At 62.6% G+C, this 454,644-nt stretch carries 423 protein-coding genes, 4 tRNA genes and 1 riboswitch (2 of these 428 running past the window's edge); of the genes, 199 read left to right on the forward strand and 228 right to left on the reverse strand.

The features are described 5' to 3' along the window. Window positions 1–557, forward strand: the 3' portion of a protein-coding gene (locus tag RAM60_RS05475) for a nucleotide exchange factor GrpE (protein ID WP_369026132.1). The gene continues 31 nt to the left of window position 1, outside the view; only the last 557 of its 588 coding nucleotides appear in the window; its start codon lies off the left edge, out of view; its stop codon occupies window positions 555–557. Between the two features lie 22 nt (window positions 558–579). Beyond that, entirely contained in the window at window positions 580–2,328 is a 1,749-nt protein-coding gene (locus tag RAM60_RS05480; RefSeq protein ID WP_369025248.1) for a DUF885 domain-containing protein, read from the forward strand. Here RAM60_RS05480 and RAM60_RS05485 read toward each other — a convergent pair. From RAM60_RS05485 to RAM60_RS05500, 4 genes are all read right to left on the reverse strand, one after another. After that, window positions 2,325–2,792 (reverse strand): hypothetical protein, encoded by a 468-nt coding sequence (locus RAM60_RS05485; protein WP_200983793.1) that lies wholly within the window; start codon window positions 2,790–2,792, stop codon window positions 2,325–2,327. The two genes, RAM60_RS05480 and RAM60_RS05485, sit on opposite strands and share 4 nt — an antisense overlap. A gap of 38 nt (window positions 2,793–2,830) precedes the next feature. Beyond that, the gene (locus tag RAM60_RS05490; RefSeq protein ID WP_369025247.1) at window positions 2,831–3,994 is read right to left on the reverse strand and encodes a PrnB family protein; all 1,164 of its coding nucleotides are present in this window, start codon (window positions 3,992–3,994) and stop codon (window positions 2,831–2,833) included. Between the two features lie 108 nt (window positions 3,995–4,102). Further along, window positions 4,103–4,558, reverse strand: coding sequence for a vgr related protein (locus RAM60_RS05495; RefSeq protein WP_510640313.1), 456 nt, complete (start codon window positions 4,556–4,558; stop codon window positions 4,103–4,105). A gap of 80 nt (window positions 4,559–4,638) precedes the next feature. Continuing rightward, window positions 4,639–5,121, reverse strand: a complete 483-nt coding sequence (locus RAM60_RS05500; protein ID WP_369025245.1) for a copper chaperone PCu(A)C — start codon at window positions 5,119–5,121, stop codon at window positions 4,639–4,641. Window positions 5,122–5,308: 187 nt separating this feature from the next. Here RAM60_RS05500 and dnaK point away from each other — a divergent pair, with 187 nt between their 5' ends. Together dnaK and dnaJ are read left to right on the forward strand one after the other, a co-directional pair. Further along, window positions 5,309–7,240, forward strand: a complete 1,932-nt coding sequence (gene dnaK / locus RAM60_RS05505) for a molecular chaperone DnaK (RefSeq protein WP_200983796.1) — start codon at window positions 5,309–5,311, stop codon at window positions 7,238–7,240. A 74-nt stretch (window positions 7,241–7,314) separates the two neighbouring features. Next, window positions 7,315–8,433, forward strand: coding sequence for a molecular chaperone DnaJ (dnaJ, locus tag RAM60_RS05510; protein ID WP_200983797.1), 1,119 nt, complete (start codon window positions 7,315–7,317; stop codon window positions 8,431–8,433). Here the strand turns inward: dnaJ and RAM60_RS05515 are convergent. Then, window positions 8,430–10,745 carry a patatin-like protein gene (locus RAM60_RS05515; RefSeq protein WP_369025244.1) on the reverse strand — a complete coding sequence of 772 codons (2,316 nt, stop codon included), beginning with the start codon at window positions 10,743–10,745 and terminating at the stop codon, window positions 8,430–8,432. The two genes, dnaJ and RAM60_RS05515, sit on opposite strands and share 4 nt — an antisense overlap. A gap of 72 nt (window positions 10,746–10,817) precedes the next feature. Between RAM60_RS05515 and radA the strand changes: the two genes are divergently transcribed. The 9 genes from radA to rnr all read left to right on the forward strand — a co-directional run bounded on the left by radA (window position 10,818) and on the right by rnr (window position 21,833). Further along, on the forward strand, window positions 10,818–12,182 hold the full coding sequence (radA, locus tag RAM60_RS05520; protein WP_369025243.1) for a DNA repair protein RadA: 1,365 nt from the start codon (window positions 10,818–10,820) through the stop codon (window positions 12,180–12,182). 17 nt (window positions 12,183–12,199) lie between these two features. Then, window positions 12,200–12,724: a CvpA family protein gene (locus RAM60_RS05525; protein WP_369025242.1), complete on the forward strand. Its 525-nt coding sequence runs from the start codon at window positions 12,200–12,202 to the stop codon at window positions 12,722–12,724. After that, entirely contained in the window at window positions 12,721–13,155 is a 435-nt protein-coding gene (locus RAM60_RS05530; protein ID WP_369025241.1) for an iron-sulfur cluster assembly scaffold protein, read from the forward strand. The genes RAM60_RS05525 and RAM60_RS05530 overlap by 4 nt, the downstream gene beginning before the upstream one ends. A 45-nt stretch (window positions 13,156–13,200) precedes the next feature. Beyond that, the gene (locus tag RAM60_RS05535; RefSeq protein ID WP_369025240.1) at window positions 13,201–14,847 is read left to right on the forward strand and encodes an MFS transporter; all 1,647 of its coding nucleotides are present in this window, start codon (window positions 13,201–13,203) and stop codon (window positions 14,845–14,847) included. 7 nt (window positions 14,848–14,854) lie between these two features. Continuing rightward, the gene (locus RAM60_RS05540; protein ID WP_369025239.1) at window positions 14,855–15,892 is read left to right on the forward strand and encodes an alanine racemase; all 1,038 of its coding nucleotides are present in this window, start codon (window positions 14,855–14,857) and stop codon (window positions 15,890–15,892) included. A gap of 73 nt (window positions 15,893–15,965) precedes the next feature. Continuing rightward, window positions 15,966–16,508 carry a polyhydroxyalkanoate synthesis repressor PhaR gene (gene phaR / locus RAM60_RS05545; RefSeq protein WP_200983804.1) on the forward strand — a complete coding sequence of 181 codons (543 nt, stop codon included), beginning with the start codon at window positions 15,966–15,968 and terminating at the stop codon, window positions 16,506–16,508. Window positions 16,509–16,558: 50 nt separating this feature from the next. After that, window positions 16,559–18,103 (forward strand): proline--tRNA ligase, encoded by a 1,545-nt coding sequence (gene proS, locus RAM60_RS05550; protein WP_369025238.1) that lies wholly within the window; start codon window positions 16,559–16,561, stop codon window positions 18,101–18,103. Window positions 18,104–18,140: 37 nt separating this feature from the next. Beyond that, window positions 18,141–19,502 (forward strand): M28 family peptidase, encoded by a 1,362-nt coding sequence (locus RAM60_RS05555; protein ID WP_369025237.1) that lies wholly within the window; start codon window positions 18,141–18,143, stop codon window positions 19,500–19,502. 69 nt (window positions 19,503–19,571) lie between these two features. Continuing rightward, window positions 19,572–21,833 carry a ribonuclease R gene (gene rnr / locus RAM60_RS05560; protein ID WP_369025236.1) on the forward strand — a complete coding sequence of 754 codons (2,262 nt, stop codon included), beginning with the start codon at window positions 19,572–19,574 and terminating at the stop codon, window positions 21,831–21,833. On the opposite strand, the gene RAM60_RS05565 is transcribed toward rnr, so the two are convergent. Further along, window positions 21,830–22,282 (reverse strand): universal stress protein, encoded by a 453-nt coding sequence (locus tag RAM60_RS05565; RefSeq protein ID WP_200983810.1) that lies wholly within the window; start codon window positions 22,280–22,282, stop codon window positions 21,830–21,832. The two genes, rnr and RAM60_RS05565, sit on opposite strands and share 4 nt — an antisense overlap. Before the next feature lie 130 nt (window positions 22,283–22,412). Here RAM60_RS05565 and RAM60_RS05570 point away from each other — a divergent pair, with 130 nt between their 5' ends. The 7 genes from RAM60_RS05570 to RAM60_RS05600 all read left to right on the forward strand — a co-directional run bounded on the left by RAM60_RS05570 (window position 22,413) and on the right by RAM60_RS05600 (window position 29,460). Then, window positions 22,413–23,693, forward strand: a complete 1,281-nt coding sequence (locus RAM60_RS05570) for a pyruvate dehydrogenase complex dihydrolipoamide acetyltransferase (RefSeq protein ID WP_369025235.1) — start codon at window positions 22,413–22,415, stop codon at window positions 23,691–23,693. A 4-nt stretch (window positions 23,694–23,697) separates the two neighbouring features. Continuing rightward, window positions 23,698–24,075, forward strand: coding sequence for an acyl-CoA thioesterase (locus RAM60_RS05575; protein WP_369025234.1), 378 nt, complete (start codon window positions 23,698–23,700; stop codon window positions 24,073–24,075). A gap of 166 nt (window positions 24,076–24,241) precedes the next feature. Continuing rightward, on the forward strand, window positions 24,242–25,654 hold the full coding sequence (gene lpdA / locus RAM60_RS05580; RefSeq protein ID WP_369025233.1) for a dihydrolipoyl dehydrogenase: 1,413 nt from the start codon (window positions 24,242–24,244) through the stop codon (window positions 25,652–25,654). A 28-nt stretch (window positions 25,655–25,682) separates the two neighbouring features. Continuing rightward, complete coding sequence (locus RAM60_RS05585) at window positions 25,683–27,542, forward strand: monovalent cation:proton antiporter-2 (CPA2) family protein (protein WP_369025232.1); 1,860 nt, start codon at window positions 25,683–25,685, stop codon at window positions 27,540–27,542. A 4-nt stretch (window positions 27,543–27,546) separates the two neighbouring features. Beyond that, entirely contained in the window at window positions 27,547–28,473 is a 927-nt protein-coding gene (locus tag RAM60_RS05590) for an aminotransferase class IV (protein WP_369025231.1), read from the forward strand. Continuing rightward, window positions 28,470–29,201, forward strand: coding sequence for a sulfotransferase-like domain-containing protein (locus tag RAM60_RS05595; RefSeq protein ID WP_369025230.1), 732 nt, complete (start codon window positions 28,470–28,472; stop codon window positions 29,199–29,201). The genes RAM60_RS05590 and RAM60_RS05595 overlap by 4 nt, the downstream gene beginning before the upstream one ends. A gap of 85 nt (window positions 29,202–29,286) precedes the next feature. Further along, window positions 29,287–29,460 (forward strand): hypothetical protein, encoded by a 174-nt coding sequence (locus RAM60_RS05600; RefSeq protein ID WP_369025229.1) that lies wholly within the window; start codon window positions 29,287–29,289, stop codon window positions 29,458–29,460. An 8-nt stretch (window positions 29,461–29,468) separates the two neighbouring features. Here RAM60_RS05600 and RAM60_RS05605 read toward each other — a convergent pair. Beyond that, window positions 29,469–29,558, reverse strand: a tRNA-Ser gene (locus RAM60_RS05605). A gap of 120 nt (window positions 29,559–29,678) precedes the next feature. Here RAM60_RS05605 and RAM60_RS05610 point away from each other — a divergent pair. From RAM60_RS05610 to mazG, 10 genes are all read left to right on the forward strand, one after another. Then, window positions 29,679–30,701, forward strand: coding sequence for a lytic murein transglycosylase (locus RAM60_RS05610; protein WP_369025228.1), 1,023 nt, complete (start codon window positions 29,679–29,681; stop codon window positions 30,699–30,701). Next, window positions 30,685–31,632 carry an SPOR domain-containing protein gene (locus tag RAM60_RS05615; RefSeq protein WP_369025227.1) on the forward strand — a complete coding sequence of 316 codons (948 nt, stop codon included), beginning with the start codon at window positions 30,685–30,687 and terminating at the stop codon, window positions 31,630–31,632. Before RAM60_RS05610 ends, RAM60_RS05615 begins: the two co-directional genes overlap by 17 nt. A 9-nt stretch (window positions 31,633–31,641) precedes the next feature. Next, window positions 31,642–32,826 carry a D-alanyl-D-alanine carboxypeptidase family protein gene (locus RAM60_RS05620; RefSeq protein WP_369025226.1) on the forward strand — a complete coding sequence of 395 codons (1,185 nt, stop codon included), beginning with the start codon at window positions 31,642–31,644 and terminating at the stop codon, window positions 32,824–32,826. Next, window positions 32,823–33,461: a dTMP kinase gene (gene tmk, locus RAM60_RS05625; protein WP_369025225.1), complete on the forward strand. Its 639-nt coding sequence runs from the start codon at window positions 32,823–32,825 to the stop codon at window positions 33,459–33,461. The genes RAM60_RS05620 and tmk overlap by 4 nt, the downstream gene beginning before the upstream one ends. Next, complete coding sequence (locus RAM60_RS05630) at window positions 33,458–34,408, forward strand: DNA polymerase III delta subunit-related protein (protein ID WP_369025224.1); 951 nt, start codon at window positions 33,458–33,460, stop codon at window positions 34,406–34,408. The genes tmk and RAM60_RS05630 overlap by 4 nt, the downstream gene beginning before the upstream one ends. Then, on the forward strand, window positions 34,401–35,969 hold the full coding sequence (gene metG / locus RAM60_RS05635) for a methionine--tRNA ligase (protein WP_369025223.1): 1,569 nt from the start codon (window positions 34,401–34,403) through the stop codon (window positions 35,967–35,969). The genes RAM60_RS05630 and metG overlap by 8 nt, the downstream gene beginning before the upstream one ends. Next, the gene (locus tag RAM60_RS05640; RefSeq protein ID WP_369025222.1) at window positions 35,969–36,745 is read left to right on the forward strand and encodes a TatD family hydrolase; all 777 of its coding nucleotides are present in this window, start codon (window positions 35,969–35,971) and stop codon (window positions 36,743–36,745) included. Before metG ends, RAM60_RS05640 begins: the two co-directional genes overlap by 1 nt. After that, window positions 36,742–37,509, forward strand: coding sequence for an MBL fold metallo-hydrolase (locus RAM60_RS05645; protein ID WP_369025221.1), 768 nt, complete (start codon window positions 36,742–36,744; stop codon window positions 37,507–37,509). Before RAM60_RS05640 ends, RAM60_RS05645 begins: the two co-directional genes overlap by 4 nt. Next, window positions 37,506–37,673, forward strand: a complete 168-nt coding sequence (locus RAM60_RS05650; RefSeq protein ID WP_369025220.1) for a hypothetical protein — start codon at window positions 37,506–37,508, stop codon at window positions 37,671–37,673. The genes RAM60_RS05645 and RAM60_RS05650 overlap by 4 nt, the downstream gene beginning before the upstream one ends. 136 nt (window positions 37,674–37,809) lie before the next feature. Next, window positions 37,810–38,562: a nucleoside triphosphate pyrophosphohydrolase gene (gene mazG / locus RAM60_RS05655; protein WP_369025219.1), complete on the forward strand. Its 753-nt coding sequence runs from the start codon at window positions 37,810–37,812 to the stop codon at window positions 38,560–38,562. Window positions 38,563–38,564: 2 nt separating this feature from the next. Here the strand turns inward: mazG and hflX are convergent, their stop codons facing one another. The 7 genes from hflX to dusB form a co-directional block, all read right to left on the reverse strand. Next, window positions 38,565–39,872 (reverse strand): GTPase HflX, encoded by a 1,308-nt coding sequence (gene hflX, locus RAM60_RS05660; RefSeq protein ID WP_369026131.1) that lies wholly within the window; start codon window positions 39,870–39,872, stop codon window positions 38,565–38,567. A gap of 17 nt (window positions 39,873–39,889) precedes the next feature. After that, complete coding sequence (gene hfq / locus RAM60_RS05665) at window positions 39,890–40,447, reverse strand: RNA chaperone Hfq (RefSeq protein WP_369025218.1); 558 nt, start codon at window positions 40,445–40,447, stop codon at window positions 39,890–39,892. 163 nt (window positions 40,448–40,610) lie between these two features. After that, window positions 40,611–41,996 (reverse strand): nitrogen assimilation response regulator NtrX, encoded by a 1,386-nt coding sequence (gene ntrX / locus RAM60_RS05670; protein ID WP_200983827.1) that lies wholly within the window; start codon window positions 41,994–41,996, stop codon window positions 40,611–40,613. A gap of 22 nt (window positions 41,997–42,018) precedes the next feature. Then, window positions 42,019–44,232 (reverse strand): sensor histidine kinase, encoded by a 2,214-nt coding sequence (locus RAM60_RS05675; RefSeq protein WP_200983828.1) that lies wholly within the window; start codon window positions 44,230–44,232, stop codon window positions 42,019–42,021. Window positions 44,233–44,293: 61 nt separating this feature from the next. Further along, complete coding sequence (gene ntrC, locus RAM60_RS05680) at window positions 44,294–45,706, reverse strand: nitrogen regulation protein NR(I) (protein WP_369025217.1); 1,413 nt, start codon at window positions 45,704–45,706, stop codon at window positions 44,294–44,296. A 9-nt stretch (window positions 45,707–45,715) separates the two neighbouring features. Then, a complete protein-coding gene (locus tag RAM60_RS05685) occupies window positions 45,716–46,774 on the reverse strand; it encodes a two-component system sensor histidine kinase NtrB (RefSeq protein ID WP_369025216.1) in 1,059 nt (352 codons plus the stop codon). After that, the gene (gene dusB / locus RAM60_RS05690; protein WP_369025215.1) at window positions 46,771–47,790 is read right to left on the reverse strand and encodes a tRNA dihydrouridine synthase DusB; all 1,020 of its coding nucleotides are present in this window, start codon (window positions 47,788–47,790) and stop codon (window positions 46,771–46,773) included. The genes RAM60_RS05685 and dusB overlap by 4 nt, the downstream gene beginning before the upstream one ends. Before the next feature lie 79 nt (window positions 47,791–47,869). On the opposite strand from dusB, the gene RAM60_RS05695 reads away from it, so the two are divergent. Both RAM60_RS05695 and RAM60_RS05700 read left to right on the forward strand, forming a co-directional pair. Then, a complete protein-coding gene (locus tag RAM60_RS05695) occupies window positions 47,870–49,018 on the forward strand; it encodes a bifunctional 2-C-methyl-D-erythritol 4-phosphate cytidylyltransferase/2-C-methyl-D-erythritol 2,4-cyclodiphosphate synthase (RefSeq protein WP_369025214.1) in 1,149 nt (382 codons plus the stop codon). A 4-nt stretch (window positions 49,019–49,022) separates the two neighbouring features. Then, the gene (locus RAM60_RS05700) at window positions 49,023–49,526 is read left to right on the forward strand and encodes a CinA family protein (protein WP_200983833.1); all 504 of its coding nucleotides are present in this window, start codon (window positions 49,023–49,025) and stop codon (window positions 49,524–49,526) included. On the opposite strand, the gene RAM60_RS05705 is transcribed toward RAM60_RS05700, so the two are convergent. Both RAM60_RS05705 and lipA read right to left on the reverse strand, forming a co-directional pair. Then, a complete protein-coding gene (locus RAM60_RS05705; protein WP_369025213.1) occupies window positions 49,487–49,945 on the reverse strand; it encodes a type II toxin-antitoxin system RatA family toxin in 459 nt (152 codons plus the stop codon). The genes RAM60_RS05700 and RAM60_RS05705 overlap by 40 nt on opposite strands. Then, the gene (gene lipA / locus RAM60_RS05710; protein WP_369025212.1) at window positions 49,945–50,886 is read right to left on the reverse strand and encodes a lipoyl synthase; all 942 of its coding nucleotides are present in this window, start codon (window positions 50,884–50,886) and stop codon (window positions 49,945–49,947) included. Before lipA ends, RAM60_RS05705 begins: the two co-directional genes overlap by 1 nt. A gap of 98 nt (window positions 50,887–50,984) precedes the next feature. Here lipA and RAM60_RS05715 point away from each other — a divergent pair, with 98 nt between their 5' ends. Further along, window positions 50,985–51,623 carry a carbonic anhydrase gene (locus tag RAM60_RS05715; protein ID WP_369025211.1) on the forward strand — a complete coding sequence of 213 codons (639 nt, stop codon included), beginning with the start codon at window positions 50,985–50,987 and terminating at the stop codon, window positions 51,621–51,623. A 39-nt stretch (window positions 51,624–51,662) separates the two neighbouring features. Then, the gene (locus tag RAM60_RS05720; RefSeq protein ID WP_369025210.1) at window positions 51,663–52,388 is read left to right on the forward strand and encodes an NYN domain-containing protein; all 726 of its coding nucleotides are present in this window, start codon (window positions 51,663–51,665) and stop codon (window positions 52,386–52,388) included. A gap of 81 nt (window positions 52,389–52,469) precedes the next feature. Here the strand turns inward: RAM60_RS05720 and RAM60_RS05725 are convergent, their stop codons facing one another. Then, window positions 52,470–53,762 carry a hypothetical protein gene (locus tag RAM60_RS05725; RefSeq protein WP_369025209.1) on the reverse strand — a complete coding sequence of 431 codons (1,293 nt, stop codon included), beginning with the start codon at window positions 53,760–53,762 and terminating at the stop codon, window positions 52,470–52,472. 298 nt (window positions 53,763–54,060) lie between these two features. Here RAM60_RS05725 and gyrA point away from each other — a divergent pair, with 298 nt between their 5' ends. After that, the gene (gene gyrA / locus RAM60_RS05730; protein WP_369025208.1) at window positions 54,061–56,892 is read left to right on the forward strand and encodes a DNA gyrase subunit A; all 2,832 of its coding nucleotides are present in this window, start codon (window positions 54,061–54,063) and stop codon (window positions 56,890–56,892) included. After that, window positions 56,889–57,731: a TauD/TfdA dioxygenase family protein gene (locus RAM60_RS05735; RefSeq protein ID WP_369025207.1), complete on the forward strand. Its 843-nt coding sequence runs from the start codon at window positions 56,889–56,891 to the stop codon at window positions 57,729–57,731. Before gyrA ends, RAM60_RS05735 begins: the two co-directional genes overlap by 4 nt. Here the strand turns inward: RAM60_RS05735 and RAM60_RS05740 are convergent. Next, window positions 57,728–58,393, reverse strand: a complete 666-nt coding sequence (locus RAM60_RS05740; protein ID WP_369025206.1) for a lysoplasmalogenase family protein — start codon at window positions 58,391–58,393, stop codon at window positions 57,728–57,730. The genes RAM60_RS05735 and RAM60_RS05740 overlap by 4 nt on opposite strands. A 66-nt stretch (window positions 58,394–58,459) precedes the next feature. Here RAM60_RS05740 and trmFO point away from each other — a divergent pair, with 66 nt between their 5' ends. Beyond that, a complete protein-coding gene (trmFO, locus tag RAM60_RS05745; protein WP_369025205.1) occupies window positions 58,460–59,827 on the forward strand; it encodes a methylenetetrahydrofolate--tRNA-(uracil(54)-C(5))-methyltransferase (FADH(2)-oxidizing) TrmFO in 1,368 nt (455 codons plus the stop codon). Here the strand turns inward: trmFO and RAM60_RS05750 are convergent, their stop codons facing one another. From RAM60_RS05750 to RAM60_RS05770, 5 genes are read right to left on the reverse strand one after another with little or no spacing between them, the layout of a single operon-like run. After that, entirely contained in the window at window positions 59,828–60,286 is a 459-nt protein-coding gene (locus tag RAM60_RS05750; RefSeq protein ID WP_200983843.1) for an EF-hand domain-containing protein, read from the reverse strand. Window positions 60,287–60,319: 33 nt separating this feature from the next. Next, the gene (locus RAM60_RS05755; RefSeq protein WP_369025204.1) at window positions 60,320–60,982 is read right to left on the reverse strand and encodes a hypothetical protein; all 663 of its coding nucleotides are present in this window, start codon (window positions 60,980–60,982) and stop codon (window positions 60,320–60,322) included. Between the two features lie 48 nt (window positions 60,983–61,030). Further along, window positions 61,031–61,435 (reverse strand): TadE/TadG family type IV pilus assembly protein, encoded by a 405-nt coding sequence (locus RAM60_RS05760; protein ID WP_369025203.1) that lies wholly within the window; start codon window positions 61,433–61,435, stop codon window positions 61,031–61,033. Next, a complete protein-coding gene (locus tag RAM60_RS05765) occupies window positions 61,432–61,893 on the reverse strand; it encodes a TadE/TadG family type IV pilus assembly protein (RefSeq protein ID WP_369025202.1) in 462 nt (153 codons plus the stop codon). Before RAM60_RS05765 ends, RAM60_RS05760 begins: the two co-directional genes overlap by 4 nt. Next, window positions 61,890–63,152, reverse strand: coding sequence for a pilus assembly protein TadG-related protein (locus tag RAM60_RS05770; protein WP_369025201.1), 1,263 nt, complete (start codon window positions 63,150–63,152; stop codon window positions 61,890–61,892). Before RAM60_RS05770 ends, RAM60_RS05765 begins: the two co-directional genes overlap by 4 nt. A 335-nt stretch (window positions 63,153–63,487) precedes the next feature. On the opposite strand from RAM60_RS05770, the gene RAM60_RS05775 reads away from it, so the two are divergent. The 3 genes from RAM60_RS05775 to RAM60_RS05785 are packed head-to-tail and all read left to right on the forward strand — an operon-like array spanning window position 63,488 to window position 65,957. Next, window positions 63,488–65,077: a Tad domain-containing protein gene (locus tag RAM60_RS05775; RefSeq protein WP_510640329.1), complete on the forward strand. Its 1,590-nt coding sequence runs from the start codon at window positions 63,488–63,490 to the stop codon at window positions 65,075–65,077. After that, entirely contained in the window at window positions 65,074–65,526 is a 453-nt protein-coding gene (locus RAM60_RS05780; RefSeq protein WP_369025199.1) for a TadE/TadG family type IV pilus assembly protein, read from the forward strand. Before RAM60_RS05775 ends, RAM60_RS05780 begins: the two co-directional genes overlap by 4 nt. Then, window positions 65,526–65,957, forward strand: a complete 432-nt coding sequence (locus RAM60_RS05785) for a TadE/TadG family type IV pilus assembly protein (RefSeq protein ID WP_369025198.1) — start codon at window positions 65,526–65,528, stop codon at window positions 65,955–65,957. Before RAM60_RS05780 ends, RAM60_RS05785 begins: the two co-directional genes overlap by 1 nt. Before the next feature lie 18 nt (window positions 65,958–65,975). Here RAM60_RS05785 and RAM60_RS05790 read toward each other — a convergent pair whose 3' ends face one another. The 5 genes from RAM60_RS05790 to RAM60_RS05810 form a co-directional block, all read right to left on the reverse strand. Continuing rightward, window positions 65,976–67,355 carry a pyruvate dehydrogenase complex E1 component subunit beta gene (locus RAM60_RS05790; RefSeq protein WP_369025197.1) on the reverse strand — a complete coding sequence of 460 codons (1,380 nt, stop codon included), beginning with the start codon at window positions 67,353–67,355 and terminating at the stop codon, window positions 65,976–65,978. Window positions 67,356–67,358: 3 nt separating this feature from the next. Next, complete coding sequence (gene pdhA, locus RAM60_RS05795) at window positions 67,359–68,447, reverse strand: pyruvate dehydrogenase (acetyl-transferring) E1 component subunit alpha (protein WP_369025196.1); 1,089 nt, start codon at window positions 68,445–68,447, stop codon at window positions 67,359–67,361. 128 nt (window positions 68,448–68,575) lie between these two features. Beyond that, a complete protein-coding gene (locus RAM60_RS05800; protein ID WP_246450018.1) occupies window positions 68,576–68,872 on the reverse strand; it encodes an FtsB family cell division protein in 297 nt (98 codons plus the stop codon). A gap of 96 nt (window positions 68,873–68,968) precedes the next feature. Next, window positions 68,969–69,604, reverse strand: a complete 636-nt coding sequence (locus tag RAM60_RS05805) for a carboxymuconolactone decarboxylase family protein (protein ID WP_369025195.1) — start codon at window positions 69,602–69,604, stop codon at window positions 68,969–68,971. After that, a complete protein-coding gene (locus RAM60_RS05810; protein WP_369025194.1) occupies window positions 69,604–70,125 on the reverse strand; it encodes a VOC family protein in 522 nt (173 codons plus the stop codon). The genes RAM60_RS05805 and RAM60_RS05810 overlap by 1 nt, the downstream gene beginning before the upstream one ends. 153 nt (window positions 70,126–70,278) lie before the next feature. On the opposite strand from RAM60_RS05810, the gene hppD reads away from it, so the two are divergent. From hppD to RAM60_RS05835, 5 genes are all read left to right on the forward strand, one after another. Then, complete coding sequence (gene hppD, locus RAM60_RS05815; RefSeq protein ID WP_369025193.1) at window positions 70,279–71,382, forward strand: 4-hydroxyphenylpyruvate dioxygenase; 1,104 nt, start codon at window positions 70,279–70,281, stop codon at window positions 71,380–71,382. Continuing rightward, window positions 71,379–71,936, forward strand: a complete 558-nt coding sequence (locus RAM60_RS05820; RefSeq protein ID WP_369025192.1) for a VOC family protein — start codon at window positions 71,379–71,381, stop codon at window positions 71,934–71,936. Before hppD ends, RAM60_RS05820 begins: the two co-directional genes overlap by 4 nt. Before the next feature lie 81 nt (window positions 71,937–72,017). After that, window positions 72,018–72,896: a mechanosensitive ion channel family protein gene (locus RAM60_RS05825; RefSeq protein WP_369025191.1), complete on the forward strand. Its 879-nt coding sequence runs from the start codon at window positions 72,018–72,020 to the stop codon at window positions 72,894–72,896. A 45-nt stretch (window positions 72,897–72,941) separates the two neighbouring features. After that, window positions 72,942–73,856 (forward strand): haloalkane dehalogenase, encoded by a 915-nt coding sequence (locus tag RAM60_RS05830; RefSeq protein ID WP_369025190.1) that lies wholly within the window; start codon window positions 72,942–72,944, stop codon window positions 73,854–73,856. Continuing rightward, a complete protein-coding gene (locus RAM60_RS05835; RefSeq protein WP_369025189.1) occupies window positions 73,853–75,031 on the forward strand; it encodes an MFS transporter in 1,179 nt (392 codons plus the stop codon). The genes RAM60_RS05830 and RAM60_RS05835 overlap by 4 nt, the downstream gene beginning before the upstream one ends. A gap of 10 nt (window positions 75,032–75,041) precedes the next feature. On the opposite strand, the gene RAM60_RS05840 is transcribed toward RAM60_RS05835, so the two are convergent. From RAM60_RS05840 to grxC, 4 genes are all read right to left on the reverse strand, one after another. Next, window positions 75,042–75,118 (reverse strand) — tRNA-Arg (locus tag RAM60_RS05840). 37 nt (window positions 75,119–75,155) lie between these two features. After that, entirely contained in the window at window positions 75,156–75,608 is a 453-nt protein-coding gene (locus RAM60_RS05845) for a DUF1178 family protein (RefSeq protein WP_369025188.1), read from the reverse strand. 8 nt (window positions 75,609–75,616) lie between these two features. Further along, window positions 75,617–76,435 carry a carbon-nitrogen hydrolase family protein gene (locus tag RAM60_RS05850; RefSeq protein WP_369025187.1) on the reverse strand — a complete coding sequence of 273 codons (819 nt, stop codon included), beginning with the start codon at window positions 76,433–76,435 and terminating at the stop codon, window positions 75,617–75,619. After that, the gene (grxC, locus tag RAM60_RS05855) at window positions 76,436–76,699 is read right to left on the reverse strand and encodes a glutaredoxin 3 (RefSeq protein WP_369025186.1); all 264 of its coding nucleotides are present in this window, start codon (window positions 76,697–76,699) and stop codon (window positions 76,436–76,438) included. A 160-nt stretch (window positions 76,700–76,859) separates the two neighbouring features. Here grxC and RAM60_RS05860 point away from each other — a divergent pair, with 160 nt between their 5' ends. Then, window positions 76,860–77,330 carry an Hsp20 family protein gene (locus tag RAM60_RS05860; protein ID WP_369025185.1) on the forward strand — a complete coding sequence of 157 codons (471 nt, stop codon included), beginning with the start codon at window positions 76,860–76,862 and terminating at the stop codon, window positions 77,328–77,330. 332 nt (window positions 77,331–77,662) lie between these two features. Here the strand turns inward: RAM60_RS05860 and pyrG are convergent, their stop codons facing one another. The 3 genes from pyrG to tpiA form a co-directional block, all read right to left on the reverse strand. Further along, window positions 77,663–79,297, reverse strand: a complete 1,635-nt coding sequence (gene pyrG, locus RAM60_RS05865) for a CTP synthase (RefSeq protein WP_369025184.1) — start codon at window positions 79,295–79,297, stop codon at window positions 77,663–77,665. Window positions 79,298–79,400: 103 nt separating this feature from the next. Further along, a complete protein-coding gene (gene secG, locus RAM60_RS05870; protein WP_200983865.1) occupies window positions 79,401–79,784 on the reverse strand; it encodes a preprotein translocase subunit SecG in 384 nt (127 codons plus the stop codon). A gap of 90 nt (window positions 79,785–79,874) precedes the next feature. Next, a complete protein-coding gene (gene tpiA / locus RAM60_RS05875) occupies window positions 79,875–80,636 on the reverse strand; it encodes a triose-phosphate isomerase (RefSeq protein ID WP_369025183.1) in 762 nt (253 codons plus the stop codon). Window positions 80,637–80,839: 203 nt separating this feature from the next. Here tpiA and RAM60_RS05880 point away from each other — a divergent pair, with 203 nt between their 5' ends. From RAM60_RS05880 to lexA, 8 genes are all read left to right on the forward strand, one after another. Next, window positions 80,840–82,777, forward strand: coding sequence for a peptidyl-prolyl cis-trans isomerase (locus RAM60_RS05880; RefSeq protein ID WP_369025182.1), 1,938 nt, complete (start codon window positions 80,840–80,842; stop codon window positions 82,775–82,777). Between the two features lie 7 nt (window positions 82,778–82,784). Then, window positions 82,785–84,284 (forward strand): anthranilate synthase component I, encoded by a 1,500-nt coding sequence (gene trpE, locus RAM60_RS05885; protein ID WP_369025181.1) that lies wholly within the window; start codon window positions 82,785–82,787, stop codon window positions 84,282–84,284. Then, the gene (locus tag RAM60_RS05890; protein ID WP_369025180.1) at window positions 84,281–85,111 is read left to right on the forward strand and encodes a phosphodiester glycosidase family protein; all 831 of its coding nucleotides are present in this window, start codon (window positions 84,281–84,283) and stop codon (window positions 85,109–85,111) included. The genes trpE and RAM60_RS05890 overlap by 4 nt, the downstream gene beginning before the upstream one ends. Further along, window positions 85,108–86,070, forward strand: a complete 963-nt coding sequence (gene pip / locus RAM60_RS05895) for a prolyl aminopeptidase (protein ID WP_369025179.1) — start codon at window positions 85,108–85,110, stop codon at window positions 86,068–86,070. Before RAM60_RS05890 ends, pip begins: the two co-directional genes overlap by 4 nt. A gap of 59 nt (window positions 86,071–86,129) precedes the next feature. Further along, on the forward strand, window positions 86,130–86,744 hold the full coding sequence (locus RAM60_RS05900) for an anthranilate synthase component II (RefSeq protein WP_369025178.1): 615 nt from the start codon (window positions 86,130–86,132) through the stop codon (window positions 86,742–86,744). Continuing rightward, the gene (gene trpD, locus RAM60_RS05905) at window positions 86,741–87,733 is read left to right on the forward strand and encodes an anthranilate phosphoribosyltransferase (RefSeq protein ID WP_369025177.1); all 993 of its coding nucleotides are present in this window, start codon (window positions 86,741–86,743) and stop codon (window positions 87,731–87,733) included. The genes RAM60_RS05900 and trpD overlap by 4 nt, the downstream gene beginning before the upstream one ends. Beyond that, entirely contained in the window at window positions 87,730–88,515 is a 786-nt protein-coding gene (gene trpC, locus RAM60_RS05910; protein WP_369025176.1) for an indole-3-glycerol phosphate synthase TrpC, read from the forward strand. Before trpD ends, trpC begins: the two co-directional genes overlap by 4 nt. Before the next feature lie 138 nt (window positions 88,516–88,653). Then, window positions 88,654–89,343, forward strand: a complete 690-nt coding sequence (gene lexA, locus RAM60_RS05915) for a transcriptional repressor LexA (protein WP_369025175.1) — start codon at window positions 88,654–88,656, stop codon at window positions 89,341–89,343. Between the two features lie 29 nt (window positions 89,344–89,372). On the opposite strand, the gene RAM60_RS05920 is transcribed toward lexA, so the two are convergent. Continuing rightward, window positions 89,373–91,541: a ComEC/Rec2 family competence protein gene (locus tag RAM60_RS05920; RefSeq protein ID WP_369025174.1), complete on the reverse strand. Its 2,169-nt coding sequence runs from the start codon at window positions 91,539–91,541 to the stop codon at window positions 89,373–89,375. Between the two features lie 121 nt (window positions 91,542–91,662). Here RAM60_RS05920 and gltX point away from each other — a divergent pair, with 121 nt between their 5' ends. Further along, window positions 91,663–93,123 (forward strand): glutamate--tRNA ligase, encoded by a 1,461-nt coding sequence (gene gltX, locus RAM60_RS05925; protein WP_369025173.1) that lies wholly within the window; start codon window positions 91,663–91,665, stop codon window positions 93,121–93,123. A 10-nt stretch (window positions 93,124–93,133) separates the two neighbouring features. Beyond that, on the forward strand, window positions 93,134–94,420 hold the full coding sequence (locus tag RAM60_RS05930) for a citrate synthase (protein ID WP_369025172.1): 1,287 nt from the start codon (window positions 93,134–93,136) through the stop codon (window positions 94,418–94,420). 51 nt (window positions 94,421–94,471) lie between these two features. On the opposite strand, the gene RAM60_RS05935 is transcribed toward RAM60_RS05930, so the two are convergent. The 4 genes from RAM60_RS05935 to RAM60_RS05950 all read right to left on the reverse strand — a co-directional run bounded on the left by RAM60_RS05935 (window position 94,472) and on the right by RAM60_RS05950 (window position 98,504). Further along, window positions 94,472–95,920, reverse strand: coding sequence for a sensor histidine kinase (locus RAM60_RS05935; protein WP_369025171.1), 1,449 nt, complete (start codon window positions 95,918–95,920; stop codon window positions 94,472–94,474). A 1-nt stretch (window position 95,921) separates the two neighbouring features. After that, window positions 95,922–96,887 (reverse strand): hypothetical protein, encoded by a 966-nt coding sequence (locus RAM60_RS05940; RefSeq protein ID WP_369025170.1) that lies wholly within the window; start codon window positions 96,885–96,887, stop codon window positions 95,922–95,924. Window positions 96,888–96,922: 35 nt separating this feature from the next. Continuing rightward, a complete protein-coding gene (locus RAM60_RS05945; protein WP_510640341.1) occupies window positions 96,923–98,125 on the reverse strand; it encodes a hypothetical protein in 1,203 nt (400 codons plus the stop codon). Window positions 98,126–98,198: 73 nt separating this feature from the next. Continuing rightward, window positions 98,199–98,504, reverse strand: a complete 306-nt coding sequence (locus tag RAM60_RS05950; protein ID WP_200983881.1) for an Hpt domain-containing protein — start codon at window positions 98,502–98,504, stop codon at window positions 98,199–98,201. 72 nt (window positions 98,505–98,576) lie between these two features. Between RAM60_RS05950 and RAM60_RS05955 the strand changes: the two genes are divergently transcribed. Next, window positions 98,577–101,195, forward strand: a complete 2,619-nt coding sequence (locus tag RAM60_RS05955; RefSeq protein ID WP_369025168.1) for a coiled-coil domain-containing protein — start codon at window positions 98,577–98,579, stop codon at window positions 101,193–101,195. Window positions 101,196–101,199: 4 nt separating this feature from the next. On the opposite strand, the gene RAM60_RS05960 is transcribed toward RAM60_RS05955, so the two are convergent. The 21 genes from RAM60_RS05960 to RAM60_RS06060 form a co-directional block, all read right to left on the reverse strand. Then, a complete protein-coding gene (locus tag RAM60_RS05960; protein ID WP_369025167.1) occupies window positions 101,200–101,472 on the reverse strand; it encodes a DUF1467 family protein in 273 nt (90 codons plus the stop codon). Window positions 101,473–101,479: 7 nt separating this feature from the next. After that, complete coding sequence (locus RAM60_RS05965) at window positions 101,480–103,129, reverse strand: ribonuclease J (RefSeq protein WP_369025166.1); 1,650 nt, start codon at window positions 103,127–103,129, stop codon at window positions 101,480–101,482. Further along, a complete protein-coding gene (locus RAM60_RS05970; RefSeq protein ID WP_200983885.1) occupies window positions 103,126–103,899 on the reverse strand; it encodes a type III pantothenate kinase in 774 nt (257 codons plus the stop codon). The genes RAM60_RS05965 and RAM60_RS05970 overlap by 4 nt, the downstream gene beginning before the upstream one ends. A 3-nt stretch (window positions 103,900–103,902) precedes the next feature. Beyond that, entirely contained in the window at window positions 103,903–104,625 is a 723-nt protein-coding gene (locus RAM60_RS05975) for a biotin--[acetyl-CoA-carboxylase] ligase (RefSeq protein WP_369025165.1), read from the reverse strand. After that, window positions 104,622–106,085 (reverse strand): NADH-quinone oxidoreductase subunit NuoN, encoded by a 1,464-nt coding sequence (nuoN, locus tag RAM60_RS05980; RefSeq protein ID WP_369025164.1) that lies wholly within the window; start codon window positions 106,083–106,085, stop codon window positions 104,622–104,624. The genes RAM60_RS05975 and nuoN overlap by 4 nt, the downstream gene beginning before the upstream one ends. Continuing rightward, a complete protein-coding gene (locus tag RAM60_RS05985; protein WP_369025163.1) occupies window positions 106,085–107,656 on the reverse strand; it encodes an NADH-quinone oxidoreductase subunit M in 1,572 nt (523 codons plus the stop codon). Before RAM60_RS05985 ends, nuoN begins: the two co-directional genes overlap by 1 nt. Continuing rightward, window positions 107,656–109,647 (reverse strand): NADH-quinone oxidoreductase subunit L, encoded by a 1,992-nt coding sequence (gene nuoL, locus RAM60_RS05990; protein WP_369025162.1) that lies wholly within the window; start codon window positions 109,645–109,647, stop codon window positions 107,656–107,658. The genes RAM60_RS05985 and nuoL overlap by 1 nt, the downstream gene beginning before the upstream one ends. A gap of 6 nt (window positions 109,648–109,653) precedes the next feature. After that, window positions 109,654–109,959: an NADH-quinone oxidoreductase subunit NuoK gene (gene nuoK / locus RAM60_RS05995; protein ID WP_200983890.1), complete on the reverse strand. Its 306-nt coding sequence runs from the start codon at window positions 109,957–109,959 to the stop codon at window positions 109,654–109,656. After that, the gene (locus RAM60_RS06000; protein WP_200983891.1) at window positions 109,956–110,579 is read right to left on the reverse strand and encodes an NADH-quinone oxidoreductase subunit J; all 624 of its coding nucleotides are present in this window, start codon (window positions 110,577–110,579) and stop codon (window positions 109,956–109,958) included. Before RAM60_RS06000 ends, nuoK begins: the two co-directional genes overlap by 4 nt. 12 nt (window positions 110,580–110,591) lie before the next feature. Then, window positions 110,592–111,080: an NADH-quinone oxidoreductase subunit NuoI gene (gene nuoI, locus RAM60_RS06005; RefSeq protein WP_369025161.1), complete on the reverse strand. Its 489-nt coding sequence runs from the start codon at window positions 111,078–111,080 to the stop codon at window positions 110,592–110,594. Further along, window positions 111,077–112,153 carry an NADH-quinone oxidoreductase subunit NuoH gene (nuoH, locus tag RAM60_RS06010; RefSeq protein WP_369025160.1) on the reverse strand — a complete coding sequence of 359 codons (1,077 nt, stop codon included), beginning with the start codon at window positions 112,151–112,153 and terminating at the stop codon, window positions 111,077–111,079. The genes nuoI and nuoH overlap by 4 nt, the downstream gene beginning before the upstream one ends. Further along, window positions 112,150–114,159 carry an NADH-quinone oxidoreductase subunit NuoG gene (nuoG, locus tag RAM60_RS06015; protein ID WP_369025159.1) on the reverse strand — a complete coding sequence of 670 codons (2,010 nt, stop codon included), beginning with the start codon at window positions 114,157–114,159 and terminating at the stop codon, window positions 112,150–112,152. The genes nuoH and nuoG overlap by 4 nt, the downstream gene beginning before the upstream one ends. Continuing rightward, window positions 114,159–115,451 carry an NADH-quinone oxidoreductase subunit NuoF gene (nuoF, locus tag RAM60_RS06020; RefSeq protein ID WP_369025158.1) on the reverse strand — a complete coding sequence of 431 codons (1,293 nt, stop codon included), beginning with the start codon at window positions 115,449–115,451 and terminating at the stop codon, window positions 114,159–114,161. Before nuoF ends, nuoG begins: the two co-directional genes overlap by 1 nt. Beyond that, window positions 115,451–115,591, reverse strand: coding sequence for a hypothetical protein (locus tag RAM60_RS06025; RefSeq protein ID WP_369025157.1), 141 nt, complete (start codon window positions 115,589–115,591; stop codon window positions 115,451–115,453). Before RAM60_RS06025 ends, nuoF begins: the two co-directional genes overlap by 1 nt. Next, on the reverse strand, window positions 115,591–116,259 hold the full coding sequence (locus RAM60_RS06030) for a complex I 24 kDa subunit family protein (protein WP_369025156.1): 669 nt from the start codon (window positions 116,257–116,259) through the stop codon (window positions 115,591–115,593). The genes RAM60_RS06025 and RAM60_RS06030 overlap by 1 nt, the downstream gene beginning before the upstream one ends. Next, on the reverse strand, window positions 116,259–117,476 hold the full coding sequence (locus tag RAM60_RS06035) for an NADH-quinone oxidoreductase subunit D (protein ID WP_200983898.1): 1,218 nt from the start codon (window positions 117,474–117,476) through the stop codon (window positions 116,259–116,261). Before RAM60_RS06035 ends, RAM60_RS06030 begins: the two co-directional genes overlap by 1 nt. After that, window positions 117,473–118,015, reverse strand: coding sequence for a hypothetical protein (locus tag RAM60_RS06040; protein WP_369025155.1), 543 nt, complete (start codon window positions 118,013–118,015; stop codon window positions 117,473–117,475). The genes RAM60_RS06035 and RAM60_RS06040 overlap by 4 nt, the downstream gene beginning before the upstream one ends. Continuing rightward, window positions 118,015–118,929 (reverse strand): NADH-quinone oxidoreductase subunit C, encoded by a 915-nt coding sequence (locus RAM60_RS06045; protein WP_369025154.1) that lies wholly within the window; start codon window positions 118,927–118,929, stop codon window positions 118,015–118,017. The genes RAM60_RS06040 and RAM60_RS06045 overlap by 1 nt, the downstream gene beginning before the upstream one ends. Window positions 118,930–118,936: 7 nt before the next feature. Further along, window positions 118,937–119,470: a NuoB/complex I 20 kDa subunit family protein gene (locus RAM60_RS06050; protein WP_510640401.1), complete on the reverse strand. Its 534-nt coding sequence runs from the start codon at window positions 119,468–119,470 to the stop codon at window positions 118,937–118,939. A 25-nt stretch (window positions 119,471–119,495) separates the two neighbouring features. Continuing rightward, the gene (gene ndhC, locus RAM60_RS06055; RefSeq protein WP_200983902.1) at window positions 119,496–119,870 is read right to left on the reverse strand and encodes an NADH-quinone oxidoreductase subunit A; all 375 of its coding nucleotides are present in this window, start codon (window positions 119,868–119,870) and stop codon (window positions 119,496–119,498) included. A 135-nt stretch (window positions 119,871–120,005) separates the two neighbouring features. After that, a complete protein-coding gene (locus RAM60_RS06060; RefSeq protein ID WP_369025152.1) occupies window positions 120,006–121,436 on the reverse strand; it encodes a coniferyl aldehyde dehydrogenase in 1,431 nt (476 codons plus the stop codon). 88 nt (window positions 121,437–121,524) lie between these two features. On the opposite strand from RAM60_RS06060, the gene RAM60_RS06065 reads away from it, so the two are divergent. The 4 genes from RAM60_RS06065 (at window position 121,525) to RAM60_RS06080 (ending at window position 124,368) form a co-directional block, all read left to right on the forward strand. Further along, window positions 121,525–122,721 carry a thiolase family protein gene (locus tag RAM60_RS06065; RefSeq protein WP_369025151.1) on the forward strand — a complete coding sequence of 399 codons (1,197 nt, stop codon included), beginning with the start codon at window positions 121,525–121,527 and terminating at the stop codon, window positions 122,719–122,721. Window positions 122,722–122,808: 87 nt separating this feature from the next. Next, window positions 122,809–123,222 (forward strand): hypothetical protein, encoded by a 414-nt coding sequence (locus RAM60_RS06070; RefSeq protein WP_369025150.1) that lies wholly within the window; start codon window positions 122,809–122,811, stop codon window positions 123,220–123,222. A 178-nt stretch (window positions 123,223–123,400) separates the two neighbouring features. Then, complete coding sequence (locus RAM60_RS06075; RefSeq protein ID WP_369025149.1) at window positions 123,401–123,817, forward strand: hypothetical protein; 417 nt, start codon at window positions 123,401–123,403, stop codon at window positions 123,815–123,817. A gap of 125 nt (window positions 123,818–123,942) precedes the next feature. Further along, window positions 123,943–124,368, forward strand: coding sequence for a hypothetical protein (locus RAM60_RS06080; RefSeq protein WP_200983907.1), 426 nt, complete (start codon window positions 123,943–123,945; stop codon window positions 124,366–124,368). A gap of 52 nt (window positions 124,369–124,420) precedes the next feature. Here the strand turns inward: RAM60_RS06080 and RAM60_RS06085 are convergent, their stop codons facing one another. Continuing rightward, window positions 124,421–124,888, reverse strand: a complete 468-nt coding sequence (locus RAM60_RS06085; RefSeq protein WP_369025148.1) for an SH3 domain-containing protein — start codon at window positions 124,886–124,888, stop codon at window positions 124,421–124,423. Between the two features lie 105 nt (window positions 124,889–124,993). Between RAM60_RS06085 and RAM60_RS06090 the strand changes: the two genes are divergently transcribed. Then, window positions 124,994–126,010 carry a 2-hydroxyacid dehydrogenase gene (locus tag RAM60_RS06090; protein WP_369025147.1) on the forward strand — a complete coding sequence of 339 codons (1,017 nt, stop codon included), beginning with the start codon at window positions 124,994–124,996 and terminating at the stop codon, window positions 126,008–126,010. 26 nt (window positions 126,011–126,036) lie between these two features. Here RAM60_RS06090 and RAM60_RS06095 read toward each other — a convergent pair whose 3' ends face one another. The 6 genes from RAM60_RS06095 to RAM60_RS06120 all read right to left on the reverse strand — a co-directional run bounded on the left by RAM60_RS06095 (window position 126,037) and on the right by RAM60_RS06120 (window position 133,321). Then, complete coding sequence (locus RAM60_RS06095; RefSeq protein WP_200983910.1) at window positions 126,037–126,507, reverse strand: GNAT family N-acetyltransferase; 471 nt, start codon at window positions 126,505–126,507, stop codon at window positions 126,037–126,039. A 27-nt stretch (window positions 126,508–126,534) separates the two neighbouring features. Continuing rightward, window positions 126,535–127,941 carry an NAD(P)H-dependent flavin oxidoreductase gene (locus RAM60_RS06100; RefSeq protein WP_200983911.1) on the reverse strand — a complete coding sequence of 469 codons (1,407 nt, stop codon included), beginning with the start codon at window positions 127,939–127,941 and terminating at the stop codon, window positions 126,535–126,537. Continuing rightward, window positions 127,941–128,642 carry a class I SAM-dependent methyltransferase gene (locus RAM60_RS06105; RefSeq protein ID WP_200984199.1) on the reverse strand — a complete coding sequence of 234 codons (702 nt, stop codon included), beginning with the start codon at window positions 128,640–128,642 and terminating at the stop codon, window positions 127,941–127,943. The genes RAM60_RS06100 and RAM60_RS06105 overlap by 1 nt, the downstream gene beginning before the upstream one ends. 53 nt (window positions 128,643–128,695) lie before the next feature. Further along, window positions 128,696–129,823 carry a peptide chain release factor 2 gene (gene prfB / locus RAM60_RS06110; protein WP_200983912.1) on the reverse strand — a complete coding sequence of 376 codons (1,128 nt, stop codon included), beginning with the start codon at window positions 129,821–129,823 and terminating at the stop codon, window positions 128,696–128,698. 75 nt (window positions 129,824–129,898) lie between these two features. Next, window positions 129,899–132,400, reverse strand: a complete 2,502-nt coding sequence (locus tag RAM60_RS06115; RefSeq protein WP_510640352.1) for a penicillin-binding protein 1A — start codon at window positions 132,398–132,400, stop codon at window positions 129,899–129,901. A 63-nt stretch (window positions 132,401–132,463) separates the two neighbouring features. Then, entirely contained in the window at window positions 132,464–133,321 is an 858-nt protein-coding gene (locus tag RAM60_RS06120; RefSeq protein WP_369025146.1) for an N-acetylmuramoyl-L-alanine amidase family protein, read from the reverse strand. A 397-nt stretch (window positions 133,322–133,718) separates the two neighbouring features. Between RAM60_RS06120 and RAM60_RS06125 the strand changes: the two genes are divergently transcribed. After that, complete coding sequence (locus tag RAM60_RS06125; protein ID WP_369025145.1) at window positions 133,719–136,379, forward strand: Rne/Rng family ribonuclease; 2,661 nt, start codon at window positions 133,719–133,721, stop codon at window positions 136,377–136,379. A 2-nt stretch (window positions 136,380–136,381) separates the two neighbouring features. Further along, window positions 136,382–137,362 (forward strand): MBL fold metallo-hydrolase, encoded by a 981-nt coding sequence (locus RAM60_RS06130; protein ID WP_369025144.1) that lies wholly within the window; start codon window positions 136,382–136,384, stop codon window positions 137,360–137,362. Between the two features lie 7 nt (window positions 137,363–137,369). On the opposite strand, the gene RAM60_RS06135 is transcribed toward RAM60_RS06130, so the two are convergent. From RAM60_RS06135 to RAM60_RS06145, 3 genes are all read right to left on the reverse strand, one after another. Beyond that, complete coding sequence (locus tag RAM60_RS06135) at window positions 137,370–138,005, reverse strand: class I SAM-dependent methyltransferase (protein ID WP_369025143.1); 636 nt, start codon at window positions 138,003–138,005, stop codon at window positions 137,370–137,372. A gap of 72 nt (window positions 138,006–138,077) precedes the next feature. Further along, a complete protein-coding gene (locus tag RAM60_RS06140; RefSeq protein ID WP_369025142.1) occupies window positions 138,078–138,830 on the reverse strand; it encodes a nucleotidyltransferase family protein in 753 nt (250 codons plus the stop codon). Further along, window positions 138,827–140,173 (reverse strand): lipopolysaccharide biosynthesis protein, encoded by a 1,347-nt coding sequence (locus RAM60_RS06145; protein WP_369025141.1) that lies wholly within the window; start codon window positions 140,171–140,173, stop codon window positions 138,827–138,829. The genes RAM60_RS06140 and RAM60_RS06145 overlap by 4 nt, the downstream gene beginning before the upstream one ends. A 128-nt stretch (window positions 140,174–140,301) precedes the next feature. On the opposite strand from RAM60_RS06145, the gene RAM60_RS06150 reads away from it, so the two are divergent. Both RAM60_RS06150 and RAM60_RS06155 read left to right on the forward strand, forming a co-directional pair. Beyond that, window positions 140,302–141,474 carry a CDP-glycerol glycerophosphotransferase family protein gene (locus tag RAM60_RS06150; RefSeq protein ID WP_369025140.1) on the forward strand — a complete coding sequence of 391 codons (1,173 nt, stop codon included), beginning with the start codon at window positions 140,302–140,304 and terminating at the stop codon, window positions 141,472–141,474. 3 nt (window positions 141,475–141,477) lie between these two features. After that, window positions 141,478–142,572: a glycosyltransferase gene (locus tag RAM60_RS06155; RefSeq protein WP_369025139.1), complete on the forward strand. Its 1,095-nt coding sequence runs from the start codon at window positions 141,478–141,480 to the stop codon at window positions 142,570–142,572. Here RAM60_RS06155 and RAM60_RS06160 read toward each other — a convergent pair. Beyond that, complete coding sequence (locus tag RAM60_RS06160) at window positions 142,559–143,206, reverse strand: HAD family hydrolase (protein ID WP_369025138.1); 648 nt, start codon at window positions 143,204–143,206, stop codon at window positions 142,559–142,561. The two genes, RAM60_RS06155 and RAM60_RS06160, sit on opposite strands and share 14 nt — an antisense overlap. Before the next feature lie 36 nt (window positions 143,207–143,242). After that, entirely contained in the window at window positions 143,243–143,971 is a 729-nt protein-coding gene (locus RAM60_RS06165; protein ID WP_369025137.1) for an SDR family NAD(P)-dependent oxidoreductase, read from the reverse strand. Between the two features lie 210 nt (window positions 143,972–144,181). Here RAM60_RS06165 and RAM60_RS06170 point away from each other — a divergent pair, with 210 nt between their 5' ends. From RAM60_RS06170 to zapE, 3 genes are read left to right on the forward strand one after another with little or no spacing between them, the layout of a single operon-like run. Next, complete coding sequence (locus tag RAM60_RS06170) at window positions 144,182–144,964, forward strand: succinate dehydrogenase iron-sulfur subunit (RefSeq protein WP_281388130.1); 783 nt, start codon at window positions 144,182–144,184, stop codon at window positions 144,962–144,964. Then, on the forward strand, window positions 144,964–145,434 hold the full coding sequence (locus RAM60_RS06175) for a PaaI family thioesterase (RefSeq protein ID WP_369025136.1): 471 nt from the start codon (window positions 144,964–144,966) through the stop codon (window positions 145,432–145,434). The genes RAM60_RS06170 and RAM60_RS06175 overlap by 1 nt, the downstream gene beginning before the upstream one ends. Further along, window positions 145,431–146,543 (forward strand): cell division protein ZapE, encoded by a 1,113-nt coding sequence (zapE, locus tag RAM60_RS06180; RefSeq protein WP_369025135.1) that lies wholly within the window; start codon window positions 145,431–145,433, stop codon window positions 146,541–146,543. The genes RAM60_RS06175 and zapE overlap by 4 nt, the downstream gene beginning before the upstream one ends. On the opposite strand, the gene RAM60_RS06185 is transcribed toward zapE, so the two are convergent. Next, window positions 146,540–147,016 carry a helix-turn-helix transcriptional regulator gene (locus RAM60_RS06185; RefSeq protein ID WP_369025134.1) on the reverse strand — a complete coding sequence of 159 codons (477 nt, stop codon included), beginning with the start codon at window positions 147,014–147,016 and terminating at the stop codon, window positions 146,540–146,542. The two genes, zapE and RAM60_RS06185, sit on opposite strands and share 4 nt — an antisense overlap. A gap of 120 nt (window positions 147,017–147,136) precedes the next feature. On the opposite strand from RAM60_RS06185, the gene RAM60_RS06190 reads away from it, so the two are divergent. Next, complete coding sequence (locus RAM60_RS06190) at window positions 147,137–147,946, forward strand: COG4705 family protein (RefSeq protein WP_369025133.1); 810 nt, start codon at window positions 147,137–147,139, stop codon at window positions 147,944–147,946. Window positions 147,947–148,010: 64 nt separating this feature from the next. Beyond that, window positions 148,011–148,709, forward strand: a complete 699-nt coding sequence (locus tag RAM60_RS06195; protein ID WP_369025132.1) for a pirin family protein — start codon at window positions 148,011–148,013, stop codon at window positions 148,707–148,709. Here the strand turns inward: RAM60_RS06195 and RAM60_RS06200 are convergent. The 12 genes from RAM60_RS06200 to RAM60_RS06255 form a co-directional block, all read right to left on the reverse strand. Then, the gene (locus tag RAM60_RS06200; protein ID WP_369025131.1) at window positions 148,706–150,604 is read right to left on the reverse strand and encodes an XrtA/PEP-CTERM system amidotransferase; all 1,899 of its coding nucleotides are present in this window, start codon (window positions 150,602–150,604) and stop codon (window positions 148,706–148,708) included. The genes RAM60_RS06195 and RAM60_RS06200 overlap by 4 nt on opposite strands. 11 nt (window positions 150,605–150,615) lie before the next feature. Further along, window positions 150,616–151,584, reverse strand: a complete 969-nt coding sequence (xrtA, locus tag RAM60_RS06205; RefSeq protein WP_369025130.1) for an exosortase A — start codon at window positions 151,582–151,584, stop codon at window positions 150,616–150,618. Further along, window positions 151,577–152,800 (reverse strand): TIGR03087 family PEP-CTERM/XrtA system glycosyltransferase, encoded by a 1,224-nt coding sequence (locus RAM60_RS06210; RefSeq protein ID WP_369025129.1) that lies wholly within the window; start codon window positions 152,798–152,800, stop codon window positions 151,577–151,579. Before RAM60_RS06210 ends, xrtA begins: the two co-directional genes overlap by 8 nt. Window positions 152,801–152,803: 3 nt before the next feature. Further along, entirely contained in the window at window positions 152,804–153,865 is a 1,062-nt protein-coding gene (locus tag RAM60_RS06215) for a FemAB family XrtA/PEP-CTERM system-associated protein (RefSeq protein WP_369025128.1), read from the reverse strand. Then, complete coding sequence (locus RAM60_RS06220) at window positions 153,862–154,734, reverse strand: XrtA system polysaccharide deacetylase (RefSeq protein WP_369025127.1); 873 nt, start codon at window positions 154,732–154,734, stop codon at window positions 153,862–153,864. The genes RAM60_RS06215 and RAM60_RS06220 overlap by 4 nt, the downstream gene beginning before the upstream one ends. A 16-nt stretch (window positions 154,735–154,750) precedes the next feature. Next, window positions 154,751–155,974: an XrtA/PEP-CTERM system-associated ATPase gene (locus RAM60_RS06225; protein ID WP_369025126.1), complete on the reverse strand. Its 1,224-nt coding sequence runs from the start codon at window positions 155,972–155,974 to the stop codon at window positions 154,751–154,753. Window positions 155,975–155,987: 13 nt separating this feature from the next. Next, window positions 155,988–157,649, reverse strand: a complete 1,662-nt coding sequence (locus RAM60_RS06230; RefSeq protein WP_369025125.1) for a preprotein translocase subunit YajC — start codon at window positions 157,647–157,649, stop codon at window positions 155,988–155,990. A gap of 4 nt (window positions 157,650–157,653) precedes the next feature. Continuing rightward, window positions 157,654–158,691, reverse strand: a complete 1,038-nt coding sequence (locus RAM60_RS06235) for a P-loop NTPase family protein (RefSeq protein ID WP_369025124.1) — start codon at window positions 158,689–158,691, stop codon at window positions 157,654–157,656. 15 nt (window positions 158,692–158,706) lie between these two features. Next, on the reverse strand, window positions 158,707–160,227 hold the full coding sequence (locus tag RAM60_RS06240; protein WP_369025123.1) for an XrtA system polysaccharide chain length determinant: 1,521 nt from the start codon (window positions 160,225–160,227) through the stop codon (window positions 158,707–158,709). 15 nt (window positions 160,228–160,242) lie between these two features. Then, a complete protein-coding gene (locus RAM60_RS06245; RefSeq protein WP_200983935.1) occupies window positions 160,243–160,884 on the reverse strand; it encodes an XrtA/PEP-CTERM system exopolysaccharide export protein in 642 nt (213 codons plus the stop codon). A 162-nt stretch (window positions 160,885–161,046) separates the two neighbouring features. Further along, window positions 161,047–162,273 (reverse strand): pyridoxal-dependent decarboxylase, exosortase A system-associated, encoded by a 1,227-nt coding sequence (locus tag RAM60_RS06250; RefSeq protein ID WP_369025122.1) that lies wholly within the window; start codon window positions 162,271–162,273, stop codon window positions 161,047–161,049. Then, window positions 162,270–163,784: an acyl-CoA ligase (AMP-forming), exosortase A system-associated gene (locus tag RAM60_RS06255; RefSeq protein WP_369025121.1), complete on the reverse strand. Its 1,515-nt coding sequence runs from the start codon at window positions 163,782–163,784 to the stop codon at window positions 162,270–162,272. The genes RAM60_RS06250 and RAM60_RS06255 overlap by 4 nt, the downstream gene beginning before the upstream one ends. Before the next feature lie 26 nt (window positions 163,785–163,810). On the opposite strand from RAM60_RS06255, the gene RAM60_RS06260 reads away from it, so the two are divergent. Genes RAM60_RS06260 through RAM60_RS06275 form a run of 4 tightly spaced genes read left to right on the forward strand, consistent with a single transcriptional unit; the run spans window position 163,811 to window position 166,581 of the window. Further along, window positions 163,811–164,800, forward strand: a complete 990-nt coding sequence (locus RAM60_RS06260; protein WP_369025120.1) for a GNAT family N-acetyltransferase — start codon at window positions 163,811–163,813, stop codon at window positions 164,798–164,800. 38 nt (window positions 164,801–164,838) lie between these two features. Further along, window positions 164,839–165,117, forward strand: coding sequence for an acyl carrier protein (locus RAM60_RS06265; RefSeq protein WP_369025119.1), 279 nt, complete (start codon window positions 164,839–164,841; stop codon window positions 165,115–165,117). Between the two features lie 58 nt (window positions 165,118–165,175). Continuing rightward, entirely contained in the window at window positions 165,176–165,805 is a 630-nt protein-coding gene (locus RAM60_RS06270) for an alpha/beta hydrolase family protein (protein WP_369025118.1), read from the forward strand. After that, entirely contained in the window at window positions 165,802–166,581 is a 780-nt protein-coding gene (locus RAM60_RS06275) for a hydrolase 1, exosortase A system-associated (protein WP_510640363.1), read from the forward strand. Before RAM60_RS06270 ends, RAM60_RS06275 begins: the two co-directional genes overlap by 4 nt. On the opposite strand, the gene RAM60_RS06280 is transcribed toward RAM60_RS06275, so the two are convergent. The 7 genes from RAM60_RS06280 to RAM60_RS06310 form a co-directional block, all read right to left on the reverse strand. After that, window positions 166,578–167,768 (reverse strand): class I SAM-dependent RNA methyltransferase, encoded by a 1,191-nt coding sequence (locus RAM60_RS06280; protein WP_369025116.1) that lies wholly within the window; start codon window positions 167,766–167,768, stop codon window positions 166,578–166,580. The two genes, RAM60_RS06275 and RAM60_RS06280, sit on opposite strands and share 4 nt — an antisense overlap. Beyond that, on the reverse strand, window positions 167,765–169,150 hold the full coding sequence (locus tag RAM60_RS06285; RefSeq protein ID WP_369025115.1) for an NAD(P)H-hydrate dehydratase: 1,386 nt from the start codon (window positions 169,148–169,150) through the stop codon (window positions 167,765–167,767). Before RAM60_RS06285 ends, RAM60_RS06280 begins: the two co-directional genes overlap by 4 nt. Further along, window positions 169,147–169,503, reverse strand: coding sequence for a hypothetical protein (locus RAM60_RS06290; RefSeq protein WP_369025114.1), 357 nt, complete (start codon window positions 169,501–169,503; stop codon window positions 169,147–169,149). Before RAM60_RS06290 ends, RAM60_RS06285 begins: the two co-directional genes overlap by 4 nt. Before the next feature lie 38 nt (window positions 169,504–169,541). Then, window positions 169,542–171,386 carry a dihydroxy-acid dehydratase gene (gene ilvD, locus RAM60_RS06295; protein WP_369025113.1) on the reverse strand — a complete coding sequence of 615 codons (1,845 nt, stop codon included), beginning with the start codon at window positions 171,384–171,386 and terminating at the stop codon, window positions 169,542–169,544. 90 nt (window positions 171,387–171,476) lie between these two features. Beyond that, entirely contained in the window at window positions 171,477–172,202 is a 726-nt protein-coding gene (locus RAM60_RS06300; RefSeq protein ID WP_369025112.1) for an N-formylglutamate amidohydrolase, read from the reverse strand. Beyond that, window positions 172,199–173,011: a 4-(cytidine 5'-diphospho)-2-C-methyl-D-erythritol kinase gene (locus RAM60_RS06305; RefSeq protein ID WP_369026129.1), complete on the reverse strand. Its 813-nt coding sequence runs from the start codon at window positions 173,009–173,011 to the stop codon at window positions 172,199–172,201. The genes RAM60_RS06300 and RAM60_RS06305 overlap by 4 nt, the downstream gene beginning before the upstream one ends. Window positions 173,012–173,019: 8 nt before the next feature. Then, window positions 173,020–174,669 (reverse strand): electron transfer flavoprotein-ubiquinone oxidoreductase, encoded by a 1,650-nt coding sequence (locus RAM60_RS06310; RefSeq protein ID WP_369025111.1) that lies wholly within the window; start codon window positions 174,667–174,669, stop codon window positions 173,020–173,022. Between the two features lie 79 nt (window positions 174,670–174,748). Between RAM60_RS06310 and RAM60_RS06315 the strand changes: the two genes are divergently transcribed. From RAM60_RS06315 to RAM60_RS06335, 5 genes are all read left to right on the forward strand, one after another. Continuing rightward, entirely contained in the window at window positions 174,749–175,534 is a 786-nt protein-coding gene (locus RAM60_RS06315; protein WP_369025110.1) for a uracil-DNA glycosylase family protein, read from the forward strand. Further along, a complete protein-coding gene (locus RAM60_RS06320) occupies window positions 175,531–177,255 on the forward strand; it encodes a lytic transglycosylase domain-containing protein (RefSeq protein WP_369025109.1) in 1,725 nt (574 codons plus the stop codon). The genes RAM60_RS06315 and RAM60_RS06320 overlap by 4 nt, the downstream gene beginning before the upstream one ends. A gap of 12 nt (window positions 177,256–177,267) precedes the next feature. Continuing rightward, entirely contained in the window at window positions 177,268–177,795 is a 528-nt protein-coding gene (gene moaB, locus RAM60_RS06325; protein ID WP_369025108.1) for a molybdenum cofactor biosynthesis protein B, read from the forward strand. Window positions 177,796–177,823: 28 nt separating this feature from the next. Then, a complete protein-coding gene (locus RAM60_RS06330; protein WP_369025107.1) occupies window positions 177,824–178,933 on the forward strand; it encodes a PA0069 family radical SAM protein in 1,110 nt (369 codons plus the stop codon). Window positions 178,934–178,998: 65 nt separating this feature from the next. Then, complete coding sequence (locus RAM60_RS06335) at window positions 178,999–180,510, forward strand: M20/M25/M40 family metallo-hydrolase (RefSeq protein WP_369025106.1); 1,512 nt, start codon at window positions 178,999–179,001, stop codon at window positions 180,508–180,510. 7 nt (window positions 180,511–180,517) lie between these two features. Here RAM60_RS06335 and RAM60_RS06340 read toward each other — a convergent pair whose 3' ends face one another. From RAM60_RS06340 to RAM60_RS06385, 10 genes are all read right to left on the reverse strand, one after another. Then, complete coding sequence (locus RAM60_RS06340) at window positions 180,518–180,949, reverse strand: DUF1330 domain-containing protein (RefSeq protein WP_369025105.1); 432 nt, start codon at window positions 180,947–180,949, stop codon at window positions 180,518–180,520. Further along, on the reverse strand, window positions 180,942–181,463 hold the full coding sequence (locus RAM60_RS06345) for a GNAT family N-acetyltransferase (RefSeq protein WP_369025104.1): 522 nt from the start codon (window positions 181,461–181,463) through the stop codon (window positions 180,942–180,944). Before RAM60_RS06345 ends, RAM60_RS06340 begins: the two co-directional genes overlap by 8 nt. Beyond that, window positions 181,456–183,054, reverse strand: coding sequence for a long-chain fatty acid--CoA ligase (locus tag RAM60_RS06350; RefSeq protein WP_369025103.1), 1,599 nt, complete (start codon window positions 183,052–183,054; stop codon window positions 181,456–181,458). Before RAM60_RS06350 ends, RAM60_RS06345 begins: the two co-directional genes overlap by 8 nt. A gap of 41 nt (window positions 183,055–183,095) precedes the next feature. Next, window positions 183,096–186,569, reverse strand: coding sequence for a DNA polymerase III subunit alpha (gene dnaE, locus RAM60_RS06355; RefSeq protein WP_369025102.1), 3,474 nt, complete (start codon window positions 186,567–186,569; stop codon window positions 183,096–183,098). Between the two features lie 73 nt (window positions 186,570–186,642). After that, window positions 186,643–187,899 (reverse strand): DUF418 domain-containing protein, encoded by a 1,257-nt coding sequence (locus tag RAM60_RS06360; RefSeq protein WP_369025101.1) that lies wholly within the window; start codon window positions 187,897–187,899, stop codon window positions 186,643–186,645. 88 nt (window positions 187,900–187,987) lie between these two features. Continuing rightward, on the reverse strand, window positions 187,988–188,311 hold the full coding sequence (locus tag RAM60_RS06365; protein WP_369025100.1) for a hypothetical protein: 324 nt from the start codon (window positions 188,309–188,311) through the stop codon (window positions 187,988–187,990). Between the two features lie 31 nt (window positions 188,312–188,342). After that, entirely contained in the window at window positions 188,343–188,822 is a 480-nt protein-coding gene (locus tag RAM60_RS06370; RefSeq protein WP_369025099.1) for a glutathione peroxidase, read from the reverse strand. Between the two features lie 91 nt (window positions 188,823–188,913). Beyond that, entirely contained in the window at window positions 188,914–189,192 is a 279-nt protein-coding gene (locus RAM60_RS06375) for a hypothetical protein (protein WP_200983959.1), read from the reverse strand. Window positions 189,193–189,237: 45 nt separating this feature from the next. Beyond that, window positions 189,238–189,924 (reverse strand): ABC transporter ATP-binding protein, encoded by a 687-nt coding sequence (locus RAM60_RS06380; RefSeq protein WP_369025098.1) that lies wholly within the window; start codon window positions 189,922–189,924, stop codon window positions 189,238–189,240. Beyond that, the gene (locus RAM60_RS06385) at window positions 189,917–191,158 is read right to left on the reverse strand and encodes a lipoprotein-releasing ABC transporter permease subunit (protein WP_200983961.1); all 1,242 of its coding nucleotides are present in this window, start codon (window positions 191,156–191,158) and stop codon (window positions 189,917–189,919) included. The genes RAM60_RS06380 and RAM60_RS06385 overlap by 8 nt, the downstream gene beginning before the upstream one ends. Window positions 191,159–191,328: 170 nt before the next feature. Between RAM60_RS06385 and purF the strand changes: the two genes are divergently transcribed. The 3 genes from purF to RAM60_RS06400 all read left to right on the forward strand — a co-directional run bounded on the left by purF (window position 191,329) and on the right by RAM60_RS06400 (window position 193,975). After that, window positions 191,329–192,801 carry an amidophosphoribosyltransferase gene (gene purF / locus RAM60_RS06390; RefSeq protein WP_200983962.1) on the forward strand — a complete coding sequence of 491 codons (1,473 nt, stop codon included), beginning with the start codon at window positions 191,329–191,331 and terminating at the stop codon, window positions 192,799–192,801. After that, entirely contained in the window at window positions 192,801–193,511 is a 711-nt protein-coding gene (locus RAM60_RS06395; protein WP_369025097.1) for an SDR family NAD(P)-dependent oxidoreductase, read from the forward strand. The genes purF and RAM60_RS06395 overlap by 1 nt, the downstream gene beginning before the upstream one ends. Before the next feature lie 116 nt (window positions 193,512–193,627). Beyond that, window positions 193,628–193,975, forward strand: coding sequence for a PilZ domain-containing protein (locus tag RAM60_RS06400; protein ID WP_200984207.1), 348 nt, complete (start codon window positions 193,628–193,630; stop codon window positions 193,973–193,975). Between the two features lie 134 nt (window positions 193,976–194,109). On the opposite strand, the gene RAM60_RS06405 is transcribed toward RAM60_RS06400, so the two are convergent. From RAM60_RS06405 to RAM60_RS06415, 3 genes are read right to left on the reverse strand one after another with little or no spacing between them, the layout of a single operon-like run. Beyond that, a complete protein-coding gene (locus RAM60_RS06405) occupies window positions 194,110–195,306 on the reverse strand; it encodes a serine hydrolase domain-containing protein (RefSeq protein WP_369025096.1) in 1,197 nt (398 codons plus the stop codon). Next, window positions 195,303–196,553 (reverse strand): class I SAM-dependent methyltransferase, encoded by a 1,251-nt coding sequence (locus RAM60_RS06410; RefSeq protein WP_369025095.1) that lies wholly within the window; start codon window positions 196,551–196,553, stop codon window positions 195,303–195,305. Before RAM60_RS06410 ends, RAM60_RS06405 begins: the two co-directional genes overlap by 4 nt. A 37-nt stretch (window positions 196,554–196,590) precedes the next feature. Then, window positions 196,591–197,985: a cryptochrome/photolyase family protein gene (locus RAM60_RS06415; RefSeq protein ID WP_369025094.1), complete on the reverse strand. Its 1,395-nt coding sequence runs from the start codon at window positions 197,983–197,985 to the stop codon at window positions 196,591–196,593. A 47-nt stretch (window positions 197,986–198,032) separates the two neighbouring features. Here RAM60_RS06415 and RAM60_RS06420 point away from each other — a divergent pair, with 47 nt between their 5' ends. Beyond that, window positions 198,033–198,797 (forward strand): phosphatase PAP2 family protein, encoded by a 765-nt coding sequence (locus RAM60_RS06420; RefSeq protein WP_510640373.1) that lies wholly within the window; start codon window positions 198,033–198,035, stop codon window positions 198,795–198,797. On the opposite strand, the gene RAM60_RS06425 is transcribed toward RAM60_RS06420, so the two are convergent. The 3 genes from RAM60_RS06425 to RAM60_RS06435 are packed head-to-tail and all read right to left on the reverse strand — an operon-like array spanning window position 198,794 to window position 202,739. Continuing rightward, a complete protein-coding gene (locus RAM60_RS06425) occupies window positions 198,794–199,744 on the reverse strand; it encodes a metal-dependent hydrolase (protein WP_369025092.1) in 951 nt (316 codons plus the stop codon). The genes RAM60_RS06420 and RAM60_RS06425 overlap by 4 nt on opposite strands. A gap of 20 nt (window positions 199,745–199,764) precedes the next feature. Next, a complete protein-coding gene (locus RAM60_RS06430) occupies window positions 199,765–200,799 on the reverse strand; it encodes a 2-oxoacid:ferredoxin oxidoreductase subunit beta (protein ID WP_369025091.1) in 1,035 nt (344 codons plus the stop codon). Next, entirely contained in the window at window positions 200,799–202,739 is a 1,941-nt protein-coding gene (locus RAM60_RS06435; RefSeq protein WP_369025090.1) for a 2-oxoacid:acceptor oxidoreductase subunit alpha, read from the reverse strand. The genes RAM60_RS06430 and RAM60_RS06435 overlap by 1 nt, the downstream gene beginning before the upstream one ends. Before the next feature lie 180 nt (window positions 202,740–202,919). Here RAM60_RS06435 and RAM60_RS06440 point away from each other — a divergent pair, with 180 nt between their 5' ends. After that, a complete protein-coding gene (locus tag RAM60_RS06440; RefSeq protein ID WP_369025089.1) occupies window positions 202,920–203,870 on the forward strand; it encodes an alpha/beta hydrolase in 951 nt (316 codons plus the stop codon). Next, complete coding sequence (locus RAM60_RS06445; protein ID WP_200983972.1) at window positions 203,867–204,343, forward strand: RNA pyrophosphohydrolase; 477 nt, start codon at window positions 203,867–203,869, stop codon at window positions 204,341–204,343. The genes RAM60_RS06440 and RAM60_RS06445 overlap by 4 nt, the downstream gene beginning before the upstream one ends. Window positions 204,344–204,347: 4 nt before the next feature. Here RAM60_RS06445 and RAM60_RS06450 read toward each other — a convergent pair whose 3' ends face one another. From RAM60_RS06450 to RAM60_RS06470, 5 genes are all read right to left on the reverse strand, one after another. After that, window positions 204,348–204,854 (reverse strand): tetratricopeptide repeat protein, encoded by a 507-nt coding sequence (locus tag RAM60_RS06450; RefSeq protein ID WP_369025088.1) that lies wholly within the window; start codon window positions 204,852–204,854, stop codon window positions 204,348–204,350. Window positions 204,855–204,916: 62 nt separating this feature from the next. Continuing rightward, window positions 204,917–206,095, reverse strand: a complete 1,179-nt coding sequence (locus tag RAM60_RS06455) for an RsmB/NOP family class I SAM-dependent RNA methyltransferase (protein WP_369025087.1) — start codon at window positions 206,093–206,095, stop codon at window positions 204,917–204,919. A 3-nt stretch (window positions 206,096–206,098) separates the two neighbouring features. Next, a complete protein-coding gene (guaB, locus tag RAM60_RS06460; protein ID WP_369025086.1) occupies window positions 206,099–207,598 on the reverse strand; it encodes an IMP dehydrogenase in 1,500 nt (499 codons plus the stop codon). 29 nt (window positions 207,599–207,627) lie between these two features. Continuing rightward, complete coding sequence (locus tag RAM60_RS06465) at window positions 207,628–208,053, reverse strand: hypothetical protein (RefSeq protein ID WP_369025085.1); 426 nt, start codon at window positions 208,051–208,053, stop codon at window positions 207,628–207,630. After that, window positions 208,050–208,805, reverse strand: a complete 756-nt coding sequence (locus tag RAM60_RS06470; RefSeq protein WP_369025084.1) for a 3-hydroxybutyrate dehydrogenase — start codon at window positions 208,803–208,805, stop codon at window positions 208,050–208,052. Before RAM60_RS06470 ends, RAM60_RS06465 begins: the two co-directional genes overlap by 4 nt. Before the next feature lie 78 nt (window positions 208,806–208,883). Between RAM60_RS06470 and ypfJ the strand changes: the two genes are divergently transcribed. Continuing rightward, the gene (ypfJ, locus tag RAM60_RS06475) at window positions 208,884–209,735 is read left to right on the forward strand and encodes a KPN_02809 family neutral zinc metallopeptidase (protein WP_369025083.1); all 852 of its coding nucleotides are present in this window, start codon (window positions 208,884–208,886) and stop codon (window positions 209,733–209,735) included. A gap of 75 nt (window positions 209,736–209,810) precedes the next feature. On the opposite strand, the gene RAM60_RS06480 is transcribed toward ypfJ, so the two are convergent. After that, a complete protein-coding gene (locus RAM60_RS06480) occupies window positions 209,811–211,505 on the reverse strand; it encodes a M56 family metallopeptidase (protein ID WP_369025082.1) in 1,695 nt (564 codons plus the stop codon). Continuing rightward, window positions 211,502–211,891, reverse strand: a complete 390-nt coding sequence (locus RAM60_RS06485) for a BlaI/MecI/CopY family transcriptional regulator (RefSeq protein ID WP_200983980.1) — start codon at window positions 211,889–211,891, stop codon at window positions 211,502–211,504. The genes RAM60_RS06480 and RAM60_RS06485 overlap by 4 nt, the downstream gene beginning before the upstream one ends. Before the next feature lie 132 nt (window positions 211,892–212,023). Here RAM60_RS06485 and RAM60_RS06490 point away from each other — a divergent pair, with 132 nt between their 5' ends. Next, window positions 212,024–212,656, forward strand: a complete 633-nt coding sequence (locus RAM60_RS06490; protein ID WP_369025081.1) for a peptidylprolyl isomerase — start codon at window positions 212,024–212,026, stop codon at window positions 212,654–212,656. On the opposite strand, the gene RAM60_RS06495 is transcribed toward RAM60_RS06490, so the two are convergent. After that, a complete protein-coding gene (locus tag RAM60_RS06495) occupies window positions 212,653–213,960 on the reverse strand; it encodes an amino acid permease (RefSeq protein ID WP_369025080.1) in 1,308 nt (435 codons plus the stop codon). The two genes, RAM60_RS06490 and RAM60_RS06495, sit on opposite strands and share 4 nt — an antisense overlap. A gap of 78 nt (window positions 213,961–214,038) precedes the next feature. After that, entirely contained in the window at window positions 214,039–214,905 is an 867-nt protein-coding gene (locus RAM60_RS06500) for a glycoside hydrolase (protein WP_369025079.1), read from the reverse strand. 92 nt (window positions 214,906–214,997) lie between these two features. On the opposite strand from RAM60_RS06500, the gene RAM60_RS06505 reads away from it, so the two are divergent. After that, complete coding sequence (locus tag RAM60_RS06505; RefSeq protein ID WP_369025078.1) at window positions 214,998–215,522, forward strand: hypothetical protein; 525 nt, start codon at window positions 214,998–215,000, stop codon at window positions 215,520–215,522. Here the strand turns inward: RAM60_RS06505 and RAM60_RS06510 are convergent. Genes RAM60_RS06510 through sdhC form a run of 5 tightly spaced genes read right to left on the reverse strand, consistent with a single transcriptional unit; the run spans window position 215,519 to window position 220,268 of the window. Next, complete coding sequence (locus RAM60_RS06510) at window positions 215,519–216,835, reverse strand: M20/M25/M40 family metallo-hydrolase (protein ID WP_369025077.1); 1,317 nt, start codon at window positions 216,833–216,835, stop codon at window positions 215,519–215,521. The two genes, RAM60_RS06505 and RAM60_RS06510, sit on opposite strands and share 4 nt — an antisense overlap. Before the next feature lie 48 nt (window positions 216,836–216,883). Continuing rightward, entirely contained in the window at window positions 216,884–217,654 is a 771-nt protein-coding gene (locus RAM60_RS06515; protein ID WP_369025076.1) for a hypothetical protein, read from the reverse strand. Then, on the reverse strand, window positions 217,651–219,492 hold the full coding sequence (sdhA, locus tag RAM60_RS06520; protein ID WP_369025075.1) for a succinate dehydrogenase flavoprotein subunit: 1,842 nt from the start codon (window positions 219,490–219,492) through the stop codon (window positions 217,651–217,653). The genes RAM60_RS06515 and sdhA overlap by 4 nt, the downstream gene beginning before the upstream one ends. Next, the gene (sdhD, locus tag RAM60_RS06525; protein WP_369025074.1) at window positions 219,492–219,878 is read right to left on the reverse strand and encodes a succinate dehydrogenase, hydrophobic membrane anchor protein; all 387 of its coding nucleotides are present in this window, start codon (window positions 219,876–219,878) and stop codon (window positions 219,492–219,494) included. The genes sdhA and sdhD overlap by 1 nt, the downstream gene beginning before the upstream one ends. Window positions 219,879–219,887: 9 nt before the next feature. Further along, complete coding sequence (gene sdhC / locus RAM60_RS06530; RefSeq protein WP_369025073.1) at window positions 219,888–220,268, reverse strand: succinate dehydrogenase, cytochrome b556 subunit; 381 nt, start codon at window positions 220,266–220,268, stop codon at window positions 219,888–219,890. A gap of 108 nt (window positions 220,269–220,376) precedes the next feature. On the opposite strand from sdhC, the gene RAM60_RS06535 reads away from it, so the two are divergent. The 4 genes from RAM60_RS06535 to RAM60_RS06550 are packed head-to-tail and all read left to right on the forward strand — an operon-like array spanning window position 220,377 to window position 223,620. Further along, window positions 220,377–221,087, forward strand: a complete 711-nt coding sequence (locus RAM60_RS06535) for an SDR family NAD(P)-dependent oxidoreductase (RefSeq protein WP_369025072.1) — start codon at window positions 220,377–220,379, stop codon at window positions 221,085–221,087. After that, window positions 221,077–222,054, forward strand: a complete 978-nt coding sequence (gene bla, locus RAM60_RS06540; protein ID WP_369025071.1) for a subclass B3 metallo-beta-lactamase — start codon at window positions 221,077–221,079, stop codon at window positions 222,052–222,054. Before RAM60_RS06535 ends, bla begins: the two co-directional genes overlap by 11 nt. Beyond that, entirely contained in the window at window positions 222,047–222,952 is a 906-nt protein-coding gene (locus RAM60_RS06545) for a 50S ribosomal protein L11 methyltransferase (RefSeq protein WP_369025070.1), read from the forward strand. Before bla ends, RAM60_RS06545 begins: the two co-directional genes overlap by 8 nt. Continuing rightward, on the forward strand, window positions 222,949–223,620 hold the full coding sequence (locus RAM60_RS06550; protein ID WP_510640381.1) for a TIGR02117 family protein: 672 nt from the start codon (window positions 222,949–222,951) through the stop codon (window positions 223,618–223,620). Before RAM60_RS06545 ends, RAM60_RS06550 begins: the two co-directional genes overlap by 4 nt. On the opposite strand, the gene RAM60_RS06555 is transcribed toward RAM60_RS06550, so the two are convergent. The 4 genes from RAM60_RS06555 to ligA form a co-directional block, all read right to left on the reverse strand. After that, window positions 223,617–225,083, reverse strand: a complete 1,467-nt coding sequence (locus RAM60_RS06555) for an FAD-binding protein (protein ID WP_369025068.1) — start codon at window positions 225,081–225,083, stop codon at window positions 223,617–223,619. The two genes, RAM60_RS06550 and RAM60_RS06555, sit on opposite strands and share 4 nt — an antisense overlap. Window positions 225,084–225,176: 93 nt before the next feature. After that, window positions 225,177–225,671 (reverse strand): CinA family protein, encoded by a 495-nt coding sequence (locus RAM60_RS06560; RefSeq protein WP_369025067.1) that lies wholly within the window; start codon window positions 225,669–225,671, stop codon window positions 225,177–225,179. After that, window positions 225,668–226,489: a c-type cytochrome gene (locus RAM60_RS06565; RefSeq protein ID WP_369025066.1), complete on the reverse strand. Its 822-nt coding sequence runs from the start codon at window positions 226,487–226,489 to the stop codon at window positions 225,668–225,670. The genes RAM60_RS06560 and RAM60_RS06565 overlap by 4 nt, the downstream gene beginning before the upstream one ends. Window positions 226,490–226,498: 9 nt before the next feature. After that, window positions 226,499–228,577: an NAD-dependent DNA ligase LigA gene (ligA, locus tag RAM60_RS06570; protein ID WP_369025065.1), complete on the reverse strand. Its 2,079-nt coding sequence runs from the start codon at window positions 228,575–228,577 to the stop codon at window positions 226,499–226,501. 77 nt (window positions 228,578–228,654) lie between these two features. On the opposite strand from ligA, the gene RAM60_RS06575 reads away from it, so the two are divergent. Beyond that, a complete protein-coding gene (locus RAM60_RS06575; RefSeq protein WP_369025064.1) occupies window positions 228,655–229,152 on the forward strand; it encodes a DUF2165 family protein in 498 nt (165 codons plus the stop codon). Between the two features lie 9 nt (window positions 229,153–229,161). Here the strand turns inward: RAM60_RS06575 and RAM60_RS06580 are convergent, their stop codons facing one another. Together RAM60_RS06580 and recN are read right to left on the reverse strand one after the other, a co-directional pair. Next, entirely contained in the window at window positions 229,162–229,716 is a 555-nt protein-coding gene (locus RAM60_RS06580; protein WP_369025063.1) for a hypothetical protein, read from the reverse strand. A 20-nt stretch (window positions 229,717–229,736) separates the two neighbouring features. Then, window positions 229,737–231,401 (reverse strand): DNA repair protein RecN, encoded by a 1,665-nt coding sequence (gene recN / locus RAM60_RS06585; RefSeq protein WP_369026127.1) that lies wholly within the window; start codon window positions 231,399–231,401, stop codon window positions 229,737–229,739. Between the two features lie 114 nt (window positions 231,402–231,515). Between recN and RAM60_RS06590 the strand changes: the two genes are divergently transcribed. Beyond that, window positions 231,516–232,685: a GGDEF domain-containing protein gene (locus RAM60_RS06590; protein ID WP_369025062.1), complete on the forward strand. Its 1,170-nt coding sequence runs from the start codon at window positions 231,516–231,518 to the stop codon at window positions 232,683–232,685. 12 nt (window positions 232,686–232,697) lie between these two features. Here the strand turns inward: RAM60_RS06590 and RAM60_RS06595 are convergent, their stop codons facing one another. Next, window positions 232,698–233,507 carry an outer membrane protein assembly factor BamD gene (locus RAM60_RS06595; protein ID WP_200983999.1) on the reverse strand — a complete coding sequence of 270 codons (810 nt, stop codon included), beginning with the start codon at window positions 233,505–233,507 and terminating at the stop codon, window positions 232,698–232,700. Between the two features lie 169 nt (window positions 233,508–233,676). Between RAM60_RS06595 and RAM60_RS06600 the strand changes: the two genes are divergently transcribed. Then, the gene (locus RAM60_RS06600) at window positions 233,677–233,856 is read left to right on the forward strand and encodes a Flp family type IVb pilin (RefSeq protein WP_200984000.1); all 180 of its coding nucleotides are present in this window, start codon (window positions 233,677–233,679) and stop codon (window positions 233,854–233,856) included. 15 nt (window positions 233,857–233,871) lie between these two features. On the opposite strand, the gene RAM60_RS06605 is transcribed toward RAM60_RS06600, so the two are convergent. Together RAM60_RS06605 and RAM60_RS06610 are read right to left on the reverse strand one after the other, a co-directional pair. After that, the gene (locus tag RAM60_RS06605; protein WP_369026126.1) at window positions 233,872–234,870 is read right to left on the reverse strand and encodes a TerC family protein; all 999 of its coding nucleotides are present in this window, start codon (window positions 234,868–234,870) and stop codon (window positions 233,872–233,874) included. A gap of 110 nt (window positions 234,871–234,980) precedes the next feature. After that, window positions 234,981–235,154 carry a DUF465 domain-containing protein gene (locus RAM60_RS06610; protein ID WP_200984001.1) on the reverse strand — a complete coding sequence of 58 codons (174 nt, stop codon included), beginning with the start codon at window positions 235,152–235,154 and terminating at the stop codon, window positions 234,981–234,983. A gap of 225 nt (window positions 235,155–235,379) precedes the next feature. Between RAM60_RS06610 and RAM60_RS06615 the strand changes: the two genes are divergently transcribed. The 3 genes from RAM60_RS06615 (at window position 235,380) to RAM60_RS06625 (ending at window position 238,094) form a co-directional block, all read left to right on the forward strand. Then, on the forward strand, window positions 235,380–236,225 hold the full coding sequence (locus tag RAM60_RS06615; protein WP_510640385.1) for a pyrroline-5-carboxylate reductase family protein: 846 nt from the start codon (window positions 235,380–235,382) through the stop codon (window positions 236,223–236,225). Window positions 236,226–236,229: 4 nt separating this feature from the next. Then, window positions 236,230–237,495 carry a glutamate-5-semialdehyde dehydrogenase gene (locus tag RAM60_RS06620; RefSeq protein ID WP_369025060.1) on the forward strand — a complete coding sequence of 422 codons (1,266 nt, stop codon included), beginning with the start codon at window positions 236,230–236,232 and terminating at the stop codon, window positions 237,493–237,495. A gap of 68 nt (window positions 237,496–237,563) precedes the next feature. After that, a complete protein-coding gene (locus tag RAM60_RS06625) occupies window positions 237,564–238,094 on the forward strand; it encodes an SRPBCC family protein (RefSeq protein ID WP_369025059.1) in 531 nt (176 codons plus the stop codon). A 31-nt stretch (window positions 238,095–238,125) separates the two neighbouring features. Here RAM60_RS06625 and RAM60_RS06630 read toward each other — a convergent pair whose 3' ends face one another. Beyond that, the gene (locus tag RAM60_RS06630) at window positions 238,126–240,027 is read right to left on the reverse strand and encodes a winged helix-turn-helix domain-containing protein (RefSeq protein ID WP_369025058.1); all 1,902 of its coding nucleotides are present in this window, start codon (window positions 240,025–240,027) and stop codon (window positions 238,126–238,128) included. 223 nt (window positions 240,028–240,250) lie between these two features. Between RAM60_RS06630 and RAM60_RS06635 the strand changes: the two genes are divergently transcribed. The 4 genes from RAM60_RS06635 to RAM60_RS06650 all read left to right on the forward strand — a co-directional run bounded on the left by RAM60_RS06635 (window position 240,251) and on the right by RAM60_RS06650 (window position 244,741). Continuing rightward, on the forward strand, window positions 240,251–240,769 hold the full coding sequence (locus tag RAM60_RS06635; protein ID WP_369025057.1) for a cupin domain-containing protein: 519 nt from the start codon (window positions 240,251–240,253) through the stop codon (window positions 240,767–240,769). An 89-nt stretch (window positions 240,770–240,858) separates the two neighbouring features. Beyond that, the gene (locus RAM60_RS06640; RefSeq protein ID WP_369025056.1) at window positions 240,859–241,707 is read left to right on the forward strand and encodes a hypothetical protein; all 849 of its coding nucleotides are present in this window, start codon (window positions 240,859–240,861) and stop codon (window positions 241,705–241,707) included. Between the two features lie 95 nt (window positions 241,708–241,802). Further along, window positions 241,803–242,654, forward strand: a complete 852-nt coding sequence (locus RAM60_RS06645) for a HamA C-terminal domain-containing protein (RefSeq protein ID WP_369025055.1) — start codon at window positions 241,803–241,805, stop codon at window positions 242,652–242,654. After that, the gene (locus tag RAM60_RS06650) at window positions 242,651–244,741 is read left to right on the forward strand and encodes a DEAD/DEAH box helicase (protein ID WP_369025054.1); all 2,091 of its coding nucleotides are present in this window, start codon (window positions 242,651–242,653) and stop codon (window positions 244,739–244,741) included. The genes RAM60_RS06645 and RAM60_RS06650 overlap by 4 nt, the downstream gene beginning before the upstream one ends. Here the strand turns inward: RAM60_RS06650 and lepA are convergent, their stop codons facing one another. From lepA to RAM60_RS06665, 3 genes are all read right to left on the reverse strand, one after another. Then, on the reverse strand, window positions 244,742–246,559 hold the full coding sequence (lepA, locus tag RAM60_RS06655; protein ID WP_369025053.1) for a translation elongation factor 4: 1,818 nt from the start codon (window positions 246,557–246,559) through the stop codon (window positions 244,742–244,744). A gap of 53 nt (window positions 246,560–246,612) precedes the next feature. Continuing rightward, entirely contained in the window at window positions 246,613–248,796 is a 2,184-nt protein-coding gene (locus RAM60_RS06660; protein WP_510640386.1) for a putative bifunctional diguanylate cyclase/phosphodiesterase, read from the reverse strand. A gap of 110 nt (window positions 248,797–248,906) precedes the next feature. Then, a complete protein-coding gene (locus RAM60_RS06665; protein ID WP_369025051.1) occupies window positions 248,907–251,111 on the reverse strand; it encodes a putative bifunctional diguanylate cyclase/phosphodiesterase in 2,205 nt (734 codons plus the stop codon). Window positions 251,112–251,300: 189 nt separating this feature from the next. On the opposite strand from RAM60_RS06665, the gene RAM60_RS06670 reads away from it, so the two are divergent. The 7 genes from RAM60_RS06670 to RAM60_RS06700 all read left to right on the forward strand — a co-directional run bounded on the left by RAM60_RS06670 (window position 251,301) and on the right by RAM60_RS06700 (window position 261,066). Further along, window positions 251,301–252,611 carry an FAD-dependent oxidoreductase gene (locus tag RAM60_RS06670; RefSeq protein ID WP_369025050.1) on the forward strand — a complete coding sequence of 437 codons (1,311 nt, stop codon included), beginning with the start codon at window positions 251,301–251,303 and terminating at the stop codon, window positions 252,609–252,611. Window positions 252,612–252,699: 88 nt separating this feature from the next. Further along, entirely contained in the window at window positions 252,700–254,388 is a 1,689-nt protein-coding gene (locus tag RAM60_RS06675) for a PHA/PHB synthase family protein (protein WP_369025049.1), read from the forward strand. A gap of 22 nt (window positions 254,389–254,410) precedes the next feature. Then, on the forward strand, window positions 254,411–255,277 hold the full coding sequence (locus RAM60_RS06680; RefSeq protein ID WP_510640387.1) for an alpha/beta fold hydrolase: 867 nt from the start codon (window positions 254,411–254,413) through the stop codon (window positions 255,275–255,277). A gap of 44 nt (window positions 255,278–255,321) precedes the next feature. Next, window positions 255,322–256,812 carry an MFS transporter gene (locus RAM60_RS06685; protein WP_369025048.1) on the forward strand — a complete coding sequence of 497 codons (1,491 nt, stop codon included), beginning with the start codon at window positions 255,322–255,324 and terminating at the stop codon, window positions 256,810–256,812. A gap of 55 nt (window positions 256,813–256,867) precedes the next feature. Continuing rightward, entirely contained in the window at window positions 256,868–258,619 is a 1,752-nt protein-coding gene (locus RAM60_RS06690; protein WP_369025047.1) for an N-acyl-D-amino-acid deacylase family protein, read from the forward strand. Then, complete coding sequence (locus RAM60_RS06695; protein WP_369025046.1) at window positions 258,616–259,626, forward strand: zinc-dependent alcohol dehydrogenase family protein; 1,011 nt, start codon at window positions 258,616–258,618, stop codon at window positions 259,624–259,626. Before RAM60_RS06690 ends, RAM60_RS06695 begins: the two co-directional genes overlap by 4 nt. 12 nt (window positions 259,627–259,638) lie before the next feature. After that, window positions 259,639–261,066, forward strand: coding sequence for an amidase (locus RAM60_RS06700; RefSeq protein ID WP_369025045.1), 1,428 nt, complete (start codon window positions 259,639–259,641; stop codon window positions 261,064–261,066). Here the strand turns inward: RAM60_RS06700 and RAM60_RS06705 are convergent. Beyond that, window positions 261,063–262,133 carry a DUF2855 family protein gene (locus RAM60_RS06705; protein ID WP_369025044.1) on the reverse strand — a complete coding sequence of 357 codons (1,071 nt, stop codon included), beginning with the start codon at window positions 262,131–262,133 and terminating at the stop codon, window positions 261,063–261,065. The two genes, RAM60_RS06700 and RAM60_RS06705, sit on opposite strands and share 4 nt — an antisense overlap. Window positions 262,134–262,230: 97 nt before the next feature. Here RAM60_RS06705 and RAM60_RS06710 point away from each other — a divergent pair, with 97 nt between their 5' ends. Then, window positions 262,231–263,211: an acyltransferase family protein gene (locus tag RAM60_RS06710; RefSeq protein WP_369025043.1), complete on the forward strand. Its 981-nt coding sequence runs from the start codon at window positions 262,231–262,233 to the stop codon at window positions 263,209–263,211. Here RAM60_RS06710 and dnaN read toward each other — a convergent pair. The 4 genes from dnaN to RAM60_RS06730 form a co-directional block, all read right to left on the reverse strand. Continuing rightward, window positions 263,192–264,316 carry a DNA polymerase III subunit beta gene (gene dnaN / locus RAM60_RS06715; RefSeq protein WP_369025042.1) on the reverse strand — a complete coding sequence of 375 codons (1,125 nt, stop codon included), beginning with the start codon at window positions 264,314–264,316 and terminating at the stop codon, window positions 263,192–263,194. The genes RAM60_RS06710 and dnaN overlap by 20 nt on opposite strands. Before the next feature lie 145 nt (window positions 264,317–264,461). Then, a complete protein-coding gene (gene fabG / locus RAM60_RS06720; protein ID WP_369025041.1) occupies window positions 264,462–265,214 on the reverse strand; it encodes a 3-oxoacyl-[acyl-carrier-protein] reductase in 753 nt (250 codons plus the stop codon). Then, window positions 265,214–266,152 (reverse strand): ACP S-malonyltransferase, encoded by a 939-nt coding sequence (gene fabD, locus RAM60_RS06725; protein ID WP_200984021.1) that lies wholly within the window; start codon window positions 266,150–266,152, stop codon window positions 265,214–265,216. The genes fabG and fabD overlap by 1 nt, the downstream gene beginning before the upstream one ends. A 26-nt stretch (window positions 266,153–266,178) precedes the next feature. After that, entirely contained in the window at window positions 266,179–267,030 is an 852-nt protein-coding gene (locus tag RAM60_RS06730; RefSeq protein WP_510640388.1) for an LD-carboxypeptidase, read from the reverse strand. 43 nt (window positions 267,031–267,073) lie between these two features. Between RAM60_RS06730 and RAM60_RS06735 the strand changes: the two genes are divergently transcribed. Next, window positions 267,074–268,513 (forward strand): glutamate ligase domain-containing protein, encoded by a 1,440-nt coding sequence (locus tag RAM60_RS06735; RefSeq protein WP_369025039.1) that lies wholly within the window; start codon window positions 267,074–267,076, stop codon window positions 268,511–268,513. Here RAM60_RS06735 and RAM60_RS06740 read toward each other — a convergent pair. Both RAM60_RS06740 and RAM60_RS06745 read right to left on the reverse strand, forming a co-directional pair. Then, window positions 268,510–269,148: a glutathione S-transferase family protein gene (locus RAM60_RS06740; protein ID WP_369025038.1), complete on the reverse strand. Its 639-nt coding sequence runs from the start codon at window positions 269,146–269,148 to the stop codon at window positions 268,510–268,512. The genes RAM60_RS06735 and RAM60_RS06740 overlap by 4 nt on opposite strands. After that, entirely contained in the window at window positions 269,141–270,088 is a 948-nt protein-coding gene (locus tag RAM60_RS06745) for a DUF808 domain-containing protein (protein WP_369025037.1), read from the reverse strand. The genes RAM60_RS06740 and RAM60_RS06745 overlap by 8 nt, the downstream gene beginning before the upstream one ends. Before the next feature lie 191 nt (window positions 270,089–270,279). Here RAM60_RS06745 and rpsF point away from each other — a divergent pair, with 191 nt between their 5' ends. The 8 genes from rpsF to RAM60_RS06785 all read left to right on the forward strand — a co-directional run bounded on the left by rpsF (window position 270,280) and on the right by RAM60_RS06785 (window position 275,199). Beyond that, complete coding sequence (gene rpsF / locus RAM60_RS06750; RefSeq protein WP_369025036.1) at window positions 270,280–270,645, forward strand: 30S ribosomal protein S6; 366 nt, start codon at window positions 270,280–270,282, stop codon at window positions 270,643–270,645. Further along, window positions 270,645–270,869 carry a 30S ribosomal protein S18 gene (gene rpsR / locus RAM60_RS06755; RefSeq protein ID WP_094062939.1) on the forward strand — a complete coding sequence of 75 codons (225 nt, stop codon included), beginning with the start codon at window positions 270,645–270,647 and terminating at the stop codon, window positions 270,867–270,869. Before rpsF ends, rpsR begins: the two co-directional genes overlap by 1 nt. A gap of 13 nt (window positions 270,870–270,882) precedes the next feature. Next, window positions 270,883–271,497 carry a 50S ribosomal protein L9 gene (gene rplI / locus RAM60_RS06760; protein ID WP_369025035.1) on the forward strand — a complete coding sequence of 205 codons (615 nt, stop codon included), beginning with the start codon at window positions 270,883–270,885 and terminating at the stop codon, window positions 271,495–271,497. A gap of 129 nt (window positions 271,498–271,626) precedes the next feature. Further along, a complete protein-coding gene (locus RAM60_RS06765; protein WP_369025034.1) occupies window positions 271,627–273,066 on the forward strand; it encodes an AMP nucleosidase in 1,440 nt (479 codons plus the stop codon). A 98-nt stretch (window positions 273,067–273,164) separates the two neighbouring features. Further along, window positions 273,165–273,623, forward strand: coding sequence for a hypothetical protein (locus tag RAM60_RS06770; protein ID WP_369025033.1), 459 nt, complete (start codon window positions 273,165–273,167; stop codon window positions 273,621–273,623). A gap of 23 nt (window positions 273,624–273,646) precedes the next feature. Next, complete coding sequence (locus tag RAM60_RS06775; protein WP_369025032.1) at window positions 273,647–274,018, forward strand: hypothetical protein; 372 nt, start codon at window positions 273,647–273,649, stop codon at window positions 274,016–274,018. A gap of 112 nt (window positions 274,019–274,130) precedes the next feature. Continuing rightward, window positions 274,131–274,373, forward strand: coding sequence for a hypothetical protein (locus RAM60_RS06780; protein WP_369025031.1), 243 nt, complete (start codon window positions 274,131–274,133; stop codon window positions 274,371–274,373). Window positions 274,374–274,425: 52 nt separating this feature from the next. Next, window positions 274,426–275,199, forward strand: coding sequence for an SDR family NAD(P)-dependent oxidoreductase (locus tag RAM60_RS06785; protein WP_369025030.1), 774 nt, complete (start codon window positions 274,426–274,428; stop codon window positions 275,197–275,199). Window position 275,200: 1 nt separating this feature from the next. Here the strand turns inward: RAM60_RS06785 and RAM60_RS06790 are convergent, their stop codons facing one another. From RAM60_RS06790 to RAM60_RS06830, 9 genes are all read right to left on the reverse strand, one after another. Next, window positions 275,201–276,067: an alpha/beta fold hydrolase gene (locus RAM60_RS06790; protein ID WP_369025029.1), complete on the reverse strand. Its 867-nt coding sequence runs from the start codon at window positions 276,065–276,067 to the stop codon at window positions 275,201–275,203. Beyond that, window positions 276,064–276,969 carry a 30S ribosomal protein S6--L-glutamate ligase gene (gene rimK, locus RAM60_RS06795; protein WP_200984029.1) on the reverse strand — a complete coding sequence of 302 codons (906 nt, stop codon included), beginning with the start codon at window positions 276,967–276,969 and terminating at the stop codon, window positions 276,064–276,066. The genes RAM60_RS06790 and rimK overlap by 4 nt, the downstream gene beginning before the upstream one ends. Next, a complete protein-coding gene (locus tag RAM60_RS06800; RefSeq protein ID WP_369025028.1) occupies window positions 276,966–277,427 on the reverse strand; it encodes an ATP-dependent zinc protease family protein in 462 nt (153 codons plus the stop codon). Before RAM60_RS06800 ends, rimK begins: the two co-directional genes overlap by 4 nt. Window positions 277,428–277,494: 67 nt before the next feature. Further along, window positions 277,495–279,360, reverse strand: a complete 1,866-nt coding sequence (locus tag RAM60_RS06805; protein ID WP_369025027.1) for a M2 family metallopeptidase — start codon at window positions 279,358–279,360, stop codon at window positions 277,495–277,497. Between the two features lie 71 nt (window positions 279,361–279,431). Then, on the reverse strand, window positions 279,432–279,950 hold the full coding sequence (locus RAM60_RS06810) for a hypothetical protein (protein ID WP_369025026.1): 519 nt from the start codon (window positions 279,948–279,950) through the stop codon (window positions 279,432–279,434). Beyond that, window positions 279,947–280,702, reverse strand: a complete 756-nt coding sequence (locus RAM60_RS06815; RefSeq protein WP_369025025.1) for an alpha/beta fold hydrolase — start codon at window positions 280,700–280,702, stop codon at window positions 279,947–279,949. Before RAM60_RS06815 ends, RAM60_RS06810 begins: the two co-directional genes overlap by 4 nt. Continuing rightward, window positions 280,699–281,148, reverse strand: coding sequence for a GFA family protein (locus RAM60_RS06820; protein WP_369025024.1), 450 nt, complete (start codon window positions 281,146–281,148; stop codon window positions 280,699–280,701). Before RAM60_RS06820 ends, RAM60_RS06815 begins: the two co-directional genes overlap by 4 nt. Further along, window positions 281,145–281,594 (reverse strand): GFA family protein, encoded by a 450-nt coding sequence (locus RAM60_RS06825; RefSeq protein WP_369025023.1) that lies wholly within the window; start codon window positions 281,592–281,594, stop codon window positions 281,145–281,147. Before RAM60_RS06825 ends, RAM60_RS06820 begins: the two co-directional genes overlap by 4 nt. Next, the gene (locus RAM60_RS06830; RefSeq protein WP_369025022.1) at window positions 281,591–282,238 is read right to left on the reverse strand and encodes a 2-hydroxychromene-2-carboxylate isomerase; all 648 of its coding nucleotides are present in this window, start codon (window positions 282,236–282,238) and stop codon (window positions 281,591–281,593) included. Before RAM60_RS06830 ends, RAM60_RS06825 begins: the two co-directional genes overlap by 4 nt. A gap of 78 nt (window positions 282,239–282,316) precedes the next feature. Between RAM60_RS06830 and RAM60_RS06835 the strand changes: the two genes are divergently transcribed. The 3 genes from RAM60_RS06835 to RAM60_RS06845 are packed head-to-tail and all read left to right on the forward strand — an operon-like array spanning window position 282,317 to window position 285,431. Next, complete coding sequence (locus tag RAM60_RS06835; RefSeq protein WP_200984037.1) at window positions 282,317–282,763, forward strand: MarR family winged helix-turn-helix transcriptional regulator; 447 nt, start codon at window positions 282,317–282,319, stop codon at window positions 282,761–282,763. Further along, window positions 282,756–283,838, forward strand: coding sequence for an HlyD family secretion protein (locus tag RAM60_RS06840; RefSeq protein ID WP_369025021.1), 1,083 nt, complete (start codon window positions 282,756–282,758; stop codon window positions 283,836–283,838). The genes RAM60_RS06835 and RAM60_RS06840 overlap by 8 nt, the downstream gene beginning before the upstream one ends. A 3-nt stretch (window positions 283,839–283,841) precedes the next feature. Next, on the forward strand, window positions 283,842–285,431 hold the full coding sequence (locus RAM60_RS06845) for a DHA2 family efflux MFS transporter permease subunit (protein ID WP_369025020.1): 1,590 nt from the start codon (window positions 283,842–283,844) through the stop codon (window positions 285,429–285,431). Here RAM60_RS06845 and RAM60_RS06850 read toward each other — a convergent pair whose 3' ends face one another. The 6 genes from RAM60_RS06850 to trmD all read right to left on the reverse strand — a co-directional run bounded on the left by RAM60_RS06850 (window position 285,432) and on the right by trmD (window position 291,585). After that, window positions 285,432–285,785, reverse strand: coding sequence for a hypothetical protein (locus tag RAM60_RS06850; protein WP_369025019.1), 354 nt, complete (start codon window positions 285,783–285,785; stop codon window positions 285,432–285,434). Between the two features lie 254 nt (window positions 285,786–286,039). Continuing rightward, a complete protein-coding gene (locus tag RAM60_RS06855) occupies window positions 286,040–286,771 on the reverse strand; it encodes an arginine deiminase family protein (protein WP_369025018.1) in 732 nt (243 codons plus the stop codon). 55 nt (window positions 286,772–286,826) lie between these two features. Beyond that, window positions 286,827–287,852 (reverse strand): aspartate-semialdehyde dehydrogenase, encoded by a 1,026-nt coding sequence (locus RAM60_RS06860; protein ID WP_369025017.1) that lies wholly within the window; start codon window positions 287,850–287,852, stop codon window positions 286,827–286,829. An 85-nt stretch (window positions 287,853–287,937) separates the two neighbouring features. Then, a complete protein-coding gene (locus RAM60_RS06865) occupies window positions 287,938–290,181 on the reverse strand; it encodes a S9 family peptidase (RefSeq protein WP_510640389.1) in 2,244 nt (747 codons plus the stop codon). 297 nt (window positions 290,182–290,478) lie between these two features. After that, window positions 290,479–290,847, reverse strand: a complete 369-nt coding sequence (rplS, locus tag RAM60_RS06870) for a 50S ribosomal protein L19 (protein ID WP_281388132.1) — start codon at window positions 290,845–290,847, stop codon at window positions 290,479–290,481. Window positions 290,848–290,859: 12 nt separating this feature from the next. Continuing rightward, a complete protein-coding gene (gene trmD, locus RAM60_RS06875) occupies window positions 290,860–291,585 on the reverse strand; it encodes a tRNA (guanosine(37)-N1)-methyltransferase TrmD (RefSeq protein ID WP_369025016.1) in 726 nt (241 codons plus the stop codon). A gap of 56 nt (window positions 291,586–291,641) precedes the next feature. Here trmD and RAM60_RS06880 point away from each other — a divergent pair, with 56 nt between their 5' ends. Then, window positions 291,642–292,562 (forward strand): NAD(P)/FAD-dependent oxidoreductase, encoded by a 921-nt coding sequence (locus RAM60_RS06880; RefSeq protein WP_369025015.1) that lies wholly within the window; start codon window positions 291,642–291,644, stop codon window positions 292,560–292,562. Here RAM60_RS06880 and RAM60_RS06885 read toward each other — a convergent pair. The 7 genes from RAM60_RS06885 to RAM60_RS06915 form a co-directional block, all read right to left on the reverse strand. Then, the gene (locus tag RAM60_RS06885) at window positions 292,559–293,398 is read right to left on the reverse strand and encodes a TIGR04222 domain-containing membrane protein (protein WP_369025014.1); all 840 of its coding nucleotides are present in this window, start codon (window positions 293,396–293,398) and stop codon (window positions 292,559–292,561) included. The genes RAM60_RS06880 and RAM60_RS06885 overlap by 4 nt on opposite strands. A gap of 2 nt (window positions 293,399–293,400) precedes the next feature. Further along, on the reverse strand, window positions 293,401–293,952 hold the full coding sequence (locus RAM60_RS06890; protein WP_369025013.1) for a glycine-rich domain-containing protein: 552 nt from the start codon (window positions 293,950–293,952) through the stop codon (window positions 293,401–293,403). Window positions 293,953–293,958: 6 nt separating this feature from the next. After that, window positions 293,959–294,459, reverse strand: coding sequence for a ribosome maturation factor RimM (gene rimM / locus RAM60_RS06895; RefSeq protein ID WP_369025012.1), 501 nt, complete (start codon window positions 294,457–294,459; stop codon window positions 293,959–293,961). Window positions 294,460–294,468: 9 nt separating this feature from the next. After that, the gene (gene rpsP / locus RAM60_RS06900) at window positions 294,469–295,020 is read right to left on the reverse strand and encodes a 30S ribosomal protein S16 (protein ID WP_369025011.1); all 552 of its coding nucleotides are present in this window, start codon (window positions 295,018–295,020) and stop codon (window positions 294,469–294,471) included. Window positions 295,021–295,054: 34 nt separating this feature from the next. After that, window positions 295,055–296,527: a signal recognition particle protein gene (ffh, locus tag RAM60_RS06905; protein ID WP_369025010.1), complete on the reverse strand. Its 1,473-nt coding sequence runs from the start codon at window positions 296,525–296,527 to the stop codon at window positions 295,055–295,057. Window positions 296,528–296,705: 178 nt separating this feature from the next. After that, window positions 296,706–296,781, reverse strand: a tRNA-Ala gene (locus RAM60_RS06910). Between the two features lie 90 nt (window positions 296,782–296,871). After that, window positions 296,872–297,210 (reverse strand): FYDLN acid domain-containing protein, encoded by a 339-nt coding sequence (locus RAM60_RS06915; protein WP_200984050.1) that lies wholly within the window; start codon window positions 297,208–297,210, stop codon window positions 296,872–296,874. 169 nt (window positions 297,211–297,379) lie between these two features. Here RAM60_RS06915 and aroA point away from each other — a divergent pair, with 169 nt between their 5' ends. From aroA to RAM60_RS06965, 10 genes are all read left to right on the forward strand, one after another. After that, window positions 297,380–298,693, forward strand: a complete 1,314-nt coding sequence (gene aroA / locus RAM60_RS06920) for a 3-phosphoshikimate 1-carboxyvinyltransferase (protein ID WP_369025009.1) — start codon at window positions 297,380–297,382, stop codon at window positions 298,691–298,693. 5 nt (window positions 298,694–298,698) lie between these two features. Next, a complete protein-coding gene (locus RAM60_RS06925) occupies window positions 298,699–298,947 on the forward strand; it encodes a CBU_0592 family membrane protein (RefSeq protein ID WP_369026124.1) in 249 nt (82 codons plus the stop codon). Next, window positions 298,944–299,564 carry a (d)CMP kinase gene (locus RAM60_RS06930; RefSeq protein ID WP_369025008.1) on the forward strand — a complete coding sequence of 207 codons (621 nt, stop codon included), beginning with the start codon at window positions 298,944–298,946 and terminating at the stop codon, window positions 299,562–299,564. Before RAM60_RS06925 ends, RAM60_RS06930 begins: the two co-directional genes overlap by 4 nt. 71 nt (window positions 299,565–299,635) lie before the next feature. After that, window positions 299,636–300,586, forward strand: coding sequence for a bifunctional helix-turn-helix transcriptional regulator/GNAT family N-acetyltransferase (locus RAM60_RS06935; RefSeq protein WP_369025007.1), 951 nt, complete (start codon window positions 299,636–299,638; stop codon window positions 300,584–300,586). 74 nt (window positions 300,587–300,660) lie between these two features. Further along, window positions 300,661–301,284, forward strand: a complete 624-nt coding sequence (locus tag RAM60_RS06940) for a DUF2238 domain-containing protein (RefSeq protein WP_369025006.1) — start codon at window positions 300,661–300,663, stop codon at window positions 301,282–301,284. 155 nt (window positions 301,285–301,439) lie between these two features. Beyond that, window positions 301,440–301,811, forward strand: a complete 372-nt coding sequence (locus tag RAM60_RS06945; RefSeq protein ID WP_369025005.1) for a hypothetical protein — start codon at window positions 301,440–301,442, stop codon at window positions 301,809–301,811. 273 nt (window positions 301,812–302,084) lie between these two features. Next, complete coding sequence (gene rpsA / locus RAM60_RS06950) at window positions 302,085–303,788, forward strand: 30S ribosomal protein S1 (protein ID WP_200984056.1); 1,704 nt, start codon at window positions 302,085–302,087, stop codon at window positions 303,786–303,788. 125 nt (window positions 303,789–303,913) lie between these two features. Continuing rightward, window positions 303,914–304,669, forward strand: a complete 756-nt coding sequence (gloB, locus tag RAM60_RS06955) for a hydroxyacylglutathione hydrolase (RefSeq protein WP_369025004.1) — start codon at window positions 303,914–303,916, stop codon at window positions 304,667–304,669. 2 nt (window positions 304,670–304,671) lie between these two features. Next, window positions 304,672–304,998 carry a DOPA 4,5-dioxygenase family protein gene (locus tag RAM60_RS06960; protein ID WP_369025003.1) on the forward strand — a complete coding sequence of 109 codons (327 nt, stop codon included), beginning with the start codon at window positions 304,672–304,674 and terminating at the stop codon, window positions 304,996–304,998. 1 nt (window position 304,999) lies between these two features. Continuing rightward, on the forward strand, window positions 305,000–305,974 hold the full coding sequence (locus RAM60_RS06965) for an NADPH:quinone oxidoreductase family protein (RefSeq protein ID WP_369025002.1): 975 nt from the start codon (window positions 305,000–305,002) through the stop codon (window positions 305,972–305,974). 57 nt (window positions 305,975–306,031) lie between these two features. Here the strand turns inward: RAM60_RS06965 and RAM60_RS06970 are convergent, their stop codons facing one another. The 8 genes from RAM60_RS06970 to RAM60_RS07005 form a co-directional block, all read right to left on the reverse strand. Next, on the reverse strand, window positions 306,032–306,610 hold the full coding sequence (locus RAM60_RS06970; protein WP_200984060.1) for a F0F1 ATP synthase subunit B family protein: 579 nt from the start codon (window positions 306,608–306,610) through the stop codon (window positions 306,032–306,034). Next, window positions 306,603–307,097, reverse strand: coding sequence for a F0F1 ATP synthase subunit B family protein (locus tag RAM60_RS06975; protein ID WP_369025001.1), 495 nt, complete (start codon window positions 307,095–307,097; stop codon window positions 306,603–306,605). Before RAM60_RS06975 ends, RAM60_RS06970 begins: the two co-directional genes overlap by 8 nt. A gap of 84 nt (window positions 307,098–307,181) precedes the next feature. Beyond that, window positions 307,182–307,409, reverse strand: a complete 228-nt coding sequence (locus tag RAM60_RS06980) for a F0F1 ATP synthase subunit C (RefSeq protein WP_040964046.1) — start codon at window positions 307,407–307,409, stop codon at window positions 307,182–307,184. 40 nt (window positions 307,410–307,449) lie between these two features. Beyond that, entirely contained in the window at window positions 307,450–308,235 is a 786-nt protein-coding gene (locus RAM60_RS06985; protein WP_200984062.1) for a F0F1 ATP synthase subunit A, read from the reverse strand. Between the two features lie 46 nt (window positions 308,236–308,281). Next, window positions 308,282–308,608: an AtpZ/AtpI family protein gene (locus tag RAM60_RS06990; RefSeq protein ID WP_200984063.1), complete on the reverse strand. Its 327-nt coding sequence runs from the start codon at window positions 308,606–308,608 to the stop codon at window positions 308,282–308,284. 189 nt (window positions 308,609–308,797) lie between these two features. Further along, a complete protein-coding gene (locus RAM60_RS06995; protein WP_369025000.1) occupies window positions 308,798–309,190 on the reverse strand; it encodes a YdbL family probable chaperone protein in 393 nt (130 codons plus the stop codon). Window positions 309,191–309,201: 11 nt separating this feature from the next. Next, window positions 309,202–309,387, reverse strand: a complete 186-nt coding sequence (locus tag RAM60_RS07000; protein ID WP_246450048.1) for a YnbE family lipoprotein — start codon at window positions 309,385–309,387, stop codon at window positions 309,202–309,204. A 74-nt stretch (window positions 309,388–309,461) separates the two neighbouring features. Next, window positions 309,462–312,629, reverse strand: a complete 3,168-nt coding sequence (locus tag RAM60_RS07005) for an intermembrane phospholipid transport protein YdbH family protein (RefSeq protein WP_369024999.1) — start codon at window positions 312,627–312,629, stop codon at window positions 309,462–309,464. Between the two features lie 140 nt (window positions 312,630–312,769). Here RAM60_RS07005 and radC point away from each other — a divergent pair, with 140 nt between their 5' ends. Next, on the forward strand, window positions 312,770–313,468 hold the full coding sequence (radC, locus tag RAM60_RS07010; protein WP_369024998.1) for a RadC family protein: 699 nt from the start codon (window positions 312,770–312,772) through the stop codon (window positions 313,466–313,468). Here the strand turns inward: radC and RAM60_RS07015 are convergent. Next, window positions 313,465–316,248, reverse strand: coding sequence for a DUF3857 domain-containing protein (locus tag RAM60_RS07015; protein ID WP_369024997.1), 2,784 nt, complete (start codon window positions 316,246–316,248; stop codon window positions 313,465–313,467). The two genes, radC and RAM60_RS07015, sit on opposite strands and share 4 nt — an antisense overlap. A gap of 201 nt (window positions 316,249–316,449) precedes the next feature. Here RAM60_RS07015 and purB point away from each other — a divergent pair, with 201 nt between their 5' ends. The 5 genes from purB to RAM60_RS07040 are packed head-to-tail and all read left to right on the forward strand — an operon-like array spanning window position 316,450 to window position 319,823. Then, a complete protein-coding gene (purB, locus tag RAM60_RS07020; RefSeq protein WP_369024996.1) occupies window positions 316,450–317,760 on the forward strand; it encodes an adenylosuccinate lyase in 1,311 nt (436 codons plus the stop codon). Between the two features lie 60 nt (window positions 317,761–317,820). Further along, window positions 317,821–318,150: a DUF1049 domain-containing protein gene (locus RAM60_RS07025; RefSeq protein WP_200984067.1), complete on the forward strand. Its 330-nt coding sequence runs from the start codon at window positions 317,821–317,823 to the stop codon at window positions 318,148–318,150. After that, complete coding sequence (pyrF, locus tag RAM60_RS07030) at window positions 318,147–318,821, forward strand: orotidine-5'-phosphate decarboxylase (RefSeq protein ID WP_200984068.1); 675 nt, start codon at window positions 318,147–318,149, stop codon at window positions 318,819–318,821. The genes RAM60_RS07025 and pyrF overlap by 4 nt, the downstream gene beginning before the upstream one ends. A 1-nt stretch (window position 318,822) precedes the next feature. Next, the gene (locus RAM60_RS07035) at window positions 318,823–319,185 is read left to right on the forward strand and encodes a bleomycin resistance protein (RefSeq protein WP_369024995.1); all 363 of its coding nucleotides are present in this window, start codon (window positions 318,823–318,825) and stop codon (window positions 319,183–319,185) included. Window positions 319,186–319,187: 2 nt separating this feature from the next. Continuing rightward, a complete protein-coding gene (locus tag RAM60_RS07040; protein ID WP_369024994.1) occupies window positions 319,188–319,823 on the forward strand; it encodes a phosphoribosylanthranilate isomerase in 636 nt (211 codons plus the stop codon). A 51-nt stretch (window positions 319,824–319,874) separates the two neighbouring features. Here the strand turns inward: RAM60_RS07040 and RAM60_RS07045 are convergent, their stop codons facing one another. Next, the gene (locus RAM60_RS07045; protein ID WP_369024993.1) at window positions 319,875–320,321 is read right to left on the reverse strand and encodes an outer membrane protein; all 447 of its coding nucleotides are present in this window, start codon (window positions 320,319–320,321) and stop codon (window positions 319,875–319,877) included. A gap of 265 nt (window positions 320,322–320,586) precedes the next feature. Between RAM60_RS07045 and trpB the strand changes: the two genes are divergently transcribed. Genes trpB through RAM60_RS07065 form a run of 4 tightly spaced genes read left to right on the forward strand, consistent with a single transcriptional unit; the run spans window position 320,587 to window position 324,739 of the window. Next, on the forward strand, window positions 320,587–321,801 hold the full coding sequence (gene trpB, locus RAM60_RS07050) for a tryptophan synthase subunit beta (RefSeq protein WP_369024992.1): 1,215 nt from the start codon (window positions 320,587–320,589) through the stop codon (window positions 321,799–321,801). Next, the gene (gene trpA, locus RAM60_RS07055) at window positions 321,798–322,583 is read left to right on the forward strand and encodes a tryptophan synthase subunit alpha (RefSeq protein WP_369024991.1); all 786 of its coding nucleotides are present in this window, start codon (window positions 321,798–321,800) and stop codon (window positions 322,581–322,583) included. Before trpB ends, trpA begins: the two co-directional genes overlap by 4 nt. Before the next feature lie 3 nt (window positions 322,584–322,586). Further along, window positions 322,587–323,435 carry an acetyl-CoA carboxylase, carboxyltransferase subunit beta gene (gene accD, locus RAM60_RS07060; protein WP_200984074.1) on the forward strand — a complete coding sequence of 283 codons (849 nt, stop codon included), beginning with the start codon at window positions 322,587–322,589 and terminating at the stop codon, window positions 323,433–323,435. An 8-nt stretch (window positions 323,436–323,443) separates the two neighbouring features. Further along, window positions 323,444–324,739 carry a bifunctional folylpolyglutamate synthase/dihydrofolate synthase gene (locus tag RAM60_RS07065; protein ID WP_369024990.1) on the forward strand — a complete coding sequence of 432 codons (1,296 nt, stop codon included), beginning with the start codon at window positions 323,444–323,446 and terminating at the stop codon, window positions 324,737–324,739. A 3-nt stretch (window positions 324,740–324,742) separates the two neighbouring features. Here the strand turns inward: RAM60_RS07065 and RAM60_RS07070 are convergent, their stop codons facing one another. Together RAM60_RS07070 and RAM60_RS07075 are read right to left on the reverse strand one after the other, a co-directional pair. After that, entirely contained in the window at window positions 324,743–325,078 is a 336-nt protein-coding gene (locus RAM60_RS07070) for a hypothetical protein (RefSeq protein ID WP_369024989.1), read from the reverse strand. 34 nt (window positions 325,079–325,112) lie between these two features. Continuing rightward, entirely contained in the window at window positions 325,113–326,840 is a 1,728-nt protein-coding gene (locus RAM60_RS07075) for an AmpG family muropeptide MFS transporter (protein ID WP_369024988.1), read from the reverse strand. Window positions 326,841–326,913: 73 nt separating this feature from the next. Here RAM60_RS07075 and RAM60_RS07080 point away from each other — a divergent pair, with 73 nt between their 5' ends. Genes RAM60_RS07080 through rsmD form a run of 3 tightly spaced genes read left to right on the forward strand, consistent with a single transcriptional unit; the run spans window position 326,914 to window position 329,405 of the window. Next, entirely contained in the window at window positions 326,914–328,077 is a 1,164-nt protein-coding gene (locus tag RAM60_RS07080; RefSeq protein WP_369024987.1) for an aromatic ring-hydroxylating oxygenase subunit alpha, read from the forward strand. Between the two features lie 18 nt (window positions 328,078–328,095). Beyond that, window positions 328,096–328,863 (forward strand): pseudouridine synthase, encoded by a 768-nt coding sequence (locus tag RAM60_RS07085; RefSeq protein ID WP_369024986.1) that lies wholly within the window; start codon window positions 328,096–328,098, stop codon window positions 328,861–328,863. Then, window positions 328,860–329,405, forward strand: a complete 546-nt coding sequence (gene rsmD / locus RAM60_RS07090; protein WP_369024985.1) for a 16S rRNA (guanine(966)-N(2))-methyltransferase RsmD — start codon at window positions 328,860–328,862, stop codon at window positions 329,403–329,405. The genes RAM60_RS07085 and rsmD overlap by 4 nt, the downstream gene beginning before the upstream one ends. 95 nt (window positions 329,406–329,500) lie before the next feature. Here the strand turns inward: rsmD and RAM60_RS07095 are convergent, their stop codons facing one another. After that, window positions 329,501–330,103: a hypothetical protein gene (locus RAM60_RS07095; protein WP_369024984.1), complete on the reverse strand. Its 603-nt coding sequence runs from the start codon at window positions 330,101–330,103 to the stop codon at window positions 329,501–329,503. 119 nt (window positions 330,104–330,222) lie between these two features. Here RAM60_RS07095 and RAM60_RS07100 point away from each other — a divergent pair, with 119 nt between their 5' ends. Then, the gene (locus RAM60_RS07100) at window positions 330,223–332,532 is read left to right on the forward strand and encodes an ATP-dependent helicase (RefSeq protein WP_369024983.1); all 2,310 of its coding nucleotides are present in this window, start codon (window positions 330,223–330,225) and stop codon (window positions 332,530–332,532) included. On the opposite strand, the gene RAM60_RS07105 is transcribed toward RAM60_RS07100, so the two are convergent. The 4 genes from RAM60_RS07105 to RAM60_RS07120 form a co-directional block, all read right to left on the reverse strand. Beyond that, window positions 332,516–333,187, reverse strand: coding sequence for an O-methyltransferase (locus RAM60_RS07105; protein ID WP_369024982.1), 672 nt, complete (start codon window positions 333,185–333,187; stop codon window positions 332,516–332,518). The two genes, RAM60_RS07100 and RAM60_RS07105, sit on opposite strands and share 17 nt — an antisense overlap. Window positions 333,188–333,224: 37 nt before the next feature. Beyond that, entirely contained in the window at window positions 333,225–334,046 is an 822-nt protein-coding gene (locus tag RAM60_RS07110) for a sterol desaturase family protein (RefSeq protein WP_369024981.1), read from the reverse strand. Between the two features lie 69 nt (window positions 334,047–334,115). Continuing rightward, complete coding sequence (locus RAM60_RS07115; RefSeq protein ID WP_369024980.1) at window positions 334,116–335,498, reverse strand: DEAD/DEAH box helicase; 1,383 nt, start codon at window positions 335,496–335,498, stop codon at window positions 334,116–334,118. 128 nt (window positions 335,499–335,626) lie between these two features. After that, window positions 335,627–336,202, reverse strand: coding sequence for a hypothetical protein (locus tag RAM60_RS07120; protein WP_510640390.1), 576 nt, complete (start codon window positions 336,200–336,202; stop codon window positions 335,627–335,629). Window positions 336,203–336,345: 143 nt separating this feature from the next. Here RAM60_RS07120 and RAM60_RS07125 point away from each other — a divergent pair, with 143 nt between their 5' ends. The 5 genes from RAM60_RS07125 (at window position 336,346) to RAM60_RS07145 (ending at window position 341,589) form a co-directional block, all read left to right on the forward strand. Then, window positions 336,346–337,794 carry an FAD-binding oxidoreductase gene (locus RAM60_RS07125; protein WP_369024978.1) on the forward strand — a complete coding sequence of 483 codons (1,449 nt, stop codon included), beginning with the start codon at window positions 336,346–336,348 and terminating at the stop codon, window positions 337,792–337,794. Window positions 337,795–337,860: 66 nt separating this feature from the next. Next, window positions 337,861–338,649: a SapC family protein gene (locus tag RAM60_RS07130; protein WP_200984087.1), complete on the forward strand. Its 789-nt coding sequence runs from the start codon at window positions 337,861–337,863 to the stop codon at window positions 338,647–338,649. Window positions 338,650–338,653: 4 nt separating this feature from the next. Continuing rightward, entirely contained in the window at window positions 338,654–339,664 is a 1,011-nt protein-coding gene (locus RAM60_RS07135; RefSeq protein WP_369024977.1) for a hypothetical protein, read from the forward strand. A gap of 90 nt (window positions 339,665–339,754) precedes the next feature. Then, a complete protein-coding gene (locus tag RAM60_RS07140) occupies window positions 339,755–340,792 on the forward strand; it encodes a mannose-1-phosphate guanylyltransferase (RefSeq protein ID WP_369024976.1) in 1,038 nt (345 codons plus the stop codon). Beyond that, the gene (locus RAM60_RS07145; RefSeq protein ID WP_369024975.1) at window positions 340,792–341,589 is read left to right on the forward strand and encodes a class I mannose-6-phosphate isomerase; all 798 of its coding nucleotides are present in this window, start codon (window positions 340,792–340,794) and stop codon (window positions 341,587–341,589) included. The genes RAM60_RS07140 and RAM60_RS07145 overlap by 1 nt, the downstream gene beginning before the upstream one ends. A gap of 201 nt (window positions 341,590–341,790) precedes the next feature. Here RAM60_RS07145 and RAM60_RS07150 read toward each other — a convergent pair whose 3' ends face one another. Both RAM60_RS07150 and RAM60_RS07155 read right to left on the reverse strand, forming a co-directional pair. After that, complete coding sequence (locus RAM60_RS07150) at window positions 341,791–342,732, reverse strand: N-formylglutamate amidohydrolase (RefSeq protein WP_369024974.1); 942 nt, start codon at window positions 342,730–342,732, stop codon at window positions 341,791–341,793. Window positions 342,733–342,763: 31 nt separating this feature from the next. Then, window positions 342,764–344,086: a lipopolysaccharide biosynthesis protein gene (locus RAM60_RS07155; protein WP_510640391.1), complete on the reverse strand. Its 1,323-nt coding sequence runs from the start codon at window positions 344,084–344,086 to the stop codon at window positions 342,764–342,766. 124 nt (window positions 344,087–344,210) lie between these two features. On the opposite strand from RAM60_RS07155, the gene cpdR reads away from it, so the two are divergent. The 7 genes from cpdR (at window position 344,211) to RAM60_RS07190 (ending at window position 350,182) form a co-directional block, all read left to right on the forward strand. Then, window positions 344,211–344,600: a cell cycle two-component system response regulator CpdR gene (gene cpdR / locus RAM60_RS07160; protein ID WP_200984093.1), complete on the forward strand. Its 390-nt coding sequence runs from the start codon at window positions 344,211–344,213 to the stop codon at window positions 344,598–344,600. 77 nt (window positions 344,601–344,677) lie between these two features. Further along, window positions 344,678–344,752: transfer RNA gene (locus RAM60_RS07165), tRNA-Val, on the forward strand. A gap of 266 nt (window positions 344,753–345,018) precedes the next feature. Further along, window positions 345,019–346,080, forward strand: coding sequence for a GDP-mannose 4,6-dehydratase (gene gmd / locus RAM60_RS07170; RefSeq protein ID WP_369024972.1), 1,062 nt, complete (start codon window positions 345,019–345,021; stop codon window positions 346,078–346,080). Further along, window positions 346,077–347,042 carry a GDP-L-fucose synthase gene (gene fcl, locus RAM60_RS07175; RefSeq protein ID WP_369024971.1) on the forward strand — a complete coding sequence of 322 codons (966 nt, stop codon included), beginning with the start codon at window positions 346,077–346,079 and terminating at the stop codon, window positions 347,040–347,042. Before gmd ends, fcl begins: the two co-directional genes overlap by 4 nt. A gap of 31 nt (window positions 347,043–347,073) precedes the next feature. Continuing rightward, complete coding sequence (locus RAM60_RS07180; RefSeq protein ID WP_369024970.1) at window positions 347,074–347,829, forward strand: WecB/TagA/CpsF family glycosyltransferase; 756 nt, start codon at window positions 347,074–347,076, stop codon at window positions 347,827–347,829. Next, window positions 347,826–349,049 (forward strand): glycosyltransferase family 4 protein, encoded by a 1,224-nt coding sequence (locus RAM60_RS07185; protein WP_369024969.1) that lies wholly within the window; start codon window positions 347,826–347,828, stop codon window positions 349,047–349,049. Before RAM60_RS07180 ends, RAM60_RS07185 begins: the two co-directional genes overlap by 4 nt. 143 nt (window positions 349,050–349,192) lie before the next feature. Next, window positions 349,193–350,182, forward strand: coding sequence for a glycosyltransferase family 4 protein (locus RAM60_RS07190; RefSeq protein ID WP_369024968.1), 990 nt, complete (start codon window positions 349,193–349,195; stop codon window positions 350,180–350,182). Window positions 350,183–350,193: 11 nt separating this feature from the next. Here the strand turns inward: RAM60_RS07190 and RAM60_RS07195 are convergent, their stop codons facing one another. The 12 genes from RAM60_RS07195 to RAM60_RS07250 all read right to left on the reverse strand — a co-directional run bounded on the left by RAM60_RS07195 (window position 350,194) and on the right by RAM60_RS07250 (window position 363,563). After that, on the reverse strand, window positions 350,194–351,171 hold the full coding sequence (locus RAM60_RS07195; RefSeq protein WP_510640392.1) for an SGNH/GDSL hydrolase family protein: 978 nt from the start codon (window positions 351,169–351,171) through the stop codon (window positions 350,194–350,196). A 219-nt stretch (window positions 351,172–351,390) separates the two neighbouring features. Then, window positions 351,391–352,584 (reverse strand): lipopolysaccharide biosynthesis protein, encoded by a 1,194-nt coding sequence (locus RAM60_RS07200; protein ID WP_369024966.1) that lies wholly within the window; start codon window positions 352,582–352,584, stop codon window positions 351,391–351,393. Between the two features lie 75 nt (window positions 352,585–352,659). Further along, window positions 352,660–353,349, reverse strand: a complete 690-nt coding sequence (locus RAM60_RS07205; protein WP_369024965.1) for an FkbM family methyltransferase — start codon at window positions 353,347–353,349, stop codon at window positions 352,660–352,662. A gap of 60 nt (window positions 353,350–353,409) precedes the next feature. Further along, window positions 353,410–354,741: an O-antigen ligase family protein gene (locus tag RAM60_RS07210; protein ID WP_369026122.1), complete on the reverse strand. Its 1,332-nt coding sequence runs from the start codon at window positions 354,739–354,741 to the stop codon at window positions 353,410–353,412. Further along, window positions 354,734–355,333: an acyltransferase gene (locus RAM60_RS07215; protein WP_369024964.1), complete on the reverse strand. Its 600-nt coding sequence runs from the start codon at window positions 355,331–355,333 to the stop codon at window positions 354,734–354,736. The genes RAM60_RS07210 and RAM60_RS07215 overlap by 8 nt, the downstream gene beginning before the upstream one ends. A 4-nt stretch (window positions 355,334–355,337) precedes the next feature. Further along, window positions 355,338–356,264, reverse strand: coding sequence for a glycosyltransferase family 2 protein (locus tag RAM60_RS07220; RefSeq protein WP_510640393.1), 927 nt, complete (start codon window positions 356,262–356,264; stop codon window positions 355,338–355,340). Continuing rightward, complete coding sequence (locus tag RAM60_RS07225; protein ID WP_369024962.1) at window positions 356,261–357,412, reverse strand: hypothetical protein; 1,152 nt, start codon at window positions 357,410–357,412, stop codon at window positions 356,261–356,263. Before RAM60_RS07225 ends, RAM60_RS07220 begins: the two co-directional genes overlap by 4 nt. Then, a complete protein-coding gene (locus RAM60_RS07230; RefSeq protein ID WP_510640394.1) occupies window positions 357,412–359,625 on the reverse strand; it encodes a GumC family protein in 2,214 nt (737 codons plus the stop codon). The genes RAM60_RS07225 and RAM60_RS07230 overlap by 1 nt, the downstream gene beginning before the upstream one ends. 20 nt (window positions 359,626–359,645) lie before the next feature. Next, the gene (locus RAM60_RS07235; protein WP_246449572.1) at window positions 359,646–360,335 is read right to left on the reverse strand and encodes a polysaccharide biosynthesis/export family protein; all 690 of its coding nucleotides are present in this window, start codon (window positions 360,333–360,335) and stop codon (window positions 359,646–359,648) included. Continuing rightward, entirely contained in the window at window positions 360,332–361,603 is a 1,272-nt protein-coding gene (locus RAM60_RS07240) for an O-antigen ligase family protein (protein WP_510640402.1), read from the reverse strand. Before RAM60_RS07240 ends, RAM60_RS07235 begins: the two co-directional genes overlap by 4 nt. Before the next feature lie 144 nt (window positions 361,604–361,747). Next, window positions 361,748–362,014, reverse strand: coding sequence for a hypothetical protein (locus tag RAM60_RS07245; RefSeq protein WP_246449575.1), 267 nt, complete (start codon window positions 362,012–362,014; stop codon window positions 361,748–361,750). A 181-nt stretch (window positions 362,015–362,195) separates the two neighbouring features. Next, on the reverse strand, window positions 362,196–363,563 hold the full coding sequence (locus tag RAM60_RS07250) for an exopolysaccharide biosynthesis polyprenyl glycosylphosphotransferase (protein ID WP_369024958.1): 1,368 nt from the start codon (window positions 363,561–363,563) through the stop codon (window positions 362,196–362,198). Between the two features lie 493 nt (window positions 363,564–364,056). On the opposite strand from RAM60_RS07250, the gene RAM60_RS07255 reads away from it, so the two are divergent. From RAM60_RS07255 to RAM60_RS07265, 3 genes are all read left to right on the forward strand, one after another. After that, window positions 364,057–365,289 (forward strand): WcaI family glycosyltransferase, encoded by a 1,233-nt coding sequence (locus tag RAM60_RS07255; protein WP_369024957.1) that lies wholly within the window; start codon window positions 364,057–364,059, stop codon window positions 365,287–365,289. 102 nt (window positions 365,290–365,391) lie between these two features. Continuing rightward, on the forward strand, window positions 365,392–366,615 hold the full coding sequence (locus RAM60_RS07260; protein ID WP_369024956.1) for an NADP-dependent isocitrate dehydrogenase: 1,224 nt from the start codon (window positions 365,392–365,394) through the stop codon (window positions 366,613–366,615). A gap of 104 nt (window positions 366,616–366,719) precedes the next feature. Beyond that, window positions 366,720–368,378 carry a bifunctional GNAT family N-acetyltransferase/carbon-nitrogen hydrolase family protein gene (locus RAM60_RS07265; RefSeq protein WP_200980736.1) on the forward strand — a complete coding sequence of 553 codons (1,659 nt, stop codon included), beginning with the start codon at window positions 366,720–366,722 and terminating at the stop codon, window positions 368,376–368,378. On the opposite strand, the gene RAM60_RS07270 is transcribed toward RAM60_RS07265, so the two are convergent. Genes RAM60_RS07270 through RAM60_RS07305 form a run of 8 tightly spaced genes read right to left on the reverse strand, consistent with a single transcriptional unit; the run spans window position 368,375 to window position 377,367 of the window. After that, window positions 368,375–369,547 carry a polysaccharide biosynthesis/export family protein gene (locus RAM60_RS07270; RefSeq protein WP_369024955.1) on the reverse strand — a complete coding sequence of 391 codons (1,173 nt, stop codon included), beginning with the start codon at window positions 369,545–369,547 and terminating at the stop codon, window positions 368,375–368,377. The two genes, RAM60_RS07265 and RAM60_RS07270, sit on opposite strands and share 4 nt — an antisense overlap. After that, the gene (locus RAM60_RS07275; RefSeq protein ID WP_369024954.1) at window positions 369,547–370,902 is read right to left on the reverse strand and encodes a glycosyltransferase family 4 protein; all 1,356 of its coding nucleotides are present in this window, start codon (window positions 370,900–370,902) and stop codon (window positions 369,547–369,549) included. The genes RAM60_RS07270 and RAM60_RS07275 overlap by 1 nt, the downstream gene beginning before the upstream one ends. A gap of 3 nt (window positions 370,903–370,905) precedes the next feature. Next, window positions 370,906–372,345, reverse strand: coding sequence for an ATP-binding cassette domain-containing protein (locus tag RAM60_RS07280; RefSeq protein ID WP_369024953.1), 1,440 nt, complete (start codon window positions 372,343–372,345; stop codon window positions 370,906–370,908). Continuing rightward, window positions 372,342–373,145 carry an ABC transporter permease gene (locus RAM60_RS07285; protein WP_200980740.1) on the reverse strand — a complete coding sequence of 268 codons (804 nt, stop codon included), beginning with the start codon at window positions 373,143–373,145 and terminating at the stop codon, window positions 372,342–372,344. The genes RAM60_RS07280 and RAM60_RS07285 overlap by 4 nt, the downstream gene beginning before the upstream one ends. Next, complete coding sequence (locus RAM60_RS07290) at window positions 373,145–374,239, reverse strand: KpsE/RkpR family capsule polysaccharide export protein (RefSeq protein WP_369024952.1); 1,095 nt, start codon at window positions 374,237–374,239, stop codon at window positions 373,145–373,147. Before RAM60_RS07290 ends, RAM60_RS07285 begins: the two co-directional genes overlap by 1 nt. Beyond that, window positions 374,233–375,471, reverse strand: coding sequence for a glycosyltransferase (locus RAM60_RS07295; RefSeq protein WP_369024951.1), 1,239 nt, complete (start codon window positions 375,469–375,471; stop codon window positions 374,233–374,235). Before RAM60_RS07295 ends, RAM60_RS07290 begins: the two co-directional genes overlap by 7 nt. After that, window positions 375,468–376,232 carry a phosphocholine cytidylyltransferase family protein gene (locus RAM60_RS07300; RefSeq protein WP_369024950.1) on the reverse strand — a complete coding sequence of 255 codons (765 nt, stop codon included), beginning with the start codon at window positions 376,230–376,232 and terminating at the stop codon, window positions 375,468–375,470. Before RAM60_RS07300 ends, RAM60_RS07295 begins: the two co-directional genes overlap by 4 nt. A 34-nt stretch (window positions 376,233–376,266) precedes the next feature. Beyond that, the gene (locus RAM60_RS07305; RefSeq protein ID WP_369024949.1) at window positions 376,267–377,367 is read right to left on the reverse strand and encodes an inositol-3-phosphate synthase; all 1,101 of its coding nucleotides are present in this window, start codon (window positions 377,365–377,367) and stop codon (window positions 376,267–376,269) included. Window positions 377,368–377,680: 313 nt separating this feature from the next. Between RAM60_RS07305 and RAM60_RS07310 the strand changes: the two genes are divergently transcribed. Then, window positions 377,681–378,805, forward strand: a complete 1,125-nt coding sequence (locus tag RAM60_RS07310; protein ID WP_369024948.1) for a glycosyltransferase family 4 protein — start codon at window positions 377,681–377,683, stop codon at window positions 378,803–378,805. On the opposite strand, the gene RAM60_RS07315 is transcribed toward RAM60_RS07310, so the two are convergent. Next, complete coding sequence (locus RAM60_RS07315; protein WP_369024947.1) at window positions 378,778–379,674, reverse strand: CDP-alcohol phosphatidyltransferase family protein; 897 nt, start codon at window positions 379,672–379,674, stop codon at window positions 378,778–378,780. The two genes, RAM60_RS07310 and RAM60_RS07315, sit on opposite strands and share 28 nt — an antisense overlap. Window positions 379,675–379,781: 107 nt before the next feature. Here RAM60_RS07315 and RAM60_RS07320 point away from each other — a divergent pair, with 107 nt between their 5' ends. The 4 genes from RAM60_RS07320 (at window position 379,782) to RAM60_RS07335 (ending at window position 388,558) form a co-directional block, all read left to right on the forward strand. After that, the gene (locus RAM60_RS07320) at window positions 379,782–380,813 is read left to right on the forward strand and encodes a CDP-alcohol phosphatidyltransferase family protein (RefSeq protein WP_369024946.1); all 1,032 of its coding nucleotides are present in this window, start codon (window positions 379,782–379,784) and stop codon (window positions 380,811–380,813) included. A gap of 289 nt (window positions 380,814–381,102) precedes the next feature. Further along, on the forward strand, window positions 381,103–383,820 hold the full coding sequence (locus RAM60_RS07325) for a M10 family metallopeptidase C-terminal domain-containing protein (protein WP_510639506.1): 2,718 nt from the start codon (window positions 381,103–381,105) through the stop codon (window positions 383,818–383,820). A gap of 242 nt (window positions 383,821–384,062) precedes the next feature. Further along, window positions 384,063–386,678 (forward strand): calcium-binding protein, encoded by a 2,616-nt coding sequence (locus RAM60_RS07330; RefSeq protein WP_369027315.1) that lies wholly within the window; start codon window positions 384,063–384,065, stop codon window positions 386,676–386,678. A 113-nt stretch (window positions 386,679–386,791) separates the two neighbouring features. Further along, on the forward strand, window positions 386,792–388,558 hold the full coding sequence (locus RAM60_RS07335) for a cation:proton antiporter domain-containing protein (RefSeq protein ID WP_369027314.1): 1,767 nt from the start codon (window positions 386,792–386,794) through the stop codon (window positions 388,556–388,558). On the opposite strand, the gene alaS is transcribed toward RAM60_RS07335, so the two are convergent. The 11 genes from alaS to smpB form a co-directional block, all read right to left on the reverse strand. Next, on the reverse strand, window positions 388,555–391,221 hold the full coding sequence (gene alaS, locus RAM60_RS07340) for an alanine--tRNA ligase (RefSeq protein ID WP_369027313.1): 2,667 nt from the start codon (window positions 391,219–391,221) through the stop codon (window positions 388,555–388,557). The two genes, RAM60_RS07335 and alaS, sit on opposite strands and share 4 nt — an antisense overlap. A 72-nt stretch (window positions 391,222–391,293) precedes the next feature. Next, window positions 391,294–392,121, reverse strand: coding sequence for a class I SAM-dependent methyltransferase (locus tag RAM60_RS07345; RefSeq protein WP_369027312.1), 828 nt, complete (start codon window positions 392,119–392,121; stop codon window positions 391,294–391,296). A 4-nt stretch (window positions 392,122–392,125) separates the two neighbouring features. Beyond that, complete coding sequence (locus tag RAM60_RS07350) at window positions 392,126–393,148, reverse strand: NAD-dependent epimerase/dehydratase family protein (RefSeq protein WP_369027311.1); 1,023 nt, start codon at window positions 393,146–393,148, stop codon at window positions 392,126–392,128. Next, window positions 393,148–394,314, reverse strand: coding sequence for a nucleotide sugar dehydrogenase (locus RAM60_RS07355; protein WP_369027310.1), 1,167 nt, complete (start codon window positions 394,312–394,314; stop codon window positions 393,148–393,150). Before RAM60_RS07355 ends, RAM60_RS07350 begins: the two co-directional genes overlap by 1 nt. 99 nt (window positions 394,315–394,413) lie before the next feature. Next, window positions 394,414–395,040 (reverse strand): glutathione S-transferase family protein, encoded by a 627-nt coding sequence (locus RAM60_RS07360; RefSeq protein ID WP_369027309.1) that lies wholly within the window; start codon window positions 395,038–395,040, stop codon window positions 394,414–394,416. 212 nt (window positions 395,041–395,252) lie between these two features. Further along, the gene (gene recA, locus RAM60_RS07365) at window positions 395,253–396,317 is read right to left on the reverse strand and encodes a recombinase RecA (protein ID WP_200980755.1); all 1,065 of its coding nucleotides are present in this window, start codon (window positions 396,315–396,317) and stop codon (window positions 395,253–395,255) included. 118 nt (window positions 396,318–396,435) lie between these two features. Further along, window positions 396,436–398,031 (reverse strand): DUF4139 domain-containing protein, encoded by a 1,596-nt coding sequence (locus RAM60_RS07370; protein WP_369027308.1) that lies wholly within the window; start codon window positions 398,029–398,031, stop codon window positions 396,436–396,438. Window positions 398,032–398,047: 16 nt separating this feature from the next. Beyond that, complete coding sequence (locus tag RAM60_RS07375; protein ID WP_369027307.1) at window positions 398,048–399,577, reverse strand: DUF4139 domain-containing protein; 1,530 nt, start codon at window positions 399,575–399,577, stop codon at window positions 398,048–398,050. 42 nt (window positions 399,578–399,619) lie between these two features. Next, a complete protein-coding gene (locus tag RAM60_RS07380) occupies window positions 399,620–402,094 on the reverse strand; it encodes a hybrid sensor histidine kinase/response regulator (RefSeq protein WP_369027306.1) in 2,475 nt (824 codons plus the stop codon). Then, a complete protein-coding gene (locus RAM60_RS07385) occupies window positions 402,091–402,696 on the reverse strand; it encodes a DUF2062 domain-containing protein (RefSeq protein WP_369027305.1) in 606 nt (201 codons plus the stop codon). The genes RAM60_RS07380 and RAM60_RS07385 overlap by 4 nt, the downstream gene beginning before the upstream one ends. 101 nt (window positions 402,697–402,797) lie before the next feature. Further along, complete coding sequence (gene smpB, locus RAM60_RS07390) at window positions 402,798–403,280, reverse strand: SsrA-binding protein SmpB (RefSeq protein ID WP_200980758.1); 483 nt, start codon at window positions 403,278–403,280, stop codon at window positions 402,798–402,800. A gap of 91 nt (window positions 403,281–403,371) precedes the next feature. Between smpB and RAM60_RS07395 the strand changes: the two genes are divergently transcribed. Next, window positions 403,372–405,108, forward strand: coding sequence for an amidohydrolase (locus RAM60_RS07395; protein ID WP_369027303.1), 1,737 nt, complete (start codon window positions 403,372–403,374; stop codon window positions 405,106–405,108). A 5-nt stretch (window positions 405,109–405,113) separates the two neighbouring features. On the opposite strand, the gene dapA is transcribed toward RAM60_RS07395, so the two are convergent. Further along, window positions 405,114–405,995, reverse strand: a complete 882-nt coding sequence (dapA, locus tag RAM60_RS07400; RefSeq protein ID WP_369027302.1) for a 4-hydroxy-tetrahydrodipicolinate synthase — start codon at window positions 405,993–405,995, stop codon at window positions 405,114–405,116. Between the two features lie 103 nt (window positions 405,996–406,098). On the opposite strand from dapA, the gene RAM60_RS07405 reads away from it, so the two are divergent. Genes RAM60_RS07405 through RAM60_RS07415 form a run of 3 tightly spaced genes read left to right on the forward strand, consistent with a single transcriptional unit; the run spans window position 406,099 to window position 409,026 of the window. Further along, window positions 406,099–408,048, forward strand: a complete 1,950-nt coding sequence (locus RAM60_RS07405; RefSeq protein WP_510639514.1) for a lytic transglycosylase domain-containing protein — start codon at window positions 406,099–406,101, stop codon at window positions 408,046–408,048. A 20-nt stretch (window positions 408,049–408,068) separates the two neighbouring features. Further along, the gene (greB, locus tag RAM60_RS07410; protein ID WP_369027300.1) at window positions 408,069–408,548 is read left to right on the forward strand and encodes a transcription elongation factor GreB; all 480 of its coding nucleotides are present in this window, start codon (window positions 408,069–408,071) and stop codon (window positions 408,546–408,548) included. Next, entirely contained in the window at window positions 408,541–409,026 is a 486-nt protein-coding gene (locus tag RAM60_RS07415) for a hypothetical protein (RefSeq protein ID WP_369027299.1), read from the forward strand. The genes greB and RAM60_RS07415 overlap by 8 nt, the downstream gene beginning before the upstream one ends. A gap of 53 nt (window positions 409,027–409,079) precedes the next feature. Here the strand turns inward: RAM60_RS07415 and RAM60_RS07420 are convergent, their stop codons facing one another. Next, entirely contained in the window at window positions 409,080–409,745 is a 666-nt protein-coding gene (locus tag RAM60_RS07420; protein WP_369027298.1) for an outer membrane protein, read from the reverse strand. Between the two features lie 297 nt (window positions 409,746–410,042). On the opposite strand from RAM60_RS07420, the gene rlmN reads away from it, so the two are divergent. The 7 genes from rlmN (at window position 410,043) to RAM60_RS07455 (ending at window position 415,490) form a co-directional block, all read left to right on the forward strand. Continuing rightward, window positions 410,043–411,281, forward strand: coding sequence for a dual-specificity RNA methyltransferase RlmN (rlmN, locus tag RAM60_RS07425; RefSeq protein ID WP_369027297.1), 1,239 nt, complete (start codon window positions 410,043–410,045; stop codon window positions 411,279–411,281). Continuing rightward, window positions 411,281–411,886, forward strand: a complete 606-nt coding sequence (locus RAM60_RS07430; RefSeq protein WP_369027296.1) for a class I SAM-dependent methyltransferase — start codon at window positions 411,281–411,283, stop codon at window positions 411,884–411,886. The genes rlmN and RAM60_RS07430 overlap by 1 nt, the downstream gene beginning before the upstream one ends. Window positions 411,887–412,056: 170 nt before the next feature. Beyond that, complete coding sequence (locus RAM60_RS07435; protein ID WP_369027295.1) at window positions 412,057–412,701, forward strand: MOSC domain-containing protein; 645 nt, start codon at window positions 412,057–412,059, stop codon at window positions 412,699–412,701. A gap of 133 nt (window positions 412,702–412,834) precedes the next feature. Continuing rightward, window positions 412,835–413,221 carry a glycine zipper 2TM domain-containing protein gene (locus RAM60_RS07440; RefSeq protein WP_369027294.1) on the forward strand — a complete coding sequence of 129 codons (387 nt, stop codon included), beginning with the start codon at window positions 412,835–412,837 and terminating at the stop codon, window positions 413,219–413,221. A gap of 100 nt (window positions 413,222–413,321) precedes the next feature. Beyond that, window positions 413,322–414,092 (forward strand): SDR family oxidoreductase, encoded by a 771-nt coding sequence (locus RAM60_RS07445; RefSeq protein WP_369027293.1) that lies wholly within the window; start codon window positions 413,322–413,324, stop codon window positions 414,090–414,092. Continuing rightward, on the forward strand, window positions 414,089–414,760 hold the full coding sequence (locus RAM60_RS07450; protein WP_369027292.1) for a cytochrome b/b6 domain-containing protein: 672 nt from the start codon (window positions 414,089–414,091) through the stop codon (window positions 414,758–414,760). Before RAM60_RS07445 ends, RAM60_RS07450 begins: the two co-directional genes overlap by 4 nt. Continuing rightward, on the forward strand, window positions 414,750–415,490 hold the full coding sequence (locus tag RAM60_RS07455; protein ID WP_369027291.1) for a molybdopterin-dependent oxidoreductase: 741 nt from the start codon (window positions 414,750–414,752) through the stop codon (window positions 415,488–415,490). Before RAM60_RS07450 ends, RAM60_RS07455 begins: the two co-directional genes overlap by 11 nt. Before the next feature lie 3 nt (window positions 415,491–415,493). Here RAM60_RS07455 and RAM60_RS07460 read toward each other — a convergent pair whose 3' ends face one another. Next, window positions 415,494–415,928, reverse strand: coding sequence for a DUF1801 domain-containing protein (locus RAM60_RS07460; protein WP_369027290.1), 435 nt, complete (start codon window positions 415,926–415,928; stop codon window positions 415,494–415,496). Between the two features lie 40 nt (window positions 415,929–415,968). Here RAM60_RS07460 and RAM60_RS07465 point away from each other — a divergent pair, with 40 nt between their 5' ends. Then, window positions 415,969–417,216 carry a class I SAM-dependent methyltransferase gene (locus RAM60_RS07465; RefSeq protein ID WP_369027289.1) on the forward strand — a complete coding sequence of 416 codons (1,248 nt, stop codon included), beginning with the start codon at window positions 415,969–415,971 and terminating at the stop codon, window positions 417,214–417,216. 71 nt (window positions 417,217–417,287) lie between these two features. Here the strand turns inward: RAM60_RS07465 and RAM60_RS07470 are convergent, their stop codons facing one another. Beyond that, on the reverse strand, window positions 417,288–417,650 hold the full coding sequence (locus RAM60_RS07470; RefSeq protein WP_369027288.1) for a DUF2147 domain-containing protein: 363 nt from the start codon (window positions 417,648–417,650) through the stop codon (window positions 417,288–417,290). 144 nt (window positions 417,651–417,794) lie between these two features. On the opposite strand from RAM60_RS07470, the gene RAM60_RS07475 reads away from it, so the two are divergent. The 3 genes from RAM60_RS07475 (at window position 417,795) to RAM60_RS07485 (ending at window position 420,807) form a co-directional block, all read left to right on the forward strand. Next, a complete protein-coding gene (locus tag RAM60_RS07475) occupies window positions 417,795–419,009 on the forward strand; it encodes an argininosuccinate synthase (RefSeq protein ID WP_369027287.1) in 1,215 nt (404 codons plus the stop codon). 956 nt (window positions 419,010–419,965) lie between these two features. After that, window positions 419,966–420,481, forward strand: coding sequence for a septal ring lytic transglycosylase RlpA family protein (locus tag RAM60_RS07480; RefSeq protein ID WP_369027286.1), 516 nt, complete (start codon window positions 419,966–419,968; stop codon window positions 420,479–420,481). Between the two features lie 59 nt (window positions 420,482–420,540). After that, the gene (locus tag RAM60_RS07485; RefSeq protein WP_369027285.1) at window positions 420,541–420,807 is read left to right on the forward strand and encodes a ribosomal protein L7/L12; all 267 of its coding nucleotides are present in this window, start codon (window positions 420,541–420,543) and stop codon (window positions 420,805–420,807) included. Here RAM60_RS07485 and RAM60_RS07490 read toward each other — a convergent pair. The 3 genes from RAM60_RS07490 to uvrA all read right to left on the reverse strand — a co-directional run bounded on the left by RAM60_RS07490 (window position 420,804) and on the right by uvrA (window position 426,666). Further along, complete coding sequence (locus tag RAM60_RS07490) at window positions 420,804–421,616, reverse strand: hypothetical protein (protein ID WP_369027284.1); 813 nt, start codon at window positions 421,614–421,616, stop codon at window positions 420,804–420,806. The two genes, RAM60_RS07485 and RAM60_RS07490, sit on opposite strands and share 4 nt — an antisense overlap. A 69-nt stretch (window positions 421,617–421,685) precedes the next feature. Beyond that, entirely contained in the window at window positions 421,686–423,674 is a 1,989-nt protein-coding gene (locus RAM60_RS07495) for an ATP-binding protein (protein ID WP_369027283.1), read from the reverse strand. 79 nt (window positions 423,675–423,753) lie between these two features. Next, the gene (gene uvrA / locus RAM60_RS07500) at window positions 423,754–426,666 is read right to left on the reverse strand and encodes an excinuclease ABC subunit UvrA (RefSeq protein WP_369027282.1); all 2,913 of its coding nucleotides are present in this window, start codon (window positions 426,664–426,666) and stop codon (window positions 423,754–423,756) included. A 284-nt stretch (window positions 426,667–426,950) separates the two neighbouring features. On the opposite strand from uvrA, the gene RAM60_RS07505 reads away from it, so the two are divergent. The 5 genes from RAM60_RS07505 to RAM60_RS07525 all read left to right on the forward strand — a co-directional run bounded on the left by RAM60_RS07505 (window position 426,951) and on the right by RAM60_RS07525 (window position 433,759). Next, window positions 426,951–429,026 (forward strand): M13 family metallopeptidase, encoded by a 2,076-nt coding sequence (locus RAM60_RS07505; RefSeq protein ID WP_369027281.1) that lies wholly within the window; start codon window positions 426,951–426,953, stop codon window positions 429,024–429,026. Between the two features lie 155 nt (window positions 429,027–429,181). Further along, entirely contained in the window at window positions 429,182–430,345 is a 1,164-nt protein-coding gene (locus tag RAM60_RS07510) for a GGDEF domain-containing protein (protein WP_369027280.1), read from the forward strand. A 164-nt stretch (window positions 430,346–430,509) separates the two neighbouring features. After that, window positions 430,510–430,827: a hypothetical protein gene (locus RAM60_RS07515; RefSeq protein WP_369027279.1), complete on the forward strand. Its 318-nt coding sequence runs from the start codon at window positions 430,510–430,512 to the stop codon at window positions 430,825–430,827. A gap of 45 nt (window positions 430,828–430,872) precedes the next feature. Then, the gene (gene thpR / locus RAM60_RS07520; protein ID WP_369027278.1) at window positions 430,873–431,409 is read left to right on the forward strand and encodes an RNA 2',3'-cyclic phosphodiesterase; all 537 of its coding nucleotides are present in this window, start codon (window positions 430,873–430,875) and stop codon (window positions 431,407–431,409) included. Window positions 431,410–431,581: 172 nt separating this feature from the next. After that, complete coding sequence (locus tag RAM60_RS07525) at window positions 431,582–433,759, forward strand: M3 family metallopeptidase (RefSeq protein ID WP_369027277.1); 2,178 nt, start codon at window positions 431,582–431,584, stop codon at window positions 433,757–433,759. Window positions 433,760–433,823: 64 nt separating this feature from the next. Here RAM60_RS07525 and RAM60_RS07530 read toward each other — a convergent pair whose 3' ends face one another. From RAM60_RS07530 to RAM60_RS07545, 4 genes are read right to left on the reverse strand one after another with little or no spacing between them, the layout of a single operon-like run. After that, on the reverse strand, window positions 433,824–434,552 hold the full coding sequence (locus RAM60_RS07530; protein ID WP_369027276.1) for an ABC transporter ATP-binding protein: 729 nt from the start codon (window positions 434,550–434,552) through the stop codon (window positions 433,824–433,826). Next, window positions 434,549–435,502 carry a FecCD family ABC transporter permease gene (locus tag RAM60_RS07535; protein ID WP_369027275.1) on the reverse strand — a complete coding sequence of 318 codons (954 nt, stop codon included), beginning with the start codon at window positions 435,500–435,502 and terminating at the stop codon, window positions 434,549–434,551. Before RAM60_RS07535 ends, RAM60_RS07530 begins: the two co-directional genes overlap by 4 nt. Continuing rightward, on the reverse strand, window positions 435,499–436,311 hold the full coding sequence (locus RAM60_RS07540; protein ID WP_369027274.1) for an ABC transporter substrate-binding protein: 813 nt from the start codon (window positions 436,309–436,311) through the stop codon (window positions 435,499–435,501). Before RAM60_RS07540 ends, RAM60_RS07535 begins: the two co-directional genes overlap by 4 nt. Then, window positions 436,308–438,170: a TonB-dependent receptor plug domain-containing protein gene (locus RAM60_RS07545; RefSeq protein WP_369027273.1), complete on the reverse strand. Its 1,863-nt coding sequence runs from the start codon at window positions 438,168–438,170 to the stop codon at window positions 436,308–436,310. The genes RAM60_RS07540 and RAM60_RS07545 overlap by 4 nt, the downstream gene beginning before the upstream one ends. Before the next feature lie 125 nt (window positions 438,171–438,295). Next, a riboswitch (cobalamin riboswitch) is annotated at window positions 438,296–438,459 on the reverse strand. Window positions 438,460–438,605: 146 nt separating this feature from the next. Between RAM60_RS07545 and RAM60_RS07550 the strand changes: the two genes are divergently transcribed. The 9 genes from RAM60_RS07550 to RAM60_RS07590 all read left to right on the forward strand — a co-directional run bounded on the left by RAM60_RS07550 (window position 438,606) and on the right by RAM60_RS07590 (window position 450,865). Continuing rightward, window positions 438,606–439,724: a cell wall hydrolase gene (locus RAM60_RS07550; RefSeq protein ID WP_510639527.1), complete on the forward strand. Its 1,119-nt coding sequence runs from the start codon at window positions 438,606–438,608 to the stop codon at window positions 439,722–439,724. 125 nt (window positions 439,725–439,849) lie between these two features. Next, window positions 439,850–440,191 carry a hypothetical protein gene (locus RAM60_RS07555; RefSeq protein ID WP_369027271.1) on the forward strand — a complete coding sequence of 114 codons (342 nt, stop codon included), beginning with the start codon at window positions 439,850–439,852 and terminating at the stop codon, window positions 440,189–440,191. 153 nt (window positions 440,192–440,344) lie between these two features. Then, window positions 440,345–442,252, forward strand: coding sequence for a putative bifunctional diguanylate cyclase/phosphodiesterase (locus tag RAM60_RS07560; RefSeq protein ID WP_369027270.1), 1,908 nt, complete (start codon window positions 440,345–440,347; stop codon window positions 442,250–442,252). A gap of 246 nt (window positions 442,253–442,498) precedes the next feature. Beyond that, complete coding sequence (gene mdh / locus RAM60_RS07565; protein WP_369027269.1) at window positions 442,499–443,461, forward strand: malate dehydrogenase; 963 nt, start codon at window positions 442,499–442,501, stop codon at window positions 443,459–443,461. A 35-nt stretch (window positions 443,462–443,496) separates the two neighbouring features. After that, window positions 443,497–444,387: a succinate--CoA ligase subunit alpha gene (gene sucD, locus RAM60_RS07570; protein WP_369027268.1), complete on the forward strand. Its 891-nt coding sequence runs from the start codon at window positions 443,497–443,499 to the stop codon at window positions 444,385–444,387. A gap of 103 nt (window positions 444,388–444,490) precedes the next feature. Next, window positions 444,491–447,328, forward strand: coding sequence for a 2-oxoglutarate dehydrogenase E1 component (locus RAM60_RS07575; RefSeq protein ID WP_369027362.1), 2,838 nt, complete (start codon window positions 444,491–444,493; stop codon window positions 447,326–447,328). 28 nt (window positions 447,329–447,356) lie between these two features. Beyond that, window positions 447,357–448,592: a 2-oxoglutarate dehydrogenase complex dihydrolipoyllysine-residue succinyltransferase gene (odhB, locus tag RAM60_RS07580; RefSeq protein ID WP_369027267.1), complete on the forward strand. Its 1,236-nt coding sequence runs from the start codon at window positions 447,357–447,359 to the stop codon at window positions 448,590–448,592. Between the two features lie 10 nt (window positions 448,593–448,602). Next, entirely contained in the window at window positions 448,603–450,012 is a 1,410-nt protein-coding gene (lpdA, locus tag RAM60_RS07585) for a dihydrolipoyl dehydrogenase (protein WP_369027265.1), read from the forward strand. A 34-nt stretch (window positions 450,013–450,046) separates the two neighbouring features. Continuing rightward, the gene (locus RAM60_RS07590; RefSeq protein ID WP_369027264.1) at window positions 450,047–450,865 is read left to right on the forward strand and encodes a hypothetical protein; all 819 of its coding nucleotides are present in this window, start codon (window positions 450,047–450,049) and stop codon (window positions 450,863–450,865) included. Here the strand turns inward: RAM60_RS07590 and RAM60_RS07595 are convergent. Continuing rightward, entirely contained in the window at window positions 450,847–452,523 is a 1,677-nt protein-coding gene (locus tag RAM60_RS07595; protein ID WP_369027263.1) for a DUF8614 domain-containing protein, read from the reverse strand. The genes RAM60_RS07590 and RAM60_RS07595 overlap by 19 nt on opposite strands. A gap of 124 nt (window positions 452,524–452,647) precedes the next feature. Here RAM60_RS07595 and RAM60_RS07600 point away from each other — a divergent pair, with 124 nt between their 5' ends. After that, window positions 452,648–453,982 carry an amidase family protein gene (locus RAM60_RS07600; protein WP_369027262.1) on the forward strand — a complete coding sequence of 445 codons (1,335 nt, stop codon included), beginning with the start codon at window positions 452,648–452,650 and terminating at the stop codon, window positions 453,980–453,982. 56 nt (window positions 453,983–454,038) lie between these two features. After that, window positions 454,039–454,644, forward strand: partial view of a PepSY domain-containing protein gene (locus RAM60_RS07605; RefSeq protein WP_369027261.1) — the 5' portion only. It continues 93 nt past the right edge of the window; the window shows 606 of its 699 coding nt (coding positions 1–606); it begins with the start codon at window positions 454,039–454,041; the stop codon falls past the right edge of the window.

Here is a 454,644-nt window from a genome sequence, read left to right on the forward strand (position 1 = left end):
AGGCGGTCGACGAGGAAGTGGCGCGCGAGATGGAAGGCGTGCCCGAGCATATGCGCGACAATGGCGAGAGCGAAGAGGGTTCTCTGGGCGAGGCGCTCGGCAAGCTCAAGGACGATCTCGAAGCCGCCATGCAGGACGTGCTCTATGCACGCGCGGAAACGCAGAACGTACGCCGCCGGCTCGAAAAGGAAATCCAGGACGCGCGCAACTATGCCGCGACTGGTTTTGCACGGGACATCCTGAGCGTTGCCGATAATCTTGCGCGCGCTCTCGACCACATCCCCGACGAATTGCGCGAGAGCGAGAAGTCGAAGGGCTTCATCGCCGGTATAGAGGCCACCCAACGCGAGCTGGAAAAAGTCTTCTCGCAGAACGGCATCACCCGCATCGCCTCGACAGGCATGCCGCTCGACCCGAACCAGCACCAGGCTATGCTCGAAATCCCGACGGCAGATGCAGAGCCCGGCACCATCGTTCAGGAAATGCAGGCCGGCTACATGATCAAGGATCGCCTGCTCCGTCCGGCAATGGTCGGCGTCGCAAAGAAGCCTGACTGATCCCCTACAGAAGGGAATTTCGATGAGGACTGCTTTCTATCCGGCGGCGGTCCTCGTCGCCATTTTGTCGGTTCCGGCCATGGCGCAAGAGAGTGCCGACGCGCAGGTATCCGCGCTGGCGGACCAGTGGTATTCGCAGCGAATGTCCGATTACGGGCAGATCGAAGAAGCCAACGGTAGCACGACCCCTGGCGGAAAGTTCTGGTCGGTAACCCCCGAGGCCAATCGCCAGCGCGCTCAGTTTGCCAAGACCATGCTGGCGAAGCTGGATAGCATCGACGGCGGGGCATTGACCGCCGAAGGCAAGATCGACGCTGCCGTATTTCGCCACCTTCTCCAGACCGAAGTCGGCGATGCGAAGTTCCGCGAATGGGAAATGCCATTCGATAGCGACAACAACTTCTGGAGCTACCTCGCTGCGCGTAATGGCTTCACCACGGTCGAAGAATACGATCGCTACATAAGCCGGATGCGCGACCTTCCCCGGTTCTTTGCCGAGAACAAGGCAAACGCGCGCGCAGGCCTGAAGCGCGGTTTCAGCGTACCTCGAGTTACCTTGGAGGGTCGCGATGCCTCGCTTGCAGCTTACGTGGTGGACGATCCCGAAAAGAGTCCGTTCTGGGGTGCGTTCAAGCAGATGCCCGAGCGCATTCCCGCTGCAGAGCGCGAGCGTTTGCTGGCCGAGGGCAGGGCAGCGATCTCCGAAGCGGTAACGCCGGCATATCGCGACTTCCTGGCATTTTTCCGCGACGAGTACCTGCCGAAGACGCGCACGACACTGGGAGCAAGCGAGTTCCCGGACGGCAAGGCCTACTACGAACAGCAGATCCGCGAATACACCACGCTCGACCTGACCGCTGAACAGATTCACCAGATCGGCCTTTCGGAAGTCGCCCGCATTACCGCCGAAATGGAGAGAGTTAAGGGAGAGGCCGAGTTCGAGGGCACTCTACAGGAGTTCGTCCACTTCCTGAGGACCGACGCACAGTTCGTCGCCAAAACGCCTGACGAGCTGATGGGGGTATCGGCCTATGTCGCGAAGCGTGTCGACGGAAAGATCGCAGACTATTTCGGCTTCCTGCCACGCCATCGCTTCACCATTCGCCCGGTCGATCCGGCGATTGCCCCCTTCTACACGGCGGGGCGGGGCGGACTCGATGCGTGCCAGATGAACACTTACGACCTGCCATCGCGTCCTCTGTACAACATTCCGGCCCTCACCATGCACGAGTGTATCCCGGGCCATAGCTTCCAGGCCGGCGTGGCACTGGAACAAGCCGAGGCACCGCGCTTCCGCCGCGAAACCTACTTCTCCGGTTTTGGCGAGGGTTGGGGTCTCTACACCGAGTATCTCGGTAACGAGATGGGCATTTATCGCACGCCCTACGAGCGTTTCGGCCAGCTCAGTTACGAGATGTGGCGCGCGGTTCGACTGGTGATCGATACCGGCATCCACCAGTACGGATGGAGTCGCGAAAAGGCGATGGATTACCTCGCTTCTCGCACGGCGCTATCGACGCACGAGGTCGGCACGGAGGTCGATCGGTACATCAGCTGGCCGGGGCAAGCCTTGGCTTACAAGCTGGGTGAAATGACCATTCGCCGGGTGAGAGCAAAGGCGGAAAAGGAGCTCGGCCCGGCATTCGACATCCGCAAGTTCCATGATGTGGTGCTGTCGCTGGGGTCGGTTCCGCTCCCGGTGCTTGAAGAGCGCATCGACGCCTTCATCGCCGATGGCGGCCAAGGTCTTCCCGGGGTGAAGTACGATTAGGAGGCGGTCGTTTTCGAAACAGCGGAGGCTGCGTGTGGCTTCTGTTCGAGCTTCGATATTTCACGCGCAATCCTACCAAGCGTGTTCGTGCAGCATCGTAACTCGTTGAGCGTTAACAACAGGCCGGTCCGACCAAGCTTCTGCTGATCTTGAACATTGGCGAAAAATGCATTGGCGACTTGATTGACTTGAAGAACCTGCATTCGAGAATGCACGATATCGCATCGAATGCCGTTCAATTCGACGAGCTCGTCGAGGAGTCCATCAACCCGAGCCTTTTCTGACTTCGAGTAGCTTGGTGCCGCCGGGGTCTTACGTAGAGCTTCGATATTCTGAGCAAGTAAAGTCTTTGAAGCGATCTTCAAGACGGCCAATCTTTCCCGAACCGACTGGTCGGCATGATTGTGGGCATCTATGAACTCACTCCGAGCGATAGAAAACTCGGCAGGGATATTGCTGCTCATTTGCTAATCGTAGCAAAAAATCCCTGCCGAATCCTAAACTAAACCAGTTGCGCGGCGTTCTCGTCGCGGTGCTTCTTGAGGTATTTCATGAACGGCGTGCCGCCGGTGCCGACATCGGGGTCGTTCCCCGCGATGCTGCCGGCCTGCTTGTTGATGTAGCTGGCGGCATATTCAAGGTGGCGGGTCCGGAAACGCGCCGACTGTTCGAGGCAGGCGTTGAAAGCCGCCTTCAGTTCCGCGTTGTCGGTCCCTGCGACGAAAGTGCGCAGAGTCGACCGTGCGGCAAGGTCCTCGATGAAGCGGCGGTGCTCCACGGGGCGGTACTGGTGGAGCTCGTCGAGGAACTGGCGCAGCGGATCGTCGCTGTGGCCGACCTGGAACAGGGCATCCATCGCCGGGACGATGCTCGACTGCGAGCCGGTCTGGCCACGGAAGGCCTGCGGCTTGCCCTCGTAACGCTCCATACCTTCGTAGACGAGGCCGCCGCCTGCCAGTGCCGGGTTGTTCGCCCAGCCATGGATGTAGGGACGCACGCGGTGGAAGTAGATGTAGGGATCGCACTGCTCCGGCATGCGGGCGAAGTGGCCGTAGATGCGCTCCCACGCCTCGTCCATTTCGCGCAGCAGGCGCGTTGCCTCTGCTTCATCGCCAGTCTTGGCAATGGTCACCAGCTTCGCCGCGTTGTCTAGCAAGACGCCGGCCTCGGCCTCGATCGCGACATGGACCAGGACGAACCAGTTCTCGTCCGCACCGCCGAGGAAGTTCTGGTACATGGCGATGTTGTCGAGCGTGACGGGACCGGTCTTGTCGAGCCGGTACCAGTTGTCGAGCACATAGCCGGAATAGGGAAGAAGTGGGGCCTGGCCGAGGCGATCGGCAATTGCGCACATCGGGCTGGCGAGATTGGCGGGCAGGTGCGCGGGCGGTGTGGGTTCGCCCCAGACGTAGCCCTGCACGATGAAGGAGTAGTGGACCATCGCGGTGCGCACTTGCTCTTCGGGCGCAGTCTTGGCCCATTCACCGATGTCGGGATCTGGCAGCGCATCGAGAAAGTGCCGCACACGGCCGCTGGTCAGCAGCGCCGAAAGATTGCCTGCTGCCTCCACGATGGGCGCGAATTGTGCGGGAAGGGTAATCTCGTCGATTTCGTAATGCGAAAGGTAGCCGCGCTCGCGGCTCATACCGTAGTCGGAAAGCTCCATGTGAGTGACTCATCGCCGGGCGCGGGTTGGGCCGCCCGGTCAACGCATGCATTCGTATCCAATGAAACCGGTTTACTCAAGTGACGCTACGGAATCATTGTGGAAGGATCAGAGCGTGGCGCCGGGAAAACGGACGAGGATATCGTAAGCAGTCTTGTCGCTAACCCCTGCAAGTTTGACACCCTTGCGCAGCAAAAATGCGTGGCGAACGATTTCGGCCTGCTGTTCGATACCGTATTTCTCAAGGCCCCAACCAGGCTTCAGACTGTAATCGTATCTGGCCCAAGGCATCCGGCGCGTCAGTAAGTACCAGTTACCCTTTGTCTGCACCTGCCAGACATGGGTTAGCTCATGGATGAAGTGTGCCTGGCGAAATATGTCGGCATGGGCGAAATCATCGCAGTAATTCTCGCCATGGGGGTGGAAATGCAGGTGACCGCGCGGAGCCATGGTGACCTTGCGAGGTTGAAAGGGGAAGAACTTACGCCGCCGAATGGTGACCCGGTCAAAGTCGATCGCAGAGCCGAAAATTGCCGTTCCCAAGGCAACTTCACCACCCGTCAAGCATCGCTCGCCACCGACGGGGCACGAAGGCAGGGCATCGGCTTGATGGGTTTCTACACCCAATGTGTCGGTCAGGTTGGTCAGCGCTCGTCCCCAGGACCCTTGATATCTGCTTCGGCAGTCACGCTCTTGCCACCAGCAATCGTCAGTGTCAGCTCAGTCTTGCCCCCGGCTACCAGCGAGGAGTCTAGATCGAAGGCCATGACATGCTTTCCGCCCGGCTCGAAGCTGACCTTATCGCCGGGCTGGAGCATGGGGGGACCCATTTCACCCATGACCATCTCGCCGTCCCACTCGGCCATTTCGTGCATCATTGCACTGCTTGCGCCTTTGACGCTGGCACTGCGGATGGCGACATTGCGGTCACCCTTGTTCTCGACATTGAAATAGACCGCGCCCGGATTTCCGGAAACGGCGGGGAGAACCAAGCGGGCATTGGTGATTTCCAGTCCCGTTTCGCTCTTGTCCGCAGACGTTTCGGATGGAGCATTGCCTCCTGTGCATCCTGCCAGAGGCAATGCAGCTGCGAGAAGGGCCAAGCCTGCGAAACGCGCGAAATTCATCGAATTGTCTCCCTGTTGTACGGGTCAAAAAACTAGCGGGGCACCTCTCTTGTGCCAAGTGAAACCGCACCTATATCCCATCAGTAACACACACCTAACACACCACTCTCAACGAGCCGCCGAGTGGTCTTGCCAATGACGGGAGACCGACAGGGCGGCGTCCAACGAACCAACTGATGGGGAAACCATGGCTAAAGTAATCGGTATCGACCTCGGCACCACCAACAGCTGCGTCGCCGTGATGGACGGCGGCAAGCCCAAGGTCATCGAGAATTCGGAAGGCGCGCGCACCACGCCCTCGATCGTTGCCTTCACCAAGGACAGCGAGCGCCTGATCGGCCAGCCTGCCAAGCGCCAGGCCGTTACCAACCCGGACAACACCCTTTTCGCGATCAAGCGCCTCATCGGCCGCCGCTTCGATGACCCCATGACCAAGAAGGACATGGAGCTGGTCCCCTACGACATCGTCAAGGGCAAGAACGGCGACGCATGGGTCGAAGCAGGTGGCGAGGAATACAGCCCCAGCCAGGTTTCCGCCTTCATCCTCCAGAAGATGAAGGAAACCGCCGAAAGCTATCTCGGCGAAACGGTGACCCAGGCGGTCATCACCGTTCCCGCATACTTCAACGACGCGCAGCGCCAGGCGACCAAGGACGCTGGCCAGATCGCGGGTCTCGAGGTCCTGCGCATCATCAACGAACCGACCGCAGCCGCTCTTGCCTATGGCATGGAGAAGGACGACGGAAAGACGATCGCAGTCTACGACCTTGGTGGCGGCACCTTCGACGTCTCGATCCTCGAGATCGGTGACGGCGTTTTCGAGGTGAAGTCGACCAACGGCGACACCTTCCTGGGCGGCGAAGACTTCGACAGCGCGATTGTCGAATACCTCGCGGACGAGTTCAAGAAGAAGGAGAACATGGATCTCCGCACCGACAAGCTCGCCCTTCAGCGCCTCAAGGAAGCAGCCGAAAAGGCCAAGATCGAACTGTCGAGCTCGGCCCAGACCGAAATCAACCTGCCCTTCATCACTGCCCGCATGGAAGGTGGCGCAACCACGCCGCTGCACCTGGTGGAAACGCTGACCCGTTCGAAGCTCGAGCAGCTCGTCGGCAACCTCATCCAGCGCACGCTGGAGCCCTGCAAGAAGGCCTTGGCCGATGCCGGTATCGACAAGGGCGGCGTTGACGAAGTGGTTCTGGTGGGCGGTATGACCCGCATGCCCAAGGTGCGCGAAGTGGTCGAAGAGTTCTTCGGCAAGAAGCCGCACACCGGTGTGAACCCGGACGAAGTCGTCGCCATGGGTGCTGCCATCCAGGCCGGCGTTCTGCAGGGTGACGTCAAGGACGTCCTTCTGCTCGACGTGACCCCACTTTCGCTGGGCATCGAAACGCTGGGCGGCGTGTTCACCCGCATGATCGATCGCAACACGACGATCCCGACCAAGAAGACGCAGACCTACTCGACGGCCGAGGACAACCAGCAGGCCGTTACGATCCGCGTGTTCCAGGGTGAGCGCGAGATGGCAGCGGACAACAAGCTGCTCGGCCAGTTCGACCTCGTCGGCCTGCCCCCGGCGCCTCGCGGCGTGCCACAGATCGAAGTCACCTTCGACATCGACGCGAACGGCATCGTCAACGTGTCGGCCAAGGACAAGGGTACCGGCAAGGAACAGCAGATCCGCATCCAGGCCTCGGGCGGCCTCAGCGACGCCGACATCGACCAGATGGTCAAGGATGCCGAAAAGTTCGCCGAGGAAGACAAGAAGCGGCGTGAGGGTGCGGAAGCGCGCAACCAGGCCGACAGCCTGGTCCACACGACCGAAAAGCAGCTCGCCGAACATGGCGACAAGATCGACGCTTCGCTGAAGTCGGACATCGAAACCAAGATTGCGGCCGTGAAGACCGCGCTCGAAGGCGACGATGCTGCCGCGATCAACAGCGCCTCGCAGGAGCTGACCGAAGTGGCGATGAAGATGGGTCAGACCATCTACGAAGCCGAGCAGGCTGCTGCAGCCTCACCGTCCCCTGAAGGTGATGCCGCCGGCGGCGATGCCGCTGCCGACGAGGAAGTGGTCGACGCGGAATTCTCCGAAGTCGACGAAGACGGCAAGAACTGATCGCCTGATGATAACCCAACCGCCACCGGTGCCAATTAGCGCCGGTGGCGGCTAGGTTTGGGGCGGATAGAACAATGTCAGCAACCGAAGTTGATTTTTACGAGGTCCTGGGCGTTTCGCGCGATGCGGACGGCGCGACCATCAAGAGCGCCTATCGCAAGCTTGCGATGCAGTATCATCCGGATCGCAATGCCGGGTGCAAGGAGAACGAGGACAAGTTCAAGGCGGTGAGCGCCGCCTATGAATGCCTCAAGGACCCGCAAAAGCGTGCGGCCTATGACCGCTACGGCCATGCAGCCTTCCAGAATGGTGGACCGGGTGCAGGCCATCCGGGCTCAGATTTCGGCGACATCGGCGATATCTTCGAAACCATCTTCGGCAGCGCCTTCGGCGGCGGTGGTCGTGCACAACCGCGTCGCGGAGCCGACCTGCGCTACGACATGCAGATCGATCTCGAGGATGCTTTTCATGGCAAGTCCGCCGAGATCGAGATCGAGGTCTCGCAGAACTGCGAGACCTGCCATGGCTCGGGTGCGACGCCCGGAACGCGTGCACGTACTTGCAACCTTTGTAGCGGGCGCGGACAGGTAAGGGCCAAGCAGGGCTTCTTCGTTGTCGAACGTCCCTGTCCGAACTGCCATGGCAGTGGCGAGGTAATCACCTCGCCGTGCCGCGATTGCGGCGGGGAAGGGCGGGTTGATCGCCCGCAAAAGCTCGAAGTCGAAATCCCGCCCGGTGTTGATACCGGTACGCGCATTCGGCTTTCCGGAAAGGGGGAGGCCGGACCGCGTGGAGCGCCCCCGGGCGATCTCTACATCTTCGTCCATGTGAAGCCGCATGCGATTTTCCAGCGCGAAGGCACCACGCTGGCTACGCGCGTGCCGATCAGCTTCACCAAGGCTGCCCTGGGCGGTTCGATCGATATTCCCAACCTTGATGGCGAGGAAGTCACGATCGAGATTCCGGCGGGCATCCAGTCGGGCAAGCAATTGCGCCAGCGTGGTGCCGGCATGCCTGTCCTTCAGGGACGAGGACGCGGCGATCTCGTTATCGAAATCGCCGTGGAAACTCCCACGAAGCTCAGCAAGCAGCAGCGAGCGCTACTCGAGCAGTTCCGTGAAACCGAAACTGGCGACGAATGCCCGGAAAGCCGGGGCTTTTTCGACAAGCTGAAAAGCACCTTCGGGGGTTAATGTAGCCTCTCGTTCACTTCACGCCTGATCTCGTCGATAAGCTTCAGCGAACAGCGCGCCGATACCTGCTCCTCGTCCAGGACGGCGTGAAATGCGTCGCGTTTGAAGTGCCGTATCGTGTCCTCCGGGAAGGGGTGCTGCATCGTTGAACAGACGAGGTCGATCATGCGTTCGGCCCCGTGCAGCCGCCCCCAGAGATAATCGTTCTCGCGATAGGCGCGACTGAAGAATGCTCCGAAATTGTAGAACTCGATCCCGCGCAAGGTAGCCTGCGTACCGCCTGCGCGAATGCTGCGGGCGTCGTCGGGACTGATCCGGTCGACTTTCACCGGATCGAATTCGGTCAGACCCTCGTTGCGAAGCAACGGAAGCGTGGCGACGTCGTAAAAGGGAAAGCCGAGGTAGGCGAATAGCATGCGACGACGCAGGTTCTTCGGCATCGCTTCAAGCGCATCGGCCAACATTTCTTCTGCCTGATCGTCCACCGATGGCAGGTTCCGGGCGATATCGATGAAATCCAGTACCGGTCCCGGCTCGGTCATGACACGCTGTGCCAATGGTTCGAATTTGGCACCCAGCGCGGCGACACCCTCCAACTCGAAAAACAAGGACATGATCTTGTAGACCGCATCGCGGCCTGCCTCGAGGGCGTCGTCGGGAATGTCCGGGTCCGCCTCCCAATCGCGTGAAAGCCTGCGGGCCAGAAGTCGCAGGCGGCGGATGCGAAAGCCTATGTCGTACCTGCGAAGGAAATCGATAGCCTCTGCAGATGCTCCGCCGCCAGGTGCAACGAGACTGGCGAGTCCGCGGCGTTCCAGTTCAGCACGCAAGACGGTCTCGATCGGGCCGGTATCTTCAAGCCCCAGCTTTGGCGCTGCCAACAACGAAAGGCGCGCCAGTCGGGTAACGATGCCGGCAAACTTGGCTTGGGCGTATGAATGAAACGCGTATCCTGCCGTTTCCGCCGCTGCTTGCTGGGCCTTCTTGCGCCAGGCTGCGAGACGGGGAGGAGTTGGGCGATCGAGAAACAGCGTCCTTCCGAACAGTTTCTCCACCGCCGCATCGACCTCTGGACGCAGAGCGGCAACGATGCGCGTCATCCGCGCGGCCTCGCGGCTTTGTTCCTCCAGTTGCTCGAGATTGTCCCTGATCGGTTGCTCGCGCGGGATCGTCGAGAGCGAGCCGAAAATTGCGGAAAAAAAACCGACGGGCTGGTCCAGGCCCTCACGCCGATGACTGAAACGGTCGGGGCGTGGATCAACGTAGACAAAGCGCCGGTCGACCTCACGCTGGGCCGGGCGGCCTTGCAATGCGGCGATTGCCCCGGCGAAGGGCTTGTTCACCAGCACCGACCCATCGATCAGCGACACATGGTGCATGGTGTCGCGTTCGGCATGGACCGGCATGATGCGTTCGAGAAAAGCCTCGCGCCCGCTCCAATGGCGACCCGATTGCTCGGCGAGCGCATCGATTTCCTCGATCCGAAGTGGGGGGAAAGCGCCGGGGAAGCTGGCCGTCGCGCGAGCGGCAAAAACGAGTTCCAGCGGATTTGCGAGACTTTCTCCTCCATGCAGCGGGCTGCGAGCACGAAAGGTGATAGGCATTCGATGCTCTGTGTCCTCGACCACCGGCGGACTGTTGAGCCGCAACAGTTCGAGGTAGCCGTGGTAATCGGTCGTTGTGACGTAAAGGTCCAGCGGATGACCCGGAGGAAGCAACGGCGCTTCCGATCGGGTTTCCGCCATCGCGCTGAATGCCTTTTCCAGCAGTTTGGAAAATCCGAGCCCGGAAAAGGGTGGTTCGAACCAGCGACCGCGGATCAGGTGCGAAACCTTGTGCTCGACTTCGGCGCGCGTTTCGGGCGCCACCGTGTTGGCGATGTCGCTACCAGGACGGCTAAGCATCCAGTTGGCGAATGGTTGAGCCCAGATCTTCGACAAGCGCCACGCGGGTTTGGCATCGGGGTCCACGAGCTGGTCCACGTCGGCAACCTCAAGCCACAGATTGGTCAGTGGTTCGAGGGACTGGCCGGAATGGATTGCCTGGGCGAGGAAGACGGCGTTTATCCCGCCCGCGCTGGCACCGCTCATGATGTCGGGCAGGATGCGGATGCGCAGGCCCTGGTCTTCTTCAATTCTTTCGAGGAGCCGGCGATATACCGCATCGACGCCACTGCGGGGCGCATCATGGGTATGAAAATCCCGGCTCGCCCGCGCCAGCTGCCATAACTCGCGTGTTACACCGTGCATGTAGACCGCCAGGCTCACCCCGCCGTAGCAGATCAGCGCAATTCGCAATTCTTTCTGACGCATCGAAGACTGTCATGCATGGATAGAACGCGCAAGGCAATTGCGTTCTTGAATTGTTCCGGTTAGCTAGACTGCATGGCCAAGCCAAAGAAACGCTATGTCTGCCAAGCCTGTGGCAGTGTCTCACACCGCTGGCAGGGGCAGTGCGCCGACTGTGCCGAGTGGAACACGTTGAGCGAAGAAGCGCCCGCAACGGTCTTCTCGCTCAAGCACGACCTATCGAGCGGGGGCAGGGGGATCGAGTTCGTCGATCTCGACAAGCCGGGCCTTCTTCCGACGCGTCAACCGACCGGACTTGCCGAATTCGACCGCGCGCTGGGAGGCGGGCTGGTGCCCGGATCCGCCATACTCATGGGCGGTGATCCGGGAATCGGGAAGTCGACCCTCCTGTTGCAGGCTGCGGCCCGGATTGCCCGTGAGGGACATGGGGTCGTCTATGTCAGCGGGGAAGAAGCGACGGGCCAGGTGCGCATGCGGGCCGCACGGCTCGGCCTGTCCGATGCGCCGGTCAAGCTCGCCTCTGCGACAGGTGTACGCGACATCCTGACGACGCTTGGCGGGATGGATGCACCGCGTTTCCTTGTGATCGATTCGATTCAGACAATGCATTCAGACACGATCGAGGGCGCTCCCGGCACGGTGAGCCAGGTGCGTGGATGCGCTTTCGAACTCATTCGTTACGCCAAGGAAAACAATGTCGCGCTGGTGCTGGTCGGCCATGTCACCAAGGACGGTAACATCGCCGGGCCACGCGTGCTGGAGCACATGGTCGATGTGGTGATGAGCTTCGAGGGAGAGCGCAGTCACCAGTATCGCATCCTGCGCGCGCTCAAGAACCGCTTCGGTGCTGTCGACGAGATCGGCGTCTTCGCCATGGCCGGCGAAGGACTGGAAGAGGTCGCCAACCCGTCCATGCTGTTCCTCTCCGGCCATGACCGGCCGATGGCGGGCAGCGCGGTCTTTCCCGCCATGGAAGGGACGCGACCCGTTCTTGTCGAGATACAGGCGCTCATCGTCCGGCTGCAGTCGGGTGCAACACCGCGCCGGGCCGTGGTTGGCTGGGATAGCGGGAGACTGGCCATGTTGCTCGCAGTCCTGGAGTCGCGATGTGGTCTCAATTTCAGTTCGGCAGAAGTCTATCTCAACGTCTCGGGTGGATATCGGCTGTCCGATCCTGCCGCAGACCTCGCAGTTGCCGCGGCGCTGGTGAGCGCACTTGCCGACAAACCATTACCCGAACGCAGTGTTTGGCTCGGCGAGGTGTCGCTTTCAGGCGAAGTCAGGCCTGTGGCCCACGCGGGGATGCGCCTGCGCGAAGCCGCCAAGCTCGGTTTCGCAAAAGGTTTCGGTCCGTCCGATGCCAAGGGCATCTCTTCGGAACTCGATTACTCAGGCTTGGGACAACTCGCGAACCTCGTTGACCGTATCGTCGGGACCTAATACCCGTCCAAAGGGTCATGACGGGTTTCGATCTCATAGTTCTGCTCATCGTGGGCATAGCCGCTGTCGGCGGCTTTATGCGTGGCTTCGTGCAGGAGGTACTTTCGCTGGGGGCCTGGGTTCTTGCGGCTTTTGCCATCCGCTACCTGCACACCCCGCTGACGCTGGCCATGCAGAATTACATCGGGGCCGACATCACGACCTCGCTGCTCGCGTTCACATTGCTGCTCCTCATTCCCTATGCCGCGATGAAGGTCATCGCCAACAACGTAGGGCAAGCTTCGAAGAATTCGATTCTCGGACCGATCGACCGCGTGCTGGGTTTCGGCTTCGGCGCGCTCAAAGGCATCTTGATCACGATCCTCGCCTTTTCTCTCCTCGTGCTCGGCTACGATACCGTGTGGAGCTACAAGGGGCGCCCAGCGTGGATCACAACCGCACGCAGCTATGAACTGGTCGACGCAAGCTCGCGCGCCTTGGTAGAAGTGTTGGCGGAACGCCGTGCGCGTCTCAACAAGCAGCAGGCTGCCGGGGAAGAATGACCGTCAGGCCAAGCGGGGTGCTGTATTCTCCGCAATTGCTGTCACTCGCCGTCGAACTTGCCGATTACCCGATCCGGACCTCAGCACCTGCCCTGGGCCATGCCCGATCGCGCACTTGTGGCAGCACGATCGCCCTCTCTTCAATGTCGACCGGGGTCGTCTCCGAACCTGGGTTGAAAGTGGCAGCCTGCGCTGTCGGGCAGGCCGCCGCCGCTATCTTCGCGCGCTCGGCAGAGGGCCTGACGGCTAGAGAATTGCAGGAGCACCTTGAAGAAATCGCGGTCTGGCTTTCTGGTGGGGAGGGGCTGCCACGCTGGCCGCGATTCACTGCGCTGATTCCGGCACGCGATTATCCCGGACGGCACGAGGCGATCCAGCTGCCGTGGAGAGCGGCGATCGATGCGCTTTGCAAGGGGGAGGGCGGCGGCTAGACCGCTTGCTCTAAATACAAAGGGACCGAGAGGGGAGCATTACGAATGGCTGCAGATGGCGCCACGCACAGGGAACCGACCGACAAGGAAATTCGCCTGGTCATCGCGGCAAGTTCGGCGGGGACGATCTTCGAGTGGTATGATTTCTTCATCTACGGCACGCTTGCCGCACTCATCGGCGCTGCTTTTTTCCCGAGCGACAACGAGACGCTGGAAATCCTGCTGGTCTGGGCGGGCTTTGCTGTCGGCTTCGGGTTTCGGCCTCTGGGTGCCATCCTCTTCGGCTTCCTCGGGGACAAGCTGGGTCGAAAATACACCTTTCTCGTGACGGTTACTCTCATGGGCATCGCCACGGCGGGCGTTGGCCTCATCCCCGGGGCCGCGAGCATTGGCCTTGCTGCGCCACTTATCGTGCTCGGCCTCCGCATCCTCCAGGGCCTGGCGCTCGGCGGTGAATATGGCGGCGCGGCTATCTATGTCGCCGAACACGCTCCGCCAGAGAAGCGCGGATACTACACCAGCTTCATCCAGGCGAGCGTGGTCGGCGGGTTCGTGCTTTCGATCGCCGTGGTGGCTGCATGCCGCGCATTGATCCCTGCCGACGACTTCGCAGCCTGGGGCTGGCGCGTGCCATTCCTGCTCTCGATAATCCTGCTGGCCATATCTCTCTGGATGCGACTGAAGCTTAACGAGAGCCCGGTGTTCCAGGCGATGAAGGCTGCCGGAGAGACAGCAGGCAACCCCTTCGTCGAGAGCTTCACCTACCCTGGCAACAAGAAGCGCATTTTCGTCGCTCTCTTCGGCGTTGCGGGTGTGCTGACGGTGATCTGGTACACCGCCTTCTTCTATGGCCTGTCGTTCCTCCGCGGCCCGATGCGGATGGAGGACAGCCTGACCGAGTGGGTCATGCTCATCTCGGGCCTGATCTCAATGTCGTTCTACATTTGGGTCGGACGCTGGTCCGACAAGGTGGGCCGCAAGAAACCGATCATCATCGGTGCGATCGCGACGCTGGTCTTCCTGTTCCCGATCTTCTGGGGGCTCGGTGCACTGAGTAATCCCGGTCTCGCCAGCAGCGCGCGCGAAGCTCCGGTCGTGGTTGCGGGAGAGAACTGCACCTACGATCCCTTCGCCAGCAAACAGGCCACCGAATGCGGCCGCCTCCTTGCAGACCTGACTTCTCTAGGCGTCTCTTACACTGTTGCCGATCCTTACGGCGAGGCTCGCGCGACGGTGGGTGGTGAGAATATCCCGATTGACATGGCCGACGACGCAGGCCGCAAGAATGCACTTCAGGTCGCACTCGAAGCCAAGGGTTACGATTTCGCCAAGCAGACGCCGCCACTTGGAAGCCTCATCGGGATCATCGCGCTGCTTTGCTCGCTGGGAATGCTGTCCGCGCTGACCTACGGCTCGGTTGCGGCGCTGCTTGCGGAGATGTTCCCGGCGCGTATCCGATATTCCTCAATGTCGATCCCGTATCACATGGGCGCGGGCTATCTCGGCGGATTCCTGCCACTCATCGCGGGGTATATTGTCGCCAGCACCGGGAACGCCTACGCGGGCCTCTGGTATTGCTGGGGAGTGATGGCCTTCGGCCTCGTCGTGGCATGGTGGGGTATCCCGAGCGGACCGCCGAGCGACTTCGAGGAAAGCGGAGAGGATCCGCCGGTCTCGCCCGTACTTCCATGAGGATTTGATGACCGAACTGCCGCCGCCGACTCTGCGGCTCGATATCGACACCGACGCGCTTGCCCACAACTGGCGCGCGCTTGACGCCATGTCCGGCGCGGCGAGGGCAGGGGCTGCGGTGAAGGCCGATTGCTATGGGCTCGGCGTCGACAATTGTGTGCCAGCCTTGCGCGATGCGGGATGTCGGGACTTCTTCGTGGCGCACTGGAGTGAGGTTCCGGCAGTCCTCGCGCATGTCCCGGCTACGCAGGTTGCCGTGCTCCACGGACCGCTCACGAGCGTGGAAGCCGACTACGCTCGCGCCACGGGGGTCTTGCCGATCATCGACAGTGTCCGGCAGGCGCACCTTTGGAACCAGTCGGGCGGGGGCCCATGCCACCTGATGATCGACACCGGGATCAACCGCCTCGGTCTGTCGATCGGAGAGATTGGCGATCCCGCGATCCAGGCGCTCGACGTGCAAATCCTGATGAGCCACCTCGCATCCTCCGACGAGGATAGCGAAATGAACAAGCGCCAGTTGGAGAGCTTCAAAACCGTCCTCCCGCAGGTTCGGCATCGGGAAGCCAGCCTCGCCAACAGCGCCGGAATCGGTCTTGGCGGCGACTACCACTTTGCGCTGACACGGCCCGGCCTTGCTCTGTACGGGGGCGTCCCGACAGCCGCATTCGATGGTGCAATCCGTCAGGTAGCCCGCCCGCGCGCAGCGATCATCCAGACCCGAACTCTCTCTGCCGGCGATACCGTCGGTTACAACGCCACGTTCACTGCGCCCACGGCCATGCGTGTCGGTGTCGTCTCGCTTGGATACGCTGACGGTATACTTCGCGCCTGGGGTGGCGGAAGCTTCAAGTACGGCGACATTTCGCTCCCGATCCTCGGGAAGGTCTCGATGGACATGATCGTGATCGACCTGACCCAGGCGCCCGGAATTGCCGAGGGTGACTGGGTCGAATTACCCTATCATCTGCCCGATGCTGCGCAGCAAACCACTCTTTCGCAATATGAATTGCTTACCGTTCTGGGACGTCGCTTCACTCGCTGACAGCTGCGTGTTGCGCTGCACATTGTGCGAGTGCTAAGGCCATCGCAACGCACAAACGGGGAGTTGCGAGCACATGGCCAAGCGTACAGCTGAAGGCGAGCCGATCATCATCAAGAAATACGCTAACCGGCGGCTCTACAACACCGATACCAGTAGTTATATTACGCTCGACGACCTCGCCGGCATGGTGCGCGAAAATGTCGACTTCCAGGTGCTCGACGCGAAAACAGGCGACGACATCACCCACACCATCCTGACGCAGATCATCGTCGAGGAAGAATCCAGCGGATCGCAGATGCTGCCGGTCAGCTTCCTGCGCGACCTTATCTCGATGTACGGCAATTCGATGCAGTCGATGATGCCGAGTTACCTCGAAGCGAGCATGGCCAATTTCCGCAAGAACCGCGAGCAACTGCATGACGCCTTCATGAAGGGCATTTCGTCGAACCCGCTTGCCAAGATGGCCGAAGTGAACCTGAAGATGATGCAGGGCGCGGCCGAAGCCTTCATCCCCGGAGCGCGCAAGGCAGCCAAGCCGGACCAGTCGGACGAGCTTGCCAAGATGCGCGAGCAAATGGCGGCGATGCAGAAGAAGCTGGACGAACTCAGCAAATAGCGGCATCGGCCCGTCGCCTTTTGAACTGCTAGATTACGGGAATTTGCGACGTGGCCCAGATCCGCCATGCCTTGAACACCAAGCGCGCCGACGATTTCGCCGCCTGGTACCAGGAAGTCATCTCCGCCGCCGAAATGGCCGAGGAATCGGGGGTGCGCGGCTGCATGGTCATCAAGCCATGGGGCTACGGCATCTGGGAGCGCATGCAGCGCCTGCTCGATGACCGGATCAAGGCGACTGGCCATGACAATTGCTATTTCCCGCTGTTCATCCCGCTCTCGAACTTCGCCCGGGAGGCAGAGCATGTCGACGGCTTCGCCAAGGAAATGGCCGTGGTCACGCATCACCGCCTTATCGCCGGTCCCGAGGGGGGGCTGATCCCCGATCCCGAGGCAAAGCTGGAAGAACCGCTGGTCGTCCGTCCCACCTCCGAGACCATCATCGGCGACGCGATGGCCCGCTGGGTCCAGTCGTGGCGCGACCTCCCGCTCAAGCTCAACCAGTGGGCCAACGTCGTCCGCTGGGAAATGCGCACCCGCATGTTCCTGCGCACCAGTGAATTCCTCTGGCAGGAAGGCCACACGGCACACGCCGACGAGGCCGAGGCGAAGGAACACACGCTTCGCATGCTCGAAGTCTATCGCGCCTTTGCGGACGAGGACTTGAGCCTCGCCGTGATCGCTGGCGAGAAGCCCGAGAACGAACGTTTCCCCGGTGCGGTCGAGACCTGGTCGATCGAGGCGATGATGCAGGACGGCAAGGCGCTGCAGGCCGGCACCAGCCACTATCTCGGCACCAATTTCGCGCAGGCCAGCGGCATCCAGTACCAGGACCGCGAAGGCTCGCAGACATATGCCCACACAACCAGCTGGGGTGTATCGACCCGCATGGTCGGCGGGGTCATCATGACGCATGGCGATGACGACGGCCTTCGCCTGCCTCCCAGGATCGCGCCGCAGCAGGTCATCATCCTGCCGATGCTGCGCGAAGATGACGGCGATGCGAAGCTTATCGAATATTGCGAGGGCCTGCGTGCGACGCTCGCCAGCCAGCATGTGCTGGGCGAACCGCTGCGCGTCCTGCTGGATACGCGCCCGGGCAAGGCCGCCCAGAAACGCTGGGACTGGGTGCGCAAAGGTGCCCCGGTCATCGTCGAAGTCGGTGGCCGCGACATGGAAAACGGCGTGGTCAGCATGCTGCGCCGCGACCGGTTGTGGGACGAAGCGACCGGAAAACCCGCCTTCCAGACCCCGACGCGCGAAGTGGCCGGTCAGACCATCCCCGATGTGCTCGCCGACATGCAGGCAGCGCTGCTTACACAGGCGACCGAACGCCGGGAAGCCAACATGACCCGCGGTGTAACCGAATTCGCGCAGGTTGAGGCGCATTTCAGTGGCGATGCCAAGTACCCTGGTTGGGTCGAAGTCCAGTGGTCGAAGCCCACCGGGGCCGCGCTCGACAAGATTGTCGAGCAGCTCAAGGCGCACAAGCTCACCATGCGCAACGTGCCGATCGGTTCGGCACCTGCCGACGGCGCTTGCATCTTTACTGGCGAGAAGGCGGTCGAGCGGGTGCTGCTGGCAAAGGCCTACTGACTTGATCTGACACGGGGATTGGCCGAGACGGGCTGGCATGAAAAAGCTCGCACTTCTCACCGTCCTCGTTTCGACATCGCTTTCGGCGCAAGGCACGCCTCCGCCCATACCCGATCCTGCCGCAGAGGTTTCGGAAGCTCGTCTGCGCGCGGATATCGACACGCTGGTTGCCTTCGGAACGCGGCACACGTTGTCCGAGCAGGATAATCCGAAGCGCGGGATCGGCGCGGCGGTCGACTGGGGCCTTGCCGAATTCGGACGAATTTCGACGCAGTGCGGAGGATGCCTCGAAGTCGTGGCCCCGGAACGCATGGTGCAAGGGGACCGCATCCCCAACCCGGTCCGCCTGCGCAACGCAGTGGCGATGCAGCGCGGTTATGAACGCCCGAACGAAGTGGTGATCGTTCAGGGGCACATCGACAGTCGCGTTTCAGATCCTCTAGACTGGCAGAAGGATGCGCCGGGCGCGAATGACGACGGTTCGGGAACGGTGTTGGTGCTCGAAGCGGCGCGCAACCTCTCCCAAAAGCGCTATCCGGTTACCATCGTCTATGCGCTGCTCTCGGGTGAGGAACAGGGCCTCTTCGGCGGCCGCCTGTTGGCTGACTATGCGGCGGAGCAGGGCTGGAACGTCAAGGCCGTGCTGAACAACGATATTGTTGGCGGGTCCTGCGGCAGCGACGGATATTGTGACGCGGCTCATGTCCGCGTTTTCTCGGAAGGCCCGCGTGCCGACCTGACCAACGAACTGCGCGCCATGCAGCGAAGGGAAGGCGGGGAGAACGACACTCCCGGCAGGAATCTCTCGCGGTATATCGACCGGCTCGCTGAGAACACGGACGGAAGCCTCGATGTCCGTCAGATCTGGCGTGCCGACCGCATGGGGCGCGGCGGGGACCAGATACCGTTCCTCGAGAAGGGGTATCCCGCGGTCCGGATTACGGTCGCGGTCGAGAACTACAACTGGCAGCACCAGGACCTGCGGACCGAGGACGGCATCGAATATGGCGATACGCCCGACAAGATGGACTTTCCCTACCTTGCCCGCGTCACGCAGTTGAACATTCGCGCACTTGACGCTCTTGCCCGCACTCCCAACCCGCCCAAGTCCATCGCGAAGGCGGCGGTCCAGACCTTCACCGATGTCAGCTGGGAGGAGGTGCCGGGTGCCATCGGTTACTCGGTCTGGCAGCGTCGTACCGACGAGCCTTACTGGCCCGAGGAGCCGGTGATCGCGAACGTCGTCGCGACCAATGCCCGCCTTGAAGGCGTACGCGGCGACGACTGGATCTTCGGGGTCAGCGCAATCGGCAATGACGGCACGAGCGGACCCGTTGCGAGCGCGGTCCCGGCCGGCCAATACGCGCCCGTCTCATCCAAGAAGGATGACAGCGAGTAAGCGCGTCCCCATATGGCGCGCATGACAAAACAGAACAAAAGCCGGCGCCCCGCGAAATTGCAGGCGGGGATGCCGAGCAAGGAACAGATACTCGAATTCCTCCAGAGCTCCGAAACCCCCGCAGGCAAGCGTGAAATCGCCAAGGCCTTCGGCCTCAAGGGGCAGGAGAAGATCGCGCTCAAGAAGCGACTCAAGGACATGGCCGAAGAAGGCCTGATCGACGGGAAGCGCACTGCCTATCACCGGATGGGCGGCGTCCCGAAGGTGACCGTACTGAAGGTGGTTGGCATCGAGGATGGTGAGCCGATCGCCGAGCCCGAAAACTGGGCACCTGATGCGCCCGGAAAACCGCCGCGGTTGATCGTCAAGGAAACGAAGAAGATGGCTGCGCTCAAGCGCGGCGATCGATTCCTGGCTCGCACTGAAGAGGTCGGTAGCGGCTGGATCGCTCACCCGATGAAAAAGCTGCCGGCGCGCACCGAGGGGATGATGGGCGTCGTCGAAATGGACGGTGCGGGCAATCCCTGGCTTGCGCCGGTCGACAAGCGCGTCCGCGATTCCGCGCCCATCGGCGAACTTGGCGAGGCCAAGGAGGGCGACCTCGTCCTCGCCGAGCGAATGGGCAAATCGGTCCGCTCGAAGGTCAAGGTGGTGGAGGTCATCGGTGATCCGCTGGCGCCCAAGGCCTTCAGCCTGATCGCCATCGCCAAGCACGGCATTCCGCACATTTTCGCTCAGGAAGCGCTCGACGAAGCACAGCGGGCGACCGAACTCGCGCTTTCGCACGATCACCGCGAAGACCTGCGTGCGGTTCCCATCGTGGCGATCGACCCTGCAGATGCCCGCGACCATGACGATGCCATCTGGGCCGAGCCGGACGGGAAGGGCGGCTTCAACGCCATCGTCGCAATTGCCGATGTGTCCTACTACGTCCGCCCCGGAGGCGCGCTTGATCGCGAGGCAAGGAAGCGCGGCAATTCGGTTTATTTCCCCGACCGCGTCGTGCCGATGCTCCCCGAGATTCTCAGCGCAGACGTCTGTTCGCTCAAGCAGGACGTCGATCGCGCTGCGATGGCCTGCCACATGCACATCGATACAGAGGGCAAGGTCGACAGCTGGCGCTTCACCCGCGCCATCGTCCGCCTTGCGGCCAACATCGCCTATGAGGACGCGCAGGCTGCCATCGACGGCGGCGAGGCGCCCGAATACCTCCAGAACCTGTGGGGGGCGTGGAAACTGCTGTTCAAGGCACGCGAGGCACGCGATCCGCTCGACCTCGAGCTGCCCGAGAGGCAGGTGAAGCTCAACGACGCGGGCAAGATTGAGGAGATCGCCATTCGCGAACGCCTCGATGCGCACCGCGTGGTCGAGGATTTCATGATCGCCGCCAACGTCGCCGCTGCCAAGGCCCTGGAGGCCAAGACCGCACCCGTGGTCTATCGCATCCACGAACAGCCGAGCCGCGAGAAACTGATTGCCCTGCGCGATTATCTCGCCACGCAAGGCCGCAAGCTGGCGATGGGCCAGGTCATCACTCCAGGCCTGTTCAACCGCATGCTCAAGGACATTGCCGATCCGTCCGAAAAGGCGCTGATCATGGAGGCGGTCCTGCGCAGCCAGACCCAGGCCTATTACGGCCCCGCGAACGCCGGCCACTTCGGCCTTGCGCTGGGCAGCTATGCCCACTTCACCTCGCCCATCCGCCGCTATTCCGACCTGCTGGTCCACCGGGCGCTGGTCGATGCCTACAAGCTCGAGCAGCCGAAGCCGAAACTCGACCTGCCCGAAACCACGGGCCTGTCGGATCGCGACAAGAGCGCGTTGCACCAGATCACCGACGCGATCAGTCAGACCGAGCGCCGGGCGATGGAGGCGGAACGCGACACCATCGACCGTTACGTCGCAGCCTGGCTCTCGGGCCGCGTCGGCGAGACCTTCGACACGCGCATAACCGGCGTGCAGGGTTTCGGCTTCTTCGCCACGATCGACAAGCTGGGCGGTGACGGGCTGGTCCCGGTTAGCACGCTGGGCCGCGAGTATTTCAGCTACGACGAGAAAGCGCAGAAGCTGATCGGCGAGCAAACCGGCACCGAATATGCCGTCGGTGACCGGCTCAAGCTGAAACTGGCCGAAGCCAATGCGTTGACCGGCGCGCTCAAGTTCGAAGTGCCCGATAGCGACGGTGCCGCGATCGAGAAGCGCGGCCACCGTCCGCCGCCGCGCAGCAAGCCACCGAAAAAGGGGAAAGGCGCTCCCCGGCAGAAGCACGAGCAGGGCCAGCGAGGAAGACCCAAGAACATCCGCCACCAGGGTCGCGGCAAGAAGCGCTAGGCTAGGCGGTCGAGGTCCTCGCGGCTCAATCCGCCGGGGATGAGATAGAGCGGGCAGCTCAGCCCGCCCGCATGGCCGGAGAAGTGGTTTACCAGCGGACCCGGCCCGCCATCGGCGCTGGCCCCCAGCACCAGCGCCGCAATCTCGCCGTGCTCTTCGATGTACTTGCGGATGACGTCTGCAGGGGCACCGGGACGCACGGCGATGACCGGCATCCGGCCGCTTTCGGCGAAAATGTTGCCGGCTGCGTTGTTGGCCATGACCTCGGCCCGTTCGCGCGCTTCCTGCTCGATGGTGGCCTGGACCGCGCCAAAGGCATTGAAGGTCTGCTGCGGCACCAGCGCGAGGATATGGACCGATCCGCCGGTCTTCTGCGCACGCAGCGAGGCGAAGCGAAGCGCCTGTTTCGCTTCGTCGGTCTCGTCCATCACGACTAGGTAGATACGCATATGTGCTCCCCGGCTCCCTTGGCGCGGGTTACTCGGTAATTCGTATTCTGCGCAAGCACCTTGCAGCAACGGTTCATTTTGGCCAGAGGTGCCAGCGAACTCTCTCCCCAGCGAGGACGTAACGTCAAACATGCCCACGCCGATCAAGATGCCCGCCCTTTCGCCCACCATGGAGGAGGGAACCCTCGCAAAATGGCTGGTTAAACCCGGCGATACCGTGAGCGCCGGCGACATCATGGCCGAGATCGAAACCGACAAGGCGACGATGGAATTCGAGGCGGTGGACGAAGGCGTGATCGCCTCCATCGCGGTCGAGGCCGGGACCGAAGGCGTGAAGGTCGGCACGGTCATCGCCATGCTTGCCGAAGAGGGCGAGGATGTCAGCGCGGCTGCGGCGGCCGCACCTGCTGCTGAGGAAGCCAAGCCCGCACCCAAGGCCGAGGCTGCACCGGCTCCGGCTCCCGCTCCCACTGTTACGCCCGCAGCTTCCGCGGCACCCAAGGCTTCTGGCGACCGCATTCTCGCCTCGCCGCTTGCCAAGCGGATTGCCGAGCAGAAGGGCGTGGACCTTGCAGGGGTCAAGGGCAGCGGCCCCAACGGCCGTATCGTCAAGGCCGATGTCGAGGGCGCCAGCCCCGGCGCAGCACCGGCGAAGGCGGAGACTGCCCCTCCTGCCGCACCGGCTCCGGCCAAGCCCGCAACGCTCGGTGGCGATCTCGATGCGCCATACGAGGCGCAGAAGCTCAACAATGTCCGCAAGGTTATCGCACGCCGCCTGACCGAAGCGAAGCAGACGATTCCGCACATCTACCTCACCGTGGACGTGCGCCTCGATGCGCTGCTCAAGCTGCGCGCCGAGCTCAACAAGTCGCTCGAAGCGGACGGGGTGAAGCTGTCGGTCAATGACCTGCTGATCAAGGCTCTTGCCCGCGCGCTCCAGCGCGTGCCCAAGTGCAACGTCAGCTTCCAGGGCGACGAGCTCTACCAGTATGCCCGCGAGGACATTTCGGTAGCGGTCGCCGCGCCTTCGGGTCTCATCACCCCGATCATCCGCGATGCGGGCCGCAAGGGCCTCGCGCAGATCAGCACCGAGATGAAGGAGCTGGCGGGCAAGGCCAAGGACGGCAAGCTGCAGCCGCATGAATTCCAGGGCGGCACCGCCTCGCTTTCCAACCTCGGCATGTTCGGCACCAAGCAGTTCGACGCGGTGATCAACCCGCCGCAGGCGATGATCCTCGCGGTCGGCGCGGGCGAGCAGCGCCCCTGGGTTATCGACGGCGCGCTCGGCGTCGCCACCGTGATGAGCGCCACGGGCAGCTTCGACCACCGCGCCATCGACGGCGCCGACGGCGCAGCGCTGATGCAGGCGTTCCAGCAGCTGGTCGAGAACCCTATGGGGCTGGTGGTCTAGGTCGATGTCGAAAGGTGAGCTCACGATCAGGGCCACCGCCATGCCGACCGACCTCAACCCTTATGGCGGGGTGTTCGGCGGGTGGCTGATGAGCCAGATGGCGCTCGGCGCAGGATCGCTTGCGAGCCGCGAGGGCAAGGGCAAGGCGGTGGTCGTCTCGGCAACCGATTTCGCCTTCCCCGGCGCGATGCAGGTGGGCGACGAGCTCTCGGTCTATTGCGCAGTCGCTGCGATCGGAAACACCTCGCTCACCATCACCGCCGAAGCCATAGCTCGCGAGCGCAATGGCGAGGCCGAGACAAAAGTCGCGCAAGGCACGTTCAAGTTCGTGTTGCTCGACGATAACGACCGGCCCCGGGCCGTCGCGGCGAACCGGGCGTGAGCAATGTCCTACATCCCCCTCTGTGGGTACCATCGGCGGCATGACCAGCCCCGCACACCGCCCGAATACCTATTCCGTTTTCCCCCGCGCGGAGCCGCTGCTTTTTAGCTGCAGTACCGTGTTCCATGTGTTCCATCCTGTCGGACAAACCGAAGGCTAATCCATCATGTCTGCTTCCTACGACGTCATCGTTCTCGGCTCCGGACCCGGCGGCTATGTCGCAGCGATCCGCTGCGCGCAGCTGGGCCTCAAGACCGCGATCGTCGAGCGCGAATTGCTCGGCGGCATCTGCCTCAACTGGGGGTGTATCCCGACCAAGGCGCTGCTGCGCTCGGCCGAGATCCTCCACTATGCCCAGCATGCGAGCGACTATGGCCTGAAGATCGCGGGCAAGATCGAGGCGGACCTCGAGGCGGTAGTGAAGCGCAGCCGCGGCGTTGCGAAGCAGCTCAACGCCGGCGTCACGCACCTGATGAAGAAGAACAAGATTACGGTGCACATGGGAACCGGTACGCTGACCGGCCCGACCAGTCTCACCGTGAAGGGCGAAAAGGGCGAGGAGAAGCTCACCGCCAAGCACATCATCGTGGCCACTGGCGCGCGAGCGCGCGACCTGCCGTTCGCCCCTGCCGATGGCAAGCGCGTGTGGACCTATCGCCACGCGATGACCCCGCCCGAAATGCCCAAGAAGCTGCTGGTGATTGGTTCGGGTGCCATCGGGATCGAGTTCGCCAGCTTCTATAACGACATGGACTGCGATGTGACCGTGGTCGAAATGCTCGACCGGATCGTTCCGGTCGAGGATGTCGACGTGTCGGAATTCCTCGAAGCCTCGCTGACCAAGCAGGGTATCGAGATCATGACTGGCGCCGGGGTCGAGGCGCTGGCCGTCTCCGGCAAGGGCGTGAAGGCCAAGATCAAGGACGGCAAGGGCACGGTTACCGAGACCGAGTTCAGCCACGTCATCGTCGCCATCGGGATCGTCCCGAACACGGAGAACGTGGGTCTCGAAAAGCTGGTTGAGATGGATCGCGGCTTCATCCAGATCGATCCCTACGGCCGCACGAAGTCGAAGGGCCTGTGGGCGATCGGCGACTGCACCCCCGGACCCTGGCTTGCGCACAAGGCGAGCCACGAAGGCGTCACCACCGCCGAGGCCATTGCCAAGGAACTCGGCAACAAGGACGTCCACCCGCACCCGCTCGACCGCGGCAACATCCCGGGTTGCACATACTGCCATCCGCAGATTGCCAGCGTCGGCCTGACCGAGGCGAAGGCCAAGGAAGCTGGCTACACGCTCAAGGTCGGCAAGTTCCCCTTCGTCGGCAACGGCAAGGCGATCGCGCTGGGTGAAGCTGCGGGCTTCGTGAAGACCGTGTTCGATGCAAAGACCGGCGAACTGCTCGGCGCGCACATGGTCGGCGCGGAAGTCACCGAGATGATCCAGGGCTTCGTCGTCGGCAAGACGCTGGAAACGACCGAGGCGGAGCTGATGAACACCGTCTTCCCGCATCCGACCATCAGCGAAAGCATGCACGAGAGCGTGCTTGCGGCCTACGGGCGGGCGCTGCATATCTGACCTGCGCCACAAGTAGGGGGAGAGCGAGTTGACCGGTTTCCTGATCCTCGCCTTCCTCATCCTCGTGGCGGGCCTGGTGGCTGTTCCGATCGCCTCGCGCCTCGGATTGGGGTCGGTGCTCGGCTACCTTCTTGCGGGAATGGCGATTGCCCCGCTGCTCGCCGCGCTCAGGGTCGACGTAGAGGCTCTTCAGGTCTTCGCCGAATTCGGCGTCGTGATGATGCTGTTCATCGTCGGACTGGAGCTTGAACCCAAGCAGCTTTGGGCGATGCGTGGCAAACTTATCGGCACGGGTGGAGGGCAGGTCGTTTTCACCACTCTCGCGCTCGCAGCCGTTGCGCTCGTCAGCGGCAACCAGTGGCAGACTGCGCTAGCCATCGGCATGATCCTCGCATTGTCGTCCACCGCGATCATCGTCCAGTCGCTCAACGAGAAAGGCTTGATGAAAAGCGAAGGCGGGGAAGCATCCTTCTCGGTCCTTCTCTTCCAGGACGTCGCGGTCATTCCCATTCTCGCAATACTGCCACTGCTCGCACTTCCCCAGTTCGGTGTAGTCGCCGCCGAGGGTGAAGCAGGAGCCCACGGCGGAGGCTTCGACCTTACGGCGGACATGTCTGCGTGGATGGCTGCGCTCGTTCGAGTGGGCGCAGTGGCTGCAGTCGCATTCACCGGGAATTACCTGACCCGGCCGATCTTCCGCTTCATTGCCAAGGCCAATCTACGCGAACTCTTCACTGCCGCCGGCCTCGTTTTCGTCATCGGTATAGCACTGCTCATGACGCTGGTCGGCCTCTCACCGGCCCTCGGCACATTCATCGCGGGCGTCGTGCTGGCCAACAGCGAATACCGGCACGAGCTCGAAAGCGACGTGGACCCGTTCAAGGGGCTGTTGCTCGGCCTGTTCTTCATCACCGTCGGGGCCGGTATCGACTTTGCTCTTGCCTTCGAACGGTTCGGGGAAGTCGCCTTCTGGGCGGCAGTCGTCATCCTGGTGAAGATTGCCGTGCTACTTTTCGTTGGCAGACTCTCCGGATTGCGGAGGGAATCGCTGTGGCTGTTCGCTCTGGCGCTGCCCCAAGCGGGCGAGTTCGCCTTTGTCCTGATTTCCTTCGCTGTCGCCAATGCGATCCTCCCACAGGACATGGCCGATCTGCTGTTGCTGATCGTGGCCCTGACCATGCTCGTTACGCCATTGCTGTTCATCCTTTTCGACAAGGTCATCGCGCACGCCTATTGCGGCGCGTCGGACGTACGGGATGCCGACACGATCGAGGTCGAAAACCCCATCATCATCGCCGGGCGCGGTCGTGTCGGTGGCATAGTCGACCGCATGCTCGATGCGGCAGGGCACCATGCGACCGTCATCGACTACAACAGCCAGCATCTCGAAAATCTGAAGAAGTTCGGCATCAAAACCTATTACGGCGATGCGACACGGCCCGACCTTCTTGCCAGCGCGGGGATCGACAGGGCCAGGATACTGGTCGTGGCGCTCGACGAGCGCGAGCAGATCGACAAGCTTGTCCGTTACGCATGCGACAACTTCCCGGACCTGCATGTGATCGCACGCGCCAAGGACCGGGACCACGTATACCATTTGTGGGCGATGGGTTGCCGAGACATCGTTCGCGAAACCTATGACAGCGCGTTGCGCATGGGCCGGTCGGTATACGAGGCGCTGGGTCACGACCGTCAGGCCGCGATCGCCATGGTCGATGCTTGGGAAGCGATGGACCGTACCTCGATGCGCGAGATTGCAGATGTCTATCGCCTCGATATTCCCGCGCACGAGAACGAGGCGCTCTTGGCAAAAATCAGGGAGCTAAAGGCCGAATGGGATCCCAAACTGCGCGACGCGATGGACGAAATTGCCAGCAGGGGACGCTGACGAGATGACGCAGGGCACTCACCTCTATGTTCCCGATGCGCGCAACGAGAATGTGCTTATCGATATCAACGGCCAGCATTTCCCCCGCCCCGAAGCAAAGATCAGCGTCTTCGACAGCGGCTTCATGCTGGGTGACGGGGTCTGGGAAGGTATCCGGCTGCACCATGGGCGGCTTGCTTTCCTCGACCGGCACCTCGATCGGCTATGGCGGGGTGCCAAGGCGATCCACATGGATATCGGCATCACGCGGGAGGAGTTGGAACGACGGCTTTACGCCGTGCTCGATGCGAACGGCATGTCGGAAGATGGCGTTCACATCCGGCTGATGGTCACGCGCGGCATTCGCTCCACGCCCTACCAGGACCCGCGTGTTGTGGTGACACCTGCCACCATCGTCATCATTCCCGAATGGAAGGAACCCGCGCCCGAGACGGCGACACGAATGCTCAGGCTGGCGACTGTCCATGTGCGCCGCGGATATCCCGACGTGCAGGATCCCATGCTCAATTCGCATTCCAAGCTGAACTGCATAACCGCCTGTATCCAGGCGGCGCAGGCAGGCGCCGACGAGGGCCTGATGCTCGATCCGCATGGCTTCGTGGCAACCTGCAATTCGACCCACTTCTTTATCGTGAAGGAGGGTGAAGTCTGGACTTCGAGTGGCGACTATTGCCTCGACGGGATAACCCGCGGAGTAGTTATCGAGATCGCGCGGGCAGCAGGCATCACGGTGCGTGAGCGCAACTTCTCGCTTACGCATGTCTATGGCGCAGACGAGGCCTTCAGCACAGGCACATTTGCCGGCGTTGCTCCTATCGGGGAAATAGACGGCCGCATCCTTGGTAAGGATCGCGGACCGATGGTTGAACGCCTCCAGCAACTGTATCTTGCCCGGCTCGCCGAAGATGTGAAGGGTAGGGCACGTCCGTGACCGTTCGCATCGCCATGTGGTCGGGACCGCGCAACCTTTCGACAGCGATGATGCGCAGCTTCTCGAGCAGGGCCGACACCTTTGTCAGCGACGAGCCATTCTACGGTGCATACCTCCGGGAAACCGGCGATCCGCAACCGATGGCCGAAGAGGTAATGGCCGACATGGATTGCGACTGGCACAGCGTCGCGGCGACCTTGCAGGGCCGTGCTCCGGACGGCAGCTCGGTCTGGTATCAGAAGCACATGTCGCACCACATGGAAGGTCCGATCTCGATCGAGGACTTCCCCGATCATAGGCATGCCTTCCTCATTCGCGATCCTCGTCGGGTTGCGGCGAGCTATGCGAACAAGAGAACCGCCATCCGTCCCGAACATCTGGGCACGGCGCGCCAACGAGAATATTTCGAACGGATATCCGATCGCCTCGGAGCGCCTCCGCCGGTTATCGACAGTGCGGATATTCTGTCCGATCCGGAAGCTGTTCTCGCCCGCTTGTGTGAAGCCTTGGGCATTGCCTGGGATCCCGGAATGCTGACTTGGATAAAGGGACCGCACCCGAACGATGGGGTCTGGCAAAGTCACTGGTATGACGCTGTAAACGCGTCGACTGGCTTCGGTCCGCCACCGGGTGACCTACCGGTGCTCAGCAAAGAATATGCTGCTGTCGCAAACAGCTGCATGAATGATTACGAAGCATTGGCCACGTTCCGGATCGTCGCCCGGTAGGCTCGTCGCAGGCTCGAAACCTCCCGTCTCCGAGCCGGCAACCAAATTCCCAGACTGCCGTTTCCCAGTGCGAGGAGAGTCGCACATGGAATATGAAATTCTCGATGAGCCGCAGGGCGATGAACGCGAGGACCTAGGGACTGCCGATGGCGGTCTGGTCGAAGATCATATCGCACTGCGCAATCAATCATCGGTCGAGCCCGAAGATTACCCTATTCGCGACCGCCGGAACTCGTCATTGGTCAGGTCGCCCGAATAGGGAAGGCGTGGCGGACAGGGTGGGATTCGAACCCACGGTGGGCTTGCACCCACGGCGGTTTTCAAGACCGCTGCATTCAACCACTCTGCCACCTGTCCGCAGCCCGAAGGCAGCTAGCGAGGCCCGATGAGTTTGTCACGCCCCGCTTCATCGTGAAAAATTTTCTCAAAGGCCCGTGACACTTGCCATTCATCTCGCGTCTGCGACAATCCGGAATCATGAGATTGAGCCGACTGACCGCCTTCATTGGAATTGCCACCCTTTCGCTATCGACAGGACCAGCAGTTGCACAAAGCGGTTTGTCTTTCGATGCGTACCTACAGCTCTTGATCGCAAGGGCGAGGGCCGAGGGCGTTTCCGAAGCAACGATCCAGCGAATGACTGCAGGGCTGGAACCAAACTATCGGGTAATCGAACTCGACCGATCGCAACCTGGAACTCCGACGCGCAGCGGATTTCCAGCGCTCGCTCCCTACATCGCGACGCATGTCGATGATGCGCGGATCACTGGAGGTCGACGGGCCTATGCCAGTTACCAAGGCAGAATCCGCGCGATCGAGCAGGCCTATGGCGTTCCGGGCGAGATAATCACCGCCATATGGGGTCATGAGACCGCCTATGGCGCGGTAAAGGGCGGGTTCGACCTGTCCCAGGCCCTCGCCACCCTCGCGTGGGAAGGGCGCCGCCGCGACCTCTTCGCGACCGAGTGGGTCGATCTGATGAAGGTCGCGGACAAGGGCTACTCTCGTAGCGACTTGAAGGGAAGTTGGGCTGGTGCGTTCGGCAATCCGCAGTTCTTGCCATCGGTCTATCTCCGCCTGGCCGCTGACGGCGACGGCGATGGCCGTGCAGATATCATGAACAACGGTTCCGATGCATTGGCTTCGATCGCAAACTACTTCCGCGATGCCGGCTGGCGGCGGGGTGAGCCGTGGGGAGTACGAGCCTATGTGCCATCAGGCTTCGATCCATCGGCTTATCGCACGAAAATCACCGCACCCGTGTGTGAGCGGGTTCACGAACGACATAGCGTATACAAGACCGTCGCAGAATGGCGTGCCCTGGGTGTGCAACCCCAACGGCCTCTTGGCGACAATGTTCAGGCTACGATCTTTCAGCCCGACGGAGCCGGCACTCCCGCATGGCTCTTAACCTCGAATTATCGGGTCATCCTCGAATATAACTGCTCGAACTATTATGCGATGAGCGTGGGGCTTCTTGCGGATGAGATTGCTCGATAGGATTGCAGCGGCAGCCACGGTCTTCGGCGTGGCCATGACCCTTGGAACATGCTCCACCCATGCTCGAGAGCGAGCCGGTGGGGATGCCGGGTCACCCGTGGTAAACGGGCCATCGGCAGACTATCCGATGATCATCGGAGAGCCATTCGAGATCGAGGGCGTAAAGTACGTCCCTGCCGACTTGATGAACTATGACCACGTCGGTTATGCTACGATTGACGCCGATAACACGATCGGTGTCACGGCGGCGGACCGGATTTTGCCTTTGCCGAGCTATGTGGAAGTCACCGCGCTCGACAGCGGGCGCACAATCCTTGTTCGGGTCGAGAGGCGGGGTCCGATGACCAACGAACGCTTGGTCGCACTGTCCCCGATGGCGATGGCACAACTGGGCATCGCTGATGGTGCCCCTGTTCGCATGCGACGGGTCAATCCGCCCGAAGACATGCGCGCCAAGCTAAGGGAAGGGCAGGAGGCCAGCCCGCGGATGGACACGCCAGAAGGCCTCCTCGTCGTCCTGCGCAAGAAATTGCCACAGGCGGGCTCGGTTTCACTCGCAGATTCGCGCCAGACGCAGGTGAGCGAGAGCGTACCTGCCGCTGATGCAATCCAGTCCATCGATCCGACACCGCCAGCAGGGGCTGCCTCTGTCGAAGTAGTGGCAGAGGTAGATGCGCAAGAAGCCGCATCGTCGCCCTCGGCCGACGAACTTGGAGGGGAGACGGGCAAGTTCACCGTCCAGCTAGGAGCTTTTTCCGTACGCAGTAATGCGGAACGATTAGCTCAGAAGGTTGATGGATTCCTTGTGGAAGCCGGACGACTGACGATAGTTAGAGCGGGCCATTACGCAACTCGTGGACAGGCCGCGGACGCGCTCGCCAAGCTGCGAGCACAAGGTTATAGCGACGCCGAGATCAGAACACTCGACTGACAAGCCGGCATGGCGACCGGCGCCGGAGCAGGTTTGCGTACTACATTATTTTCCATCGTCACATTGGCGGCACTATCCGTAGCATCTCCTCTTGGCGCTCGTTCTCCGCGTGAAGCTGCGATACCTTCTCCTGTCGACGCTCCCATCGCCTACCTCGTCGATGCACGCAGCGGGCAGGTTCTGTATGCTCGGGATGCCGACAGGCGCTTCATGCCTGCTTCCATAACCAAGGTAATGACCACTTTCCTGGCCTTCGAATGGATGGAGGAAGGCAGGCTCAATCCGCGCCAATCCTTCGTCATGCGGCCCGAAACGTTTCGCAAATGGCATCGCGTCGGATCGACGATGTTTCTCTCCGCGAATGTCCCTGTGTCCGTGGACGACCTCCTGCACGGGGTTACGACCGTGTCGGCCAACGACGGAGCGGTGGTACTGGCCGAAGGGGCGGCCGGAACGGTCGAGGACTGGGTCGCTGCAATGAACGCAAAGGCGCGCGAAATTGGGATGCACGACAGCCACTACGGCACTCCGAATGGCTGGATGGACGAAGGCAACACCTGGGTTACCGCGCAGGATCTTGCGACATTAGGCAAGGCAATGATTGCGCGCCATCCCTCGAAATACCGCCATTTCGTGGGCGCGACGGGGTTCAAGTACAACAACATCGAACAACGCAACCATGACCCGATTTCAGGTGTGGTCCCAGGTGCGGATGGCATCAAGACAGGGTTCACGAACCAGGCGGGGTACGGATTCCTCGGGTCGGCCGTGCGAAATGGCCAGCGGCTGATCATGGTCGTGGCAGGAAGTCCTACGGGGCGGGCGCGGAATAAGGCGTCGCGAGAATTCATCGAGTGGGGCTTTTCCGCCTTCGAACCTCGTCGCGTTTTTGCGCCCGGACAGATTATCGCCAGTGCCAAGGTTCAGGATGGTGGAGCGCCGCTGGTCAATCTGGTTACCGACGGGCCGTTTTATGTCGACGTTCTCAAGGGCACCAATCCGGCTATCTCCTACACCCTGCGCTATGAAGGGCCGTTACAGGCACCGATCGCCAAAGGTGAGGAGGTGGCGGAAATGGTAGTGACGATTGATGGCATGCCGCAATATCGCGTGCCGCTCAAAGCGCGGGAAGCAGTGGTCGAAGCCAATCTCCTGCAACGCGTGTTTAACGGAATGCGGAGCTGGATCACGTGACCCGCGGTCGCTTCATCGCCTTCGAGGGTGGCGAAGGGATGGGTAAGTCGACCCAGGCCCAACTGCTGGCGGAAGCACTGGCAGCAAGAGGCATCACCGTCGTCCTGACCCGCGAACCGGGCGGAACACCGGGAGCCGAAGCAATCCGGGAACTCCTGCTCCATCCCCCCGGCGATGGCTGGACGAGGGAGGCCGAAGCCTTGCTTTTTGCAGCGGCGCGCTCCGACCACGTCGCACGACGAATTCTCCCTGCCATCGATGCCGGCCAGTGGGTCGTGTGCGATCGTTTTCTCGATTCGAGCCGTGCCTATCAGGGAATTGCCGGCGCATTGGGCGATGATCGCGTACTCGCGCTACACGAGGTCGGCAGCCACGGCATCAAGCCAGATCTGACACTTGTTTTCGATGCTCCTGCGGCAAGCGTTTCGGCCCGTCTCTCTGCACGCGATGGCGACCAGACCGACGCTATCGGCGGACGCACCGCTGAATATCACGCGTCCGTCAACGCGGCTTTTCTCGACTTCGCCAGGCAAGAGCCCGAGCGATTTCGGGTGATCGACGGAACAGGATCGATCGAACAGGTCCACGAACGCGTCATGTCGGCAATCGACGGATATTTCGAGAGCGGGCAATGACCCTTCTCGGCCATCAGGATGCCTGGCACGAGTGGCGCGAGGCGATGGCCGGCTCGCGCATGCACCACGCGTGGCTCCTCGCGGGAAGGCGCGGTGTCGGCAAGGCAAGCTTCGCGCAGGCCGCTGCCCGCGAACTTGTCGGCGCGGATCCCAACATCGAACACCATCCCGACATCCATGTCCTGACCCAAGGGCCGAAGGATGAAAAGGAAGAGCGCAAGCGCGAGGAAGGCAAGCCCTTCGAACTCTCGCGCAGCATCCGCATAGCGCAGGTTCGCCAGATGCAGCAGCGGCTCACTACACGCCCCACGGCAGGAAGCAGACGCGCCATCATCATCGATCCGTCGGACGATCTCGAGCGCAATGCCGCGAACGCGCTCCTCAAGAGCCTGGAAGAGCCCCCACAAGGGACGTTCTTTCTGCTCGTGGCACATAGTCCTGCACGCCTTCTGCCCACTATCCGGTCGCGTTGTCGGGTACTCCGCTTCCCTACGGTGGCCGACGCGGAGATCGCATCCCTGCTTTCGCAGCTCGCGCCACATTCCGATCAGTCCACCGTACATGCAGCAATCGCCGCTGCAGCCGGATCCCCTGGTGCAGCGCTGGCGTTCGTCGAGATGGAGCTCGGCAAGGTTGCACATCTCATGCGCCGTATTTTGGAGCATGGAGATCCCGACTTCTCCCTTCGCGGAGGACTTGCCGCTGCTATCGGTGCTCGACCGGACCGCGAGAGGATCCAGGGCGTGCTGGATCTCGCACGTTCTACCCTTGCCGAAATGGTCGATGGGAGCGCCGCTGACCCGCGTTCCGTGATCGATGCCCATGCGGAACTGGTGCGGCTCGCAGGCGAACAGCCGACCTACAACTTCGATGCCGGATTGCTCGCGATGGAAATCGGCACCTTGCTCGCGAACGCCGCTAAGGCTAGCGAGCGGGCCGATGGCTGAACCTTTCTACATTACCACCGCGATCAATTACCCCAACGGACGGCCGCACATCGGTCATGCCTATGAAGGGATCGCAACCGACGTCGTGGCCCGGCACCAGCGCCAGCGTGGTCGGGACGTGCGCTTTGTCACCGGCACCGATGAGCATGGGCTCAAGATGGACCAGACGGCCCGCAACCAAGGCCGTGCCACGATCGATCTGGCCGACGAAATGTCAGGACATTTCCGTGACATGGCGAACAGGCTTAACCTGTCTTATGACGAATTCGTGCGTACCACGGAGGATCGCCACAAGGCGGCCAGCATCGAGCTGTGGAAGCGCATGGAAGCCAATGGCGACCTGTACCTCGACCGTTACGAAGGTTGGTATTCGGTCCGCGACGAGGCATTTTACGACGAGAGCGAACTTGTCGAAGGCGAGGGCGGGGCGAAACTCTCCCCGCAAGGTACTCCCGTCGAGTGGACGGCCGAAGAGACGTGGTTCTTCAGGCTTTCAGCCTATCAGGACAGACTCCTAGCGCTTTACCGCGACAATCCCGACTTCATCCGGCCGGAGAGTCGCCGGAACGAAGTGCTGCGCTTCGTCGAGGGCGGGCTGAAGGACCTCAGCGTCTCGCGCACGAGCTTCGATTGGGGCGTACCCGTTCCCGACAGCGATGGTCACGTGATGTATGTCTGGGTCGACGCGCTGACCACGTACATGACTGGCGTCGGTTTTCCGGACTCCGAAGGCGAGATGTTCCAGCGTTACTGGCCTGCCGACGTTCACATGATCGGCAAGGACATCACACGCTTCCATACTGTCTATTGGCCTGCCTTCCTGATGAGCGCCGGCCTCGCGTTACCGAAGCAGGTGTTCAGCCATGGCTTCCTACTCGCGCGCGGCGGGGAGAAGATGAGCAAGAGCGCGGGCAACGTCGTCGATCCGATGGAACTCGCCGAACGGTTCGGCGTGGACCAGCTGCGGTACTTCTTCATTCGCGAGATCGCATTCGGCCAGGACGGCAGTTACTCGGCCGAAGCCATTGTCCAGCGCGCGAACGGCGAATTGGGCAACGCCTTCGGCAACCTGGCGCAGCGCACACTCGGGTTCATCGCCAAGAACCTCGAAGGACATCTTCCCGCGATCCGTGGTCACGACCGTGCCGATGCGGAACTGTTCGATATCGTCGACAAGGCCGTCCGCACGGATATCCCTGCGGCATTCGATTCTCTTGCGCTCCATCAGGCGGTTGAGGCTTGGCTACAAGCCGTCTTTGCCTGCAACGCCTACATCGACGCACAAGCTCCATGGACCCTGCGCAAGTCAGACCCGGAGCGCATGGAGACGGTCCTGGCGACACTCTACATCTGCATTGCGCAGCTTGCCGTCGCGATCGCTCCTGTCATCCCGGCGAGCAGCGCCAAACTGCTCGACCTCATGGGCGTGGGCGATGAACTGCGCACCTACGAGGGAATAGGCAGCCACTGGTATTCGCCTCTGGCCGAGAGCGACTTCCAGATCGCGGCACCGACCCCGCTGTTCCCCAGGCTCGAACTGGCAGAGGACGAAACCGCCTGATGCTCGTCGATAGCCACTGCCATCTCGAATACGATGGCCTGATCGACGATCAGGCCGGTGTGCTCGATCGGGCGCGAGAAGCGGGGGTAGGGGCCTTCCTCAACATCTCCACCAAGCGTGCGGAGTGGTGCAGGGTGGTAGGGACCGCTCGTGCCACAAATGACGTCTACGCCAGTGTCGGCATCCATCCGCATCATGCCGACCAGCATCTCGATCTCGAGCGCGATGAACTGTTCGAGGCAACGTGCGATCCCAAGGTTATCGGCATCGGCGAAACCGGGCTCGACTACTATTACGAGCATTCCGACCGTGCTGCGCAACAACGCATGTTCCGCCTGCACATCGACGTCGCGCGCGAGACGCAGCTTCCGGTGATCATCCATACCCGCGATGCAGAAGACGACACGATCGCCATTCTGAGTGAAGAGATGGAGAAGGGCGCGTTCCCGGCTCTCATTCACTGCTTCACTGCGTCAGCCGAATTCGGCAAACGCGTTCTCGAGCTGGGGCTTTCCATATCGATTTCAGGCATTGTGACCTTCAAGAATGCCCGTGATCTCCAGGAAGTGGCAAAGACTATTCCGCGCGATCGCTTGCTTGTCGAAACGGACAGTCCTTTCCTTGCCCCGGTGCCGCACCGCGGCAAGAGCTGCGAGCCAGGCTACGTCCGGGACACTGCCGCCTTCATTGCAGATCTACGTGGTGAGAAACTCGACGAACTGGCCGGATACACGACACGCAATTTCTTCTCGCTATTCAGCAAGGCAGCAGCGTGAAACTGCTGATGCTCGGCTCCGGCACGTCGACCGGGGTGCCAAGGGTCGGCGACGACTGGGGTGAATGCGACCCGAAAGAACCTCGAAACCGGCGCACGCGTGTTTCGATCATCGTCGAGAACGATGCAGGCCAACGGATCCTCGTCGATACTTCGACCGACTTGCGCGCGCAGTTGCTCGCGAATTCTATCGATAAGGTTGATGCCGTCTTCTGGACCCATGATCATGCGGACCATTGCCACGGCATCGATGATCTCAGGGTCATGCGCTATGATCGCAGCAATCCAATTCCCGGATTTGCGAGCGAGGTTACCAGTGCGCGCTTGCGCCGCCGGTTCGACTACATATTCGAGGGGCAGTTCGGCTATCCCACGATAATAGACCTCAAGTTGCTCGGCCAAATGCGCATGGTTGCCGGATTTTCGTTCGACCATGTCGAAATGCCGCATGGTCCCGTGACCAACACGGGCTTTCGCTTCGAGGCCGACGGAAAATCAATCGTTTATGCGACAGATTTCAGCGCGATTACACCTCAAATGGTTCGTTGCTTCGAAGGAACGGATATTCTCGTGGTCGACTGCCTGCGGCGGAAGCCTCATCCGACGCATGCGCATCTCGACATGGCCATTGAACTCGGGCGCAAATGCAAGGCGCGGCGAACCGTCCTGACCCATATGGACAAGAGCATGGATTATCGCAGCCTGTGCGACGAAGTCCCCAAGGGCGTAATCGTCGGATACGATGGACTGGAGATCGTGGCTTGAGCGAACATCAGATCGTATCGCTTGTTTCTCTGGTAGGATTCCTGATCCTGGTTTCGTCCGGATTTCGGTCCCACAATGTGACCTGGCGTAAGGGCTTCTTCATGGCAGGAGCGTGGGCCGGCATATTCGCCGTGGTGATCCTTTTCATCGACCTCGTTCGATAGCCCCCCAAACTCGTGCCAATCTCGAGGTTAACATAATATATATTATCGTCGCAAACGATTAGGTTCGTGGAGGGCTGCCCCGGGCCCTCTTCCGGCGATCGACGGGACCAGCTACTTCAATGCTATGTCCGAAGAAATGAACCGACTGCTCGCAGTTATGGCCCGGTTGCGCGATCCAGTGCACGGTTGCGAATGGGACACAGCGCAGGATTTCTCCACCATTGCCCCATACACGATCGAGGAAGCTTACGAGGTTTCCGACGCAATCGACCGGAATGACATGGAGGATTTGCGCGGGGAACTCGGCGATCTTCTCTTCCAGGTCGTCTTTCACTCTCGAATGGCTGAGGAAGCCGGCCATTTCAGCTTTGCAGACGTAGCCCGCGACATCAGCGACAAGATGGAGGCGCGCCACCCGCATATCTTCGGTGACGAAGGCGGGATCATGGAAGACTCTCGCTGGGAAGATTTGAAAGCAGCAGAGCGCTCCGCGAATGGCGCAAATGGCGCTCTCGATGGAATCGCAGCGGCTCTGCCCGCGCTACTGCGCTCGGGGAAGTTACAGAAACGAGCGGCGCGCGTCGGCTTCGAGTGGCCGGATGTCGCAGGTCCGCTGGCAAAGCTGCAGGAAGAGCTCGATGAGCTGGAGACCGCAGAAACCGTCGAAGAGCGGCTCATGGAAGCTGGTGATGTCTTGTTCGTGGCCGTGAACATCGTTCGCCGCTACGGTGTGGAACCAGAGCAGGCACTTCGCGCATCGAATTCGAAATTCGAATATCGATTCAGGAAGATGGAAGAGCTTTCTCGACTGGACGGTAAGGACTTTGCCTCGCTGGACCTAGATGAGCAGGAAGCCTACTGGCAGCGCGCGAAGCACGATACCGCCTGAAATTACCAGTCGAGGGTTTCGAACTGCCCCAGCTCCTTGGGATTGAGCCGGACGCTGATCTTGCGCGTTGGCCCCTTCTCGGCCGCCTCGGCAGCAACATCGTCTACGACCTCGCCATGGGCATAGAGCCAGGCGATCTTGCGCCCGTCGCTGGCAGGGATTTCATAGGTCCGGTAAGCTGCCTTGCGGGTGAGCATGTCACCCAGCGTCGCCAACAGCTCTTCCACGCCGTCACCGGTTAGCGCTGAAAGTGGGACAACCGATTTATCCGCTGATGCGAGCGACGCCAGTTCCTCGGCATCGTCGGCGTCGAGCTGGTCCCACTTGTTCCATATCTCGATGATCGGAATGGCCGAAACCTCCCCTTCCCCTTCGATCACCCCGAGATCGCGTAGGACATCGAGCACCTGTGCCTTCTGCGCGGCAGATGATGGATTGGAGATGTCACGCACGTGGCAAATTATGTCCGCGGCGGTCACCTCCTCGAGGGTCGCACGGAATGCCGCTACCAGCTGGGTCGGCAAATCGGAGATGAAGCCAACGGTGTCGGAGAGGATGGCCTTCTCAACGCCAGGCAGAGTGATGGCCCGCATTGTCGGGTCCAGCGTGGCGAACAGCAGATCCTCCGCCATGACCCCGGCACCAGTGAGCCGATTGAAAAGGGTCGATTTTCCCGCGTTGGTGTATCCCACCAGGGCAATGACGGGCCAAGGGGCGCGTTCGCGTCGCTCGCGATGCAGACCGCGCGTCTTGCGAACCTGTTCCAGCTCCTTGCGCAGACGACCCATGCGCTGCCGGATCATTCGTCGGTCCGCCTCAATCTGCGTTTCACCCGGACCGCCAAGGAAACCGAAACCGCCGCGCTGGCGCTCGAGGTGGGTCCAGCTGCGGACGAGACGGCTCTGCTGGTAGTCGAGATGGGCCAGCTCGACCTGCAGGCGACCCTCGGCCGTTGCAGCGCGTTCACCGAAGATTTCGAGGATCAAGCCGGTTCGGTCGATGACCTTCCGCGCCAGTTTTTCCTCGAGATTGCGCTGTTGAATCGGGCTGAGGGCGCCATCAACGACAACCAGTTCGGCCTCATTTTGCTCGCATGCGATGCGGATGTTTTCGACCTGACCTGCCCCAAACAACAGGTTCGGCCGCACCTCGCGCACGGGCAGAATGAAGCTTTCGGCGACGACAATACCGATGGCGAGCGCAAGCCCTTCCGCCTCGGCGAGCCGCGAGGCCGCGTCGAGATCGTAGCGAATGCCCCGGATGTCCGGGCAAATGACGAGGGCTCGCGCGCCGCGCGAGACTTCGCCCATCAGGTTGTCGTCGAAACTCAGTTGTCGTCCTCTTCCCATTCCTCGGTCAGGTCGACCGGCGTGGTCGGCTGAATCGTGGAAACGGCATGCTTGTAAGCCAGCTGCACGTACCCGTCGCGCTCAAGCAGCATGCAAAACAGGTCGTAAGCGGCGATCTTGCCCTGCAGCATGACGCCGTTGACGAGGAACATGGTCACTTGCGCCTCTGCCTCGCGAACGCGGCTAAGGAATACGTCCTGCAACAAGCGCTGCCGTGCGTTCGAGTTCTGGCTGGCGAATTGCGAGGCATCGACGGGCTGGCCCGGCATGATCGTGCTGATGGCGTGCTTGTAGACCAACTGCGACTGACCGTCCCGCCGCAGCAGGATCGAGAAATTGTCGAACCAGGTCACGATGCCCTGCAGCTTCACGCCCTTGACCAGGAACATGGTCACCGGCGTCTTGTTGCGGCGCAAGAGGTTCAGGAAGGCATCTTGCAGGTTGCCTTGCTTCTGGCCCCCTGCCCCACCCCCTGCGGTCTTCTCGGCCGCCGGTTTTTCCGGACGCGGACGAGCAGTAAGGGTACGTTCGGACATAGCTGTCTCTCCGTTCTTGGCGGCCGCCTGAACGGACCGCAATCTGGGCGCCCACCGCACCCGATTTCGCGCACGTCATTGCGTGCACGCCTATTGTGGCGTTTCGACTCGAATTTCGCAATGATTGTATCGCTTTCCCGATTGGGAGCAGCGATTTATTCGTTCAGTTCTTGCGATCCCCCGGCTTCTTGTCGGCCATACCCAGGAGCTTCAATTTACGATGGAGGGCCGAACGCTCCATCCCGATGAAGCTCGCGGTCTTGGAAATATTCCCCGAGAAGCGGCGTATCTGGATGGTCAGGTACTCGCGCTCGAAGCTCTCGCGAGCTTCGCGCAAGGGGGCTCCCATTAGTGCGGCTACGCCGCCATTTCCGCCCACCTTGCCTCCGAGCACCTCTTCGGGGAGCATCTCCGTTTCGATGTGCTCGAGCTGTTCTCGTGGCGTCAGGATCACGGTGCGCTCCACCACGTTGCGCAACTGGCGCACGTTACCTGGCCAGTCGTAGGCTTGAAGCGCCGCCAATGCCTCTTCGCTGATCGTCGGGGGACGCAAGCCCTGCTCTGCAGCATAGTGCGCGAAGAATGTATTCGCGAGCGCGGGGATGTCGTCCCTACGCTCCGCCAGTGAGGGCACTTCAACCGGCACAACGTTGAGGCGATAGAAGAGGTCCTCGCGAAACCGCTTCTCCTCCATTTCCTTCTGAAGATCTCGAGCGGTCGAACTGACCACCCGGACGTCGACTCCGATCTGGCGTGAGCCTCCGACGCGCACGAAGCTCTGTTCCGTCAAAACGCGCAATATCCGCGCCTGAGTGGAGAGCGGCATGTCGGCCACCTCGTCGAGATACAGCGTTCCCCCATCCGCCATTTCGAGGAGTCCAGGCCTTACCAGCTTGCCATCCGCTTCCTCTCCGAACAGTTCCTCCTCGAACCGTTCCGGTGTGATCCGGGCCGAATTGACGATCACGAAGGCCTTCTCGGCCCGTGGACTCCAGCTGTGCAGCAGTCGCGCGGCCACTTCCTTACCCGTTCCGGCGGGACCACTGATGAGGACGCGGCTGCCAGTGTTCGCCACACGCTTCAGCGTAGCGCGCACAGCGTTGATCACGGTCGAATTGCCAGTGAACTCCCCGTTTTGAACCATGCCCTCGCGCAAGCGCGTGTTTTCGCGTCGCAGCCTCTCGGTTTCTGTAGCACGGTCGACCAGATGGAGCAGGCGCTCAGCCTCGAAAGGCTTTTCGAGGAAGTCCACCGCGCCTCGGCTTACGGCACTAACCGCTGTGTCGATGTTACCGTGGCCAGAAAAGACAATGACCGGAAGGTCCGGTTCGCGAGCCTTGATCGCGTCGAGCACTTCGAGCCCGTCCATTGGGCTGCCATGCAACCAGACGTCGAGGAGGACGAGGCTGGGCCTGCGCTCATCGACCGCCGCCAAGGCGCTGGTGCTGTCACCTGCAGTCCTGCATTCGTAGCCTTCGTCGCTCAGAACGCCCGCCACGAGATCACGGATGTCGCGTTCGTCGTCGACGATCAGGATGTCTAGCGCCATCGGTCCGTACCTTCACTTTGCATCAAGGGTTGCCCTCACCGCGAACGGTGTGCGGGTCGCGGGCAAAGCGCATGGTCACGCGCGTCCCGCCACTTTCGATTGAGGAGAACGTCATCTCGCCCCCGTGCTCCTCGACAATCTTGTTGACGATCGCGAGGCCGAGTCCGGTGCCCTTCTCGCGTGTCGTGACATAGGGTTCGAGGATACGCTCGCGGTCCTGAGGCAGTCCGATGCCGTTGTCCTCGACGGAAACCGTAAACGACTCCTCGTCCTCGCGAACCCTGACCGCGATCTTGCCGCGGTAGTCCGGTTCCGCATTCACAGATTTCGCTTCGATCGCTTCGAATGCGTTCTTGAGAATGTTTGTCACCGCCTGTCCGACCTGATGTCGATCGCACTGGATGCGGATCGGCCCATCGGCATTGGTGTCCAGCGAATAGTTGATGTCGGGGTGCGCGACTTCCTGGAGGAACAGCGACTGACGGACGAGATCGAGCGCATCCTCGGGTCGAAATACAGGCTTGGGCAAGCGGGCAAAGCTTGAGAATTCGTCGACCATCTTGCGAAGGTCCCCGACTTGCCGGACAATCGTGCTGGTCAATTCATCGAACAATTCGCCGTCCTGCTCGATCTGCTTGCGATAGCGTCGTTTCAGGCGCTCGGTCGCCAGCTGGATCGGTGTGAGCGGGTTCTTGATCTCGTGCGCAATCCGGCGAGCAACGTCGGACCAGGCGGCTTGTCGCTGATCAAGCAACTGGCGGGTGATATCCTCGAAAGTGATGACGTAGCCTTCGGACTCTTCTCCGATCTTAACGGCCAGAGTGAGCAGTTCACCCCGACGCGAGTGACTGATCACACCCTGAGTCAGGCCAGCCACCACCATCGCCGTAATCTGTGGAGCGAGTTCCGACAGCGTCGTGGGTTGCGGGGTGGCTTCGGCATCGTCCATGAGCATGGCCTGCGCCGGCGCGTTCATGAGCAATACGTTGAGCTCGCGGTCGATCGAGATCACGCCGGCACTCACGGATTCCAGCACAGCTTCGATGAAACTGCGCCGCTCTTCCAGCTCGGCATTGGCCGAAACCAATGCATCCGTCTGCTTTTCAAGTTGCGCCGTCATGCGGTTGAAGGCGCGGTTGAGCATGCCGATTTCGTCTGCGCCGGTGCGCCCCTCTACCCGGAGCGAGAAGTTGCCCGCCCCCACCTTCCTCGCCGCGGCAACGAGGTCGGTTAGCGGCTCCACCTGCCGATCTGCAAAGCGCAGCGCGAACCACACCGACAACCCGACAAGCGCCAGGCTGACAAAAAACAGCGCAAGATTGAAGCGCAACTGCAGGGCGCGGGCGCGTTTGGTAAGCTCGTCATACGCATCGGAGATCGAGCGCGCGCTTTGCCAGCTGCGGAAGCTTGAGGCCTCCGAACTTCTCGCCGTGTAAAGATATATGCCGGTTTCGCGATCGATCGGCGCAACCGCCTCGATCCGCTCGGGACTGCCGCGCACGACGACCTGCTCGTTCTTGGACAGAGGCCCCATCGCCGATTGAGCGAAGGGTATCGGGTCGCTGCCCTCCGAAAGACCGTAGACCACCGCGGTTCGCATGGTTCCGTCGGGCAAGGCTTGCAGGATAGCGCTTTCAACCACGTCACGCGGTTCGGCCTGATACTGGTAGACGAGTGCGAAGTTGGGATCTGTAACTTGAACCTTCTGGAGGATGGACCGCATGTCCATAGCCATCGAGATGGTCTCGTTGCCGAGGTCGAGCTGGTTTTCAGCATAGTAGCTCTCGGCCAACTGGTTCGCATTCTCCATGAGTCCGCGCGAGTTGTCGGAAAACCAGAAATCCACGCCGGATTGAAAGAGAAACGCGGCGAACCCCGCCACCAGCAGTGTCGGCACTGCGGCAATCATTGAGAAGAAGAAGACCAGGCGCACATGCAGTCGTGCCGTGCTGCCGGCCGCGCGTCGCAATGCCAGCCTGCGCCCCGCCAGCACGAGCAGTGCCATGGCCGGGATCAGCGTTCCGATCAAAAGCGCCGCGACTTGCCTGCTCGGCAACAATTGGCCGTTCGGAGGCGCCGTGGTGAAGGCAGCATACGTGCTGGCCACCATGAGCAGGAAGGCAACGATGAAGAAGATTTCGACGTAGGCGAAAATGTTCGCTCGACGGGAGGCGACGAGAAATTTTCGCCACCATCTCGGAGGGGTCTTTATCGCTGAATTGGCCGGGGTCGCCATCGTTGCAGCGTTACAACGCTCGTGTTGCACTTTTGCAAGCACAAAATCGACAAAATGCCCGCTAATGCCGTCTAACGAAGCGTTCCGGGGCTATTTGGAGGTCCGCAAGGCGCTTGCGAAGAGTGTTGCGATTGATCCCCAGTAGCTGTGCTGCGCGCAGTTGGTTTCCTTCGGTCTGCTGGAGGGCGTGCTCGAACAGAGGTTTCTCGAATGCGGCCAGCGCTCCATGATATAAGTTGCCCGGCGAAGTACCGTTTGCAGCGAGCCAACCACGCAATGCAGCCTCGAAACCATCTTCCGCCTCACCGGAATCTGCATGTCTTTCGGCAGGCAGGCTATCGATCAATGTAGGCGCATCGATTACCTCGTCCCGTGCCATGAGAGCCAGTCGGAACACGACGTTGCGCAGTTCGCGAACATTTCCGGGCCATTGGCGTGTCGCGAGCTGTGCCACCGCGTCATCGGCAATCTGGCGACGAGGAAGACCCTCCGAGGCCGCCTGGGCAAGGAAGTGCCTTACCAATGCGCCGATGTCTTCTGCACGTTCACGCAGCGGCGGGAGGTGGATCGGGACGACGTTGAGCCGATAATACACGTCTTCACGGAAGGAACCGCTCGCAATCATGGGTCCAAGGTCACGGTTGGTCGCAGCGATGATCCTTACGTCGACTCCGATTTCCTGTCGTCCCCCAACCCGGCGAATGCGACCTGATTGGAGAGCTCTCAGCAATCGCGTTTGAGCTTCGGCGGGCATGTCGCCAATCTCGTCGAGGAACAGAGTACCGCCATTTGCCTGCTCGAACTTGCCGATTTGCTGGCTGACGGCACCGGTAAAGGCGCCACGCTCGTGCCCGAATAGCTCGCTTTCGAGTAAATCGTGCGGGATGGCTGCCATGTTGACCGCGACGAAGGGTCCGGTCTTGCGCGCCCCCAATTGGTGGATGGCCTCCGCCACCAGCTCTTTCCCGGTGCCTGACTCACCCGTGACGAGAACCGTAAGGTCATTGCGCAGCACCCTTGTTATCATCCGGTAGACGCCCTGCATCGCCGGACTGCGCCCGATTAGCGGGAGTTCGGTGTCGGGCTCGTTTGCATCCCCGGAGGGACGAGGCCGGTTGGCTACAGCCTGTCTTACCGCCTGGGTCAGGTCATCAAGATCGAATGGCTTGGGGAAATATTCGAAAGCATGGCTATCACTCGCTCGAACCGCCGTATCCAGCGTGTTTTGAGCGGAAAGTACAATGACCGGCATGTCGGGCGCCACGTCCCGTACGGCTTCGATCGACGCCAACCCGTCGCCGTCGGTAAGGATGACGTCGGTCAGCATGACGTCAAATGCGCGTTCGGCCAGAATGGCGTCACGACGTGAAATGCTGTCACAAGTAGTGACGTCGAAACCCTCGTCACGCAGGGCTTCGGTGATAACCGTCGCGATCCCCCGATCGTCCTCGACGAGAAGTGCCGAATGCGCCATCTTCCTCCCCTACCCCGCCACTGGCAGGTTGATCCTGAAATGCGTCACACCCGCACGCTCGTCACGTTCGTGCGAAATTCGCCCGCCCATGTCTCTCAGGAGCTTGCGCACTAGTGCAAGGCCGAGCCCCTGTCCCTGCGGTTTGCTCGAGACAAAGGGCTCGAACACGTGGTCGCGCAGGCTCGGGTCGATGCCGGGGCCCGAGTCCGTTACGGTAATTTCGATCGGTAGCCTTGTAGCCTTGCCGAAGCGGATGGCATTGAAAACGAGGCCGCTTACGTAGCGCGTTCGTACGGTTACCTGCGGATTTTCGAGGTCTCGACTAGCGTCGCAGGCATTAGCGATCAGGTTGATGAGGACCTGCTCCAATGCCCCCTGCTGAGCTGCAACAGGGGGGAGCGAAGGATCGAACTCCTCGACGAGCTCGCAGCCATCTTTGCGCCCTGCGCGCACCGTCGCCATGGCATTGCGCACGGCTTCGTGAAGGTTGCAGGGACCTGTGACCTCTATCGGCTTGGCGCCAAGTTGCTGCATCCGGTCGATCAGCTGGGCGATGCGATCGACTTCGGTTGAGATCATCTTGGCGAGCGGGCGGTCGCGACCCTCCACCCTGCGTTCCAGCAGTTGGCTTGCCCCCCGGATGGCAGCGAGCGGGTTCTTGATCTCGTGCGCGAGGACCGCTGGCGCGCGAAGTTCGACGCGCTCCTCATCGTCCGAATTTTCCGGCTGACCTACATCGGAAAGTGTCACCACACGCCATCCCGGATGGGAGGGCATGGGCGAACTGGTGAAGTTGACCCGGCGATCCCCGAAAACCGTTCCGATGGTGATCCCGCGCGCGATAATGCGTGATTCATTGCTGGCGAGGCCGATCCGCATGCGGTCATCCTCGACACCGATTGCGTCGAACAAATGCATCCCGACCAGGCGGTTGCTGCTGCGGCCAAGCATTTCTTCGGCGGCGCTATTGGACTCTACGATCCGATCATCACCGTCGAGCAGCAGGACGGCAAAAATCATCCCGGCGATCTGGGCGCTTGCTTCAGGCCCGCCGGACAGAGACATCATGCCGCGCGGCGACGCAGGAAGGGATCGTAAAACTGCTCAAGTTCCTCAAGAACTACAGCAGCATCGTCGATGAAGTTCACCTTGTTCCGGAAATCTGCAGAGCCATGCATACCCTTGGTGTACCAACCAAGGTGCTTCCGGGCGATCTTTACACCCACATCCGTCCCGTAGTGGTCGAGCATCGCTGTGTAGTGGTCGAGCACTACTGCATACTGTTCATCGAAGTCGGGGCTCGCAATCGTCTCGCCAGTCCGCCACCAGTGCATGACCTGGCCCAGGAGCCAAGGTCGGCCATAGGCTCCGCGACCGATCATCACGCCGTCTGCACCCGATTGCTCCAAGGCTTTCGCCGCGTCCTCGATCCCACAGATATCGCCGTTGACGATGACGGGAATGGAAACCGCATCCTTGACCTTGCGCACGAAGGCCCAGTCGGCGCTACCCTTGTACATCTGGTTGCGTGTACGGCCGTGGACGGTGATCATTTTCACACCGAGATCCTCGGCAATCTTCGCAAGTTCAGGTGCGTTGAGATCCGAATGGTCCCACCCCATCCGCATCTTCACCGTGACCGGCACGTTCACGGCCTTGACGGTCGCTTCCATCAGCCTGGTTGCAAGCGGCACTTCACGCATCAGGGCAGAACCAGCCAACTGACCGACGACCTTGCGGACCGGGCAACCGAAATTGATGTCGATGATGGCCGCCCCGTTGCCTTCCTGCAGCTTGGCAGCCTCCGCCATGCTCGCGGGATCGCAGCCGACGAGCTGCATGGAAACAGGCTCCTCGATATGGTCCCACGCAGCCTTCTGGATGCTCTGGCGGGTCTCGCGGATAGCGGCCTCGCTCGCGATCATCTCGGTGACATTAAGACCCGACCCGTAGCTGCGGACGAGCCTGCGGAAAGGCAGGTCCGTTACGCCGGTCATCGGCGCCAGAACAACCGGCGTGTCGATGGTCACGGGACCGATGTTGATCGGCTTCGGCGGGACCGGAGGAAGGGGGGGCGTGCTCATATCGGAGGGTTGTGCCTAAATATTGGGCAGCCACATAGTGCGTTGCAGCGAAAACGGCAAGCGGCTAGCGCCGGGCGCTATGCCCATCGCCGCTCCCCTGCCCCCATTCGCCGCCGTGGTCGTCGCCGCAGGCAAGGGACTGCGCGCAGGGCAGCCTCTTCCCAAGCAGTTCGCAAGCTGGCGCGGCAAACCTGTTCTGCGCCATTCGGTCGAAACGCTACTGGACGCAGGTGCGCATCCGCTTGTGGTGGTCATCCCCGAAAATGGCGAGGACGTAGCCCGGGCAGTGCTAGTCGGCCTTGAAGGGATCAGCCTGGTCACCGGCGGGGAAACCCGGCAGGATTCGGTTGCCCGTGGACTTGAAGCTGTTTCTGCTGCGGATCGCGTCCTCATCCACGACGCAGCACGTCCGGATTTGCCGCGTGAAGTCATCGAACGGCTGCTTGCCGCACTTGCCACTCACCCGGGAGCAATCCCGGCGCTTTCCGTAGTCGACAGCCTGGCAGTCGACGCAGGCGGCGTGATGGCCGGCAGCGCGGAGCGCGACACGCTGCGCCGGGTGCAAACCCCCCAGGCATTCAGGTTCGCGGACATCCTGGCCGCCCATCGTGCATGGAGCGGGCCGACGAATGCCGGGGACGATGCCCAGGTCCTGCGCGCCGCAGGCGGGACCATTGCCCTCGTCGAGGGACACGAGCGCCTCGCCAAACTGACTTTTGCAGGGGATTTCATGACCGACACACCGGACATTCGCACGGGAATGGGCTTTGACGTCCATCGCCTCGTCGCCGGCGAGGAGTTGTGGCTCGGCGGTATCCGGATCGAACACGAGAAGGGACTCGCGGGCCATAGCGATGCCGACGTAGTGCTCCATGCACTGACCGATGCCATCCTGGGGGCCATCGGCGACGGCGATATCGGAACCCATTTTCCCCCGAGCGACCCGCAGTGGAAAGGTGCAAGCAGCGACAGGTTCCTCGTCCATGCTGCTGAACTGGCACGGAAATCCGGCTTCACGATCTCGAATGTCGACCTGACCATCATCTGCGAAGAGCCCAAGATCGGACCTCACCGGCCCGCAATCCGTTACCGCATCGCCGCCTTGCTTGGCATTGACAGCGCCCGCGTATCGGTGAAGGCGACGACCACCGAACGGCTTGGCTTTGCCGGTCGTGGCGAAGGCATCGCCACGCAGGCGATCGCCACCGTGGTCCGTCAACAAGGGTAGCGCCATGATCGAAGACAGCCCCTTTCCCAAGGAAATCACCGATCTCGCCGAGAAGGTGATCAAGGCCAATGTCGCAGCCGGTCGCAAGGTCGCCCTCGCCGAGAGCTGCACCGGCGGGCTCGTCTGCGGCGCGCTTACCGACGTACCGGGATCATCGGCAGTGCTGGACCGCGGTTTCATCACCTATTCCAACGAAGCGAAGATGGAGTGCCTCGGCGTACCGCTCGACATCATCGAGACCTTCGGCGCGGTATCGATCGCTTGTGCATGGGCGATGGCAAAGGGGGCGCTCGAAAACTCCGGCGCAGATGTCGCCGTAGCCATCAGCGGCGTGGCCGGACCCGGTGGCGGAACCGAGTTCAAACCTGTCGGGACTGTAGTGTTCGCTCGCGTGGTGCGCGGCCAGGAAGGCGAGCCCGACGGGGAAATGAAACGCTTCGATCCTACGACGCGCGGCGATATCCGCCGTCAGGCGACGATCTGCGCGCTCGAACTGCTGTTGCCGTAGAGCTCGTTGGCGCGCTTTTCGAAAGCGCCCACCATCTTCCGGAATGCCCGGTCGAAATACTGGCCTGCCAGTGCTTCGAACACTGCGCTTCGAAATGCGAATTCGACGCAGAAATCGACCTCGCATCCACCGGGAGCGGGCGTGAACGTCCAATTGTTGTCGAGATCTTTCAGCGGTCCGTCGACGTAGAACACCTCGATATGCTCCGGACGCCGCTTCTCGACGCGCGAGGTGAACTTCTCGCGAATGGCCTTGAAGCCGACCAGCATGTCCGCGACCATTTCGGTCTCGGTGTCGGATTTGATGCGTGTCGCGACGACCCACGGAAGGAACTTGGGATAGCTAGCAACATCTGCGACCAGATCGAACATCTGCTCGCAGGTGTATGGCAGAAAACGCTTTTCCCGGATTCCCGGCATCAGGCGCCCTGTTTGGCGAGCTTCGTTTCGCGCGCCGCGCGCATCTGGGCAAAATCGTCGCCAGCGTGATAGCTCGAGCGGGTCAGCGGGCTCGCTGCAACCTGGAGGAAGCCCTTTGCGCGGGCAATCGCGCCATAGGCAGCGAACTGCTTTGGGGTCACGAACTCCTCCACCTTCGCATGCTTGGGCGTCGGCTGCAGGTACTGGCCCATGGTTATGAAATCGATGTCCGCGCTGCGCATGTCATCCATCACCTGGTGGACTTCGAGGCGAGCTTCGCCGAGCCCGAGCATGATACCCGACTTGGTGAAGATCAGCGGATTATGTGCCTTCACCTCTTCAAGCAGGCGCAGCGATGCGTAGTAGCGCGCACCCGGGCGGATCGTCGGGTAGAGGCGCGGAACGGTCTCGAGATTGTGGTTGAAGACGTCGGGGCCAGCCTCGCAAATTTCCTCGATCGACTGCTTCATCCGGCCCTTGAAGTCGGGCGTGAGGATTTCGATCGTGGTATTCGGGGTCTCGCGGCGAAGCGCGTTGATGACCTTGACGAACTGGCCTGCCCCGCGGTCGGGAAGGTCGTCACGATCGACGCTGGTAATGACGATGTGCTCGAGACCCATGGCGGCTGCGGCCGCGGCCGTGTGTTCGGGTTCGAGCGGATCGACCGGCATGGGCATGCCCGTCTTGATATTGCAGAACCGGCAGGCGCGGGTGCAGGTATCGCCAAGGATCATCACCGTGGCATGCTTCTTGGTCCAGCATTCGCCGATGTTCGGGCAAGCCGCTTCCTCGCACACCGTGTGAAGGTTGAGTTCACGCATCAGCTTGCGCGTTTCGTTGTAGCCCTGGCTCACAGGTGCCTTCACGCGAATCCAGTCGGGCTTGCGCTGCATGCGCGGACGTTCGCCTTCGGGCGCGGGTGCGGAGGATAGGTCGTTCATGTCGCGGCCCATCTAGGCCCCCTGCCCCGCTCGGGCAAGCCGCATAGCTATTCGCGAATCCCTTGCTTCGAACTCTGAAACATTGCAGCGGGGCCGGAATGAAGAGCTTTGACGAGATGATCGACGGCTATGGCCGTTTCCGTAGCGGTGACTGGAAGCGCCAGCACGATCGATGGGAAGAGCTCAAGGAAGGCCAATCACCTCAGGTGATGGTGATCGCCTGTTCGGACAGTCGAGTCGATCCGGCCCAGATTTTCGACGTGGACCCTGGCGAGATTTTCGTCGTTCGCAACGTGGCGGCTCTTGTTCCGCCTTACGAGACCACGCCGGGTCGGCACGGCGTGTCCGCCGCTCTCGAATTTGCGATCCAGTTCCTGCGAGTGAAGGAAGTCGTCGTCATGGGTCATGGCATGTGCGGCGGTTGCCAGGCCGCCCTGACGCAGGACCTGCATGGCAACGAGTTGGGCGAAGGCGGCTTCGTGGCTCACTGGATCGACATGCTGGACGAAGTGCGCGAGCCGATCGCGTCGGAACTGGGCACGAAAGGCAGGACCGCGGAGCGAGCGATGGAGCTTGCGGCCGTCAAGGTCAGTCTAGCCAACCTGCGGACCTTCCCATGCGTGCAGGAAAAGGAGAAGCGCGGCACTCTCGCGCTGCGCGGTGCCTATTTCGCCATCTCCGACGGCATCCTCTACCTCCTCGACGAGCGAACCGGCGAGTTTCGCCCCGCGAAATAAGTGCTTGCCCGCCTAGCAGGGCATGGCCATCTGGGCGCCATGGCCGAATTCTCGCAGCGTAACATCGCCCTCTTGATCGACGCGGACAATGCCAGTCCTGCGGGCATCGATCCCGTCCTGACCGTGCTCGCGGAACTGGGGCAGGTGAATATCCGACGGGCCTATGGCAACTGGCGCAAGGCAAGCCTCAAGGGATGGGTCGACCTGATGCATCGTTACGGCATCGAACCGCAGCAGCAATTCGACCTGACCAAGGGCAAGAACGCTACCGACATGAAAATGACCATCGATGCGATGGACATGCTGTTTCGCGGACGGGTCGACGGATTCGGCATCATGTCTTCCGACAGCGACTTCATGCCGCTTGCCATGCGCATCCGTCAGGATGGCCTGCCCGTCTATGGCTTCGGCGGCGAGAAGACGCCCGAGGCCTTCCGGCAGGCATGCACGCGGTTCATCGACGTCAACGCGCTGATCAAGGCCGAGAAGGACGAGCGACGCGAGAACGGCGCCAAGGGCGCAAGTGCATCAAACGTGCTCGACCAGGAATTGCTCGACCTGCTATTCGACGCCTACAATGCCAGCAAGCGTGACGAAAAAGGCTTCGCGAAGCTATCCGAAGTCGGCCAGCGCGCCGGCAACCGCTCCAGCTTCGACACCCGCAACTACGGCTTCGCGCGGCTCATCGACCTGATCGAGGTCGTGCCCAACTTCAGTATCGAGCGGCGCAACGACGGGCAGGTCTTCGTCAAGCGCCTGCGCTGACAGCCTTGCTTCGGCGGCCAAAGGAAAGGGCGCGGATCCTTTCGAACCCGCGCCCTCCTTACTTCAACCGATAGCGGCTCGTTACATCGAGCCCGCTTCCTGAGCGGCGTAGACCGCCCACAGGCTGGCAATGGCCTGGCGAGCACCTTCGACCTTGTTGAAGGTCGCCTGCGCCTCGGCGTACTTGCCCTGATCGACCTGCGCGATGCCGAGACGGGTCAGGACGAGCGGGGTGTTGACCCCGGCCTGGCCCAGCGCCTTGGTGTAGAACTCTTCGGCTTCGGCGCCACGGCCCATGCTGAGAAGCGCATCGCCAGCTGCCATGACCGAGTTCAGGGTCGCGCCGCTGGCACGGGCGGTCTTCATCAGCGAGGGCATATCCTTCTGGTCCACCGCAACGCGCTCTGCAGCCTGGCGACGAGTGTCGGCGACATAGGCGTCATCCTTGCGCAGCTTGCCCTTGGCGATGCCTTCGTCGATCACGGTGACGACTTCCGCCGGCAGACGGCGGTAATCGGCAGCGTCGAGATACTCGAGATAGGTACGCCCTTCACGCAACGACGAGGTGCGACGGCCAAGGCGCAGGAGATCGAGGATCTCCGGGTTCTGGTAGCCACCGGTGTTCAGCATGATGGCGACCGCATCACCCCAGCTGGCTTCGCCCGGGAATTCCGAAACGTAGAGCTTGGCGTACTTCTGCGCTTCGCTCACCAGGCTGTTGTTGTAGGCCATGGCCAAACCGCGCTTGATCCACGCTTCGTTGATCGGCTTGCCAGCTGCGCGACGCGCATCGACAACACCGGTCAGGTAGGCAAGACCTTCGGCGGTCTTGTTCTCGCCGAAATAGCTTTCCGCGACGAAGATTTCAGGATCATTGTCGGCATAGCCGGCGTCAATCGCAGCCTGGAGGAAGCGGCGAGCGGCCGGATAGTCCTTCTGCTGGTAGGCCAGCTGGCCAGCCTGGAAGTTGTACACGCCGACCTGTTCGGGAGCGACCTTGCCGCTGCCGAGCATCAGTTCGAGACCCTGACGCGCAAGTGCCATGTCGTTGGTCTTCTGGCCGAGGTTCACGAGCAAGCCGCCAACCGCGTGACGATCGTCCTCGGTTTCGGTCGCAGCGACGACCGCGGGGATTGCAGCCTTGATCGCCGCATAGTCCGGAGCGGCCGAGTTGAACTGATCGGCAACCGGCTTGTAAGCGGTAATGAAGCCCTTCGAGTAATTCGACTTGGCCGGCTTTTCCTTCTTCTCCTTGGCTGCGTAGGCCGGAGTTTCCAGGGCAACGGCGCTGACACCAAGACCGGCGGTCAGGGCGATGGCAAGGGCGAAAGCGGAGGACGAGCCCGTCTTGCGGACGAGGGACGAGAAAATCATAATCTAGGCTCCCAAGAGTGGTTAGGGGTCTGAGCGCGAAGAGGGTAAAATTCAATCCTGCGGCCCATGCCGCGTGTGTGCTCTCATTGCAAATCTTCTACGCAAATGCGGCTGAATGCGCATTGAATGCGACCTGTGCCCGCCGTTCAGGGTTTCCATGGGCGCACAGACCACCCATATGTGGAAAAAGCGCTCGATACGGCGCTTCGTTCCCCCCGCTCGGTGGCGCTTTGACGCCCTCTCGCCTAAGTTCGGGCACCTCAGAACATAAGCAGTTCGCAGTACGGAAAACAGCGTTTTGTCAGACGATACCGAAGTCCTGAACCCTCCCGCCTTCGATGGCGGCGAATATACCCGCATCGACATCGTCGATGAGATGAAGACGAGCTACCTCGATTACGCGATGAGCGTGATCGTCAGCCGTGCGCTTCCAGATGTGCGCGACGGGTTGAAGCCGGTTCATCGGCGCATCCTCTTCGCCAGCCAGGAAGGCGGATTCGTCGCCGGGCGCCCCTATCGCAAGAGCGCCAAGATCGTCGGCGACGTGATGGGCAACTACCACCCCCACGGTGACGCGGCGATCTATGATGCTCTCGCCCGCATGACGCAGGACTGGTCGCTCCGCGTCCCGCTGATCGACGGTCAGGGCAACTTCGGTTCGATGGACCCCGATCCGCCGGCTTCGATGCGCTATACCGAAGCCCGCCTTGCACGCGTCGCCAACGCACTGCTCGACGATCTCGACAAGGACACGGTCGACTTCACCGACAACTATGACGGTTCGCGGCAGGAGCCCACGGTCCTCCCTGCCCGGTTCCCCAACCTGCTGGTCAACGGCGCAGGCGGCATCGCGGTCGGCATGGCGACCAACATCCCGCCGCACAATCTCGGCGAAGTCATCGACGGCTGCTTCGCATTCATGGACAACCCCGCGATCACTAGCGAGGAACTGTTCGAGATCATCCCGGGTCCGGATTTCCCGACCGCACCGCTGATCCTAGGCAAGTCCGGTTCGCGAGCGGCCTACACTACCGGGCGCGGCTCCATCCTGATGCGTGCACGCCACGAATTCGAGACCGGCCGCAATGACCGCCGGTCGATCGTCCTTACCTCGATTCCCTACCAGGTCGGCAAGAGCTCGCTGGTCGAGAAGATTGCCGAGGCGGCGAAGGACAAGCGGATCGAGGGTATTTCCGACATTCGTGACGAATCCTCGCGTGAAGGTGTTCGCGTCGTTGTAGACCTGAAGCGGGATGCCTCGCCCGAGGTCGTGCTCAACCAGATCTGGCGCTACACCCCGGCGCAGGCGAGCTTCCCCGCGAACATGCTCGCCATCCGTGGCGGCCGCCCCGAAACCCTGACCCTGCGCGAGTTCATCCAGGCCTTCATCGGTTTCCGCGAAGAGGTGATCACCCGCCGGACCAAGTTCGAACTGAACAAGGCACGCGAACGGGCGCACATCTTGCTCGGCCTCGTGGTCGCGGTTTCGAACCTCGACGAGGTCGTGGCGATGATCCGCGGTTCGTCGAACCCCGCCGACGCCCGCGCCAAGCTGCTCGCCAAGGAATGGCCGATCGGCGACATCGCCCAGTACATTGCGCTGGTCGAGGCCATCGAACCGACCGAGGACGAACACGGCGGCACCTACCGCCTCTCCGAACGGCAGGTTAAGGCGATCCTCGACCTGCGCCTGCATCGCCTGACCGCGCTGGGTCGCGACGAGATCGGCGACGAGCTCAAGGAGCTCAGCATCGCGATCGAGGAATACCTCTCGATCCTCGCCGACCGCGTGAAGCTCTACGGCGTCATGCGCGAGGAACTGCAGGAAATCCGCGCCAACTACGCGACCCCGCGTGTCTCCGAAATCGCTCCCGCCTGGGACGGCCTCGAGGACGAGGACCTGATCGAGCGCGAGGACATGGTCGTGACCGTGACCCATGGCGGCTACATCAAGCGCACTCCGCTCGACGCCTTCCGTGCGCAGAACCGCGGCGGCAAGGGCCGCAGCGGCATGGCGACGAAGGACGAGGATGCCGTCGTCGAGATGTTCGTCACCTCAACGCACAACCCGGTGCTGTTCTTCACCAACACCGGTCGCGTATATCGCATGAAGGTATGGAAACTGCCCGAGGGCGGACCCACGACCAAGGGGCGTCCGATGGTCAACCTCTTGCCGCTCGGTGACGAGGAGCGAGTGACGAACGTCCTGCCCCTGCCCGAAGACGAAAACGAGTGGAGCAATCTCAACATCGTTTTCGCGACGGAACAGGGCATGGTCCGCCGCAACTCGATGGATGCCTTCACCAACGTGCCTTCGAACGGGAAGTACGCGATGGGCTTCGTCGAAGGCAGCGGTGACCGTCTGATCGGGGTCGAACTGCTGACCGAGGAGCAGGAGATTTTCCTGGCTTCGGATGCGGGCAAGGCGATCCGTTTCTCCGCCACCGACGCGCGCGAGACCAAGAGCCGCACCGGCATCGGCGTGCGCGGCATGAAGCTGAAGGACGGGCAGAAGGTCGTCTCGATGGCGGTGCTCGATGCCGGCGAATGGACGACGGAGCAGCGCGATGCCTATCTTCGCGCCGCGCCGTGGAAGGACAACGACGCAGAGGCCGCTCTCGACGATGAGACAGTTGCCCGGATGGCAGAAGGCGAGGAATTCGTCCTCACCATTACCGCCAATGGCTACGGCAAGATTTCGTCCGCTTACGAATACCGGACAATCGGCCGCGGCGGCCAGGGTCTCACCAATATCGGTACTCCCGAGAGCAATCCCGAGCGCAACGGTCCGGTGGTCGCCAGCTTCCCGGTCAAGCATGGCTCGCAGCTGATGCTCGTCACCGATCAGGCCAAGCTGATCCGCTTGCCGATCGACTTCCGCCACATGCTGGAAGGCGAGGATCCGGGCGGTTTCCGTATCATCGGCCGCGGTTCCGCAGGCATCCGCATCTTCAATGTCGCTGCGGGCGAGCATGTCGTCGGCGCGGCGCTGATCGACGAGACCGAGGAGCCGGAGAACGCTGCCGAGGAGGCAGTGGCCGAGGAAATGGCAGACCTTGCCGCCAAGGACACAGAGCCTTACACCACTGCGCACTCGGACAAGAATATCGAAGGCGAACCCGGCGGATGACGATAAAGGTCGAGCCCAGTGGACGGGCGTGCGGCGCACGCGTGTCCGGGCTCGACCTTTCTCAGACCCTGACGCCCGATCAGGTACGCGAAATCCGCGCCATGTGGCTGGAACACAAGGTGCTGGCATTCGCCGAGCAGTCGCTCGACGATGACGATCTCGAGACCTTCACCAAGCTGATGGGCGGGTTTGGAGAGGACCCGTTCTTTGCGCCCATCGAGGGCCGCCGCAACATCGCAGCTATCCTGCGCGAAGCGGATGAGACGACCCCGCTCTTTGCCGAGAACTGGCACAGCGACTGGAGTTTCCTCGAACGTCCCCCTGCGGGGACATGCTTGCTGGCGATCGACATTCCGCCGACGGGCGGTGACACGCTGTTCGCAGACCAGGGCGCGGCATTTGCCGCCCTGCCCGAGGATCGCAAGGACTACCTGCGCTCGCTTACGGCGATTCACAGCGCCAAGCTGGCCTATGCCCCGGACGGAACTTACGGGGAGAAAGACAAGGGCCGCTCGATGGCCATTCGCCCGGGCGAAAGTGCCCGCGAGACCCGAACCCACCCGCTGGTCCAGCGTCACCCCGAAACCGGTGAGGAGTGCCTCTACTCCACGCTAGGCTATATCGTCGGGATCGAGGGGATGGACGATACCGAGGCATTCCCATTCCTCGCCGAACTTGCCGCATGGCAGTCACGAGAGGAGTTCGTCTATCGCCATCGCTGGGAGTCTGACATGCTGGTCATGTGGGACAACCGGGCTGTCCTGCACAAGGCAACCGGGGGCTATGAAGGCCACCGGCGCGAGCTGCACCGCACTACCATCGCCGCCTTCGCCGGCTAGGGGCGGTTACGGTCCCTGCGCAGGGTCTGGATCACACCCGTCGCGATGAGGAACTGGCCCGAGTAGTAGATCGGCCAGACGAGCCAATCGGCTACAGGCTTCATCGCTGGTACCCCCATGCGAGCGAAAATGAGCCAGTCCGAGATAACGAACAGCACTGCGCCGATCCCGACCCGATAACGCGGAAACCGGCTCGCCCATGCCGTCGCCGCCATGATCCCCAGACCCACCGAGTAGAGCAGGACAAGAGGCTCGCGGGTAAGAAGCCACGATATCAGCGGGGTCGCGACAAGGAGAGCGACGGCAGCCCCGATCTGGCTCCTGCGATAAGCCTTGCGTCGATGCTGGAGGTAGAAAACGCTGGCGACGAAGTGCCCTGCCAGGAAGAAACCTGCTCCTACCTCGAAGAACAGGTCGAGCAGGGCATCACCCAGTGCGCCGAGCAACATGACCAGCGATATCACCTTCGCATCGCGCTCCGGGTGACGAACCCATGCATATACGGCGAGGAAACCTACGCCGGCTCCCTTGATCAGCGCTAGATACAGCTCGGGCACCGGCGCGAGCGGCAGCCAGTCCCTGGTTACGAAATAGAATGCCAGCGAAGCTGTCAGGCTCGCCAGCAGCCACGGACGATGTTCGGCAAGTGCGCGCTTGGGCATGGAACTCCCCTCTTGGCGAGCGCTAGGGCTTGATGGGCCAACCATGCAAGCCTAACTGCGCCGCCAATGACCCACGATATCCACATTATCGGCGGCGGCCTCGCCGGAAGCGAAGCGGCCTGGCAGCTGGCCCAGCGCGGCTTCCGCGTGCGCCTGTCCGAAATGCGCGGATCGGGCGACATGACGCCTGCCCACCAGACCGACGGCCTCGCAGAACTGGTGTGCTCGAACAGCTTCCGGTCCGACGACAGCGACAAAAACGCGGTTGGTCTGTTGCATTACGAGATGCGCCAGCTCGACAGCCTGGTCATGCGTGCCGGTGAGATTGCTCGCGTCCCCGCAGGCAGCGCGATGGCTGTGGATCGCGATGTCTTCTCGGAAGAGGTGCAGCGTACGTTGGAGAGCCATCCCAATGTCACGGTCGTACGCGAGCGGATCGATGCCCTTCCCGCCTCCGGTCCCACCATCGTCGCAACCGGCCCTCTTACCGCTCAGTCGCTCGCCGAGAGCATCGTTGCAGCGACCGGGCAGGACCGCCTCGCCTTTTTCGATGCCATCGCCCCCATCATCCATCGCGACAGCATCGACATGTCGAAATGTTGGATCCAGTCCCGCTGGAACAAGCGCACCGAGGCCTCGAACGAGGGCGGCGATTACATCAACTGCCCGATGACCCAGGAGCAGTATCTCGCATTCCACCAAGGCTTAATGGATGGTGAGAAGACCGAATTCCGCGAGTGGGAGCAGGACACGCCCTATTTCGACGGGTGCATGCCGATCGAGGTGATGGCTGCGCGCGGGGTCGAAACCTTGCGCTACGGCCCGATGAAGGGCGTCGGGCTCGACAACCCCTTCGACACCTCTGACGAATTCCCGCAAGGCCGCTGGCCCTATGCAGTCGTCCAGCTGCGGCAGGACAACAAGCTTGGCACGCTGTGGAACATGGTCGGCTTCCAGACGAAGCTCAAATATGCGGCGCAGGTCGAGCTTTTCCGCACCATCCCCGGCCTCGAGAATGCCGAGTTCGCACGGCTTGGCGGCCTCCACCGCAACACCTTCCTCAATTCACCCATGGTGCTCGATCGCCAGCTGCGCCTGCGCAATGCGCCGCATATCCGCTTCGCCGGGCAGGTCACTGGCTGCGAGGGCTATGTGGAAAGCTCTGCCGTCGGGCTGATGGCGGGCATGATGGCCGCAGCCGAACTCGCCGGACGCGAGTGGAGCGCCCCGCCCCGCACCACCGCTTTTGGCGCGCTGCTGGCACACATCACTGGGGATGCGGAGGCGGAGACCTACCAGCCCATGAACGTCAATTTCGGCCTGTTCCCGCCGCTCCACGATGTGGGCAAGAAGGTGCGCAAGGAAGCCTATACTGGCCGCGCCAAGGCCGACCTCAGGGACTGGATCGCCAGCAGCGCGCTGGTTGACGCCTGATCAGCAGGCGCACTTCCGCTTCTTTACCGGCTTCGGCTTCGTTGTCGCAAACTCGGCCGGCGTTAGCTGGTTGTCTTTGTCGGCGTCGGCGCCCTCGAATTTGTCTACAGTCGCCACTGCCCATTCTTCGAAATCGAGCAGGTTATTGCCGTCCTTGTCGAGCTTGCGGAAAGCATCGCTGCGCGTCGAGAGCATTTCCACTCGGCTGACCCGCCAGTCGCGATTTCGGTCATAGCGGAAGAAGCGTTGCTGTTCCCTGGTCAGCTCGCTTGCTTCGGGCGGCTCGGGACCGAGCATGTTACCAGGATCGCTTTCGGGAACTTCGGGGAGCGGTTCCGTAGCCGGTGCGGCCAACGGCGGCGGTGCAGCTTGCTCGACCTGCGCTCTTCCTTGCCACCAGAACATTCCCAAGCCGCCGAGCGCAAGCGTGGCGAAGCTCCCCAATACGACACCTCTCACGCGCGCCCCCAATTTCCGAATGACTGCAACGCCTTAGCGCCCCAACACTATCGAACGCAACGCTGTGAGTGCGGCTCCCCTGTCGGACAGGAGCGGGCCGCCCCCGCGCTTGAGCGACCGGCCGGCAAGTGCCTGAAGGATCGCCAGCCCACGCAGTCTGCTAGGAAGGCGACGGCCCTGCGCCGGCACCGTCCCGGCAATTGCAACGAGAGCGGCGCGATCGCTCGCACCGCGCACCCCTGCGGCCAGATCGGCAATCGACCAAAGTCGCGCTGCGCGGCGGATTTCCGGCTCGAAATCGGCGGAAACCTGCGTGTGCCCGGCGTAGGTTAGCCAAGCCTTCTCACGACCTTCGAGAAGCGGATTAATGGAGGACTCGTCGAGCCTCTCCGCCAGAAGGAATGCCTCCCACCCGTCGACCAGGCAGGCAAGTTCGGCAGAGGCTGCACCAAAGGCGGTCCCGATATCATTGACCAGCGGATTGCCTGTCGGACGTTCATGGAGGGGAGCGGAAATAGCATCGCGCCACCAGGCGAGCCGCAACTGGCCGACGATTGCCTCGCTCGCCTGTGCAACGGCGCGGCCGAGGTTGCGATCGAGCTCGAACATCGCCTTCAACGCCGCCCGATCGTCGGGCCTGGAGTGGGCGATTGCCAGTTCGAGTTCAGGAGGAAGTGGGCTCTCGGCAGCGTTCATGCCGCGCTTATGGCGCAAGCATGCACACATTCAAGCTCGGGCGAAGGATCACTCCTGGAAGTAGGCGCGACGAGTCGAGCGAACCGGCAGCGAGCCAAGGTTCACGAACACGAGGTTCACCTTGTAGCTGCCCGTACCCACCAGCTCGACGTACTTGCGACCGTCCGTCGATGTTCCCCGCGTCAGGGTGACTGCGGCTGAACCGAATTTCTTGGCGGTCAGGAGATTGCTCTCGAACTTCGTTGAAAGCTCGGCATCGCTCGGTTGCGGATAGAGAATGGCTGCGCGAGCCGTCTCGTCGATCGCCGTGGTCATCGAGTTCTTGAAATAGAGGTAGATGCCCATGTTGAGGGCGCCGAGCAGCATGACCAGCGCGACCGGGATCGCGAGACCGAACTCGACGGCGGCGGCACCCTTCCGGTCGCCAACAAGGTTGCGCAGCAGCCCCCTCACTGGGTCTGCACCGTGACGTGGCCCGTGTAATCGAACGACTTCACGTAGTTCGCGTACCCCGGGATGTTCAGGATCGGTGTGTATGTGTCCTTGACCTCGATCTTGACGAACTTGGTCACTACTGCGGTAGCCTTGTTGCAGATGCCGAGGGTCTGGTTCGCCTTGGAAGAGTCGCATTCGATCCATGACGTGACCGTAATCTTGTTGGCCGGAAGTCCCGTCGCCAGGACCATTTCGGCCTTGATGACCGGATCGAGCGGGACGGATTCCATCTTCGCGTAGATGTAGTCCGCGCCGACCTGGGCATATTGCTGCATTTTCATGCGGTGCATGAAGCCCATGGTCGCATCGACCGAAGCGAGGGCCATCGTCAGCAGGATCGGCGTCGCGAAGGCGAGCTCGAGCGTCGCGTTACCGCGTGTCTCGCTCGCCAGTCGCTTTGCAATCCTCGAAATCACTGACGCATCCTCAAGAACTTGTCGCCGGTGAAGGACACCACGCCGCGACCCGACGGGCAGCTGTTCGACACCGAGGTGTTCCCACTAAAGGAGATGTATTGAGAAATGATTTGCAGGCAGTCGGTCGTCATGCCGCTGTTGCCGGTGAAGGTCACGCGGGTGCTCGGGGCATAGATCGCACCGTCGAACTGCGACTTGGAATCTCCGGTCACAGCGAAGCCGCCGTTGGTTCCGTTGCCGAGCGGCGTGCGGCTGTCCTGGTGGATCAGGATACCAGCATACGAGCCAGAGGACGGAGCGGTAAGCTGGAGGTTCGAAGTGCCCTGTGCGCTGAAGGTGCCGATCTTCGAACTGTTGAACACCGCATCCGTGTTGGTGAAGACCAGTGTCACGCCGTTGCCGATCACAGTCGCATTGCCGCCGACGCTGAGGCCTTTTTCGCCGAGGTAGTACGTGCCGGGATTGAGGGTAAGCTTGGCGTTGGCCTGGATCTGGATTCCCTTGTAGCAACCGGGGCTCAGGGTATTGTTGTTGCCCGAGATCAAAGGCCAGTTGCTGCAGACCTGGTTAGGGTTGGACACCAGATTGGCGAAAGGATCGGCCGATGCGGCGACGCCGTTATTGATCGCCGTGTCGGACGTGATGCTGTTACCCTGATTGACTGTACCGACTGCAGAAAGCGCACCGGCCTTGATGGTGTCCGAAGAAGTCGCATCAAAGTTTGAGTTCGACTGCAGGCCGCAGTTCATGTTGACCGAGGCAGAACCCGTGATGCTCAGCGCCGAACCGGAGTTCGCCAGGGCGATCATGCAGTTCACCACTTCGCTCGACGCCTGTGCGACAGCTTCGACGCTGATGGTCGGAGTGGTCTTCAGGAACATGCTCGAGAAGGGTAGCTTCTGCTTGGTCGACAGGACGATGCGAACCATGCCCTTCTGACCGGCAAACTTGCCGGTGGTCGGGGGCGTTTCGATGGCATTGATCGTGTAGGCGCGCTGGTTGTTGTAGCCCAGAACCTTGCGGACGGCGGTGTCGACGGCCGCGGCGTTACCACCGGCCTTGAGCGAGTTTGCGCCCGCGATCGCACCGGCATCGGCGGCGCTGCGAAGTTCGCGCTTCCAGGTGATCCACTGCGCACCATCGACGGCAAGACCGACGGTCCCCACCAGCGGCACCATGGAAAGCCCCATGAGGGTCATGACATTGCCCTGCGTGCTCTTGCGAAGGCTGCGCAGGAAGGTCTTGGCACTCTCGAACATTATTGGTCATCCTTTCGACCGGCTCGACCTACTTATGCCACGGACGCCTTGGAAAATGCTGAAAGAGGACGGTTAAATCCGGCTGAAATTTCCGCCCGCTTATCCGCTCAAGCCATTGAATTTACGCCATTCTCGCTCGGTAACGAAGGTCTTAATTTCCGGAACCCGGTAATTGGTAATGACTGAAATGCGAAAGACGCCAGGCAGCCCTTCGAGCTAGAGGTCCAACTCTTCCTCAGGGTCTTCCGAGGCAGTCATTAACCTCGATTTTACCCTGTCGAACTAGGTGTTTGCTCCGAAATCCCGGAACCGGAACGGGACAACGTGGGGCTATTATGATCGACATTCGCTTGCGCCGCTTGATGCGAGCACTTCGCGCAGACGTCAGCGGCAATGCCCTGATGCTTACTGCCATGGGCGCACCCGTCATTTTCGGTGGCGCAGGTCTGGGGGTCGATCTGGCCCAGTACTACATGTTCAAGCGCGAGCTTCAGTACGCAGTCGACCAGGCAGCGGTCGCCGGGGCATGGGCGCGAGGCAATGGCGACAAGGGCGTCTACTACAAGACGCGCGCGTTGCAGGAATTCAGTGCCAATCTGTCGACCACCTCAGGCTACTCCCCTACCCTTACCTACGACATCCAGGATTACGGGGACGACAAGCAGAACAGCGTGGTTGTGACTGCGAAGATCACCACGAACTTGCCCTTCAGCAAGCTTCTGATCGGTTCTGCAACGGACGTCGCGGTCAAGGCGCAAGCCTCGTTCGAAGAGCTCGAGGAATACAACCCGTGCCTCTACGCGCTCAACACCACGGCCAATTCCGCGCTCTGGTTCAATGGCGATCCGACAGTCGATGCGAAATGCGGCGTCGGAGCACGGTCGACCTCCGCGACCTCGGTTCGCACCAATGGAGGTAGCGGCCCGCAGGACATCAATTTCGCGATTTCCGGCGGCAGCATCAGTGACGGTTCCGGAGCGTTCGAGAACGCCGCCGTGGTTGAGAACCTCGAAGACCTGATCGATCCGTTCGAGGGGATCACGCCCCCTGACAACTCCACGCCGCGAACGCTGTCGTGCGGATATTCGACGGGCAAGTGGACGGCCGACGAAAAGGCCACCAAGTACGCCACCTACAAGTACTACAAGGGCCAGACCGAGGCCAAGGCCGTCAAGGCCGGTGTCTACACCTACTCGGGTGCCCAGGCCCCGACGACGACGATCACGACCACCTTGTCGATGACTTTCACGAGTCAGCCGGTCGACTACACTTCCGACCTCAAGGTAGTCGGTCCCTACAAGAAGACGGGCAACGGTCCGGACACGATCTGGGAGGAGGAATCCTCCACGACCAAGTACGAATATTCGAACATCGTGCAGGAGACGGCAGCTGCGGGAGCCATGCAGCCCGGCACCTACACCGACTTCGAGATCAGCTGCGATACTGTGCTGTCGAGCGGGATCTATGTGATCAATGGCGGCAAGTTCAAACTCAACGCCGGCAACAAGCTGATCGGCAGCGGCGTTCTCTTCGTCCTCAAGGGCGGAGCCGAACTGCAGATCAATGGCGGCGCCGAAGTCAGCCTTTCGCCCATGTCTTCGACCGAGATGGTAGCCGCAGGGGTCGACTCGGAAACGGCCACCAAGATTGCCGGCATGCTGATCTTCGAAGATCCAAGTTCGGCCGGTTCGGCCAAGAGCAAGATCAACGGCGGCGCGAATTTCGAACTGAACGGCATTGTCTACATGCCGCGCAGCGACGTGCAGCTGGCTGGCCATATGCGCGCCAGCAGCCAGTGCCTCATGCTCATGTCGAATACGATCCAGATCAGCGGTACCGCCGACCTGACGACCCTTTGTCCAGTCGGGAAGGAACCCGATGTGGTGGTAGGCGGTGGCGGAACGCGCGTGAGGCTGGTGTCGTGATCGCCGCCCTCATCCGACTGCTGCGGAGCGATCGCGGCACTGTGGTCATCGAAACGGCTATTGTCCTGCCGGTCCTGGCCATCCTGATCCTCGGCGGCTTCGAGGTCAGCCGCATCGTGGCGCGCAACAGTGAGCTTCAATCGGCTGCCGCGGAAGCTGCGGCCGTGGTGCTGGCCAACCCGCCCGGAGACGCGTCGGAGAAAGCCAAGATCGAGGCAATCGTGGAAAGCTCTGCAGGCCTGGCGACCAACAAGGTCACTCTTACGACACAGTATCGCTGCAACGCCAGCACGACGCTGGTTTCGGCGAGCACGGCTTGCGGCACCAACGACGAGATCTCCGAGTATATCGAGATCCGCATGCTCGACAGCTACACGCCGATCTGGACCAGTTTCGGCGTCGGTCGCACGATCCAGTACGACATTACTCGAAGGGTACAGGTGTCGTGATGCGCGCTCTGTTTGCTCATCTCCGCCACGATGTCCGCGGCTCGACCGTGGTGGAGTTCGCCATTCTGGCGCCCCTCATATTCGGGATGATTTTCGGCGTGATCCAGGTCGGTTCTGCCATGCAGTCGTACAATGCCATGCGCGGCATTGCATCGGACACGGCCCGCTATGCGGTGATCGAATACCAGAAGAAGAACGAGGTGACCGACGCCGCGCTGGAAACCTATGCCAAGGGCATCGCGACCAAGGCACCCTACTTGCTGCAGTCGAGCTTCGCCGCCACGGTCACTCCAGTGGCTGCCTCGCGTGTCGATGGCACGTTCGAAAAGACGCTGGTCGTGACCTACACCCCGCCCAGCTACATGCCGATCATTCCGATCACTCCGCCCCAGCTCAAGTTCACCCGTTCGATCTTCGTCATCGACGAGTAGGCCGAGAGGCAGCGGCGATCAGTCGCGGTAGCAGACCTTCTTCGCCGCCTTCACGATGCGCGGCGTATCGATCAACGCCAGCTTTTCGAGATTTGCCGCATAGGGCAGCGGAACGTCCTCGTCGCAGACGCGGGTGACGGGTGCATCGAGGTGGTCGAAACCCTCCTCCATGCATATCGCAATCACTTCCGAAGCGATTGAGCAGGTCGGCCAGCCTTCTTCTGCAATGACGAGACGATTTGTCTTGGCCAACGAGGTCAGGATCGCTTCCTTGTCGAGCGGACGGAGGGTGCGAAGGTCGATGACCTCGGCGTCGATCCCCTCGCCCGCCAGCTGCTCGGCTGCTTCGAGCGCGAGGCCCACGGCAATCGAGTAGGCGACGATGGTCACGTCGGAACCTTCGCGCATGATGCGTGCCTTGCCGATCGGCAGGACGTAGTCGTCGATATCCGGCACATCGAAGCTGCGACCGTAGACGAGCTCGTTCTCGAGGAAGACGACGGGGTCTTCGCAACGGATCGCGGCCTTCATCAGGCCCTTGGCGTCGGCGGCGTCATAGGGCGCAATGACGATCAGGCCGGGAACGCTGGCGTACCAGGGGCCATAGTTCTGGCTGTGCTGTGCACCGACGCGGCTTGCCGCGCCGTTCGGGCCACGGAACACCACCGGACAGCGCATCTGGCCACCGGACATGTAGTTCGTCTTGGCTGCCGAGTTGATGATGTGGTCGATCGCCTGCATGGCAAAGTTGAAGGTCATGAACTCGACGATCGGACGTAGGCCACCCATGGCGGCACCGGTGCCGATGCCGGCAAAGCCGTATTCCGTGATCGGCGTGTCGATGACACGCTTGGGGCCGAACTCGTCGAGCAGGCCTTGCGTGACCTTGTAGGCACCTTGGTACTGGGCAACCTCCTCGCCCATCACGAAGACGCGCTCGTCACGGCGCATTTCCTCGGCCATGGCATCGCGAAGTGCTTCGCGCACGGTGACTGAGGTGAAGCTGGTGCCCTCGGGCACGTCGGGGTCCTTCACGTCGACCTTGCGAACCGGCTTCGTGATTTCGGCTTCGCTCGGCTCCCGGCCCACGTCCTTGCCCTCGCCCGGGATGTCTGCAGCTGGCGCGGCTTCGGGGGCGGAAGCGACGGCATCCTCTCCCTCACCCGAAATCATCGCGATAACGGTACCGACCTTCACGCCCTCGGTGCCCTCCGCGACGAGGATCTTGCCGAGCGTGCCTTCATCGACGGCTTCGAATTCCATGGTCGCCTTGTCGGTCTCGATTTCGGCGATGATGTCGCCGATGGCGATCTCGTCACCTTCGGACTTGAGCCACTTGGCCAGCGTGCCCTCTTCCATGGTGGGCGACAGTGCGGGCATCTTCAGTTCGATAGCCATGGCTCAATACTCCTCCACCAGAACATCGGTGTAGAGTTCGGCAGCCTCCGGCTCGGGCGAATTCTCGGCGAAGTCCGCCGCTTCGCTGACCACCTTGCGGATGTCCTTGTCGATCGCTTTCAAATCGTCCTCGCTGCTGCCCTGCTCGATCAGGGTCTTCTTCAGGCCCTCGATCGGGTCTTTGTGTTCGCGCACGTCCTGCACTTCCTCGCGGGTGCGGTACTTGGCCGGGTCGGACATGGAGTGGCCGCGATAACGGTAGGTCTCGCATTCCATCAGCACCGGGCCATTGCCCGCACGGACATGAGCAAATGCGATCTCGGCCGCCTGGCGCACTTCGAGCACGTCCATGCCGTTGACCTTCATGCCAGGAATGCGGAACGCGGTCCCGCGGCGATAGAACTCGGTCTCGGCAGAACTGCGCGTGACCGCCGTGCCCATGGCGTACTGGTTGTTCTCCACCACGAAGACGATCGGGAGCTTCCACAAGGCCGCCATGTTGAAGGTCTCGTAGACCTGGCCCTGGTTGGCCGCGCCGTCACCGAAATAGGCAAGGCACAGGCCACCGTCGCCGCTGTACTGGTGCGCCAAGGCAAGACCGCCACCCAGCGCAACCTGCGCGCCCACGATGCCGTGGCCGCCGTAGAACTTATGCTCGGTCGAGAACATGTGCATCGACCCGCCCTTGCCTTTCGAGATACCGGCTTCGCGACCGGTCAGCTCGGCCATGATGACCTTGGGATCGATGCCATAAGCGAGCATGTGACCATGGTCGCGATAGCCCGTGATAACGCTGTCGAGCTTCTCGGTCAGTGCCGACTGGAGACCCACAGCGACCGCTTCCTGGCCGATGTAGAGATGGCAGAAGCCACCGATGAGGCCGAGGCCGTAAAGCTGCCCTGCCCGTTCCTCGAAACGACGGATGAGGAGCATCTGCTCGTAGAAGTGGAGCATCTCCTCCTTGCTCGCGCCATAGCGACGGTCGTCTTCCAGCTTTTCCTGCAGCGAATGCAGGACGAAGTCCCTGCCTCCAACTGTGTCTTCAGCTGCTGACTTCGCGGCGGTCTTCTTGCTCCGGGGGGCTTTTGCCAAGACTTCGGATCCTTGTTCTTCCGGGGAGGAATATGCACGGGCCTATAGGCACAGCCCGCGCGCCCGCGCAACAACCGGCGAGCAATGCATACGAAAACCCTTACGGAAAGGACCGGTTTACGGGTGGATCAGTCTTCGAGCTTGATGACGACTTCGTCCGGGTGGACGACGTTCAACTGGCTACGGAGCAGCTCGCCGACCATGTCGGGATCGGCGTGATCGCGGTCGAGCAGTTCGACCTTGTTGGCCAGCGCATCACGTTCTTTCTCGAGCGCAGCAAGCTGGGCCTTGCGCTGGTCGAGAACGCGCAGGTTCTCGCTCCATGCCAGCAGGCCCGAAGGCCCCGCGATGGCAATCCCGCCCATGACGAGCAGTGCGGCAAGGGCTCCGTGTTGGGAGACCTTGGCTTTTCGTAATGCCATCATGGATTTGCCGCGCCGCATTGAGACACAGAATCACAATCCGGAGTCGCGCGCAAGTACCTTCGCGACAGGACGAGAGAATTATCCTCTACCGGACTGCTACCGACCGGTATCGAGGAAGTCCCGGGCCGAGAATTTCTCCGGTGCGGCGACCTCGACAATCGGGTCGTCGCGGTCGTCGAATTCGGTCCTCAGCGCTTTGCTCATCACTGCATGCATGTCGTAAAGGCAGGTGATGTAGGTGAGCTCGAGGATCTCGACGTCCGAGAATTCGGCCTTCAGTTCGGCAAACAGTGCGTCGGGCACCCTGCCCCTGTGGGTCACGAGCCTGTCGGCATATGCGAGAACGAGCCGTTCGCGTTTGTCGAAGAGATCGCTGGTTTGCCAGGTCGGCACGGCAGCGATCTTCTCATCGCTTACACCAAGTCCGCGTAAGCTCTTGCAATGCTGTGAGAACACGAATTGGCTGCCGACGGCATAGCCCGCCCAGGTCTGCCCCAGTTCCCGCAGGACCGGGTCGATCTGGCGAGCGGGATTACGGTAGTACCCGAAGCCCTGCGCCGCGTGCCGGAGGGTATCGGGCGAATTCGCAAAGACGGTCCACCAATCCCCCGGCGTGCCCGTGTCGGTGCCGGGATCGGTGACCGGATCGCGTTCGCCGAACAGCAGCTTGTAAAGCGGTAGCGCGACTTCGGCATCGGCCTCGTCGCGCGGGATCTCGCGCAGGCGGGGCATCAGGCGTCCACCGTCGCAGGCTCGTGGCGCACGTCCTCGGGCGTGAACTCCTTCGTGTAGGCGGCGAATTCCATCATTATCCCGTTGGGGTCGGTGAAATAGACCGAACGAACGAACACGCCATCGTGCATCTCCTGCGCAACGCCCATCTGGCTGTCGTCGTGATTCACAACCGCATGGGTATGGGGAATGCCGGCTGCCTGGAGCTTGTCGACGGCCGCTTCCAGCTCGCTTTCCTCCATGTCGAAGGCGATGTGGTTCATCGATCCGACCGCGGTTTTTGATTCATAGGGAAAGCTCTTGACCGAGGCGATGCCGGGGGCCGCTGGCGGTCCGTCCTTCCACCAGAAGAAGGCCACTGCAGCCCCACCTCCACAGTCGAAGAAGAAGTGCTGGCCACCGTCCGGCAACTGGACGGTCTTGACCAACGGCATGCCAAGTACGCCGGAATAGAATTCGACCGTTTCCTTCATATCGCGACAGACCAGCGCGATGTGATTGATGCCCTTCACCTTGAACATGACCTGCTCTCCTCTGGGCGAGAGGATGCCAAGCAACGGCTCGTCGTGCAATCGGAACCGTGCGCGTCATTTGCGGCTACCTTTCTTGACAGCAACCGGTTTCAGGTGTAACTATTTTCCAACGAAACCAATCCAGCATTCCAGAGGGTGACAATGGCTGATCTCTTCGACAATCCCATCGGACTCGACGGCTTCGAATTCGTCGAATTCTGCGCGCCGGAAAAAGGCGTGATCGAACCCGTGTTCCAGGCAATGGGCTTCACGCTGGTCGCCAAGCACCGTTCGAAGGATGTCGATCTTTGGCGCCAGGGCCAGATCAACCTCATCATCAACTACGAACCCAAGAGCGCCGCCTGGTATTTCGCCCGCGAACACGGCCCCTCTGCCTGTGGCATGGGTTTCCGCGTCCGTGACGCGCGAAAGGCCTATGCCGAACTGCTCGAACGCGGTGCGGAGCCCGTCGCGGTCCAGACCGGCCCGATGGAACTGCATATTCCCGCGATCCGCGGTATCGGTGGCGCCATCGTCTACCTGATCGACCGTTACGAGGACGCAGAAGGCAACGGCCTTTCGATCTACGACATCGATTTCGAATACCTCCCGGGCGTCGAGAAACACCCGGTCGGCGCCGGCTTCAACGTGATCGACCACCTGACGCACAACGTCTACAACGGGCGCATGAAATACTGGGCGGACTACTACGAGACGCTCTTCAACTTCCGCGAAATCCGCTTCTTCGACATCAAGGGCGAGTACACTGGCCTGACCTCAAAAGCGCTTACCGCCCCCGACGGCAAGATCCGGATCCCTCTCAACGAGGAAGGCGAAGGCGGCAAGGGCCAGATCGAGGAGTTCCTTCGCGAGTTCAACGGCGAGGGCATCCAGCACATCGCGCTGATCTGCGACGACCTCGTCGGCTGCTGGGACAACCTCAAGAAGCTGGGTGTTCCTTTCATGACCGCCCCGCCGGAAACCTATTACGAGATGCTGCCCGAGCGACTGCCCGAACACGGCGAGCCGGTCGACGAGCTCAAGATGCGCGGCATTCTCCTCGACGGCACGACCGAGGGCGGTTCCCCTCGCCTCCTCCTCCAGATCTTTGCCGAAGCACAGGTCGGTCCGGTGTTCTTCGAATTCATCCAGCGCAAGGGTGACGAGGGCTTCGGCGAAGGCAACTTCAAGGCACTGTTCGAGAGCATGGAACGCGACCAGATCAAGCGCGGTGTATTGAACGTGGAGAAGGAACCGGCGGAATGAGCGCGATCAAGCCATCCGGCATCCACCACGCTGCCTACCGCTGCAAGGATGCGAAAGAGACCGTCGATTGGTACGGCAAGGTCCTCGGCATGGAATACACCACCGCCTTTGCGGAGGATCATGTTCCCTCGACCGGGGCCTACGACCCCTACATGCATGTCTTTCTCGACGCGGGTAACGGCAACGTCCTCGCCTTTTTTGAGCTGCCCAATCAGCCCGAAATGGGCCGGGACGAAAACACGCCGCAATGGGTCCAGCACCTCGCCTTCCGCGTGGGCTCGGAAGAGGAACTGCTGGCCGCAAAAGAGCATGTCGAAAGCCTCGGCATCGACGTCCTCGGTCCGACGCACCACGGCATCTTCAAGTCGATCTATTTCTTCGACCCCAACGGCCACCGCGTCGAGCTGGCGACCGACATCGGTACTGACGAGCAGTATGCCGAGCTGAAGCGCGTCGCGCCGCTTATGCTGGACGAATGGAGCCGGACCAAGAAGGCTCCGCGTCATGCCGACTGGCTGCACGAGATCGCGCGCAAGGAACATGGTGTTGGATAACGACTGCTAAGGACTAGTCCTTAGTATTCCGGAACCCTTTCGCAGGCATTCCCGTTGCCCTGCAAAGGGAGTTTTGCACGCGTGAACTATATCGCCACCCTGCGCGACCAATTGCAGGAGATGGGGGAAGGCTTCGTCGAAAGCTTGCCCGCACTCGCTATTGCAGTCTTCGTCCTTTTCCTGACCTGGATTACGGCGCGCTTCGCCGTGCGCATCTCTGACATGCTGGTCGGACGGACCGACATCCGTGCCAGCCTCAAGACGCTTGTCGATACGCTGGTGCGCCTGTCGATCTGGGTTTTCGGCATCTTCGTCGCCGCAGTCGTAGTCATCCCCGAGCTTACCCCCGCCAGCCTGCTTGCTGGCCTAGGGATAGGTGCGGTGGCGATCGGCTTTGCGTTTCAGGACATTTTCGAGAATTTCCTTGCCGGCGTACTGATCATGGTGCGCGAGAAAATGCGCATCGGAGACGTGATCGAATGCGAAGGCATTGCTGGCAAGGTCGAACACATAAACATGCGCGAAACGCACGTCCGCAAGCTCTCGGGCGAGCTGACGATCGTACCGAATTCGATACTGTTCAAGAACCCGGTCAAGATCCTGACCGACGTCGACCAGCGCCGGCATGAGATCGTCGTCGGGGTCAGTTACGATACCAATCTCGACCATGCCGCCGACATCATCCGCCGTGCAGTGGAAGGCGTCGATGTGGTGCTTGCAAGCAAGGGGGTCGACATTTTTGCGCAGGAGTTCAACGCTAGCTCGGTAGACTTCCTGGTGCGGTGGTGGGCCGGATCGACACCGCGCTCGTGTTGGGAGAGCAAGGACAAGGTCGTCCGCGCTATCAAGTCGGCGCTCGACGAAGCGCACATCGAGATTCCCTTCCCCTACATCACCCACACTTTCAAAGAGACCGTGCCGGTCAGCCAACTGGGTGACATGCGCAAGAAGACCCCTTAGGGTTTCTTTTCGAGACTGGGTTGTCCGGTCGAGGGAGAAACGCCGATGGACATCCTTCGCACACCCGCCGATCGTTTCTCCGACCTGCCCGATTATCCCTTTGCCGAGCACTGGTTCGAGGTCGACCTTGGCAACGGGCTGACCGCGCGCCAGCACTATGTGGACGAGGGACCCAAGGAAGCGCCGCCCGTGTTGCTCTACCATGGGGAGCCGAGCTGGTCGTTTCTCTACCGCAAGATGATCCCGATCCTGGTCGACGCCGGTTTTCGTGTGCTCGCCCCCGACCTCATCGGCTTCGGCAAGAGCGACAAGCCGGACGACATTTCGTTCTACACCTATGCCCGCCACGTCGACTGGCTGAAACAATGGCGCAATGCCGTCGAGCCTCGCCCCGCCGCGCTGTTCTGCCAGGATTGGGGTAGCCTGCTGGGCCTGCGCATGGTGGGACAGGAGCCGGATCGCTTCACCTGCGTGGTTGCGAGCAACGCTGCCCTCCCCACCGGCGGCAAGGTCTCCGACGGGTTCACGGCATGGCGTGAATTTGCGCGCAGTTCTCCCGAGTTCGCGATCGGCGGAATCCTCCAAAGGGCGACAAAGACCGAGCTGAGCGAAGCAGAGGTTGCAGCCTATGATGCTCCCTTCCCCGATGAGCCAAGCAAGGCCGGAGCACGAGCCTTTCCGCAGCTCGTGCCGGTCGAGGACGGGATGGACGGAATTGCCGAGAATATGGAGGCGTGGAAGGGGCTCGAGGCATTCAGCGGTCCCTTCCTGACGCTGTTCGGCGAGGATGATCCGGTCCTGGGAGCGGGTGGCCCCATGCTGAGCAAGCGCATCAAGGGTGCCGAGGGTCAGCCGCACGCCATGCTGAGCCGGTGCGGGCATTTCAGCCAGGAGGACCGTCCCGTCGAACTAGCCCAAGGGATCATCGACATGGCCCGCAAGGCCGGCCATCTCGCTTGAACGAAGCCTCCCACCTCACCAAACAGCAGGAAATCGCCCTGGCAATTGCCTCGGGCGCGGTGGTGGCCAATGCCTATTACATTCACCCGATAATCGGCGAGGTCGCCGATCATTTCGGAGTGAGCCATGCACGCATCGGTCTGGTGCCGGCACTCAACCAGATCGCCCTTGCCCTCGGCATTTTCCTGCTTCTGCCGCTGGGCGATCGCTTGTCCAATCGCCGTCTCGCGACAATCTGCGTGACCGGGCAGACGCTGTCGATGGTCGCGATGACGTTGGCGCAGGACTTTGCACTGTTCGTCGCCGGATCGACGCTGCTCGGCTTCTTCACAATCACCCCTTACCTGCTGCCCGCCTATGCCTCGAAGCGAGTAGCGCCCGAAAGGCTCGGCCACGTCACAGCGCTGATCGCTTCAGGGGCTGTTCTCGGCATCTTGCTTGCACGGGTAGGGGCTGGCGTCATCGCAGAGCACTTCGGCTGGCATACAGTCTATTGGATTGCGACGGGTCTGATGGCTGCCGTCACGCTGATGCTTCCTCGCATTATGGAGGCCCGTGAGGCGGGAGCAGTCGCGCACGGGAGCTACCCGGCGCTGCTGAAGTCGGTCTTCCCCATAGTGCGGACGCACACCGAGGTTCTCTTGTCCGGCGCGATCCAGTCGCTCAATTTCGGGCAGTTCGTCGCCATGTGGCTCGGGCTGTCGCTTTACCTGACTTCGCCGGAGATGGGGTACGGCACCGACACGGTAGGATATCTCGCGGGTATCGCCGCGGTTAGCGTCTTCTCGACCCCACGCCTCGGCCGCTGGGCGGATCGTGTCGGACCACGCAAGGCGCGCTCCATGTTCGCGCTGCTGCAACTTTGCGGGATCTGCCTGCTGTGGCCCCTCGGCGGTTCGATTGCCACTCTCCTCCTGCCGTTATTCATCACCAATCTCGTTGGTCCCGGCATCGACGTAACCAGTCGGATGACCTTCCTCTCGCTCCAACCGGAAGTTCGAACCAGGCTAACCACTGCCTACGTTGTGCTGATGTTTTCGGGTGCAGGCCTCGCCAGTTTCGCGGGCACAGCAACATACGATCGCTTTGGGTGGACCGGTACGTGCCTACTGCTCGTGGGCATGTCCCTGCTGCTCAGCGCGTTGGCCAGCTATGCAAGGCGGCTTGGTCGATAGACCAAGGAAATGGTGCGCCCGACAGGATTCGAACCTGTGGCCCCCAGATTAGGAATCTGGTGCTCTATCCTGCTGAGCTACGGGCGCCCCCGGCCCCCTATAGCGGCTGGGAAAGCAGAAACAATCAGTTGAGTTCTTCGGGCGGCGCGACCGGGAACAGCAAGGGGGCGACGGCAATGCCTTCGGCCAGCATTTCCTCGGCCTCTTCCTTCGAAGCCTGGCCATGGATCGGCGCTTCGTCTGCTTCTCCATAGTGCATTGACCGCGCCTTTTCGGCGAAGTCCGCACCAACCCAAGTGGATTTTTCGAGCGCCTTCGCCTGCGCCTCGGCCAGGGCCTTCAGCGCCTGCTTCACCTCGGCCGGCATTTCCCCGCGTACCATCTGCGTCGATTGCTCGGCCCGGGTATTCCCCTTGGCGGGAACCGCAGGAGCCATGGGCGCCTTGTCTACCTGTGACGAACCGCATGCCGGGCAAGTGACCAGCCCCCGCTCCTGCTGGGAACTGTAATCGCCGGACGAGCCGAACCAGCCCTCGAAACGATGGCCTTCACTGCAGCAGAGGTCGAATACGATCATCGTGGCGCCTATTTGGCGATCTCACGCCGGTTGGCAAGGCTGGGAACCTGAGCGCGTACCTCGGCGATCCGGCCAAGGTCGATCTCCGCGAACCCAATTCCCGAGTGCTCGCCCCCCATGTCGAGAAGTACGTCGCCCCAAGGGTCCACCACCAGGCTGTGGCCAAACGTTTGCCGCCCATCCTCGTGTTCGCCGACCTGCGCTGCCGCAACGACGAAGGCGCTGGCTTCGATGGCCCGCGCCCGCTGCATGACATGCCAGTGCGCCTTCCCCGTGGGCACGGTGAATGCGGCAGGGATAGCAATGACATCGCACAGGCGGTTGCCGAGTGCCTCGAACAGGGCAGGAAAGCGCAGATCGTAGCAGATGGTCAGGCCCAGGCGTCCAACCGGCGTAGCCTCGACCACGACCACCTGGTCGCCAGGCTTGTAGGCGTTCGATTCTCGCCAGCTCTCGCCCGTGGCCAGGTCGACGTCGAACATGTGCATCTTGTCGTAGCGGGCCACGACCTCGCCTAGCCCGTTCACTACGAATGCCCTGTTTGCCCAACGCCCGTCCTCGGCAATCACTGCCAATGATCCGATAGACACCCAAATTCCTGTCGCCGCCGCTGCCTCGCGCACTGCCGCGAGGCTGGGGTTCTGGTCTTCGGGCACGATGGACAAGGCGCCTCGCGCGCGATTGCGATCGAGCAGTCCCGACATTTCGGGGGTGAAGAGCATCGATGCACCCTCCCCTGCTGCCTGCCGGACCGCCTCGCCAAGATCGCGTGCATTAGTCACGGGATCGATCCCCGTGTTCATCTGGAAGAGCGCTATCCGCGTCACTCAGGCTTCCAGCATCGCATCCAGCTTGCCCTCTCGCTCGAGGGCATGGAGGTCATCCGACCCGCCGACGTGGATTTCGCCTATGAAAATCTGCGGGACGGTCATCGCACCCGGTGCGCGTTCCAGCATTTCGGAACGCTTGGGACCGCCCATCGTGATGTCATGCTCGGTATAATCTACCCCCTTCTGGTCGAGCAGCCGCTTGGCGCGGAAGCAATAACCACAGCCGAATTTGGTGTAGATGACGACAGGGGGATGACTCATGCATGACCTCGCAGTTTGTCTCTGAGCTAGTGCGCCACTTCACGTCTTGAAAGACATTTCGCCTCGCCTATCTCGAAGGTGCCGTTGCAGGCTGCAGCGGCGACGGGGTGCCAAAACGGGCCCCGCCATGATGAATCGCTCAAAGAGAGGATTTGTTTCGATGAACCGTATGGACTTTACCCCCTATCGTCGTTCCACCGTCGGCTTCGACCGCCTGTTCGACCTGATGGAGCGCCAGGCGCGCAATGCCGGTGGCGACAACTACCCCCCCTTCAACATCGAGCGTCGCGGTGACGACGAATACCGCATCACCCTCGCGGTGGCCGGTTTCCGTCCTGCCGACCTCGATATCACCGCCCAGCAGAACCTGCTGACCATCCAGGGCAAGAAGCGCGATGAAACCGTCGAAGGCGAGATGCTGCATGTCGGCATCGCCAACCGCGGCTTCGAACGCCGTTTCGAGCTGGCCGACTATGTGCGCGTCGACAATGCCGACCTCGCCGACGGTCTTCTGGTGATCGATCTGGTGCGCGAAGTGCCGGAAGCGATGAAGCCGAAGAAGGTCATGATCGGCGCGCAGAAGACGCTCGAGGTGGTGAAGGACGAGGACGACGGTTCCAAGGCCGCCTGAGCCTCAGTCTCCGACCAAGATCGTTGGAATCAATAGGGGGCGGAACCGAGGTTCCGCCCCCGCGACGCATAACGCCGCCAAGCCCCAAAATCGGCCGTCCGGGTCGCAGAAGACAACCGGCTTCGAGGCAAGCCCACCGCTCTTTGGCGTTGCTAATGTCTCGAAAGCCCACGCAAATTTGCGTCAGCAATGCCGGGCTTTTGCCCCAGATATGTCAAAAGATAAACCCGCAAACCGGCGGAAAACTGCCGTTTGTCGCATGGTTACAAGTGTTTTCAGACTGACCTCAACCAAATCAGTGACTTGGGACAGGGGTTACTTCCAAAAAGTTTCTAAACGAGACGCGCCTGTTCCAACGCAGCCCTGACGAATCCAGCGAAAAGCGGGTGGGGATCGAAGGGTTTGGATTTCAATTCCGGATGGAATTGCACCCCCACGAACCATGGGTGGTCAGGACGCTCGACGATCTCCGGAAGAAGCCCGTCGGGAGACATGCCCGAGAAGATAAGGCCCTGCTTTTCCAGCGGAGCCATGTAGGCACCGTTGACCTCGTATCGGTGACGGTGGCGCTCCGAAATCGTGGTGGCTCCCCCATAGATGGTGGAAACGTGGCTGTTGGCAGTAAGCTTCGCTTCGTAAGCGCCCAGGCGCATTGTCCCGCCAAGGTCCCCGCCGGCTTCCCGGGTCTGGAGCCCCTCCTGCGTCATCCATTCGGTGATGATGCCAACCACAGGCTCGCTCGTTTCGCCGAACTCGGTGGAGCTTGCCTTTTCGAAGCCGGCCGCGCGAGCCCCTTCGATGCAGGCCATCTGCATTCCGAGACAGATCCCGAAAAACGGAACATTGCGCTCACGCGCAAAGCGTACCGCAGCGATCTTGCCCTCGCTTCCGCGTTCACCGAAACCGCCTGGCACGAGGATGGCGTGCATCGGTTCGAGCTGGGCGGCGATATCGCTGTCTCCCTGCTCGAAGATTTCCGCATCGATCCAGTTGATGTTGACCTTCACCCGGTTGGCCATGCCCCCGTGGACCAGCGCTTCGTTGAGCGATTTGTAGGCGTCCTGCAGGCCGACATACTTGCCGACCACGCCGATGGTGACCTCACCTTCGGGGTTCTGATGGCGATCGACGACGTCGTACCAGCGCGACAGGTCGGGTTCGGGCGCGTCGGTGATGCCGAACCCGCGCAGTACTTCGCTGTCGAGACCTTCCGCGTGGTATTGCAGCGGGACCGAGTAAATAGAAGGCGCGTCGAGGGCCGGGATTACCGCTTCCTTGCGGACGTTGCAGAAGTTGGCGATCTTCTGGCGCTCGCCGTCCGGTATCGGATGCTCGGCGCGGCACAGCAGCACGTCGGGCTTGATGCCCAAGCTGGCCAGCTCACGGACCGAGTGCTGGGTCGGCTTGGTCTTCAACTCGCCCGCAGCCTTGATGTAGGGCACCAGCGTCACATGGACGCTCAGCGACTGCAGTGGCTCTAGCTCGTTCCTCAGCTGGCGAATCGCCTCCATGAAAGGAAGGCTCTCGATATCGCCGACCGTACCGCCGATCTCGCACAGGATGAAATCGTGGTCGCCCTGGTCGGCGAGCGCGAACTCCTTGATCGCATCGGTGACGTGCGGGACCACCTGCACCGTCGCGCCGAGGTAATCGCCGCGGCGTTCCTTGGCGATGATCTGCTGGTAGATCCGGCCCGAAGTGACGTTGTCGCCCTGGTGCGCAGAAACGCCCGTGAAACGCTCGTAGTGGCCGAGGTCGAGGTCGGTCTCCGCCCCGTCGTCGGTCACATAGACCTCGCCGTGCTGATAGGGACTCATCGTCCCGGGATCCACGTTAAGGTAGGGATCGAACTTACGAATGCGGACCTTGTAGCCGCGCGCCTGGAGGAGGGCAGCAAGCGATGCTGCCATGAGACCTTTGCCAAGCGAGGAGACCACGCCGCCGGTGATGAAAATATACCGCGCCATGGGAGTCGGGCCTTAAGCTGAGGATTGGAGTCGGGGCAAGCGCAAAGCCATGCGAATTGCGCCGCATTTGCGGCGCAATCCACAATTCGCGCTGCGGTTGTGGTTATTCGGCTACGTCGGCCAACGGATCGGCGGCCGGAGCAGTCTCTGCTGCCGCAGGAGCGGTCGCCGGCTGCTCACCGGTGGTTGCAGCGCCGAGCGGATCGACCGGCTGCGATGGTGCAACCGCTCGATCAAGCGTCGATTCGAGGCTGTTGTTGCCCGAGTTCTTCACTGCGACTGCAGCAAGGGCGATCGACAGAACAACGAAGAGAATGGCCAGCCAGCGGGTCGAGCGGGTAAGGAAATCCGCCGCGCCGCGCGCGCTCAGCATGCCCGATGGGCTACCGCCGATGCCAAGGCCGCCGCCCTCCGAGCGCTGCATCAGGATAACACCGACAAGAGCGGCTGCGACGATCGCCTGGAGGACGGTGAGAAACAGAAACATCGAAAGGGGTACTCTTCAAGAATTCGGATCAGTCGCGCATCTAGGCGCGCACGAGCGAAACGACAAGGCCGTGCGGCCCTGCCGCCCCGATCAGGCCTCTTCGGCTTCGGAAGCGCCGACGACGATGCCGAGGAAGCTCTCGGCGCTGAGGCTAGCGCCGCCAACGAGTGCCCCGCCGACTTCCGGCGTCGAAAGAATTTCGCGCGCGTTCTCGGGCTTTACCGAACCGCCGTAAAGAATGCGGACCTGTGCGGAAACATCCTCGCCATAGGTATTGTCGAGAAGCGTACGGATGGCTCGGTGCGTCGCCTCGATGTCCTGTGCAGTGGCGGTGCGTCCTGTGCCGATCGCCCAGATCGGTTCGTAGGCGATGGTCAGGCGCTCCGCCGGGTCACCGAACGCCGGCAACGCAGACTTGAGCTGGCGCAGAACGAAGTCCTCCGCATCTCCGGCATCTCGGGTTTCCAGCGTTTCGCCGCAGCAAAGGATGACCCGAAGACCCGCTTCCAGGGCTGATTCGATCTTGGCGTTGATGAGCTTGTTGGTCTCGCCGTGGTCCTGGCGACGCTCACTGTGTCCGAGAATTACGAACTTCGCTCCCGCGTCAGCCAGCATGGATGCGGCGATGTCGCCGGTGTGCGCACCTTCTGCCCCGGGATGGCAGTCCTGCGCGCCGATGCCGATCTGCTCAGCTTCGCGGTGGACCGCATGAATCAGCGTGTAGGGAGGAGCCAGAGCGACCTCGACCTTCATGTAACGCTGTGCAGCGCGGTCAATGGCGCGCGCTTCCGACAGCATGGCGCGCGTGCCGTTCATTTTCCAATTGCCAACGATGTAGGGCCGTTCGGCCATTGCGAATTCCTGCGATGAATGGATGTTTGCGGTCCGCTATAGGGGCCAAGGTGTAGGCTTCGCTAGACAAGCTTTGTTTGCGCGTCAAAACCCTTTCGCACCTGTTGCGGGGAGGTCGCAGGGCGGATAAAGCGCCCACTCGACGAAGGGCCGCTCGCACATGGGAAGCCCGCCAATCAAGCTTACGGGATCGCCCGCAGACCATGCTCCAGTTCTTCCGCAACATGTTCAAGACCAAGCTGGGCCTCGCGCTCGCATTGGTTTTCCTTGGCCTTATCGCATTGGCCTTTGCCAGTGCCGACGTGTCCAGCACCGGGACCTTCGGTGGTGTGGCTGGCGGCGACCGGGTGGCGGTTGTCGGGGACCAGAAGATCGGCACCAGTGATTTAATCCGCGCTGCGAACAATGGTCTCGACCGGGTGCGCCAGGATCGTCCGACGATCACGATGCAGACCTTCGTCGCCGAGAAGGGTCTCGAACAGGTCCTGGATGCGCTCATCGACCGGTTCTCGCTCAAAGGCTTTGCCCAGAAATACGGAATCAGGGCCGGCGCGAACCTGGTGAACAGCGAAATCCGGACGATTCCGGCATTCCGCGGTCCCGACGGAAATTTCAGCGAGACTGCCTATCGCCAGGTTCTCGCACAACAGCGCATTACAGACGCGCAGGCGCGTGACGACCTTGGTACTTCGCTTCTCTCGCAACAAGTGTTCATGCCGGCATCGTTCGGCGCGACGGTCCCGCAAAAGCTGGCCTATCGCTATGCCCAGCTATTCAAGGAGCGCCGCCAAGGGACGATCGCCCTGCTTCCTTCGGCTGCTTATGCGCCGAAGGGTCCCGTATCGGACAGCACGCTCAAAGCATTCTATGATTCAAACCGAGCGCTCTTCGTGCGCCCAGAGCGGCGCGTTATCCGTTTCGCCACTTTCGATGCCGCTGCGCTTGGAGATCGGGTCAATCCCACCGACGCGGAAATTGCGGCACGCTACGAGCGCGACAAGGCGCAGTACGCTGCCAGCGAAACACGCAATTTCACCCAGATCATCGTTCCGACCGAAGCTGCGGCAAAGTCGATCCGCCAGCGTGTTGAAGGGGGCGCCTCGCTTGAGGCCGTAGCGCGTGAGGCAGGCCTTCGTGCTGCTCCGGTGACCGATGTCGACCGCAAGGCATTGACCGGCCAGGCTTCCGAGGCAGTGGCCAAGGCGTATTTCAGCGCAGCGCGGGGATCGGTTGCTCAACCGGCTCGCAGCTCACTGGGCTGGCATGTTGCCCGGATCGATGCTGTCAATTCCAAGCCGGCTCGCACGCTTGCGCAGGTTCGCGGTGAGATCGAAGATGCCCTCCGCACAGAGAAGCGATCGACGGGCCTCGCCAACCTCGCCATCGAAATCGAGGATCAGATTAGCGACGGGGCAACGCTCAGTGAAATTGCTGAGGAGCGTGGTCTCGAGCTTACGACAACCCAGCCCGCTCTCGCCGACGGTCGCATCTATCGTTCGCCGAACGAGACGCTACCCGCAATTCTTGCACCTGCACTTTCGACCGCCTTCCAGATGGAGGAGGAAGAGCCGGAGATTGCACCCTTGGCCGGTGGTCAGGACTATCTCGTTTACGAGGTGAGCGACATCACCCCAGCTGCGACTGCGCCCTTCGGGGACATTAAGGAAGTCGTCGCGCAGAGCTGGCGCCAGGCCGAAGGCATGAAGGCAGCTCAGGCTGCTGCGGACAGGATACTCAAAAAGGTGCGGAGCGGCACGACACTTGCTGCGGCCCTCGCGGCCGAAAAGGTCGCACTCCCGAGTCCCGACGCAGTCAATCTGACGCGTGAACAGTTGGCTGCAGAACGCGAGCGTCGCATCCCTCCCCCGCTAGCCCTCCTGTTCAGCATGGCGGAAGGAACCACGAAGAAGCTCGAAGGTCCTAACAAGGCTGGCTTCTATGTCGTGAACCTTGCTGATGTGACGATGGACAATCTTGCCAAGGACGATCCCCTGATCGCACAGGCACGAACCCAGATGGGGCCACTGCTAGGCGACGAGTTCGCCAAGCAGCTGAGCTTCGCCATGCGCGATGAACTGGGCGTCGAGCGCAACCAGTCGGCCATCGACGCCGTTCGCAAGCAGTTGCTCGGCGAGAATTGAGGCGCGCTTGACCGGTTTGCTGGAAGGCGAAGGGCGGGCACGCGCCGAGCTGGAGGCAGGCCGCGCTGCGCTCGTCTGGCGCAAGGTCGTGGCCGATACGGAGACCCCTGTCGGTGCAGCCCTAAAGCTGTTCGAGGAGGGACGCGGCGACTTCCTGCTCGAATCCGTCGAGGGCGGCGAGGTGCGCGGACGCTACAGCCTCATCGGCCTCGATCCCGATCTCGTCTTTCGAGCGACGGGCCAAAACGCCCAGATCAATGCCGATTGGCGCAGCAATCGCGAGGCATTCGAGGCCTGCGACGCGGGCACCCTTGACGCACTACGAACGCTCATGCGTGATTGTCGCTGTGACGTGCCAGAAGAGCTGCCCCCTGCCCTCGCCTGCCTCGTCGGCTACTTCGGGTACGAAACGATCGGGCTTGTAGAGAAGCTACCCAGACCTGCGAATGAAGCTCTCGAATTGCCCGACATGCTGTTCGTTCGGCCCACCGTCATCCTCATTTTCGACCGGCTGAGCGATGCGCTCTACTGCATTGCACCAGTCTGGCAGGGTGGATCGGTCGAAATCGCAGCGGATCGCATCGACGAGGTCCTCCGCAAGCTATCCCGTCCCACGGCGCTCGAACATGTCGACGCCACCGCGCATCCCGAGCCGGCATTGTCGCCGACCATGCCCGCCGCAGATTACGAGGCGATGGTCCTGCGTGCGAAAGAATACATCACTGCGGGCGACATCTTCCAGGTAGTGCTGTCACAGCGCTTCACCTCGCCCTTCGAACTGCCGCCGATGGCGCTTTATCGCTCGTTGCGCAGGGTGAACCCTTCGCCCTTCCTCTATCTGCTCGACCTGCCCGGCTTCGCTGTCGTCGGTTCAAGTCCTGAAATTCTCGTGCGCGTCCGCGACGGCGAAGTGACCATTCGCCCGATTGCAGGAACGAGACCGCGTGGCGCTACTGCTGCAGAAGATCGGCTTGCCGAACAATCGCTTCTGTCCGACCCGAAAGAGCGTGCTGAGCACTTGATGCTCCTCGACCTTGGCCGCAACGACGTCGGCAGGGTCGCCGAATCCGGCAGCGTTACAGTCACCGAAAGTTTCACCGTCGAACGTTACAGCCACGTCATGCATATCGTCAGCAACGTCGTCGGTCGTCTGGCAGAGGATCGCGATGCGCTGGACGCGCTCTTCGCAGGTTTCCCTGCAGGCACTGTTAGCGGTGCCCCCAAGATTCGCGCGTGCGAAATCATTGCGGAGCTCGAGCCCAACACCCGCGGCCCCTATGCCGGGGGTGTGGGGTATTTTGCGCCCGATGGTTCCGTCGACAGTTGTATTGTCTTGCGGACCGCGGTGGTGAAAGACGGCGAAATGCATGTGCAGGCAGGTGCAGGGATCGTGGCCGACAGCGAGCCAGCCTATGAACAGCGCGAATGCGAAGCCAAGGCGGGGGCCCTACTCGCTGCGGCAAGAGAGGCGGTTCGCCTAGCCCAGGAGCCCGGTTTCGGCCAATGAAGACGACGACTATCGCCATCCTTTCCCTAATGGCCCTGACGGCCTGCGAAGCGCAGCCCGAAGGGAAGCCCGTGGCGCGGACTCGGATTGACGGCAAGGCCGATGCCGCGACGCCGACACCCACTCCCAGTGTCGCGAGCGCTGTGGAAAGTGCCTGTCGCTCAATCATTTTCGAAGACGCTCCCCTGACGCATTGCCTCGCAACGCCTTCGCGCCACACCATCTCGATGGATCTGGGGCCGAGCGGAGAAGCTCCCTATCGTAGCCTGAGCGAGTTTGCGAAAACGCATTCTCCTGACAAGGTCGCCTTCGCCATGAACGCCGGCATGTTCGACGACGAGGGCAAGCCGATCGGCTATTTCGTCGAGAATTCGGAGCGTCTGAAGGAGCTCAATACCGCCGACGGCGAAGGCAATTTCCACATGAAGCCTAACGGCGTGTTCTACGGAACCAACGGGGAATGGCGCGTCCGTACAACCGAGGATTTTCTGGCCAACGTCAAGGACCGACCTGTCTTTGGGACGCAATCTGGACCCATGCTGGTCATTGACGGCAAACTCCACCCCGAAATTACCAATGACGGCCCATCGCGCCTCGTGCGCAATGCAGTGGGCGTCGACGATCAGGGCCGCGCCCATTTCGTTATTTCCAACGCGCCGGTCTCTTTCGGCAAGATCGCACGGTTCTATCGTGACGAGCTCAAGGTGAAGAACGCTCTTTACCTCGATGGGACCGTTTCTCAGCTGTGGAACCCGGCAACCGACCGGCTCGATACGGGCGCACCTATCGGTCCGATCGTCGTCGTAGAGAGGAAGGACGCGGAATGACCCAGGAACGCCGCACGCTCTATCCCGAGATCGAGCCTTACGAGACCGGCATGCTCGAGGTTGGTGACGGCCACACGATCTACTGGGAAAAGGTCGGCACGCCGGGTGGCAAGCCCGCGGTTTTCTTGCACGGCGGCCCCGGCGCCGGATGCAGCCCGGGTCAGCGGCGGCAGTTCGATCCGGCGCTGTACGACGTCTTGCTGTTCGACCAGCGGGGCTGTGGCCGCTCGATTCCGTTCGCCTCTCTCGAGCACAACACGACTTGGCATCTCGTCAGCGACATGGAGAAGCTGCGCGAGATGTGTGGGCATGAACAATGGCTCGTGTTCGGCGGCAGCTGGGGTTCGACGCTTGCGCTGTCCTATGCCCAGACCCATCCCGACCGGGTGAGCGAACTGGTCCTGCGCGGCATCTTCCTCGGCCGCCAGATCGAACTCGACTGGCTTTGCGCCTTTGGCGCGAGCGAGCTCTACCCCGAGGAATGGGACAATTTCGTCGCCCATATCGACGATGACAAGCAGGACGACTTGGTCGAAGCCTATCGCGACCTGCTCGACGATCCCGATCCCGAGGTCCGCAAGGCGGCTGCAGCTGCGTGGAACCGCTGGGAGGGCGTGACCTGCACCCTGCTCCCGCAGGAAGACACGGTCGACCACATGGCCGAGGGCGAAAATGCCGTCGCCACCGCGCGGATCGAGAACCACTATTTTCGCAATGGCTGCTTCCTCGAAGAAGGCCAGTTGCTTGATAATGCATGGAAGCTGGCGGACATTCCCGGCGTGATCGTCCAGGGCCGACACGACTGCTGCACCCCGCCCCGCTCGGCTTGGGACCTCAAGCAGGCCTGGCCCGAGGTCGAACTGCAGATGGTGCCCGATGGCGGGCACCTCTACACCGAGCCGGGCATCACCGACGGGCTTGTGCGGGCGAGCGACAGGTTCGCTGGCAAGCAGGCGTGACGTCAGGTCCAGCTTATCTTGCTTGATAGAGCGGCCTCGCGCCGCCATTGACGCCACGAATGACCGACAGCCGTACCATCCTTGTCATAGACAATTACGACAGCTTCACCTTCAACCTTGTCCATTACCTGATGGAGCTGGGCGCAGGCGTGGAGGTGGTTCGCAATGACGCCATTTCGGCCGGCCAGGCGATTTCGAGCGGCGCTGCCGGGTTCCTGATCTCGCCGGGGCCATGCACGCCGAACGAGGCCGGCGTCAGTCTCGACCTCGTGGCGGCATGCGCCGATGCCGGAAAGCCGTTGCTCGGCGTATGTCTCGGACACCAGTCCATAGGGCAGCACTTTGGCGGCAATGTGGTCCGCGGCGGGCTGATGCATGGCAAGACGTCACCCGTGACGCATGACGGCAGCGGCGTCTTCGCCGGACTGCCGTCACCTTTCACTGCTACCCGTTATCACTCGCTGGTGGTCGAGGACATTCCCGACGAGCTGCTAGTGAATGCAACCAGCGAGACGCCCGGACTCGACGGCAGCAGCGTAATGGGATTCCGCCACCGGGAACTGCCGATCCACGGCGTGCAGTTTCACCCCGAGAGCATCGCCACCGAGCACGGCCATGCCCTGCTCGCGAACTTCCTCGCGCTCTGCGGGATCGAGGCGCGCGAAATCGCATGAAGCACCTGCCGCTTGCCGTTCCGCACATGACCGAAAGCGAGGCCGAGGAGGTCTTCGGCTGGATCCTCGACGGCGATGCCAGCGACGAGGAGATCGCCCGCTTCCTCCTCGCCATGACCGAGCGCAGCGAGACTGCCGACGAGATCGCCGGCGCGGCGCGGGCCTTGCGAGCGCGCTACATCCCCGTGGCCGGGCCGGGCAACGCGATCGACGTATGCGGCACCGGTGGCGACGGGCACCACACGCTCAACGTCTCGACCGCCGTTGGCTTGGTGGTTGCTTCCTGCGGCGTGCCTGTAGCGCGACATGGAAACCGGGCGATTTCCTCGCTTTCGGGTGTGGCCGACACGCTCGAAGTACTCGGGCTCGACATGGCGGCAGCAGGGCGGACTGCGGAAAAGACGCTGGCCGAACTCGGCATCTGCTTCCTCTTCGCACCCAACCACCACCCGGCGATGGTGCGCATCCAGCCAATTCGCAAGCAACTGGGCCGGCGGACGATCTTCAACCTCATGGGTCCGTTGTCGAATCCGGTCGGGATCAAGCGCCAGCTGATCGGCATCGCGCGCCCAGGCTACGTCTCGATCTATGGCGATGCGACCGCACGCCTTGGCACGGAGCGAACCTTCATCGTCTCGGGCGACGAGGGGCTGGACGAGCTGAGCCTCGCCGGAGGCAACGAGATGGCGGACGTAACCGGGCACGAATTTGCCATGAAGCGCGTCGATGCGACCATGGCGGGATTGGATCACGCTCCGCTCGAGGCGATCCGTGGCGGGGATCCGGCACATAATGCGAAGGCACTGGCCGCGCTGCTCGACGGCGAACAAAGCGCCTATCGCGAGACGGTGAAGTTCAATTCCGCCGCCGCGCTGATGGTCGCCGGGCGTACTGACGACTGGGCCGAGGGTGCTGAGCTGGCGGCCGAAGCATTGGATTCGGGAGCGACGAAGTCCCTTCTCTCGCGCTGGATCGAGATGGCCCGATGAACAAGCTCCTCGAAATCTGCGCCACCAAGCGCGAGGAAGTTGCAGCGCGCAAGGCGATGCGTTCACTTGCCGAACTTGCGGCATTGGCCAGCGAGCAATCCGCACCTCGCGGTTTCAGGGCGTCACTTGAGAAAGCGCAGGCAGAAGGCTTCGGACTGATCGCAGAAGTGAAGAAAGCTTCGCCGTCCAAGGGATTGATCCGGGAAGACTTCCATCCCGCCCAGCACGCACGCGACTATGCCGCGGGTGGTGCGGCATGCCTCTCCGTCCTTACCGACGCGCCGTACTTCCAGGGGCACGAGGATTATCTAGTCGCGGCCCGCGCTGCTTGCGACCTTCCCGTCCTGCGCAAGGATTTCATGGTCGACCCGTGGCAAGTCACCGAAGCGCGTGCAATCGGAGCGGACGCAATCCTAATCATTGTCGCAGCCCTCGAGGATGCGGAAATGCGTGAAATCGAAGCGGCCGCGATTGAACATGGCATGGACGTGCTTGTCGAGGTTCACGACGAATCCGAAATGGAGCGAGCGTCAGCGCTCGAATCGCGCCTTATCGGAGTCAATAATCGCGATCTGCGGACGTTCGTCACCGACCTCGCGACTACCGAAAGTCTGGCTCCCCTGGCGCCAGAGGGCACCTTGCTGGTAGGGGAAAGCGGTATCGCAACGCATGCCGATTGTGTTCGGCTCGCTAGTGCCGGGGTGCGCAGCTTTCTCGTCGGCGAGAGCCTGATGCGACAGGGCGACGTCGCATCTGCAACGCGCGCACTGCTTTGCGGCTAGCGGGACGTACCACGAACACTTGTTCCACACCCGATAGCTCGAAAATGGCTGAATTGCTTGACTTGGCGATTCGGGTTGCCTAATTGTTCCACATTCGTTCACACGGTTGTGAACAGGCGACACGGGAGTTTCGCAGTCATGCTGACCGCCAAGCAGCACGAGTTGATCCGCTTCATCCAGCAGAAGCTGGAGGAGACGGGAATTTCGCCCAGCTTCGAAGAAATGAAGGAGGCGCTCGACCTCAAGAGCAAGTCCGGCGTCCACCGCCTGATCTCCGCGCTTGAGGAACGCGGGTTCATCCGGCGCCTGCCCAACCGGGCTCGTGCGCTGGAAGTCGTGAAGCTTCCGGAAGACGCCGTAACCAGCGCGTCACGGCCGCGGGCTGCAAATGACGCGGTCATCGCTGCTGCCGCACCTCGCGCTCCGGCCCCAGCTCCGGCCAACGACATCATCGAGGTCCCGCTCCACGGCCGCATTGCCGCGGGCGCGCCGATCGAGGCCATCGAAGGTCAGTCGAGCATGCCTGTCCCAGCTGCACTGCTCGGTCCGGGTGAACACTATGCGCTCGAGGTGTCCGGTGACTCGATGATCGAGGCAGGTATTTTCGACGGTGACTTCGCCCTCGTCCGCCGCACGGACAGTGCTCGTGACGGAGAGATCGTCGTGGCCCTTGTCGACAACGAGGAGGCGACGCTCAAGTACCTGCGCCGTGAGGCGGGTCGTGTTCGGCTCGATCCGGCGAATGGGGCCTACGAGCCGCAGATCTACGAACCGCATCGGGTCAAGGTTCAGGGCAAACTCGCAGGTCTGCTACGACGCTACCATTGACCGGAGACGACACTGCGCTCGAAAGAAGCTCAGTGTCCGGCAAATGTCTTAGCGGGACTGCTTGCGGCGCGCTCTTCTTTCGGGAAAGGCGCGCCGTCCTTCTTCCAGATTCGCTCGTGCGGTGACCACCAGCCATGCCCGCCTTCTGCTTGGGCGACCGTTTCGATCCGTTCGCCAGAAAGGTAGAGGGCAGTTCCACCCTCCTGATCGAGAAAGCGCCGATCGATCCGCACCCATCGCGGTTTGCACGAGCGCGGAAGGTATCTCTGCGCGATTACGATATCGACTTGTGCGCAGGCGGTCGCCAGCGCTCTTTCCTCGATCAGGTTACGGCTCCGGGCGATCAGCAATCGCCAATCGCGCCGCGATCGCTCGATCGTCACGATGCAGAAGTCATCGCTACATCTCGCCTTGTGCCAGTCCGCTAGAGCAATGGGCTCGCTCCTTGTTGCGGCGATCTCCATGAGGTTGTCCCGCGCGTAGCCCCCCTTGCTTTCGCGCAGGACGATCAGCGTTTCTCCCGCTTCCACGATGCCAAGGTCCTGCCCGTCGCGCGTCACCAGCACGTCGGGCATCGGGGCGACCAGCATCCAAAGCGTTCCAACCATGACCGGGACCAACCCCCACAATCTCTTGGTACCGTGCCACAGCGCCAACCACAGCGCCCCGGCAACGAAGAGAAGCATAGCCGTCAGGGGAACCGGGGGCGAAAGCCGCACGGCCCCTGGCTGGTCGGCCACGAAATGCGCGATGGCAAGCAAGCCCTCGATCGACTTGCCAGCAAGCCACCAGACCGGTGCCCCGGCTCCAACCACATCGAGCATCAGGGCCAAAGCGACCAGCGGCATGGAAACAAAGGTCACCAAGGGAATTGCCAGCAAATTGGCAAATGCGCCGTACACCCCCGCACGGTGAAAGTGGAACAACACAACCGGCATCAGCGCCAGTTCGATGACCATTCCGGTCACGAACAGCATGACCAGGCGCCTGCCCCATTTGCGTATTAGCCCCTCCTCGCGGGGAGTTAGGAATAGCTTCACCGGCTCGCAGTTGTGCAGCGCTACGATGGCGATCACGGCGGCGAAGCTCATCTGGAAGCTCGGCCCGACGAGAGATTCCGGCCACAGTAACAGGACTGCCAGCGCTGCCACTGCGACCATGCGCATGGACAAAGGCTCGCGCCCCAATGCCAATGCGATCAGCACCAGCACTGCCCCGATACAGCTGCGAACAGTCGGCACCTCCGCGCCTGTCAGCAATGTATATGCGATCCCCATTCCCGCACCGACAACCGCCGCCACCAATGGCAGACGGACGCGCAGGGCCAGCCATGGCCACAGCGCAAGCAGCCGCAAGGTCAGGACATATGCAGCCGCGATGACTGCACTGACATGCAATCCGCTGATCGAAAGCAGGTGCGTCAGGCCAGCATCGCGCATGGCCTCCTCGTCCGCTTCGGAGATGGCCCCGCGATCTCCGCTCGCAAGAGTAGCTGCAATAGACCCGGCCCCTCCGGAAAGCCGGGCCCGCACGAATTCGGAAAGGCCTCGCTGTACTCCAGCGAGCTTCGCACTTCCCTCCCCAGGGCTCTCGACCAGTTCCACATCGCCGACCACCGCACCCGTCGCAGACAATCCGTCGAACCAGGCACGCCGGGCGAAATTGTAGGCCCTTGGAACGATCGGCGGTGCCGGCGGCATCATGCGCGCGGCAAAGCGTATCCTTGCGCCCTCCCGGAAGGCCGAGGAGTCCCGCTCAAGGGGAAGGTTTATGCGATAAGCAAGCGCCCTGCCGGTCTCCGGATCACTCGCCGCGACTGTAAGGCGCACCCTTCCCTCCGCCGGCTGTTCATCGCGTTCGATTATCCGGGCGTCCATTCGCTCGAAGCGCGGTGCAGCGATGGGCTCGGCCCCGATCATCTCCGAGCGCAGCCAGACAACCGCGATGCCGACTACAATCGCCACAGCAACGGCAACCGTGGCATAGAGCAGGTGAGCGCGCCCATCCCGGCTCCGCCACAATGCAATCGCACCCGCGGAAAGGAGGGCCAGCATGCCCATGGCCGCCAACCATTGCCAAGGCGAGGCGAGACCGAACCAAGCCCCGATACCTGCTGCGAAACCAACGGTAATCCATGGCCCGCGATCGAACCTGGCCGACGCGAGCAACCCTTCCGCACCCTCCGCGAATCTGGACAAGAGCGCGCGCATGCGCCAAGGGCGCGGCACGACCCGACGGACGTGATCGTCCGCCTCCCCCATCGGTATCAAGGGCGTCCCCCGCGTCGCCATGTAAGTGTTTGAAAGGAAGCGAGAGACAATGGCAAGCGATAGTGTGAGCGGCGCCGGAAAGACTGCCGGACAGGTCGTCACCCGCTTCGCTCCCTCGCCCACCGGATATCTCCATATCGGCGGTGCGCGCACGGCGCTCTTCAACTGGCTCTATGCCCGCCATCATGGTGGCCGCGTGCTGCTGCGGATCGAGGACACCGACCGCAAGCGCAGCACGCAGGACGCGATCGACAAGATCATCGAAGGGCTCGACTGGCTCGGTCTCGATTTCGACGATGCGCCCATGTTCCAGTCTGATCGCGCGGAGCGTCATGCCGAGGTTGCCCACCAGCTTCTCGCTGCCAGCCATGCCTACAAGTGCTTCGCCACGCCCGAGGAACTGGAGGAAATGCGCCAGCAGCAGCGAGCCGCCAAGCGGCCCTTGCGCTATGACCGCCGCTGGCGCGACCGCGATCCGTCGGAAGCTCCGGCGGGTGCGCCCTACGTTATCCGCCTGAAGGTGCCGACCGAAGGCGCGACCACAATCGACGATGCGGTCCAGGGCAGGATCACCGTCCAGAACAGCGAGATCGACGACTACATCCTGCTGCGTTCGGACGGCACGCCGACCTACATGCTGGCGGTGGTGGTGGACGACCATGACATGGGAGTCACTCACATCATTCGCGGCGACGACCACATCAACAACGCGTTCCGCCAGCTGCCAATCATCCGCGCCATGAACGCCATCGAGGGCAACTGGCCGGATCCGGTCTACGCCCACGTGCCGCTGATCCACGGCCCCGATGGCGCGAAGATGTCGAAGCGTCACGGCGCAGTCGGTGTCGAGGCCTATCGCGACGAGGAAGGCGTGCTTCCCGAGGCGCTTTTCAACTACCTGCTGCGTCTCGGTTGGGGCCATGGCGACCGCGAGGAGATCACCAAGGAGGAAGCCGTCGAGCTTTTCGATCTCGACGGTGTCGGCAAGGGCCCGGCGCGCTTCGACATCAAGAAGCTGCAGAACCTCAACGGTCACTACATCCGCGAGGCCGATGACCGACGCCTGGCGCTGATCGTGGCCGAAAAGATCGGTCCGAAGGCGGATGTGGAATTGCTCACCAGGGCCATGCCCGTCCTGAAGCTGCGTGCGAAGTCCACCAATGAACTTGCTGAAGGTGCTGCATTTCTCTTCGCAAAGCGGCCGCTGACGATGACTGAGAAGGCGGCGGAACTTCTGGACGACAATGCACGGGAACTTCTTTCCGGCCTGTCAAAAATGCTGCACCTGCAAAATGACTGGACAATCGAGGGACTTGAAGCCACTACGAAATCGTATGCGGAGACGCTTGGATTGGGTCTCGGCAAGCTCGCGCAGCCCATGCGCGCAGCATTGACCGGTACGACAACGTCGCCCGGTATTTTCGATGTGCTGGTCCTGCTGGGAAGGGATGAGGCGCTCGCGCGGATCGACGCGCAGGCCCGCTCGGCAGAAGCAGCAAAGGAAGTTTGAGGAGAAACGCGTGGCCGACAAGCAGGCAACTCTCGATCTCGGTGGCACGACCCACCAATTCCCGGTTCTTGAAGGCAGCGTCGGACCCGATGTCATCGACATCCGCAAGCTGTACGGCGAGACCGGCGCATTCACTTACGATCCCGGCTACAAGTCGACCGCGAGCTGCGAGAGCGCGCTGACCTATATCGACGGTGAAGAGGGCGTCCTGCTCCACCGCGGCTATCCGATCGGCCAGCTGGCCGAGCATTCGAGCTTCATGGAGGTCAGCTACCTTCTGCTCAATGGCGAGTTGCCCTCGCAGAAGGAACTGGACGACTTCACCTGGACGATCAGTCGCCATACGATGCTGCACGAGCAGCTTGCGACATTCTATCGCGGCTTCCGTCGCGACGCGCACCCGATGGCCGTGATGTGCGGCGTGGTCGGCGCCCTGTCGGCATTTTATCACGACAGCACCGACATCTCCGATCCGGAGCACCGCAAGATCAGCAGTCACCGCCTGATCGCCAAGATGCCGACGATCGCCGCGATGGCGTACAAGTACTCCATCGGTCAGCCGTTCCTCTATCCGAAGAACGATCTCAGCTACACCGGCAACTTCCTGCGCATGACCTTCGGCGTGCCGGCCGAGGAATACGAAATCCATCCCGCCATCGAGCGTGCAATGGATCGTATCTTCATCCTCCATGCCGACCACGAACAGAACGCGTCGACCTCGACCGTCCGCCTTGCCGGCTCGTCGGGCGCCAACCCCTTCGCCTGTATCGCCGCCGGCATCGCGTGCCTGTGGGGTCCGGCGCATGGCGGTGCCAACGAAGCAGCGCTCAACATGCTGCAGGAGATCGGTTCACCCGATCGCATCCCGCACTACACCGAGCGCGCCAAGGACAAGAACGATCCTTTCCGCCTGATGGGCTTCGGCCACCGCGTCTACAAGAACTACGATCCGCGTGCGACGGTCATGCAGCAGACGCTGCGCGAGGTGTTCGAAGCGCTCAACGTCAATGACCCGGTTTTCGAAACCGCGCTGCGGCTCGAGGAGCTCGCGCTCAGCGACGACTACTTCAAGGAAAAGAAGCTTTTCCCGAACGTCGATTTCTACTCGGGCATCATCCTCAACGCGATCGGTTTCCCGACAACGATGTTCACCGTGCTTTTCGCCCTTGCCCGCACCGTGGGCTGGGTCGCGCAGTGGAACGAGATGATTTCCGATCCCGGCCAGGTCATCGGTCGTCCGCGCCAGCTCTACACTGGTCCGACGGAACGCGATTACGTGCCCATCGGCCAGCGCTGATCGCAAGAGCAGGAAAACGATCAAGGGGTGCTTCGGCGCCCCTTTTTCGTTTCAGCCACCGTTTTCGTCGTCCGCGCGCGGCACATCCTTGCCGGGGCCGTCGCGGATCTCGCCACGCATGTCGTCGGCTGCGGGTACCGAGAGCGTGAACCGCGCGCCCTGCCCCGGCGCACTTTCGACAGTGAGGTCGCCATCCATCGCCCGTGCGATACGACGCGAGATGTAGAGGCCGAGGCCCGAGCCGCCATCGCCGCTGCGGCCAAGACGCTCGAACTTCTCGAACACCTTGGACTGCTGGTTCTGGTCGAGCCCCATGCCCTGGTCGGCCACGGTAATCAGCGCCCGGTTGCCGACCCGGTCGAGACGTATCCAGACCTGGCTCTGATCAGGTGAATAGCGGATCGCATTGCCGACAAGGTTGAGCAGGATCTGCAGGACACGGCGAAACTCGGCGATGGCCAACTGGCTCTCGCCTTCGACCGGCGGCACCAGCGTGATACCCTTCTCCTGCGCACGCACCCCGAGGATGCCACAGGCGCGCCGCGCTACATCGGCCAGCTCTATGCGGTCGGGCGCGGTTACGAATTCGTCCGATTCCACGACTTCCAGGTCCGAAAGATCGTCGATCAGAGCGAGAAGGTGCTGCGCCGCCGTGGCAATGTCTGCGGCATAGGAACTGTATTCATCGGCAATAGGGCCGGCGAGCTTGGTCCGTATGGTCTCGGCATTGGCGATGATGCGATTGATGGGCTGCCGCAGGACCGGCGTCAGGTCGCGACCGAAAGAGGCACCCTCGATCCCGCTGGGCGACGCGCTCTCTCCCGCAACGGGTTCTGGCGAGGATGCCGTGAGGTAGAGCACGAAGCCGGCGCTGCCCGGCTCCATCTGGCCGAGCGGCTCGAGATGGGCAGTCCATTCGCGCAAGGACCCCCCGATTTGGCAGCGAGCGCCGTCGAGAAGCCGCCAATGGAGCGGCTGTTCATGGCTGTTTCCCGGCAGGGTGACGAAGTCTGTCCACGGGCGCCCTATCGCATCGCGCGTCGCCTCGACGAATTGCGCGAGGTCCTGCGCTTCCGTCACGACCGACAGAATGCCTTGCTTGGGGTCCAGACGAGCCGTGCAGTCTGCAAGGTGACGATTGATTTCGACCCGGCGGCGGGCGGCGTCCAGTTCGTTCTCGGGCGGCAGCTCCTCGCTATTCCAGTTGACGACATCGATGGCACAGGCGGCAAAATTGCCTTGCTCATCGAACTCGGGTGCCAATTCGACCCACGCCGTGATCCGGTTATCGCCGTCGACTGCCGAGAACTGGCGCGCGAGGCGCAATCCGTAGTGCCGCGCCTTTTCGACCAGCGACAGCAATTCGGGAACGGCAATGGTTTCGCCAACCCGCCCCCCGCAGGCCTCCTGCAGGCCTGCCAAAGGTTCCTGGGCCTCTACGAGGCGACCTTCGGCATCTGCCCGCCCATGGGCGATATAGCGAGTTCCGACAGTGGCCATCTCAGCTCACCCCCAACGAGCCGGCTTCGGCCAGCAGTTGTGCAGCTTCCGAAGGCGTAATCTCGCCAATCACTCGCTGGGGATCGGCCTGAGGATGCAGTCGCATGACCTCGATTTCCAACTGTTCGCGCGAAAGCCCTGCGGCCCTCAGACCAAGCGCAAGCCTCAAGACCTGCTTCTCGTTGGTGGAGAGGACAGCCATGCCGCGTGACTGTCCGGAACGCGCACCAAGTGCGGTCAGGAAAAGTGCAACGCCCGCGCCCGTTACATCGAGTGCGGCGGTCGCATCGTCGGCCATCCCGGAGACGAGGCGAGCCAGCAGGGCAAGACGATTGGTGCTCTCGTCATAGCCGTTGCGCAGTTTGGCTTCCGCCCGGATCATCGCGTCCGAGCGACGCTGCCCGTTGAAGGAGCGCCAGGCCAGCAGCAGGGCGTGGAACAGGTCGCCGGGCAATTCTGAGAGCGGCAGCTCCATCCGGCGCTGCGCCTGTGCAAAACGCGCTTGTGTTGCCAGCGCAGCCATGGCGGCGCTCGCCTGACTGCTGTCGGGAGAGGCGATCAGCTCCTGCAGCAATGGCGACAACACGGGATCGATCCCGTACTGCTGCTCCATGCGCTCGCTCAGCTGCCACTCGAGCGCAAGCGCATGGCAGTGCGAAAGTATCGCGGGGCTGGCAAAGAAATGTTCGGCAAGATCCTCGCCATGGCGGTCGGCAAAGGCGTCCCTTCCCTTCTCTCCAGTAGCTTCGGCCTGCGCACGCAGGATTTGCCATGCCATGTCGTGGCACATGCCCCGAATACGCGCGACCAGCTCGTCACTGAACAACGAATGGTCGGGTGTCGCCAGGAGATGCGAGAGGATAGGTGCAACGCGTGCGAGCATGGCGTTACCCTGCGCCAATTCATCGCGCAGAGCCGCTGTCCGGGTCTTCTCGCCGGACTCAGGCACGGGGTCGTGCATCTTCATGGGCTTGCACTAGCACTTGCATGGTTAATTCGCCGTTATTCGCCGCTTGTCGGGGCGAAGAAAAGCGACAGCATCACCAATAGCACTAGAACGGCGGTCACCGGCTGCACTATACCGAGGAATGCCGCGGGTAGCAGCAGTAGTGAAAGCGCCACCCGATCACGATATGTCTCGCGAAATCTGAACCTTACCGTGCGGTGGCCAAGCCGGAGCAGGCCGAAAAGGACAACAGGGACGAACAATCGCAGCCATTCGGTATCTTCGGGCGATGCAAGGGCGATAAGGATGGCGAGAACCGGATCGGTCAGCCAGTCGATCGTCCTCGCCAATGCAGAGCGCTTCGCTGCGGCCTGGCCTGCCAGGGCAATTCGCTCGACCGTTTCACCAGCTGAGCCCAGCATGGCCATCAGGGCACCGAAGCCCAGCGCAGTGATCTCCCATCCGAGCAGGGCCAGCGACATGGCTACGACGCCCGAAAGGCCCGCCAAAATGGCAGGTACGCGTGCCCAACGCCCGCCCAGCACGTCCTTCGCCAGTCGCGCTCCAATACGTTCGGATACTGCAAGGCCAGGTGCGGCGAAGCTGGCAGCAGCCGCGTGATCGCGGATCCATTGCTGTTCGCGCTCGTCGAGCTGCTCGGCCGTCGGGTCGAGATGCCACCTGCCCTCGTCAAGGAGGCGCTTCTCTATCGGCTGGATTCGTACCCCCGATTGCAGCGCAATGCGCAACAAGGCCGAAATGACATCCGCGTCAGGTGGAAGTTCCGCCAGCCTTTCGACCGCACTGCCATGCGCGAGGAACACTCCCGCCCAGGCGAATTCGGCGTCGATACGCTCATATCCCAGCGGCACGGCGTCCTCAGCGGGGAAGACCAGCACTGATGGACGCACAGAGTGTTTGAGCACGACCTCGTCGGCGGGAAGCAGTCCCGCACCCACAACGAATATCTCGTCCGCGGCCGATACAAGTCCGGAAAGTGGGCGGGTTTCCTGCATGGCGACGAAACGGACGCCTGCGGCTTCGGCGCGTTTCTGGGCCTCGATCACTTCGCGCCCGATTCCATCGACGAGGCAAGCAATCGTCCCGCAATCGGCAGCCAGGGCGAGGTCGACCTGCCTTTCGATGATCCGCGAACCTGCAAAATGGCGGAATGCAGGCCGAATCCGTCCCAACGCGGGCGAATGGTCTAGTGTGGACAAGAGGGCGACGCGCAAGTCGTGCTCCGGCAGCTTCTTCAACGACCCGTGGTGGTGTTTGCCGGTGTTCTAAGTATCCAGAGGCACAAGAGCCAGCCCAAAGGCGGCCTTACCCTCAGGCTTCGATGCGCAACTCGGTCACCAGTTCGGCCAGCCTCGTCAGGATCGTAGGCTCACCGGGGGCAGCACTCTGCGCATCATCGGCCAACTGGCGCAGTTCCTCGACATGGAAACTTCCGGCAATGGCGTGGAGCCTTTGCGCGGCAACGCTCCAGTTGCCGTCGCAACGGGCGCGGCGCAGCAGGTCCAGCTGCCGCTCCACGCTCTCGACAAAAGCAGCACGCAGCTCGGCCTGCAGCGCCGGGTCATCACCGGATGCTGCGCCAAGCGCCGCGAGAAAGGGTCCCTGCTGGTAAGTCATTGGTCGCAAACCATGCCAGCCAAAGAGTTAAAGTGGGTTTAAGCATGTCGTTTTCGTGATAGCTTCACGCTCATGAGAAAGCGCTCACTGATCCAGGCCGTCTCCGATGGGGACTCGTCGTCAACCGATGAAATCCTTCTTACCGAGGAGGTTGTCGAGGAAACCTCAGACGATATCTACGAGGCGACGGAGGTTTGGGAGGAGGAAAAGGAAACGCCTTCTCGGCAGTGGATTGCCCCTACGGTCGCAATCGTGGCCATCGCCGCATGGACCGCTTTCTACGTCTGGGCAAACAGTGCCGCGATGTTCGCAGGTGCGACCGCCCAGGAATGGAGTGGCTGGATTACCTCTTGGGCAATTCCCGTTCTGCTGGTTGTTTCATTGTGGCTCCTCGCTATGCGCAACTCTACCCGCGAGGCCCAACGTTACGGCGAGGTAGCCTTGTCGCTGCGCGAAGAATCGGCGCGGCTCGAGGAACGACTCGTCACTGTGAACCGCGAACTCAGCCTGGCGCGTGAATTCCTGACCTCGCAGACGCGCGATCTCGAATACCTCGGCCGATCGGCCTCCGAACGGATTTCCGAGAATGCCGATCGCCTCCAGGGCCTTATCAGGCACAATGGTGAGCAGGTCGACGCCATCGCCAAGGTCAGCGAAACCGCGCTCGAGAACATGGACCGGCTGCGTGACAACCTCCCGGTCCTCGCCAATTCCGCGAAAGACGTCTCGAACCAGATCGGCAGTGCCGGACGGACCGCCAAGTCGCAGGTCGACGAATTGATCGAAGGCTTCAAGCGCCTCAACGACTTTGGAGCCGCGAGCGAACGCCAGGTTACTTCGCTGCGCACTCGCGTCGATGAAGCGCTTGAAGCGTTCACCGATCAGACCGAACAGCTGGGCACCGTCGCCGACGCACGCTTTGCCACCTTGCGCGAACAGAGCGAGGTTTTCCGTGCCGACCTCGACAGCCGCGAAGTCGATGCCCTCGCTTCGATCCGCGCGCGCGCCGATGCGCTTCGTGCCGAACTGGAATCGGCGCGCGTGGCTGCCGATGCGGAACACGAGGCCGCGCTCGCTACCCTGCGCGAACGCATCCAGAGCCTACAGCTGGAATCCACACGCATCTCTATCGGTGTGAGAGACGGCGAGAAGGCGGCTATCGAAGCGTGGGGCAGTCAGGTCGACGCGATGGCCCACCGTCTTCGCGAAGCTATCGAGGAAATCCGCAAGATCGACGAATCCGCCTTGGTTGCCGCCAACGCCAAGCTCAAGGCGTTGTTCGAGGAGGCAACTGCGGTCGATGAGCGGATCACCGAGCGCAACCGCGCCTTCGACGAACAGAATGCTAAGCGTCGGGTCGAACTCGAGGAGGCCGAGCAGGCGGCCATCGCCGCGATGCGTTCGCGCCTCGAGACTCTCGACGCCGCGCTCGAGGATCGCCAGCGCTCGCATTCCGAAAGCGCCCAGGCGCTCGTGCGTGAAGGCGAAAACCTCACGGCCCGCCTGGCCGAGCTGGGTACGAGCTTTGCCAAGGCCGAAAGCCAAGGCCGCGAAGCCAGCGGTGCGATCGCCGAAAGCGTGGACGCACTGAACGCTAAGCTGTCGGAAAGCCGCGAGGCACTCGATGGCACAGACATGGCGGTTGCCGCACTTACCGACGCAAGCGTGCGACTTCTCGAACTCATCCAGGCGAGTGCCAAGCAGGGTCGCGAAATCCTGCCCGAAGCAATGGCATCGAGCGAACAGCGCCTCACTGCAATCGAAACACGCGCCCGGGATATCAAGGCTCTCCTCGAAACTGCCGGCGCTGCGGGCTCCGATGCTGCGGCAAGCATGGAGCTGACCGACCAGCGGGCCCGCTCCGCAATTGCTGAAATCGAGGCATTCCAGTCCCGGTTCGCCGAAACCGCAACCGCGCAAATTGGCAGCATCGAGCGCTTGCGAGACAGCGTTTCTGCACTGGGCAGCGAGAATGAGGCCGTTGCCGAAAGAGCCAAGAACGAACTGCGCGCAGCGATCGAACAACTCGAAAGCAGCGCTCGCGACGCGATTGCGGCGATCGAGACCGAGCAGGGGGATCGCCTTGCGAAGATCGCCGACCGTGTCGGCGAACAAAGCGCGCAGGCCATCGATCGCGCGCTGGCCGAACATACCGAACAGGCGCTGGGCAAGATCGACGAGGCGACGGCCCGTTCGACCAATGCTGGTCGTGAAACAATCCGTATGATGCGCGACCAGCTGGCCAAGGTGAACGAGCTGACCGGCAATCTGGAAAGCCGCATTGCGCAGGCACGCGAACGTGCGAGCGAGGAGGTCGGGAACGACTTTTCGCGCCGTGTGGCGCTAATTACCGAGAGCCTGAACTCGAATGCCATTGACATCGCCAAGGCGCTGAGCACCGAGGTAACCGACACCGCCTGGGCGAGCTACCTGCGTGGGGATCGCGGCATCTTCACTCGCCGTGCGGTACGACTGCTGGACAACACCGAGGCGCGCGAGATTGCCGAGCTTTACGACACCGACCACGATTTCCGCGAGCATGTCAGCCGCTACATCCATGACTTCGAATCGATGCTGCGCACCATGCTTTCGACCCGCGACGGTCACGCGCTGAGCGTGACGCTGCTGTCGAGCGACATGGGCAAGCTCTACGTGGCGATGGCGCAGGCACTGGAACGCCTGCGGCAGTAGAACCTCAGCGGGCGTCGGGACCGAAGAAGATCAGGTCCTGCGGGACGATCCAGCCATTGATGTAATTGAGGACGTAGGCGGTTGTCAGAACCGCCGCGATTATCATTGCGCGCAGCATCAGGCGGCCCGGACGAAAATCGACCGGCGCGCTATCGGCCTGTCCGGGGATCTTTTCCACGCCGACCTCGTCATGGGTTTTCACCCCGAACGGCAGCAGCAGGAATGCGCTGAAGACGAGGAAGAGAAAATAGATCGCGAGGATACTGGTCCACTGCATGGCCGGCTCACATGTTGGGGAGGATGACGCGAACCTGCGGACGCTTGCCCGACCAGCGCTGTGCCGCACGGCGGGCCGCGAGCCTTGCCGCTTCGTGGATCGATCCCGGCTCCTTGCGGTCCTTGCCCTTCAGCTTGCCGAGCGCCTCGCTGATGTCGTTCTGTGCCTCCGCGATGAACTCGGGATAGTCCTCGTCCAGCGGGAGGCCGAGGCTGTCGATGCGAGGGTTGAGATTGCCGTCGAGCGCCACGATAACCACACCTTCGCGCATGATCCGGCGCCGCATGGCAATCGCTTCACCGTCTGCCGGCACGATGATGTCGCCGTCCAGGACGAGCCGCCCTGCCCTTACCTCGGCAATCTTGCCTGGCGCCCCCGGCGCGAGGCGTACGAGATCGCCGTTCTGCTGCACGACCTGCGCCGGGATTCCCGTCGATTTTCCGAGTCGTCCCTGCTCCTGCATGTGGCGCATCTCGCCATGAACGGGCACGAGGATGTCGGGGCGCAGCCATCCGTAGAGCGCCTCAAGTTCCGGTCGCCCAGGGTGACCCGAAACATGGATCATGCTCTGCCGGTCGGTGACCATGGTAATGCCGCGAGCGGCCAGACGGTTCTGGACTACGCCGATGGAGATTTCATTGCCCGGGATCTGCCGGCTGGAAAACAGCACGACATCGCCTGCGGATAGCTCGAGCGGATGGTTCTCCTCGGCGATGCGGGCAAGCGCGGCTCTTGGCTCGCCCTGCCCGCCTGTGGCGAGGATCAGCACTTCGCCACGCGGCAGGCGCATGGCCGTGTCGAAGTCGACCGGTTCGGGGAAATCGGTGAGATAGCCATTGTCCTGCGCCACCTCGATGATGCGGTCGAGCGATCGCCCTGCGACGCAGACCTTGCGCCCGGTCTCTCGCGCAACCTCGCCCAGAGTCTGGAGACGAGCGACATTGCTGGCGAAAGTCGTGACCAGCACGCGCTTCCCCGAGTGCCTCCCGACTTCCTCAAGCAGGCCCTTGTAGACGGCACCTTCCGAGCCGCTCGGAGCCGGATTGAAGACATTGGTGCTGTCGCAGACCAGCGCCAGAACACCCTCGTCGCCGATGGCAGTGAGTTCTTCCTCGGTGGTTGGCTCGCCGATTATGGGATCTTCGTCGAGCTTCCAGTCGCCGGTATGGAAGATGCGGCCGTGGGGCGTTTCGATCAGTAGAGCATTGCCCTCGGCGATCGAGTGCGCGAGCGGGATATAGGTGATGCCAAACGGACCCACCTGGAAAGAACCGTGATCGTCCTCGATCACATGGAGTTCGATGTCTTCGGCGATCCCCGCTTCCTCGAGCTTGCGCATGACCAGGTCAGCCGTGAACGGCGTCGCGTAGATCGGCACGCCGAGGTCGACGGCAAAATAGGGCACGGCGCCGATGTGGTCCTCGTGTGCATGGGTCAGGACGATGGCGTCGAGCTTGTCCGAGCGCTCCTCGATGAACTCCAGGTCGGCGAAAACGAGATCAACGCCAGGATACTGGTCACCCGAGAAGGTCATACCGAGATCCACCATGATCCAGCGGCCCTGGCAGCCGTAAAGGTTCACGTTCATGCCGATCTCGCCCGACCCGCCGAGGGCCAGGAACAGCAGTTCGTCTTCCGGGGTGAAATCTTCCTTCAAGCGCAGCGCTCCGCAAGGATGGCCAGCCCGTCCAAAGTCAGGTCGCTGTCGACTTCGTCAAACAGCTCGGTGTGCTCGTCGAACAGGAGGGCAAGACCTCCCGTTGCGACAACCTTTGCCGGACGACCGATTTCCTTCTTCATTCGCTCGATGAGTCCTTCGATCAAGGCGACATAGCCCCAGAACACCCCGATCAGCATCTGGTCTTCGGTGTTGCGGCCAATGACCGAGTTACTGGTCGGTTTCTGGATGGCGATCCGCGGCAGCTTTGCGGTATTTCCGACCAGCGCATCGAGTGAAAGGTTGATGCCGGGTGCAATGATGCCGCCCTTGTAGGCACCCTTGAAATCGACGGCATCAAAGGTCGTCGCAGTGCCGAAATCGACCACAATGAGGTCGCCCTCCCACTTCTTGTGCGCGGCGATGGCATTGAGCGCGCGATCTGCACCAAGCGAACTCGGCAGATCGACGTCGATCTCGATCCCCCATTCGGCCCTGCCCTGCCCCGCGATCAGCGGCGTTACGTCGAAGTATTTCTCGGCCAGAACGGTGAGATTGTGGATTGAACGCGGGACGACGGAACCGATGATGATCTGGGTCACGTCCTCGCGCGAATAGCCTTCGATTTCGAGCAGCTGGAGCAGCCACACTGCGTATTCGTCGCCTGTTCGGCGCGGATCCGTGGCGATGCGCCAGCGGGTCTTGATCTCGCGCCCGTCAAATAGGGCGAAGACCACGTTGGTATTGCCGACATCGGCTGCGAGCAGCATCGCCTATCTCTCCTCGGTAGCGAGCATCACGTCACCGGCGTGGATGGCACGGGTTGAGCCATCCGCCAAGCGCAGCATCAGCGAACCGTCAGGGGCGAGGCCCGCAAATGTGCCGTGGAGTGGCCCTTCGCCGGGCGGATGGACGGTCAGCGCCGTCCCCGGCGGATGCGCAACGCTTTCCCAACGTCGGACCAGTGGTTCGATGCCATAGGTCCGCCAGCGTTCCAGTTCGCGGTCGAAAGCGGTCGCAAGGTTGGCGGCGAACCCATCGCGATCTGGTGCCGGACCAAGCGCCGAAAGCGCCACCGTGCGGCGGTCCGGCAGCTCAGGGGCCCGGGCAAGATTGATGCCCATGCCGACGATGATGGCGTCGCCTTCGCGCTCGAGCAGGATACCTGCAAGCTTCGCTCCGCCGAGAAAAAGGTCATTGGGCCACTTCAGTTGCAGTGCACCGGGCTCGACGAGGTAAGGCACGACCGCCTCATACGCCGCCAGCCCCGCCACGAGCGCAAGCGACGCCGGCGCCGGATCACGGCTCCCGAGGCGCACGACGGTCGAGCCCATGAAATTGCCTGTCCCGTCGAACCAGGTCCGTCCCTGGCGTCCTCTGCCCGCAACCTGCCGGTCGGTGACGAGCCAGTCGCCTTCGCGCACTGCCTCGCCAGCACGCAATTGCGCGACGAGGTCCGAATTGGTCGAGCCGGTTTCGACGAGTGTGCGGATCACATCGCGAGCGTGAAGGATGCCGCTGCCTGCGCTGCCCAATTGCCGAGCGGGATCGTCAGCAGATAGCCGAGCGGCGAAATGACCGCGACGCTAAGGCCCAGTACAACCCAGTGACTGATCGGGCTTTCGGTCTCCACCTCGCGCGTCGGTTCGTCGAAAAACATCACCTTGATGAACTTGAGGTAGTAGAACGCGCCGATCACGCTCGCCGCGATACCGATGGCAGCGAGCGGGACGAGATTGGCCTGCACGGCAGCCTGGAACACAACGAACTTGCCCCAGAAGCCGAACAGCGGCGGGATACCGGCAAGGCTGAACATCAGCGCGAGCAGGCACCATGCGAGCGCCGGACGCTTGGTCGAGAGGCCGGAAATGTCGGCAAAGGTCTCCAGCTGGTTACCCATCGGATCGCGCAGCATGAGAAGCGCAGTGAAGCTGCCGACGGTCATTGCAACGTAGATCGCGAGATAGGTGAGCACTGCTGCGGTGCCTGCAGGCGTCGCCGCGGCAAGGCCGACAAGGATGAAGCCGACGTTATTGATCGACGAATAGGCGAGCAGTCGCTTCAGGTTCTGCTGGCCGATCGCACCCAGCGCGCCGACCACGATCGAGGCCAGCGAGGCGAAGATCACGATCTGGCGCCAGCTGTCGACCTCGCCCGCGAAAGGCTCCATCGCCATGCGCACCAGCATCCCCATTGCCGCGACCTTGGGGGCGCTGGCGAAGAATGCCGTAACCGGCGTCGGGGCGCCCTCGTATACGTCCGGGGTCCACATGTGGAACGGCACCGCGCTGACCTTGAAGGCAAGCCCGGCAAGCACGAACACGACACCGAACAGCGCGCCGGTCGAGAACTGTGTCTCGAAAGCAGCGCGAATGCCCTCGTAATTGGTGCTTCCGGTGAAACCGTAGATCAGGCTCACGCCATATAGGATGATGCCCGAGGCCAGAGCGCCGAGGACGAAGTACTTGAGGCCTGCCTCGTTCGAGCGGGCATCCTGCTTGAGGAAGCTCGCCAGCACGTAGCTCGACAGGCTCGACATCTCGAGACCGATATAGAGCGTCATCAGGTCGGTGGCGGAAACCATCATGCCCATGCCGATGGCATTGAAGAGCATCAGCACCGGGTATTCGGCCCGATAGGCATTGCCCTGCGCAAAGAAGCGCGGGGTAACGACCAGCACGGCAGCGGTCGCAACGTAGATGAGGATCTTGGCAAAGCTGCCAAACGCGTCCGCACGATAGAGGTCGCCGAACGCGCGGCCTGCGACTTCGCCGGTTGCGAGATCGAACAGGTGCGCGCTGAAGACGGTGGCGCCGAGCAAGGCAACTACGGTCGCTGCGGTCACGGCGCGCGCGGTCTTCGTGCCACCCCATGCCGCAACGAGCAGCAATGCGAGCCCCGTGAGCGAGAGGCCGACTTCGACGCCGGTGAAGTAGAGCGAGCTAGCGTACGACATCAGTGCGCTCCCTCCTCGGCTGCGGCGGGTTCGCCATGGGTCTCACCATGCGAGGCGGCAATGTAATTGGCATTATGCTCTTTCGGAGTGCCGACCTTGTTGTCGGAATCGAAGTCGGGTGCAGCGCGAGCGATGCGCGCCTCGAGCGCGAAGATGTCCTGGCGCATCGGCGCGAGGAAGCTTTCCGGATAGACGCCCATCCACAGCACCGCTGCTGCGATCGGGGCAAGCATGGCCCATTCACGTGCATTCAGGTCGAGCATGCGCGCAGCATCGTCGTTGACCTGCGCCCCGAAGGCCACGCGGCGATAGAGGTACAGCATGTAGGCGGCACCAAGGATGATGCCGGTGGTGCAAACCAGCGTCACGAAGGTCGAAACCTTGTAGATACCGGCCAGCGCGAGGAATTCGCCGACGAAGTTGCTCGTGCCCGGAAGGCCGACCGAGGCCATGGTGAAGAGCATGAAGAACAGCGCGTACCTTGGCATGTTGATCGCCAGCCCGCCGTAGCGCGAGATCTCTCGGGTGTGCAGGCGGTCGTAGATCACGCCGACGCAGAGGAAGAGCGCACCAGACACCAGGCCGTGACCGAGCATGACCATCATCGCGCCTTCGAGGCCCTGCGAATTGAAGGCGAACAGGCCGACGGTCACGATCGCCATGTGCGCGACCGAGGAATAGGCGATGAGCTTCTTCATGTCGTGCTGCACCAGCGCGACGAGTGAGGTGTAAACCACCGCAATCATCGACAGGGCGAAGATGAGCCATGCGAACTGCGCGGAGGCATCGGGGAACATCGGCAGGCTGAAGCGGATGAAACCGTATCCGCCCAGCTTCAACAGGACGCCCGCCAGGATCACCGAACCTGCGGTCGGCGCCTGCACGTGGGCGTCGGGGAGCCAGGTGTGGACCGGCCACATCGGCATCTTCACCGCGAAGCTGGCGAAGAAGGCCAGCCACAGCCACGTTTGCGCCTGCGGGCTGAAGTCGTAGTTGAGCAGCGTCGGGATGTCGGTGGTGTTCGCCTCGTTCACCATCCACATCATCGCGATCAGCATCAGCACCGAACCGAGCAGCGTGTAGAGGAAGAACTTATACGAGGCGTAGATGCGGTTATCGCCGCCCCACACGCCGATGATCAGGTACATCGGGATCAGGCCGGCCTCGAAGAAGATGTAGAACAGGAACATGTCCTGCGCGGCGAAAACGCCGATCATCAGCACTTCCATCAGCAGGAAGGCGGCCATGTATTCGCCCACCCGCTTGGTGATCGCGTCCCAGCTTGCAAGGATGCAGATCGGCATCAGGAAAACGCTGAGCATGATCAGCATCAGCGCGATGCCATCGATGCCGAGGGCGTAGCTGAAGCCTGCGAAAATCTCGGCCCGCTCGGTGAACTGCCACTGCGCGCCGCCGATGTCGTAGTTCAGCCACAGCAGGATGCCGAGCGCGAGGTCGAACAGGGTCGCGCCCAGCGCCACCATGCGCGCGCTCTGCGCACCCAGGAAAAGACAGGCAATGGCACCGGCAAGCGGAACCGCGAGCATCAGAGAGAGGATGGGGAACTCCATCAGAACAGCACCCAGGTGATCGCGGCGACGAGCCCGAGGAGCATCACCAGCGCATAGCTATAGAGATATCCGGTCTGGAACTTGTGTGCTCCGATCGAGCCCTGCTCGACCACCCAGGCAATGCCGTTGGGGCCGAAGCGGTCGATCGTGCCGATATCGCCGAGTTTCCAGAACTGGCGGCCCAGCCAGAAGGCGGGGACGACGAAGAGATAGTGGTAGAGCTCGTCGAAATACCACTTGTTGTAGAGGAAGCGGTACACCGGACCGAGTTGCTCCACGGCCTTGCCCGGGATGCTGGTGTCCTTGATATAGGCCATCCAGGCGGTGAACAGGCCGAGCAGCATGACGATTGTCGCCGCCAGCTTCACCCACAGCGGAACGCCATGCATCGCGTGCATCAGGCCTTCGTTGTAGAAAATCGATCCGCCCCAGAATTCGGGGCTTTCGAGGAAGTAGGGGCTGAAAACCCAACCCGCGAACACTGCACCCAGGCTGAGTATGCCCAGCGGGATCAACATGGTCAGCGGGCTTTCGTGCGGGTGGTAGCCGCCGGTAGTGTCTTCTCCCGCCTCTTCAGGCGTCTTGTGGACGCTGTGCTGGATATGCTCGCTCTCGATCCAGCGCGGCTTGCCCCAGAAGGTGAGGAACATCAGGCGCCAGCTGTAGAAGCTGGTCAGAAGTGCAGCGAAGGCGCCCATCCAGAAGGCGAAATTGCCCAGCTCGGTACCGCGCGCGAACGCGGCTTCGAGGATCGCATCCTTCGAATGGAAGCCGGCGAACCCCGCATGGATCCAGTAAATGCCGACGCCGGTGATCGCCAGCGTGCCGGCCATCATCGCCCAGAAGGTCAGAGGGATATGCTTACGCAGGTCGCCGTAATAGCGCATGTCCTGTTCGTGGTGCATCGCGTGGATGACCGAGCCGGCACCGAGGAACAGCAGCGCCTTGAAGAAGGCGTGCGTGAACAGGTGGAACATGGCCGCGCCATAGGCACCGACGCCCGCGGCAAAGAACATGTAGCCGAGCTGCGAGCAGGTCGAATAGGCGATGACGCGCTTGATGTCCCACTGCGTCGTGCCGACGGTCGCGGCAAAGATACAGGTGGCGGCGCCGACGAAGGTCACCATCGAGAGTGCGACGGGCGCCGTCTCGAACATCGGCGACAGGCGGCAGACCATGAACACGCCTGCGGTCACCATGGTCGCGGCGTGGATCAGCGCGGACACTGGCGTCGGGCCTTCCATGGCATCCGGGAGCCATGTGTGGAGGCCCAGCTGCGCCGACTTGCCCATCGCGCCGATGAACAGCAGGATACACAGCACATCCATCGTGTGGACGCGGTAGCCGAGGAAGCCGATGGTCGCCCCGCTCATGCCGGGCGCAGCCTCGAGGATCGCAGGGATCGACACCGTGCCGAACACCCAGAAGGTGCCGAATATGCCCATCATGAAGCCGAGGTCGCCGACGCGGTTGACCACGAAGGCCTTGATCGCGGCGGCGTTGGCGCTGGGCTTCTTGAACCAGAAGCCGATCAGCAGGTAGCTCGCGAGGCCCACGCCTTCCCAACCGAAGAACATTTGGACGAGGTTGTCGGCGGTCACCAGCATGAGCATGGCGAAGGTGAAGAGCGAGAGGTAGGCGAAGAACCGCGGCTGGTCCGGGTCTTCCTCCATGTAGCCCCAGCTATAGAGGTGGACGAGCGCCGAAACTGTGGTGATGACTACCAGCATGACCGCGGTCAGCGTGTCGACACGCAGAGCCCAGTCGAAGGCAAGATCGCCCGATGCCACCCACTTGAGTACGGGCACTACGGTCGGTTCGTAGGTTCCGCCAACGAAGCCGAGGAAGATCGGCCAGCTCAGCCCACAGCTGAGGAACAGAGCGCCGGTCGTCAGCCCCTTGGTGAAGACGCTGGGCGCGGACTTGTTGACCAGCCCGCCGACGATTGCGGCGAGCAGCGGCAGGAAGACGATTGCGATGATCAGATGCACCGTGGCTTACCCCTTCAGCCGGTCGACGTCGTCGACCGCGATGGTGCCGCGGCCACGGAAATAGATGACAAGGATGGCAAGCCCGACGGCTGCCTCGCCCGCTGCCACGGTCAGCACGAACATGGCGAAGACCTGGCCGACAAGATCGCCAAGGAAGGCGCTGAAGGCGACGAGGTTGATGTTCACGCTGAGCAGGATCAGCTCGATCGCCATCAAGATGACGATGATGTTCTTGCGGTTGAGGAAGATGCCCAGCACGCCGAGCACGAACAGGATCGCGCTGACGAAGACATAGTGTTCGATGCCGATCACAGCTCGACCCCCTGCCCGATTTCGGGCTGCTTCATGACGGTTGCTTCCTCGGGCCGGCGCCGGACCTGCTTGGAAATGTCCTGCTGGCCGCGCGCGCCATCGGGGCGCTGGCGGTGGGTGAGGACGATCGCGCCGACCATTGCGACGAGCAGGATGATCCCGGCCGCCTCGAACAGGAACAGGTAGTCGCGGTAGAGGACCGCACCGATGCTCTCGATATTCGCACGGTCGGCAATGGGTGCGGCAGCGCCGCTGGCAGTGCCGAGTTCGAGCGCGCCGATCTTGTAGGCGCCGATGCCGACCAGCAGTTCGACCAGCAGGACCAAGGCAATGGCGATCCCGAGCGGAAAGTTCTTCACGAAGCCTGCCCGCATCTCCGAAAAGTCGATGTCGAGCATCATGACCACGAAGAGGAAAAGCACCGCGACTGCGCCGACGTAGACGATGACCAGCAGCGCAGCGATGAACTCAGCGCCGACGAGGACCATCAGCCCCGCCCCGTTGAAGAAGGCGAGGATCAGCCACAGTACTGAATGCACCGGGTTACGCGCCGTGATCACCATAACCGCGCTGGCGGTCACCATGACGGCGAAGAGATAGAAGGCGAGCGTCTGGATCATTGGCGCGGCCCCCTATCGATACGGTGCATCGGCTTCAAGGTTCGCGGCGATGGCACGCTCCCACTTGTCACCATTGGCGAGCAGCTTGGCCTTGTCGTAAAGCAGCTCCTCGCGGGTTTCGGTCGAATATTCGAAGTTCGGACCCTCGACGATGGCATCAACCGGGCAGGCTTCCTGGCAGAAGCCGCAGAAGATGCACTTGGTCATGTCGATGTCATAGCGCGTGGTGCGGCGGCTGCCGTCCTCGCGCGGTTCGGCTTCGATGGTGATGGCCTGTGCCGGGCAGATCGCCTCGCACAGCTTGCACGCAATGCAGCGTTCCTCGCCATTCGGATAGCGACGCAGGGCGTGCTCACCGCGGAAGCGCGGGCTCAGCGGGTTCTTCTCGAACGGGTAGTTGATCGTCGCCTTGGGCTTGAAGAAGTACTTCAGCGTGAGGGCGTGCGCCTTCACGAACTCCCACAGGGTGAACGACTTGATGAGATGCGCGACGGTGGTCATGCGACATGCCCCCCGAAGTGTCCGGTTGCCATGAGGTAGCCACTGATAAGAACGACGAAGAACAGGCTCAGCGGGAGGAATACCTTCCAGCCCAGGCGCATCAGCTGGTCATAGCGATAGCGCGGGACGGTGGCCTTCACCCAGCTGAAGATGAAGAAGAAAATGAAGATCTTGAAGCACAGCCAGAAGAAGGCTGTCAGGCCCGGTCCGAACAGGAAAGTGTAAAGGATCGGGATGTCGAGCGGCGGCAGCCAGCCACCCCAGAACAGGATGGCGTTGAGCGCGCACATCAGCAGCACGTTGGCATATTCGCCGAGCCAGAAGAGCGCGAAGCTCATCGAGGAATATTCGGTCTGGTAACCGGCGACGAGCTCGCTCTCCGCCTCGGTCAGGTCGAAAGGAGCACGCGCGGTCTCGGCCAGTGCCGAGATCAGGAACATCACCCAGAGCGGGAACAGCAGCGGGTGGAAGCCGAAGCCATTGAACAGGCCAAAGACAAGGCCTTCCTGCGCCATGATGATCCCGTTCATGTTGAACGTGCCCGCCCACAGGACGACACAGATCAGGATGAAGCCGATCGAGACCTCGTAGCTGATCATCTGCGCAGCTGCGCGCATGGCGGAGAAGAACGGGTACTTCGAGTTAGAAGCCCAACCGCTCATCACCACGCCGTAAACGCCGAGCGAGCTGATCGCGAGGATGTAGAGCAGACCGACATTGATGTCCGAAAGCACCGCCTCGGGGCCGAACGGCACCACTGCCCAGGCGAGCAGAGCCACGGTGAAGGTGATGATCGGCGCAATCAGGAAGATGCCCTTGTTCGACGCCGTCGGGATGATGGTTTCTTGCAGGAAGACCTTGAGACCGTCAGCGAAAGACTGGAGCAGCCCCCAGGGGCCGACAACGTTGGGACCGCGGCGAAGCGCCATGGCGGCCCAGATCTTGCGGTCGACGTAGATGATCATCGCCACCGCCAGCATCAGCGGCAAGGCAATCAGCAGGATGCCGGAAATGGTCGCGGTCGCCCACGCCCATTCGTAGTTCATGCCGAGGTTCTGGAAGAATTCGGTCATTCCGCAGCCTCCGCCAGGGCGCCGCCGTGGAGCAGTTCTGCCGAGCAGCGCTGCATCACCTCGCTGGCGCGGGCGATCGGGTTGGTGAGATAGAAGTCCTTGATCGGATAGGCGGAAATCACGCCTTCTGCCTTCGCCTTCTTGTCCGCCTTGGGCAGCGCGCCGTAGCTGGCGAGACCTTCCTCGCCCAGCGCAGGCACTTCCGCGATCATAGCCGACTGCAGCTGCGCGAAGCTGTCGAAACCAACGTTCACGCCCAGCGCATCGGCCAGCGCACGCAGGATCGTCCAGTCTTCTCGTGCGTCACCGGGGGCGAACACGGCCTTCTCGGCAAACTGCACGCGGCCTTCGGTGTTGACGTAGGTCCCGTCCTTTTCGGCAAAGCTTGCGCCCGGCAGGATGATGTCCGCCGCATGCGCGCCCTTGTCGCCATGGTGGCCGATGTAGACCTTGATCGCGTCGGCGAAGGGTTCGAAGTCCATCTCGTCCGCGCCGAGGCTGATGACCACCTTGGGCTTGGCCGCCACGATGTCCTTCATCCCGCCCTTCTGCGCAAAACCGAGCATAAGTCCGCCCATGCGCGCGGCGCTGAAGTGCATGACGTTGAAGCCGTTCCAGCCATCCTTCACGAGGCCGAACTGGTCGGCGAAAGCGAGGCCTGCACCAAGGGCGCCGCGAGCGAGTGCCGCACCGCCCATGATGATCGCGGGACGCTCGGCACCCTTGAACACCTCGGCCACTTCCTTGGGCAGATCGCCGAGGACCGAGAGATCGTCACCGAGGAAATGCGCGGGGTAGGTCGTGTCCCAGAAGGGCCCGACCACGAAGACCTGCGCGCCACGCTTCACCGCCTTGCGGATGCGCACGTTGACCAGAGGCGCTTCCCAGCGAACGTGGCTGCCGACGATCAGGATCGCATCGGCGGTCTCGATCCCGGCGAAAGTCGAGTTGAAATTGACCGCGGCGAGGTTCGACACGTCGTAATCCATGCCGGTCTGACGGCCTTCGAGAAGGTTTGAACCGCAGGCCTTCAGCAGCGCCTTGGCGGCGAACATCGTCTCGCAGTCGACCATGTCGCCGGCAATTGCGGCAATGGCCTTGCCCGGCTTGGCCTTGGCGATGGCCGCAAAAGCCTCGTCCCAGGTCGCGGGCTTGAGGCCACCCTTCTTCCGCATGAAGACCTTGTCGAGACGGCGCTTGGTCAGGCCGTCGACCATGTAGCGGCCCTTGTCGGACAGCCATTCCTCGTTGACGTCGTCATTGATCCGCGGAAGCGCGCGCATGACTTCGCGGCCGCGGCTGTCGAGGCGGATGTTCGCGCCGACCGCGTCCGACACGTCGATGCTGAGCGTCTTCTTGAGTTCCCACGGACGTGCCTCGAAGGCGTAGGGCCGCGAGGTGAGCGCGCCGACCGGACACAGGTCGATCACATTTGCCGACAGCTCGTGCTCGGCTGCCTGCTCGAGATAGGTCGTGATCTGCATGTCCTCGCCGCGACCGACCGCGCCGATTTCGTCCACGCCGGCGATTTCCTCGCTGAAGCGCACGCAGCGGGTGCAGTGGATGCAGCGGGTCATGACCGTCTTGATCAGCGGGCCCATGTACTTCTCGGTCACGGCGCGCTTGTTCTCGGTGTAGCGCGAGCCGCCACGGCCATAGGCGACCGACTGGTCCTGCAGGTCGCATTCGCCGCCCTGGTCGCAGATCGGGCAATCGAGCGGGTGGTTGATAAGGAGGAACTCCATCACCCCTTCGCGCGCGGTCTTGACCATCTGGCTGTCGGTGCGGATTTCCTGGCCTTCGGTAGCCGGAAGCGCGCAACTTGCCTGCGGCTTCGGCGGCCCGGGCTTCACCTCGACCAGGCACATGCGGCAGTTGCCGGCGATGCTCAGCCGCTCATGATAGCAGAAGCGCGGAATCTCTTTTCCGGCAAGCTCGCAAGCCTGCAGGACGGTCGCCCCGGTGGGAACCTCGATTTCCTGACCGTCTACGGTGACTTTAGGCATTACTCCGCGGCCTCCGCGAACTTGGCGTTGTGTTCTTCGATCCGGCGCTCGAGCTCGGGGCGGAAGTGGCGGATGAGGCCCTGGATTGGCCATGCTGCCGCATCACCCAGCGCGCAGATGGTGTGGCCTTCGACCTGCTTGGTCACCTGCTGCAGCATGTCGATTTCCTCGATTGCCGCATCGCCGGTGCGCAGGCGCTCCATCATGCGCCACATCCAGCCCGTGCCTTCGCGGCATGGGGTGCACTGGCCACAGCTCTCGTGCTTGTAGAAGTAGCTGAGGCGGCTGATCGCGCGGACGATGTCGGTCGACTTGTCCATCACGATGACACCGGCCGTGCCGAGACCCGACCCCAAGTCCTTGAGACCGTCGAAATCCATCGGCGCGTCCCAGATCTGCTCTGCAGGGACAAGCGGAACCGAGGAACCGCCGGGGATCACGGCGAGGAGGTTGTCCTTGCCGCCGCGAATGCCGCCACAGTGCTTTTCGATCAGCTCGCTGAACGGGATGCTGAGCGCTTCCTCGACCACGCAGGGCTTGTTCACATGCCCGCTGATCTGGAAAAGCTTGGTGCCCTTGTTGTTCTCGCGTCCGAAGCTCGCGAACCAGCTCGCGCCGCGACGCAGGATGGTCGGGACCACGGCGATCGATTCCACGTTATTGACCGTGGTCGGGCAGCCATAAAGGCCTGCACCCGCCGGGAACGGCGGCTTGAGACGCGGCTGGCCCTTCTTGCCTTCGAGGCTTTCGATCATCGCGGTCTCTTCGCCGCAGATGTAGGCGCCCGCACCGCGGTGCAGGAAGACGTCGAAGTCGTAGCCGGACTTGCTGGCGTTCTTGCCGATCAGGCCCGCGTCATAGGCCTCTTCGATGGCTTTCTGCAGCGTCTCTGCCTCGCGGATGTATTCCCCGCGGATGTAGATGTAAGCCGCCCTCGCCCGCATGGCGAAACCGGCGACCAGCGCGCCTTCGATCAGCTTGTGCGGATCGTGACGGATGATCTCGCGGTCCTTGCACGAGCCGGGTTCAGATTCGTCGGCATTGATGACGAGGAAGCTCGGACGACCGTCCTTGCTCTCCTTCGGCATGAACGACCACTTGAGCCCGGTCGGGAAACCAGCGCCACCGCGACCGCGAAGACCCGAGGCCTTCACTTCCTCGATGATGGCGTCCTGCCCGCGCGCGATCAGCGACTTGGTATCTTCCCAGTCGCCGCGCTGCTGTGCCGCCTTCAGGCCCCAGTCCTGGAAGCCGTAGAGGTTGGTGAAGATGCGATCCTTGTCGGCGAGCATCAGGCGAGACCTCCCTGCGAGAGGAAATAGAGGGCGCCGACCAGGACGACGGCGATCAGCCCGAACTTGATGATGCCGGTAAGCACCTTCCAGGCAATGAAGCAGACGACCAGCGCGATCAGGACGGTAACGATGCTCATCACCATTCCTTCCGGTAGTCGTGATTGGCCGAGACCATGTCCTTGAGCGTGGTCGGGCCGCCCTCGGGTTCGCTGGTCTGCTTGCCCGGGATCTGCGTGCCGGTCTTCGGCTGATCGCCCCTGGCCAGCGCATCGAGGATGGCGTCGAGGCTCTCGGGCGTGAGGTCCTCGTAATTGTCGTCGTTGATCTGGACCATCGGCGCGGTGGCGCAATTGCCCATGCACTCGACCTCGGTAAGGGTCCACAGGCCGTCGTCCGAGACATGACCCTTCTTCATGCCGCGCTTCTTGCAGGTTTCGAACAGTCCGTCCGAGCCGCGCAGCATGCACGGCGTCGTGCCGCAGACCTGCACGTGGTACTTACCCACGGGCACGAGGTTGTACATGAAATAGAAGCTGGCGACTTCGAGCACGCGGATCACCGGCATGTCGAGATAGTCGGCGACATATTCGATCACCGGCAGCGGCAGCCAGCCCTGCGTATTGGTCTCTTCGCCGACCTGGCGCTGGGCAAGGTCGAGCAGCGGCATCACCGCCGAACGCTGGCGCCCCTCGGGGTAGCGCGCGATCGCCCGGTCAGCCTTCTCGCGATAGGCATCGTTGAACTCGAAGCCACCCCAGCGTTCGCGCAGCTCGGGGGTGTCGGGTGCGGGGGTACGGTCGGCCATTAGCGGTCGCACTCCCCGAACACTACGTCGATGGCGCCGAGGATGGCGGTGGCATCAGGCAGCATGTGGCCCTTCGACATGAAATCCATTGCTTGCAGGTGGCTGAAGGCCGTGGGACGGATCTTGCAGCGGTACGGTTTGTTCGAGCCGTCGCTGACGAGATAGACGCCGAATTCGCCTTTGGGGCTTTCGGTAGCGACGTAGACCTCGCCCGCAGGCACGTGGAAGCCCTCGGTGTAGAGCTTGAAGTGGTGGATCAGCGCTTCCATCGACTGCTTCATCTCGGCGCGCTTGGGGGGCGCGACCTTGCGGTCGTCGGAGCAGATCGGACCTTGCGGCATTTGCGCAAGGCACTGCTTGATGATCTTCGCGCTCTCGTAGACTTCCTTCACGCGCACCATGAAGCGGTCGTAGCAGTCCGAATTGGTGCCGACGGGAATGTCGAACTCCATCCGGTCATAGACGTCGTAAGGCTGCGACTTGCGCAGGTCCCACGGGATGCCGGCGGCGCGGATCATCGGGCCGCTGAAGCCCCATGCCAGCGCATCATCCTTGCTCACCACGGCGATGTCGACGTTGCGCTGCTTGAAGATGCGGTTGTCGAGGACCAGGCTCATAGCGTCGCCGAACAGTTCGGGCAGGCGCGTGTCGACCCAGTGACCGATGTCCACGAGCAGCTTCTCGGGCACGTCCTGGTGGACGCCGCCAGGACGGAACCAGGCCATGTGCATGCGCGCACCGGCGGCCCGCTCGAAGAAGTTGAGGCAATCCTCGCGCAGTTCGAACACCCACAGGTTCGGCGTCATCGCGCCGACGTCCATGACGTGGCTGCCGATGTTGAGCATGTGGTTGCAGATGCGCGAAAGCTCGGCGAACAGGACGCGCAGGTACTGCGCACGCTCGGGCACCTCGAGGTTGAGGAGCTTCTCGATCGCGAGCACGTAGCTGTGCTCCATGTTCAGCGGCGAACAATAATCGAGGCGGTCGAAATACGGCAGCGCCTGGAGGTAGGTCTTGTTTTCGATCAGCTTTTCGGTGCCGCGGTGCAGCAGGCCGACGTGCGGGTCGATCCGCTCGATGATCTCGCCGTCGAGTTCCATGACCATGCGCAGCACGCCGTGCGCCGCGGGGTGCTGGGGCCCGAAGTTGATCGTGTAATTGGTAATGACCTCGTCGCCGGTGGTCGGCGATTCTTCGATCTGGAAGGCACTGCTCATGCGCAAATCCAATTGCCGGAGTAGCTTTGCGACTTGCCCGCTGCATCGGTCACGCTGACCTTCGCGAGGCGGCTCTGCGCCTGGCCGGCAGCAGGCGAGACCTGGATCTTGAAGCCTTCGCCACTGAAGGTCGTGCCCGCCTTGATTGCAGCGAGTCCACCGGGACCGGAATCGGCCATCACAAGCGTGTTACCCACCCGGACCACGGCCTTGCCCGGCAGCGTCGGCTCTTTCATGCCCACGGCGATCAGCATCTCCTGCTCGCCGACCATCAGGGTGCAGCCACCTTCGCGCGGGCCCAGGTTGACGCCGCCGACGTCACCCAGCTGCTGGAGCGTGGTGAGATCGACATTTGCCGGAGGAGCGGCCTGCGCAACATTCGGTGCATTGGGATCAGGCTGCGACGGGTCGAGCTGCCCCGGCGCGGCCCCGCCCTGCTGGCCGATGCGGTCGGCGAAATCGTCCGCGCTCTCCTGCTCGGCGGAAGGCTGCGAGCAGGCGGCGAGCGCGAATATGGCGATGGGCAGGAGGCGACGCATCACTTCTCGTCCTTTTTCGCGGCAGGCTTGCGCTTGGCCGCAGGCTTCTTGGCGGCAGGCTTCTTTGCCGGTGCCTTCTTCACCTTGGGTTCGGTAGCGGCCTTGGTGCCGCTGGTCTTCCCGGCACGCTTGGCGCGAGCGGGACGCGTCTCGGTCGGCTCGGGCGCCGGTGCGTCCTTGCCGCCGTCCTTGGCAGCCGGAGCGTCGGCAACCTTGTCGGCGGCCTTCGCGTCGGTCTTCGCCCCTGCCCCGGTGTCGGCGGGCTTTTCCGTGGTCTTGGGCTCGGCGACGGGCGGGGTTGCAGCCTTTTCGTCACCCGGAAGCACGTAGTCCGCGCCCTCCCACGGCGACATGAAGTCGAACTGGCGCAGGTCTTGCGCCAGCTTCACGGGCTCGTAGACGACGCGCTTGAGGTCTTCCGAATAGCGCAGCTCGGTATAGCCGGTAAGCGGGAAGTCCTTGCGGAAGGGATGACCTTCGAAGCCGTAGTCGGTGAGGATGCGGCGCAGGTCGGTGTTGCCGGCAAAGAGCACGCCGTACATGTCGAAAACTTCGCGCTCGAGCCAGCCCGCGTTGGGCCAAAGCGTCGTCGCGGTCGGAACCGGGGTATCTTCGGCAGCCGTGCACTTGACCATGATGCGGCTGTTCCTGGTGACCGACAGCAGCATGTAGACGACCTCGAAACGCTCTGCGCGTCCCGGGTAGTCGACGCCCGCAATCTCCATCAGCTGCTGGTATTCATGATTGTCGCGCAGGATGCGAAGCGCGTCCTCGACCGAGGAACGCTTGACCGTGAGGAGCAGTTCGCCATGCTCCTCGTGAGCCTCGACCAGATGGTCGCCCAGCGCGGTTGCCAGCGTGTCCTTGAGGCCCTCGATCACAGTAAAGCGGGGCGCGGAATGAAGCGTTGCCATGGCGCCCTTACCTCTCGATCGTGCCCGAGCGGCGGATCTTCCGCTGCAGCTGCATCACGCCGTACAGCAGCGCTTCGGCAGTCGGCGGACAACCCGGCACGTAGATGTCGACCGGAACGATCCGGTCGCAGCCGCGCACCACGCTATAGCTGTAGTGATAGTAGCCGCCACCGTTGGCGCAGCTGCCCATGCTGATGACGTACTTGGGGTCCGACATCTGGTCGTAGACCTTGCGTAGCGCCGGGGCCATCTTGTTGCACAGCGTGCCCGCAACGATCATCACGTCCGACTGGCGCGGGGAAGCGCGCGGTGCGACGCCGAAACGCTCCATGTCATAACGCGGCATGTTCACATGGATCATCTCGACCGCGCAGCAGGCGAGACCGAAGGTCATCCACCACAGCGATCCGGTGCGCGCCCACTGGAACAGGTCCTCGGTGCTGGTGACGAGGAATCCCTTGTCGTTCACCTCGGTCTGGAGCGCGTTGAAATAGTCGGCATCCGGCTGGCGGATGTCACCCGGCTGGGCCGCGGGCGGCATGATGATGCTCTGCTGGCTCATCGGATCACTCCCACTCCAGCGCGCCGACCTTCCACGCATATGCGAGGCCGACGGCGAGTTCGAAGAGGAACACCATCATGGTGATCCAGCCCGGCCAACCGGTCAGGTCGAGGCTGACCGCCCAGGGGAACAGGAAGGCCGCTTCGAGATCGAAGATGATGAACAGGATGGCGATCAGGTAGAAGCGCACGTCGAACTGGCTGCGCGGATCTTCGAAGGCGGGAAAGCCGCATTCATACTCGCTGAGCTTCTCTGCATCGGGGTTGTGCGCGCCGGTCAGGCGGGCAACGCCCATCGGCAGGAACACGAAGAGTGCCGACAGGCCGAGTGCGATGAACAGGAAGATCAGGATCGGGAGATATTGCTCTAGGTCGACCACGCGTGATTCCATCCGGGGGCTGGGTTCGCGCCCGCCTCTAGGCCGCTCGCTTGCGAGGTGCAAGGGTGCGGATAGCGCAAATCCCGCACAAACGATTGCGCGGGATGCGACATCCGTCGAGAAGGGCGCGCGCCCTTACTTCATCATGGTCTTCACAGCCTTCTCGGTCGCCGCGCCATAGGGTGGCTTGAACCCGCCGAGCTTGGCGATATCGATCTTCGGCTGCGTATAGACGCTGCGCGCATGGCTGAACTCGCGGAAGCCCTCGACCCCGTGATAGCTGCCCATGCCCGAGGGGCCAACGCCACCGAAGGGAAGGTCTTCCATCGACACATGGAAGATAACGTCATTCACCGTGACGCCGCCACTGATGGTCTTCGTCAGCACCTTCTCGCGTTCGGCACTGTTCTCGCCGAAGTAATAAAGGCCGAGTGGACGGTCGTGCTCGTTCACATAGTCGATCGCCTCGTCGATGTGCTTGTAGGTCTTCACCGGCAGGACCGGGCCGAATATCTCCTCCTGCATCGCCTTCATGTCCTCGGTGACGTTTTTGAGGATGGTGAGCGGCATCTTGCGGCTGTTGGTGCTCGAGAAATCCTCGTTGCCCGGATTGACCTCGATCACTTCTGCACCCTTGTCGCGCGCGTCGGCGACCAGCGACTGCAAGCGATCGAAATGGCGGTCGGTCACGACGCTGGCATAGTCCTCGTTCTCGAGCAGTGTCGGATACATGTTGGCCGTGCCCTGCCACACGCCGTGGATCGCCTCGTCCTGCTTGCTTTCGGGGACATAGAGGTAGTCCGGTGCGAGGCAGATCTGCCCTGCGTTCATCATCTTGCCCAGCGCCACGCGCTCGCCCGCCTTGGCGAAGTCGGCGCTCTCGCCCATGAACACCGGGCTCTTGCCGCCGAGTTCGAGAGTGACGGGGACAAGGTTCGCGGCGGCGGCCTCCATCACCTTGCGGCCGGTCGCGGTCGAGCCGGTGAAGACGAGGTGGTCGAACGGCAGCGTACTGAAGGCATGAGCCACTTCGGGGCCGCCGGTGAAAACCGCGCACTCGTCGGCGGTGAAGTATTCTTCGACCAGCTCCCTCATCAGCAGGCTGGTCTTCTCGGTGAATTCCGATGGCTTGATCATCGCGCGGTTACCCGCAGCAAAGACCTGCATCAGCGGCCCGAAGCTGAGGTTCACCGGGAAATTCCAGGGACTGAGAATACCGACCACGCCCTTGGGCTCATAACGCAGTTCCGCCTTCGCGCCGAGCAGGCCGAGCGGGAACTGGACATGGCGCTTCTCGGTCCGGGACCACTTTTCCATGTTCTTGAGGCAGTATTTCCCGAAACCGACCGTGCCGGCAATGTCGGTGATCATCGACTGGTGCGGGCTGCGGCTGCCGAAGTCCGCAGCCATGGTCTTGCACAGGTCCTCGCCGTGCTTCTTGAGCAGGTTCATCGCCCGTTCGATGCGGTCCTTGCGCAGCGACATCGGCTCGGGGCGCATCTGGTGATGGGCAGCGCGCTGCTTCCTGAGGACGGCTTCCATTTCAGCCTTGCGATCGTCTGCCATCGTATTCTCCCATGGTCCATGTTGCGCCGCAGCGACGCCTGTCCTATCTCGACCGCGAGATATTCCAGAACCCGAGGACTTGCACAAGATGACCCAGTTCAGCGCCGCCGATCCCGTCGTGATCCTTTCCTACGCCCGCACCCCCATGGGCGGCATGCAGGGCGCGTTGTCGGACGTATCGGCGACCGATCTTGGCGCAACAGCGGTCAAGGCGGCGGTCGAGCGCTCGGGCGTCTCGCCTGAGAAGTTCGATCGCACCTACATGGGCTGCGTGCTCCCCGCAGGCCTGGGCCAGGCCCCTGCGCGCCAGGCGACGATCAAGGCTGGCCTGCCCAAGTCGGTCCAGGCGACAACGGTCAACAAGGTCTGCGGCAGCGGCATGCAGACGGTCATCATGGGCGCCGAAGCGCTTGCCAGCGGTACGGTCGACTATGTCGTCGCCGGCGGCATGGAGAGCATGACCAACGCGCCATACCTCCTAAAGAAGCACCGCTCGGGCGCGCGCATCGGGCACGACACTGCCTATGACCACATGTTCCTCGACGGTCTCGAAGACGCCTACGAGGAAGGCCGGGCGATGGGCACCTTCGCGCAGGACACCGCCAACGAGTACCAGCTCACCCGTGAGGACATGGACGGCTATTCGATCGAATCGCTGCGTCGCGCCAATGCCGCAATCGAGAGCGGCGCATTCGATGGTGAGGTCGTTCCGGTAACTTTCGCCACCCGCGCGGGCGAAGTGACGGTCGAGCATGACGAGCAGCCCGGCAAGGGCAAGCCCGACAAGATTCCGACCCTGCGTCCCGCCTTCGCCAAGGACGGCACCATCACCGCCGCTACCTCATCGTCGATTTCGGACGGTGCGGCCGCTGTCGTCCTGACCCGCGAGAGCCTTGCCAGTGCCAACGGCCAGCAGCCGGTCGCGAAGATCGTCGCCATGGCCGCGCATGCGCAGGAGCCGAAGGACTTCACCGTAGCCCCCGTGGGCGCGATCAAGAAGGTACTCGACAAGGCCGGCTGGTCGACCGACGACGTCGACCTGTGGGAAGTGAACGAGGCTTTCGCCTGCGTCGCCATGTTCGCAATGCGCGACATCGGTATCCCGCACGACCGGATCAACGTCAACGGCGGCGCAACCGCACTCGGTCACCCGATCGGCGCCAGCGGGACGCGCATCATCGTGACGCTTCTCAACGCCCTCAAGCAGCAGGGCAAGAAGCGCGGCGTGGCTTCGCTTTGCATCGGTGGCGGCGAAGCAACCGCGGTGGCTGTGGAGCTCGTCTAGGCCCTGGCCACAGCTTTGCGGTACATCCCGAATGCCTCCTATGCTACGCAGCCGGTCGGGTTGCGCTAGCACAAGGGGAGATGGGATATGCGCAAACTGATCATGTTGGCAGGCGCGGTAGCTCTTGCGGCTTGCTCGCAGGAGCCTGCTGAGGACACGGCAACCACCGAAGCACCGGTGGAAGAAGCCGCACCGGCGGGAGCCGTCGCTAACGGTTCGCCTGCCGGCGTCTACGAAGTCACCAACGCCGACGGCTCGAAGATGACTGCCAATATCAACGCCGACGGGACCTATTCCGACGTCGCTGCCGATGGAACGGTTGCGGAAGAGGGAACTTATGCCGTCGTTGACGGCAAGACCTGCTTCACACCGACCACCGAAGGGGCGAAGCCCATGTGCTTTACCGAAAGCGCGCCGGGCGACGACGGCTCATTCACGGCAACCCCGGACGAAGGCGATCCAGTTACCGTCCGTCCGGCAACTGCGGCCACTACCGAATAGCGCGCGATGGCGATCGGGGCGGGAAGGCCGGTAACCTCCCCGCCCCTCTTGCGGCAACGGCCGCCGAGACCCTGCATTGCATCAGCGCCATTGGAAGCGCATACAGCGCCCGATCCGACAGAAGATCGACCGGTTCGCGTCTAGGGTTCGCGTTACAAACGGTTGAGAGGATACATTCATGAGGAAACTGTTTGCCTGCGCCGCAATTGCGGCGCTTGCCGCCTGTTCGCAACCAGCTCCGGAGCCCGCCGCGGAAGAAACAACTGCCGCCGCACCAGAACCCGCAGCCGATGCCGGGGCGCCCGTACCGGGCGACTACACCGTCACATACGAAGATGGCACCGCGACTCCTTTCACAATGAATGCGGACGGAACCTGGTCGGGCACGAATCCTGCGGGTGAAGCGGGCAAGGGAACCTATACCTTCGCCGACGGGAAGACCTGCTTCACCAGTGATCCGCCCAACGAGAACGATACCTGCTGGACCGCTTCTCCTGCCGCGGCCGACGGCACATTCTCGTCCGTCAGCGACAAAGGAGTTACGGTGTCGGTCAAGCCTGCTGCTGCGCAAGCTGGCGAGACCGCTGCCGAATAACCGCGAATATCTCGGGAAAGGGGGTGGCTCGGGAGCCGTCCCCTTTTTCCGTCCATGCGGGAGCATTTCCGGCAACCGCACGTTGCATCTTCATCGAAGTGTCCAACAAATGGGAGGAATTTCCGATGAAATACGCAATCTTGCTGGCAGCCACAGCTGCCCTCGCCGCCTGCGGTTCGAAGGAAGAGGCACCGCCCACGCCCGTTGAGACGACGGCAGCGGACACCACCATGGATGCGACTGCGACCGGCGACATGGCCGGATCTTACGAGATCAAGATGGCCGACGGCACCGTGGTCATGGAAACGATCAATTCCGACGGAACCTATGTCGACGCCACCGCCGACGGCACGGAGACCGAGCGTGGAACATGGCGCCAGGATGGCGCGAAGATGTGCTTCGATCCTGCGGGTGATGCCCCCGAAGCGTGCTTCACAGGCGGCGCCCCCGGCCCCGACGGCAGCTTCCAGGTGACCGACGGCGACGGCAAGGTCGTCTCGACCGTGCGCAAGGTCGATGCCACCGCCGCGGCCCCCGCTCCGGCGGGCTGAGCATCGCCAATTCCGAGATAGAGCGGGCGGCCTTCGGGTCGCCCGTTTTCGTTCAGGGTTCGCCTGCGCCCCACAATCGCTTTTCGAGAATCCAACCGCCGCGATTCCCGACGGTGAATTCGCACCAGCCATCGTCGCAATCGCCGAGCGTTCCGACGACACCCGGTTCGACGCGCCACTTCACGGGAGCATCCGCTTCCGGATCGAGCCGCAATTCGGTCTGCCCCTTACCGACGACGATCGCTCCACGGTCGGGGCTGAGGAGCCGCGCGACCACCCAGCCCTTGTCGCCATCGGGATCCTGGATCAGGCGCCAGCCCTCCATGACGCGAATGACCTTCACCGGCAGCCCCGGCCTGCGATAGACCCAGTCGATCTTGTAGTCCGCACTTGGTCCCACGCGCATGTTCAGTTCCTTGGCCCGCACGGTCGCCCAATAGGGAACCTCGCGGTCCTGTGCGTGTGCCGGGGTCACGAGCAGCGCCAGCAGGGAAACAAGGGACAAGAGCCTGACAATCATGGCCTTGTTCCTACCCGATTCGCCCTGCCCGCGGCAACATGAGCGGTGCAAGTCATGCGCAACCGCTTGACCCGCAGCCATCGCTCGCCGTAGCGCTGGCACGAGATGGAAAGCACCAGCGACACAGTCGAGAAACGGCTCGAGCGAACCCCGCGCGTTTTCGTGACGCGACACCTCATGCCTTCGGTAGAGGAACGCTTCGGCGAACTGTTCGAAGTCACCCTCAACCGGAGCGACACGCCACTGTCGCGAGAGGAACTGGTCGCCGCGATGCAGCATTGCGATGTCCTGGTCCCGACCGTCACCGACAAGATCGACGCCGACATGATCGCGGCAGCAGGTAAGGACCTGCGCCTCATTGCCAACTTCGGGGCCGGGACAGAGCACATCGATCTAAAGGCCGCGGGTCGGCATGGCATCATGGTCACCAACACCCCTGGCGTATTCACCGATGACACGGCGGACCTGGCCATGGCCGGGATCATCGGCGTCCCGCGCCGGATCCGCGAGGGCGTGGAGCTCATCCGCAGCGGCAAGTGGACCGGATGGACGCCGACCGCACTGCTCGGCACCAAGCTGGCCGGCAAGGTTCTCGGCATTGTCGGCATGGGCCGCATCGGGCAGGCCGTCGCCCACCGGGCGCGCGCCTTCGGGCTCGAAATTGCCTATCACAACCGCAAGCGCATGCCCGAGGCGGTCGAACGCATGTTCGCCGCGCGTTGGGTAGAGACGCTCGACGAGCTGATGGCGCAGGCAGACATCCTCACCCTGCACTGCCCCGCTGGTCCAGACACCCACCACATGATCGACGCCCGCCGGATCGGCCTGATGAAGGACGGTGCCTGCATCATCAATACGGCCCGCGGCGACCTCGTCGATCAGGAAGCGCTGATCGCTGCTCTGGAAAGCGGCAAGCTCGCCGGGGCGGGCCTCGACGTCTATCCCGACGAGCCGAACGTGGACCGTCGCCTGATCCGCCATCCCAACGTCATGACCCTGCCCCATATCGGCAGCGCAACGCGTGAGGGGCGCGAGGATTCGGGCCTCAAGGTTATCGCCAATATCCGCATGTGGGCGGACGGACACCGCCCGCCCGACCAGGTTCTCGAGGGTCTGGTCTGAGCACCGCCGACGTGCTGCTTCGGCTTTCAAAGCGTCAGGGCGTAGAACCGGTTGTGGTCGGAGGCCGCATATTGCGCGAACGGTCCCGTCGGGATGAAGCCGGCTGACGAATAGAGCCCGTTCGCCGGCACGTAGTCGGGCGTGGTCCCCGTTTCGAGCCGCATCGTTACTGCCCCTCGCTTGCGAGCCTCTGCAATGAGGTGATCGAGGATCAGGCGCCCGTAGCCCTTGCCGACATTCCCCGGGGCGACACGCATCGACTTCACTTCGAGTTCGTCATTGCCCAGTTCGCTCAGCGCACCCAGCGCCACCAGTTCGTCGCCAGCATAGACCCCGAAGAGGGTGATGCCCGGCTTTGCCAGCGCCGAATGATCGAGAGCGAAGGAGTAACCGGCCTTCGTACCTGTCCGCGCCGCATGCAGATGCAGGTCCAGCAATGCCGACACTTCGGGCTGCGATGGATGCACAGTGCGGATCGAAACGTGCTGGGCAGTCATTGCGATGCCGATCCCTGCGAAAGTGACCTAATCGCCCGTCAAGATCCGCTCGACCAGTTCCTTCACCGTCGGAGTGAAGTTGTTCGAGTAGAACGGGTCCTGCTTGAAGCGATAGGCCGCGTGGCCGGCAAAGGCGAGGTTCTCGTCCGGATCGCCGCCATGCGCGATGTCCTGCAGCGTCTTCTGGATGCAGAAGCTGCGCGGATCTGCGAGCCGGCCGGTGGTGTGGTCGTCGTGATCCTTCCAGCTCGAAAACTGGCAGTGCGACAGGCAGCCCATGCAGCCCTGCTGGTCGGCACGGATCTGTTCCGCGCTTTCGGAAGTGACGAAGACAACCGTGTCGTCCGGGGTCTTGAGCGCTTCGGTGAAACCTTCATGCATCCACGCCAGCGCCTTCCGCTGGTCGCCGGGGTGAACGAAGAAGTACTTCGCCTTGCCGTGGTCGGCGAGCGGAATGGTGCCTTCTTCCTGGTCGCGCTTGAAGATCGGGATCTGGCGCTCCGAACGGTGCATCAGGTCGTAAAGGAAGGGCGTCTTCACCGCGCTCGAATAGAAGCCGGTCGGCGAAAACTTGTGCAGCAGGACATCGCCCGGCTCGACCGTGCGGAGCATGTCCTTCCAGACCTGCGGAATCGGGCTTTCGTGCGTCAGCAACGGGCGGGTACCGAACTGGAACAGGACCTTGCCCAATTCGGGATTGTCGATCCAGTTTTCCCACTCGCGGAGGAACCAGACGCCGCCAGCCATGACGATGCCGGTATCCTCGCTCACACCCTCGGCGCGCATCGTTTCGCGCAGCGCCTTGACGCGGGGATAGGGATCTTCGGGAACCAGCGGGTCTTCGGCATTGGACAGGCCATTGTGCCCGCCTGCCAGCCACGGATCCTCGTAGACCACGGCGGCCATCAGTTCGGGGACCTTGGAATAACTGCGCTTCCACAGCGCGCGGAATGCGCGGGCCGAGGAGATGATAGGCAGGTAGTGGACGTTGTGCTTCGCCGCGATCTCGGCGAGCTTGTAGGGCATGCCCGCACCGCAGGTGACGCCGGTAATCAGGCCCTTGCAGTTCTCCAGCACGCCCTCGAGAACCTGCTGCGCGCCGCCCATTTCCCACAGCACGTTGATGTTGATCGCGCCCTTGCCGTTGGCAATCTCGTAGGCCCGCTTCACCTGTTCGGTTGCGCCGTCGATGCCGTAGCGGACGAGCTGTTCGAAGCGCTCCTTGCGGGTCGCCTGCGGGTAGACCTGAGGGATCGGGTTACCGTCCTCGTCATAACTGTCGGCATTGACCGCGCTGACCGTGCCGATGCCCCCGGCTGCCGCCCATGCGCCCGAACTCTGGTGATTCGTCGCCGAAACACCCTTGCCCCCTTCGACCAGCGGCCAGACTTCCTTGCCACCGTAAACAATCGGGCTCAGACCCTTGAAACTCATTATGCTTTCTCTCTCTCGGTCAGGCGCATTTGCGCCTCTTCACCCTGCGCGGACTTGTCGCCGCGACATGGCTTGATCTCTCCCGGCTGCGGCCTCCTAGCCGCCGCCTTGAACTGTGCATAGTAGCCCGACAACTCGGGCGCATCCTTGAAGGCGACAAGCTCGTAGCCAACGCGCTCGAATTCACACGAGAGCAGCAGCGGGTCGATCCCGTGCGCATCGGTCGGGCGGTCGACGTCGACAACCACCACCTGTCCACCGGAACGCAGCGCCGGCCACATTCGCCAGAGGAATTCGTAGGGTTGTTCGATCTCATGGTACATGTGGACCATGAAGATGCGGTCAAAACTGTTGTCGGGCAGCTTGGGATCGGCGAATTCGCCGAGGCGGATCGAGACGTTATCCAGTCGCTGTCGCTCGACGCGCCTCGCCAGCCCGGCAAGCGCTTCGCGATCGATATCCTGCGCAAGGACACGGCCGGTCTTGCCGACACGTTCGGCGAGACGCACTGTATAATAGCCATTGCCTGCGCCGATATCCGCGACCGTCATCCCAGGTTCGATTTCGGCAAGTTTCATCACCGTCTCGGCCTCGCCACGACTGTCACGCTGGTCTTCGGTCGAGAATTGGTTCGAACCGGCAGTGGACACCGGGCGATCGGGCTTGGGAAACTTCTCATCGGCTTCGGACGACGCGCCCATATCGCAGGCCGTTACCAGCGCTGCGAGGGGAAGGAGGAGAGCGAGGCTACGCCTCACTCGGCGTCCTCCACCTCGACCGTTTCGCCGGTAACGCGCTGCGCCAGGGCGGCAGAAATGAACGGGTCGAGATCGCCGTCGAGGACGTCGTCAGGCGTCGGCGAAGTCACGCCGGTGCGCAGGTCCTTCACCATCTGGTACGGCTGGAGGACGTAGCTGCGGATCTGGTGCCCCCAACCGATGTCGCTCTTTTCCTGATACTCGCCCGAAGCCGCAGCTTCACGTTCGGCCATCTCGCGTTCGTAGAGCCGCGCCTTGAGCATGTTCATCGCGATATCGCGGTTCTTGTGCTGGCTGCGGTCCTGCTGGCTGGCGACGACGATGCCGGTTGGCTGGTGGGTTATGCGGACGGCAGAGTCGGTCGTGTTGACGTGCTGGCCGCCTGCGCCTGAGGCGCGGTAGGTGTCGATCTTGAGGTCCGCCGGATTGATCGCGATCTCGAAGCTGTCGTCGATCACGGGATAAACCCAGACCGAGCTGAAACTGGTGTGGCGACGCGCCGAGCTGTCGTAGGGGCTGATGCGGACCAGGCGATGAACACCGCTTTCCGTCTTTGCATAACCATAGGCGTTCTCGCCCTTGAGCAGCAGCGTCGCCGACTTGATGCCGGCAGCCTCCCCTGCCTGGTATTCGACAGTCTCGACCTTGAAGCCTTTCCTTTCGGCCCAGCGGCCGTACATGCGGAACAGCATTTCGGCCCAGTCCTGGCTTTCGGTCCCGCCCGCGCCGGCATGGATTTCGAGATAGGTGTCATTGCTGTCGGCCTCACCCGATAGCAGCGCCTGGACCTTGTCGCGGTCGGCGCGCTCGGCAAGGCCTGCCAGGCTGGCCAGTCCTTCGGCGACCACCTCGTCATCGCCTTCGGCTTCGCCCATTTCGACGAATTCGACAGCATCCGACATCTCGCTCTCGATCTCGCGCACGGTGTTGATCGCGGTTTCGAGGCGCTTCTGTTCCTGCGTGATCGCCTGAGCCTGCTTGGGATCGTCCCACAGCTTGGGGTCCTGGACGCGGGCGTCGAGTTCGTCGAGGCGGCGCAATGCGCGCTCCCAGTCGAGCGACTGGCGCACAAGCTGCAGTGCGGCGACGATCCTGTCGATGTGGGCCTGCCCTTCGGCACGCATGGGAATATTCCTTCAGATTTGCTGGCCCGCCCCTAACGTGCGGGCGGCGATTGTAAAGCTGCGCGGGGAAAGCGGCTAATAGACGCCGCCCTGTTCCTCGACGAAATCGCCGGGACGCGTCGCATTGCTTTCCTTCGCTTTCGACTCCGCGGATGGCCCCTGACGGGCGCGCCGGATCAGCTCGAGGATTTCGTTGCGCTTCGCGGCAATCGCGTCGGAACGCGTGGCGCGCGGCGGTTCGGTATCGGGCTTGAACGCCTCCCAGATGATCGATGCCTTGGGATCGTCGGTCGGCGTGCCCTCGAAAACGCGCTTGCCGGTGACACGGTCGATCTTGACCATGCGCACGCCCGGAGGGGCGACAAAGTCTTCCGCAATCCAGCGGTCCTTCGTCTTCTGGACGAATTCCTTCATGATCGGCGCGGCGGTATTGCCGCCCTGTACCCACCCGCCGAGGTTTCGCGGCTGGTCGAAGCCCACGTACATGCCGGCGACGATGTCGGGCGAACCGCCGACGAACCAGGCGTTGGTCGGGCCGTTGGTCGTCCCCGTCTTGCCGAACAGCGGGAGATTGAGATCGCGCAGGCGCACGGCGGTGCCGCGCGTGACCACGCCCTGCAGCATGTGGACCACCTGGAACGCCGTGCGCGGGTCGAGAACCTGTTTGCCTGACGGTTCGAAGCGCGGCATCGGCTGCCCGTCCCACTGCTCCATGTTGCAGCCCGTGCAGTTGCGCTTGTCGCTGCGGAAAATGACCTTTCCGCGGCGGTCCTGGACATAGTCGATGACCGAGCCTGCGTTCTGGCGACCCCAGTTGGCCAGCGCGGCATAGGCATTGACCATGCGCGCAACCGTGGTGTCACCAGCACCGAGCGCGAAGGAATAATAAGGGTCGTAGCTGCCGATTCCGACACGCTTGAAGGTCTTGATGACGTTGTCCATGCCGGTCGTATCGGCGATGTGGACCGTCATCAGGTTGCGCGACTGCTCAAGGCCCCAACGCATTGTGTGAACCCCGCCGCCGCCGCCGCCGAAGTTGCGGAAGCACTTCTCGCCCAATCCCGCACCTTGGTAGACGCAGAAGGTCTGGTCCGGGACCTGCGTCGCCGGGGTCATGCCCTGGTCGAGCGCAGCGGCATAAACGAACGGCTTGATGGTGGAACCCGGCTGGCGCAGCGCCTGCGTGGCACGGTTGAAGGCGCCAAGGCGGCTATCGAAGCCGCCCTGCATGGCGAGGACACGGCCGGTCTGCGGTGCTTCGGCAAGGAATGCACCTGACACTTCCGGAATGGCGCGCAGGCGGAAGCCATTGCCGCTCCTTTCCGCGGCGACCACGTCACCCGTCTTGAGTGTCGAGGGCGCATCGACGATCGGGTACTCTTCCCCGTCGGAAAAACCGATCCGGCTCGGTCCGACCACGACGCCGACGCGCCAGCCCTTGTAGTTGATCGAGAGGTTCGAAGAGGCCAGCTGCGAGGTGAGATCGCCGTTATCCGGATTCAGCGTCGCAACCGGACCGGTGAAGCCGCGATTTCCATGATAGCGCAGCAACGCGCCGCGCAACGCATCGCGACCGGCATTCTGCAGCTCGATGTCGAGCGAGGTGCGTACCCACAAGCCGCCGGCATAGACGCTGTTGCTGCCTTCCTCGGCGGTCTCTCCGAATTTGTCGATCAGCTGGCGGCGCACTTCCTCGAGGAAGTATCCGGCGTCGGCCGAACGTTCGCTACGCTGCTGCACCAGGCCCAAGGGCATTGCCTTGGCTTTGGCCGCATCGGCTGCCGAGACGAAGTCATTGGCAACCATCTGGTCGAGCACGAAATTGCGCCGCGCAACGGCCATTCCTTCGAACTTCTTGCGGCCATAGCGCTCGGGCGCCTTTGGCAGGATTGCGAGGAATGCGGCTTCATGGAGGGCAAGATCACCGACGTCCTTGTCGAAATACGCGCGTGCGGCCGCCTGTACCCCGAAGCTGCGGCGGCCGAGCGGGATTTCGTTGAGGTACAGCTCGAGGATTTCCTTCTTTGTCAGCACGCCTTCGATGCGTGTCGCGAGGATCATTTCCTTGAGCTTGCGGGTGACCGAATACTCGTCACCGAGAAGCAGGTTTTTCGCAACCTGTTGTGTAATCGTCGAACCGCCGACGGCACGACCGGTGCGCAGGGGGTTGGCGTAGTCGATCACGGCACCCAGCGTACCGGTCAGGTCGACACCGCCGTGGCGGAAGAAGGTCTTGTCTTCGGCAGAAAGGAACGCCTCGATCAGGCGCGCCGGGAAGTCGACATACTGTAGCTGTACGCGTCGTTCGCGAGCGTAGGAATGGACGATCTCGCCATCGACGCCGCGAACCACTGTGGGCAGCGGGGTTTCGTAATCAACGAGCGATTCAGCGTCAGGCAGGTTCCGAGCCAGGGTCGCCCAACCCAGCACGATCATCACCACCCCGAATCCGGCAATGTAACTCGCCACGCGGAGCCGCTGGCTGTGCGCCCAATTGTCCGTGAACCACGCACGCAGGCGCTGCGGGTCGTTCATCAGGCGATGGCGATAATAGTCGAGAGTGGATTGTTCGAGCATGATCTGGAATGCGCCTCTAGCACGCCAATTCGGCAAATCGCCAGAACGAACAGCGCGGCTTTTTCAGCTTTCTTTCTGGCGGGCGAAATAGATGCGGATGGCCCGTGCCATTGTTTCGGCGAAACGACGCTGTCCCTCGGGTGAAGACAACCGCGCAGCCTCGTCCTTGTTGGTAATGAAACCGCTTTCGAAAAGGACCGAAGGGACATCCGGTGCGCGCAACACCTTGAGAGCAGCCGACCTTTGCGGTTGGGGATGGAAGCCGAGCCCGACCTCCCGTCCTTCGCGCAAGATAAGGCGCGACACTTCTCCCGATTGCTCCTGCGTGCGCCGTTGTGACAGTTCGACGAGGATGTTGCTGACCGTGTCGCTCTGGTCTCCCAGCTCGACGCCATTGACCCTGTCCGAGGCGTTCTCACGCTCGGCAAAGCGCGCGGCTGCCTCGCTCGATGCCTCGTTGGATAGCGTATAGATGCTGGCTCCCGCTACGTCGCTCGCATCGCCAGCGCTGTCGGCGTGGATCGACACGAAGAGCGATGCATCGAGCCTCCGGGCAATCTCGAACCGTTCGGAATGGAGCAGGTAACGGTCATCGTCGCGGGTCAGCGCTACGCGCACGTCACCGTCCTTTTCGAGCTGGTCGCGAAGGGCCAGCGCCAGCTTCAGCACGAGATTCTTTTCGACCAGTCCCTGGCCCGCAGCGCCCGGATCATGCCCCCCGTGTCCAGCATCGATAACGACCAGAGGTAGCCTGCTGTCACCCCTCACTGTCGGCAGGACATAGCCCTGCGTCGCCTCGGGCAAAGTAATGCGCTGCGTGTAGCCCTTGGTGGAAAAGGCCCACCAGTAGACGACCCCTGCGACCGCGACCGCGAGGCCGAGAACCAGAAGCAGGACCGTGAGTTGCGCGCGCCGTGACATTGCAGCGCCGGGGTTAGGGCTATGTTGTCGTTCCGCGCAATATGGTTGCCCATCGAAACCCACGGTGCTAGCGATGCCGCATCGGCAATCCTGTGCCCCCGCATACGGGCTAAGCACCGAAGGATAGCCAAGAATTACAGGTTGATGCAGGATATGCTCCGTCCCTCCCCGACATTCGCAATGCAGGCAGAAGCCAGCAGCGCGTTTGCGTCGGGCCGGTCAGCGCAGAACATGCGCAAGAGCACTCTCGCAGTCACGAATACCCGGCCCCGCTCCATCGAGCGATCCGGTCGGTCCGCAAACGCCGCGCCCATCGCAGAGGGACGCGGAATCCCCAACATGATGCGCCGCGCGAAGGCAGGGTCCGCCCCGCCCCGCAGCGGCTGGAGTATATTACATGGCAACGCGCATGCTTATCGATGCGCGCCACCAGGAAGAAACCCGGGTGGCGGTCCTCAAGGGAAACCGGATTGAGGAGTTCGATTTCGAATCTGCCGATCACAAGCAGATCAAAGGCAATATCTATCTCGCGAAAGTAACCAGGGTCGAACCGTCGCTTCAGGCGGCCTTCGTCGACTTCGGCGGCAACCGCCACGGGTTCCTCGCTTTCAGCGAAATCCATCCCGACTACTACCAGATCCCCAAGGAAGACCGCGAGGCCCTGCTCGCGGCCGAAGCGGAAGTGGCCGAGGAAGAGGCTCGTCTCCGCGAAGAGGAAGAAGACCGCGGCGAAATGCCCGGCGACGAATACGACGCCGAGGATGAAAGCGCCGAAAGCCTCGTCGAGGACCTCGCCGAAGACGGTCTGGAAGAGGTCGATACCTCCGAAAAGGACGATGTCGCCACGATCGAGGAAGGCCACGTCGACGGCAATGGCGACGACGAGGACGATTCGGACGAGGAAGAAGAAGACGAAACCGCCGAAGACGGCGAAGACCGCAGTCGTGGCCGGGGCCGCAAGGGCCGCGGACGCCGCCAGGGCAAGGGTGGCCGTGCCCGCGCGAAGGGTGTCGACGATGCCCGCGCACGCCGCATGGAACTGCGCCGCCGCTACAAGATCCAGGACGTCATCCAGCGCCGCCAGGTGCTGCTCGTCCAGGTCGTCAAGGAAGAACGCGGCAACAAGGGCGCGGCCCTCACCACCTATCTCAGCCTTGCCGGCCGCTACACCGTGCTCATGCCGAACAGCAGCCACGGCGGCGGCATCTCGCGCAAGATTTCGAGCGCCAGCGACCGCAAGCGGCTGAAGCAGATCGTCTCCGACCTGACGCTGCCCAAGTCGATGGGCCTGATCGTCCGCACCGCCGGCCTCAGCCGCACGAAGCCGGAAATCAAGCGCGACTTCGACTACCTTGCCCGCCTGTGGGACGAAATCCGCGAGAAGACCCTCGCCTCGGCCGCGCCTGCGCTGATCCATTCGGACAGCGACCTGATCAAGCGTGCCATCCGCGACATCTACAACAAGGAGATCGAGGAGGTCGTCGTCGAGGGCGAAAGCGGCTACAAGTCGGCCAAGGAATTCATGAAGTTGCTGATGCCCAGCCACGCGCGCCGGGTTAAGCAGTATGCCGACCCGGTGCCGCTGTTCCAGCGCTATGGTGCGGAAGACCAGTTGAAGGCAATGTACGATCCGGTCGTGCAGCTTAAGAGCGGCGGCTACCTCGTCATCAACCCGACCGAAGCCCTGGTCTCGATCGACATCAACTCGGGCCGCTCCACCAAGGAGCACAATATCGAGCAGACCGCGCTCTCGACCAACCTCGAGGCCGCGCGCGAGATTGCCCGCCAGCTGCGCCTGCGCGATATGGCCGGCCTGGTCGTGATCGACTTCATCGACCAGGAGCACCACTCGAACACCCGCAAGGTCGAGAAGGCCATGAAGGAGGCGCTCAAGAACGATCGTGCGCGCATCCAGGTCGGCCGCATCTCCAGCTTCGGCCTCATGGAAATGAGCCGCCAGCGCCTGCGCACCGGTGTGCTCGAAGCGACCACCCGCGATTGCCCGCATTGCGACGGCACAGGCCTCGTGCGCACTGCCTCTTCGGCGGGCCTCTCGGCGCTGCGCCTCATCGAAGAGGAAGCGGCCAAGGGCAAGGGTACGATCATCACCCTCGGTGCCAGCACCGAAGCGGCAGTCTATCTCCTGAACGAGAAGCGCGCCGACCTGATGGAGATCGAGGAGCGCTACGGCGTGACCGTGGTCGTGCGTCCGGAAGGCGAGGACGAAGGCGCCAAGATGAGCGTCGGCAGCTCGGGCCCGCGCCCGACCAACGCCCCGCGTTTCGAAACTATCGCCGTCGAAGAAGACGATGACTACGACGTCGAGGAAATCGACGAGGACGAGGACGAGGAAGAAGCCGAAGCACGCGACGACGATCGATCGCGCGACAAGAAGCGCCGCCGTCGTCGTGGTGGACGTGGCCGCAACAAGCGCCGCGACCGCGAGGAAGGCGATGAAGGTAGCGAGGCCGAAGAAGCGGAAGGCGAGGAAGCCCCCGCCGAACGCGGCGAGGAAGACGGCGAGGATCGCCCGAAGAAGCGTCGCCGTCGCGGTGGTCGCCGCCGGGGTGGTCGCGGTCGCGGCCGGAATTCGGACGAGGTGACGGCGGAGGACGCCGAAAACCTGGCCGAGGTATCCGAACAGGTGGTCGACGACATGGCCGTCGTCGCAGGACCGGAAGGCTCGCCCGAAACCGCAGAAGCAGCTGCGGAGGAAGAAGCGCCCAAGCCCAAGGCCAAGCGCACGCGCAAGAAGAAGGTCGAGGAGCCGGCTCCCGAGGCTGAAGCCGAGGCTGAGGCACCTGCCGAGGAAAAGCCCAAGGCCAAACGTACGCGCAAAAAGAAGGCTGAAGAGCCTGCAGCCGAAGCCGCCGAAGCCGAGGCTCCCGCAGAAGAGGCGCCCAAGCCGAAGCGTACTCGCAAGAAGAAGGCGGAGCCTGCTCCCGAAACAACGGGGGATGCTCCTGCCGAAGAAGTACCGCAGGCTGAAGACGCCGCACCGACCGATGAAGGCGGTTCGCCGCGTCGCGGGTGGTGGCAGCGCACCTTCGGCGAATAGGCTTGCACGGATACCCCGCCGACGACGCGACGCGCCCTGCGCATCACCGCGTCGGCGGGGGTTTCCGCAATCCCCCCGGAAGTCCGCGCCAGGACGCTACACTTCGCGATTTCCTGCGCTTCCTGCTGCTCGACATGCGGCGCGCCAAGCTGCCGCCGGTACCCGATGGGCACGTTGCCGCTGATCCGCTGGATCTCGCCAACCTCCCTGAAAATCACGTAGCCTGGCTCGGCCATGCCTGCTTCGCCATCCGCATGTCAGGAAAACTCGTCCTTACGGACCCCTACCTCAGTCGGACTGCCGGACCGCTGGGATTCGGCCCGAAGCGATTCATTCCGGCGGCGGTCGCCGCGTCCGAACTGCCTAGGGTCGACCTGATCGCGATCAGCCACAACCATTACGACCACATCGATGTGCGGGCCCTGCGCAGCTATCGCTGGCGCAGCGAAACCCCCGTTGTCTGCCCTCTAGGCGTCGGTAGGCTGATGTCCCGGCTCGGCTACCGGCACATCGTGGAACTCGACTGGTGGCAGGACTCGCAGCTCGACTCGCTCACCCTGAGCTGCCTGCCTGCGGTCCACTTCTCGGGACGTGGCCTGTTCGACCGTAACCGGACACTCTGGTGCAGCTTTGGCTTTGCCTCCTCCGATCGCAACGTCTGGTTCGGCGGAGATACGGCACCGGGCGCCGTGTTCAGCGAAATCGGCCAGCGAGCGGGTCCCTTCGACCTCGCCATCGTCGGTATCGGTGCCTACGAACCGCGCAGCATCATGCAGGCCAGCCACGCCACGCCCGAGGAAGGTATCGCCATCGCCCGCGACATCGGGGCAAGCGCCGCGCTCGGCATGCACTGGGGGACGGTGATGTTGACACCGGAAGACCCGTTCGAAGCACCCGAACGGTTCCGGCGGGCAGCGCTGGAACAGCAATATGGCGAGGCGAACGCGTGGACCCTGCCGATAGGCGGCGTGCGCGCCTTCTAGGCGAGCGCTACATCCCTTCCTTGCGGGCGACGCCCCATTCCATCCAGCCCATGACCTTGGGCGCCTTGTCGAGATAGGCCTGCCCGAGCGGCTCGACCGAAAAACCGGCGCCGCGCAGCGCCGAGCCGATCGGACGTGTCAGGTGGCAGCCACCAGCGAGGGGCTTCCATATCGGCTCGATCCGGTCTTGCCATTTGGCGACACTCGCATCCGGCGCACGGCCATGTTCGAGAAACAGCAACTTGCCCCCGGGCCGAAGGATCCGGCGCATCTCGGACATCACCTGCGCCGGGTCCTGTACCGAACACAGCGTGTAGGTGCACACGACCGTGTCGAACATGCCGTCGCGGAATGGAATGTCTTCGCCCACTCCCTGACGGATATCGACCTCCCAGCCCTTGGCCGCCGCCTGCGCCCGCGCGCCTTCGAGCAGCTTTTCATGCGGATCGATGCCGGAGAAACTGGTGACGAGATCGGTGTCGTATAACGCCTGGTTAAGGCCCCCGCCGCAGCCAAGTTCGAAGACCTTGCCCTCGGCCAATGGCACGATGTCGCGTCGCCGTTTGGCGATGCCTTTTTGGCCGCATGCCAGCGTGATCATGCGCGGCATGACGTGGCGATCGTAAAACTGCCGCAAGCCCATCCTTGCCGCTCCTCCCCTCAAAGGAGATGTCATTATGCCCAAAACTTCACCGGTGGGAACTGGAAATCGGTGCTATGTTGCGGTTCTCGCAAGATAAGCGCGAATGTCCTCGAGGTCCTGTGGCTTGTCGACGTCGACTGCCGCGAGACCGTTGGATGCCCGGACAAGGCGCGCTTCGATGCCGATGCGTCTGCCGAGCCGCTCGATCCCCTGTGCGAGCCCAAGGCGACCGAATGCGTAGGATACGAGGGTTCCCAGCCCCAGCCTGCCTGCGATCCGCCAGGGCCGCTTGCGATCGGCCTCCACATTGCGCCAAGTGGCCAGCGCTGCCTCGGCGCGTGGTGTGCGAAGGTAGAACAGGTTGCAGCCCGACCACGCGCCGTCGGCAAAACGCAGATAGGTGCGTTTCGAACCCGGCATGGCGGCCTCGATATCCTCCTGCTTGGCGAGAGCCACGCCGAGATCCGCATCAGCAGGTGTATTCGTGACCATTTCGGTCACCCACGTCGCCTGCAGCAGGGCGTGATCGGCAGTTGTGATGACAAGCGGCGCTCCTAGCGATGCGAAGGCTATGCTGGCACTCTCGCTAGGCCCCGAGCCGGTAGGGAGCACTTCGCACCCGAGCGTGCGTGCGAGGTCTGCGACCGGACCTTCGTCGCAGGATATACCGATGCGGTCGATGTTCGCCGCACGCAGTGCAGTAACCACGCGTTCCAGCAGCGCCCTTCCCTCGATTTCAATCAGTGCCTTGTGCGGCTTGCCTTCCGCGCCCGCCAGCGGGTCACCGCCCGGCCGCGTTCCCGCTAGCACCAGAGCCGAGGTCACTGCGCGCGCTCCGCCCTCACGAGGCCACGCATCACGCGCCACACTGTCGCGCTCATGAGCATCCACAACACCGCCATGCCGCAGGCAACCGCTATACCCACGCCGATCGGCCCCATGGGCGACAATGCGAGGATGCCGATGCCGAGCACGGAAACTGCGATCAGTCGGATGGCCAGAGGATATTGCGCATGGCCGGTCGAATAGAGCATCGGTTCATAGGTAACAGAGGCCAATTCGAAGGATGCCGCTACCGCTAGCGGGATCAGGATGACTGCGCCGCGCGTGTAGGCGTCCCCGCCTATGAGTGTCAGCAAGGGCTCGCCGAGGAAGACCGCGACAAGCGTCACAACCGCGCCTGCCAGCGCGGCAATAACTGTTACCTGGCGAACCAGCTTGCGGAAGAGATCGATCGACTGTGTGGTCCGCGCGACGGCGAATTCCGGGAATATGGCGCGGGTCAGCATGCCCGAAAGCTTGCCGATACCTTGTCCCAGCTGATCGGCAAGGCGATAGAGTCCAGCCGCACTGGTCCCGAGAAGATAGCCCACCGCTAGCACCGGCCCTTGCTTGTAGATCGCGTCCAGTGTGGAGCTGGCATAGGTTATGCCGAAGAACTTCGGGACCTCGGGGTTGCTCGTCAGCGTCTCGCGAAAGTGGCCGAAATTCTCGCGACTGAGCGCCTTGGGCACGAGCCGCCAGGCGACGAGCCAATAGAGTGCTCCCGTCAGAAGGTCGAAGAAGGCCCAGGCGAAGAGAAAACGCCCGACTGTCGGCCCCCACAGGATGATAACCAGCGAGGCAATCAGTCGACCCGCCGGGACTACCGCCTCGACATAGGTGCCGAGATCGAAGCGATCGAGGACACGGACGATGCCGTTGGGTGTGGTCATGCGCGACCACAGCAGCGCGACATTGAACCAGAAGGCCATGTCGATGAATTCGGGGTTGAGATCCAGCGCGCCGCCGAAACCGTAATAGACCACATAAGCGACGATGGTGCCGACCACCGCGCCCGACACGTCGATCGCGCCGCACAGCCAGACCAGGCGCCCGAAATTCCGCCAGTCCTTTCGGTGCGCAGGATCGGCGCCGAATTTGACGACAGTCTGCCACGTCTGGAAGCTGGCCAAGGCTACCAGCGCGAGACCGGTCGCAAAGATCAGCGAGAAGTGGCCGAAGTTCTTGAGGCCCAGAGAGCGCGACAGAATCGCGAGATAGGCAATGGAGCAAACCGCCCCGAAGCCCTTCCCGCCCATCAGCCAGGCGACATTCTTGAGGATGTTGAGCAGACCACCGCGCCGGGGCTCGCCGGGCCGGTCCGTCTCCATGTCCGCAAGTTCCATTACAAATCCCGAAGCGGCACGCGGCCCGATACTCGGCAGCGCGGTAGCTGCTGGCGCGTATGTAGGCAATCGGCGCGCGGCTGCAATTCACTTTGCATCGACGAGCCGTTGCCCTATCCGCGCGGCCCATGTCCCGGGCGGTCTTCCTGTTCAACCACGATGCGGCACACCAGGTCGCCCACCTTGCCCCGGTCGCAGGCGCAATGGCACGCCTTCATCCGGAGGTGGAAACGGTCATCGCCTATGCCAGCGACGCCATCCGCGCGCGGGTTGAGGAGCTCTTGCGTCCCGGGGATGCGGAACGGATTGTCTGGCGGGAACTGTCGCTGCCTCCCGTGGCAGGAGCCGTCAGCAGCCTTCTGGACAAGATCGCCCCGGTCACGCGACTGGCGCGCCTGCGGGTCCACCAGCCACTGTTTGCCGCGAGCGATGCGGTTATTTCGACCGAGCGGACCTGTCTCCGGGTAAAGAAGCGTCTCGACCCGCGCACGGCACCGATCTTCATCCGCGTACCCCACGGCACGGGTGACCGCAGCGTCACTTTCCACCCGGACCATCGCCAGTTCGACCTCAGCCTCGTCGCTGGTCCGAAGATGAAGGAGCAGCTTGTCGCCAATGGCGTCGATGCGGCCAAGATCGAGGTCACCGGCTATTCCAAGTTCGAAGGTGTCGACGTCGACGCGCGGCCCGACTTCTTCGGCAACGGCCGCCCGACCTTCGTCTACAATCCGCATTTCGACCCTCACCTGTCGAGCTGGTACGATGCCGGTCCCGACCTGCTGCGCTGGTTCGCGAGCGATTGGGGCCAGGCCTACAACCTGGTCTTTGCGCCGCATGTCATGCTGTTCCGCAAGTCCATGCACATCTCGCCCGAATACAAGGTCGGCAGGATGCGCCCGGAGATACCCGAAGAGGCTCTCGCAGCATCCAACGTGCTCGTCGATGTCGATGGCCCGCGACTGTTCGACATGTCCTACATGCTCGGCGCGGACGGGTACATCGGCGATGCATCGAGCCAGCTGTACGAATTCCTCGTACGTCCGCGACCGGTATTCCTGCTCGATCCCAATGGCGCCCTCGGTTCGCAGGGTGAAGAAACCCTGCCCTTCCTGCGGACCGGGGAGCGGGTCGAAAGCATCCCCGCCCTCGCCGCGGCATTGGCCGACTGGGAAAAGAGCGGTCGAAAATACCGTCACGAGCAGGAGCAACTGATCGCCCATACCTTCGCGCTGTCCGACACGCCCGCGTCGGAACGTGCCGCGAACGCCATCACCGAAGCCATCGCGCGGCGGAGGGGCTGACGGGTGCGGATAGCCTACGTGATCAATTCGATGGAAGGCGGCGGGGCGCAGACCCCCCTCCCCAAGATCGTGCGCGCGCTCGAGAAGGCTGGTGCCGAGGTTCTGGTCATGGCCCTCACTCGCCGCAATGGGCTCGCCATCGAGCGGCTTCGGGCGGAGGGGATCGAGCCGCTCGTCCGCGACGGAGGCGAGAAGGACCAGTTCGCCGCCTATGGCTGGATCAGAGACGAAGCGCGCCGGTGGAATGCCGACGTCGTTTGGACATCGCTGACCCGGGCCACGCTGCTCGGCCAGGTCGCGGGCCGCAGGCTGGGCGTTCCGGTGGTCAGCTGGCAGCACAATGCCTTCCTCAAGCCGTGGAACGAGCGACTCCTGCGTTGGCGGGCAAAATCCGCCGAAATCTGGGTTGCCGACAGCGCGCAGGTGGCAGCCTTGACCACGGAGCGACTTGGCATACCCGCAGACAGCTTGGTGACCTGGCCGATCTTCGCTGCCGAACCCGATGCGCCGCAGTCCAGGCCCTGGCAGCCGGGCGAGACGGTAAGGATCGGCAGCCTCGGTCGCCTGCACCCCAACAAGGGCTACGACATTCTCATCGATGCCCTCGCGCTGATGCATTCGCGGGCCGATGCGCCGACGACGCCCTACAGGATCGAGATTGCCGGGACAGGCGCGGACGAGGCGGACCTGCGTGCGCAGGCGAAGGCGCGCGGCATCGACACCGTCGACTTCATTGGTTTTGCCAGCGACCCCGCCGAATACCTCGCTGGCCTGCACCTCTACCTCCAGCCGTCGCGCCGTGAAGGGTTCTGCATCGCCGCGCACGAGGCAATGCAGGCGGGCCTGCCGGTGATCGTGTCGCGTACGGGAGAGATGCCCTTCACCGTCGACACGCCGGCTATCGGTCGGGTGGTCGAGACTGGCGATCCGCAATCGCTGGCTGCTGCACTCGCGGGACTGCTCGCCGAACCGGAAAAGCTTGCCGCAATGGGCCAGGCTGCGCGGACACGAGTCCTCGAAAAGTTCTCGCAGGACCGCTTCGATGCCGTGGGGGCAGAGATCGTAGTCCGGCTCGAAAAACTGCTCAATCCGCGCTGATCACCCGCCAGCCGCGCGCTTGTGCCCTGGTTCGCTTGCCCGCGCTCGCGCTCACGAAGATCGCCTCGTCGGCCAGTTCCAGCAGCGGCGCATCGGCGAAGCTGTCGCTTACGAAACGCAGCTCCGACTGTTCCAGTGAGAGGCCCTGTTCTGCCGCCCATGCGCGCACGCGGGCGAGCTTGGTTTCGGCATAGCAATTGCCGCCGGGAATCGTGTGCCCGTCCCAGCGCGTCCCGATCAGTGTCTCGATCCCGAGGTGGTCGGCAAACGCGCGGGCGTAGAATTCGAACGCAGCAGTCGCGACAAGGATGTGGGCGCCCTTAGCACGATCCTCTTCAAGCAATGCCAGGGTCGCAGGCATGAAGCCTCCGTTGCGGGCACGATGCGCAGAGAATTCGCGACCTGCCTCCTGCAGTGTCGCGACCGGCGCGTTGCCCAGCATAAGCCGCATCCCGCGGGTCTTGAGCGTCGTGCGGTCGTACAGCCCGATGCGATAACCGATCATCATCGCCACCCAGACCGGCAGGAGTGCCAGCCTCCACGGGGCAATCCGGCGCGCCGCGAAGACGAGGAAGGGCGTGAAGGTCGCCCGTCGCGTCAGCGTGTTGTCGAGGTCGTAGATGGCGATCCGCATGTGGCGCGAGTGCCAGCGCGGCAGGATGCAATCAAGTCAGGGTGCGATTTCCTCACCCTTCCAGTCGAAGACCTTGCCGCTGTCGGCCGGCGTCAAGGCGTCAATCACGCCGAGAAGGTTTCGCGCCGCATCTTCTGGTTTCGTCAGTTGCCCCTCGGGCAAACCGGACTGGTACGGCGCGGAAAGCGGAGTATCGACCGTTCCGGGATGCAGGGCCGCTACGATGGAGTGCTTGTGGGTCCGGCTCATCTCGATGGCGAAATTGCGCACCAACATGTTGAGCGCCGCCTTGCTCGCCCGGTAGCTGTGCCAGCCGCCAAGCCGGTTGTCCGAGATCGAGCCAACCCGTGCAGACAGCGCCACGAAGGCGCAGCGTCCTTCGCGCGGGAACAGGGGCAGCATGTGCTTGGCGATGAGTGCAGGACCGATGGTGTTGATGCGGAACACCTCTTCCATGACGGCCGCGTCGATCTGGCGCAGGCTGCGTTCGGGACCGCTACCTCCGCTGAGCGTCAGGACTCCGGTGGCCGCGATGACGAGGTCGGGCGGAGTTGCCCGCAAATTCTCCGCTATCCTGGCGATACTGTCCTCGTCGGCGAGGTCAAAGGCGAAGCCGCGCGCTCCTTTGAGGTCGGTTTCGCCGTTCCGGCTGCCACACCATACCTCCACCCCACGCGACAACAGCGCTTCGACCAGCGCGCGACCTATGCCGCCTCCGGCACCGAACACCACCGCGCGGCGGAACCCCTTTCCTACATCGTCCATGTCGACCTAGACCCGTCAGATGACCTACCGGTTCCCCTCGAATGCGCCGAAAATCGGCCATTCAGCCCTTCGGACGGGTTTTCTTCATGACCGTGTTCCATGTGTTCCATCCTGTAGGACAGGCATTGCGGGAAATGCGTCATACTCGGTCTTGCGCCACTCGTCCGAGGCGCTAAGTGGGTTTCGCAAAGCAACAGGACCGATAGCGTAATGGCGAGTTTCACCCTCCCCGCGAATTCGAAGATCACCGGCAAGACCCGCGCCCATCCGGCGCAGGGCGGCGGTCGCATCCGCAAGTTCAAGATCTACCGCTACGATCCCGACAGCGGCGAGAACCCGCGCTACGACACCTTCGAGCTCGACCTCGACGATTGCGGACCGATGGTCCTCGACGCGCTGTTCAAGATCAAGAACGAGATCGACCCGACGCTGACCTTCCGCCGCTCGTGCCGCGAAGGGATTTGCGGGTCGTGCTCGATGAACATGAACGGCAAGAACGGCCTCGCCTGCACCACCGCGATCGAAGACCTGAAGGGCGAGGTGCGCATCACCCCGCTGCCGAGCATGGACGTGATCAAGGACCTCGTCCCAGACTTCACGCATTTCTACGCGCAGTACGCCAGCATCCGGCCCTGGCTCCAGACCGTCTCGACCACGCCGAGCGGCAAGGAACGCCTCCAGTCGCCCGAACAGCGCGAGAAGCTCGACGGACTTTACGAGTGCATCCTGTGCGCCTGCTGCTCGACTTCGTGTCCGAGCTATTGGTGGAACAGCGACAAGTTCCTCGGCCCGGCGATCCTGCTGCAGGCCTATCGCTGGCTGGCCGACAGCCGTGACGAAATGACCGGCGAGCGGCTCGACCAGCTGGAAGATCCCTTCCGCCTCTATCGCTGCCACACCATCATGAACTGCGCGAACGTCTGCCCCAAGGGCCTCAGCCCCGCCAAGGCGATCGCCGAAACCAAGAAGATGATGGCCGAACGCGCTATCTGATGGCGCGTCTTTCGGACGAGATTTTCGACCACGATCCCGACCCGGACAATCCGGGCTGGCGGCACTGGAACCTAAAGGACCAGACGCTGTTCAACGGCGCGGTGATGGGCAAGCTCATCACCCGCGTCGACGATGACGGGAAAGCGCGCCTGCGCATGTTTCCCGAACGGCGGCACGAGAACCTGCAGGGCATCATCCACGGCGCGGTGACGCTCTCGCTGATCGACATCAGCCTGTTCACGACCATGCACACGATCGGCACCGGCAATGCCGGGCCCTCGGTCACGGTCGAGCTTTCCACCCAGTTCGTCGGTGCCGGCAAGATGGACCGCCCGCTCGACGCCGTCTGCGAAATCGTGCGTGAGACCGGCAGCATGGTATTCGTGCGTGGCACGGTCGAGCAGGGTGACGAGACCGTCGCCAGCTTTTCCGGCATCGTGAAGAAGATGAAGCGCCGCATCGCGTCATGAGCGGAATGCTCGCCCGTTACGAGCGGCTGGTCGCCGCGGGCGAATTGCGCTCCGACCCGGACCAGCGCCGCGCGGCGGAACGGCTCGATAAGCTGCAGAAAGACCTCGAATCCGAGACCTCGGGCGGGCTGCTCAGCCAGCTCTTCGGCGGGCGCAAGACGCGGCCGCAGGGCGTCTACATGTGGGGCGGCGTCGGGCGCGGAAAGTCGATGCTGATGGACCTCTTCGTCGAGACGCTGGGCATTCGCGAGAAGCGTCGCACGCATTTCCACGAATTCATGCTCGAGGTCGACCGGCTGATCCGCGACGAGCGCAAGAAGGAAGCCGGCGATCCGATCAAGCCGGTCGCAACGCGGATTGCCGATGGCGTCCGGTGCCTCGCTTTCGACGAGATGGTGGTCACGAACACCGCCGATGCGGCGATCATGAGCCGGCTATTCACTGCGCTGATCCGCGACGAAGCGGTCACCGTGGTCACGACAAGCAATCGCCCTCCCCGCGACCTGTACAAGGACGGGCTCAACCGTTCGCTTTTCCTGCCCTTCATCGATCTCGTCGAGGCGGAGCTGGACGTGCTAACGCTCGATGGTCCGGTAGACTATCGCCTCGACCGCCTGGGCGACCTTGCAACCTGGCATTCGCCGCTGGGCGACGATGCCACCGCGCAGGTGCGCGAGGCGTTCTTCCGCCTGACAGATTACAAGCCCGAGGACGCGGCGAATGTCCCTTCGGGTGAACTCGACCTGGGAGGCGGACGCACTCTCCACGTTCCCAAGAGCCTCAAGGGCGTGGGCGTGTTCAGCTTCAAGCGCTTGTGCGGCGAGAATCGCGGTGCGGCGGACTATCTCGCTATCGCCCATGCCTTCCACACGGTGATCGTTGTCGGCATTCCGAAGATGTCGCCCGACAACCGAAACGAGGCGATCCGCTTCACCAAGCTGATCGATGCACTTTACGAGAACAACGTGAAGCTGTTCGCCACCGCTGCCGCAGCACCGGAAGACCTCTACACCAGCGGTGACGGTGCTTTCGAATTCGAGCGCACGGTCAGCAGGCTCAAGGAAATGCAGAGCGCCGACTACATGGCCAGGGGCCACGGGGTCGCCTAGTCCAGCAATTCCTCGACGAAGAGTGCCACGAACCCTGACTGGCTCGACACGCCCGCCTTGGCATAGACCTGGCTGAGCTGCGCCCGCACTGTGCCCTCGGCAGAGCCACGCATAGAGGCAATCTCGGTGATGCTGCACCCCTTCATCGCGAACATGGCGACATCGGCCTCACCCTTCGACAGGCCCCAGTCACCGAAGCGCCGCGCCACGACGTCACCCAGCGCACCCTTGGCCAGCGCCAGGGCCTCCTCCCGGCGATGGGCATCGCGAACCATCTGACGCAGCAATACCGCTCCGAAACCGATCGCTGCGACCAGCGCCACGGCGAGGCCGATCTCCAGACCGCTCAGCACCGTTCCCTCGCCATCGGCATTACGGCTCGCATCCCAGACCGTGTCGGCAAGGAAGAATGCCGCCGCCCCGAACTGTAGTGCCAGCAGCGCCGCTGCATATCTGACCCGCGATTGCTCCAAAACCCACTCCCGCCAAGTCTCAGCGTCCGCTTACAAAAGCGCGAATACGCATCCGCTTATGGGCGAAAATGCCGGCTCACGCATAGCTTCTTCATAACACGCAGCAGCGAAAGGCGCGTCATGACGAGAAGCGAACTTTTACAGGCCAGCAAGGTCCCGGCGGTGACTCTGGGATTCTGGATCATCAAGATACTCGCCACGACCCTGGGCGAAACCGGTGGCGACACCGTCTCGATGAGTTGGCTTGGCGAAACGACTCCGCAAGCCGGACAGGGCGGGCTAAACGGTTACCTGGTCGGCACTGCGATCTTCGGCGTTCTGCTGATCGGCCTGGTGTGGGCACAAATCCGGGCGAAGAGTTACAACCCCTGGCTCTACTGGGCGACCATTCTCGCTTCCACGACTGCCGGCACCACGCTGGCCGATTTCGCCACGCGTTCGATCGGCATCGGCTACACCGGCGGTTCGCTGCTGCTGTTCGGTCTCGTCGTGGCGAGCCTTGTCACCTGGAAGGCCAGCCTCTGCACGATCGACGTCAACACCGTCTCAACTCCGCGGGCAGAGATGTTCTACTGGCTGACGATCACCTTCTCGCAGACGCTTGGCACTGCACTGGGCGACTGGGCGGCGGATACTGGCGGCTTCGGCTACCTCGGCGGTGCAGCACTTTTCGGCGGATTGCTCGCTGTTCTTGCAGCACTCTACTACTGGTCGAAGATCAGCCACGTGCTCCTGTTCTGGGCCGCTTTCATCCTGACGCGACCCCTTGGTGCGACGGTAGGCGATTTCCTCGACAAGCCGATCGCCAAGGGTGGTCTCGACCTCAGCAGACCGGTGGCAACGGCTGTCCTGGCAGCCGCAATCGTGGTCCTGATCCTCGTCATCCCGCAGCGTGCAGGGTCCCATCCGGGCACAGTTGAAAGCCACTGAAGCGACCCCACATAAACCTCGCTTCCGGCGGACAAACTCTCCCCGCCGATGTGAGAATACCGACATGATCGACATCCGTCCCTTCGCCTCGCTCGGGCACGCAGACCACGGCTGGCTCGATGCGAGGCACCATTTCAGCTTCGCCAACTACCACGATCCGGCTCGCATGGGCTGGGGCAGCATCCGCGTATGGAACGATGACACCATCGCCGCGCGCAGCGGTTTTCCGCCCCACCCGCATCGCGACATGGAAATCGTGACATTCGTCCGCACGGGCGCGATCACTCACAAGGACAGCCTCGGCAACGAAGGCCGTACGGCCGCCGGCGACGTGCAGGTGATGAGCGCGGGCACCGGCATCACCCATGCCGAATACAATCTCGAGGACGAAGCCACGACGCTGTTCCAGATCTGGATCATCCCCGACCGTGAAGGCGAAGCCCCCGGCTGGGGCCAGCGCGAGTTCCCCAAGGCGAGCCGCGAGGGCGGGTTCGAAATCCTCGCCAGCGGCGATCCCGAAGGCGACGACGCCCTGTCCATCCGCACCGATGCCAAGGTCGCAGCGACCACTCTTGCCGCAGGTCAGACCGCCGTGTGGGAGACCTCCGGCCAGCGTCACCAGTATCTCGTCGCGCCGAAGGGCCGGGTGAAGGTCAACGGACACGAGGCCCAACCGCGCGACGGGATTGCCGTTACCGGCGAAACCGAGATCGTGGTCGAGGCAATCGACGATGCCGAGGTCGTGCTGGTCGACGCACGCTAGGCGGCAGGCGAGAGGTTCCTGAGCGACTTCTCGAGCATCAGCAACTGCCACAGGGGCCGCGAATTGTCGGCCCTTCCCTCAACATGGTCGTCCGCAAGGCGCGCAAGTGCCTTGCGGTCGAACCATCCGCTGCCGACCAGCATCTCGCTCCCCGCGATCGAGCGCGCCTGATCCGCGAGCGGGCCCCTGAACCACTGCGCGATGGGGGTCACGAAGCCCTGCTTGGGGCGGTAGAGGATGTCCCCGGGCAGGTAGCGTTCCATCGTGTGCTTCATCAGCCACTTGCCGGTAGTGCCGCGAATACGCTCGCGCTCGGGCAGGCGGGCGGCGAATTCGATCAGGCGATGGTCGAGCAGTGGCTCGCGCGCTTCCAGGCTCACGGCCATGCTGGTGCGGTCGGTCTTGGTCAGGATATCGCCCTGCAGCCAGAACTTGAGGTCGGCATACTGCGCCCGGTCGAGGCCGCTGCGCGCAGGAGCCTCTCGCATCAGCTTCTCGAATGGCTGTTCGGCCCGATAGTCGCCACGCTCCCGCAGCAGAGTTTCGCCATAAAGCGCCTGCCGCTGTTCGGGTGCGAGGATCGACAGCGCGCGGGCGTATCCCGCCTCCCCGCTTTCGGACAGCGAAAGCAGCGTTGCCTTGGCACGCAGCGGACGCGGCGCCCAGTCCGCCTTGGGCCAGATGCGCCCGAGGTTGCCAAAGATCGGGCCGCGCAAGGCAGCAGGAAGAAAACCGCGCGCCTGTTCCTCCCTTCGGTGAAACACCTGCCTGCGATAGCCGGCAAAAGCCTCGTCTGCCCCGTCGCCCGAAAGAGCGACGGTGACGTGCTCGCGTGCCAGCTCGCAAACCCGCAAGGTCGGCAGCGCGCTGGCATCCGCAAAGGGCTCGTCGAAAATGGCGGCAATGCGGTCGATCTCGTCGAACTGGTCGGCTGAGACGATGCGTTCGTGGTGGTCGGTCGCGAAGAGCTCGGCGATCTTGCGTGCGTGGCTGGTCTCATCGACGCTGGCGACATCGAAGCCGATCGAACAACTCGTCACCGGCTTGGCGCTCGCCTCGGCCATGAGAGCCACCACGCTGGACGAATCCACCCCGCCCGACAGGAATGCACCCAGAGGCACATCGGCGACCATCCGACTGGTGACGCCTTCGCGCATCAGGTGGAGCAGCTTGGCAGAATGGTCCTCGCTGGTCCCCTTTTCACGCTCTGCGAAAGTGACGTCCCACCACTGTTCCGGCGGGGGAATTTCGCGCCCGTGTTCGAGCAGCATGAAATGCCCGGCAGGCAGCTTCTCGACCCCCTGCAGGATTGCGCGATGGTCGGGGACATAGCCCCAGGCCATGTAGTCCTCGATCGCCAGCGGATCGATCTTCCGGCGCATCAGCGGATTGGCGAGAAGGCCTTTCAGTTCGCTGGCAAATGCAAGCGCCCCGCCCTCGAGCCGCGCGAGGTAGAGTGGCTTCACGCCGAGGCGGTCGCGGGCGAGGAACAGCTGCCGCGTCTCGAGATCATAGAGAGCGAAGGCGAACATGCCGTCGAGCCGCGAGAGGCAATCGGGCCCCCACTTTCGCCACGCGGCAAGGATGGTCTCGGTATCGCCATCGGTGCGAAAGGCGAAACCGTCCTTCTCCAACTCGTGCCTCAGGCGGCGGTAATTGTAGATCTCGCCGTTGAAGACGATAACCGCACGCCCGTCAGCCGAGTGCATCGGTTGCGGCGATCCGGCGAGGTCGATGATCGACAGGCGGCGGTGGCCCAACCCGATGCCCGGCGCGGTCCAGACGCCCGACCCGTCAGGCCCGCGATGGGCGAGCGCGTCGGCCATCCGCTCGACCCGTTTCGGATCGACCGGCTTCACAGTCTCGTAATGGAAAATCCCCGCGATCCCGCACATATGGCTTTCGCCTAGACCAGTCGCGCGAGTGCGGCAAAGAGCAAAGCGACCAGCAGTATCGCACCGAGGGCGAGGTTCGCCGGAACGGGTTTCTCACCGAGGCGGGACACGATGCCTAGACGATCCAACTCCTCCAGCGTCCAACCAGCGTCCTCGGGATCGCGCTCGAAGAACCGCCATGCCACGCCGAGCACGATTGCAATCACGATGCCGAAGAAGAACCAGCCATAGACGATGTGGTCGAAGCTCCCTGCACGCTCGGCCCCGACATATTGTGCCACGAAGATCGTTGCCCATGCGCGGATGCCGTTGGCGATGATCGGCACCACGAAACAGGCGAGCATGAACCACGCCCGGCGGCTCCAGCTGTCGAAGCAGGTGAAGATCACCAGCACGCCCAATGCGACCATCGCAATGAGGAAGCGCACGCCCGAGCATGCTTCGGCGACGATGAACAGACCGGCCGGCGTGTCGATATGGATGCCGTCCGACACCGTCTCCACACCGCTCAATTCGGTGAGAGACGTTGCCATGTGCGCGGTAATGGCCTGCAGCTGCGGCACGATCTCGTCGCCGAACGGGACGAGGAAGCTCGAATAGGCGATGGGGAGTGCCAGGATCAGACTGGCACGCAGGCCCAGGAGAGTGATCGCGGCGCCCTGAAAGGCCATCACCGTTCCTGCTTGTGCAAAAAGGTCGATCCCGCTCGCCCGACCACCTGTCCAGGCGATCAAGCCCAGCGCCAACCATGCGAGTCCCGGCCACCAAGCGGTTGGGGCCAGTTTGGCCAGCTCATGGCGCCGCATCCACGCCAGCCACCCAATGATCGGCGGGAGGAGGAGGATGAAGCTGTAGGTCGCTACGTTCCACCAGAGGTAGGACATCGCCTGCCATTGGGGGAAGGTCAGCACGAACAGTGCCGCCCAAACGAGCGCGAGCCGGATCGCGAAGGACTTCCAGGCTGTTGCCACCTCAGCCACTATGTCCGGCCCCTTGCGCGCCCGACACGAATTCGGCGAGCTGGCGATATACCGCGTCCCAGCCCATCTCCCCGACCACGAACTGCCGCGCAGACCTGCCGATCTCTCCCGAGCGGGACGGATCTTCGACCAGGGCAGAGATTTCGCGGACAAACTCCTCGCCCTTCGGTTCGGCGACGATGAAGTCGCGTCCGGATTGGGCATCGATGCCAGTCGCGGCCGCAGGTGTGAGGACAACGGGCCTGGCCATCGCCATCGCTTCCAGGACCTTGTTCTGTACACCGCGAGCGATGAGCAGCGGTGCGAGCACGACATCTGCGGATTTGAGAAACGGGCGGACATCCGCGACCTCGCCCCATACCCGAACGCCGTTCTCGCCGTGGCGCGATTTCAGCGCGGGCCCGGGTGCGCGTCCGACGATATGAAAGCGGGCGCGCGAATAGCGCTGGCGCAAGCGCGGCATGACCTCGGCCATGACCCATTCGACCGCAGAAATGTTCGGCGGGTAATCCATCTGCCCGGTGAAGACGAGTTGCGGGTCGTCACCTTCCTCTAGATCCTCCTGCAAACCGACCTGCGCTGGATCGAAGAAGTGCGCGTCGATGCCATTGCCAAGGGCCGCGATGTTCGCGTCACCTGCATTCGCGATACGGCTACGCAGCAGCCCTTCTTCACTGTCGCTGATGAGCAGGGTTGTATCCGCACGGTGCGCAAGGCGCTCTTCCTCGCGCGAGAGCAGGCGCGCCTCGCGGGCATTGATCCAGCGACGCTGGCCTGCATCCGCATAGGCTTCGAACTTGGCGCTATCGACGTCACAAAGGTCGACGATCACCCGGCCCCGGAAATCATCGGGAATGTACTGCCCCATCTGCCCCGAGAAGACGAAGATCGTATCTACCCTTTGATCGCGGATGGTCTTGCGGACGTAATTGCTGATCGCGAGGTCCTCGAAAGCCGACAGGCTTACAGGCTTGCCGGTCAGCACTGCCTCAATCCCGGCGAGCCACAGCGGACGGTGACGGTGCTTCAACACATGCGACTTTGCGATCGCCTTGAGTTCGCCCTTCTGCGCCATGTCCTGCGCAGTCTCGCCAAAGGTCGCGACGTGCACCGGCGCGATCTTTGCCAACCCTTTCAGGAGGTGGTGCGAACGGATCTTGTCGCCGCGATCGGGCGGGAAAGGCACCCGGTGCGAAAGGAACAGAATGTCGCCCATCGTTCAGCCCAGGCCGCGCGCGATCCAGGGGCCGATCATGTTCGCGATCGGCAGCGGCAGTTTCTTCCAGAGTTCGATCTTGGCCGAATGGCCTTCATCGGTCGGGTCGATATTGCGCGCGGCAACGCCCCCGCCGCTCCAGCTGCGATAGACCAGCGGTTCGGGTTCGAAACCCCAGTTCTTCTTGAAAGAGAATGGTCCGCTGCCGGTCTTCGAACGTCCAAAGTCGAAGCGAGTGCAGCCCCTGCGGCGGGCGTGGCACATCAGCGCGTAATACATCCGCTCGTTGGCGCGTAGCGATCGGGCAGCGAAGGGCCCTCCGCCCCAGAAGGGCATGACCGTGCCGCGGTGGTAGAGCGAGAGGACGCTGGCGACCGGGGTGTCGCCATGTCGCACCGTCAGGATGTCCGCGTCCTCACCGAACAGGTCGAGCACCGCATCGAACAGGCTTCGCGGAAAGACAGGGGTGCCGAGGTTGCGCACGCTTTCCGAGTATGCAGCGAAATGCGCGCGGCGGTCGTCCTCGCCCCAGCCGACCGACACCTGCAAATCGTTGTCGAGGCCCTTGCGGACTTCGGCCCGCGCCTTGCGGGGAATGGCAAGCAATTGTGCCTCATCGTCGGCAGCAAGGTCGGCTGCAAAATTCGAATGGCGGCCCTCGATCACTTCCCAGTCGTCGGCAGCATCGGCACCGCGCAGTTCCACTGTGCCGACCGACATGCGTCCGGCCAGTTCCTCAGCGGCGCGGCACAGTCGCACGGCATCGTCCTGCCGACCGGCAAGAACCCCGCCACCGACGCCGAAGCCGCTCGATACCAGCGCCTTGCCGAAGATCGGCGAGCTAACGGCGCTCAACGGCAACCAGCCAGCGATCACACCGCCGCGTTCGATCAGGAGGCCATGCGCCCGATTGCCCGTGCCGCGCTCGATGGCGCACAACCAGAGCGGGCGATGGAAGACACTCCCACCTGCGTCCGCAACGAAGCCCTCGATCCGGGTCACCTCCCCTGCATCGGACAGGTCGGCGAGGCGGATCGTGGCGGAATGGCTCATCGGCGCATTCATGCGGCCCAGGCCATGCTGCGCGCCTTTTCGATCGCGGCGAGCTCGTCCATCCGGCCCCAAGCAAATTCGCCCAGCAGGTCGGAGAGCTTGCCCTCCATCCGCGACAGGTTGGTGTAGTGGCGCAGGCGCGAGCGCAGCGGTGCATCGGCCACGCGCGGCTGCTGGGGATCGACTTCCCACGGGTGGAAATAGAAGATCGCCGGACGCTTTTCCCTGCTGTTCACCTGGCGGATCGCCCAGCGGCTGAAGCCATAGGGCAGCACGCGGAAGAACCCGCCTCCGCCTGCCGCCAACCGTTTCCCGCGGAAGATCGCCGTCGTCACCGGGATCTCGACGAGGTCGCTTCCCGGGACCGGATCGAAGGCGAAGCGTGGGGCCTCGCGCCAGCCATAATGGTCGTGCACCACCGGGGCGACACTGGAGGAATAGGCATAGCCGTGCTCGGCCAGCACCTCGTGCGCCCAAGGATTGCGCTGGTCGATCGAGAAACTCGGCGCGCGATAGCCGGTGATCTCCACCCCGCCCGCATCCTCGAGGATAGCCCGCGCCTTGGCGATATCGGCGGCAAACTCTTCCGGCGTGAAAGTGAATACGCGGGTGTGGTCGTAACCGTGGCTCGCCAGCTCGTGCCCGCGCTCGACGATGGCGCGCATCGCAGGCTTGTTGCGTTCCGCCACCCAGCCCAGCGTGAAGAAGGTCGCCTTGACCCCGGCGGCATCGAACAGGTCGAGGATGCGCGCGACATTGTCGCCGACGCGCAACTGGAGCGAGTCCCAGTCGTCGCGCGAGATGGTCTTCTCGAACGCCCCGACCTGGAACCAGTCCTCGACGTCGACCGAGAGGCCGTTGACGATCCGCTGCTCGTTCATCGCCCCCTCGATTAGACTAGGCCGCGGCGCGCGTCGCCTGGCTTTCGAAATAGTCGATCATCATCGCCAGGACATGACGGAGCGACTGCTCCTGTTCGTCGAGGCGACGTTCGATGGCGGACAGGCGCTGGTCGAGGTCGGCAGGCACTTCGCCGCCACCCTCGCCGCGCGAGGCCGCCAGTTTCTCGACCTCGCGGCGCAGCGCAGCCATGTGCTTGTCGCGCGCGGCAAACGCCTGTTCGATGGCGTCGATCTGGTGGTCGAGCAGGCCCTTTTCCTGTTCGGGCGACATCGCCTGCTGTGCGGGAGCGGGAGCGGGAGCGGCAACGGGAGCCGCCTCGCTGCGTGCCTTGGCAATGGCATCGGCCGCGGGAAGGTCGCGATCCGGACGAGCGCGCGGTGCGGGAGCGGCCTCGACCTCGGCGGAATTGTCGCCATCCATCTCTTCGAGAACGGCATCGAGCATATCGGCTTCGAGGACCGACTGTTCTTCCAGCGCGCCCATGAGGAGCAGGCGATTCATCACCTGGTTGACCTTGCGCGGAATGCCGCCCGTCGCCTTGTGCAGCAGGGCCCACAGCGCGCTGTCGAGTTCGGGGTTGCCGTCCCAGCCCACGTGATGAAGGCGATGGGTCACGTATGGTTCGATTTCGCCCGGCTGCATCGGCTCCAGGTGATGTGCTGCGATGACGCGCTGGCGGAGCTGCTCGAGCTCGTCCGACTGGGCCAGCAGGTGCTTGAACTCGGGCTGGCCGAGCAACAGCGTCTGCAGCAGCGGGTGCGATCCGAGCTGGAAGTTGGACAACATGCGCAGTTCTTCGAGCGCGCCGATCGACAGGTTCTGCGCCTCGTCGACGATCAGCAGGACGCGGCGGCCATTCCGCGCTTCCTCGTGCAAGAACAGTTCGATGGCAGCCAAAGCTGCGGCCTTGTCTCCGCCTTCGATGTCGAGGCCAAAGCTGCGTGCGGCGACATGAATCATCTCCTCGCCGTCGAGCGCGCTGGTGACCACTTCGCCCACGGTCATGCGATCGCCGTCGAGCTTCTGCTTGAGATGCGCCACCAGCGTCGACTTGCCCGCGCCCACCTCGCCCGTGATGACCACGAAGCCTTCGCCCTGGTTGAGACCATAGCCGAGATAGCTCAGCGCCTTCTTGTGCGTGACGCTCTCGAAATAGAACGCCGGATCGGGCGTGAGCTGGAAGGGCCGCTCGCTGAAACCGTAGAATTCCTCGTACATCGAAGCGTCCTTATCAGAAATCGTAGCGCAGGCCGAGCAGCGCCGAGGCGGTGAGAAGCTCTTCCGGTGCGGCCTTGGCGTCGAGCATGTTGAGGGCGATCGCGGCCCGGGCGGAAAGTCCGCGCCAGACGCGCTCGGTATAGGATGCGGAAGTACCAACCGAGAAGGCGTCGCCGAGGTCGCTCGCGCCGCTTTCGAACCAGTTGGCGTAGGTCGTGATCGAGAAATTGCCGCGTCCGAGCGGGCCGTCGAGATTGGCCGCGACAAACAGGCTCTCATCGACGATGCCGTCGGCCAGCGCGAGCACCGTTCCCGGCGCTCCGATGAACTTGCGACGATCGTAGCCGGCACCCACGCCCATGGTTATGCGACCCGCCTGGTGCGTGTAGCTGGCAAGCACCCCGCGACCGCGGAAGACCGATGAGCGGACCGAACCGAGCAGCCCGTCTATGCAGCCCGAACCGTCGAGGCTGTTGGCACAGCCTGTAATTTCGCCTGTGACGGGGTCGCGGACCACGTCGAAATCGACCGGCAGCGATGCCAGAGCATTGTTGAGGCGGCCGCCGAAGCCCTGCACGCCATCATAGACATTGACCGAGAAGGTGCTGCGACGATCGGGCTTCCACGAGAAATTGCCGTAGAAGGTCTCGCTGTCGTAGCGATGGCCGAAGGTCGCCTGCAATTGCGTGCGACTGCTCGGGCGCCAGACCACGCCGACATCCCAGATGAGGCCGTCGGCTTCGTAGGCGATGACGCGCGGGCTGGAAGGATCGACAACGTAGCGGCCATCGGTCCCGACCACGGGCGCACCATTGGTGTCGCGCAGGGCATCGCGGCTCGAGACTTCCACGTCCTCGACGCCGATGCCGCCGACCAGTGCAACGGTCGGCGAGACCGGCACCGTCACGTCGCCACGCACGTAGGCATCGCGGACGCGCTGGTCGAGGTTGGTGACATCTTCCTGGTAAAAGCCTGCGCCCACGCCGACTCCGACCGGCAGGCCGTGTCCCGGCGCGATCCCGGCACGGACGTTCGCGCTGTGACTGACGCTTTCGTCGAAGATATCGGCGACCTGGCCGCCGGTGGTGACGAAATCCGGTCCGTCGACGCGGGTATAGCCGATGCGGTAGTTCGCGCTGACATCGACATTGCCCGCCCGCGTCTGCAGCGTAGGCCCGGCATTGGCCGAGTAGGTATGCGTCGACAGGTCGGCATCAGCCAGCGGCGCGATGATCGAACGGCCATTCGCATCGACACTGGTGCGGTTTGCCAATCCACCCGCCTCGAAGGTCAGGACGTTGGGAACGATAGTCGTGTAACCACGTGCCAGGCCGGTGATGCTGTCGGTATCGACGCCTTCGTCCTGGTGGGCGAAAGTGCGTTCGTAGCGCAGCGACACCGTGGCGCCGTTGTTGCGCCCGATCAGCGATGCATCGACCCCTGCGGCGAGCTGGGTGTAGGTGACGACATCGTCACCCGGCGAAATCTGCCAGGTCGCGATCGAGTTTGCCTCGATATACGGGTCGATCCGCAGGTGGCCGGTCAGGCGGCGATCACCTTCCTTGCCTGAATGCGCGTCGCTGCCGGCTTCCTGCGCGGCCAGCGGTCCGGTCGACGCCAGCAGGGCCAGGGTGGCCAGCGCACCGAAGGTGCGGCATGCGGAGATGCGGGTCATACCCCTATTCCCCGTATCCGTAGTAGCTGCCGAACTTGCGGCCGCTGGGATTGAAGGTCGCATCATTGAGCAGCAACTTGATGTCGGGGCACGCGGACAGGAGGTCGATCGCGTCCTCGAGCGCCGCCTGCCCGGTCATATCCGCGCGGGCGACGAGCAGCGCCTGGCCGACATGCTTGGCCAGTTCCGCGGCGGGTGTCGCAGCCAGTGCCGGAGGGCTGTCGAACACGATGATGCGGTTGGGCGCACCACGGGTAAGGCGGTTGAGCACCTCCCAGGTGCGCTCACTGGCGAGGTACTCGCTGTCGCGACCCGTGCGCTCGCCTGCCGGAAGTACGAAAAGCCCACCGATGTCGGTTCCGACGACGCAGTCCTCGACGTGCTGCGAGGGGTCGGCGAGAACATCCATGAAGCCCTTGCCCGCTTCCAGCCCGAGCTTGTTCATGATCGACGGCTTGCCGAAGTCTGCGTCGATCAGCAGCACTTCCATGTCGCGCTCACCGGCAAGCGCGATGGCGAGGTTGAGCGCGCAGAAGGTCTTGCCCTCGTTGGGATGCGGCGAGCAGACGAGCACGCGGCGCGACTGGGCCGTGCCTTCCGCCTTGGCTGCGGCAAGCACCTGGCGCTTGATGATGCGAAATTCCTCGAGCAGGGTCGAAGAGCCGCCGTCCGGGTCGATCAACCCCTGCTCGCGCAGGAGCGAACGGACGACCTCGCGCTTCTCGCCCTTGAAACGAACCAATGGCTCGTAGGCGGGGGGAGCAGGACTTGTGGCAGCCTCTGCTGGCGCGGTTGGCGCGGCCTGCGCTTCCGCAGGCGCTCCGATGTAGTCCGACGCGCGACGCTTCGGCTGCTCGGGAGCAGCCTCATCCTTGCGCCGTTGCGGGGCGAACTTCTTGGCCTTGTCGCTCTCCAGCTTCGAAGGCACAGGTGCGGAGGCGAGCCGGTCGAGGCCGAACGCACCGCTCGCGCGCTCGAACAGCGAACCGCCATCGCGCTTCTTGCTGCCCTCGGGAAGCGTGATCTTGGTGGGCTTGTTCACGGACACCGTTCCCCCTCAGGCCACCGAGCCGACCTGGATGATTTCGACCACCAGCAGCAGGAAGCAGACCGCGGCCAGCGCTCCGCTCGCAGCGAAGAATTTCTTGAGCTGCGCTCGCTCAATGCTCCGTGCCTCATGCGTCATCGAACGCGACACCGTGCCGATGACAGGCAGGTCGAGCACCCGCTCCAGCTTCTCGGCCGTGGTGAAGCTCGACCGCAGCAGGCCCATCGCAAAGGCCGCACCGCAGCCCGCGGCGATACCGGCAATAAGCACGCCGATCAGCAGCAGGGGGCGGTTGGGTGCAGCAGGCTTCCGCGGCGCCGTGGGCGGATCGATCACTTCGAACTGGAAGGCGCTGCGCTCGGTTTCCACCTGGCCACGCAGGCGCATTTCCTCGCGGTTCTTGAGAAGCTCGTCGTATTTTTCCTTGAGCACTTCGTAGTCGCGGCTGATGCGGTTGGCCTCGGCCGCCACGGCGGGCTCATCCGCCTGCGAAGCGATCAGGCCAGAGATGTCGGCCTGCAGCGCAGCCTTGCGAGCCTGAAGAGCCTGCACGTTCGCCTGACGCTCCGCCTTGATCGAGACAAGCGAGGTATAAGCCGGATTGGGCGAACCGCCGGCACCTGCGGGTTCACCGGCAGCCTGTTCGCGCAGCGCCTCGACCTGGCGCTTCTGCGCCTGCACGTCGGGATGGCTGTCGGTCAGGCCGCGTGCGCGCATGGCCGAAAGCTGCGACTGCGCCTGCGCCAATGCCCCGCGCGCACCGCCGCTCTCGCCGGGCATGGTAATCGAGCGCGGAGTGCTGGAAAGCTGGCCATTGATGGCGGCCAGCGCGCTCTGGGCGGCAGCGATATCGGCATCGACGCCGCGCATCTCGTCGCGCATCGAGTTGATCCGTGAAGAAACCGTGGTGGTCCCGCCGATCAGGTCGGGATGCTGCGCCTCGAAACCAAGGCGGCGCTGCTCGGCGGCCTCAAGCTCTTTCTTCCGGTCGTCGAGTTGCTGGTCGAGGAAGACGATCGTGTCGGCGACCTGTCCGCGGTTGCCGGCAACGTTCTCCTCGCGAAAGATGTCGATCAGCTTCTGAACCACGTCCTGCGCCAGTGCCGCGTTCTCGGCATCGCTGAAGCTGGAATCACCGATGGTGGCGGTCAGTTCGAAGAGATTGTCCTGCGAGTTCTTGACCACGACCTTCTCGGTCAGATTATCGACCGCGCGCTGCATTTCGCGCTGCGTTTCGACCTTTTCGCCGAGACGGGTCTGGCGAATGACCTTTTCGAGGTTGACCGCACTGGTCAGCGTCTGGCGCACCTTGGTGATCGCCTGTTGTCCTTCGCCCGAAATATCGAGCTGTTTCGAGAGCACGTCGTCAAGCTCGACATAGATGCGCGCGCGGCTCTCGTAGCTGTTGGGGATCAGGGCGACGAGCAGCCAGCCCAGGACGCAAACGCCCCAGGCCACGGCCAGCGCCAGCCACCGCCGGTTCCACACCGTGTGCAGCGCGCTGCGTATCTCGTCGAAGACTTCCTGCATGCCCCCGCAGACCCCTTAGAAGGTGCTTTCGGGAATGATGATCACATCCCCAGGCTGCAACATCACGTTCGCCTTGCTGTCGCCGCGCTTCAGCAGGTCGGTCAGGCGCAGGGCATATTCCTGCTGCTTCCCTGCCTGCTTGTCGAAGCGGATCAGCTTGGCACGGTTGCCCGCTGCGAATTCCGACAGACCACCCACCGCGATCATCGCGTCGAGCACGGTCATGTTTGCGCGATAGGGCAGCGACGCCGGCTGCTCGGTCGCACCGACAATGCGAACCTGCTGGCTGAAGGTGCCGGCGAATTCGTTGACGATGACCGAGACCAGCGGGTCCTCGATATACTGGCTGAGCTGGAGACGGATGTCCTCTTCCAGCATCGACGGCGTCTTGCCGACGGCCGGCATGTCCTTGACCAGCGGAATGGTGATGCGGCCATCGGGCCGCACCTGGATCTTCTCCGCGCCCAGTTCGGGATTGCGCCAGACATGGATCGTCAGCTCGTCGAGCGGGCCGATCACATAGTCCTCGCCCGGGCCTTCCTGCAGCGCGACGAAGGTCGCGGGCGGAAGTTCCGGCCCGCCTGCCGTGCATCCGCCGAGGGCCAGCGAGGCCACGGCGCACCCGGCAAGGAGGGAGGCGGTACGATCAAGACGCATATTCGGTATCCCCGTCATTCGTGCAGGGCGGCAGGGGGCACCGATGGCGCCCCGTCGTCCCTGTTTGGGGCGATACTTGCCTGCGAAAGGTGAACATACCGTTATCCATCGACCCCAAACCCGCCGGATTTCTGCGGGTTTAGCGCATTTCTGGAGGGTGTCTCAAATCAGGACTTCGGCTGCCGGTCCCTGTCCGAGGAAGGCGCTGGGCGACGCGCTGGCGCCATAGGCACCGGCGCAGAACACCGCCACGAGGTAGCCGATCTCAGCTCGCGGCAGGTGTGCCTTGTCGGCGAGGCGATCGAGCGGGGTGCACAGACACCCGACGACATTGGCCTCTTCCACTGGCTCGGCATCGAAACGGGTGGCGATGGCAACGGGATAATTGCGGCGCACGACGGTCCCGAAATTGCCCGAGGCCGCGAGCTGGTGGTGGAGGCCGCCGTCGGTGACTAGGTAGGTCTCTCCGTAGCTTTCTTTGCGATCGACAATGCGGGTCAGATAGACCCCGGCCTCGCCCACGATGTAGCGGCCGAGTTCGACAAAGAGCTCGGCAGCGGCCAGCGTGTCGGGCAATGACGCGAGTTCGCGCTCCAGCGCCTCGCCTACGGCGTCGAGGTCGAGCGGCTCGTCGCCGGCGAAGTACGGAATGCCGAAACCACCGCCCATGTTGAGCTTCGGAAGAGGAACACCTGCCTCGCTGGCGATGCGGTGGGCGCAGTCGAGAACTTTCGCCTGCATGTCGATGACCGCTTCCGCGGACAGCGCCTGGCTGCCCGTGAAGATATGGAGCCCGCGCCAATCGCAACCGGCATCGACGATTTCACGGGCCAGCGCGGGAACACGGGCTGCATCGACGCCGAAGGGCTTTGCTCCACCGCCCATCTTCATGCCCGATCCCTTGAGCTCGAAATCCGGGTTCACCCGGATCGCAAGACGCGGCGCGACACCCTGTTTCTCGCCGATAGCGAGCGCACGACGCGCCTCGTTCTCGCTCTCGAGATTGAGGACGACACCTGCCGCGATGGCCGCCTCAAGCTCGACATCGCGCTTTCCGGGGCCAGCAAAGCTGACGCGGGTGAGGTCATAACCGATCCCCCGGACCATCTCGAGTTCACCGCCTGATGCAATGTCGAGGCCATCGACAATTTGCGACACGTGCTGAAGAACGGGCGCAAAGCTATTGGCTTTTATCGCATAATTCAGCCGGATTCGTTCCGGGAGAGCGTCGCGCAGTTTCTGCACGCGCGCTTCGATCAATTCGCGAGAATAGACGAACAACGGCGTCGAACCGGCCTCGTCGACAATCTCCGACGCCTTCCGTCCCGCTATGGCCAGTTCACCGTCGACAGCGGCGTATCCTGCCGGAATGGGGCCGACCGGCTTCAAGCGCCGATCTCCTCGGCAATCGCGTTGCGGTCGAGCTTGCCGTTGGGATTGAGCGGGAGTCTGTCGCGCCAGTGGATCACATGCGGATGCATGAAAGTCGGGAGCTCCTTGTGCAAGGCCTTGGGCAGCTCTTCCTGTGCACCGACCGCGTTCGCAGCGGCACGGACGACGAGGTGGATGGCATCGCCCAGACGCTCGTCCTTGACGCCGAGCGCAACGGCCTCGGCGACAAGGCCCGTAGCAAGTGCCGCACTCTCGATTTCCTGCGGGCTGATCCGGTTGCCCGAGGACTTGATCATCGCGTCGCGTCGCCCGACGAAATAGAGCAGGCCGTCGGCTTCCCGCTTGGCCCGGTCACCCGACCATACGGCCATGCCGCCGTAGTGCGAGGCCGCCGGGGCGGGCTTGAACCGTTCCGCGGTGCGCTCGGGATCCTGCCAGTAGCCCTGCGCCACCAGCGGTCCGCAGTGGACGAGTTCGCCCTCCTCGCCCGGGGCTGCAACCTCGCCGCTGTCGGCGATGATCAGGATCTCGGCGAACGGAATGGCCGTGCCCATCGAAGTAGGGTGCTCGTCCACCAGTGCGGGATCGAGGTATGTCGAGCGAAAGGCCTCGGTCAGGCCGTACATCGGGAACAGGCGGGCATCGGGGAACAGGCGGCGCAGATCGCGCACGAGGTCGGTGGTCAGCGCCCCGCCCGAATTGGTCAATCGCCGCAGCGACGCCTTCGCCTCATCGCTCCAGTCGAGTTCGGTCAGTTGCACCCAGAGCGGCGGAACTGCGGCAAGCGTGGTGATACCGTGCTTCTCGCAAGCCTTGGCGACGTCGCGCGGGAAGAGATAGTCGAGCGGCACGACCCTCCCACCGGCATACCAGGTCGAAAGCAGCTGGTTCTGGCCATAGTCGAAGCTGAGCGGCAGGACCGACAGCGTGACGTCATCGGGTCGCATGTCGAGGTAATCCGCCACCGAGACGGCACCCAGCCACATGTTCGCATGGCTCAGCATGACGCCCTTCGGCCGCCCGGTGGAGCCGCTGGTGTAGAGGATTGCCGCCAGTTCGTCGGGGTCGTTCGCGGAGGGCGGCAGGCGGCTGTCGAGCGCGGTCGCCGTCAGCAGGGCCTCGCCTTCCTCGAAAACCTCGCAAGTGCCCGGCAAGTCGCCTTCCTCGAGCGTGGCAATCCGCGCCTTGTTACCCATCAGCAGCACGGAGCCGCTGTCGGCGAGGATGTGGGCCGCCTGCGCCCGTTTGAGAAGCGGATTGATCGGGACATGGACCAGCCCTGCCCGCGCTGCTGCCAGCGGGAGCAGGCAGGTAAGCTCTCCCTTGGCAGCCCAGCTGGCGACCCTTGCGCCCTTCTCCGCCCTGCTTGCCAGCCACCCGGCGAGCTGCGCCACGCGCTCGCGAAGTGCGGCGTAATCTAGGGTCCGGTCTCGCAGCACCAGCGCAGGCGCCTGTGCATCGCCGCGCTCCGCCAGTTGATCGAGCGGATGGGGCGTGTGATCAGGCATCGGGGCTCCGCAGCAAGGATATCCGGGTGAGCATCGCGGTCAGCTATCACGACAAGGCCGAGAAACTGCAAGACTTCGACCGGTTTGCCACCGGTCCTTTCGACCGTTCCGATTGGTTTTCGCTGCTTTGCGAGCATGTCGCGCATCCGCTCATCGTCATCGGCGAGGATGCCCACCGCAAGGTCGCCCTGCCCTTGTGCGAAACCCCCGAGGGCCTGCGCAGCCTCGCCAACTGGTTCAGTTTCACCTGGCGCCCCCTGTGTCGGAACGACGAAATTGCCGACGATGTGCTGGCTGGCGTTGCGCGAGAGCTGCGCAGCCGCACCCATCGCATCGTCCTGCAACCCGTTCCGGACGAGGATGGCAGCGCGTCGCGAACCGTCGCTGCATTTCGCAAGGCCGGGTGGGTGGTGTTCAGGGAGCAATGCGACGAAAACCACGTGCTCCCGGTCGAAGGTCGCGATTTCGCTGGCTACTGGTCCTATCGGCCCGGCCAGATGCGCACGACGCTCAAGCGCAAGGCGGGCAAGGTGGAAACGCAAGTCCTCCGCACCTTCGACGAGGCCGCATGGCGAGACTATCGCAAGGTCTATGAAGCCAGCTGGAAGCCCGAAGAAGAGCGCGCCGACCTGCTCGAAGCCTTTGCCCGCGCGGAAGGCGAAGCGGGACGCATTCGCATCGGCATCGCCAAATCGGGCGGGGAACCGGTCGCCGCCCAGTTCTGGACCGTGGAGAATGGCACGGCCTACATCCACAAGCTGGCCCATGTCGAAGCTGCCAAGCCGCTTTCGGCCGGTACGACGCTCAGTGCGGCAATGTTCGAGCATGTCATCGATACCGACAAGGTTGACCTCGTCGACTTCGGCACGGGGACCGATGCCTACAAGCGCGACTGGATGGAGCGTGTGCGGGCCCGCTACCGCCTGACCTGCCTCGATTGGCGCCAGCCCGCGGCCTGGCTGCCGCTGGCCAAGGCGCTGGCCCGTCGCCTTGCACGCCAATCGCCCCGCCGCTAAGGCCGTGGCCTCCTGAGCCAGGGGAATTGACGAGTTACATGACTGCCGAGACTGCCAGCACCGATACGGACACCGCCCTGCGATCCATCCTCAGCGAGGTCCTGTCGCTCGACGGCGAGCAAGTGGCGGCGTTCGATAGCGACACGGGGCTGTTCGGCCATATCCCTGAGCTCGACTCGATGGCGGTCGCAACGCTCCTCACCGAGATGGAAGACCGTCTCGGCATCGTCATCGACGACGAGGACCTGGAAGCAGAAATGCTGGAGACCTACGGTGGTCTCCTGACCTTCGCCGAGGCGAAGGTGGCCGGAGCCTGAGAGGCACGTGTACGTCAGCTGGCCCTGCCCCACACCCGTAGGCGGCAGTGGGGAAGAAATGGCACTGGTCTTCGACAAGCATCGGGAACAGCGCGTGCTGGTGCTCGCACCGCTCTTCGAAGAGGCCAACAAGTTTCGCCATCAAATCTATGAAACCATGAAGCTTCTCGACCAAGCAGAGGTCGACAGTTTCCTGCCTGACCTGCCGGGCTGCAACGAAAGCCTCGCGCCTCACGCAGAGCAGACCCTGGCCGGGTGGCGGCAGGCCGCAAGTGCCGCTGCGAGGCATTTCCGGGCGACCCATTTCCTCTCCATACGGTCCGGAGCCTGGTTCGCACCAGATGAATTGCCGGGCTGGCTGTTTGCCCCGCCCAAGCCGTCGCAGGTACTGCGCGGTCTCGTCAGGACCCGTCTCGTCGCGGCCAGGGAAGCAGGCGCGAGCATGACGAGCGCCGATATCCTCGCAACCGCCCGGCAAGACGGCATTACCATCGCTGGCTGGCATCTCGGACCGGCGCTCGTGCGCGAGCTCGAGGCAGAAACCTGGCAGGCCAGCGAAGGACAAGAGCTTGTCGGTCAGGCCGACGTCGGCGGCACCTCGATCTGGCTGCGCTCGGAAAACGATTACGATCCGGAACAGGCCAGGGCCCTCGCCACGATCGTTGCCGGGAAGGCGCTCTCGGAATGACCCGCATGGCGCTGACCTTCGAATGCCAGGGACGCCGATGCGGCGCGACCCTGGACGAGGCTGCGGGCAGGACCGGCCTGCTTATCGTATCGGGCGGCAACGAGGTGCGCGCGGGAGCCTTCAACGGGCAGGCACGGCTCGCGGCCGCATTGGCGAGCGCCGGCTTCCCGGTGTTCCGCTTCGATCGCCGCGGCATCGGTGACAGCGAGGGCGAGAACCGCGGATTCCGTCGCTCGCGCAAGGACATTGCCGCCGCCCTTGCCGCGTTCCGCGCCATTGCCCCCCGCGTCGAGCGCGTCGTCGGCTTCGGCAATTGCGATGCCGCTTCGGCGCTGATGCTGGCCGGGGGCGAAGATTTCGACGCATTGATCCTCAGCAACCCCTGGACCATTGACGATGACGAGGACGATCACACGACGTCGTCCGCCGAAGTCCGCTCCCGCTACGCCGACAAGCTGAAGAACCCGCGCGAAGTGGTGCGGCTGCTGACCGGTAAGGTGGACCTGGGCAAGCTGGCGCGCGGACTGGCGCAGGCGACCCGGGCAAAGGCGGCGCCCTCTACGCTCACGGAAGAGCTCCGTGCGGGGCTGTCGGCGTTTGGCGGTCCGGTGCAGATCCTGGTCGCCGAGCGTGACCGCACCGGCCAGCTTTTCGCCGAACGCTGGGATAAGGGCGACACGCGAATCCTGCGCTGCGGCGGTGCTGACCATTCCTATTCGAGCGAAGAGGGCCAGAAATGGCTCCTCGACCGGATCCTGGAGGTCCTGCGCGCCTAGCGCGTGAAATAGCTCGTCAGTTCGACATGGGTCGACCAGCGAAACTGGCCGACCGGACGCAGCTTTTCGAGCCTGAAGCCTGCCTCGATCAAGGTCCTGGCATCCTTCGCCCAGCTTTGCGGGTTGCAGCTGATGTAGGCAACGCGCGTGGCCGTGCTGGCCGCGATCTGGGCAACCTGTTCCCTCGCACCGGCACGTGGTGGATCGAGCAGGATCGCGCCGAACCGCCCGGCCTCGTCCGCCTGCAGCGGATTGCGGAACAGGTCGCGATGGAGCGAATGCACCTGCAGCCCGCGCATGTTCGCCGCAGCCTTGCAGGCTAGGTGCGCATCGCGCGCAGCCTCGACCGCCAGGACCTTGCGACCCTCGACCAGCGAAAAGGCGAATGTGCCTAGGCCGGAGAAGAGATCGGCTATCGTCGCCGCGTCGCCGACAAAGGCCCTGGCGTCTTCCGCCAGGGCGCTCTCACCGTCCGCGGTCGGTTGGAGGAAGCTGCCGTGCGGGAACGGCACTGCGACCTCCGCCAGGGTGACGGTGGCAGGGACCGGTTCCCAGACAGTTTCCGGCCCGTATCCGCGATCCAGCGACAGGCGCGCGAGTGAATGGTCGCGGGCGAAGTCGAGCATGGCCTCGGTCGCCGCAAGTCCCTCGGCAGCGATGCCCTTCACCGTGCAGTCGATACCCTGATCGATGGCCGTCAGTTCGATGTCGACGGGCTGGCGCTCGGCGTGCTTTGCAACAAGGACGCGCAGGGGGGCAACTAGATCGAACAGCTGCGGAAGAAGGATGTGGCACTCCTTCATGTCGACAATCCGGTGGGAGCCCCTTTCCCTGAACCCCAGTACCGCACCCTGCCCGGCCCGCAGGCCGTGGAGCGTTGCGCGTCGACGCGTACGCGGTGGGGAGAGATGGGTCGGCAGGAGTTCTCCGACCGCAATCTCCTGCCCCTCGGCTGCGAAGGCCACCCGCTCGGTGACGAAGCTGCGAAGTGCCTCTTCATCCGCCTGCTGGAGCTGGCATCCCCCGCAGGTACCGAAGTGGCGGCACGGCGGTGTTGCATGATGCGGCCCTGGCGAGAGAGTGCCGTCATCGTTCACGACGTCACCCGGTACGCCTCCGGGCACATGACGACCCGACGCGGTGACGCCATCGCCCTTGGCGGCAATGCGGATGACTTCTTCGCTCACAGGAATGACGCCATGGCCGGTTTGACCGCTCGCGCAAGATCGCCGGCAGTGAAAGCCGGTGACGCCAGTCGTGCAGCTTCGTGGTGCAGCCACACACCCTCCTCGCAAGCGCGCAGCGGATCGCCGTGCCCGGCCAGTCGTGACGCCACTATGCCGGCGAGGACATCGCCCGTACCCGCGACCGAGAGCCAGCTCGGACCGCGCGGAAGGAAACGCGTCGCGCCGTCACCGACGAGGATCGTGTCCGGTCCCTTGGCAAGCACGGTCAGTCCGGTGACGTCGTGCAGGCCGCGTGCACGATCGAGCTTGCTGTCCGCCGTGACTCCAAAGGCATCGCATAACCGCGCCAGCTCGCCTTCATGCGGAGTGATGCACAGCTTCGTGACGTCGGATCCTTCGACCATGTCGGGGTCGAGCAGGTGCAGGGCATCGGCATCGAGGACAGTCGGCAGGCGGCGCTCGAGAACCTGGGCGAGGATATCCCTCGCAGCGTCGTCACGCCCGGCGCCCGGACCGAACAGCAAGGCACTGTTCCGCGCATCATCGAGCGTTTCATTCACCTGTTCAGTGACGACAAGTTCGGCCGGTGCATCGGGGTGCGAGTGATTGCTGAGCAGCTTCACATACCCTGCCCCCGCCCGCATCGCCGCCTCGGCCGCCAGGAGGGGCGCACCGGGCATTGTGCCTGCTATGATGGAAAGCAGCCCGCGCCGATATTTGTGATCGTCGGTCGATGGTGCGGCAATGCGTGGCCTTTGCGATTCCACGCTGACAGCCTCGTCGATTGCCAGCCCGATGGGCACGCATCGCAAGGCCCCCATGTGCGCACTCGCGGGCATCAGGAAATGCGCCTGCTTCCATGCCCCTAGTGCCAGGGTCAGGTTGTATTCGACCATGGGCCCAAGCAGCTTTCCGGTGTCGCTTTCGACGCTGCTGGGGACGTCGATTGCTATTTTGAAACAATCACTAGTCCCAAGGAGTTCAAGCAATTTCGCGAACTCGCCCGAAACCTCGCGCGACAGTCCGTAACCAAACAGGCAATCCACCACGACCGGATCGCCGAACCTAGTCGCCATCTCCTGGCGCTCACCCTGATAGGCCTCGGCAGCAGTACTTGCGGTTGCGGTTCCTGGACCAAGCGGCGCGACCACCCTGACGTGGTTACCCTGTCTGCGGAGTTCCTCGGCTATCACGTAACCGTCGCCGCCGTTGTTGCCCGGGCCACAGAGCACGGTGACCGACCTGCCCGCAGCCATGCGTGCTACCCATTGTGCAGCTCCGCGCCCGGCGCGCTGCATCAACTCCCATTCGTTGGTGCCTCCAGCCATCGCGGCCTGTTCGGCAGCCCGCATCTGGGCAACGGTAAGAACTGGATCGCTCACTGCACGGATTCCTTCCACCGGTACCGGTCGCCCCCGACAGAGAGGATGACATAGTCGCCCTCGCGAGTGCTGATCGATGCGGCTGCACCATCTCCGGCGACGAACCCCGTCGCGGTTTCGGCAAGTTCAAGCCGTCGGAAGCCCCCGTCCGGATGGCGGACGATGAAATAGGTCGCCCCCTTGTCGGCAACCTCGACCAACCTGCAGCCTGGTCCGAAGTCCGTAGCATTGCCCAAGGCGCATTCCACCGGCCTGCCGCCCTGCTCCGCCACATCCGGCGACACTTCGGCAGAGCAGCCGCCAAGCGCGCCCACGGCGAGAAGCAGCGAAAAGGGCAAGCGCGTCGTGATCATCCCGCGCCGCTGCCACGCACAGCGGGCGGGGGCAAGCCTCAGCGCTTGATTTGCGACACGTCGCGGATCGCCCCGCGCGCGGCAGAGGTGGTCATCGCGGCATAGGCTTCGAGTGCCGGAGACACGCGACGCTCGCGCTGCTTGGCAGGAGCCCAGCCCCTGGCGTCCTGCGCAGCGCGACGCTCGGCCAGGACCTCGTCAGACACCACAAGGTTGATGGTTCGGTCGGGAATCGAAATCTCGATGATATCGCCGCTCTCGACCAGGCCGATCTCGCCGCCCTCGGCAGCCTCGGGCGAAACGTGACCGATGGAAAGACCGGAAGTGCCGCCCGAAAAACGCCCGTCGGTGAGCAGCGCGCAAGCCGCGCCTAGCCCCTTCGACTTCAGGTAGCTCGTCGGGTAGAGCATTTCCTGCATGCCAGGCCCGCCTCGCGGCCCCTCATAGCGAATGACCACTACGTCACCCTCTACAACCTGTCCCGTGAGGATTGCGGTCACCGCATCGTCCTGGCTCTCGTAAACCTTCGCCGGGCCGGAGAAATTCAGGATGCTCTCGTCCACGCCCGCCGTCTTCACGATGCAACCGTCGCGGGCGATATTCCCGTAAAGCACGGCGAGACCGCCGTCCTTGCTGAAGGCGTGTTCGGCGCTGCGGATCACCCCGTTCTCACGGTCGAGATCGAGTTCCTCCCAGCGGCGCGACTGGCTGAATGCGGTCTGTGTCGGTACGCCGCCGGGCGCGGCGGAGAAGAATTCACGCACCTTGTTGTTCTGTGTCCGGCCGATGTCCCAGTCGTCCAGTGCATCGCCCATTGTCGGGCTGTGCACGGTCGGCAGCGCTGTGTGGAGCAGTCCCGCTTTCTCCAGCTCTCCTAGGATCGCCATAATGCCGCCAGCGCGATGAACGTCCTCCATGTGGACGTCGCTCTTCGCCGGCGCGACCTTCGACAGGCAAGGCACCTGGCGGCTGAGCCGGTCGATATCCTTCATGGTGAAATCGACGCCTGCTTCATGCGCAGCGGCGAGCAAGTGGAGCACGGTGTTGGTCGACCCGCCCATGGCGATGTCGAGGCTCATCGCGTTCTCGAACGCCTCGAAGCTGGCGATGGAGCGCGGCAGGACGCTCTCGTCCTCCTCTTCGTAATAGCGCTTGGCCAGCGTCACCACGAGCCGCCCCGCGCGCTCGAACAGGCCCTTGCGGTCGGCGTGGGTCGCCAGCGTCGAGCCATTGCCCGGCAGCGACAAGCCCAGCGCTTCGGTGAGGCAGTTCATCGAGTTGGCAGTGAACATGCCGCTGCAGGATCCGCAGGTCGGGCAGGCGTTCTGCTCGATGGCGGTCACTTCCTCGTCGCTGTATGCCTCGTCCGCCGCGGCGACCATGGCATCGACGAGGTCGAGCGCGACCTCCTTGCCCTTGAGAACGACCTTCCCCGCTTCCATCGGTCCGCCGCTGACGAAGACTGCGGGCACATTGAGCCGCAGCGCAGCCATCAGCATTCCCGGGGTGATCTTGTCGCAATTGGAGATGCACACCATCGCATCGGCACAGTGGGCGTTGACCATGTACTCGACACTGTCGGCGATGAGGTCGCGACTGGGCAGCGAATAGAGCATCCCGTCGTGGCCCATGGCGATGCCATCATCGACCGCGATGGTGTTGAATTCCTTGGCCACGCCGCCGGCCGCCTCGATCTCGCGCGCGACCAGCTGGCCGAGGTCCTTCAGGTGGACATGTCCGGGGACAAACTGTGTAAAGCTGTTCACAACCGCAATGATCGGCTTCCCGAAATCGCCGTCTTTCATCCCTGTCGCACGCCACAATCCGCGTGCGCCGGCCATGTTGCGGCCATGGGTGGTAGTACGTGAACGGTAGGCGGGCATGACGGATCTCTCTTGGCTTGGCACGAAGCCTAGCAGAGAGACAGCCGGGTGCTAACGCTGGATTTGCGCGAGGCGGGCCAAGCCTGCCTTTCAGACTTCAAGCGCCACGCGGCCCATTACGTCGGCCAGCAGCATGGCCCAGCGCGCCTGCCCGGCCTCGGTCGCAATCTGGTCCTGCCGGATTTCGATCGCACAATATGGAATACCGTTTGCCTCGGCATGACGGTTCATCGTCGCATTGAGGTCCCTGCCCGAATAGGGCTCGTTATCGCCGACATTCAGCCCCTGCTGGCCGAGCATTCTGATGGCATGCCGCGCTGCCCGGTCGTCCTCGTTGTAGAGCAGGGCCACCTCCCAAGGTCGTTCCTGGTCACTCGTTTTCAGGGCGGGGGTAAAGCTGTGAAGCGCGACGATGAGCCTGGGTCGTGCTGCGGCAACGAAATCGGCGAGCGCGTCGTGATAGGGCCGGTGAAAGCGGTCGAGGCGTGCTTCGACATCCGCCCCGATATTGCCGGGGATCAGGTGACCGTCGCTGGTGGTCGGGACGGCGGCCGGATCGTCCTCGTCGCGGTTGAAATCGCAGACCAGGCGGCTGACGCTGGCGATGTGTGCGGGCAGGCCGTGGCGGCGCGCAAGCCGGTCCGCAACGCCCTCCACGCCGATGTCGATCGCGATGTGATCGTTCAGCAACGAGCGATCGATGCCGAGTTCGACACCGGCCGGGACGTGGTTCGAGGCATGGTCGGCGACGCAAATCACGCCACCGGTTCTCAGGTCGCCGACACCTGCCTGCCGGTACGGCCTGCCATCGATCATCTGAGCTTGCCCTTCATCTGCCACCAGCCCGGATGCTCGGCGGCGATGCTTGCCGCGCCCTCGTCCCGCGCTGTTTCGGTTTCGAACAGCGCGAAACAGGTCGCGCCAGAACCTGACATACGGGCGAGAAACGGCGAAGTTCCGTGCAGCGCGGCAAGGACTCCCGCGACCTGCGGGCATAGCGAAATGGCGGGTGCCTCGAGATCGTTGCGTCCCTCGAGCGCAACGGTTCGCACATCACCCTCCGGCAGTGCGCCCCGGTCCTCACCGTCCCAGTGCTGGAACACCGGCCCGGTCGAGAGCGGCACGCGCGGATTGACCAGCAATACCGGCGTTCCTGAAAGGCTATCGTCGGCAGGCTCGAGTTCGGTCCCCGTCCCCCGCCCTATGCAGGTGCGGCTCTCGACACAGGCCGGGACGTCGGCGCCAAGCTTCGCCGCCCGCTCGCGCCAGTCGTCGGGCAGGCCGTGTGACATCTCGACCATGCGGAAGATCGCCCCCGCGTCCGCCGATCCCCCGCCCAATCCCGCTGCGACAGGCAAGTTCTTTTCGAGGGCGATGTCCATTCCCTCGAAACGCGGCAAGGCACCAAGCGCGCGCATGACGATGTTGTCGAACGGATCGGTAAGTGCGCCGCCGAATTCACCGACGGTCGTCAACCTGTCGCGCGGAGATGGCGTAGCGCGCAGGACATCGCCCCTGTCGACGAAGGCAAAGACCGTCTCGAGTTCGTGATAGCCATCCTCCCGCCGCCTGCGGACATGCAGCGCGAGGTTGATCTTGGCGTAGGCGGTTTCGGTGATCGCCACCTTGGCGATCACATATTCGGATAGTTCGGCCCGCCGCCGCCTTCGGGCGTGGTCCAGTTGATGTTCTGGTTGGGGTCCTTGATGTCGCAGGTCTTGCAGTGGACGCAGTTCTGCGAATTGATCTGGTACCTGGGCTCGCCCGTCGCCTCGTCGACCAGCCATTCGTAGACGCCTGCCGGGCAATAACGGGTCGAAGGTCCGGCGAAGACGCCAAGCTCGCTCGCCTTCTGCAGTTCCATGTCCTTGACCTGCAGGTGGACGGGCTGGTCCTCGGCATGGTTGGTGTAGCTGAAGGCGACATTGGTCAGGCGGTCGAAGCTAAGCTTTCCGTCGGGTTTCGGATAATCGATCGGCTTGTGCAGGTCGGCACGCTGGAGCGTGGTGTAGTCACGGTGGTGCTTCATGGTGATCGGCAGGCCGATCTTGAGCGTACGCATCCACATATCGATCCCGGCGATCACGGTGCCGAGATCCTCGCCCCACTTGGCGACGGCGGGCTGCGCGTTCTGGACGAGCTTCAGTTCCTTGGCGATCCAGCTCGACCGGACGGCAGCGTCATAATCCATCAGTTCGCTGTGCTGGCTTCCTGCGGCGACCGCTGCCGCAATGCTTTCGGCGGCGAGCATCCCGCTCTTCATCGCGGTGTGGCTGCCCTTGATGCGCGGCACGTTAACGAAGCCGGCCGAACAGCCGATCAGCGCGCCGCCCGGGAAGGCAAGCTTGGGCACCGACTGCCAGCCGCCCTCGTTGATCGCGCGCGCGCCATAGGCGACCCGCTTGCCACCTTCGAGGATCGCGGCGATCTCCGGATGGTGCTTCCAGCGCTGGAATTCCTGGTAGGGCGAGACATAGGGATTGGCGTAGTCGAGCGCGGTCACGAAGCCCAAGGCCACCTGCCCGTTCGCCTGGTGATAGAGGAACCCGCCGCCCCAGGTGCCGGTCTCGCTCAGCGGCCAGCCCTGCGTGTGGATCACGCGGCCCTGTTCGTGCTTGGCGGGATCGATGTCCCACAGTTCCTTGATCCCGATGCCGTAGACCTGCGGCTGGCAATCCGCCTCGAGGTCGTACTTTGCCTTCATTTGCTTGGTGAGGTTGCCGCGCGCGCCTTCGGCGAAGAGCGTGTACTTGGCGTGGATCTCCATGCCGGGCTGGTAGTCGCCTTTGTGGCTGCCATCGGCCGCGATGCCCATGTCCTGCGTCGCCACGCCGGTGACCGCGCCGTTCTCGTCGAAAAGCACTTCGGCAGCGGGGAAGCCAGGGAAGATCATGACCCCCAGACCCTCGGCCTGTTCGGCCAGCCAGCGGCACAGATTGCCAAGCGAGCCGGTGTAATTGCCATCGTTCGAAAGGAACGGCGGCATGATCAGGTGCGGCATGTCCGACTTGCCGGTTTCCGAGAGCACCCAGTGCCAGTTGTCGGTCACCGGCGTCTCCGCCATCGGGCAACCCATGGTCCGCCATTCGGGCAGCAGCTCGTCGAGCGCCTTGGGGTCGACCACCGCGCCGGAGAGGATGTGGGCGCCGATTTCGCTGCCCTTTTCGAGCACGACGACTTCGAGTTCGCCGTTGATCTGCTTCAACCGGATCGCCGCCGCGAGGCCCGCCGGGCCGCCGCCGATGATCACCACGTCGCAGGGCATCGATTCGCGTTCGCTCATGTCACTCTCTTTTCGTCGCGTATTCGGTCTCGATGCCTTGATTGGTGGCGCGTTAGAGGTCAAGACCTGCGACCAACCGATGAGCGATGCAATCCCCCTCGAAACCGGCGATTTCACGCCCCTCGACGCGATCGAGGGGGCGCTCGACTGGTGGCGCGAGGCAGGCGTCGACTGCGATTTTTCGGAAGAAGCCACTGACTGGCTGGCAAAGCCAGAGCCCGAAGATGCCGTAGCGGCTCCGCCGCCACCGATTGCGGTCGCTCCTCCTCCCCAAAGCCCGCTCCAGCGTGCTCTCGAACAGGAAGATCGTCCGCTAATGGGCGGGCCGCAGACCGGGTGGCCCGACACGCTGGAAAATTTTCGCGAATGGTGGATGACCGAGGCCTCTCTCGGCGAAGGCGCGCTCGACAGGCGCCTTCCGCCGCGCGGAGTTGCTGGAGCAAGGTTGATGATCCTGGTCGGCCAGCCCGAGCAGGATGATGCGGAGGGCCTGCTGACGGGTGGAGCCGGGCAATTGCTGGCTTCGCTGCTGAAAGCGATGGGCGTGGCCGAGCACGAGACCTATCTTGCCAGCGCCCTCCCCTCGGCCATGGCCTTGCCCGACTGGCAGGAACTCTCGCGCGCAAGGCTCGGCGAGGTCGTGCGCCACCATATCGCACTGGCACGGCCGCAGCGCCTGCTCGCCGTGGGTCGCGGACAGCTGGCCTTGTTCGGCATTGCTCCCGAACAGGCGCAGGAACCGCTGGCCATCGAGTGCGGCGGCACGATGATCCCGCTGTTGTCCGCTCCCGAACTTTCGCAAATCGCCCGCTCCCCCGCCCGCCGCGCCCGGTTGTGGCAACGCTGGCTCGACTGGACCGCATGACTCTCAAATACCTCCCCCCGATCATTGCCCTGACCTTCGCCGCACCGCTCGCTGCCCAGCCCGCTGCCGTGCAGGAGAGCAGTGTCGAGTACTTCACCCGCTCGCACCAGCAGGCACTCCCGCGCCTCTTGTCGGACGAAGACCGTGCGTTCTACGGCTCGTTCTACGAAGCTATCGACACCCAGAACTGGAGCCGGGTCGAGGTGATGCTGACCGAGCGCAGCGAAGGCCCGCTGCACGGTGCAGCGCTGGCGAGCTACTACCTCCACCCGCAAAGCCCGCGCATCGAATTGCCCCGCATCCAGGACTGGCTTTCGCGCTACAGCCGCCTGCCGCAGGCAGCCGGGATCGTGCGCCTCGGACAGACTCGCGGGTTGGAGAATGCGCCTTACCTCCCGCGCGAACGCGAACTGGTGCGCCAGCCCGGCCTCAGCAAGCGCATCCGCCCGTCTAGCGTGCAGGATGGCACGATGCCGGCCTCGGTCGGCGAGGCTATCCTCGAGCGGATCACCAATGACGATCCCGATGGTGCGCGGCTGTTGCTCGACGGCGTCGATGCGACCCTGTCCGGTGACGCGCGTGCCGAATGGCGCCAGCGCATAGCCTGGAGCTATTACATCGAGAACCGCGATGCGCAGGCCTGGGCACAGGCGGAGAGCGTGCGCGATGGCGGCAGCGGTCCCTGGCTGGCCGAGGGAGACTGGGTTGCAGGCCTTTCCGCATGGCGGCTGGGCGATTGCGAGAACGCGGCCAAGGCGTTCCTGCGCAGTGCCGGAAGCGCCACCAATCCCGAGCTGGCGACTGCGGCGAATTACTGGGCGAGCCGCGCCCTCACCCGCTGCCGCGAGCCGGAACGTGCGGCCGAGCAGCTGCGCGCCGCGACGCGATATCCCGAAACCCTGTATGGTATGCTCGCCCACGAACAACTCGGCCGGGATTTGCCGGGAACTCATGCGACGCCCGACCTGACGCCGGAGGATTGGCGTCGGCTGGGAGATGAGGATGCTGCGAGGCAGGCGGTCATGCTCGCCGAAATCGGCAGGAGAGACGAGGCCGACGAGGTGCTGCGCTGGCTGGTGCGGACAGGCGATCCGGCGGACTTCGGTGCCTTGTCGCGCCTGGCACGCGCATTGGGTCTGACCGGTGCCCAGAACTTCATGGCCTACAATGCGCCGCGCGGCGCTGCCTCCCATCCCAGCCTACGCTATCCGGTCACTTTCCGTGCGCCCGTTGGCGGCTGGCGCATCGACCCGGCACTGGCATTCGCCCACGCGCTGCAGGAGTCGAACTTTCGCGAGAGCGTCGTCAGCCCGGCGAACGCCATCGGCCTTATGCAGATCCGGCCTATCGCCGCGCGTGAATACGCCGCTTCGATCAACATGAGTGCGAGCGCAAATCTCAAGGACCCCGCAGTAAACCTCGCCTTCGGCCAGCGCACGCTCGAGTCGCTGGGTTCGGCAGGATACACGCAAGGAAAGCTGCCCAAGGTCATGGCGGCCTATAATGCGGGACCGACGCCCGTTTCCCGGTGGGAGAGCGAGGTCCGCGACCAGAACGATCCGCTGCTCTACATGGAATCGATCCCCTATTGGGAGACGCGCGGCTACGTCGCCATCGTGATGCGCAATTATTGGATGTACCTGCGACAAGCCGATGCACCCGCGCCAAGTCGCAAGGAACTTGCCGAGAACGATTGGCCCATGTTTCCGCGGGCGAGATAGGGGTTACCGACCATGGCAATCGACGAAAGCCGCACCTTCAAGCCGATCCGGATTGCCCTGCTGACGATCTCGGATTCGCGCACTTTGGCCGATGACACTTCAGGGGACATCCTCGCCGAGCGCATACGGAGTGCCGGCCACGAACTTTCCGCGCGCGAGATCAGCCGCGACAGCGTCGAACAGATTGCAGCGCACCTCCACCGCTTGATCGATGACGAGGCGATCGATTGCGTCATCACCACGGGCGGAACCGGGCTGACCGGGCGCGACGTTACCCCCGAGGCGCTCGACCGCGTGAAGAGCAAGGACATCCCCGGCTTCGGCGAACTGTTCCGCTGGCTCAGCTACAAGACCATCGGCACCAGCACGATCCAGAGTCGCGCCTGCGCGGTGCTGGCGCGCGGGACCTATATCTTTGCCCTGCCCGGCTCGAACGGCGCGGTGAAGGACGGCTGGGACATGATCCTGGCCGAGCAGCTCGACAGCCGCAATCGGCCCTGCAATTTCGTCGAACTGATGCCGCGCCTGCGAGAGCGGTAACCTCTGTTCGAACGCTTTTGTTCCGTGTATGTTCTCATGCGTGGAACGCCGACTCGCCCCAGCCATTGCCGGACGCGGCGCGCAAGGCGCTGACGTGCCGACGCGCTTCGGCCTCGCTACGCGCCAGGTGGATGGCGACTGGCGCGACTACATGGAGATGCTGGGCAATCTCGAAGGTGGTCCTCCCGTAAAGCTGAAGACTGAGGTCACCGAAGAACGCCCCAAGACGATCCTCAGCTTCAACCAGTCGCCCGACATCGGTTTCGATCGCTCGATCAACGCCTATCGTGGTTGCGAGCATGGCTGCGTCTATTGCTTCGCCAGGCCGACCCATGCCTACCACGACCTGTCCCCTGGCCTCGATTTCGAGACCAAGCTGTTCGCCAAGCCGAATGCGGCCGAGATTCTCCGGGCGACGCTCGCCAAGCCCAAGTACCGACCCAAACCCATAGCGATGGGCACAAACACCGATCCGTACCAGCCTATCGAGAGCCGTTATCGCATAACACGCAGCGTCCTCGAGGTTTGCCTGGATGCGCGACACCCGGTCACGATCACGACCAAGTCGGATCGCGTCGTTGCAGATCTCGACCTGCTCGAGGAAATGGCCAAACTGCGCCTCGTGGCTGTGGCGATATCGGTGACAACGCTGGACCACAAGCTGTCCGGCAAGCTCGAACCGCGCGCAGCTTCTCCGGCCAAGCGTCTCGCAGCCTTACAGAAACTCGTCGATGCTGGCGTTCCAAGCCACTGTTCGGTCGCCCCGGTCATCCCGGCGATCACGGACGTATTCATGGAGGAGATCGTCCAGCGCGCGGCCGCTCTCGGTGTTGATTCCTGCGGCTGGATACCCCTGCGCCTGCCGCATGAAGTTGCCCCGCTCTTCCGCGAGTGGCTGTCTGTCCACTACCCCGAGCGCGGGGACAAGGTGATGAGCATCGTGAGGTCGATCCGCGATGGGAAGGACAACGATCCAAACTTCTTCAGCCGGATGAAGCCGACCGGTGTTTGGGCCGATCTCTTCCGTGCCCGTTTCCGCCTTGCATGCAAGCGGGCCGGTTTGGGCAAGGCGAAGTTCGAACTGGACTGCACGAAATTCAGACCACCGGCCGTGGGCGGACAGATGCGCCTTTTATAGAGGCATTGCGCAATGACTTGCGCCTGTTAGGCTCGTACCGGAACGACAGGCGGGAGAGATATCAAATGCGGCTGAAGACATCCTTGAGCGTGCTGGCATTGCTGGCAATTTCCGGAGTCCCTGCATCGGCGGAAACGCCTGATCGGGCGACCATTGCCGAGACCGTGGCCAATCAGCGCGACACCACGATCAAGGCCCTGCGGGACTGGATCGCCCTGCCGACCATTGCTGCGGAAAAGATGAACACGCCGGCAGGCGCGGAATACATGCGTCAGCTCGCGCTCGACGCGGGCTTCCAGAAGGCCGAGATCATTCCCACCGACGGCGTTCCGGGTGTTTTCGCGACGCTCGATGCGGGGGCAAAGACCACCCTTGGCATCTATTTCATGTACGATGTGAAGCAGTTCGATCCTTCCGAATGGAATTCTCCCCCACTCGAAGGAGCGATCGTCGAGCGCGAAGGCGAAGGCAAGGCGCTGGTCGGGCGCGGGGCGGTGAACCAGAAGGGGCCTGAAATGGCCTTTCTCGCAGCGCTAAAGGCCATCCAGGCGAGCGGCCGCAAGCTTCCCGTAAACCTCGTCCTGGTCGCCGAGGGCGAGGAGGAGGTCGCCTCGACGAACTTCCCGCAGGTGGTTGCCGCACCTCAGGTCCGCGAAGCATTATCGAAGACCATCGGCGTTTTCATCCCCGCAGCGGCACAGAGCAAGGATGGCAGCGCGAACATCACGCTGGGCGCAAAGGGGGCGATCGAGTTCCAGCTTGTGGTCGGGGGAGAGACCTCGGACCGCTATCCGAAGACCGACATCCACTCTTCCAACCATGCGCGGATCGAAAGCCCGGCATGGCGGCTGGTCAAGGCGCTCGACACACTGGTGGCAGACGATGGGCACACGCCAGCGATCGACGGATGGTTTGAAAACGTGAAGCCCCTCACCCAGCGCCAGAAGGACCTGATTGCCGAAGGTGCGAAGCGCAACCCGGAAGAGGATGCGAAAAAGCTGCTTGGAGTCGGCCGGTGGATCGATGACGAGCCCTATGTGACCAGCCTCGAACGTCTGGTTTCTCAGCCGACCGTCAATATCCAGGGGCTGATTGCGGGCTATACCGGACCGGGCGGCAAGACCGTCCTGCCCGGGCGTGCCGAAGCTAAGCTCGAATTCCGCCTCGTACCTGCGATGACCAAGGATGAGGCCGTGTCCAAGCTCAAAGCCCACCTTGCCAAGCGTGGCTTCGACGACGTGCAGGTCACTGTCTCGGGCGGCTATGGCCCGAACGAGACCGACGAAGACAGCGCGCTGATCCGCGCGCAGAAGACGCTCTTCGAACGCACCGGCATCCCGTACTCGATCACACCGCGCAATGCAGGAAGCTGGCCGGGCGTAATTTTCAACGGGGCTCCCCTCAACCTGCCTGCATCACAATTCGGCCTGGGACGTGGCGGCGGGGCGCATGCGCCGAACGAGTGGTTCCTGATCGAAAGCAGCGACCCCAAGGTTTACGGCCTCGATCAGGCCACGATGGCTTATGTGGATTATCTCTACGTCGTCGCGGAAGAGGCGAAGAGAGGGAAGAAGTAGACCGGGGTCAGAAGCCCTCCCCGGCCGACCCGGGCTTGAAACGGATCAGGCGACTGTCGACCAGCGCGGCGGTGCGGTTCACCACTGCCCTCTGGTAGTCAGGATCCTTGATCATCTCGAAGAACGCCGCGCTGTTCGGATATTGCGCGACGAAGCCGTCGTGCCAGCGCCTGTCGGCAGGGCCGGTTACCATCGTCTGGAATGCTCCCCGCCACACGATGCTGCCGCCGACCCGACGGAAGATCGGGCCGCTGGTCTTGCCGTATTCCTCATAAGCACGTCGACCCGACCAGCCATTGCCGTGATGCTCATGCCCCTCGGGGTATTCGGCGAGGTTGCGATAAAGCAGCAGGTTGAGCATGTGGATCGGCTCGTCGCGCGGAAGGTCCTTGAAGGCGGCGAAATTGGCCGGACTCGGGTCGATGTATCGCTCAGTCATGGTCCCATCCCTCTCCTGTCAGGTCGCATTGCATGTAGACGGTATCGAGAACCCGCCCAAACTTGAAGCCGACATCGCGCATCCGGCCGGCGTGGACGAAGCCGAGCTTGGCATGGAGCGCGACCGAAGCGGGCTCCCCGCCTCCGATAACGGCTATCATCTGCTTGAATCCGCATTCGCGCGAGGCCTCGAGGAGGTTACCGAGCAGGAGCGAGCCTATTCCCATCCCGCGCGCCTCGTCGGCGACGTATATGCTGTTCTCGCAGGTCCGGGCGTATGCAGCGCGAGGCCGGAATTGCGTGGCATAGGCATAGCCAAGCACCTCCCCTGCACGCTCGGCGACTAGGAAGGGCCAGTCCTTCGCGGAGATGTCCGCAACCTTCTGCGCCCATTCGGCCTCACTCGGCCCCTCGCTGTCGAAGGAGGCAGTGCCATGGGCGACGTGGTAGTCGTAGATGGCACTGATAGCCCGCGCGTCACCGGGATGCGCGGGCCTGATCTCCAGGTCAGCCAAGCGTGTAGTCCGCAAAGCGGTCGCGCAGGTCCTTCTTGCTGATCTTGCCGGTTGCGGTGTGCGGGATGTCGTCGACGAATTCGACCGCATCGGGGAGCCACCACTTGGCGATCTTGTCGGTCAGGAACTCGGTGATCTCCGCACCGGTGCACTCGATGCCCTCCTTCTTCACGACGAAAAGGACCGGGCGCTCGTCCCACTTGGGATGCGGCATGCCGATGCACGCGGCCTCGGCGACTGCCGGGTGGCCGACGGCTGCGTTTTCAAGCTCGACCGAGCTAATCCACTCGCCGCCAGACTTGATCACGTCCTTGGTCCGGTCGGTCAATTGCAGCGTGCCGTCGGGATGGATCACGCCAACGTCGCCCGTGTCGAACCAGCCCTCGGCATTGGCAGCGTCATGCTCGGCCTTGAAGTAGCGCTTGAGCACCCAGGGCCCGCGGATCTGCAGCGCGCCCGAAGTCTCGCCGTCACGCGGCAGTTCGGTGGTCATGTCGTCGAGGCTGACGATGCGCAGTTCCACGCCGAAGATCGGGCGGCCTTGCTTCATGGTCTTGGCGACTTTCTCGTCGAAGCTGAGGCTATCCCAGTCTGCAGTCGGCCCGCCGACGGTGCCGATGGGCGAAGTCTCGGTCATGCCCCAGGCATGTTGGACGCGGGTGCCGTTCTTCATGAGCCGCTCGATCATGAACTTCGGCGCAGCCGAGCCGCCGATGGTCGCAGCCTTCAACGGCGGCAGGTCGATGCCCTGCGCATCGCAATACTGGAAGTGAGCGAGCCATACGGTCGGCACGCCGGCGCTGTCGGTCACGCCTTCGCGGATCATCAGTTCGTGCAGCACCGCAGGGTCATTGACCGCGCTGAAGACGAACTTGATGCCTGCCATGCCGCCTGAATAGGGCAGGCCCCAGCTCGCGGCGTGGAACATAGGCACGACCGGCAGCATCACCGATGACGGCGCGAAGTTGAAGGCCGTGGTCTGCAGGCCAGCCATCGCATGGAGCAAGGTCGAGCGGTGCTCGTACTGCACGCCCTTGGGATTGCCCGTGGTGCCGCTGGTGTAGCAGATCATGCACGGGTCGCGCTCGTCGCCCTGGACCCAATCGAAGTCGCCGTCCTGCGCGCCGATCCAGTCCTCGAACGAAGGGGCATGCTGGCCCGAATCGAAGCAGATGTAGTGTTCGACCGTGGTCCAACGGTCCTTCATGCGATCGACGATCGGCTGGAAGGCCGCATCGTAGATCAGGACTTTATCCTCGGCGTGATTAACGATGTAGTCGAGCTGGTCGTCGAACAGCCTCGGGTTCACCGTGTGCAGAACACCGCCCATCCCGGCGACGCCGTACCAACTCACGAGGTGGCGCGAATGGTTCATCGCCATGCTCGCGACCTTGTCCCCCTTCTTCAGGCCGAGTGCGAGGAGTGCCTGCGCCATCCGCTTCGCATCGTGACGGATACCCGCCCAGTTCGTCCGGGTTTCGCTGCCGTCCGCCCAGCGGGTGACGATCTCGCGCGTCCCCGCCTCGCGTGCCGCGTGGTCGACAACATGCGTGATCCGCATGGTCCAGTCCTGCATCGCTCCGAGCTGCATGTTCTCTCCTCGTCCCATTGGCCCTCTTATGGGGCGCAGAATCAGGCGACGAGACGCAGGTGGCCCGCTCCTCGCCGCGCGGTCAGCTGCACCTTGGCAAGACCGTGCACGCTTGCCAAGCGTTCGGCGAGGTCGCCGTCGATATTGAAGGCCCGGCCGAGGTTCATGACCGGCGAGGGTTCGTCGCCGGTAAGCAGGGTGGCATGGACCTCGTCACATCCCTCGCCCGCGGCGGTGAGCTCAATTGCGAGCTGCATCAAAGCATCGGTGTCGGCGATGTCGAGTGTCAGCAGCATGGGCGTCGACCCGCGGACCTCGGATAGTGGCACTGCACCGCGAACGGTGATCCGTGGGGGCTCGTCGGGGCTCGGGCTGTCGAGCTCGACATTGAGCTTCACGCAGGTCTGGTTGTCGGCCCATTCGAGGAATTTCTCGACCAGCCCTTCCTCGAAGCAGGCGGCACTGAACTGGCCGGAGCTGTCGGAGAAGTCAGCCCGGATGAACGGCTTCCCGCGGCGTGTCGTGCCCTTGTTCACCTTCTCGACCATCGCCGCCATGACCGCGCCCGCGCGTCCGCCCGGAGGTGCCCCGCCCGCCATCAGCGAGGCATAGGACCGCGCCCCTTGGGCCGAAGCAACGGTGCGCCATGCTTCGACCGGGTGTTCGGCGAAGTAGAACCCGAAGTTCTCCTTCTCGCGTGCCATCTGGTCGGCGCGGCTCCACGGTTCGACTTCCTTGAGCCGCAGCGTATCCTCCGTCGCATCTTCGCCACCGAACAGCGCCGCCTGCCCGCTCGACCGCTCGCGCTCGGCCGCATCGGCGACAGCCAGCAGCATGTCGGCATTGGCGAAGACCTTCGCCCGGTTCGGCTCGAATTCATCGAGCGCACCGGCACTGGCCAGCGCCTCCAGCTGGCGCGAATTCATGGCACCCTTGGGTAGGCGCTCGAACAGGTCCTGCAGGCTCTGGTAGAGGCCCGAGCCTTCGCGCTCGTCGACAATCGCCTCCATCGCGCGTTCGCCGACATTGCGGATGCCCGCCAGCGCGTAACGGACGGCATAACCCTCGTCTGTCTGTTCGACAGTGAACTCGGCCTCCGAGTGGTTGAGCGAGGGTGGCAGGATCCGGATTCCGCTGCGCCGCGCATCGTCGACGAAAACCGCCAGCTTTTCCGACTGGTGCATGTCGAAGCACATCGAGGCGGCGTAGAACTCCTCCGGGTAATGCGCCTTCAGCCAGGCGGTCTGGTAGGCAAGCAGCGCGTAGGCGGCGGCGTGCGACTTGTTGAAGCCGTAGCCGGCGAACTTGTCGATCAAGTCGAACAGGGCATTCGCCTCGTTCTTCTCAATGCCTGACACTTCCTTGCACCCGTCGACGAAGCGCTGGCGCTGCGCATCCATCTCCGCCTGGACCTTCTTGCCCATCGCACGGCGCAGCAGGTCAGCGTCGCCGAGCGAATACCCCGCAAGTATCTGCGCGGCCTGCATGACCTGTTCCTGATAGACGAAGATGCCGTAGGTTTCGGCAAGGATGCCTTCGAGCTTCGCATGGGGGTATTCGATCGGCACCTCGCCCGCCTTGCGCTTGCCGAACAGCGGGATGTTGTCCATCGGGCCGGGGCGATAGAGCGAGACGAGCGCGATGATGTCGCCGAAGTTTGTCGGCTTCACCGCGGTCAGCGTGCGCCGCATGCCTTCCGATTCCAGCTGGAACACCCCGACGGTGTTGCCGCTCTTCATGAGCTCGTAGACCTTGGCGTCGTCCAGCGGCAGCGTGGACAGGTCGATGGCGATGTCCCGCTTCTTGAGTAGGTCGGTCGCCTTCTTGAGCACCGAAAGCGTCTTCAGTCCGAGGAAGTCGAACTTCACTAGGCCGCTGCTCTCGACATTCTTCATGTCATACTGCGTCACCGGCATGTCCGAACGCGGGTCGCGGTACAGCGGGACGAGCTGCGCCAGCGGCCGGTCGCCGATTACAACGCCGGCCGCGTGGGTCGAGCTGTTGCGCGGGAAGCCCTCGAGCTGCATCGCGAGGTCGACGAGGCGCTTCACCTCGTTGTCGTTGTCGTATTCGCGCTTGAAGTCCGCCGCGCCGTTGAGCGCGCGCGGCAGCGTCCAGGGGTCGGTCGGATGGTTGGGCACCATCTTGCACAGCCGGTCGACGTGACCATAGCTCATCTGGAGGATGCGGCCCGTATCACGCAGCACGGCGCGGGCCTTGAGCTTGCCGAAAGTGATGATCTGCGCGACGTGGTCGTGACCGTACTTCGCCTGCACGTAGCGGATCACCTCGCCGCGCCGCGTTTCGCAGAAGTCGATATCGAAGTCCGGCATCGAAACGCGTTCGGGGTTGAGGAAACGCTCGAACAGCAGCCCTAGCTTGATCGGGTCGAGGTCGGTGATGGTCAGCGCCCAGGCGACCAGCGAGCCTGCACCCGAACCGCGTCCCGGCCCCACGGGAATATCCTGTTCCTTGGCCCATTTGATGAAGTCGGCAACGATCAGGAAGTAGCCGGGAAAGCCCATCTGGTTGATGATATCGACCTCGAACTTGAGGCGCTCGAAGTAGGCCTGACGCTCTTCCTCGGGGAGATCCTCGTAGAGGGCGAGACGGGCTTCAAGGCCCCTGCGCGCATCCTCCTCCAGCATCCGGGCCTCGCCCTCGAGATCGCCGGCAAGGCTGGGCAGGATCGGCTTGCGATAGGGTGGAGCGTAAGCGCAGCGCTGGGCGATGACGAGCGTGTTCTCGACCGCCTCGGGCAGGTCGGCGAAGGCCTCGTCCATCATGTGGTAGGTCTTGACGTAGCTCTCCGGATTGGAGCGCAGGCGGTCTTCGGCATCTACGTGGGTCGACCCGGCAATGCACAGCATGGCGTCATGCGCCTTGTGCATGTGCGCCTCGGCAAAATTCGCCGGATTGGTCGCGACGAGCGGCAAGTCGCGGGCGTAGGCGAGGTCGATCAGTGCGTCCTCGGCACGCTCCTCCACCTCGTTCCCGCGACGGGCGAGTTCGATATAGAGGCGCCCGGGGAAGAAACCCTGCAAACGGTCGAGGACAGCCTCGGCGTGGGCCTGCTGGCCTTCGGCGAGCAGCCGCGTCACCGCCCCCTCGCTCGCACCGGTCAGTGCGATCAGGCCGTCTGTATGGCCTTCGAAATCGCGCATCCGCACATGCGGGTCGAATTCCAGCGGCCGGTCGAGATGCGCCCGGCTTACGAGATGGCAGAGATTGTCGTAACCTGCCTCGTCCTGGGCGAAGAGCGGGAGGTAATCGACCTGCTTGCCCTCCGCATCGCGCGCCACGCCGAGCAGGGTGCCAATGATAGGCTGGATGCCTTCCGCCTTGCAGGCATTGGCGAACATGACCGCACCATAAAGGCCGTTGCGGTCACAGATGGCCATGGCGGGAAAGCCGCGTTCCTTCGCCAGCTTCGCCATCGCCTTGGGATCGATCGCCCCTTCGAGCATCGAATAGGCGGACAGGACGCGCAGGGGAACGAAGGGCTTGAACGGCATCCTCCCAATATGCGGATGCCGACGCCCCGGGCCAAGGGCGGGACTCGGTTAGTTTGGGAAAACCCTGTGGGCTTCAGGTTGCCGCCTGGGCCGGGGCGAGCCGCCGCATCGCAGGGGCGCTCCCGCCATAGGTCAGCCAGCGCCACAACCACTCCATCGGGCCGAAGCGATAGCGCGCCAGCCACCATGCGCTGAACGCCATTTGGAAAGCGAAGAATGCGAGGCAGATGAGGACCACCGCGAAAATTCCGATCTTGCCACCCAGTGCCAGTCCGGGACCTACGCCGAACAATATGAAACCGTAGGCGAAGCCCTGCATCAGATAGTTGGTTAGCGCCATCTGTCCGACTGGCCGAAAGGGAGTGAGCAGGGCTTTGCCGGTTGGCGACTGCCATGCGACCACGATCATGGTGGCGTATCCGGCCGCCAGGAGCAGCGCACACGGCGATTCTAGCACCGCGACAAGCGCATCAGTTGCATCGTTCGATAGCGGAAACACATCCGACTCGAGCATGACAAACGCAAACGAAGCCAGAAGACCTGCAGGAAGAAGGATGTTTCGAAGTCTCCGCAGAAGCGGGGTTGCCGACTTCAAGTCACTAACAATGCCGGACCTCCCGATTGCTGCCCCAAGCATCATCCGTCCGCCGGCATAGGCGATCCAAGCGAAGAAAATTCCTCCGGCAAACCATTCATCCCAGGTGTAGCGCCAGAAATGCGCAACCAGCCCGAGATAGTCGCCGGCCAGGCTGAGCGTCTGGCGTTCGATGACTGCGGCATCGGAATAAGGGTCCCAATCCATCAAGGAGACGCCTGCGGTTTCGGCTAAGTATTGGAGAATGGCATTGGACATTAGCGCGAGGGCGAGGCCGACAACGACCAAGTGTTTCGTCCGCCATTTCCGCACGAGCAGAAGCAGGAAACCGCCAATCGCATAGAGATTGAGGATATCCCAGACCCACAGGAACAGGAAATTGAGCACCCCGAAAACCAATAGCCAGAATAACCTGCGCGAATAGCGACGCGTAAAACCGGGACGATCCCCGTTGCGCGAAATCTGGATGTAGAACCCCAAGCCGAACAGGGTAGCAAAGAGGGTATTGGCCTTATTGGCGACCAGCCACTCGACACCAAGATCGGCGATGTGGTCGATCCTTGCAGTCGCAAGTGCATCTAGCTGGGCGTCGGTTGCCATCAGGCCGCCACCTGCGAACCCGACAAAATTCGCGATTAGCACGCCGGACAGCGCAAACCCGCGCAGGACATCGATCTCGTCGATCCGCTCGTTCTGCGCGACTGGCGCAGCGAGCGTCCCCCTCAATTCCTCCATCAACGCACCCCGCCTTTCCACGCGATGCGACCCCCGGTGGCAAGGTCTGCCACTGGATTTCCACTTCGTCACCAGCAATTTCGGCTAGTCAGCGACCTTCGCGAATTTTGCGCCGCGTATCGCGGATCGTCGACCATGCGCCGTACAGCACGAGCGCGCCGAGGAAGATCCACACCCACAACGGAATGTTACGCCCCGCGATGGCGAGGTAGAGATAGGCGGAAACGAAGCAGAAACCCGCGCACATGGTCGGTACGACAGTCGATCGCCCTGCCCGCGCCCGCTTCACCAGCCAACCGATCGAGGCGAAGAAGAACGGGATAGCTCCCACGTAAATCGCGCCGAAGATATACGGGTTCACCCCGTAATCCGCGCCGAGCGAAAGGAACCACTGGTTGATATCGGCGAGCATGGCGTGACCTTCGTCGAGCTACCCGGCGGAGTTACAGCAGCTTCTCGATATCCTTGGCGATTGCCTTCGGCGCGTCCGCCGGGCCATAGCGCCTCACCACATGACCTTCGCGGTCGACGAGGAACTTGGTGAAGTTCCACTTGATCGCCTTCGAACCCATCAGGCCGGGCGCTTCGCCCTTCATCCAGTCGAACAGCGGGCTGGCATCCGCGCCGTTGACGTCGACCTTTGCCATCAGCGGGAAGGTGAGGCCGAAATTGACCTTGCAGAACTGCTCGATTTCCTCGGCATTGCCCGGCTCCTGTCCGCCGAACTGGTTGCAGGGGAAGGCCAGCACTTCGAAGCCCTTGTCCTTGTAGTCCTGGAAAAGCTTTTCCAGCCCGTCGTATTGCGGAGTGAAGCCGCACTTGCTGGCCGTGTTCACGACGAGCAGCACCTTGCCGAGCTTCTCCTTGAGGTCGAGTTCCTCGCCTTTGTTCGTGGCGACGGAGAAATCGGCGATGGTGGTCATGCGGGGCTATTCCTTGTGACGGCAAACGAAATCAAAGCAGGTCGTCCATGTCATGCCTTGGTCGAGCGACCCATGGACTGCGAAATGCTCTCTACAAAGCGGGAAAGTCGTCCCGCGAAGCAAGTGCGAGAATTTCGGGCAGGTGGAATTCCCTGTCCCCGTGCTTCTCGATGTAATACCTGTCACGATCGCGTTCGGGCATCAGCATTATGTGGTGAACGAGTTCGGCGAACGACCCGCTGCGCAACCCCTTCGCGCCTTCGAACAGCCCACTGCCAGCACCTTCGCGGTGGAGCGATGCGCGGGCATCCCACTGGATTCCCTCGCGGTGGCAATCGGTAGCGTTGAACGTGCTTGGGTGATCGGTCATCCAGGTCCTCCTTCGCCTCGTAACGAGCGAAATAGCATGAGGGTCCTATTCCAGAACACCTTCGTGCAATCGAACGATACGATCCATCTTCTGCGCCAGGCGCTCGTTATGCGTCGCGATCAGGGCCGCACTGCCTTCTCCCCGCACCAGAGCGAGGAATTCCGCCAGAACGCGATCGCTGGTGGCCTCGTCGAGATTGCCGGTCGGCTCGTCGGCGAGCACCAGCTTGGGTCGGTTGGCAAGCCCGCGTGCTACGGCCACGCGCTGCTGTTCGCCGCCCGATAGCTGGCTTGGCCGGTGGTCCATCCGATGTCCGAGGCCAAGCGCGGTGAGCAGCTGCTCCGCCCTCGCCTCGGCTTCCTCGCGCGGCTTGTCTGCCACGAGTTGCGGAAGGATCACGTTCTCGCGCGCATCGAAATCGGGCAGCAAGTGGTGGAACTGGTAGACGAAACCGAGGTGGTTCCGCCGCAGCATGGTGCGGGCGTGGGAGTCCGACTTCTCGGCCGATTCCCCGGCAATGACGATTTCGCCACCGAAGCCACCTTCGAGAAGGCCGACAGCCTGCAGCAGGGTCGACTTGCCCGAGCCCGAGGGGCCAAGCAGCGCGACGATCTCGCCCGGACGGATGGTCAGGTCGACACCGCGCAGCACGTCGATCCGCACCCCGCCTTGCTCGAAGCTGCGCGTCAGCCCCTTGAGCTCGACAACAGGTTTCACGCCAGTCTCACTCATAGCGCAGCACCTGAACCGGATCGGTGCTTGCCGCCTTCCACGCCGGGTAAAGCGTGGCGAGGAAGCTTAGCACCAAGGCAAGCAACACGATCATCGCCACTTCGATGGGATCGGTCTTGGATGGCAGCGTGGTCAGGAAGCGCACCTGCGGATCCCACAGGTTCTGGCCGGTTACCTTGCCGATAATCTCCACGATGCCCTGGCGGAAAAACAGCACGACAAAGCCGAAGATCAGGCCGGCCACCGTCCCGATCGCACCGACGGTGAAGCCGGTGGTGACGAATATCTTCATCAGGCTTTGCCGGGTTGCGCCCATGGTGCGCATGATCGCGATGTCGCGGGTCTTGGCGCGCACCAGCATGACGAGGCTCGAAAGGATGTTGAACGCCGCGACGAGGACCATGAAGCTCAGGGCAAAGGCCATGGCGACACGTTCGACCTGCAGGGCCTCGAACAGGGTGGCATTGATGGTCTTCCAGTCGGCGACGACCGCCCTGCCTTGAACGGCCCGCTGGACCGGCTCGAGGATGTCGCCGACCTTGTCGGGATCCGCGACCTTGACCTCGATCATGCCCACAGTGTCGCCCAGCAGCAGCAGCGTCTGCGCATCCTGCATCGGCATGATCACGAAGGCGCCGTCATAGTCGTATACGCCCACTTCAAAGATCGCAGCGACCTCGTAGCCCACCTGGCGCGGCACCGTGCCGAACGGGGTCGGGCGTCCTTGAGGGTTGATGATGGTGATCGTGTCACCGACGCGTGCGCCGATGTTCTCGGCGAGCCGGACGCCAATCGCGACCTTGCCGGCCCCCGGCTGGATCGGATCGAGGCTGCCGCTGACCAGCTTGTCCTGGAACTTGCGAATATCTTCCATCGTGTTGCCGCGCGCCAGGATACCTTCGACCCGCCCGTTGAAGGTGGTCATCAGCGGCTGTTCGATCAGCGGGCTGGCTTCGACGACCCCGGGGGTTTTCCTGACCTCGTTGAGGATGTTTTCCCAGTCATCCATGCGTCCGCCATAGGCCTGGACGATGGCATGGCCGTTGAGGCCGACGATCTTGTCGAGCAGTTCGGCGCGGAAGCCGTTCATTACGCTCATCACGATGACCAGCATGGCCACGGAAAGCATGACAACGCCGATGGAAATGCCCGCGACCAGCGCGATGAAGGCCTCGCCCCTGCCCGGAAGCAGGTAACGTTTGGCGATCGTCCATTCGAAAGGGGATAGGATCAAGGCAGCCCGTTTGGTTCGAGTTTTGCTCGGCGCGGCTTTAGGCAGGCAAACCTTTCGGCGCAATGAAATCGTTCCTCACGGGGGACTCCTCGTCGCACCACCCTTGTAATCGGAGCGTAACATCGCCATTGGGGCGCGCATCCGGAATGCAGGCGGCGGACAGGCCCTTGATGAACTTTACCCACCCGTTTCTCGACGAGGATGGCGACAAGCTGCGCGAAGAGTGCGGCGTGTTCGGCGCAATCAATGCGGCCGATGCCGCTGCCGCTACGGCGCTGGGCCTCCACGCCCTGCAGCACCGTGGCCAGGAGGCCGCGGGCATTACCAGCTTCGACGGTGCTGAATTCTATTCGCGTCGCGGCCTCGGCCATGTGGCGGAGAATTTCTCCAGCCAGGAGGCTATCGCCGAGCTCCCGGGCTTCATGGCTGCCGGCCATGTCCGCTATTCGACCACCGGTGGAGCGGGTCTGCGCAACGTGCAGCCGCTCTACGCCGACCTTGCCAGCGGCGGTTTCGCCGTCGCGCACAACGGCAATATTTCGAATGCCGGCGTACTGCGCGACGATCTCGTGCGCCGCGGTTCGATCTTCCAGTCGACCAGCGACACGGAGGTGATCATCCACCTCGTCGCGACGAGCCGTTACCCGACGATCATGGATCGCCTGATCGATGCGCTGCGCCTGCTTGAAGGCGCCTATGCGCTGATCGTAATGACGCGAGAGGGCATGATCGCTTGCCGCGACCCGTTGGGCATCCGTCCGCTGCAGATGGGCCGGATCGGCGATGCGACCGTGTTTGCCTCAGAAACAGTCGCCTTCGACGTGGTCGGCGCAGAGTTCGTCCGCCAGGTCGAACCGGGCGAGATCATCAAGGTCGACTTCGATGGCAACGTCGATTCGCTTCACCCGTTCGGATCGCACAAGCCGCGCCCGTGCATCTTCGAGCACGTCTATTTCAGCCGCCCCGACTCGGTCTTCGACGGTCGCAGCATCTACGAGGCGCGCAAGGCCATCGGTGCCGAGCTCGCGCGCGAGAAGCCGGTCGATGCCGACATCGTCATTCCGGTTCCCGACTCCGGTGTCCCCGCCGCCATCGGCTATGCGCAGGAATCGGGCATCCCGTTCGAACTGGGCATCATCCGTTCGCACTACGTCGGACGCACTTTCATCCAGCCTTCGGACGGCGCCCGCCATGCCGGGGTAAAGCGCAAGCACAACGCCAATCGTGCGATGGTCGAAGGCAAGCGCATCGTCCTGATCGACGACTCCATCGTCCGCGGCACCACCTCGATGCAGATCGTCGAGATGATGCGTGACGCAGGTGCGAAGGAAGTCCACTTCCGCGTCGCCAGCCCGCCGACCGCGCACAGCTGCTTCTATGGCGTCGACACGCCAGAACGCAGCAAGCTGCTCGCCGCACGCATGGACATCGAGCCGATGCGCGAATTCATCAAGGCGGACAGCCTCGCCTTCGTGTCGATCGACGGGCTTTACCGCGCCGTCGGCGAAGGTCCGCGCAAGCGTGAATGCCCGCAGTTCTGCGATGCCTGCTTCACCGGCGACTATCCCACCTCGCTGACCGATCTCGCGCGGCGTGAAGAACGGCAGGACCAGCTGGTGCTGCCGGTGGAGGCTGCCGAGTAATGACCAAGCGGCTTGAAGGACGCCTCGCCCTCGTCACGGGGGCCAGCAAGGGCATCGGCGCGGCGACGGCCAAGGCGCTTGCCGCCGAAGGTGTGCACGTAGTCCTGACTGGCCGCGATGTCCGCGCGCTCGAGGCGGTCGAGGACGAAATCCACGACGCTGGCGGCAATTCGACCATCGCCCCGGTAGACCTGGCCGAACCGGACGGGATTGCACGCCTCGCTTCGGCACTTTCCGGTCGCTGGGACAAGCTTGATTACCTCGTTATTTCCGCTGCTTACCTGCCGACCCTCACATCGGTTACGCAGATCGACGGCAAGCAGCTCAGCCAGGCCGTCACGATCAACGTCCTCGCAACCCAGTCGCTGCTCGCCAATTTCGACCCGCTGCTGAAGCGCGCCGACGGCGCGCGGGTAATCGGGCTGACCAGCAGCGTCGGTGCCGCTCCGCGTGCCTATTGGGCAGCGTACGGTTCGACCAAGGCCGCTTTCGACAATATCCTTGAAAGCTATGCCGCCGAAATCGAGAAGATTTCCAAGGTACGCGTGGCCGTGATCGACCCGGGTGCGACTCGCACGGCAATGCGAGCCAAGGCCTATCCCGGCGAGGACCCGCAGACGGTCAAACCCCCCGAAGCCGTCGCAAATCGCATCGTCGAGCTGCTTGTTAACGATTTCACGGGTTTCCACCGAGAGCGCGTGGAAGGGTGAATTAACCCGCGCCGTTTACCCTTTGGTAACGTCAAAAGCCGAAATTCCGCCAGATACACCGCGTGTGCGCGAGGTGACTTATGAGCCGGAATGAAGACGAGACGGAAGGGCGCGACATGACCTATCAGACACAGGACCGATACCTGGTAGCTGCGCAAGAGGATCGCTGCGCGCCGCGGACGAAGCTGACCATTCCGGGACAGCTTCGCGCCTCTGGTGGCCGTGCCTTCCAGACAGTGGTCCACGATCTGTCGATCTCCGGCTTTTCGGCGGCTGCGATCAATCGCATGCACGAAGGCCAGTTGTGCTGGCTCACCCTGCCCGGCCTTGAATCGCTCCAGGCGCAGGTCGTGTGGTGGGAGAACTGCATGGTCGGTTGCGCCTTCAGCGAATTGCTGAGCCCGATCGTGCACGACAATATCATCGCCCGTTACACCGGCGCGGGCAACTACCGCCCCTACTGAGCGGGCAGCTTTCGACAAGCTAGGCGACGACACCGACCACATTGGCGGCGACCCGAAGGGCGCGGCCTGAACCGTGTCCGGAAAGTCGTCGTCGGTGGCGGTGCCCTTCGCGGACGCCGCCACCACTCCCTAGATCACTTGTTCTTGACGATCGCGTCGACGAGCTCGCGGAAATCGGCGCGCCCGCCGCTGCTAGTCGCCTTGGGCCAATTGCTGATGATGGCGACGACAACCTGTTCGGAAGGGACGATGGTGATCGCCTGCCCGAAGATGCCCTGCGCACCGAAGTTCCCGCCGGGATAAGTCCACCACTGGTAGCCGTAGCCGAAGCCAGGAGCCTGCGGAGCGAAATCGACCTGGCGCCCGCCCGCCTTCGCGAACCATCCATCGGGCACCACGCCATTGCCGCCTTCGAGCACGAACTGGCCGAAGCGGGCATAGTCCGAAAGCCGGACCGAAAGGCAGCAGCCACCAATATTGCCGCCGGTGAGGTCCTGCATCCAGAACATCCCCCCGGAAAAGCCTGCGGGCCCGACGATCTTCTCCGCCGCATAGGCGGCGAGCGACTTGCCCGTAGCTTTCTCCACGATGAGGCCGAGCAGGTTGGTCTCGAGCGTCTTGTAGACCCACTTGCTGCCCGCCGGAGCTTCGCGCTTCAGGGTGCGCGCAAAGGTTACAGCTTGCGACTCGCCCGCAACCGGCTCGATGGCCAGCATCCTCGCGACGTCGCTGTTGGGATCGGTGTAGTCCTCGTTCCACGCCACGCCGGATGTCATCGTCGCAATCTGGCCGACGGTGACGCCATCGTAGGCAGTCCCGGCAAGTTCCGGGACGATGTCGGTAACCGGGGTGTCGATGGAACCGATCTTCCCATCGGCGATGGCTGCCCCGAGCAAGGTCGAGGTGAAGCTCTTGGCCACGGAGAAGCTCGTCCAGCGTTCGTCCGCCGTCATGCCGAGACGGTATTCCTCGAACCGCACCACCCCGTGATCGAGCACCATCATGCCCGATGCATTGGTCCGCTCCATGTAGTCGCGGATGGCAGCCTTAAGCCCGTCTGACAGTTCGGGACCGCGCGTCAGCGTGCGGGTATGACGGGGCGCGGCAACCTCGAGGCCCGGGAAGGAGTCTTCCATCTTGCGGAAGGCTGCGGAACGCCGCTCGTCGCTCCAGAACAGGATCGAGTCGCTCGGATCCATGGTCGCCGGATTCGCCGGGACCGACTGCGTGACCGCGGGCGCTGCCGCAACATGTGCGGATGGCGCAAGGTCGTTCGCCGTTGCGCAGCCGGCCAAGGCCAGCACGCTGATCGAAAGCAGCAATCGCTTCATCTTGTCTCTCCCCCTTTGACCATCGTCACCTGGTGGACGTCGATGCCGCCACCACGGAAACCGCCTTCGCAATACATCAGGTAATAGCGCCAGAGATCGCAGAAGCGCGCATCGAATCCGTGCGGCAGGCGTCCCTGTTCTTCCGCCGCATCGAATTTCTGACGCCACAGCTTCAGCGTCTCGGCATAGTCGAGACCGAAATCAGCCTGGTCGCGCCATTCCAGCCCGCGCTCCTCGGCCAGCCGACGGAACTCGCTGGTGCGGATCAGCAGGCCTCCCGGGAAGATGTATGCCTGGATGAAATCGGCGCTCTTGGCATATTCGTCGAACAGCTCGTCGCGCATGGATATGTACTGGATCGCCGCGCGACCGCCCGGCTTCAAATTGCGCGAGACGCAGTCCATGAAGGTCGGCCAGTATTCGCGTCCCAGTGCCTCGACCATCTCGACGCTGACAATGGCGTCGAACTGGCCGGACGTATCGCGATAATCCTGCTTGCGGAAATCGATCGAGGATGAGTGGTGCGCCCTCGCCCATGCCAGTTGTTCGTCCGACAGGCTGATGGCGGTGACGTCACTGCCTCGTGCCGCAAGGTCGTCCGCAAGCCCGCCCCAGCCGCAGCCGATCTCGAGCACCGTGGCGGCATCACCGATGCGTGACGCCAGCGCGCACCACTTGCGCTTCTGCGCCGCCTCGAGCCCGTCCCCGGCCACATCGAGCGCGGAAGAGTAGCTCATCGTCGGGTCGAGCCACGGCGCGTAGAAGTCGTTGCCGAGGTCATAGTGCGCAGAAATGTTCTTCTGCGATCCTTCCTGGGTGTTGCGGTTGAACAGGTGGGCAAGGCGCAGGGCGTGGCGGAACGGCCCCTTTGCGCGCGCGGTGTCACCCAGGCGCTCGGCATGCTGCACGAAAAGCGCGAAGAGCGGCACCGGGTCGGGGCTCCACCATTCTCCCGCTTCCCACGCCTGGTACCAACCGACCGAGCCGTTGCTCGCCAGGCGCAGCAACGCATTGTAGCTGCGCAGTTCGACCGTACATTCGAAGCCGGGTGCGCGTCCACCGAGTTTGCGCTCGGTCCCGTCGGGAAGGACGCCGTAAATCGTCCCCGAAACCAGCGCGGCATCGATCTTGCCGAGGATCTTCTCGAAGCCGGGTGCGACCAGTCGCGCGAAAAACCCCGGCTTGCGGGCAAAACGGCGTGAACCCTCGACGAGGTCGCGGCCGCGGATGGTGGTCTGCATGTCCATTGCCGCCGCTATTACGCGCAGCGCGGCGCGAGGCAAGCTAACCCTTCGCTTCGGCGTAGGCCGCAAGCGCTCTTTCGCGTGCCTCCTTGTGGCCGATCATCTTCTTCGGATAGGCGCCCCGCCTGCTGTCGGCCGGATCGTGAATCTCGGCATCGGAAAGTTTCGCGAGTTCCGGCACATATTCGCGAATGTAGCCAGCGGAGTCGAACTTCTCGCTCTGCGTCAGTGGCGCCATGATCCGCACGAACATGTTGCTGTCGACACCGGTGCCAGAAATCCACTGCCAGTTGACGCCATTGTTGCCGTAATCGGCATCGACCAGCGTGTCCCAGAACCACTGTTCGCCGAAGCGCCAGTCGATCAGGAGGTGCTTCACCAGGAAGCTGGCAGCGATCATCCGCACGCGGTTGTGCATCCACCCGGTCTGCCACAGCTGGCGCATGCCGGCATCGACGACCGGATAGCCGGTCATGCCGCGCTGCCAGCGTTCGAGATCGGACTGGATGAGGTGTCCCATTTTGGGATTCCGCCACAGCTTGCGCTCGTCGTAGGTCCGGTAACTGTCCCGCGGGTAATCGGGGAACTGGTCGATGACGTTCTGCGCGTAGTCGCGCCAGATCAGTTCCTTGGCAAACACGTGCCAGCCCTCGCTGCGCTTGTCCTTGAGCTTGTGCCACACCTGCGCCGGACTGATTTCGCCCCAGTGCAAGTGAGGCGACAGACGCGATGTCATGTCTTCGGACGGAAGGTTGCGACCATTGTCGTAGGAAGCGACTTCGTCGGCCCACCAGTTCAGCCTTTCGCACGCAGCCGTTTCGCCAACCTCCCAGAACTCGCGCATCCCGCCCGCCCAGTCGGGGTGGGTGGGGAGCAAGCTCCAGTCCGCCAGAGCATCACTTTCGGGCCAGCTCTCGGGAGAATGGATCGTATCTGGCTCCGGCAACGGCTCGCGGGGCGGCATACGCTCGAGCATCGCCTTCGAAAACGGAGTGTAGATCTTGTAGGGATCGCCCGATCCGGTGGTGACACTACCCGGAGGCAGGAGGTAATTTCCGTCATAAAGGCAAAGCTCGCGACCGTCGGGCAAGGCATCGCGCAGCTCGTCCTCGGCCTCCTTCCACCACGGCTCGTAGTGTCGGAGCGCGTGGATGCAGGTCGCCCCGGTTTCCTCGGCCAGGCTGGCAAGGACCTGCGGTGCATCACCGCGACGAAGGACGATCCGTGAATGATGCGAGCCCAGCGTCGCTCCCAGGCTTTCCAGAGAATAATGGAGCCACCAGCGCGAGGCGCCGCCGTAGGCATGGTCGCCCGCACGCTCGTCATCGAGGACGTAGACTGGAATGACAGGGCCGGATTTGGCTGCGGCGTGGAATGCTGGTTGGTCGGCCAGCCGGAGATCGCGCCTTAGCCAGACAATCTGTGGTGAACTCATGCCTGCGGAACCCAATTGGACCTGCGCTTGTTCCCCCAGTCATGGATATGCACCGCTCCCAGTTCGTCGTGGCAGAGAACCAGCCGGTTCCGGCCGAACATGTCCGCCTGCCAGAGCGCGGATTTACCGTCGATCGCACAAAGGCTCTCGTATCTGCCGCCATCCTCTGGATTGGCTGGGCAACCATGGTCTATCTGGTCACTCACGGGATGACCGGTGCCTTCGATGACTGGGGCCTGCATCTCTACCGGACTGGTGCTGACTTCCACCCGCGCGGCGGACCGTTCATCCATGAAGCCGTTCGCGACATCACCTCGCTCGGCGGGGTATTGCTGAGCACGCTCATCACGATCGGCGCAGTAGTCGCTCTCCTGTTCCTGCGCTTGCGGCGCGAGGCTGTCCTCTTCGCCAGCACGGTATTCTTCGGCTGGATGCTGAACAACCTCATGAAGTGGCTCATCGGTCGCGATCGCCCCGAAATCGTGCCCCACCTGACCGAAGCCGGCGGCAACAGCTTTCCCAGCGGACACAGCTTCGCATCGGCAATGATCTATATTGGCATGGCGCTGGCCTTCGCCTCGATGAGCAAGCGCCATTCCGTTCGCTATACGATGATAGGCACGGCGATGGTGCTTTCCGCAATGATCGCATGGAGCCGGGTCATGTTGGGTGTCCATTTCCCGAGCGACGTCACTGCCGGCTGGATGGGCGGAGCCGCCTGGGCTTTCACCGCTGCCGCCCTGCTCTACAAGCCGGCCAAGGCCGTTGCCGACAGTCCCGCAGGCGAGAAGCTGGAGACCGCAGTACACTAGCGGAAGAAAACGTCGCAGGTGCCTTCGGGCAGGCGAACAGCGAAGCGGTCGCCGATATTGGGATCAGCGAAACGCGCATCGCGTATCCACAGCCCATCGCGACGGTATTCGACGAACGGCACGCGGGACCACACGAGAAAGGCCCTCACCTGCGGATCCCGCTCCGCTGCGTTCGATAGTCGACAATCGGCAAGCGTGACCCCGCCGAGCCGGCGCACGTTGAGGCGACCCTCGCCCGGACCGGAATAGTTGTCGATCAGCGAGTGGTTGCCCTCCTGGTTCGGGAAGATCAGCTGGCGCTTCCAGAAAAACAAAGGCACCGGCGCGGCTATGGTGTGGGCATAGTGCGCATCCATCAACCGCATGCGCTCGGCGTCGCGTGTGATGAACCCGTTGATGAGGATGTAGCCGCAAGCGACCGTAAGTGCGACCCGCGCGGGTCTCACCCAGTTGCCGCCCTGCTTCTCTCGCCTCAGCGAAAACCATGTGGCGAAACCCAGCAGGGCCCAAAGCCAGATGTCGATGATGAAAAGCGTGTCGCCATAGAACCAGCGATCCGAAAAGGGCATCAGGAGGCGGATGCCATAGACGTTCAGCCAGTCGAGCGCCGGATGGGTCAGGCACGCGATGAAGGCCAGCAAGTAGAGCCACTTGAAGCTCACCGGCAGGCGCGCTGGCGGCCTGGTTCCCCGCTTCGCCTGCCAGCGATCGAAGCCGTAGAGCAGGCCAGCAAGAACCAACGGGAGAAGCAGCAGCGCCGGCGGCCCGTGGGTGATACCGCGACGAAAGCCGAGATGCTCGACCCCGTCCAGCCAGAGGAAACAGGCTGCGTCGACATCGGGCAGATTGGCCCCGATGATCAGCGCGGGCATCGCCAGCCCGGTCTTGCGCTTCAGTCCCGTCTGTCCGATCAGCGCGCCGACAAGGCTGTGTGTCAGGTTGTCCATGTGACTGGACTACCCTTCCGTCACACGGGGTCCTGTGCCGTACCGCTTACCGTCCACGTCTGGCCCTTGCCGAGCAGCTTGGCGAGGTTTGCTTCTTTGCCTTCGCTTGCCTTGGCCTTTTCCTCCATCGCGGCTGCCTCGAAGGTCGGACGCGGGTCGTCGTAGAGGACCCCGAGAGCCATCGGAAATGCGCCAAAGGGCATTTCGACCAGCATGTGCGCGACCGAGCGGTTGGTAACGTCGTGAACAATGACACCGGCTGCTTCCCAGTTGCCGTCCGCCACATCGACGACCTTGAGCGTCAATGCATCGCGGTCCAGGGCAATGCCCTTGGTGCCGCCCGCGAAAAGCATCGGCTGGCCGTTCTCGAGCCAGAGCTGGCGATCCTCTGCCCCCTTGGGAGCAGCAAAATCGTCGAACACGTCCTTGTTGTAGACGATGCAGTTCTGGAAGATCTCGATAAAGGCTGCGCCCTGGTGGGCGTGGGCCGCCTTGAGCACGTCGGGCAGGTTCTTCGACACATCGAAACCGCGACCGACGAAACGAGCACCGGCGCCGAGGGCGAATGCCGCGGGACGTGCGGGGTGGTCGTAGCTGCCGAGCGGGGTCGAGGGCGAGCGCGTCCCTTCGCGACTGGTGGGCGAGTACTGGCCCTTGGTCAGGCCGTAGATCTCGTTATTGAACAGCATGATCTGCATGTTCACATTACGACGAAGAACGTGCATCAAGTGATTGCCACCAATAGACAATCCGTCACCATCGCCGGTTACCAGCCAGATGTCCAGATCGGGATTTGCCAGCTTGGCTCCGGTCGCAAAGGCCGGTGCGCGGCCATGGATGGTATGGAAGCCATAGCTCTCGACGTAATAGGGGAAGCGGCTGGAACAGCCGATGCCGCTGATGAACACCGTCTTCGCGGGATCGCAGCCCAGCTGGGGAAGCGTGCGCTGCACAGCCTTCAGGATAGCATAGTCACCGCAACCGGGGCACCAGCGGACCTCCTGGTCGGTTTCCCAGTCCTTGAGCGTGGTTTCGATTTTGACGGGAGCGTTCATTAGTCGTTCTCCGCTTTGGGACTGGGCAATTGCTGGTCATTGACGGGAACCTCGCCCCCCTCGTTCCCGGCCACGCCGTCAAAGAATTTGGCGATCGCCGCTTCCAGTTCGGCGATCTGGAATGGCTGGCCGCTCGTCTTGGTCAACGGCTGGGCATCGACCAGGTACTGGTCACGCAGCACGGTCTTGAACTGGCCGGTGTTCATCTCGGGCACGAGCACCTTGTCGAAACCGCGCAGAAGGTCGCCGAGGTTGGCCGGTAGCGGCCAGATGTGGCGCACATGGATGTGGCTGACATCGAGTCCCTTATTGCGACAATTATCGACTGCGCGGTGGATCGGACCATAGGTCGATCCCCAGCCGACCACGGCAAGTTTGCCGGAAGTGTTGCCGAGGCAGACCTCCTGGTCGGGCACCTTCACGTGATCGACCTTGCCCTTGCGCAGGTCGGTCATGCGCTGGTGGTTGTCGGGCGAATAATCGATATTGCCGGTCAGCTCGTGCTTTTCGATGCCGCCGATGCGATGCATCAGGCCGGGCGTGCCGGGCTTGATCCACGGGCGCGCCCCCTTCGCATCGCGCTTGTAGGGCAGCAGATTGTCACCGTCGTTCTTCTCTTCGAGGAACTTCGCCGGGAACGGCGCATAATCGGCCGGGTTCGGCACCTTCCAGGGCTCGGCTGCATTGGCGATATAGCCGTCGGTCAGCAGCATGACGGGAGTCATGTATTCGACCGCAATGCGGCAGGCCTCGATCGCCACTTCGAAGGCGTCAGACGGGCTGCGGGCGGCGATCACCGGCATGGGCGCATCGCCATTGCGGCCATAGACCGCCTGGTAAAGGTCGCTCTGCTCGGTCTTGGTCGGCAGGCCGGTCGAGGGGCCACCGCGCTGCGAATTCACGATGACCAGCGGCAGCTCGGTCATGATCGCAAGGCCCATCGCCTCGCCCTTGAGCGCGATGCCGGGACCGGACGAGGAGGTGACGCCAAGGCTACCCGCATAGCTCGCACCGATAGCGGCGCAGATTGCGGCAATCTCGTCTTCCGCCTGGAAGGTGGTGACGTCGAATTCCTTGAGCCGCGCCAGGTGATGCAGGATCGCCGAAGCCGGAGTAATCGGATAGCCGCCGAAGAACATCGGCAGCTCTGCCAGCTGCGCGCCTGCCACAAGACCGAGCGAAACCGCTTCGGCACCCGTGATGGTCCGGTAAAGGCCCGGTGCGGACGGCATGGGGTCGACATGGACCTGCTTGAGCGGACCGCTCAGTTCGGCCGTCTCGCCATAGGCGTGGCCGGCATCGAGTGCCGCGATATTGGCATCGGCAATGTCGGGCTTGGTGCGGAACTTCTGGCGCAGCCACTCGTGCAAGGGCTCGCGGTCGCGATCGAACATCCACAGCGCGAGGCCGAGGGTCCACATGTTCTTGCAGCGCAGAGCGTCCTTGTTGCCGAGACCGTAGGGCTTCACCGCCTCGATCGTCTGCGCGCTGATGTCGAAGGCAAGGACCTGCCACTTGGCAAGGCTGCCGTCCTCGATCGGGTTGGTGTCGTATTTCGCCTTGTCGAGGTTGCGCTTGGTGAATTCGCCCGTGTCGGCGATGATCAGGCCGCCGGGCTTCAACGCCGCGAGGTTCACCTTGAGCGCCGCCGGGTTCATGGCCACCAGCACATCGGGCGCATCGCCCGCCGTGTTGATCTGGCGGCTGCCAAAGTTGATCTGGAACGCGGAGACCCCGAACAGCGTACCCTGCGGCGCGCGGATTTCCGCCGGGAAGTCGGGGAAGGTCGCAAGATCATTGCCGGCCAGCGCCGTGGAGAGCGTGAACTGCCCGCCCGTGAGCTGCATGCCGTCACCGGAATCGCCCGCAAAGCGTACGACTACCGTCTCGGGGGTTTCGGGCAGGCCGCTATCCTGCGGCTTGGTGGCGGCTGTTGCCATCCGGTATATCCTTGTCTTGCGCCGTCGGGTGCGGCGCCCGTCTCTTCGGGGTGCGGCAGGTAGGCCCCACCCCCCTCTCTCGCAATCAAGTTTTTCTCTGCTAGCGAGAAAATCGAGCGTGGAAAAGCACCGCCGACACGCTAAGTCCCGAAAAGCAACGCAAAGCCGGGGAGAGAATGCATGGCTGACACCGAACCCTATGTCCGCGAGGATGTGCGCGCCTTCCTTGCGCTGCTCGAGGCAGCTGGTGGCCCGCCGCTGGACGAGGTTTCTCTGGAAGAAGCTCGCGCCGGCTATCAGGCGCTCCACGACATGGCCGATGCGCCCGCACGCGACCTTGCCGTAATCCGCGACCTGTCATGCCCTGGACCTGCCGGCGACATTCCGCTGCGCCTCTATGACTCGCGCGAAAGCCGCGGCCCCGGACCGGTGATCTGCTTCTATCACGGTGGTGGTTTCGTCATCGGCGACCTCAACACCCATCACAATCTGTGCACCGAAATCGCTTATCAGATGGACCTGCCCGTGGTGGCGGTCGACTATCGCTGCGCGCCCGAGGCACCCTTCCCCGCGGCGATCGACGATTGCGTCGCCGCGACCCGCTGGATCGCCGGATCGCCTGGAGAACTGGGGCGCCCGGCGACCGGACTGGTCCCGATCGGCGACAGCGCCGGGGGCAATGCAGCGATTGTCGTCACCCAGGCGCTGATGCGCGAGGCGGCAGCGGTTCCGGTAATTCTTCAGGTACCGATCTTCCCGCTCGCCAGCGACTGGGCGAAGTCGCAAAGCGTCGTCGACTTTGCCGAGGGCTTCGTCCTGACGAGAGCAGGCATGGAATTCTTCGAGGCGGCTTACAAGCCCGACAAGGACGACTGGCGGGCCATGCCTATCCTCGGCGAACATGCGGGCACCCCGCCTGCCGTGCTGGTGACCGCCAGCCTCGACCCGATCCGCGACTCCGGTCGCGATTACGGCGCAGCGCTCAGCAATGCGGGCATCGATCACGTGTTCATCGAGGTCAAAGGCGGCACGCACAGCTTCAGCAACCTGCGCCAGGCCGTACCGAGCTATCAGAAGGATCTCGATTACGTCTTTGCCGCGTTGAAAATGATGCTTGCGAGGCACGGATGAGCATACCGACCGCCTACCGCCCCTGCGTCGGCGTGATGCTGGTGAATTCCGCCGGCCTCGTGTTCGTCGGTCGCCGCATCGACAACAAGGAAGGCGACTGGTGGCAAATGCCGCAGGGGGGCGTCGATCCGGGAGAGGACCTGCGTGATGCGGCCATGCGCGAGCTGGCCGAGGAGACGGGCGCGCGCGCCGAACACGTCAGCATCATCCAGCAGACCGAGGAAGCCATCCGCTACGACCTGCCCGAAGAACTCATCGGCAAATTGTGGGGCGGCAAGTATCGCGGGCAGGAGCAGGTCTGGTTCCTCGCCCGCTTTACCGGCGAGGACCATCATATCGACCTCGAAGCGCATGATCCGCCCGAGTTCTGCGACTGGAAATGGGTCGAACCGGACCAGCTTCCCGAGCTGATCGTCCCGTTCAAGAAGCGCGTCTATCGCACCGTGGTCGAAGCGTTCCGCGAACTGGTCTGAACGATCAGTTCGACTGCGGCGACTTTGCTTCCGGCAGGACCGCTTCGGCGGTCTTGACTTTGGCCGGCGGACCGGCAGCGATGCGTGCCGTCAGCGCAGTCGTTTCCGCACAGCCCTTGCCGCACAAGGATTCGAGCTTGGCGAGGTTGGCGCGCGCCTTGTCCATCGCACCGCGTTCGACCAAGGCCTCGCCCTCGCCTGCCATGGCAGCGAAATTGCGCGGCTCGCGGGTCAGTGCCTCACGGTAGTAGCGGATCGCCTTGCCCTGCAAGCCATCGGCACGAGCCGCCTCTGCAAGGCGCAGCAGCAGCGGTGTATATCCCGGATCCATTGCCAGCGCCGCTTCGTAGCTGTCGATCGCGCCCTGGACATCACCAGCGGCGAGCGCGGCCTTGCCCTTGGCGATCAACGCTGCGGCGCGCGGCTCCGGCGCGCGTTCCGCTCCGCTGCTAACGCTCGCAGTCATGGCGAGAGCCAGCGAAAGGGCGGCGGCAACGGGGGCAAAACGCATGATTTTCTCCAGCGGGGAATGCAGTCCAGAGGCAGGCATATCGGCCATGGCTTAGAGGGCTATCATGCCCTTCCTGCACAAGCGATGAAAAAACCGTCGGTATCGTCGGCTTTCGGCGTGAGGCGAATTCCCTGCCCACGCGGTGCCCCGAGCGGAAGACTGGTGGCGTGTGGGGCAAAATCGGGGCTGCGCGAGAGGAAGGCATCGAACTGCCCCGCCCCTTCGGCGTCGAGCAGCGAGCAGGTGATGTATACCAGACGCCCCCCGGGACGCACGAGGCGCGCAGCGATGTCGAGCAGGCGCGCCTGGATGTCGACCAGTCGGGCGAGTTCCTTCTCGTCGAGTCGCCAGCGCGCCTCCGGGTTGCGGCGCCAGGTGCCGGTCCCCGAACATGGTGCATCGACGAGCACGGCATCGGCCCTGCCTTCGAGGTCGGCCAGCGCATCGAGTTCCTTGCCCGGATCGAGCAGGCGGGTCTCGATATTCGCCGCCCCCGCCCGCTCGGCGCGCGGCATGAGCCGCGACAGGCGCGAACGGTCCGTGTCCGAGGCAATGACGCGCCCGAGATTGTCCATCGCCGCTGACAACGCGAGCGTCTTGCCCCCGCCGCCGGCACACAGGTCGATCACGGTCTCGCCGGGCTGGGCGGCTACGGCCACACAGGCAAGCTGCGATCCGGTATCCTGCACCTCGATCTTGCCCTCGCGGAACTCTTCCCACTGCTCGACCGGAGTGCCTGACGGAAGTCTCAGGCCGTTGGGGGCGGCGGTTGTTTCCGCCGCAACCGGAAGCTGGAGCGTGGCACGCTGGGCCTTGAGAGTATTGACGCGCAAATCGAGCGGCGCCCTGCCCAACATTGCCTCTGCATCCTCGCACTCGATGCCCGAGGCGGCGAGTTCCCTTGCAAGCCAATCCGGGGCGGTTCCTCCGGCAGCGGCTTCTTCACTCTCTTCGATGACCTTGGGGCCATAGTTGGAGCCGTCGAACAGCGGCAGGATCGATCCGTCCACTTGGGCCAGTCGCAGCATTGCCGCCCGGCCTGTCTCCGGCACCGGCCCACAGGCGCGAATGGCGGCGAACACAAGGTCGCGGATTGCGCGGCGGTCCTTGGACCCGGCGAAGCGGTTGGCCTTGAACCAGTCGGCAAGGATGCGGTCGGCAGGTGCGCCCTTGGCACGCGCCGAAGCGATCACCTTGTCGATCAGTTCGATGGCGGTCTGGACCCGGGCGGCGGGAGTCATGACCTAGCGCGTCGGATAGTTGGGCGCTTCCCGCGTGATCGACACGTCATGGACATGGCTCTCGGCAAGGCCGGCATTGGTGATGCGGACGAACTTGCCGCGCGTCTTGAGGTCGGCGATCGTCGCGCTTCCGGTGTAGCCCATGGCCGCCTTGATGCCGCCGACGAGCTGGTGGATCACTGCCGCTGCCGGGCCCTTATAGGGCACCTGCCCCTCGATACCTTCAGGGACCAGCTTCTGCTGGCTGACGTCGGCCTGGAAGTAACGGTCGGCGCTGCCGCGCGCCATGGCGCCCACGCTGCCCATGCCGCGATAGCTCTTGTAGCTGCGGCCCTGGTAGATGAAGGTCTCGCCCGGTGCTTCCTCGGTCCCTGCCAGCATCGACCCGACCATGATCGTCGAGGCACCTGCCGCAAGAGCCTTGGCGGCATCGCCACTGGTGCGCAGGCCACCATCGCCGATGACAGGAACGCCCGACTTCTCAGCTTCTTCGGCGCAATCCATGATCGCAGTCAGCTGCGGCACGCCGACACCTGCGACGACGCGAGTGGTGCAGATCGAACCCGGACCGATGCCGACCTTTACCGCATCGGCGCCTGCGCCGATAAGCGCCTTGGTGGCTTCGGCGGTGGCTACGTTGCCGGCGATGACCTGGACCGAATTCGACAGCGCCTTGACCCGTTCGACTGCGCGCGCGACGTCCTTGTTGTGACCGTGCGCGGTGTCGATGACGACTACGTCCACGCCTGCATCGATCAGCGCCTCGGTACGCTCGAAACCCTTGTCGCCCACGGTCGTCGCAGCAGCAACGCGCAGTCGACCCTGCGCATCCTTGGTCGCCTCGGGATAGGCGACTGCCTTCTCGATGTCCTTGACGGTGATGAGGCCGACGCAGTTTTGCGCCCCGTCAACCACCAGCAGCTTTTCGATCCGCCGCGCATGGAGAAGACGACGGGCCTCCTCCTGGCTCGTACCCAGCGGCACGGTGGCGAGGTTCTCGGTGGTCATCAATTCCTTGACCGGCTGGCGCGGATTCTCGGCAAAGCGGACATCACGGTTGGTGAGGATGCCGCAGAGCTTGCCCGAGGCATCGGTCACGGGAATCCCGCTGATGCGGTTCGCGGCCATGATTTCCTGCGCTTCGCCAAGGGTCGCATCGGGGTGGATGGTGATGGGATTGACCACCATGCCGCTCTCGTAACGCTTCACCGCGCGCACGGCCGCGGCCTGGTCGGCCACTTCGAAATTGCGGTGTAGCACGCCGATGCCGCCAAGCTGCGCCATGGCGATCGCCATGTCGGCTTCGGTGACGGTGTCCATCGCCGACGAGATCACCGGAATGTTGAGCGAAATCTCGCGCGTCAGACGCGTGGCGGTGTTGGCCATCGAAGGCAGGATATCGCTTTCCGCCGGCACGAGCAGGACGTCGTCGAAAGTAAGGCCGAGGGGGATATCGAGATTTGCCACAATAAGGTTCCTGCCGGGAGATTCGTGGCGGCCCATGTAACGACGGTTTCCAAGGATAGCTAGGGCTAGCCGACCTTGCCTTCGGGCATGAGGTAGAGAGACCTGCTTTCGCCTGTCTCGTCGTCTTCAAGTTGAGCCCTCGTCTCAGAGGGTTCGCATGTCATCCTCCACCGGCGATCCCCTTCGGGAGAGGCAAAGGACACGGAATTTCCTTCCGCCTTGAAGCCCACGGTGAAAAGCTTGTCGCCGTCGCTGTGAAGAGCCAGCTGGCCGCCATCATAGATATCGTCCCACACCCCGATGACCAGTTCCGGTCCGGTGTCGATTTGGGAAATCCACGTGCCGAGGCATGGAGACCCGGAATGGATTTCGGCAGTAGGGTCCTTCTCGACTACGTGAGCCGCTCTTTCCGAGTCTGGCTTCGTATCGCTCGCCGGCTGTGACGTACAGGCCGAGAGCGCAAACAGCGCAAAGCCGAATGTCCGTATCACTCCGCCGTCCAGCCGCCGTCGATGCTCCAGTTGGCGCCGTTCACGTTCTGCATCTCGTCACGGCAGAGGAAGACTGCGAGCGCGCCGATTTCGGCGGGCTGGACGAACTTCTTCGTCGCCTGCTTTACCAGCAGCACGTCATTGATGACCTGCTCGCGGGTCATGTTGCGCGCTTTCATCGTGTCGGGGATCTGGTTTTCGACCAGCGGGGTCCAGACATAGCCGGGGCTGATGCAGTTGGCGGTAATGCCGAACTCGGCAAGCTCGAGGCCGATGGTCTTGGTGAAGCCGTCGAGGCCGTGCTTGGCCGCGTTGTAGGCGCTCTTGAACGGGCTTGCGACCTTCGAGTGGGCGCTCGCCGTGTTGATGATCCGCCCCCAGCCCTTGCGCTTCATGGCCGGCACCGCGAGGCGCGTGGTGTGGAATGCGGCGGTCAGGTTGAGGGCGATGATCGTGTCCCACTTGGCGACGGGGAATTCCTCGACCGGTGCGACGTGCTGCATCCCGGCGTTGTTGACGAGGATGTCGATATCACCCGCCTCGGCCATCATCGCCTCGACCTGGGCGACGTCGGTGAGGTCGGCGCCGGAATGGGTCGCGCCCAGTTCCTCGCACAATTTGGCAATCTCGGTCGCATCACCGAAACCGTTGAGCACGACTTCGGCACCCTCGGCGCGCAGGGCCCGCGCCGTCGCCAGGCCAATGCCCGATGTCGAACCGGTTACGAGAGCGCGTTTTCCTTCGAGAAACATTTGGACCTCCGAGCGTTGTCTTGGCATGCGTTGGCCCGATAAAGGGCAAGAAACAAGCCCAGACCAAGGGGGAAGCAGATGAGGCTCAATCCGTTCGACACCGGAAATATCAATGTCCGCTCGAGCGGCGGAGGCGGCGTAGGCAAGGCAGGCGGCCTCGGTTGCGGCACGATAGTCATAGCCGCGCTGGGCTATTTCATCTTCGGCCTCGATCCTTTCCAGACCGCTGCCGTGGTCGATCAGGTTGGCCAGCAGACGCAACAGGCTGGACCCGCCAACACCGACGAGCAGGCGATCTGTACCAGCAGCGAATACGCCACCGAGGCCTGCAACGCGCTCGATTCGCTCAACCGGACCTGGGCGCAGGCCTTCCAGCAGCAGGGCTTCGGCAACCAGTTCAAGCAGCCCGCGCTCGACCTATATGGCGGCGGCGGCGTCCGCACGGCATGCGGTGCAGGCAGTTCCTCGATGGGGCCGTTCTACTGCCCGGGCGACGAGACGATCTACATCGACACTGCTTTTTACGACACGCTCGAGCGCCAATTGGGTGCTGGTGGCGATTTCGCCCGCTACTATGTGATCGCGCATGAGTACGGGCATCACGTGCAGAAGATCACCGGCATTGCGGGGCAGATCCAGAGTGCGCAGCAACAGAACCCGCGGATGGCCAACCAGCTGCAGGTCCGGATGGAGTTGCAGGCCGACTGCTATGCTGGCGTCTGGGCGGGCAAGAACCGCAATCTCATCGAGCCCGGGGACATCGAAGAGGGTATGACCGCCGCTGCCGCCATCGGCGATGATCGCCTGACCGGCGGACGCGTCTCGAGCGAGAATTTCACCCACGGTACCAGCGCCCAGCGCAGCCAGGCTCTGCGCCTTGGCCTGCAGGGTGACGACAAGGCCTGCGACGCGATCACCAACATCGGCTGAGTTTCAGCCCGAGAAAACCAAAAGCGGCCGCCGGGAGTACCGGCGGCCGCTCTCGTTTTGCGCGCAGGGAATTGATCAGCGCGACTGGCGGGCGATTTCCTCGTCCAGAGCGCGCAAGGCTTCGGCGCGCTCTTCCCGCGAAAGGTTGTGATCGCTTTCGATAGCCTTGCGCGCCGACTTCATCGCCTTGAGCGCAACGCGGTCGGCATTGGCTTCGCAGACAAAGATCGTTTCGCGACCCTGCTTGTCCTTGCCGGTTGTCACGATGTTCTCCTTGTCCTTGCAGGCAATCTTGACCTGGGGAGCATGCGAACCGGCTTCCGCAGAGGCAGCGCGGGCTTCGGCCATGGCCATGCGGATTTCGCGGTGCATCTCGCCGTTTTCGCCAAGCTCGCGGCGCATCTCGGCCATGGCTTCGCGAAGTTCGGCCTGCATTTCTGCGCGTTCTTCGGCGGTCATCCTTTCGTTTTCCGCACGAATGATCCGGCGTTCAACAAGGCGGTCACCCTTTTCACCCTTCTCGCCCTTGTCCCAATCGGAATTGCGACGGACGATGACTCGGCGTTCCACCCGACCGTTCTCATCGCGCGTCTCGGTCACCTCGCGATCAACGTCGGCAAGTTCGCGGTCCAGATCCGCCAGCTCGCGATCGAGGTCCGCCATGTCGCGCTCGAAATCGGGCGCATCAGGCGCGTCAGGAGCATCGGGCGCTGCCGGCGGTTCGGGAGGAAGCGGTGCGGCAGGAGCCTCGGGCGGCGTCGGCGGCTCGGGCTCGGCAGCCGTGGCGTAACAGATGGATGCGGTCATCGGCAGCGCGAAGAGCGCGGCAGCGATGCCGGCGCGACCGGCAATGCGGCGGCGCCTCGAAACGTCGGTCATGGACAGGTTCCTCAGTCGTTGAATGATGGATTTGTCCCCCAAAACCGGACAGGCCATCGGTGCCGCGAGCGCAGGACGCGGAGCGGCCTGCGGGCGACGGGCAAAATCGGCGATTACGCTGGCATAAGCGGCGCGTTCCTCGTGCGGGCGGCTCGCCACGACACGTGCATCGCATGCTGCTTCCTGGTCGCGACGCAGCGCGGTCCAGCCCATCCAGCCAAGCGGATTGAACCAGTGCAGCGCAAAAAGCGGCTGCACGAGGATATTGGCCAGCAGGTCACGACCGCGGTGGTGTTCCAGTTCGTGCGCAATGGCGAGGTCACGCGCCTGGCGATTGCGCGAGGTCATGAAGCCGACCGGGAGCGCGACCACCTTGTCGAGCACGCCGAACGCGAGCGGTCCTGATATGGCCGGTGTTTCGACCAGCCGGATATTCCCGGACTCGCCCACAGGGACCGCATCGTCGAGTAATTCGCGACGAAGCTCTCCATAAAGCCAGAACCGGCGCACTAGGAAGATAACGGCGCCCACCAGCCACAACAGCACGAGCGGCGTGGTGAAGTCGGTCGGATCGGGCAGCGTGTGCATCGTGCCTTCGGGAAGCGTGGCTACCGACGCCAGCGTGTATCCCCCCGTCTCGGCGACAGGCGTCATGGTGGCGTCGGAAATGACCGCATCGGCCGTAACCTGGGGCGCCATCCATGCCGGCAGGGTAACCGGCGGAAACAGCAGCCTGACGGCAGGTAGTGCCCACAGCGAATAGGCTGCACCCGGCCCGAGGTGACGCGCAACAGGACGCCGCAGCAGGAGCACGAAGGCAATAAGGCCCCCGGTCCACAACAAGGTGTCGAGCAGGAACCAGTCGAAGTATTCCCTCAGCACTTCGGTCATTTGCGCATCTCCCTCAGGAGAGCCTCGATTTCCTCGAGGTCCCTCTCGCTCAACGCCTCGTTCTCTGCGAGCTGGGCAAAGAGCGGTGCTGCGCGGCCGCCGAAGAGGCGATCGACCAGTCGCAGCGATTCACCACCGACATAGTCGGCGCGTTCGATGAGTGGGCTGTAGAGGAACTTGCGTCCCAGGGGTTCGGTGCCGACCGCCTCCTTTGCAACGAGGCGGCTCAGCAGCGTCTTGACGGTGGGCATCGACCAGTCACGCTCGGCACAGATCTTGTCGCAGACGTCCGCGGCAGTGAGCGGGCTCTTCTCCCACAGCACTTCCATGACCGCGTACTCGGCGTCGCTGATCCTCTCTCCGGGCGCTTCCTTGCGCTTCGCCATCACTCTACTCCCTCAGGCGCGGTTCTTCGACTACGCCTGTAAGCGTAACGACTACGAATGTAAACCTGAAGCGTGGATTAATGAAGCGTCCAACCGCTTGCTTGTCGACCAACGACGTTTCAGGATGGACCGATGACTTGGATCGCACGCGCTCTCGCCGTTCTTGCCCTCTTCGCCACTCCGCTCGCTGCGCAAGACTCGGAGATGCCGCCGCAGCCGAGAACTGATCGCGTGATCCTCTCGACAACCGCGGGCGACATCGTCGTGGCCATCGAAACCGAACGTGCACCGATTACCGCCGCCAATTTCCTGCGCTATGTCGACGAGAAGCGTTTCGACGGCATCGTCTTCTACCGCGCAATGCGGCTTGACTGGGACGAGCAGCCTAACGGCTTGATCCAGGCGGGGACGCAATACGATCCCGACCGTACTCTTCCCCCCATTGCGCACGAGCCGACCAGCCAGACCGGCGTGCTGCACAAGCGCGGGACGTTGTCGATGGCGCGCTATGCGCCCGGAACTGCGACGGGCGATTTTTCCATCCTGCTGCGGGCCTTGCCGAGCATGGATGCCGATCCCGACAAAGCCGATCCTGACCGACAGGCAGGCTTCGCCGCTTTCGGACACGTCGTCGAGGGGATGGACGTGGTCGAGGCGATCCACGCCATGCCGACCGACCCGGACAAGGGTGACGGCTGGATGAAGGGCCAGATGCTGGCCGAACCGGTGAAGATCGTTACCGCGCGGCGTGTAGATGCCGACTAGGCCGGCGTGGCGCCCCGCTTCACTACGAACCATGCGGGGACGGTGCAAAGCGCAATAGCTGCCGTTACCAGCAGGAGCGTCTCGCCCGAGGAAGCGATCAGCAGTATCGAGAAAGCAGTCGCGAGCACTGCCGTGACTATCGCAGTGGCGCGGATCGTGCGCGATGCTTCCTTGGTGAAACGGACCAGTGCGATCGCGGCGTAAACGTAGGTCACCAGAGTGAAGACGACGACCGCGTTGATGAGCGTCTCGAACTGCTCGGCCAACGACGGCGCAGCGGTAGCAAAGACAGCGATGGTCATCACAACGGCCATGACCACCAGTGCCCGGACCGGGATACCCCTCGCATCCGGCTTTGCCAGCCAGCGCGGAAGGAAGCCTGCCGAAGCGGACCACAGCGTGGTCTCGCCCGTCACGAAGATCCACCCGCCGCAAGTGCCTGAAGCCTTCATGATCGCGCAAATGGCTACGAGACCTGCTGCCGCTGCCCCCAGGATACGCTCGACGGCAAGCGCGAAAGGCGCTGACGATGCAGAGAGTTCCGCGGCAGGGACCAGCCCGAAGATAGCGGTCGACGCGAACATGTAGATTAGCGCTGCCAACCCCACCCCGCCCATCGTCGCCAGTGGGACATTTCTTGCGGGGTTCTCGACCGTTCGTGCGACCATCGCGGCGCACTCGACACCCACAAATGCCCAGAAAACCGACAGCAGCGAACCGTAGACCGCCGAGCCGCCCGTCTCGCCCGACACGTTCCATGATGCGGCAAACAGGTCTGGATCAAACCACAGCCAGCCGAGAGTTCCTGCGGCCAGCAGCGGGATGAGACCGATGCCGAGCGTCAGGATATGCATCTTGCCGATCGCTCGCGGCCCCATGATCGATACCAGCGTGAGCAGCCAGATGACCGCCGAAGTCGTCACCGCCGTCCATGTCGGGCTGGCGATGACCGGGAAGAAGACGCTGAGGTATCCCGTCACCGCGAGCGCGATGGCAATGTTGGCGAGCCAGCAGCCAATCCAGTAGAGGATCGTGCTCTGGAAACCCCAATACGGCCCCATTCCCGCACGGATCATGTCGGCCAGGCCATCCTCGCTCGGGCGGACGACCATGATGAGGGCAAATACCCCGCCCAGCACCAGCGCCCCCAGCGCAGCGATGATCCAGCCGAACAGGCTGATGCTGCCGATGGCGCCAAGTGTCGCCGGCAACAGGTAGATGCCCGACCCTATCAGGTTGCCCGCCACCAGCAATGTGGCGAGGCCGAGGCCCATGCGGCGTGAAACCGTGACGTCCCCGCTCAAACGCTTGGCCGATCTGTCATGGTAATCCTCCCCCGTCGCGAACGATGCGTCAGGGCGTCCGTCATGCCAAGCGAAAAGCTAACATTCCTCGGCGGTATTCTTCGGGATCGGACCCTTCGGGACGCGGAGTTCGCTGAGGTAGAACGGATCGGACCTGAGCTTGTGGTTCGTTCCGTATGCGTCCGCCAGCGCAGCATAGAGCTGCGGATCGTAGGCCGCGAGGTCCTCATGCCCAAGGATGCGACGCCCGTCGAATGCCTGGAGCTTGTTCGAGTCGAACCAGAACTGGGTCCCCTCGGCCCAATATTCCTGCAGCGTCGTCGTGGTGTATTCGTTGAGCCACAGGCCGGTCTTCAGGGCATTGGCGTAGGCTGCTTCCACCCGGGCGTAGAGGGCCGGATCAACCGCCTCGATCGCGAAGAGAACGTTGTGCCCCATCTCGTGGACGAAGATCGTCTCGCCGTAATAGCGGCTGACCGGGAGGCCGAGCACGTCCTCTTCCGATCCGACGGTCCGCTCGCCGCCGATTCCGCGGGCGCGGTTATCCCAGTACTGGCGGTCGCTCAGCGCGCCGATGCGGGCATCGTAGTGCTTCAGTTCGCAGCGCGTCAGCCTGGGATCATCCTTGGCAGGCTTCTTCCACTCCGCGTTCTCGGGCAGGTCGAGGAGTGCCTCGTCCACCGCAATAATGGCGACGCGGTAGTCGTTCCTCGCAAGCCATTTTGCCAATTCGGGCCGGTGCGAAAACATCGATCCCACCATGTCACGCGCGGCCAGTAGCGCCTCGTCGCGCACCTTCGCCGAAGAACGAATGGGAATGCCGCGCGCGGTAACTTCCTTGGCATAGAAGGCTGACACTCCGTCCGCCGTGGCGGGGCGACCTACCTGCGCCGAGCACCCTGCGGCCAGCACGGCCAGAGCAAGGAGGGGCAAGCGGGTTTTCATCGGCACGACCCGTAGTGGGCCCGGCCTTACGCAGCAAACACTTGTTCGCGCGCGCTTTTGCCGAAACCGTGATTTTGTGTTCTGATACCGTCATGGAACAGCCACTCGAGAGCATCATTCGCCGCTTCACCGATGCCGTCGCCTCGCCCGATCCGCAGGCCAGCGCCGAGCGGGTCATGGCAGAGATCGTTCGCGATCCTGAAGTCGTCGCGGCAGCAGCCGGAAGGTCCGATTGCCGCGAACTTCGAGACCTCGTGATTCACAAGGACGAGCGACTGACGGTGCTTGCCGGAGCAATCCCGGCGGGCTTCTCGACTTCTCCGCACAATCACAGCCTGTGGTCGGTGGTTGGCGTGGCGGCAGGCAGGGAAGACAATTCCTTCTTCGAGAGGGACGAGGAGACGGGTCTCAGGAAGGTTCGCGAAGTTTCGGTCGTGGCGCCGGGCGTCCTCGCCAACACCGTCGATGCCATCCACGCAATCGCCAATCCGCTCGCCGAACCGCTGGTGGCAATCCACGTCTATGGCGGAAACCTGCTCGAAGTTAACCGCAGTTCCTGGGACCCGCAAACGCTGGAGGAAATCCCGTTCCAGTGGGACAGGATGACCGAAGCCTAGTCCTCGGGACGGCAATAGACGTCTTCGGCCAGCCTGCTCATCATGATTGCCGCACGCTGCGCCTGGCGTGTGATAGTCGTCAGGTCGACGGTCTCGCCCGGCGCGTGGCTGCCCGAACCGGAGGGCCCGAAACCGATCAGCCCGTCGACATGGGACGCGACGAAGTTGATGTCACCTGCCCCGCGCTTGGCGGGCGGCAAGATCGGCATTTCGGGCAATCCCATGTCGGCATTAATCGCGTTCAGCCGGTCGAGGAGAGCGCGGTTGCCATCGGTCGGACCCATCGGCGGATAGCGGAAATCGAACTCGATCGTGGCGCCCGTACCGGGAAGATGATCGGCCACGATCGCCTGCATCTTCGCAACCACGCGGTCGGTCTGTTCGGGTGTCAGCGTGCGCAGATCGCCATTGGCAACGGCAACCGGGGCAATGATGTTCGACTTCCCGTTGGCCCGGGCAGCGGAATTGTTGTCGGTCACCGAAGCGCGCGCACCGCCCGCTATGAGCCCGACGTTGTAGGTCAGGTCTTCCTCGCGCAATTCGCGGCGGAAGGTGTCGAGGATGCGCGCCAGTTCGTAGATCGCACCGAAGCCTGCGCCGTCCGTGAAGATCTGGCTGGAATGTCCTTCCTTGCCCGTCGCGGTGACTGTCCAGCTGTTCGATGAGCGGCGGGCGATCGAACCCATGTCGACGCCGTCCTCGATGTTGAGGCTCTCGAAATCGAGTGCGACGTCGGCCTGCTTTGCTGCCGCCACAAGGTCCGCCCGCGCCGTCGCAATGGGGTTGCCGGCGCTCTCTTCGTCACCGGTCATGGCGACCACGATATTGGCATCGTCGAGGGTGCCCGCCGCCTTCATCGCACGCAGCGCCGCAAGGATGACGACGATACCGCCCTTGTCGTCCTCGACCCCGGGACCGGTGAGGATATTGCCCTCACGCGTTACCGACTGGAAGGGCGAGTCCTGCTCGAACACGGTGTCGAGATGCGCGATCAGCAGCATCCGCGTGGTGCCCGCCTTGCCCTCGTGCCTTGCGAAAAGGTGCCCTGCCCGCCCGGCCGCCGACTGGTCGATCCATTCGGTGGTGAAGCCCAATGCCTCGAACTCGGGCGCAACCATCTCGGCAACCTGCTTCACGCCATCGAAGTTGAGCGTCCCGCTGTTGACCGAGGCAATCCGGGTCAGGAACTCGGCATCCCGCTCGAACCCGCCCTCGACGGTGGTCATCATGACCTGCTCAGGGGCGGATAGCTCTGCTGCGGCGGGAGAGGCGATGCCGGCAAGAAGGGCCAGCGCGGGTATGGGAAAACGCATGGCAGGAGTTGGCCGCGAACCTCGCAGCGAGTCAATGCGATTGGCACGTCAACCCGGGTAATCTGCCTCGATCTCGTCAGCCAGCCGGTTTGCTTTGGCGCTTAGTTGCTTCGTCAGGAAAACCTGCCGGTTGGCATAGAACCAGTAATTCTCGATCGCTGCGCGCAATGCGGGTCGTTGCCGCACGACTTGCGCGACCTTCTCGAAACTGGAGCCATCCACCGCCGAAATGCCCTCTGCCTGCATCGCATCGAGCATCCGCAAACGGTTCTCCGCAAGCGACTGCTCGAACGTCAGCAGTTGGTCGACCAGGGCATAATATTTCTGGATCTCGCTCAGCCGCTCCTGGTCCTGGACGACGTTGACGCCGTCATTGTTGATCAGCGCCTCATAGGCAAAGCGGTTGCCGTCGTAGAAGCTGAGGATGAAGGCCTCGATGCCCACGCGGTATTCAGACTTCGGGTCGAACGGGGCGACCTGCTCGACCTGAATCGAAAAGCGCGAGGATGGAAATTCCTTCGGCGGGTTCCAGTCGCCTGCGAGCCTCAGGAGGTGATCGAGCGAAGCCATCCGTGACGAGGCGGTGCGGACATTCTCGTCCATCTCCTCGACATCGTCACGCAAATCGCGGGCGACGTTACGCATGAGGGTCTTCTCGTGCGCGCGGGAGACCCTGTCCTCGTTCCACTGGGTGAGCTGGAAGCCCATGAACACGCCGACGACCACGAGCACGAACTCGATGGCCGCAGCGGTCCAGTCCTGCGCACGAAGATGACGCGCCAGGCGCTGCAGGAACAGCGCTGGCGACTTGCGGGTCAATACACCCGCTTCTTCGGCTTGATGTACTCGATGTCGTCGGTGAGCGTGTATTCGTGCACCGGGCGGTAGTCGATCCTGACGCCGCCGCCGTTGCCGCCCCAGCCTTCGAACCAGGCGATGGTGTGCTTCATCCAGTTCTTGTCGTCGCGATCCGGGAAGTCCTCGTGCGCGTGGGCGCCGCGGCTTTCCTTGCGGTTCTCGGCGGACGCCATGGTGACGTTTGCCTGCGCCATGAGGTTGTCGAGTTCGAGCGTCTCGATAAGGTCGCTGTTCCAGATCAGCGAGCGATCGGTGACGTTGATGTCCTGCATCCGCTTGTTGACCGACTGGAGCGCTTCGACGCCTTCGGACAGCAGCTTGCTGTCGCGGAACACGGCGGCGTGGCGGGTCATCGCCTTCTGCATTTCGGCGCGCACTGCGGCGGTGGGCGAGCCGCCCGCGGCATGGCGGAAGTGGTCGAGGCGGGTCAGCGCGAGATCGGCGCTGTCGGCCGGAAGCTCGTCATGGCTGGTGCCCGGGGTGATGATTTCCTTGAGGCGGTGGCCGGTCGCGCGGCCGAACACCACGAGGTCGATCAGCGAGTTCGAGCCGAGGCGGTTCGCGCCATGGACCGACACGCAGGCCGCCTCACCCACTGCGAACAGGCCGGGGACGGTCTTTTCGGGATCCTTGGGATCGCCCGCCATCACCTCGCCGTGGAAGTTACAGGGGATGCCGCCCATGTTGTAGTGGACGGTCGGCGTCACCGGCAGCGGCTGGCGCGTCAGGTCGACACCGGCGAAGATCTTGCCGCTCTCGGTAATGCCGGGCAAGCGTTCGGCGAGGATCTTGGGGTCGATGTGGTCGAGGTGAAGGTAGATGTGGTCCTTTTCCGGACCCACACCGCGGCCTTCGCGCATTTCCAGCGCCATCGAGCGCGAGACGACGTCGCGCGATGCGAGGTCCTTGGCGCTCGGGGCATAGCGTTCCATGAAACGCTCGCCTTCGGAGTTGGTCAGGTAGCCGCCCTCGCCGCGCGCGCCTTCGGTGATGAGCACGCCCGCGCCGTAAATGCCGGTCGGGTGGAACTGGACGAACTCCATGTCCTGCAGCGGGAGCCCTGCGCGCAGCACCATGCCGCCACCGTCACCGGTGCAGGTGTGGGCCGAAGTCGCGGTGAAGTAGCAGCGGCCATAGCCGCCGGTCGCCAGCACCACCGCCTTCGAACGGAAGCGGTGGATGGTGCCGTCGTCGAGGCACATGGCGATGACGCCGACGCATTCCTTTCCGCCCGGACCGTCCTTCATGATCAGGTCGAGCGCGAAATATTCGATGAAGAAGTCCGCATCGTACTTCAGGCTCTGCTGGTAGAGCGCGTGGAGCATGGCGTGGCCGGTACGGTCGGCCGCAGCGCAGGTGCGCTGGACCGGCGGGCCTTCACCCATGTTCTGCATGTGGCCGCCGAACGGACGCTGGTAGATCGTCCCGTCATCGTTGCGGCTGAACGGCACACCGGCATGCTCGAGCTCGTAGACCGCCTGCGGGGCTTCACGGACCATGTATTCGATCGCGTCCTGGTCGCCGAGCCAGTCGGAACCCTTGACGGTATCGTACATGTGCCACGACCAGTGGTCGGGCGAGTTGTTGCCGAGCGAGGCAGCGATACCGCCCTGTGCGGCGACGGTGTGCGAACGGGTCGGGAAGACCTTGGTGATGCAGGCCGTCTTCAGCCCTGCCTCTGCCGAACCCATGGTGGCACGCAGGCCCGAACCGCCGGCGCCGACGACCACCGTGTCATAGGTGTGGTCGATGATTGGATAGGCGCGACCGCCGATTTCGAAAGTGTCGTTCCGGGCCATCAGGCGGCTCCTCCAAGGGCGAGGCGCGCGATGGACACGATGCCGAAGGCAGCGCCGCCGATGGTTGCAAGGTTGAGAAGGGCAAGCACGCCGAACTTGGTACCGGCGTCATGGACATAGTCCTCGATCAGCACCTGCAGGCCGAGGCGTGCGTGCCAGAAGACCGAAATCACCAGCAACGCCAGCGCGGTCGCGGGCAGCGTCTGCGAGGCCCAGCCGCTCACGGTGCCGAACGAATAGTCGGGCAGCATGGCGAGGCTGATGGCGAGAAAGAGCATCAGCACGAGGTTGCCGATGGCGGTGAAGCGCTGGACCAGCCAGTGGTGCGCGCCTTCGTGCGCCGAGCCCAGCCCGCGCACGCGTCCGATGGAGGTTCCGTTACCCATGTTCGCGGCTCACTTGAGAAGCACGACCGCCCAGAAGGCGGCGGTGAGGAGGATGCCGATGGCCGGTGCGAGCATCGACCACATCTTGTTCGTGTCGAGTTCGTAACCGGCACCGATGTCGAGGACGAAGTGGCGAAGGCCCGTCATCATGTGACTGAAGAATGCCCACGACAGGCCGACCAGCACGATCAGGCCGAGCGGTGATCCCATGGCGGCCTGGAAGGTCGCATAGGTTTCCGCCCCGCCGGCCATTGCGCCGAGCCACCACAGCAGCACGCCGAGGCCGACGAAGGCCATCCCGTCTCCGGTGATGCGGTGAAGGATCGAGGCCGCCATGTGCGGGCCCCATTTCCAGATTTGCAGGTGCGGTGCGATCGGCCGGTTCGCCATATATCTCGTCCGTTGCGTTGATTTGGTGGCCTTCCCTTAGCGAAGTGCGCGCGCCGTGCAAGGCAGGCGGCCTCGACAAAGGCTGCAAATTTTCGAATAGCATGATGCATGACATGCATCCTTCTCACCGGCTCCTCGCGCGGCATAGGCGCGGCAGCCAGACAATGCCTCGAAGCGCGCGGCGCAAAAGTCATCGGACAGGCCACCCGCAGCGATTCGGTCGACACCGTTCCCGCCGACTTTTCGGACCCCGGCGCACCGCAGGAATTGTGGGAAGCGGCCCTCGCCCGCGCCGGTGGTGAAATCGATGTGCTGGTGAACAACGCCGGCATGTTCGTCGCCAGCCCGCTCGATGCCTCGGACATCGAATGGCTCGACGCATGGGAGGACACCATGCGCATCAATCTTACGTCGGCGGCGCAGTTGAGCCGCTTCGCCGTTCGCCACTGGCAGGAACGCGGCGTCGGAGGACGAATCGTCCATGTCGCCAGCCGCGCCGGGCACCGTGGCGATTCTCCCGCGCACTGGCACTATGCGGCGAGCAAGGGCGGGATGCTGGCGATGCACAAGACCATCGCGCGGCAATATGCCGGTGACGGCATTCTCAGCTTCGCGATCACGCCGGGGTTCACCGATACGGCGATGGCCGGCGACTATCTCGCCAGCCGCGGGGGCGCGGGCCTGCTCGCCGACATCCCCCTCGGCCGTGTGGCGACACCGGAGGAAATCGGCAAGCTCGTCGAATTCTGCGCACTGGATGCCCCACCCTCGCTGACAGGCGCGACGCTGGATGCCAATGGGGCAAGCTATGTACGCTAGGCTTCTACCGCTTCTGGCAATTGCCGCCTGCGCGACCGCTCCGGCCACTGCACTGGCCGACGCCGGAAGCGGGTTCGCGACCGCTGTCGAGAATGCGAAGATGCCCCAGCGCATCCTCGCCGGAAACGGTGCGCAAGCCTTTGCCGAGACCTGCGAGGACTGGGACGAGTGGGACAAGCCGGCACCGCCCTTCCAGATCCTTGGCGGCACATGGTATGTCGGGACCTGCGGGATCTCCTCGATCCTTATCGCCGATCCTGCCGGGCACGTCCTGATCGACAGCGGCACCGACAAGGGGGCTGCGCATGTCCTCGAAAACATCCGCAAGATCGGCGTGGACCCGCACGACATCCGCTACATCCTGATGAGCCACGAACATTTCGACCATGTCGGCGGTCACAGCGCGCTCGTCAGCGCGACCGGGGCAAAGGTCGTTGCCAGTGCCGCCGCGCTGGAGACATTCCGCACCGGCTTGCCTTCGGCAGAAGACCCGCAGGCCGATGCCGGCCATCCGGCCATGGGCTCCGTCAAGGTCGACCGCGTGATGGCTGACGGCGAAGTGGTCGCTCTGACCACCGATCCGTCGACCTCGCAGAACAGGCTCACTGCCCACGCAACGCCTGGCCACACGCTGGGCGCGCTGAGCTGGACCTGGACCGCCTGTTCGCTGCCCGACGAGCCGCCGGTGTGCCGCCGGATAGCCTACGTCGACAGCCTGTCCGCGGTGTCGGCTGACGATTATCGCTTCACCGATCACCCCGACCTTGTCGCGACCTTCCGCCGCAGCTTCGCCAAGGTCGCCGCCCTGCCCTGTGACGAACTTTTCACCCCGCACCCGTCGGGCAGCCAGATGCTCGACCGGATCAAGGCCGGCGGATTCGGCGGCTACGGCCAGTGCGAGGCATATGCCCGCCAGCAGGAAGCGGCACTCGACAAGCGTCTCGCCATGGAAAACGCCGGTGGCTGACACCTGGAAGATCGTCGGAGAATGCTCGAAGGACGAGGCGCGTCACGCGCTGGTCGCTTACGAGGAAATACCCGACTGGCCCGAGGATTGGGTCGTCACCGGCATGGAAGTTGCCGACGACCGGCCCGAGGAATGGACGCTGGAGGTCTATCTCGACCGCAAGCCGACCCTTGCCGACCTGCGGCGCGTGGGGAAGCTGTTCGAAGGCAAGGCCCCGCCGCTCTTCGCCGAGCAGTTGCCCGACACCGACTGGGTGACCGAAAGCCAGAAGAACGTCGAGCCGATCTACGCCGGGCGCTTCCATGTCCGAACGCGCGACCATGCGCCTGACGTGCGCGCAGTCGATTTCGTCATCCCCGCGAGCCAGGCCTTCGGGACCGGCCAGCACAATACCACGGCCGGCTGCCTCGCCATGCTCGACCTGATGAAGCGCGAGGGCGTGGCTGCGCGCAATATCGCCGACATCGGGACCGGCACGGGCCTGCTCGCCTTTGCCGCGATGCACCTGTGGCCGGGAGCCAGGGCAACCGCTTCGGACATCGATGCAGTTTGCGCAGGCGTGGTGGAGGAGAATGCGGACCTTAACGGCGTCGCGCTGGGTGCGAATGCTGGCGAACTGACCATGGTCATCGCCGATGGCATGGACGATCCCCTGCTCAAGGTGCGCGGCCCCTACGACCTGTTCATCGCCAACATCCTCGCCGGGCCGCTGGTCGAGCTGGCGCAGGAGTTTTCGGAAGCGGTGCCACCCGGCGGCAATCTCCTTCTCGCCGGATTGCTGGAAACGCAGGAAGCCCGGGTACGCAGCGCCTATCGCCAGCGCGGTTTCCGCCTCGCGCGGCGCCTCGTCAACGGCGACTGGTCGATCCTGTGGCTGCGCAAGAGCCGCGTTCGGTGAAGCGGATCCTGCGCTGGTGCGCATGGGGCGTGTTCGCGCTGTTCGTGGTGGTCGCGCTGTTCCTGCTGTCGGCATGGATCGGCAGCTCCGTCCCGCGCAACGGCGACTGGTCGCAGCCCGCCGAGGGCGTGGACATCATGATCGAGACCAACGGGATTCACACCGGGATCGTCATGCCGGTATTCACGCCGGAAAAGGACTGGAGCACCGACTTTCCCGCGACCGACATCCCGGCAGCGGATCGCCCGTACACGCACATCTCGGTGAGCTGGGGCGAGCGCAAGGTCTTCCTCGATACACCGACCTGGGCCGACCTCAGTCCCATGACTGCCATCGGCGCAGCAATCGGCGGCGACGGATTGCTACATGTCGCGCATTATGTCCGTCCGGCGCCCGACAGCGACGTACGCGTGCTGCGGATATCGCACGCACAATATGCCCGTCTTGTACGCACTATCGAAAGGCAGGTCCTTCCCCGCGACAAGAGGCCGCCGCTGCGTGGCTATGACGTCTACGACGTATTCTACGACGCGCCGGGCACCTATCACCTGGGCAACACGTGCAACCAGTGGACCAGCGACACGCTGGCGTCGGCAGGGATCGGGACGGGGCTGTGGACCCCGTTCCCCGGCGGGGTCATGAAGTGGGTGCCGCAGCCGGGCGCCTAGGCGAGCATGGCATCTGCCGCTGCTTCCCCCGGCAACGGCTTGCCCACATCGAGGAAGGCCCGCACCCGCTCGCTGAACATCAGGTTCGCCTTGGGATAGTGCTGGCGATGAATGTCCATCAGCCGGTCGAGGTCGTCCTGCCCGAGTGAGGAGCGGAACTCCGGCATCAGCGCACTCTTGCCGAAATGCGGGCGCGTTGCCGGTTCGTATTGCAGCACCAGCCGTTGTAGCCGCTCCAGCCAGGCATAGTCGCGCGGATCGGCGAAGAGGTCGATGGCCGCCATCGGCTCGCGATGGTTGGCGGCGAACTTCACATCCGAAGTCCTGGTTATCTCGCGCACGCTGATGATGCCCTTGAGGAAGAAGCCCAGATCGCGGAGGTCGTCGGCCTCGCGCATGATGAACTTCACCACTGCCGGCCCCTTCTCCAGCGGCACGAAGAAGGCGAGATTATAGCCGGTGTAGGTGGTGGAGAACATACCGTGGAGGATGTCGGGCGCGCGTTCGCTCGCAAGCCCCGGCTTGGGATCGTAGAGATAGTCGAGGTCGCGCGGATCGGTCTGGATCTGCGTGTGCTGCTTCACATTCAGCCGGTCGAGGAACCGCTGCATCGGGCGGCGGAGCATGGGCAGGAAGCGGTCGAGCGTCTGGTAATTCCCGATTACCCAGCGTGCGATGGGTGCGAAGATGCCACCGCCGCTCTTCTTCTCCGGCACCCGCTCTGCAACCGCACAATGCGCCAGTGCGTGTAGCATCATCATGGGGTCCTCGGGGTCCGAATAGGGCAGGACGCACCAGTTCGATGCGATGGTGCCCTGCTGCAATTCGCGCAGTTTCGACAGCCGGTTGATGTGACTGTTCGAAATGAATGCCTCGGTGGGCACGGTCTCGATCTCGATCTCGATGATCGGGGCAATGGTGCCGAACGACAGCGCGACATAGGGGAAGTCGGCGTCACCGCGCTGGAGCCGCACACGCTGGCCATTTCCGTCGAGGAAGGTCAGCGCATGGATCGCATCGGCCATCACCGCGCGCTCGCCGAAACCGTGGGTGCCGGTCATCAGCGCACCCACCACTGTCTGTGCCATGAAGTTGCCCGAGTTGAGCAGGCGGCGGTCGTGGGTGAGCAGGAATTCCTTGCATGTCCTGACCGAAATCGAGGCCCCGACCGTGGCGATGCCGGTCGCGGGATCATAGGAGAGGTTCTTGAACCCCCCTTCGGGCATCATCATCGCATTGATGCCGGGGACGATCTGGACGCCGTTGTAGGAATGCGACTGGCCGACGCAGGAAAAACAGCCCTTGGCGATGTCCGCCGCAAGCTTGGTCTCGTCATTCGGGATCAGTGCTTCCGCTTCGCCGCGAAAGACGTGGATCCAGGAAAAGATGCGGCGCTTGCCTTCGCGACCAACTGCCTGTGCAATTTCGCGTTTTTCCCGCCGTTCGCGGAAAAACCTTCGCATGATGCACCTCCCCCAAGTGCGACCCCCAGGCCGAGCCTATAGCCAAGCGCCAATCATTGCGAGGAAGGAAACGACATGCAACGCGAAGGTCATTCAACTGCGAAGGACCGCCTCGAGATAGTCCAGCGCGGCGCGGGTGAAGGCCTCCATGTTGGCGATGCGATCATCGCTGCCGGTCTGGGTCAGGGACGTTCGTTCCAGGCCCTCCGGCCCGACGATGGCGACGCAACTCTGGCCTGCCGGTGCACCCGAGGGATGGGTCGAGCCGCCGACCGATCCGCTTTCGGCGATGCCCCAGTCGGCTCCGAAATTGTCGCGGATCGCATTGGCCTGGAGCAGGGCATAGTCCGCGCTGGCGCCGCGCATTCCGGCATAGGCATCGCGCGGCAGGGCGAACAGGACGTCGCGTGCACGGAAGGAATAGACCACCCCTCCCCCGACAAAGAAGTCGAGCGCGCCGGGCACGGTCAGCAGGCTAGCCGCGATCATGCCGCCGGTCGCACCGTCGGCAACGGCGATCTTCTCGCCCCGCGCACGCAACTGGCCCGCGATGCGTAGCGCCTGAGGGTGGAGTTCGGAGAGGGTCATGGGTCTCTTCTCGCCACTTCGACCAGATACAGCCTGATAGCCTCGACCTCGTCATCGGTGAGATGGCTGAAGCGTCCCCTTGCGACCCCGCTCATCATTTCCAGTTCGCGATCACCTGCTGCTTTGCCTGTATGCATTAGCTTGAGGAAATCCGCCGGCTCGTAGGAGCCGACTATCCGCAAATCGACGCTGAAGGGCGGCTTCTCTTTTTCAGGATCATCCCCGCGTAAGTCCATCTTGTGGCATTCCACGCATGTCGCACGGACGATGTGCCGGGCATAGGCGTGTTCCGCCCCCATGTCCGGAGGCCATGCGTCGCCTTGCTCGGCCACCTCCCCTGCTGAGGACTTATAGGTTCCGTCCGCCATCATCTTTCGCAGTTCGGGTCCGATCGTCGGATCGGGATGAACGGACCCGCCGACCGGCTTGCTGCGCACAAATGCTATTATTGCAGCGAGATCCTTAGGGGCAAGGTGGGTGAAAATATGGCTCGGCATGCCATGCAAGTCTCGCCCCGGCCTGCGTCCCTTTGTGATCATAGCGACAAGTTCCGCGTCACTGTGCTTTTCCGCGCTGCGCGTGAGATTGGCGGTCCAAAGCACGCCAAGCTCGTCACTCCAGTCGTGGCCCTGCAGGTTCTTATCGTGGCATCCGGTACAGCCGAGGACGTTGGCGAGCCTTTCGCCATGTTCGACCTCGTTTGCGGAAAGCTGCACGAAGCGGAGGCCTTCGGGAGGTAGCGGCTCGACCTCTTGCTCGGCTTCCGAACAGGCAGCCGAAGCCAGCACGAGCAACGCCAACAATCCTGCCTTCCCCATGGCATCCCCCTACCCTGCGGCCTTGACGATCTCCGCCCAGCCCGCTTCGTCTATCACCTCGATGCCGAGTTCGGCAGCCTTCTTGAGCTTGCTCCCGGCGCCCGGCCCTGCGACCAGCAAATCGGTCTTGGCGCTTACCGATCCGGCGGCCTTGGCTCCCAGCCGTTCGGCCTGCGCCTTGGCCTCGTCGCGGCTCATGGTTTCAAGCTTGCCGGTGAAGACGACCGTCTTGCCGCTGACCGGGCTTTCCTTCGTCTCGACCACATAGGGCGGCGGGCTGACCTCGGAGAGAATGTCCTCCCACACCGCGACATTGTGCGGTTCGTGGAAGAAGTCACCCAGCGCCTCCACCACCGCGCCACCGATCCCGTCGATCGACGTCAAAGCCGCCAGCGCATCGGCATCGCCGTCATGCGCCTGCTGCGCCGCTTGGCGGAGTGCGGGCAGCTCGTGGAAGTTCTTCATCAGGTCACGGGCAGTCACCGCACCGACGTGGCGGATGCCGAGGCCGAAGAGCAGGCGGGCGGCGTCGGGCTGGCGGCGCGCCTCGATGCTATCCACAAGCTTTTCCACAGATCGCTCCTGCCATCCGTCGAGCGCCAGGATGTCCTCGCGGCGATCCTTCAGGCGGTAGATATCTGCCGGGCTTTCGAGCCATCCCAGGGCGAAGAACTGGTCGATGGTCTTCTCCCCCAGCCCGTCGATGTCGAGGGCGCCACGGGAGACGAAATGCTTCAATCTTTCCGTGCGTTGTGCCGGACAGATGAGCCCCCCGGTGCAGCGCACATCGACCTCGCCTTCCTCGGCCACGGCTTCGCTGCCGCATTCGGGACAATGGTCGGGGAAGACGAAGGGTTCGCGATCCACCTCGCGGGTAAGGTTATCCACAAGCTGTGGAATAACGTCGCCCGCGCGCTGCACGACCACGCGGTCGCCCGGTCGGACCCCGAGACGGGCGATCTCGTCGCGGTTGTGGAGCGTGACGTTGGTGACAGTCACCCCGCCGACGAGGACGGGTGCGAGGCGACCCACTGGAGTGAGCTTGCCGGTGCGCCCGACCTGGATGTCGATGGATTCGAGCGTCGTTTCCGCACGCTCGGCCGGGAACTTGTGCGCCAGCGCCCAGCGCGGGGCCTTGGCGACGAAACCGAGCCGTTGCTGGTAGTCCAGACGGTCGACCTTGTAGACCACGCCGTCGATTTCATAGGGCAGGTCGGGCCGCGACTTGCCGATGGCGACATAAGCAGCAAGCAACCCCGCGAGACTATCGACCACGGTGAAGTGCGGCGAAATGGGGAAGCCCCATTCGCGCAGCTTCCCGACCACGCCATGCTGCGTGTCGGCGGGCACTTCACTGGCTGCGCCCCAGCCATGCGCCCAGAAGCGCAAGGGGCGCTGCGCCGTAACCTTGTCGTCCTTCTGCCGCAGCGATCCCGCTGCAGCATTTCGCGGGTTGGCGAAGAGCTTTCCGCCTATCTCTTGCTGTGCAGCATTTAGCGCAGCAAAGGCCTGTTTTTCCATGTAGACTTCGCCGCGCACCTCGAACACTTCGGGCGGATTGCTGCGCAGCATTTTCGGGATATCGGCAATGTGCTGGACGTTGGCAGTGACGTCCTCACCGACCTGACCGTCGCCGCGTGTGGCGGCCCTCACCAGGACGCCTTTCTCGTAGCGTAGCGAGCAGGAGAGGCCGTCGATCTTGTCCTCTGCCGTAAAGGCGATCGGATCGCCCTCGCCCAGCGCGAGGAAGCGCCGCACGCGCGCCACCCATTCGGCAATCTCCTCGTCGGAGAAGCCGTTGTCGAGGCTCATCATGCGAACCTCGTGCGTCACCTTGCTCAGCGGCGAGGAGGCGATGGCATGTCCGACCTTGCGCGAAGGGCTGTCCTCGCGGACCAAATGCGGGAAAGCCGCCTCCAGCGCGGCATTGCGCCGCACCAGTGCATCGTACTCCTGATCGCTTATCTCGGGTGAGTCTTCGGCGTGGTAGAGCAGGTCATGATGCGCGATGGCTTTTGCCAGCCGCATCAACTCATTGGCGGCATCGGCCTCGGTCATGTCCACAGGTGCGATTTGGTCGATTCCCATGGCCAAGCTATGCATGAGCCGTGGCACCGGGAAAAGTGCCACTTGGCCGGGTCGTGCAATCTCCAGAGGGGGAGCCGATGACCGACCGTATTCTCAAGGCAGTCACGAGCGCATGCGTGGGGCTGATGGCCCTGCTGTATGTTGCGCACAATATCGCCAACCTGCCGCAGGCCCATGACTTCTTCGTCTACACGACCAGTCATGCGGACCAGGAAGCCTACCCCGTAACCTTGCTCCCGGTGCCGCCGGGCTTTCTCATTGCGATCGCGATGGTGCTCGTATTCTCGCTCGAAGCTGCTGCGGCGGGTCTCGGGCTTTATGGCGGGTGGAAGCTATGGTCGCTGCGCCGCGCGGATGCAGCTTCCTTCATCGCAGGCAAGAAGTGGGCGAAGATCGGCATGGGCTGCGCCGTGGTGAACTGGTGGGGCCTGTTCCAGGGCGTTGCCGTCGCCGGCTACCAGCTCTGGCAGATGCCGCTTGGACAGGGGCCATTCGACGGGTCCTGGATTTTCGGCGGCATGGCGATGATGACGCTGATCTACCTCAGCCAGAGCGAGGAACAGGGGGCAGGCTGAACCGCCTTTTCAGGTCACCACAATGCCGAGATCTTCCGGCTTGATCCGCCATTCGCCGCGCTCGAACTTCAGGCGGTAATAGCTCCAGCCGTGCTGGCCGTTCGCGTAGTAGCCACCCCAGCCGACACAATTGTCGGGCGCCTCGCACGTGAATTCGTTGACGTCGAAGATTGCCGCCGGGACGCCGGTATCGACCGCGACGACATCATTGCCCTGCTCCTTGCATCGGGTCAGCGGCGAGAGACCCGGGAATCGTTTGATCAGCGCAAGTTCGACATCGGGGGCAAGCGGTGCACGTTCAGTCTTGCCGTTGATCACCGACGGCCTTTCCTCGGAAGCGCAGACTACCTCGTAGGGACGCTCCTTCCAGGCGAAATACTTGGCCAGCCGGTATTCAAGCAAAGCCAGCCGCGGTGTCTCGATATTCTCGTAGAAGCCTGTCTCGAAGGCCTCGTTGGCGGGGGCGTATCGCGGCAGGTAGGGTGCGCAGGCGGAAAGCGTGGCGAGAAGCCCGAGGGCCGACATACGGATTATGGCGCGCGTCACATCCAAGTAACGCACCATCGGCGATCAAGTGCCTGCAATCAGGCCTTTTCCAGCAACCTGTCCGCCTGTGCCCGCGCTTCGGGCGTGACCTCCGCCCCGCTGAGCATCCGGGCGATCTCCTCCTGCCGACCGGCATCGTCGAGCAGGACCACGCCGGTGCGGGTCACTGTGCCTTCGGAGGACTTGGCGATCATGTAATGCGTGCGCCCTCGGGCCGCGACCTGCGGCGAGTGCGTGACAGCGAGCAGTTGCCCGTCTGCTGCCAGCCGCGCGAGGCGTTCACCGATGGCGCTGGCCACCGCGCCGCCGACGCCGCGGTCGATCTCGTCGAAGATTACCGTTGCTGCCCCGCCCTGCTCTGCCAGCGCGACCTTGAGCGCGAGGATGAAACGCGAGAGCTCGCCGCCGCTGGCGATCTTGTTGAGCGGCGCGAAATCGGCCCCGGGATTGGTCGAGATGAGGAATTCGACGCTGTCCATGCCGTGCGGTCCCCAGCGGTCCTCGGGCAGGTCGGCGACAGCAGTGCGAAAACGTGCGGCATCGAGCTTCAGCGGCACCAGCTCGCGCGCCACTGCCTCATCCAGCCGCAAAGCGGCGGCCACGCGGTTGGCATGCAGCGCCTCGGCCTCGGCGCGGTAACGCTGGCTCGCCTCCTTGGCCGCAGCCTCGAGCGCGTCGAGTTCGGCCTCGCCACCCTCGATCGACTCCAGTGCCTTGCGGAACTCGCGCATCTTCGTAGGCAGTTCATCGACTTCGCAGCGGTGCTTGCGAGCCAGAGCGCGCAAGTCGAAAAGCCGGGTCTCTGCAGCTTCCAGAGCCTGCGGGTCGTGTTCGAGTGCCTCGGCTGCGGATTGCAGCTTTTCTTCGGCCTCGCCCGCTTCGATTACCGCGCGGTCGAGTGCAGCCAGCGCCTCGGCCAGCAGGGGATGTTCGGGCGCGATCCGGTCGAGCCTGCGCGCGGCGACGCGCAAGGCCGCCAGAGGCGAATCCGAACCCTCCCAGATGTGGCGCAGCTCCTCGAGGTCGCCCGACAGCTTTTCGCCCTTCTGCATGGTCGCACGGGTCTCGGCGAGACGCGCTTCCTCCCCCGCCTGCGGTTCGAGCGCGGTGAGTTCTGCAAGGTGCGCAAGCAGCAGGTCCTGGTCGGCGCGGGCATCCTCAAGCGCTTGGCGCGCCTGTGCCAGCGCATCTTCGGTGCCGCGCCACTTGCGCCAGTAGTCCTCCACGCGCGCGGCATCCGCCCCGGCAAAGCGGTCGAGCAACGCGCGGTGTCCGCGCGGGTTCACCAAGCCGCGATCGTCGTGCTGGCCGTGCAGTTCGACAAGGTGCGCGGCCATTTCGCGCAGCAGCGCGACGCTGACCGACTGGTCGTTGACGAAGGCCTTGCTGCCGCCGTCCGCCTTCAGCTGGCGGCGCAGGATCAGCGGTTCGCCCTCCTCGATCTCGATATCGGCATCCTCGAGCAGTTCGGAAATGCCTGAAGGAAGGGCTGCAAACTCGAAGCTGGCGGTGACGCTTGCCTTGTCCTCGCCCGCGCGAACGAGGCCGCTATCGGCGCGATTGCCGAGCACGAGGCCCAGGGCATCGAGGAGGATCGACTTGCCCGCACCCGTTTCACCCGTGAGCACGCCGAGGCCGCGCCCGAAGTCGAGCTCGAGCGCTTCGATCAGCACGATGTTCCTGATGGCAAGCCGGGTGAGCATCATCCGCCATAGTAGTGACTGGATGCGCGAATGTCAGCGTCCCGTGCGTTCCTGCCAACAGGGATAAATCATTGGTTGACGGATATTTAGCGATTTGCCGCTAGGGCATTGGGTATGAGCCGCTGGACTGACCGACTGCTGGAACGGGCGATTCCCGATCTCCCGGAAGCGATACGGGACGATTACTTCGTCCACGCGGCGAACGAATTGCAGCGCAAGGCGCCGTGGTTGTTCAAGGCGATGTTCGTCAATTCGCTCATCGCCATGTTCGCGGGAGCACCGGAGGCGCACTGGGTGGTGCGCTATGTCCTGCCCGGCATCATGGCCGCATATTGCGCCATGTCGATCGTGGTCCTGCGCAACGACTGGCAATTTGCCGAAAAGCCCTGGCGCGCGCGCAAGTTCATGTTCGAATCCTCGGTGTCCTCCGTCTTCGGAGCGGTCCTGTGCACCACGTGGTGCATCCTCAGCTGGTGGGTCGCGCCGGTCGAGGCTCGCCTGCATTTCCCGATCATCCTCGCGATGGGCGGGCTTGCGACGGCCTTCTGCCTGTCGGGCGTGAAGCTGGGCTCGGTCGCCAACCTCTTCATCGACCTCGTTCCGATTGCCTTGCTGATGATTTTCATGGGCACCCATGCCGAGGCCGCCGCCGCGCTGAGCCTGTTGATGGCTGGCGTTTTCCAGATGGTGATGATCGACAGCCAGCAGGCGCGCGTGATCCAGTTGCTGACGCTGCAGGACAAGGCGCGCCACCAGGCTCAGACGGATGCGCTGACCGGCCTCGCCAACCGCCGCGCAGTGCTGGAGCTGGTGCAGACGCCGTCTCTCGACCAGAGCGATTGCGGACTGATGCTGATCGACATCGACCACTTCAAATACATCAACGACCGCTTCGGGCACGAAGTCGGTGACCAGGTGCTTTGCGAAATCGCGGAGATCATCGGCAGCCATGCTGCGCCGGGTGTCATGCCTGCCCGCATGGGAGGCGAGGAATTCGCCCTGTTCGGGCCACTGGAGCTGATTTCGGGTCCCGCTGGCCTTGCCTTGCTGCAGGACATCCGCACCTCGGCCATGCCGCACGGGGCGCAAGTGACGGCGAGCATCGGGATCGCTTTCGGACGCCTCGAATGCGAGGAATCCTGGCGCAATCTCTATCGCAAGGCCGACAGCGCGCTTTATGAGGCCAAGAGCCGTGGCCGCAATCGCCTGGCCTTCGCCGGGGAAATCAATGCCCAGGCGGAAATGCAGGAAATCGACAGCACGGACGCCAGTGCTGCGGCGTGAGCCGCGCGACGATCAGCTCGCGCTGGTGCCCGCGTTGTGCTTGCGCACGAGGTCGTAGGCCTTCTCGTACCACTCGCTGCCGGGATAGTTCGCACCAAGAACGGCGGCATACTTGACCGCTTCGTTGGGAATGCCGAGCGCGAGGCTGGTTTCGGTCAGGCGATAAAGCGCCTCGGCCGCGTGGCTGGTGGTCTGGAAATTGTCGACAACGTTCTGGAAGCGGATCTGCGCCGCGATCCACTTGCCCGAGCGCTCGTAATAGCGACCGATTTCCATCTCCTTGCCTGCCAGGTGGTCCTGCACGAGGTCGATCTTGAGCTGGGCGTCGGAAGCATACTCGGTGGAGGGGAAGCGACGCTTCACCTCGTTCAGCGCGGTCAGCGCCTGCTCGGTGATCTTCTGGTCGCGCTGCACATCGCTGATCTGCTCGTAGTAACTGAGCGCGATCAGGTAATAGGCGTAAGGCGCATCCTTGTTGCCCGGGTGGATCGACAGGAAGCGCTGCGAAGCGGCGATCGACTTGTTGTAGTCGGCCGCGACGTAGTAGCTGAAGGCGCTCATCAGCTGGGCGCGGCGGGCCCAGGGCGAATAGGGATGCTGGCGCTCGACCTCGTCGAACAGGCTGGCCGCGATCTTCGGCTGGCCGCGATCGAGGCGACGCTTTGCTTCGGCGTAGAGCGATTCGACATCGCGCGCGACATAGGCCGTATTCTTGATGTCATCTCCGCCCCCGCGACTTGCACAACCGGCGGTAAGAAGGCTGGCACCGGCCACGGCCGCGGCGAGAAAGAGCTTGCTCTTGGAATGCGAAGGCGTCGTCATGCGCCGAGCCTATAACCAGCGCCCTGCTGAACGCCAAGTGAAGTTCGCCGCTCTGTCCCCTGCATCGCGACCGGCCGTGGCGGTAACCCCATCTTAACCACATGCGGCAAGCGCGGGCTAACCCAGCGTCGCTATCCCATATTCGTCATAGTCATAGGTCGGGACGGACATGAAGCTGATACGAAACCTTGCAAGCGACGAAAGCGGTGCCACCGCAATCGAATACGGACTGCTGGTCGCGCTCATCGCGATCGCCGCCATTGCCTCGCTTCAGGCGGTCGGCAACGAGCTGTCGACGACGATGAACAAGATCGGCACCACGATGAGCAACGGCAACACCGCTGCCTGATGCCAGCCCGGCGCCCTAAGGCGCCGGTGCCGGCCAGTCGGCCTCTGCCTGTCCCTTCGTCTTCCACAGCGAATAGCCCACGCCAGTCGCGATTAGCGCAGCAGTGACGCCGAGGCTGATCCATGCGGGGAACTTGTCCCCGCCGAGCAGGAAATCGCTGACGAAGATCTTCGATCCGATGAACACCAGCACTGCGGCCAGTGCGTACTTCAGGTAGTGGAAGCGGTGCACCATCGCCGCGAGCGCGAAATAGAGTGCTCGCAGGCCGAGGATCGCGAAGATGTTGCTGGTGTAGACGATGAAGGTGTCGGTGGTGATCGCAAAGATCGCCGGCACGCTGTCGACCGCGAAGACGAGGTCGGCGAGGTTGATGACCACCAGCGCCAGGAACAAGGGTGTTGCCGCGCGGACCAGCTTGCCCGTCTTCTCGTCGGGAACCTTCACGAAGAAATGCTGGTCGTGCAGCTGCGGCGTGACCCGCATGTGGCTCGATATCCACTTCACCGCCGCATTGTTGCCGACGTCCATCGGCTGGTCGCCGGCGAAAAACATCTTGATGCCGGTGAACACGAGAAATGCGGCGAAGAGGTAGAGGACCCAGTAGGCCTCGGCCAGCAGCGCTGCACCGCCGGCTATCATCAGGCCGCGCAACACGATCACCGCCATGATGCCCCAGAGAAGCGCACGGTACTGGTATTTCGCGGGAATGGCGAAATAGGTGAAGATCAGGCTGATCACGAAGACGTTGTCGATCGACAGTGCCTTCTCGATGAAGAAGCCGGTGAAGTAGGCCATGCCCGCCTCTCCGCCGCGTTCGAGCCAGACCCAGCCGCCGAACAGCATGGCTACACCGATGTAAAACGCCGACAGCTTCAGGCTCTCTGCGATACCCATCTCGCGGTCCTCCTTGTGGAGGACGCCGAGGTCGAATGCGGTGAGGATGGCGACGATGGCCAGGAATGCCACCCAGAACCAGGCAGGTGTGCCGAGCCAGTCGGCGGTCAGGAATTCGATCATGGAGCTATCCGGTAAAGTCGAGCGCTTTGCCGCTCAGGCACGGGAAACCGCGGCGGCGCGTGATGGGGGCAGCGCACCGCCGCGGCAGCGGGGACGGAAAGACGCCTTCAGGCCGTCTTCCCGCGCCTCGCGATCCGATGGAGCGCGTCCTTCACGCGCAGTTTCATCTTCTTGAGCCGGGATAGCTCCGCCCAGTCGGGACGCCGCTTGCGCAACTCCAAGCGCAGGCGCTCGTCGATACGTTGGTGGATCTGGGTAAGTCTGAATACTCGGGCCGTCATCGTAGTCTCCGTCAACGGGGGCTAGCGTTGATCGGACTGCCGATGCGGGGCTTTCGAGCTTGGGGGGGAGGGAAGAGGGCCCGTCAGCTCGCATCGGCATGTCCGATGCGGTCCGACATCACGCGTGGTCCGAAAACGCACGCGCCAGAGGGGCCCGGTCCGCAGTGATTAAATGCGAGCGAAGCGATCCGGTTTCAAGGGCGTGAGAAAAAAATTGCTTGCCCGATGGCCGGGCGATCCCGAACACCCGTGCCATTCCACTCAACATCCGGGCGAACGACAATTCCCTTCTCCAACATCCTGATGATCGGCTGCGGCAAGATGGGCGGCGCACTCGTGTCGCACTGGATGCACGGAGGCGAGCGTTTCACGATCGTCGATCCGGCGCTCGACACCGCGCCCGAGGGCGCACGGCTGCTCCGCGACGCATCGGAAATCGCAGGCGAGGCCTTCAACGTCGTGATCGTCGCGATCAAGCCGCAGATGGTGGATGAAATCCTGCCAGCCTATGCAGAGATGCTGGGCGAAGGCGGCTATGTCCTGTCGATCGCGGCGGGCTGTTCGATCGAGCGCCTCTCGCGCCTGATGGGCGGCGCTCCGGTGGTGCGGGTCATGCCCAACCTTCCTTCCGCTGTCGGCAAGGGCGTGAGCGGGCTGTTCGCAGGCCCGGGCGCGGAAGGTGCCCCCCTCGCCCACGCCACTGCCATGATGAAGCGGACGGGGACAGCGGTCGTGCTGGAGAACGAGGACATGATCGACCGCGTCACCGCGGTGTCCGGGTCCGGCCCCGGTTACGTCTTCGAAATCGCTCGTGCCTATGTCGAGGCCGCCATCGCTCTCGGCTTCCCGCCCGAGGATGCGCGAGCCATGGTGCTCGGCACGATGGACGGCGCGATTGCGATGGCACTGCAGCCGGATGCGCCCGATCTCGAGGAACTGCGCAATTCGGTCACCAGCAAGGCCGGAACGACCGCCGCCGGGCTCGATGCCCTCAACGGCGACGCGGGGCTCACGGAACGACTTCGCGAAACCTTGCAAGCGGCATACAATCGTGCGGTAGAATTGCGCTGATAACATGACTGACCAGACACAAGACCCCCGCATCCACGTCCACGAACTGGGCAGCCGCGCGCGCAAGGCCGCGCGCAGCCTTGCCGGCGCGTCGACCGAGGCGAAGAACCGCGCGCTGCTTGCCGCTGCCGCTGCGCTGCGCAGCCGCGAGGCTGAGCTACTCGAAGCCAATGCGCGCGATGTCGACAGCGTCAAGGACAGCAAGCCCGACAGCTTCATCGACCGCCTGCGCCTGACTCCCGAGCGGATCGAGGACATGGCGAGGGCTCTCGAGGACATTGCCGCCCTGCCCGATCCCGTCGGCCGCGTGCTGGCGACGACGGAGCGGCCCAACGGCCTCGTCATCGAGCGTGTCGCCGTGCCCATCGGCGTGATCGGCATGATCTACGAAAGCCGCCCGAATGTCGGTGCCGACGCCAGCGCGCTATGCCTCAAGAGCGGCAATGCCGTGATCCTGCGCGGCGGTTCGGAAAGCCGCCATTCGACCCGCGTGATCGTGGGCGCGATGCAGGCAGGGCTCGAGGCAGCCGGGCTATCTGCCGATGCCGTGCAGGCGATCCAGACGCCCGACCGCGAGGCGGTGGCGGCATTGCTGGAAGATGTCGAGCACATCGACCTCGTCATCCCGCGCGGCGGGCGCGGGCTCGTCGAACTGGTGCGCGACAAGGCCAGGGTCCCAACCCTCCTCCACCTCGACGGTAACTGCCACACCTACGTCCACGAAAGCGCCGATCTCGACGAGGCGGCCACTGTCATTCGCAACGCCAAGCTGCGGCGCACGGGCGTGTGCGGTTCGCTGGAAAGCATCGTCGTCGACCGCGCGGTGGCGCCCGACTTCATCCCGCGCCTGACCGCCATCATGGGCGCCGACTGCGAATTGCGCGGCGATGCCGAGGCTGTCGCGATCGACACGCACATCCGACCCGCGACCGAGGCCGACTGGGATACCGAATATCTCGACAGCATCGCCTCGGTGAAAGTGGTCGGCGGACTTGATGAAGCCATCGCCTGGGTGGACGAACACTCGAGCCACCATACCGACGCCATCATGGCCGAGAATGCCGAGGCCGCCCGCCGCTTCATGACTGCAATCGACAGCGCCATCGTCATGCACAATGCCTCGACCCAGTTCGCCGACGGGGGCGAGTTCGGCATGGGCGCGGAAATCGGCATCGCCACCGGCAAGATGCACGCTCGCGGCCCCGTCGGCCTCGAACAGCTGACGAGCTTCAAATACCTCGTCCATGGTAGCGGGCAGGTTCGCCCCTGATGCGATAACCCGGTGTTGACCCGCACTTGCCATGCCTGCACCCTCACCGCAGGCACGGGAGGTTGCATATGTTCGGCTGGCTCAAGAACCTGTTCAAACCGGAGATGGCGCCCGAGGGGCCCGTCACCTTCGACTTCGAGATCGAGATCGATGCCCCGGCGGAGCGGATCTACGGCCTGATCGATTTCGCCAGTCCGACCAATGCCAAGCGCGCGCTGGGCCATTCGCTGACCCAGGTCTCGCAATCGCCTGAGGTCTGGAAGCTCGTCATCAGGCAGATGCCCGACGCCGCCTACTTCAATACCGTCTCCGAAGCGGTGGACCTGACAACCTACGCCTACCGCAGCGTGGCCGAGCCCAAGCAGGGCGAGATGGTCTCGACCGAAGAGCGCTGGACAATCGAACCGCAGGATGGCGGTCCTTGTCTCGTGACCCTGCTGGTCCACGCGCAGTTCACCGAACCCCTGCCGCTCGCCAAGTACAAGCGGCACGTCATGATGATGGCGATGGGTTGCAACAATGCGGTCGAGAAGATGAAGCTCCATGCCGAACAGGGCACCGAAGCGGTGCGCAAGGTCGAAGCGCAGCAGTTTTCGTAAGCCTTTGTTTTTGAAGATGGGACGCTGCCCTTCACCCAGGTGCGAGCGCGGCTTGTGCAATCCTCGCCTGCGTCCGGCATTCCTGCACAGTCAGTTCCCGGCGGCAGAAGTCCGGCCACTCCCCCTTCTCCTGCCAGTAGCGCACGAGCCCCATCCTCGCTGCGAAGGTCCAGAACCTAGGATCACTGCGCAAGGGTTCGGACAAAGGCTGGAAAAGGACCTGCGTATTCATCCATTTCTGCGGGCTGACCAGTGCAGGATCGGTCAGCAGGTCGAGAGCGCGCTGCGTCCGGCCAAGCGAGGTTAGCGCCAGCACCGCCCAGTCGACCGAGAGCGCGCCATCGTGGACGAGCGCGACAATTCGGTGATCGAACCCTTCAGCCTGCCGCCCGTCCCGCTGTCCGTAACTGCCGATGAAATCGCGCCAGAAATTCATCTGGTCCTCACCAATTTCGGCAGGACGGCTTTCCGGATCGTCGAGAATGTTTCGTGCGAGGTCTCGTCTTCCCCCGAACAGGGCAAGTTCGAACCGGGTACGCTGGATATGGACGTGATCGGGAAAGAGGTAGGCCGCGCGGTCGATGAATTGCGCTGCCCGGTTTGGATCGTTGCTCGCTGCCAGGGCGCGGGCATAGCTGTGCAGGATCGGCTCGGCATAGGGATGGAGCGCGGTGGCCCGGCGGCAATATTCGGCAGCGCGGTACTCGAAACCGATCTCGGACAGGAAACGGCATTCGCGCATCTGGAGGAAAGCGAAGTCCGGCGCGGCTGCGATCCCTCGCAGGATCGACCTTTCATATCCGGTCAGATCGTCCGGTTTCTCGATCATCTGCACCATCGTCAGCGCATCATAGGCTGCCCCGCTCGCTTTTGGATCGATCGCGATGGCCGCGTTCGCTTCGCGACGGATTTCGTCGAGGATGCCGCGCCGCAACTCCGGGGCCGACGCCATGGTGTCTACGTGGAGCGCAACGGCGAGCAGGCCGTGCGCGGGTGCGGAATCGGGATAGCGCGCAACTACCTGGCGGAAGATCTCGCTGGCGGAGTCATTGTCGAGCTGGCGATTGCGCAGGCTCTCGCTACCGCGCAGGTGCAGCGCCATCGTCGCCGCGTCGTAGCTCAGCCCGCGCTGCTGGGCGACTTCGCGCATGGCATAAATCGTCCGCGCGACCGATGCGCCCGCCTGTTCTGCCAGCCGCCGGCCATCCTTCGCATCGGCTTCGAAGCTGCGGCTCCACAAGGTCTTGCCGCTGCTCTCGTCATCGAGCGAAAGATAGGCGGCGTAGTTGCCCCCTGACCGCGTCAGGGTGGTGTGGAGGATCTTGGTCGCATCGTCCGGGACATTGCCGTCGGCGTCGGGGCCGCCGAGCGCGAAGCCCGAAGTACTGATCGCATCCTTGATCGCGCCATCGATGTCGAGCGCAACCAGCTGCGCCTCCTTGCCGCCTCTGGCCTCCGGCCGCTCGACATAGACCGGGCCATCGATGTCGATAGGACGCTCTCCCTGCCCCATGATCGAGAAGCCGAGCACGACCAGCGCAATGACGATCGCAGCAAGTGGCGCGGCGATCCTCCACGCGATCGGTCGGGCCGGAAGGGTTACAGGCTGTCTGGCCGCAGGAGCTGGAGGGCTCTCCACCTGCTCGTCGATTGCCAGGCGGTAACCGATGCCATGCACCGTCTCCAGCCGCACAGCCTCGGGTCCCAGCGCCTTGCGCAGCGCGACGACATGCACCGGCAGCGCGTTTTCCTCCACGGTGATGTTGGGCCAGACCGCTTCGAGGAGTTCCCGCTTGGTAACGACCTCGCCGCGAGCATCGGCCAGCACGCTCAGGATGCGCAGCGCGCGCTTGCCCAGGTGCAGACGCTTGTCGCCCGCCAGCAACTGGCGGTCGGGGTGGAGTATGCGGGTGCCGAGCCGAACGTGCTCCATTCCCAAGGGCCTCCCCAGGTGCCTTCGCAACCTGACCTGCGCGTGGACCCTCGGCGCGCCATGGATCCGGGTTTCTCCAAGTCCCGGTTTCGCGCCGCAATATAGATCGAATTTCAGAATTTCATAAGCAAATCGGCAATTCTTAATGGCTTGCCCAAAGCCCTCCGCCGTCCTCGCGAACTATGCTGCCCGCCTGTCGCTTCGACACATCAAGGAGGATGACATGAGAGTACTCCCCGCAAGTCTTCACCGTACGCTGCGCACTGCAACGATCCTGGCTCTCTCGGGAGCGATACTGAGCTCCTCGGGCCTTGCTCCGGCCTATGCCACGCCGGGCTCGGGTTTCGGGCCTGCCCCGATCTCGACCGGGAAGCTCGGCAAGACCAACGAGAACAGCGTCAAGCCGGGGGTGTGGAACCTCAACGTCATGACCAACGGGGACTCCACCGTCGGCCTCGACCAGCTGACCGTCCAGGGCGGCGGGTACAGCGGCTGGCACAGCCACACCGGGATCGTCATCGCCACGGTGCAGTCGGGCACGATCCTGTGGACCGACGCGGAGACATGCACGACCAAGAGCTACTCCGTCGGCGAAACTTTCGTCGAACCTGCCAACCGGCCGCACTACGTCCGCAATGCCTCGGCATCGAGCACCGCGACCTACAGCGCGGTCCAGATCCGTCCGCTGGGCACGCCCGGCCGCGTGGACGAGACCGCGCCGTACAACAACTGCGGCCTGTAGGAACGCGCAAGGACCCTCTCCTATTGCGCTTTCCTACCGGTGAAGGGTCGGGGCATGCCCCGGCCCTTTTCCCTTGGAGAGCGCCACCCATGGACCCCGCCGACACCCCTCGCAAACCGGCCACCACCCTCCCCGCCTTCACCCCCGTCCCGCGCCTGAAGGAGCGCAGCAACGGGTGGAAACCGCAGGTCCAGCGCGCCTTTATCGAGGCGCTGGCGGACACCGGCTCCGTCGCCGCCGCGTGCCGCAAGGTCGGCCGCTCCACCCACGGCGCCTACCATCTGCGCCGCCAGGAAGGGGCCGAGGAATTCGCCGCCGCGTGGGAGGCCGCGCTCGACTTCGGGATGCGCCGGATCGAGGACGTCGCGATGGACCGCGCATTGAACGGGGTGGAGGTGCCCGTCTACTCCTACGGCCAGCTCGTCGGCACGCGCATATCCTACAACGACCGCCTGCTGATGTTCATGCTGAGGAATCGCGCGCCCGAGCGGTTCGCGGAAGGCCGCGCAAAAGGCATGAACGCGGTCGGCCAGATGGACCTCGAACGGCACAGGAAGCGCTGGCGCAAGGAATTGCGGCGCGAGTGGGAGGAGGAAGCCGCGGCCGAGCGGGCCAGGACCGCAGTCTCCCCCGCCGAGGTGCGCGCCAGCATCGAACGCAAGGTCGAGGCCTTCCGCCGCCAGATGGAAGCGACGATGAGCCCGCGCACGCTGGCCGCCTATGCCGAGTTCATCCGCCTGCGCGACGAGGACGAAGCGAACGGCTACCGCGCGAGCGAGGACCCGGAGCACCCGATGTACGTCAGCCCGCGCAAAGCGGCGCCAGCGGAGGAGCCTATGCCCCTACCCCCGCCCGACTTCCGCAAATCCGTCCCAAAGGCCGCGCCCGAGGAGGAGAACCCGAAGTGGCGGTCGCTGAGGGAGGAGGGATGGGAGTGATTGACCACTAGTGACTGTGCATAACTCTTTTCCCTATGTGAAGTTGGCAATTATCTGGTTACACTGATTTCTTTTTCCTAGCGGTAGAAATCATCTTGGAAGTTTACGAAAACATACCAGAGAATTTCTTGGAGGAGGTTGTCTCTGATAGTGCGCTTGGCTTCCCCAGCTCTTCATATTGTGCCGGATTCGAGTTGAAAGCCTGGCGTTGCAACGAACTTGCAGACCACTTCATTGAATGGTTAGCAGACTATGCACTCAAAGAAGACGAATTGGCCGTTTCGCACGGCAACATGTACGTGCGACTGCGTGAGGCCGCAGCGCGAGTATACAAGAGCGAAAACTATAAGAAGAGAGGCGAAATTGGCGAAATTGCCCTTCACGCTATATGCAGAGAATTCTTTGATACGATTCCAATAACCCCGAGGGTATTCTACCTCACGTCATCAAATGAAGTCGTGAAGTCGTTTGACAGTGTTCATGTGAGATATCCCGACAGCTTTCCTGAGATATGGCTAGGTGAGGCGAAATTTTATGAAGACCGTAATGCAGGACTCAAAGATGCGATCGCGTCAGTCAGAAAACATATCGACCAAGGGTTTTTGAAAAACGAAAAGTTGATACTTGGGCCACAAATTTCTAAGAATATCCCGCACTACGAGAAGATTCGATCTCTCTTTTCGAGCAACACTTCCCTAGACAAGCTTTTCCAATCTGCGGTGTTCCCGATTTGTATCACATCGAATAGTGATGTAACGGGAAGCGCAGAAGTGATCGATCCGCCCTACCGGGACGCGATCAAGTTGGAGCTCGAAGCCTTGTCCCAGTCACTCGCGAAATCTGGCCTTGGATCATCCATACGCCTGGCACTCTTCTATGTACCCCTCGGGTGCAAGAAGAGCCTCGCCAAAGCCTTTGACGATCGATTGAAGGGGTTGAATCCGTGACGATCGCATCAATCGATTGGAAGGCACTTCAGGAGAGCGAAGCACCTGAGAAGAAGGCGCAGATTTTCGCGATCATGCAGCAAGTCTCTTACGAACTTCAAAGCGGGGTCGAGGACGATCCTGAAATCCTGTCGGTGGTACCTCGATTAGCTGACATAATTTACGGATCACAAGACCTTGATGATTTGTACGAGCCTTACAGCGCAATGGCTCGAGCCACCGGGCTCTGGAACTATATCGATAAAGAGCGTGCCGATCCTTATGATCGCTTGGTATCAGAGGCCGTAACAGCGAGCTCCCTCGATGGCATCACTTTCCACCGAGAACAGATAGCCGCACTGAATACTCTCTTAGCTGGCAGAAATCTCATATTGAGCGCTCCGACCAGTTTCGGAAAGAGCTTGATTATTGACGCCCTCATCGCAACCCACAAGTACAACAGGATAGCCATTGTCCTACCGACAATTGCATTGCTCGATGAATTTAGAAGGCGCTTGAAGAGGCGTTTCGGACGCGATTATGCGATCGTAATGCATCATTCCGAAGTCCCTGAAAGTGAGAAAGTCATCTTCCTAGGAACACAGGAACGCTTGATCAGTCGCTCCGACCTACAAAATATCGACCTTACGGTGGTCGACGAATTCTATAAACTGGACCCTAACCGCAAAGACGAGCGATCTGCGACCTTAAACGCTGCGGTCTATAAGTTATTGCATCGATCTAGGCAATTTTTCTTCCTCGGTCCCAATATCGATAATGTATCGACTCCCCATGAGGGGAGATGGAATTTCGATTTTTTGAAAACTAGATTTTCGACCGTCGCCGTCGACACTACCGACCTTTCAAAGTCCGACGACAAGGAGGAGCAACTATTTGACAGCTTGGCGGAGGACAAGTTCTGGCCATCGCTAGTCTTTGTTTCGTCTCCAGATCGGGCGAATAAATTGTCACAACGGGCCGCCGAACTCATGGCGGTATCAGAGCGAAGCGACCAATTCGCCGATTGGCTACGATCAAACGTTGGCGGAAAATATCCGCTCGTGAAGAGTGTAGAATATGGATTTGGCGTTCATCACGGTCGCCTCCCTAGGGCAATCGGAAATAAGATGGTGAGTTTGTTCAATACTAATGAACTTCCCGTCCTCTTTTGCACATCTACGCTTATTGAGGGCGTAAATACTGCTGCAAAATCAGTTTTTATATTCGATAAGGATATAAATCGCTCGCCCTACGATTTCTTTACCTTCTCAAATATCAAGGGGCGGGCAGGACGGCTCGGTCAGCATCACGTTGGCAAAGTGATTATGTTTAATTCCGCTCCAGAAACGGAAGAAATGAATGTCGCTCCGACCCTATTCGATGACGAAGAAGCGGCACCGGACGATTACGTAGTTCATCTTGAAGATGAGGATATCTCTTCTTCCGTCGACGAGCGCCTCGAGGTTATCAAAGACTCTTTGGGCCTGGAAGGGGCAGAATTGCGGCTAGCGTCCACTGTTGGTTTGGACATCGCAGCTGATATCCGAGGAAAGGTGCGCGAGAGAATCGGTCGAGATAACTCGCTGCTCTGGTCCGGTCGTGGCGACTATTCAGACATACAAGCTGTGTCCGACTTGATTTGTTCGGTAAAACAACCGCGTTCCTTCGGTGCCTTTAGTGCGAAGCAGCTTACATATTTTATTCATAATTTAAGAGCTCAACCGACGTTGAGACAATTTTTGCTGGATTATGATAGCAGCTTCAAAGGCGATGCATCGTCTTATGACAACGTATTTAAGTTTTTGCGAAGCTGTGAGTATGGGCTCCCACAGCTAATTTCTGTAGTTGAAATGTTTGTCCGAAAATTGTCGTCGCACGACGTCAACTATTCTCTCTTCTTAGCCGAGCTGCCACGGTGGTTTCGTCCAGAATTGCTGCGAAATCTGGATGAGGAGGGATATCCGATTCAGATTCTTGAGAGATTCTATAGGAACGGGGATAATCGCGAGACATTATTGTACCGACTCAGAGAGGCGACCCTTCAGTCTCACGCGTTAAGCGCGTTCGAGAAAAATTGGATGGCAGAACTCTTAGAAGACGAGTTCTAATCACTCCTCCCCCATCCGCAGCGCAGCAATAAACGCCTCCTGCGGAATGCTCACATTGCCGTACTCGCGCATCCGCGCCTTGCCCTTCTTCTGCTTCTCCAGCAGCTTCTTCTTGCGCGTGATGTCGCCGCCGTAGCACTTGGCGGTGACGTCCTTGCGCAGGGCGGCGATGGTTTCGCGGGCAATGATCTTGCCGCCGATCGCGGCCTGGATCGGGATCTTGAACAGGTGGCGCGGGATGAGGTCCTTGAGGCGCTCGCACATGCCGCGGCCGCGCTCTTCCGCCACGGAGCGGTGGACGATCAGTGACAGGGCGTCGACCGGCTCGTTGTTGACGAGGATGTTCATCTTCACGAGGTCGCCTTCGCGCAGGCCGATCTGTTCGTAATCGAAGCTGGCATAGCCGCGGCTGATGCTCTTCAGCCGGTCATAGAAGTCGAACACAACCTCGTTCAGCGGCAGCTCGTAGGTCACCTGCGCGCGGCCACCGACATAGGTGAGGTCGGTCTGGATGCCGCGACGGTCCTGGCACAGCTTGAGGATCGAGCCGAGGTATTCGTCGGGCGTGTAGATCACCGCCTTGATCCACGGCTCCTCGATCACCTCGATGCGGTTGGTGTCCGGCCAGTCGGCCGGGTTGTGCAGCATGATCGACTTCGCATCCTCGTTCTTCGTGTGGCCGAGCTGGATGCGGTATTCCACGGATGGCGCGGTGGTGATGAGGTCGAGGTCGTATTCGCGGCTCAGGCGCTCCTGGATGATCTCCAGGTGCAGCAGGCCGAGGAAGCCGCAGCGGAATCCGAAGCCCAGCGCGGCGGAGCTTTCCATCTCGAAGCTGAAGCTGGCGTCGTTGAGGCGCAGCTTGGCGATGCTCTCGCGCAGCTTCTCGAAATCGGCGGCGTCGACCGGGAACAGGCCGCAGAACACCACCGGCTGCACTTCCTTGTAGCCGGCCAGGGCCTCGGTCGCCCCACCCTTCACCGTGGTGATGGTGTCGCCGACGCGGGCCTGTTCGACTTCCTTGATCTGCGCGGTGATGAAGCCGATCTCGCCCGGACCGATTTCCGGCAGGTCGACGCGCTTGGGGGTGAAGGCGCCGACGCGGTCGATGAGGTGCTGGGTGCCGCCCTGCATGAACTTGACCTGCAGGCCCTTCTTGATGACGCCGTCGATCACGCGGACGAGGATGACCACGCCGAGGTAGGGGTCGTACCAGCTGTCGACCAGCATGGCCTTCAGGGGCGCGTCGCGGTCGCCCTTGGGCGGGGGGATCTTGGCGACGATGGCTTCGAGCGTTTCCTCGATGCCGATGCCGGATTTCGCGGATGTGAGCACGGCTTCGGACGCGTCGAGGCCGATGATGTCCTCGATCTCGGCCTTGACCTTCTCGGGCTCGGCCGCGGGGAGGTCGATCTTGTTGATGACCGGGACGATCTCGTGGTCGTGCTCGATCGACTGGTAGACGTTGGCGAGCGTCTGCGCCTCGACCCCTTGCGCGGCATCGACCACCAGCAGCGCGCCCTCGCATGCGGCGAGGCTGCGGCTGACCTCGTACGCGAAGTCGACGTGGCCGGGCGTGTCCATGAGGTTGAGCTCATAGGTCTCGCCATCGCGGGCGGTGTAGGCGAGGCGCACGGTCTGCGCCTTGATGGTGATGCCGCGCTCCTTCTCGATGTCCATGTTATCAAGGACTTGCTCGGACATCTCGCGCTCGGTCAGCCCGCCGGTGTGCTGGATCAGCCGGTCGGCGAGCGTCGACTTGCCATGGTCGATATGCGCGATGATGGAGAAGTTGCGGATCTTGGAAAGGTCAGTCATTGCGCCGCCCCATTAGCGGCGCTGCAGCGACCTGTCAGCAAGCAATAAGAGGCTCAGGCAGCCTGCTGTTTCGGCGCGTTGGACGAAAGCTTGAACTGAGCGAATGAGCCACCTGAGGCCAACCCCTGCGCCAGAGTGTACTTGCCCGGGGGCAGCGCCTGGAGCGGTGCTCCAGCTGCTGCCAACTCATACGGGCTCACGCGGTGACGGGTGCACAGTCCCCCTGCCCCGTCATCGACCAGTTCCTGTTCGAACTCGAGCCCCTGCGTGTCGTCCATCGTCCGGCGCACCGTGCACACTGCAAGCTGGCCCTGTCCGAAGTCGAGCACGAACATTGTCCCGACAGGTACGTCCTCAAGCCCCTGGATCATCGCGCCCGTGCGTGAAAGATTGCGCAGCGTAACGTCGTAATAGTGATCCTCGTGGATGACCCCGATCTTGCGGAAGACTGTGCGGCGACCGGCACGCTGAGTTCCGGTATCGGTCGGGGCAAGCCTCCACTCGCCCTTGGCGATCTCTTCCGCCACTTCGTCGGCGGTAAGAGCGCCCGAATAGACGAAACCGCAAACCTGGTTGACGCCAAGCCGCTTCAGTTCCTGCATCAGGGCCAGGGCATGGACGCCGGAGGCGACCGTTTCCATTCCCATCGCACCTGCCAGCGCAACAACCGCGCGGACGAGTTCCATGTCGCCGAGGTCGTTGCCCATGACGGGTTCGAAGAAGTCGGCGCCGATGCGCAGCGCATTGAACGGAGCGCGGCGTAGGTAGCTGAGCGATGACAACCCGCTTCCGAACTGATCCAGCGTCAATCGAACGCCCAGCTTGAAGAGGCTGGCCATCGCCTTGTCGACCTTGGAGCCATCGCCGAGCAGAACCGACTCGGGAAGCCGAAGTTCCAGGCGCGCCGGGTCCAGTCCGGTCTTTTCAAGAACGCTTTCTACCGTCTCGACAAAGCCGTTGGCATCGAACTGCACGGGGCTGATGTGCATGGCCACGACCAGGGATTCAGGCCAGGTGGCTGCATCCTCACAGGCTTTCCGCAGGCCCCATTCGCCAATCGGAACAATCAGGCGGCTGCCCTCGGCGATAGGCAGGAAGGTGTCGGCCTCGACGCGCCCTCGCTCCTCGTCGGCCCAGCAATACTGGGCCTCGAGAGCGACCACACGGTTGTCGGCCAGTGAGACAACCGGTTGGTATTCGAGCGTGAAATGCCCCGCCTCGATGGCCTCGGCGAGATCTTCCTCCATGCGCTTGCGCAGGGTTGCTTCATGCTCGAGATCGGCGGCGTAGAAGCGGAACTGCCCGCGCCCACCGTTTTTCGAGGCATAGAGAGCAAGGTCCGCAGCACGGGTTAGCTCGTCGCGCTCGACCCCGTCGTAGGGGGCGACGGCAATGCCGACCGAACAGCCGATGGAGCAACGTCCCTCTTCCACCGAGTAAGGCTGCGATACGATCTGGATGATCTTCTTTGCGATCTCACCCAGTTCCCCGCGATCATCGAGGTCTGGGATCAGGACCTGGAACTCGTCCCCACCAAGGCGACCGATTTCGCCGCGACCAGCAATCGCACCATGCAGGCGTTCTGCGACCTGCTGCAACAGTTGGTCCCCGGCAGCATGGCCCAGCGTGTCATTGACCTGCTTGAAGCGATCGAGGTCGAGCATCATCAGCGCCGCCGCCCGCTTGGCGCTACGGAAGGCGTGGAGAGTGGAATCGATGCGCTGTTCCATCCGGTGACGGTTGGCGAGACCCGTCAATGAATCGAACTTGGCGAGGCGGTTGGCTTCTTCTTCGGCGCGGTATTCCTCGGTCACGTCCACAGCACTGCCGCGGAAGCCAAGGAAACTGCCGGCTTCATCGTACAGCGGGCGGCCCGAAAGCTGGAGCACCAGACTTCCTGCCTCGCCCCCGCCCTGAACGGCGAGATTCGAGAAACTCTTGCGCGTCCCAAGCTTGAGACCCAGCGAGCGGCCGTCGGCCTCACCTTCCACGGGCACGAAGGCCTGCTGGAAGGGACGTCCGTCAAGATGGGAAAAATCGGCTCCTAGAGCAGCGACGATCCAACCGCTCAGATAGGCGATGCGCCCCTGGCTATCGGTCTTCCAGAAGCCATACGCGCCGGCGGTCTCGATTTCCTCGACAACAGCAACCTTAGCCGAACTGTCGAAGCCTGCCGGTGACGCACCGACGGAAGCTTCGCCAGCCCGCTTGCTCTTGAAGAAATCGGAGAAGGGCATAGCCCCCATGCTCGTTCAGCCTCGCCAAATCCTGCGTCGATATGAATCGGGACTAGTAGAGAATGGTTAGTTTTACCCTAACGTCCGCGATGAAATGCACGGGGCTCACATCACATTTGACGACGATTTGCGCTTAGATCCACCTCCAGGAAGGACTTGCCTCTTCCGGTCGCGCGAAGTTCGGCCATCAGTATTTCGTAGGGATCGTCGGGAAGCTTCTCGAGCGGCTTGCCGGCCGCTTCAATCTGGTAAGGCGAAACCCTGTGCCGTGTGCACAAGCCATCGGCACCATCGCTGATCAGCGGGGTTTCGAATTCGAGCCCCTGCATATGGCTGTCGGAGCGGCGTACCGTGGCGACCGCGAGCTGGCCGCCACCAAGGTTGAGCACAACCTTGGTGTCCAGGGGAACGTTCAGCAGGCCCTCGATCATGGCGCCGGTCTTCGAAAGGTTCCGGAGGGTCACATTGTATTTGTGATCATCGTGGAACAGGCTGATCTTGCGATAGACCGACTTGCGATCGGCCCTGAACCGCTCGGGTCCACGCGGCTCGTAGCGCAACTCGCCCTTTTCAAGGCGCTCGAGCAGTTCTTCGTGCGGTATCGCCTGCGAAAAGATGAAACCCTGAACATGGCTGGCGCCGCGCTCGGTGACGAGATTGAGTTCGTCCTTCGTCTCGACGCCCTCTGCGACCGTTTCCATGCCAAGGGATTCGGCAAGGCTCACGATGGCGCTCATGATCGCCGGGTTGTTGTTACCCTTTTCGGTAGCACCACGGACGAAGCTCTGGTCGATCTTGATCTTATCGAAGGGGGCCTTTTGCAAATAGCTGAGCGAGCTGTATCCCGTGCCAAAATCGTCGAGTGCCAGTCGCACGCCGATGCGCTTCAGTTCCTCGAACATGGATTGGGTGCGCTCTGCGTCACCGACGAAAACGCTTTCGGTGATTTCGAGCTCGAGGCGATGCGGTTCGAGACCCGATTCAAGCAGAACCGACTTCACCAGCGCAGGGAAATCGTCCCGCGCAAACTGGATCGGGGAAACGTTCACCGCCACACGCAGTTCGACCGGCCATTCCTTGGCCTGCTTGCACGTTTCCAACAGGGCCCATTCGCCCAGATGCTTGATCGTGCCGATGTCTTCGGCGACCGGGATGAACTGTGACGGCGGGATAAAGCCACGCTCAGGATGCTCCCAGCGCATCAGGGCCTCGAGGCATTTCAGCATGTGCGTCTTGGCATCGACGATCGGCTGGTAGTGCATCTTCAGCTCGTTGTTTTCGAGCGCGTCGCGCAGGTCTTCTTCGATCTGGCGCCGGTGCTTCGCACCATCGGTGAAGTCGATGTGGAAGAAGCGGTACTGCCCGCGGCCACCACCTTTTGCAGCATAAAGAGCAAGGTCAGCCGCCTTGATCAGCTCGTCGGATTCGACCCCGTCATACGGCGCTACCGCAACGCCGACAGAGGTCCCGATTATCGCGCGCGACCCGTTGATTTGGTACGGCTGCGAGATCATCTGGATGATGCGTTGCGAAAGTTCGCCAAGATCGCCGCGGTCGTCCATGTCTGGGAGAATGACCTGGAATTCGTCACCACCCAGGCGGCCGATTTCGCCCTTGTCGCCGACGACTTTCTCTAACCGCGCCGCAACCTGGCGAAGCAATTCATCTCCCGCCGGGTGACCGAGCGTATCGTTGACCTGCTTGAAGCGGTCGAGGTCGAGCATCAGCAACGCGCAACTGCGCTTTGAATTGCGAAAGGCCTGCAAGGTCGCATCCAGGCGCTTGTTCATGCGATGCCGATTGGCAAGGCCGGTAAGCGAATCATATTGTGCCATGCGCTCGGCATCGCGCCTGCTCTGGAAGCTCGAGGAAATGTCCTTGGCGCTGCCACGATAGCCGATGAATTCCTGGTTGTCGTCAAACTGCGGCTTGCCGGCAATTTCCCACCACATCTCGCTCGATCCCAAAGCAAGCCGTACCGGGTACTGGGTAATCGAATTTCTTGCCCCGAGGAGAAAGTTCAGCGGGCGTTCCGGCTGCTGTCCGCCCTGCTCTTCCACCTCGTGAGTGAACAATTTGGCAAGGTGGGTGCCGATTATTTCCTCGGCCTTGCAGCCGAGCTTGTTCATGGCGTTCTCAGAAAGGTAGATCAGGCGACCCTGCGCATCCGTCGCCCAGAACCAGCCAAGTCCCGCGTTTTCGAAACTGTCGAGCAATTCCACGCGACGAAGCGTATCGCTTCCGATCGGTTGTACCGCCGCACTTTCGACCTGCTGAACTTTGGCGCGATTGGATCGCGCGAAGAACCCTGCCATTCCCAATCTCTTTCAAATTTGAACCGGCGATCCCATTCGGCTCATTGATTCAGATGTCGTGACGCTTAGGCCGAATTCCTTTCCAAACGCATAACCATGACCTTCAAGGCTCTTGTCCACCGCGCCCACTTGCCAGCCGCGCCCGCCATGTGCTTGTGTGCCTGACTGCTTCTCGGGGAGAGGACCTGGATGCGTCACATCGCAATCGTCGGCTCGGGTCCGGCGGGCTATTACACCGCCGAAGCGGCAGTGAAGAAATGGGGCGAAGATGTGCGGGTGGACGTGTTCGACCGGCTGCCCGTTCCTTATGGACTGATCCGTACTGGCGTTGCGCCCGATCACCAGTCGATCAAAGCGGTTTCGAAGCGCTACGAGAAGGTCGCGCTCACGGACAATGTCAGGTTCGTCGGCAACGTTGCGGTCGGGACGGATGTGACCGTGAAAGAGCTTCAGGATCTCTATGATGCGATCGTCTTCGCGACCGGTGCACCGCATGATCGTCAGCTAGATATCGAGGGCGCAGACCTAGAGAATGTCATCGGCAGTGCCGCTTTTGTCGGGTGGTACAATGGGCATCCGCAATTCGCAGATCTCGACCCCAACCTGGCCGGACGCAACGCCGTGGTCATCGGCATGGGAAATGTCGCGCTCGATGTTGCAAGGATACTTTCGAAAGAACGTTGTGAATTCGACGGCTCCGATATTGTAAGTCATGCGCTTGAAGCTCTGTGCAGGTCGAACATCGAGACGGTCACGATCCTCGGTCGGCGCGGGCCGCACCAGATCATGATGACGCCGAAGGAGTTGGGAGAGCTCATGCATCTCGACCGGGCAAGTCCGCATGTCGATGCTGCTGACCTACCGCCCGTCGACGACGATGCGATTCTCGAGCCCGGCTTGCGCAAATCGGTCACACTGCTGCGCGACTTTGCTGCGATCCCGGAAAGTATCCATGGCGAAAAGCGGATCGCGATCGAGTTCGATTTCTTTGCCAGCCCCGTTTCCTTGCGCGGGACAGGTGGCAAGGTAAGCGAAATCGAAGTCGAGCGGACGAAGGTCGAAGCCGGTCGCGCAATTTCAACTGGCGAGACCTACACTATCCCCGCCGATCTCGTTGTATCTTGCATCGGATACCGCAGTTCACCGATCGACGGCGTCCCCTTCGACGAGCGAGCAGGGCGTTTTCCTAATGACGAGGGGCGCATCCTACCCGGTCTTTATTGCGTCGGATGGGCCAAGCGAGGCCCCAGCGGCACGATCGGTACCAACCGACCTGACGGATACGCTGTGATCGACGTGGTTGAGCAGGACATCGGCCCGGGTGGAAGGAAGCGTGGCCGTGAGGGCTTCGATGAGCTTGCCACCTCGCGCGGAATTGATGTCGTGACCTTCCGAGACTGGCAGAAGATCGAACAGGCCGAAGAGGCCGCCGCCCGCCACGGTTCCCCTCGCGAGAAGTTCGTCGACGTCGAGAGCATGATTGCTGCACGCGACAATTGACTTCGCCTTGCAATCGGAACGGTGCCGCAGCATTACCCGTTGAAACGTCGCATCTAAGATCCCGATTTCTACCGGAGGTAGCCGCGAAATGGCCAAGCTCGAAGACGAAGCCGCCCAGTACACCAGCGCTCTTGGCCCGCTCGTCGGACTCACGCGAGAAGACATTTTCGGTGCCGTCGCGGTAATGCTTCGTGAAACGGCTTCAGACCCGCAGCGACTGATGAAGCACGGCCAGGAGATGGGCCAGGACATGATCAAGATCATGACCGGCAAAAGCGATCTGGCGCCCAATCCCAAGGACAAGCGCTTCCAGGACCCCGCGTGGCAGTACAACCCCTTCATGCGTGCCGGCATGCAGTACTATCTCGCCGTCCAGAAGGGTGCGGCGAAGTGGCTGGAGGATCTCGAACTCGACGAGCTGGAGAAAGATCGGGCGCGCTTCATTTCCAATATCATCATCGATGGGCTCGCTCCGACGAACACCCTCGTGGGCAATCCGACCGCCCAGAAGATGGCGATCACGAGCGGCGGCCTCAGCCTGATCAAGGGCCTCAAGAACGCTTACGACGACATGGTCCACAACAAGGGCATGGTCAGCCAGGTCGACAAGAAGCCCTTCAAGCTCGGCGAAAACGTTGCGACATCGAAGGGCGACGTGGTCCTACGCACCGAGATGATGGAACTCATCCACTACGCCCCGACGACCGACGAGGTGTATGAGATCCCGCAGCTGACGATCCCGCCGCAGATCAACAAGATGTACATCAACGATCTCAGTCCCGAGAAATCGGTGGTGAAATACCAACTCGACAACGGCATCCAGACCTTCGTCATCAGCTGGAAGAACCCGTCAAAGGAACAGGGCCATTGGGACATGGCCGACTACGTGAATTCGTGCCGGCTCGCGATGGAGACGGTCAGCAAGATAACGGGTTCGAAGAAGGTCAATGTTTCGGCAGGCTGCTCGGGTGGTCAGACCGCATCCATGGTGGCGAGCAAGCTTGCTTCCGACGGTGACGACCTCCTCGGTTCGCTGACCCTCATGGTCTGCGTTCTGCATCCGATGCAAAACGATATCGAGGCCGGTTCGCTGGTGAGCGAAAATGGCTTGGCGCTCGCCAAACAGCGCGCCGCCAAGAAGGGCATTATCAAGGGCGATGACCTTGCCCGCGGCTTCGCCTGGCTGCGTCCGAACGACCTCATCTGGAACTACGTCATCAACAACTACCTGCTAGGACAGGATCCGCCGGCCTTCGACGTGCTGTTCTGGAATGCCGATGCGACGAACCTATCCGCCGCACTGATGGGTGACTTCCTGACGATCTTCGAGACGCTCGCCTTCACCAAGAAGGGCGAAGTCGAAATGGTCGACCACAAGGTCGATCTGTCCAAGGTGACGAGCGATCTCTTCATCCTTGGGGGCGTCACCGACCATATCACCCCGTGGAAAGCCACCTATCGCTCGACCCGCCTGTTCGGCTCGAAGGACGTGACCTATGTTCTCAGCCATTCCGGCCACATGCAGGCGATCCTCAACCCCCCCGGCAACCCCAAGGCGAAGTACTACATCCAGTCCGACGCCAAGAAAAAGCTGCCCGAAACCGCCGACGAATGGCTGAAGGGCACCGAGGAAGTGGCGGGTAGCTGGTGGCCCTACTGGATGGACTGGATGCAGGCCCGTTCAGGAACGAAGAAGGCGGCACCTGCGAAAACGGGGAACAAGGAGTTCCCGGCACTGGACCCCGCCCCCGGTCTTTACGTTATGGAGCCCTGCTGAAATCGCTACGAAGGCACCCGACGTGACCGCACGCAAGGACAAGTCCATGACCGCCACGATCCGCATGATGGAGGCCGGCGGTCGCACACTGAGAGTGGCCACCTGGCGGCTCGACAAGAAGTCGGAGCACCCACCGATCCTGTTCTTCAACGGGATTGGCGCGAATATCGAAGCGGTTGCCCCTCTCGCCGAACAGCTCCCCGAACGAGGGTTCGTCATGTTCGACATGCCGGGAACTGGTGAAAGCCCCGATCCGACCGTGCCCTACAATCCGTTCACGATGAGCTGGACGGCAAGCCAAATCCTTGACCAGTTGGGCCTCGATCTCGTCGACGTAATGGGTGTCTCCTGGGGCGGTGCCATGGCGCAGCATTTCGCCCTGCAGCATCCGGGCGTGACCCGGCGGCTGGTGCTCGTAGCGACGACGGCTGGCATGCTGATGGTCCCCGGCAATCCTGCAGCGCTGACAAAAATGGCGAATCCGCGCCGCTACATCGACCCCAAGTTCATGAACGAGCACTTCCAGACGCTCTACGGCGGTGTCGATCGGGACGGTGCCAAGCACCAGAAGGACAGCCACATCGGGCGCCTCAAGCCGCCGAGCCCGCGCGGCTATTTCTACCAGCTCCTGGCCATGCTCGGCTGGACCAGCCTTCCCGCCCTGCCCTTCATGAGCAAGGAAACGCTCGTGATGATGGGTGACGAAGATCAGATCGTCCCGCTCATCAACGGTCGCATTCTCGCCTCTGCCATACCCAATGCCAGGTTGGAGGTATTCAAGGGCGGTGGTCACCTGTTCCTGCTGACACACGCCGACGAAAGCGTGGCTGCACTGAGGGACTTCCTCGACGCTCCCGACACCGATGCGGAGCGTCGCCGGGCGGCCTGACGGCCCAAGGCGGATCATCGGGCATGGAGAGAGAAACCTGACCGATGGACGCAACGATCAATGACGATACGCCCGCGCTCGCTGTAGCGCGGCCCATTTCGGGTGACGGAGGCGCGCTGGGGAAGACCGGCTTTGCCTGGGCTCTCTTCGAATGGGCGCGCAACCCCTACTACATCCTCGTCGTCATCTACATTTTCGCGCCGTATTTCGCGCGCGACATCATCGGCGCGGACTTGCTGGCAAGCGGCGCCCTTGACGGTCTCGATCCCGAAACCGCCCGGAACACGGCCAATGCGCAGGGACAGGCGACCATTGCCTCGGTAACGAAATGGGCAGGCCTGATAGCCGCCCTGACTGCTCCGTTTCTCGGCGCAGCACTGGATCGCGGGGGCAGGCTAAAGATCGTGCTCGCTTTGCCTGTGACAGCGATCGTCATCTGCTCCGCGCTGCTGTGGTATGCCATGCCCGGGGGTAAGGGTCTGTCGACACCTGCGATTATGGCGCTTCTGGTCATCGCCTATGTGAGCTTCACCTATTCCGAAGTGACGCACAACTCGATGCTCAGCGTCGCCGGAACACCCGACCGGCTGGCGATGATTTCCGGCCTCGGCCTCGGCCTCGGAAACCTTGCCGCGACGCTGATTTTCATCGCGATTGCGGTGCTGTTCGTTCTCCCTGCGACAATTTCGTGGCCCTTCCCCGTGCCCCAGTTCGGGATCGACCTCGACAAGTTCGAACATGCGCGCCTCGTCGGCCCCATTTGCGCTGTCTGGCTGGCAGTTTTCTCGATCCCCTTCTTCCTCAATGCACGCGATCCGGGCGTTGCCGGCGCCAGTTGGCGTACCGCGATGGTCGAGGGGGTCAGGAGCGTCCGGCAAACCGTCCGCGAGGCATCGAAATATCGCGAGCTGATGAAGTTCCTTCTCGCCCGCATGTTCTATGCCGATGCCATGGCTGCCCTGCTTGCGCTGGGAGCAGTCTACGTGGCGCTGTTCCTCGGCTGGGGTTTTCTCGAGATGCTGTGCTACGCCATTTTCGCCAGTGCGTGCGCCTTCGGCGGTGGAATTTTCGGCGGATGGCTTGAAGACCGGATCGGGGTCAAGCGGGCGCTGGCGGTCGAAATTCTGGCCATGGTCGTTACCGGCCTCTTCCAGCTGAGCATTACCCGGGACAGCCTTTTCCTTGGCCTCATCGACAACTTCCAGGTCTGGGACGGACTGGTTTTCAAGACCCTCTCCGACCTGACCTATCTCGGCCTTATCAGCGTGGTCGCGGTTACGGCGACAGCCAGCATCGCATCGAGCAGGACGATGTTGGTGGCCCTTGCTCCTCCCGGACGGAGTGGGGAATTCTTCGGTCTCTTCGCAATTGCCGGCACGATCACGGTCTGGATGGGGCCGCTTCTCGTCCAGTATTTCACCCTCTGGTTTACCAGCCAGCGTGTCGGCATGGCATCGATTTCCCTGCTGTTCGTCATCGGATTGACCGTGCTTTTGACCGTTTCCATGCCCGCGCGAGGCGCAGCGAAGGGATAGCTGGACTCATCGGTTTCATTGTGAGACCTTCCTTTCGAGAGAGAGGAGTTTCCCCATGCCCGCATTCGACCTGATCGTACGTAACGCCACCATTGTAGACGGAACGGGGGGCGCACGATTCTCGGGCGATATCGCGGTCAAGGACGGCCTGATCGCGCAAGTCGGCAAGGTGACCGGAGATGCGGCGGAGGAGATCGATGCGGGCGGCCATCTTGTCACCCCCGGCTTCGTCGACGTCCACACGCATTACGACGGTCAGGCGACCTGGGACCAGGAAATGGCTCCGTCGAGCTGGCACGGCGTGACCACGGTCATCATGGGCAATTGCGGCGTCGGCTTCGCCCCGGCGCACAAAGACAAGCACGAATGGCTGATCGGGCTGATGGAAGGGGTCGAGGACATTCCCGGCACCGCACTTGCGGAGGGCCTCTCGTGGAACTGGGAAACCTTCCCCGAATATCTCGATGAGCTCGAGCGCCTGCCGCGCACCGTCGATGTCGGTACGCACGTCCCGCATGGCGCTGTGCGCGCCTATGTCCTGGGCGACCGCGAACAACCCGGTGCCATCCCGACCGAGGATGACATCGCCAAGATGTCGGCCATCGTCGAAGACGGTGTAAGGGCCGGAGCGCTAGGCTTTTCCACCTCGCGCACCGTGCTTCACCGCGACATCGACGGAGAAGTGGTCCCCGGCACCACCGCCACCGCGGAAGAGCTCGTCGCCATCGGTCGGGCCATGGGCCGCGCTGGCCATGGCGTTTTCGAAATGGCCAGTGACATGATGCGCGAGTGGGACGAGTTCGGTTGGATGGGCAAACTCAGCCGCGAAACCGGCCTTCCCGTTACCTTTGCCGCCCTCCAGTCCATCGCCAAGGAAATGCCGCTCGAAGAGCAGATCGAATGCATGCGCGCCGAAAACGACAACGGCGCCAACATCGTCGCGCAAATCGCGCTTCGCGGTAACGGCATCGTGATGGCCTGGCAGGGGACAGTGCACCCGTTCCGCTTCCGCCCGAGCTGGCAAGCGATCGAAGGACTCCCGTGGGAAGAACAACGCGCCAAGCTGCTCGACCCGGCCTTCAAGGCACAGCTGCTGTCCGAAACCAACGATCTCAGCGAAGTGAACCCGGACATCGTCGGCCTGATCATGGTCGTGTGCGGTGGCTGGGGATACCAGTTCGAGATGGATCCGGACTTCAACTACGAACCGACGGCAGAGGAGAGCGTTCTTGCGCGCGCTGAAAAGGCGGGCGTTTCCGGCGACGAATACGCTTACGACCTGCTGTGCCGCGACGAGGGCAAGGGGTTCATCTACCTGCCGATCCTCAATTACGCCGACGGCAACCTCGACTTCCTGATGGACCTGCAGCAGTCGGACGACACGGTGAACTCGCTGTCCGACGGCGGCGCGCACTGCGGCACCATTTGCGATGCTGCGTCGCCCACCTTCATGCTCCAGCACTGGGTGCGCGATCGTTCGCGCGGCACCATCTCGCTGGAAAATGCGGTCAAGCGCCAGTGCTCGGATACCGCGCGGCTTTATGGTCTCGATGACCGCGGTGTCATCGCGCCCGGCTATCTCGCCGATCTCAACATCATCGACATGGATCGTCTCAAGCTCGGCAAGCCGTGGCTTGCCTTCGACCTTCCGGCCGGTGGCAAGCGCCTGCTCCAGAAGGCAGAAGGCTATATCGCCACGATCAAGAACGGCAAGGTTACTTTCCGCGAGGGTCAGTGGACCGGAGAGACCCCTGGCAATTTGATCCGCGGCCCGCAACGCGTCGAGATGGCGGAGGCTGCCGAATGAAGGCGATCCGCACCGGCGCGACGCCTTCCACTCTCGAAGCTCTCGAATTTGCCGACGTAGCCGATGCGCCCGATCCGGGGCCGGGCGAGATCACGGTCGCGCTGAAGGCGAGTTCATTGAACTTCCACGACTATGCCGTCGTCAAGGGCATGATCCCGTCCGCACTTGGCCGGATCCCGATGTCTGATGGTGCGGGTGAGGTCGTCGCCGTGGGCGAAGGGGTGGCCGACTACAAGGTCGGTGATGCGGTGGTCAGCACCTTCTTTCCGGACTGGCTCGACGGGCGCCCCCCGGCGACCGCGTTCACCCGCGTCCCGGGCGACGGGATCGACGGCTATGCGCGCGAGGCGATGACCGCGCCGACAAGCTGGTTCACTCGCGTTCCCAAGGGCTACACCCATGCCGAGGCAGCGACGCTGACCTGCGCCGGCCTCACGGCGTGGCGGGCGCTGTTCGTCGACAATGCGGTCAAGCCGGGGGACACCGTGCTTGTCCAAGGCACTGGCGGAGTGTCGATTTTCGCCCTGCAGTTCGCCAAGGCTGCAGGTGCAACGGTCATCGCGACCAGTTCGAGCGGCCAGAAGCTCGAGCGCCTCAAGGACATGGGTGCAGACCACCTCATCAACTATCGCGAAGTCGAGGCATGGGGCCCCAAGGTCCTTGAACTGACTGGCGGACGCGGCGTGGACTGCGTGGTCGAAATCGGCGGTGCGGGCACGCTCGACCAGTCGATGCTGGCGACCCGCGTGGGTGGCCACGTAGCTTTGATAGGCGTGCTGGCGGGGTTTGCCGGTCCGGTGCAGACCGCACTCCTGATGGCCAAGAACCTGCGCGTGCAGGGACTAACGGTGGGAAGCCGCCAGCAGCAACTCGACATGATCGCAGGGATCGAGGCGAACGGCATAAAGCCGGTAATTTCGGACACCTTCGAACTCGAGCGCCTTGCCGACGCCTTCCGTCATCAGGAAAGCGGCGGCCATTTCGGGAAGATCGCGGTCGCCATCTAGGGAGAAGAACCGATGTCGCCTGCCGAGTATGAACGCCTCGACGCACTCGGCATGGCCGAACTCGTCGCCAAGGGTGAGGTAGCGCCGGTAGAGCTTGTCGATCTGGCGATTGCGCAGATCGAGAGGCTGAACCCGCAGCTCAATGCCGTGGTCTTCAGCGATTATGACGGCGCCCGCGACCGTGCCCGAGGAAACTTGCCGAACGGGCCGTTCAAGGGTGTTCCGTTCCTCCTCAAGGACATCCTTGGCGACCTCGAAGGCTGGCCGACGCGCAATGGATCGCGGCTCTGCCTGCCCTTGCCGATGCCTTTCACCTCGACGCTGGTCGAGCGCTTCCTCGCTGGCGGGCTCGTTCCCATCGGCAAGACCAACGTGCCCGAGTTCGGCCTCGTCGGCACGACCGAGAGCAAGCTCTATGGCCCGGCGAAGAACCCCTGGGGCGCAGAGCATTCGACCGGTGGCTCATCGGGTGGATCGGGGGCCGCGGTGGCAAGCGGCATGGTCCCGGTCGCACATGCCAATGATGGCGGCGGTTCGATCCGCATTCCGGCAAGCTGCAATGGCCTGATTGGCCTAAAACCCACCCGGGCGCGCAATCCTCTGGGACCCATGCTCGGCGACGTCATGGGCGGCATCGTGGCAGAACATGTCGTCAGCAGGAGCGTGCGCGACACCGCCGCCATGCTGGACGTGACCGCAGGACCTGCGCCCGGCGATCCCTATTCCGCGCCTGCGGCTCCCGCCAACTGGCTGGCGGCATCGCAGCAGCCTTGCCCGCGCCTGCGCATCGGTTTTGCGCGAACTCGCCCGGGTGGCGGAAGCCCGCTCGATCCGCAGGCCGTCGCGGCCGTCGAACACGCAGCGAGGCTGTGCGAGGATCTGGGTCACCATGTCGAAGAGGCTTCTCCCCCGGTGACCAGTGAGGCCCTGTTCGAGCCCTTTATCGCCATCTGGGCGAGCGGCGCGGCCATGCAGATCGACGGCATCTGCCAAATGACGGGCCAGAACCCCGGCCCGGACAATCTCGAAGGGCTGACGCGGGGTCTTTATGAAATCGGCAAGGCCACATCCGCGCCGCAGCTATGGGGCGCGATCTTCCAGTTGCAGCAGATGGCCCGCTCGGTCGCTGCCTGGCATGCGAATTTCGACATCTGGCTGACACCCACCCTCGGTGCTCCACCCCCGCGGAACGGCACCTTTGTGCTCGACAGCGAAGATGTAGAGACGGGCTTCGGCGCCATGACCGACTACGTGCCCTTCACGGCCATCCAGAACGCCACAGGCCAGCCGGCGATCAACGTGCCCTTGTGGTGGACGCCGGAAGGCCTGCCGATGGGCACGCAGTTCGTCGGGCGGGTTGGCGAGGAAGCGCTGCTGCTCCAGCTCGCGACGCAATTGGAAACCGCCCAGCCCTGGTTCGACCGGCGTCCCGCGCTCTAGGGTTCGATCACGATCCCCTTGGCGGGATCGACCGCGCCGCCGACCATGTCGACGAAGACCTTGCGCGCTGCCTCTAGTCCTGCGTGGCGTTCGATGGTGACGCTGTTACCGCAATCGCCAAGAAAACCGGCCCAGCATTGCGCCATGAGCTGGCCGGCCTGTTCCGGACCGACTTCCTTGAACAGGGCGACGGCATGGTCGGGGGCGAAGAACAGCGTCGGCGTCGGTCCCGGAATGGCATCGGTACCAGCACCCCGCTCCTCGACATGGGTCACGCCGACAAGGCAGGAGTATTTGAGGTTGTCCCCGAGGTGTGAATGCACCGCCCGCAAGAGGTTGGAGCTGCCCGCAAAATCGACCGAAACGCTCGGGCGTGCCGCAATATCGCCCACCGCATCATAGGGCAGGACTTCATCGTACAGGCCGCTCGCCTTCACGAACTCCACATTGCCGGCCGAGGTAAGGCCGACCCGCCGCACCGAAGGCGAACGATGCTTGGCGACGCTCGCCAATCCCATCGCCGTCTTGGACGAAGCGCTGGTTATGACCAGCTGGTCTGCGCCGAACCAGTTTTCCGACCGCATGAAGTATTCGATCAGGAAGCCGGTCTTGAACAGCGGGCCGAAGATCATCCGTTCGCCCTCGCGCGAGGGATCGTGTTCGGGGTCGGCAGCAAGGCGTGAATACTGGTTGTAGATCGGGCTCATCGGCTGGCGATGCGCTGCTGTGTCGACGAACCCTCCCGCAGTGACTTTGCCGGGAACCACGTCGAGATGGCTCGCCATGGGGAGATAGCCGTAAACGCGCTCGCCCACCGCGACATCGGGACAATTGCTCTCGATGACGCGGGCGTGCCCCCACATCGGCACGATGCCCTTGCCCTCAGGCGCGGGAAAGAAGTTCCAGTAACCGAAGCCGTCCCCCACGACGGCATAGGTCACATTGTTCGAGGTGACTGAAAAGCTCTCGACGGCGAGGCGGACGGCACCATCTGCGAGAGGACCTGCATCCGCATCGACCAGCTCGGCATTGGTGAGGTCGGATTTGGCGACGTGGACTTGCTGCATTTCGGCTCTCCTTGCGCTGCCAAGCTAGCGCCCCCGCGCCTGCCTGCAAGCCTTCCTTAACCATGAAAGCCTATCCCGACGGCCGGGGGCCCATGGAATGCATCCGGACAAGCGCTTTGCCACGATAGACGCCCTGCGCGGGCTGGCCGCCATCGGCGTGATGCTGTTCCATGTCCGGCAGGATGTCGGGTTCCAGGTTCCGGGCGGCTATCTCGCCGTGGACCTGTTCTTCTGCCTCAGCGGCTTCGTCATTGGCCGCGCCTACGAGATGCGCCTGCGCGACGGGTTGGGCGCGCGCGAGTTCGTAGAGCGCCGGATCGTGCGCCTCTGGCCGATGCTGGCGCTGGGGGCATTGCTGGGCATAGCCATACATGGCGGGCACGCGGGGATGCTCTTTCTCCTGCCGAACTGGCTGTCGGACGGATTGCTCTACCCTGCCAACCCGCCGCTTTGGTCACTGCTCTTCGAGATGGTGGCCTACATCGCCTTCGCGCTGGTGTTGCATCGGTTGAACACATTGACCCTCGCGCTGATCGCGGGTGCTGCGGGATTGGTCCTCGCAGGTTATTCCGGGACACCAATGCGTTTCGCCGACCTCGGTGCAGACTGGGTGAGTTTTGGCGCCGGGTTTGCACGTGTCGGCTATGCGTTCAGCGCCGGGGTTATTGTCCATCGAGTGACGATCAGCCGCACCACGGCCAGGCTTTCGACGCTCGGTTGGATCCTTGCCCTGCCTCTGGCCGGCGTTTTCATGCTGGTTGGTGAAGCGGATAATCGGGCAGCGCTTGCTTTCGTACTCCTCGGCGTCCCCGCTTTCACCGCAGCGGCGAGCCAGGTCGAAGTCCCGCAGCTTCGTATCGCGGCCTTCCTCGGCGATGCGTCCTATCCGCTATACTGCATCCACGTACCCTTGCTTGCGCTGATGGCGGGCGCAGGCGACGTAGCGGTACTGACTGCTTGCGCCGCCCTTGTTATTGCAAGTGTAGCGCTGGAGCGCCTTCTCGACCGTCCCCTGCGCAGCAAGCTCGACCTGCTGCGCAAGCGCGGTCGCGCCGAGGTCAGACCCGCATCGGCATGAGGACGTAAAGCGCCGGCGAATCGTCGTTCTTGCGGATCAGCGTCGGGGCGCCAGCATCGGCGAGGTGGATCTCGACCGTATCGCTGTCGATCTGGTTGAGGATGTCCTTGAGATAGGTCGCATTGAAGCCGATCTCGAAAGCATCAGCCGAATACTCTGCCGGCACTTCTTCCGATGCGACGCCATTGTCGGGCGAAGTCACGGTCAGCGTTACCTTGTCCCGGTCGAGGCCCATCTTGACCGCGCGGGTCTTCTCCGTGGCGATGGTCGCAACGCGGTCCACACCCTCGAAGAAACTCTTCGGATCGAGCTTGAGGAGCTTGTCGTTACCCGTCGGAATGACGCGCGAATAGTCGGGGAAGGTTCCGTCGATCAGCTTGCTGGTGAGAACGACACCGCCCTCGCCGCCAAGGGTGAAACGGACCTTGCTGGCCGAGAGGTCGATCTGGACATTGCCGTCCATCGCTTCCTCGAGCAGCTTGCGCAGCTCCGCAACGGCTTTGCGCGGCACGATAACGTCGGGCATTCCCTCTGCGCCGTCAGGACGGGCAATGGTGAAACGGGCGAGACGGTGACCGTCGGTCGCCGCGGCCTTGAGCACCGGCTTGTCCTCATCCGACACGTGCAGGAAAATGCCGTTGAGGTAGTAGCGAGTCTCTTCGGTCGAGATTGCGAAACGCGTGCGGTCGATCAGCTCGGCCAGCGTCTTGGCAGGGACTTCGAAGCTGGTCGGCAGGTCGCCTTCGACGATCACCGGGAAGTCATCACGCGGCAGGGTCGGCAGGCTGAAGCGGCTGCGTCCCGCCTTCACGGCCATGCGATTTTCCGCCGTTTCGAGGCTGACCTGGCTGCCTTCGGGCAGCTTGCGGGCAATATCGAACAGGAGGTGCGCGGAAACCGTGATCGAACCCGGGCTTTCGACACTGGCGCTCATGTGCTCGACCACCTGGAGGTCGAGGTCGGTCGCCATGACCTTGAGCGAATTGTCGCCTTCGGCCTCGATCAGCACGTTCGACAGGATGGGGATCGTGTTGCGGCGTTCCACCACCGACTGCACGTGTGAGAGACAGCGCAGGAGTGTTGCGCGTTCGATAGTGGCCTTCATGGTCCTTCTTTCGTCCCTGCTGGGCGCAGAAGGGGCCGGAATCGCCCCCTGAGCGCCGGAATACGGATATTCACCCTAGCGAGGCCGCCAAAGGGGGCAAGGCTGCAGCGCCCTGCCCCTGCTTTCCTTGGGGAAAACTGGTGATTTAGCTGATCATCGCCATGCCGCCGTTCACGTGCAGCGTCTGACCCGTGACATAGGCAGCTTCGTCGCTGGCGAGATAGGCCACGGCGGCACCGATCTCGTCGCCTTCACCCATGCGCCCCATCGGGATGCGGGCATTGATCGCGGCCTTCTGGTCGTCGGTCAGAGCGTCGGTCATGGCGGTACGGATGAAGCCGGGAGCGACGCAGTTCACGGTGATCCCGCGGCTCGCCAGTTCCTGCGCCAGGCTCTTCGACATGCCGGTAAGGCCCGCCTTGGCGGCAGTGTAGTTCATCTGGCCCGGATTGCCGGTCGCCCCGACCACGCTGGTGATCGAAATGATCCGCCCATGGCGCGCCTTCATCATCGGGCGGGCGGCGGCACGCATCAGGCGAAAGCTCGCTTCGAGGTTGATGCGGATCACATCGTCCCACTCTTCGTCCTTCATCCGCATGGCGAGGTTGTCGCGCGTGATGCCGGCATTGTTGACGAGGATGTCGACCTTGCCGAGCGTGTCGACGGTCGCCGGGATCAGCTCCTCGACTTGCGTCGTGTTCGACAGGTCGCAAGTGATCTCGACATGGTCATGCCCGAACTCGTCGTTGAGCTGTTCGCGGAAGGAGCGCAGCTTGGCCGCGTTCGAGCCCGAGAGTGCGAGGCGAGCCCCCTGCTTCGCCAGCGCATAGGCGATCGAGGAACCGATACCGCCGCTGGCGCCGGTGACGAGCGCGGTCTTTCCTTCGAGGCTGAACATTATCCCTGCTCCTTCGCGAAATTCTCGAGATCTTCCATCGTGACGAGGCTTACCGTCGCGGCGTCGGGCGCGATCCGGCCGACCATCGGGCCGAGGACCTTGCCGCCGAGTTCGACGAAGCGATCGATCCCCGCCGCATGCATGGCCAGCACGCTCTCGCGCCAGCGCACACGACCGGTCACCTGCTCGACCAGCAACCTCTGTTCCTCGCCCGCATCGGTAACGCGCGCGGCAGTCACGTTGGCAAAAATGGGAACGGAGAATGCCTGTGGCGGGGCATCGCCGAGCGCAGCCTCCATGCGGCGCGCTGCCGGCTCCATCAGCGAACAATGGAATGGTGCCGACACGGGCAGTTTGATGCCGCGCTTGATCCCGTGATCCTTGGCGAGCTCTATAGCACGCTCGATTGCCTCTACATGACCCGATATAACGACCTGCGTCGGATCGTTGTCGTTGGCGACCTCGCAAACCTGGCCCTGAGCCGCCGCAGCGGCCAGTGCCGTCGCCTTTTCGATGTCCGCACCGAGCAGTGCCGCCATCGCGCCGACGCCAACCGGCACTGCATCCTGCATCGCCGTCCCGCGCAGTCGAAGGAGCCTCGCGGCATCGCTGAGCGAGAAAGCTCCGGCGGCGCAAAGTGCGCTGTATTCGCCGAGCGAGTGGCCCGCGACACACTCGGCCTTGTCGGCGAGGATCACGCCGAATTCCTTCTCCAGCACGCGCAAAGTGGCGATGGAGTTAGCCATGATCGCGGGCTGCGCATTGGCGGTCATCGTAAGATCGGCCTCGGGACCGTCCTTCATCAGGGCCGAGAGCTTCTGCCCCAATGCCTCGTCGACTTCCTCGAAAACCTCGCGGGCGTGGGCGCTGGCCTCGGCGAGCTCGACGCCCATGCCGACCTTCTGGCTTCCCTGGCCGGGGAAGATGAATGCGTTCATTGTTCTCTCCTTCACGCGCGGCGCGCCTAGCGGCGGCCTGCGTCCGCCTCAAGTCCGAAGGGCACGATCCTGTTGGCAGACGTGTGTCCGATCTCGGCGCGACCGAGATATTCGATGCCGCGCTTGTCGCACCAGTAACGGGCAATATCCTCGACACCTGCTCCGAATGGGCGGTCGTTTTCGGGGACTGCCGTGACCTGGCCAAGGCGCAAACCGGCTACGTCGCGCAGGTGGGCGGTCACATGGAAGAACAGCCGGTCGATCGCGTATTCATACTCTCCGACCTCTTCCACCAGCACCTCATGGCCTGCGAGAGTGGGCATGAATTCGGTGCCGGCCATCATGGCCAGCGTATAGAGATTGAACGCCGCGGCAGGAGCTCCGGTCAGTCCAGGCTCGAGACCGTCGCGATCACCGGAAAACCAGCGAAGCACACGACGGATTGCGTCCGCCCCGCCCTCGCGCATGATATCGACCGGCATGGGCGAGTGTACGGCATGGCCGATCCCGGCACGATAGAGACCGCCGAGCAGCGTACCGAGATCAGAATAGCCGAAATAGGTCTTGCGCCGCGCCGCTTCGCCCATGCGACCGAGAAACTCGCCAGCGATGCGGTTCGAGCCGTAGCCGCCCTTGGCGAACCAGATCGCATCAAATTGCGGGTCGCCTGCACAATCGAGCAGAGCGGACAGACGCACAGCATCGTTTCCGGCGAAATGCCCGTCCTCGATGAAGCACTGGTCATGGAAATGAAGTTCGAGGCTGGGAAACTCGGTCTCGGCAATCGCCAGTACCTCGTCTGCCCACACCCGCTTGAGCGGTGTTGCGGGGGCACAGATGGCGATAGAGCGTAGCTCGCTTGGCACGGGCCATCCCATGCCCGCTTGTGTTCATGCTGACAACTGCATAGCGGTGCGCGCAATGACCGATAGCACTCCAGACATGCCCACGCCCGAGGAGCTTTTCGCCCGCCCGTTCTTCTTCTGCGGCATCGGCGGATCGGGAATGCTGCCCCTCGCCCAGATACTCCAAGGCCGCGGTTGCAAGGTTGAGGGATCCGACCGCAGCTTCGACCAGGGTCGCACGCCCGACAAATTTGCGGCAATGCAGGACCAGGGCCTGGTTCTCCACCCGCAGGACGGCAGCGGAATTGTTTCGAAGGACCAGATTCTCGTCGCCTCGGCCGCGATCGAAGATACCGTTCCCGAAGTTCAGCGCGCCAGGGAACTGGGGTGCCTGCGCCTCACCCGGGCGGAGCTGAATTCGATCCTGTTCAACACCAGCGGAGCAGGTCTCGCCATTGCCGGGACCAGCGGCAAGTCGACCGTGACGGGCATGCTGGGCTGGATCCTGCATGCGTGCGGGAGGGAGCCGACGATCATGAACGGCGCGGTGATGAAGAACTTCGTCTCGCCGGAGCGGCCTTATGCCAGTGCGGTCGTTGGCGGCCAGTCGATCTACGTCAGCGAAGTGGACGAAAGCGACGGGTCCATCGCGCTTTATCGTCCGGCGGTCGGTGTGCTGCTCAACGTCAGTCTCGACCACAAGAGCATGGAGGAATTGCGCCAGCTCTTCGGCGACTACCTCGAACGCAGCCGTATCGCGGTAATCAATGCCGACGATCCCGAAGCTCTGGCGCTGCTGCCGCGTGCGAAAGAGGTCATCACTTTCGGGATCGAACAAGAGAAGGCCCAGATCGGTATCGTGCCCGGCTCTATCGCCGAGGGACCGGTTCGGCAGGCGGCGCTCGTGGTGGACCGCCACGACGGTAGCGAACACGCCCTGCGCCTCGCCCTCCCCGGCAGGCACAATCTTTCCAACGCCCTCGCGGCGATTGCCGGAGCAGCGGCTGCCGGCATACCGGTGGCAAGCGCCGTCGCGGCCTTGGCCGATTTCCAGGGCCTGGCGCGGCGGTTCGACATAGTCGGGACCACTGTTGCGGCAATTACCGTCATCGACGACTTCGGCCACAATCCGGAGAAGTGCGCCGCGACGCTGCGGACCCTGCGCGCGCACCCGGGCCGCGTCATCGCCTTCTTCCAGCCTCATGGCTATGGCCCGCTGCGCCAGATGGGTCACGAACTTGCCGAGACTTTTGCTCACGAGCTCGAACCCGATGACCGCGTGATCCTGTGCGACCCGGTCTATTTCGGTGGCACGGTCGATCGCAGCGAGGGGAGCGAGAGGATCGTGCGCATGGTCGAGGAAGCCGGTGGCCGGGCCGACTACATCCCGAGCCGCAAGGCTGTGGGCGATCGCATCGTCAGCATCGCGTCACCGGGCGACCGCATCGTGGTGATGGGCGCACGCGACGATACGCTGAGCGACTTCGCCCGCGATATCTTCCAGCGCCTGTCCTAGATCGCGCCGGGTCCCGCGCTCTCGCGATCCCAGGCACGGCGGAAACCTTCACGTGCCTTGAGGCGATCACGGTAAGCCTTGAGGCTGTCCGGCACGCCTTCATCAAGCCCGACACGCTCGGCCAGGACCAGCGCATAGCCGCAACATATGTCGGCCACCGTGAAGTGGTCTGCGCAGAGATAATCGCGCGTTTCGAGGCGCTGTTCGAGCTTAACCAAACGCTTCCAGAACCACTTGGCATAGGCGTGGCCAGCCTCTTCCCAACCCTTATCCTTTTCGAACAGGGCGAACCGCATGTAGACTGTCTGCGGAAAGGTGATCGTTGCGTCGGCGTGGTAGGTGAAATCGCAATAGGCCGCGTAGTCCGGCTCGCCCGGGGCAATTGCGAGATCGGTGTACCCGCACTTGGTCGCAAGATAGTGGGCGATCGCGCAGCTTTCGGTCATGCGAGCCTCGCCGTCGACCAGCATGGGCACCGTGCCGAGAGGATTTATCTCCAGATATTCGGGCGCCTGGAACCGTGGCGGGAACGGAAGGAGTTTCAACTCGATCTCGATACCAGCTTCCTCCGCAGCCCAGGTAGCGCGAAATCCGCGCGAACGTGCGCAGGTATAAAGGAGCGGTACTTCAGTCATGCGAGTGCGGGCCTAGCCGAAGGACCTTGTGAAGGAGGAAGGCGATGAGGAAGCCAAGCACCAGCCCGACGACAGCCGAGGCAAGGGCGTAGGAAAGCCAGCCCAGCACGCCTGCCAGAGCCCCTGTCGCCATCTCGACGGCATGCTGAATGTTGTGCGCAATGTCTGCAGGACCATGCACGCCGAGTTCTTCGAGGCCATGGAGGATGATTCCGCCGCCTACCCACAGCATCGCAATCGTGCCGACAAAAGAGAGGATAGTGAGCACCTTGGGCATGGCATGCACCAGCCAGCATCCGAAGCGTTCGGTCGCCGGCCGTTCGCTCTTGGCAAGGTGCAGGCCGATATCGTCCATTTTCACGATCAGCGCGACGGCGCCATAGATGCCGAAGGTTATTGCAACGCCCACAAGCGCGAGCACACCCGCGCGAACAATCAGCGATTCATCCGCGACGGACGAAAGCGTAATCGCCATGATCTCGGCGGAAAGGATGAGATCGGTTCGGATCGCGCCGTTGACCCGCTGCTTTTCGAAGACGGCCATGTCCTCGATCGGGTCTTCCAGAGTGTCGCCGTGCTCTTCGCCGGTCAGCCACTCCATGACCTTCTCGGCCCCTTCATAGCTCAGATAGGCTCCGCCGAGCATTAGGATGGGAGTTATGGCCCACGGCAGGAAGGCGCTGAGCAGGAGGGCTGCCGGCAGGAGAATGACCAGCTTGTTGAAAAGGCTTCCCCGGGTGATCTTGGCAATGATCGGCAATTCGCGATCGGGCGTGAAACCGGTCACGTAGTTCGGCGTGACGGCAGCATCATCGATGACGACACCAGCGGCCTTCGAACCGGCCTTGGACGCGGCCACGCCCACATCGTCGATAGATGCTGCGGCTGCACGGGCGATCACGGCCACGTCATCAAGCAGGGCGACAAGTCCACCGGGCACGCAAATCTCCTTCGTTTCACACCCAATGCCGCCCTGCCCGCACCGTTCCAAGGTCGCAAGCCTTGCATTCCCCGCAAATCCGGCTATGTGCGCGCATCCCTCGCTTCCGGGCAGGGATTCGAAGAAAGCCGGAGGGGCCCCGCAATCCCGCGGATCAGCCAGCGATCGGCCCGAAGTGAAAGGAAGTCCACATGGCTCTTTATGAGCACGTGTTCCTTGCGCGCCAGGATCTGAGCCAGGCTCAGGTCGATGCATTGGCAGCGCAGGCTACCGAGATTGTCGAGAAGAACGACGGCAAGGTCACCAAGACGGAGACCTGGGGCCTCAAGAACCTCGCCTACAAGATCGACCGCAACCGCAAGGCGCATTTCGTTCTGCTCAACATCGAGGGCCCCGGCTCCGTCGTTGCAGAACTCGAGCGCCAGACCCGCATCAACGAAGACGTGATCCGTTACATGACTATCGCCGTCGACGAGCACGAAGCTGGCCCGTCGGTCATGATGCGCAAGAACGAACGCGACAAGAAGCGTCGCGAAAACCGTGAGGAGCGCGACTGATGGCCCGCCCGTTTTTCCGCCGCCGCAAGTCCTGCCCGTTCTCGGGCAAGAACGCCCCCGCCATCGACTACAAGGATGTTCGCCTCCTCCAGGGCTTCATGTCCGAGCGTGGCAAGATCGTCCCGAGCCGCATCACCGCCGTCAGCGCGAAGAAGCAGCGTGAACTGGCCAAGGCCATCAAGCGCGCCCGCCACATCGGCCTGCTGCCGTACATCGTGAAGTAAGAGGAGAAGGCACATGGATATCATTCTCCTCGAACGCATCGAGAAGCTCGGCACCATCGGCGACGTCGTCACCGTGAAGGACGGCTATGCCCGCAACTTCCTGCTCCCGCAGAAGAAGGCACTGCGCGCCAACGAAGCCAACAAGAAGGTCTTCGAAGCGAATCGCGACCGCCTGGAAAAGGAAAACGCGGAACGCCGCACCGAAGCCGAAAAGGCCGGCCAGAAGGTCGAAGGCGCAGAGATCGTCCTGATCCGCGCGTCGTCGAACACCGGCCAGCTCTACGGTTCGGTCAATGTCCGTGACATCGCCCTTGCTCTCGGCGAGCAGGGCCACGAGATCGACAAGAAGCAGGTGATCATGGGTCATCCGATCAAGACCATCGGCATGCACGATGTTCGCGTCGACCTGCACCCCGAAGTCTCGATCACGATCAAGGCCAATGTCGCCCGTTCGGACGACGAGGCTGAACTGCAGCGCCAGGGCGTCGACGTCATGGCTGCCATGTTCGAAGAAGATCAGGCTGCCGAAGGCGGCGCCGGTTTCACCGAAGCCGTCGATCCCACGCTCGAGCCCGGCGAAATCCCCGCCGACATGCTCGAAGGCGGCGAGAGCGAAGAAGAGGCCTGAGCCTGCTTCGAAACTCTCTCAAGAGAACAAGAGGGCGCGATCCGCAAGGGTCGCGCCCTTTTTGTAATATACCCCTGCCATGTGGCATGGGGCCAAAACGATAAACACAAGAGGCAGGAGTAAACGCCCATGGAAAATATCGACCAGATCCTCGACCGGCTCGAGGCCGTCTACGAAGCCGCAGTCCTTCGGCTGCGCGAGGATGTCATCGCCTACGGTCGCAACCGCGATCTTCCCGCACCCGAGCGCCGTGCTGATGGCAGCTATGCCTATCCCGAACTGCGCCTGCGCTTTCGCGGTGGTGAGCAGCCGGAAGACCGCAACCGTGCCTTCGGCCGCCTCAATGCGCCGGGGCTCTACACCACCACGGTTACCCGCCCGGCACTGTTTCGCGACTATCTCAAGGAGCAGCTCGAACTGATCTCGGAAAATTACGAGGTCGAGGTCGAGGTCGGCTCCTCGCGCCAGGAAATCCCCTTCCCCTACGTGCTCGATGGCGAGGCCAGTTCGGTCCTCGTCGGGGTCGATCCCAATTCGGTCGCACGCCACTTCCCGTCGACCGAGCTTGCCGACATCGGTGACGAGTTGGCGGACGGCATGATCCTTGGTGGCGATGACGACGCCATCCCGCTTTCGCTGTTCGATGGCCTCCGCACCGATTTCAGCCTAGCACGCCTTGCCCACTATACAGGAACGGCGCCCGAGCACTTCCAGCGCTTCATCCTGTTCACCAACTACCACCGCTATGTCGACGAATTCGTCGATTGGGCGGGCGCACAGCTGGGCGAGAACGGTTACACTGCGCTGGCCGGCGCGGGTGGTCTACTGCTGACCGAGAAGACCGAAAACGCGCGCGAGCAGTTGTCCGATACCGCGTGGCGACGTCACCAGATGCCGGCCTATCACCTCGTTGGTCCCGACCACGAGGGTATCACGCTGGTGAATATCGGCGTCGGACCTTCAAACGCGAAGACGATTTGCGACCACCTCGCCGTACTGCGCCCCGAGGCCTGGCTGATGATCGGCCACTGCGGAGGCCTGCGCCCGAGCCAAAAGATCGGCGACTATGTGCTCGCGCATGCATACCTGCGTGACGACCACGTGCTCGATCCCGTCCTTCCGCCGGAGATTCCCCTGCCCGCCATCGCCGAGGTCCAGCAGGCTCTCGCCAAGGCCGCCGAAATGGTGTCGGGCGAACATGGTGCCGATCTCAAGAAGCGCATGCGCACCGGCACCGTAGTCACCACCGACGACCGTAACTGGGAGCTTCGCTATACCCAGTCGGCCCACCGCATGAGCCTCAGTCGCGCGGTCGGTGTGGACATGGAAAGCGCGACCATCGCCGGCCAGGGGTACCGCTTCCGCGTTCCCTACGGCACGTTGTTGTGCGTTTCTGACAAACCGCTTCACGGCGAAATCAAGCTGCCCGGCCAGGCTAACAAATTCTACGAAGAAGCGATCGCGGCCCACCTTGAAATCGGCGTCACCGCCTGTCGCCTGCTGCGTGACGAGGGACCGAGGCTCCACAGCCGCAAGCTGCGCGCCTTCAACGAGCCGCCGTTCCGTTAAGACCGAATGGTTTCGCCATAGGTATTTTTACCTGAGGCGCATTCGCCCGAATTTCCGAACCTGTCGTTAGGCATGTTGAGGAAATTCGGGAGAATGCCATGAAATTCCAGTTCTTGCTGTGTGGCTCTGCGATAGCGGCCGCGACCTTCGCCGTACCGAGTCGAGCGGAGACCGTGAACCTCGACGCTTCCCTGCAAGTGTCGTGCACTTTCGTGGTTACCGACGGGGCACTCGCCCCCAACAGCGACTACACTCAGCTTTCTTCCCAAAATTCAGGTGGTTCTCCAGCCCAGGTCGTAGTGACCGCTCTCGGCGGGAGCCCTACCATCACCTTCGCCGCCCCGTCGATAACGTCCACCAACGATGTCTCCGGGGTGACGCCAGAGATCAGCTACAGCTCTCTCGACGGGGCGGCGCAGACATATACGAGTTCAGAAAGTTTCAGCACGTCCTCAGACCTCGCCGATATCTATACGGTGGACGCACGGGCGGCGGACCCCGGTGGCTTTGATGCGGGTGATTACACCATCACAACGGTCGTGACATGCTCGGGATGAGGCCTCTGGCATGTGCGCTCGCGATGGCAAGCTTGCTCGGCTCGACCTGTGTGTGGGCGGTCGGGCTTGGCCCGCTTCAGAAGAGCGGCGTCACGGCCGGGCCTGACAAAGGCTTCTACCTGACGATTACCAATCCCTACCCCGCTGCACGCAAGTTTCGGGCCTACGTCGAACCTGACACGGGCATCGAAGCGTCACGGGTTTCCATCTTACCCGCCGAAACCGCGATCGCGGCTGGCAGTAGTCGACGTATCCTTGTCATCATTCACTCCCTCACACAGGGCGAGGAAGTGCAATTCCGTGTTTGTGCGGAAAAGGTCGAAACCGGAAAGGTCAGCATCCATGCGCGCGTTTGTTCCCGCCTTGGCGCTCGGCGCCTGCGCACTGCTCGCTAGCTCCGGGGCCGCTTTGGCGCAGACCCAGGGCATCTACCTTCCCCCTGCTCCACATGGCACAGGGGGGGAGGATTCCATCGAAACGGCAAACGGCACCCGATGCAGGCAGTCGATGAATTCCAACGGGGCCTACGTCGACATGGGTGCCGCTGCGTCCGCTGCCAGTCCGCCAGAACAAGGCGAAAGTCCCTATCGGCTGTATAACCAGGATCGCGACCAAAGAGGTCTCGTCTATCTGCGCGTCACGATCCCCCTGGGAAACAAACCTGACCGGATCGACTGCACCCGCCTCTATGAGATGGAGCTCCAGCGCCTGCGCGAAGAAATCGAACTGCTCAAGATGGCGGCGGAATAGGCTTCCCCCACGCTCGGCACGCATGTTAGCCCCCGAAACGAAGGGGAGAAGCATGACCGAGTCATCCAACCGATCGCGATCGATTGCCGGGCGTGTCGCTATCGTGACCGGCGCCGCCAGCGGAATGGGGCGCGCAACTGCAAGGCTGTTCGCCGAACAGGGTGCCAAGGTCGCGGTGACCGATCTCGACCTAGCGGCCTGCCAGGAAGTTGCGCGTGAGTGCGGGACTAAAGCCAAGCCCTATGCGCTCGATGTCGGTGACGCAGACGCTATCAAGCGTGTAGTTGCTCAGGTCGCGGAAGACTTCGGCGGGGTCGACATCCTCGTCAACAATGCCGGCGTTTCCAGCTTCTGCCCCCTCGACGAGGGCGATGCCTACGAGGAAATCTGGGCTCGTTCGCTTGCAGTCATGCTCACCGCCCACCAGCGAATGGTCCGCGCTGCCCTCCCCCACCTGCGCAAGAGCGATGCGGCGCGGATCGTCAATATCGCTTCGACGGAAGGTCTCGGTGCGACACCCGGGGATACTCCTTATGTCGCTGCCAAGACCGGCGTGACCGGGCTGACCCGTGGCCTGGCGGTCGATCTCGGGCCCGAGGGAATCACGGTCAATTGCATCTGTCCTGGCCCAATCAGCACGGCGATGACCGACAAGGTGCCTGACGATCACAAGGTGATCTTCGCCAAGCGTCGCACTGCCTTGAAGAGATATGGCGATCCGGAGGAGGTCGCGCACATGACCCTCTCTCTCGTTCTACCTGCTGCAAGCTACATCACCGGTGCGGTCATCCCGGTGGATGGGGGACTGATGGCGCGAAACGCTTAGTTCAGTCCACTTCCATCCATTCGCCGATGATCCGTGCCGCATCGGACGGATCCTGGAACGGATGGAAATGCGTCATGTCCGGACGATATAGGTCGCGCCCATTGGGGATCGCAGCGGCCAGCCCGGGCCAGGTCGGCGAAGACTTGAAGTCGTGCATGCCCAGTTGCTTCGCCCGCACCACGAGAGCCTGGCAGGCTAGCTTTCTCGCAGCATCGAGAACTCCGGGATTGCTGCGGCTCGTCATGTAGACGCTCGCCTCCGTTTCCGGGGCGCATGCGAGCACCATGCCTTCCCCATCTGTTGCCGGTAGCAGTCCGAAGCGACAGTAATCTTCGAAAACTCGCCCATCGAACAGGTCATATGGATCGCGACTGCGAAACCGGTCGATCATTTCTTCGACGCCGGAGAACCGGTTCTTGCGTCGGGAAGTCGGATGATCCTCGATCGAGCCGGCCCCCGCATAGAGCTCGGGCGGAAGGACTACAGGGTCGAACAGGACGAGCCGGGAAAACAGATCAGGATTGTCAGCGGCGCATTGGAGGATGGAATGCGCGCCCATCGAATGGCCGATGCCTTCCGCAGCCCCTACGCGTGCTGCAGCCAAAACGGCGGCAATGTCGCGGGCGAACTCGATCCAATGCTCAATTCGGACACTTTGCGAACGGCCGTGCCCGCGCATGTCGAGTTGAAGGATATGGCGCTTGGGAAAAAACTCGGCGATGGCATCGAACACCCGTCCGTGGAAGCCGGTTGCATGCGCGAATACCATTGTCGGGGCGCTGCCGCGGAATTGCTCTCCACGCTCCCACCAAGCGAGTTTGACGCCCTCGCGAGTGGTCGTGTGAAGGGTGGCCGGATCCTCAGTCACCCCTTGCCTTTGGTCTTGGTCTTCCCTGCCTTGGCATTGGCGACGACGAAGTCGATGATCATGCCGGCGATATCCTTGCCCGTCGCACTCTCGATGCCCTCGAGACCGGGCGAGCTGTTGACCTCCATGATCACCGGACCGTGATTTGACCGAAGCATGTCCACGCCGCAGACGTTGAGGCCCATGCGCTTGGCAGCGCTGACGGCGGTCGAGCGCTCTGCAGGTGTGATCTTGACCAGCTCGGCACTGCCTCCACGGTGGAGGTTGCTGCGGAAATCATCGGCTGCACCGGTGCGCTTCATCGCGGCGACAACCTTGCCGCCGATGACGAGCGCACGGATGTCGGTGCCGCCGGCTTCCTTGATGAATTCCTGGACGAGGATGTTGACGTTGGCACCGCGGAACGCCTCGATCACCGACTTTGCGCTGCTCATGGTCTCGGCAAGGACGACACCAATGCCCTGAGTCCCTTCGAGCAGCTTGATCACCACCGGCGGTCCCTTCACCGCCTTGATGATTTCTTCTGCCTGCTTGGGGTCGTTTGCGTAAGCCGTCAGCGGCAGGCCGATGCCGTGCTTGGCAAGGATCTGCATCGAGCGCAGCTTGTCGCGGCTACGGCCGATGGCAACGCTCTCGTTCAATGGCCACACGCCGCTCATTTCAAACTGGCGCAGGACCGCAAGACCGTAGTTGGTGATCGAAGCCCCGATACGCGGGATGACTGCATCGTACTTCGCCACGGTTTCGCCATTGTAGCTGACCGTCGGGCGATGGCTGGCGATGTTCACCGTGCATCGCAGCGTGTTGAGGATGTCGAGCTGGTGTCCGCGCTGCTCCGCCGCCTCCAGCAGCCGCTGGTGCGAATACAGGTTCGGATTTCGCGCCAGCATGGCGATCTTCATGGCTTGTGACCCTTTTTGGTTTCCAGCTCCGGCGTCTGCAGCCAGGAATAGCCCGAATCGACTACAAACCTGCGTCTTAGCGACGAGCGCCCGACAAGCATCGGAAATTTCATGTCCGAGCGGTTTGCGAGGCTGATCTCGGCGCGAAACTCAGCATCGCCGATCCGCATCGGCGTCTTGATGACGTAACGGTACTGCGTTCCGCCATTCGAACTGGTAATGCCGCGAATGTCGACATGCACCGCTTCGCAGATCTGCCGCACTTTCTGCTGCGGGAAGTCGACTGCGAAGCGCACGTACTTCTGACCGTCTCGCTCGAACTCTTCGATTACCGTTGCGTGAAGCGAAGAGGTTCGCGCGCCCGTATCTATCTTGGCCGGGATGCCCGACAGACCCAGTTCGGGCAGGTGGACCAGTTCGCGCCAGCCCACGACCGGCAAAACCTTGTTCTTCGCCATCAGCAATCCCCCGCCCGGCAAGCCTTACGCTTGCCGGGTCGAGGTCCCATGGCAAAGATCGGTCGGATTACCAACCGCTCGGCTTGCCCTTGTTCTGCTCGTCAAGCCACTTCTTGAGCGGGGCGAAGTATTCCACCATCGCCTTGCCGCTCATCTGGCGCTCGCCGGTGAATGCCTCCAGCGCATCGGGCCAAGGCTTGCTTGCACCCATTTCGAGCATCGCATTGAGGTTCTTGCCGACTTCCTTGTTGCCGTAGAACGAACAACGGTGGAGCGGGCCCTTCCAGCCCGCCTGGTCGCAAGCAGCCTTGTAGAACTGGAACTGCAGCAGGCGCGCAAGGAAGTAGCGCGTGTAGCTGACGTTGCCGGGGATGTGGTACTTGGCACCTGCGTCGAAGGCATCCGCAGGCCGCTCGACCGGCGGAGTGATGCCCTGGTACTGCAGCTTCAGACCGTGCCACGCGGTGTTGTATTCGGCAGGTGTAATCGACCCGTCGAACACGCCCCAGCGCCAACGGTCTACCAGCAGGCCGAAGGGCAGGAAGGCGACCTTATCCATCGCCTGGCGAAGCAGCAAGCCGATGTCCTTGTCCGCGCTCGGCACGTCCTTGCGGTCGAGCATGCCGATCTGGACGAGGTATTCTGGCGTGATCGAGAGCGCGATGGTGTCGCCGATTGCCTCGTGGAAGCCGTCATTGGCACCGTTGAGATAGAGGAATGGCTGCTCGTTGTAGGCGCGCTGGTAGTAGTTGTGGCCAAGCTCGTGGTGGATGGTCACGAAGTCGTCGGCGTTGGGCTTTATGCACATCTTGATGCGCAGGTCGTCGACATTGTCGATGTCCCAGGCCGATGCGTGGCAGACCACTTCGCGGTCGGCGGGCTTGGTAAACTGGCTGCGGGTCCAGAACGTGTCCGGCAGCGGCGCGAAACCGAGCGAGGAGAAGAAGCCCTCGCCCGCCTTGACCATGTCGATCTCGTTCATACCCTTCTTGGCGATAAGGTCGGTGATGTCATAGCCGACGTCGCCTGCGCCCTTGGGTGCGACGAGCGGGTAGATATTGCCCCATTCCTGCGCCCACATGTTGCCGAGGAGGTCGGCGCGGATTGGGCCGGTCTTGGGCTGGACCTTGTCGCCGTACTTCTCGTTGAGCTTCCAGCGGACGTAGGTGTGCAGCGCCATGTAGAGCGGCTTCACTTCCTGCCACATGCGCTCCGTCTCGGCGGCAAACTGTTCGGGAGTCATGTCGTAGCCGGAACGCCACATAGCACCCACGTCGGAGAAGCCGAGTTCCTTGGCCCCTGCGTTCGAAAGTCCCACTAGCTCCTGGTACTCGCCCTTCATCGGTGCACCGACATTGGTGTGCCAGCTGGCCCACATCTCCGCGTATTCCGCGGGGGTGTGGTTGAGGTTGCCCATCTCGGCCTCGATATCCGACCCGTTGATCGGCTTGCCGTTGAGCGTGCCCTTGCCTGCACCGTATTTCGCGCCGAGGCCGACGGCGAGCTGGGCAGCACGCTCTGCGGCACCCTCGGTGGTGGGAGCGGGAAGATTGATTGCGGTGCGCAGGATGTTGAGCTTGCGCTCGACGTCGGGATCAAGCCCCTTCACTTCGGCAAACTTGGCCGCTTCGAGGGCATAGTCGACCGATTTGGCCGCGACCCTGCCGCCGATATCGGCTGCAAGCGCGTTGGTATCGTCGGTGATGTAAGTGGCGTTGATCCAGTCGATGCGTGCCTGTTCGACGATCAGCCTGCCCTGCTCCTTTTCGACCATCGCCACCCAGTCGGCGGCACCTTGCGGCGTCAACGGGTATTGGTCGGCGGATGCGGCGGCGGGCGCCAGCGGCACGCTCTCGACCGGTTCCGCATTGGCAGTTGTACAGGCGGCGAGCGAAATGGCGAGCGCGGACAGCGCAACGGGGGCGAGTTTCATTGTCATCCTCTCGGGTGGAAATCTGCGACTGGTTTCATTGGCTACCGGATTGCACCTGCAGCCAAGCTTAATCAAGCGGTGCGGCGCGATTTCCGGTCGAGGGCGAGCGCCAGGAGGATAGCTAAGGTCGCGATGATCCATGCGGCCATCTTGATTGGCCTCACCGTCGCAGCAAGTCCTGCAAGCACATCATCGCCTTCAAATTGGACGAGCTGCACGAACTGCGCCACCGTTTCGGTGTAGTCGGTGGCGAGGAAGAGGAAACCTGCCATGAGCGCGACCATGCCCAGAGAGCGGACCCGAGACGTGGAGGAGGTCATGAAGTGCCTTCCCCCGAGCATGCAGCCAACGCCGTAAACGCCGATAAAGACGAGGTCCCCGATCATTGCGATCGCCGCCTGGTTCCATAGTCCGGCCAGGCGCCATGCATTCTGGATCCGATCGACTTCTGCCGCCGTCGCGGCGGCCTGATGGTCGGCTATGCCGCCCGGTACCTCGGTCAGGACAAGCGGCAGGCTCAACGCGATCACGATGGCGAACAGGACCAGTCCGCCGATCCAGGTCCAGAGAAAGGCGCGTTTCAGTGTCATGCGGCGTCTCCCAGCCAATCGGCAATCGCCTGCCCCATTTCCGGCTTGGTGCAGCTGCTCATGTGATTGCCCGGTACCTCGACGAATGTGGCATCGGGAAGCAGCGCGGCCAGTTCGGACGCCGAGCCATTGTCCCGGTCTTCCTCGCCGCAGACCACCAGCGCGGGTACGGTGATGTTGTCGAGCATGGCGAGGTCGAGGTCCGGCATGGTGTCGAGCAACATGCGTGCAGCGACCCGGTCGACGCCCTGAGACTTCAGGAACATCTTGGAGAAATAGGCCGGATCGCCCTGTTCGATGCTGTCGAATTCATCGATAACCCTGCGGAAAAAGCCCGCGCGCTTCTGCCACTCGCCGAGCCCCGCGGTCCCCATGCCACCGATGACGACGCGAGCAGGTTCGAGGAAGTCCTTGGCCGTGGCATGGAGCGTCGTGCGAGCACCGAGCGAAAAGCCGCCGAGGTCGTAGTCCTGCAATCCCAGATGCTCGACCAATGCCACGACATCACGCACCAAAACGTTTTGCGGATAGGCGGCCGGATCGGTCGGCACCTCGCTCTCCCCGTGCACCCGGAAATCCAGCATCAGCACTTCGTAGCCGCGCGCTGCAATCGTCTCGTGGTGCCTCCACTTGATCCAGTTCATTTCCGAACTCGAGAACAGGCCGTGGAGCAGGACGAATGGCCTGCCTGCCCCGTGTCGATGCAGGGCAAGTTCGACTCCGTCGAAACTGGCGAAGCGCTCGGTTCTCATTCGGGAACCTCGAGCCCTGCCTGGTGCCAGCGGTCGGCGACACTCTTGGTGTCTTCGCTACGTTGTCTCGGGAGCGCGCGAAGGTCGATCCAGGCCTCGTGCAGGCCCTCGGCCCCGGCATGGGCAATCGGCACGAAATCGGAGGGATCGTCGAAGCTGCCCACCGTCAGGTCCTGCCCCTTCCCGTCCTTGAAGCGGAAGCCCAGCGGCGTGCCGCAATGCTTGCAGAACGGGCGCTGTGCGATCGGACTGCTGTCGTACCAATCGGGTTGGCTTTCCCAGGTCAGGTGATTGTCTTCGACCTGCACGAAGGCCGCCGCGAAGCCGCCGGTTGCCTTCTGGCACATGCGGCAATGGCAGAGGTAGGCCTCGGCACCCTCGACATCGACTCTGTACCGGACGCGGCCGCACTGGCAGCCGCCTTCCTTCACACCTGAATAACTCATGCTACCCCCACGAACTTGATCCAGTCCTCGCTGCTGCGCGGCTGTTCTTCCATTACCCTGGCATCGGCTGGCAGGCCGATCCACGGCTGCTTGCTCTTCACCCAGACATGCGCGGAAGGTGTGAATGAAGCGCTCAAGTCGAGTGTTCCGCAGCGCAAACTGGCCATCCCTTCGCGACTGTCGTTCACTGCGTAGATCCGCGACTTGCACCGGGCACAGCCGAAAATGCGCGAATGCGCTCCACTGGGCTGGTCATATTCTCCGATATCGAGTTCGCCGGAGATCTCTAGATCGCCGAGTGCGAACAGCATGTGTTCGCTGAAGGCCGAGCCGGTGCGGCTCTGGCAGTCGGTGCAATGGCAGGCGTAGGGGTTGAGCCGGAAACCTTCGCGCAAAGTGTAGCGCACCGATCCGCAAAGGCACCCGCCAGTCACTTCGCCTTTCATCGCCTTGCCAGACCTCTCTGCTCCATGCGCCATTTGACCATGTCGATACGATCCTGTCCGAAGAACGGCTCCCCCTCGAAGACAAGGGTCGGTACGCCCCAGTGACCTGCCGCTTCGAGCGCGGCCTGGTTGGCCCCGATTTCCGCATCGAGCGCCTCGGCCTCGCTCGCGACCTCGACTTCGATTTCGGTCGCATCGAGATCGGCGCGCTCCAAAGCCGTCGCAAGATGGTCACCCTCGTGCCAGTTCTCTTGCCCACCCCATATCATCCGCCCGGCCTCGGCTGCGAATACGAGCCCCTTGCCCCGCCTCGCTGCCGCCTGCCCCATCCGCGTGACACGACGGATGTAAGGCTGCTCGGCTGCAATTTCCCGCGTCATCACATTCTGAATGATCGGATCGGGTCGCGGCGCACCGAAGGGGATGGCGTGGAACTGCGCCACACGGATCATGTCGCGCATGGTGTAACCGAGCCAGTTGGGGTGATTGCGCTCGAAGAAATCGGGCTGTCGCACTGCTAGCGGATAGACCGGACGCAGCGCTATATCGACGTCATATTCCTCCGCCATGGCACGGTACCTGCCGATCGAAAGGTAGCTGTAGGGCGATCTGAAGCTGAAAAAGAGATCGGCAGTGAGCGTCATCGAGTCCTCCCTCGCGCATTCGTATCGCCGCGTGAAGTCTTGCTTGCAATAGTAAGCATGCTTATTATATGCGCCGCTATGGAAACCAATCTCGGATATCTTCTGTCTGACAGCGGTCGCCTGCTGCGCAAGACGTTCGACGAACGTGTGCGCAGCTTGGGCCTGACCGCAGTGCAGGCGCGCCTGCTGCTCAGCCTGTTCAAATTCCCCGACAATAACCAGGCCTTCTATGCCGAACGGATCGAGGTCGAGCCCATCACACTCACCCGTCTCGTAGACCGCATGGAAGAAGCGGGGTGGATCGAGCGCGTGCCCGATCCGACCGATCGGCGGGCTCGCCTGCTCCACCTCACTGCGAAAAGCCGGGAAATCGTCGAGCCCTTGCGGGTTATCGTCAACGGCCTGGTCGAGGACATGGCCGAGGGCCTTTCCAGTGGCGAGCGCGAGACGCTGGCCGAACTGCTCGAGAAAGTTTCGGCCAATCTGTCGGCCGAACGTGAATTCAAGGACGTCGCAAATGGCTGAGGCCGATCCGCAGATCCAGGGTGAGACCAATACGGTCATCGTCGAGGACTATGTTGCCACCGACAAGCCCAAGCGCAAATGGGGCCGCCTGGCCCTGATGCTCAGCGTTCCCTTGGTGCTGCTAGTCGCGGGAGGCTTCTATTGGTTTTCGCTGCAGGGCCAGGTCAGCACCGACAACGCCTATATCCAGCAGGACAAGGTATCGGTCAGCTCGCAAGTCGGCGGCGAGATTGTCGAGGTGATGGTCAAGGAAGGCGACAGCGTTAAGGCTGGCGACCTGCTTTTCCGTATCGATCCCGAGCCTTATCGCCTCCAGATCGCGCAGGCCGATGCCGCCATCGCAACTGCGCAGGCCAATGTGACCGCGCTGTCGAATTCGGCCGACCTCTCGGGTGCAGACATTGCGGCCGCACGCGAGGACATCGCGTTTGCGCAAGCGAATTTCCGCCGCAAGGACGAGTTATTCAGACGCGGCTTCCTGACCAAGACCGAACACGATGCGGCCCAGCACGCGGTCAACCAGGCGCGCGAGCAACTGCGCCAGGCCGAAGCGCGGCAGCAGGCCGCTGGCGCCAAGCTCGCAACCGGATCGGCCGTCCCGGGCGAAAACCCGCAGGTCGCCACAGGCAAGGCGCAGCGGGCGGTCGCCCAACTCCAGCTACGCCGGACAGAGGTTCGCGCCCCCGCTGCTGGCCGTATCGCGCAAGCCGACCGGCTCCAGGCCGGACAACAGGTCGTCCAGGGCCTGCCTGTGCTGACGCTGGTCGCCGACGGCAGCAGCTATGTGGAAGCCAATTTCAAGGAAACCGACCTAGCCAACATGCAGGTGGGACAGCCTGCCGAAGTTGAGTTCGACGCCTACCCGGGCCTCAAGCTGAAGGGTCACGTCGCCTCGATCGGTGCAGGCACCGGTAGCGAATTCTCCGTCATCCCGGCGCAGAACGCCACGGGTAACTGGGTCAAGGTCACCCAGCGTGTTCCCGTGCGGATCGCCATCGACGAGACGAGCCCGCGCCCGCTTATCGCCGGCCTGTCGACCGAGGTTACCGTCTTCACCGACGGCAAAAAGCACTAAGCTATGGCAACTCGTGCCGTCCCCTCGGGATCGGGCGCACCGGCAGCCCCTGCCCCTGCGCCGGACGTGGCCCAGCTGCCCGTCGACAATCCAGGCGTGCTCGTGATCGGGATCATGGGAGCTTCTCTCCTCCAGATCCTCGACACGACCATCGCGAACGTCGCGATCCCCCACATGCGCACCAGCCTGGGCGCGACTACCGAGACAATCACCTGGGTGCTGACGAGCTATATCGTTGCCAGCGCCGTGGCCCTGCCCATCACCGGATGGCTGTCGGACCGCATCGGCGGACGCCGGCTGTTCATCGGGTCGGTTTTCGCGTTCATCGTCACATCCATGCTGTGCGGGATCGCGCAGAACCTCGAGGAAATGGTGCTGTTCCGGGCCCTGCAGGGCATCTCGGGCGCGTTTATCGCGCCTTTGAGCCAGGCGTTCATGCTCGACACCAACAAGCCCAGCAAACACGCTCAAATGATGGCCCTGTGGGGCATGGGCATCATGATCGGCCCCATTCTGGGACCAGTGTTGGGTGGTTGGCTGACCGAGCAGGCAAACTGGCGCTGGGTGTTCTACGTCAACCTGCCCATCGGTATCCTGAGCCTGGCAATCCTGATGGCGTACCTGCCTCACCGGGAGATTGAAAAGCGCCCCTTCGACCTCGCCGGCTTCGCGTTCGTCGGCATCGCGCTAGCCAGTTTCCAGATGCTTCTCGATCGCGGACAGACGCTCGACTGGTACGACAGTTACGAAATCTGGATGTGGACCTTCCTATTCATCTCGGCGACCTGGATGGCGGTAATCCACCTCAACACTGCTAAAATGCCGCTTTTCGACCGGGCACTTTTCGCCGATCGGAACTTCGCCATTGCGATGGGCTTCATGCTTGCCATCGGAGTCGTCATGTTCGCGACAATGGCCCTTCTGCCGCCCATGCTGCAGCAGCTGATGGGTTATGACGTGATCGATACCGGACTGGTGTTGATGCCGCGCGGGATCGGCGTGCTCATCTCGATGCAGTTTGCCGGAATGGCGATGCGAAGGAACTTCGATCCCCGTCCGGTTGTCGCGACCGGCTTTATCATCTGCGCAATCTCTCTGTACGAGATGGCCCAGTGGTCGCTGGGCGTTGATCGCCTTCACATCGTCGCGTCGGGTCTCGTGCAGGGGCTCGGCATGGGGCTCGTCTTCATCCCGCTCAATGTCAGCGCGTTTGGCACCCTGCCACCACGCCTGCGGACCGACGGTTCGAGCTTGCTCAATCTGTTCCGCTCGCTCGGCGCATCGGCGGGCATCTCGCTGACCACCGTCATGCTTGCGCGAAATCTGCAGACTGCCCATGCCGACATCGCATCCGAAGTGACGGGAGCTTCGGTGTCCAGCGTGATCGATGTGAGCACGGTCGACCGCTACCAGAACCTCGGCGAAGTGGCGTTGCGCATGCTCGACCTGGAAGCCAATCGTCAGGCCGCGATGGTCGCCTATATCGACGATTTCTGGATGATGATGTGGATCACGCTGGCGGCTGTCCCGCTTGCCTTCATAATGCGCCGACCAAAGCCGATGGGAGCGCCCTTGCCTCCGCCCGGTGAGTGATCAGCGGAAGAAGCAGGTTACGCCGGCGGCGAGCGAGGTGATCTTGCCGCCCTCGGCAAAACCCATGATCGTGCCGTAGTCTGCGGTGGTATATTCGAACTCGCCCGGCAGGGTGCTTTCGATTTCCCAGACCTGGCGTTCACCCTTGAGCGCATCCATTGTTATGCCGGGGCGGATTCCGTCGCTGGTCACGACGCCTTCGCCCGTGCGCAGGAACCAGCCTGCAAACTTGCCGTCGAGATAGGCGATTTGCAGCGGGCCGTACTGGCTGAAGTCCATCGGGCCTGCGCCGCATTCGCCATTGCTCGATTTCTCGCCCTCTGCACCGAAGGACTTGGCCGCCAGAGCGTCCACTTCGGTTCGCGTAGCCCCAAAACGAAGGGGAATGCCGTCCTTCGCTCCTAGTCCGTTCGCATCCAACACGATCTTCGCACCCGACAAGCGGTCAGACGCGGGCTGCGCAGCGGGAGAGGCAGTCTCAACCGACCCCGAGGGGGATGGCGCAGGTTCCGATTTGCCGCATGCGGCAAGAGCCAGAGGCAGAGCGAGGAGGATGGCCTTTCTGTTCATGCCTGCACAAGCGACGGGCGGGAAAAGCGTTCCGGGATTCAAGTCGCCAGCCAACGCAGCGACATGCATGACAAGCCTGCGTCGATCTTGCCGATTGCGGAAACGGGGAGCGCCATGGTGGTCACGCCGTGCGCCTCGACCAAATCTCTGATCCGGGGAAATTCTTCACCCACCAGGACCGTGTCTCTCACTCTGAGGAGGTTCGCACCCGCTGCTTCCTCGGCGGGGACAATCACCCGCCGCATGCCACCGAACAGGGCGTCGTCGTCGAGTTCGGCAACGACGGCAACGGTTTCCTCGTCGATGAGCCCGCAACCCGTTTTGAAATGCAGCACCCCGGCAGGCGTTGCGACCACCCTTCCCCTTCGACCCAGCTCCGCCAGAGCCGCGATCAGCGCCTCGGCTCCCGCGCGATCGGTCCGCGCAGATAGGCCGATCAAAACTTCGCCGGGCGTAACGAGCACGTCGCCACCATCGACATGGCCTTCAGCCAGACGAAGGACTTGCGGGAAAAGTCTTTCGAGCGTCGGTGCGATCTCGGCGACTTCGCCGGCCCTGCTCGGCGCTCCTGGATTGAGCAGGATCACGCCTTCGCCGAACACCAGTGCCGGGTCCTCGACGAAGATCGAGTCCGGATATTCCTCGAGCGGCTCGAGTATCTCGACGGCAAGGCCTAACGAGCGCAGCGCTGCTGCGTAAGCCGTATGCTCGCGCAAGACATCGTCATAGGCAGGGCCATCGTGGTCACCGTCACGCAGCCCCTGCGTCACGCTCCGTGAGGGAGCCCGCAGGAGCGCGTAGGTGAAATCGTAGACAGCCAGGTCGTCAGCCCTTCTTGAGGCACTCGCGCCCGAGAAGTTCGGCGATCTGCACGGCGTTCAGCGCCGCGCCTTTGCGCAAATTGTCGGAGACGCACCACAGGTTGAGCCCGTTCTCGACCGTTGGATCTTCGCGCACTCGCGAAACATAGGTCGCGCTGTCGCCTGCCGCTTCGATCGGGGTGACGTATCCGCCATCCTCGCGCTTGTCGACGAGCATGACGCCCGGCGCCTCGCGCAGGATTTCCATCGCCTGTTCGGCGCCCAGTTCGCTCTCGAACTCGATGCTGACGGCTTCGGAGTGGCCAACGAACACCGGCACGCGCACGCAGGTGGCGGTGAGCTTGATCTTGGGATCGAGGATTTTCTTTGTCTCGACCACCATCTTCCACTCTTCCTTGGTCGAACCATCGTCGAGGAAGACGTCGATGTGCGGAATGACGTTGAAGGCGATCTGCTTGGTGAACTTCACCGGTTCGACCGGATCGCCGACGAAGATGTTCCGGCTCTGCTCGAACAGCTCGTCCATCCCCGCCTTGCCCGCGCCGGAAACCGACTGATAGGTCGAGACGACCACGCGCTTGATCGTCGCCGCATCGTGCAGCGGCTTCAGCGCGACGACCAGCTGCGCGGTCGAGCAGTTGGGGTTCGCGATGATGTTGCGCTTCTTGTAGTCGTGGATCGCATCCGGATTCACCTCCGGCACGATCAGCGGCACGTCGGGGTCCATGCGGAACAGCGAGCTGTTGTCGATGACCACGCAGCCGGCCGCTGCAGCCTTGGGCGCGTATTCCTTCGCCGGACCGCTGCCCGCCGCGAACAGGGCGATGTCCCACCCGTTCCAGTCGAAATGCTCGATGTTCTGGCATTTGAGCATCTTGCCGGTGTCGCCGAATTCGACTTCCGAGCCGACCGAACGGCTCGAGGCAACAGCTGCCACCTCGTCACAGGGAAACTCGCGCTCGGCGAGCACCATCATCATTTCGCGTCCGACATTCCCGGTCGCGCCGACCACGGCAACACGATAGCCCAATTCAACACTCCATCGGTAAGGAGACGCGGAAATAGCGTCTCCCGGCGCTTTCGCAATGGCAGAGGCGCTATCGCATACGAAAGCGCTACTCGGGCGGGGTAACCCCATGCGCCTCGAGGAAACGGAAAACAGTGTTGTAGCGGTGCGGCGAAATTTTCTCGCCCGACACGCGGTGAGTGTAGCCGGGATAGAGCATCATTTCGAACGGCACGTTGGCGGCCTGCATTTCGGCAATGACCGCCGTAGCGTTTTCGAACACGACATTGTCGTCGGCCATGCCATGAATGACGAGCAGTGGGTCGGTGATCTTGACCGCATCCGCCAGCGCCGAGGACTTGGCATAAGCCGCTGCATGCTTCTGCGGCATGCCCATGTAACGCTCGGTGTAATGGGTGTCATAGAGCTCCCACTTGGTCACCGGGGCACCGCTGATGCCTGCGGCGTAGAGGCCTGGATCGGCCTCCAGCATCTTGAGCGTCATGTAGCCGCCGTATGACCAGCCATCGATCGCGATCTTGCCCGGATCGACGAAGGGCAGCGTCTTCAAGTACTCGGCCCCCGCCTTCTGGTCGGCGACCTCGACCCCGCCCATGGCGCGATAGATCGGCTGTTCGAACCTGACGCCGCGATTGGCGCTGCCGCGGTTGTCGAGCGCAAACCAGATGTAACCCTTGTCGACTATCGCCTGCCGCAGCGCACCGTCCCATGCCTTGCTGACGATCTGCGGCCCCGGTCCGCCATAGTGGTAGAAATAGACCGGGTAGCGCTTGCCGGGCACCATCTCGGGCGTGACCATCTCCCAATGGAGCGGGGTGCCGTCAGCGGCGGGAACAGTGCCATATTGCACCGGCCTGTGGCTCGCGAGGAAAGGGATATAGGGGTGCGAGGTGTCGAGCGCATTCTCCTCGATCCAGGCAATGTGCTGCCCATTCTGATCGGCCAGGAAGCTCTGCGGCGGAGTGTCGTCGTTCGACCGCGTGACCAGCAGCGTCTGCCCGTTCTTGTCCATGCTCGCTGCATTCGAGAACGCCGGGTCGGTCAGCCGAGCCGGTTTCCCGCCAGTCAGGGGAATCGAGTAGATCTGCGGCGCCAACACCGAGTCCTTGGTTCCGCGAAAGAACGCCAGACCCTTCTTCTGGTCGACCCCGACAAGGTCGGTCACGACCCACTCGCCCTTGGTCAACTGCGTCCACTTGCCTTTACGGAACAAGTACAGGTGCCCGTAGCCGTCGCGTTCCGACCACCACAGCAATGATCCGTCCTCGAGCCATTTGTAGTTGTCGCTGAGGTTGATCCAGTAGTCCTTCATCGCCGCGTATTCGGCGAACAGGACGCTGCTTTTGCCCGTCGTCGGATCGACCTTGAGCATTTCTAGAACGGTCTGCTCGCGGTTCTGGCGCTGGACATAGATTGCACTGCCATCGGGCGCCCAATCGACCCGCGCGAGGTAGATGTCAGTATTGTCGCCAAGGTCGACCTTCACGCGGTTCTGACCGTCTGGATTCATCACATAGAGTTCGACCACCGCGTTGGCGCTGCCTGCGACAGGATAGCGCTGCTCGTAAACCTTGGTCCCCGTCGCACCGATTGCTGCGCGCGTTACGACACCGACCATGCTCTCGTCGAAGCGTTCGACAGCGATGCGCTTGTCATCGGGTGACCACCAGTAACCTGACAGGCGTGCCATTTCCTCTTGCGCGACGAATTCCGCTTCGCCCCAGCGAATGTCCTCACCTTCCTTCGGGGTAATTGGAACCGCATCCTTGCCGATTTCGCCGACCCACAGCTGGCGGTCGCGCACGAATGACACATAGCGCCCGGTGTCGCTGACCCCGGGATTGAGTTCGCTCTCCTCGGTGTCGGTCAGACGGACGATCTCGCCGTCGAGCCGCGCGAGGATCAGGTCGCCGTCGAGTGGCACCAGTATGCCCTTGCCGTCGGACGTCCACTGGTAGTCGATGATGCCCTTGAGGTTGCCGACGCGCGCGCGCTCGCGCTGCATCTTTTCGTCTTCGCTGAGTTCGCGGCCCGATCCCAGTTTTTCGCTGTCGACCAGCATCGACCACGCCATGGTCTCGCGGTCATAAGCCCACAGGTCATAGCGCTCCTTGTCCTCGGCCCGGTTGCGCAGGAGGGTCAGATAGCGTCCGTCGGGCGACAGCTTAGCCTTGCGCGGCGCTGGCCCGTCGAGCGAGGGCGAGGCAAAAACGCGTTCGAAGGTCAGCTCCATGGGGGCGGTTTCCTGCTTGTTGGTGACGGATTGCGCAGCCAGCGGCGCGGCAAGGCAAGTGCCCAGCGCCAGAACGGTGGCAAGGATCGGTTTTCGCAAAGCTTCTCTCCTGGCGACAGGCAAAGCCTGATGCCGAGGAGAGACCCCAGTGGCAAGTCGAAGCGCCGGGCGGAGGGAATTCATGCCTAATTTCGCCTTAAGCGCGCTTCCTTAAATCCCCTTAACATCCGGCTGCGACAAAGGCCTTGTCGTCACGGGGCGTTTCCGGCTCACTAGTTCCGCGGCGGCACCATCGAAGGGGAGCCAATACCGGCTCCTTCACGATCCCCACGCAAAAGGGCGGCCCCCGCAAGGGAGCCGCCCTTTATACTTTCCCGTCCTTGCGGAAGGGAGGAATTACGCCTTGGGCGCGTTGACCTTGCGCTCGGCGATACGAGCGCGCTTGCCGGTACGGCCACGCAGGTAATAGAGCTTGGCGCGACGCACGACGCCGCGACGGACCACGGTGATGCTGTCGACGATCGGCGAGTAGAGCGGGAACACGCGCTCCACGCCTTCACCGAAGCTCATCTTGCGGACAGTGAAGTTGCTGCCCATGCCGCGGTTCGAGCGGGCAATGACAACGCCTTCGAAATTCTGGACGCGCTCACGGGTGCCTTCGACAACCTTCACGCCGACGCGCACGGTGTCACCGGCGCGGAATTCGGGAATGTCCTTCCCGAGGTTCTCGATGGCTTCCGCCTCGAGCTGCTGAATGAGGTTCATTGAACCATATCCTTAGTCTTTTCGCCGCGCGCCAGAGGCAGGTCGGTCCCGAGCGTCACTGTAACGCTCCCAAAGGTCCGGCCTGCGTAACCGAGTGTCTTCCTCGCTCCTTGCCTTGCGCCAAGCAGCGATTTTCGCATGATCCCCCGATCGCAGCACTTCAGGGATCGTGCGCCCTTCCCATTCCTGAGGTCGGGTATATTGCGGGTATTCCAGGAGGCCGTCCTCGAACGACTCCTCGTGCCCGCTTGTGGGCGCGCCCATTACCCCCGGAAGCAGGCGAATGCAAGCGTCGAGAATCGCCAGCGCGGCGGGCTCTCCGCCCGAGAGGACGATGTCCGCCAGCGACACCTGTTCCAACTGCGGAAAAGCCTCGAAAATGCGCTCGTCGAAGCCTTCGAAACGACCGCACAGGATGGTCACGCCCGGACCGGCAGCGATCTCGCGAATGCGTGCCTGAGTGATCGGTTTCCCGCGCGGAGTCATTGCGAGTATCGGTCGGTCATCTGCAACGCTCGCAAGCGCCGCACCGATGACGTCGGGCTTGAGAACCATCCCTGCCCCGCCTCCGGCCGGCGTGTCGTCCACGGTGCGATGCTTGTCCTTGGCGAAATCTCGGATCTGGACCGCCTCGCACGACCAGTCGCCGCGCTCCAACGCCCTCCCGGCCAGCGAAATGCCGAGCGGCCCCGGGAACATCTCAGGGTAAAGGGTCAGGATGGTAGCGGCGAAACTCATGCGCCGCCGCCTAGCGCCTCGCGCAACGCTTTGCCATCCCGCGCGTTCAAGCGCGCATGAGCGACCAAATCGACGACTGCATCATCATTGGCGCAGGGCCGGCCGGCCTGACCGCAGCGATATACCTTGCCCGCTACCACCTCTCGATCCGCCTGTTCGACTGCGGGACGAGCCGCGCAAGCTGGATTCCGACGAGCCACAACCACGCCGGGTTTCCCGATGGCATCCATGGTGAGGACTTGCTCGAGAGGATGCGTGAGCAGGCAGCACGTTACGGCGCCTTGCGCGAACCCAAACGGGTGACCGACCTCAAAAAGGACGGGAAGGTCTTCATCGTCACCTGCGACGACCTGGAATTTCGCGCACGCAGCGTCCTGCTCGCCACGGGTGTCGTCAACAATCGCCCCGATGGCATCGACGCACAATTGCATGACGAGGCGATGAGCCGCGGCCTCATCCGTTATTGCCCTGTCTGCGACGGGTACGAGGTGACCGACAAGAAGGTCGCGGTGATCGGTACGGGCGACCATGGCACCGCCGAGGCGCAGTTCATCCGCACCTATACGGCCGACCTGACGCTGGTCTCGCCGGGGGGCGACCATGATCTTTCCGAGCAGTGCTCGAAGGCGCTCGAAACCGCCGGGATAGGAACGGTCGCCGGCCCTTGTGGCGGCTTCGCTATCGAGAACGGCCGGATCGCATTCGACACCGCCGAAGGCCGAATGCATTTCGATTCGATGTACCCCGCCCTCGGTTCGGTCGTCCGCTCGGGCCTTGCCGTGTCATGCGGGGCGAAGGTGAGCGAGGATGACTGCATCATCGTCGACGATCACATGGAAACGAGCGTGGCGGGACTCTTCGCGGCAGGCGATGTCGTCATCGGCCTCGATCAGATCAGCCATGCGATGGGTCAGGCAGGCGTGGCAGCCACGACAATCCGCAACCATTTGGCTGAAGAGCGACCTCTCAGGCGCTAACCGCCACAGCCGCCGCAGCCGCCCCCGCACCCTCCATCGCCTCCACCGTCGCTGCTGCTTCCGCTGTCGGAGGAATAGCCACCGTCCGGACCGGAGCTGGCCGCCTGGCGCATCGAATGGAGTTGGGCGAAGGGCGTGCCGGCAAGGATCGCGGTCCCGAACAGCGCGACCCCGAGGCCGAGTTCCCCATCCGTGGGCGCGGTCTTCAATCGGATCGACTGGTCCTGCACTTCCTTTACTGCCCGCTGTCCTGCGCGCGTACGGGGATCGAGGACGGCAAACCGCCACACGGCGAGGGCCAGGGTGACGAAGAGCAGTGTCGAAAGAAAGCCGGTCGGCTCGCCCAGTGCCTGACCCGCCTCCTTGCGGTACCAGCCGATTGCGAGGACCACGAGATAGGGCACAGTGCCGATGAAACGCATCGTCCAGCGGCTGCCGCTATACATCAGAAGCTCGCGGCTTGCGAGGCTCTGCTTGATGTCCTGCAGGTATGGCTTGAGCGTCGTGTAAGCCTCGGTGATCCCGAACTCGCCCACCTTCGCCGTCAGCGCCCGCTCGCCGGGAGTGGTCCCGCCCTGACGCACCACCCGCAGCTTGTTTTCGCTTCCGTCCTCGAGTTCGCCCCTGCCCAGCAACCAGGCGAGAGTGGCCTCGGTATAGCGCTTGGGGCCACCGGCGACGAATGCGAGTTCGCCGGGATCGCTGACCCTTTGGTCTCGTCCCTCGGCACGGAGGAAATTGGGCAACCACCATCCGGCGATGATCGCCATCGCCATCAGCGTCGCGAAGAACGCCAGGAACTCGGTGCCCGAATATGCGGAAAAGCCGGAGATCATGTCTAACTCCCTGCAAGCAGCAGGGCGCCGACAAAGAGCAAGGTCCCTGCCATGGGGATGATTATCAGCCAGTTTCGTGACAGGATCATGACATCCTGCGGGTTTACCCTGAAGGCCTTGGGGTCGATGGAGAAGCGCCTTTTGGCATCGCGCCAGATATCGGGTGGCGGAGGCTCGCCGAAAGCCTCCTCGTAGCTCTTCAGCGTCGCGGCGTACTGGTCGTAGTAGCGCTTGCGCTCGACCATGCCGCCCGCTGTAGGGCCATGGTGCAGCGGCGCGCCAAGCACGTCGGGGCAGAAGCGTTCCCAATAGTCGCGACTGTACGTGAGGTGCAGGTGCCAGGCCTGATCGACCGCGTCGGACGGGGTAACCTCGTGACCGGCGGTGACGGCGAGATAGCAGAAGCGCTTGTATTCGCGGATCACGCGTTCGGCGAAGGCGGAAGACCAGCGGTTCTCGCGCGCGAGACGCTGGGCAAAGGTCAGCGATGCGGTGGGAGGGCCGATCTCGTAGGCGGCGAGGCGCTGCCAGAGGTCTGAGGCGACGGCGGACATCGCCGACTACCTATCCCAGAATGCCTCCGAAATCACTAACCGGCTCGCATCCCACTCGGGCACGGCCTGCTCGGTCAGCGGAACCATGAACTTCTTGCCGTCGGGCTTTTCGATTTCGACAATGTCGGTGGCACCGAAATTCTCGACCGCGCAGACCCGTCCTACATCCTCACCCGTATCTGTGACGACAGGCAGATCGAGGAGGTCGGAGAAGTAGAACTCCCCCTCCTCCAGCCCCGGAAGCTCTTGGCGGGAAACGGAAAGGGCGGTGCCGCGCAGCAGCTCCGCCGCGGTGCGATCCGGCACCTCGGCAAAGCGCGCGATGGCACCGCCCTTGTTGTCGCTGCGGATCTTTACGAGGGTCAGCGTGGCCCCCGAACCGACAGCGTTGAAGCTCTTGTGCGATTTCAGGGCATCGAACCCCTCGCCCAAGAGCTTCAGGCGGACTTCGCCCGCCACGCCATGCGCACCGGTGACGGCGGCCAGCGTGAGGGGCTTGTCCGACATCGGAAAGGCTTACTCGGCCTTTTCCTCGGCTGCGTCTTCGGCCGGAGCCTCTTCAGCAGCAGCTTCCTCGGCGGGAGCTTCCTCAGCGGGAGCTTCTTCAGCGGCAGCTTCTTCAGCGGCAGCTTCTTCGACCGGAGCTTCTTCAGCAACGGCTTCTTCAGCGGCAGCTTCTTCAGCCGGTGCGTTGGCTTCTTCCTCGGCAGCCTTGGCGGCTTCCTCGGCTTCGGCAGCCTTGGCAGCCTTCTCTTCAGCGCGTTCCTTGGCGGCTTCGCCCGGTTCACCCTTCTTCGGGTTGTTGCGCGGCGCACGCTCGAGGACGCCGGCGGCGTCGAGGAAGCGGTGGACGCGGTCGGTCGGCTTGGCGCCAACCGAGAGCCAGTGACGGGCGCGGTCTTCGTCGAGCTTCACGCGCTCGCCCGAATCCTTCGGCAGCATCGGGTTGTAGGTGCCGATCTGCTCGAGGTACTTGCCGTCACGCGGGCTGCGCGTGTCGGAGACGACGATACGGTAGTAAGGACGCTTCTTGGCGCCACCGCGCGAAAGACGGATTGCAACTGCCATTTGATATTACCTTTCGAATGTAAACATCTGAAACTTATTTCTTCTTGAGCAAGTCCTGGAGGTCGGGGGGAAGCGTGTCCATGTCCACGCCCGGTCCACCCGTAGGACCGCCGAGACCGGGCATGCCGCCCGGCCCGCCCAGGCCCGGCATGGCGGCGCCGAGGCCGCCCCTGCCGAACAGGGCGCCGAGGCCCTTCAAACCGCCCATCTTCTTGATCTGCTTCATGGCACGCGCCATTTCCTGGTGCATCTTCAGCACCTTGTTGACCGACTGCACATCGGTGCCCGAACCGGCCGCCACGCGCTTCTTGCGCTTGGCGTTGAGCAGTTCGGGGCGCTTGCGCTCCTTGGGAGTCATCGAACCGATGATGGCATCCATGTGCACGAGGACCTTGTCGTCCATCCCGCTCGCCGCCATCGCCGCCTTGGCCTTCTTCATGCCGGGCATCATGCCTGCGAGCATGCCGAGGCCGCCCATTTGCTGCATCTGGCGAAGCTGCATGCGCAGGTCGTCAAGGTCGAACTTGCCCTGCGCCATCTTCTTGGCGAGCGCTTCGGCCTCGTCCTGCTTGATCGTCGCGGCGGCCTTTTCGACCAGCGAAACCACATCGCCCATGCCGAGGATGCGACCGGCAACGCGCTTGGCATCGAATGCCTCGATCGCATCGAGCTTTTCGCCCGTACCGGCAAACTTGATCGGCTTGCCGGTGACATAACGCATCGAAAGCGCCGCACCGCCGCGGGCATCGCCGTCCATACGGGTCAGCACGACGCCGGTCAGCGGCACCTCGCCGGTGAAGCTCTGCGCGACGTTGACCGCGTCCTGGCCGGTCAGGCTGTCGACCACCAGCAGCACTTCGGTCGGAGCGGAGACGCTGGCGATCGCCTTCATCTCGGCCATTAGCGCTTCGTCGACGTGGAGGCGGCCCGCAGTGTCGAGCAGCAGCACGTCGGCAGCCTGCAGCTTGGCGCTCTCCATCGCACGGCGGGCGATATCGACCGGCTGCTGGCCCGGAATGATCGGCAGGGTGGCGACGTTGACCTGCTCGCCGAGAACCTTGAGCTGTTCCTGCGCAGCCGGGCGATTGACGTCGAGTGACGCCATGATCGCCTTCTTGCCGTGCTTTTCCTTGATCAGCTTGCCGAGCTTGGCAGTCGTGGTCGTCTTACCCGAACCCTGCAGACCGACCATCATGATGACGACCGGCGGGCGCGCGGCGAAATTCAGTTCGGCAGGCTCGTCGCCGCCGAGCATCTCGGTCAGTTCGTCGCTGACGATCTTGACGACCTGCTGGCCGGGCGTGACCGACTTGAGGACTTCCGAACCGATCGCCTTTTCGGTCACCGCATCGACGAAGCGGCGCACGACCGGCAGCGCGACGTCGGCTTCGAGCAGTGCCACGCGGACCTCGCGCATGGCATCGCGCACGTCCTGCTCGCTGAGCGCACCGCGCCCGCGCAGCTTGTCGAACACATTGCCGAGACGATCGGACAGGTTGTCGAACACGTGCCTACTCCAAACCCCGGCGCCGCAATGGATGCCGGAAAACGCGAAAAACGCCGGCGGACGAGAACTCGTCGGCCAGCGTGGGGAAAAGCCCCTGTAATCCCAAACTAATGCCCGGGTGTGATGGAAGCAGGTCGCAGCCGTCGCCACGGCCTGCTACCATCAAATCCGGGTGAAATGGTGGAGCCTAGCGGGATCGAACCGCTGACCTCTACAATGCCATTGTAGCGCTCTCCCAGCTGAGCTAAGGCCCCGAGCCATTTCCTGCGACACGTCCTGGGAGGCGTGTCACCCTTGCGGGAGGCGCCCAATATAAGGGCCCTCACCGCAATGCAACAGCAAAATTAGCTATCGTCGGAATCGTCGTCGTCGCCCTTCGACTTGGTCTCGACGCCGAGGTCGTCGTCGCCACCGAGGTCGACTTCGTTGTCGGGCGAATCGTCGTCTTCGTCGATGTCGATGTCCAGATCGTCATCGTCGTCGCCACCGAGATCGCTATCCGCCTCGATGTCCTTCTTCTTCTCTTCTTCGAAGGGAATCGGCTGCTTCGACTTGAGTACGGGCTCCGGATCCCATTCCTCACCGCATTCGATGCAGGTGACGGGATCGTCCTTCGTCAGATCGTAGAAGCGAGTGCCGCACTTCGGGCAGGTACGCTTCGTGCCCCATTCCGGTTTGACCATGTGTAATCCTTGGTTTTCTGCTCCGTGACATACCGCTTCGGAGCGCTTGAATTCGTATTGTTGATGATGGGATCCCGGAGGCCGGGAATCAACTGCGCGCGCGCCTTGCCAGACTGTTTTCGCGCTGTCAAAGCGCTCGCGCGCAAAGCCACGCCAACCAAGAGATTATGTGACCTCACACCGCTTTCAACCCTCTGGCCCTCTTACCGGCCGCATTCGCGTGCCGGGCGACAAGTCGATCAGCCACCGCTCGCTCATGTTCGGCGCGCTCGCTGTCGGACGTAGCCGTATTTCCGGCCTGCTCGAAGGCGAGGATGTCCTTGCCACCGCCGCGGCCCTGCGCGCCATGGGTGCGACGATCGGACGCGATGGGGATGACTGGATCGTCGACGGTGTCGGCGTCGGCGGATTGCTCCAGCCGGAGCAGGCGCTCGACATGGGCAATTCCGGCACCTCTACGCGCCTTCTTATGGGCCTTGTCGCCAGCCACGGCATCACTGTGGCCTTCACCGGTGATGCCAGTCTGTCGAAACGGCCGATGGGGCGGGTGATCGATCCGCTTTCCACCATGGGAGCGAGCTTTACGCCCTCCCCCGGCGGTCGCCTGCCGCTGATGGTGGAGGGAATGGAGCCGGCGGTGCCTATCGAATACCGCCTCCCCGTGGCGAGTGCACAGGTGAAGAGCGCAGTGCTGCTGGCGGGGTTGAACACGCCAGGCATCACTACGGTCATCGAGCCCGTGCCGACCCGGGATCACACCGAGCGCATGCTGCGCGGCTTCGGGGCGGAACTCACGGTCGAGGAAGCCGGTGGCGAGCGGATCATCCGCATCCATGGTCCCGCAGACCTTCACCCTTGCGACATCACCGTACCGGGCGACCCATCCTCTGCCGCTTTCTTTGCAGTGGCGGCCAGCATAGTGCCCGGCAGCAATCTCGTCATCGAGAACGTCGGCCTCAATCCGACACGCGATGGAATCTTCCGCGTCCTGGCACAGATGGGCGCGGAGATCGAAAAGCTCGACGAGCGCGAAGTCGGGGGTGAACCCGTAGCAGACCTTCGTGTGTGCCATTCCCAGCTTAAGGGCATCGAAGTCGATCCCGATGTCGTGCCGAGCATGGTCGACGAATTTCCCGTGCTGTTCGTTGCCGCTGCGGTGGCAGAAGGCACGACGGTGACCAGCGGGCTCGAGGAGCTGCGGGTGAAGGAAAGCGATCGCCTGTCGGCGATGGCCGCCGCCCTTACCGGAGCAGGCGTCCCGCTGGAGGAGCTTGAAGACGGCCTGGTCATCCAGGGCAGCGGCGGCGCACCCTTGCGCGGCACTGCCAACAAGGCGACCGAAACCCATCTCGACCACCGCATCGCAATGAGCATGGCGGTGGCGGGCCTAGCCAGCCGCGACGGGGTCGAGGTCGATAGCACCGAGCCAATCGCCACGAGTTTCCCGAACTTCATGACCTTGCTGGACGAGGCGGCAGCGTGAACGAAATGGATATCTACACGCTCGTCGGCTTCGTCGGCATGGCCTGCATCATCGGCGCTTATGCGTATATGACGGCCAAGACGAACCCGAACCCGTTCGTACTTCACGGGACCAACCTTGCAGGCGCGGCCTTGCTGACGGTTTCGCTGCTGGTCCACACCAACCTGCCGAGCCTGGTACTCGAGGGTTTTTGGGCAGCGATTGCGATCTACGGATTGGTGAAGGCGATGCGCGCCCGGAGAAACCCCGCATGATCATTGCGGTCGATGGCCCCACGGCCTCGGGCAAGGGCACCATTGCCAAGGCGCTTGCCGCGCACTTCGACCTGCCGCACCTCGATACGGGCCTGCTCTATCGCGCGGTCGGGCGGCAGGTGTTCCTCGACGGCGGCGACCCCGACAACGGAGGCGATGCACTGGCGGCGACCAGTTTCCCCGACAGCCTGCTCGACGATCCCCACTTGCGAACCGAAGAAACCGGAGGTCTGGCAAGCCGGGTTTCGGTTCATCCATCTGTGCGACAGGCGCTCTACGAACGCCAGCGCCAGTTCGCCCTGCAGGAACGTGGCGCCGTTCTCGACGGACGCGATATCGGGACGGTCATCGCTCCGGAGGCCGAGGTAAAGCTGTTCGTCACCGCCAGCGTGGCAGCGCGGGCGAAACGGCGTTTCCTCGAGATGCAGCAGCGCGGCGTCAAAGTGACGCTCGCAGAAATCGAAGACGACCTGCGCCGTCGGGACGAACGCGATACCAACCGAGCAGTCGCCCCACTCGTTCCTGCAGCAGACGCTCATGTACTCGACACCAGCAAACTGGATCGCGACGCGGCGGTCGCTGCGGCGATTGGTGTGGTAGAAAAAGCACTCAACTAAGTCCTGAGCCGCCTCTTGCCATGCGGCCCCTAATTCCATAACCTGTTATATAACACGTTATGGAGATTCGCATGGTCGACGTCGTTGCGCAGATGGGCCCAGCCTTCCTCGGCAGCAGGCTGAAGCGGCTTGGCGAGCGGATGCAGGCCAGCGCGGCGCAGGTTATCGCCGATGCCGGCATCCCTCTCCAGCCGGGTCACATGGCAGCCATGGCTGCACTGCGCACGGGGCCGAAGACCATCGGCCAGCTCGCAGACGCCAGCGGCACCAGCCAGCCGGGCATGACCCGCACCATCGGACAGCTGGCGAAGCTCAGGATGGTGGCCGATGTCGAATGCGACGACCAGCGCAGCCGCATGATCGGCCTCACCGCTGAAGGCACACGGACCGTCAACCTGATCGCGTCCGACGTCTGGCCGCGTGTCGGCATGGCCGCCGAACAAATCCTGGACCGTCTCGAAGGCGATTTCCTTCGCCAGCTCGCCGTTATCGAGGAGTCGCTGTCCGAAGCCTCGATCGCCGAACGCGCCATGCAATCGGAACCGGGCCGACTGACCCTACTGGGCTGGGACCCCACCCTCGCCTACGAATTCCACGATATCAACGCCGAGTGGATCGAGGCGATGTTCGTTCTCGAACAAACAGACCGCGACGTGTTGGAAAACCCGCAGGAACGGATCATCGACCCTGGCGGCGACATCATGTTCGTCCACGCAGCCGGTCTCGGCATCGTCGGCGCCTGCGCCTTGCAGAAAACCGGCCCGACATCTTTCGAACTGACCAAGATGGGCGTCCGGGAAAGCGCCCGTGGCCTCAAGGCAGGCGAGTTCCTGCTGGAAGGCATGATTGAACGCGCCCGCCAGTTGGGCGCGGAAAAGCTCTACCTCCTGACCAATCGCAAGTGTGCCGCGGCCGTCCACCTCTATGAGAAGCTGGGCTTCGAGCACGACGCCGGGATCATGGCAGATTACGGTTCACGCTACGAGCGGTGCAATGTGGCCATGCTCTACACCGGTGACTGAGACCGTCCGCCACTTGCCGCATGTTGGGCGCGGCAATTAGTATCCGGTCCGGCGGCCACGGAGGGGAGCGTGCGTTGAACAAGGATTATCAGACCAAACTGATCGGGCTCAGCGCCGTCTGGGCTCTCGCCCTCCTCGCCTCCGGGTGGTCGCCCTATGACCGCGCCACCTGGTTGATGGAAGTTGCCCCGGCACTGATAGCCATGCCCATCCTATGGCTGACCGGAAAGCGCTTTAAGCTGACCACGTTAGCCCTGGTCCTGATCGGTTTCCACGGCCTCGTCCTGATGCTCGGCGGAGCTTACACCTACGCCCGCGTGCCGATCGGCTTTACGGTGCAGGACTGGCTGGACCTGGCGCGCAATCCCTATGACCGCTTCGGACATTTCATCCAGGGTTTTGTCCCGGCAATCGTTCTGCGCGAGCTGCTCATCAGGCTGGGAGGCCTGCGACCGGGCTGGTTGCTGACGGCCCTCGTAATGGCCTGCTGCCTGGCCGTGAGTGCTTCCTACGAACTGATCGAGTTCGGTGCAGCAATGGCGCTAGGCCACGGGGCGGACGAGTTTCTCGGCACCCAGGGAGACCCTTGGGACACCCAGTGGGATATGCTCATGTGCCTTGTTGGAGCGTTCGCTGCTCTCATGTTGTTGACGAAGCTCCACAATCGCCAATTGTCGCGGGTGAGCGCGAGCAGCTGACAACCAAATAGCCTTCAGGGGCATTGCACAAACCTCCCGACAGGCGCAGAAGACCGCCACCGAATGAGGTCGCGATAGGGTCGCCCATGGGCGCCGACGCGCATTCGTGACAAGCACGACATGTGGTGTCCCGCCCCAAAGCAGGGAGAGCACCTATGAAGAAGTTGCTTATTGCAGCGGTACTGCTGAGCTTTGCGCCAACTCCGGCGCATGCAGAACACTGGGACGTCATTGGCCAGAAGTTGAAGAATGGGTGCACGATGGGCCAGTACATGGCCATCGTGAAGGACTTCAACGCGTGGGGTAAGAGCTACGGCTATTCGACCACGATCATCACCCCGATCCAGGACGCCGACCAGGCGACCTTCTGGTGGATAGGAAAGACGCCAAACGCCGCCAAGTTCGGTGCAGCCTGGGACGCCTGGCGCGATGCGCAAGCAGACGCCAGTTCAGCTCCGGCCAAGCTCCAGGCGCGCTTTGATGCTTGCGCCGACAATACGAGCCGCAGCGGGTACGACGCCTGGTAGAAAACGACGGGCAATGGCGGGGACGCAGTGACAGGGCGCGTCCTCGCCATGCCTCGCCCTGCAAGTCCGATGCAATTTCCTTGCGTTTCGCGCTTTCATCGCCTAGGCGCGCGCCCGTTCTCCCAATCCCCGGATTGAAGGACCCGCGTGACGGCATCCGGCCCCGCGCGGCATCGGCCTCTTGCCCCGTACGGCCCGCAATGGTGCGGACAGACGGAGAAAGACCCCGGGAAAACCGGCGGCCGGTAGCAAAACGATCGAAGGACTATCCATATGGCAACTTCTGCCAATCCCACTCGCGATGATTTCGCGAAGATGCTCGACGAACAGCTCGGTGGCGCCGATGACGGCGGCTTCGAGGGTCGCGTCGTCAAGGGCACCGTCACTGCCGTCGAGAACGGCTATGCAATGATCGACGTCGGCCTCAAGAGCGAAGGCCGCATCGACATCAAGGAATTCATGCGCGGCGAAGGCGACACGGCACCGGCAGTCGGTGACGAAGTCGAAGTGTTCGTCGACCGCGTCGAGAATGCCGACGGCGAAGCGATGCTGTCGCGCGACCGCGCCCGCCGCGAAGCCGCCTGGGACAAGCTGGAAAGCGAGTTCGGCGAAGGCAAGCGCGTCGAAGGCCGCATCTTCGGCCGCGTCAAGGGCGGCTTCACCGTCGACCTCGATGGCGCCGTCGCCTTCCTGCCCGGTTCGCAGGTCGACATCCGTCCGGTGCGCGACGTCGCTCCGCTGATGGACATGGCCCAGCCCTTCCAGATCCTCAAGATGGACCGTCGCCGCGGCAATATCGTCGTTTCGCGTCGCGCCGTGCTTGAAGAAACCCGCGCCGAACAGCGCAGCGAGCTGATCAACGACCTGACCGAAGGCCAGGTGATCGACGGCGTCGTGAAGAACATCACCGACTACGGTGCGTTCGTCGACCTCGGCGGCATCGACGGCCTGCTGCATGTCACCGACATGAGCTACAAGCGCGTCAACCACCCGAGCGAAATGATCGAGATCGGCCAGACCGTGACCGTCCAGATCATCCGCATCAACGAAGACACGCAGCGCATCAGCCTCGGCATGAAGCAGCTCGAAAGCGATCCGTGGGACGGCGTCGCCGCGAAGTATCCGATCGGCATGAAGATGACGGGCACCGTCACCAACATCACCGAATACGGTGCCTTCGTCGAAATCGAGCCGGGCATCGAAGGCCTGGTCCACGTTTCGGAAATGAGCTGGACCAAGAAGAACGTCCACCCGGGCAAGATCGTCTCGACCTCGCAGGAAGTCGAAGTCATGGTCCTCGAGGTCGACAGCGACAAGCGCCGCATCAGCCTCGGCCTCAAGCAGGCCCAGCGCAATCCGTGGGAAGAGTTCGCGGAGAAGCACCCGGTCGGCACCAAGGTCACGGGCGAGGTCAAGAACGCGACCGAATTCGGCCTGTTCATCGGCCTCGATGGCGACGTCGACGGCATGGTTCACATGTCGGACATCGCATGGGGCATATCGGGTGAAGACGCCCTCGCCCTGCACCGCAAGGGCGAGCAGGTCGAAGCCGTCGTTCTCGACGTCGACACCGACAAGGAACGCATCAGCCTCGGCATGAAGCAGCTCGAAAAGGGTGCTCCGACCGAAGCCGGCGCCGGCAGCTCGCTGCGCAAGAACGAGGTGGTCACCGTGACCGTTCTCGAAGTGCGCGACGGCGGTCTTGAAGTGCAGGTCGGCGACGATGGCGCCACCGGCTTCATCAAGCGTTCGGACCTCGGCCGCGACCGTGACGAGCAGCGTCCCGACCGCTTCCAGCCCGGCCAGAAGGTCGACGCCATGGTCACCGGTTTCGACCGTTCGAAGAAGCCCAACTTCTCGATCAAGGCTCGCCAGATCCACGAGGAAAAGGAAGCCGTGGCACAGTTCGGTTCGTCGGACTCGGGTGCATCGCTCGGCGACATCCTCGGCGAAGCGCTGAAGAAGAAGGAAGACTAAGTTCTTCCCACCTTTTCGAAGGTAATCAGGAAGGCCCGCTTGCGAGACCCGCAGGCGGGCCTTTCCTCATTGGGTCGCCCGTCCTACATTCAGGCATCCATCGCCCTGAAGGACAGCAGACCGCCATGCTCGAAGTTCACCAGTTTCCCTGCCTGTCCGACAATTACGGCTACCTGCTCCACGATCCCGAGAGCGGTGAGACCGCGGCAATCGATACGCCCGACGGTGCCGAATATCTCAAGCAGGCGCGCGAGAAGGCGTGGCAGATCACCCAGATCTGGAATACCCACTGGCATCCCGACCATGCCGGCGGGAATGCCGCAATTGTCGAAGCGACGGGAGCAAAGGTCATCGCTCCCAAGGAAGTCGAACGTATCGCGCCGATCGACCGCGTGGTGAGCAATGGCGATGCAGTGATGCTCGGCGATTGGCAGGCGCGCGTGATCGACGTGTCGGGCCACACCAACGGCCACATCGCCTACCATGTCGGTGACGCCGACCTGGCGTTCGTTGGTGACAGCGTATTCGCGCTTGGCTGCGGGCGGATGTTCGAGGGTCAGCCGGATCAATTCTGGCACAGCCTCGAACGCATCAGGCAATTGCCGCCCAACACCCTGCTTTACTGCGCCCATGAATACACCGCATCGAATGCCCGCTTCGCCCTTCATGCTGACCCCGACAATGCGGAACTTCGTCTCTATGCCGCCCGTGTCGAGGAAAAGCGCGCCAAGGGCGAGCCGACCGTGCCCACGGTCCTCTCGCGCGAACTGCTGACCAATCCCTTCCTGCGTGCCGACAGTGCAGAACTGCGCGATCGCTGGGGCGGAACCAGTCCTGCAGAAACTTTCGCAGCCCTGCGCCACGCCAAGGACAATTTCTGACGATGGCGATCCGGGGCTATCACGCACACATCTATTTCGACCCGCCCGAGCTGGAGACTGCGCGCGCCTTCGCCAAGGCGGCTCACGAGACATTCAATGTACCTGTCGGACATTTCCACACCGCACCGGTCGGACCGCATCCGCGCGGATCCTGCCAGCTTTCGATGCGTCCCGAACAGTTCGCGCAATTTGCTGCCTGGGCCTCCGAGGCGCGTGGGGATCTGACCATCTTCGCGCATGGCCTCAGTGGCAACGATCTCGATGACCACACGAAATACGTCATCTGGTTCGGCCAGTCGGAAGCACTCGACATGACGATTTTCGACTGAGATGAAGGCCGTTCTCGTCAGCAGACTGTCGGACGACCTTTCAGGCGTCGCGCTCGCCGATTTGCCCGTACCGGAATGCGGCGAAGGCGAGGTCCTGGTAAGGGTGCGAGCGGCATCGCTCAACTTTCCCGACCTGCTGATGACGCAGGGCGGATACCAGTTCAAACCCGAGGTGCCCTTCGTTTCCGGCCTGGAAATGGCAGGCGAGGTCGTCGAGGCACCGGAAGGATCCCCGTTCGCAGTTGGCGATCGCGTCATGGGTGGCGCCAAGACCGGCGCCTTTGCCGAATTCGTGGCCCTCCCCGCATCCTCGCTCCGCCCCATACCCGAACGCCTCTCATTTGCCGCAGCCGCCTCGATGGGAGCGGCCTACCACACAGCGTACGTGGCTCTGGTCGAGCTTGGGCAGTTGCAGCCTGGCCAAACGGTCCTGGTTCACGGTGCCAGCGGTGGTGTCGGTCTCGCAGCGTGCGACCTCGCCAAGGCATTGGGCGCCAAGGTCATTGCCGCCACCCACCGCCAGGATAAGCTCGGGCCAATAGAGAGCATTGTGAAACCGGACGCGACCATCCTCAACACCGGGCGGTTTCGCGAACAGGTAGCGGAACTTACCGATAGTCGCTTGTGTGACCTCGTCTACGACCCTGTCGGCGGCGACGTGTTCGACGAGAGCACCCGGTGCGTAACCTTCGGCGGCAAGTTGCTGATCATCGGTTTCGTCGCGGGTCGCATACCCGAGATTGCGGTCAATATCCCGCTCATAAAGGGTTTCTCGGTGGTCGGAGTGCGGGCCGGGGAATACGCCCGCCGCTTCCCCGAACGGGGCAAGCGTATCGCAGCGGAGCTTGCTCGACTTGCGAGCGAAAGGCGCATTACGCCGCACGTCGACCGGACCCTCCCGCTCGACCGCTGGCGCGAGGCCTTCGAAGCCATGCAGCGCGGCGAGATCATCGGGAAGATCGTATTGGAACCTTGAATCGAAAAGGGCGGCCCCGCAGGACCGCCCTCTCGATTTCTCGGCTATCAACGCGGATCAGATTCCAGCGATGACCTTGTCCGCCAGCGAGCGATCGGCATCGGCGTCATGCTTTTCGGCGATCAGCTTGCGGCTGGCTGCGGTTGCAGCATTGACGGCACGATTGCGAACGTCCTCGACCGCCTCACGCTCTGCAGCAGCGATCTTGTCTTCCGCCATGCGCTTGCGGCGTTCGACCATCGCCTTGCTGTCGGCTTCGGCCTTCTCAAGGATGGCGTCGGCCTCATGCTGTGCGTTGGCGAGCATGGCTTCGGCGTCCTTCTCGGCACCGGCGATCTTGGCGGCATACTCGTTGCGAAGCGCCTCGGCTTCCGCACGGAGCTGCTTGGCTTCGTCCAGCTGGTCCTTGATCGCGGCGATCTTGCTGTCGAGCCCGCCGGCGATGGTCTTGTGAACCTTGGCGCCGAAGAAGGCGATCAGGAGCAGGACGAACATCGCGATCGAAACCACCTGGAATGGTGCAAGGCCAAACAGTTCGGGTTCGGCATGGGTCGGCGCACCGCCATGACCTTCTTCGACGAAGGCTTCGGCTGCTTCCGTGGCGAAGACCTCGGGTGCGGCGGTTGCTTCAGCCATGGGTCATTGCCTCCTTGACGGCCTTACTCGCGGCAGGCTTGGTCACCTTCACCCCTGCGAGGCGCGAGACGATGTCCTGTGCGGCTTCGACAGCCACATCCTGCACTTCGGCGAGCGCCGCTGTGCGGGCTTCAGAGATACGCGCTTCCGCTTCCTCAAGCTTCTTGTCGAGACGCGCCTGCGCAGCCTTGAGCTTCTTGTCGGACGAGGCAGCCGCGTCGCTCTTGGCCTTGGCGACAATCGCCTGGGCCGCTGCGCGGTTCTCGTTCTCGCGCACCCGCCATGCCTCTTCCTGCTCGTCGGCGGCATCGCGAGCGGCCTTGGCAGCGGCGAGGTCGGCGGCGATCTGGGAATCACGCTGGGCAACCGTCTCCATCACCTTGGGGACCATGCCCCGACCGATGACGAAAAAGGTGATGCCGAAGAAGACCAGCAACCAGAAGACCTGGCTGGACCATGTTTCGGCAAGCTGTGCTATCTGTGGCATGTCAGCTCTCGAAAGGCGGGTACGGGGTAATCTTGCGGCCGGTCGGGACGAACCCCGACCGACCGGAATGACTGATCGGCGCTATTAGGCGACGAAGATCAGGATCATTGCAACGACGAACGCCAGCAGGCCGAGAAGTTCGGCAGCGGCGAAGCCGATGAAGAGGCGGCCCTGCTGGCCGTCGGCAGCGCCCGGGTTGCGCAGAGCGCTTTCGAGGAACGAACCGAAGACGTTACCCACACCGATGGCGGCCATGCCGGCACCGATTGCAGCGAGACCGGCGCCAACCAGCTTTGCAGCTTCTACTTCCATGACAAACTCCTTTGGGAAATCAGATATATTGAGACGAAACTTAGTGAAGGTTCTCGGCGTCGTTGATGTACAGCGACGTCAGAAGAGCGAAAACGTAAGCCTGAATGCCGGCAACCAGCAGTTCCAGCGCGCAAATACCGATCATGAGCAGGAAGCTCGGAAGACCGACCACGCCGGTCCACAGAGCTCCGGCATTGGTGCCGTCGATCACGAAGCTCGACAGCACTTCGAGCAGGACGTGACCGGCCATCATGGCGACGAAGAGTCGCAGGCCGAGGCTGAACGGACGGACCATGAACGAAATGAACTCGATGGGGGCAATCACCGGGATCATGGGCAGCGGCGTGCCGTGAGGCACGAACAGGCTGAAGAAGTGGAGACCGTGCTTCCAGAAGCCGACCAGGAGGACGATCGAGAAACTCAGGATCGCCAGCACGCCAGTCACGGTGAAATGGCTGGTAAACGTGAAGGGATGGAGGCCGATAACACCAAGCGGCATGAGGCCGAGGAGGTTGGCGAAGAGGATGAACATGAACAGGCTGAAGACGTACGGTACGTACTTGCGCCCTGCCTTGCCAATGTTCGCTTCGAGCATGTTGTCGATGAAACCGGTGAAGGTTTCGACCATCATCTGCCAGCGTCCGGGCACGAGCTCGCGCTTCATGCCGCCGGCGACGAAGAGGAAGAGCACCACGGTGGTGATCAGCATCCACAACGCGCTGTTGGTGAAGGCGATATTGTAGCCCATGAGCTCCCAGTTGGCCGAACCGGCAATCGGTTCGATCGTGAACTGGTGCATCGGGTCGACTTTGGCTTCGACTGCCACGTCTCGCTAACCCCTAAATCCTGTAAACAGCGCCCCGAAAGCCCGGTCAGGGCTGATTGTCGGGGCGCACATTAGCCGCACGGATGATGTTCCTGAAGGCGACCACGATCCCGAGGAACAGGCCGACCAACAGACCCCAGGGATTGGTGCCGGTAAAATAGCCGATGGCATATCCGATCACCGATCCGCCGAGGAGCCCGCCAAGAAGATCCGCCAGTACACGGTTGCCGCTACGATAATTCGCGTCGGCACCCGATGCCTGCGGGCGGTTGCGCTCCTCTTCACGCTGCTGTGCGGCTTCAAGCCGCTTTTCCAGCGCATCGATCCGCGCATCCTCCTGGATGGGCTCCCGTGCGGGCTCGTCGTTGCTCATGCCTTGCTCCTTTTAAGGGGGTTGCGCGGCACGGGCACGGACTTGCCCGCCGAGGGCGCCGCCCCCTTAGAAGGGGGGCATGGGCGAGTCAACACGCCAGACCCCTGTTTCGCGCCTCTATGGCTCAAAGTATAACCCCGCCGCCACTGGGGCGACGGGGCAAGCGGTTAGGAAGTTACCTTTCCTGACTTAGGGACAACGCGAATCGCGCAGTGGAGCGCCTGCGCCGCGGGTCGCCCAGCTACCGTCCGGAGCCTGGTACTTTTCGCCCGGCGCGGTGGCCAGGATCGCCTGGCAGCCTGCGGTCAACGCATATTCCTCAAGCGTGGCGTTGGTTGCCTTGGCACGTTCCGAATAGACCGCGCGGCGCTTGATGTTGATGTCGTTGACGATGCGCTGCAGTTCGGCGTTCGATGCGCCAACAATGCCGAGATAGCCGTCCATTTTTTCGCCTACCTCGCCGCTGGCGCGAGCCGCGGCATAGGCCGGATCGCGCTGGGCAAAGGCGGGGCTCGCGATGCCGCCAAGAGCGGTCGCGATCGCGGCGGTGGCCAGCACTGCCCTGGAAATTCGCTTGATCATTATGTCACCCATCAAAAAATATCCGCGTTCTCTTCGATCGTGTTGCCCGCGTCTTCAGCGAGGCGATAGATCACTTCCTGGCGGATGTTGACGTTGAGCTCGATCACGATCGGCTCTTCGGGCGCATTCACTGTGATGCATCCGGCAAGCGCGAGCGGAGCGAGCGTAGCCGCCGCCATCCGTTTCGCACCGTGCATCGCCCTGCTCCCCTGCATGACCGGGTTTGTCGCAGCGCTTGCGCGGTCCGTCAATTCAACGGTTTTCATAGCCCCTACTCGCTTTCCTGCTCCTGAATGGTGGGTTCATCCGGAATTACGTCTTCCGGCTCGATTTTCGGTTCGGCCTCTTCGCCGGTCACGGAGCGGCGCAGCAGGCGCTTGCCATCGTCGGACAACAGGCCAAGCTCGCGCGGGTCGCGTACGGCAGATGGATCGTAAAGCGCCTTCATGCTGGTCAGCAGCTGGTAGAATTGCGCGCGGATGTTGATCCGGAATTGGAGCGGCAGCTTGGCCAGCTGCTTGGTCACGAAGTTGGACTTGGCACCCTCACCCTGGCTCACGCCGTCGAATCGCACGCGAGTGACGATCTCGCCCGTAAGCGGACCTTCCATGATTACGCGCATCTGGTCGTAGTTGAGACTTTTGAGCGCATCGAAGGCGAAATTGGCAATGGGGGACAGGTCCTTGTATGTCAGTTCGCCGACATAGGACACGTTCCCTCCCGGTGGACGGGAGATTAGGACTCCGGTATCAATCTTGCCGTTGCCGTTCGCATCGAAGACAATTGGCACCGTCCCGTCGAAGGTGCCGGTCGCAGAGATGTTCTCCAGTTCCATTTGGGCCACGAACTGCGCCGCCTCGAGTCCGACGATCTCGAAGATGTAACGTCGCTCCTCACTGACGCCGAAGTTGAAGTCGACATCGCGCAAGAGCAGTCGTCCACCCATGAAGGGCCAGCTGCCGCCTGCAACGGCGAGCAAGGTTCCATCTCTCAATGCGAACTCGATCTCGCCATCGAGGACTTCAATACCCGGGTTGATCGAGGCAACTCGCAGCTTCTGGTTCGGAGCGGTCGTAAGATTGAGCAGATCGGTGAATTCGATCGTGCCGCTGGCGCCCTTCACCGGGCCGAATGCAGCAGCGAAATCGAGGCCTTCGGTGCCGAATGTTCCAGAACTGGTAACGTTTCCGTTGGCGGCCCAGTCAATTCGTCCCCTGCCGGTGACCGTGCCATCAGCATTGGCAATGACACCCAATGCCAAAGGCGTAAGCTGATCGGGCTGGAGCCTCTCGTCGAATACCAGGCCAGGGACATCGAGATCGGCGTGCCCCGCCCCGGTCGCGAGGTTGTGCCTGATGTCGGCAATCGTGACGAGACGATCGGTGGCCGGATGACGCAATTCGGCGCGAGCGAGGATGATGTTGTCTTTCAAGGTCAGCCCCGCCCCGCGTGCAGCAAGCGGCTCGAAGCGGTCAGGCTCATTGCGATCGAGCAGGCGGAATGCGCTGTCGGCGATGGTCACCGTGCCCGCGGTGTAGTCCCAATGGCCCGACGCTTCGCGGATATCGAGAGGTACCGCGGCCAGCGTCACATCCGCATCGGTGAAGCTTCCGGCAATATTGTCCCCGATCCTTGCATCGAGATCCGATATCCGAAACCTGCTCGCGGTAGCCGCCGGCCCAAGCGCAACATCGACCTGCCGTGCCGTCATTACACCAGGATAAGCGAACCCGACCGGTCCCGAGGACAGTCTGATCGGCGTTTCGCCGACATAGCCCGACAAATCCAGCGACGTCGCACCGGCGGCGATCCGCATCCCGTCGGCGCCATTGTAGAAAATTGATCGGCCTCGCGGCGGGCACAGGGTCAATCGGTGCTTGTCGAAGCGCAGGTTGGCCAGCTCCAGCTCGTCGAAGCCGATATCAGTGCAACTGGTCCAGATTGCCACGGCTCCACCAGGAGCCCAGCGGCCGTCGAGAGGCACACGTAGGTTGCGCGCCCTACCTCCTGGGAGAGGGCCGCTCGCCTCGATTTCGCCGGCGAAACGAAGCGCCCCGTCGCTTGCCTGGTCGACCAGCAGTCGGGGGATTGCGATTGCCGATCCTTGGGCTTCATATCGCTCCATAGCGAGGCGAAAGAGCGAATTGCCGTTGCTTGCCCGCTCCATCCGGCCAGTCAGTCGCGGAAGGTTCGACCCACCGGTTGCGATATTCCCGGCAAACCGCGAAGGCTTGTCGCCACCGCTTGCTATCTCGACCCGCGACAAGGAGAGAATTCTGGCACCGCTGCCACCGCGAAGTTCTGCCTGGGGAGCCAGGAACGAAATGCGCCTGCCGTCTTTGCGGAACCGGACGTCCGCCTGCAGGTCGCTGCCACGTGCCTCGGCGGCGAGGGCGTTGGCCAATTTGCGCGTGATCGGAGCCAGCAACGTGTCCTTGCCGGTGCGCGCCAGCCCTTGAAGTGCAGCGAGCGACTGTTCACCCAACCGGATGCCATTGCCTTCGACAGCACTGTCGACCTCGATCCGCTCGAAGCCTTTGGAGGCCCTCAGCTGGCCTTCGGCGGTGAGGACTGCGGCGAGCGCCTGCGGCGACTGTGCACCTCTAGCGGCCAGCGAATAGCGTGCGGTGGACACAACATCACGCAACTGCGCCCTCACTGTTCCCGATAGTGAAGCGGCGGCGTATTCACCGAAGCGGGTCCTGCCGCCATCGATAGACGCCTGCAGCGATGGATTGGCCAATGCATCGTCGAGCGACGCATTCATTTGCACCGCATAGTCGGACAGAGAGAGCCCATCCGAATCACAGACCAACGTCCCGAGGCGGATGGGCCCCTGGAACTTGGGTCTCCCTGATGCGACACTGATCTTTCCGAAGGCGGTAGCATCGCGGGCATTGCAATCTGGGGTAGACAAATTGGGTGCAGTCGCCGCCAACAATCCCGAAAAACCCCCGTTGAGCCGACCCGAGCCGTCCAGCTTGAGTCCCATCGGCCCGAATTCGCTTTCGATCAGGCCTCGCCCGTCGCGTATCGTCAGGTTCAGATCAGGAAGTCCCGGGGGCTGGTCGCTCTCGGCGAAGATCACCTTGTCGAGCGATCCGAAACTGAGTTTTCCGTCCAGATAAGTGCCATAGATCCTGGGCTTCACGAGCAGGACGGCGCCGATCTCGGGCAGGCCGAGCCGGTAACGCAATCGTACAACCACCCTTTCGGCAGTGAAATCGGGGGCGGCCGGATCGCCGATAACGAGATTCGAAAGTACCTGGTTCGTGCCGGCGATCTTCTCGATCTCGTAAGTTGCTGGAAGTCCATAAGATTCGAGCTGGTCGGCAATGATATTGTTCGCGATTTTCTCGCGGGAAAACCAAGCAACTATGAGAGCGGCAAAAAGTACGGCGAGCAGCGCACTGGGAACCGCGTAGCGCTTCTTGCGCAAGCGGGAGCGCGGTCGAGTTTCATCACCGCCGTCATCCAGAAATTGACCGTCTTCCGCGTCCCTCTCCATTGAACCCACACTTGCGCGAGCCGCGCACGAAAGGCAATCAAGTGTCTGAAACGTATCGTGTGGGGGTTTGGTTGCCGGACAATGCGAATAATTCGGCTGCCCATTCGGGGACCGGCCACCGTGAACGGCTTCGTCAACGCCTACTGAAGGGCGGAAGCGAGGCGCTGGCCGACTATGAGCTGCTGGAGTTCCTTCTGTTTTCGGCCATCCGGCAAGGCGACACCAAGCCAGTCGCCAAGGCACTGATCGCGCATTTCGGTTCGTTTTCGGCAGTGCTCAATGCCGAAGCCGGGGCACTGCGCCAGGTCAGGGGAATGGGCGAAGCGAGTTCCGCCGCGCTCCATGCCGTTGCGCTTGCGGCGCGACGGATGACCCGGGGTGTGGTGGAAGACAAGCCCGTGCTAGGTAGCTGGCAGGCGCTCCTCGATTATCTGGCCGTCGACATGGCTCATCTCACGGTCGAACGCGTGCGTGTGCTCTATCTCAACTCTCAGAACCGGCTGATCCTCGACCACCACGTGGGCGATGGCACTATCGATGAAGCGGCAATCCATCCGCGCGAGGTCATCCGCAAGGCGCTGGACATCGGAGCGACCGCGCTGATCCTCGTGCACAACCATCCCAGTGGCAATCCCGAGCCCAGCCGCGCGGACATTCAGATTACCCAGCGGATCGCGGAAGCCGGGCGCCTGCTGGGCGTCACGGTCCACGACCATGTGATCGTCGGGCGGAGCGGGCACGTTTCGCTCCGCGCGAAAGGGCTGGTCTAACGCTTCGGTGAGATGCCGTAGCGCTGGTAGCGAATGGCAATGTCGGGCGACAGGCGCAGGGCATGCTCGATGTCCTTCCTCCCATCGGCCTGGCCCTTCCCCAGTCGGATGATGCCGCGCAAATAGAGGCTCGCTGCCTGTTCGGGCTGCTTGCGCAGCGCTGCTTCGAGGTCGTCCAGCGCATCATCTTCGCGACCCAGGCGATGGAACAGCAGGGCTCGGCTATCGAGAGCGGCAGCGCTGTACCCGCCCGCCTTCACCGCCTTGTCGCAAAGCTGCTCACCGTCCGCCACGCGGTAATTCCAGGTACCCATGAACCAGCACTGCGAATTGAGGACCAGTTCATCGCCGGGTCGATCCTTGAGCACTTCCTCGAGCATCTTCCAGGCTTCCTCGACACGTCCGGTCGGACCGGCGATCTCGGCGAATACCTGCGCCAGCGAGGAACGGTCATCACCACTTACGTCGATAGCATCGAGTACCGCGAGCCCTTCGTCGGGCCGTCCGGCGACCGACAGGGCGTTCGCATACGCCGTGCCGTGAGCAAGGTCGCCGGTCAGGTCGTAGGCGGTTTCGGCGGCGAGGACCGCCTCGTCATAACGACCGGCATCGGTAAGGATTTCTGCGCGTGTGGAATAGGCCAGCGCAGTACCGTCGATATCGATCGCCCTGTCGATGTCGGAAAGCGCCGCATCGTAGTCGCGCGCCATGGTGTAGAGGGCACCGCGCAACATGTAGTAGTTGCTCTCGTCCGGCATCAGTTTGACGAGCGCATCGGCCCCTTCCCGCAAACTCGCAACGCGCTGGGCGATTTCCTTGTCGTCAAGTTCCCAATAGCGGCGCGGAGAAGCGATCTTCACTTCGGGGTCGGCGCTAGCCAGCGCGCGCATCGCAGCCTTCTCGGCAGGAATGTCCGCGGCCGGTATTTCGACCGGCACGAAGCTGGACGAATCCTTCACCCGTACCACGCCCTTGTCGAGGGACAGCGAACGTTCGAACCTGGTGCCGGCTATCGTCCGAGGCGCGAGATCGCCAGTGCCCGTCACGCTCGCGCCGACGCCGCCTTCAGGCAGGATGATGACCGCTTCCTCTGCAGAGGTCATCGGGCCTCCCACCTTGTAGGGCACGTTCCGCCATGCCGCCCTCGCGCGGTCCGGGTCGAACGCCCAGTTGGTCGACGCGGTGTAGATCTTGAAGGTCGCGGCATCCTGGTCGATCTTGAACGAGTCGCTCAGGATGCCCTTCGCCTTCAGTCTTCCGGTTCCGGTTGAGGGATCGTAAGAGAAAGCGGCATCGTAGACGACGCTGTCGAGCACTTCCTCCATGTACTTCTGGGCATAGGCGATGGCGATTTTCGGATCGCTTTCGCTCGCCCTCGCCCGCATTTGCGCGCCGAGCACGCCATGCGTTTCCACGTCGATTTCATAGAGTCCGGGAAGATCGACACCGCGAGTGAAGTCGTAGGTGATGCGCATGATACGGTCGGGCACGGTCGGCCAGCGCTGTTCCATCCGCACAAGTTCCGCACCGTCTGCGCGGATCGGCAGGGCATAGACGAAGTTCGGCACCTCGCGCAGCGTGTCGAGGCGCGCACCTGCGCTTGTACCGTCGAGCCAGTAATCCTCGCCATCGACCTTCGCGCGAACGATGACGTGGTCAAAAGCGCCGGGCAGCGGCTGCCAGGCCGAAACCGCATCGCCATTGGTGGCATTGACCATCACCGCCTCGGCATCGACTCCCAGCTCGCGCAGCATGGCAAGCAGCAGCAGGGTCTTGGCCTTGCAGTCGCCGTAACGCAGGGTCCAGGTTTCTTCCGGCGTCTGGGGCAGGTAATTGCCGCCATCCATGCCGTTCATGAGGTAGTTGACCTCGTCCTGCACACTCTGGAGGGCAAGCGCTACTCGTTCCAGGGGTACGGAGGTGGCAGACCGGATCCGTGCAACCTCCTTCGCCAGCGGCGAGCCCGGTACGATCGCACCATCGGTCCGGTAGTGTGGAGCCATGACGGCAGCCACATCGGACCAACTGGCGAAGCTTCCCGCCATGATCGCCGGTGTCAGCTGGAAACGCCCTGGCGCGTCGGTGGGCATCTCGATGGGCTGGGCGATAGGTAGCATCACTTCGATCGTTTCGAAGCCCTTTGCCCTGGTAACGGTGGGCTGCGGCGCCCCGCCAAGAGTCGCGTGAGCGATGTGGGCCGATTCCGGCCATGAGATGCGCAACCGCCCGAAACCAAGGCGTGTGGGTTCTGCAGTCAGCGCCTCGGTCGCCTGCATCGATCCAGCCAGCGCCTGATCGCGACTGGTGGTAGTGCTGGAGAATCGCAGCACGTCGCCGACCTTGATGCCGGGAATCTTGAACAATGCCGTGAGCGCGCCGTTCACCGTACGCCGCTCGAGCTCGGTCTCGCGGCGGATGATCTCGGGGCGCACGCCCTGCGCCACCAGGTCGATGATCTTGCCGTCGCGAAGTATCTGCAGGCGATGGATCGTCAGGTCGCCCTTGTCGGGAAGCCAGCCGAACTGCACCGTACCGAGGCGGGCGAGCACTTCTGTATTGCGCACGTCGTAAGCGATATCGGTGTAACGGCTGACCACGCCGTCTTCGAGCCGCAGCTGGCGGTCGAAGACCACGACTTCCTGCTTCTTGGCCATGGCCGCGTCGAAATCGAACGGGGCCACCCACGCCGGGGCCTCCGCAAACCTGACTTCCTCACCAGCAAGGGCGGGTACTGAAATGAAGGCAAGCGGCGCGACCGCAATCAGGAAACCGGCTCTCACAAACGTCTCTCCCAAGACTTTGCATGAAGCGTATACCCAAGCTGCGCAGTTGCAATCGGTTTGTCGCTTGTAGAGAGCATTTCGTCGCCACGTGCGCACGAGTTCACTCTGGATGGCTGCCCTCTAGCGGGTTGCGATTTTGCGGCACCGCGCCTAGCGGCAGCGCCAACTCTCACATCCCGTTCCGGAGTCCCCTGCACCATGGTCCCTCGCTACGCCCGCCCCGACATGACCGCCATCTGGGAGCCGGAAGCGAAGTATCGCATCTGGTTCGAGATCGAGGCGCATGCGACCGAGAAGCTGGGCGAGCTGGGTGTTGTCCCGCCGAGTGCGGGCAAGGCCTTGTGGGATTGGTGGGCGACCAATCCGAAGATCGATGTCGAGGCGATCGACGAGAAAGAGCGGATCCTCAAGCACGACGTCATCGCATTCCTCGACTGGGTCGCGGAACAGGTCGGCCCAGAGGCACGCTTCATGCACCAGGGCATGACCAGCTCGGACGTGCTCGACACAACGCTGGCCGTGCAGCTGGCCCAGGCGAGCGACATCCTGCTGGCAGATCTCGACGATCTCCTCGCCGCCATCAAGCGTCGGGCCGAGGAGCACAAGTACACCGCCACCATCGGGCGCAGCCACGGCATCCATGCCGAACCGGTGACCTTCGGGCTCAAGCTGGCGCAGGCCTATGCCGAATTCGACCGCTGCAAGGCGCGCCTCAAGGCCGCGCGCGCAGAAATCGCGACCTGCGCGATTTCGGGCGCGGTCGGGACATTCGCCAACATCGACCCCTCGGTCGAAGAATATGTCGCCAGGAAGATGGGCCTCTCGGTCGAACCCGTATCAACGCAGGTCATCCCGCGCGACCGCCACGCGATGTACTTTTCGACCCTCGCGGTAATCGCCGGGTCGATCGAGCGCCTCGCCATAGAAATTCGCCACCTCCAGCGCACCGAAGTGCTCGAGGCCGAGGAATACTTCGCGCCCGGCCAGAAGGGTTCGTCGGCGATGCCGCACAAGCGCAACCCGATCCTGACGGAAAACCTCACCGGGCAGGCGCGCATGATCCGCGCCTATGCTCTCCCCGCGCTGGAAAACGTCGCCCTGTGGCACGAGCGGGACATCAGCCACTCCTCGGTCGAACGCTTCATCGGTCCCGATGCGACGATCACGCTCGACTTCGCCCTCGCCCGCCTGACCAACGTGGTCGACAAGCTGCTTGTCTACCCCGAGCGCATGCAGGCGAACATGGATCGCATGGGCGGCCTTATCCATTCGCAGCGCGTGCTGCTGGCGCTGACACAGGCCGGAAAGACCCGCGACGATGCCTATCGCCTGGTCCAGCGCAACGCGATGAAGGTGTGGGAATCGGATGGTCGCCTGATGCTCCTCGACCTGCTCAAGCAGGACGAAGAAGTGACTGCCGCGCTTTCCGAAAAGGAACTCGAGGAGAAGTTCGACCTCGATTACCACTTCAAGCACGTCGACACGATCTTCGCACGGGTCTTCGGCTAGACGCGAGCGCTTCCCGGGCCTAGCAAGGCGCAAAAGGGCAAAAGGGGAGCTTGAGAAACAATGCAGATCATCCGCACGGTCGTCTGGGTCCTGGTGCTGTTTGCACTTCTGGCATTCAGCTTCTTCAACTGGAAGCCGGTCGAGGTGCAGCTGTGGTCGAACCTCGTGCTCGAGACCAAGCTGCCTGCGCTCGTCGTGATCTCTTTCCTCCTGGGCCTCTTGCCGATGTGGCTGATCCACCGTGCGAACAAGTGGCGCATGACCCGCCGCGTCAACGCTCTCGAAGCGGCGACGACGCGGCTTGCGACACCCAAGGAACCCATCCCCACGCCGACCCCCACCGGCGAACCAGCCAATCCCGTCGAACCGGAACCCGACAAACCCCTATGAGCAATCCGATCTATCTCGCCCTCGACGTTCCCCGCCTGCGCGATGGCATTGACCTCGCGAAGAAGGTCAAGGGCCACGTCGGCGGCATCAAGCTGGGTCTCGAATTCTTCTGCGCCCACGGTGCGCACGGCGTTCACATGATCGGCCAGATCGGGCTGCCGATCTTCCTCGACCTCAAGCTCTACGACATACCCAACACCGTGGCCGGCGCGATGTATGCCATCCACCAGCTCGAACCTTCGATCGTGACAGTTCATGCCAGCGGCGGGCGTGCGATGTTGGAAGATGCCAAGGCCGCAGCTGGAGAGAATACCAAGGTTGTCGGCGTCACCATGCTCACCAGCATGGACCAGCGCGACCTCGAACGGACGGGCGTGTCCGGTTCGGCCCATGACCATGTGCTGCGCCTTGCGGAACTGTCTCACGATGCCGGCCTCGACGGGATCGTTTGCTCGGGTCACGAGGTGAAGGCGGTCCACGACCAATGGAAGGACGGCTATTTCGTAGTCCCCGGCCTGCGCCCCGCAGGCAGTGCCGTCGGCGACCAGAAGCGCGTCGTCACCCCGCGCCAGGCACGCGACGATGGTGCGAGCGTGCTGGTCATCGGACGCCCGATCAGCCGGGCAGATGATCCGGCGAAGGCAGCGCGCGAGATCGAAGCGACCCTCTAAAATGGCCGATCGCGCCACGCCCAACCTGCCCGCACGCGATTTCGATGCGACGGAGAAATTTTACGCAGCGCTCGGCTTCGAGCGGACCTGGCGCGACAATGGCTGGATGATCCTTTGTCGGGGCGACCTGCAGCTCGAATTCTTCCCTTGGTCCGACTTCGATCCGGCGACGAGTTCCTTTGGCTCGTGCCTGCGCGTCGACGACCTTGCCGGCTTGATGGAAGCTGTGGTCGCCGCGGGGATACCAAATACCCGCCAAGGCTTTCCGCGGTATCACCCGCCCCAGCGGGAGGCGAGCGGCCTCGAAATCGCCTATCTGATCGACCCGGACTGCTCATTGCTGCGGCTCATCCAGAACCCCTGATCGTGTCGGCCCAGGTCAAGATTTGCGGCGTGACGACGACCGAGGCACTCGAAGCAGCCATCGGCGCGGGCGCGAGCTATGTCGGCCTGAACTTCTATCCCCCTAGCCCCCGCTTCGCCGATGCGGAGACAGCAGGCCTGCTGGGCAGGACGGCGAGTGGTCGCATCCCGCTTGTCGGCGTCTTCGTCGATCCGACCGATGAGGAAATTGAGGCCGCAGTCGCGCATGCCGATTTCGCCGCTCTCCAGCTCAACCGGACGACAGCCTTGCGCCGACTACGGATCAGGGAGCGTTTCGGCCTGCCGGTGTGGGCCGTAGTCGAAGTCGAGTCCCGCCTCGACACTCTGGCCGTCAATCACATCGATGCGGCCGATTTCCTGCTCTGGGACGCAAAGACTCCCAAGGGGAGCGCGTTGCCCGGCGGAATGGGTCATTCGTTCGACTGGTCGCTGATCGCATCCGTCACTCCCCCTCTGCCCTGGGGCCTGGCTGGTGGATTGGATCCGCAGAATGTGGCCGAGGCGATCGCGGCGACCGGAGCGCCGCTGGTCGACACGGCGAGCGGCGTCGAGAGCGCGCCGGGCGTCAAGGATGCGGCCCTCATCCGTGCCTTTTGCATGGCGGTGCGAGCCGCATAGAAAAAGGGCGGCCCCGCAGGACCGCCCTTCCCTGTTCGATCTTACGAAAAATCAGAAGGTGAGACCGAGGCCGACGGCAGCGGTGTTCACATCGACGACGTCGTCGAAGAAGTGACGGTACTCGACCTTGAGGTAGGCAGCCGAGCCCAGCTTGTGCTGGTAGCCGGCACCGGCGTGGAAGGCGTCGCCGTCACCGAAGCTGTAGCCAGCGGTGCCGTAGATCTTGCCGGCGGTGCCGACCTTGGCGCCCAGACGACCGGTCGCGCCCCAGACGATGTCCGAACCGTCGACGAGAATCTTGTCGGCCGAACCTTCGACGCCGAAGAATGCGGTGGTGCCGAGGTCGAAATCGTGACCGGCAGCAACGCCGAGAACTGCTTCTTCCTGACCCTGGGCCCAGGCGATGCCGCCACGGACTTCGGCGCGGCTTTCATTGGCCTGCGCGGGGACGGCGACGGCTGCAACTGCAACGGCGCCAAGCAGAGCGATCTTACGCATAAACTTCTTATCCTTTGTTTTTCACAGCGGGAATGCTCCCGTCTGGTGCACATAATTTGATTTCCCCGCCTTAGGTCGGCAATACACAAATGTAATAATGCAACGCATGAACTGTTACTTGTTGCGTGAAGGTGACAGTTCCTGAACATCAGCTTTCCATTTGATAAACAAATGTGAAAGGATCGACTGGATGAACCCTGCCTTTGTCGGTTCAGACGACTGCTTGCTGGACAAGCCGACACGCTTTTGCGAAGCGCCACGGCCGATGGACACCAAAGCCAATTCCTACCGCACCATGCCCGACGAACGCGGGCACTTCGGCGACTACGGCGGGCGCTATGTCGCCGAGACGCTGATGCCGCTGATCCTCGACCTCGAGCGCGAATACCGCGCCGCGCAGGCTGATCCGGCATTCCAGGCCCAGTTCGACGACCTGCTCGAACACTATGTCGGCCGCCCGAGCCCGCTCTATTTCGCCGAACGTCTGACTGAGGAACTGGGCGGTGCGCAGGTCTGGTTCAAGCGCGACGAACTCAACCACACCGGCGCGCACAAGATCAACAATTGCATCGGGCAGATCCTGCTCGCGCTGCGCATGGGCAAGACTCGTATCATCGCCGAGACCGGCGCGGGCCAGCACGGCGTCGCCACGGCCACGGTCTGCGCGCGCTTCGGCCTGCCCTGCACCATCTTCATGGGTGCGACCGACGTTGCCCGCCAGCAGCCCAATGTCTTCCGCATGAAGCTGCTCGGCGCAGAGGTCGTTCCGGTCACCGCCGGGGCTGCCACGCTCAAGGATGCGATGAACGAGGCGCTGCGTTACTGGGTCGCGAACGTCCACGACACCTTCTACATCATCGGCACCGCCGCCGGCCCGCACCCATATCCCGAGCTTGTCCGCGACTTCCAGAGCGTGATCGGCAAGGAAGCCCGTGCGCAGATGCTCAGCCGCATCGACCGCCTGCCCGATCTGCTCGTTGCGGCGATCGGTGGCGGTTCGAACGCACTCGGCCTGTTCCACCCCTTCCTCGACGATCCCGACGTGCGCATGCTGGGGGTCGAAGCGGCAGGCTACGGCCTTGATGGCGACCAGCACGCGGCGAGCCTGCTCGGCGGCTTCCCCGGCATCCTCCACGGCAACAAGACATATCTGCTGCAGGACGAGGACGGCCAGATCACCGAAGGCCACTCGATCAGCGCGGGCCTCGACTATCCCGGCATCGGCCCCGAGCACGCGTGGCTCAAGGACATGGGCCGCGTCGAATATACTGCCGTCACCGACCAGGAGGCTCTCGACGCATTCCAACTGCTCTGCCGGACCGAGGGCATCATCCCCGCGCTCGAACCGAGCCACGCCATCGCGGCGGTGGCAAAGGTAGCGCCGACGATGCCCAAGGACGCGATCATCCTCGCTAACCTGTGTGGACGCGGCGACAAGGACATCTTCACCGTGGCCGACAAGTTGGGAGTGGAGATGTGACGCGATTTTCCGCTGCCTTCTCCAAGTCACACCCCGCCCTTGTCTGCTTCATCACTGCAGGCGACGGCGATACCGCAGCCAATCTCGACGCGCTGGTCGCGGGCGGCGCGGATGTGATCGAGCTGGGCATGCCCTTCACCGATCCGATGGCCGATGGCCCCGCGATCCAGTCGGCGAACCTGCGCTCGCTTGGTGCCGGTACGACCACCGCCGACGTTTTCCGCATCGCCACCGATTTCCGCCAGCGGCACCCTGACACCCCGCTGGTGCTGATGGGCTATGCCAACCCGATGGTTCGGCGTGGCCCCGAGTGGTTTGCACAGGCGTGTACCGACGCGGGCATCGACGGGGTTATCTGCGTCGATATCCCGCCGGAAGAGGACGACGCGCTCGGTCCGGCGCTGCGCGACAAGGGGATTTCCCCGATCCGCCTCGCCACCCCTACCACCGATGCCAAGCGCCTGCCGCAGGTGCTCGAGGGGTCTTCCGGCTTCCTCTACTACGTCTCGGTCGCGGGCATCACCGGCCTCCAGCAAGCCGCACAGGCCAGCATCGAAGACGCGGTTGCACGACTCAAGGCCGCCACCGACCTGCCTGTCGCGGTCGGCTTCGGCGTGCGCACGCCTGAACAGGCGGGCGAAATTGCCAGGGTTGCCGATGGCGTTGTCGTCGGTTCGGCGCTTGTCGAGATCGTCGGACGTTACGGCAATGATGCTCCGGCAAAGCTGCGCGAACTCACGGCAGGTCTTGCCAAGGCGGTGCATTCGGCGGCAAGGGGCTGACCCATGAACTGGTTCACCCGCGTCCGCAATTCGATCACCTCGCTGTCCAAGCGCAGCACCGACAAGGACCTGTGGGTCAAGTGCCCCGGGTGCCAGCAAATGGTCTTCGCGCAGGAGTACGAGGAAAACGCCTTCGTCTGCCCGCGCTGCGACCACCATGGCCGCATCGGTGCCGACGAGCGCCTCAGCCAGCTTCTCGATGAAGGCTTCGAGGTCCTCCCCATCCCCGATGTGAAGGAAGACCCGCTCAAGTTCCGCGACACGTCGAAGTATACCGACCGCCTCAAGAAGGCCCGTGCCAACAGCCCGCACAAGGATGCCTTCCTCGTCGGTTCCGGTGAAATAGAGGGCATGCCCGCTGTCGTCGGGGTGCAGGATTTCGGCTTCATGGGTGGGTCGATGGGCATGGCCGTGGGCACCGCCTTCTGCCAGGGTGCCGAGCGCGCCCTGAAGCGCAAGTGCCCCTACATCGTCGTGACCGCAGCCGGTGGCGCGCGCATGCAGGAGGGTATTCTCAGCCTCATGCAGATGCCAAAGGCGACCGTTATGACGCGCCGCCTGAAGGAAGCGGGCCTGCCCTACATCGTGGTGCTGACCGACCCGACGACCGGCGGTGTCACGGCAAGCTACGCCATGCTGGGCGACGTCCACCTGGCCGAACCGGGTGCGCTCATCGGTTTTGCCGGCCAGCGCGTGATCCAGGACACCATCCGCGAGCAGTTGCCCGACGGGTTCCAGCGTGCCGAGTACCTGCACAAGCACGGCATGGTCGACATGGTCGTCCATCGCCATGACCTGAAGGACACGCTGGCGACGCTGATCGATTACCTGGCACCCGCCAAGGCCGCCTGATCCGCGCCATGCGGGATTTCGCCCGCTCCGACAGTCCTGCCGTCCAGGAGCAGCTCGACCGACTGGGCCGTCTTTCCGTGCCCGAGGGGCGCCTGGGCCTCGACACTATCCGCGCCCTGCTCGCGCGTCTTGGCGATCCGCACAAACGCCTGCCGCCCGTGTTCCATGTCGCGGGGACCAACGGCAAGGGATCGACCTGCGCCTTCCTGCGCGCAATGCTGGAGGCGCAAGGGTGCAAGGTCCACGCCACAATCAGCCCGCATCTCGTCCGCTACAACGAACGAATCCGGGTCGCAGGCGAGCTCATTTCCGATGAAGGCCTCGCGGAATTGCTGGCGGAAGTGCTGGATGCCGGGGAAGACCTCAATCCCAGCTTCTTCGAGGTCACTATCGCCGCCGCATTCGCTGAATTCGCGCGCGTGCCGGCGGACGCCTGCGTGGTCGAGGTCGGACTTGGCGGTCGTTTCGACGCGACCAATGTACTCGAGCCCGAAGTTCTCGCTGCATGCGGAATCGCAGCACTTGGTATCGACCACGAGCGCTTCCTTCTGGCACCTGAAGAAGGTGTGCCGGAAGCACCCATGGCGCGGATCGCGTTCGAGAAGGCCGGCATCGCCAAATCAGGTGTGCCGCTGATTACACTCGGCCCCACGCAAAGCGCTGCAGCGGTCATCTTCGAAGTTGCCGAAAGGGTCGGCGCTCCGATCATCATGGAAGGCGTGGATTTCCAGATCCTGGCGGACGGACAGAACTTCGCTGTGGTCGATGCCGACTCCCAGATAGTCCTGCCCCTGCCTTCCCTGTCCGGTGCGCATCAGGTGAGTAACGCCGGATTGGCCGTCGCCATGCTGCACAATCAACGCCGCATTCCGGTCGGCCATGAAGCGATGGTCAAAGGGGTGACTTTGGCCCGATGGCCAGCTCGCCTGCAGCTAATGAAAGATGGCCCACTTACGGCAGGGCGTGAAGTGTGGCTCGATGGAGGACACAATCCGAGTGCCGGGCAGGCACTTGCGAACCATTTCCGGGGACAGCGCCTCCACCTCGTCATCGGCATGCTCTCTGCCAAGGATCCTGGCTCGCTGGTGGGACCGCTCGGCAAGTCGATTGCCAGCATAACCGTGGTCCCGGTTCCGGGACACGAGTGGCACAGCGTCGGCGTATTCGGTCCCGAAGCGCAGAGTGCCGGAAGCCTTCCCGAAGCTTTTGAGATGCTCCCCCGGGACGAGTTGCCTGTCCTGGTCGCAGGTTCGCTCTACCTCGCGGGCGAGGCCCTGCGGCTAAATGATGAGTTCCCGGATTAGAGCCTAGAGACTGCGGACAACGAAGGGCGAGTGGTCCTTCGTCTTTTTGATCACGACCGGGCGCAATGGCTCGTCGAACACGATGGCAATCTCGTTACCCGTGCGCCGCCCGACGGATCCGAAGGCCTCAAAGCTGAGCCAGCTCAGCAAGCAGTCGCGAATGCCCACTGTGGACATGCTCTCCGGCACCCCGATGCGCGCGCCGCCTTGTGACAAATCGAGAATTCGAACGCTCTTCGGAGCACCTTCGAGGGTGATGAGTTGCGCGGCCAGCCCGACTTCCACCCGAAGGAAATCGCGCTTGGAGTGATCATCCGAAGGGTTCGGCACCGCGCTCATTCCTGACCCATACGCGAAAATGGTTAGACATGGCTTAACCGGTCTGCCCGGTCTCGCCGGCTTCCGGAGCGATTATCCCGGCGGCAGCCTTCGACCGGCTTTCGCGCCACCACTCGATGCAGACGAGCACAGCAGCACCCAGGCCAATCCAGGTGGTGAGGACGAAGACATCGTAGAAGCCCTGCTTCTCGATCATCTCGCCCAGCGCCCCGCGCCCGAGCGTGCCAACGAGCAAGGTCAGCGACGAAAGAAGAGCATACTGGACGGCGCTGAACTTCTTCGAGACGATCGAGGACAGCCACGCGATATAGGCGGCCCCCGCGATGCCGATGGCAAGGTTCTCGAAGCCGATGGTGATCATCAGCCGGGCAAGTTTCTCAGAGCCACCCGGGAAGCTTTCGACCAGCCCGGTGAAACCGATCGCCCGGCTCAGCGCGCCCATGTTCGCTCCGCCTGCGGCGAGGTCGGCGTAGAGCAGGTTCGTCAGGGCAGCGAGGATCCCGCCGAGGAGCAGCGTCGGCATCCGCCCAACCACGGTCAGCAGCCAACCGCCGAGGGCGAGGCCAAGGATGATGGCGCCGACGCCGAAGAACTTGGACGCGAAGGCCACCTCGTCGTTCGTGTACTGCAACTCACCGAGATAGAACGGATAGGCGAAGGTGCCCCAGATCGCGTCGCAGATGCGGTAGGTAAGCACGACTGCAAGGATGAGCACCAGAGACCAACCCATCCTGCCGACGAATTCGACGAGCGGGAGGACCAGTGCGCGGTACAGGTGATCGAGTGCATAGGCTGTACCCGAAGCCGGTGGAGCATCTTCCGCCAGCAGGTGCATGCCCTTGCGCTGTTGTGAGGCAAGCCAGCCCGCGATGAGTGCGGGCAGCACGATCGTGGCGACAATAATCCAGGGGCCGACATTCAAGGTGAAGTCGGTCGGATTGGGGCGGTCTTCGGGCGCATAGGTCATCGACATGATCATGAAGGCCAGCACCACGCCAATTGCGCCTGCCCACAGCAGACCGACCAGCGCCAGCGCGCGATTGCGGATTGCCGGCTCGATCTCGCCGGCCTTGCGCAGCGCACGAACCTGCTCGTCGCCGACGGCACTGGTCTGGGTAGCATCCCCGTCGGCATTCGGAGCCATGAGGCAGATTGCTCCGGCCACCAGCAGGATCGCGCCCATCATCAGGTATGTCTCGGGCCAGCCAATGCGTGCCGCGATGATGAGTCCGAGTGCGCCACCGACAAGCGAGGAGAGGCGGTAGCCCATCTGGTAGACGGTGGAGAGGATGTCGATCGTCGCCTTCTCGTCCGCCACGTCGATACGCCAGGCATTGATTGCAATGTCCTGTGTTGCGCTGGCGAAGGCACCAATTCCCGCGAGGAGCGAGAACATGCCGAGCTGGCTCTTCGGATCGAGCAGGCTCATCGTCACGAGGATCGCACCGAGCAGCAGCTGCATCGGCACGATCCACTGCTTGCGCTTGCCCAGCTTGCGCAGCAGCGGGAGGTCAACCTTGTCGATCAGCGGCGACCACAGGAACTGGAAGGCATAGGCAAGGCCGATGAGCGAGAAGATGCCCATCGTCTCCAGGTCGACCTCGGCCTCGGTCAGCCAAGCGAACAGCGTGCCGAGAAACAGGGCGAATGGCAGGCCGCTGGAAAAGCCGAACAGCAGCATGAAGCCGGTCTTGCGATTGCCCAGCGCCATGCCGAGCGCGCGCATGCCCGATATCTTCTTTTTCTCCGCGACCTCAGCCATTCCCTAGCGTCCTTCCGTTTGCGCCGGTTTTTTGCGACACTAGCCCCGAGAGAGAGCGAGAGGAACTGGCGTCATGAGCGCTGTCGACACCAAAAATTCCTCGCGCCGCCCGACCGACGGAATGATCGCACTCGCGCGCGACATCGCCGAAGGCCGGAAGCGCGATGCCGCCGATGCGAGCACCGTGCCGGCGCAGGTCTATACCGATCCTGAATACTGGGCACGCGAGAAGGCGGCGATCTACGACCGCCTGCCGCAAATCCTGTGCCCCTCGGCGCTGTTGCCCGATCCGGGCATGGCAGTGCCGCACGACGCCACGGGCCGTCCCCTCCTCATCACTCGCGATGCGTCGGGTCAGGTCCATGTCTTCCTCAACGTCTGCCGCCACCGCGGCACGCGACTGGTCGAGGGCAGCGAGGTGCAATGCGCCAAGAAACTCGTCTGCCCCTACCACGCGTGGACCTATTCGGTGGACGGGCGGCTTCTCGCCCTGCCCCGCCCCGACACCTTCCCTGATCTCGACAAGGGCGGCTACGGCCTGGTCGAGTTGCCTTCCCGGGAAACCGGCGGCCTGATCTGGTTCTGCCCGCGTGAGGATACGGCGGACTTCGCGCTGGCGGAAAAGCTTGGCGAAGACTTCGATGCGCTCGGCATGGGCGAACAGGTACTGTTCCGTCGCAAGACCCATTCGGTCGCGGGCAACTGGAAGCTCATCATGGATGCCTTCCTCGAGAGCTATCACGTCACCCGCCTTCACGCGAAGACGATCGGGCCGTTCTTCAAGGACGGTGCGACCAGCGGTGACATGATCGGCCCGCATTCGCGCAGCGCGGTCGGAAGGCTGGAAGAAATGGAGGGCGTCGACCTTGCGAACATGGGCGAGCTGCGCCGTGTCGTTACCTTCGCCTACCAGATGCTGCCCGGCGCGCTTGTCATACCCAGTCCCGATTACATCAACCTCATGGTGATGATGCCCCAGTCGCACGACCACACACTGGTCGAGGACTTCATGCTCATTCCCGAGCACCCGGCAACCGACAAGGCGCGCGACCATTGGGAGCGCAGCTGGGCACTGCTCGACGGCGGGGTTTTCGCCTCCGAAGACTTCCGTGCCGCCGAGCTGGGTCAGCAGGGCCTGTCGACCGGTGCCATCCCGTTCCTGACGCTGGGGACGATGGAGGGCGGCATCAGGCGGTTTCACGAGACGGTCGAGGAAGCCTTGCGCGCGGCCAACTGAAGGCCTAACCGCGCGGCCATGTCCGACAACCGACTTCCCGAAGAAGGCGACCGCATCGCCAAGCTGCTCGCGCGTGCGGGCGTGGCCAGTCGCCGCGAAATCGAGCGCATGATCGCCGAGGGCCGTGTCGCGCTCAATGGCAAGGTGCTCGACACACCTGCCGTGAAGCTGAATGACCTGAACGGAGTTACTGTCGACGGGAAACCGGTTGGCAAGGCGCAGGAAACCCGCCTTTTTGCTTTTCACAAACCAGCCGGAATGCTGACCACGGAATACGATCCCAAGGGGCGCACGACGATCTACGATGCCCTGCGCAACGCCTTGCCCAAGGACGCGGGGCGGGTGATGCCGGTGGGCCGCCTGGACTACAACACCGAGGGTCTCCTGCTCCTGACCAATGACGGCGAGGTAAAGCGCGCGATGGAATTGCCCGCCACAGGCGTCCCCCGCACCTATCGCGCCCGCGCCTTCGGCGACGTGACCCAGGAGCAGCTCGACGATCTCATCGAAGGGGTAGAAATCGACGGCATCCGTTACGGGCAGATCGAAGCGAACCTTGAGCGCGGATCGGGCCGGAACCGCTGGATCGAAATGACCCTGCGAGAAGGCAAGAACCGCGAAGTACGCCGCGTGCTCGAACACCTCGGGCTTGAGGTGAACCGCCTGCTGCGCATCGGCTATGGCCCGTTCCACATCGGCGACCTCCCGCGTGGTCGGGCGACAGAGATCAAGCGTGGCGATGTCGAGGCATTCAAGCGCGAACTGGCGCGCGGTTTCCGCAAGTGAGGATTATCGCCGGCGAATGGCGAGGACGAAAGCTCGTCGCACCTCCGGGTGACCTGACGCGTCCTACGGCGGATCGCACCCGCGAAACCCTCTTCAATATACTGGCGAGCAGGCTCGGAAGTTTCGAGGACCTGCACGTACTCGACCTGTTTGCAGGTTCGGGCGCGCTCGGACTGGAGGCATTGTCGCGTGGCGCTGCATCCTGCCTTTTCGTCGAGCAGGATGCTTCCGCGATCAGGGCCATACGTGCCAATATCGACGCACTCGGCGCGCGCCAGCGGGCGACCGTGCAACAGGGCTCGGTGCTGTCGCTCGGCCCGGCCAAGAAGGCCCACGAGCTAATCTTGCTCGATCCGCCCTACGAAACGGGAGCGGGAATTGTCGCGCTCGACCGAATGCTACGGCTGGGCTGGATCGATGCTTCGACATGGATCGCGCTCGAGACAAGGTCGAACGAAGAGGTTTCGCTGAAGTCGCTGCGCGTCGAAGCGGAGCGCAAGGTTGGCAAGGCCAAGCTGACAATTCTTCGCCTCGACACCTGAGAATCGAAAAGGGCGAGACCGCCGCGGCGGCCCCGCCCCCTCCAAGCGCAGCGCACAACTCCCCATGGGAATTTCGCGCGCTGGACGTAACCGGGTTAGTCGTTCGGCTTGTCGACCGGCAGCGTACCGCGATCGGCGCTGATTTCGCTCGCCGGACGACCCGGCCAGTAGTTCAGCGGACGGTTACCGGTCTTGTTCTTTTCCCACGAGTTGATGCAGTTGTCCTGCTGCTGCGGCGTGCAGACCGGCAGGTCGTCGCCGGTTGCAGCAGTGTCCGCTGCAGGGGTTGTCTGCACGACGGCGTTGCTGACAAAGCGCGGCTGCATCGTGCTGGCCGAAGCTGCGGCCGTGGTGGCGACCGCGGCAGTGGTGCTCTTGTTCATTTGCGCCGCAATCTGGGTCCAGGCGATATCGCGCTGGTCGGGCGTCATTTCATAGACGCTGACGCGCTGCGGATCCGTCAGCACCCACCAGCCATCGAGCTGGGTCGGGGTGAGCGTCCAGTAATATTCCTGCACGCCATAGGGCCAGCCGAGATAAGCGGTCTGGCGTTCAACCGGCCAGCCGTCGTAATCGCTCTGCTGGACCTCGGTCAGGACATAGACATTGCCCTGGGCATCGACGGCCACGTCCTGCGCTGCGGCAGGGATAGCGGTAAAGGCGAGCGCGGCAGCGCCAGCGAAAAACAGCTTGTTCATTGTAAGCTCTCCAGAATTGTCATTGCCTCCACTACGCCGGAGCGTGGCCAAGGGTTCCGGGGACCTGCACGGTGCGCCCTTGCGCTCAGGGTCCGCGTTCACTAGCTGTTCCGGTGATCATGTCGGACCTCCCCGCCCCTTCGGAAACTGGCCAGGACCAGCGGATTCCCGCCTATGCGGCTGTCCTGAACGAGCCCCAGCGAGAGGCGGTTCTTACTACCGAGGGGCCGGTACTGATGCTGGCCGGTGCGGGCACGGGCAAGACCGCTGCCCTTACCGCAAGGCTTGCACATCTCATCGCAATGCGACGGGCGTGGCCGAGCGAGATTCTTTGCGTCACCTTCACCAACAAGGCGGCACGCGAGATGCGCGAACGCGTCGCACGCCACATCGGCGATGCGGTTGAAGGCATGCCCTGGCTCGGCACTTTCCATTCGATCGGCGCCCGCATGCTTCGCCGCCACGCCGAACTGGTCGGGTTGCAGAGCAATTACACGATCATCGACACCGACGACCAATTGCGTCTCCTCAAGCAGCTCATCCAGCAGAACGACCTCGACGAGAAGCGCTGGCCTGCCAAGCAACTGGCGGGGCTGATCGACAGGTGGAAGAACCGTGGTCTCAACCCCGGTGACCTCGATGCGATCGAGAACGAGGCCTATGCCAATGGTCGCGGCGCACAATTCTACAAGCTGTACCAGGACCGGCTGAAGGAACTGAACGCCTGCGATTTCGGCGACCTCCTGCTCCATATGCTCAATATCTTCCGCACCCACCATGACGTGCTCGAGCAGTACCAGCAGCGCTTCAAATACATCCTCGTCGACGAATACCAGGACACCAACCAGGTCCAGTACTTGTGGCTGCGCCTGCTCGCACAGAGCCGGAAGAACATCTGCGTGGTCGGTGACGACGACCAGTCCATATATTCATGGCGCGGCGCAGAAGTCGCCAACATCCTGCGGTTCGAAAAGGATTTTCCCGGAGCCGCGGTAATCAAGCTCGAACAGAATTACCGTTCCACCCCGCAAATCCTTGCTGCGGCTTCAGGTCTCATCAACGCCAATAGCGAACGGCTCGGCAAGACGCTGTGGACCGAACTGCCGGCAGGCGAGAAGGTCCGCGTCATCGGCGTGTGGGACGGACCGGAGGAAGCCCGCCGCGTGGGAGAGGAAATCGAGCGGCTGGAGGCGGAGGGTGCCCCGCTCGACCAGATCGCGATCCTCGTGCGCGCCCAATACCAGACCCGCGAGTTCGAGGACCGATTTATCCAGATCGGGCTCAACTACCGTATCGTCGGCGGTTTCCGGTTCTACGAGCGTGCCGAAATCCGCGACGCGCTGGCCTATTTGCGCGTGATCGAGCAACCGGCGGACGACCTCGCATTCGAGCGCATCCACAACCAGCCCAAGCGCGGCCTCGGGGCCAAGGCGCTCGAAACAATGCGCCGCCATGCGCGCCGGATCCAGGCGCCGCTCGCCGCTGCCAGCCTGGATCTTGCCGACAGCGACGAACTGCCTCCCCGCGCGCGCAACACCCTTATCGGACTGCTCGGACAATTCGCGCACTGGCGCGACCAATCGACCAAGGTCACCCCATCCGAACTCCTTCGCATGGTCGTGACCGAGAGCGGTTACGAGGAGATGCTGCAGAAGGATCGCAGCACCGAAAGCGCTGGCCGGCTCGAAAACCTGTCCGAACTCGCGCGGGCGATGGAAGATTACGAAACGCTCACCGACTTCCTCGAACACGTCAGCCTGGTGATGGACAACGATGCGCGCGACGATGGCGAAAAGGTCACCATCATGACCATGCACGCCGCCAAGGGGCTGGAGTTCGACCATGTCTTCTTGCCCGGTTGGGAGGAAGGCGTCTTCCCGAGCCAGCGCGCGCTCGACGAAGGCGGGCTCGCCAGCCTCGAGGAAGAACGGCGGCTCGCTTATGTCGCGATAACCCGCGCGAAACGCCGCTGCACCATCCTACACGCGGCAAACCGCCGCATCTACGGGCAGTGGACCAGCTCCATCCCGAGCCGGTTCATCGAGGAGCTTCCGCAGGACACGGTCAATCGCGAGACCACGATGGCTGGCGGCGCTTCCCTTTGGCGGGCGAACTGGACCGAGAACGAAGATCCTTTCGCACATGTTTCCACCAGCCGTCCGGACCGCTCCACCGCGCGGGGCCCCGGCTGGCAGCGCGCCCTGAGCACCGGTTACGATGCCACTCCCAAACGCCTTCCCGAACCGGGCAAGAGCGCCGCGAGTTTTGCCGCCAAGCCGCGCACCGATATCGCCATCGGTGCACGCGTCTTCCACGACAAGTTCGGTTACGGCACGGTCACGGATCAGGAAGGCAACAAGCTGACCATCGACTTCGAGAAGGCAGGCGAGAAGCGAGTGATCGACAGCTTCGTCAAGCCGGCGGACTAGACCCGATCCACAGACCTCGCTCGACGAAGAACTGCGTCGGGGCGAAGTCAGTCACTTCGGTCCAGGACAAGCCCCGTTCTTCCGCGAACTCGATGAGAATTCGTCTCGCTTTTCCGAGATCTCCTGAGGTTCCGCCCTGCTTGTCGGCATTGTCGAGGTAGATGACCCCGCCAGGCGCGAGATGTTCGGTCGCCTCCCTCGCGCAGTCGCAACGCCAGGACCCATCGATCATGATGAGGTCGTAGGTCGCACCTCCCGGCATGGTGACATATTGGGCCTTGTCGCTGGCAAGGCGCAGAGAAACGCGGTCGCAATCCGCCAGTTGCCGTGAGACTTGCGCATACCACTGCGGATCGCTCTCGACGCTCTCGACAGAAGCTGCGCGCGCCGCATACCACGCGGTCGACATCCCCGATCCGAACTCGAAGACGCGCGAACGTGAAGGATCGAGATGCTCCGCTATGGCATTCGCGGCATCGTACGAAATCCACGGGCGCGGAGGACGCCTGCCCAAGAGCTTTCGTCCGAGGCCGGTCGAGATAGCTCGCGGCCCATTCCTCAGCAGGCGGCCAGCCGGGACGAGGTTACCGAGTTCGTCGCGAAAGCGCGGATTGCGCCTCCCGCCCCCACGCCAGATTTTTGCCCACAGCCCCATGGGCAGGTCGTAGCAGCGACAATCCGGCAGCGACAGCTTACGCGGCGGCTTCGTCCACCTGCCCGCTGGGTTTGGTGTCGCGATATCGCGCCTCCCACGGGCGAGCGAGTTCACCCCAGAAACTGCGCGGCCCCTCTTCGATACCCGTCTCGCAATTCACGTGCGGTGTCGGGTCGAGATAGGTGCCGAACATCACGTCGAGGAAGGCGAAGGTGTTGGAGTAGTTGGTCCCCATCAGTCGCTCGTCACGAATGTGATGCAGGCGATGGGCGGCAGGCGAGATCATGATCTTGCCGAAACGCCCGAAGGTCCACGGCACATCCGCATGGGCGAGATACCCCCAGAAGGTGCGCAGCATTTGTGCGGCAGCGATCGACCATAGCGGGAAGCCCAGTGCCACCACGGGCAGAAGATCGATCAGTACGCTCAGGAGCTTTCCGACCGGGTGCTTACGATGAACCGTCAGCCAATGAATGGCGGTGTCGGAATGATGGGTCGCATGGAAACGCCAGAGGCCGGGCTCATGCTCGAGCCGGTGACGCCAGTAGGCGGCGAAGTCGATGAGAATCGCGGCCGCAGCGAGGACGAGAACTTCGCTGGTCCCCTCCCAAAAGCTGGCGAGCGTCGGATTTGTCCCGATGGTTGCATGTAATGCCCCGCTCGGTGCCTCGAAAAACGGAGCCAGCAGGACAGAATTGAAGATAGCGAGCGCGAGGTTCTTCGAGAATTCTTCCCGCGTCGCGCCAACCGCCTTGATGAAGCCCTTCCGCTTGGTCGCAAACGCGAGAAGTCCGAAAACCACCCCATGAGCGGCAAGGATCAGCAGCACATTGCGCAAAAGGTCGAGAAAAAGCCCCATCGGTGCAACCATGCACCAAGCTTGGTAAACAAAGGCTCAATCCCGGCCCGGCGAACCGTTCGATCTGGCTCAGGAAAGCGCGGAAACGTCGAGGAATCCGGGCATCGGGCCGTTCCATTCACCCGGTGCCGTCGGCTCGTCGTCGAATTGACGCTCGCGGCGCGGCTGGCGCTCTGGCTTGTCTTCCCGCTTGGGCTTTACCGACCGCGGCGCGCGCTCATCGCGTGACTTGCGACCGCCCCTGTCCGAACGGGCGCGCGGCTCTTCCTTGCGTTTATCCTGGTCGGCAGCTTCGTCGCGATTGTCCTGTGAAGGCTCCTTGAGCTCGACCCGGACATCCTTCTTGCCGAATACCGGTACTTCGGAACCGGTCAGCTTCTCGACGTTGGCGATCGCCTCCGCGTCATCCTCCGCAACGAAGGTGAAGGCGCGTCCCTTGGCACCCGCGCGGCCCGTGCGACCGATGCGATGGACGTAATCGTCCGGGTGCCACGGCGTGTCGAAGTTGAACACGTGGCTCACTCCCTTGATGTCGAGACCGCGTGCAGCAACGTCGGACGCGACGAGGATGTTCACCTCGCCCGCCTTGAACCGTGCCAGTTCCTTGAGGCGGCTCGACTGATCCATGTCACCATGGATTTCGGCACTCGCATAACCGTGGCTCTGCAGGCTCTTGTTGAGTTCGCGCACGGTGGTCTTGCGGTTGGCGAAAATGATCGCCGTCTCGACATGGTCGTGGTCAAGCAACCAGCGCAAGGTTTCGCGCTTCTGGCGGGTCTTCACCGGCACCTTGAACGCGGTAATGTCCTTGTTGGTCGAAGCAGCACGGCTGACCTCGATCCGCTTGGGATTGTTGAGGAACTTCTTCGCCAGCTTCTCGATCGGCGGCGGCATGGTTGCCGAAAAGAGCATGGTCTGGCGCGTTTCGGGCAGCTTGTCGCAAATGAACTCGATGTCCGGGATGAAGCCCATGTCGAGCATGCGGTCGGCTTCGTCGATAACCAGGAGCTCACAGCCGTTGAGCAGGATCTTGCCGCGTTCGAACAGATCCATTAGGCGGCCGGGGGTCGCGATCAGGACGTCGACGCCCTCGTTCAGCGCCTTGACCTGGTCACCCATCTGCACGCCGCCGATCAGCAGTGCCATCTTGAGATCGTGGTTCTTGCCGTATTTCTCGAAATTCTCGGCCACCTGCGCGGCCAGTTCGCGTGTGGGTTCGAGAATGAGCGAGCGCGGCATCATCGCCCGGCGACGACCATGCGCCATGATGTCGATCATCGGCAGCACGAAGCTGGCGGTCTTGCCCGTCCCCGTCTGCGCAATACCGATGATGTCCTTCATCATCAGGACAGGCGGAATCGCCTCACGCTGGATGGCGGTCGGCTCGGTGTAGCCGGCTTCTTCGACCGCTTTGAGCAAGTCTGGTGAAAGGCCGAGATCGGCGAAGGTCATGCGGTTCGAATGTGTCCTTGGAACTTGGGTCGAAGACGATCCGCGCGCGCGCGGTTTCGACTGGCCGCGCCCTTTGCCCTTTTGGGCCCGGAAGTCAAGTTATGCGCGCCTGACGGGTGCCAGCCAGCCTAGTCGTCGGACTGGACCAGTACCAATCGATTGAACTGCGACACCTGGCACTGCGCTCCCGCACGGCTCATCAGCTTGTCACGATCGACACAGAGTTGCCCGTCACTGTTCCGCTCCATGTAAAAGCCGAGATAGAAATCGCGCGGGCTGCACGATTTCTCCAGTCGCGCCGAAACCATGCTGCGGTCGCGCATATACATGACCAGCCGGCTTCCGCGGTCCGAAACTCCGACGATATTGTTCGTCGCGATGCACTGGCCCATCGGCCGTTCAACGAGGCGCGGCGGTTGTGCCTTCTGGCGTGTCTGGAATTCGGTAAGCATGTCCGGACGCACGGTTCCCGGTTGCGGACTGATACGCAGGATCATCTGCCCCTCGATCCGGACCTGGTTGGCCACCGGCACCGGCAAGGTACCCGAAAAGCTCATCCAGTTCGGCGCACGGCGGGAAATAGGTCCGGTCTGCACGACACCTTCCCGTTCTTCGGCCTGATGCACCACATCCTGCCCGACAGGCTCCAATCCCGGAGCGCCGAACGGCAGCAACACGGAAAGAAGGACGGACATCAGCGGCATAGGCGGTCTGGACTACTCCTCGGCCGCGTCGATAGTGCGGTTGGCGGCCTGTCTAACTGTTTCGCTTGAATAACGGCTTAATTGGAACCGCTTTCTCGTCAAACGCTGGCGGATGGTGCGGCAAGTGTGGCAAGGAGGCCGCAATGTCCGAGCCCCAAGCCTTCATCGCAGCCGCCACCGAACTGCTCGGCGCGCGCGGCTTTACCACCGATCCCGAACTTGTGGGCCCCTGGCTTACCGATTGGCGCGGCCGCTATTCCGGCAGGGCACTGGGTCTCGCCTCGCCTGCCTCGACCGCAGAGGTCTCGGCCTTTGTCAGGCTTTGCGGCGAACATGGGGTGCCGATCGTACCCCAGGGCGGCAACAGTGGGATGTCCGGCGGCGCCACTCCCGATGACACAGGTTCGGCAGTTCTGCTTTCGCTGCGCAAAATGGACGCGATACGGGACCTCGACGTGGCCGGTCGGCAGGTGACGTGCGAGGCAGGTGTAATCCTCCAAAACCTGCACGATCTCGCAGAGAGGAACCGGCTCCGCTTCCCGCTAACCCTCGGCGGAAAGGGATCCGCGACGATAGGTGGACTGATCTCTACCAATGCGGGCGGGACGCAGGTACTTCGCCACGGCACGATGCGGGCACAGGTCCTAGGGCTCGAGGCAGTCCTTGCAGATGGATCGGTGTTCGAGAGCCTCGTACCGCTCAAGAAGGACAATCGCGGCTTCGACCTCAAGCAAATGCTGATCGGGTCGGAAGGAACTCTCGGAATAGTAACGGCTGCAACGCTGCGCCTCATGCCCGAAATTGGCGAGCGCACGGTCCTTTGGGCAGGCCTCGATTCCATCGGCGGTGCGAGGGAATTTCTGCTTCTAGCAGAGGAGCTTGGCGGAGAAGGCCTTGAGGGTTTCGAGGTTCTTCCCGCTCATTGCCTTGAATCGGTGCTGACCCATGTACCCACCGCTCGTTCTCCCCTTGCAGGTGCTCATTCATGGTTTGCGCTCGTGGAACTGGTTGCGGCACCGGGACAAGGCGAAGCGCTTCGCCAATCAGCGGAAAACCTGCTCACCATGGCAATGGAGCGCAGGCTGATCGAAGATGCGACAATTGCCACCAACGAAGCGCAGGCTGAAGCGTTCTGGAGGCTGCGCGACGAGATCGCCCCAGCCGAGCGAGCCATTGGGCCCGCGATGCAGCATGATATCTCCGTTCCCGTTTCCACCATGGCCAAGTTCGTCGAACAGGTCGGGCCCGAAGTGGAGGCGCGCTTTCCCGGTACGACTGCAGTAGGGTTCGGTCATCTTGGCGACGGTAACATTCACTTTCATGTCCTTGCCCCCAAAGGAGCAATCAGGGGCGAGTGGGAGGCATCGACCGGCAAGCAGATCAGTGCTTTCGTCCATGACCGAGTTACCCAATGGGGTGGCTCGATCAGTGCCGAACACGGGATTGGCCAGATGAAGCGCGACGAACTTGGTCGCCTCGGCAATCCCGTCGCACTGGCAATGATGCGCACCATCAAGAACGCGCTCGATCCACAGGGATTGCTGAACCCCGGCAAGCTCGTGCCGCTTGCGCCAGAGGGCGCAACACCTTAAGGCGCCGTGCTTCACGCGCGCGTGCCTTTGGCGCGGCGTACAATTCGAAGATTTTGGAGAGATTCCATGGCCAGCGCGCCGCAGCCGAACCTGCCCTTGTTCTACAACGACCTCATGCCGCTCAACAGCAATGATCACAGCAATTTCCGCACGCGTGCTATGGAACTGGCTCCGTGGCTTGCAAAGCAGCATGCCATTCCGTTGACAGTTGACGAGTTCATCCAGGCCCAGCGCCACTTCCCGATCGTCTTCTCCTCGGGTGACAGTCCGCTTCCGCTGGCGCTGATGGGCCTCAACGAAGGCGTGAATACCTTTGTCGATGAGACTGGAAAGCTCCTCGAGCCGACCTACATCCCGGCCTACGTTCGCCGCTATCCCTTCATGCTCGCACGCCTGCGTCCCGACGCCGACGAGCTGTCGCTGTGCTTTGATCCGACAGCCGACTCGGTTGGCGAATTCGACGAAGGCCAGGCCCTGTTCGACGGCAAGGAGCCGACCGAAGCGACCCGCATGGTCCTCGATTTCTGCGAGAATTTCGAGCAGGCGGGCCAGCGGACCCAGAACTTCATGAACGAAATCAAGGAGCACGACCTGCTCATGGACGGCGAAGTCGCTATCCAGCAGGGCGACAATGCCCAGCCGTTCGTTTACCGTGGTTTCCAGATGATCGATCAGGAAAAGCTTCGCAACATGCGCGGTGACCAGCTGCGCAAGTGGAACGAGAACGGCCTGCTGCCGCTGCTGTTTGCCCACCTGTTCTCGCTCGAACAGATGCGCATCATCTTCTCGCGCCAGGTCCAGCAGGGTACCGCACCGAAGGCCAACGCCGCTACCGATGCGATCCCCACTGCGTGACGCAATGAAATCGAAGGGGGCGCTCCGGGTTTTCCGGGGCGCCCTCTTTGCGTTTGCGGTTGCCTCCTGTGCTCCCGCGACAAGCGCTGGAAGGCCTGGAGAACCCGGTTCGAAGGAGGCCAGCAGCCTTGAGCTGTTCCAGCAGCGCGAAGATAGACTGTTCAAGACCGGCTATCGCCTGGTCACTGCCAACGCTCGTTATTGCGAACGCCAGTCGCTTTCTACTGGCCTCCTCCTCCACGATGCAAAGAGCTATGGCGATCCAGCCGCCGTGCGTCGCCTGTTCGGACTCTCCGGGGATATTGGCGTGCAGTCCGTGGCAAGCGGTTCACCCGCCGAGCGCGTCGGGTTGAAGCAGAACGATACACTTGTTGCATTTGCCGACGCTGGCATCGAAGACAACTTCCCGCCTTCCCGCCCAGGATGGAAGCGCCTTTCACAATTACGCGAACAGTTCGATCAATCGCTCTCCGCAGGCCAGCTTCGCCTTGTTTGGCGCGACACAGACGGCAACGAGCGCACTGATGCGATTTCCGGTGTCCCGGCCTGCACATCGCGTTTCGAATTGCTCGACGATTCGCGAGCCGCAGAGGCCGACGGCGAACGCGTAATGCTGGGACAGAACTTTCCTGCTTTCGGCTATTCGGAGGACGAGTTCGCTGCCGCAGTGGCACACGAGCTTGCCCATAACCTTCTGGCACATGTCGCCACTCTCGATCGCCTCGGCAGGACTCAGTCGAACATCAGGCTGTCGGAACGCGACGCGGACCGGTTGATGCCCTGGCTGCTCCACAACGCCGGCTACGATCCCCGAGCGGCGGTTTCCTTCATGCGACGGTGGGGCCCCAAGTACGGCGGTGGCCTGCTCCGCAAGCGGACCCATGACGGATGGGATGAACGAGTTGAGTTCATAGAGGCCGAAATCGCCCTTCTCGATGCCCGAATTCGGGACCACGGTGATGCGGACTGGCGGACAGGTTTTTCTCCGATGCTGGGAGCCGGGTCCTCGCAATAGTTCCCAATTCCCGACCTTTGGGGATTCCAACTGGTGCCTGCCGGCGCTAGGGGAGGAGACCAGTTCCGGGTCAAAGGAGAATTGGAAGTAATGGCAAAAATCGTGCCGGTCATCCTGTGCGGCGGTAGTGGGACACGTTTGTGGCCGCGTAGCCGCGCTCATCGACCGAAGCCTTTCATTCCTCTTCTCGGCGAACAAACGCTGTATGAGCAGGCACTATCGCGATGCTCGGATCGCACTGTCTTCGCCGCGCCGGTGATTGTTGTCGGCGCCGACCATATGCCTTTTGCGACCGAACAGGCCGCAAAGATTGCACCAGATACGCGCTTCATCGTCGAGCCGATGGGCCGCAACACGGCACCTGCCATCGCGCTCGCAGCGCACGCAATCAAACCGGATGATGTCATGCTGGTTTGCCCCAGTGACCACCACATCGAGGATACGGAGGCGTTCATCGCCTCGGCCATTGCCGCAGCGGAACTCGCTTCGGATGACTGGCTGGTGTCCTTCGGCATCGAAGCGTCCGCGCCTGAAACGGGCTATGGCTATATACGTCGCGGCGAACAGGTTGGCGGTGGCTTCGCCGTACATAGCTTTGTCGAGAAGCCAGACCTCGAGCGGGCGAAGGCCTTTCTCTCGGACGGCGGCTATGCCTGGAACGGGGGAATATTTGCCTTTCGTGCAGGCAAGTTCCTCTCCGAACTTGAACGGCACCGCCCTGCCCTTGCCGCTGCAGTCGCCGATGCCATTGCAAATGCGCGTGTCGAGGGCGGGAACATCTACCCGGACCCTGACCTTTTCGCTTCGATCGAGGGAGACTCGGTCGACTACGCGGTCATGGAAAATACTGATCGTGCAGCGATGGTCGAAGCTTCGATGGGCTGGTCCGACATTGGCAATTGGGATGCTCTTGCAGCCCGCCGCATAGCCGACGATGCCGGCAACGTCGTTGTTGGAGACGGCGAGATCGTGGATGGCACTGGCTCAATGATCGATACCGATGGTCCCTACGTCGCCGTCATCGGCCTCGACGATGTGGTCGTTGTGGTCGACAGGGATTCGATCCTCGTCACCAGTCGCAGCAAGGTCCAGCGGGTCGGCGAGATCGGCAAGAAGAAGTCCAACTGATGCAGAAGCTGGAGCGCAAGTTCGTCGAGAAGGTGTGGGGCGTCGATCGGCTCCCGCCTGTCTTCGGTGCGCCGCAGGATGTGCGCATCGGAGAAGTCTGGTACGATCCGCCAGCTGAGCTCCAAAGCCTGCTCGTTAAGGCACTTTTCGCTTCCGAACGGCTTTCCGTGCAGGCCCATCCCAGCGATGATCAGGCCCAGGCCATGGGTTTGGGCCGCTCCGGGAAGAGCGAGTGCTGGGTAATCACCGCCGCAGAAGATGGGGCAACGATCGCAGTCGGTTTCCGCGAGCGGGTAAGCCCCGAAGCCATGCGCTCTGCCGCTCTCGACGGATCGATCGTGGATTTGCTCGAGTGGCATCCGGTGGAACGTGGCGATGCCTTCTATATTCCCGCCGGAACGGTCCATGCCATTGGAGGCGGGGTCTGCCTGATCGAGGTCCAGCAGAACACCGACATCACGTTCCGTCTTTACGATTATGGCCGGCCTCGCGAGCTTCACCTCGACGCTGCGATGCAGGTCGCGATCACAGAGCCCTATCCATCCCGATATCGCAGCCGACTGGGAGAGGATAAGCAGCTGGTCGACAGCGAACATTTCCGGCTTGTTTCGGTCGCCACGAACGAAATTGGCGCGATTGCCGAATGGATCGGAAAGGCCCTGCTCATACCTTTCGAAGGAAGGGCAAGCGTCGATGGGGTGGAACTGGGCGTCGGAGAATGCTCGTTCGTCGATGACATTGCTGCAGTCGAAATCGGCGGGGACGGGCTTCTCCTGGTCGCCCAGCCCAAGGGCTGACAGATCACGCGATAATCCGTGTTCCACCTGCGACCTGTGGCTCGGTTGACGTTGCGTCCGACCGCTTGAAACAGGTCTGCACCAATCTTACATTTCAGGTGTCGGCAGTGCTTCCCTCATGGCCTGTCCGACATGATGCACGAAAGTGCATTTCCTCCCTGAACCTTGGCCACCTCGTGCGATCTGCACGAGGTGGTTTTTTCATTCCGCTGCAAGCGGGCTGAGTGACGCACCGCCTATCGCGGCAACTTCGCGCGCCAGGCCTCGTACCATTCCCGAAAGCATCCTAGCGAGGGCGGGAAGACGCATGCTGGGACCATCGAGCCGCGAACAAAGATAGCTTGATCGGCACACCTCGAGCTGGAGCGCATGCACCCCGCGTTGGGGATGGCCATGGCGATCAAGGACGTAACCGCCGGAATATGGCCGGTTCCTGGCTGCGGGGCGGTTCTGGTCTTCGAGGTAACGCAGGCTAATGCTGGTGAGGCGCTCATTGCACGATGCGCCGAAACGATCGCCTACCACGAACTCGGCCGCACGCTCCTCGCTGAACCGAGGTTTCAGTGGGGGCATGGAATGCAGGTCGACAAGCAGGGCAGCGCCCCACTGGTCGCGGACAAGGTCCAGCATTTTCCCGAGTTCTCGGTGATAAGGCTGGTGGATCGTCGAAATGCGACGTCCGAGCTCCTCGTGCGAAATCGGAGAACGCCAAATCTCCCCGAATGCGGGGAGACGACGCGGCACGAGCCCAAGACCGGATCGAGCGCGGCGGTTGGCGAGAGAGTTGCGTGTCCGCACTGCCGGTTTTCCGCTGACCATTCCCCAGTCGACATCGTCGGGCGCGCGATTGAGGTCGATCATTGCCCGCGGGGCTTCTGCCAGGAGCAGCGCGGCTCCGGTCTGCCGCGCTATTTCGAGCGCAAGGAGATCGACAAATCTGTCTTCCAGCCGGATCCTTACGGACTCGTTGCGCATGTCAGCGAGGAGACTTGCCGGGTACGACCGCCCTCCGTGAGGTGCTGCGACGACGATCGGTAGAGCACATTTCCGCAGGTCACTGGATCTGAACGCCGGCAAACCTGTCCCGGGAACTTCGCCCCCGGGAACTAGGCTTGCGAAGAATTCGTCACCAGTGCCGTCCATGCAGGAAAGTTCGCCGATTTGGGACGACCTGTCAAAGCCGTAGTCTAGCAATGGGAAGAATGCCGGTAAGACGGTAAGCATGCACGGCAAGCACCGCCTTTCGAGTCAGTTCGACACCGGCAAAGACTGCAGCAATTATCAGGAGATTGCCGGCCGAGGCAGCTACGAGAAGCAAAGCTGTCGCACAGATGGCTGCAATGATTGTGGTCTTTGCAAACACCACCTGATGACCGGCCATCACCAGGATCGAACCCGACATGCCCAGCAGGCTGCTCAGGATTGTCCCGGCCACAAGGATCGCAAGCAATTTTAGAGTGAGCAGGTCGGCCGTGGGAAACAGACCCTCGTAGAACGGGAAACCACCGACAACGCAGAGTCCGAGCGACAGGCAGAGGATGAAATGCAGCATGGTCGCTTGATTGGCAGTCCGCTGCATCGCCATGCGATCATTGGTCGCAAGTTCTGCAGCAAAGCGCTGTTCGACCACCAGCTGTATTGGCATGGAAGCGAATGAAGCAAGCAACGCCAGCCGGTTGGCAGGGAAATAGGCCGCTGCGGCATCCGCTGAGATACGCTCCCCCACCACGATCACGTCTACGGTGTTCATGGCGACAAGTGCCAGCATCGAAACCGCAATCGTGCCGCTGGAGACGAGATAACTCTTCTGCAAGGCATCGGTTGAGGGCTTCAGGAGCGAACTCCATTTCACCTGCAGGCGCCTTGCCTGCCAGAGAGCGCACAATATGATCGACGAACCGACGAGAATGGCTGCCGCGCCAATCTCGGGTCGCCTACCCAATGCAGCCAAGGAGCCCAACGCGAGAATCGCGACCGCCCGCCAGACGATTTCTCGGGGAGCCATGGCAAGCGCGTAGCGGTTGGAAATACGTGCAGCGCCGGTCAGGGCGGTCATGACGCTGAGGCCGATCGTCATCAGCAAAGCCGCGATACAGACAATGCCAGGGTACCCTGCAAATTTCAGGTAGACCGCGATTGCGAGCCCGAAAATTGTCGACACCCAGGTTACGAGACCAATAACTTCGTTGGGAACTGCAATTTCGGGGGCTTCATCACCATCGACACGCCGATGCGCGACACTCCGGATAATCATTTCCGCCTGGCCAAAGCCGCCAAAGCCTGCGGCCAATGTCGTGAACGACACCAGCAGGGCCAGAACTCCGAAGTCAGCTGCCGGCAACCAGTTCGACGTGCAAGCGACAAAGGCCAGCATCGCCAGAACTGCCCCCGCGCGCAGGAGACCGACGGCGGCGCCTTCCCTGATGAAGCTGTAAAGCTGGTTGCGGGTGTCGCGCGCCATCTTCGCGTCAGACACCGCGATGATCGATCTCGTCAATCGCCGCTTCGCCTTTTCGCACCGTTTGGCTCCTAAGAGGGACATGCTCGGAATTTCCCTTGAGCGATGTGCTCCGGGTGGCGAGTATATGTTTTCTTAAACGAACCAGGTTAAGGGGGGAGGCATGAACGGAAACGCTGTACCCAGGATCCTTCTTGCAGAAGACGATGACGCCATGCGCGTCTACCTCGAGCGTGCGCTCGTAAATGCCGGATATGACGTCGATTCGGTCGATCGCGGTACCGCTGCCCTGCCCCTGCTCGAATCCACCAGCTACAGCCTGCTACTGTCCGACATCGTGATGCCGGAGATGGATGGGATCGAACTGGCCCAGCGATGCAACGAGATCAGCCCCGAAACCAAGGTCATGTTCATTACCGGCTTTGCAGCGGTGACACTGAAAGCCAGCCGCGAACAACCGCATGCGAAGGTGCTTTCCAAGCCCTTCCACCTGCGCGACCTGGTGCTAGAGGTCGAAAGAGTCCTGGAAGAACGGACGGCCGCCAGACTTTGATGTTTTAGGCCTTGCGTGCCCGATACGTGGCCGCTATTGGGCCGCCCTGCCCCGCAGACGGGGCCACATGATGGTGTGGGCGTATAGCTCAGTGGTAGAGCACTATGTTGACATCGTAGGGGTCCCAAGTTCGAACCTTGGTACGCCCACCATCAGCAACTTCCCGATCTGATCGACGACAGAATGGTCCACTCCGCAAGCCGGAGATTGCGATTTGCAGAGCCATGGCTCTCATGACCTCAACACCCTGAATTTCGCCCCCAAAATCCTTCTTCTTGCGGTTGCCAGCGAGAAGACCAGCAGCCATAGGGTCGGTTGAACGAGCAGATGGGTTGCATCTTCGGTTTACGGATAAGAAAACACCAACCGGAAAGCCGTCACGCCCGCGCTCACCAGCCAACTGACGATGAGATTTTAAGTGACGAAAAGAGCTTTGATTACCGGCGTTACCGGCCAGGATGGTGCCTATCTTGCGCGCCTGCTGCTTGAAAAGGGTTATGAAGTCCACGGCGTGAAGCGGCGCTCGTCGTCATTCAATACCGGTCGTATCGAAGACATTTACGAAGACCCCCATGTCGTCGATCCGCAGCTCATCCTCCACTATGGTGACATGACCGATGCGACGAACCTCATCCGGATCGTGCAGGAGGTCCAGCCGGACGAAATCTACAACCTCGCCGCGCAGAGTCACGTGCAGGTCAGTTTCGAAACCCCCGAGTACACCGCCAATGCCGACGCGATCGGCACTCTTCGCCTGCTCGAGGCCATCCGCATCCTGAAGCTTGAGAAGAAGACCCGCTTCTATCAGGCCTCCACGAGCGAGCTTTACGGCCTCGTGCAGGAAGTCCCGCAACGCGAAACCACGCCCTTTTATCCGCGCAGTCCCTATGCCGCGGCAAAGCTCTACGGCTACTGGATCACGGTCAATTACCGCGAGGCCTACGGCATTCACGCGTCGAACGGCATCCTTTTCAACCACGAAAGCCCGCTGCGCGGCGAGACCTTCGTCACCCGCAAAATCACCCGCGCCGCGGCAGCAATCGCCCTCGGCCGTCAGGATCGCCTGTATCTCGGCAATCTCGACGCCAAGCGCGACTGGGGCCATGCGCGGGAATATGTCCGCGGCATGTGGCTGATCGCCCAGCAGGACGAGCCGGACGACTATGTCCTCGCCACAGGCGTGACCACCGAAGTGCGCGAATTCGTACGATGGGCTTTCGAAGATGCCGGTATTCCCATCGAGTTTCGCGGGGAAGGCATCGACGAGAAGGGCTATGCCAAGGACGATGGCCGTCTGCTCGTTGAAGTCGATCCGCGCTATTTCCGCCCGACCGAGGTCGACCTGCTCATCGGCGACCCGACCAAGGCGCGCGAGAAGCTGGGCTGGACCCACGACACCGGCCCCCGCGAATTGGCACGCGAAATGGTGCTCGCCGACCTGGAAATCATGCGTTCGGCCCCTATCGCCAAGGACGCATGATGGGCCAACCCTACAACCTCTCTGGCAAGCGGGTCTATGTTTCCGGTCATGGAGGCATGGTAGGTTCGGCTCTGGTGCGTCGCCTCTCCAGCGAGGGGTGTGAAGTCCTTACTGCCGACCGCTCGGTTGACCTCCGCAACCAGGCAGCAGTCGATGCGTGGTTCGCGGAAAATCGCCCCGATACCGTCATCGTGGCAGCCGCAAAAGTTGGCGGCATCCTCGCCAACGACAGCTATCCGGCGCAATTCCTCTACGACAACCTTATGATCGCAGCCAATTCGATCGAGGCGGCGCGCAAGACCGATGTCGGCAAACTCCTGTTCCTCGGCTCGTCCTGCATTTATCCCAAGCTGGCTCCCCAGCCGATTCCCGAAGACAGTCTGCTGTCAGGTCCGCTCGAACCGACCAACGAATGGTATGCGATCGCCAAGATTGCAGGGATCAAGCTGTGCCAGGCTTATCGCCGCGAGCATGGCTGCGACTTCATCAGTGCGATGCCAACAAATCTCTATGGTCCGGGCGACAACTACGACCTCAACAGCAGTCATGTACTCCCTGCCCTGATCCGCAAGGCCCACACTGCAAAGCAGAACGACGCTGAGAGCATGATGATCTGGGGAAGCGGTACGCCTTTGCGCGAATTTCTCCACGTCGACGATCTCGCCGACGCCTGCGTCTTCCTGTTGCAGAACTACTCCGGCGAGGAACACGTAAACGTCGGTTCGGGAGAGGAAATCTCGATCGGCAGCCTTGCCGAACTTGTCGCCGAAATTGTCGGCTTCAGTGGGCGCGTGGAACGGGATGCGACAAAGCCCGACGGCACGCCGCGAAAACTTATGGATTCGACTCGTCTTCGCAATTTGGGGTGGGCGCCCAAAATCAGCCTCAGCGAAGGAATCGCATCCACCTATGAAGGCGTTCGCGACTTGCTTGACACATCGCAAGTCCGCGAGGTTGTCTGATCCAGGGCTCAATGGCCAGGTTCATGACACGATGAAGTCAGTACCCGAGAGCTACGATGTCCTGGGCGTACCGGTTTCGGTCGTTACAATGGACAGCGCCGCGACCTTGCTCGAGCAATGGTCGACCGACGCCATCGGGCGCTTCGTCTGCGTCAGGGATGTGGCGAGCCTGGTCGCGATATCGGAAGACGAGGAGATCAGCCCACTTCATCGCGAAGCATCGATGATCGTGCCCGACGGCATGCCCCTGGTTTATCTCGGCCGCCGCCAAGGACTTGAGGTTGAACGCGTCTGCGGACCTGATCTCTTCGAGGAGATGATGCGCCGGTCACCTGAAAACAGTCTGGGGCACTTCTTCTTCGGCGGCAAGGACGGCGTGGCTGAAAAGCTTGCCGACAGGATGCGCGCTCGCTTCCCCGGAGTCCGCATTGTCGGCTGCGCGACGCCGCCCTTCCGAGCGATGACACCCGCCGAGCAAGAAGATATCCAAAGGCACATTCGTGATAGCGGAGCCGATATCGTGTGGGTCGGACTTTCTTCGCCCAAACAGGACGTCTGGATGTGGCGCAATTACAGCCACTTGCCACAGACCCTTATCGGGGTGGGCGCAGCGTTCGATTTCCACTCCGGCGAAGTACGGCGTGCGCCGCCTTGGATGCAGAAAACCGGCCTCGAATGGGCTTACCGCATCTCCCAGGAGCCGAAACGCCTGTCGCGTCGCTATTTGAAGTTCGGGTCGAAGTTTCTTTGGTCCCTCGCCCTACGACGCCTGGCGAAGAAATCTTGAGCGCGGCATCGAAAGACAAACTGACCGTCCTTACGGTCCACAATCGCTACCAGCTTGCTGGCGGAGAGGACCGTGTTTTCGAAGACGAAACGACCTTACTCGAGAAGGCAGGTCATCAAGTTCATCGCCTGCAACTCTCGAATGACGACATCGTCGGTCTCGGCGGCAAGCTGGCCAATGGTCTTGGTGCCACTTACAGTTTTCGGGGCAGGAAGCTGGTCTCAGACGCTATTCTCTCCTGTCGCCCGGACGTAGTTCACGTCCATAATTTTTTCCCGAAGTTCAGCCCTGCGATTTTCGACGCGACACTCGAACATGGTGTCGCCAGCGTGCTGACCCTGCACAACTTCCGCATAGCCTGCGCGAACGGCACCCTCTTCAGGGATGGCACCTATTGCGATCAGTGCGTCGGCCAGTCTCCCCTGCCCGCCATCGTTCATCGCTGCTATCGCGGTTCTCGGATGGGTTCGGCCGCAATTGCCGCAATGATCCAGACTCACAAGGCGTTGGGCACTTGGCAGAATAAGGTCGATCGCTTCATCATCCTCACCGAAGCAGCCCGAACAATCTTCGAAAAGGCAGGCGTTCCGTCGAAACGGATGGTAGCCAAGGCGAACCCCGTCTCAATCCACGCCACGACGCCAGCATCGCCCGCCGAGCGAAGCCATTTCGTCTATGCCGGGCGCCTGTCCCCCGAAAAGGGTGCCGGTTTCCTCGTACAGACGTGGCGTGACCGACAGGAACCGCTGCTGATCATTGGTGACGGACCTGACCGGCAAATGCTCGAGAGTATTGCTCCTCCTAACGTGACCTTTCTCGGACATCTCGACCATCAGGCGATGCTATCGAACATCGGCCGGGCAAGAGCCCTTATCGTTCCCTCCTTGTGTCCGGAGATGTTCGGCCTAGTTGCGGTCGAAGCGATGGCAACAGGTACCCCGGTGATCGCCGCGCGGATCGGGGGACTGACCAAGATCGTGACGGATTCCCAAACTGGCTTTCTGTTCGACCCGGGTAATGGCCGCGAACTGTGCTCGGCGATCGACTCTTTGAGCGATGACGATCTGCTCTCCCGCATGATCGGCCAGTCCGTGTTGCGTTACCAAGAAGAATTCGCTCCTGAGCACACTATGGAGGTCCTCGAACAAGTCTATCGAGGAGCGATTTCCGATGCGCGCCAGCGTGCGGGAAAACTCGATCCGGGAAGGACCGGCTCTTGAAACGAAAACGTGTCGTCTTCCGGGCAGAGATCCTCACACACTACAGAGTGGCGTTCCACGAACGCGTTCGGGACCTCCTACATCATCACGAAGTTGACTATGTCTTGCGAGTAGGCACGCCTCGCGGTGACGAAATTGCCAAGATGGACACCGTCGAACTGCCCTGGACCCAGCGAATGCGCTCATACGCCATCGGTTCGAGAGGCAAGCTCCTGTGGCAATCCGGGTTTTCCGATCTCACAGCTGACCTGCTCATAGTGGGGCAGGAAAACCGCATTCTCAGCAATTACCCGCTTCAAGCTTTGCGTCGGTTGCTAACCGCAAAGGTGGCGTATTTCGGTCACGGCAGGAATTTCCAGTCGCGCAATCCGAATAGCCGGGCCGAACGCTGGAAACGCTTTTGGGCAAACAAGGTGGACTGGTGGTTTGCCTACACTCATCAGACCAAGAGCCACCTGATTGATCTCGGCTATCCGCCGGACCAGATCACGGTATTCGAAAACTCGGTCGATACAGCCGAAGTGCAGACCTTGTCCGCCGGACTTTCAGCATCCGATGTCGATCGCATCCGATCCGAATTTGATCTCAATGGCCGAAATATCGGTATCTTCGTGGGAGGCCTCTACGAGGATAAGAGGCTCGATTTCCTGATCGATGCGGCCAAGCGTATCAGGGCCGGTGTCCACGACTTCGAATTGGTAATCGTCGGAGGCGGACCGGAGTTGTCGAGGCTGAGAAGGCTCGCAGAAGGGAATGACTGGATAAAAATCGTCGGGCCTCGTTTCGGAGCCGAAAAAGTAGGCCTCATGAGCCTTGGCCAGATCTTCCTGATGCCTGGTCTCGTAGGACTGGCGATCCTCGATGCGGCGACGATGGGTCTGCCCACGATAACGACCGACTTCCCCTACCACAGTCCGGAAATCGCTTATCTCGAAGACGGTGTTAACGGGATGATCGTTGCAGATTGGCAGGATCCCGCCGCCTATGCCGCTGCAGTCATCGATCTGCTGCGCGATCAGGCCGGTTTGGCATCAATGCAGGACGAGGCGCGTAAATTGGCTGATCGCTACTCGATCGAGGCCATGGCGGAACGCTTTGCGAACGGAGTCCTCGAAGCGCTCGCCAGGCCCTGATCTAAGTACACTCAAAGAGCTTGCCATACTCCGTTGGCCAATAGCGCACTGCGGACGTGGTTTGCGATCGCGACATGCGCTGCGGCTGATGGATGCACGTTGTCCGGCAAATTTGCCGAGTTTGCAGTGAAGGCATTCCCGCAATCGACAAGATGAACCAACGGGTCGGCAAGCTGGGTAACCAGCCCAGCTGCAGCAGCACGCAGGGGGACAAGGTAGGTGGCTTCCGCCGCATCCAGTCTCGGAGCCGGGGCGAGCAGAACCATTGGCGTGGCCGGATACTGGTTCTTCTTCCATTGCACGAGCGCGGCTAGATTGTCCGTGAATTCGCTGATTGACGTATCGTTGGTGCCCAGCATGACCAAAAGGAGATCGAGTTCTCCGACGTTCAGGCTGCCACGGCGCATCGCCGTTGCTCCATGCTTGGCGCGCCAACCGCCGTCACCCTTGACTATCCGCCGGATGTCCTTGCCCTCGCTGCGCAATGATGTGGCGAGGTGCGCATGGAAGAAGTCGCCGCCATAGGCATTGCCGCCGCCTATTGTCGTCGTGCTGATGCTGTCACCCAGCACTAGCATCGTTCTTGGGGCTTCATGGAAGAAGTCGTTCGAAACGAGGCGACCCTGCATTCCGCAGAAGAACGAAAAGTCAGCTCCGGCATTCTGCGGCACTGCCGTCCGCAAGACGTATGACAGCGACTCGCCCTCGCGAAGGAACCCATTGACCGGGACGACGGCCGTCGCTCCAAAAGTTGGCCCCACCATCACAGCCTGCAGAGCGGGACCTGCGGCATTTGCATTCAATTGTGCATCGAGACGTTGGATCCAGATGGTAACATCGCGGGTCGAGCAGATGGTGATCGCTTCAATCCAGGTGGAGCGACCGGGCGGAGGCGTGTAGACACCCAGCGCCTGACCGACGGCGTACGAAGTCCCTGAGTTATCGCCTTTGAAGTAGGTGTTTGTCGCCTGCGAACCCTCGCGGGCCACGCGCTCGACCACGCTCTCTGCCGCTCTCGTCCGCGATTGTATTGGCAAGGGACGATCGCGTGAAACGCCGATTGCTTCACCCTCGCCGAATGAGATGGCGAACTGCGGCACATAACCTGCAGGAGCGACTATGGATTGCTGACTTGGCATGGTCTGTTTCCTCTTTGTTCCAAGCCTCGCCTAGGTAACTGGGAACACTGTAGGAAAGCGAAAACTGCGTCAGCCGCCGGAGGGCTGTCGATTGATCCGCATGGCCAACAGAGCAAGAAGAGCAAGTTCACCCAAAGCCATGGGAATGATGGCGGCCAAGAGGCCGAAATGCGCTGGGGCGAAAGCAACTCCAAGCAGAATCGGCGGCAGGGTAAGCAAGTTGAGTGTGAATATTTCGCGGTAGTGGCCCATTGCCTGATAAAGCGTCGAGTAGGCACCGCGAGCGATATTAGCCGTCGCAAAAAGTGCCCAGGCCCCTGTAAGTGTCGGAACTTCCGAATACGCCTGCGGCACCACCGAGGCCGGAATTCTGCTGGCAGCGAGGAAGACCAAGGCGCTGACAACAGTCCCGACGACCAGGACAATGATTGCAATCTTTCTGGCAAGCTTCGTGGCCGATGTAACGCCTTCCTGGCGATACAACCCCGCGAAACGCACCTGCAGAAGTCGCATTATTCCCGAGCTCATGATCATCACCGGCATAATGAGCATGCGCGACGCCGAAATCTCTCCGACCGATGCAAGGTCGATACTGATGGCCACAATAGTCAGATAGAAGCTTCCTTGGAGCCAAATCACGATCGACCCTGGCAAAGACCAAGCAGCCATGCCGAACAGTGTTCGTCTGGCGTCCGCCGTAATGGTGGCCCCGCTCGTTGCCGCTGCCAGTATGCTGCCAGAAACGCCAATTGCGGACGACACGGCAAGCACCAGCAAGCCCGTCCGCGCATCGATCCGGCCTACGGTCAAATAGATGACGGCAAGGCTTGATGCGCACACAATCGCGAAAACAATCGCCACTCTCAATGCGGCCGCTACCTGAAGACTGGAAACCAGAAGGCTACGCAAGGCATCCCGATAGGAAAGGACCACGAATGCTGCGGCACTCGCAATCGCGATCATGGGAGGCAGACCAAGCAAGATCGCCAGCGCAACGCCAACGAGCGCCGGAATTACCGTCAATCCCAACTGGAGCCGTAGGAAGCCCTTCCCCATAGCTCGCTGTTCGTCCTGCGAATGCCCGCGCGTCAGGACGGTGATGAAGGGAGCGCCGAACAGGGATGCCATCAACACCTGCCCCATGATTACATAGGAATAGGCCAGGCTGAATACGGCGAATTCGGTCTTGCTCGCAGTGAACAGGATGGCGCCCTGCACGAGGAAGACGGCCCCACTGGTTACCAGCGGGTCCAATATGGCCATGCCACTCTTGCGCAAGTTATCTCTGACCACGTCGGTCGCTTTCGGTTTCCATCATCGTGGAGTTCGGACCAACGGTCAGCCTTTGATGTATAGACCGTCGTATTGCAGTAAGCGCAACGATCTCACATCACGGAAGCCGGGAACAATGTCCCATAGCTGGAATCCACAAGAGCGAAGGAATTCGTCAAGCTCTCCCGCCGATTTCTGGCCGTCGTAGAGCTGCATGAGGCTCATCTCAAGCTGGACGCTCCGGATACGCTTCGCAAGACTTTCGCGAGCGCCCTGCAGTACGAGGTGCTCGGCACCCTGCACATCGAGCTTCAGATGAATGGGTTCATCGACAGGAGCTGCCGACAACAACTGGTCAAGAGTCTGCATCGAAACTTCGATAGATCCGATCACGGCACTGCCCGGCGCAGCCTCGACATGCGAATCCAGCATTGGCAGCATCGAACTGCTGACACTGTTTCCCGCTTCATAAAAGGTCACTTGACCAGCTTCAGCTCCGACCACCATGCGTGGTGCAATCGTCCACCTCTCGGAACCGTATTTTGCCGCGATGTCTTTAAGGGCATGCCATGCGATCGGGAGTGGCTCGATTGAGAGGACGTGGCCGAGATAGCCGTTATCGAACAAGGATTTGGCAAACTCGCCGTCATTTGCACCAACGTCGACGACATACTCGATGTTCTGTCCCGCAAGAATTGCTGGAAGACGTTTTCGCCACACGGTCAGTTCGTTCGCGCGTTGGACCTCAAGGCCCATATTTCTGGCGAGAGCCCTTAGTTTGCCGAGAAGTGAGATTCGCGCCTCCCTTGCAGCGCCCTACCTTTGCCGAATGCTGATCGCAAATCGGGGAGATCGCCTTCCACGTTGCATAAGCGCAACCGCGATAACAATGAAGAGTGGGATCGAAAGAACATCCCTCCACTCGTAGGAATAGCCGGAGATCAGGCACCCGATAAGGAAGACGACGGCCACGAGATTTGCTTTTGCGCCATCCTTCTGGGGCGCCGGCTTGAACAGCAGCGAATAGGCAACCAAAATCATGGCTGACGCCAGCGCGAGCATTCCCAGATAACCGGTGTCACCGATTGCACCGAAGAACTGACTGTGCAGACTGGCGTCCCAGCTGGTCAATCGCCCATTGGGAAGGATGAAGGTGAGCGAGGGTCTTTGACCTGCGGGAAATCCAATCGCCTTGATAGTTATCGGTGCATCTTGAATTAGCCCTTGGAATGCATCCCAGATCGACTGACGCGTCGAACGGTTCATCAGGCGTTGTTCGAAGAACGTGGTCAGGTTCGCCGGAAGGATGTTCTCGATACCGATTACAAGGAAGATGAAGAGCCCAGCCACGTTGAAGGCAAACAGGTACAAGAGGGCAATGATACGGGCTGAGATTGATTGCAGCATGAGTATGGCAGCGCTCATCGCCAGAAAGGCAATCAGCGCGGTTCCCTGACCACTCAAGATCAATCCGACCAAAAGAAACAGGAACAGGAAGATCGCCGTCCAACGGCTGACATTCATCATTCCGGCCGCAACCAATGCCCCTGCCAGTGCAAGCAGCATACCGCCGGATGCGGAGAGCGGACGCCCCTCGTTCTGCCCCAAGGTGTCGGCGTAGAACGGGAATCCCGGCGAGATTCCACTACGGAGAATCGCGAGCGTCGCCAAGATAAGGGCGAAGCCAATCAGAATTCTCGAGATTTTTCTGAGGTCTTCATATCGCAGCCCCACAAGGCAGGCAGACGCCATTGCCAAGGGAACGACCAGGGGATTTCGCGCCCAGAACGCAGCTTGCAGGGGATCGATCAATAAGCCACGCAAAAGCGTTATAGCAACTAACGCGATGTAAAAGAAAATAAGAATCTTAATGTTTTGCCGAAAGCTGATCCTGTTTATCAAACAAATGACCGAAAATACCCACGAAAAGAGAGTAATATCAGACAGCCACACGTTATAAGAATATATTTCAAATAACTGAAGGCTGAAAGACATCTCGATGTACAGGTTGCACAGCAATGTCACCCAGATCGCGAAAAGGACAGGTGCTATCCTGGAGATGGTAACGGTTCGACTGCTCTTGCCTGGCAGCGGGGTCGCAGCTCCAACCCAAGAGCCGGTGGCCTGAGGGGTGCCAAAGTCATTCATGGCCAACGACAACCCCAATTGGTGCCGCCGGGGCACCGCCAACCGACATTCCCGGTGGCACATCCTTGGTCACAACGCTGCCAGCAGCAATTATCGCTCCGTCACCGATCCTTACCCCCTTCTGTATGATCGCGCGGGTGCCGACGAACACGTCATCACCAATGACGACAGGAGCGGAGATTTCATTCCATACAGGCTTCGCGTAGCGGCGATTAGTTGCCTCTTTTGGATGGAAATCGGTATCGAAGATGGTCACGTCGGCTCCAAACAGACAACGATGGCCAATAGTGACCGATACGGCACTGCAAATGACGGTCCCGCTCATTCCGCAATCATCGCCAATGCGGATCTCCGCCTCTTCATTCATGCAGCGCAGGATTACCGGACGCGATACGCCCAAGGCGGTGGAATCCGCTCGGCTAACTCCGACAAAGCGATCACCGATCGTTATTCTTGAGCGGCCCGGCCTGAAAACGAGCATCTTGCCGCTGAAACGCGCCGCTCGCCCCAGTTCCACACCGATTGCCCGCAGAAATGCCCGGCCAATCGCGGAATGAACCCTCCAGCGAATTCCCTGGATCTTGGAGGCCAAGTACCTAGTTGCCATTCGACTGCTCTCGTGGGCCATCGCCTCCCAACCGCCAGAACTTGAGCAGGTGGCGATAGGGCAAGAGGAAATGCAGCGGCCACCACCGACCTGAATGCCGGCGCGTGTAAAGCCACCAGCTGCGAGGTGGAAGGCCGTGATGCGTATTCACCTTTCGCCATTGCTGGAAAACCGAGAGGTGCGGCGAACCATATCCTCTCGATGATTTCTCGACATTGGCTTCGCAGACACCGAGCGATCCGGCCAACTGCAGGATAGGGATTCCTGCTGCGGTTGCGCGCAGCCCGTAGTCGATATCTCCGAGATTGTGGAAATACCCAGGTTCATTGATTCCGATCTTTCCTACCACTTCGGCAGGGACAAGAACGATGTTTCCGTTGAACGTGTCTACGGCCACCCGATTGTCGTCAAGGCCGGCGAGTTCCAGCGCAATGGATGTCGGCGATACTCGAGCCGAAATGCCGCCGTAGGTCTGAAGCCCATCCGAGTTTCTTGTTGCCCCAACCAGGATGAAGTGATGGCGACCGCGCTCGCGCTGATCGTCCCATGCCGATCTGAGCTGTTCGATAGCTGTCGGATCGAGGACTACGTCATCGTTCAGCCAGAGAAATGCATCTGGCTCCAGCCCCAGCGATGCGTTCCAGGCGGCATAGAGGCCACCATTCCAAAAAGCCGTGCCATCACCATGCACAATATGCGCAGTCGGCCACACCTCACGTACTGCCGTATCGGTGCCATCACTACTTGCATCGTCGAACAGCACGACTTCGATCTCGAAGCCCTCGCTATTCCGCAATGCTTGCAGCGCCCGCACAGTAGAATCTCGACGGTTATGCGATACCAGCAGTACGGCGAGCCTGGGCATTCCTTCGACGTTGCCAATACTGTCATTCGGCATTTGGGGCGTGACGGTCACATCATGTCCCGCACGGCAAGCCTAAGTCCCTCAACGCGGCCACGCTCCACTTCCACCCGTAGGTGCTGAACCTTGCAATCGGCTGGAACTTCGAAAGAAAAGTCGCCCGCATTCTGTTTTTCCGCGAGGAACCTGCTGCCCTTGCCTTCAACTTCCAGGCAAAACACTCGCGTCAGCACGTCGGCGCGTTTCCGACCCGGTAGCGAAGCAGAGTCACTATCCTTTCTCGAAATGACAATTGTGTGCTGCCCAGGCGCGAAGGTCAGAAATCTGGAGGCTGCTTGCCGACGGAGAAAATTCCTGTTCTCGATCGTCAGAGCGCCCGTACCCAGCATGCGGAGCGAAATCCCGCCGGATCTGGGAAATATCCAACCACGAGGATCATACTCGCGATCCGGATAAGCGAAGCCCAGGCCTTCCGACCCAGGAGACCAGCACTCTTTGGGCCACAGCTGGGAGCCTAGACTATCGCCGTTGACAAGGAGGACACTGGCAATCCTTCCGCGACCATCGCATCCAAGAGCATCGGAACTATTGGACATTGTCGCGATGAGTTCACCCAAAGTATGCCGGCTCGCCGGTGAGACGTAGACGTGCGCAATCGTCGATTGTGCCAGGAAGTCGCTCTCGCCAATCATCTTGGCAAGGTCCGCATGGGTGGCAGGGAATTGCAGCATCGCGTCAAGCGCGGCGGAAATGATCCTTTGGTCGGCCTCAGTCCGCGAAACGGCGTCGAGACGGTTGACCGCTTCCTCGTATTTGCCTTCCGCCAGCGCACTGCCCAGCACAGTTATCTGGACGTACGGGCCACGCCACCCACGCTTGGCCGCTTCGGACAATGCTGCACTCGCCAATTGCATGCGATCGGCCTCTGCGGCCCACTGCGCAAAATGCGAAAGATGGCTGACATCGACTGGCCGAATGCGCAGAATGTCGGAGACCGCATCACCCGCTGAAACGGGGTCTTCGGCCAGCAGCCGTTCCGCGCGCCTTTCGTCGGCAAAACCTCCGAGACCGTGCGGCACGAGCGGCACCATGCGCGTGTTGTCGCGCGCCGCCCTGTCGAACTGGAAGACCGTGAAAGCCCCTGCGATCAGAATGCCGAGCAGCAGGGCAACAACGAAACGCGGGTTGCCGAACTTGCTCATCAGTCCGAACTGCTATGCTCGTACGAATAGTACCCCGAGCCATAGTAGCTGTAAGCGCTACCCGCCTGACGCGGATCGAACTTGGTGAGCACCGCCCCCATCGGACGCGAATTGACCATGGCAAGACGCCCAAGCGCGGAGTTCACCCCGCCGCGCTTGCCCTTCGTCGAGTCAACAACGAGGATCGCCGAGTGGATCTGCGCCGCCATCGACGGAGCATCCGACAATCCGAGTACCGGTGGCGCGTCGAAAATGATGTGATCATAATGTTCGCCAAGCCGTTCGATCAGTCCCTTGATGTCTGCCGTTGCCAGAAGTGCCGAAGGTGCAGGCGGAATCGGGAGTGCTGTCATGAAATCGAGGTTTGGCCGGTCCGACTGGACGATAACTTCGGCAGGGGTCTTCTCGCCGGCAAGGACGGAGGTGAAGCCATCCACTTCGCGACGTCCCGGGAGACGACGATGCAGCGTCGGTCGACGAAGGTCGGCGTCGATCAGCAAAGTACGCTTGTTCAGCTTTGCGAATTCGCGCGCCAACTGCAGCGATGTGGTCGACTTGCCCTCCCCCTGCTGCGAACTGGTGACCAGGATCGTCTTCGGAATGCCATCGGCCGAATAATAGCGCAGGTTGGTTACCAGCGACTGGTACGCCTCGCTTGCGCCGGACTTCGGATCGTCGAGATCATCCTCGATGAATTCACCCTCCGCCATCGGGATCATGCCCAGCAATGGCAGACCAAGCTTTTCTTCAACATCGGTCGGCGTGCGGACGGTATCGTCAAGCAATTCACGCCCGGCGACGAAGAGGCCGCTGAAGATCATCCCGCCGAGGAGAGAAAGCAGCATATTGAGCAGCGGTTTCGGTGAATCCGGTTTGCGCGGAGCCTCCGCAAGGTCGACTATGGAGACGTTGTTCGAGGCCGCGCCGGCGGTGGCACTCAACTCATTGAAGCGCGTCAACAGCGTGTTGTAGAGCGCGCGATCGGTTTCTGCCACGCGTTTGAGCAGGTTATACTGCACGCCGCGGTCCTGCTCGTCCAATGCTTCGCCGCGCGTCGAAGCGAGCCTGCCCTGGATCGAACCCTCGCGTTCGCGAGCGGTTTCGTAATCTAGGCGGATCGTCCGCTTGATCGACTGGCCGAGCGAGGCGATTTGGGAGTCGACATCGCGCAATTGAGCTTCGAGCGCCTGCACATTAGGATGCTCCTCGAGGTGTTTGACACGCTCTTCGGCAAGCGACGCTGCGACCCTGGCCCGTTCCGTCAGCAGCTGCTGCACGGCGGAATTGGCAAGCACTTCGGGGATCGAAAGCGGGGCGATACCTGCGACATTCTGCCAGCGCTTCTCAGCTGCAATGCGTTCGGCTGTGGCGGCAGTAGATGCAGCGTTCAACTGGACCAGTGCATCATTGGTCACCGACAGGGTGGTTTCCTTGTCTGCGTTCTGCCCCTGACCAGAAACACGGATGAGGCCCGCTGCACGCGAATACTGGTTGAGATCGCGCTCGCTCTTCTCAACCTTGTCGCGGGCATCGCTGAGCTGCTGCGCGAGGAACTCACGCGCATAGGCAGAGCTGTCGAACTTTCTCGCGAGATTGCTCTCGAGATAGTTCGAGGCGACCGCATTTGCGATCGAAGCGGAGAGATTGGGATCGCTACTGGAAAAACTGATGCCGATCAGCCTGCTCTGGGTAGGGAGCGAAATCTCAAGATTGTTCAGGAGGAGATCGGCGGCAAGAGAGCGACGAAGGCCGGGCAGGCCCTCGGGCCCGAGATCGACGGCATCGACATTCTCATTGGTCGGATATTCGGCGCCCAACGCGGTGAAGAAATTCGCATTCTCGGCGAGGCCCTCAGACTCGACCACGCGGGTGGCGAGAGCAACCGATCCGATGATGTCCGCCTGCGTGCGAAGGAAGCGATCAGCGTCCTGATAACCCACGGGACTGGTCGATTCCTCGATAATCTTCTCGGTCTCTTGCTCGACCAGAACGCTGGAGGTCGCGACGTACTGCGGGACGGTCAACAAGGTCGCCACAATACCAAGACCGACAAAAGCGGCCATGATCAGGGCGATCCACAGCAGGTTCCGCCGGACGGCGGAATAGATCGCGTGCAGGTCGAGTTCGACCATGCGACCATCGTCACCCGAACTGACATATTCCCTGCCAGGTTCGTTTTGAGGCGGTACCCCGTAGACGGTTGCGGGTTCCAAGGGGCGTGCTGCCATGTCGATCAAAACCTGGTAAATACGTTGAGGAGCGGAGCGGCGCGCAGGAAGTCCTGATACGCACTCTTCACGCCCGAGAGTCCGACGACAATCCTGTCACCACCCAGAACTTCCGGGTCGGGCGCCTTGCCTTCGCGAATTTGGCGCAGATCGAACAGAGCGCCGTAGCGCTGCCCGTCGATCATGCGGAAGATGATGACTTCCTTCTCCGAAGCGACATTGGTCGTACCCTGCGCCCGCGCGATTGATTCAAGTAGAGAGGAGTTACCGGCGATCTCGTAGACGCCAGGTTCGGCGACGCTTCCGTCCACGGTCACGCGCTGCCCTGCCGACGACACGACACCTACGACGACCTGGGGATTGCGGATGAAGCGCGAACCGAGGCCAGCCTCGAGCTCGTCACTGAGTTCGATAGGCGTCTTACCAGCTGCCTGCACTTCACCGACCAGCGGGAAATTGATGGTTCCGGCAGCATCGACCGCCAGCGTCTCGAAAGAGAGTTCCTCTTCCTGGAAAACGCGAACCGAAAGGACATCCAGGACGCCGATACGATAGACTTGGGGTCCATTGACCGTGTCAGGTGGCGGCATGAGCCGATATGCAGCTTCACCTCGCGGCATATCCGCAGCGGGAGAAAAGCATCCTGTAACGAGGAGCGTCCCCGAGAGAATTGCCAAAGCGCGAAGGAATTTCAATGACCCGATCCCTTATTGAGCGAGCGGCCAGCTAGCATAACGACAAAAATGACAGCAAGGCACAAAAAGGCCTGATTGCGGAGCGGGTAGTCTATCGCCGATTGACCTGCGATTGACAGGATTGCGAGGCTCGCAGCTACCTGTGATCCATCAAGTCCGCGCGACTTCTGGGCCAGCCACGTCCAAGCACCCCAAACCAGCCAGCCTCCGAGCAGCAGCCAGCCCACAATGCCAGCCTCAACTCCGAGTTCCAGGTAGTCATTGTGCGCTCGACGAGCGAAGGCGGGAGACAGCGTTTCCAGGGATTCGAAATACTGGAATACTTCGTCGAATGACCCCATCCCGCTCCCGAAAGGGAAATAGGCAGTTATTGCGGCAAGGGTATCCCGCCAGATTGCGGGCCTTTCATCCTGAAGATCGCCGAAGCGCTCCATGGTCTGACCGAGCCGTTCCTGCGTCAATCCGAACCATGCGACGACCAGGGCGAATGCCACGACTGGAACGACAACCTTCCAGTTCAGCGAGCGACCGCTCCTTGATCTTGCACGCAGAAACGCAAAAACAAAATACAGGAGCGGGATCAGCATCAAGGCTGCGCTCGAACGCGACTGCGTCAACAGCACACCAATGACGAACAAGCCGCCAAGGGCGATCTTCAAAGCCATCTGCACACGTTTGGACGCAGCATCGATTTCGAGCCCGGCGAGCGAGCACAATGCCACGACGAAAAACAGGCCGCTGGTGTTGTGGTTTGCGAACAAGCCGTAGATCCGACCCGTCTCAACCATCGGGTAGCCGTAAGGTATGTTGGCACCCGCCACGAACTGCACTGCACCAAGCGAAATATTGAGTACGCCGAGACCAACGATCATGCGCACGAATATTTGCGAAAAGTCTTCCCGCGGACGCAGGACAGCAATGGCGAAAGGAGGGACAAGTGCCGCGAAAGCGAGCACGGTTCGCGCCCTATCCTGCGTTAAGGGGAACCACTGACTGGAGGCACCGACGAGTTCTCGCGACCGCAATGCGGTCTCACCGCCCGGGAGGGCTTGCCAGAGAGCCGGAGGAAGAGGGATCAGCTGCACGAGCGGCAATAAAAGGGTAAACGCCACGAGGACACGCAGCGATGTTCGCAAGTCACGCCACCCCGTCATCGCGCGGTCGATGGCAAACACCAGGTACCCGATGGCAACCAGCTGAACGGAAAGATTGGACAGCGCATAGCGGCTGCCACCCCCGCCCAGGAGGACGGCCACGAGGAATATCACCAAGGACGGCTCTGCAATGAATGGCAGAATCCGCCCCAGCCTAGTGGAGCTTTTCGGTCTTTTCACTGCCACCCCGACATTGCGAAAAGATAACAAAAAACCCGCCGACCTCGCGGTCGGCGGGTTTCGAAACTTCGCGGAAGCTTACGCGCCCGGCGACTTGTCGTCGTCGGCAGCGATCACGATGCCGGCGATGATCGCGGCAACGGCCAGGATCGCGATGATGAGGCCGGGGCCGCCGAGTTCGTTCTTCTTTTCAGCAGTCTGAGCCGAACGAGTAACGGTCGACATCTTGACCGGCTGGACCGCGACGGCACCGGCATCCGATGCACGGGTACCTGCCTGGGCAGCAACCGGTGCGATCGACATAGCGGCAGCACCGAGGCCAATCAGAAGGCGGCTGGTCTTCATTGGTAATCTCCTAAATTTGTTTTCTTGCGCTTGCGTTAGGGCGGGTAGCAACGATCCCATTGAAGCGCAACAGGTTAAAACTGAGTTACTGACATTTCCCCACAGGGTGTTGCACAAACACAAATGTCGGCGAAAGGTTTCTAGAATAAGACGAAATCCACAATTTCATTTATAGCAAATGCTAATATGCATTGGGATGTATCAGCACCCTCGCAGTCGCAAGCATGATGCGGATATCCCCCATCGGCGACCAGTTTCGAATGTATTCAAGATCCGCAGTCAGACGGTCGGTCAAATGCCCCTCCGTTTCGGTTGCGCCCCTGAATCCACGGACTTGCGCCAAGCCAGTGAGGCCGGGCTTGAGCGAATGTCGCTGCCAGTAGTCGCTGTGAATTTCCCAAAACAGCTTGTCGCCGGCCTGAGACCCCAAGGCGTGAGGGCGCGGACCGACAATACTCATTTCTGACCGAAGGACATTTATTAGCTGGGGGAGCTCATCAATACTTGTCTTCCTGATGAATGATCCGACACGTGTCACGCGACTGTCGGTGCGGGACGTCGACCGATCGCCTCGAACATCCAGATCGCCAACCGACATCGATCGGAACTTGAGCATCTTGAATAGGCAATTCGACCTGCCCATGCGCTCTTGCACGAAGAAAATTGGACCGCCGTCCTCGAGCTTGATGGCGACGGCAGCGATCAACATGATGGGACTCAGCAAGATCAGCGCAGGAATGGTGATCGCGATATCCATGATCCGCTTGATGAAACGGTCGCGCAGGCCAAGCGGTCCGGTGGAAATGACCACGCTCACCCAGCCATTCTCTCGCTCAAGCGCGAGTGCACCAAGCTCCTCGAGCGACTGCGATACAACCTCGCCTCGTACTCCTGCAGCCCGGAGAATCTCAGCCCAGTCGAGGCGGCGCTCCACAGAACAACTGACGATCACCCGGTCCATTGTGCGAAACAAGCGCCCGAACACGTCCAGCGATTCGGGTTCGTAGCGGGCGAGGTGGACCGGCAGGTCTTCGGTGGACAGATATTGCGCGCCTTTGACCTCCACGTGCGGACCGCCGTCGTGGACGATCAGCACATTGCTCGCGGCGCCGCTGTAGTACTTCTCGATCAGTTCGTGGGTAATCCAGCGGATAACGCTGATGCCCATCCATGACGAGACCAGTGCCATCGAGAACATCACGCGCGAGAATTTCTCGTTCGCTTGTGCGTAGAAGATGACCACGAAACACAGGAGAGCGGACGTAACGAGCGCCAAGGTAGCCCTTCCGACTGCATACCTCACGTCATACAGGGCGGGGATCGAATAGCTGCGCTGGTACACCGACATAATGACAAACAGCGGGATGTAGGCATAGCTCATCGCGAGCGCGAAATGCGAGGGCCATTGGCCCATATAGAGCCCGCCGGCCAGCAAGAAGCTGCCCAGAACGACTGCAATATCCCCCAGGCCCTGGAACAGGTACAAACGAATCCGCAGATCCTCCTTCGAGGTGCGCGGCTTACTGTCAGGGAGTTTCTGTCTCAGCATTGTTGATACTCGTACGCTGCCCCGACTAGCCCATGCATCGTCCTAGTCAAAGACGGGGCTGCGAAGCGATCCGAATAGGCGACGATGCGGCCTGCGTGCAGCACTTTCCCCCGAAAAGGCCCACAAACGGGTTTTCCGGAAGGCGCAGTGCCATCATAGTCGCGCGTAAGTTGCACACGCTGAGCCACCCGGAGCACTTTATTTTCGAAGCTATCCGGCAATTTCCGAGCCTGCATCCTGATTGGTTTAGTCGGCCGGAATCCATCGCCAGCGCACGCGAGACATAATGCTGCCGGCTGGAGAATAGGAGTAGCGACCGGCATCCGAACTACAGATGGCAGGCACCCAGCACAAGCCGTGTGCCCGGCTCGACAACAGAAAAGCGGTCCTCGGGAAGCAGTGAAGGCAATATGAAGACGCAATGCAATTCAACGCATATTCTTGCGTTGAACCAGTCGCGGCACACTTGCGTAGCCCAAAGGGGAGCTGCGCGGTGACGCGTCTTCTGTTTCTGGGCCTCAATTTCGCACCCGAGGAAATCGGCGTAGGCCATTACAGCACGCAATTGGTCGAGCATTGGCTAGCCCATGGCCATGAAGCGACTATCATAGCTGCCAAGCCTTATTATCCCCAGTGGCATACCTGGCCGGGATACAAGGCTGGCTGGCAATCCGGAGCTCATGGCGCTGCTCGCATCTGTCGATGCCCCATTTACGTCCCTTCGAAGCCCACGGGCTTCAGGAGGATCGTCCACTACGCGACGTTTGGCCTTTCGGCCTTCTTTCCCGCTATCACGGCGGCGATACGGACCAGACCCGACATCGTCATGACGGTCGCACCATCGCTTCTCGCTGCTCCCATCGCACTCGTTGCAGCCAAGGTTTGCGGGGCGAGAAGCTGGCTGCACGTGCAGGATTTCGAGGTACAGGCCGCCTTTGCGACCGGCTTGCTGGGCGATAGCGGGTTCATTGCTCGCCTGGCCAGGCGCTTCGAGCGCTGGACATTTGGCAAGTTCGATACCGTGAGCACGATATCTTCCCAGATGTGCAAGCGCCTGGCCCAGAATGATGTCCCGCAGGACCGCATTGTCGAGATGCGCAACTGGGCAGACCTGGACCAGATTTCCCCACTGGGCGCCCCGTCGTCATATCGCGAACGCTGGGCAGTCGAAACGCCTCACGTGGCGCTCTACTCGGGCAACATTGCGAACAAACAAGGGCTGGACCTCATTATCGATGCAGCCAGGATCCTGAAGGACCGCAAAGATCTGACCTTCGTAATCTGCGGCAATGGGTCCGACCGTTCTGCCCTGGAAGAGCGATCAGGTTCGCTCCCCAACGTGCAGTTCCACGACCTCCAGCCGCGTGCAGAACTGGGGGAGCTGCTTGGCCTCGCAACGATCCACCTTTTGCCGCATCTAGAACGGGCCGCCGACCTCATGCTGCCATCGAAACTGGCCAACATGCTGGCATCCGGCAGGCCCGTGGTTGCAACTGCGGTCGAAGGAACCGGTCTGTCGCAGGAAGTCGAAGGCGTCGGGCTGGTAACCCCGCCGCGCGACGCTGATGCATTTGCTTCAGCCATCGTCACGTTGATGGACGACCCGGCCCTCCACTCCCGCTTTTCTGCCGCTGCACGCCTCCGGGCCGAAACGCGCTGGAACAAGCAGGCGATACTTGCGCCTTTCATCCAAGCTGCGGGTGTGTTTCGTTCAGCGGAACGCTGAGCGGGAAAATCGTTCGCTGCCATTCGCGCCCGCGCAAACCTTGCCCCTTCGCAAGGCTCTGCTATGGCGCGCGCAACTCATCTCGCAAAAGACAGGAAACCCATGGCGAAGATCAAGGTGGCAAACCCGGTCGTCGAACTCGACGGCGACGAAATGACCCGCATCATCTGGCAGTGGATCCGCGAACGGCTGATCCTGCCCTATCTCGATGTCGACCTGAAGTACTACGACCTCTCGGTCGAGAAGCGTGACGAGACGGACGACCAGATCACCATCGATGCCGCAAATGCCATCAAGCAGTATGGCGTAGGCGTTAAGTGCGCCACGATCACTCCCGACGAGGCCCGCGTCGAGGAATTCAACCTGAAGAAGATGTGGAAGTCGCCCAACGGCACGATCCGCAACATCCTCGGCGGCGTCGTCTTCCGCGAACCCATCGTAATCGACAACGTGCCGCGCCTTGTGCCCGGCTGGACTGATCCGATCGTCGTCGGCCGCCACGCATTCGGCGACCAGTATCGCGCAACCGACACGCTGATCCCGGGCCCCGGCAAGCTGCGCCTGGTGTTCGAGGGTGAGAACGGCGAAAATCTCGATCTCGAGGTCTTCGACTTCCCGAGTTCGGGCGTCGCTATGGCGATGTACAACCTCGACGATTCGATCCGCGACTTCGCCCGTGCGAGCTTCAACTACGGCCTGAACCTCGGTTGGCCGGTGTATCTGTCGACCAAGAACACGATCATGAAGGCCTACGACGGGCGCTTCAAGGACCTGTTCCAGGAGGTGTTCGATACCGAGGGCTTCGCAGAGAAGTTCAAGGAAAAGAACATTGTCTACGAACACCGCCTGATCGACGACATGGTCGCATCGGCGCTCAAGTGGAACGGCAAGTTCGTCTGGGCCTGCAAGAACTATGACGGCGACGTACAGTCCGACACGGTCGCGCAGGGCTTCGGTTCGCTCGGCCTGATGACTTCGGTCCTGATGACGCCGGACGGCAAGACCGTGGAAGCGGAGGCCGCCCACGGCACGGTCACGCGCCACTATCGCCAGCACCAGCAGGGCAAGGCGACCTCGACCAACCCGATCGCCTCGATCTTCGCCTGGACCCGCGGCCTCATGTACCGCGGCAAGTTCGACAACACGCCCGACGTGGTGAAGTTCGCCGAGACGCTCGAAAAGGTCTGCATCAAGACCGTCGAGAGCGGGAAGATGACCAAGGACCTCGCGCTGCTCATCGGCCCCGAACAGAGCTGGATGACCACCGAGCAGTTCTTCGAGGCAATCGTTCAGAACCTCGAGAAGGAAATGGCTGGCTGGGCCTGAGGAACACCCTCCCCCTTCCCGCATTGCCTTACCAAGGCTGACATATCCGGGATCGGCCCAGCGCCGGTCCCGGATTTTCTTTATCCGGACGAAACGAGGGGCAATTGGCCAAGACACCTGCGAAGAAGAAACCTGCTACCCGCCGCAAGGCGAGCGAGAAGTTCGGCCAGCGGCGGCTGGAAATCCGCAATGCACGCATCAGGGACATTCCCGGCATCGCGAACCTCGTGCGGCGGGTCTACAACGACATGCCGGCCTACACCCACGGTGAGGTACGCGGGCAGATCAACAACTTCCGCGAAGGCTGTTTCGTCGCCCTGCTCGACGAGGAAGTGGTCGGCTATTGCGCGACGATGCAGGTGGCCGAGACGCTGGCCTTTCAGGACCACGACTGGGACGAGATTACCGGCAATGGCTTCGGCAGTCGCCACGACCCCACCGGCGACTGGCTCTATGGCTACGAAATGTGCGTCGATCCGAAGGTGCGCGGCGTGCGCATCGGGCGCAGGCTGTACGAGGAACGCCGTGCCCTGGCAGAGGAGAACGACCTGAAGGGCGTGATCTTTGCAGGCCGGATGCCAAATTACCGCCGGCACAAACGCAAGGTCGACGGCCCACAGGATTACCTCGACCAGGTCGTCGCCGGGAAGATCCACGACCCCGTGCTGCGCTTCCAGCTGGCCAACGGATTCGAGCCCGAACGCGTGCTCGAAAACTACCTGCCCGAGGACAAGGCATCCGAAGCCAATGCCGTGATGATGGTATGGCGCAATCCCTACGTGGAAGCCGACCAACCGCCCAAGAAGCGCCTGCCCCGCGGAGTGGAGGCAGTTCGCGTGGCCACCTGCCAATTGCAGGCCCGCGCCGTAAAGGACTACGCGGAGTTCCTCTCCACCATCGAATATTTCGTCGATGTCGCAAGCGATTACGAGAGCGACTTCATCCTCTTTCCCGAGCTCTTCACCCTGATGCTGCTAAGTTACGAGGAAAAGGAACTCTCGCCAGTCGAGGCGATCGAGCGTCTCTCCGAGTACACTCCGCGCCTGAAGCAGGACATCTCCGACATGGCGATGCGCTTCAACATCAATATCATCGCCGGGAGCCACCCGACCCGGATGGACGATGGGGACATCCATAATGTCGCCTACGTCTGCCTGCGCGACGGTTCGGTCCACGAACAGGAAAAGATCCATCCCACGCCCAACGAGCGATACTGGTGGAACATCAAGGGTGGGGACAAGATCGACGTCATCCAGACCGACTGCGGTCCGATTGGCGTGCAGATATGCTATGACAGCGAATTCCCGGAACTCAGTCGCCGCCTTGCGGACGAAGGTGCCCGCATCATATTCGTGCCGTTCTGCACCGACAGCCGCCAGGGGTATCTGCGTGTGCGCTATTGCGGTCAGGCTCGCGCGATCGAAAACCAGTGCTTCGTCGTCCTCAGCGGCAATGTCGGTAACCTGCCCAATGTCGGCAACATGGACATCCAGTACGCCCAGAGCTGCATCCTGACGCCGTGCGATTTTCCCTTCGCCCGCGACGGGATTGCCGCCGAAGCGACCGAGAACGTGGAGACGCTCACCATTAGCGACATCAACCTCGCCGATCTCAGCTGGGCTCGTGCGGAGGGTACGGTCCGCAACCTCGCCGACCGTCGCTTTGACCTCTACCGCATCGAATGGGACGAGGACGGCAAGCACAGAGGCAAACCGCGCCCGCGTCGCGAGCCCCTTGGACCTACCGGCCCCGGTGGAGGCTAGAGCGAATTCCCGATTGCGATGGTCGACAAGGCAGCACTGGAAAGGGTCGTGAGGAACTTCTGCAGGTCGGCACCAGGAGCGCTCGACACGTAGAGAACATCGTCGTCGCGAATGGCGAATTCCTGCGCGACGAAGAAGCTCGATGCGTCGGACAGGTCGAGGCGGTAAACTACCGGAACCCTGCCCTCGGGATTGCGTCGCCCGGCGTCCGCCACCTGCGCCGGCAGGACATCGGGATCCTCGAAGCGGAAGACGAAAACGCCGCGAATGTCAGCCCTGTCATCGCGCAGTCCGCCAATCCGACCGAGCGCCTGGGCGAGCGTCAGGCCCGAGCCTTCGAATGGCACCTCGGCATTCTTGGCAACCGCACCGAGGGCAATGAAGCTGTATGGCTGGTGGATCACCGTCAGCACGTCGTTCGCGCGAAGCGGCACGTTCTGCGCGGGGTCGAGGATGACCGCATCGAGCGGCATGGTCGCAGCGGTCGCTCCTCGCGTCAGGCGTACGGTGGTCTTGTCGACATCTTCCGTGGGACCCCCGGCAGCGGCCAGTACGTCGAGAAGACGTTCGCCGCTGGCGGTAAGGGGAACGCGCCTCGTGCTCGCAACCTTCCCGAGCACCGTCACATTGTTGGCCTGGTTCCCCAGCATACGTACCAGAACCTGGGGATCATGCGCCCTACCCCTCAGCCGCCGCGCGATTTCAAGCTGGACGTCTTCGGGAGACCGTCCTGCGACTGCCACCTTGCCGACAAAGGGCACGGCGATATTGCCCTGCTCGTCGACTGGCTGTTCGGGGATGGTCGAGCCTTGCGATGCCATCGCCCCGTTTGCGCCTCCGGGCGCGACGCTACCGAATAGCACCGCAGGCGGTGCCTCCCAGATCGTGACGCCTACGATGTCTCCGCTTTCGATCAGCGGGGTGATACGCGTATCGCCCGCAAACACCTGCGCGAAGCTCGTAGCGCGACGATGCTCCGTCAGGCGATCGGCTGCAGCCACGTCGAGATCAACAACGGCGATATCCGCATTGGCGTAACTCGTCCCCTCAAGCTTTCGGACCGCGCCTGTGCCAGGTCCCGCAGCACCGAATGCGGAGCAACCGGCGGTCGTGATCGCGAGCAGCGAAAGTGCGACGGCTCCGGAAATGTTTGAGGATTTACGTAGCATCACAGGAACCTCGAATAGACCGCCTCAAGGCGATCGCGATAATTTGCCGGACTATACTCGGCTGCCTGAACCACACCTCGCCGGGCGAGATCTTCGCGCAGGCCTCGATCCGCATCGATCGCCCTGATCGCGGCAGTCAAAGCCTGCGGATCATAGGGATCGACGGTCATGGCGGCATCCCCGACAACCTCGGGCAACGATGACGTGTTCGAACAGATCACCGGCGTCCCCAGCAGCATGGCTTCAAGCGCTGGCAGGCCAAACCCCTCGTACAGCGATGGGAAAAGCGCCGCCTTTGCACCGCGTATCAGGCTGACCAGAAGGCTGAAGGGCACGTAGTCGAGCCGGATAATGTGCTTGCGCGCGCCCCTCCGCCGTTCCGGACCTGTGATGCCGCGGATTTCGGCCATGCTGCCGTTGTCCCAGATTTCTACACGGCCCTCGTTGAGGAGAGCAAGTTCCCGCTCGGCCTTCCATGCCTGCGCGCCGATAATGACCAGCGGCGTTTCCACCTGACTGGCGAGGTAGGACTCGATCATGCGACCGATATTCTTCTTCGGTTCCAGCGAGCCCCAGAACAGGAAATAGCCTTTGTGGGGGAAGCCGGTCACGCCTTCGACCTCCCTGGCAACCTGCTCTTCGGGTTTGTCGCGATATTTTGCGGGAATCTGGACAGACTGGTAAGTGTTGGTGATCTTCTCCTCGGGAATACCGACCAGCTCGACAAGGTCGCGCTTGGAGTTCTCCGAGACGGTAACGATGTGGTCCGCGCGACGACCGAGCAGGCGCATGAGCTTCAGGTAACGGCGCTTGTTATCGAGAGTCGTGTAGGGAAGTTTCAACGGCACAAGATCGTGCATCGTGTAAATGTTCGGTCGCCCCTTGATCGCAACCGGTAGTGGATAGGTCCAGTGCGCAAGGTCGGGTTGTTCGGGCATGCGGATGTTGACCGGACGCTGCCACATCCAGAACGCGCCCTGAGCATTCTTGAACACTTCGTTCGAATTGTAGATCGCGTCGAAATAGGGAAGGCGCGAAGCAAAGGTTCGTGAAACGACCTTGCCGGTAATCGGAACCTGCTTGGCCGAGTAGCTTAGTGGGCCGCGTATCGCCTGCTTTGCCCTTTCGAAAATTTCGAGGAAGCGCGGTTGTTCGACCGGTCCGTCGAAGAAGGCGATCTCATGCAGGAGTTCATCGCGATTGTAGGAGCCACGGTTGCCATAAAGCACCGATACCTTGTGGCCGAGTTCGTGGATCTCGTAGCTCAGATTGCGCGCGTAGGTCGCGACGCCCGTGCCCTTCTCGAGCCCGAGGTTGTAGCCGTCTATGAGGATGTTTTTCTGGTTTGAAGTCATTGTTTAGTTGGAGCGCGAAGACGCTGTCATTTTGTCGTTGGAGTGGGCCAGCTCTGGATAGCGGCGGGACATCGCCACATTGGTGAGAGGCCAGCGCTCGAAGGCGCCTAGTCGAAACATAGCCGCCGGCAGGTCATCACCGTCCTCCAGCGAACTGCGGTCCAAGACGGAGCGCCCATCTCCCAGAAGGCAAATCGCTCGTTCCAGCAATGGCTCGAACTGCGCATCACGCTTCCAGTGTGCCGGTGAGAAGGAAATGCCCGAGACAAGGTTTGTGGCCACTTCGTCGAGCGTGCCATCTTCTCGCATCGAACGCCCCACCACCGCTGCGTCGGGTTTGTGATCGCCCGTGAACAGCCACGAAAGCAATTCGATGTCGGGCCGTGCGGGCGGCTGAAGGACCGCAGGACCAAGCTGCGGGACGCGCAAAGTCCCCTCGCCCCCATGAAAGTCCTGTTGAACCATCACGAACTGCGCATGCTCGTCGACGTCGGACAAGGGTTCACCCAGAGCGACAGCGGTGCGGTAGGCAATCTCCGCCTCAGCGAAGTTGCCTTGTTCTTTTTCCATGTGGCCCAGCTGGGACCAGTAGCTGCGTTGGTATGGATACAGTGCCAGAGCCTTGCCATACTGATCCGCCGCGCGCGGCCAGTCCCTTTCGTCGCGCGCCCAATCCCCCTGCTGAACGAGAGCACGAAACCGCTCATCGGTCAGCGCTGCATGCTGGGAAGAGGCAATCATCAATGCGCGACTGGTGAAGTCGACCGGAACCGGCTGCGAGTGCGTTTCCGCCCCGATCAATTCCTTGTAGGTCTCGTATGCGTCCTCGAATTCCTCGAACAGCGAAAGCTTGGCGTCATGAAGGATTGCCCAGCGATTGCAGTGTTCGCGAACGTATCCTGCATCGTGGGAAATGATGATCATGGCGCGGTCGCCCCGAACATCGAACAGCTCGCGGTTGCAGCGATCGTGGAACCGAGCATCACCTACCGCACCGATTTCGTCGATCAGGAAACAGTCGAACTCGATGATCATCGAAATGGCGAAAGCCAGGCGCGCACGCATGCCCGAAGAATAACTGCGCACCGGCTCCCGCAAATAGGGGCCGAGTTCGGCGAACTCCTCGACGAAGGCGAGATTGCGCTCGAAGTCCTGATTGTAGATCGAGGTAATGAAGCGGATGTTGTCGATGCCGGTCAATTGCGGCTGGAACGCGCCGCCAAAGGCGAGTGGCCATGACACCGACATGTCCCGCACGATCGATCCGGACGTCGGTTTCTCAGCTCCGCTGACCAGCCGGATCAAGGTCGACTTGCCGGCACCATTGCGGCCCAGGATGCCCAGTCTTTCACCAGGCGCTAGATCGAAGTCGATCCCGTCCAGAACCACCTTGTTGCCAAAGCGTGTGGGATAGGACTTGTGAAGATTGCGGACCGAAATCATTCCGGCACCACACGCCGCGCGACCCAGCGCACCATCAATAGTCCGGCAACCGAAAGCAAAAGGTTGAAGACTAGCAGGTAGCCAACGTCAAAGTGGGCGCGCGCCTGTGATCCGAACCACCCTTCGCGGACCATTTCGACACCATGCACCGTGGGTATCCAGAGGACGACCTTCTGCGCAGCAAGCGGCAGTGCATCGACAAGGAATGCCGCCCCGGAGAGCGGGAACAGCAGGTAGGATGCAGGGTGCCACAACTTGTCGACCAGCTCGCTCCGGTGCGACATGGCGCCGAGGAAAATTGCGAGCGCACAGCCGAACCATGCCAGCAGGAGCCACCCGGCCGCTACACCCAGAAAGTCTTCCGGAGGCGCAAGTATGCCGAACGCCATGAAGACGATAGCGAGCACAGCGAACGAGATGGTCGCTCCACCGAATTCAAGCAGCAGGCGCGCCGTGTAGATGTCCAGAACCTTGATGTTGCGGTGGTACATCAAGGAAAGATTGGCCCACAGCGCTCCGATGCAGCGACCCGGCATGTTGCGCCACAGGAGGACGCTGGAATAGCCGGTCAGGGCGAATGCGACGATCGGGAGATCGCTTCCGTGCACCGACTTTGTTGCAGTCCAGAGGGCGGTGACACCCAGAGTGAAGAGCATCGGTTCGACGAACAGCCAAAGGAAGCCGATATTGTGCCTGCCGTATCGGGTCAGCATTTCGCGCACCAGCAATGCACCGACCACGCGCCCGTTGATCTGCAGGCTCTGGCGCAGGGGAACTGGTGCGGGCGGGCTTGTCGCCATCAGTCGCGATGCTCCCTGATGCCGACAATCAGCATGGACAGCACACCCCAGGCGAGGAGCCCGAAGACAAACGTAGCGAAGATGTTGCGGATGCGGCGCGGAAAGATCGCGTAGTCTGGCAGCGACGGGTTCGAAATCCGCTCGACATAGGCTCGCTTGCGCCGCGCATCGGCCTGCGCATCCTGTTGCGAGGCGAGCGCGATCGCGAGCTGTTGCTCGGCGAATTTCGATGCGAGAGTAAGTTCCTGGAATCGCGCCGCACTCGATGAGAGCGAGCGCGCGCCACCCGCGATCTGCTTGGTCTGCCGCGCAATTTCTCGCTCCAGTTCCGCAACCTGTGTCCTGAGGAATGGGATCTGCGACGCCTGCGGCGTATAGGTCCGCATCTGCAACAGCTGGGTCCGGGTCGCGATCAGCTGCTCCTGCAATTGGGAAATAGTCTGCAGCCCGACCTTGGCCTGCAATTCCGGATCGATGATGCCTTGCTGGTCGCGGAAGCGCGCCAGGGCGAGCGATGCGCTGCGAGCCTTCTCTCGCGCTTCGCTGACTTCATTTTCGGAGAACCGGACTGCATCTGACTGTGCCCGCCTGGACAGGTCGTTCACAAGCTTTTCAGAAGCTTGCAGCAGCTTCTCGTTTATCTGCTGCGCATCCTTCGCGTCAAAGGCCTCAACGCGAAGTCGCAGGACAGGCACGCTATCGCCTTCCTCGACCGACACCTTGTCGGAGTAGTAGTCGTAGAGCTGTTCGAAGCTGCTGCCATTGAGCCCCCCGAACCGGTCGATGAAGAAAATCGCGGGGGAACTGTATGCGTTGCGGACGAGGCCCTGACGGTCGACCTCCGCAAGTGCCGCACGCGAGCCGAGAAACTCCCTGACCGCATTGTTTTCTTCCGTGGCCCCGGCGAGGCTGCCAGAACTCAGGATTGCACCCAGTGGCGATACGTCGGGCTTGCTGGGGCTACGCACCAGAAAGCGGGATTCGGAAACATAGACATCCTCGGCCAGCAGGCCGAAGTAGATCGAAGCCAGCAATGTCGGCAGTGCCACTACCGCCAGGAACAGCGGATTGATGGACTTCATCCTGTTCAGCACTGCACTTCCCGTCCCTGTTCCCCTGACCTGCGGTCACTTGTGTAGATGCCATATTCCCGCCTGGCGCAAGGTTCGGTCCTTGCCGCGGATGCCAGCCATCCTTCGACAGAGGCAAAGTGATCTGCCCAGGTCGGAGACGTGAAGTTACCCACGCAGGCAAGTTGACGCTCGCGTTCGATGCTTTCGCCGCAGAAGTCGACGATCGCCTGTTCCCACGCAATCGCGTTTGCCGGGTCGATTAGGGTTGGAATGCCTTGCCCGAATTCGATGAAACTGGGCAGGTCGCTGGCGATGACCGGAACGCCCTGTTGCAGCGCCTCGATCAGCGGAAGTCCGAAACCTTCGGCCAGTGACGGCAACAGCACCGCGCGGGCAGACGACACTAGACGAGCAACTTCCGCATCTCCGAGCCCGCTGCGAACCTCTACGAAGCGTGCAAGCTCGGCATCCCGCATCAAGCGGTTTCGCACCGCGTGACCGCCCAGTCCCCAGCTTCCCACGATAACCAATTTTGGCGTGCCAACCCCAAGTCGCCGAACAAGGCGCGACCAGACATCCAGCAGCAGCATGTAGTTCTTGCGCTTCTCTACCGTGCCGATCGAGACGAAGACCGGCCCCGTCGTCTGCGGCTGGCCGCAAGTGACGGGCCTCCGCTCGGCTGCAAGCGGGGCAACCAGCGTTGCCGCCAACCTCGATCCCGTCTTGCGGGCAAACAGTGTCAGTTCCTGCGCGGTGGTATGCGAATTGACCACGATCCCTTCGGCACCTGAGAGTGCACGCATCACCCTGCCCCGATGTCTCGCAGTCTTGTGGGGTGTGGTTACTTCAGGACTGCTGATGGGGATGAGGTCATGCAGGAAATAGGTCGGACGCAAGCTGTGACGGCGGACCCAGCGCCAGTGCGCGGCCAAATCGAAGTCCGTGTGACTCACATTGAGGTATCGGGCACCGGCTAAGTCCGCAGCCGGGGCAGTACCAATGGGCAATCGGCCCATCATGCGCATGACCACTTTGCGAAACTCGGGACGGGGCTGGTCGAGGGCACCAAGCAAACGTTCCGAATTGCCTGCATCCAGGACGAAGGGCCTGCCGCGTACCTGCAGCACGGCCAGCGACTTTGCGGCGAAATGCTTGGCATAGGCATCCGCTACGCGATCGAGCCCGCTCGGGGTCTTACCTCGCCAGCGACGGCTGACCGCACGAGTCACATCGAGAAGGATCCGATCGCTCACGCCGGCACCGATCCCTGATATTCGTCCGATGCGAACAGCTCCGGGCAATGTTCCATCACTTGCTGCCTTGCAAGTTCGAGGGCACGCGCATCATCGACATCGATCCACCATGCGCCGTCAATATCGGTCGTCCATGCACGACCATCGTCGGCAAGACGCTGCATTCCATCGGAGAGCGAGCCGGCCTTGCCGCCGGCGATGGCCGACGCGATTGCCGCCAGCAGCGCAGGGGTGGCCAGGAACGCACCGCAGTCCACCGCATGATATCGGGTGATCGACTTCCCGATCTTCCGTATCCGCCCGTCGTCGCCCGTCTCGACCCAAGTAGCATCGTCGGGATCCACGAGCGGGGAATCCACTCGCCGATCAATGGCGAGTACGACGCCGTGGTCTGGTACGCCGCGATCCACCAAGCCCTGAAGAACTTGGCGGGAAAGCAAGTGGTCAGCCATCACCAGCAAGAATTCGCCGGAGAACCCGGCCGCGCCGGCCATAACCGAATGACCATTGGGAAGATTGTAGTCCTCCACCCTCCGGGCTTCGACCGCGATGCCGGCCAGTTCTGCGATCGACGGGAGCGCGGCCTCGATCTCGTCCGCGAGATAGCCGGTCGCTACTACCACCCGGGTGACGCCGACCGATGCAAGCTGACGGACCGCAATCTCCAGCAACGAAAGGCTGTGCAGCCGGGTCAGCGGCTTGCACGGCTCCACCTCACGCAGGCGACTGCCGAAACCGGCAGCAAGTATCAGGGCGTCCATCGGTAACTTCCCGCCGGCAGTTCGGACTAGGCGATCATTCCGCCGCCTGGGCGAAACGCGAAACGTAATCGTCCAGCATGCGGCCCGCCGTGTCCTCGTCGATCTGCTGCGGGGGATGCTTGCAGTAATAGGCGCTGGGCGCAATCAGCGCGCCGCTGTCGCCATTGTCCATGGCGAACTTGCAGAAGCGGATGGCATCCATGACGCACGCCGCCGCATTGGGACTGTCTTCGACCGAAAGGCGCAGTTCGAGTTCCACCGGGACATCGCCCCATTGCGTCCCTTCGAGCCTCAGGAAGCACAGCTTGTTGTCTTTCTGCCAAGGCACATACTCGGAGGGACCGATCTGAATGTTTTCCGCGGCCAGCCGTTCAGCCAATGCAGCCTGAACCGCTTCGGTCTTCGACTCCTTCTTGCTCGTCAGCCGTTGGCGATCGAGCATATTCATGAAGTCCGTGTTTCCGCCCGTGTTGAGCTGGTACGTCCGCTCGACCGTTACCCCGCGGGTGGTGAACAGGCTGGACAGGGTGCGGTGGACGATGGTCGCGCCGATCTGCGCCTTGATGTCATCCCCTACGATAGGGAGGCCGCGCTCGCGAAAACGGGATTCCCATTCGGGGTCGCTGGCGATGAACACAGGGATGCAGTTCACCACTGCAACACCGGCCTCGAGCGCGCATTCCATGTAAAATTCGCTCGCTTCCTGAGACCCTACCGGAAGGAAGTTGAGCATGATGTGCGTACCCGAAGCCTTTAGCGCCGCAACAATGTCGGCCTGCGTTGCGTCGGCACCCTCATCGACGATGAAACCGCGTTCACCTGCAGTGGTCATATGCTCTGCAATGCCATCGAGAACCCTTCCTCGGATGACAGGCGCTCCAGTAAGCGGAACGTCTTCGCAGAAGACCTTGGTGTTGTTCGGAGCGGCGAAAATCGCCTCGGCAAGGTCCTTGCCCACCTTGCGCCGGTCGACGTCGATGCCGAGAACGAACCGAACGTCATCGGCGCCGTAACCCCCGACGTAGTCATGGATGAGACCACGGGTCGATGCCTGCCGGGAATAATATGCCGCACCCTGGACCAGCGAACTGGCGCAGTTCCCGACACCGACGATTGCGACGCGAATCGCTGACATAAATTCAATCCTGGTCAAAATATTATTCTAGAAGCGCGCTTAGTTGCGATTTGAAGTAGCGATCTTCAAAACTGGCCCAAACAGTAGAAATCAATCCACGGGTCACGAATCACGATAAAGTTCCCGCAATCGACGCCAACAACTGATCAACCCCAGCGCCCTACCCATTAGACTTGATCGTCCGAAAAACCAACGACCGAAGACATCATTCTCGAATGCACCATGCCGAAATGCCCGTGGTCATGATTTCCTGACCCTATCCTGAATTCGTCCTTGCAGAGCGATCATCCTCTGACGCAAGCGTGACCGCAGAATGCCGACTGTTTGCCTCGACTGCCGATACATCAACGGCTCTCCCAGCGGGATTGGGGAGATGGTCCAGGCACTGGTGGATCATTTGCCTCAACTCGCCCCCGACCTGCAATTTCTCTTCTTGCGTCATCCGGCGAAGTTCGGCTCCCTTTCCAACGCCGCCAATGTCACCGAACGTGTCGTCCCCTGGGCGACCAACGGCCCGGCGAGCATGTGGTTCTTGCCCTACCTTGCCGACCTTTCCGACATCGATCTTTTCCATGCCCCGTCCAACATTCTCCCCATGGGACTGGGGATGCCTTGCATCACAACCGTGCATGACGTGATGTGGTTGACCGATCCGGAGCTCTGCAATCCGAAGCCGTGGGGCCTGGCCGAGAAAGCCTTCTACTGCCACGGGATGAGGCATGCGATGGCGAGGTCTACCATCATCCTGACCGTAAGCGAGGCCACACGAACCGCGCTGATCGATCTTGAACCGGCCCTCGCCGCACGATGCCGGGCAGTGCTGCCGGGCGTGTCGGAACGCTTCGTCCGGCGAGCCACCGATCCCGCAGAAATCGACCGGATCGGCGTCTCCCGCCCACGCTATGTGCTGACTGTCGGGCAGAACGCACCGTACAAGAACCACATGCGTGTCCTGGAAGCGTTCGCCTCTGCCTTTTCGTCCGACCAGTCGATTGGGCTCGTCCTGGTCCAGAGGCAGGGGGCATCGACCTCCCGGTTGCAGAAGCTGGCGACCCAGCTCGGCATCGCTGACCGGGTCGACTTCCTGGCACCGGTTGACGAAGACACGCTCGTCACCCTCTACAATGGCGCGACGGCTCTGCTCCACCCGTCTCTTTGCGAAGGATTCGGCATGCCTATTGCCGAGGCCATGGCCTGCGGATGCCCCGTCATCACGAGCAACCGTTCCGCCATGCCCGAAGTGGCCGCAGGTGCGGCTCTGCTTGTCGACCCGGAAGACACGGCATCTATTGCCAGTGCCCTAAGGCGGATCGCATCAGATCCGGCGCTCGCTTCAGGCCTGGTGGAACGCGGGATTGCCCGCGCAAGGATGCTCGACTGGCGCAATTTCGCGGCCGCGAACCTCGATGCCTACCGCACAGTGCTCGAGCCAGATTGAAGCGCAGCATTGAGGGCCGTCAGGGTTCTTCGCGAACGCGCCAGGCTGATGCCTATCACGATATTGAGAACCACCGCTTCGTAGGCGAAGAACCACAGGGGCGATCCTAACAGCATCGAAACACCGAGGACGAGTGTACGATAGTTGGCGCCGAGCAGGCTGCTTCCTGCGAAGGCGCGAGGTCCGAAGTCGCGCACCAGCCGCGACAGCATCTGGGCGCGCGAGGGGTCGGTCGCTGCGTCGTCGATCTCGGATTGCGGTGGAGAGAAGAAGCTCGCGATGCGCAGGTACGTCCGGGCCGCGACGGCCAGAAAATTCGTGTCCGCAGCCTCGTTGCCGGATCTCAGCCACCCCACACCATATGCCCAATACGCGTATTGACGGCGTTGCACTTCGTAGAAATTGGCCTGGATTACCCGACTGACGCCGGCGGCCACCGCGAGGACCCAGACCACCGGCCCAACCTCCCGCGAAGCCGCAGCGGCCAGAAGGACATAAAGGACCGTGTGACCGGCGTAGTCACAAATCCCGTCAATGATCTCTCCTGACGCACTGACCCGGCCAGTTCGCCGTGCCAGATCGCCGTCCGCTCCATCAAAGACATGCCATGACATGTGCAGGCACAAGCCGGCCAGTGCTGCCAGCGGCCAGGCGGGTTGGATGTAGGCAATCCCGGCCAGAACAATTGCCAAACCGCCAAGGACGGAAACCATGTTCGGAGTGACAACCGTGCGGGCAAGGGACCGTGCGAGATACGCGGCGACCGGATGGTACAGCGCGCGGTCAAGCGGGTTCTGTAGCTCGACGATCCGCCCTTCCGGAGAAGACGGCAATTGCTTGCCAGGGTTGGCGTTATCGGAAGCGGGCACGAATCTGCTTACCTGCTGTGGGCGGGTTGCCCGGCTTGATCTTGGCGGACTTGTCGGTAGACGGCGATGCAATTCCCCTACGACAATTGCAAGCCATCACACCCAAGATGTCAGCCCCCACTCCTGCCGCGATAACCTTCCCGTCCGAGCGCGCGGCAAACTGTCTCGTGGCAGGCGTACCTGCGACAGCCAGGGCCGTCTTGCAGCTCGCGAAAGTCCATGGCGGGGAAAACAGGCAAGTAATTGTCGCCGTGCCCGGAGGCTGGTCGCCCTCCCCACTGACCGTGCGCGAGATACATCGCCTCGCACCGGGGTTCGAATTGCTGGCGGTCGACTCGTGCGGGCTCGGCGAACGCCCACTGATTGGCGGCAATAAGCTGCAGACAGCGGGAGAGGTTTCGCCAAATGCGGGGGATGCTGATGTGCCGACCCTGCAAGTGCTCGGGCGCAGGATCGTCGCCAGCACCGGCAAGCCGACCGACGGCATCGTCTCGCGACACCTTAACCGACCGATTTCGCAGTTCATCACCCGCCTCGTCCTGAAGTTTCCTGCGGCACGCCCATGGCATGCGACCTTCGCGGCAGGCCTGCTGGGTATCGCGATGTTCGTTGCACTGATCAGCGGTGGTTCGCAGGGGCTGCTGCTCGGCGCTGCATTGTTCCAGCTGTCTTCCATCGTCGATGGAGTGGACGGCGAAATGGCGCGAGCCACCTTCCGCAGTTCGGCGGCCGGTGCGATGATGGACAGTCTCACCGATACCGCAACCAACCTCTGTTTTGTCGGCGGCGTCAGTTTCAACCTGTTCACTGCCGGCGAGGAGACCGCCGGTCTTGCAGGCCTTGCCGGCGGTATCATCCTGGCTCTGGGTAGTGCCATCCTTGCCATCCAGTCGCGACGCGACGGGGGCGACCTGACTTTCGATGCGCTCAAGACGCGCTTCGGGCAGCGCCCCTCCGCCGTCAGGCGTTGGTTGACCTACATCACCATGCGGGATTTTTACGCCTTTGCTGCCTTCCTTGCGATCGTGGCAGGCCTTGCGACCGCGCTCCTCTACGTCTTTCTAGTGGTGGCCATCGGCTGGTTCGTCGTCCTTTGCTGGACCCTGCTCACGACTTCGACATCAGTTAGGCAAGGTTAATCAAGGACCTGTCACATTGCCCAAGTCCCGGTGAAGTTGGCGATTCTGCGCTGGCTTCCCGGCACATCGAGGGGTTGAAGATCGGTTTAACCAATCTTGGGCTAGCGACTTTAAGAAAAGCAATGCCAGGGATTTGGTACGATATCGTCCAGCCATCGTGAGTTACTTCGAACTTGCGATTGTGTCGGAATGCGCCGGAAGGCAAAAGGTAGTTCTGTTGGAGCCGCGCTCCTTTGGCTTTCGGAGATGAGCCACTTGCGAGCGACGGGTTTAGGGTAAGGGTCGAGTGATGGACGGGCAGACTTTCAGGTTGAACGAAACCTTCGATGGGGACGACACGTTCTCGTTCGATTTCCTCGACAATACTGGCAATCCGCTGGCTGGCGAAAGCGTCCATGCCGGAGGTTGCGTTTGCCCCGCATGCCTCGCCCATGATGGCGGCAAGCTGTTCCAGCCGGGCACCGGGACTTCCGGCGCGGAGGACACCATCCCCGGCAGCACGCTCACTACCGCGACTCTCAGCCCCGGCAGCTACCAGACGAGCGCCATCGACACTCCGGGTGACAGCGACTGGTTTCGCATCACCCTGACGGCAGGCCAGACCTACACCTTTTCGACCTATCTCCCTGGCGGCGGCTTGGTCGACAGTATCCTGAACCTGCGCAATTCATCCGGTGGAATCGTCGCAACCAATGACGATGCCAATACCGATGCCGGGCTGTACTATTCCGAGATCACCTTCACTGCCACGACCAGCGGGACCTATTATCTCGACGTCACCGGTTACGACACGGCCACGGGCGACTATTACGTCACCAGCTCGCGTCCGGTTGCAGATGCGGCAGGATCCACCGCCGCAACCGCTTCGTCGATCGTCGTTGATGGAGCGATTGTCAGCGCCTCGCTTGAGCAAACGGGTGACCACGACTGGTATGCCGTCACTCTTCAGGCCGGGCAGACCTACGAATTCGTCACGAGCGCCACCGGCGGAGCGAGCGATGTCGATACCACACTGACCCTGCGGACCGCTTCGGGCAGCGTCCTTGCCTTCAACGACGACAGTTCCGGCACATATTCGCGCATCCGTTTCGTCGCGCAAACTTCAGGCACGTATTATATCGACGTGGCCGGCTGGGCCGAAGGAGAGCAAGGCACATACCACCTGTCTGCGGGCATTGCCGAGCCGCTCAGCGAGTATTCGAACGACCAGATCGCCGACCAGCTGCTCTACGGCTACTGGGGCGGACAGGGCGCGGGTCGTCATTTCAACGTCGGCATCGGCGGCACGATTACCGTCAATGTCACGGCTTTGACTACTGACGGTCAGTTTCTCGCACGCTCCGCCCTGACGCTGTGGAGCGACGTGCTCGGGATAAATTTCTCCGAGGTCTCGAGCGGTGGCCAGATAGTGTTCGACGATACCGAAAGCGGTGCTTTCGCGACTTCGACGACGTCCGGCGGTTTCATCATCAGCTCGCAGGTCAACATCTCGACCGACTGGCTGGTTTCATCGGGCACGACGCTCGACAGCTATTCCTTCCAGACCTACCTTCACGAGATCGGCCACGCGCTCGGCCTGGGCCATGCGGGTAATTACAACAACACCGCCGATTACACGAGCGATGCCAGCTATCTGAACGATTCCTGGGCCACGACCGTGATGTCGTATTTCGATCAGTCCGAGAACACGTTCTTCCAGGCCCAGGGATTCACTCGAGTCTTCGCGGTTACCCCGCGCGCGGCGGACATTGTCGCGATCCAGGAAGCTTATGGCGTAGCCAACTCGACCCGCACCGGCGACACTGTCTACGGTGTCGGCAATACTTCGGGACGTGACGTCTACGGTGTGGGTGATGCCGCTACCGATCAGTTGGGCCGTTTGCTCGCATTCACGATCGTGGATCACGGCGGCGTCGACACTCTCAACTATTCGAGTTTTGCGACAGCCCAGGTCATCAACCTGAACCAGGAAACCTATTCGAACGTTGGCGGCAGCGTCGGCAACATGACAATTGCGCGCGGAACGGTGATCGAAAATGCGGTCGGTGGGTCAGGTTCCGATCAGCTAATCGGCAATGGTGTTGCCAATCGTCTCACCGGTCTTGGCGGCAATGATTCGATTGACGGCGGTTCGAACGTGGACACTGCGGTGGTTCGCGGTTTGCAGTCGGCATATACGGTGACCCAGACCTCGACCGGTGTCTTCCAGGTGACCGGGCCCGATGGCACCGACACTCTGCGCAATGTCGAGTATCTCCAGTTCGACAATGCCACGCTGCGCCTGCTTCCCGGCACCGGCGTCTCGGTCAACTTCAACACCGCCGACCGCAGCGTCTACCAGTCCGCGATGAACAACATCCGCGACTTCGACGGCAATGCGCTGGGCGGCAATGGCGGATGGCTGCGTATCGGCAGCGCCGACGTCAACGGCGACGGCGATGTCGACCAGATCCTCGTCAACCGCACCATCGGCCGCTTCGCCACTGTCGGCACCGCACCTGACGGCCTCGTCTACTTCGCCGACCATGGCTGGGCCGGCGAGACGCGCGTTGCCGGCATCTACATCGATCCGCTGGTTGCCGCGGGCCAGGTCGTCGCAGGCTCGGCCAACGACAGCCAGCGGCGCTTCCAGAACGATCTCCAGATCGAGAACATCAACCGCGTGCTGGGAGCCGACGACTACGATGGCGACGGGCTGCAGGAGGTCTATTTCGCGCTGACCGACGGGACGGCGTACCTCCATGCCTACATGCATGCCGACGGCAACATCCGCTATGCCAACTACCAGAGCCAGCAGCAGGTGATCGACTACCTCACCGCCAACGGCTTCGCCCCCTCCACCTGGGCAGGCTGGTTCCCGGCAGGTGCGGAGCCCGCCGGCGACATCGCCAAGGCATTCGACACAGGCCTGACATCCAGCGATGTCCCCAATGGCCTTGGCGAAGGCATCCTCACCCCGCACATCGCAGACAACCACGCACTGCCCACAGGGGAACTGTTCTTCTAGGGAAGCTCGCAGGGTTTTCGGGCTTCCCGGAAGTAATTTTCCAGAATTTGGCTGACAGGCAGGGTTCCGTCTAACAGATACGGAAGCCGTGCACTTGCACGTGCAAATATCGGACAAGGTCAATTCTTGGAATTGACCACTAAATTGGCTGTGATAATCGAGTTTCAGGGGGGCACGGTGATCGCTGCCCGTAGAAAATAACAATGGCCCGGACAGGGCCCGAAACGAGTGGAAATCAGCCGATGCCAGCCACACTAATCTCGACCCAGGGCGACGAGGACTGGACCCTCAGCGCCGATGGAACCATCATCTATGTTGCGGGGAATGACGGTTACCTCCGGGTCTATGATTCACAGACCGGCGCCCTCCTCTACCAGGTACAGCTGGGCAGTGATCTTGGTGCCATCTCTCTATCCCCTGACGGGTCGCGCCTCGCAATCGTCGAAGAAATTGCCGAGAACGTCCAGCAGACGCAGAACTGGACCAGCAATACCGCCGATGTGAGCCTCTACGTCGTCGATCTGGGGACGTTTTCCGCCACTGCCTACACCTATACGGTGACCGGAAGCGACTACACCTTCTCCGACGTCACCTGGAGCGACGCGGATACGCTGCAGGTGTCGCAGAACATCCTTCCCGGGTGGAGCGGCTGGGCACCGTTGTCGACCGTCGAACTTGCTGATGGCAGCAGAACTCTGAGCGGCAGCTATTATGCAGGTCTCGGCTCCGCGGCGTCGCTGCTGACCATTCCCGATTCCAATGTCGTCCTGCTTGGCCAGTTGGGATTGTCGTCCGCCGAATATTTCCTCATCGCTCCGAACGGCTCGAGCACGGCCAGCAACGGCATCTACGAGAACAACGTCTATGGCTACGCCGAGGGGATCGAAGCTGCGTCCGGCGTCACTGCGGATGACCGTATCATCATCGTCACCGGTGGCGGCGCGCACCTGTATACCGGCACGATGCAATATGTTGGCGACCTGTCCAGCATCTATCCCTCGCTCGGCTATGCCCAAGGTGTGGCGTTCAGCCCTGACGGACAGCGCATTTTCTTCCTTGATGGCCAGAACCAGGCTGTCGTGGTCGTCGACGCCTACAATTACGCTCTCGTTGGCAGCATCGCCGTATCCGGCGTAAATTTCGCCACCCTTCAATGGGGAGCCGAAATCGTGGTCTCCGCCGACGGAGAAGGGTTCTACTACAACACAGCCCAGGGCATCGTCCACGCGACCATCGACCTGCCGGATCTCGGCACCGAGGGGCCAGACACGCTGAACGGTACGCCTGGTGACGACATCATCAACGGACGTGGAGGCGCAGATACGATCTACGGCCTGGCCGGGGACGACTGGCTGATTGGCGGTGCAGGCAACGATAACCTCTTCGGAGGAACCGGGCTCGATATTGCAAGCTACGAAGATGCCCCCTCGGGCGTCACCGTGGACCTTGCGATAACGACTGCGCAGGCAACCGGCGGGGCAGGCAGCGATACGCTGGCCGAAATCGAAGGTCTGAGTGGTTCGCTTTACAATGACACCCTGTACGGAGACGGTGGCAATAATCTGCTGCTCGGCTTCGACGGTAACGACTTGCTCCGTGGCCGCGGCGGAGATGACGATATCTACGGTGAAAACGGCAACGACTCACTTTACGGGGATGCCGGTATCGATTGGTTGTTCGGCGGCGATGGCAACGACCTCCTCGATGGCGGAACCGGCGCGGACCGGCTCGAAGGTGGCAATGGCGATGATATTTATGTCGTCGACCATTTCGGTGACGAGATCATCGAGACCGCAACCGGCGGCAACGACACCATGCGAGTTTATGGCTTCGACGCGGTGATCGCGAGCTCCGTGGAAACCCTCGTCATCATGGAGGGTGCATTCAACGCCACCGGCAATTTCGTGGCCAACACCCTGATCGGTTCGAGCGAGAGCAACATCCTCACCGGTCTTGGCGGCAATGATTCGATTGACGGCGGATCGAACGTGGACACTGCGGTGGTTCGCGGTTTGCAGTCGGCATATACGGTGACCCAGACCTCGACCGGTGTCTTCCAGGTGACCGGGCCCGATGGCACCGACACTCTGCGCAATGTCGAGTATCTCCAGTTCGACAATGCCACGCTGCGCCTGCTTCCCGGCACCGGTGTCTCGGTCAACTTCAACACCGCCGACCGCAGCGTCTACCAGTCCGCGATGAACAACATCCGCGACTTCGACGGCAATGCGCTGGGCGGCAATGGCGGATGGCTGCGTATCGGCAGCGCGGACGTCAACGGCGACGGCGATGTCGACCAGATCCTCGTCAACCGCACCATCGGCCGCTTCGCCACTGTCGGCACCGCACCCGACGGCCTCGTCTACTTCGCCGACCATGGCTGGGCCGGCGAGACGCGCGTTGCCGGCATCTATATCGATCCGCTGGTTGCCGCGGGCCAGGTCGTCGCAGGCTCGGCCAACGACAGCCAGCGGCGCTTCCAGAACGATCTCCAGATCGAGAACATCAACCGCGTGCTGGGAGCCGACGACTACGATGGCGACGGGCTGCAGGAGGTCTATTTCGCGCTGACCGACGGGACGGCGTACCTCCATGCCTACATGCATGCCGACGGCAACATCCGCTATGCCAACTACCAGAGCCAGCAGCAGGTGATCGACTACCTCACCGCCAACGGCTTCGCCCCCTCCACCTGGGCAGGCTGGTTCCCGGCAGGCGCGGAGCCCGCCGGCGACATCGCCAAGGCGTTCGACACAGGCCTGACATCCAGCGATGTCCCCAATGGCCTTGGCGAAGGCATCCTCGCCCCGCACATCGCAGACAACCACGCACTGCCGACAGGGGAACTGTTCTTCTAGGGAATGAAGAAGGTGGAGGCGCGCGGCATCCGGCTGCGCGCCTCTGCTTCAGCTATGGATGGGTTCGCTCCATGTGGTGACTTTGGCCGGGCAGCCGCCTAGACCAAGTTCCCATGGCCTCAGCCGAACTTGCCTCCCCCGCCCTGTCCGACGCGCTCGTCATTCTTGGCGCGGCAGGGCTCGTCATCCCCGTTTTCACGCGTTTCCGGATAACGCCAGTCATTGGCTTCATCCTGATCGGCATCCTTGTCGGCCCCTATGGGCTCGGCCGGCTGGTTTTCGAGCATCCGTGGCTCAACCACATTACGATATCCGATCCAGACTCACTCGAGATCTATGCAGAGTTCGGGATTATCCTGCTCCTGTTCACCATCGGCCTGGAATTGAGCTTCAACCGTCTGTGGGAAATGCGCAGACTGGTGTTCGGATTGGGCGCGCTCGAACTGCTGGTGATAGGAACCTGCGCGGCGACGTTCCTGTCGATGATGGGCCAGTATTGGACTGGCGCGCTGGCTCTGGGTTTCGCGCTGGCATTCTCTTCGACTGCGATCGTGTTGCCCATTTCGGGAACCAGTTCGCCGGTCGGACGCGCAGCGCTTTCGATGCTGCTGTTCGAAGACATCATGATCGTCCCGATCATCTTTGTCCTGGGTGCCATAGCCCCCAATGCCGATGCGGAAGGGTGGGAAGGCCTCCTCACCACGCTGTGGCAGGGGGGGCTCGTCATCGCGGCTATGATGGTGCTGGGACGCTTCGCCCTTCCGCGCCTCTTCGGTCAGGCAGCGCGGACCAAGAGCCCCGAACTGTTCCTCGCCGCATCGATGCTGGTAGTAATCGGATCGAGCCTGGCCACGGCTGCGGTGGGATTGTCACCAATCGTGGGTGCGCTGATCGCAGGGCTGCTGATCGCCGAGACCGAATACCATGGTGAGGTCGAGGCCATCATGGATCCGTTCAAAGGGCTTGCACTCGGCATTTTCCTGATCACCGTCGGCATGAGCATTGACGTCGCAACGATTTGGGAGAACCTCGGCACCATCATCGCAGCAGTAGTGACCATCCTTCTTTTCAAGGCTCTGGTGACCGGAATCCTCCTGCGCCTCATGGGTGCGCGTCGTAGCACCGCCGCTGAAACCGGCATCCTCATGGCAAGCCCGTCCGAAACCACCCTGATCGTGCTTGCCGCGGCAAGTTCGGCGCTACTCATCCAGCCCGGCACCGCGCAGTTCTGGCAAATCGTCACTGCCATCGGCCTGACCGTCACCCCCCTTCTGGCCCTGCTTGGCCGGGTCATCGCGAGAAGGGTCGAACCGGTGCCGGAATTGCCGCCCGAGGACGAAGGCGAAGCTCGCGTAATCATCGTCGGCGCAGGGCGGGTCGGTCTTCTCGTCGCGCAGATGCTGTCCGCCCACAAGAAACCCTATGTCGCACTAGATGCCGATCCCGACCTGATCGAGAGCGCGAAGCGCGAAGGCTATCGCGCGGTGTTTGGTGATGCTGCACGGGGGGATGCGATGACCCGGCTTGGTATCGATCATGCCGTTGCGGTCGTGCTGACCATGGATGAACCGGTTCTTGTCCAACGGCTCGTCACCAAGCTGAGGAACGAACACCCTGACCTGCTGATCGTGTGTCGCGCGCGCGACGTGGAACATGCCGCAGCGCTCTACCGCGCCGGCGCCAGCCATGCGGTGCCGGAGACGCTCGAAAGCTCGCTCCAGCTGTCGGAAGCGGTGCTGGTCGACATCGGCGTCGCCATGGGTCCGGTCATTGCCTCGATCCACGAGAAGCGCGACGAATTCCGCGCGCAGATCGAGGAGGAAGGCGCGCTCGACTACAAGCCCAAGCTCAGGTCGAGCACGGCTGACGCAGCAGCTTAGGCGGGTGCCTTAGCCAAGGCATCCTTGACCGCTGCGATCGCATCTGCCGCTTTCGTGCCGTCGGGGCCACCGCCCTGCGCCATGTCCGGGCGACCGCCGCCGCCCTTCCCGCCCAGTGCTTCGACGCCGACACGAACCAGATCAACTGCGCTGAACCGGCCGGTCAGGTCATCCGTGACGGCGACAGCGAAGGCACCCTTGCCATCATTGACCGCGCAGACCGCGGCGATGCCCGAGCCCATGCGCTTCTTGGCATCGTCGAGCAGCGGGCGCAGTTCGCGCGGATCGAGGCCTTCGATGACCTGACCGGAAAAGGTCACACCGCCGATATCCTCGTCGGCCGAGCCGGAATCTCCCGCTCCGCCGCCTCCGCCGAGCGCAAGTGCACGCTTTGCGTCCGCAAGTTCCTTTTCGAGGCGGCGACGTTCCTCGACCAGCGCGGAAACGCGAGCAGGCGCCTCGTCGGGCGAAGTCTTGAGAGCGCTGGCGATTGCCCGCACTGCTTCGTCGCGTGCGACCAGCCACTGGCGAGCCGCCTCGCCAGTCATGGCCTCGATGCGCCGCACGCCCGAGCTGACGGCGCTTTCCGAAACGATCTTGAAGACGCCAATATCGCCGGTCGCACGAACGTGGGTGCCGCCGCATAGTTCGACCGAATAATTGCGTCCTTCGTCACCCTTGCGGCCCATCGAGAGCACACGGACCTCGTCGCCGTATTTCTCGCCGAACAGTGCGAGCGCGCCTGCGGCAACGGCATCGTCCGGAGTCATCAGGCGCGTGCCGACCGACTCATTGGCGCGGATTTCGGCATTCACCTCGGCTTCGACCGCCGCAATGTCGTCCTCGGACAGTGGCTTGGGGTGCGAGAAGTCGAAGCGGAAGCGGTCGTCCGCCACCAGCGATCCCTTCTGCGTCACATGCCCGCCCAGGCGGTTGCGCAGGGCGGCGTGGACAAGATGGGTCGCCGAGTGGTTCGCGCGGATGCGGTCGCGCCGGTCGGCGTCAATAACGAGGTGGACGGCATCGCCTACCTTGACCGAGCCCTTTGCAACCTTGCCGACATGGGCATGAAGACGGCCAAGCGGCTTGTTGGTCGTGCTGACCGCAATCTCCAGACCCTCGGGCGTCCAGATGCGTCCGGCGTCGCCCGTCTGGCCACCGCTTTCGCCGTAGAAGGGCGTCTGGTTGGTCAGGATGACGACCTCGTCACCCGCGGCGGCAGACTGCACTTCCTTGCCATCCTTCACGATGGCGACAACTGCAGCCTCGCCCGTGGTCGAGCTATAGCCGGTGAACTCGGTCGAGCCTTCGCGTTCGGCGATGTCGAACCAGATTTCCTCGCTCGCTGCCTCGCCCGAGCCCTTCCACGCGGCGCGCGCGGCAGCCTTCTGCTGCGCCATCGCCTCGTCGAACCCGTCCTTGTCGACGCCGATACCACGGTTGCGCAGTGCATCCTCGGTCAGGTCGTAGGGGAAGCCGTAGGTGTCGTAGAGCTTGAAAGCGGTTTCGCCGGGAAGCGTGCCGCCCTCGCCCATGTCGGCGGTAGCTTCGTCGAGCAGCTTGAGGCCGTTCTGGAGCGTGCGGCGGAACTGGGTTTCCTCGCGCTCGAGCACTTCCTGGATCAGCGCCTGGCCGCGGACGAGCTCGGGATAGGCCTGGCCCATCTCGGTCACCAGAGCAGGCACGAGGCGGTGCATCAGCGGCTCGCTTGCGCCGAGCAGGTGGGCATGGCGCATGGCGCGGCGCATGATGCGGCGCAGGACGTACCCACGGCCTTCGTTGGACGGCAGCACGCCATCGGCCAAAAGGAAGCTGGTCGAGCGCAGGTGATCGGCAATGACGCGATGGCTCGCCTGCTGTGCGCCTTCGGCCTTAACGCCGGTGAGGCTCTCGCTCGCACCGATCAACGCCTTGAACGTGTCGGTATCGTAGTTGTCGTGCACGCCCTGCATCACCGCGGCGATACGCTCGATCCCCATGCCCGTGTCGATGCTCGGCTTGGGCAGGTCGGCAACGATCTCGTCGGCCTCCTGCTGGAACTGCATGAAGACGAGGTTCCAGATCTCGACGAAGCGATCGCCATCCTCTTCCGGCGATCCCGGAGGGCCGCCCCAGATATGCTCGCCGTGGTCGTAGAAGATTTCCGAACACGGTCCGCAGGGACCGTCCGAGCCCATGGCCCAGAAATTGTCCTTGGTCGGGATGCGGATGATCCGTTCTTCGGGCAGACCGGCAATCTTCTTCCACAGGTCGAAGGCCTCGTCGTCCGTGTGATACACGGTCGCGGTAAGTCGGTTCGCGTCGAGCCCCCACTCCTTCGTCAGCAAGGTCCACGCATGGTGGATCGCCTGCTCCTTGAAGTAGTCGCCAAAGCTGAAATTGCCGAGCATCTCGAAGAAGGTGTGGTGCCGCGCGGTGTAGCCGACATTGTCGAGATCGTTGTGCTTGCCCCCGGCGCGGACGCACTTCTGCGAGCTGGTCGCGCGCGGCGCGGGCGGGGTTTCGAGCCCCGTGAAGGCGTTCTTGAACGGGACCATGCCGGCATTCACGAACATCAGCGTCGGATCGCTGAAGGGCACGAGCGGCGCGCTGGCGATTTCCGCGTGGTCATTGGACGCGAAATAATCGAGGAAACTGCGGCGAATGTCGTTGGTCGAAGTCATGAGGGCGCAGTTAGGCAATCGCTCCCGCGCCGACAAGCCGGAAAGGACGGTCAGACTGTGCCGTGTGGGCGATCAGCCGGGGGACTGGGCGATGACTATCCAGGCAGCAGCAGGAAGAGAAACGTTACCCTGAGCGGCGTGCTTGACGAGGATGTCGGTGAGACGGTCGAGAGTTGCCGCCCTTTCGGGCCCCTCCAATTGTGCGATCGGCGTCGCCGTCGGCCCGACCCGTGTCAGGTAATCGCGTGCGTCCCCGACAGCATCCTCGCCCTCGCCGAAGGTCATGCGGTAGTCGATTGGGTGAAAGGCAATGTCCGTCCAGCCAGAGGTGGAAAGGATTGTCTCGACCCTGCTCCTGTCACCGAAGGCGAAGGGCCCCGGCTCGTTGGGGTCGGCAGCCGGCGGCATCACCGGTAGCGCCGACAAGGTTTCCTCGACCCAGAAATTCTCGGTTCTTTCGCGAAAACAGGAAAACACCAGAGCCGATCCCGGTGCGACCTGCCCGCGCAAATGTCCGAAGGCGGCAACCGGGTCCTTGAAGAACATCACGCCGTGTCGCGAAACCAGCAGGTCGACAGGCGGAGAACTTTCGATCTCGATTGCTGCTGCGTCACCAAGGACAAACCGCAGGTTGGCGAGGCCCTCACCCCTTTCGCGCGCCACGTCGAGCAATTCGGGCGCGATGTCGACGCCCGTCACCGGGACTTCGGGATGATCAGCGGCAAGAGCACAGGCGATTTCACCGGCTCCGCAGCCAATATCGACAACCGAGGAGAAGCTTTGACCTTCGATCGCACCGAGCAGGATGGGGGTCAGTTCACGAAAGCTGCGGTCGGTTCGGCGCCATTCCTGCGCCCAGATCGAGCCGACCTTACCGGTCCAGTCCCTGTGGTCGGTCATGTCGTTACTCCCGGTAGTAGTCGCGGTACCAATCGACGAATTTGCGAACCCCCTCGCGGATATGGGTCGACGGAACGTACCCGGTCAGCGAACGCAACAATTCCGCGTCCGCCCACGTGGCTGGCACGTCGCCTGCCTGCATCGGCATGAGATTACGCTTCGCCTCGATGCCCAGAGCATCTTCAACGGCCGCAATCATGTCGCCAAGCTGCTCCGGCTGCGAATTGCCGATGTTGACCACCCGCCATGGTGCGACCGGGGACAGGCTATCGCCTTCCGCAATGTCCTCTGGGGAAGCGGGACGCACCGGAGCCGCATCGACCAGCCTGCGGATGGCCTCCACAAGGTCGTCGATATAGGTGAAGTCGCGCATCATCTCGCCGTGATTGTACACGTCGATCGGCTCACCCTGAAGCATCGCCCTGGTGAACTTGAAGAGCGCCATGTCGGGGCGTCCCCACGGGCCATAGACGGTGAAGAATCGGAACATCGTCACCGGCAGGTCGAACAGGTGCGCATAGCTGTGCGCCATCGACTCGGTCGCCTTCTTCGTGGCGGCGTAGAAAGACATCTGGTGATCGGTCCGCATCGTCTCGCGATAAGGCATCTCTGTATTCGCACCGTATGCCGAGGACGTGGAGGCGAGCAGCATGTGCTGCGGCGGATACGCGCGTGCAGCCTCGAGCAGTTCGAACGTGCCGACCAGATTGCTCTCGAGGTAGCTGCGCGGATTATCGATCGAATAGCGGACGCCCGCCTGCGCGGCGAGGTGGATGACGACATCGGGCCGGTGCTCTTCGAACAGGTCCAGCAGCAGGCCTGGCGTCTCGATCGCCTCGTTGATCGCCGCGAACTTCTGGTTCTGCAACAGGCCCGCCTGGCGACGGTGCTTCAGCTCAGGGTCGTAGTAATCGGACAGCGAATCCACGCCAACAACGCGAAATCCGTCGGCCAGCAGTCGGCGACAGGTGTGGTAGCCGATAAAGCCCGCCGAGCCGGTGACCAGCGCGGTGCGCGGTTCGCTCATCAGTCGGCGCCGAACAGGTCGCGCGTGAAAACCTTGTCGCGAACGTCTTCCAGTTCGGGATCGAGACGATTTGCGACGATGACGTCGACCTCGACCTTGAATTTCGCGAGGTCGCGCTCGACCCGGCTGCCGAAGAAGTGATCTTCCTGCATCACGGGTTCGTACACGATCACTTCGATACCCTTGGCCTTCACGCGCTTCATGATGCCCTGAATCGAGGACTGGCGGAAATTGTCCGAACCGGCCTTCATCACCAGGCGGAAGACGCCGACCTTGCGTGGATGCATGGCGATGATCTGGTCCGCGAGGTAATCCTTGCGGGTCTGGTTCGCATCGACGATCGCGCGGATCAGGTTCTGCGGCACCTCGGAATAATTGGCCAGCAGCTGCTTGGTGTCCTTGGGCAGGCAGTAACCGCCGTAACCGAAGGAAGGGTTGTTGTAGTGACTGCCGATCCGCGGATCGAGGCCGACGCCTTCGATGATCTGGCGCGTATCGAGACCGCGCGAGAGCGCATAGCTGTCGAGTTCGTTGAAGAAGGCAACGCGCATGGCGAGGTAGGTATTGGCGAACAGCTTGATTGCCTCTGCCTCGTCGGCATCGGTCAGCAGGACCGTCACGTCATCATCGAGCGCGGGCTGCAGCAACAGGTCGGCAAACCGCTGTGCACGCTCAGACCTCTCGCCGACGATGATGCGCGAGGGGTGCAGGTTATCGTAGAGCGCCTTGCCCTCGCGAAGGAATTCGGGGCTGAAGATCACACGGTCGGTCCAGAACTTCTCGCGTGCGTGGCGAACGTAGCCGACCGGGACGGTAGACTTGACGACGATCACGGTAGTGTCGTTAGCGGCGAGAACACCCTCGATGACGCTGTCGACAGCCGATGTGTCGAAGAAGTTGCTCTCGACATCGTAGTTGGTCGGCACGGCGACTACGGCAAATTCCGCACCCGAAATCGCATCGGCAAAATCGGTCGTGAAGCGCAGGTCGAGATCGTCGCGGAGCAGGTATTCCTCGACGAGCGCATCCTGGATCGGCGAGCGCCTTTCAGCCAGCATGGCAACGCGATCTTCCGAAATGTCGCAACCGACGACTTCGTTATGCTGCGACAACATTATCGCATTGGACAGCCCGACATAGCCGAGCCCGAAAACTGCAATCTTCATCCGGATTTCCGTGCCGTCAATTGGTGCGCCCCGAAGCGCGGATTGCGCGCCTTGTGTGACCGTGCGAGGCGATTTGCAAGACCGTGCCAGGCCGCCCCCTTACCAACCGAAATAGGGCCCGCCTCTCTCACGTGCACGCTGCCACGCGGGCCGCGAATGAATCGCATCGACAAAGGCCGCCGACTTCGGTGCCCTTTCTCCCAAACCCTGCATCACCGCAATCTCGGCTGGGAAGCTCATCAGGATATCGGCGGCAGTCCAGTCGTTGCCGACGAAATGCAGCGAGTCATTCAAGCCAGCCTCCATGAAGTCGACATGGGCGGCGAACTGCTCCTGGATGCGCGGCATGATCGGCGCCGCAGCTTCCCCCAGCCGACCGGCCATGATGTTGAGCATGACCGGCACGAAGAAGCTGCTCTCGCCGAACTGCATCCATTCGAGGTGCCGGACATGGTCCTCCGTATCGACAGCCGGAAGCCAGCCGCCCCCTCCATGACGCTCGCAAAGGTACTGGATGATCGCCCCGCTCTCGGCGACACGGAGGCCGTCGTCTTCGATGAGCGGCGATTTGCCGAGTTCGTGCGGACCCTTGAGTTCGGGCGGCGCTAGGTTGGTCACCGCATCGCGCTGGTAATGCACGATCTCGTAATCGGCGCCGAGTTCCTCTAGCAGCCAGAGAATTCGCTGCGACCGGCTGTTGTTGAGGTGGTGGACCCTTATCGTCATCGTGCTCTCCCTGGCGATCGGCCCACAGCGGACGATTCGGGGGTCACACTAGGTGAGGTCCAGCGCTCCTGCCAGCGCCGGAAACGGAAAAGCCGGTGCGGCCATGGGGGCGGCGCACACCGGCTTTCCGTTCATTCGGGAGCACCGGGGGACAGTCCGGCTGAGGCTCCGGTCCGGGGGAGGAGGACCGGGGCGCTCCCGCTTGAGGGGAATCAGTCCTCGTCCGCGTCCGGACCGGTCATCATCTCCTCGGCCACCTCGTCGGTGCGGCCGCGGATCGCGGCTTCCAACTTGGCGCACATCTCTGGATTTTCCTTCAGGAAGGTCTTGGCGTTCTCACGGCCCTGGCCGATGCGGACGCTGTCGTAGCTGAACCAGCTACCCGACTTCTCGACCACTCCGGCCTTCACCCCGAGGTCGAGGATCTCGCCGATCTTCGAAATGCCTTCACCGTACATGATGTCGAATTCGACCTGCTTGAACGGCGGAGCGACCTTGTTCTTCACGACCTTCACGCGGGTGGTGTTGCCGATGATATCGTCACGATCCTTGATCTGGCCGGTGCGACGGATGTCGAGGCGGACCGAGGCGTAGAACTTGAGCGCGTTACCGCCAGTTGTCGTCTCGGGATTGCCGTACATCACGCCGATCTTCATGCGCAGCTGGTTGATGAAGATCACCATGCACTTGGAACGGTTGATCGAGCCGGTCAGCTTGCGCAGCGACTGCGACATGAGGCGAGCCTGAAGGCCGACGTGGCTGTCGCCCATCTCGCCTTCGATTTCCGCACGCGGCACCAGCGCGGCGACCGAGTCGACCACCAGAACGTCGATCGCATTCGAACGCACCAGCGTATCGGTGATCTCGAGCGCCTGCTCGCCCGTGTCGGGCTGCGACACGATCAGTTCGTCGATGTCGACGCCGAGCTTCTTGGCGTAGACCGGGTCGAGCGCATGTTCAGCGTCGACGAAGGCAGCAGTGCCGCCATTCTTCTGCGCTTCGGCGATGACGTGCAGCGCCAGCGTGGTCTTGCCCGAGCTTTCGGGGCCGTAGACCTCGATCACGCGACCCTTGGGCAGGCCGCCCACGCCGAGCGCGATATCGAGTCCCAGCGAACCGGTGGAGATGACCTCCACATTCATCGCTTCCTTCTGGCCCAGCTTCATCGCCGAACCCTTGCCGAACGCGCGATCGATTTGCGCGAGGGCGGCATCGAGTGCCTTCTGACGGTCTGCGTCCACTTGCTTTCCTTCTACGAGCTTCAGATTGGCCGCCATGACATCACCCCTTTCGCAATTCCAGAGCCGCGATCGACTCTTCAACTGCCAAGCGGTGTACCGTGTTTGTTCCACAAGAACAAGAGTGGAACGAAATTTTTTCCAACAAGCCTAGAGCTTAGTCGGAACCGGTCTCGCGCAGGCGAAAATCATAGGTGCGGCGCGAGTTGGCGGGGACCTTCACTTCGACGATGCGAAAACCGTCCTTGACCCGGCTGCCCTTCATCCCCTGCACTTCGACATCTGCGGCCCAACCGAGCTTGAGGCGCATGGTGATGGGCTCGTCGTTCGCATTGGCGACGGTCGCGCGCATGGGGTAGGACTTGCGGCCTTCCTTCCATTCGCCGACGGCGCCGCAGGAAACTTGCACCTGACTGCTCTCAGGCAGATCCAATTCGACCTCTTGGGACAAAGCATAGTCGCGCAGGCGCGTCTCGGCGACGAGAAGGTCGCCCATTTCGGTCGGCTCGTAGATCGTCATGCCGCCCATCGGCAGCGACTGGCCAAGCCCGTCCTTCTTCTCGTTCAGCGCAAGCAGCTGCATGGCAGCCGGGTGGAACCCGTCGTTCCCGCCCCGGTCGCAATCGGTGATGTAGAGGAATTTCCCCTTCACGCCTTTCCGGTCGAGGAAGGCGACCTGCTTCTGGCCCTTGGCCGATACATCGACGCGTTCCGGAACACGGTAAAGCTTGAGGTCGCCCAGCACCTCTTCCGCCGCGACCACCGACACCGGCGAAGGGCTCTCGAGTGCCTTTTGCATAATGCGCGCACCGGTGACGACAATTTCGGCAGAATCCGCATAGGCCACGGCTGCCGGAGGGGGCGGTGGCGGTGGCGGAGGCGGGAAGCCGTAGATCGGGGAGCCGGCAGCCGTGCTTCCGAAAGGATAACATGTCAGGCTCAAGGCCCGTGCCTGCGGCGGATCGGCCAGCGCCTGGAAATCGCTCCCGATGTTCAGCTTCCCGGCAACGGCCATGAGTTCGGCATTGTCGAAGCTCTGGTCGTTATCGTTGAGCAGCGTGAGCCACGACAGGAGATCGACCTTGAGTTTGCCCTCGCCCATCCCTTCACGCAGCCGCGCAACGTAATTGGCCTCCCAGTCGAAGCCCCACGAAATATAGGTCAGGGTCACCTGGTACGTTCCGCCCGCGGGACTGCGGGTGTCGATGGTGAAGACCGGCTGTGCCGAAAGCCCCACCGGAACGCGGTTGAAGGTGAGGCTCTCCGGCAATCCTGAACAACGGACTGCCTCGAACCCCTGCGCGGTCTGGAGAACCAGCCCCCCGTCCGCGCGGGTGCGCACGATCGCATCTTCCGACTGCGCCTTGCCCGTCGCGGGATTGGTGCGCGTAATGGTGACGCGGTTGCCAAGCGTGCCGTCGACCAAAGCAGCGGGGCTAAGGAGATCCGCATTGCGGTTCTTCTCGATCGTTCCGCCGGGGAGGCCCGTCACGATGGCGCTAACCGCCACCATTCCTTCCGATACACCGGTGAAACGGATCGTCGATTCGCCTGCCGGCAGCGTCACCGTCCGCACTTCGCTGATCATGGCGAAGCCTTGCGGCCAGTCGCGGTCCATCTCCTCGCCCTCGCCCCTGTCGGGATTGCGGTAGACGGTGACCGAAAGCTTTTCCGGCGCCGAAGCGTCGACGGCCTCACGTGCCTCGACGGGCCATGCCAAGGCCAGCGCCAGAAAACTCAAGAGGATGCGCATCGCAGCGACCCGCCGATCAGTAACGGGTCTCGAAGACTACGGTAACCTCGCGCTTGCTGTTGGCTGCGACCGGGATGGTCCACTTGCGCATGTCGGCGTTGACCTGCCGCCCCGTCACATCCTCAGAGACGACGCGATAGTCGCGCGTCCACCAGCCCTGGTCGAGACCCTGCTGGGTCAGGTCGACCTCGATCGCGGAGGGCTTCGCATTGGTGATGGTGTAGCGCATGGTCGTGCGCCAGTAATCGATCGCGCGGTCCTTCTCGATCTGGCGAACTACCTCGCCATTCTCGATCACGCGGTAGCGCGCGGACCTCTCATATTCGTCCGACGTGATCTTTTCGCGCTTTATGACCTCGGACTGGACGAAAACGTCGAACGCTTCGCCGGTCTGGAGCGACAGCTGGCTGCCCATCGGCGTATGGCCGATCGCGCTTTCGCCGATGAACTGAGGCGTACCCTGCGCATCGCGCTGGTAGAAGCGGACCGTTCCCGCCGGCAGGGCATCACCCAGACCCTGGTCGCGGCTCGAACTGAAACCGACCATGCTGGCCACGTTGTATGCGCGGTCGTCGGTGGCGAGCCAGCCGATCGTGCGCGAATACTGGCGCTTGGCGGGGACGCCCTGGATGTCGAGGAAGCTGACCTGCTTCGTCTGGGCATTGGCGATCGTCGTGCGCTCGGCCAACGGATAGAGATAGAAATCGCCCAGGCGCTCGCGATTGGCAGTCTCGGTGCCCGGCTGGACCATTCCGGGCGGTGGCGGTGGCGGAGTAGGATAGCCGCGCCGGTTGTAATAATTCTGATTGGCTCCCGAAGGATTGCCCGCGACCAGCAGTGTGTCGGCCGCATGGAAGGTCGTGCCGGTCTGGTTCGTCAACGTGACCCAGCCCTGCATATCGACCGTGCCCTTGGCCTCGTCGAACAGTGCGACATAGTCCGCGCTCCAGCCGAGGCCGGGCGTCAGGTAGCGGATCGAGGCGGGCCGCGTTCCCGCGCGATCGCTCTCGACCGTCACCGACAGCGTTGGCCGGGCGCGCAGGTTCGGCGGCACGCGGTCGAAGATCGTACGGACAGGAAGACCGTCGTCGCGCAGGACCTCGATACGGTCGCCAATCTTCACGACAACGCCGCCCGCCGTCGACAGCACTGTGGCCCGTTCACGCGTTTCGACGCCGGTCGCCGGATTGGTCCTGATCAGCGTGACGGTCTGGCCGATCGCCTTTTCCATCAGCTTGGTCGGGGTCAGCAGGTCGAAGTCGAAGTTCTGTTCGACGATGCCTGCGCCCGCTGCGGAGAAACTGAGAGTCTCAGGCCGGATACGGGCCGAAACGTCGGGAAATTCGATCCGCGTGCGTCCCGATCCGATGGCGAGTTGGCGGACATCCTGCACCAGCGCCTGGTCGTTGTTGTAGATGGTGACCGACACGTCGCCCTGTGAAGTGGCATCCGGGTCAGCCAGCTTTTCGGCGGTGGTCTGGGCGGGCAGCGATGCCGGCACGAGTAGTGCGGCGGTGGCCAGAAGCGAAAATGCGCGAACCTTCATCCCAATCCCCTTTGAGCGGTTTTTAGCTGAAGGTTGAGAGGTTTACTTTTGTTCCCTCAGCACTTCTGCAACCTTGGCATTTATTTGCTGAACGCTGAATGGCTTCGGAATGAAATGCATGTTCTCGATGTCAATTTCATTGCGCAAGGTCTCTTCGGCATAGCCCGACATGAAGAGGATCGGCAGTTTGGGCTTCACCCGCCGGATGGCGCGCGCCATCGCCGGGCCGTCCATTGCAGGCATGACTACGTCAGAGACGATCAGGTCGAAGTCCTCCTTGCCGTTGGCTATGGCGGCAAGACCCTCCTCGCCATCCGAAGCGGTGACAACAGTGTACCCTGCCCGGACAAGCGCGCGTTCGGCGACGGCGCGGACCATGTCCTCGTCTTCAACCAGCAGCAGCTTGCCGCCGGCCGACCAGTCGCTTGCGCGCTGGTCCTCGCTCTCGTCCACGGGCTTGGCCGGAATCGGCATCGCACCCTTGTGGACCGGAAGATAGACGGTGAACCGCGCCCCAGCCGCGCTGCCATCCGCGCCGCGGACATTGTCGGCGAAGATGAAGCCATTCGACTGCTTCACGATACCATAGACGGTCGAGAGGCCTAGGCCGGTGCCCTTGCCCTGCTCCTTGGTGGTGAAGAAGGGTTCGAAGATCTTGTTGAGATGCTCCGACGGGATGCCGCCGCCGGTGTCCTGCACGATCAGCACCGTGTAGTCGTCGGCGGGCATGATATCGACGCCCATCTTGCGCACGTCGCGCGCCGAAACGCGCCTTGTTGCGAGCGTCAGCCTGCCCTTCCAGTCCTGCTTGCCGGTCTTGGCCGCATGGGCCTGCATGGCGTCGCGGGCATTGACCGCGAGATTGACGATGACCTGCTCGAGCTGCTGCGGATCGGCGCGGACCGGCCCGAGCTCGCGGTCGTGGCGCACGACGAACTCGATCTTCTCGCCCATCAGGCGCTTCAGGAGTTGGCTGACTTCGCTGACCACGTCGGGAAGCTGGAGGACCACCGGGCGCAGGGTTTGCTGGCGGCTGAAGGCCAGCAGTTGCCGCGTCAGAGAAGCCGCACGATTGGAGTTGGCGCGGATCTGCTGGATGTCGTCGTAGTCGCTGTCGCCCGGCGTGTGGCGCAGGAGCATCAGGTCGCAATAGCCGATGATGGCGGTGAGCACGTTGTTGAAGTCATGTGCAACGCCGCCCGCCAGCTGACCCACGGCCTGCATCTTGGTGGCCTGCGCGACCTGGCGGCGCAGGCGCTTCTCTTCGGTGGAGTCGGTGATCGACAACAGGACCGCCGCATCGCCAAGGCCGCGCACGCCGGCGAGCCCGATCGAAACCGGTTCCTCGGCATTGCTGGCGAGACGCACCGCCATGTCCCCGCTCGAGGTCGCGCCTTTGGCGAAGCGGCGCACGGTATCCGACATCGCTGCCTTGTCTTCGCGCACGACGAGGTCCGAGGGGAACTGGGGAAGCCCCTCGCCTTCCTTCTCAACTGCCCGCAGGAATGCCTTGTTCGCGAACAGGAAACGGCCGTCGCGATCGGTCAGTGCAAGCCCGAGGGGGAGTGCCGACAGGAGCGCTTCGAGTTGGGGAATCGCGGCCTTGCCGCTGCCCTCGCCGCCGCCGCCGATCCCGACGGTGCTGTCGACTAGCAGCATCAGCGAAGGGGCCTGGTCCGCCTCGCTGACCCGCGGCGCGTTGGGCAGGTCGAGCGGAACGTGAACGAGCGTCTGGGGCGAACCCTGCTGGCCCTCGCGCGCGAAGAAGATGCGGTCGCGGTCATCCGAACGCAGGAGCTGCACGAACTCCATCCCGACGAGCGAATTGTCGCTGCTGCCCGTCGCCCTTTCGGCAAGCCCGGAGGTGGCGGCCTGAACGATCCCGTCCGGCGCAACCAGCGCAAGCTCGAGCCCCGCGCGCGACATGACATCGCCGAACGGTCCCATCACGCGTTCGCTCAGGCCGTCATAACTGCGTTCCTGGACGATTTCGGCGAAGCGCCAGACGAGGTAGTCCTCGGCCCTGCCCGCACGATCGATGGCAAGGCTGAAGCGGCGGTCGCCCTCTTCGCTTGCGAGCAGTTCGACTAGCGCCGAACCGTCGCGCCAGGCCTCGCGCGCGGCCGCCATCATCGCGGCGCGGCCATCTTCGGCAAAGGGCAGCTCGAGGGGTGAGACGGCCTTGTCGAACCAGGCTTCGAAAGTCTCGTTGGCACAGGTCAGGCGGTTCGCCCGGTCGGTGATGGCGATGCCGCGACGGCGGTTCTCGATCGCAGCCGCAGTGACCGACCAGTCGGGCAGCGTCGATTCCTGTTCGACCGGCGCGGAGCGGAGGCGGGCCACGAGAAGCAGGGTCAGCAGGACTGCGACAAGGGCGCCGCCATATGCAACCGCAACGACCGTCTCCTGCCCGATCAGCCACACCAGCGAAATCGAGACCAGGCACGCGGCGAAGATGCCGAGTGTCAGCGGCAGCGGCGGCAGGCGCCCGATGGGATTTTCTTCCTTGGCGATCACTCGGCGCCCTCGGCAAGCCGCTGGTCGAGGCGCTCGGTCATCTTGCGCAACCGGCGACTGCGTTTGCGTGCGACGACGAAACGCCAGATGAACCCGGAAACGAGGTAGCCGATGGCAGCACCGACGATCGACAGGACGATGAAGCCGAAGATCGTGACCAGCACCGTCACACCGACCCCTTCGAACATGCCGACGAACCAAGCCCAGCGGCCGCTCGCGATCTCGCTTTGCGCCGCACCGCCGGTGACGCCGGCATCGACCTTCAGAATAAACTCGCCGACCTTGTTGGCGACCACGGCCCAGAAGGGGAAAGTGAAGGGATTGGTGATGAAGGTCACCAATGCCGCAAGCGGTACGTTCGCACGCGCAGGCAGGGCCATGAAAGCGGCGAGGAATATCTGCCCGACCGGCACGATGAACCCGGCAAAGATGCCGAGGGCCACGCCGCGCGGCACCGAGCGGCGGGTGAAACGCCACAGCTCCGGCGACAGGAACCGGTGCGCGATAGGCCGGAGATACTTGTTCTCCGCCATTTCCTCGCGCGTCGGCATCCGCTTGCGGAACCAGTCCGACAGTGCCGTCTTCGATTGTGGCTTGCTCATTGACACGGTCCCGAAATGCGCTGCCCCACTGGCAAGTGCAAGGGCCGCGCGAAAGCGAAGTGCGATGAATTCACCGTTGTGCTCGACAGAGGCTGTCTGGGTCAGCCGCGCTCGCGCATCAGGCGGGCCTTGTCGCGCTGCCAGTCGCGATCCTTGGTGGCCTGTCGCTTGTCGTGCGCCTGCTTGCCCTTGGCCAGGGCCAGTTCGACCTTGGCCCGTCCGGTGGAGTTGAAATAGACCGACAACGGCACGAGGGTCATGCCCTTGCGCTCGACCGCGCCGAACAGCTTCTCGATCTCGCGCGCATGGAGCAGCAGCTTGCGCGGTCGCCGCGGTTCGTGGTTGAGGCGATTGCCGTGCGAATATTCGGGAATGTTGGCGTTCACCAGCCAGACCTGCCCGTCGCGGACCTCGGCATAGCTTTCCTTGATGCTCGCCTCACCCGCGCGCAGCGCTTTCACCTCGGTGCCCTGCAGCGCAAGGCCCGCTTCGAACGTGTCCTCGATCGTATAGTCGAAGCGCACCTTGCGGTTGTCGGCGACGATCTTCTGCTTGTCGAAGGTTGCGGGTTTCGGGCGTGCCATGATGCGGCGCCATGTAGGCAAGGTCGCGGCGCAGCGAAAGGGCTTGTGAAGCCTTTCTCTTCGGTCAATGCTCCGATCGGGGAGACAGGCGATGATTATCGGCAAGACGGACCGGCGCAGCATTCTGGCGGGGCTGGCAGCATTCCCGCTGATATCCGCAACGGGAGGCATGACCGCGGCGTTGCGCGAGCCGATAACCGTGTTCGAAGCCCGCCGGATCGTGACCATGTCGCAATCCATGCCAAGGTCGCGTTTCATGGCCGTGGCCGGAGGGATGATCCTGGGACTTGGCGAGTCCCTCGATGCCCTCGCCCCCTGGACCGGCGGTCGCCAGTTTTCGCTCGACCGCAGGTTTGCCGACAAGGTCATCTTCCCGGGACTTGTCGATCCGCATATCCACCCGATGCAGGCCGCAATCATGCTGGGCATGCCGTTCCTGGCACCCGACGACTGGACACTTCCATCGGGCAAGTGGCCCGGCATCCAGTCGCAGGAGGCCTTCCGCTCGCGCCTCGCCCAGGTCGTTGCCTCGAACCCGTTCAATCCCTTGATCGTCTGGGGGCATCACGAGCTTTTCCATGGTCCCATCGGGCGCGCCGAGCTGGATGCAATCGCGCCCGATCGGCCTTTGCTGGTCTGGCAGCGAAGCTTCCACGACATCTACGCCAATAGCGCCGCACTCGAGTGGATGGGGCTCTCCGACCCCGCCGCGTTCGCCACAGCACTGAGCGCGGCAGGTGCCCAGCCCGAGCATGGCGACATTGCGCGCGGGATGTTTTCGGAGACGGCGTTGCAGGTCGCGCTGGCCAAATTGCGCCCGGTGATCCTCGCGCCGCAAACGCTCCAGCAGGGTTTTGCCGGACTGATCCAGATGATGCATGAGCGCGGTGTCACCACCACCAGCGATCTTGCGACAGGTATTTTTGCTCGCTTCGATACCGAAGCCGGCCTCATTGCCCGCGCATTCTCGACCGGCAATCCAGCTGCGCGGGTGAACCTCATGCCCATCGCCGCAGAGATCGATGCGGTCGAGGATATCGAGGCATGGATGAAGGATCGCACGGCGAAGTTCGTCAGCGATAATGTCAGCCTGAAGCGCCGCGTGAAATTGTTCGCCGATGGCGCCTTCTTCGCCCAGAATATGCAGATGGCCGCGCCGGGCTACTCGGACGGTCACCTGGGCAAGTGGCTGACCGAACCGGACAAGCTTCACGACCAGATGCAGCGATACTGGCAGGCGGGTTTCGCGCTGCACATCCACGTCAACGGGGACGAAGGGGCCGAGGTCGTTCTCGACGGCCTGGGCAAGCTCTCGCCGCGCCCGGCGCAGGACATCGTCGTCGAGCACCTAGGCTATTGCACCGAGGAGCAGGTTGCCCGGATTGCCCGGCTCGGGGCCATGGTGTCCGCCCAGCCCAACTACATCCGCGTCCTTGGCGGTGCCTATGCCAAGCGCGGCTTCGGCCCCGACCGGGCAGCACTGATGAACCGCCTTGGATCGGTTGAACGCGCGGGGATCCCGCTGGGCCTGCACAGCGATTTCAACATGGCACCCATCGATCCGTTCTATCTCGCATGGATTGCCCAGACACGCATGGGGATCGACGATGTCGCCCGCGCCCCGCAAGAGCGCCTGTCACGCGAAAAGGCCCTGCGCGCTATCACCATCGAAGCGGCGCGCGTGATCGGCATGGATGGCGAGATCGGTTCGCTTGCAGCGGGCAAGAAAGCCGATTTCGTCGTGCTGGATCACGATCCCTTCGAGATCGAGACGGCGGCGATGAAGGATCTGCCGATCCGGGCGACCGTCTTTGAGGGTCGCGTCTGACCGGTTTACATCAGGCCCGCGTGGACCAGCGCCTCGTCGACCGCCTTTCGACTGGACTCGCTGGCGTTGACCAACGGCAATCGCACATCGCAGGAAAACCAGTCGTGGACCCGGCTGAGCGCATATTTTGCCGGTGCCGGGCTGGCGTCCGAGAACATCGCATAATGCAGCGGAAACAGCTTGTCGTTCAGCTCACGAGCCTTGACGAGATCGTTGGCTGCAATGGCGGCGTGGAACTCGGCACACAGCGCGGGTGCAACATTAGCGGTGACCGAGATACAGCCTGATCCACCCGCAGCTGAATGCGGCAGCCACAGCTCGTCATTGCCCGACAGCTGGCAGAAGTCATGGCCGATACCCATCCGGTGGTCGGCGACGCGCGACAGGTCTCCGCTGGCATCCTTGATGGCAACGATGCGCTTGGGGTACTTGGTAACCAGTTCGACCACCGTTTCGTCGAGAATGTCGGTGACCGTGCGCGCGGGCACATTGTAGAGCACCATCGGCAGGTCGCTGTTTTCGGCGAGGAAGCTGAAATGGGCGATCAGACCCGCCTGGCTCGGGCGATTGTAATAGGGCGCAACCAGAAGGCCTGCGGCAGCCCCCGCCTTCTTGGAGAAATTCATGTGCAGGAGCGCGTTGTTGGTATCGTTCGAACCGCAACCCGCGATCACCGGCACGCGACCGGCAGCTTGCTCGATGCAAACTTCGATGACCCGGTGATGCTCCGCATTCGACAGGGTCGAGGCTTCACCGGTGGTGCCGCAGGCGACCAGCGCGCTGCTGCCGTTTTCGATTTGCCAGTCGACCAGCTTGCGAAAAGCGGCCTCGTCAAACGATCCGTCGCGAAAAGGAGTCGCCAGAGCCGGAATCGAGCCTGAGAACATTTGCGGAAGTCCTGCGTTACCTGCATGAATGGTCGGACGAATTCGCGCGACCGGGAAATTTCATTCAGCGCCTGATAAGGAGCCGGGGGGCATTATGTCCAGCATGGGACTAAAGACAGCATTTTCTTTCGTATTGCTCGGCGGCGCCGCGCTCGCCTTCCCCTCTGTCGCCCACGCCGAAGACCCGGATTCCTGGGACAATGCCCGCAATAACCTCGTCGCCCAGAGCAGCGGCCGGATGGCCGGAGCGATTTCGCGCTGGGAATACCTTGTCGGCCAGCAAAACCTGTCGTTCAACGAGTATGCCGGCTTCATCACGACATATCCCGGGTTTCCGCGCCAGGAACTTCTCCAGACGCGTGCCGAGGCCGCGCTCGATCGTGACGCCGTGACGCCGGAGGCGCTCGTCGCCTTCTTCGACCGCAACCCCCCGATCTCCAACGGCGCGAAGGCACGTTATGCCTTGGCTCTTGCGAGCTTGAAGCGCCCCGAGGCCTTCGACATTGCGCGCGCCGCCTGGCGTGGGGGCACGATGAGCAGCCCTGCCGAAGCCTACATGCAGGGCCTGTTCGGTGCGCGTTTCACGCCCGATGACCAGGCCGCACGCATGGACGCCCTGTTGTGGCAGGGCGACAAGGAGGCTGCGGCCCGACAAATCGTCAATTTGCCTGCATCCGAGAGGCAAATGTCGATGGCGCGGCTCTCGCTGTTGCAGGGCAGCCTGCCGCAGGACATCGGCCTGACGGTCCCGGGCAACGCGCAGAGCGATCCCGGATACGTCTACAATCTCGCACGCCATTACCGCTCTTCAGGTCAGATGCCTATGGCGGTGAGTACGCTCGCCAACCGACCTGCCTTCACCAGCCTTGCTCATGATCCTGAGGATTTCATCGGCGAGGCTCTCCGCGTTGCCAAGTCCGCCGGTTCCGATCCTGCCGCGCGCATCGCAGCGCGGGTCGACGACCTGTTTGCGCCCGATGCGGACGTCAGCAAGATGTCGTTCCGGCTGCGTGACGACTACACTTCGTTGATGTGGCTCGGCGGGACGAGCGCACTCTGGAATCTTGGCGATGGCAAACGCGCTGCGCCGCTTTTCTATCGCTATGGCGCGGCAGCGCAGACGGCCCAGACCCGGTCGAAGGGTTTCTACTGGGCCGGTCGCGCTTCGAAACGTGCCGGCGACATGGCCGAGGCCAACCGCTATTTCGAAATGGCCGCGGCCTATCCCGACAGGTTCTACGGCCATCTCGCGCTCGAGGAGCTCGGTCGCCCCTTCCCCAACCTGGCGAAGGCCGGGGTTGCCTTGCCGACCCCCGAACAGCGCGCGGAATTCAACCGCATGCCGCTCGTCGCGGCCGTGCGCGAAGTCGCCCGCGGGGCACCGTGGCGCACGGGCATCTGGTTCTATCGCGAACTCGCCTCGCAGGCAGATACGCCAGAGGAACATGCTCTCATTGCCGAACTCGCCCGCGATATCGGCAGGCGGGACCTTGCGGTGATCCTTGCCGATGCGGCGGGGGGCAACGGGCATGACCAGTTTATCGTCCAGGGCTTCCCCACGCTCCAGCTGCCGCAGGGAGCGGACTTCACCCTGGTCCATGCCATTGCGCGGCAGGAAAGCCAGTTCGCCCAGAACGCGATCAGCCACGCAGGCGCCCGCGGGCTCATGCAGCTCATGCCGGGCACGGCGCGCGAGGAAGCTGGCAAGGCAGGCATGAACTACATGTCCGCCTCCCTCACAGACGACCCCGCCTACAACATCACGCTGGGCAACAATTACATCCAGCGCATGGTCTCGTACTACAACGGCAGTTACCCGCTCGCTATAGCGGCCTACAATGCGGGCCCCGGCAACGTGAACAAGTGGCTGCGTGCGAACGGCGATCCGCGCACCGGGTCGATCAGCTGGATCGAATGGATCGAGAAGATCCCGATCTACGAGACCAAGAACTACGTCCAGCGCGTGGTCGAGAACGCTTCGATGTACGAGACGCTCTATCCCGAGCGCACGCCGTACAAGCGTGCGCGTTCGGTGAGTGACTTCCTGCGCTGACCTCGGCTAGGGGCGGCAGCATGTCCGCGCCGACAAACCCCATAACGCCCGCCGGTTATGCCGCCATGAAGGCACGCTACGATCATCTCCTGGGAAAGGAACGCCCGGAGATCGTCGAGATCGTCAGCTGGGCGGCGGGCAATGGCGACCGCAGCGAGAACGGCGATTATCTCTATGGTCGCAAGCGCATGCGGGAGATCGACCGCGAACTCGCTTACCTTGCCCGCAGGATGAAGGCGGCGCGCGTCATCGAACCGGGTGAGCAACCCGACAAGAACCGTGCCTTCTTCGGTGCAACTGTCACCCTCGCCGACGAGGACGACAACGAGAAGGTGGTCACCCTCGTCGGAGATGACGAGCAGGATGCCGGTATCGGTCGCATCGGGTGGTCCTCCCCCCTCGCCCGCGCGCTGAAAGGTGCCGCGGTCGGGGATTTGCGCAGCGTGCGGCTTCCCGGCGGGCACAAGGAATGGGAAGTGATCGCCATCGACTATGCGTAAGACGATTGCCCTTGCCCTGATATGCCTCGCAGCGCCACTGGCAGCGAAGGATAGCCTCGGCGTTTTTTCGGACTGGGGCGCGTTTCGCGACCCTTCTGTTCCACGCTGCTATGCGATCGCCGTTGCAACCGATAGCAAGGCGAAGCGCGAGTTCGAGCCTTTCGCCTCGGTAGGAACCTGGCCTCGCCGCAAGCTTCGCGGGCAAGTCCACTTTCGCCTATCCCGCCAGATCGCCGACAAGGCTGCCGTAAGTCTCATTTTGGGCCGGAAAAGTTTTCGCCTGACGGGCGGCGGGGCCGATGCCTGGGCGGAGGACCGGACCATGGACGCAGCCATCCTTGCCGGAATGCGCTCGTCCCCGCGGATGAAGATCAGGTCGACCGATCGCAGCGGCCGTCGGTTCACCGACAACTATTCATTGGCCGGCGCGGCAAGCGCGATCGACGCCGCGACGCTCGGCTGCGCCCGCCTCAAATAGAAAACGGGCCGGAAGCGACGTGCGCTCCCGGCCCGATTTCCTGATCCGCCCGATTAGAAGCGGACGCCTACGCCGGCCATGATCTGGTGGCGGTCGAGATCAACGTCGAAGCGGTTGCTGTCGGGAACGCTGCCGCTGAAGTCGACTTCGCCCTTCTGATAGTTCGAATAACGATACTCGACATTGATGAAGGTGCTCGGATTGATGGCATATTCAACGCCCGCACCTGCGCGCCAGCCGTCGAGATCGAGGTCCTGGTTGAACTCGGTCGTGCCATCGTTCGAAAGCAGGTTGAGCTTCATGTTGGTGTAGCCGCCCTTGGCATAGACCAGCAGGTCCGGTGCAGCCTTCACGCCAGCACGCACGCCGAGGAAGAGATCACGTCCGGCATCGACGCGGCCGTAGCCGAAGCCTTCCCAGTCGCCATCGGCGAATTCGGTCTCCGCCGTGCTCTTGGTGAGCTCGGCTTCGACGCCGATCACGGCGTTGCCGATATCGAAGTCGTAGCCAACGTTGGCGCCGTAGACGAAGCCTTCGATCGACTGGTCGTTGTCGACAGTGCTGTCGTCATCGATGCTGCTGCCGGCCGAAAGCATGTCGTAGCCGGCAACGCCCTGTGCGCGAAAGCCGTCGAACTGGCTGTCGGTGCTTTGGGCAAAGGCAGGGGTCGAAATGGCCGCGATCGAGGCGGCGGCGAGGAAGGCGGTTGCCTTGTTCATGGTATTGCTCCGTTTATGGTTCCGCGGGCCGTCCGGCACCGCGTGGACCTTCAGAACGGGGCATCGATGCGGTTGGTTTCCTGAACAGGGCACAACATAAAATCGTTGTTTTTTAGACACATCTGATGCGATGAGTGGTTCAGTTCGGGCGACGAATTGACGCGAACCCGAAAACGTCGATGAACCGTTGACCGGGCTGGTCGAATCCCGGGAACTTCACCGAAAGCCGGTCATTCACGCGCGCCCGCACGCCCGTGCTTTCTTTTATGGCGCCCTGCCACTATATGCGCGCTTCCCATGGCCGATACGCACCTCATGAGCATCCCCGGGCAGGTGGACCCGGTTCCCGTCGCGCGTGACATCACGCCGCGCGCCGACGGTCGCATTGACCTGCTTGGTCTGCCGAAGGAGCGGATCCGGGAATTGTTCGAGACCGCCGGGTTGGAACCGAAGCAGGCAAAGCTGCGCGCCAAGCAGGTATACCACTGGCTCTACCATCGCGGCGTCACCGATTTCGAGGCGATGACCGATATCGCCAAGACCATGCGCCCCTGGCTGGCCGAGCGCTTCGTCGTCGGTCGTCCCATTGTGATCGAGGCCCAGCACTCGGTCGACGGCACGCGCAAATGGCTGCTCCAGACCGATGACGGCCACGATTTCGAAATGGTGTTCATCCCCGATGCCGATCGCGGCACGCTGTGCGTGTCGAGCCAGGTGGGCTGCACGCTCAACTGCCGGTTCTGCCACACGGGCACGATGAAGCTGGTGCGCAACCTGACGCCCGGCGAGATCGTCGGGCAGGTCATGCTGGCGCGCGACGCCCTGGGCGAATGGCCCAAGGGCAAGATGGATTTTGCCGATGATGCGGACGAGGCGGAGTACACCGCCGACGGGCGCCTGCTGACCAACATCGTCATGATGGGCATGGGCGAGCCGCTGTACAATTTCGACAATGTCCGCGACGCGCTGCGCCTCGTGATGGACGGCGACGGACTGGCTTTGTCCAAGCGTCGCATCACGCTTTCCACCAGCGGCGTCGTGCCGATGATGGAAAAGTGTGGCGAGGAAATCGGCGTCAATCTTGCCGTCTCGCTCCACGCGGTGACCAAGGAAATCCGCGACGAGATCGTCCCGATCAACAAGAAATACGGCATCGAGGAACTGCTGCAGGCCTGCGCCGACTATCCCGGCGCCAGCAATGCCCGTCGCATCACTTTCGAATACGTGATGCTCAAGGACAAGAATGACAGCGACGAACACGCGCGCGAACTCGTGCGCCTGATCAAGCAGTACAAGTTGCCCGCCAAGGTCAATTTGATCCCGTTCAACCCGTGGCCCGGCGCGCCTTATGAATGCTCGACGCCCGAGCGGGTGAAGCGTTTCTCCGAGATCATCTTCGAGCACGGGATCAGCGCGCCTGTCCGCACCCCGCGCGGTCGCGACATCGATGCCGCCTGCGGCCAGCTGAAGACCGCCGCCGAGAAGAAGAGCCGAGCCCAGCGCGATCGCGAGGCTGCCGAGGCTGCCGCTTCCTGATGACCGACGAGGCGACGCTCGCTTGGTACGAACGCGAGGCGCCTGACTACACAGCTCGCGGGCCGCAAGGCCGCAGCCACCATCTGGATGGATTTCTCGCACGTCTCGCTCCAGGCTCGGAAATCCTCGAGCTGGGTTGTGGAGGCGGCCGCGACGCCGCGCATATGCTGGGCTGCGGTTTCATCGTGGATGCTACCGACGGCACGGCGGCCATGGTCAGCAAGGCCAGGGACCTGCGCGCAGTGCCGGCACGCCAGATGCGTTTCGACGAGTTGGCAGTGGAGGCTGCGTATGACGCCGTCTGGGCGCATGCGAGCCTGCTCCACCTTCCCCGCGCCGCCCTTCCGGGGGTCCTCGTCGCCATCCACCGGGCGCTCCGCCCCAATGGTCTCCATTTCGCCAATTACAAGCTGTGCGACGAAGCGCATCCCGATGAAGGGCGTGACCTGTTGGGCCGCTGGACCAACCTGCCATCGCCCGAGTGGCTTGAAGACGCATATCGGAACGCCGGATTCACGTTCGTCGAACGCGAGCGTTATCCCGGGAGCGGGCGTGACGGGACGCAGCGCGACTGGCTCGCCCTGACGGTGCAGCGCATCGTTTGAGAACGCTCGTCGGACAGGCCTTTCCTACATTTCAGACCTGTGCTGAAAGATTGTCATTGCGCGCATCCGATCGTCGAAAACCTCGGATTTCCGCCAGTTTGGCGAGGGAGAGATATTAATATGCTGGACCGTGTTCCATGTGTTCCATCCTGTAGGACCCTGATTTCGGAATGAGTGCCAGACTCCTCGCCCTTTGCACCGGCACGCCGAGCCCGCTGCCTGACGGCAAGCTGAGTGCGATCGACAAGCAGGAACGCACGGGTCAAATTCGCATCGGTCGTATGGGCCTCGACGGCGACGCGCAGGTGGACCGCAAGCATCACGGCGGCGAGCATATGGCAGTGCACCACTATCCGGCGGACCACTACGGCTATTGGCGCACCGAGCTACCCGCGGTGGCGAGGCTTGGAACTCCGGGCGCCTTCGGTGAGAACCTGCATGTGGCGGGCCTCACGGAGAGCGACATCCTCATCGGCGATCGCTTCAGGGTCGGCAGCGCGCTGCTGGAAGTCAGCATGGGCCGCCAGCCCTGCAGCACCCTCGCCCGCCACTTCGAGCAACCCGACATGGTGAAGCGCATCGTCGCGAACGGTCGTTGCGGGTGGTATTATCGGGTGCTCGAGGGAGGTGAGGCTGAGGCGGGCGATATCTTCGAGCGGGTCGAAAGTGGCGCGCCGGAGTGGACTGTCGAACGGGCGTTTGCCTTGTTGTTCGAGCCGAAACGGGTGCCCGACCGCGCGGAAATTGAAGAATTCATTGCGCTCCCGGCCCTCGGCCCCGTTTGGCGCAAGAAAGCGGAGGCGAAGTTCGCCTGAAGGCGTCCATTCGTCCCGCCAGATGCCTCGTTTTATCGCTAATTTGGAGTTAAGCGCGCTTGTTCATCCGCGGTTCTGCAGCCTCGCGCATTGTGGGTTCAAGGAACCGACACATCGCAGATGAGGTAGAACGATGAAGAAGATCGCACTCGCATTCGCCGCCGGCACCATGGCCCTTACCGGCCTCGCCACCGCAACCCCGGCCGCCGCCGACCCGCCACCATGGACCCCCGCGCACGGCAAGCGTGCCAAGGACCGCGCCATGTACGACAGCCGCGGCTACTACGTCACGCCGCGCCGCATCAGCCGGGACGACTACATGTGGCGCGGACGCGATGGCCGCTACTACTGCCGCCGCGACAATGGCACCACCGGTCTGGTGATCGGCGCTGGCGTCGGTGCCCTTGCAGGCCATGAGCTTGCGGGTCGTGGCGACAAGACGCTCGGCGCCATTCTCGGTGGCGCAGTCGGTGCCATCGTCGGTCGCGAAATCGACCGTGGCAGCCTGAGCTGCCGCTAACGACGAGGGTCCAGGGCCCTTCGGATCGCAAGAGCGCGCCGCCACCGAAAGCCGGTAGCGGCGCGCTTTCTTTTGGCGACGCCTCGGCTATGGTTCGCGCATGAGCAGCGACAGGCCGAGCGTTCTGGTTACCGGAGGGGCGCACCGTCTCGGCAAGGCCATTGTCCAGCGTTTCGCAGCCGCGGGTTGGCACGTCGTCATCCACTACGGCCGCTCCCGGCACGCCGCGGAGGCGCTCGCCGAAACTCTAGCCCATGCCGAAACGGTCGGTTGCGATCTGGCCGACGGCGACGCGGCAGTCGCCATGATCGCATCGCTGACCGGGCGCATTCCGGACTGGCGGGCTTTCATCAATTGCGCCGCAATATTCGAGTTCGACAATGTAACCGAACTCGACCCTGCCACGAACGAGCGGGCAATGCAGGTCAATGCCCGTACCCCCGCACGAATGGCCCAGGCCTATCTTGCTGGAGCACAGGCTCGCTTGGGGAGGCGCGTAATCCATGTCACCGACCAGAAGATCGCCAACCCCAACCCCGACTTCTTCAGCTACACCATGAGCAAGCATGCCCTTGCGGCCACAGTGCCAATGCTGGCGATGGGAGCGTGCCGTCCCGAGGATCGGGTCTATGCCCTCGCCCCCGGTGCCATCCTCGCCAGCCACGACCAGCGCGAGGAAGAGACCGAACTTTCCCACCGGATGAACCTGCTTGCCCGCAAGACGGCAAAGGAAGAAGTCGCCGACGCGGCACTGTTCCTGGCCGAGGGCAGCCTTAAGAGCGGACAGACACTTTATCTCGACAGCGGCCAGCACCTGCTGCGCCAGCCCCGCGACGTGATCTATCTCGCGCGTGAGGGAGCTGCTTCATGAAGCGGCATTCGCTCAGCACGCGCCTGTGGCATTGGCTCAATGCCCTATGCGTCGTCGTCCTCTTCATGTCCGGCCTGACCATTTCCAACGCCCATCGGCACCTGTATTGGGGCGACTGGGGTTTCGATGCCCGGCAAGCGTGGTTCGACGTGCCGCGTTTTCCCGACTGGATGACCATCCCCGGCCACTACAGCCTGGCCGTGGCGCGTGACTGGCATATCCTCATGGCCTGGCCTTTCGCCTTGGGCCTGCTGTTCATGTGGGTCGCCATGCTCGTGAGCAGGCACTTCGTGCGCGACATCGCCACCGCCCGCAGCGAATGGCGTCCGCAAGCCATCCTCGATGACATAGTCCAGCACCTGAAGCTCGATTTCAGCCATGCCGGAGGCAAGTACAACTTCCTCCAGAAGCTCGCTTACGGGGCGGTTCTCGGCATTTTCCTGCCCATGATGATCTTCACCGGCATTTCTATCAGCCCCGGAATGGGCCCGGCGTTCGGCTGGCTCATCAACCTGTTCGGAGGTCGCCAGTCGGCACGGAGCCTGCACTTCATCTTCGCCTTCGCCACTTGCGGTTTCTTCTTCGTCCATATCGCGCTGGTCGTCCTTTCAGGGCCGATCCACCAGATCAGGGACATGCTCACCGGAGGACGCATCGATGAAGCGTAGGAGTGTCCTCGCCGGCCTCGGTGCGCTCTGGGTTGCCGGCTGCAACAAGGTGGCGGAAACCGATACGGGGGCAAAGCTTCTTTCCGCTGCGGAGAAGTGGCATCGGGGTGCACACCGCCTGCTGATCGACCGCAAGGCGCTCGCACCCGAGTATCCGCGCAGCGCCGTGTCCCCGTTCTTCCGCGGGAATGGCTCGACCGATCCGCAGAACGGCGAATATCCGCGCCATGCTGCCAATGGCTTTCGTGACTGGCGGCTCGAGATCCGCGGACTGGTGGAAACGCCGCTCAGCCTGTCGCTCGACAATGTCCGCAAGCTTCCCCAGCGCACGCAGGTAACGCGCCACGATTGTGTCGAGGGCTGGAGCGCGATCGGCGAATGGACCGGACCGCTGCTCTCCCTGTTGCTGGAAGCCGCAAAGTTGAAGCCGGAGGCCCGCTTCATCGTCTTCCACTGTGCCGACGAATACAAGGGCACGAGCTATTACGAGAGCATTGACCTGGTCGATGCTTTCCATCCGCAAACGATCGTTGCCCACCAGCTCAATGGTGAACCACTGCCAGTCCGAAACGGTGCGCCGTTTCGCATGCGGATCGAACGACAACTCGGCTACAAGCAGGCGAAATACCTCACCGCAATCGAAGCTGTCGCGAGCCTCGAAGGCATCGGCGAGGGGCAAGGCGGGTTCTGGGAAGACCGGTCCGGCTACCAATGGTACGCCGGAATCTAGGGCCTATTCAGGGAAGGAGTCGCAGGACCGCTTCCATGCCAGCCGGATCATCTCCTCGAGCACTTCGAGATCGATGTCGTCGAGCTTGTTCACATAGAGGCAGGCCTTGCCCATCGAATGTTTGCCCAGTTTCGCGAGCAACGGGGCGAAAGCCGCCGCTTCGGTTTCGTCCCCGCAACGCAGGACATAGAGCGAATGCTTGGCCTTGCGCGGGCTGAAGCCCTGACGGCACATGGTCCCTCCATGCCCGCTTTCATACCGGTACTGGTAGGATCCGTATCCGATGATGCTTGGCCCCCACATCTGGGGTTTCTCGCCTGTCGCATCGCGGAAAATCTGATCGAGCACCTGGGCCTCCTCGCGCTTGCGCTCCGGCCCTACCTGCGAGATGAAGTCAGCAGGTTCGATCCTTGTGACGACAGTCTTGGCTTCGGCCATCGATTACAGCTCCGGCAGGTGAAAGGATTGCGAGCATAGCATGAGCAAGCGCCTCGTTGCCCGGTTTCTTGAATCGACGGTGCGCGAAGGCACCCTTTCAGTGCGCTTTGCTGACGGGGACGAGCGCACATTCGGCAAGTCATCAGATGGTTTTCCCGATATCGCCATTGCCTTCACCGATGCCAAGGTGCCGCGTGACATCCTGCTCGATCCCCGCATCGGTGCGGGTGAGGCATTCATGGACGGTCGCCTCGTAATCGAGCGCGGCGGGATCATGGATCTGGTCCAATTGCTGCGGTCGAACAAGCCGTGGGAGCGCGGCGGGGTTCTTCGCGCGCCGAGATTGGCTCAGCGCCTCAAAAACCGCGCGGCATTCGCAATTGAGTCGGTCAACAACAGGATCGGATCGCGCCGCAACGTTTCGCACCACTACGATATCGGCAACGCCCTCTACCGCCTCATGCTCGATCCCGAGCACATGCAGTATTCCTGTGCCTACTGGCCAGAAGGTGTGACCACACTATGCGAAGCACAGGAGGCCAAGCTTGCGCATATTGCCGCAAAGCTTGCGCTTGCCGACGGGCAGAACGTGCTCGACATTGGCTGCGGATGGGGCGGGATGGCGATCTATCTCGCGAGCAAGTTCGACGTGCGTGTCACCGGTATCACGCTCTCGCAGGAGCAGCTCGCCCTCGCTCGGGAACGCGCCGTGTCGGCGGGCGTCGCCGATCGCGTCACATTCGATCTGGTCGACTATCGCGACGTCCCGGCGCGGGGACAGCGCTTCGACCGGATCGTGTCGGTCGGCATGTTCGAGCATGTCGGGCGACCGCAGTTCGAGACATTCTTCCGCTGTTGCGCGAACCTGCTCGCCGACGATGGCGTGATGTTACTCCACACGATCGGGCGCTTCGGAGGACCGGGGACGACCGATGCCTTTACCCGCAAGTACATCTTCCCGGGCGGCTACATCCCGGCACTGTCCGAAACCTTGGCCGCCAGCGAGAAGAGCCGCCTGATCCACTCCGACATAGAGACATTGCGCCTGCACTACGCCCGGACGCTGCGCGCCTGGTACGCCAATTGCGAGGCCAACCGCGACGCCATCCTCGCCATGTACGACGAGCGTTTCTATCGCATGTGGACCTTCTACCTCGCCGGGGCGACAGCAGCTTTCGAATGGGGCTCGATGGGGAACTACCAGATCCAGTACGTGCGTAGCCGCCATGCCATCCCGCTCACACGCGATTACATTGCGGGTGCAGAAGCGAGCCTCCGGCCCATATAGCTGGCCGAGCCCGCCGCGCCTGTTTGCGGACGGATCAGGTAGTGAGCGCCGCGGGAAGGTGCGGTCTGTTCCTAGTCCAGCTTGGTCCAGACCTCGCTGTCACACATGGACTTGCCCATGGCGCACCCCTTGATCTTGATACTCTTCGCATCATGGGTGACGGTGCCATTGAAGGTCATGAAGCCCGGCATGCCGGGGTGCTTCATCTTCTTGCCAAACCAGGCCTCGCCCTGCGGTGACATGCCGTGGCACATCTCGAAGTCCTTCTTCTTGCCCTCGGTAATCCGGCAATAGAGCTTGTCTTCGGCCACCCAGACGTGAACCTTGTCACCGTTCTTGCGCTGGTAGTTGCCAGTGGGATCGCCAGCCACCGCCGGAGCAGCCACGCCCATTGCCAGGACCGCAAAAGCGATCCCCTTCGAAATTTTCCCCATCACCCTCTCCTTATTAGAATATGCGAATATTAGCATATATGCGGAGGGAGTCGATAGCCGCGCTTGCCTTGCCCCTGCCCCTTCTCCATTGCCGCGCCCGCCCGCCCCTGCTAGCCGCGCGCTCGTCAAAGCCAAGGTAGCCCAATGTCCGATATCAAACGCGTCGTCCTCGCCTATTCCGGTGGCCTCGATACCTCCGTCATCGCCAAGTGGCTGAGCGTGGAGCGAGGTCTCGAAGTCGTGACCTTCACCGCCGACCTCGGTCAGGGCGAAGAGATCGAACCGGCGCGCGCCAAGGCCAAGGCCATGGGCATTCCTGACAATCACATCTTCATCGAGGACCTGCGCGAGGAGTTCGTGCGCGATTTCGTCTTCCCGATGATGCGCGCCAACGCCCGCTATGAAGGCGACTACCTCCTTGGCACGTCGATCGCCCGCCCGCTGATTTCCAAGCGCCTCGTCGAGATCGCGCACGAGACCGGTGCCGATGCCATCGCCCATGGCGCAACCGGCAAAGGCAACGACCAGGTACGCTTCGAGCTGTCGGCCTATGCGCTCGATCCAAATATTCGCGTGATCGCCCCGTGGCGCGAGTGGAACCTCACCAGCCGCACCGCCCTCATCGCCTGGGCTGAAGCGCACCAGATCGCCGTTCCCAAGGACAAGCGTGGCGAGAGTCCGTTCTCAACCGACGCGAACCTCCTCCACACCTCGTCGGAGGGCAAGGTCCTCGAGGACCCGTGGGAGGAGACGCCCGACTACGTCTATTCGCGCACCGATCACCCTGAGAGCGCGCCCGACACGCCCGAATACATCACGATCGATTTCGAAAAGGGTGACGGCGTTGCCCTGAATGGCGAGGCGATGAGCCCGGCGACCCTGCTGACGGCTCTCAACGAGCTCGGCCGCAAGCACGGCATCGGCCGTCTCGATCTCGTCGAAAACCGCTTCGTCGGCATGAAGAGCCGCGGGATGTACGAGACACCCGGCGGCGAGATCTATGCCCGCGCCCATCGCGGGATCGAGCAGATCACCCTCGACCGCGGGGCGGCGCATCTCAAGGACGAGCTCATGCCCAAGTATGCCGAGCTCATCTACAACGGTTTTTGGTTCAGCCCGGAGCGCGAGATGCTGCAGGCGGCGATCGACCTCAGCCAGGAAAAGGTCAGCGGGACCGTCCGGCTGAAGTTGTACAAAGGTCTGGCGAGCGTCGTCGGCCGCAAATCGCCCAATTCGCTCTATTCGGAAGCGCACGTGACCTTCGAGGATGACGCCGGCGCATACGACCAGAAGGACGCCGAAGGCTTCATCAAGCTGAACGCGCTCCGCTTGCGCCTGCTTGCCAAGCGCGACAGGTAATTGCGCTGCAACATGGGTTGTGCATCGCAATATTGCGCCTGCAGCATTGCATTTGGATTATTTTTGCGATGAACCGTTGAGTTATCCACCCCCCTCCACAGGGAAAAGCGGGGAAAGTGGAAAACTATACTCTTGCGCGATTGCAGAATCGGTCCGCGAGGAGCAGCTTTAACTCATCGGAACGGCGAGGAAGCCAACCGAACCGGAAGATCTAACGATCTGAAAGTTAGGAAGAATTCCAGACCGGAAAGACGTGACGGAAGCTGTCCGCACGGATCAAGAGACCCTCGTGGCGAAGGCTTCGGCCGGAGACAAGGCGGGTCGATGACGGAACCGTGAAGTCATTCCAGCACGAGCATGGCCAACCCGGCCGGACGCCGATGGAGGTGTCGCAGGAAGGTCTTCGGACCAGAGAGTGACGCAACCGCTCGAGGCTTCGGCCAATACGGAAGGTCTTGCTGCGGAGCCGCCTGTTGAAGGCCGGCCTGGGACAGAAGCGAGGGTCTTCGGACCTGGCGCACTTGACCGGGTAGACTGGAGGGTGGAGCCGGATGCCGGTGCGAGCGCCGGTGACAGAACCGGAAGACGGATCTTCGGATGCGACGGACGGGGAAACATCGGATGCCAAGTTCCTGCCTCTTCGGAGACAAGACCACGCATCGGTGAGAGTGGGGTCGGCAGCAATGCCGGCCCCATTTGCTATGCGGGAAGCAAGTTTCCGTACGGCCACATATCGCATGGCAAAGCCTTACTTGCTGCCGGCAATGTGAAAGCGCTGCGGCCTCCAACCACTCGTATCGCGACTCGGTAGCACCCCCAAGATACTGTAGGAAAACGGATCGCCGTTCCCCGAACCACGACGAACTGTGGCGCAAATGGGGCAGGAACCCCTCCTGTTAAGGACTCCCGGGACCCCCTCCGGTATAGCCGCCGGAACCGAACGGGAGGTCCAGATCATGGCCAAACGCGCGATACGCACGCTGCTTTTCATTGCTGCAACGGCCTTGCCGACAACCGCGGGCCACTCGGCCGACCGCGATGGCGTGGCGGCGGCTGTCGCGGCCGATGTCGCCTTTGCGTCCAGCTTCGCCCAGTTCGAAACGCTGCCCCCTGCCCCCGTGGCCACCTCCGGTGCGGTCGACATCGACAGCATCGAGCCGGTCACCGAAACCGCCGGCACCCCGCTCGGCAGCGGCACCGCATCCTTTTACGGCCGCGCATTCGACGGTCGGCGCACCGCCAGTGGCGAAGTCTTCCGCATGAACGAGATGACCGCTGCGCACCGCACCCTGCCCTTCGGTTCGCGCGTGCGGGTTACCAACCCGTCGAACGGCAAGTCGGTGGTGGTCCGCATCAACGATCGCGGCCCCTTCCACGGCGGTCGCGTGATCGACGTGAGCCGCGCCGCCGCCACCGAGCTGGGCCTGGTCGCCCGCGGCCACGGCACGGTCGAACTCGCGCTGGTCGACTAGGGCGTCGACCGAGCGCAGCGCGGGCTGACAGGCACGCGGGGCTTGTGTAGCCTCGCCCCATGTACATCCCCCTGCCCTTCCTGTTCCTCGGCGGCGTGCTGCTGCTCGTCTTCGTCCTCGCGGCCCGCAGGCGCGGCGGCGGCGACATGATCGAGCGCCAGCGGCGCAGCACCCCCGTCAGCCCCGCCGAAGCGCACAAGGCGCTCGCCGATCCCGATGTGGCCGCGGCACTGGCGGCGGGGCGCAAGATCGAGGCGATCAAGCTGGTGCGCAAGCGGACCGGCCTCGGCCTCAAGGAAGCCAAGGACCTGGTCGAAAGGCCCTAACTCCCCTCATCCTCCTCGCAATAGTCGTGGAGGATCGAGTCGAGCATTTCCGGCTCGTCGGTGACCAGCCACCATTCGTGCCCGCCGGCCTCGAAGGCCTCGAGCTGGAAGCCCTCGATCGCGTCGGCGCATTCCTCCCAGTCCTCGCCCCGCTTCCCGGCCAGTTCGCGGGCGAGTTCGTCGGGCGTGTCCGCAAGGTCGGGCCGCGCCTCCTCCATCCGCGCCACGCGGTTCGGGTACCACTGGCAATCGTCCGGCCCCAGATCGGCATGGGGAATGTCGCAATCGCCCCCGCAATCCCTACAGGATGGAACAGGTGGAACACGGTCCTGGCGTTTTTCCCCCCTCTCCGCGTGAGGGCAGGCGGCAGGGGCAGGATCGGACAGTTCCTCGCCGCGCGCCAGCCCCTCGATCTGCCCGTCGAGCAGCGCAAGCGCGGCCTGGACCTCGGGCCGCTCGGCCATGCGGTCGAGCCGGACGAGATGCGCGAGCAGCAGGCGGCTGTCATAGCGGCGGCGCCGCGCGACCTCCTCGCCGTGGTAGAACACCGCCTCCTCCACCCCGTTCAGGGCCCGGTCGGCGAGCACTTCCTCGGCATGGTCTCGCGCCGCGAGCAGCGCCGCATCCCACGCCCGCGCAAGGGCCACAGAGCGCCGCCGCGCGCGATAGGCTGTCTGCGCCGAAACCCGCGCCGCGCGGCAGGCGAGCCGGACATTGCCATTGAGCTGGAGGCTCTCGAGAAACTCCCCCTGCGCGCGCGGAGTGAAGATGGTGTGGGGGGCAGTGGTTACGGTGACGAGGGCGTTCATGGTTCACCTCATGGAGTGGAGTGAACCGGGTTAGTTATGCGGGGATTGGGGTGTAGGACAGGGCTACTCTCAGTCCTTATACCGAATTTTTTGCCTCGCGATTTCGCCTTCCGGATCGGTGATAAAGTTGAGAAGGTCTTCTAGAATTATTACTTCGAAGTCAGGTTGTGACCCACCGGAGTCAGGAAAGGCTTGATGAGTGGCCCCAAATGACAATCGAGCGCCGCCTTCATCTCCGACAAGTAGAGAATTCAAATAATATTTTTCCCTCCACTGTTTCTCAGCTTTCCAACAAACGACCAGATTTATGTGGCTTGGATATTTAACTTCACTTGCAAACTCTCGAACAAGTGCATCCAAGTCAAATTTATATTCAAGAACTCTTGGCTCTGACAAATATGGAAATCCCAAACTCGAGTCTACTCCCAAAAGGTTATTCGCTTTCGAGAACTTTGCCCTGTCCTCATCTGTATAATTCAACTGAAATAGGGAATCGTATCGATCATGCTGAGACGTAGCAAAAAACTCATAGCCATACAGCGCTCCTCGTCCGATTAGTTCATGGAATAGCGCAATCACATCTTGTTCTTGCTGTGGTTTAGAAAGGATGGCTATTTTGCCTCCCTCAAAGCTTAAACTTAGCCCACTTTTGTTGCGATACTCTTCCTGGGCCTTCTTCCACTCATGCAAGTCTCGGTCAGGCGCGCCACCGGTTGCGCCGGTGTCAGGCTTCAAGTGTTGGAGGTAACGCTTGAAAATCGTCACGCATCTTACCGCAATCTTGTCAGCCAACTCCTTAAGTTCAGGCTGGAAGACTTTTCGGCCCATATCAGGGCTACCATCTGTGAAGTGCGCGACTACATGGGTATTTGCTTGGTAACCGATTGTGCTTGTGAGGGGAATTATCGAGAGGTCACCCTGCACCATAAAGTCGGATGCCATTTGTAAGCCACCATGGATAATCCGTTGCCCCTTGCGAAGCTTTAGCTCGTCGTCGTTGAATGTTGCCCACATCTTCGCTGAGCGGAGGAATGCAGCGTAGATCACGACATTATGGCGTTCGATCAAAGACCGATCTTCATCGTCGAGTGCGGAAGCGAACCAGCCTTCAGCGTCCACCAGGTTTTGTTTGTCGTAGATTTCCCAAAGGCAGTCTAATCGCTTGAATTCACTTCCGAGCTTTGCAAAGCGTTGCTCCGCACTGCCCTGAATTTTCTGGAGAGAAGCCTCGACATCTTTGACGGTGGCAACTTTAATGTCCTCCATCTCATGAGGGTAAAAGTATTCTGGCTGCTCGGCCTCATGAATGGATTCCGATCCATCCAGATCGACTACCTTAAGCCAAACCCTGGGAAAGAATTTCGAGGAATGGAGATACACACCTCCCAGCGGACTCTTGATACGAAGTACATCGTACCACTGCTTTGCATTTCTAGCACCTTGCCAGCTTAGATCTCGCGGACGTTCACCTGAAAGTCCGCTAAGAATCACCTCCACCGCAGTCCCCGTCTCCCCTGGAGATAACTCAGGAACGCGGAAGTCTTCCGCCTCAAATGCAGGCCTGGGGATGGTGCCGCCGTGATCTTGGGCCCACTGCCTCCCGTTCCGAAGGATCGCCGCAATGTCGCCGCCCTTAGATCTTGTGTGAGTTCTTAATACTGAAAATCCGTAGGCAAGAAAAGTTGCGCCGACGCCCTTCTGTCCGCGATTACCCTTTGGATCCTTGAAGCTCACGTTCGGTTTCAAGAAAAACCGAAATTCATCCATCGACATGCCGGTCCCGTTGTCGACCACACGAACGGACTCGTTCTTGATATCGATCGTGATCCAAAGCTTGGGCTTATAACTGTTATCATCAAGCAAGCGTTGCTTAGACTCCATAGCGTCGAGTGAGTTTTGAATGGTCTCCGCGAAAAGATCATAATAGCCGGTATAAGATTTCAGAATGTTCTGTACTATTCGGCGGTTGGCATCGTTCAAAAGTGCCTCATTCTCAGTGGCTCCATAGTCCGTCGCCAACGGATCGAACCCGTCGATCGAAAACACTTCTTCACCCATCTGAACTCCCCGCTTTTCTGCAAGATCGCAATATTGGATCCAGCACTAGCCAGTGAAAATTGTACAGTAAACCAAAAGCCTACTCCGCCGCCTCGCTAACCCGCTCCAGCATCGGCGCGAGGTACTGGCCCGTAAAGCTCCGCGGCTCGCGTGCCACGGCTTCCGGCGTCCCTTCGGCCACGATCTCGCCACCGCGCACGCCGCCTTCGGGGCCGAGGTCGAGGATCCAGTCGGCGGTCTTGATGACGTCGAGATTGTGTTCGATCACCACCACCGAATTGCCCTGGTCGACCAGCCGGTGGAGCACTTCGAGGAGCTTGCGGACATCCTCGAAATGGAGGCCCGTGGTCGGCTCGTCGAGGATGTAGAGCGTCTGCCCGGTGCTGCGGCGGCTGAGCTCCTTGGCGAGCTTCACCCGCTGCGCCTCGCCCCCTGACAGCGTCGTCGCCTGCTGGCCGACCTTGACGTAGCCGAGGCCGACCTCGTTCAGCATGTGCATCTTGTCGCGGATCGGGGGGACGGCCTTGAAGAACTCCTCCGCGTCCTCGATCGTCATGTCGAGCACGTCGGCGATGGAGTGGCCCTTGAACTTCACCTCCAGCGTTTCGCGGTTGTAGCGTTTGCCGTGGCATTCCTCGCAGGTGACGTAGACGTCGGGGAGGAAGTGCATCTCGATCTTGATCAGCCCGTCGCCCTGGCACGCCTCGCACCGGCCGCCCTTGACGTTGAAGCTGAAGCGCCCGGGCTTGTAGCCGCGGGCCTGGCTTTCGGGGAGGCCGGCGAACCAGTCGCGGATCTGGGTGAAGGCGCCGGTGTAGGTCGCCGGGTTGGAGCGCGGGGTGCGGCCGATGGGCGACTGGTCGATCTCGATCACCTTGTCGCAATATTCCAGGCCGGTGACCTTGTCGTGCGCGCCCGCGACCACCCGCGCCCCGTTCAGCTGGCGCGCGGCGGAGGCGTAGAGCGTGTCGATGGTGAAGGACGACTTGCCGCTGCCCGACACGCCGGTGATGCAGGTGAAGGTGCCGAGCGGGATCGAGGCGGTGACGTCGTTGAGGTTGTTCGCCCGCGCGCCATGGACGGTGAGCTTGTGGCCGTTGCCCTTGCGGCGCTTGCTTGGCACCTCGATTTCGCGCGTGCCGTTGAGATAGGCGGCAGTGAGCGACTTCTTCGACTTGAGCACCTGCTTCAGCGTGCCTTCGGCGACCACCTCGCCCCCGTGGACGCCCGCACCCGGGCCGAGGTCGACCACATGGTCGGCGGCGCGGATGGCGTCCTCGTCATGCTCGACAACGATGACCGTGTTGCCGAGATCGCGCAGGCGCTTGAGCGTTTCCAGCAGCCGGTCGTTGTCGCGCTGGTGGAGGCCGATGCTGGGCTCGTCGAGGACGTAGAGCACGCCCGACAGCCCGCTGCCGATCTGCGAGGCGAGGCGGATGCGCTGGCTCTCGCCCCCTGACAGCGTGCCGCTGGTCCGGTCGAGGTTGAGGTAGTCGAGCCCGACATTGTCGAGGAAGCCCAGCCGCTCGTTGATCTCCTTGAGGATCGCCTTGGCGATCTGCTGCTGCGTGTCGGTCAGCTGGTCGGGCAGCGCGAGGAAATATGCCTTGGCATCCGACACGCTCATCTTGGTCGGGGTAGCGATGTCCGTGCCCGCGATCTTCACCGCCAGCGCCTTCTCGTTGAGGCGCTTGCCGTTGCAGGTCTCGCACGGCTGCGCGGTCTGGAACTTGGCCAGCTCCTCGCGCATCCACGCGCTCTCGGTCTGCAGCATGCGGCGGTTGAGGTTGCCGATGACGCCCTCGAACGGCTTGCGCACGGTGTATTCCTTGCGCCCGTCCTTGAAGGTCAGCGGGATCGCCCTGCCCTTCGTGCCGAACAGGATGATGTCGCGGATCTCGCGGTCGAAATCCTCCCACGGGGTTTCGAGGCTGAACTCGTATTCCTTGGCGAGGGAGGCGAGGACCTGCATGTAATAGGGGCTCGGCGGGTTCGACTTGGCCCAGGGCACTACCGCGCCCTTCTTGAGGCTGAGCGCCTCGTTCGGCACGACCAGCTGCGGGTCGAACAGCTGCTTCTCGCCGATCCCGTCGCAGGTCGGGCAGGCCCCCTGCGGCGCGTTGAACGAGAACAGCCGCGGTTCGACCTCCTCGATGGTGAAGCCGGAGACCGGACAGGCGAACTTCTCGGAGAAGACGATGCGGTTGGCGGGCAGGCCAGCGCCCTTCATCGCCCCGCCCTGCTCTTCAGCCTCGCGCCCCGGCACCACTCCATCCGCGAGGTCGACATAGGCCAGCCCCTCGGCGAGCTTGAGCGCCTGTTCGAACGAGTCCGCCAGCCGCGTCTCGATGCCTTCCTTCACCGCGATACGGTCGACCACCACCTCGATGTCGTGCTTGTATTTCTTGTCGAGCGCGGGCGCTTCCTCGATCGGGTACATTTCGCCGTCGATGCGCACGCGGGTGAAGCCGGCTTTCTGCCACTCGGCCAGTTCCTTGCGGTATTCACCCTTGCGCCCGCGCACTACCGGCGCGAGCAGGTAGAGCCGTGTGCCCTCGGGCAGCGCCATCACCCGGTCGACCATGTTGGACACGGTCTGCGCCTCGATCGGCAGGCCGGTGGCGGGCGAATAGGGCACGCCCACGCGTGCCCAAAGCAGGCGCATGTAGTCGTAGATCTCGGTCACCGTGGCCACGGTCGAGCGTGGGTTGCGGCTGGTGGTCTTCTGCTCGATGCTGATCGCGGGGCTGAGGCCGTCGATATGCTCGACATCGGGCTTCTGCATCATCTCCAGGAACTGGCGCGCATATGCGCTCAGGCTCTCGACATAACGCCGCTGTCCCTCGGCATAGATCGTGTCGAAGGCGAGGCTCGACTTGCCCGAGCCGCTAAGGCCGGTGATCACGATCAGCGCATCGCGCGGCAGGTCGATGTCGATGCCCTTGAGGTTGTGCTCGCGCGCGCCGCGGACGGAGATTGTGGTGAGTGCCATGAAGTAGGTTTGTTCCTGAATTGTTCGCGTTGGTCAAGGCGCCGCAAGGCTTGTGCACCAAACCGTGCCCGTCGCGCCTCCGTCCCGACGAAAACGAGCCCCCGCCATGTGGGGTCTGGGGCCCGCCTTGCAAGTCCGCGTGTAAGAGGAGGCACACCTCCAAGTCGCTGGGCGGACGTGGTCCGACATCCGCCGACAATCCCCTGTCGTTCGCCGACCAACGAATGCCGCGCTCCAGGCAGCGGTGATAGCCGTCGACCACTGTATTGTCAGGGGACCATTCCATGTATCGCAATCGCATTCTCGCTCGGGCGAAGGCCACTTCGGCGCTCGCGCTCGGCCTCGCATTTGCCCTTCCTGCCGTTTCCGCGCACGCCGAGCCGAGTGCCACGGCGGATGGTGCCTCGGCCGACGTGATCGTCGTCACGGGCCAGGCCAAGATCGGCGAATACGGCCTCGATCTCACCACCCGCGACCTCAACGCCGACCCGGGCGACGACTTCGAGCGTTACGCCAGCGGGGCGTGGATCGACCGCACCGAGATCCCGGGCGATCGTCCTTCGGTCGGATCGTTCTACAACCTTCGAGAGGACGTAACGAGCCAGGTCAACGGGCTCATCACCGAGGCGCCCGCCGGTACGCAGCACGGCGCGCTTTACAAGACCTTCATGGACGAGAAAGCGATCGAGAAGGCCGGGATCGCCCCGCTCAAGCGTGACCTCGCCAAGGTCGACGAGATCGGCGACAAGGTCGAATTCGCCCGCTTCATGGGTTCGACCTACGAGAAGTTCGGCGGCACGCTGTTCGGCAGCGGTCCCTATGCCGACCCCGACGACCCGACGATGAACACGCTGTGGCTCGGTTCTGCCGGGCTTGGGCTTCCCGAGAAGGACTATTACTTCGACGCCAAGTTCGCGAGCCAGCGTGGCGCCTATCTCGACTATCTCGAACGGACCTTCCGCGCCATCGGCGTTGCCGAGCCGCGCGCTGCGGCAAGCCGGGTTATGACCTTCGAGACCTACCTTGCCGAGCTCAATTGGGACAATGAGAAGACCCGCGACATCGACAAGATCAACAATCCGATGTCGACTGCCGAGCTCGCCGCCTATGCCCCCGGTGTCGACTGGGGTGCATTCTTCGAGGGGAACAATATCCCCGAACAAGAGCGCATCATCGTCACCGACAACACTGCGGTGAAGGCCATCGCCGCGCTGTATGAAAAGACCGACCTCGACACGCTTAAGCTGTGGCAGAAGGCGCGGATTTCGGACCAGGCGTCGCCCTATCTCAACAAGAAGATGGTCGACAGCAAGTTCGCCTTCACCAGCACGCTGTCGGGCGTCAGCGAGCAGCGTGCGCGCTGGAAGCGGGCGGTCGACCTGATCGACGGCCAGCTCGGCGAACTGGTCGGCGAGGCCTATGTCGCGGAATACTTCCCCAAGATCGCCAAGACCCGCATGGACGAGCTGGTCGGCAACCTGAAGCTCGCCATGGCCGACCGCATCCGCGGCAATGAATGGATGAGCAGCGATACCAAGGCCGCCGCCATCGAGAAGCTCCAGAAGATGGACGTGATGGTCGGCTATCCCAAGGAGTTCCGCGATTACTCGCAGCTGACGATCAACTCCACCAGCCTCTACGACAACATTGTCGCGGCGACGAAGTTCAACGCCGACTATGCCATGAGCGACCTCGGAAAGCCGGTCGATCGCAGCAAATGGGGCATGAACCCGCAGACCGTGAACGCCTACAACGGCGGGCTCGAGAACAAGATGGTCTTCCCCGCGGGCATCCTCCAGCCGCCGTTCTTCGACGCTTATGCCGACCCTGCGGTCAACTATGGCGCGATCGGCGTGGTGATCGGCCACGAGATCAGCCACGGCTTCGACGACCAGGGCCGCAAGATCGACGCCAACGGCGCAGTGCGCGACTGGTGGACCGCCGAGGACAACGAGCGTTTCAAGGTCGAGGCCAAGAAGTTCGGCGACCAGTACGCCAAGTTCGAAGTCGTCCCAGGCGCCTTCATCAATCCCGACCTGACCATGGGCGAGAACATTGCCGACCTTGCCGGCGTGCTGGTGGCGCTCGATGCCTATCACAAGTCGCTGAACGGGCAGGAAGCCCCGGTGATCGACGGGCTGACCGGCGACCAGCGCTTCTTCCTCGCTTATGCCCAGGTGTGGCGGGCCAAGGCGCGCGAGGATGCCCTGCGCAACCAGGTCACCACCGATCCGCACAGCCCGGCGCGCTATCGCACCATCGCCCCGCTGCGCAATGTCGATGCCTGGTACGAAGCCTTCGGCATCAGTCCCGACGACGACATGTATATCGCACCCGAAGATCGCGCGCGCATCTGGTAAGCAGCCGGATTCGGTAGGCCAGCTCTACTCGGTAAGCATTACAGGCGGGTCAAACCGCCTGTAATGCGCCGTTTCAGCCTTGCTGCGCTGCCCAAATATTAACATTTTCGCGCTATTCGCCCGAGCTTGAACAGGAGCATCGGAAGAGACGCGAGTTGTCGACCGCCGAACTGCGTGAGAATGAGCCGGACACCGCCCGCGACGCGCTGGAAGTGCGACGCGAGGCGGTGCTCGACATGCTCGCGCGCGAAAGGCACGCTCTGACCGCCAGCCTGCTCGGCGTCACGATGCTGCTGGTCACCGTCGCGACCATGCCGCCTTCGATCCTCCTTTCGCTGTTCATGCTCGCGCGCATTGCTTCCTTCGTGTTTACCCGCTGGGCAGCAACACGGCTGGAAAAGCTGATCGAGCAGCGCAAGCCGCTGGGACATGCGGAACACGTACTGTTCGCCGCCATGGTGACGACCGGCGCGACCCTTGCTCTGATGCTGTGGCCCGCGCCCCTGGGCGCTACGGTCGCATCAGCCGTCACCCTTCAGGTGGTCGTCCTGGTGGTGGTGACCCTGATCTCCGTTACGCTGGCCGCTTTCCCGGCACCACGTGACGGAATGCTGGGATCGTTCTGGCTGGTTGCGACAGGTATCATCCTCACTCACCCCGAACGCTACGACCAGCTGTTCATTTTCGTCGCGACAGCCTTTGTGCTGGGCGTCAGGGTCTATGCCGCCAACGCCGGTCGCCATATCGAGGCCGCAGCGCGGACCACGGTCGAGAACCGCAAGCTGACCGAAGAGCTTGAAGAAGCGCTCGCCCATGCCGAATTCCTCAACTGGCGCGATCCCCTGACGGGGTTGTTCAACCGCCGTCGCCTCTTCGAAGAGCGTTCACCCGAGAGCCACGCGGCCAACCGGCACCTGCTTACGATCGACCTCGACCGGTTCAAGGCAATCAACGACCGGTTCGGCCATGCGGCAGGCGACCACGTCCTGATCGCAGCTTCGGACGCCATCCGATCGGCCACCGCCCAGCTTGCCGATCGCGGCGAACAAGAGGCATTCCGACTGGGGGGCGAGGAGTTCCTCGTCATTCTGGAAGGTGTAGATGCCGATGAAGCCAACGAGGTCGCCGAGCGATTGCGCTGCGCGATTGCCGCGGTCGGACCTTCCCTCACCGCCTACGCCCGACTGCAGGTGACTGCTTCGATAGGGATTGCAGAGTGGCGCCGAGGCGAGAACCTCGACGACGCGCTGCTACGCTCGGACATTGCTTGTTACGAAGCCAAGGACAAGGGCCGCAATCGCGTCCGCCGGGCGGCCTGATCCACGCAAAATCCCGCAGGGCGAGCCGCGCTCGCGATGGGTGGGGGACCCCGACAGCCTAACAGCGCGTTTGATTTCCGGTCCGCATTGTTCCGCAGATTTCAAATTCGAACTGCACGCGGCCGCACACCGAGCAATCACAATCGAAGGCCCCCTGAGTTTCCATGGACGCACAGCACGAAAGTCACCCCAGCGAGGGGATCGGAAACGGCGGTGCAATTGCGTCTGCTACGCCAAGCCATAATCTGCGCCTGTTGCTCGAACAGCTCGACCGCCCGCTCGAACGCGTAGACTGGAAAGGCAAGGCAACGCCTCCTGAAACGCGGGCTGCAGACGAACTCAGACAGAGCGAGCGCCAGCACCTCGGCGACCTGGAGAGAGCGCGGGAAGCGGCCCGGGCAGCTTTCGGAGTAAGGCCGTCACTGACAGACCGGGTGCTTGCCTCGCACATTCTGTCGAAAACCGACATCGCCTCGCGCTAACGGGCGGGCTTGCCGCGGGTCTGCTTCGTGGCGCAATGAGCGCCAATGGTTCCGCGCCTCTTCATCGCCATCCGTCCGCCGCAAGCCATTCGCAGTTCCTTGCTCGATGCCATGCAGGGGGTCGAGCGTGCGCGGTGGCAGGACGATGGGCAGTTGCACCTGACGCTTCGCTTCCTCGGTGAAACCAACCACCATCGAGCCAACGACCTCGCGAGCGCCCTTGCCACCATCTCGGCTCCACCCTTCGCCCTCTCCGTCCGCGGATCGGGGATCTTCGAGCGCAAGGGAACGGCCCACACACTATGGGCAGGCGTCCAACCCAGCGAACCCCTCCAACGCCTACAGGCGCGCATCGAGCGCGTGTGCCAGCAGGTCGGCTTCGCCCCCGAAACGCGCAAGTTCGTACCCCACATCACGCTCGCGCGGCTGAACGCTTCAGCCGGTCCGCTGGCGCAATTCCTCGCGCGCACCGGCGATCTGCGCTTCGGCGAATGGATGGTCGACGACTTCCGCCTGTACGAAAGCCACCTCGATCCTGGCGGAGCGCGCTACGAACCGGTGGTCCGCTACCCGCTGGCATGAGGCGCTCGGCGGAACCCCACCAAGACTGCACCGTTCGATAAACCGTAGAGTCGCGCCGACCGGCGACGTGGGGCTTCTTGCACTGCGGCCCGCAATGCTTTCCAAGCGCGTCCGATAAATGTCGCCAATTGCGCCTGGTACGACCAGTGCGCCAACTTTCCAGGGAGACCCCATGAAGGCCCACATTCTGGCCACTGTTGCCGCCGCCGCGCTGCTTGCAGGCTGCACCACCACTCCGGGCGGAGAAGTCGAAACCATGGCCCAGGCATCGATCCCCGAAGGCACCGGCTATTTCGCCTCCGACAGCACGCTGCCATTCAAGGCGCCGGACTTCACCAAGATTTCCGAAGACGACTACGTCCCCGCCTTCGAACAGGGCATGGCGATCCATTCGGCCGAGATCCAGGCGATCATCGACAACCCCGAAGCGCCCACTTTCGAGAACACCATCGTCGCGCTCGAAAAGTCCGGCCAGATGCTGGGCCGCGTGGCAACCGTCTTCTTCGCGCTCACCGGTTCGAACACCACCGACCGGCTCGATGCGATCAACACCGAGATCAGCCCCAAGCTGACCGCGCACGGTGACTCGATTACGCTCAACCCCGCGCTCTTCGCCCGTGTGAAGGCAGTCTACGACAACCGCGCTGCGATGAGCATGACGCGCGAAGACGCCAAGCTGCTCGAAGACACTTACGAGGGCATGGTCCATGCGGGCGCCCTGCTCACCGACGCGCAGCGCGAGCGCGTGAAGGCAATCAACACCGAGCTTTCCGAAGTCACGACCGAGTTCGGCCTTGCTGCCCGCTCGGCAATGGCCGACCAGCCGCTCATCGTCGACACCAAGGCCGAACTCGCCGGTCTCTCGGATGCCGACATCAAGGCTGCCGCCGATCTCGCCACCGAAAAGGGGCATCCGGGCAAGTTCGCCATTGCGCTGCAGAACACCACCCAGCAGCCGCTGCTGCCCACGCTGACCAACCGCGCCACGCGCGAGAAGCTGTTCCAGCTCTCGTTCCACCGTGCCGACGGCCAGCGCGCCAAGGACACGCGGATGATGCTGGCGAAGATTGCCAAGCTGCGTGCCGAAAAGGCCGCGCTGTTCGGCGAACCGGACTGGGCGACCTATGCCATGTGGGACCGCATGGCGGAAAAGCCCAAGACCGCGCTCGACTTCATGGAGCAGATGGTCCCTGCCCTCGCCGCGACCCAGCGTCGCGAGGCGGAAGTGCTCAACGCCGCGATCAAGAAGGATGGCGGCAACTACACCGTCAAGCCGTGGGACTGGTACCGCTATGCCAACAAGGTGAAGGCGGAACGCTACTCGCTCGATGAAGACGCGATGAGCGAATACTTCCAGATGGACAAGGTGCTGGAAGACGGCGTGTTCTACGCCGCGGGCAAGCTTTACGGCCTGCGTTTCGAACGCCGCACAGACCTGCCCGTCTACCACCCCGACGTGTGGACCTACACCGTCTTCGACCGCGACGGATCGGAACTGGGCGTGTTCTACTTCGACCCGTTCCAGCGCCCGTCCAAGCGCGGCGGCGCGTGGATGAGCAACTTTGTCGACCAAAGCAAGCTGTGGAACAACAAGCCGGTCATCTACAACGTGCTCAACATTCCCAAGGCGCCCGAGGGAGAGGTCCAGCTGGTCAGCTTCGACAACGTGAACACCATGTTCCACGAATTCGGCCACGCCCTGCACGGCTTCTTCGCCAACCAGATGTACCCGAGCCTGTCGGGCACGGCGACGGCCCGCGACTTCGTCGAGTACCCGAGCCAGGTGAACGAGGTGTGGGCGACCTATCCCGAAGTGCTGGCCAACTACGCCAAGCACTACAAGACCGGCGCACCCATCCCGCAGTCGATGATCGACAAGATTGAAGAAGCCTCGAAGTTCAACCAGGGATACGACTTCGGCGAGGTCGTCGCGGCTGCACTGCTCGACATGAAGTGGAGCGCGTTGTCGCCTGCGGAGGCTGCTGCCATCGACACGCCGGAGAAGGTCGACGCCTTCGAACGCAAGTCGCTGGAAGACCTCGGTCTCGAAATCGACCTGGTGCCGCCGCGCTACCGCAGCACCTATTTCAACCACATCTTCTCCAGCCCCTCGGGCTATTCGGCGGGCTACTACAGCTACCTGTGGACCGAGATGCTCGACCGCGACAGCCGCAAGTGGTTCATGGACAATGGCGGCCTCACTCGCGCCAATGGCGACCACTACCGCGCAACGGTGATCAGCCAGGGCGGGACGATGGATTACTTCGAGATGTTCCGGAACTTCGCCGGACGTAATCCCGACGTGACCCCGATGCTCGAGGCGCGTGGCTTGGTCACGGAGCCGAAGTAACAGCCAGTTCTCCGGAGAGGAGAGCCACGAGGGGGTCGGACTTCGGTCCGGCCCCTTTTTTGTCTCAGCGCGCGATGAAGGCGCGGTGGCGCTGTTCGCCGACCCAGTTTCCGGAGACGCCCCAGACGCGGGCGACTATATCCTCGGAAAGCGCGTCTGCCGGGGTACCAACGGCGGCCAACCCGCCCCGGTCGAGCACGACGACAAGGTCGGCATGGTTCATCGCGTGGGCTAGGTCGTGGAGTACCAGGACAACGCCGGTACCAGTGTTCGCTGCCTGCCTGAGGTAACGCATCAGCGACAGCTGGTGGGCAAGGTCGAGTGCGGCCAGCGGCTCGTCGGCGAGAATCCATTGCGGCTCACCGGCCAGGACACGCGCCAGCAGGACTCGCGCTGTCTCGCCGCCCGAAAGCGACTGGGCGCGGCGTTCGGCGAGGTGCGCGATGTCGAGCGTAGTGAGCGCCGCATCGACCGGCTCCGCAAGCTTGTCGCCATGCGGCATCCGACCGAGTTCGACGAGACTGCGCACGGGCACGTCCCACGCAATCTCATGCGCCTGCGGAAGGTAGCCGATACGCCGCGCCCGCTCGCGCGGATGGAGAGTGCGCAGGGCATCTTCGCCCAGCATGACCTCGCCCGCATCGGGACCGAGCAGACCGGCAAGCGTCTCCAGCAGGGTCGACTTGCCCGCCCCGTTCGGCCCGCAGATCGCGGTGATCGTGCCCGGCTCGAGGCTCAGGGAGACGTCATGAAGTCGCCCCTCGACCTTCACGCTTTTCGCCGCAAGGTTCATGCTAGTCCCCTCCTCATCCGGATCAGGAGCCAGAGGAAAAACGGCGCACCGAGCAGGCTGAGCGCGATGCCGAGCCGCAGTTCGGTCACCAGCGGCAGGACGCGCACCACGCTGTCGGCGACGAGCACCAGCAGCGCGCCCGCGAGTGCGCTCGGCAGGACCAGTTGCGAAGGCCGGCGGTCGGTCAGCGGACGCACGAGATGGGGAACGATCAGTCCGACAAAGCCTATAATGCCGCTCACCGCCACGCTCGCGCCGACGGTCAGGCCGATCCCGGCAATGAGCAGCCACAGCAGCTTGCGCGTATCGACGCCGAGCGAGCGCGCGACCGGCTCGCCCAAGGTCAGCGCATCGAACGGCTTGCCGCTGCGCCACAACAGGGCGATGCCCAGCGCCACCAGCGGGGCGGCCAGCCACACTTCGCGCCAGCTGCGGTCGGTCAGCGCGCCGTTGAGCCACATCACGATCTCGCTCATGGCAAAGGCATTGGGCGCCATGCTGATCGCCAACGCAGTCAGCGCGCCCGCAAGGCTCGCCACCATCAGGCCCGCGAGGGTGAACAGCGCAATCCCTCCGGTACGTCCGGCAATCGCGGCGAGCAACGCCATCGCTCCCCCCGCTCCCAACAGCGCGAACAACGGAAGCAGGAATGGCGAGGCGGCATAGCCGAACCACAGTGCCGCGACCGCACCCAGTGCAGCACCGGGTGCTATGCCGAAGAGACCGGGATCGGCCAATGGATTGCGCAGGTATCCCTGCATCGCCGCGCCGCTTGCGCCGAGCCCGGCTCCCACCACGATCGCGAGAACGGCCCGTGGCAGGCGCAGTTCTGCGAGGATAATTACCGCATTCGGTGTGCTCGCCGGATCGAGCCACACCCGCCCTGCAAGGAGCGACAGCGGGATGGCGAGCAGAAGCAGCCCGAGGAGAATGGCGACGGCGCGGTTCACGACACGCTCTTCCTGATTTCCGCGAGCCGCCGTGCCGCGCGGATGATTGTCGGGCCCCCGCAATAGAGGAGGCGCGTGTCGAAGGCTTCGCGCCGCATCCGGGGCAGGTGCTCCAGAACCGGATGCCGTTGCCCGACCTCGCTCCCGGCAACCAGCAGGACCTGCGGCGGATCGGCGACCACCTGTTCGAGCGAGAGGTAGTCGGCCTGCGCCATGGTGCGCGCGGCGGAATAGGACGAAAAGCCCGTACGGCGGAGGAGATCGCCCACCAGCGAGCTCTCGCCCGGTACGATGCCGTCGGGCTGCCACAGCGCCGCCTCGACAGCAGCACCCGAAGCCTGCGTCTCGGCAAGCGCGGTTTCGATCCGGGCCACCAGCCGCTCACCGGCCGCAGGGTCACCCGCCAGCCTGGCCAGGTCGCGCACCTGTGCCTCGCTTTCATCGACCGTCGCGGTGCCGCCGAAGGTCACGACCCTGATGCCCAGATCCTCGAATGCCGCCCGCGCGGTCGGTGGGATGAAACTGGAGGCCACGACCACGTCCGGATCGAGCGCAAGAACTTCCTCGACCGTCCCGCCGGTGGCCGCGAAGCGCGCTGCCACCGTGGCGCCCATAGAACTCGCCTGCGGGTCCTTGCTGTAATGCGAGATCGCCAGCAACTGCCCAGGCGCCGTTACTTCGGCGAGGATAGCGTCGGTGCAGGGATTGAGACTGACGATCGTCGGGCGCGCATCGCCCCGCACGCCGGAAGTGCCGCTGCCCGCGCAGCCTGCGAGCAGCAGGGCCAGCGCGGGCAGCAGGCGGATCACAGCTTGGCCCTCACCCCGGCAAAGACGCCGCGCGGGGTCGAGGCATATCCGGCGGCGGTCTGGTAGTCGGTGTCGAAGACGTTCTCGACCCGGCCATAGACCTCGAACGCCTCGCTCACCGGCATTGCCGCGCGCAGGTCGAGAACCTCGTAACCGCCAAGGCGGGTGAAATTCCCGGCATCGTCGTAGCTCTTGCCGACAATCCGCAGGTCCGCGCCGAGCTTGAGGCCGAAGGGCGCCTCGTAGTCGGCAAAGATGGTGCCGAAGTGTTTCGGGCGACGTGCGAGGTCGTTTCCGCTGGTGCGGTCCTCGGTATCGACGAAGGAATAGATGCCCGATAACCGCAGCCCCTCAGCAAGGTCGAAACCAGCTTCGGCCTCGATCCCCTGAGCGCGCGCGCGGGCGGTGTTGTCGTAGAAGCCAAATGGCCGCGCGTCACTGAAGGCGAAACCGATAAGGTCCTTGCTGTCGCGGCGGAAGCCGGTCAGCGCGAGATGTGTCCCGCGCCCTCGCTCGCCCTTCTCGACGCCGAGGTCGAAGCTGGTGCTTTCCTCCGGCTGGAGGTCGGCATTGCCGTAGAAGGACAGCAGCTGGAACAGCGTGGGTGCCTTGAAACCTTCGCCAAGGCTTGCCTTGACCCGCCAGTCCTCGCCGAAGCCGTAGGAGAGGTCCGCGCCATAGCTGCCATTGGTACCGAAAAGTTCATGGTCGTCGATGCGCGATCCGACATGCGCGGCGAAGCGGCCCAATTCGACCCCGACCTGGGCATATGCACCGAAAATGTTGGTCTTGGCCGCCGTGTCGAAGCTGGTGACGAAATCGGTCCATTCCTGCTCCGCACCGAAGGAGACGGTAACCGGACCGATGGCGCGGTATTCGCCGCGTAGCTGGACGCGCTCGGAATGGCCGTCGCTGGCAAAGCTTTCCGCGCCAGCATCGTCGAAATTGTCGCGCTCCGTGTCCGCCAGGCTGTAGGCACCGCGCAGGGTCAGGTCGTTGGTGCTCCAGGTGAAGCCGACATCGCCCCAGTGGCGGCGGGTCTCCTGCGTCTCCAGCGTATCGGCAAGCGCGTAGTCGGGCGGCGGGAAGCCGTCGATGTCGAGCTTGCCTTCGCTCCAGTTGGCGTGGGCAAAAACTTCGAGTCCGGGCGTGACGTCGTAAAAGAGCGAGCCTCCCAGCGCGACCTGCTCAAAACCGTCGCGTTCGCTGCCCGAAGCTGCGGCGGAGAAGCCATCGGTGCGGAACCACGATCCGGTAAGGCCGACGAAATAGGCGTCGTCGCTCACGCCGCCCGCCGCGCTGGCGAACAGCGTGTCGCGGCTGCCGTATTCGAAATTGCCGGCAAGACCGCCGGTGCCTCGTGTGGTCACGTCGACCACCCCGCCGATGGCGTCCGAGCCCCAGATCGTGCTGTTGGACCCGCGCTGGATATCGAACTTGCCCGCCGTGCCGAGCAGGAGGTTGCCGAAGTCGAACCCGCCCGAGGGCGAGGCCGGATCGGCAACGCGCACGCCGTCAACCAGGACGAGTAACTGTTCCGAATTCGCGCCGCGCAGGCTGACGCCGGAGAAGCCACCGATACCGCCATTGCGGGTCAGCGACATGCCGGGGGTGCGCTGGAGGACACGGGTGGCGTCGGCGCCCTGGACCGCGTCGATCTCATCGCGGTCGATGATTGTGACCGACTGTCCGGTGTTGCCAATCGCGGTGCCAATCCCGTTGCCGGTTACGGTGATTGCAACCTCTTCCACGGTCACCGGAAGCGGACTTTCGAGCAGCCGCGGGCCTACAGGCTCGACTTCGGGCGTCAGCGGATCATCCTGTGCCGCGACGGGCACGGAGATCAAAACGGTACTCAACAAAAACAGATATTTGTACACAAAACCTCCTGTCAAAAGCGAACGTCGCTCATGACGGGAGGGAGCTTCGATTGCTCGCATCCACGTTTGCCATCGGTACACCCCGCCCGCGGCCGAACGACGCGCACAGGCAGGTCTCCTGGCTCCCGGATCATCGCCCTCCCGCCGCCTTCCCGGACGCGAGGTCCAGTGGCATTTGGCGGGATCGCTCCCCGGTCACAGTTGCGGGGGCAGCGAGGGCATTTCACCCTCTTCCCTCTTCGGGCCTGCGCGAACAGGCCAACCCATGACGCGGTGCCGCCACTACACCGCGCTGTTGCGCTGCACAAGAGACGGGCTTCGTTAAGCAATCTGCGTTAATGCGGGACACGGTACGGCGGGATGATTCCCGGCGCGCGTGCCCATGCGCTATGGGCCAGGCAGAAGGCAGACGGGTTGAACTACCAGACGCGAGAGGACGAATGGCAGATCGAGGGTGCTTCGCGCGCCCCGCGTCCGCGCGCCCGTCGCCGCGATCAATCCCGCCATGGCCGCCGCCAGTTCGCAATTCGCGCCGGTGTCCTCGCCGCCGCAATCGCCCTTCCCACCTATGCCGCGCAGGGAAAGTGGGAATCGATCGGCAGCGCTTTCGGTCTCGTCGAGGAACGCGTGCCGTTGTCGCCCATGCCTTTCGAAACGGCAGGCGAGAGTTTCCCCGGTTCGGCCTTCTATTATCTCGAGGACGCGCCCATCCTCGCCGCCGACCTTTCGGACATGCGCCGCGAGGAAGGAACGCTGGAAACCGTCCAGTTCACCGACAGCCATGGGGCCGGCGCAGCCGCACAGGCCTTCCGCGCCGCTGGGAGCGGGCTCGACAAGGCACGGGCACTCCAGTGCCTGTCCATGGCTGTCTATTACGAGGCAGCGAGCGAAAGCTACGAAGGCCAGGAAGCGGTCGCGCAGGTCGTCCTCAACCGCGTTGCGCATCCGGCCTACCCGGCCAGCGTCTGCGGGGTCGTCTTCCAGGGGTCGGAGCGCAAGACCGGTTGCCAGTTTACCTTCACCTGCGACGGCTCGCTCGACCGCCGACCCTCGCGCCAGGGCTGGGCCCGCGCACAGTCGATCGCGCTGGCGGCGTTGGCCGGTTACGTGTTCAAGCCGGTCGGCCTCGCCACGCACTACCACACGAACTACGTTAACCCCTATTGGGCGGCCAGCCTCGACTATGTCGGCAGCATAGGTGCGCACCGTTTCTATCGCTGGAAGGGCGGCGCCGGGAAAGCGGGCGCCTTCACGAATGCCTATGTCGGTGTCGAGCCCTTGGCGGCTTCTAACGCGCGCACCACGGAAGCTTCGTCTTCACCGGCTGCGCGTGCATCGGTGCCACCTCCCAATTCGGCACTCGGCGTCGATGGACAAGCCGATGCCCCTGTCGGCGCAGCTGCCCCGACGAATGTTGCAGCGCCTGCTGCCCAGCCCACCGACAAGCTGCCCCAATCCGGACGGGTGAAAGCCGAATACGCCAACAGCGGACGCTGGCTGCGCGATCCGGCCAAGGCCGGGAAGTCCGACTAACTCTTACGTCGAGCGGGAGTTTTACCTTTTCAAAACCATGCTGCGGAACAGATGCTTAGTCGCAATGCGGCTAGGCAGGCGCGAAGGCCAATAGCAATGGCCATGAGTTTCCAGGAGCCGCCTGCATGCCCGTCCATTTCGCCGCCGCCCGGTCGACCGCACATTCGCCGATAGCCCGTGCCCTGGCGCGAAAAGCTCTTGCGAGGGCCGCCAACGATAACGGCAGTGCTGCACAGCTTGCCGCCGAAGCGACCTCTTTCGATCATGTGATGCGGGCTGCACTCAAGCATTTTGCCGAGCACGGCATGGGAGCTGCGGAGGCGGCCGGCCAGCACGCCGAAGAGGCCTTTCACGACGGCGATGCGGAAGCTTTCGCCTGGTGGCTTGGCGTCTGTCGTGCGCTCGACCGCGGTCTTGCCGCAAAGGTAGAGCGTCGCGTCAACCGCGCCAACTCGCTCATCTATTGATCGCAGCCGGGAAGTCGCCGCTTGTATTGGCACTTCGGCCCCGTGCGTTAACCGAAAACTGAGAGTTTACCCGTAGGTCGCCTGAACATGGGGGAACGTTCGATTTCTTCCGGGTTGCGCAGTTTCCTCTCGTCGGGAGCGAAGGGGGAACAGATGTCCGACAAGACGCGCCGCGTCCTTGTCGACACGCTATATGCCCGGCCGACAGCTTTGATGTTCGGGGCGCTGAACGGCGTTCTCGCCAGCGCAGCCGTCGCATTTTTCACCGACAAGTCGACCTTCTACTCCCTTTCCTTCCTGCTGAGTTCGATTGCCATCCTGCGCGTGGTAAATGCGAACCACTTGCGCCACCACCCCGGCGACATCTCCATCTTCAGGGTCGAGACTGCCTACACGGTCGGCGCCTATGCGTATGCTCTGGTCTTGGGCCTGATCGCAGGCGCAAGCGTCCAGCTCGACCTGCCAGCGTTGGCGCAGGTACTGATGATTGCCAACGCCATTGGTTATGGCGTCGGCGTCTGCGCACACAACGGCGCCCGACCGAAGCTGGCGATGGCGCAGCTATCGCTCGTATCGATTCCGATCTTCTTCGCGATGATCGCGACGCACAGCCGGATGGGCGCATTCATGGCGATCAACATCGTGTTGCTCTTCCCGGCCATGTACGGGGTGACTTCCTCGGTCTTTCGCACCCTGCGCCAGTCGATCAATGCCGCAGAACGCAGCGCGCAACTGGCGAGCAACATGGAACGCCTCGCCCTGACCGACCACGTTACAGGTCTGTACAACCGGGCCGGGCTCGACCGGCGGCTGGTGGAAATTCTCGCGACGGCAGATGAACGTGCGCAAGTAGCGATCTTCTGGGTCGACCTCGACCGCTTCAAGGATGTGAACGAACTCAAGGGCCACCAGGCAGGCGACAAGGTCCTGCGCGAGACAGGCGAGCGGCTCACTCGCCTTGTCGATGCCCGCGGTATCGTTGCCCGATTTGCCGGGGATGAGTTTGTGGTCGTCTGCCCGGTCGCCAAACGAAAGACGGCGGAAAAGCTTTCGGAACAGATGCTCGCCGAACTCGTGCGCCCCATCCGTATCGATGGCGAGCGGATCGAGATGGGCGGTTCGATCGGCATTGCCATGCTTCCCGACGACGGGATCTCTGCCGATATATTGCTGAAGCGCGCCGACCTCGCCCTGTTCGAAGCCAAGGCGGACGGAAGCCGCCAGATCCGGTTCTTCGATCACTCGATGGCCCGGGACATCGCACACCGGCGGGAAATCGAAACCGAATTGCGTCGGGCACTGCGCGAGAACGAGCTGGCGGTCTATTTCCAGCCGATTGTCGAGCTGGAAACCGGACGGATCCGCTGCTTCGAAGCGCTCGTGCGCTGGTTCCATCCCGAACGCGGCGAGATTTCGCCCGACGAATTCATTCCCATCGCCGAAGAGTCGGGTGCCATAGTGACACTGGGCAACTGGTTGACTGCACAGGCAGCCAGCGTCGCGACGAGCTGGCCGGAGGAGGTTCGCGTGGCGGTCAACCTCTCGCCGCTTCAGCTCAAAGTCCCCGGCGCGGCTCTCGGGATCATGAGCGCCTTCCGCGAGGCGGGTCTGCCGCCCGAAAGGCTCGAACTGGAGGTCACCGAGGGCCTGTTCCTCGAGGACAGTCCCAACATCGCCATGTTCATCGAGGAGCTGTCGGGCATGGGCGTCCGCTTCGCACTCGACGACTTCGGAACAGGGTACTCGTCCCTCGGCTACATCAACCAGTGGCCCTTCTCGAAGATCAAGGTCGACCGCAGCTTCGTCTCCGGCTCGCAGGCAGGTCGCAAGAGCGACGCCATCATCCGGGCCGTTTCGCAAATGGGCAAGTCGCTGGGGATGGAGATCGTCGCCGAGGGCCTTGAAACCATTGACCAGGTACGGGCAGTTCGCGAGGCAGGTTGCACCCACGGACAAGGCTACCATTTCAGCCGCGCGGTCCCGGCCTACCAGGCTGCCCTGCTCCTGGCCGAAGAGCGCGAGACCGCGCCCGAGGAACTCTTCCGCCGCCGCGCGGGTTAGACATAATATACTTCGGAAACAGGCCCGTTCAGGCCGCGCAAACCCAGCGTTATTGCAATTGCGAACCATTTGCAAAGATAGTTGGACGTAGCGTCCAATTGAAGGTTGCAAACCCCACCCCAGAGGCCTAGGTCGCACTCGCAATCGACCGGGTGCCGTGCCGCCTTCGCGGGACATTTCGGTATGGCCCATTTCGGTCCGGGTTTCACGACTGGTCCCGCGGCAGGAACAAGGACCCTTCCCCCTATGGCTCGCAAGAAGATCGCCCTCATCGGCTCCGGCATGATTGGTGGCACACTCGCCCACCTCGCCGCGAAGAAGGAAATGGGCGACATCGTCCTGTTCGACATCGCCGAGGGCATCCCGCAGGGCAAGGCGCTCGACCTGTCGCAGTGCGGCCCGGTGGAAGGCTTCGACGCCAAGATCACCGGAACCAACGACTATGCCGACATCGCCGGTGCCGACGTGGTGATCGTCACCGCCGGCGTGCCGCGCAAGCCGGGCATGAGCCGCGACGACCTGCTCGGCATCAACCTTTCCGTGATGAAGGCGGTCGGCGAAGGCATCAAGAACAACTGCCCCGACGCTTTCGTGATCTGCATCACCAACCCGCTCGACGCGATGGTCTGGGCGCTGCGCGAATTCAGCGGCCTGCCGCACAACAAGGTCGTCGGCATGGCCGGCGTCCTCGACAGTGCGCGCTTCGCGACCTTCCTTGCCTGGGAATTCGGCGTTTCGGTGAAGGACGTGAATGCCTTCGTCCTCGGCGGCCACGGCGACACCATGGTCCCTGTCACCAGCTACACCACGATCAACGGCATCCCGGTCAAGGACTACGCCAAAATCAAGGGCGTCGCTGAAAGCCGCATCGACGAGATCGTCCAGCGCACCCGCTCGGGCGGCGGCGAGATCGTCGGCCTGCTCAAGACCGGCTCGGCCTACTACGCCCCCGCCACCAGCGCGATCGCGATGGCCGAAGCCTATCTCGGCGACCAGAAGCGCATCCTCCCCGTCGCGGCCTATGTCGACGGCAAGTACGGCCTCGACGGCCTCTATGTCGGCGTGCCCGCCGTGATCGGCGCGAACGGCATCGAGGACGTGGTCGAAATCGCCCTGTCGGACGAGGAAAAGGCCAACCTCAAGGTCTCGACCGACGCGGTCGAGGAACTGCTGGTGGCCTGCAAGGGCCTCGACAACTCGCTCGCCTGAGCACCCCTAGAAATCAAATCCAAGGAGAGGCCCTCGTGAGCATCCTCGTAGACAAGAACACCAAGGTCATCACTCAGGGGATGACGGGCGACACCGGCACCTTCCACACGCAGCAGGCGCTCGCCTATGGCACGCAGATGGTTGCGGGCGTGACTCCCGGCAAGGGCGGCACCACCCACATCGACCTGCCGGTCTATGACACGGTCGCCGAAGCAAAGGCTGCAACCGGTGCGACCGCATCGTGCATCTACGTGCCGCCGCCGTTCGCCGCGGATTCGATCCTCGAAGCAATCGATGCCGAAGTCGAACTGATCGTCTGCATCACCGAAGGCATTCCGGTGCTCGACATGGTTCGCGTGAAGCGCGCGCTGTCGGGTTCGAAGTCGCGCCTCATCGGCCCCAACTGCCCGGGCGTCCTGACCCCGGGCGAGTGCAAGATCGGCATCATGCCCGGCAGCATCTTCCAGAAGGGTTCGGTCGGCGTCGTGTCGCGTTCGGGCACGCTGACCTACGAAGCCGTGCACCAGACCACCATGGTCGGCCTTGGCCAGACCACCGCGGTCGGCATCGGCGGCGACCCGGTCAACGGCACCAACTTCATCGACGTGCTCGACCTCTTCCTCAAGGATGACGAAACCAAGTCGATCATCATGATCGGCGAAATCGGCGGCAGCGCCGAGGAAGAAGCCGCTGAATTCATCGCTCACAAGGCAAAGCAGGGTGTCAAGAAGCCGATGGTCGGCTTCATCGCCGGGCGTACCGCCCCTCCGGGCCGCCGCATGGGCCACGCGGGCGCCATCGTTTCGGGCGGCCAGGGCGGCGCGGAAGACAAGATCGCTGCGATGGAGAAGGCGGGCATCCGCGTTTCGCCCTCGCCCAGCGAACTCGGCACCACGCTCGACGCGCTGTTGAAGGAACTCGCCTGACCGACGATTGCGGACAGGCTGTCTCCTCCCCGGGAGCCTTCCGCACCGTCGAGGCATTGCCAGATAGGAGCCGACACAAGCGTCGGCGCGAAAGGTGACCCGGATGGGTAACGAAAGCCACGATTTCCTGCCCGAGCTGGGCAACCAGGAAGGTCCGCAACCGGGCCCGAGCTGGGGCAGCAGCCGTAGCTGGCTGTCCGACGTCGTCGATAGCGGCGCGGACCTGACTGCCGCGCTCGACCCGACGCAGATGCGCATCGCGGTCGCGCAGGCGGCCGAAAAGGCAGGCAAGGCTCTCGATGCCAAGGCCGTGGAACAGGCGGCGGACGATTCCATCCGCGCGATGCTCCTCGTCCGGCTCTATCGCGTTCGCGGCCACCTTGCGGCGAACCTCGATCCGCTGGGCCTGTCGCACCACGACGTCCCCGAGGATCTGACGCTCGAATGGCACGGGTTCGAGAACCAGCTCGACCGCGAAGTCTATGTCGGCGGTGTGTTTGGCTTCGAATGGGTCAAGGTCCGCGATCTCTACGAGGCGCTGCGCAGCACCTATTGCGGCAATGTCGGCCTCGAATACATGCACATCTCGGACACCGAGGAGCGCCGCTTCCTCCAGGACAAGTTCGAGACGCCCGAGGACACAATCCAGTTCACGCCCGAGGGCAAGCGCGCCATCCTCGCCTCGGTCATCCGCGGCGAGCAGTACGAAGCTTTCCTCGGCAAGAAATACGTCGGCACCAAGCGTTTCGGCCTCGACGGCGGTGAATCGATGATCCCCGCGCTCGAGGCGGTGATCAAGTACGGCGGCCAGCTCGGCGTGCGCGAGATCATCTACGGCATGGCCCACCGCGGCCGCCTGAACGTCCTCGCGAACGTGATGGGCAAGCCCTACAAGGTCATCTTCCACGAATTCTCCGGCGGCAGCGCCAACCCCGACGACGTCGGCGGTTCGGGCGACGTGAAGTACCACCTCGGCACCAGCACCGACCGCAGCTTCGACGGTATCGACGTGCACATGAGCCTCGTGCCCAACCCCTCGCACCTCGAGGCGGTGAACCCCGTCGTGCTCGGCAAGGCGCGCGCGCAGCAGGCCATTCGTGATGACCTCAAGAAGCACGAGCAGGTCCTCCCCGTCCTCCTCCACGGCGACGCGGCCTTCGCAGGCCAGGGTATCGTGTGGGAGTGCCTCGGCTTCTCGGGCGTGCGCGGCTACAACACCGGTGGCTGCCTGCACTTCGTCATCAACAACCAGATCGGCTTCACCACGAGCCCGAAGTTCGCGCGCTCCTCGCCCTACCCGAGCGACGTCGCCAAGGGCGTCCAGGCACCGATCCTGCACGTCAACGGCGACGATCCGGAAGCGGTGACCTTCGCCTGCAAGCTGGCCATCGAATACCGCCAGGTCTTCGGCCGCGACATCGTGATCGACATGTGGTGCTATCGCCGCTTCGGCCACAACGAGGGCGACGAGCCCAAGTTCACCCAGCCGCTGATGTACGACCGCATTCGCGAACATCCCAAGGTCAGCAAGATCTACGCCGCCCGCCTGGAGGCAGAGGGTGTGATTGCGCCGGGCGATGCCGACAAGCTGTGCGACGAGTTCAACGAGCACCTCGAGCAGGAGTTCGCCGCCGCCAAGGAATACAAGCCTGACGTCGCCGACTGGTTCGGCGGGCGCTGGGCCGGCATGAACAAGCCTGCCGATCCCGAAAACGCGCGCCGTAACGTCGAGACAGCGATCCCCAAGAAGCTGTTCGACAGCCTTGGCCGCACGCTCACGACCGTCCCTGACGACCTGACCATCCACAAGACCCTGGGCCGCGTGCTCAAGGCCAAGGAGGACATGTTCGCCAGCGGTTCCGGGTTCGACTGGGCAACGGCGGAAGCGCTCGCCTTCGGCAGCCTCGTCACTGAAGGTTTCGGCGTGCGCCTGTCGGGCCAGGATTCGGGACGCGGTACCTTCAGCCAGCGTCATGCGGTCTGGGTCGACCAGAACACCGAGCGCAAGTACATCCCGCTTTGCCAGCTGCCGCACGGCAAGTTCGAGGTCTACGACAGCCCGCTGTCCGAATATGGCGTGCTCGGCTTCGAATACGGCTTCGCAATGGCCGATCCCAAGAGCCTGGTGATGTGGGAAGCGCAGTTCGGCGATTTCGCCAACGGTGCGCAGATCATGATCGACCAGTTCATCGCTGCGGGTGAAGCCAAGTGGCTGCGCGCCAACGGCCTCGTCCTGCTGCTGCCGCACGGTTACGAGGGCCAGGGTCCGGAACACAGCTCGGCGCGTCTCGAACGCTTCCTCCAGCTGTGCGCCAACGACAATATCCAGGTATGCAACATCACCACGCCGGCGAACTACTTCCACGTGCTTCGCCGCCAGATGCTGCGCAACTTCCGCAAGCCCATGGTCATCATGACCCCGAAGAGCCTGCTGCGTCATCCGCTCGCCAAGTCGGATGCAGCCGAGTTCATGGGCGATACGCATTTCATGCGGATCAAGTCGGACATGAAGGACATTGCCGACGCCAAGGTGAAGCGCCTCGTGCTGTGCAGCGGCAAGGTCGCCTACGACCTCATGCAGCGCCGTGACGAAGCGGGCCTCGATGACGTGTCGGTTGTCCGTATCGAGCAGCTCTACCCCTTCCCCGGCGAACCGCTCGCGGCGCGCCTCAAGAAGATGAAGAACCTCGAGAAGATCGTCTGGTGCCAGGAAGAGCCGAAGAACAATGGCGCCTGGTTCTTCGTCGACCGCCTGATCGAGGAAGCTGCCGACGCGGCAGGCAAGAAGGGCATGCGTCCCTGCTATGCCGGTCGCGAAGTCGCTGCATCACCCGCCACCGGCTACGCCAGCCGCCACCAGGTCCAGCAGGAAGCGCTGGTCAACATCGCGCTCGGCCTGAACGACGGCGACAACTCCGCCGCCAGCACCACCTGCAACTGATCGAGGCCCCGGAAGGAATAACGATATCATGGCCACCGAAGTCAAAGTCCCCACGCTGGGTGAATCGGTCACCGAAGCGACCATCGGCGAACTTCTCAAGAAGGTCGGCGACACGGTGAAGGTGGACGAGCCCATCGTCAGCCTCGAGACCGACAAGGTTGCGGTCGAAGCCCCTTCGCCCGTCGCGGGCACGATCACCGAGATCAAGGTCGCCGTCGGCGACACGGTCGAGGTCGGCGCAGTCATCGCGGTCGTAAGCGACGGCGTCGCGGCAGGCGAAACCACCGCAATCGAACCGCGCGAGGCCCCGGCCCCTTCGCCTGCCCCCGCCCCCGCGCCTGCACAGGCGAAGGAAGCCGCTTCCGACAGCGCCCAGACGCTGTCGCCTGCCGTTCGCCGGGCAGTGCTCGAACACGGCGTCGATCCCTCGACGATCAAGGGTACCGGCAAGGACGGTCGTCTGACCAAGGAAGACGTCGTCGCCGCTGCGCAGGCCAAGTCGAGCACACCTGCGACCGCTCCGGCCGACACCACCGGTCCGGCCGCGGTTGCCGCCAGCGGCGAGCGTCGCGAGGAGCGGGTCAAGATGACGCGCATGCGCCAGACCATCGCCAAGCGTCTCAAGAGCGCGCAGGAAACCGCCGCCCTGCTGACCACCTTCAACGACGTCGACATGTCGGAAGTAATGGCCGCACGCGAACGGTACAAAGACCTGTTCGCCAAGAAGCACGACATCAAGCTGGGCTTCATGAGCTTCTTCGCCAAGGCTGCCTGCCTGGCGCTGAAGGACATCCCCGGCGTCAACGCGCAGATCGATGGCGACGAGATCGTCTACCACGATTACGTCGACATCTCGGTCGCGGTCTCGGCCCCCAACGGCCTCGTCGTGCCGGTCGTGCGCGATGCTGACAGCAAGTCCTTCGCCCAGATCGAGAAGGACATCGCCGACTTCGGCAAGCGCGCCAAGGAAGGCACGCTCACCATGGAAGACATGAAGGGCGGCACCTTCACCATCTCCAATGGCGGTGTGTTCGGCGGCCTGATGTCGACCCCGATCATCAATCCGCCGCAGAGCGCCGTCCTCGGCCTCCACCGCATCGAAGACCGCCCGGTCGTGCGCAACGGCGAGATCGTGATCCGCCCGATGATGTACATCGCGCTGTCCTACGACCATCGCCTGATCGACGGCCGCGAGGCGGTCACCGCACTCAAGATCATCAAGGAAGCGATCGAAGATCCCACGCGGATGCTGATCGACCTCTGAGGAAGAAATCATGGCTGAATACGACTACGACGTCCTCGTCATCGGCGCCGGTCCCGGCGGTTACGTTGCCGCGATCCGCGCGGCACAGCTGGGTCTGAAAACCGCCTGTGCGGAGAGCCGCGAGACGCTGGGCGGCACCTGCCTCAACGTCGGCTGCATCCCGTCGAAGGCGATGCTGCATGCATCGGAGTATTTCGACGCCGCAGCCAACGGCACGATGGCGCACATGGGCATCGAGGTTTCGCCCAAGCTCAATCTCGACGCGATGCATGGCCAGCGCCGCGATGCGGTGAAGCAGCTGACCGGCGGCATCGAGTTCCTGTTCAAGAAGAACAAGGTCGACTGGAAGAAGGGCCACGCCACCTTCCAGGATGCTCATACGGTCAAGGTAGGCGACGAGACGGTCACCGCGAAGAACGTGATCATTGCCACCGGCTCCTCGGTCACTCCCCTGCCCGGCGTCGAGGTCGACAACGACAAGCAGGTGGTGGTCGATTCCACCGGCGCGCTCGAACTCAAGGCTGTTCCGAAGACAATGGTCGTCATCGGTGGCGGCGTGATCGGGCTCGAACTCGGTTCGGTCTGGCGTCGTCTCGGGGCAGAGGTGATCGTGGTCGAATATCTCGACCAGCTGCTCCCGGGCATGGACGGTGAAGTGCGCAAGGAAGCGGCCAAGATCTTCAAGAAGCAGGGCATGGAGCTGCGCCTGTCGACCAAGGTCACCGGCTGCACCGTCAAGGGCAAGAAGGCCACGCTGACGCTCGAACCTGCCGCTGGCGGCGAGGCAACGACGCTGGAAGCCGACTGCGTGCTCGTGTCCATCGGACGTCGTCCGAACACCTCGGGCCTGGGCCTCGAAAACATCGGCCTCGAACTCAACAAGCGCGGCCAGATCGAAACCGATCACGACTTCCGCACTGCGGTCGACGGCGTCTGGGCCATTGGCGACGTGGTCCCCGGCCCGATGCTCGCGCACAAGGCAGAGGACGAAGGCATCGCCTGTGCCGAGAACATCGCCGGGCAGACGGGCATCGTGAACCACGATGTCATCCCTGGCGTCGTCTACACCTGGCCCGAGTTCGCCGGTGTCGGCCTGACGCAGGAAGAGGCGATCGAGAAGCTGGGCGACAAGGCACGCGTCAAGGTCGGCAAGTTCCCGATGATGGCCAACAGCCGCGCCAAGACCAACCATGAGCCCGACGGTTTCGTGAAAGTCATCGCCGATGCCGAGAGCGACCGCGTGCTCGGCGTCTGGGCCATCGCATCGGTCGCCGGCACGATGATCGCGCAGGCGGCGCAGGCCATGGAATTCGGCGCCACCAGCGAGGATATCGCCTACACCTGCCACGCCCACCCGACGCATTCCGAAGCGATCAAGGAAGCGGCGATGGCGGTCCAGGGCAAGCCGATCCACATCTGATCCCGATCCACATCTGATCATGGAACCCGCGCCGATGCACCCGACAGGAACGGCATCGGCGCGGTATCCGGCGCTCTTCGCACTTGGCCTGCCGGTCCTTGCCGGTATCGCCTACCTCTGGTTCGGAGGGGCACCTGCAAGCTATCCGGTGGTCAACGCTACGGCCCTCGCGATCGGGTGGTCGGCGATCATGCTGCCCGCAGCCGAGCCATCCCAGCGCCTCCGTCGCGTGATACTGATCGCGCTCCTTGTCGTCCTCGCAGTGCCACTGGCAACGGGGCCATATCTCAACGGCATTGCTCGCTGGCTACCGCTGGGCCCGTTCCAGCTCCACGCGGGATCGCTCGTCCTGCCGACCATCGCGGTGTTCGCTGCGCGCGAGCCGGATTACGCCCCGCCGATCCTGCTCACCGCGCTGTTCGCGGCCTTCGTCCAGCCGGACGCCGCCACCGGCTACGCCGTCATGTTCACCGCTGCCGGTCTCTACAACGCTACCCGCGACTGGCGGCTGGTCCCGGTGGCGGGAGTGGCGTTCCTCGCCAGCCTTATCGCCGGATTTCGCGGCGAACTGCCGGCACAGCCCTTTGTCGAGCGCGTGCTCATCCAGCTCGGGCTCGATGCACCCTTGCTCGGACTGGGACTGCTCGCCGCCCTGCTCGGCGGTTTCTTCACAATGGTCCACGCTCTTCACGCGCCCAAAACCGAACGGCATGCGCTCGCAGGCGCCCTGTTCGGCTTCTCGCTTGCCGCGCTGGTGTCCAACTACCCCAGCGTCCTCATCGGCTATGGCGCTGCGCCGATCATCGGCTTCGGCGTGGCACTCTCCCTCGCCCGTCAGACGCCGTCGGGGTAAAGGGGCCGAATGTCGACCGGGATGTCGCCCATGGCGGCAAACCTGGCCTTCGCCGCCGCATCGAGCATGGCATAGCGCGCGAAGAAGGCCTTGGTCCCTTCGTAATCGCCATGCGCCTGCAGCATGAGCTGGTCGTGGAGCAGGTCTTCCAGCCCGCTTTCGAGCTGTGCATAGTCGACGACGTAACGATTGCTATCGCCATCCCAGGCGAACGCACCCTTCTCCTTGAGGTAGCCGTACTGCAGCGCTGCGCCCTTGCCGTGAGCCTCGTCGATGCCGAAGCGCATCGCCCGGAAGATGCCCGCGAAATAGGTAGCGAGCAGTTGCTGCTTCTCCGCCTTGGGCAGCTCGCCCTTCTCCATCATGAAAAGGATGTTCCACACGCCCATAACGTCGGCCTTGCTCTCCTCGAGCGCCGAGTACTGCTCCTTCAGCTCCTCGTTCACCGTTGTCTGGCGGCCGTTCTTGGTGATCGTGCCCGGCCCGAGGCTGTGCGACAGCTCGTGGAACAGCGTTTCGAGTTCCATGTACTTCTTCGCCACCAGCTTCGCCTGGTCGGGCTTCAGCACGACATCGCCGATGGGATCGAGAATGCGCTCGTATTTAGCGCCGAGAACATTGGCGAGGATGACCTTCTTCGCGCCTTTTGCCTCACGCACGCGCTCGTCATTGGGCAGGTTGAAGGCGATGGTTTGCACGCCGGGGACATTGTCGCCGCCGCCGTGGACCTGGTCGGCCACCGCGATGGGGCTTTCGAAGCCGCGCTGGAAGTTCTTGTACTGGTCCTCGATCGGGAGGTTGCCTTCCATGTCGCGCAGGTAGTGCTTGTACTTGTCGAGCGCGGCGCTTTCCTCGGGATTGCGCAGGGTAACGAAGCTCTCGAAGGCGGTCTTGGTGCCGTAGAGGCGGTCGGTGTAGACTTCGTAGGGGCCAATCGCGACTTCGATGGGCGTGTCCTTCAAATCCATCCAAGCCATCTCGCTCTCGAAATAGTCGTCGGTGAGGAAGCTTGCCGCCCGCAGCGAGAGGAACTTCTTGAGGCTGGGGTTCGAGGTGCGTTGCGAGGCCTGTTCGAGCAAGCGCGCGGCCGGAACGAGGAATTCGCGGTACTCGACGGAATAAGGCACGGCGACCAGCCGGTCACCGTCGCGCTTGACCACCGTATAGGGACTGAGCAGCGCTTCCTTCTGCTCGGGATGAGCGGCAAGGTAGGCACCGAACTCCTCGCGCGTCAGGTCGGTCGGGTAAAAACCAGCCCCTTCGGGCAGCTGAGTAGTTCCCCAGAACGGGTGAAATTCGGCAAGATCGTCCCACGCGCCGAAATAGCGGTCGAACATGGCAAGCAGCATGTCGCGGTCGCCGCGCTTGCTGTTGGCAATCGCCGCGCGAACCTGCGGATTGTCGGCGTAGCGCTGGCGCAGGTAGATTTTGTCCATGTAGCCCGATGCTTCGATCAGCATGTTCACCACATCGCGTTCCTCGGGCGTGAGGTAAATGGTGTCGGGCGTCATGCGGATCTCGGCCAGCTTCGCGTACTGCGCCGCCATGTCGTAGCCTTCATGGGCAGCGGGCTCTTCAGTGCTTGCGACCTTGGTCTCGGTGGCAACCGGGGCGCAGGCAGCACTCGCGAGCAGAAGGGGCAGGATGGCGCGACGCATGTGAATCTCCTCCGGGACTTTGTCTCTGGCTGTCCAACGCCATGCGGGTCCGAAGTGTCCCGCGCAAGCAGCCGATTGACCGGCGACCGACCTTGTCCGACAAGGCGGGCGAGAGGGAGATACGATGGCTTATCCGAAACTGACCAAGCAGCCGGGCGCACTCGAAACCGCCGCAGCGATCCGCAATGGATCCATGTCGCCTATCGAAGCGGTCGAAGCGGCGATCGCGCGCATCGAACATCACGATGCGCATATCAATGCAGTCGTGGTCACCGATTTCGATCGCGCGCGCGATGCGGCCAAGGCGCTTGGCAAGCGCCAGCCTCAAGCGGACGAACCGCTGTTCGGTGTGCCCATGACCGTCAAGGAGAGCTTCAATGTCGCGGGTTTGCCGACGACATTCGGTCACGAACAGTATGCCGATAATATCGTCGACAAGGATGCGGAGGTCGTGCGCCTGCTGAAGGGCGCCGGTGCGATCATCCTTGGCAAGACCAACGTTCCTCCAGACCTCGCCGACCTGCAGAGCAACAACCCCGTCTACGGCCGCACCAACAATCCGCACGATCATGACCGGGTGGCTGGCGGATCGAGCGGCGGTTCGGCAGCAGCGGTCGCTAGCGGAATGGTGCCATGCGAATACGGCAGCGACATCGGCAGCTCGATCCGCAACCCGGCGCATTTCAATGGCATCTATGGCCACAAGACCAGTTTCGGCCTCGTCAGCAGGCGGGGCCATACGCATCCGGCGGCAGGCGGCCTCGACGTGCACGAGGGCCCGCTTTCGGTCGTCGGTCCCCTTGCCCGGTCGGCCGAAGACCTCACCGCCCTGCTCGAGATCACCACTGCGCGACCGCTCGTCCGGCGAGAGAAGCCTTTGTCGGAGTGCCGCTTCCTCGCCGTGCTCGAGCATCCGGTCAGCGAAGTCGACGCTTCCGTGCGGGTGCCCATCGAGGAAGCTCTGGCAGAACTGGCGAAGGCCGGGGCCACAATCGACCGCACGAGTGCGCTGCTTCCCGATCTGGCCGAGTTGCATGCTGATTACCTGCGCCTGCTCAACGTCGCCATGGCACGCGGTCGTCCGGCACCCGGCGGCAAGGAGATGTCGCTGGTCGACTACTACCTCCTGCTCGACCGGCAGGCTCGCTGCGAATACGCGTGGGGCGACCTTTTCGCCGAGTACGATTTCGTCCTCGCGCCGCCGTTGCCCTTCCTCGCCTACAAGCACGACGCAACACCGATCAACCAGCGCCGCATCATGATCAACGGCAAGGATTCCGCCTTTGCCGACGCGCTGGCCTGGGCAGGCATCGCTACCTATCCCAACCTTCCTTCCACCGTCGTCCCGGTCGGGTCCACCGACGGCTTGCCGTGCGGCATGCAGGTCATGGGGCCGCGCTGGTCCGACCTCGATTGCATCGCCACCGCGGGCGCCATCGGGAAGCTGTTGCACGGCTGAGCCTGCTCGGCCAAAGCAGAACGCCTTCGGGGGTCAATGAAAAGGACGGGGACCGCATGGCGCAACAGCGCATGATGCTCAAATTTGCGAAGTGGCACATCTGGCTTGGCTGGCTGGTCGGCGTGCCCGTCCTGATGTGGACGGTCACGGGTCTCGTCATGGTCGCCAAGCCGATCGAGGAAGTGCGCGGCAACCATCTTCGCAAGGAAGCCGCCCCGGCCGCGTTGCCTGCAGACACCCGCATCGCAATATCGCTGCCTTCGGGAAGCACCAAGCCGGTCAGTTCGGTGACGACACGCGTCGAGCGCGGCGAGACGATCACCCGGATCGCCTACCTCGACGGAACAAGCGACCGCTTCGCCGCCGACGGACGCCGGATGGGTCAGGTTTCCGAGGTCGAGGCGCGCCTGCTTGTCGCGCAAGAGATCATTGGCGGCGACAAGGTTACCGGCACCAGCAGGTTTGCGGCCGACGACGTGCCGCTCGATTTCCGGCGCCCCCTACCCGTCTGGCAGGTGCGGCTCGCCGATGGCACCCATGTCTATGTCGGGACGGAAACCGGCGAGATCGAGGCGGTCCGCACGCGCTGGTGGCGAACGTTCGATTTCGTTTGGGGCCTTCACATCATGGACCTGCAGACGCGCGAGGATACGCACCATCCG

The sequence above is a fragment of the Qipengyuania sp. RANM35 genome (assembly GCF_041021145.2).
Classification (GTDB): domain Bacteria; phylum Pseudomonadota; class Alphaproteobacteria; order Sphingomonadales; family Sphingomonadaceae; genus Qipengyuania; species Qipengyuania soli.

Excerpts from the sequence above, each read along its gene's own strand:
- RAM60_RS05700 (WP_200983833.1), top strand. The coding sequence starts at position 49,023 with ATGATCGAAGACAGCCCCTTTCCCAAGGAAATCACCGATCTCGCCGAG.
- RAM60_RS06960 (WP_369025003.1), top strand. The coding sequence starts at position 304,672 with ATGGCGATCCGGGGCTATCACGCACACATCTATTTCGACCCGCCCGAG.
- RAM60_RS07115 (WP_369024980.1), bottom strand. The coding sequence starts at position 335,498 with ATGACCTTCGCCGATCTCGGCCTTTCACCAGACTTGCTCAAAGCGGTC.
- RAM60_RS06580 (WP_369025063.1), bottom strand. The coding sequence starts at position 229,716 with ATGGTGCGTTACTTGGATGTGACGCGCGCCATAATCCGTATGTCGGCC.
- RAM60_RS06915 (WP_200984050.1), bottom strand. The coding sequence starts at position 297,210 with ATGGTCAAACCGGAATGGGGCACGAAGCGTACCTGCCCGAAGTGCGGC.
- RAM60_RS06050 (WP_510640401.1), bottom strand. The coding sequence starts at position 119,470 with ATGCCGCCCGCGGCCCAGCCGGGTGACATCCGCCAGCCGGATGCCGAC.
- RAM60_RS07180 (WP_369024970.1), top strand. The coding sequence starts at position 347,074 with ATGAAGTCAGTACCCGAGAGCTACGATGTCCTGGGCGTACCGGTTTCG.
- rplS (WP_281388132.1), bottom strand. The coding sequence starts at position 290,847 with ATGAACCTCATTCAGCAGCTCGAGGCGGAAGCCATCGAGAACCTCGGG.
- rpsF (WP_369025036.1), top strand. The coding sequence starts at position 270,280 with ATGGCTCTTTATGAGCACGTGTTCCTTGCGCGCCAGGATCTGAGCCAG.
- RAM60_RS05490 (WP_369025247.1), bottom strand. The coding sequence starts at position 3,994 with ATGGAGCTTTCCGACTACGGTATGAGCCGCGAGCGCGGCTACCTTTCG.
- rplI (WP_369025035.1), top strand. The coding sequence starts at position 270,883 with ATGGATATCATTCTCCTCGAACGCATCGAGAAGCTCGGCACCATCGGC.
- RAM60_RS05630 (WP_369025224.1), top strand. The coding sequence starts at position 33,458 with ATGACCCTTCTCGGCCATCAGGATGCCTGGCACGAGTGGCGCGAGGCG.
- RAM60_RS06730 (WP_510640388.1), bottom strand. The coding sequence starts at position 267,030 with ATGGGATGGCCCGTGCCAAGCGAGCTACGCTCTATCGCCATCTGTGCC.
- RAM60_RS05935 (WP_369025171.1), bottom strand. The coding sequence starts at position 95,920 with ATGGCCACTGTCGGAACTCGCTATATCGCCCATGGGCGGGCAGATGCC.
- RAM60_RS06450 (WP_369025088.1), bottom strand. The coding sequence starts at position 204,854 with ATGCGTTTTGCCCCCGTTGCCGCCGCCCTTTCGCTGGCTCTCGCCATG.
- RAM60_RS07395 (WP_369027303.1), top strand. The coding sequence starts at position 403,372 with ATGATTATCGGCAAGACGGACCGGCGCAGCATTCTGGCGGGGCTGGCA.
- RAM60_RS06785 (WP_369025030.1), top strand. The coding sequence starts at position 274,426 with ATGACCGAGTCATCCAACCGATCGCGATCGATTGCCGGGCGTGTCGCT.
- RAM60_RS06035 (WP_200983898.1), bottom strand. The coding sequence starts at position 117,476 with ATGAGCAGTGCCTTCCAGATCGAAGAATCGCCGACCACCGGCGACGAG.
- gloB (WP_369025004.1), top strand. The coding sequence starts at position 303,914 with ATGCTCGAAGTTCACCAGTTTCCCTGCCTGTCCGACAATTACGGCTAC.
- RAM60_RS06560 (WP_369025067.1), bottom strand. The coding sequence starts at position 225,671 with ATGACCCTCTCCGAACTCCACCCTCAGGCGCTACGCATCGCGGGCCAG.
- RAM60_RS06845 (WP_369025020.1), top strand. The coding sequence starts at position 283,842 with ATGGCAACTCGTGCCGTCCCCTCGGGATCGGGCGCACCGGCAGCCCCT.
- RAM60_RS06970 (WP_200984060.1), bottom strand. The coding sequence starts at position 306,610 with ATGGCTGAAGCAACCGCCGCACCCGAGGTCTTCGCCACGGAAGCAGCC.
- RAM60_RS06420 (WP_510640373.1), top strand. The coding sequence starts at position 198,033 with ATGCACCGCTCCCAGTTCGTCGTGGCAGAGAACCAGCCGGTTCCGGCC.
- RAM60_RS06925 (WP_369026124.1), top strand. The coding sequence starts at position 298,699 with ATGGATATCTACACGCTCGTCGGCTTCGTCGGCATGGCCTGCATCATC.
- RAM60_RS05485 (WP_200983793.1), bottom strand. The coding sequence starts at position 2,792 with ATGAGCAGCAATATCCCTGCCGAGTTTTCTATCGCTCGGAGTGAGTTC.
- RAM60_RS05985 (WP_369025163.1), bottom strand. The coding sequence starts at position 107,656 with ATGGAGTTCCCCATCCTCTCTCTGATGCTCGCGGTTCCGCTTGCCGGT.
- RAM60_RS07590 (WP_369027264.1), top strand. The coding sequence starts at position 450,047 with ATGCACCCGACAGGAACGGCATCGGCGCGGTATCCGGCGCTCTTCGCA.
- thpR (WP_369027278.1), top strand. The coding sequence starts at position 430,873 with ATGGTTCCGCGCCTCTTCATCGCCATCCGTCCGCCGCAAGCCATTCGC.
- RAM60_RS06300 (WP_369025112.1), bottom strand. The coding sequence starts at position 172,202 with ATGATCGATGGCAGGCCGTACCGGCAGGCAGGTGTCGGCGACCTGAGA.
- RAM60_RS07285 (WP_200980740.1), bottom strand. The coding sequence starts at position 373,145 with ATGGCGACAAGCCCGCCCGCACCAGTTCCCCTGCGCCAGAGCCTGCAG.
- RAM60_RS06375 (WP_200983959.1), bottom strand. The coding sequence starts at position 189,192 with ATGACCGATCACCCAAGCACGTTCAACGCTACCGATTGCCACCGCGAG.
- RAM60_RS07360 (WP_369027309.1), bottom strand. The coding sequence starts at position 395,040 with ATGACGATAAGGGTCCACCACCTCAACAACAGCCGGTCGCAGCGAATT.
- RAM60_RS07440 (WP_369027294.1), top strand. The coding sequence starts at position 412,835 with ATGAAGAAGATCGCACTCGCATTCGCCGCCGGCACCATGGCCCTTACC.
- RAM60_RS06405 (WP_369025096.1), bottom strand. The coding sequence starts at position 195,306 with ATGAAGCGATTGCTGCTTTCGATCAGCGTGCTGGCCTTGGCCGGCTGC.
- RAM60_RS07370 (WP_369027308.1), bottom strand. The coding sequence starts at position 398,031 with ATGCGCATCCTCTTGAGTTTTCTGGCGCTGGCCTTGGCATGGCCCGTC.
- RAM60_RS06965 (WP_369025002.1), top strand. The coding sequence starts at position 305,000 with ATGAAGGCCGTTCTCGTCAGCAGACTGTCGGACGACCTTTCAGGCGTC.
- RAM60_RS07085 (WP_369024986.1), top strand. The coding sequence starts at position 328,096 with ATGTCCGACAACCGACTTCCCGAAGAAGGCGACCGCATCGCCAAGCTG.
- RAM60_RS07350 (WP_369027311.1), bottom strand. The coding sequence starts at position 393,148 with ATGAGCGAACCGCGCACCGCGCTGGTCACCGGCTCGGCGGGCTTTATC.
- guaB (WP_369025086.1), bottom strand. The coding sequence starts at position 207,598 with ATGGGCCGCCACGAATCTCCCGGCAGGAACCTTATTGTGGCAAATCTC.
- hflX (WP_369026131.1), bottom strand. The coding sequence starts at position 39,872 with ATGGGCGAAGTCTCGCGCGGCGCGCGAGCCCTCGTCATTTGCCCGGAC.
- greB (WP_369027300.1), top strand. The coding sequence starts at position 408,069 with ATGTCCGCGCCGACAAACCCCATAACGCCCGCCGGTTATGCCGCCATG.
- RAM60_RS06080 (WP_200983907.1), top strand. The coding sequence starts at position 123,943 with ATGAAATACGCAATCTTGCTGGCAGCCACAGCTGCCCTCGCCGCCTGC.
- RAM60_RS06710 (WP_369025043.1), top strand. The coding sequence starts at position 262,231 with ATGCATCCGGACAAGCGCTTTGCCACGATAGACGCCCTGCGCGGGCTG.
- RAM60_RS06120 (WP_369025146.1), bottom strand. The coding sequence starts at position 133,321 with ATGTCACGGCGCGCGCAACTCACGGTCCTGCTTCTGGTTCTCGGCCTC.
- RAM60_RS05725 (WP_369025209.1), bottom strand. The coding sequence starts at position 53,762 with ATGATTTTCTCGTCCCTCGTCCGCAAGACGGGCTCGTCCTCCGCTTTC.
- RAM60_RS07075 (WP_369024988.1), bottom strand. The coding sequence starts at position 326,840 with ATGGCTGAGGTCGCGGAGAAAAAGAAGATATCGGGCATGCGCGCGCTC.
- RAM60_RS07465 (WP_369027289.1), top strand. The coding sequence starts at position 415,969 with ATGAGCAAGCGCCTCGTTGCCCGGTTTCTTGAATCGACGGTGCGCGAA.
- RAM60_RS07080 (WP_369024987.1), top strand. The coding sequence starts at position 326,914 with ATGAGCGCTGTCGACACCAAAAATTCCTCGCGCCGCCCGACCGACGGA.
- RAM60_RS06000 (WP_200983891.1), bottom strand. The coding sequence starts at position 110,579 with ATGATCCAGACGCTCGCCTTCTATCTCTTCGCCGTCATGGTGACCGCC.
- RAM60_RS06840 (WP_369025021.1), top strand. The coding sequence starts at position 282,756 with ATGGCTGAGGCCGATCCGCAGATCCAGGGTGAGACCAATACGGTCATC.
- RAM60_RS07560 (WP_369027270.1), top strand. The coding sequence starts at position 440,345 with ATGTCCGACAAGACGCGCCGCGTCCTTGTCGACACGCTATATGCCCGG.
- RAM60_RS06890 (WP_369025013.1), bottom strand. The coding sequence starts at position 293,952 with ATGTCCGCCGTCGCCTCAGACCTCTGGCAGCGCCTCGCCGCCTACGAG.
- RAM60_RS06490 (WP_369025081.1), top strand. The coding sequence starts at position 212,024 with ATGACTTGGATCGCACGCGCTCTCGCCGTTCTTGCCCTCTTCGCCACT.
- RAM60_RS06705 (WP_369025044.1), bottom strand. The coding sequence starts at position 262,133 with ATGCAGCAAGTCCACGTCGCCAAATCCGACCTCACCAATGCCGAGCTG.
- RAM60_RS07025 (WP_200984067.1), top strand. The coding sequence starts at position 317,821 with ATGCAGATCATCCGCACGGTCGTCTGGGTCCTGGTGCTGTTTGCACTT.
- RAM60_RS07320 (WP_369024946.1), top strand. The coding sequence starts at position 379,782 with ATGTCAGCCCCCACTCCTGCCGCGATAACCTTCCCGTCCGAGCGCGCG.
- RAM60_RS06395 (WP_369025097.1), top strand. The coding sequence starts at position 192,801 with ATGACCAAGCGGCTTGAAGGACGCCTCGCCCTCGTCACGGGGGCCAGC.
- RAM60_RS06430 (WP_369025091.1), bottom strand. The coding sequence starts at position 200,799 with ATGAACGCTCCCGTCAAAATCGAAACCACGCTCAAGGACTGGGAAACC.
- RAM60_RS05590 (WP_369025231.1), top strand. The coding sequence starts at position 27,547 with ATGACGCAGGGCACTCACCTCTATGTTCCCGATGCGCGCAACGAGAAT.
- RAM60_RS05950 (WP_200983881.1), bottom strand. The coding sequence starts at position 98,504 with ATGACTTACCAGCAGGGACCCTTTCTCGCGGCGCTTGGCGCAGCATCC.
- trpB (WP_369024992.1), top strand. The coding sequence starts at position 320,587 with ATGGACACCAAAGCCAATTCCTACCGCACCATGCCCGACGAACGCGGG.
- RAM60_RS07190 (WP_369024968.1), top strand. The coding sequence starts at position 349,193 with ATGGACACCGTCGAACTGCCCTGGACCCAGCGAATGCGCTCATACGCC.
- RAM60_RS06255 (WP_369025121.1), bottom strand. The coding sequence starts at position 163,784 with ATGCCTGATCACACGCCCCATCCGCTCGATCAACTGGCGGAGCGCGGC.
- alaS (WP_369027313.1), bottom strand. The coding sequence starts at position 391,221 with ATGACTTCGACCAACGACATTCGCCGCAGTTTCCTCGATTATTTCGCG.
- accD (WP_200984074.1), top strand. The coding sequence starts at position 322,587 with ATGAACTGGTTCACCCGCGTCCGCAATTCGATCACCTCGCTGTCCAAG.
- RAM60_RS06700 (WP_369025045.1), top strand. The coding sequence starts at position 259,639 with ATGTCGCCTGCCGAGTATGAACGCCTCGACGCACTCGGCATGGCCGAA.
- RAM60_RS05540 (WP_369025239.1), top strand. The coding sequence starts at position 14,855 with ATGACCGAACTGCCGCCGCCGACTCTGCGGCTCGATATCGACACCGAC.
- RAM60_RS05775 (WP_510640329.1), top strand. The coding sequence starts at position 63,488 with ATGATCGACATTCGCTTGCGCCGCTTGATGCGAGCACTTCGCGCAGAC.
- RAM60_RS05480 (WP_369025248.1), top strand. The coding sequence starts at position 580 with ATGAGGACTGCTTTCTATCCGGCGGCGGTCCTCGTCGCCATTTTGTCG.
- RAM60_RS07455 (WP_369027291.1), top strand. The coding sequence starts at position 414,750 with ATGAAGCGTAGGAGTGTCCTCGCCGGCCTCGGTGCGCTCTGGGTTGCC.
- dnaE (WP_369025102.1), bottom strand. The coding sequence starts at position 186,569 with ATGCCGTTCAAGCCCTTCGTTCCCCTGCGCGTCCTGTCCGCCTATTCG.
- RAM60_RS05530 (WP_369025241.1), top strand. The coding sequence starts at position 12,721 with ATGACCGTCAGGCCAAGCGGGGTGCTGTATTCTCCGCAATTGCTGTCA.
- RAM60_RS07120 (WP_510640390.1), bottom strand. The coding sequence starts at position 336,202 with ATGCCGCTGATGTCCGTCCTTCTTTCCGTGTTGCTGCCGTTCGGCGCT.
- RAM60_RS06240 (WP_369025123.1), bottom strand. The coding sequence starts at position 160,227 with ATGCAGGAAGTCTTCGACGAGATACGCAGCGCGCTGCACACGGTGTGG.
- smpB (WP_200980758.1), bottom strand. The coding sequence starts at position 403,280 with ATGGCACGCCCGAAACCCGCAACCTTCGACAAGCAGAAGATCGTCGCC.
- RAM60_RS05960 (WP_369025167.1), bottom strand. The coding sequence starts at position 101,472 with ATGCAGTGGACCAGTATCCTCGCGATCTATTTTCTCTTCCTCGTCTTC.
- RAM60_RS06125 (WP_369025145.1), top strand. The coding sequence starts at position 133,719 with ATGGCAACGCGCATGCTTATCGATGCGCGCCACCAGGAAGAAACCCGG.
- RAM60_RS06670 (WP_369025050.1), top strand. The coding sequence starts at position 251,301 with ATGCGTCACATCGCAATCGTCGGCTCGGGTCCGGCGGGCTATTACACC.
- pip (WP_369025179.1), top strand. The coding sequence starts at position 85,108 with ATGACCCAGGAACGCCGCACGCTCTATCCCGAGATCGAGCCTTACGAG.
- lexA (WP_369025175.1), top strand. The coding sequence starts at position 88,654 with ATGCTGACCGCCAAGCAGCACGAGTTGATCCGCTTCATCCAGCAGAAG.
- RAM60_RS06400 (WP_200984207.1), top strand. The coding sequence starts at position 193,628 with ATGACCTATCAGACACAGGACCGATACCTGGTAGCTGCGCAAGAGGAT.
- RAM60_RS07110 (WP_369024981.1), bottom strand. The coding sequence starts at position 334,046 with ATGGGGCTTTTTCTCGACCTTTTGCGCAATGTGCTGCTGATCCTTGCC.
- pyrG (WP_369025184.1), bottom strand. The coding sequence starts at position 79,297 with ATGGCGCGGTATATTTTCATCACCGGCGGCGTGGTCTCCTCGCTTGGC.
- RAM60_RS06340 (WP_369025105.1), bottom strand. The coding sequence starts at position 180,949 with ATGACTGAGCGATACATCGACCCGAGTCCGGCCAATTTCGCCGCCTTC.
- RAM60_RS07145 (WP_369024975.1), top strand. The coding sequence starts at position 340,792 with ATGCAGAAGCTGGAGCGCAAGTTCGTCGAGAAGGTGTGGGGCGTCGAT.
- fabG (WP_369025041.1), bottom strand. The coding sequence starts at position 265,214 with ATGTTCAGCCTCGAAGGAAAGACCGCGCTCGTCACCGGCGCCAGCGGC.
- dnaJ (WP_200983797.1), top strand. The coding sequence starts at position 7,315 with ATGTCAGCAACCGAAGTTGATTTTTACGAGGTCCTGGGCGTTTCGCGC.
- radA (WP_369025243.1), top strand. The coding sequence starts at position 10,818 with ATGGCCAAGCCAAAGAAACGCTATGTCTGCCAAGCCTGTGGCAGTGTC.
- RAM60_RS05575 (WP_369025234.1), top strand. The coding sequence starts at position 23,698 with ATGTCGAAAGGTGAGCTCACGATCAGGGCCACCGCCATGCCGACCGAC.
- RAM60_RS06070 (WP_369025150.1), top strand. The coding sequence starts at position 122,809 with ATGCGCAAACTGATCATGTTGGCAGGCGCGGTAGCTCTTGCGGCTTGC.
- RAM60_RS06165 (WP_369025137.1), bottom strand. The coding sequence starts at position 143,971 with ATGGACGATGTAGGAAAGGGGTTCCGCCGCGCGGTGGTGTTCGGTGCC.
- ntrX (WP_200983827.1), bottom strand. The coding sequence starts at position 41,996 with ATGGCGCTAGACATCCTGATCGTCGACGACGAACGCGACATCCGTGAT.
- RAM60_RS06885 (WP_369025014.1), bottom strand. The coding sequence starts at position 293,398 with ATGATCTCCGGCTTTTCCGCATATTCGGGCACCGAGTTCCTGGCGTTC.
- gltX (WP_369025173.1), top strand. The coding sequence starts at position 91,663 with ATGGCAAGCGATAGTGTGAGCGGCGCCGGAAAGACTGCCGGACAGGTC.
- RAM60_RS07430 (WP_369027296.1), top strand. The coding sequence starts at position 411,281 with ATGACCGACGAGGCGACGCTCGCTTGGTACGAACGCGAGGCGCCTGAC.
- RAM60_RS06735 (WP_369025039.1), top strand. The coding sequence starts at position 267,074 with ATGACCGATAGCACTCCAGACATGCCCACGCCCGAGGAGCTTTTCGCC.
- sdhC (WP_369025073.1), bottom strand. The coding sequence starts at position 220,268 with ATGGCGAACCGGCCGATCGCACCGCACCTGCAAATCTGGAAATGGGGC.
- uvrA (WP_369027282.1), bottom strand. The coding sequence starts at position 426,666 with ATGGCACTCACCACAATCTCCGTCCGCGGCGCGCGCGAGCACAACCTC.
- RAM60_RS06595 (WP_200983999.1), bottom strand. The coding sequence starts at position 233,507 with ATGACGACGCCTTCGCATTCCAAGAGCAAGCTCTTTCTCGCCGCGGCC.
- RAM60_RS07505 (WP_369027281.1), top strand. The coding sequence starts at position 426,951 with ATGTATCGCAATCGCATTCTCGCTCGGGCGAAGGCCACTTCGGCGCTC.
- RAM60_RS06470 (WP_369025084.1), bottom strand. The coding sequence starts at position 208,805 with ATGTTTCTCGAAGGAAAACGCGCTCTCGTAACCGGTTCGACATCGGGC.
- RAM60_RS07200 (WP_369024966.1), bottom strand. The coding sequence starts at position 352,584 with ATGGCCATATTGGACCCGCTGGTAACCAGTGGGGCCGTCTTCCTCGTG.
- metG (WP_369025223.1), top strand. The coding sequence starts at position 34,401 with ATGGCTGAACCTTTCTACATTACCACCGCGATCAATTACCCCAACGGA.
- RAM60_RS06455 (WP_369025087.1), bottom strand. The coding sequence starts at position 206,095 with ATGACTCCCGCCGCCCGGGTCCAGACCGCCATCGAACTGATCGACAAG.
- RAM60_RS07335 (WP_369027314.1), top strand. The coding sequence starts at position 386,792 with ATGGCCTCAGCCGAACTTGCCTCCCCCGCCCTGTCCGACGCGCTCGTC.
- RAM60_RS06935 (WP_369025007.1), top strand. The coding sequence starts at position 299,636 with ATGGTCGACGTCGTTGCGCAGATGGGCCCAGCCTTCCTCGGCAGCAGG.
- sdhD (WP_369025074.1), bottom strand. The coding sequence starts at position 219,878 with ATGGGTAACGGAACCTCCATCGGACGCGTGCGCGGGCTGGGCTCGGCG.
- RAM60_RS06770 (WP_369025033.1), top strand. The coding sequence starts at position 273,165 with ATGAAATTCCAGTTCTTGCTGTGTGGCTCTGCGATAGCGGCCGCGACC.
- RAM60_RS07125 (WP_369024978.1), top strand. The coding sequence starts at position 336,346 with ATGTCCGAGCCCCAAGCCTTCATCGCAGCCGCCACCGAACTGCTCGGC.
- RAM60_RS05610 (WP_369025228.1), top strand. The coding sequence starts at position 29,679 with ATGAGATTGAGCCGACTGACCGCCTTCATTGGAATTGCCACCCTTTCG.
- RAM60_RS05735 (WP_369025207.1), top strand. The coding sequence starts at position 56,889 with ATGACGATAAAGGTCGAGCCCAGTGGACGGGCGTGCGGCGCACGCGTG.
- rpsA (WP_200984056.1), top strand. The coding sequence starts at position 302,085 with ATGGCAACTTCTGCCAATCCCACTCGCGATGATTTCGCGAAGATGCTC.
- hfq (WP_369025218.1), bottom strand. The coding sequence starts at position 40,447 with ATGTCCGAACGTACCCTTACTGCTCGTCCGCGTCCGGAAAAACCGGCG.
- RAM60_RS06225 (WP_369025126.1), bottom strand. The coding sequence starts at position 155,974 with ATGTACGAGGAATTCTACGGTTTCAGCGAGCGGCCCTTCCAGCTCACG.
- RAM60_RS06135 (WP_369025143.1), bottom strand. The coding sequence starts at position 138,005 with ATGGGCTTGCGGCAGTTTTACGATCGCCACGTCATGCCGCGCATGATC.
- trpC (WP_369025176.1), top strand. The coding sequence starts at position 87,730 with ATGAACAAGCTCCTCGAAATCTGCGCCACCAAGCGCGAGGAAGTTGCA.
- RAM60_RS05890 (WP_369025180.1), top strand. The coding sequence starts at position 84,281 with ATGAAGACGACGACTATCGCCATCCTTTCCCTAATGGCCCTGACGGCC.
- fcl (WP_369024971.1), top strand. The coding sequence starts at position 346,077 with ATGATGGGCCAACCCTACAACCTCTCTGGCAAGCGGGTCTATGTTTCC.
- RAM60_RS05715 (WP_369025211.1), top strand. The coding sequence starts at position 50,985 with ATGAAGAGCTTTGACGAGATGATCGACGGCTATGGCCGTTTCCGTAGC.
- RAM60_RS06880 (WP_369025015.1), top strand. The coding sequence starts at position 291,642 with ATGAGCGACCAAATCGACGACTGCATCATCATTGGCGCAGGGCCGGCC.
- RAM60_RS06625 (WP_369025059.1), top strand. The coding sequence starts at position 237,564 with ATGTTCGGCTGGCTCAAGAACCTGTTCAAACCGGAGATGGCGCCCGAG.
- RAM60_RS06335 (WP_369025106.1), top strand. The coding sequence starts at position 178,999 with ATGCGGCTGAAGACATCCTTGAGCGTGCTGGCATTGCTGGCAATTTCC.
- RAM60_RS06800 (WP_369025028.1), bottom strand. The coding sequence starts at position 277,427 with ATGGCGAAGAACAAGGTTTTGCCGGTCGTGGGCTGGCGCGAACTGGTC.
- RAM60_RS06805 (WP_369025027.1), bottom strand. The coding sequence starts at position 279,360 with ATGAAACTCGCCCCCGTTGCGCTGTCCGCGCTCGCCATTTCGCTCGCC.
- RAM60_RS07515 (WP_369027279.1), top strand. The coding sequence starts at position 430,510 with ATGGACGCACAGCACGAAAGTCACCCCAGCGAGGGGATCGGAAACGGC.
- RAM60_RS05940 (WP_369025170.1), bottom strand. The coding sequence starts at position 96,887 with ATGAAGATGCACGACCCCGTGCCTGAGTCCGGCGAGAAGACCCGGACA.
- RAM60_RS06815 (WP_369025025.1), bottom strand. The coding sequence starts at position 280,702 with ATGAGAACCGAGCGCTTCGCCAGTTTCGACGGAGTCGAACTTGCCCTG.
- rimM (WP_369025012.1), bottom strand. The coding sequence starts at position 294,459 with ATGTCGGACAAGCCCCTCACGCTGGCCGCCGTCACCGGTGCGCATGGC.
- phaR (WP_200983804.1), top strand. The coding sequence starts at position 15,966 with ATGGCCAAGCGTACAGCTGAAGGCGAGCCGATCATCATCAAGAAATAC.
- RAM60_RS06610 (WP_200984001.1), bottom strand. The coding sequence starts at position 235,154 with ATGACGGCCCGAGTATTCAGACTTACCCAGATCCACCAACGTATCGAC.
- RAM60_RS05695 (WP_369025214.1), top strand. The coding sequence starts at position 47,870 with ATGCCCATCGCCGCTCCCCTGCCCCCATTCGCCGCCGTGGTCGTCGCC.
- lepA (WP_369025053.1), bottom strand. The coding sequence starts at position 246,559 with ATGACTGACCTTTCCAAGATCCGCAACTTCTCCATCATCGCGCATATC.
- RAM60_RS05685 (WP_369025216.1), bottom strand. The coding sequence starts at position 46,774 with ATGATGTCTCTGTCCGGCGGGCCTGAAGCAAGCGCCCAGATCGCCGGG.
- RAM60_RS06690 (WP_369025047.1), top strand. The coding sequence starts at position 256,868 with ATGCCCGCATTCGACCTGATCGTACGTAACGCCACCATTGTAGACGGA.
- lpdA (WP_369025233.1), top strand. The coding sequence starts at position 24,242 with ATGTCTGCTTCCTACGACGTCATCGTTCTCGGCTCCGGACCCGGCGGC.
- RAM60_RS06085 (WP_369025148.1), bottom strand. The coding sequence starts at position 124,888 with ATGATTGTCAGGCTCTTGTCCCTTGTTTCCCTGCTGGCGCTGCTCGTG.
- prfB (WP_200983912.1), bottom strand. The coding sequence starts at position 129,823 with ATGCGTGCCGAAGGGCAGGCCCACATCGACAGGATCGTCGCCGCACTG.
- RAM60_RS07095 (WP_369024984.1), bottom strand. The coding sequence starts at position 330,103 with ATGAACAAGCTGTTTTTCGCTGGCGCTGCCGCGCTCGCCTTTACCGCT.
- RAM60_RS06505 (WP_369025078.1), top strand. The coding sequence starts at position 214,998 with ATGGAACAGCCACTCGAGAGCATCATTCGCCGCTTCACCGATGCCGTC.
- RAM60_RS05805 (WP_369025195.1), bottom strand. The coding sequence starts at position 69,604 with ATGCCCCGCCTGCGCGAGATCCCGCGCGACGAGGCCGATGCCGAAGTC.
- RAM60_RS07575 (WP_369027362.1), top strand. The coding sequence starts at position 444,491 with ATGGGTAACGAAAGCCACGATTTCCTGCCCGAGCTGGGCAACCAGGAA.
- RAM60_RS06835 (WP_200984037.1), top strand. The coding sequence starts at position 282,317 with ATGGAAACCAATCTCGGATATCTTCTGTCTGACAGCGGTCGCCTGCTG.
- RAM60_RS06555 (WP_369025068.1), bottom strand. The coding sequence starts at position 225,083 with ATGCGAAGGTTTTTCCGCGAACGGCGGGAAAAACGCGAAATTGCACAG.
- RAM60_RS05970 (WP_200983885.1), bottom strand. The coding sequence starts at position 103,899 with ATGCTGCTCGCAGCCGATGTCGGCAATACCAACGTGGTCTTCGCCCTA.
- dapA (WP_369027302.1), bottom strand. The coding sequence starts at position 405,995 with ATGTTCTCAGGCTCGATTCCGGCTCTGGCGACTCCTTTTCGCGACGGA.
- RAM60_RS07445 (WP_369027293.1), top strand. The coding sequence starts at position 413,322 with ATGAGCAGCGACAGGCCGAGCGTTCTGGTTACCGGAGGGGCGCACCGT.
- RAM60_RS06780 (WP_369025031.1), top strand. The coding sequence starts at position 274,131 with ATGAATTCCAACGGGGCCTACGTCGACATGGGTGCCGCTGCGTCCGCT.
- RAM60_RS07070 (WP_369024989.1), bottom strand. The coding sequence starts at position 325,078 with ATGAGCGCGGTGCCGAACCCTTCGGATGATCACTCCAAGCGCGATTTC.
- RAM60_RS06175 (WP_369025136.1), top strand. The coding sequence starts at position 144,964 with ATGGCGCGTCTTTCGGACGAGATTTTCGACCACGATCCCGACCCGGAC.
- RAM60_RS06115 (WP_510640352.1), bottom strand. The coding sequence starts at position 132,400 with ATGCTCGAACAATCCACTCTCGACTATTATCGCCATCGCCTGATGAAC.
- RAM60_RS06990 (WP_200984063.1), bottom strand. The coding sequence starts at position 308,608 with ATGAGCAACGACGAGCCCGCACGGGAGCCCATCCAGGAGGATGCGCGG.
- RAM60_RS05555 (WP_369025237.1), top strand. The coding sequence starts at position 18,141 with ATGAAAAAGCTCGCACTTCTCACCGTCCTCGTTTCGACATCGCTTTCG.
- RAM60_RS07490 (WP_369027284.1), bottom strand. The coding sequence starts at position 421,616 with ATGAACGCCCTCGTCACCGTAACCACTGCCCCCCACACCATCTTCACT.
- dusB (WP_369025215.1), bottom strand. The coding sequence starts at position 47,790 with ATGAGCACGCCCCCCCTTCCTCCGGTCCCGCCGAAGCCGATCAACATC.
- RAM60_RS06230 (WP_369025125.1), bottom strand. The coding sequence starts at position 157,649 with ATGACCCGCATCTCCGCATGCCGCACCTTCGGTGCGCTGGCCACCCTG.
- recA (WP_200980755.1), bottom strand. The coding sequence starts at position 396,317 with ATGGCGGCCAATCTGAAGCTCGTAGAAGGAAAGCAAGTGGACGCAGAC.
- RAM60_RS06995 (WP_369025000.1), bottom strand. The coding sequence starts at position 309,190 with ATGATCAAGCGAATTTCCAGGGCAGTGCTGGCCACCGCCGCGATCGCG.
- RAM60_RS05820 (WP_369025192.1), top strand. The coding sequence starts at position 71,379 with ATGAGCGCGATCAAGCCATCCGGCATCCACCACGCTGCCTACCGCTGC.
- RAM60_RS05785 (WP_369025198.1), top strand. The coding sequence starts at position 65,526 with ATGCGCGCTCTGTTTGCTCATCTCCGCCACGATGTCCGCGGCTCGACC.
- RAM60_RS06480 (WP_369025082.1), bottom strand. The coding sequence starts at position 211,505 with ATGACCGAAGTGCTGAGGGAATACTTCGACTGGTTCCTGCTCGACACC.
- RAM60_RS06440 (WP_369025089.1), top strand. The coding sequence starts at position 202,920 with ATGGCTGACACCGAACCCTATGTCCGCGAGGATGTGCGCGCCTTCCTT.
- ligA (WP_369025065.1), bottom strand. The coding sequence starts at position 228,577 with ATGGGAATCGACCAAATCGCACCTGTGGACATGACCGAGGCCGATGCC.
- RAM60_RS06320 (WP_369025109.1), top strand. The coding sequence starts at position 175,531 with ATGACTCTCAAATACCTCCCCCCGATCATTGCCCTGACCTTCGCCGCA.
- RAM60_RS07420 (WP_369027298.1), bottom strand. The coding sequence starts at position 409,745 with ATGAACAAGGCAACCGCCTTCCTCGCCGCCGCCTCGATCGCGGCCATT.
- trmFO (WP_369025205.1), top strand. The coding sequence starts at position 58,460 with ATGACCCACGATATCCACATTATCGGCGGCGGCCTCGCCGGAAGCGAA.
- odhB (WP_369027267.1), top strand. The coding sequence starts at position 447,357 with ATGGCCACCGAAGTCAAAGTCCCCACGCTGGGTGAATCGGTCACCGAA.
- RAM60_RS05845 (WP_369025188.1), bottom strand. The coding sequence starts at position 75,608 with ATGATCGTATTCGACCTCTGCTGCAGTGAAGGCCATCGTTTCGAGGGC.
- RAM60_RS07275 (WP_369024954.1), bottom strand. The coding sequence starts at position 370,902 with ATGACTTCAAACCAGAAAAACATCCTCATAGACGGCTACAACCTCGGG.
- RAM60_RS06930 (WP_369025008.1), top strand. The coding sequence starts at position 298,944 with ATGATCATTGCGGTCGATGGCCCCACGGCCTCGGGCAAGGGCACCATT.
- RAM60_RS07300 (WP_369024950.1), bottom strand. The coding sequence starts at position 376,232 with ATGGACGCCCTGATACTTGCTGCCGGTTTCGGCAGTCGCCTGCGTGAG.
- RAM60_RS06315 (WP_369025110.1), top strand. The coding sequence starts at position 174,749 with ATGAGCGATGCAATCCCCCTCGAAACCGGCGATTTCACGCCCCTCGAC.
- RAM60_RS05535 (WP_369025240.1), top strand. The coding sequence starts at position 13,201 with ATGGCTGCAGATGGCGCCACGCACAGGGAACCGACCGACAAGGAAATT.
- RAM60_RS06150 (WP_369025140.1), top strand. The coding sequence starts at position 140,302 with ATGTCCCGGGCGGTCTTCCTGTTCAACCACGATGCGGCACACCAGGTC.
- rpsP (WP_369025011.1), bottom strand. The coding sequence starts at position 295,020 with ATGGCAGTTGCAATCCGTCTTTCGCGCGGTGGCGCCAAGAAGCGTCCT.
- RAM60_RS06265 (WP_369025119.1), top strand. The coding sequence starts at position 164,839 with ATGACTGCCGAGACTGCCAGCACCGATACGGACACCGCCCTGCGATCC.
- RAM60_RS07405 (WP_510639514.1), top strand. The coding sequence starts at position 406,099 with ATGGGACTAAAGACAGCATTTTCTTTCGTATTGCTCGGCGGCGCCGCG.
- RAM60_RS06695 (WP_369025046.1), top strand. The coding sequence starts at position 258,616 with ATGAAGGCGATCCGCACCGGCGCGACGCCTTCCACTCTCGAAGCTCTC.
- RAM60_RS07035 (WP_369024995.1), top strand. The coding sequence starts at position 318,823 with ATGGCCGATCGCGCCACGCCCAACCTGCCCGCACGCGATTTCGATGCG.
- RAM60_RS06740 (WP_369025038.1), bottom strand. The coding sequence starts at position 269,148 with ATGACTGAAGTACCGCTCCTTTATACCTGCGCACGTTCGCGCGGATTT.
- RAM60_RS07280 (WP_369024953.1), bottom strand. The coding sequence starts at position 372,345 with ATGATTTCGGTCCGCAATCTTCACAAGTCCTATCCCACACGCTTTGGC.
- RAM60_RS06145 (WP_369025141.1), bottom strand. The coding sequence starts at position 140,173 with ATGGAACTTGCGGACATGGAGACGGACCGGCCCGGCGAGCCCCGGCGC.
- RAM60_RS07470 (WP_369027288.1), bottom strand. The coding sequence starts at position 417,650 with ATGGGGAAAATTTCGAAGGGGATCGCTTTTGCGGTCCTGGCAATGGGC.
- moaB (WP_369025108.1), top strand. The coding sequence starts at position 177,268 with ATGGCAATCGACGAAAGCCGCACCTTCAAGCCGATCCGGATTGCCCTG.
- bla (WP_369025071.1), top strand. The coding sequence starts at position 221,077 with ATGTACGCTAGGCTTCTACCGCTTCTGGCAATTGCCGCCTGCGCGACC.
- RAM60_RS05525 (WP_369025242.1), top strand. The coding sequence starts at position 12,200 with ATGACGGGTTTCGATCTCATAGTTCTGCTCATCGTGGGCATAGCCGCT.
- lipA (WP_369025212.1), bottom strand. The coding sequence starts at position 50,886 with ATGAACGACCTATCCTCCGCACCCGCGCCCGAAGGCGAACGTCCGCGC.
- RAM60_RS06025 (WP_369025157.1), bottom strand. The coding sequence starts at position 115,591 with ATGAGCATCGTTACCGTCCTGATCGCGCTGGTCGTCTGCTTCATTGCC.
- RAM60_RS06620 (WP_369025060.1), top strand. The coding sequence starts at position 236,230 with ATGACTGACCAGACACAAGACCCCCGCATCCACGTCCACGAACTGGGC.
- RAM60_RS06370 (WP_369025099.1), bottom strand. The coding sequence starts at position 188,822 with ATGACCACCATCGCCGATTTCTCCGTCGCCACGAACAAAGGCGAGGAA.
- RAM60_RS07260 (WP_369024956.1), top strand. The coding sequence starts at position 365,392 with ATGGCGAAGATCAAGGTGGCAAACCCGGTCGTCGAACTCGACGGCGAC.
- cpdR (WP_200984093.1), top strand. The coding sequence starts at position 344,211 with ATGAACGGAAACGCTGTACCCAGGATCCTTCTTGCAGAAGACGATGAC.
- zapE (WP_369025135.1), top strand. The coding sequence starts at position 145,431 with ATGAGCGGAATGCTCGCCCGTTACGAGCGGCTGGTCGCCGCGGGCGAA.
- RAM60_RS05800 (WP_246450018.1), bottom strand. The coding sequence starts at position 68,872 with ATGATGGCATTACGAAAAGCCAAGGTCTCCCAACACGGAGCCCTTGCC.
- RAM60_RS06215 (WP_369025128.1), bottom strand. The coding sequence starts at position 153,865 with ATGAATGCGCCGATGAGCCATTCCGCCACGATCCGCCTCGCCGACCTG.
- RAM60_RS06975 (WP_369025001.1), bottom strand. The coding sequence starts at position 307,097 with ATGCCACAGATAGCACAGCTTGCCGAAACATGGTCCAGCCAGGTCTTC.
- RAM60_RS07450 (WP_369027292.1), top strand. The coding sequence starts at position 414,089 with ATGAAGCGGCATTCGCTCAGCACGCGCCTGTGGCATTGGCTCAATGCC.
- RAM60_RS07480 (WP_369027286.1), top strand. The coding sequence starts at position 419,966 with ATGGCCAAACGCGCGATACGCACGCTGCTTTTCATTGCTGCAACGGCC.
- RAM60_RS06270 (WP_369025118.1), top strand. The coding sequence starts at position 165,176 with ATGGCACTGGTCTTCGACAAGCATCGGGAACAGCGCGTGCTGGTGCTC.
- RAM60_RS07485 (WP_369027285.1), top strand. The coding sequence starts at position 420,541 with ATGTACATCCCCCTGCCCTTCCTGTTCCTCGGCGGCGTGCTGCTGCTC.
- RAM60_RS05860 (WP_369025185.1), top strand. The coding sequence starts at position 76,860 with ATGAACCGTATGGACTTTACCCCCTATCGTCGTTCCACCGTCGGCTTC.
- RAM60_RS06615 (WP_510640385.1), top strand. The coding sequence starts at position 235,380 with ATGGCCGGGCGATCCCGAACACCCGTGCCATTCCACTCAACATCCGGG.
- RAM60_RS06045 (WP_369025154.1), bottom strand. The coding sequence starts at position 118,929 with ATGGCAACGCTTCATTCCGCGCCCCGCTTTACTGTGATCGAGGGCCTC.
- RAM60_RS05565 (WP_200983810.1), bottom strand. The coding sequence starts at position 22,282 with ATGCGTATCTACCTAGTCGTGATGGACGAGACCGACGAAGCGAAACAG.
- RAM60_RS06310 (WP_369025111.1), bottom strand. The coding sequence starts at position 174,669 with ATGAGCGAACGCGAATCGATGCCCTGCGACGTGGTGATCATCGGCGGC.
- RAM60_RS07415 (WP_369027299.1), top strand. The coding sequence starts at position 408,541 with ATGCGTAAGACGATTGCCCTTGCCCTGATATGCCTCGCAGCGCCACTG.
- RAM60_RS06590 (WP_369025062.1), top strand. The coding sequence starts at position 231,516 with ATGAGCCGCTGGACTGACCGACTGCTGGAACGGGCGATTCCCGATCTC.
- RAM60_RS07375 (WP_369027307.1), bottom strand. The coding sequence starts at position 399,577 with ATGAAGGTTCGCGCATTTTCGCTTCTGGCCACCGCCGCACTACTCGTG.
- RAM60_RS06095 (WP_200983910.1), bottom strand. The coding sequence starts at position 126,507 with ATGACTGCCCAGCACGTTTCGATCCGCACTGTGCATCCATCGCAGCCC.
- RAM60_RS07435 (WP_369027295.1), top strand. The coding sequence starts at position 412,057 with ATGAGTGCCAGACTCCTCGCCCTTTGCACCGGCACGCCGAGCCCGCTG.
- RAM60_RS05600 (WP_369025229.1), top strand. The coding sequence starts at position 29,287 with ATGGAATATGAAATTCTCGATGAGCCGCAGGGCGATGAACGCGAGGAC.
- RAM60_RS05755 (WP_369025204.1), bottom strand. The coding sequence starts at position 60,982 with ATGAACGCTGCCGAGAGCCCACTTCCTCCTGAACTCGAACTGGCAATC.
- RAM60_RS06330 (WP_369025107.1), top strand. The coding sequence starts at position 177,824 with ATGTTCTCATGCGTGGAACGCCGACTCGCCCCAGCCATTGCCGGACGC.
- RAM60_RS05830 (WP_369025190.1), top strand. The coding sequence starts at position 72,942 with ATGGACATCCTTCGCACACCCGCCGATCGTTTCTCCGACCTGCCCGAT.
- ilvD (WP_369025113.1), bottom strand. The coding sequence starts at position 171,386 with ATGCCCGCCTACCGTTCACGTACTACCACCCATGGCCGCAACATGGCC.
- mdh (WP_369027269.1), top strand. The coding sequence starts at position 442,499 with ATGGCTCGCAAGAAGATCGCCCTCATCGGCTCCGGCATGATTGGTGGC.
- nuoF (WP_369025158.1), bottom strand. The coding sequence starts at position 115,451 with ATGCTCGCCGACAAGGATCGCATCTTCACCAACCTCTACGGCTTCCAG.
- RAM60_RS06100 (WP_200983911.1), bottom strand. The coding sequence starts at position 127,941 with ATGAGTTTCAAGGGTCTGAGCCCGATTGTTTACGGTGGCAAGGAAGTC.
- RAM60_RS06040 (WP_369025155.1), bottom strand. The coding sequence starts at position 118,015 with ATGCGTCGCCTCCTGCCCATCGCCATATTCGCGCTCGCCGCCTGCTCG.
- RAM60_RS07105 (WP_369024982.1), bottom strand. The coding sequence starts at position 333,187 with ATGGGGCTGTGGGCAAAAATCTGGCGTGGGGGCGGGAGGCGCAATCCG.
- RAM60_RS06630 (WP_369025058.1), bottom strand. The coding sequence starts at position 240,027 with ATGGAGCACGTTCGGCTCGGCACCCGCATACTCCACCCCGACCGCCAG.
- RAM60_RS06160 (WP_369025138.1), bottom strand. The coding sequence starts at position 143,206 with ATGCGGATCGCCATCTACGACCTCGACAACACGCTGACGCGACGGGCG.
- RAM60_RS06640 (WP_369025056.1), top strand. The coding sequence starts at position 240,859 with ATGGACCCCGCCGACACCCCTCGCAAACCGGCCACCACCCTCCCCGCC.
- RAM60_RS06365 (WP_369025100.1), bottom strand. The coding sequence starts at position 188,311 with ATGCTCGCCGATATCAACCAGTGGTTCCTTTCGCTCGGCGCGGATTAC.
- RAM60_RS06030 (WP_369025156.1), bottom strand. The coding sequence starts at position 116,259 with ATGGCCGACCGTACCCCCGCACCCGACACCCCCGAGCTGCGCGAACGC.
- RAM60_RS05570 (WP_369025235.1), top strand. The coding sequence starts at position 22,413 with ATGCCCACGCCGATCAAGATGCCCGCCCTTTCGCCCACCATGGAGGAG.
- RAM60_RS07595 (WP_369027263.1), bottom strand. The coding sequence starts at position 452,523 with ATGCGTCGCGCCATCCTGCCCCTTCTGCTCGCGAGTGCTGCCTGCGCC.
- RAM60_RS05770 (WP_369025201.1), bottom strand. The coding sequence starts at position 63,152 with ATGTTCGAGAGTGCCAAGACCTTCCTGCGCAGCCTTCGCAAGAGCACG.
- RAM60_RS06535 (WP_369025072.1), top strand. The coding sequence starts at position 220,377 with ATGACATGCATCCTTCTCACCGGCTCCTCGCGCGGCATAGGCGCGGCA.
- RAM60_RS07210 (WP_369026122.1), bottom strand. The coding sequence starts at position 354,741 with ATGAATGACTTTGGCACCCCTCAGGCCACCGGCTCTTGGGTTGGAGCT.
- RAM60_RS07475 (WP_369027287.1), top strand. The coding sequence starts at position 417,795 with ATGTCCGATATCAAACGCGTCGTCCTCGCCTATTCCGGTGGCCTCGAT.
- RAM60_RS07000 (WP_246450048.1), bottom strand. The coding sequence starts at position 309,387 with ATGCACGGTGCGAAACGGATGGCGGCGGCTACGCTCGCTCCGCTCGCG.
- RAM60_RS07205 (WP_369024965.1), bottom strand. The coding sequence starts at position 353,349 with ATGGGCCTTGAGGTCCAACGCGCGAACGAACTGACCGTGTGGCGAAAA.
- RAM60_RS07100 (WP_369024983.1), top strand. The coding sequence starts at position 330,223 with ATGTCGGACCTCCCCGCCCCTTCGGAAACTGGCCAGGACCAGCGGATT.
- trmD (WP_369025016.1), bottom strand. The coding sequence starts at position 291,585 with ATGAGTTTCGCCGCTACCATCCTGACCCTTTACCCTGAGATGTTCCCG.
- ypfJ (WP_369025083.1), top strand. The coding sequence starts at position 208,884 with ATGAGGCTCAATCCGTTCGACACCGGAAATATCAATGTCCGCTCGAGC.
- RAM60_RS06810 (WP_369025026.1), bottom strand. The coding sequence starts at position 279,950 with ATGACACTGAAACGCGCCTTTCTCTGGACCTGGATCGGCGGACTGGTC.
- hppD (WP_369025193.1), top strand. The coding sequence starts at position 70,279 with ATGGCTGATCTCTTCGACAATCCCATCGGACTCGACGGCTTCGAATTC.
- RAM60_RS05880 (WP_369025182.1), top strand. The coding sequence starts at position 80,840 with ATGCTCCAGTTCTTCCGCAACATGTTCAAGACCAAGCTGGGCCTCGCG.
- RAM60_RS06245 (WP_200983935.1), bottom strand. The coding sequence starts at position 160,884 with ATGCGTCTTGATCGTACCGCCTCCCTCCTTGCCGGGTGCGCCGTGGCC.
- grxC (WP_369025186.1), bottom strand. The coding sequence starts at position 76,699 with ATGAGTCATCCCCCTGTCGTCATCTACACCAAATTCGGCTGTGGTTAT.
- RAM60_RS06980 (WP_040964046.1), bottom strand. The coding sequence starts at position 307,409 with ATGGAAGTAGAAGCTGCAAAGCTGGTTGGCGCCGGTCTCGCTGCAATC.
- RAM60_RS06105 (WP_200984199.1), bottom strand. The coding sequence starts at position 128,642 with ATGGGCGCGTCGTCCGAAGCCGATGAGAAGTTTCCCAAGCCCGATCGC.
- RAM60_RS07270 (WP_369024955.1), bottom strand. The coding sequence starts at position 369,547 with ATGCTACGTAAATCCTCAAACATTTCCGGAGCCGTCGCACTTTCGCTG.
- RAM60_RS06685 (WP_369025048.1), top strand. The coding sequence starts at position 255,322 with ATGGACGCAACGATCAATGACGATACGCCCGCGCTCGCTGTAGCGCGG.
- ntrC (WP_369025217.1), bottom strand. The coding sequence starts at position 45,706 with ATGGCGCATTCGGCACTTCTCGTCGAGGACGATCGGGGGATCGCGACG.
- RAM60_RS06090 (WP_369025147.1), top strand. The coding sequence starts at position 124,994 with ATGGAAAGCACCAGCGACACAGTCGAGAAACGGCTCGAGCGAACCCCG.
- RAM60_RS07245 (WP_246449575.1), bottom strand. The coding sequence starts at position 362,014 with ATGAAGACCAGCCGCCTTCTGATTGGCCTCGGTGCTGCCGCTATGTCG.
- RAM60_RS07130 (WP_200984087.1), top strand. The coding sequence starts at position 337,861 with ATGGCCAGCGCGCCGCAGCCGAACCTGCCCTTGTTCTACAACGACCTC.
- RAM60_RS06075 (WP_369025149.1), top strand. The coding sequence starts at position 123,401 with ATGAGGAAACTGTTTGCCTGCGCCGCAATTGCGGCGCTTGCCGCCTGT.
- pyrF (WP_200984068.1), top strand. The coding sequence starts at position 318,147 with ATGAGCAATCCGATCTATCTCGCCCTCGACGTTCCCCGCCTGCGCGAT.
- RAM60_RS06060 (WP_369025152.1), bottom strand. The coding sequence starts at position 121,436 with ATGGCAGACGATCGCAAGGCTGAAATGGAAGCCGTCCTCAGGAAGCAG.
- RAM60_RS05705 (WP_369025213.1), bottom strand. The coding sequence starts at position 49,945 with ATGCCGGGAATCCGGGAAAAGCGTTTTCTGCCATACACCTGCGAGCAG.
- RAM60_RS07495 (WP_369027283.1), bottom strand. The coding sequence starts at position 423,674 with ATGGGTGAAGAAGTGTTTTCGATCGACGGGTTCGATCCGTTGGCGACG.
- trpD (WP_369025177.1), top strand. The coding sequence starts at position 86,741 with ATGAAGCACCTGCCGCTTGCCGTTCCGCACATGACCGAAAGCGAGGCC.
- RAM60_RS07460 (WP_369027290.1), bottom strand. The coding sequence starts at position 415,928 with ATGGCCGAAGCCAAGACTGTCGTCACAAGGATCGAACCTGCTGACTTC.
- RAM60_RS07225 (WP_369024962.1), bottom strand. The coding sequence starts at position 357,412 with ATGAGCAAGTTCGGCAACCCGCGTTTCGTTGTTGCCCTGCTGCTCGGC.
- RAM60_RS06410 (WP_369025095.1), bottom strand. The coding sequence starts at position 196,553 with ATGGACATGCAGACCACCATCCGCGGCCGCGACCTCGTCGAGGGTTCA.
- RAM60_RS07065 (WP_369024990.1), top strand. The coding sequence starts at position 323,444 with ATGCGGGATTTCGCCCGCTCCGACAGTCCTGCCGTCCAGGAGCAGCTC.
- RAM60_RS07045 (WP_369024993.1), bottom strand. The coding sequence starts at position 320,321 with ATGCGTAAGATCGCTCTGCTTGGCGCCGTTGCAGTTGCAGCCGTCGCC.
- RAM60_RS06675 (WP_369025049.1), top strand. The coding sequence starts at position 252,700 with ATGGCCAAGCTCGAAGACGAAGCCGCCCAGTACACCAGCGCTCTTGGC.
- RAM60_RS06485 (WP_200983980.1), bottom strand. The coding sequence starts at position 211,891 with ATGGCGAAGCGCAAGGAAGCGCCCGGAGAGAGGATCAGCGACGCCGAG.
- nuoG (WP_369025159.1), bottom strand. The coding sequence starts at position 114,159 with ATGCCTAAAGTCACCGTAGACGGTCAGGAAATCGAGGTTCCCACCGGG.
- RAM60_RS07250 (WP_369024958.1), bottom strand. The coding sequence starts at position 363,563 with ATGCTGAGACAGAAACTCCCTGACAGTAAGCCGCGCACCTCGAAGGAG.
- rlmN (WP_369027297.1), top strand. The coding sequence starts at position 410,043 with ATGGCCGATACGCACCTCATGAGCATCCCCGGGCAGGTGGACCCGGTT.
- RAM60_RS06170 (WP_281388130.1), top strand. The coding sequence starts at position 144,182 with ATGGCGAGTTTCACCCTCCCCGCGAATTCGAAGATCACCGGCAAGACC.
- RAM60_RS06660 (WP_510640386.1), bottom strand. The coding sequence starts at position 248,796 with ATGCCCTTCTCCGATTTCTTCAAGAGCAAGCGGGCTGGCGAAGCTTCC.
- RAM60_RS06575 (WP_369025064.1), top strand. The coding sequence starts at position 228,655 with ATGACCGACCGTATTCTCAAGGCAGTCACGAGCGCATGCGTGGGGCTG.
- RAM60_RS07330 (WP_369027315.1), top strand. The coding sequence starts at position 384,063 with ATGCCAGCCACACTAATCTCGACCCAGGGCGACGAGGACTGGACCCTC.
- RAM60_RS06220 (WP_369025127.1), bottom strand. The coding sequence starts at position 154,734 with ATGAACGAGCAGCGGATCGTCAACGGCCTCTCGGTCGACGTCGAGGAC.
- RAM60_RS06190 (WP_369025133.1), top strand. The coding sequence starts at position 147,137 with ATGACGAGAAGCGAACTTTTACAGGCCAGCAAGGTCCCGGCGGTGACT.
- rnr (WP_369025236.1), top strand. The coding sequence starts at position 19,572 with ATGCCGAGCAAGGAACAGATACTCGAATTCCTCCAGAGCTCCGAAACC.
- RAM60_RS07140 (WP_369024976.1), top strand. The coding sequence starts at position 339,755 with ATGGCAAAAATCGTGCCGGTCATCCTGTGCGGCGGTAGTGGGACACGT.
- RAM60_RS07345 (WP_369027312.1), bottom strand. The coding sequence starts at position 392,121 with ATGACCGACCACAGGGACTGGACCGGTAAGGTCGGCTCGATCTGGGCG.
- RAM60_RS06380 (WP_369025098.1), bottom strand. The coding sequence starts at position 189,924 with ATGAGTGAGACTGGCGTGAAACCTGTTGTCGAGCTCAAGGGGCTGACG.
- RAM60_RS07150 (WP_369024974.1), bottom strand. The coding sequence starts at position 342,732 with ATGGACGGCACTGGTGACGAATTCTTCGCAAGCCTAGTTCCCGGGGGC.
- nuoI (WP_369025161.1), bottom strand. The coding sequence starts at position 111,080 with ATGACCACCGTCGCGCATCTCATCAAGTCGTTCACCCTGTGGGAGTTC.
- RAM60_RS05900 (WP_369025178.1), top strand. The coding sequence starts at position 86,130 with ATGACCGACAGCCGTACCATCCTTGTCATAGACAATTACGACAGCTTC.
- RAM60_RS07385 (WP_369027305.1), bottom strand. The coding sequence starts at position 402,696 with ATGAGCAAGCCACAATCGAAGACGGCACTGTCGGACTGGTTCCGCAAG.
- rimK (WP_200984029.1), bottom strand. The coding sequence starts at position 276,969 with ATGAAGATCGCCATGCTGGCGCGAAATCCGAACCTGTATTCGCACCAG.
- RAM60_RS06500 (WP_369025079.1), bottom strand. The coding sequence starts at position 214,905 with ATGAAAACCCGCTTGCCCCTCCTTGCTCTGGCCGTGCTGGCCGCAGGG.
- RAM60_RS05810 (WP_369025194.1), bottom strand. The coding sequence starts at position 70,125 with ATGTTCAAGGTGAAGGGCATCAATCACATCGCGCTGGTCTGTCGCGAT.
- RAM60_RS07355 (WP_369027310.1), bottom strand. The coding sequence starts at position 394,314 with ATGAAGATTGCAGTTTTCGGGCTCGGCTATGTCGGGCTGTCCAATGCG.
- RAM60_RS06290 (WP_369025114.1), bottom strand. The coding sequence starts at position 169,503 with ATGATCACGACGCGCTTGCCCTTTTCGCTGCTTCTCGCCGTGGGCGCG.
- RAM60_RS06210 (WP_369025129.1), bottom strand. The coding sequence starts at position 152,800 with ATGGGCGACATTCTGTTCCTTTCGCACCGGGTGCCTTTCCCGCCCGAT.
- RAM60_RS06665 (WP_369025051.1), bottom strand. The coding sequence starts at position 251,111 with ATGGCAGGGTTCTTCGCGCGATCCAATCGCGCCAAAGTTCAGCAGGTC.
- RAM60_RS06065 (WP_369025151.1), top strand. The coding sequence starts at position 121,525 with ATGACCCAGTTCAGCGCCGCCGATCCCGTCGTGATCCTTTCCTACGCC.
- mazG (WP_369025219.1), top strand. The coding sequence starts at position 37,810 with ATGAACCGACTGCTCGCAGTTATGGCCCGGTTGCGCGATCCAGTGCAC.
- RAM60_RS06635 (WP_369025057.1), top strand. The coding sequence starts at position 240,251 with ATGAGAGTACTCCCCGCAAGTCTTCACCGTACGCTGCGCACTGCAACG.
- RAM60_RS05955 (WP_369025168.1), top strand. The coding sequence starts at position 98,577 with ATGAGAAAGCGCTCACTGATCCAGGCCGTCTCCGATGGGGACTCGTCG.
- lpdA (WP_369027265.1), top strand. The coding sequence starts at position 448,603 with ATGGCTGAATACGACTACGACGTCCTCGTCATCGGCGCCGGTCCCGGC.
- RAM60_RS06200 (WP_369025131.1), bottom strand. The coding sequence starts at position 150,604 with ATGTGCGGGATCGCGGGGATTTTCCATTACGAGACTGTGAAGCCGGTC.
- RAM60_RS06775 (WP_369025032.1), top strand. The coding sequence starts at position 273,647 with ATGGCAAGCTTGCTCGGCTCGACCTGTGTGTGGGCGGTCGGGCTTGGC.
- RAM60_RS05640 (WP_369025222.1), top strand. The coding sequence starts at position 35,969 with ATGCTCGTCGATAGCCACTGCCATCTCGAATACGATGGCCTGATCGAC.
- RAM60_RS06195 (WP_369025132.1), top strand. The coding sequence starts at position 148,011 with ATGATCGACATCCGTCCCTTCGCCTCGCTCGGGCACGCAGACCACGGC.
- RAM60_RS06825 (WP_369025023.1), bottom strand. The coding sequence starts at position 281,594 with ATGAAAGGCGAAGTGACTGGCGGGTGCCTTTGCGGATCGGTGCGCTAC.
- nuoH (WP_369025160.1), bottom strand. The coding sequence starts at position 112,153 with ATGACCGAATTCTTCCAGAACCTCGGCATGAACTACGAATGGGCGTGG.
- RAM60_RS06350 (WP_369025103.1), bottom strand. The coding sequence starts at position 183,054 with ATGCAGCTCGGAGCGATGCAGGACTGGACCATGCGGATCACGCATGTT.
- RAM60_RS05720 (WP_369025210.1), top strand. The coding sequence starts at position 51,663 with ATGGCCGAATTCTCGCAGCGTAACATCGCCCTCTTGATCGACGCGGAC.
- RAM60_RS06765 (WP_369025034.1), top strand. The coding sequence starts at position 271,627 with ATGGAAAATATCGACCAGATCCTCGACCGGCTCGAGGCCGTCTACGAA.
- nuoN (WP_369025164.1), bottom strand. The coding sequence starts at position 106,085 with ATGTCGTACGCTAGCTCGCTCTACTTCACCGGCGTCGAAGTCGGCCTC.
- fabD (WP_200984021.1), bottom strand. The coding sequence starts at position 266,152 with ATGAACGCATTCATCTTCCCCGGCCAGGGAAGCCAGAAGGTCGGCATG.
- dnaK (WP_200983796.1), top strand. The coding sequence starts at position 5,309 with ATGGCTAAAGTAATCGGTATCGACCTCGGCACCACCAACAGCTGCGTC.
- RAM60_RS06820 (WP_369025024.1), bottom strand. The coding sequence starts at position 281,148 with ATGAGTTATTCAGGTGTGAAGGAAGGCGGCTGCCAGTGCGGCCGCGTC.
- purB (WP_369024996.1), top strand. The coding sequence starts at position 316,450 with ATGGTCCCTCGCTACGCCCGCCCCGACATGACCGCCATCTGGGAGCCG.
- sdhA (WP_369025075.1), bottom strand. The coding sequence starts at position 219,492 with ATGGCCCGGAACGACACTTTCGAAATCGGCGGTCGCGCCTATCCAATC.
- rpsR (WP_094062939.1), top strand. The coding sequence starts at position 270,645 with ATGGCCCGCCCGTTTTTCCGCCGCCGCAAGTCCTGCCCGTTCTCGGGC.
- RAM60_RS06415 (WP_369025094.1), bottom strand. The coding sequence starts at position 197,985 with ATGAGTTCACCACAGATTGTCTGGCTAAGGCGCGATCTCCGGCTGGCC.
- RAM60_RS06360 (WP_369025101.1), bottom strand. The coding sequence starts at position 187,899 with ATGGAGGAATTGAGGGGGACGCTCGCTGCGCCAGTCGCGCAGAACGAG.
- RAM60_RS06510 (WP_369025077.1), bottom strand. The coding sequence starts at position 216,835 with ATGCGTTTTCCCATACCCGCGCTGGCCCTTCTTGCCGGCATCGCCTCT.
- RAM60_RS07305 (WP_369024949.1), bottom strand. The coding sequence starts at position 377,367 with ATGTCAGCGATTCGCGTCGCAATCGTCGGTGTCGGGAACTGCGCCAGT.
- RAM60_RS05675 (WP_200983828.1), bottom strand. The coding sequence starts at position 44,232 with ATGGCGACCCCGGCCAATTCAGCGATAAAGACCCCTCCGAGATGGTGG.
- RAM60_RS06445 (WP_200983972.1), top strand. The coding sequence starts at position 203,867 with ATGAGCATACCGACCGCCTACCGCCCCTGCGTCGGCGTGATGCTGGTG.
- dnaN (WP_369025042.1), bottom strand. The coding sequence starts at position 264,316 with ATGAAGGCCACTATCGAACGCGCAACACTCCTGCGCTGTCTCTCACAC.
- RAM60_RS06565 (WP_369025066.1), bottom strand. The coding sequence starts at position 226,489 with ATGGGGAAGGCAGGATTGTTGGCGTTGCTCGTGCTGGCTTCGGCTGCC.
- RAM60_RS06275 (WP_510640363.1), top strand. The coding sequence starts at position 165,802 with ATGACCCGCATGGCGCTGACCTTCGAATGCCAGGGACGCCGATGCGGC.
- RAM60_RS07600 (WP_369027262.1), top strand. The coding sequence starts at position 452,648 with ATGGCTTATCCGAAACTGACCAAGCAGCCGGGCGCACTCGAAACCGCC.
- RAM60_RS07525 (WP_369027277.1), top strand. The coding sequence starts at position 431,582 with ATGAAGGCCCACATTCTGGCCACTGTTGCCGCCGCCGCGCTGCTTGCA.
- tpiA (WP_369025183.1), bottom strand. The coding sequence starts at position 80,636 with ATGGCCGAACGGCCCTACATCGTTGGCAATTGGAAAATGAACGGCACG.
- RAM60_RS05500 (WP_369025245.1), bottom strand. The coding sequence starts at position 5,121 with ATGAATTTCGCGCGTTTCGCAGGCTTGGCCCTTCTCGCAGCTGCATTG.
- RAM60_RS07555 (WP_369027271.1), top strand. The coding sequence starts at position 439,850 with ATGCCCGTCCATTTCGCCGCCGCCCGGTCGACCGCACATTCGCCGATA.
- RAM60_RS06945 (WP_369025005.1), top strand. The coding sequence starts at position 301,440 with ATGAAGAAGTTGCTTATTGCAGCGGTACTGCTGAGCTTTGCGCCAACT.
- RAM60_RS06600 (WP_200984000.1), top strand. The coding sequence starts at position 233,677 with ATGAAGCTGATACGAAACCTTGCAAGCGACGAAAGCGGTGCCACCGCA.
- secG (WP_200983865.1), bottom strand. The coding sequence starts at position 79,784 with ATGTTTCTGTTTCTCACCGTCCTCCAGGCGATCGTCGCAGCCGCTCTT.
- RAM60_RS06425 (WP_369025092.1), bottom strand. The coding sequence starts at position 199,744 with ATGGACAACCTGACACACAGCCTTGTCGGCGCGCTGATCGGACAGACG.
- RAM60_RS07135 (WP_369024977.1), top strand. The coding sequence starts at position 338,654 with ATGAAATCGAAGGGGGCGCTCCGGGTTTTCCGGGGCGCCCTCTTTGCG.
- RAM60_RS07310 (WP_369024948.1), top strand. The coding sequence starts at position 377,681 with ATGCCGACTGTTTGCCTCGACTGCCGATACATCAACGGCTCTCCCAGC.
- purF (WP_200983962.1), top strand. The coding sequence starts at position 191,329 with ATGAACTTTACCCACCCGTTTCTCGACGAGGATGGCGACAAGCTGCGC.
- RAM60_RS06435 (WP_369025090.1), bottom strand. The coding sequence starts at position 202,739 with ATGGCAACAGCCGCCACCAAGCCGCAGGATAGCGGCCTGCCCGAAACC.
- RAM60_RS07325 (WP_510639506.1), top strand. The coding sequence starts at position 381,103 with ATGGACGGGCAGACTTTCAGGTTGAACGAAACCTTCGATGGGGACGAC.
- RAM60_RS05620 (WP_369025226.1), top strand. The coding sequence starts at position 31,642 with ATGGCGACCGGCGCCGGAGCAGGTTTGCGTACTACATTATTTTCCATC.
- RAM60_RS05740 (WP_369025206.1), bottom strand. The coding sequence starts at position 58,393 with ATGCCCAAGCGCGCACTTGCCGAACATCGTCCGTGGCTGCTGGCGAGC.
- RAM60_RS05615 (WP_369025227.1), top strand. The coding sequence starts at position 30,685 with ATGAGATTGCTCGATAGGATTGCAGCGGCAGCCACGGTCTTCGGCGTG.
- RAM60_RS06830 (WP_369025022.1), bottom strand. The coding sequence starts at position 282,238 with ATGACGCTCACTGCCGATCTCTTTTTCAGCTTCAGATCGCCCTACAGC.
- recN (WP_369026127.1), bottom strand. The coding sequence starts at position 231,401 with ATGCTCACCCGGCTTGCCATCAGGAACATCGTGCTGATCGAAGCGCTC.
- RAM60_RS05790 (WP_369025197.1), bottom strand. The coding sequence starts at position 67,355 with ATGGCTATCGAACTGAAGATGCCCGCACTGTCGCCCACCATGGAAGAG.
- RAM60_RS07530 (WP_369027276.1), bottom strand. The coding sequence starts at position 434,552 with ATGAACCTTGCGGCGAAAAGCGTGAAGGTCGAGGGGCGACTTCATGAC.
- RAM60_RS05515 (WP_369025244.1), bottom strand. The coding sequence starts at position 10,745 with ATGCGTCAGAAAGAATTGCGAATTGCGCTGATCTGCTACGGCGGGGTG.